At 71.8% G+C, this 446,083-nt stretch carries 451 protein-coding genes, 4 tRNA genes, 1 other RNA gene, 4 pseudogenes and 1 riboswitch (1 of these 461 only partly in view); of the genes and pseudogenes, 299 read left to right on the forward strand and 161 right to left on the reverse strand.

Features of this window, described 5'->3' with window-relative positions:
* From ACAX67_RS05835 to ACAX67_RS05890, 12 genes are all read left to right on the forward strand, one after another.
* Positions 1–1,284: the 3' portion of a sensor histidine kinase gene (locus ACAX67_RS05835; RefSeq protein ID WP_370702871.1), read on the forward strand. The gene continues 3 nt to the left of window position 1, outside the view; 1,284 of the gene's 1,287 nt are visible here — the last part of the coding sequence; its start codon lies off the left edge, out of view; its stop codon occupies positions 1,282–1,284.
* 10 nt (positions 1,285–1,294) lie between these two features.
* Positions 1,295–1,942, forward strand: coding sequence for a LuxR C-terminal-related transcriptional regulator (locus ACAX67_RS05840; RefSeq protein ID WP_370702872.1), 648 nt, complete (start codon positions 1,295–1,297; stop codon positions 1,940–1,942).
* Positions 1,943–2,075: 133 nt separating this feature from the next.
* Positions 2,076–2,384: a DUF3263 domain-containing protein gene (locus tag ACAX67_RS05845; RefSeq protein ID WP_370702873.1), complete on the forward strand. Its 309-nt coding sequence runs from the start codon at positions 2,076–2,078 to the stop codon at positions 2,382–2,384.
* A 14-nt stretch (positions 2,385–2,398) separates the two neighbouring features.
* The gene (locus ACAX67_RS05850) at positions 2,399–2,995 is read left to right on the forward strand and encodes a LytR C-terminal domain-containing protein (RefSeq protein WP_370702874.1); all 597 of its coding nucleotides are present in this window, start codon (positions 2,399–2,401) and stop codon (positions 2,993–2,995) included.
* Between the two features lie 128 nt (positions 2,996–3,123).
* On the forward strand, positions 3,124–3,927 hold the full coding sequence (otsB, locus tag ACAX67_RS05855; protein WP_370702875.1) for a trehalose-phosphatase: 804 nt from the start codon (positions 3,124–3,126) through the stop codon (positions 3,925–3,927).
* A gap of 85 nt (positions 3,928–4,012) precedes the next feature.
* A riboswitch (SAM riboswitch) is annotated at positions 4,013–4,168 on the forward strand.
* Between the two features lie 9 nt (positions 4,169–4,177).
* Positions 4,178–5,467 (forward strand): threonine synthase, encoded by a 1,290-nt coding sequence (gene thrC / locus ACAX67_RS05860; protein WP_527890986.1) that lies wholly within the window; start codon positions 4,178–4,180, stop codon positions 5,465–5,467.
* A gap of 22 nt (positions 5,468–5,489) precedes the next feature.
* Complete coding sequence (locus ACAX67_RS05865) at positions 5,490–5,768, forward strand: MoaD/ThiS family protein (protein WP_370702876.1); 279 nt, start codon at positions 5,490–5,492, stop codon at positions 5,766–5,768.
* 30 nt (positions 5,769–5,798) lie between these two features.
* Positions 5,799–6,419 carry an OsmC family protein gene (locus ACAX67_RS05870; protein ID WP_370702877.1) on the forward strand — a complete coding sequence of 207 codons (621 nt, stop codon included), beginning with the start codon at positions 5,799–5,801 and terminating at the stop codon, positions 6,417–6,419.
* 602 nt (positions 6,420–7,021) lie between these two features.
* A complete protein-coding gene (locus tag ACAX67_RS05875) occupies positions 7,022–7,204 on the forward strand; it encodes a hypothetical protein (protein ID WP_370702878.1) in 183 nt (60 codons plus the stop codon).
* Between the two features lie 20 nt (positions 7,205–7,224).
* Positions 7,225–8,163: an ATP-grasp domain-containing protein gene (locus tag ACAX67_RS05880; protein WP_370702879.1), complete on the forward strand. Its 939-nt coding sequence runs from the start codon at positions 7,225–7,227 to the stop codon at positions 8,161–8,163.
* On the forward strand, positions 8,160–8,663 hold the full coding sequence (locus ACAX67_RS05885; protein ID WP_370702880.1) for a SigE family RNA polymerase sigma factor: 504 nt from the start codon (positions 8,160–8,162) through the stop codon (positions 8,661–8,663). Before ACAX67_RS05880 ends, ACAX67_RS05885 begins: the two co-directional genes overlap by 4 nt.
* Positions 8,663–9,868 (forward strand): hypothetical protein, encoded by a 1,206-nt coding sequence (locus tag ACAX67_RS05890; RefSeq protein WP_370702881.1) that lies wholly within the window; start codon positions 8,663–8,665, stop codon positions 9,866–9,868. The genes ACAX67_RS05885 and ACAX67_RS05890 overlap by 1 nt, the downstream gene beginning before the upstream one ends.
* Before the next feature lie 7 nt (positions 9,869–9,875).
* On the opposite strand, the gene mctP is transcribed toward ACAX67_RS05890, so the two are convergent.
* Positions 9,876–11,567: a monocarboxylate uptake permease MctP gene (gene mctP, locus ACAX67_RS05895; RefSeq protein WP_370702882.1), complete on the reverse strand. Its 1,692-nt coding sequence runs from the start codon at positions 11,565–11,567 to the stop codon at positions 9,876–9,878.
* Positions 11,564–11,824 carry a DUF3311 domain-containing protein gene (locus ACAX67_RS05900; protein ID WP_370702883.1) on the reverse strand — a complete coding sequence of 87 codons (261 nt, stop codon included), beginning with the start codon at positions 11,822–11,824 and terminating at the stop codon, positions 11,564–11,566. Before ACAX67_RS05900 ends, mctP begins: the two co-directional genes overlap by 4 nt.
* Before the next feature lie 252 nt (positions 11,825–12,076).
* Here ACAX67_RS05900 and groL point away from each other — a divergent pair, with 252 nt between their 5' ends.
* The 9 genes from groL to ACAX67_RS05945 all read left to right on the forward strand — a co-directional run bounded on the left by groL (position 12,077) and on the right by ACAX67_RS05945 (position 22,864).
* On the forward strand, positions 12,077–13,705 hold the full coding sequence (groL, locus tag ACAX67_RS05905; protein ID WP_370702884.1) for a chaperonin GroEL: 1,629 nt from the start codon (positions 12,077–12,079) through the stop codon (positions 13,703–13,705).
* A gap of 117 nt (positions 13,706–13,822) precedes the next feature.
* Complete coding sequence (locus ACAX67_RS05910; RefSeq protein ID WP_370702885.1) at positions 13,823–14,707, forward strand: AAA family ATPase; 885 nt, start codon at positions 13,823–13,825, stop codon at positions 14,705–14,707.
* A complete protein-coding gene (locus tag ACAX67_RS05915; RefSeq protein WP_370702886.1) occupies positions 14,704–15,825 on the forward strand; it encodes a vWA domain-containing protein in 1,122 nt (373 codons plus the stop codon). The genes ACAX67_RS05910 and ACAX67_RS05915 overlap by 4 nt, the downstream gene beginning before the upstream one ends.
* Positions 15,818–16,942 (forward strand): XdhC family protein, encoded by a 1,125-nt coding sequence (locus tag ACAX67_RS05920; RefSeq protein ID WP_370702887.1) that lies wholly within the window; start codon positions 15,818–15,820, stop codon positions 16,940–16,942. The genes ACAX67_RS05915 and ACAX67_RS05920 overlap by 8 nt, the downstream gene beginning before the upstream one ends.
* A gap of 30 nt (positions 16,943–16,972) precedes the next feature.
* Positions 16,973–18,214 carry a transcriptional regulator gene (locus ACAX67_RS05925; protein WP_370702888.1) on the forward strand — a complete coding sequence of 414 codons (1,242 nt, stop codon included), beginning with the start codon at positions 16,973–16,975 and terminating at the stop codon, positions 18,212–18,214.
* Between the two features lie 90 nt (positions 18,215–18,304).
* On the forward strand, positions 18,305–18,790 hold the full coding sequence (locus ACAX67_RS05930; RefSeq protein WP_370702889.1) for a (2Fe-2S)-binding protein: 486 nt from the start codon (positions 18,305–18,307) through the stop codon (positions 18,788–18,790).
* Entirely contained in the window at positions 18,787–21,258 is a 2,472-nt protein-coding gene (locus ACAX67_RS05935) for a xanthine dehydrogenase family protein molybdopterin-binding subunit (RefSeq protein WP_370702890.1), read from the forward strand. The genes ACAX67_RS05930 and ACAX67_RS05935 overlap by 4 nt, the downstream gene beginning before the upstream one ends.
* A complete protein-coding gene (locus tag ACAX67_RS05940) occupies positions 21,255–22,109 on the forward strand; it encodes an FAD binding domain-containing protein (protein WP_370702891.1) in 855 nt (284 codons plus the stop codon). Before ACAX67_RS05935 ends, ACAX67_RS05940 begins: the two co-directional genes overlap by 4 nt.
* Entirely contained in the window at positions 22,109–22,864 is a 756-nt protein-coding gene (locus tag ACAX67_RS05945) for an SRPBCC family protein (protein ID WP_370702892.1), read from the forward strand. Before ACAX67_RS05940 ends, ACAX67_RS05945 begins: the two co-directional genes overlap by 1 nt.
* 17 nt (positions 22,865–22,881) lie before the next feature.
* Here the strand turns inward: ACAX67_RS05945 and ACAX67_RS05950 are convergent, their stop codons facing one another.
* The 9 genes from ACAX67_RS05950 to ACAX67_RS05990 form a co-directional block, all read right to left on the reverse strand.
* Positions 22,882–23,022, reverse strand: coding sequence for a hypothetical protein (locus ACAX67_RS05950; RefSeq protein WP_370702893.1), 141 nt, complete (start codon positions 23,020–23,022; stop codon positions 22,882–22,884).
* 182 nt (positions 23,023–23,204) lie between these two features.
* Entirely contained in the window at positions 23,205–25,064 is a 1,860-nt protein-coding gene (locus tag ACAX67_RS05955; protein ID WP_370702894.1) for a hypothetical protein, read from the reverse strand.
* 205 nt (positions 25,065–25,269) lie between these two features.
* Positions 25,270–26,019 (reverse strand): hypothetical protein, encoded by a 750-nt coding sequence (locus ACAX67_RS05960; RefSeq protein WP_370702895.1) that lies wholly within the window; start codon positions 26,017–26,019, stop codon positions 25,270–25,272.
* Entirely contained in the window at positions 26,016–26,948 is a 933-nt protein-coding gene (locus tag ACAX67_RS05965) for a vWA domain-containing protein (protein ID WP_370702896.1), read from the reverse strand. Before ACAX67_RS05965 ends, ACAX67_RS05960 begins: the two co-directional genes overlap by 4 nt.
* Positions 26,945–28,003, reverse strand: coding sequence for a vWA domain-containing protein (locus ACAX67_RS05970; RefSeq protein WP_370702897.1), 1,059 nt, complete (start codon positions 28,001–28,003; stop codon positions 26,945–26,947). Before ACAX67_RS05970 ends, ACAX67_RS05965 begins: the two co-directional genes overlap by 4 nt.
* Positions 27,994–28,479, reverse strand: a complete 486-nt coding sequence (locus tag ACAX67_RS05975; RefSeq protein ID WP_370702898.1) for a hypothetical protein — start codon at positions 28,477–28,479, stop codon at positions 27,994–27,996. The genes ACAX67_RS05970 and ACAX67_RS05975 overlap by 10 nt, the downstream gene beginning before the upstream one ends.
* Positions 28,463–29,353, reverse strand: coding sequence for a DUF58 domain-containing protein (locus tag ACAX67_RS05980; RefSeq protein ID WP_370702899.1), 891 nt, complete (start codon positions 29,351–29,353; stop codon positions 28,463–28,465). The genes ACAX67_RS05975 and ACAX67_RS05980 overlap by 17 nt, the downstream gene beginning before the upstream one ends.
* Before the next feature lie 14 nt (positions 29,354–29,367).
* Entirely contained in the window at positions 29,368–30,387 is a 1,020-nt protein-coding gene (locus ACAX67_RS05985; RefSeq protein ID WP_370702900.1) for an AAA family ATPase, read from the reverse strand.
* 31 nt (positions 30,388–30,418) lie between these two features.
* Positions 30,419–31,222 (reverse strand): RDD family protein, encoded by an 804-nt coding sequence (locus ACAX67_RS05990; protein WP_370702901.1) that lies wholly within the window; start codon positions 31,220–31,222, stop codon positions 30,419–30,421.
* A 32-nt stretch (positions 31,223–31,254) separates the two neighbouring features.
* On the opposite strand from ACAX67_RS05990, the gene ACAX67_RS05995 reads away from it, so the two are divergent.
* Both ACAX67_RS05995 and ACAX67_RS06000 read left to right on the forward strand, forming a co-directional pair.
* Positions 31,255–32,259, forward strand: a complete 1,005-nt coding sequence (locus tag ACAX67_RS05995; protein WP_370702902.1) for a stage II sporulation protein M — start codon at positions 31,255–31,257, stop codon at positions 32,257–32,259.
* 87 nt (positions 32,260–32,346) lie between these two features.
* A complete protein-coding gene (locus ACAX67_RS06000) occupies positions 32,347–32,619 on the forward strand; it encodes a hypothetical protein (RefSeq protein ID WP_370702903.1) in 273 nt (90 codons plus the stop codon).
* 66 nt (positions 32,620–32,685) lie between these two features.
* Here ACAX67_RS06000 and ACAX67_RS06005 read toward each other — a convergent pair whose 3' ends face one another.
* Genes ACAX67_RS06005 through ACAX67_RS06025 form a run of 5 tightly spaced genes read right to left on the reverse strand, consistent with a single transcriptional unit; the run spans position 32,686 to position 37,905 of the window.
* Entirely contained in the window at positions 32,686–33,987 is a 1,302-nt protein-coding gene (locus tag ACAX67_RS06005; protein ID WP_370702904.1) for a DUF58 domain-containing protein, read from the reverse strand.
* Positions 33,988–33,990: 3 nt separating this feature from the next.
* On the reverse strand, positions 33,991–34,977 hold the full coding sequence (locus ACAX67_RS06010; protein ID WP_370702905.1) for an AAA family ATPase: 987 nt from the start codon (positions 34,975–34,977) through the stop codon (positions 33,991–33,993).
* On the reverse strand, positions 34,974–36,167 hold the full coding sequence (locus ACAX67_RS06015) for a DUF4350 domain-containing protein (protein ID WP_370702906.1): 1,194 nt from the start codon (positions 36,165–36,167) through the stop codon (positions 34,974–34,976). Before ACAX67_RS06015 ends, ACAX67_RS06010 begins: the two co-directional genes overlap by 4 nt.
* Positions 36,164–36,808, reverse strand: a complete 645-nt coding sequence (locus ACAX67_RS06020; RefSeq protein WP_370702907.1) for a DUF4129 domain-containing protein — start codon at positions 36,806–36,808, stop codon at positions 36,164–36,166. The genes ACAX67_RS06015 and ACAX67_RS06020 overlap by 4 nt, the downstream gene beginning before the upstream one ends.
* Entirely contained in the window at positions 36,805–37,905 is a 1,101-nt protein-coding gene (locus tag ACAX67_RS06025) for a glycerophosphodiester phosphodiesterase family protein (protein WP_370702908.1), read from the reverse strand. Before ACAX67_RS06025 ends, ACAX67_RS06020 begins: the two co-directional genes overlap by 4 nt.
* Before the next feature lie 348 nt (positions 37,906–38,253).
* On the opposite strand from ACAX67_RS06025, the gene rpsJ reads away from it, so the two are divergent.
* The 37 genes from rpsJ to ACAX67_RS06210 all read left to right on the forward strand — a co-directional run bounded on the left by rpsJ (position 38,254) and on the right by ACAX67_RS06210 (position 62,493).
* The gene (rpsJ, locus tag ACAX67_RS06030) at positions 38,254–38,562 is read left to right on the forward strand and encodes a 30S ribosomal protein S10 (protein WP_007078637.1); all 309 of its coding nucleotides are present in this window, start codon (positions 38,254–38,256) and stop codon (positions 38,560–38,562) included.
* 10 nt (positions 38,563–38,572) lie between these two features.
* Entirely contained in the window at positions 38,573–39,223 is a 651-nt protein-coding gene (gene rplC / locus ACAX67_RS06035; protein WP_370702909.1) for a 50S ribosomal protein L3, read from the forward strand.
* A gap of 5 nt (positions 39,224–39,228) precedes the next feature.
* Positions 39,229–39,867, forward strand: a complete 639-nt coding sequence (gene rplD, locus ACAX67_RS06040; RefSeq protein WP_370702910.1) for a 50S ribosomal protein L4 — start codon at positions 39,229–39,231, stop codon at positions 39,865–39,867.
* Complete coding sequence (gene rplW, locus ACAX67_RS06045; RefSeq protein ID WP_370702911.1) at positions 39,864–40,166, forward strand: 50S ribosomal protein L23; 303 nt, start codon at positions 39,864–39,866, stop codon at positions 40,164–40,166. The genes rplD and rplW overlap by 4 nt, the downstream gene beginning before the upstream one ends.
* Positions 40,166–41,002: a 50S ribosomal protein L2 gene (rplB, locus tag ACAX67_RS06050; RefSeq protein WP_370702912.1), complete on the forward strand. Its 837-nt coding sequence runs from the start codon at positions 40,166–40,168 to the stop codon at positions 41,000–41,002. Before rplW ends, rplB begins: the two co-directional genes overlap by 1 nt.
* Before the next feature lie 5 nt (positions 41,003–41,007).
* Positions 41,008–41,289 carry a 30S ribosomal protein S19 gene (rpsS, locus tag ACAX67_RS06055; RefSeq protein WP_370702913.1) on the forward strand — a complete coding sequence of 94 codons (282 nt, stop codon included), beginning with the start codon at positions 41,008–41,010 and terminating at the stop codon, positions 41,287–41,289.
* Positions 41,286–41,708 (forward strand): 50S ribosomal protein L22, encoded by a 423-nt coding sequence (rplV, locus tag ACAX67_RS06060; RefSeq protein WP_370702914.1) that lies wholly within the window; start codon positions 41,286–41,288, stop codon positions 41,706–41,708. Before rpsS ends, rplV begins: the two co-directional genes overlap by 4 nt.
* Positions 41,708–42,544 carry a 30S ribosomal protein S3 gene (gene rpsC / locus ACAX67_RS06065; RefSeq protein ID WP_370702915.1) on the forward strand — a complete coding sequence of 279 codons (837 nt, stop codon included), beginning with the start codon at positions 41,708–41,710 and terminating at the stop codon, positions 42,542–42,544. The genes rplV and rpsC overlap by 1 nt, the downstream gene beginning before the upstream one ends.
* A 3-nt stretch (positions 42,545–42,547) precedes the next feature.
* Positions 42,548–42,967 (forward strand): 50S ribosomal protein L16, encoded by a 420-nt coding sequence (gene rplP / locus ACAX67_RS06070; protein ID WP_370702916.1) that lies wholly within the window; start codon positions 42,548–42,550, stop codon positions 42,965–42,967.
* Positions 42,967–43,206, forward strand: coding sequence for a 50S ribosomal protein L29 (gene rpmC / locus ACAX67_RS06075; RefSeq protein WP_149751590.1), 240 nt, complete (start codon positions 42,967–42,969; stop codon positions 43,204–43,206). The genes rplP and rpmC overlap by 1 nt, the downstream gene beginning before the upstream one ends.
* Positions 43,203–43,481 (forward strand): 30S ribosomal protein S17, encoded by a 279-nt coding sequence (gene rpsQ / locus ACAX67_RS06080; protein WP_370702917.1) that lies wholly within the window; start codon positions 43,203–43,205, stop codon positions 43,479–43,481. Before rpmC ends, rpsQ begins: the two co-directional genes overlap by 4 nt.
* Before the next feature lie 77 nt (positions 43,482–43,558).
* Entirely contained in the window at positions 43,559–43,927 is a 369-nt protein-coding gene (rplN, locus tag ACAX67_RS06085) for a 50S ribosomal protein L14 (protein ID WP_017932847.1), read from the forward strand.
* Positions 43,927–44,307: a 50S ribosomal protein L24 gene (gene rplX / locus ACAX67_RS06090; RefSeq protein ID WP_370702918.1), complete on the forward strand. Its 381-nt coding sequence runs from the start codon at positions 43,927–43,929 to the stop codon at positions 44,305–44,307. Before rplN ends, rplX begins: the two co-directional genes overlap by 1 nt.
* A complete protein-coding gene (gene rplE, locus ACAX67_RS06095; RefSeq protein ID WP_370702919.1) occupies positions 44,307–44,897 on the forward strand; it encodes a 50S ribosomal protein L5 in 591 nt (196 codons plus the stop codon). The genes rplX and rplE overlap by 1 nt, the downstream gene beginning before the upstream one ends.
* Position 44,898: 1 nt before the next feature.
* On the forward strand, positions 44,899–45,084 hold the full coding sequence (locus tag ACAX67_RS06100; RefSeq protein ID WP_010831721.1) for a type Z 30S ribosomal protein S14: 186 nt from the start codon (positions 44,899–44,901) through the stop codon (positions 45,082–45,084).
* 70 nt (positions 45,085–45,154) lie between these two features.
* The gene (gene rpsH, locus ACAX67_RS06105; RefSeq protein ID WP_344772097.1) at positions 45,155–45,559 is read left to right on the forward strand and encodes a 30S ribosomal protein S8; all 405 of its coding nucleotides are present in this window, start codon (positions 45,155–45,157) and stop codon (positions 45,557–45,559) included.
* A gap of 25 nt (positions 45,560–45,584) precedes the next feature.
* Entirely contained in the window at positions 45,585–46,124 is a 540-nt protein-coding gene (rplF, locus tag ACAX67_RS06110; RefSeq protein WP_370702920.1) for a 50S ribosomal protein L6, read from the forward strand.
* A gap of 2 nt (positions 46,125–46,126) precedes the next feature.
* Positions 46,127–46,510 (forward strand): 50S ribosomal protein L18, encoded by a 384-nt coding sequence (gene rplR / locus ACAX67_RS06115; RefSeq protein ID WP_370702921.1) that lies wholly within the window; start codon positions 46,127–46,129, stop codon positions 46,508–46,510.
* A gap of 28 nt (positions 46,511–46,538) precedes the next feature.
* Entirely contained in the window at positions 46,539–47,189 is a 651-nt protein-coding gene (gene rpsE, locus ACAX67_RS06120) for a 30S ribosomal protein S5 (RefSeq protein ID WP_370702922.1), read from the forward strand.
* The gene (gene rpmD, locus ACAX67_RS06125) at positions 47,189–47,371 is read left to right on the forward strand and encodes a 50S ribosomal protein L30 (RefSeq protein WP_370702923.1); all 183 of its coding nucleotides are present in this window, start codon (positions 47,189–47,191) and stop codon (positions 47,369–47,371) included. The genes rpsE and rpmD overlap by 1 nt, the downstream gene beginning before the upstream one ends.
* A 1-nt stretch (position 47,372) precedes the next feature.
* Positions 47,373–47,816 carry a 50S ribosomal protein L15 gene (gene rplO / locus ACAX67_RS06130; RefSeq protein WP_370702924.1) on the forward strand — a complete coding sequence of 148 codons (444 nt, stop codon included), beginning with the start codon at positions 47,373–47,375 and terminating at the stop codon, positions 47,814–47,816.
* A 174-nt stretch (positions 47,817–47,990) separates the two neighbouring features.
* On the forward strand, positions 47,991–49,298 hold the full coding sequence (secY, locus tag ACAX67_RS06135) for a preprotein translocase subunit SecY (protein ID WP_370702925.1): 1,308 nt from the start codon (positions 47,991–47,993) through the stop codon (positions 49,296–49,298).
* Between the two features lie 5 nt (positions 49,299–49,303).
* Complete coding sequence (locus tag ACAX67_RS06140) at positions 49,304–49,879, forward strand: adenylate kinase (RefSeq protein ID WP_370702926.1); 576 nt, start codon at positions 49,304–49,306, stop codon at positions 49,877–49,879.
* 75 nt (positions 49,880–49,954) lie between these two features.
* Entirely contained in the window at positions 49,955–50,788 is an 834-nt protein-coding gene (gene map / locus ACAX67_RS06145; protein WP_370703643.1) for a type I methionyl aminopeptidase, read from the forward strand.
* A gap of 31 nt (positions 50,789–50,819) precedes the next feature.
* Positions 50,820–51,920 (forward strand): isochorismate synthase, encoded by a 1,101-nt coding sequence (locus ACAX67_RS06150; RefSeq protein ID WP_370702927.1) that lies wholly within the window; start codon positions 50,820–50,822, stop codon positions 51,918–51,920.
* A gap of 153 nt (positions 51,921–52,073) precedes the next feature.
* Positions 52,074–53,105 (forward strand): TerC family protein, encoded by a 1,032-nt coding sequence (locus tag ACAX67_RS06155; protein ID WP_370702928.1) that lies wholly within the window; start codon positions 52,074–52,076, stop codon positions 53,103–53,105.
* Between the two features lie 63 nt (positions 53,106–53,168).
* Positions 53,169–55,703 (forward strand): FHA domain-containing protein, encoded by a 2,535-nt coding sequence (locus ACAX67_RS06160; protein ID WP_370702929.1) that lies wholly within the window; start codon positions 53,169–53,171, stop codon positions 55,701–55,703.
* 40 nt (positions 55,704–55,743) lie between these two features.
* The gene (locus ACAX67_RS06165) at positions 55,744–56,820 is read left to right on the forward strand and encodes an LLM class flavin-dependent oxidoreductase (protein ID WP_370702930.1); all 1,077 of its coding nucleotides are present in this window, start codon (positions 55,744–55,746) and stop codon (positions 56,818–56,820) included.
* 185 nt (positions 56,821–57,005) lie between these two features.
* Entirely contained in the window at positions 57,006–57,227 is a 222-nt protein-coding gene (gene infA / locus ACAX67_RS06170) for a translation initiation factor IF-1 (RefSeq protein ID WP_028656368.1), read from the forward strand.
* Between the two features lie 33 nt (positions 57,228–57,260).
* Complete coding sequence (gene rpmJ / locus ACAX67_RS06175) at positions 57,261–57,374, forward strand: 50S ribosomal protein L36 (protein WP_004008316.1); 114 nt, start codon at positions 57,261–57,263, stop codon at positions 57,372–57,374.
* A gap of 199 nt (positions 57,375–57,573) precedes the next feature.
* Positions 57,574–57,948, forward strand: coding sequence for a 30S ribosomal protein S13 (gene rpsM, locus ACAX67_RS06180; protein ID WP_183092215.1), 375 nt, complete (start codon positions 57,574–57,576; stop codon positions 57,946–57,948).
* Positions 57,949–57,955: 7 nt separating this feature from the next.
* On the forward strand, positions 57,956–58,360 hold the full coding sequence (gene rpsK, locus ACAX67_RS06185; RefSeq protein WP_370702931.1) for a 30S ribosomal protein S11: 405 nt from the start codon (positions 57,956–57,958) through the stop codon (positions 58,358–58,360).
* 30 nt (positions 58,361–58,390) lie between these two features.
* On the forward strand, positions 58,391–58,999 hold the full coding sequence (gene rpsD / locus ACAX67_RS06190) for a 30S ribosomal protein S4 (RefSeq protein WP_370702932.1): 609 nt from the start codon (positions 58,391–58,393) through the stop codon (positions 58,997–58,999).
* Positions 59,000–59,061: 62 nt separating this feature from the next.
* On the forward strand, positions 59,062–60,078 hold the full coding sequence (locus ACAX67_RS06195; protein ID WP_370702933.1) for a DNA-directed RNA polymerase subunit alpha: 1,017 nt from the start codon (positions 59,062–59,064) through the stop codon (positions 60,076–60,078).
* Positions 60,079–60,147: 69 nt separating this feature from the next.
* Positions 60,148–60,777: a 50S ribosomal protein L17 gene (gene rplQ / locus ACAX67_RS06200; protein WP_370702934.1), complete on the forward strand. Its 630-nt coding sequence runs from the start codon at positions 60,148–60,150 to the stop codon at positions 60,775–60,777.
* An 88-nt stretch (positions 60,778–60,865) separates the two neighbouring features.
* Positions 60,866–61,864 carry a 4-hydroxy-3-methylbut-2-enyl diphosphate reductase gene (locus tag ACAX67_RS06205; RefSeq protein WP_370702935.1) on the forward strand — a complete coding sequence of 333 codons (999 nt, stop codon included), beginning with the start codon at positions 60,866–60,868 and terminating at the stop codon, positions 61,862–61,864.
* Positions 61,865–61,875: 11 nt separating this feature from the next.
* Positions 61,876–62,493, forward strand: coding sequence for an L-threonylcarbamoyladenylate synthase (locus ACAX67_RS06210; protein WP_370702936.1), 618 nt, complete (start codon positions 61,876–61,878; stop codon positions 62,491–62,493).
* On the opposite strand, the gene ACAX67_RS06215 is transcribed toward ACAX67_RS06210, so the two are convergent.
* Both ACAX67_RS06215 and ACAX67_RS06220 read right to left on the reverse strand, forming a co-directional pair.
* Positions 62,445–62,891, reverse strand: coding sequence for a DUF6542 domain-containing protein (locus ACAX67_RS06215; RefSeq protein WP_370702937.1), 447 nt, complete (start codon positions 62,889–62,891; stop codon positions 62,445–62,447). The genes ACAX67_RS06210 and ACAX67_RS06215 overlap by 49 nt on opposite strands.
* 55 nt (positions 62,892–62,946) lie before the next feature.
* Entirely contained in the window at positions 62,947–63,948 is a 1,002-nt protein-coding gene (locus ACAX67_RS06220) for an ABC transporter ATP-binding protein (protein ID WP_370702938.1), read from the reverse strand.
* 124 nt (positions 63,949–64,072) lie between these two features.
* Here ACAX67_RS06220 and ACAX67_RS06225 point away from each other — a divergent pair, with 124 nt between their 5' ends.
* The 8 genes from ACAX67_RS06225 to nagB all read left to right on the forward strand — a co-directional run bounded on the left by ACAX67_RS06225 (position 64,073) and on the right by nagB (position 72,531).
* On the forward strand, positions 64,073–65,125 hold the full coding sequence (locus ACAX67_RS06225) for an ROK family transcriptional regulator (protein ID WP_370702939.1): 1,053 nt from the start codon (positions 64,073–64,075) through the stop codon (positions 65,123–65,125).
* Positions 65,126–65,189: 64 nt separating this feature from the next.
* Positions 65,190–66,464 carry an extracellular solute-binding protein gene (locus tag ACAX67_RS06230; RefSeq protein WP_370702940.1) on the forward strand — a complete coding sequence of 425 codons (1,275 nt, stop codon included), beginning with the start codon at positions 65,190–65,192 and terminating at the stop codon, positions 66,462–66,464.
* A gap of 99 nt (positions 66,465–66,563) precedes the next feature.
* Positions 66,564–67,469 carry a carbohydrate ABC transporter permease gene (locus tag ACAX67_RS06235; protein WP_370702941.1) on the forward strand — a complete coding sequence of 302 codons (906 nt, stop codon included), beginning with the start codon at positions 66,564–66,566 and terminating at the stop codon, positions 67,467–67,469.
* Positions 67,469–68,314, forward strand: coding sequence for a carbohydrate ABC transporter permease (locus tag ACAX67_RS06240; RefSeq protein WP_370702942.1), 846 nt, complete (start codon positions 67,469–67,471; stop codon positions 68,312–68,314). The genes ACAX67_RS06235 and ACAX67_RS06240 overlap by 1 nt, the downstream gene beginning before the upstream one ends.
* Positions 68,311–69,717 carry a glycoside hydrolase family 3 N-terminal domain-containing protein gene (locus tag ACAX67_RS06245; RefSeq protein ID WP_370702943.1) on the forward strand — a complete coding sequence of 469 codons (1,407 nt, stop codon included), beginning with the start codon at positions 68,311–68,313 and terminating at the stop codon, positions 69,715–69,717. The genes ACAX67_RS06240 and ACAX67_RS06245 overlap by 4 nt, the downstream gene beginning before the upstream one ends.
* Complete coding sequence (locus ACAX67_RS06250; RefSeq protein WP_370702944.1) at positions 69,714–70,631, forward strand: ROK family protein; 918 nt, start codon at positions 69,714–69,716, stop codon at positions 70,629–70,631. Before ACAX67_RS06245 ends, ACAX67_RS06250 begins: the two co-directional genes overlap by 4 nt.
* Entirely contained in the window at positions 70,628–71,746 is a 1,119-nt protein-coding gene (nagA, locus tag ACAX67_RS06255) for an N-acetylglucosamine-6-phosphate deacetylase (RefSeq protein WP_370702945.1), read from the forward strand. Before ACAX67_RS06250 ends, nagA begins: the two co-directional genes overlap by 4 nt.
* The gene (gene nagB, locus ACAX67_RS06260; RefSeq protein ID WP_370702946.1) at positions 71,746–72,531 is read left to right on the forward strand and encodes a glucosamine-6-phosphate deaminase; all 786 of its coding nucleotides are present in this window, start codon (positions 71,746–71,748) and stop codon (positions 72,529–72,531) included. Before nagA ends, nagB begins: the two co-directional genes overlap by 1 nt.
* Before the next feature lie 14 nt (positions 72,532–72,545).
* On the opposite strand, the gene ACAX67_RS06265 is transcribed toward nagB, so the two are convergent.
* The 3 genes from ACAX67_RS06265 to ACAX67_RS06275 all read right to left on the reverse strand — a co-directional run bounded on the left by ACAX67_RS06265 (position 72,546) and on the right by ACAX67_RS06275 (position 74,468).
* Positions 72,546–73,211, reverse strand: coding sequence for a hypothetical protein (locus ACAX67_RS06265; RefSeq protein WP_370702947.1), 666 nt, complete (start codon positions 73,209–73,211; stop codon positions 72,546–72,548).
* A 66-nt stretch (positions 73,212–73,277) separates the two neighbouring features.
* Positions 73,278–74,051 carry an exodeoxyribonuclease III gene (locus ACAX67_RS06270; RefSeq protein ID WP_370702948.1) on the reverse strand — a complete coding sequence of 258 codons (774 nt, stop codon included), beginning with the start codon at positions 74,049–74,051 and terminating at the stop codon, positions 73,278–73,280.
* A gap of 9 nt (positions 74,052–74,060) precedes the next feature.
* On the reverse strand, positions 74,061–74,468 hold the full coding sequence (locus ACAX67_RS06275; protein WP_370702949.1) for a VOC family protein: 408 nt from the start codon (positions 74,466–74,468) through the stop codon (positions 74,061–74,063).
* 79 nt (positions 74,469–74,547) lie between these two features.
* Between ACAX67_RS06275 and ychF the strand changes: the two genes are divergently transcribed.
* From ychF to ACAX67_RS06295, 4 genes are read left to right on the forward strand one after another with little or no spacing between them, the layout of a single operon-like run.
* Entirely contained in the window at positions 74,548–75,621 is a 1,074-nt protein-coding gene (gene ychF / locus ACAX67_RS06280) for a redox-regulated ATPase YchF (protein WP_370702950.1), read from the forward strand.
* A 15-nt stretch (positions 75,622–75,636) separates the two neighbouring features.
* Positions 75,637–76,233, forward strand: a complete 597-nt coding sequence (locus tag ACAX67_RS06285) for a DUF1877 family protein (protein WP_370702951.1) — start codon at positions 75,637–75,639, stop codon at positions 76,231–76,233.
* Positions 76,234–76,293: 60 nt separating this feature from the next.
* Complete coding sequence (locus ACAX67_RS06290; RefSeq protein ID WP_370702952.1) at positions 76,294–76,527, forward strand: FitA-like ribbon-helix-helix domain-containing protein; 234 nt, start codon at positions 76,294–76,296, stop codon at positions 76,525–76,527.
* A 2-nt stretch (positions 76,528–76,529) separates the two neighbouring features.
* Positions 76,530–76,943, forward strand: coding sequence for a type II toxin-antitoxin system VapC family toxin (locus ACAX67_RS06295; RefSeq protein ID WP_370702953.1), 414 nt, complete (start codon positions 76,530–76,532; stop codon positions 76,941–76,943).
* 65 nt (positions 76,944–77,008) lie between these two features.
* Here the strand turns inward: ACAX67_RS06295 and ACAX67_RS06300 are convergent, their stop codons facing one another.
* Both ACAX67_RS06300 and ACAX67_RS06305 read right to left on the reverse strand, forming a co-directional pair.
* Positions 77,009–79,603, reverse strand: a complete 2,595-nt coding sequence (locus ACAX67_RS06300) for a DUF7948 domain-containing protein (RefSeq protein WP_370702954.1) — start codon at positions 79,601–79,603, stop codon at positions 77,009–77,011.
* Positions 79,604–79,662: 59 nt separating this feature from the next.
* The gene (locus tag ACAX67_RS06305; protein WP_370702955.1) at positions 79,663–81,537 is read right to left on the reverse strand and encodes a DUF5050 domain-containing protein; all 1,875 of its coding nucleotides are present in this window, start codon (positions 81,535–81,537) and stop codon (positions 79,663–79,665) included.
* 253 nt (positions 81,538–81,790) lie between these two features.
* Between ACAX67_RS06305 and ACAX67_RS06310 the strand changes: the two genes are divergently transcribed.
* The 3 genes from ACAX67_RS06310 to ACAX67_RS06320 all read left to right on the forward strand — a co-directional run bounded on the left by ACAX67_RS06310 (position 81,791) and on the right by ACAX67_RS06320 (position 84,319).
* Positions 81,791–82,612, forward strand: coding sequence for an SDR family NAD(P)-dependent oxidoreductase (locus tag ACAX67_RS06310; RefSeq protein ID WP_370702956.1), 822 nt, complete (start codon positions 81,791–81,793; stop codon positions 82,610–82,612).
* A gap of 126 nt (positions 82,613–82,738) precedes the next feature.
* Positions 82,739–83,668: an EamA family transporter gene (locus ACAX67_RS06315; protein WP_370702957.1), complete on the forward strand. Its 930-nt coding sequence runs from the start codon at positions 82,739–82,741 to the stop codon at positions 83,666–83,668.
* Between the two features lie 9 nt (positions 83,669–83,677).
* Complete coding sequence (locus ACAX67_RS06320) at positions 83,678–84,319, forward strand: VOC family protein (RefSeq protein ID WP_370702958.1); 642 nt, start codon at positions 83,678–83,680, stop codon at positions 84,317–84,319.
* A 2-nt stretch (positions 84,320–84,321) separates the two neighbouring features.
* On the opposite strand, the gene ACAX67_RS06325 is transcribed toward ACAX67_RS06320, so the two are convergent.
* Complete coding sequence (locus ACAX67_RS06325; RefSeq protein WP_370702959.1) at positions 84,322–84,798, reverse strand: SRPBCC family protein; 477 nt, start codon at positions 84,796–84,798, stop codon at positions 84,322–84,324.
* An 84-nt stretch (positions 84,799–84,882) separates the two neighbouring features.
* Between ACAX67_RS06325 and ACAX67_RS06330 the strand changes: the two genes are divergently transcribed.
* The 9 genes from ACAX67_RS06330 to ACAX67_RS06370 all read left to right on the forward strand — a co-directional run bounded on the left by ACAX67_RS06330 (position 84,883) and on the right by ACAX67_RS06370 (position 97,954).
* A complete protein-coding gene (locus ACAX67_RS06330) occupies positions 84,883–87,057 on the forward strand; it encodes a malate synthase G (RefSeq protein ID WP_370702960.1) in 2,175 nt (724 codons plus the stop codon).
* Positions 87,054–88,319 carry a DUF6986 family protein gene (locus ACAX67_RS06335; RefSeq protein WP_370702961.1) on the forward strand — a complete coding sequence of 422 codons (1,266 nt, stop codon included), beginning with the start codon at positions 87,054–87,056 and terminating at the stop codon, positions 88,317–88,319. The genes ACAX67_RS06330 and ACAX67_RS06335 overlap by 4 nt, the downstream gene beginning before the upstream one ends.
* Complete coding sequence (allB, locus tag ACAX67_RS06340) at positions 88,319–89,662, forward strand: allantoinase AllB (RefSeq protein WP_370702962.1); 1,344 nt, start codon at positions 88,319–88,321, stop codon at positions 89,660–89,662. Before ACAX67_RS06335 ends, allB begins: the two co-directional genes overlap by 1 nt.
* The gene (locus ACAX67_RS06345) at positions 89,659–90,474 is read left to right on the forward strand and encodes a bifunctional allantoicase/(S)-ureidoglycine aminohydrolase (protein WP_370702963.1); all 816 of its coding nucleotides are present in this window, start codon (positions 89,659–89,661) and stop codon (positions 90,472–90,474) included. The genes allB and ACAX67_RS06345 overlap by 4 nt, the downstream gene beginning before the upstream one ends.
* A 61-nt stretch (positions 90,475–90,535) precedes the next feature.
* Positions 90,536–92,347 carry a CocE/NonD family hydrolase gene (locus ACAX67_RS06350; RefSeq protein WP_370702964.1) on the forward strand — a complete coding sequence of 604 codons (1,812 nt, stop codon included), beginning with the start codon at positions 90,536–90,538 and terminating at the stop codon, positions 92,345–92,347.
* A 264-nt stretch (positions 92,348–92,611) separates the two neighbouring features.
* The gene (locus ACAX67_RS06355; RefSeq protein WP_370702965.1) at positions 92,612–94,006 is read left to right on the forward strand and encodes a xanthine dehydrogenase small subunit; all 1,395 of its coding nucleotides are present in this window, start codon (positions 92,612–92,614) and stop codon (positions 94,004–94,006) included.
* Positions 94,003–96,267, forward strand: coding sequence for a xanthine dehydrogenase molybdopterin binding subunit (locus tag ACAX67_RS06360; RefSeq protein ID WP_370702966.1), 2,265 nt, complete (start codon positions 94,003–94,005; stop codon positions 96,265–96,267). Before ACAX67_RS06355 ends, ACAX67_RS06360 begins: the two co-directional genes overlap by 4 nt.
* Positions 96,264–97,109, forward strand: coding sequence for a xanthine dehydrogenase accessory protein XdhC (xdhC, locus tag ACAX67_RS06365; protein ID WP_370702967.1), 846 nt, complete (start codon positions 96,264–96,266; stop codon positions 97,107–97,109). The genes ACAX67_RS06360 and xdhC overlap by 4 nt, the downstream gene beginning before the upstream one ends.
* Positions 97,106–97,954 (forward strand): thioesterase family protein, encoded by an 849-nt coding sequence (locus tag ACAX67_RS06370; protein WP_370702968.1) that lies wholly within the window; start codon positions 97,106–97,108, stop codon positions 97,952–97,954. Before xdhC ends, ACAX67_RS06370 begins: the two co-directional genes overlap by 4 nt.
* Before the next feature lie 15 nt (positions 97,955–97,969).
* Here the strand turns inward: ACAX67_RS06370 and ACAX67_RS06375 are convergent, their stop codons facing one another.
* Genes ACAX67_RS06375 through ACAX67_RS06400 form a run of 6 tightly spaced genes read right to left on the reverse strand, consistent with a single transcriptional unit; the run spans position 97,970 to position 102,015 of the window.
* On the reverse strand, positions 97,970–98,452 hold the full coding sequence (locus tag ACAX67_RS06375; RefSeq protein WP_370702969.1) for a nucleoside deaminase: 483 nt from the start codon (positions 98,450–98,452) through the stop codon (positions 97,970–97,972).
* On the reverse strand, positions 98,449–99,255 hold the full coding sequence (locus ACAX67_RS06380) for a MurR/RpiR family transcriptional regulator (protein ID WP_370702970.1): 807 nt from the start codon (positions 99,253–99,255) through the stop codon (positions 98,449–98,451). The genes ACAX67_RS06375 and ACAX67_RS06380 overlap by 4 nt, the downstream gene beginning before the upstream one ends.
* Positions 99,252–100,133 (reverse strand): factor-independent urate hydroxylase, encoded by an 882-nt coding sequence (pucL, locus tag ACAX67_RS06385; RefSeq protein WP_370702971.1) that lies wholly within the window; start codon positions 100,131–100,133, stop codon positions 99,252–99,254. Before pucL ends, ACAX67_RS06380 begins: the two co-directional genes overlap by 4 nt.
* Positions 100,133–100,453, reverse strand: coding sequence for a hydroxyisourate hydrolase (gene uraH, locus ACAX67_RS06390; protein ID WP_370702972.1), 321 nt, complete (start codon positions 100,451–100,453; stop codon positions 100,133–100,135). Before uraH ends, pucL begins: the two co-directional genes overlap by 1 nt.
* Entirely contained in the window at positions 100,450–100,944 is a 495-nt protein-coding gene (uraD, locus tag ACAX67_RS06395; protein WP_370702973.1) for a 2-oxo-4-hydroxy-4-carboxy-5-ureidoimidazoline decarboxylase, read from the reverse strand. Before uraD ends, uraH begins: the two co-directional genes overlap by 4 nt.
* 3 nt (positions 100,945–100,947) lie before the next feature.
* Positions 100,948–102,015: a hypothetical protein gene (locus ACAX67_RS06400; protein WP_370702974.1), complete on the reverse strand. Its 1,068-nt coding sequence runs from the start codon at positions 102,013–102,015 to the stop codon at positions 100,948–100,950.
* 27 nt (positions 102,016–102,042) lie between these two features.
* Here ACAX67_RS06400 and ACAX67_RS06405 point away from each other — a divergent pair, with 27 nt between their 5' ends.
* Positions 102,043–102,315: a hypothetical protein gene (locus tag ACAX67_RS06405; RefSeq protein ID WP_370702975.1), complete on the forward strand. Its 273-nt coding sequence runs from the start codon at positions 102,043–102,045 to the stop codon at positions 102,313–102,315.
* Between the two features lies 1 nt (position 102,316).
* Here the strand turns inward: ACAX67_RS06405 and ACAX67_RS06410 are convergent, their stop codons facing one another.
* On the reverse strand, positions 102,317–103,420 hold the full coding sequence (locus ACAX67_RS06410) for a hypothetical protein (protein WP_370702976.1): 1,104 nt from the start codon (positions 103,418–103,420) through the stop codon (positions 102,317–102,319).
* 25 nt (positions 103,421–103,445) lie between these two features.
* Between ACAX67_RS06410 and mshB the strand changes: the two genes are divergently transcribed.
* The 5 genes from mshB (at position 103,446) to ACAX67_RS06435 (ending at position 108,242) form a co-directional block, all read left to right on the forward strand.
* On the forward strand, positions 103,446–104,369 hold the full coding sequence (gene mshB / locus ACAX67_RS06415; protein WP_370702977.1) for an N-acetyl-1-D-myo-inositol-2-amino-2-deoxy-alpha-D-glucopyranoside deacetylase: 924 nt from the start codon (positions 103,446–103,448) through the stop codon (positions 104,367–104,369).
* The gene (locus ACAX67_RS06420) at positions 104,366–104,740 is read left to right on the forward strand and encodes a hypothetical protein (protein ID WP_370702978.1); all 375 of its coding nucleotides are present in this window, start codon (positions 104,366–104,368) and stop codon (positions 104,738–104,740) included. Before mshB ends, ACAX67_RS06420 begins: the two co-directional genes overlap by 4 nt.
* Positions 104,741–104,750: 10 nt before the next feature.
* Positions 104,751–106,511: a VanW family protein gene (locus tag ACAX67_RS06425; RefSeq protein ID WP_370702979.1), complete on the forward strand. Its 1,761-nt coding sequence runs from the start codon at positions 104,751–104,753 to the stop codon at positions 106,509–106,511.
* 85 nt (positions 106,512–106,596) lie between these two features.
* Positions 106,597–107,058, forward strand: coding sequence for a Zn-ribbon domain-containing OB-fold protein (locus ACAX67_RS06430; protein WP_370702980.1), 462 nt, complete (start codon positions 106,597–106,599; stop codon positions 107,056–107,058).
* The gene (locus tag ACAX67_RS06435) at positions 107,055–108,242 is read left to right on the forward strand and encodes a lipid-transfer protein (protein ID WP_370702981.1); all 1,188 of its coding nucleotides are present in this window, start codon (positions 107,055–107,057) and stop codon (positions 108,240–108,242) included. The genes ACAX67_RS06430 and ACAX67_RS06435 overlap by 4 nt, the downstream gene beginning before the upstream one ends.
* Positions 108,243–108,308: 66 nt before the next feature.
* Here ACAX67_RS06435 and ACAX67_RS06440 read toward each other — a convergent pair whose 3' ends face one another.
* Entirely contained in the window at positions 108,309–109,136 is an 828-nt protein-coding gene (locus tag ACAX67_RS06440) for an adenylate/guanylate cyclase domain-containing protein (protein WP_370702982.1), read from the reverse strand.
* A gap of 51 nt (positions 109,137–109,187) precedes the next feature.
* On the opposite strand from ACAX67_RS06440, the gene ACAX67_RS06445 reads away from it, so the two are divergent.
* The 3 genes from ACAX67_RS06445 (at position 109,188) to ACAX67_RS06455 (ending at position 114,331) form a co-directional block, all read left to right on the forward strand.
* Positions 109,188–110,612 carry a MoxR family ATPase gene (locus ACAX67_RS06445; RefSeq protein ID WP_370702983.1) on the forward strand — a complete coding sequence of 475 codons (1,425 nt, stop codon included), beginning with the start codon at positions 109,188–109,190 and terminating at the stop codon, positions 110,610–110,612.
* A complete protein-coding gene (locus tag ACAX67_RS06450) occupies positions 110,609–112,612 on the forward strand; it encodes a VWA domain-containing protein (protein WP_370702984.1) in 2,004 nt (667 codons plus the stop codon). The genes ACAX67_RS06445 and ACAX67_RS06450 overlap by 4 nt, the downstream gene beginning before the upstream one ends.
* A 93-nt stretch (positions 112,613–112,705) precedes the next feature.
* Positions 112,706–114,331: an NHL repeat-containing protein gene (locus tag ACAX67_RS06455; protein ID WP_370702985.1), complete on the forward strand. Its 1,626-nt coding sequence runs from the start codon at positions 112,706–112,708 to the stop codon at positions 114,329–114,331.
* Between the two features lie 57 nt (positions 114,332–114,388).
* On the opposite strand, the gene ACAX67_RS06460 is transcribed toward ACAX67_RS06455, so the two are convergent.
* Positions 114,389–115,234 carry a cobalamin-binding protein gene (locus ACAX67_RS06460; RefSeq protein ID WP_370702986.1) on the reverse strand — a complete coding sequence of 282 codons (846 nt, stop codon included), beginning with the start codon at positions 115,232–115,234 and terminating at the stop codon, positions 114,389–114,391.
* A 19-nt stretch (positions 115,235–115,253) separates the two neighbouring features.
* Here ACAX67_RS06460 and ACAX67_RS06465 point away from each other — a divergent pair, with 19 nt between their 5' ends.
* Genes ACAX67_RS06465 through ACAX67_RS06480 form a run of 4 tightly spaced genes read left to right on the forward strand, consistent with a single transcriptional unit; the run spans position 115,254 to position 117,728 of the window.
* On the forward strand, positions 115,254–116,033 hold the full coding sequence (locus ACAX67_RS06465; protein ID WP_370702987.1) for a sulfite exporter TauE/SafE family protein: 780 nt from the start codon (positions 115,254–115,256) through the stop codon (positions 116,031–116,033).
* 25 nt (positions 116,034–116,058) lie between these two features.
* Positions 116,059–116,430, forward strand: coding sequence for a pyridoxamine 5'-phosphate oxidase family protein (locus tag ACAX67_RS06470; RefSeq protein ID WP_370702988.1), 372 nt, complete (start codon positions 116,059–116,061; stop codon positions 116,428–116,430).
* Positions 116,427–117,170, forward strand: coding sequence for a VOC family protein (locus ACAX67_RS06475; protein WP_370702989.1), 744 nt, complete (start codon positions 116,427–116,429; stop codon positions 117,168–117,170). The genes ACAX67_RS06470 and ACAX67_RS06475 overlap by 4 nt, the downstream gene beginning before the upstream one ends.
* A gap of 24 nt (positions 117,171–117,194) precedes the next feature.
* Complete coding sequence (locus ACAX67_RS06480; protein WP_370702990.1) at positions 117,195–117,728, forward strand: DinB family protein; 534 nt, start codon at positions 117,195–117,197, stop codon at positions 117,726–117,728.
* On the opposite strand, the gene ACAX67_RS06485 is transcribed toward ACAX67_RS06480, so the two are convergent.
* From ACAX67_RS06485 to ACAX67_RS06500, 4 genes are all read right to left on the reverse strand, one after another.
* The gene (locus ACAX67_RS06485) at positions 117,729–119,078 is read right to left on the reverse strand and encodes an ABC1 kinase family protein (RefSeq protein ID WP_370702991.1); all 1,350 of its coding nucleotides are present in this window, start codon (positions 119,076–119,078) and stop codon (positions 117,729–117,731) included.
* 18 nt (positions 119,079–119,096) lie between these two features.
* On the reverse strand, positions 119,097–119,465 hold the full coding sequence (locus tag ACAX67_RS06490) for a VOC family protein (RefSeq protein WP_370702992.1): 369 nt from the start codon (positions 119,463–119,465) through the stop codon (positions 119,097–119,099).
* 41 nt (positions 119,466–119,506) lie between these two features.
* The gene (locus ACAX67_RS06495; protein ID WP_370702993.1) at positions 119,507–121,561 is read right to left on the reverse strand and encodes a CARDB domain-containing protein; all 2,055 of its coding nucleotides are present in this window, start codon (positions 121,559–121,561) and stop codon (positions 119,507–119,509) included.
* 140 nt (positions 121,562–121,701) lie between these two features.
* On the reverse strand, positions 121,702–122,052 hold the full coding sequence (locus ACAX67_RS06500; protein ID WP_370702994.1) for a YciI family protein: 351 nt from the start codon (positions 122,050–122,052) through the stop codon (positions 121,702–121,704).
* Positions 122,053–122,328: 276 nt separating this feature from the next.
* Between ACAX67_RS06500 and ACAX67_RS06505 the strand changes: the two genes are divergently transcribed.
* A complete protein-coding gene (locus ACAX67_RS06505) occupies positions 122,329–123,039 on the forward strand; it encodes a hypothetical protein (RefSeq protein ID WP_370702995.1) in 711 nt (236 codons plus the stop codon).
* A gap of 13 nt (positions 123,040–123,052) precedes the next feature.
* Here the strand turns inward: ACAX67_RS06505 and ACAX67_RS06510 are convergent, their stop codons facing one another.
* Positions 123,053–123,598 (reverse strand): TetR/AcrR family transcriptional regulator, encoded by a 546-nt coding sequence (locus ACAX67_RS06510; RefSeq protein ID WP_370702996.1) that lies wholly within the window; start codon positions 123,596–123,598, stop codon positions 123,053–123,055.
* 53 nt (positions 123,599–123,651) lie between these two features.
* On the opposite strand from ACAX67_RS06510, the gene ACAX67_RS06515 reads away from it, so the two are divergent.
* Positions 123,652–124,623, forward strand: a complete 972-nt coding sequence (locus ACAX67_RS06515) for an alpha/beta hydrolase (RefSeq protein WP_370702997.1) — start codon at positions 123,652–123,654, stop codon at positions 124,621–124,623.
* Positions 124,624–124,698: 75 nt separating this feature from the next.
* On the opposite strand, the gene msrA is transcribed toward ACAX67_RS06515, so the two are convergent.
* Positions 124,699–125,343, reverse strand: a complete 645-nt coding sequence (gene msrA / locus ACAX67_RS06520; protein WP_370702998.1) for a peptide-methionine (S)-S-oxide reductase MsrA — start codon at positions 125,341–125,343, stop codon at positions 124,699–124,701.
* Positions 125,344–125,378: 35 nt separating this feature from the next.
* Positions 125,379–126,320, reverse strand: coding sequence for a DUF5995 family protein (locus tag ACAX67_RS06525; protein WP_370702999.1), 942 nt, complete (start codon positions 126,318–126,320; stop codon positions 125,379–125,381).
* Positions 126,321–126,379: 59 nt separating this feature from the next.
* Between ACAX67_RS06525 and ACAX67_RS06530 the strand changes: the two genes are divergently transcribed.
* The 4 genes from ACAX67_RS06530 to ilvA are packed head-to-tail and all read left to right on the forward strand — an operon-like array spanning position 126,380 to position 131,426.
* Complete coding sequence (locus tag ACAX67_RS06530) at positions 126,380–127,555, forward strand: cystathionine gamma-synthase (protein ID WP_370703000.1); 1,176 nt, start codon at positions 126,380–126,382, stop codon at positions 127,553–127,555.
* Entirely contained in the window at positions 127,548–128,876 is a 1,329-nt protein-coding gene (locus ACAX67_RS06535) for a glutamate mutase L (RefSeq protein WP_370703001.1), read from the forward strand. Before ACAX67_RS06530 ends, ACAX67_RS06535 begins: the two co-directional genes overlap by 8 nt.
* Positions 128,873–130,216, forward strand: a complete 1,344-nt coding sequence (locus tag ACAX67_RS06540) for an AI-2E family transporter (RefSeq protein WP_370703002.1) — start codon at positions 128,873–128,875, stop codon at positions 130,214–130,216. Before ACAX67_RS06535 ends, ACAX67_RS06540 begins: the two co-directional genes overlap by 4 nt.
* Entirely contained in the window at positions 130,209–131,426 is a 1,218-nt protein-coding gene (gene ilvA / locus ACAX67_RS06545) for a threonine ammonia-lyase (RefSeq protein WP_370703003.1), read from the forward strand. Before ACAX67_RS06540 ends, ilvA begins: the two co-directional genes overlap by 8 nt.
* Positions 131,427–131,442: 16 nt before the next feature.
* On the opposite strand, the gene greA is transcribed toward ilvA, so the two are convergent.
* Both greA and ACAX67_RS06555 read right to left on the reverse strand, forming a co-directional pair.
* A complete protein-coding gene (gene greA, locus ACAX67_RS06550) occupies positions 131,443–131,940 on the reverse strand; it encodes a transcription elongation factor GreA (protein WP_370703004.1) in 498 nt (165 codons plus the stop codon).
* A gap of 174 nt (positions 131,941–132,114) precedes the next feature.
* Positions 132,115–132,525, reverse strand: coding sequence for a DUF4307 domain-containing protein (locus ACAX67_RS06555; protein ID WP_370703005.1), 411 nt, complete (start codon positions 132,523–132,525; stop codon positions 132,115–132,117).
* A gap of 41 nt (positions 132,526–132,566) precedes the next feature.
* On the opposite strand from ACAX67_RS06555, the gene mca reads away from it, so the two are divergent.
* The 3 genes from mca to ACAX67_RS06570 are packed head-to-tail and all read left to right on the forward strand — an operon-like array spanning position 132,567 to position 134,330.
* Positions 132,567–133,445 carry a mycothiol conjugate amidase Mca gene (mca, locus tag ACAX67_RS06560; RefSeq protein WP_370703006.1) on the forward strand — a complete coding sequence of 293 codons (879 nt, stop codon included), beginning with the start codon at positions 132,567–132,569 and terminating at the stop codon, positions 133,443–133,445.
* Between the two features lie 4 nt (positions 133,446–133,449).
* Positions 133,450–133,692 (forward strand): hypothetical protein, encoded by a 243-nt coding sequence (locus ACAX67_RS06565; RefSeq protein WP_370703007.1) that lies wholly within the window; start codon positions 133,450–133,452, stop codon positions 133,690–133,692.
* The gene (locus tag ACAX67_RS06570; protein ID WP_370703008.1) at positions 133,689–134,330 is read left to right on the forward strand and encodes a LysE family translocator; all 642 of its coding nucleotides are present in this window, start codon (positions 133,689–133,691) and stop codon (positions 134,328–134,330) included. The genes ACAX67_RS06565 and ACAX67_RS06570 overlap by 4 nt, the downstream gene beginning before the upstream one ends.
* Here ACAX67_RS06570 and ACAX67_RS06575 read toward each other — a convergent pair.
* Positions 134,315–134,905 carry a TetR/AcrR family transcriptional regulator gene (locus ACAX67_RS06575; RefSeq protein ID WP_370703009.1) on the reverse strand — a complete coding sequence of 197 codons (591 nt, stop codon included), beginning with the start codon at positions 134,903–134,905 and terminating at the stop codon, positions 134,315–134,317. The genes ACAX67_RS06570 and ACAX67_RS06575 overlap by 16 nt on opposite strands.
* Before the next feature lie 43 nt (positions 134,906–134,948).
* Here ACAX67_RS06575 and ACAX67_RS06580 point away from each other — a divergent pair, with 43 nt between their 5' ends.
* Together ACAX67_RS06580 and ACAX67_RS06585 are read left to right on the forward strand one after the other, a co-directional pair.
* Positions 134,949–136,202, forward strand: a complete 1,254-nt coding sequence (locus tag ACAX67_RS06580) for an oxygenase MpaB family protein (RefSeq protein WP_370703010.1) — start codon at positions 134,949–134,951, stop codon at positions 136,200–136,202.
* Positions 136,203–136,253: 51 nt separating this feature from the next.
* Positions 136,254–136,631 (forward strand): MmcQ/YjbR family DNA-binding protein, encoded by a 378-nt coding sequence (locus tag ACAX67_RS06585; RefSeq protein WP_370703011.1) that lies wholly within the window; start codon positions 136,254–136,256, stop codon positions 136,629–136,631.
* Here ACAX67_RS06585 and ACAX67_RS06590 read toward each other — a convergent pair.
* Both ACAX67_RS06590 and ACAX67_RS06595 read right to left on the reverse strand, forming a co-directional pair.
* Complete coding sequence (locus ACAX67_RS06590; protein WP_370703012.1) at positions 136,628–137,470, reverse strand: 3-hydroxybutyryl-CoA dehydrogenase; 843 nt, start codon at positions 137,468–137,470, stop codon at positions 136,628–136,630. The genes ACAX67_RS06585 and ACAX67_RS06590 overlap by 4 nt on opposite strands.
* 68 nt (positions 137,471–137,538) lie before the next feature.
* Positions 137,539–138,153, reverse strand: a complete 615-nt coding sequence (locus ACAX67_RS06595) for a TetR/AcrR family transcriptional regulator (protein WP_370703013.1) — start codon at positions 138,151–138,153, stop codon at positions 137,539–137,541.
* A gap of 85 nt (positions 138,154–138,238) precedes the next feature.
* On the opposite strand from ACAX67_RS06595, the gene paaK reads away from it, so the two are divergent.
* Entirely contained in the window at positions 138,239–139,546 is a 1,308-nt protein-coding gene (paaK, locus tag ACAX67_RS06600; protein ID WP_370703014.1) for a phenylacetate--CoA ligase PaaK, read from the forward strand.
* A 7-nt stretch (positions 139,547–139,553) separates the two neighbouring features.
* Here the strand turns inward: paaK and ACAX67_RS06605 are convergent, their stop codons facing one another.
* Together ACAX67_RS06605 and paaZ are read right to left on the reverse strand one after the other, a co-directional pair.
* Entirely contained in the window at positions 139,554–140,183 is a 630-nt protein-coding gene (locus tag ACAX67_RS06605) for a TetR/AcrR family transcriptional regulator (protein ID WP_370703015.1), read from the reverse strand.
* Positions 140,184–140,193: 10 nt separating this feature from the next.
* Positions 140,194–142,230 (reverse strand): phenylacetic acid degradation bifunctional protein PaaZ, encoded by a 2,037-nt coding sequence (gene paaZ, locus ACAX67_RS06610; protein WP_370703016.1) that lies wholly within the window; start codon positions 142,228–142,230, stop codon positions 140,194–140,196.
* Between the two features lie 123 nt (positions 142,231–142,353).
* Here paaZ and paaA point away from each other — a divergent pair, with 123 nt between their 5' ends.
* From paaA to ACAX67_RS06675, 13 genes are all read left to right on the forward strand, one after another.
* The gene (gene paaA, locus ACAX67_RS06615) at positions 142,354–143,250 is read left to right on the forward strand and encodes a 1,2-phenylacetyl-CoA epoxidase subunit PaaA (protein WP_370703017.1); all 897 of its coding nucleotides are present in this window, start codon (positions 142,354–142,356) and stop codon (positions 143,248–143,250) included.
* Positions 143,247–143,540: a 1,2-phenylacetyl-CoA epoxidase subunit PaaB gene (paaB, locus tag ACAX67_RS06620; RefSeq protein WP_370703018.1), complete on the forward strand. Its 294-nt coding sequence runs from the start codon at positions 143,247–143,249 to the stop codon at positions 143,538–143,540. The genes paaA and paaB overlap by 4 nt, the downstream gene beginning before the upstream one ends.
* An 8-nt stretch (positions 143,541–143,548) precedes the next feature.
* Complete coding sequence (gene paaC, locus ACAX67_RS06625; RefSeq protein ID WP_370703019.1) at positions 143,549–144,397, forward strand: 1,2-phenylacetyl-CoA epoxidase subunit PaaC; 849 nt, start codon at positions 143,549–143,551, stop codon at positions 144,395–144,397.
* On the forward strand, positions 144,394–144,885 hold the full coding sequence (gene paaD, locus ACAX67_RS06630) for a 1,2-phenylacetyl-CoA epoxidase subunit PaaD (RefSeq protein ID WP_370703020.1): 492 nt from the start codon (positions 144,394–144,396) through the stop codon (positions 144,883–144,885). Before paaC ends, paaD begins: the two co-directional genes overlap by 4 nt.
* Before the next feature lies 1 nt (position 144,886).
* The gene (paaE, locus tag ACAX67_RS06635; protein ID WP_370703021.1) at positions 144,887–145,933 is read left to right on the forward strand and encodes a 1,2-phenylacetyl-CoA epoxidase subunit PaaE; all 1,047 of its coding nucleotides are present in this window, start codon (positions 144,887–144,889) and stop codon (positions 145,931–145,933) included.
* Positions 145,926–147,092, forward strand: coding sequence for a thiolase family protein (locus ACAX67_RS06640; protein ID WP_370703022.1), 1,167 nt, complete (start codon positions 145,926–145,928; stop codon positions 147,090–147,092). The genes paaE and ACAX67_RS06640 overlap by 8 nt, the downstream gene beginning before the upstream one ends.
* Complete coding sequence (locus tag ACAX67_RS06645; protein WP_370703023.1) at positions 147,089–147,829, forward strand: enoyl-CoA hydratase/isomerase family protein; 741 nt, start codon at positions 147,089–147,091, stop codon at positions 147,827–147,829. The genes ACAX67_RS06640 and ACAX67_RS06645 overlap by 4 nt, the downstream gene beginning before the upstream one ends.
* Complete coding sequence (locus tag ACAX67_RS06650) at positions 147,826–148,650, forward strand: 3-hydroxyacyl-CoA dehydrogenase family protein (protein WP_370703024.1); 825 nt, start codon at positions 147,826–147,828, stop codon at positions 148,648–148,650. The genes ACAX67_RS06645 and ACAX67_RS06650 overlap by 4 nt, the downstream gene beginning before the upstream one ends.
* Positions 148,644–149,087: a hydroxyphenylacetyl-CoA thioesterase PaaI gene (gene paaI, locus ACAX67_RS06655; protein WP_370703025.1), complete on the forward strand. Its 444-nt coding sequence runs from the start codon at positions 148,644–148,646 to the stop codon at positions 149,085–149,087. Before ACAX67_RS06650 ends, paaI begins: the two co-directional genes overlap by 7 nt.
* Positions 149,084–149,887 carry an enoyl-CoA hydratase/isomerase family protein gene (locus ACAX67_RS06660; RefSeq protein WP_370703026.1) on the forward strand — a complete coding sequence of 268 codons (804 nt, stop codon included), beginning with the start codon at positions 149,084–149,086 and terminating at the stop codon, positions 149,885–149,887. The genes paaI and ACAX67_RS06660 overlap by 4 nt, the downstream gene beginning before the upstream one ends.
* A 54-nt stretch (positions 149,888–149,941) precedes the next feature.
* On the forward strand, positions 149,942–150,355 hold the full coding sequence (locus tag ACAX67_RS06665; protein WP_370703027.1) for a hypothetical protein: 414 nt from the start codon (positions 149,942–149,944) through the stop codon (positions 150,353–150,355).
* 90 nt (positions 150,356–150,445) lie between these two features.
* The gene (trhA, locus tag ACAX67_RS06670) at positions 150,446–151,114 is read left to right on the forward strand and encodes a PAQR family membrane homeostasis protein TrhA (RefSeq protein ID WP_370703028.1); all 669 of its coding nucleotides are present in this window, start codon (positions 150,446–150,448) and stop codon (positions 151,112–151,114) included.
* 44 nt (positions 151,115–151,158) lie between these two features.
* On the forward strand, positions 151,159–152,118 hold the full coding sequence (locus ACAX67_RS06675; protein ID WP_370703029.1) for an alpha/beta fold hydrolase: 960 nt from the start codon (positions 151,159–151,161) through the stop codon (positions 152,116–152,118).
* Here the strand turns inward: ACAX67_RS06675 and ACAX67_RS06680 are convergent.
* The 3 genes from ACAX67_RS06680 to ACAX67_RS06690 are packed head-to-tail and all read right to left on the reverse strand — an operon-like array spanning position 152,070 to position 154,719.
* Positions 152,070–153,164, reverse strand: coding sequence for a hypothetical protein (locus ACAX67_RS06680; protein WP_370703030.1), 1,095 nt, complete (start codon positions 153,162–153,164; stop codon positions 152,070–152,072). The genes ACAX67_RS06675 and ACAX67_RS06680 overlap by 49 nt on opposite strands.
* Positions 153,161–153,967: an SDR family oxidoreductase gene (locus ACAX67_RS06685; protein ID WP_370703031.1), complete on the reverse strand. Its 807-nt coding sequence runs from the start codon at positions 153,965–153,967 to the stop codon at positions 153,161–153,163. The genes ACAX67_RS06680 and ACAX67_RS06685 overlap by 4 nt, the downstream gene beginning before the upstream one ends.
* A complete protein-coding gene (locus tag ACAX67_RS06690) occupies positions 153,964–154,719 on the reverse strand; it encodes an SDR family NAD(P)-dependent oxidoreductase (RefSeq protein ID WP_370703032.1) in 756 nt (251 codons plus the stop codon). The genes ACAX67_RS06685 and ACAX67_RS06690 overlap by 4 nt, the downstream gene beginning before the upstream one ends.
* 30 nt (positions 154,720–154,749) lie before the next feature.
* Here ACAX67_RS06690 and ACAX67_RS06695 point away from each other — a divergent pair, with 30 nt between their 5' ends.
* The 5 genes from ACAX67_RS06695 to ACAX67_RS06715 all read left to right on the forward strand — a co-directional run bounded on the left by ACAX67_RS06695 (position 154,750) and on the right by ACAX67_RS06715 (position 160,446).
* Positions 154,750–156,078 (forward strand): flavin-containing monooxygenase, encoded by a 1,329-nt coding sequence (locus ACAX67_RS06695; protein WP_370703033.1) that lies wholly within the window; start codon positions 154,750–154,752, stop codon positions 156,076–156,078.
* The gene (locus ACAX67_RS06700; protein WP_370703034.1) at positions 156,075–156,719 is read left to right on the forward strand and encodes a TetR/AcrR family transcriptional regulator; all 645 of its coding nucleotides are present in this window, start codon (positions 156,075–156,077) and stop codon (positions 156,717–156,719) included. Before ACAX67_RS06695 ends, ACAX67_RS06700 begins: the two co-directional genes overlap by 4 nt.
* Complete coding sequence (locus ACAX67_RS06705) at positions 156,716–157,669, forward strand: alpha/beta hydrolase (protein ID WP_370703035.1); 954 nt, start codon at positions 156,716–156,718, stop codon at positions 157,667–157,669. The genes ACAX67_RS06700 and ACAX67_RS06705 overlap by 4 nt, the downstream gene beginning before the upstream one ends.
* Positions 157,662–159,242, forward strand: a complete 1,581-nt coding sequence (gene fadD1, locus ACAX67_RS06710; protein WP_370703036.1) for a fatty-acid--CoA ligase FadD1 — start codon at positions 157,662–157,664, stop codon at positions 159,240–159,242. The genes ACAX67_RS06705 and fadD1 overlap by 8 nt, the downstream gene beginning before the upstream one ends.
* Positions 159,243–159,414: 172 nt before the next feature.
* Entirely contained in the window at positions 159,415–160,446 is a 1,032-nt protein-coding gene (locus tag ACAX67_RS06715) for a hypothetical protein (protein WP_370703037.1), read from the forward strand.
* A 129-nt stretch (positions 160,447–160,575) separates the two neighbouring features.
* Here ACAX67_RS06715 and ACAX67_RS06720 read toward each other — a convergent pair whose 3' ends face one another.
* Positions 160,576–161,811, reverse strand: coding sequence for an HNH endonuclease signature motif containing protein (locus tag ACAX67_RS06720; RefSeq protein WP_370703038.1), 1,236 nt, complete (start codon positions 161,809–161,811; stop codon positions 160,576–160,578).
* Positions 161,812–161,971: 160 nt separating this feature from the next.
* On the opposite strand from ACAX67_RS06720, the gene ACAX67_RS06725 reads away from it, so the two are divergent.
* Positions 161,972–162,934 carry an RNA polymerase subunit sigma-70 gene (locus ACAX67_RS06725; protein ID WP_370703039.1) on the forward strand — a complete coding sequence of 321 codons (963 nt, stop codon included), beginning with the start codon at positions 161,972–161,974 and terminating at the stop codon, positions 162,932–162,934.
* Between the two features lie 16 nt (positions 162,935–162,950).
* On the opposite strand, the gene ACAX67_RS06730 is transcribed toward ACAX67_RS06725, so the two are convergent.
* From ACAX67_RS06730 to ACAX67_RS06745, 4 genes are all read right to left on the reverse strand, one after another.
* Positions 162,951–163,475, reverse strand: a complete 525-nt coding sequence (locus ACAX67_RS06730; protein WP_370703040.1) for an SRPBCC domain-containing protein — start codon at positions 163,473–163,475, stop codon at positions 162,951–162,953.
* Positions 163,472–163,789, reverse strand: coding sequence for an ArsR/SmtB family transcription factor (locus ACAX67_RS06735; protein WP_370703041.1), 318 nt, complete (start codon positions 163,787–163,789; stop codon positions 163,472–163,474). Before ACAX67_RS06735 ends, ACAX67_RS06730 begins: the two co-directional genes overlap by 4 nt.
* Positions 163,790–163,857: 68 nt before the next feature.
* A complete protein-coding gene (locus ACAX67_RS06740) occupies positions 163,858–164,376 on the reverse strand; it encodes a hypothetical protein (protein ID WP_370703042.1) in 519 nt (172 codons plus the stop codon).
* 69 nt (positions 164,377–164,445) lie between these two features.
* Positions 164,446–165,189 carry an SDR family NAD(P)-dependent oxidoreductase gene (locus tag ACAX67_RS06745; protein ID WP_370703043.1) on the reverse strand — a complete coding sequence of 248 codons (744 nt, stop codon included), beginning with the start codon at positions 165,187–165,189 and terminating at the stop codon, positions 164,446–164,448.
* A gap of 55 nt (positions 165,190–165,244) precedes the next feature.
* Here ACAX67_RS06745 and ACAX67_RS06750 point away from each other — a divergent pair, with 55 nt between their 5' ends.
* Both ACAX67_RS06750 and ACAX67_RS06755 read left to right on the forward strand, forming a co-directional pair.
* On the forward strand, positions 165,245–167,227 hold the full coding sequence (locus tag ACAX67_RS06750) for a thioredoxin domain-containing protein (protein ID WP_370703044.1): 1,983 nt from the start codon (positions 165,245–165,247) through the stop codon (positions 167,225–167,227).
* Positions 167,224–167,982 (forward strand): matrixin family metalloprotease, encoded by a 759-nt coding sequence (locus ACAX67_RS06755; RefSeq protein WP_370703045.1) that lies wholly within the window; start codon positions 167,224–167,226, stop codon positions 167,980–167,982. The genes ACAX67_RS06750 and ACAX67_RS06755 overlap by 4 nt, the downstream gene beginning before the upstream one ends.
* A 5-nt stretch (positions 167,983–167,987) precedes the next feature.
* Here the strand turns inward: ACAX67_RS06755 and ACAX67_RS06760 are convergent, their stop codons facing one another.
* Complete coding sequence (locus ACAX67_RS06760) at positions 167,988–168,710, reverse strand: hypothetical protein (protein WP_370703046.1); 723 nt, start codon at positions 168,708–168,710, stop codon at positions 167,988–167,990.
* Positions 168,711–168,751: 41 nt separating this feature from the next.
* On the opposite strand from ACAX67_RS06760, the gene rlmC reads away from it, so the two are divergent.
* Complete coding sequence (gene rlmC, locus ACAX67_RS06765) at positions 168,752–169,915, forward strand: 23S rRNA (uracil(747)-C(5))-methyltransferase RlmC (RefSeq protein WP_370703047.1); 1,164 nt, start codon at positions 168,752–168,754, stop codon at positions 169,913–169,915.
* Here the strand turns inward: rlmC and trhA (ACAX67_RS06770) are convergent.
* Both trhA (ACAX67_RS06770) and ACAX67_RS06775 read right to left on the reverse strand, forming a co-directional pair.
* On the reverse strand, positions 169,912–170,640 hold the full coding sequence (gene trhA / locus ACAX67_RS06770; protein WP_370703048.1) for a PAQR family membrane homeostasis protein TrhA: 729 nt from the start codon (positions 170,638–170,640) through the stop codon (positions 169,912–169,914). The genes rlmC and trhA (ACAX67_RS06770) overlap by 4 nt on opposite strands.
* A 79-nt stretch (positions 170,641–170,719) precedes the next feature.
* Positions 170,720–172,009 (reverse strand): AIM24 family protein, encoded by a 1,290-nt coding sequence (locus ACAX67_RS06775; protein WP_370703049.1) that lies wholly within the window; start codon positions 172,007–172,009, stop codon positions 170,720–170,722.
* A 123-nt stretch (positions 172,010–172,132) separates the two neighbouring features.
* Between ACAX67_RS06775 and ACAX67_RS06780 the strand changes: the two genes are divergently transcribed.
* Both ACAX67_RS06780 and ACAX67_RS06785 read left to right on the forward strand, forming a co-directional pair.
* Complete coding sequence (locus ACAX67_RS06780) at positions 172,133–172,906, forward strand: isoprenyl transferase (RefSeq protein WP_370703050.1); 774 nt, start codon at positions 172,133–172,135, stop codon at positions 172,904–172,906.
* Positions 172,907–172,919: 13 nt separating this feature from the next.
* Positions 172,920–173,708: a siderophore-interacting protein gene (locus tag ACAX67_RS06785; protein ID WP_370703051.1), complete on the forward strand. Its 789-nt coding sequence runs from the start codon at positions 172,920–172,922 to the stop codon at positions 173,706–173,708.
* 29 nt (positions 173,709–173,737) lie between these two features.
* On the opposite strand, the gene ACAX67_RS06790 is transcribed toward ACAX67_RS06785, so the two are convergent.
* Positions 173,738–176,554: a M36 family metallopeptidase gene (locus ACAX67_RS06790; protein WP_370703052.1), complete on the reverse strand. Its 2,817-nt coding sequence runs from the start codon at positions 176,552–176,554 to the stop codon at positions 173,738–173,740.
* A gap of 173 nt (positions 176,555–176,727) precedes the next feature.
* Positions 176,728–180,885, reverse strand: a complete 4,158-nt coding sequence (locus ACAX67_RS06795) for a choice-of-anchor D domain-containing protein (RefSeq protein ID WP_370703053.1) — start codon at positions 180,883–180,885, stop codon at positions 176,728–176,730.
* Positions 180,886–180,969: 84 nt separating this feature from the next.
* Between ACAX67_RS06795 and mfd the strand changes: the two genes are divergently transcribed.
* The 17 genes from mfd to ACAX67_RS06880 all read left to right on the forward strand — a co-directional run bounded on the left by mfd (position 180,970) and on the right by ACAX67_RS06880 (position 199,249).
* The gene (mfd, locus tag ACAX67_RS06800) at positions 180,970–184,497 is read left to right on the forward strand and encodes a transcription-repair coupling factor (RefSeq protein WP_370703054.1); all 3,528 of its coding nucleotides are present in this window, start codon (positions 180,970–180,972) and stop codon (positions 184,495–184,497) included.
* Positions 184,498–184,557: 60 nt separating this feature from the next.
* Complete coding sequence (locus tag ACAX67_RS06805; RefSeq protein WP_370703055.1) at positions 184,558–185,187, forward strand: hypothetical protein; 630 nt, start codon at positions 184,558–184,560, stop codon at positions 185,185–185,187.
* A gap of 4 nt (positions 185,188–185,191) precedes the next feature.
* Entirely contained in the window at positions 185,192–185,806 is a 615-nt protein-coding gene (locus tag ACAX67_RS06810; RefSeq protein ID WP_370703056.1) for a MazG nucleotide pyrophosphohydrolase domain-containing protein, read from the forward strand.
* An 86-nt stretch (positions 185,807–185,892) separates the two neighbouring features.
* Positions 185,893–188,205, forward strand: coding sequence for a M4 family metallopeptidase (locus tag ACAX67_RS06815; protein WP_370703057.1), 2,313 nt, complete (start codon positions 185,893–185,895; stop codon positions 188,203–188,205).
* An 85-nt stretch (positions 188,206–188,290) separates the two neighbouring features.
* Positions 188,291–190,663: a M4 family metallopeptidase gene (locus tag ACAX67_RS06820; protein WP_370703058.1), complete on the forward strand. Its 2,373-nt coding sequence runs from the start codon at positions 188,291–188,293 to the stop codon at positions 190,661–190,663.
* Positions 190,664–190,757: 94 nt separating this feature from the next.
* On the forward strand, positions 190,758–191,180 hold the full coding sequence (locus tag ACAX67_RS06825; RefSeq protein WP_370703059.1) for a hypothetical protein: 423 nt from the start codon (positions 190,758–190,760) through the stop codon (positions 191,178–191,180).
* A 145-nt stretch (positions 191,181–191,325) separates the two neighbouring features.
* Positions 191,326–191,724, forward strand: coding sequence for a hypothetical protein (locus ACAX67_RS06830; RefSeq protein ID WP_370703060.1), 399 nt, complete (start codon positions 191,326–191,328; stop codon positions 191,722–191,724).
* 19 nt (positions 191,725–191,743) lie between these two features.
* Positions 191,744–193,036 (forward strand): sensor histidine kinase, encoded by a 1,293-nt coding sequence (locus ACAX67_RS06835; RefSeq protein ID WP_370703061.1) that lies wholly within the window; start codon positions 191,744–191,746, stop codon positions 193,034–193,036.
* Positions 193,033–193,659 (forward strand): response regulator, encoded by a 627-nt coding sequence (locus ACAX67_RS06840; protein ID WP_370703062.1) that lies wholly within the window; start codon positions 193,033–193,035, stop codon positions 193,657–193,659. The genes ACAX67_RS06835 and ACAX67_RS06840 overlap by 4 nt, the downstream gene beginning before the upstream one ends.
* Positions 193,660–193,754: 95 nt before the next feature.
* Positions 193,755–195,011, forward strand: coding sequence for a TadA family conjugal transfer-associated ATPase (locus ACAX67_RS06845; protein ID WP_370703063.1), 1,257 nt, complete (start codon positions 193,755–193,757; stop codon positions 195,009–195,011).
* 3 nt (positions 195,012–195,014) lie between these two features.
* Positions 195,015–195,869, forward strand: a complete 855-nt coding sequence (locus tag ACAX67_RS06850) for a type II secretion system F family protein (RefSeq protein ID WP_370703064.1) — start codon at positions 195,015–195,017, stop codon at positions 195,867–195,869.
* The gene (locus ACAX67_RS06855; protein WP_370703065.1) at positions 195,866–196,768 is read left to right on the forward strand and encodes a type II secretion system F family protein; all 903 of its coding nucleotides are present in this window, start codon (positions 195,866–195,868) and stop codon (positions 196,766–196,768) included. The genes ACAX67_RS06850 and ACAX67_RS06855 overlap by 4 nt, the downstream gene beginning before the upstream one ends.
* Before the next feature lie 39 nt (positions 196,769–196,807).
* Positions 196,808–197,002 (forward strand): hypothetical protein, encoded by a 195-nt coding sequence (locus ACAX67_RS06860; RefSeq protein WP_370703066.1) that lies wholly within the window; start codon positions 196,808–196,810, stop codon positions 197,000–197,002.
* Positions 196,999–197,379, forward strand: coding sequence for a TadE/TadG family type IV pilus assembly protein (locus ACAX67_RS06865; protein ID WP_370703067.1), 381 nt, complete (start codon positions 196,999–197,001; stop codon positions 197,377–197,379). The genes ACAX67_RS06860 and ACAX67_RS06865 overlap by 4 nt, the downstream gene beginning before the upstream one ends.
* Complete coding sequence (locus ACAX67_RS06870) at positions 197,376–197,822, forward strand: hypothetical protein (RefSeq protein ID WP_370703068.1); 447 nt, start codon at positions 197,376–197,378, stop codon at positions 197,820–197,822. Before ACAX67_RS06865 ends, ACAX67_RS06870 begins: the two co-directional genes overlap by 4 nt.
* Positions 197,809–198,306: a pilus assembly protein TadG-related protein gene (locus ACAX67_RS06875; protein WP_370703069.1), complete on the forward strand. Its 498-nt coding sequence runs from the start codon at positions 197,809–197,811 to the stop codon at positions 198,304–198,306. Before ACAX67_RS06870 ends, ACAX67_RS06875 begins: the two co-directional genes overlap by 14 nt.
* Positions 198,307–198,394: 88 nt before the next feature.
* Complete coding sequence (locus ACAX67_RS06880; RefSeq protein WP_370703070.1) at positions 198,395–199,249, forward strand: hypothetical protein; 855 nt, start codon at positions 198,395–198,397, stop codon at positions 199,247–199,249.
* A 190-nt stretch (positions 199,250–199,439) separates the two neighbouring features.
* Here the strand turns inward: ACAX67_RS06880 and ACAX67_RS06885 are convergent, their stop codons facing one another.
* Positions 199,440–199,670: a hypothetical protein gene (locus tag ACAX67_RS06885; protein WP_370703071.1), complete on the reverse strand. Its 231-nt coding sequence runs from the start codon at positions 199,668–199,670 to the stop codon at positions 199,440–199,442.
* An 81-nt stretch (positions 199,671–199,751) separates the two neighbouring features.
* Complete coding sequence (locus ACAX67_RS06890) at positions 199,752–200,918, reverse strand: lysozyme family protein (RefSeq protein WP_370703072.1); 1,167 nt, start codon at positions 200,916–200,918, stop codon at positions 199,752–199,754.
* Between the two features lie 106 nt (positions 200,919–201,024).
* Here ACAX67_RS06890 and prfB point away from each other — a divergent pair, with 106 nt between their 5' ends.
* The gene (gene prfB, locus ACAX67_RS06895; RefSeq protein WP_370703073.1) at positions 201,025–202,140 is read left to right on the forward strand and encodes a peptide chain release factor 2; all 1,116 of its coding nucleotides are present in this window, start codon (positions 201,025–201,027) and stop codon (positions 202,138–202,140) included.
* Between the two features lie 25 nt (positions 202,141–202,165).
* On the opposite strand, the gene ACAX67_RS06900 is transcribed toward prfB, so the two are convergent.
* From ACAX67_RS06900 to ACAX67_RS06920, 5 genes are read right to left on the reverse strand one after another with little or no spacing between them, the layout of a single operon-like run.
* Complete coding sequence (locus tag ACAX67_RS06900; protein ID WP_370703074.1) at positions 202,166–202,870, reverse strand: histidine phosphatase family protein; 705 nt, start codon at positions 202,868–202,870, stop codon at positions 202,166–202,168.
* The gene (locus ACAX67_RS06905) at positions 202,867–203,943 is read right to left on the reverse strand and encodes a phosphotransferase family protein (RefSeq protein WP_370703075.1); all 1,077 of its coding nucleotides are present in this window, start codon (positions 203,941–203,943) and stop codon (positions 202,867–202,869) included. The genes ACAX67_RS06900 and ACAX67_RS06905 overlap by 4 nt, the downstream gene beginning before the upstream one ends.
* Entirely contained in the window at positions 203,940–204,713 is a 774-nt protein-coding gene (locus ACAX67_RS06910) for an SDR family oxidoreductase (protein ID WP_370703076.1), read from the reverse strand. The genes ACAX67_RS06905 and ACAX67_RS06910 overlap by 4 nt, the downstream gene beginning before the upstream one ends.
* The gene (locus ACAX67_RS06915) at positions 204,710–205,510 is read right to left on the reverse strand and encodes an SDR family NAD(P)-dependent oxidoreductase (RefSeq protein ID WP_370703077.1); all 801 of its coding nucleotides are present in this window, start codon (positions 205,508–205,510) and stop codon (positions 204,710–204,712) included. The genes ACAX67_RS06910 and ACAX67_RS06915 overlap by 4 nt, the downstream gene beginning before the upstream one ends.
* A complete protein-coding gene (locus tag ACAX67_RS06920) occupies positions 205,507–206,769 on the reverse strand; it encodes an acyl-CoA dehydrogenase family protein (protein ID WP_370703078.1) in 1,263 nt (420 codons plus the stop codon). Before ACAX67_RS06920 ends, ACAX67_RS06915 begins: the two co-directional genes overlap by 4 nt.
* Before the next feature lie 54 nt (positions 206,770–206,823).
* Between ACAX67_RS06920 and ACAX67_RS06925 the strand changes: the two genes are divergently transcribed.
* Entirely contained in the window at positions 206,824–207,384 is a 561-nt protein-coding gene (locus tag ACAX67_RS06925; RefSeq protein WP_370703079.1) for a TetR/AcrR family transcriptional regulator, read from the forward strand.
* On the opposite strand, the gene ACAX67_RS06930 is transcribed toward ACAX67_RS06925, so the two are convergent.
* Positions 207,381–208,055 (reverse strand): hypothetical protein, encoded by a 675-nt coding sequence (locus ACAX67_RS06930; RefSeq protein ID WP_370703080.1) that lies wholly within the window; start codon positions 208,053–208,055, stop codon positions 207,381–207,383. The two genes, ACAX67_RS06925 and ACAX67_RS06930, sit on opposite strands and share 4 nt — an antisense overlap.
* 84 nt (positions 208,056–208,139) lie before the next feature.
* Between ACAX67_RS06930 and ftsE the strand changes: the two genes are divergently transcribed.
* From ftsE to ssrA, 5 genes are all read left to right on the forward strand, one after another.
* Entirely contained in the window at positions 208,140–208,868 is a 729-nt protein-coding gene (ftsE, locus tag ACAX67_RS06935) for a cell division ATP-binding protein FtsE (protein ID WP_370703081.1), read from the forward strand.
* 56 nt (positions 208,869–208,924) lie between these two features.
* Positions 208,925–209,863, forward strand: a complete 939-nt coding sequence (gene ftsX, locus ACAX67_RS06940) for a permease-like cell division protein FtsX (RefSeq protein ID WP_370703082.1) — start codon at positions 208,925–208,927, stop codon at positions 209,861–209,863.
* Positions 209,864–209,906: 43 nt separating this feature from the next.
* Positions 209,907–211,196: a peptidoglycan DD-metalloendopeptidase family protein gene (locus ACAX67_RS06945; protein WP_370703083.1), complete on the forward strand. Its 1,290-nt coding sequence runs from the start codon at positions 209,907–209,909 to the stop codon at positions 211,194–211,196.
* Between the two features lie 32 nt (positions 211,197–211,228).
* Complete coding sequence (smpB, locus tag ACAX67_RS06950; protein WP_370703084.1) at positions 211,229–211,729, forward strand: SsrA-binding protein SmpB; 501 nt, start codon at positions 211,229–211,231, stop codon at positions 211,727–211,729.
* A gap of 58 nt (positions 211,730–211,787) precedes the next feature.
* Positions 211,788–212,155: a transfer-messenger RNA gene (gene ssrA / locus ACAX67_RS06955) on the forward strand.
* Between the two features lie 59 nt (positions 212,156–212,214).
* Here the strand turns inward: ssrA and ACAX67_RS06960 are convergent.
* Entirely contained in the window at positions 212,215–215,073 is a 2,859-nt protein-coding gene (locus ACAX67_RS06960) for an Ig-like domain-containing protein (protein ID WP_370703085.1), read from the reverse strand.
* Positions 215,074–215,261: 188 nt separating this feature from the next.
* Between ACAX67_RS06960 and ACAX67_RS06965 the strand changes: the two genes are divergently transcribed.
* The gene (locus ACAX67_RS06965) at positions 215,262–215,816 is read left to right on the forward strand and encodes a dienelactone hydrolase family protein (RefSeq protein WP_370703086.1); all 555 of its coding nucleotides are present in this window, start codon (positions 215,262–215,264) and stop codon (positions 215,814–215,816) included.
* A 36-nt stretch (positions 215,817–215,852) separates the two neighbouring features.
* On the opposite strand, the gene ACAX67_RS06970 is transcribed toward ACAX67_RS06965, so the two are convergent.
* From ACAX67_RS06970 to ACAX67_RS06980, 3 genes are read right to left on the reverse strand one after another with little or no spacing between them, the layout of a single operon-like run.
* Positions 215,853–216,782, reverse strand: a complete 930-nt coding sequence (locus tag ACAX67_RS06970; protein WP_370703087.1) for an oxygenase MpaB family protein — start codon at positions 216,780–216,782, stop codon at positions 215,853–215,855.
* Positions 216,757–218,667: a linalool dehydratase/isomerase domain-containing protein gene (locus ACAX67_RS06975; protein WP_370703088.1), complete on the reverse strand. Its 1,911-nt coding sequence runs from the start codon at positions 218,665–218,667 to the stop codon at positions 216,757–216,759. The genes ACAX67_RS06970 and ACAX67_RS06975 overlap by 26 nt, the downstream gene beginning before the upstream one ends.
* Positions 218,664–219,017: a hypothetical protein gene (locus ACAX67_RS06980; protein ID WP_370703089.1), complete on the reverse strand. Its 354-nt coding sequence runs from the start codon at positions 219,015–219,017 to the stop codon at positions 218,664–218,666. The genes ACAX67_RS06975 and ACAX67_RS06980 overlap by 4 nt, the downstream gene beginning before the upstream one ends.
* 83 nt (positions 219,018–219,100) lie before the next feature.
* Between ACAX67_RS06980 and ACAX67_RS06985 the strand changes: the two genes are divergently transcribed.
* The gene (locus ACAX67_RS06985; RefSeq protein ID WP_370703090.1) at positions 219,101–219,709 is read left to right on the forward strand and encodes a TetR/AcrR family transcriptional regulator; all 609 of its coding nucleotides are present in this window, start codon (positions 219,101–219,103) and stop codon (positions 219,707–219,709) included.
* A gap of 3 nt (positions 219,710–219,712) precedes the next feature.
* On the opposite strand, the gene ACAX67_RS06990 is transcribed toward ACAX67_RS06985, so the two are convergent.
* Entirely contained in the window at positions 219,713–220,369 is a 657-nt protein-coding gene (locus ACAX67_RS06990) for an NAD(P)H-binding protein (protein ID WP_370703091.1), read from the reverse strand.
* A 24-nt stretch (positions 220,370–220,393) separates the two neighbouring features.
* Here ACAX67_RS06990 and ACAX67_RS06995 point away from each other — a divergent pair, with 24 nt between their 5' ends.
* The 3 genes from ACAX67_RS06995 to ACAX67_RS07005 all read left to right on the forward strand — a co-directional run bounded on the left by ACAX67_RS06995 (position 220,394) and on the right by ACAX67_RS07005 (position 222,806).
* Positions 220,394–220,804 carry an HIT family protein gene (locus ACAX67_RS06995; protein ID WP_370703092.1) on the forward strand — a complete coding sequence of 137 codons (411 nt, stop codon included), beginning with the start codon at positions 220,394–220,396 and terminating at the stop codon, positions 220,802–220,804.
* A 76-nt stretch (positions 220,805–220,880) separates the two neighbouring features.
* Entirely contained in the window at positions 220,881–221,651 is a 771-nt protein-coding gene (locus tag ACAX67_RS07000; protein ID WP_370703093.1) for an SDR family NAD(P)-dependent oxidoreductase, read from the forward strand.
* Positions 221,652–221,777: 126 nt separating this feature from the next.
* On the forward strand, positions 221,778–222,806 hold the full coding sequence (locus ACAX67_RS07005; RefSeq protein ID WP_370703094.1) for a DUF3048 domain-containing protein: 1,029 nt from the start codon (positions 221,778–221,780) through the stop codon (positions 222,804–222,806).
* Positions 222,807–222,846: 40 nt separating this feature from the next.
* Here ACAX67_RS07005 and ACAX67_RS07010 read toward each other — a convergent pair whose 3' ends face one another.
* Positions 222,847–223,572 carry a TetR/AcrR family transcriptional regulator gene (locus ACAX67_RS07010; protein ID WP_370703095.1) on the reverse strand — a complete coding sequence of 242 codons (726 nt, stop codon included), beginning with the start codon at positions 223,570–223,572 and terminating at the stop codon, positions 222,847–222,849.
* 224 nt (positions 223,573–223,796) lie between these two features.
* Here ACAX67_RS07010 and ACAX67_RS07015 point away from each other — a divergent pair, with 224 nt between their 5' ends.
* The 6 genes and pseudogenes from ACAX67_RS07015 to ACAX67_RS07040 all read left to right on the forward strand — a co-directional run.
* On the forward strand, positions 223,797–224,333 hold the full coding sequence (locus ACAX67_RS07015) for a hypothetical protein (protein ID WP_370703096.1): 537 nt from the start codon (positions 223,797–223,799) through the stop codon (positions 224,331–224,333).
* Positions 224,334–224,494: 161 nt separating this feature from the next.
* A complete protein-coding gene (locus tag ACAX67_RS07020) occupies positions 224,495–225,055 on the forward strand; it encodes a YqgE/AlgH family protein (protein ID WP_370703644.1) in 561 nt (186 codons plus the stop codon).
* Between the two features lie 22 nt (positions 225,056–225,077).
* Entirely contained in the window at positions 225,078–225,338 is a 261-nt protein-coding gene (locus ACAX67_RS07025; RefSeq protein ID WP_370703097.1) for a DUF3039 domain-containing protein, read from the forward strand.
* A complete protein-coding gene (locus tag ACAX67_RS07030) occupies positions 225,335–227,116 on the forward strand; it encodes a DEAD/DEAH box helicase (RefSeq protein ID WP_370703098.1) in 1,782 nt (593 codons plus the stop codon). Before ACAX67_RS07025 ends, ACAX67_RS07030 begins: the two co-directional genes overlap by 4 nt.
* A gap of 91 nt (positions 227,117–227,207) precedes the next feature.
* Positions 227,208–228,713 (forward strand): S28 family serine protease, encoded by a 1,506-nt coding sequence (locus ACAX67_RS07035; protein WP_370703099.1) that lies wholly within the window; start codon positions 227,208–227,210, stop codon positions 228,711–228,713.
* A 205-nt stretch (positions 228,714–228,918) separates the two neighbouring features.
* Positions 228,919–230,067 (forward strand): annotated as a pseudogene (locus ACAX67_RS07040) (S28 family serine protease); the annotation flags it as partial.
* A gap of 56 nt (positions 230,068–230,123) precedes the next feature.
* On the opposite strand, the gene ACAX67_RS07045 reads toward ACAX67_RS07040, so the two are convergent.
* Together ACAX67_RS07045 and ACAX67_RS07050 are read right to left on the reverse strand one after the other, a co-directional pair.
* Entirely contained in the window at positions 230,124–231,380 is a 1,257-nt protein-coding gene (locus ACAX67_RS07045; protein ID WP_370703100.1) for an MFS transporter, read from the reverse strand.
* The gene (locus ACAX67_RS07050; RefSeq protein ID WP_370703101.1) at positions 231,377–231,814 is read right to left on the reverse strand and encodes a MarR family winged helix-turn-helix transcriptional regulator; all 438 of its coding nucleotides are present in this window, start codon (positions 231,812–231,814) and stop codon (positions 231,377–231,379) included. The genes ACAX67_RS07045 and ACAX67_RS07050 overlap by 4 nt, the downstream gene beginning before the upstream one ends.
* Positions 231,815–231,905: 91 nt before the next feature.
* On the opposite strand from ACAX67_RS07050, the gene ACAX67_RS07055 reads away from it, so the two are divergent.
* Entirely contained in the window at positions 231,906–232,520 is a 615-nt protein-coding gene (locus ACAX67_RS07055; RefSeq protein ID WP_370703102.1) for a histidine phosphatase family protein, read from the forward strand.
* 23 nt (positions 232,521–232,543) lie between these two features.
* Positions 232,544–233,080, forward strand: a complete 537-nt coding sequence (locus ACAX67_RS07060) for a DUF1697 domain-containing protein (RefSeq protein WP_370703103.1) — start codon at positions 232,544–232,546, stop codon at positions 233,078–233,080.
* On the opposite strand, the gene ACAX67_RS07065 is transcribed toward ACAX67_RS07060, so the two are convergent.
* Positions 233,049–234,296: an MFS transporter gene (locus ACAX67_RS07065; protein WP_370703104.1), complete on the reverse strand. Its 1,248-nt coding sequence runs from the start codon at positions 234,294–234,296 to the stop codon at positions 233,049–233,051. The two genes, ACAX67_RS07060 and ACAX67_RS07065, sit on opposite strands and share 32 nt — an antisense overlap.
* Positions 234,293–234,829, reverse strand: coding sequence for an ArsR/SmtB family transcription factor (locus ACAX67_RS07070; RefSeq protein WP_370703105.1), 537 nt, complete (start codon positions 234,827–234,829; stop codon positions 234,293–234,295). Before ACAX67_RS07070 ends, ACAX67_RS07065 begins: the two co-directional genes overlap by 4 nt.
* A gap of 320 nt (positions 234,830–235,149) precedes the next feature.
* Between ACAX67_RS07070 and clpS the strand changes: the two genes are divergently transcribed.
* Together clpS and ACAX67_RS07080 are read left to right on the forward strand one after the other, a co-directional pair.
* The gene (gene clpS, locus ACAX67_RS07075; RefSeq protein WP_370703106.1) at positions 235,150–235,458 is read left to right on the forward strand and encodes an ATP-dependent Clp protease adapter ClpS; all 309 of its coding nucleotides are present in this window, start codon (positions 235,150–235,152) and stop codon (positions 235,456–235,458) included.
* Between the two features lie 13 nt (positions 235,459–235,471).
* Positions 235,472–236,059, forward strand: coding sequence for a DUF2017 domain-containing protein (locus ACAX67_RS07080; RefSeq protein WP_370703107.1), 588 nt, complete (start codon positions 235,472–235,474; stop codon positions 236,057–236,059).
* 10 nt (positions 236,060–236,069) lie between these two features.
* On the opposite strand, the gene ACAX67_RS07085 is transcribed toward ACAX67_RS07080, so the two are convergent.
* From ACAX67_RS07085 to ACAX67_RS07100, 4 genes are read right to left on the reverse strand one after another with little or no spacing between them, the layout of a single operon-like run.
* A complete protein-coding gene (locus ACAX67_RS07085; RefSeq protein ID WP_370703108.1) occupies positions 236,070–236,462 on the reverse strand; it encodes a universal stress protein in 393 nt (130 codons plus the stop codon).
* On the reverse strand, positions 236,459–237,979 hold the full coding sequence (locus tag ACAX67_RS07090; protein ID WP_370703109.1) for a tripartite tricarboxylate transporter permease: 1,521 nt from the start codon (positions 237,977–237,979) through the stop codon (positions 236,459–236,461). The genes ACAX67_RS07085 and ACAX67_RS07090 overlap by 4 nt, the downstream gene beginning before the upstream one ends.
* Before the next feature lies 1 nt (position 237,980).
* Positions 237,981–238,511: a tripartite tricarboxylate transporter TctB family protein gene (locus ACAX67_RS07095; protein ID WP_370703110.1), complete on the reverse strand. Its 531-nt coding sequence runs from the start codon at positions 238,509–238,511 to the stop codon at positions 237,981–237,983.
* Positions 238,508–239,491: a Bug family tripartite tricarboxylate transporter substrate binding protein gene (locus ACAX67_RS07100; protein ID WP_370703111.1), complete on the reverse strand. Its 984-nt coding sequence runs from the start codon at positions 239,489–239,491 to the stop codon at positions 238,508–238,510. The genes ACAX67_RS07095 and ACAX67_RS07100 overlap by 4 nt, the downstream gene beginning before the upstream one ends.
* Positions 239,492–239,604: 113 nt before the next feature.
* Here ACAX67_RS07100 and ACAX67_RS07105 point away from each other — a divergent pair, with 113 nt between their 5' ends.
* The 10 genes from ACAX67_RS07105 to ACAX67_RS07150 all read left to right on the forward strand — a co-directional run bounded on the left by ACAX67_RS07105 (position 239,605) and on the right by ACAX67_RS07150 (position 249,106).
* Complete coding sequence (locus tag ACAX67_RS07105; RefSeq protein ID WP_370703112.1) at positions 239,605–241,290, forward strand: sensor histidine kinase; 1,686 nt, start codon at positions 239,605–239,607, stop codon at positions 241,288–241,290.
* Positions 241,287–241,979: a response regulator gene (locus ACAX67_RS07110; RefSeq protein WP_370703113.1), complete on the forward strand. Its 693-nt coding sequence runs from the start codon at positions 241,287–241,289 to the stop codon at positions 241,977–241,979. Before ACAX67_RS07105 ends, ACAX67_RS07110 begins: the two co-directional genes overlap by 4 nt.
* A complete protein-coding gene (locus tag ACAX67_RS07115) occupies positions 241,976–242,539 on the forward strand; it encodes a sugar O-acetyltransferase (RefSeq protein ID WP_370703114.1) in 564 nt (187 codons plus the stop codon). The genes ACAX67_RS07110 and ACAX67_RS07115 overlap by 4 nt, the downstream gene beginning before the upstream one ends.
* 10 nt (positions 242,540–242,549) lie before the next feature.
* The gene (locus ACAX67_RS07120; protein WP_370703115.1) at positions 242,550–243,503 is read left to right on the forward strand and encodes an acyl-CoA desaturase; all 954 of its coding nucleotides are present in this window, start codon (positions 242,550–242,552) and stop codon (positions 243,501–243,503) included.
* 59 nt (positions 243,504–243,562) lie between these two features.
* Complete coding sequence (locus ACAX67_RS07125) at positions 243,563–244,003, forward strand: M67 family metallopeptidase (protein ID WP_370703116.1); 441 nt, start codon at positions 243,563–243,565, stop codon at positions 244,001–244,003.
* The gene (locus tag ACAX67_RS07130; protein ID WP_370703117.1) at positions 244,003–244,281 is read left to right on the forward strand and encodes a MoaD family protein; all 279 of its coding nucleotides are present in this window, start codon (positions 244,003–244,005) and stop codon (positions 244,279–244,281) included. Before ACAX67_RS07125 ends, ACAX67_RS07130 begins: the two co-directional genes overlap by 1 nt.
* Before the next feature lie 5 nt (positions 244,282–244,286).
* Entirely contained in the window at positions 244,287–245,234 is a 948-nt protein-coding gene (locus ACAX67_RS07135) for a PLP-dependent cysteine synthase family protein (protein WP_527891006.1), read from the forward strand.
* 158 nt (positions 245,235–245,392) lie between these two features.
* Positions 245,393–247,441 (forward strand): IPT/TIG domain-containing protein, encoded by a 2,049-nt coding sequence (locus ACAX67_RS07140; RefSeq protein WP_370703119.1) that lies wholly within the window; start codon positions 245,393–245,395, stop codon positions 247,439–247,441.
* Between the two features lie 31 nt (positions 247,442–247,472).
* Positions 247,473–248,300 carry a glutamate racemase gene (gene murI / locus ACAX67_RS07145; RefSeq protein ID WP_370703120.1) on the forward strand — a complete coding sequence of 276 codons (828 nt, stop codon included), beginning with the start codon at positions 247,473–247,475 and terminating at the stop codon, positions 248,298–248,300.
* An 8-nt stretch (positions 248,301–248,308) separates the two neighbouring features.
* Complete coding sequence (locus tag ACAX67_RS07150; protein ID WP_370703121.1) at positions 248,309–249,106, forward strand: MBL fold metallo-hydrolase; 798 nt, start codon at positions 248,309–248,311, stop codon at positions 249,104–249,106.
* 19 nt (positions 249,107–249,125) lie between these two features.
* On the opposite strand, the gene ACAX67_RS07155 is transcribed toward ACAX67_RS07150, so the two are convergent.
* Both ACAX67_RS07155 and ACAX67_RS07160 read right to left on the reverse strand, forming a co-directional pair.
* Positions 249,126–249,788 (reverse strand): response regulator transcription factor, encoded by a 663-nt coding sequence (locus tag ACAX67_RS07155; RefSeq protein ID WP_370703122.1) that lies wholly within the window; start codon positions 249,786–249,788, stop codon positions 249,126–249,128.
* Positions 249,785–250,936, reverse strand: a complete 1,152-nt coding sequence (locus tag ACAX67_RS07160) for a sensor histidine kinase (RefSeq protein ID WP_370703123.1) — start codon at positions 250,934–250,936, stop codon at positions 249,785–249,787. Before ACAX67_RS07160 ends, ACAX67_RS07155 begins: the two co-directional genes overlap by 4 nt.
* Positions 250,937–251,066: 130 nt before the next feature.
* Here ACAX67_RS07160 and ACAX67_RS07165 point away from each other — a divergent pair, with 130 nt between their 5' ends.
* From ACAX67_RS07165 to rdgB, 4 genes are all read left to right on the forward strand, one after another.
* Complete coding sequence (locus tag ACAX67_RS07165; protein WP_370703124.1) at positions 251,067–252,023, forward strand: ABC transporter ATP-binding protein; 957 nt, start codon at positions 251,067–251,069, stop codon at positions 252,021–252,023.
* On the forward strand, positions 252,020–252,850 hold the full coding sequence (locus ACAX67_RS07170) for an ABC transporter permease (RefSeq protein ID WP_370703125.1): 831 nt from the start codon (positions 252,020–252,022) through the stop codon (positions 252,848–252,850). Before ACAX67_RS07165 ends, ACAX67_RS07170 begins: the two co-directional genes overlap by 4 nt.
* A gap of 62 nt (positions 252,851–252,912) precedes the next feature.
* Positions 252,913–253,620, forward strand: a complete 708-nt coding sequence (rph, locus tag ACAX67_RS07175) for a ribonuclease PH (protein ID WP_370703126.1) — start codon at positions 252,913–252,915, stop codon at positions 253,618–253,620.
* On the forward strand, positions 253,617–254,219 hold the full coding sequence (gene rdgB / locus ACAX67_RS07180; RefSeq protein WP_370703127.1) for an RdgB/HAM1 family non-canonical purine NTP pyrophosphatase: 603 nt from the start codon (positions 253,617–253,619) through the stop codon (positions 254,217–254,219). Before rph ends, rdgB begins: the two co-directional genes overlap by 4 nt.
* Positions 254,220–254,226: 7 nt before the next feature.
* Here rdgB and ACAX67_RS07185 read toward each other — a convergent pair.
* The 3 genes from ACAX67_RS07185 to bcp all read right to left on the reverse strand — a co-directional run bounded on the left by ACAX67_RS07185 (position 254,227) and on the right by bcp (position 256,145).
* Positions 254,227–254,307, reverse strand: a tRNA-Leu gene (locus tag ACAX67_RS07185).
* 23 nt (positions 254,308–254,330) lie between these two features.
* Positions 254,331–255,623, reverse strand: a complete 1,293-nt coding sequence (locus ACAX67_RS07190) for a YrzE family protein (protein ID WP_370703128.1) — start codon at positions 255,621–255,623, stop codon at positions 254,331–254,333.
* A 39-nt stretch (positions 255,624–255,662) separates the two neighbouring features.
* Positions 255,663–256,145 (reverse strand): thioredoxin-dependent thiol peroxidase, encoded by a 483-nt coding sequence (bcp, locus tag ACAX67_RS07195; protein WP_370703129.1) that lies wholly within the window; start codon positions 256,143–256,145, stop codon positions 255,663–255,665.
* A gap of 75 nt (positions 256,146–256,220) precedes the next feature.
* Between bcp and ACAX67_RS07200 the strand changes: the two genes are divergently transcribed.
* The 7 genes from ACAX67_RS07200 to ACAX67_RS07230 all read left to right on the forward strand — a co-directional run bounded on the left by ACAX67_RS07200 (position 256,221) and on the right by ACAX67_RS07230 (position 262,866).
* Positions 256,221–257,324, forward strand: a complete 1,104-nt coding sequence (locus ACAX67_RS07200) for a HoxN/HupN/NixA family nickel/cobalt transporter (protein ID WP_370703130.1) — start codon at positions 256,221–256,223, stop codon at positions 257,322–257,324.
* Positions 257,321–257,566, forward strand: a complete 246-nt coding sequence (locus tag ACAX67_RS07205) for a DUF3618 domain-containing protein (RefSeq protein WP_370703131.1) — start codon at positions 257,321–257,323, stop codon at positions 257,564–257,566. Before ACAX67_RS07200 ends, ACAX67_RS07205 begins: the two co-directional genes overlap by 4 nt.
* A 40-nt stretch (positions 257,567–257,606) precedes the next feature.
* The gene (locus tag ACAX67_RS07210) at positions 257,607–257,906 is read left to right on the forward strand and encodes a GroES family chaperonin (protein WP_370703645.1); all 300 of its coding nucleotides are present in this window, start codon (positions 257,607–257,609) and stop codon (positions 257,904–257,906) included.
* A gap of 66 nt (positions 257,907–257,972) precedes the next feature.
* Positions 257,973–260,384, forward strand: coding sequence for a penicillin acylase family protein (locus ACAX67_RS07215; RefSeq protein WP_370703132.1), 2,412 nt, complete (start codon positions 257,973–257,975; stop codon positions 260,382–260,384).
* A 92-nt stretch (positions 260,385–260,476) separates the two neighbouring features.
* The gene (locus ACAX67_RS07220) at positions 260,477–261,421 is read left to right on the forward strand and encodes a helix-turn-helix transcriptional regulator (protein WP_370703133.1); all 945 of its coding nucleotides are present in this window, start codon (positions 260,477–260,479) and stop codon (positions 261,419–261,421) included.
* 2 nt (positions 261,422–261,423) lie between these two features.
* Entirely contained in the window at positions 261,424–262,410 is a 987-nt protein-coding gene (locus tag ACAX67_RS07225; RefSeq protein ID WP_370703134.1) for a WYL domain-containing protein, read from the forward strand.
* Positions 262,411–262,434: 24 nt separating this feature from the next.
* Positions 262,435–262,866 (forward strand): limonene-1,2-epoxide hydrolase family protein, encoded by a 432-nt coding sequence (locus ACAX67_RS07230; RefSeq protein WP_370703135.1) that lies wholly within the window; start codon positions 262,435–262,437, stop codon positions 262,864–262,866.
* Here ACAX67_RS07230 and ACAX67_RS07235 read toward each other — a convergent pair.
* Positions 262,832–264,136: a TIGR04338 family metallohydrolase gene (locus tag ACAX67_RS07235; RefSeq protein WP_370703136.1), complete on the reverse strand. Its 1,305-nt coding sequence runs from the start codon at positions 264,134–264,136 to the stop codon at positions 262,832–262,834. The genes ACAX67_RS07230 and ACAX67_RS07235 overlap by 35 nt on opposite strands.
* 222 nt (positions 264,137–264,358) lie before the next feature.
* On the opposite strand from ACAX67_RS07235, the gene ACAX67_RS07240 reads away from it, so the two are divergent.
* Positions 264,359–265,063, forward strand: a complete 705-nt coding sequence (locus tag ACAX67_RS07240) for a hypothetical protein (RefSeq protein ID WP_370703137.1) — start codon at positions 264,359–264,361, stop codon at positions 265,061–265,063.
* An 879-nt stretch (positions 265,064–265,942) separates the two neighbouring features.
* Here the strand turns inward: ACAX67_RS07240 and ACAX67_RS07245 are convergent.
* From ACAX67_RS07245 to ACAX67_RS07270, 6 genes are all read right to left on the reverse strand, one after another.
* The gene (locus ACAX67_RS07245) at positions 265,943–266,389 is read right to left on the reverse strand and encodes a hypothetical protein (protein ID WP_370703138.1); all 447 of its coding nucleotides are present in this window, start codon (positions 266,387–266,389) and stop codon (positions 265,943–265,945) included.
* Between the two features lie 57 nt (positions 266,390–266,446).
* Positions 266,447–267,088, reverse strand: coding sequence for a GNAT family N-acetyltransferase (locus tag ACAX67_RS07250; RefSeq protein ID WP_370703139.1), 642 nt, complete (start codon positions 267,086–267,088; stop codon positions 266,447–266,449).
* Positions 267,085–267,774, reverse strand: coding sequence for a DUF2306 domain-containing protein (locus tag ACAX67_RS07255; RefSeq protein WP_370703140.1), 690 nt, complete (start codon positions 267,772–267,774; stop codon positions 267,085–267,087). Before ACAX67_RS07255 ends, ACAX67_RS07250 begins: the two co-directional genes overlap by 4 nt.
* Before the next feature lie 17 nt (positions 267,775–267,791).
* Complete coding sequence (locus ACAX67_RS07260; protein ID WP_370703141.1) at positions 267,792–268,022, reverse strand: DUF8691 family protein; 231 nt, start codon at positions 268,020–268,022, stop codon at positions 267,792–267,794.
* 153 nt (positions 268,023–268,175) lie between these two features.
* Entirely contained in the window at positions 268,176–270,914 is a 2,739-nt protein-coding gene (locus tag ACAX67_RS07265) for a winged helix-turn-helix domain-containing protein (protein ID WP_370703142.1), read from the reverse strand.
* Between the two features lie 75 nt (positions 270,915–270,989).
* The gene (locus ACAX67_RS07270; RefSeq protein ID WP_370703143.1) at positions 270,990–271,607 is read right to left on the reverse strand and encodes a helix-turn-helix domain-containing protein; all 618 of its coding nucleotides are present in this window, start codon (positions 271,605–271,607) and stop codon (positions 270,990–270,992) included.
* Positions 271,608–271,706: 99 nt separating this feature from the next.
* Between ACAX67_RS07270 and ACAX67_RS07275 the strand changes: the two genes are divergently transcribed.
* From ACAX67_RS07275 to ACAX67_RS07285, 3 genes are all read left to right on the forward strand, one after another.
* The gene (locus ACAX67_RS07275) at positions 271,707–272,753 is read left to right on the forward strand and encodes an NAD(P)/FAD-dependent oxidoreductase (RefSeq protein ID WP_370703144.1); all 1,047 of its coding nucleotides are present in this window, start codon (positions 271,707–271,709) and stop codon (positions 272,751–272,753) included.
* Positions 272,754–272,844: 91 nt separating this feature from the next.
* Positions 272,845–273,135 carry a putative antibiotic biosynthesis monooxygenase gene (locus ACAX67_RS07280; protein WP_370703145.1) on the forward strand — a complete coding sequence of 97 codons (291 nt, stop codon included), beginning with the start codon at positions 272,845–272,847 and terminating at the stop codon, positions 273,133–273,135.
* 341 nt (positions 273,136–273,476) lie between these two features.
* Positions 273,477–275,684, forward strand: coding sequence for an MMPL family transporter (locus ACAX67_RS07285; protein WP_370703146.1), 2,208 nt, complete (start codon positions 273,477–273,479; stop codon positions 275,682–275,684).
* A 396-nt stretch (positions 275,685–276,080) separates the two neighbouring features.
* On the opposite strand, the gene ACAX67_RS07290 is transcribed toward ACAX67_RS07285, so the two are convergent.
* Positions 276,081–276,221: a hypothetical protein gene (locus tag ACAX67_RS07290; protein WP_370703147.1), complete on the reverse strand. Its 141-nt coding sequence runs from the start codon at positions 276,219–276,221 to the stop codon at positions 276,081–276,083.
* 52 nt (positions 276,222–276,273) lie between these two features.
* Positions 276,274–276,459 carry a hypothetical protein gene (locus tag ACAX67_RS07295; RefSeq protein WP_370703659.1) on the reverse strand — a complete coding sequence of 62 codons (186 nt, stop codon included), beginning with the start codon at positions 276,457–276,459 and terminating at the stop codon, positions 276,274–276,276.
* Between ACAX67_RS07295 and ACAX67_RS07300 the strand changes: the two genes are divergently transcribed.
* A complete protein-coding gene (locus tag ACAX67_RS07300) occupies positions 276,394–276,798 on the forward strand; it encodes a tyrosine-type recombinase/integrase (protein WP_370703646.1) in 405 nt (134 codons plus the stop codon). The two genes, ACAX67_RS07295 and ACAX67_RS07300, sit on opposite strands and share 66 nt — an antisense overlap.
* Here ACAX67_RS07300 and ACAX67_RS07305 read toward each other — a convergent pair.
* Together ACAX67_RS07305 and ACAX67_RS07310 are read right to left on the reverse strand one after the other, a co-directional pair.
* Positions 276,764–276,836 (reverse strand) — tRNA-Lys (locus tag ACAX67_RS07305). The genes ACAX67_RS07300 and ACAX67_RS07305 overlap by 35 nt on opposite strands.
* 57 nt (positions 276,837–276,893) lie before the next feature.
* The gene (locus ACAX67_RS07310) at positions 276,894–278,462 is read right to left on the reverse strand and encodes a phytoene desaturase family protein (RefSeq protein WP_370703148.1); all 1,569 of its coding nucleotides are present in this window, start codon (positions 278,460–278,462) and stop codon (positions 276,894–276,896) included.
* Positions 278,463–278,588: 126 nt separating this feature from the next.
* Between ACAX67_RS07310 and ACAX67_RS07315 the strand changes: the two genes are divergently transcribed.
* Positions 278,589–279,545 carry a pirin family protein gene (locus ACAX67_RS07315; RefSeq protein ID WP_370703149.1) on the forward strand — a complete coding sequence of 319 codons (957 nt, stop codon included), beginning with the start codon at positions 278,589–278,591 and terminating at the stop codon, positions 279,543–279,545.
* A gap of 16 nt (positions 279,546–279,561) precedes the next feature.
* Entirely contained in the window at positions 279,562–281,520 is a 1,959-nt protein-coding gene (locus ACAX67_RS07320; RefSeq protein WP_370703150.1) for a penicillin acylase family protein, read from the forward strand.
* On the opposite strand, the gene ACAX67_RS07325 is transcribed toward ACAX67_RS07320, so the two are convergent.
* Together ACAX67_RS07325 and orn are read right to left on the reverse strand one after the other, a co-directional pair.
* The gene (locus tag ACAX67_RS07325) at positions 281,507–282,379 is read right to left on the reverse strand and encodes a GNAT family N-acetyltransferase (protein WP_370703151.1); all 873 of its coding nucleotides are present in this window, start codon (positions 282,377–282,379) and stop codon (positions 281,507–281,509) included. The genes ACAX67_RS07320 and ACAX67_RS07325 overlap by 14 nt on opposite strands.
* 211 nt (positions 282,380–282,590) lie before the next feature.
* On the reverse strand, positions 282,591–283,250 hold the full coding sequence (gene orn / locus ACAX67_RS07330; RefSeq protein WP_370703152.1) for an oligoribonuclease: 660 nt from the start codon (positions 283,248–283,250) through the stop codon (positions 282,591–282,593).
* A 74-nt stretch (positions 283,251–283,324) separates the two neighbouring features.
* Here orn and ACAX67_RS07335 point away from each other — a divergent pair, with 74 nt between their 5' ends.
* From ACAX67_RS07335 to ACAX67_RS07345, 3 genes are read left to right on the forward strand one after another with little or no spacing between them, the layout of a single operon-like run.
* Positions 283,325–283,837 carry a MauE/DoxX family redox-associated membrane protein gene (locus ACAX67_RS07335; protein WP_370703153.1) on the forward strand — a complete coding sequence of 171 codons (513 nt, stop codon included), beginning with the start codon at positions 283,325–283,327 and terminating at the stop codon, positions 283,835–283,837.
* Complete coding sequence (locus ACAX67_RS07340; RefSeq protein WP_370703154.1) at positions 283,838–284,602, forward strand: DsbA family protein; 765 nt, start codon at positions 283,838–283,840, stop codon at positions 284,600–284,602.
* Positions 284,599–285,624, forward strand: coding sequence for an adenosine deaminase (locus ACAX67_RS07345; protein ID WP_370703155.1), 1,026 nt, complete (start codon positions 284,599–284,601; stop codon positions 285,622–285,624). The genes ACAX67_RS07340 and ACAX67_RS07345 overlap by 4 nt, the downstream gene beginning before the upstream one ends.
* Before the next feature lie 194 nt (positions 285,625–285,818).
* Here ACAX67_RS07345 and ACAX67_RS07350 read toward each other — a convergent pair.
* Together ACAX67_RS07350 and ACAX67_RS07355 are read right to left on the reverse strand one after the other, a co-directional pair.
* Positions 285,819–285,892 (reverse strand) — tRNA-Arg (locus ACAX67_RS07350).
* A gap of 33 nt (positions 285,893–285,925) precedes the next feature.
* Positions 285,926–287,338 (reverse strand): aminopeptidase P family protein, encoded by a 1,413-nt coding sequence (locus ACAX67_RS07355; RefSeq protein WP_370703156.1) that lies wholly within the window; start codon positions 287,336–287,338, stop codon positions 285,926–285,928.
* 72 nt (positions 287,339–287,410) lie between these two features.
* Here ACAX67_RS07355 and ACAX67_RS07360 point away from each other — a divergent pair, with 72 nt between their 5' ends.
* From ACAX67_RS07360 to ettA, 5 genes are all read left to right on the forward strand, one after another.
* A complete protein-coding gene (locus tag ACAX67_RS07360; RefSeq protein WP_370703157.1) occupies positions 287,411–288,541 on the forward strand; it encodes a PrsW family intramembrane metalloprotease in 1,131 nt (376 codons plus the stop codon).
* Positions 288,538–290,286 carry a dynamin family protein gene (locus ACAX67_RS07365; protein ID WP_370703158.1) on the forward strand — a complete coding sequence of 583 codons (1,749 nt, stop codon included), beginning with the start codon at positions 288,538–288,540 and terminating at the stop codon, positions 290,284–290,286. Before ACAX67_RS07360 ends, ACAX67_RS07365 begins: the two co-directional genes overlap by 4 nt.
* A complete protein-coding gene (locus ACAX67_RS07370; RefSeq protein ID WP_370703159.1) occupies positions 290,283–291,905 on the forward strand; it encodes a GTPase in 1,623 nt (540 codons plus the stop codon). The genes ACAX67_RS07365 and ACAX67_RS07370 overlap by 4 nt, the downstream gene beginning before the upstream one ends.
* A 150-nt stretch (positions 291,906–292,055) precedes the next feature.
* Positions 292,056–292,517 (forward strand): single-stranded DNA-binding protein, encoded by a 462-nt coding sequence (locus tag ACAX67_RS07375; RefSeq protein ID WP_370703160.1) that lies wholly within the window; start codon positions 292,056–292,058, stop codon positions 292,515–292,517.
* A 67-nt stretch (positions 292,518–292,584) separates the two neighbouring features.
* Complete coding sequence (gene ettA / locus ACAX67_RS07380) at positions 292,585–294,267, forward strand: energy-dependent translational throttle protein EttA (RefSeq protein WP_370703161.1); 1,683 nt, start codon at positions 292,585–292,587, stop codon at positions 294,265–294,267.
* A gap of 30 nt (positions 294,268–294,297) precedes the next feature.
* On the opposite strand, the gene ACAX67_RS07385 is transcribed toward ettA, so the two are convergent.
* Complete coding sequence (locus tag ACAX67_RS07385; protein ID WP_370703162.1) at positions 294,298–294,825, reverse strand: MarR family winged helix-turn-helix transcriptional regulator; 528 nt, start codon at positions 294,823–294,825, stop codon at positions 294,298–294,300.
* A gap of 30 nt (positions 294,826–294,855) precedes the next feature.
* Positions 294,856–296,070, reverse strand: coding sequence for an acetyl-CoA C-acetyltransferase (locus tag ACAX67_RS07390; RefSeq protein ID WP_370703163.1), 1,215 nt, complete (start codon positions 296,068–296,070; stop codon positions 294,856–294,858).
* Between the two features lie 149 nt (positions 296,071–296,219).
* Here ACAX67_RS07390 and ACAX67_RS07395 point away from each other — a divergent pair, with 149 nt between their 5' ends.
* Positions 296,220–297,095: an acyl-CoA thioesterase gene (locus ACAX67_RS07395; RefSeq protein ID WP_370703164.1), complete on the forward strand. Its 876-nt coding sequence runs from the start codon at positions 296,220–296,222 to the stop codon at positions 297,093–297,095.
* A 12-nt stretch (positions 297,096–297,107) separates the two neighbouring features.
* Here the strand turns inward: ACAX67_RS07395 and ACAX67_RS07400 are convergent, their stop codons facing one another.
* The 4 genes from ACAX67_RS07400 to ACAX67_RS07415 form a co-directional block, all read right to left on the reverse strand.
* A complete protein-coding gene (locus ACAX67_RS07400; protein ID WP_370703165.1) occupies positions 297,108–297,668 on the reverse strand; it encodes an RNA polymerase sigma factor in 561 nt (186 codons plus the stop codon).
* Between the two features lie 162 nt (positions 297,669–297,830).
* The gene (locus tag ACAX67_RS07405) at positions 297,831–298,505 is read right to left on the reverse strand and encodes a hypothetical protein (RefSeq protein ID WP_370703166.1); all 675 of its coding nucleotides are present in this window, start codon (positions 298,503–298,505) and stop codon (positions 297,831–297,833) included.
* A gap of 112 nt (positions 298,506–298,617) precedes the next feature.
* Positions 298,618–299,010: a globin gene (locus ACAX67_RS07410; RefSeq protein ID WP_370703167.1), complete on the reverse strand. Its 393-nt coding sequence runs from the start codon at positions 299,008–299,010 to the stop codon at positions 298,618–298,620.
* Between the two features lie 7 nt (positions 299,011–299,017).
* Positions 299,018–300,001, reverse strand: a complete 984-nt coding sequence (locus ACAX67_RS07415) for a mechanosensitive ion channel family protein (RefSeq protein WP_370703168.1) — start codon at positions 299,999–300,001, stop codon at positions 299,018–299,020.
* Positions 300,002–300,083: 82 nt separating this feature from the next.
* Here ACAX67_RS07415 and ACAX67_RS07420 point away from each other — a divergent pair, with 82 nt between their 5' ends.
* A complete protein-coding gene (locus ACAX67_RS07420) occupies positions 300,084–300,440 on the forward strand; it encodes a hypothetical protein (RefSeq protein WP_370703169.1) in 357 nt (118 codons plus the stop codon).
* Between the two features lie 8 nt (positions 300,441–300,448).
* Positions 300,449–300,811, forward strand: coding sequence for a DUF5130 family protein (locus ACAX67_RS07425; RefSeq protein ID WP_370703170.1), 363 nt, complete (start codon positions 300,449–300,451; stop codon positions 300,809–300,811).
* A gap of 18 nt (positions 300,812–300,829) precedes the next feature.
* Here ACAX67_RS07425 and pepN read toward each other — a convergent pair whose 3' ends face one another.
* Positions 300,830–303,403 carry an aminopeptidase N gene (gene pepN, locus ACAX67_RS07430; RefSeq protein WP_370703171.1) on the reverse strand — a complete coding sequence of 858 codons (2,574 nt, stop codon included), beginning with the start codon at positions 303,401–303,403 and terminating at the stop codon, positions 300,830–300,832.
* 203 nt (positions 303,404–303,606) lie between these two features.
* On the opposite strand from pepN, the gene ACAX67_RS07435 reads away from it, so the two are divergent.
* The 5 genes from ACAX67_RS07435 to metG are packed head-to-tail and all read left to right on the forward strand — an operon-like array spanning position 303,607 to position 309,547.
* Positions 303,607–305,250 carry a CHAP domain-containing protein gene (locus ACAX67_RS07435; RefSeq protein ID WP_370703172.1) on the forward strand — a complete coding sequence of 548 codons (1,644 nt, stop codon included), beginning with the start codon at positions 303,607–303,609 and terminating at the stop codon, positions 305,248–305,250.
* A 40-nt stretch (positions 305,251–305,290) separates the two neighbouring features.
* On the forward strand, positions 305,291–305,929 hold the full coding sequence (locus ACAX67_RS07440) for a mycothiol-dependent nitroreductase Rv2466c family protein (protein ID WP_370703173.1): 639 nt from the start codon (positions 305,291–305,293) through the stop codon (positions 305,927–305,929).
* A gap of 21 nt (positions 305,930–305,950) precedes the next feature.
* Positions 305,951–306,502 (forward strand): TIGR03086 family metal-binding protein, encoded by a 552-nt coding sequence (locus ACAX67_RS07445; RefSeq protein ID WP_370703174.1) that lies wholly within the window; start codon positions 305,951–305,953, stop codon positions 306,500–306,502.
* Positions 306,503–306,561: 59 nt separating this feature from the next.
* Entirely contained in the window at positions 306,562–307,743 is a 1,182-nt protein-coding gene (locus ACAX67_RS07450) for an N-acetylmuramoyl-L-alanine amidase (protein WP_370703175.1), read from the forward strand.
* Between the two features lie 10 nt (positions 307,744–307,753).
* Positions 307,754–309,547, forward strand: a complete 1,794-nt coding sequence (gene metG, locus ACAX67_RS07455; protein WP_370703176.1) for a methionine--tRNA ligase — start codon at positions 307,754–307,756, stop codon at positions 309,545–309,547.
* 8 nt (positions 309,548–309,555) lie between these two features.
* Here the strand turns inward: metG and ACAX67_RS07460 are convergent, their stop codons facing one another.
* From ACAX67_RS07460 to ACAX67_RS07470, 3 genes are read right to left on the reverse strand one after another with little or no spacing between them, the layout of a single operon-like run.
* Entirely contained in the window at positions 309,556–309,765 is a 210-nt protein-coding gene (locus tag ACAX67_RS07460; RefSeq protein WP_370703177.1) for a type II toxin-antitoxin system antitoxin, read from the reverse strand.
* An 8-nt stretch (positions 309,766–309,773) separates the two neighbouring features.
* On the reverse strand, positions 309,774–310,643 hold the full coding sequence (locus tag ACAX67_RS07465; protein WP_370703178.1) for an SPFH domain-containing protein: 870 nt from the start codon (positions 310,641–310,643) through the stop codon (positions 309,774–309,776).
* Between the two features lie 46 nt (positions 310,644–310,689).
* On the reverse strand, positions 310,690–312,807 hold the full coding sequence (locus tag ACAX67_RS07470; RefSeq protein WP_370703179.1) for an AfsR/SARP family transcriptional regulator: 2,118 nt from the start codon (positions 312,805–312,807) through the stop codon (positions 310,690–310,692).
* Between the two features lie 114 nt (positions 312,808–312,921).
* On the opposite strand from ACAX67_RS07470, the gene ACAX67_RS07475 reads away from it, so the two are divergent.
* Genes ACAX67_RS07475 through secA form a run of 4 tightly spaced genes read left to right on the forward strand, consistent with a single transcriptional unit; the run spans position 312,922 to position 318,527 of the window.
* Positions 312,922–313,809, forward strand: coding sequence for a GNAT family N-acetyltransferase (locus tag ACAX67_RS07475; protein WP_370703180.1), 888 nt, complete (start codon positions 312,922–312,924; stop codon positions 313,807–313,809).
* A gap of 51 nt (positions 313,810–313,860) precedes the next feature.
* The gene (locus ACAX67_RS07480) at positions 313,861–315,231 is read left to right on the forward strand and encodes a bifunctional folylpolyglutamate synthase/dihydrofolate synthase (RefSeq protein ID WP_370703181.1); all 1,371 of its coding nucleotides are present in this window, start codon (positions 313,861–313,863) and stop codon (positions 315,229–315,231) included.
* Positions 315,228–315,629: a DUF4233 domain-containing protein gene (locus ACAX67_RS07485; protein WP_370703182.1), complete on the forward strand. Its 402-nt coding sequence runs from the start codon at positions 315,228–315,230 to the stop codon at positions 315,627–315,629. The genes ACAX67_RS07480 and ACAX67_RS07485 overlap by 4 nt, the downstream gene beginning before the upstream one ends.
* Positions 315,630–315,653: 24 nt before the next feature.
* A complete protein-coding gene (secA, locus tag ACAX67_RS07490; RefSeq protein ID WP_370703183.1) occupies positions 315,654–318,527 on the forward strand; it encodes a preprotein translocase subunit SecA in 2,874 nt (957 codons plus the stop codon).
* Positions 318,528–318,596: 69 nt separating this feature from the next.
* On the opposite strand, the gene ACAX67_RS07495 is transcribed toward secA, so the two are convergent.
* The 3 genes from ACAX67_RS07495 to ACAX67_RS07505 form a co-directional block, all read right to left on the reverse strand.
* Positions 318,597–319,811, reverse strand: a complete 1,215-nt coding sequence (locus tag ACAX67_RS07495) for an SGNH/GDSL hydrolase family protein (protein WP_370703184.1) — start codon at positions 319,809–319,811, stop codon at positions 318,597–318,599.
* A 103-nt stretch (positions 319,812–319,914) separates the two neighbouring features.
* Entirely contained in the window at positions 319,915–320,421 is a 507-nt protein-coding gene (locus ACAX67_RS07500) for an Rv3235 family protein (protein WP_370703185.1), read from the reverse strand.
* Positions 320,422–320,460: 39 nt separating this feature from the next.
* Positions 320,461–321,090, reverse strand: coding sequence for a LysM peptidoglycan-binding domain-containing protein (locus tag ACAX67_RS07505; RefSeq protein WP_370703186.1), 630 nt, complete (start codon positions 321,088–321,090; stop codon positions 320,461–320,463).
* 102 nt (positions 321,091–321,192) lie between these two features.
* Between ACAX67_RS07505 and ACAX67_RS07510 the strand changes: the two genes are divergently transcribed.
* Positions 321,193–321,729 (forward strand): hypothetical protein, encoded by a 537-nt coding sequence (locus ACAX67_RS07510; protein ID WP_370703187.1) that lies wholly within the window; start codon positions 321,193–321,195, stop codon positions 321,727–321,729.
* Positions 321,730–321,747: 18 nt separating this feature from the next.
* On the opposite strand, the gene ACAX67_RS07515 is transcribed toward ACAX67_RS07510, so the two are convergent.
* The 6 genes from ACAX67_RS07515 to ACAX67_RS07540 form a co-directional block, all read right to left on the reverse strand.
* Positions 321,748–322,077, reverse strand: coding sequence for a sec-independent translocase (locus ACAX67_RS07515; protein WP_370703188.1), 330 nt, complete (start codon positions 322,075–322,077; stop codon positions 321,748–321,750).
* A gap of 22 nt (positions 322,078–322,099) precedes the next feature.
* Positions 322,100–323,275 carry an Mrp/NBP35 family ATP-binding protein gene (locus ACAX67_RS07520; RefSeq protein ID WP_370703189.1) on the reverse strand — a complete coding sequence of 392 codons (1,176 nt, stop codon included), beginning with the start codon at positions 323,273–323,275 and terminating at the stop codon, positions 322,100–322,102.
* Between the two features lie 34 nt (positions 323,276–323,309).
* Positions 323,310–323,852, reverse strand: a complete 543-nt coding sequence (locus ACAX67_RS07525; protein WP_370703190.1) for a DUF1003 domain-containing protein — start codon at positions 323,850–323,852, stop codon at positions 323,310–323,312.
* Positions 323,845–325,113 (reverse strand): magnesium transporter MgtE N-terminal domain-containing protein, encoded by a 1,269-nt coding sequence (locus ACAX67_RS07530; RefSeq protein WP_370703191.1) that lies wholly within the window; start codon positions 325,111–325,113, stop codon positions 323,845–323,847. Before ACAX67_RS07530 ends, ACAX67_RS07525 begins: the two co-directional genes overlap by 8 nt.
* Before the next feature lie 162 nt (positions 325,114–325,275).
* The gene (locus ACAX67_RS07535) at positions 325,276–326,475 is read right to left on the reverse strand and encodes an acyl-CoA dehydrogenase family protein (protein WP_370703192.1); all 1,200 of its coding nucleotides are present in this window, start codon (positions 326,473–326,475) and stop codon (positions 325,276–325,278) included.
* Between the two features lie 126 nt (positions 326,476–326,601).
* Positions 326,602–327,636 (reverse strand): hypothetical protein, encoded by a 1,035-nt coding sequence (locus tag ACAX67_RS07540; RefSeq protein WP_370703193.1) that lies wholly within the window; start codon positions 327,634–327,636, stop codon positions 326,602–326,604.
* Between the two features lie 55 nt (positions 327,637–327,691).
* On the opposite strand from ACAX67_RS07540, the gene ACAX67_RS07545 reads away from it, so the two are divergent.
* From ACAX67_RS07545 to ACAX67_RS07565, 5 genes are all read left to right on the forward strand, one after another.
* Positions 327,692–328,573, forward strand: coding sequence for a glycosyltransferase family protein (locus tag ACAX67_RS07545; protein ID WP_370703194.1), 882 nt, complete (start codon positions 327,692–327,694; stop codon positions 328,571–328,573).
* Positions 328,574–328,594: 21 nt separating this feature from the next.
* Positions 328,595–329,332: a sulfotransferase gene (locus tag ACAX67_RS07550; RefSeq protein ID WP_370703195.1), complete on the forward strand. Its 738-nt coding sequence runs from the start codon at positions 328,595–328,597 to the stop codon at positions 329,330–329,332.
* 60 nt (positions 329,333–329,392) lie between these two features.
* On the forward strand, positions 329,393–329,575 hold the full coding sequence (locus tag ACAX67_RS07555; protein WP_370703196.1) for a DUF5302 domain-containing protein: 183 nt from the start codon (positions 329,393–329,395) through the stop codon (positions 329,573–329,575).
* A 24-nt stretch (positions 329,576–329,599) separates the two neighbouring features.
* Positions 329,600–330,649: a MaoC family dehydratase gene (locus ACAX67_RS07560; protein WP_370703197.1), complete on the forward strand. Its 1,050-nt coding sequence runs from the start codon at positions 329,600–329,602 to the stop codon at positions 330,647–330,649.
* Positions 330,650–330,736: 87 nt separating this feature from the next.
* Positions 330,737–332,707 (forward strand): CASTOR/POLLUX-related putative ion channel, encoded by a 1,971-nt coding sequence (locus tag ACAX67_RS07565; RefSeq protein WP_370703198.1) that lies wholly within the window; start codon positions 330,737–330,739, stop codon positions 332,705–332,707.
* An 18-nt stretch (positions 332,708–332,725) separates the two neighbouring features.
* Here ACAX67_RS07565 and ACAX67_RS07570 read toward each other — a convergent pair whose 3' ends face one another.
* Positions 332,726–333,220: a DUF6174 domain-containing protein gene (locus tag ACAX67_RS07570; protein WP_370703199.1), complete on the reverse strand. Its 495-nt coding sequence runs from the start codon at positions 333,218–333,220 to the stop codon at positions 332,726–332,728.
* A 48-nt stretch (positions 333,221–333,268) separates the two neighbouring features.
* Here ACAX67_RS07570 and ACAX67_RS07575 point away from each other — a divergent pair, with 48 nt between their 5' ends.
* From ACAX67_RS07575 to ACAX67_RS07590, 4 genes are read left to right on the forward strand one after another with little or no spacing between them, the layout of a single operon-like run.
* Positions 333,269–333,829, forward strand: coding sequence for a histidine phosphatase family protein (locus ACAX67_RS07575; RefSeq protein ID WP_370703200.1), 561 nt, complete (start codon positions 333,269–333,271; stop codon positions 333,827–333,829).
* A 32-nt stretch (positions 333,830–333,861) separates the two neighbouring features.
* Positions 333,862–334,509, forward strand: a complete 648-nt coding sequence (locus ACAX67_RS07580) for a DUF6758 family protein (protein WP_370703201.1) — start codon at positions 333,862–333,864, stop codon at positions 334,507–334,509.
* A gap of 27 nt (positions 334,510–334,536) precedes the next feature.
* Entirely contained in the window at positions 334,537–335,406 is an 870-nt protein-coding gene (locus tag ACAX67_RS07585; RefSeq protein WP_370703202.1) for a PHP domain-containing protein, read from the forward strand.
* Complete coding sequence (locus ACAX67_RS07590; protein WP_370703203.1) at positions 335,403–336,017, forward strand: MarC family protein; 615 nt, start codon at positions 335,403–335,405, stop codon at positions 336,015–336,017. The genes ACAX67_RS07585 and ACAX67_RS07590 overlap by 4 nt, the downstream gene beginning before the upstream one ends.
* Here ACAX67_RS07590 and ACAX67_RS07595 read toward each other — a convergent pair whose 3' ends face one another.
* On the reverse strand, positions 336,018–336,779 hold the full coding sequence (locus tag ACAX67_RS07595) for an SDR family NAD(P)-dependent oxidoreductase (RefSeq protein ID WP_370703204.1): 762 nt from the start codon (positions 336,777–336,779) through the stop codon (positions 336,018–336,020). It lies immediately after the preceding gene.
* A 62-nt stretch (positions 336,780–336,841) separates the two neighbouring features.
* On the opposite strand from ACAX67_RS07595, the gene ACAX67_RS07600 reads away from it, so the two are divergent.
* From ACAX67_RS07600 to ACAX67_RS07610, 3 genes are all read left to right on the forward strand, one after another.
* Positions 336,842–337,642 (forward strand): ParA family protein, encoded by an 801-nt coding sequence (locus tag ACAX67_RS07600; protein WP_370703205.1) that lies wholly within the window; start codon positions 336,842–336,844, stop codon positions 337,640–337,642.
* 7 nt (positions 337,643–337,649) lie between these two features.
* Positions 337,650–338,375 (forward strand): L,D-transpeptidase, encoded by a 726-nt coding sequence (locus tag ACAX67_RS07605; RefSeq protein ID WP_370703206.1) that lies wholly within the window; start codon positions 337,650–337,652, stop codon positions 338,373–338,375.
* A gap of 66 nt (positions 338,376–338,441) precedes the next feature.
* A complete protein-coding gene (locus ACAX67_RS07610; RefSeq protein WP_370703207.1) occupies positions 338,442–339,740 on the forward strand; it encodes an MFS transporter in 1,299 nt (432 codons plus the stop codon).
* Here ACAX67_RS07610 and ACAX67_RS07615 read toward each other — a convergent pair.
* Both ACAX67_RS07615 and ACAX67_RS07620 read right to left on the reverse strand, forming a co-directional pair.
* Positions 339,703–340,323 carry a GrpB family protein gene (locus tag ACAX67_RS07615; RefSeq protein WP_370703208.1) on the reverse strand — a complete coding sequence of 207 codons (621 nt, stop codon included), beginning with the start codon at positions 340,321–340,323 and terminating at the stop codon, positions 339,703–339,705. The two genes, ACAX67_RS07610 and ACAX67_RS07615, sit on opposite strands and share 38 nt — an antisense overlap.
* Before the next feature lie 234 nt (positions 340,324–340,557).
* On the reverse strand, positions 340,558–342,012 hold the full coding sequence (locus ACAX67_RS07620) for a DEAD/DEAH box helicase (protein ID WP_370703209.1): 1,455 nt from the start codon (positions 342,010–342,012) through the stop codon (positions 340,558–340,560).
* 239 nt (positions 342,013–342,251) lie between these two features.
* Here ACAX67_RS07620 and ACAX67_RS07625 point away from each other — a divergent pair, with 239 nt between their 5' ends.
* Both ACAX67_RS07625 and ACAX67_RS07630 read left to right on the forward strand, forming a co-directional pair.
* The gene (locus ACAX67_RS07625; protein ID WP_370703210.1) at positions 342,252–342,983 is read left to right on the forward strand and encodes a ferritin-like fold-containing protein; all 732 of its coding nucleotides are present in this window, start codon (positions 342,252–342,254) and stop codon (positions 342,981–342,983) included.
* 7 nt (positions 342,984–342,990) lie between these two features.
* Positions 342,991–343,434, forward strand: a complete 444-nt coding sequence (locus tag ACAX67_RS07630; protein WP_370703211.1) for a nuclear transport factor 2 family protein — start codon at positions 342,991–342,993, stop codon at positions 343,432–343,434.
* On the opposite strand, the gene ACAX67_RS07635 is transcribed toward ACAX67_RS07630, so the two are convergent.
* Positions 343,412–344,332, reverse strand: a complete 921-nt coding sequence (locus ACAX67_RS07635) for a sterol desaturase family protein (protein WP_370703212.1) — start codon at positions 344,330–344,332, stop codon at positions 343,412–343,414. The genes ACAX67_RS07630 and ACAX67_RS07635 overlap by 23 nt on opposite strands.
* Before the next feature lie 117 nt (positions 344,333–344,449).
* Here ACAX67_RS07635 and eno point away from each other — a divergent pair, with 117 nt between their 5' ends.
* The 11 genes from eno (at position 344,450) to ACAX67_RS07690 (ending at position 353,641) form a co-directional block, all read left to right on the forward strand.
* On the forward strand, positions 344,450–345,727 hold the full coding sequence (eno, locus tag ACAX67_RS07640) for a phosphopyruvate hydratase (protein ID WP_370703213.1): 1,278 nt from the start codon (positions 344,450–344,452) through the stop codon (positions 345,725–345,727).
* Positions 345,728–345,770: 43 nt separating this feature from the next.
* On the forward strand, positions 345,771–346,358 hold the full coding sequence (locus ACAX67_RS07645; protein WP_370703214.1) for an FtsB family cell division protein: 588 nt from the start codon (positions 345,771–345,773) through the stop codon (positions 346,356–346,358).
* Between the two features lie 4 nt (positions 346,359–346,362).
* A complete protein-coding gene (locus ACAX67_RS07650; RefSeq protein WP_370703215.1) occupies positions 346,363–346,851 on the forward strand; it encodes a DUF501 domain-containing protein in 489 nt (162 codons plus the stop codon).
* Complete coding sequence (locus ACAX67_RS07655) at positions 346,848–347,759, forward strand: Ppx/GppA phosphatase family protein (protein WP_370703216.1); 912 nt, start codon at positions 346,848–346,850, stop codon at positions 347,757–347,759. The genes ACAX67_RS07650 and ACAX67_RS07655 overlap by 4 nt, the downstream gene beginning before the upstream one ends.
* 69 nt (positions 347,760–347,828) lie before the next feature.
* Positions 347,829–349,163 (forward strand): protein kinase family protein, encoded by a 1,335-nt coding sequence (locus ACAX67_RS07660; RefSeq protein WP_370703217.1) that lies wholly within the window; start codon positions 347,829–347,831, stop codon positions 349,161–349,163.
* Positions 349,164–349,210: 47 nt separating this feature from the next.
* Positions 349,211–349,753 carry a glycine cleavage system transcriptional repressor gene (locus tag ACAX67_RS07665; RefSeq protein ID WP_370703218.1) on the forward strand — a complete coding sequence of 181 codons (543 nt, stop codon included), beginning with the start codon at positions 349,211–349,213 and terminating at the stop codon, positions 349,751–349,753.
* The gene (def, locus tag ACAX67_RS07670; protein WP_370703219.1) at positions 349,750–350,316 is read left to right on the forward strand and encodes a peptide deformylase; all 567 of its coding nucleotides are present in this window, start codon (positions 349,750–349,752) and stop codon (positions 350,314–350,316) included. Before ACAX67_RS07665 ends, def begins: the two co-directional genes overlap by 4 nt.
* Positions 350,317–350,340: 24 nt before the next feature.
* Positions 350,341–350,414 (forward strand) — tRNA-Leu (locus tag ACAX67_RS07675).
* A gap of 1 nt (position 350,415) precedes the next feature.
* Complete coding sequence (locus ACAX67_RS07680) at positions 350,416–351,129, forward strand: SAM-dependent methyltransferase (RefSeq protein ID WP_370703220.1); 714 nt, start codon at positions 350,416–350,418, stop codon at positions 351,127–351,129.
* 32 nt (positions 351,130–351,161) lie between these two features.
* Complete coding sequence (locus ACAX67_RS07685; RefSeq protein WP_370703221.1) at positions 351,162–352,694, forward strand: glycoside hydrolase family 5 protein; 1,533 nt, start codon at positions 351,162–351,164, stop codon at positions 352,692–352,694.
* A gap of 101 nt (positions 352,695–352,795) precedes the next feature.
* Positions 352,796–353,641: a Bax inhibitor-1/YccA family protein gene (locus ACAX67_RS07690; RefSeq protein ID WP_370703222.1), complete on the forward strand. Its 846-nt coding sequence runs from the start codon at positions 352,796–352,798 to the stop codon at positions 353,639–353,641.
* Positions 353,642–353,727: 86 nt separating this feature from the next.
* On the opposite strand, the gene ACAX67_RS07695 is transcribed toward ACAX67_RS07690, so the two are convergent.
* From ACAX67_RS07695 to ACAX67_RS07715, 5 genes are all read right to left on the reverse strand, one after another.
* Complete coding sequence (locus tag ACAX67_RS07695; RefSeq protein WP_370703647.1) at positions 353,728–354,375, reverse strand: LuxR C-terminal-related transcriptional regulator; 648 nt, start codon at positions 354,373–354,375, stop codon at positions 353,728–353,730.
* Positions 354,376–354,377: 2 nt separating this feature from the next.
* Complete coding sequence (locus ACAX67_RS07700) at positions 354,378–355,619, reverse strand: sensor histidine kinase (protein ID WP_370703223.1); 1,242 nt, start codon at positions 355,617–355,619, stop codon at positions 354,378–354,380.
* The gene (locus ACAX67_RS07705) at positions 355,616–357,001 is read right to left on the reverse strand and encodes an FtsX-like permease family protein (protein ID WP_370703224.1); all 1,386 of its coding nucleotides are present in this window, start codon (positions 356,999–357,001) and stop codon (positions 355,616–355,618) included. The genes ACAX67_RS07700 and ACAX67_RS07705 overlap by 4 nt, the downstream gene beginning before the upstream one ends.
* Positions 356,998–357,777, reverse strand: coding sequence for an ABC transporter ATP-binding protein (locus ACAX67_RS07710; protein ID WP_370703225.1), 780 nt, complete (start codon positions 357,775–357,777; stop codon positions 356,998–357,000). The genes ACAX67_RS07705 and ACAX67_RS07710 overlap by 4 nt, the downstream gene beginning before the upstream one ends.
* A gap of 87 nt (positions 357,778–357,864) precedes the next feature.
* Positions 357,865–358,914 (reverse strand): SGNH/GDSL hydrolase family protein, encoded by a 1,050-nt coding sequence (locus ACAX67_RS07715; RefSeq protein WP_370703226.1) that lies wholly within the window; start codon positions 358,912–358,914, stop codon positions 357,865–357,867.
* 41 nt (positions 358,915–358,955) lie between these two features.
* Between ACAX67_RS07715 and ACAX67_RS07720 the strand changes: the two genes are divergently transcribed.
* From ACAX67_RS07720 to ACAX67_RS07735, 4 genes are all read left to right on the forward strand, one after another.
* The gene (locus tag ACAX67_RS07720) at positions 358,956–360,356 is read left to right on the forward strand and encodes a cystathionine beta-synthase (RefSeq protein WP_370703227.1); all 1,401 of its coding nucleotides are present in this window, start codon (positions 358,956–358,958) and stop codon (positions 360,354–360,356) included.
* The gene (locus tag ACAX67_RS07725) at positions 360,353–360,850 is read left to right on the forward strand and encodes a GNAT family N-acetyltransferase (protein ID WP_370703228.1); all 498 of its coding nucleotides are present in this window, start codon (positions 360,353–360,355) and stop codon (positions 360,848–360,850) included. The genes ACAX67_RS07720 and ACAX67_RS07725 overlap by 4 nt, the downstream gene beginning before the upstream one ends.
* A gap of 316 nt (positions 360,851–361,166) precedes the next feature.
* Complete coding sequence (locus ACAX67_RS07730; RefSeq protein WP_370703229.1) at positions 361,167–362,516, forward strand: HNH endonuclease signature motif containing protein; 1,350 nt, start codon at positions 361,167–361,169, stop codon at positions 362,514–362,516.
* Positions 362,517–362,696: 180 nt separating this feature from the next.
* Positions 362,697–363,734 (forward strand): beta-propeller domain-containing protein, encoded by a 1,038-nt coding sequence (locus tag ACAX67_RS07735; RefSeq protein WP_370703230.1) that lies wholly within the window; start codon positions 362,697–362,699, stop codon positions 363,732–363,734.
* On the opposite strand, the gene ACAX67_RS07740 is transcribed toward ACAX67_RS07735, so the two are convergent.
* A complete protein-coding gene (locus ACAX67_RS07740; RefSeq protein ID WP_370703231.1) occupies positions 363,704–364,672 on the reverse strand; it encodes a GNAT family N-acetyltransferase in 969 nt (322 codons plus the stop codon). The two genes, ACAX67_RS07735 and ACAX67_RS07740, sit on opposite strands and share 31 nt — an antisense overlap.
* Positions 364,673–364,749: 77 nt before the next feature.
* Between ACAX67_RS07740 and fdxA the strand changes: the two genes are divergently transcribed.
* From fdxA to ACAX67_RS07755, 3 genes are read left to right on the forward strand one after another with little or no spacing between them, the layout of a single operon-like run.
* The gene (gene fdxA, locus ACAX67_RS07745; protein ID WP_370703232.1) at positions 364,750–365,076 is read left to right on the forward strand and encodes a ferredoxin; all 327 of its coding nucleotides are present in this window, start codon (positions 364,750–364,752) and stop codon (positions 365,074–365,076) included.
* Between the two features lie 8 nt (positions 365,077–365,084).
* A complete protein-coding gene (gene dapC, locus ACAX67_RS07750) occupies positions 365,085–366,200 on the forward strand; it encodes a succinyldiaminopimelate transaminase (protein WP_370703233.1) in 1,116 nt (371 codons plus the stop codon).
* A 17-nt stretch (positions 366,201–366,217) separates the two neighbouring features.
* Positions 366,218–367,033 (forward strand): CE1 family esterase, encoded by an 816-nt coding sequence (locus tag ACAX67_RS07755; protein ID WP_370703234.1) that lies wholly within the window; start codon positions 366,218–366,220, stop codon positions 367,031–367,033.
* A 13-nt stretch (positions 367,034–367,046) separates the two neighbouring features.
* On the opposite strand, the gene ACAX67_RS07760 is transcribed toward ACAX67_RS07755, so the two are convergent.
* From ACAX67_RS07760 to dapD, 3 genes are all read right to left on the reverse strand, one after another.
* A complete protein-coding gene (locus ACAX67_RS07760) occupies positions 367,047–367,433 on the reverse strand; it encodes a hypothetical protein (RefSeq protein WP_370703235.1) in 387 nt (128 codons plus the stop codon).
* A gap of 107 nt (positions 367,434–367,540) precedes the next feature.
* A complete protein-coding gene (locus ACAX67_RS07765; RefSeq protein WP_370703236.1) occupies positions 367,541–368,500 on the reverse strand; it encodes a VldE C-terminal domain-containing protein in 960 nt (319 codons plus the stop codon).
* A gap of 48 nt (positions 368,501–368,548) precedes the next feature.
* Positions 368,549–369,487 carry a 2,3,4,5-tetrahydropyridine-2,6-dicarboxylate N-succinyltransferase gene (gene dapD, locus ACAX67_RS07770; RefSeq protein ID WP_370703237.1) on the reverse strand — a complete coding sequence of 313 codons (939 nt, stop codon included), beginning with the start codon at positions 369,485–369,487 and terminating at the stop codon, positions 368,549–368,551.
* Between the two features lie 103 nt (positions 369,488–369,590).
* Here dapD and ACAX67_RS07775 point away from each other — a divergent pair, with 103 nt between their 5' ends.
* The 10 genes from ACAX67_RS07775 to ACAX67_RS07820 all read left to right on the forward strand — a co-directional run bounded on the left by ACAX67_RS07775 (position 369,591) and on the right by ACAX67_RS07820 (position 379,795).
* Positions 369,591–370,955, forward strand: a complete 1,365-nt coding sequence (locus ACAX67_RS07775; protein ID WP_370703238.1) for a hypothetical protein — start codon at positions 369,591–369,593, stop codon at positions 370,953–370,955.
* Between the two features lie 279 nt (positions 370,956–371,234).
* Positions 371,235–374,462 carry an isoleucine--tRNA ligase gene (gene ileS, locus ACAX67_RS07780; RefSeq protein ID WP_370703239.1) on the forward strand — a complete coding sequence of 1,076 codons (3,228 nt, stop codon included), beginning with the start codon at positions 371,235–371,237 and terminating at the stop codon, positions 374,460–374,462.
* Positions 374,463–374,479: 17 nt separating this feature from the next.
* Positions 374,480–375,160 (forward strand): AzlC family ABC transporter permease, encoded by a 681-nt coding sequence (locus ACAX67_RS07785; protein ID WP_370703240.1) that lies wholly within the window; start codon positions 374,480–374,482, stop codon positions 375,158–375,160.
* A complete protein-coding gene (locus tag ACAX67_RS07790) occupies positions 375,157–375,465 on the forward strand; it encodes an AzlD domain-containing protein (protein ID WP_370703241.1) in 309 nt (102 codons plus the stop codon). The genes ACAX67_RS07785 and ACAX67_RS07790 overlap by 4 nt, the downstream gene beginning before the upstream one ends.
* Before the next feature lie 4 nt (positions 375,466–375,469).
* Complete coding sequence (gene dapE / locus ACAX67_RS07795) at positions 375,470–376,564, forward strand: succinyl-diaminopimelate desuccinylase (RefSeq protein WP_370703242.1); 1,095 nt, start codon at positions 375,470–375,472, stop codon at positions 376,562–376,564.
* Positions 376,561–377,289, forward strand: coding sequence for an LOG family protein (locus ACAX67_RS07800; protein WP_370703243.1), 729 nt, complete (start codon positions 376,561–376,563; stop codon positions 377,287–377,289). Before dapE ends, ACAX67_RS07800 begins: the two co-directional genes overlap by 4 nt.
* A gap of 9 nt (positions 377,290–377,298) precedes the next feature.
* A complete protein-coding gene (locus ACAX67_RS07805; protein ID WP_370703244.1) occupies positions 377,299–377,592 on the forward strand; it encodes a DivIVA domain-containing protein in 294 nt (97 codons plus the stop codon).
* A gap of 99 nt (positions 377,593–377,691) precedes the next feature.
* Positions 377,692–377,859 carry a DUF3117 domain-containing protein gene (locus ACAX67_RS07810; RefSeq protein WP_091024313.1) on the forward strand — a complete coding sequence of 56 codons (168 nt, stop codon included), beginning with the start codon at positions 377,692–377,694 and terminating at the stop codon, positions 377,857–377,859.
* Positions 377,856–379,448, forward strand: a complete 1,593-nt coding sequence (locus ACAX67_RS07815) for a leucyl aminopeptidase family protein (protein WP_370703245.1) — start codon at positions 377,856–377,858, stop codon at positions 379,446–379,448. Before ACAX67_RS07810 ends, ACAX67_RS07815 begins: the two co-directional genes overlap by 4 nt.
* 8 nt (positions 379,449–379,456) lie before the next feature.
* Entirely contained in the window at positions 379,457–379,795 is a 339-nt protein-coding gene (locus ACAX67_RS07820) for a hypothetical protein (protein WP_370703246.1), read from the forward strand.
* Between the two features lie 22 nt (positions 379,796–379,817).
* On the opposite strand, the gene ACAX67_RS07825 is transcribed toward ACAX67_RS07820, so the two are convergent.
* Positions 379,818–380,471, reverse strand: a complete 654-nt coding sequence (locus ACAX67_RS07825; protein WP_527890992.1) for an O-methyltransferase — start codon at positions 380,469–380,471, stop codon at positions 379,818–379,820.
* 258 nt (positions 380,472–380,729) lie between these two features.
* On the opposite strand from ACAX67_RS07825, the gene sigE reads away from it, so the two are divergent.
* Genes sigE through ACAX67_RS07840 form a run of 3 tightly spaced genes read left to right on the forward strand, consistent with a single transcriptional unit; the run spans position 380,730 to position 383,246 of the window.
* Positions 380,730–381,296 carry an RNA polymerase sigma factor SigE gene (gene sigE / locus ACAX67_RS07830; protein WP_370703649.1) on the forward strand — a complete coding sequence of 189 codons (567 nt, stop codon included), beginning with the start codon at positions 380,730–380,732 and terminating at the stop codon, positions 381,294–381,296.
* Between the two features lie 20 nt (positions 381,297–381,316).
* Positions 381,317–381,847: a hypothetical protein gene (locus tag ACAX67_RS07835; RefSeq protein WP_370703247.1), complete on the forward strand. Its 531-nt coding sequence runs from the start codon at positions 381,317–381,319 to the stop codon at positions 381,845–381,847.
* Positions 381,848–381,890: 43 nt separating this feature from the next.
* Positions 381,891–383,246, forward strand: coding sequence for a S1C family serine protease (locus ACAX67_RS07840; RefSeq protein ID WP_370703248.1), 1,356 nt, complete (start codon positions 381,891–381,893; stop codon positions 383,244–383,246).
* A gap of 19 nt (positions 383,247–383,265) precedes the next feature.
* On the opposite strand, the gene ACAX67_RS07845 is transcribed toward ACAX67_RS07840, so the two are convergent.
* Positions 383,266–383,502: a helix-turn-helix domain-containing protein gene (locus ACAX67_RS07845; RefSeq protein WP_370703249.1), complete on the reverse strand. Its 237-nt coding sequence runs from the start codon at positions 383,500–383,502 to the stop codon at positions 383,266–383,268.
* A gap of 103 nt (positions 383,503–383,605) precedes the next feature.
* Between ACAX67_RS07845 and ACAX67_RS07850 the strand changes: the two genes are divergently transcribed.
* Positions 383,606–384,262 carry a hypothetical protein gene (locus ACAX67_RS07850; protein WP_370703250.1) on the forward strand — a complete coding sequence of 219 codons (657 nt, stop codon included), beginning with the start codon at positions 383,606–383,608 and terminating at the stop codon, positions 384,260–384,262.
* 10 nt (positions 384,263–384,272) lie between these two features.
* Positions 384,273–385,469: a CpaE/TadZ family protein gene (locus ACAX67_RS07855; RefSeq protein ID WP_370703251.1), complete on the forward strand. Its 1,197-nt coding sequence runs from the start codon at positions 384,273–384,275 to the stop codon at positions 385,467–385,469.
* On the opposite strand, the gene ACAX67_RS07860 is transcribed toward ACAX67_RS07855, so the two are convergent.
* Both ACAX67_RS07860 and ACAX67_RS07865 read right to left on the reverse strand, forming a co-directional pair.
* Positions 385,459–386,853 carry a hypothetical protein gene (locus tag ACAX67_RS07860; RefSeq protein ID WP_370703252.1) on the reverse strand — a complete coding sequence of 465 codons (1,395 nt, stop codon included), beginning with the start codon at positions 386,851–386,853 and terminating at the stop codon, positions 385,459–385,461. The genes ACAX67_RS07855 and ACAX67_RS07860 overlap by 11 nt on opposite strands.
* Positions 386,850–387,227, reverse strand: a complete 378-nt coding sequence (locus ACAX67_RS07865; protein WP_370703253.1) for a hypothetical protein — start codon at positions 387,225–387,227, stop codon at positions 386,850–386,852. Before ACAX67_RS07865 ends, ACAX67_RS07860 begins: the two co-directional genes overlap by 4 nt.
* A 138-nt stretch (positions 387,228–387,365) precedes the next feature.
* Here ACAX67_RS07865 and ACAX67_RS07870 point away from each other — a divergent pair, with 138 nt between their 5' ends.
* The 3 genes from ACAX67_RS07870 (at position 387,366) to ACAX67_RS07880 (ending at position 390,767) form a co-directional block, all read left to right on the forward strand.
* On the forward strand, positions 387,366–388,820 hold the full coding sequence (locus tag ACAX67_RS07870; protein WP_370703254.1) for a WS/DGAT/MGAT family O-acyltransferase: 1,455 nt from the start codon (positions 387,366–387,368) through the stop codon (positions 388,818–388,820).
* A 69-nt stretch (positions 388,821–388,889) separates the two neighbouring features.
* Positions 388,890–390,518: an L-glutamate gamma-semialdehyde dehydrogenase gene (gene pruA / locus ACAX67_RS07875; protein ID WP_370703255.1), complete on the forward strand. Its 1,629-nt coding sequence runs from the start codon at positions 388,890–388,892 to the stop codon at positions 390,516–390,518.
* A 60-nt stretch (positions 390,519–390,578) separates the two neighbouring features.
* Positions 390,579–390,767: a hypothetical protein gene (locus tag ACAX67_RS07880; RefSeq protein WP_370703256.1), complete on the forward strand. Its 189-nt coding sequence runs from the start codon at positions 390,579–390,581 to the stop codon at positions 390,765–390,767.
* Here ACAX67_RS07880 and ACAX67_RS07885 read toward each other — a convergent pair.
* Positions 390,764–391,249: a DUF2505 domain-containing protein gene (locus ACAX67_RS07885; RefSeq protein WP_370703257.1), complete on the reverse strand. Its 486-nt coding sequence runs from the start codon at positions 391,247–391,249 to the stop codon at positions 390,764–390,766. The two genes, ACAX67_RS07880 and ACAX67_RS07885, sit on opposite strands and share 4 nt — an antisense overlap.
* A complete protein-coding gene (locus tag ACAX67_RS07890) occupies positions 391,246–391,731 on the reverse strand; it encodes a DUF2505 domain-containing protein (RefSeq protein WP_370703258.1) in 486 nt (161 codons plus the stop codon). The genes ACAX67_RS07885 and ACAX67_RS07890 overlap by 4 nt, the downstream gene beginning before the upstream one ends.
* A gap of 137 nt (positions 391,732–391,868) precedes the next feature.
* Between ACAX67_RS07890 and ACAX67_RS07895 the strand changes: the two genes are divergently transcribed.
* The 6 genes from ACAX67_RS07895 to ACAX67_RS07920 all read left to right on the forward strand — a co-directional run bounded on the left by ACAX67_RS07895 (position 391,869) and on the right by ACAX67_RS07920 (position 404,440).
* Positions 391,869–396,821 carry an NAD-glutamate dehydrogenase gene (locus ACAX67_RS07895; protein WP_370703259.1) on the forward strand — a complete coding sequence of 1,651 codons (4,953 nt, stop codon included), beginning with the start codon at positions 391,869–391,871 and terminating at the stop codon, positions 396,819–396,821.
* Between the two features lie 74 nt (positions 396,822–396,895).
* The gene (locus ACAX67_RS07900) at positions 396,896–398,713 is read left to right on the forward strand and encodes an ABC transporter ATP-binding protein (RefSeq protein ID WP_370703260.1); all 1,818 of its coding nucleotides are present in this window, start codon (positions 396,896–396,898) and stop codon (positions 398,711–398,713) included.
* Entirely contained in the window at positions 398,710–400,527 is a 1,818-nt protein-coding gene (locus tag ACAX67_RS07905) for an ABC transporter ATP-binding protein (RefSeq protein WP_370703261.1), read from the forward strand. Before ACAX67_RS07900 ends, ACAX67_RS07905 begins: the two co-directional genes overlap by 4 nt.
* A 17-nt stretch (positions 400,528–400,544) precedes the next feature.
* Positions 400,545–401,270, forward strand: coding sequence for an ABC transporter ATP-binding protein (locus ACAX67_RS07910; protein WP_370703262.1), 726 nt, complete (start codon positions 400,545–400,547; stop codon positions 401,268–401,270).
* Positions 401,267–402,343 carry an ABC transporter permease gene (locus ACAX67_RS07915; protein WP_370703263.1) on the forward strand — a complete coding sequence of 359 codons (1,077 nt, stop codon included), beginning with the start codon at positions 401,267–401,269 and terminating at the stop codon, positions 402,341–402,343. The genes ACAX67_RS07910 and ACAX67_RS07915 overlap by 4 nt, the downstream gene beginning before the upstream one ends.
* 90 nt (positions 402,344–402,433) lie before the next feature.
* Entirely contained in the window at positions 402,434–404,440 is a 2,007-nt protein-coding gene (locus ACAX67_RS07920; RefSeq protein WP_370703264.1) for a cation:proton antiporter, read from the forward strand.
* Between the two features lies 1 nt (position 404,441).
* Here the strand turns inward: ACAX67_RS07920 and ACAX67_RS07925 are convergent, their stop codons facing one another.
* Genes ACAX67_RS07925 through ACAX67_RS07935 form a run of 3 tightly spaced genes read right to left on the reverse strand, consistent with a single transcriptional unit; the run spans position 404,442 to position 407,962 of the window.
* Entirely contained in the window at positions 404,442–405,833 is a 1,392-nt protein-coding gene (locus ACAX67_RS07925) for an FHA domain-containing protein (protein WP_370703265.1), read from the reverse strand.
* A gap of 1 nt (position 405,834) precedes the next feature.
* Positions 405,835–406,311 (reverse strand): hypothetical protein, encoded by a 477-nt coding sequence (locus ACAX67_RS07930; protein WP_370703266.1) that lies wholly within the window; start codon positions 406,309–406,311, stop codon positions 405,835–405,837.
* A 31-nt stretch (positions 406,312–406,342) separates the two neighbouring features.
* On the reverse strand, positions 406,343–407,962 hold the full coding sequence (locus ACAX67_RS07935; RefSeq protein WP_370703267.1) for an FAD/NAD(P)-binding protein: 1,620 nt from the start codon (positions 407,960–407,962) through the stop codon (positions 406,343–406,345).
* Positions 407,963–408,152: 190 nt separating this feature from the next.
* Between ACAX67_RS07935 and ACAX67_RS07940 the strand changes: the two genes are divergently transcribed.
* Positions 408,153–408,965: a protein kinase domain-containing protein gene (locus ACAX67_RS07940; RefSeq protein WP_370703268.1), complete on the forward strand. Its 813-nt coding sequence runs from the start codon at positions 408,153–408,155 to the stop codon at positions 408,963–408,965.
* A 91-nt stretch (positions 408,966–409,056) separates the two neighbouring features.
* Positions 409,057–410,712, forward strand: a complete 1,656-nt coding sequence (locus tag ACAX67_RS07945; RefSeq protein ID WP_370703269.1) for a hypothetical protein — start codon at positions 409,057–409,059, stop codon at positions 410,710–410,712.
* A gap of 29 nt (positions 410,713–410,741) precedes the next feature.
* Here the strand turns inward: ACAX67_RS07945 and ACAX67_RS07950 are convergent, their stop codons facing one another.
* Both ACAX67_RS07950 and ACAX67_RS07955 read right to left on the reverse strand, forming a co-directional pair.
* A complete protein-coding gene (locus ACAX67_RS07950; protein WP_370703270.1) occupies positions 410,742–411,641 on the reverse strand; it encodes a protein phosphatase 2C domain-containing protein in 900 nt (299 codons plus the stop codon).
* Positions 411,638–412,336 (reverse strand): vWA domain-containing protein, encoded by a 699-nt coding sequence (locus ACAX67_RS07955; RefSeq protein ID WP_370703271.1) that lies wholly within the window; start codon positions 412,334–412,336, stop codon positions 411,638–411,640. The genes ACAX67_RS07950 and ACAX67_RS07955 overlap by 4 nt, the downstream gene beginning before the upstream one ends.
* Before the next feature lie 115 nt (positions 412,337–412,451).
* On the opposite strand from ACAX67_RS07955, the gene ACAX67_RS07960 reads away from it, so the two are divergent.
* The 5 genes from ACAX67_RS07960 (at position 412,452) to ACAX67_RS07980 (ending at position 418,561) form a co-directional block, all read left to right on the forward strand.
* Complete coding sequence (locus tag ACAX67_RS07960) at positions 412,452–413,780, forward strand: protein kinase domain-containing protein (protein ID WP_370703272.1); 1,329 nt, start codon at positions 412,452–412,454, stop codon at positions 413,778–413,780.
* 9 nt (positions 413,781–413,789) lie between these two features.
* Positions 413,790–415,580, forward strand: a complete 1,791-nt coding sequence (locus ACAX67_RS07965; RefSeq protein WP_370703273.1) for an FHA domain-containing protein — start codon at positions 413,790–413,792, stop codon at positions 415,578–415,580.
* 24 nt (positions 415,581–415,604) lie between these two features.
* On the forward strand, positions 415,605–416,156 hold the full coding sequence (locus ACAX67_RS07970) for a hypothetical protein (RefSeq protein ID WP_370703274.1): 552 nt from the start codon (positions 415,605–415,607) through the stop codon (positions 416,154–416,156).
* 75 nt (positions 416,157–416,231) lie between these two features.
* Positions 416,232–416,912 carry a YcnI family copper-binding membrane protein gene (locus tag ACAX67_RS07975; protein WP_370703275.1) on the forward strand — a complete coding sequence of 227 codons (681 nt, stop codon included), beginning with the start codon at positions 416,232–416,234 and terminating at the stop codon, positions 416,910–416,912.
* A gap of 8 nt (positions 416,913–416,920) precedes the next feature.
* Positions 416,921–418,561, forward strand: a complete 1,641-nt coding sequence (locus tag ACAX67_RS07980) for a copper resistance CopC/CopD family protein (protein WP_370703276.1) — start codon at positions 416,921–416,923, stop codon at positions 418,559–418,561.
* Here ACAX67_RS07980 and ACAX67_RS07985 read toward each other — a convergent pair.
* Positions 418,548–419,393 (reverse strand): DUF8832 domain-containing protein, encoded by an 846-nt coding sequence (locus tag ACAX67_RS07985; protein ID WP_370703277.1) that lies wholly within the window; start codon positions 419,391–419,393, stop codon positions 418,548–418,550. The two genes, ACAX67_RS07980 and ACAX67_RS07985, sit on opposite strands and share 14 nt — an antisense overlap.
* Positions 419,390–420,499 carry a calcium:cation antiporter gene (locus ACAX67_RS07990; RefSeq protein WP_370703278.1) on the reverse strand — a complete coding sequence of 370 codons (1,110 nt, stop codon included), beginning with the start codon at positions 420,497–420,499 and terminating at the stop codon, positions 419,390–419,392. The genes ACAX67_RS07985 and ACAX67_RS07990 overlap by 4 nt, the downstream gene beginning before the upstream one ends.
* A gap of 60 nt (positions 420,500–420,559) precedes the next feature.
* Between ACAX67_RS07990 and ACAX67_RS07995 the strand changes: the two genes are divergently transcribed.
* Positions 420,560–421,138: a TIGR03086 family metal-binding protein gene (locus tag ACAX67_RS07995; RefSeq protein WP_370703279.1), complete on the forward strand. Its 579-nt coding sequence runs from the start codon at positions 420,560–420,562 to the stop codon at positions 421,136–421,138.
* Positions 421,139–421,149: 11 nt separating this feature from the next.
* Positions 421,150–423,087: a TIGR03960 family B12-binding radical SAM protein gene (locus ACAX67_RS08000; RefSeq protein WP_370703280.1), complete on the forward strand. Its 1,938-nt coding sequence runs from the start codon at positions 421,150–421,152 to the stop codon at positions 423,085–423,087.
* Between the two features lie 28 nt (positions 423,088–423,115).
* Here ACAX67_RS08000 and ACAX67_RS08005 read toward each other — a convergent pair whose 3' ends face one another.
* From ACAX67_RS08005 to ACAX67_RS08035, 7 genes are all read right to left on the reverse strand, one after another.
* Positions 423,116–423,298 (reverse strand): hypothetical protein, encoded by a 183-nt coding sequence (locus tag ACAX67_RS08005; RefSeq protein ID WP_370703281.1) that lies wholly within the window; start codon positions 423,296–423,298, stop codon positions 423,116–423,118.
* A gap of 85 nt (positions 423,299–423,383) precedes the next feature.
* A complete protein-coding gene (locus ACAX67_RS08010) occupies positions 423,384–423,959 on the reverse strand; it encodes a septum formation family protein (RefSeq protein ID WP_370703282.1) in 576 nt (191 codons plus the stop codon).
* Positions 423,960–423,983: 24 nt separating this feature from the next.
* Entirely contained in the window at positions 423,984–424,196 is a 213-nt protein-coding gene (locus tag ACAX67_RS08015; RefSeq protein WP_370703283.1) for a hypothetical protein, read from the reverse strand.
* 41 nt (positions 424,197–424,237) lie between these two features.
* Entirely contained in the window at positions 424,238–424,909 is a 672-nt protein-coding gene (locus ACAX67_RS08020; RefSeq protein ID WP_370703284.1) for a hypothetical protein, read from the reverse strand.
* A gap of 48 nt (positions 424,910–424,957) precedes the next feature.
* Entirely contained in the window at positions 424,958–425,641 is a 684-nt protein-coding gene (locus tag ACAX67_RS08025; RefSeq protein WP_370703285.1) for a DUF4190 domain-containing protein, read from the reverse strand.
* Entirely contained in the window at positions 425,638–426,177 is a 540-nt protein-coding gene (locus ACAX67_RS08030) for a hypothetical protein (protein WP_370703286.1), read from the reverse strand. The genes ACAX67_RS08025 and ACAX67_RS08030 overlap by 4 nt, the downstream gene beginning before the upstream one ends.
* Positions 426,178–426,395: 218 nt before the next feature.
* Positions 426,396–427,118, reverse strand: a complete 723-nt coding sequence (locus ACAX67_RS08035) for a DUF4190 domain-containing protein (RefSeq protein ID WP_370703287.1) — start codon at positions 427,116–427,118, stop codon at positions 426,396–426,398.
* 45 nt (positions 427,119–427,163) lie between these two features.
* Here ACAX67_RS08035 and ACAX67_RS08040 point away from each other — a divergent pair, with 45 nt between their 5' ends.
* From ACAX67_RS08040 to proB, 7 genes and pseudogenes are all read left to right on the forward strand, one after another.
* Positions 427,164–428,345: a winged helix DNA-binding domain-containing protein gene (locus tag ACAX67_RS08040; RefSeq protein WP_370703288.1), complete on the forward strand. Its 1,182-nt coding sequence runs from the start codon at positions 427,164–427,166 to the stop codon at positions 428,343–428,345.
* 16 nt (positions 428,346–428,361) lie between these two features.
* Positions 428,362–429,075, forward strand: coding sequence for a TIGR03936 family radical SAM-associated protein (locus ACAX67_RS08045; RefSeq protein ID WP_370703289.1), 714 nt, complete (start codon positions 428,362–428,364; stop codon positions 429,073–429,075).
* 901 nt (positions 429,076–429,976) lie between these two features.
* Positions 429,977–431,914: pseudogene (locus ACAX67_RS21680) on the forward strand (Rne/Rng family ribonuclease); the annotation flags it as partial.
* A gap of 757 nt (positions 431,915–432,671) precedes the next feature.
* On the forward strand, positions 432,672–432,974 hold the full coding sequence (gene rplU, locus ACAX67_RS08055; protein WP_370703291.1) for a 50S ribosomal protein L21: 303 nt from the start codon (positions 432,672–432,674) through the stop codon (positions 432,972–432,974).
* Positions 432,975–433,011: 37 nt separating this feature from the next.
* A complete protein-coding gene (gene rpmA / locus ACAX67_RS08060; RefSeq protein ID WP_370703292.1) occupies positions 433,012–433,269 on the forward strand; it encodes a 50S ribosomal protein L27 in 258 nt (85 codons plus the stop codon).
* Positions 433,270–433,359: 90 nt separating this feature from the next.
* Positions 433,360–434,925 carry a GTPase ObgE gene (obgE, locus tag ACAX67_RS08065; protein ID WP_370703293.1) on the forward strand — a complete coding sequence of 522 codons (1,566 nt, stop codon included), beginning with the start codon at positions 433,360–433,362 and terminating at the stop codon, positions 434,923–434,925.
* Entirely contained in the window at positions 434,918–436,033 is a 1,116-nt protein-coding gene (gene proB, locus ACAX67_RS08070) for a glutamate 5-kinase (RefSeq protein ID WP_370703294.1), read from the forward strand. The genes obgE and proB overlap by 8 nt, the downstream gene beginning before the upstream one ends.
* A gap of 21 nt (positions 436,034–436,054) precedes the next feature.
* On the opposite strand, the gene ACAX67_RS08075 is transcribed toward proB, so the two are convergent.
* From ACAX67_RS08075 to ACAX67_RS08085, 3 genes are all read right to left on the reverse strand, one after another.
* Positions 436,055–436,339, reverse strand: a complete 285-nt coding sequence (locus tag ACAX67_RS08075) for a GlsB/YeaQ/YmgE family stress response membrane protein (RefSeq protein ID WP_370703295.1) — start codon at positions 436,337–436,339, stop codon at positions 436,055–436,057.
* 71 nt (positions 436,340–436,410) lie between these two features.
* Positions 436,411–437,529 (reverse strand): FAD-dependent monooxygenase, encoded by a 1,119-nt coding sequence (locus tag ACAX67_RS08080; RefSeq protein ID WP_370703296.1) that lies wholly within the window; start codon positions 437,527–437,529, stop codon positions 436,411–436,413.
* 5 nt (positions 437,530–437,534) lie between these two features.
* The gene (locus ACAX67_RS08085; RefSeq protein WP_370703297.1) at positions 437,535–438,311 is read right to left on the reverse strand and encodes a hypothetical protein; all 777 of its coding nucleotides are present in this window, start codon (positions 438,309–438,311) and stop codon (positions 437,535–437,537) included.
* Positions 438,312–438,359: 48 nt separating this feature from the next.
* Between ACAX67_RS08085 and ACAX67_RS08090 the strand changes: the two are divergent.
* The 6 genes and pseudogenes from ACAX67_RS08090 to ACAX67_RS08115 all read left to right on the forward strand — a co-directional run.
* Positions 438,360–438,653, forward strand: a pseudogene (locus ACAX67_RS08090) (DUF6801 domain-containing protein); the annotation flags it as partial.
* Positions 438,654–438,726: 73 nt separating this feature from the next.
* Positions 438,727–438,945 (forward strand): annotated as a pseudogene (locus ACAX67_RS08095) (DUF6801 domain-containing protein); the annotation flags it as partial.
* A 75-nt stretch (positions 438,946–439,020) separates the two neighbouring features.
* Positions 439,021–440,211 (forward strand): cysteine desulfurase family protein, encoded by a 1,191-nt coding sequence (locus ACAX67_RS08100; RefSeq protein ID WP_370703298.1) that lies wholly within the window; start codon positions 439,021–439,023, stop codon positions 440,209–440,211.
* A gap of 13 nt (positions 440,212–440,224) precedes the next feature.
* Positions 440,225–441,334 (forward strand): tRNA 2-thiouridine(34) synthase MnmA, encoded by a 1,110-nt coding sequence (gene mnmA / locus ACAX67_RS08105; RefSeq protein ID WP_370703299.1) that lies wholly within the window; start codon positions 440,225–440,227, stop codon positions 441,332–441,334.
* 7 nt (positions 441,335–441,341) lie between these two features.
* Positions 441,342–442,340, forward strand: coding sequence for a uroporphyrinogen decarboxylase/cobalamine-independent methonine synthase family protein (locus ACAX67_RS08110; RefSeq protein ID WP_370703300.1), 999 nt, complete (start codon positions 441,342–441,344; stop codon positions 442,338–442,340).
* Between the two features lie 67 nt (positions 442,341–442,407).
* Positions 442,408–442,950 carry a type 1 glutamine amidotransferase domain-containing protein gene (locus tag ACAX67_RS08115; RefSeq protein WP_370703301.1) on the forward strand — a complete coding sequence of 181 codons (543 nt, stop codon included), beginning with the start codon at positions 442,408–442,410 and terminating at the stop codon, positions 442,948–442,950.
* Positions 442,951–442,972: 22 nt separating this feature from the next.
* Here ACAX67_RS08115 and ACAX67_RS08120 read toward each other — a convergent pair whose 3' ends face one another.
* The 3 genes from ACAX67_RS08120 to ACAX67_RS08130 form a co-directional block, all read right to left on the reverse strand.
* A complete protein-coding gene (locus ACAX67_RS08120; protein WP_370703302.1) occupies positions 442,973–443,578 on the reverse strand; it encodes a hypothetical protein in 606 nt (201 codons plus the stop codon).
* A 153-nt stretch (positions 443,579–443,731) separates the two neighbouring features.
* Positions 443,732–445,330, reverse strand: coding sequence for an MFS transporter (locus ACAX67_RS08125; RefSeq protein WP_370703303.1), 1,599 nt, complete (start codon positions 445,328–445,330; stop codon positions 443,732–443,734).
* A 29-nt stretch (positions 445,331–445,359) separates the two neighbouring features.
* Positions 445,360–445,959, reverse strand: a complete 600-nt coding sequence (locus ACAX67_RS08130) for a TetR/AcrR family transcriptional regulator (RefSeq protein WP_370703304.1) — start codon at positions 445,957–445,959, stop codon at positions 445,360–445,362.
* Positions 445,960–446,083 lie beyond the last annotated feature (124 nt).

The raw sequence follows: 446,083 nt of genomic DNA on the forward strand, positions 1-446,083 counted from the left end.
ACAGAGACGATGCTGATGCCCGTGGTGCAGGTTCCCGCGCAGTCGCCGATGAGACGGGTGCTGCTCGACAGCGCCTACTCCGTCTCGGCCTTCCTGCTCGGACTGCTGTCGATGGTCGTGGTGGTGACCGGACTGTCGGCCGGCCTCGGCACGGTCGTCGTCGCCGGGGTCGGGCTGGTGGTGCTGGTCGCGACGGCGTACGCCGCCCGCGGCTTCGCGCACGTGGAGCGACTGCGGCTGCGGTCGATGGCGGGGGTCGAGGCGCCGTTCCCCGCGTACCTGCGGGCGGCGCCGGGGGCCGGCCGCGTGCGCACGCTCCTCACCCCGCTGCGCGACGTGCAGACCTGGCTGGACGTCCTGTGGTGCGTCGTGACCCTGGTGACCGGCGCCTTCGCGTTCGCCGTGGCGGTGACCTGGTGGGCCTCGACGCTCGGCGGTCTCACCTACTGGTTCTGGGAGCGGTTCATCCCGCGCGGCCCCGACAACACCTCCCTGGCCCAGCTCATCGGCCTCGGCGACTCGCGCAGTGCCGATGTGGCGCTGCAGACCTCGATCGGGCTCTTCGCCCTGGTCACCCTCCCGTTCGTCGTGCGCGGCGCGGCCGCCGCGCACGCCGCTGTCAGCCGGGTGCTCCTGTGCAGCCGGGCCGAGCTCGTCGGCCGGGTGGTCCGGGTCGAGGAGAGCCGGGACTCCGCCCACCGCGCGGAGGCGCGGTCGCTGCGCCGGCTCGAGCGCGACATCCACGACGGCCCGCAGCAGCGGCTGATCCGGCTCGGCATGGACCTCGGTCGTGCGCGGCTGCAGCTCGCCGACGACCCCGAGCGGGCGGCGGAGACGATCGACGCGGCGCTGGCGCAGACCCGCGAGACCGTCGAGGAGCTGCGCGCCCTCTCCCGCGGCATCGCGCCGCCGCTGCTCGTCGACCGCGGCCTCGCCGTCGCGGTCCGGGAGATGGCGTCGGGGCAGTCGATCCCCGTGCGGGTCGACGTCGACGTACCCCCGCTGCCGGAGGCGGTCGAGACCGCCGCCTACTTCGTGGTGGCGGAGGCCCTGACCAACATCGCGAAGCACGGCCAGGCGACCCGCGCCGACGTGACGCTCGCGGTCGACGAGGGCGCGCTGGTCGTGACGGTCGACGACGACGGTCGCGGAGGCGCCCGGATCACCGCGGGACGCGGGCTCGACGGCCTGCGCGAGCGCCTCGCGGGGGTGGAGGGCACCCTCGAGGTCGCCTCGCCCGACGGCGGACCCACCCGGGTCCGTGCGGCGGTGCCGCTCGGGTGAGGCTGTCCTCGTGAGGATCGTGCTGGCGGACGACTCGGTGCTCCTGCGCGAGGGGCTGCAGCTGCTCCTCGCGGAGTCCGGCCACGACGTGGTGGCCGCGGTCGGGGACGGTCCGGCCCTGGTGGGGGCGGCCCTGGCGGAGCGGCCCGACCTGCTGGTCGTCGACGTCCGGATGCCGCCGACGCACACCGACGAGGGCCTGCGCGCGGCGGTGGAGGTACGACGCCAGTGGCCGGCGGCCCGGCTCCTGGTCCTGTCGCAGTACGTCGAGGTGTCCTACGCCGACGACCTGCTCGCGACCGGCGAGGCCGGGATCGGCTACCTGCTGAAGGATCGCGTGACCCGGGTCGCGGAGTTCCTCGCCGCGATCGAGACCGTGGCCGCCGGGGGCACGGCACTCGACCCGACCGTCGTGCGGCAGCTGATGGCCCGCCGCAGTGATCCGCTCGAACGGCTCACGCCGCGGGAGCGCGACGTCATGGAGCTGATGGCCGAGGGCCGGTCCAACGCCTCGATCGCCGACGCGCTCACGGTGACGATGGGGGCGGTCGAGAAGCACACCCAGCGGATCTTCGCCAAGCTCGGCCTCTCGCCCGACGACGACGCCGCCCACCGGAGGGTGCTGGCGGTGGTCCGCTTCCTGCGCGTCGCGGGCTGAGGCGAGGCGCTCCAGCGTGCTCTCTGTCCCACTGATCACACGCGCAACACGACGGCGGTCCGAATGACATTGATGTGATTCGACGCGTATGGTGGTGCCTGGACCACCGTCGACAGCGTGGGGGAGTAGCGCAATGGAACCGCAGCCCGTGGATCGGCTGGACAGCCCGGCCCCGGAGGGGCACGGCACCGCCGACCTCAGCGACCGCGATCGCGAGATCCTCGAGTTCGAGCGCCAGTGGTGGAAGTATGCCGGCGCCAAGGAGACCGCGGTCCGGGAGAAGTTCGACATGAGCTCCACCCGCTACTACCAGGTGCTCAACGCGCTGATCGACCGTCCCGAGGCGCTCGCCTCCGACCCTCTTCTCGTCCGTCGCCTGCGCCGGCTGCGCTCCGAGCGCCAGCGCCAGCGCTCCGCCCGTCGCCTCGGCTTCGAGGTCTGAAAGGTCACTCCGTCATGATCGGTCGTCCTTCCCCCGACCAGCCCGACACCTCCTCCCGCCGCGACGACCGCGGTGCTGTGCTCCCCTCGCCCGTCGTGTGGTTGAGCATGGTCGCGATCGTGCTCGCCGCCGTCGCCTTCGTGACGACGCGGGGCGACAAGTCGGACGAACGTGAGGTCACCACCGCGTCCTCGTCGACCTCGTCCGGGTCCAGCGAGACGACCGACGGCTCCACGACGGCCACGCAGACGCCTGCGGACGACGACGAGGTGACCACGGACGAGCCGACCGGGTCCACCACGCCCGACGAGCCGGAGAAGACCAAGAAGCCGGTCGTCCGTGCCGAGCACGGCGTCGTCGTCTTCAACAACACCACCATCAGCGGCCTGGCCGGCGAGGTCCTCGGCAAGGTCGACGAGGTCGGCTGGAACGGCGTGGCGGCAGACAACTGGTACGGCACCATCCCCGCGACCACCGTCTACTTCCCGGCGGGCCAGCGTGACGCCGGCCAGGCCCTCGCGCTCGACCTCGGCATCCAGCGCCTGGTGCCGGCCGACCCCGCGATGAGCGACACCAACCTGACCGTGATCCTCACCGGTCCGCTCGACTGACGATCTCGGTCGTTCCGACGGCCCGGCAGGGCAGAGACTGATCCCGCGCCGTCCGGGTACCGCGCGATCCGTGATTGGGTGGCGACGTGCAGTTCTCGTCCCGCGAGGGTGAACGACGCTACGCGGAAGTGGTCCGCGTAGCCGGTCGCACCGTCGTCGGTCTCGACTTCGACGGCACCCTCGCGCCCATCGTGGACGACCCCAACCGTGCGCACATCCACGCCGACGCCTCCGAGGTGCTGGTGGACCTGGCGCCCCACGTTGCCGCGATCGCGGTGATCACCGGGCGACCGGCCCGCCAGGCGCTCGACCTCGGCGGGTTGGAGGAGGTCGGCGACGCGATCGCCTCGTCCGGCAAGGAGCTCTACCTCTTCGGTCAGTACGGCAACGAGCGGTGGACCTCGCGGGAGCGCCGGATCATCGCGCCCCGGCCGCCGCGAGGGCTGGCCACCTTCGAGCGCGACCTGCCGCGGACCCTGCGCCTGGCAGGGGCGGCCGACGCCTTCGTCGAGGACAAGGGACTTGCGGTCGCCGTACACACCCGGCGCCTGCCGGACCCCCAGGACGCCTTCGAGCGGCTGCTGCCGCCGCTGCGATCGCTCGCCGAGCGGCACGGCCTGGTGGTCGAGCCGGGCCGCAGCGTGATCGAGGTCCGCTCGCCCGGCGCCCACAAGGGCATGGTGGTGGAGAAGCTCGCGACGGAGCTCGACGTCCAGGGTTTCGTCTTCGCTGGTGACGACCTCGGCGACCTCGAGGCCTTCGAGGCGGTCGACGGTCTGGGGGAGCGCGGCATCGCCGCCCTCCGGGTGTGCTCGGCCTCCGACGAGCAGAGCGCGCTGCTCCCGCTCTCGGACGTCGTCGTCAAGGGGCCGGACGGCGTCCTGGACCTGCTGCGCCAGCTGCGCGCCGACATCGAGCACACCGGGCACTGACCCTCTGTCTCGAATGGCGGACGTCCGTCTCGAATGGCGGGATCTCGATTGGGAAGGACGGCGCCCGCCCGGATAGTTTGGGACCTGCTCATCCAGAGGGACTGAGGGAACGGCCCTGCGAAGTCCCGGCAACCGCCACGAGCCTCCGCCTCCCAGCCAGAGAAGCACGGCCAGGGGAACGGATCGTGGAAAACGGTGCCAAATCCGACCCGATGCGACGGACGCACGGGGCAGATGAGAAGGAGGAACTGTGAGCGCTGTCGTGACCGAGGCCGACTGTCCCGTCGACCCCAACCCGACCACCGGTCCCCGTGAGGGCGCCTTCGGCAACGCCGTCGCCCTGGCCTGCCGCGAGTGCGGCCACCAGGTGACGCTCGGGCCCTTCTACGCGTGCCCGGAGTGCTTCGGTCCGCTCGAGGTGGCCTACGAGTTCCCGGCCGTCACCCGCGAGGAGATCGAGGCCGGCCCGCGCAACATCTGGCGCTACAAGGCGCTGCTGCCGGTGCCGACCGACATCGAGACCAGCCCCAACACCGAGCCCGGCTTCACCCGGCTGCTCCCGGCCCACAACCTCGGCCGCGAGCTCGGCATCGAGAAGCTGTGGGTGAAGGACGACTCGACCAACCCGACCAACTCCTTCAAGGACCGGGTCGTCGCCTGCGCCCTGAGCGCGGCACGCGAGCTCGACGCGAAGGTCTTCGCCTGCCCCTCGACCGGCAACCTGGCCAACGCGGTGGCCGCTGCCGGCGCGCGCGCCGGGATCAAGACGGTCGTGTTCATCCCGAGCAACCTCGAGCAGCCGAAGCAGGTGAACTCGGCGATCTTCACCGAGAACCTCGTGGCGGTCGACGGCAACTACGACGACGTCAACAAGCTCGCCTCGGAGATCGCGGGCGAGGAGGAGGGCTGGGCGTTCGTCAACGTCAACGTGCGGCCCTACTACGCCGAGGGCTCCAAGACGCTCGGCTACGAGATCGCCGAGCAGCTCGGCTGGCGGCTGCCCGACCAGATCGTCATCCCCGTGGCGTCCGGCTCCCAGCTCACCAAGGTCGACAAGGCGTTCAAGGAGCTGATCCAGCTCGGCCTCGTCGAGGACAAGCCCTACCGCATCTTCGGTGCGCAGGCCGAGGGCTGCGGCCCGGTCGCCACGGCCTTCAAGGCCGGCACCGACGCGATCCGGCCGGTCAAGCCCGACACGATCGCCAAGAGCCTCGCGATCGGCAACCCCGCCGACGGCATCTACGTCCTCGACATCGCCCGCCGCACCGGCGGTGCCGTCGAGCAGGTGACCGACGAGGAGATCCGCGCGGGCATCGTGCTGCTGGCCCGCACCGAGGGGATCTTCACCGAGACGGCCGGCGGCACCACGCTCGCGGTCACGAAGAAGCTGGTGGAGACCGGCGTCCTCGACCCGGCCAAGGAGACCGTCGTGATCAACACCGGCCACGGTCTCAAGACCCTCGACGCGGTGTCCGGCCAGGTCAGCGCCGCAGCGACCATCCCCCCGACCTACGCCGCCTTCAAGGCGACCGGCATCTGATCGAGAAGAAGAGGTACACGAGATGAGCGTCAGCGTCCGGATCCCGACGATCCTGCGCACCTACACCGGCGGCGACTCCGAGGTCAGCGCCGAGGGCGCCAACCTCTCCGAGGTGCTCGACGACCTCGACGCCCGGTTCGCCGGCATCAAGGGGCGGATCCTCGACGAGGACGGCAAGCTGCGCCGTTTCGTGAACGTCTACGTCGGCAACGACGACGTCCGCTTCCAGGACGACCTGCTCACCCCGACGCCGGACGGCACCGAGATCTCGGTGATCCCCGCCGTCGCCGGCGGCTGCTGACCCCGGCCGCCTGGCTGTTTGAATGGTCGGGTGACCGACCACCACTACGCGCTCGCGGTGACCTGGGTGGGCAACCGCGGCACCGGCACGAGCGGCTATCGCGACTACGCCCGCAACTGCGTGCTCTCAGCGGAGGGCAAGCCCGACCTGCTCGGCTCGGCCGACCCGACCTTCCGCGGCGACCGGGGCCGGTGGAACCCCGAGGAGCTGCTGCTCGCCGCCCTCGCCCAGTGCCACCTGCTGTCCTACCTGCACTCCGCGGTGAACCACGGGATCGTCGTCACCGGCTACAGCGACGACCCGGTCGGCACGATGAGCCAGGTCGGGCAGGGCGGACGCTTCACCTCCGTCGTGCTGCGACCGCGGGTGACGATCACCGACCCGGCGCAGGCCGACCTGGCCCGGGAGATCCACCGCGAGGCCAGCGAGAACTGCTTCATCGCGGCCTCGGTGAGCTTCCGCACGAGCCGGAGATCGTGGTCGCCGGCTGATCAGCCGGCCTCGGAGAAGGTGGCCACCAGGTCCGACACCGTGAGGGCGAGGTCGTCGTACGACGCTGCCGTCACGAGCACGAACGCCGTGCCGCCGACGACGCGGACGAACACGCTCGCGGTGAAGGTGATCCGACCGTCGAGCCGGACCGGGCGGTAGGCGATCGTGCCCGCACCGAGCGCGGAGTAGATGGTGTCGATCTCGGCGTACGTCCCGTGGTAGTCGGTCGTCGACTTGAGCTCCTCCTCGGTGGGGAACGCGTCCGCGTCCTCACCCGTCACCCACGTGTAGCGCCGCTTCGGGCCGGCCACCAGCACGTCCCCGCGACGGAGCTCGGCTCGGACGACGCTCCCGTTGGTCGTCAGTCCCAGGAGCGCGAGGAGGTCGGCCAGTGCCGGGGCGTTGGCCGGGGCGTCGACCGCGTCCCCGGTGATGACGGTGGAGCGCGCGGGTGCCGCGAACCGCAGGCCCGACGCGGTGTCGACCCAGCGCATGCCGTCGGGGAGCTCGACCGTGTCGGAGGTCGGCGTGCCCTCCGCGTAGCTGTGGTCGGCCCGGTCGGCGTCATCGCCCGAGGAGCAACCCGCGAGGAGCAGCGCCCACGCGGCCAGGGCGGCGGCGTACCGCTGGGGGATCACCGGGGGAGCCTAGGGGAGGCGGGGCCGTCGTACCCGGACATCGCGCGCTGATCTCTGGACTGACAGCCGGTCGACGGTGTGTACTGGAGCCTCGAGACGCTCAGGGAACACAGGGGGTTGGTCATGTGGTGGTTCCTGATCATGGGCGGGGTGGTCGCATTTGTGGCGTTCTGTGCGCTCTACGCCGAGTTCGGGCCGGGCGCGCGGAAGAAGGTCTACGACCGCACCGCCGACACCAGCACCAACTACGCGATCCTGCACGCCCTCGCCAACGGGCGGCGCAACCAGACCTCCGGCAGGCTCTGATCCGCCGCTAGGGTGCCGCGGTGCCCTTGGTCCTGCTCGTCACGTTCGCCCTGATGCCGTCCGGTGAACCGGGCGGCGAGGTGCTCGTCCCGGCCCTGGCCGAGCGCGGCATCGACGCGCGGTGGGTGTGCTGGGACGACCGGACGGTCGACTGGGCCGCGGCCGATCTCGTCGCCGTGCGGTCGGCGTGGGACTACCACCGACGACTGCCCGCGTTCCTCGACTGGGCGCGCTCCGTCGAGGCGGGGACGAGGCTCCTCAACGGCGCCGACGTCTTCGCCTGGAACGCCGACAAGTCCTACCTGGTGGAGCTCGCCGCGCACGTGCCGGTCGTGCCGACCGCGGTGGTCGAGGACGCCGCCCTCGTGCCCGGGCTGAGCGCGGCCCTGCAGCGCTGGGGCACCGTGGTCATCAAGCCCTGCACCGGTGCGGGCGGCCGTGGCGTGGTGGTGGTCCGCGGCATCGGGGACGGGAGCCTCTTCGACCTCGCCCCCGGACCGTGGGTGGTCCAGCCGCTGGTGACATCGGTGCGCACCAGTGGCGAGACCTCCGTCTACGTGCTCGGCGGCCGGGCCGTCTCCCAGGTCGACAAGGCAGTGGCCGGCGAGGAGATCCGCGTCCACGAGCAGTACGGCGGCATCAGCCGCCCCGTCCCGCTCGACCCCTCCCTGGCGGAGGTGGCGGAGCGGGCCGTCGCCGCTGCCGCGGGGCTGTGCGCCGCCGACCTCCCCTACGCCCGCGTCGACCTGATGTCGTGGCAGGGGAAGTCGGTGGTCAGCGAGCTCGAGCTGATCGAGCCCGGTCTCTACCTCGACGTCGATCCGACGATCGCCGAGCCGTTCGCAGACGCGGTCGCCGCTGTCGTCGGCCGTCCGACGCACCCTCCTGGTGCGCTCGGCGCGACGAATTCCGGCGGCCCTCCAACTTCGGGCCCCCCGGCGTGCGTTGATGGGGTGTGAGCACCGACGAGGAGGCGTTCCGCCGCTGGGCGGGTGAGCGGCAGCTCGCGCTCCTCCGCACCGCTGTGCTGCTCACCGGCGACCACCACCGCGCCGAGGACCTGGTGCAGGAGGCGCTCACCAAGGTCGCCCTGCGCTGGCGACGGCTCGCGTCCGGCAACCCGGACGCCTATGCCCGGCAGATCATCGTGCGCGACAACATCTCCTCGTGGCGCAAGCGCCGCAGGGAGCACGTCGTCGCCGAGCCCGTCGACGTCGGCACCCGCGACATCGGCCCGGGCGTCGATCGGCGGCTCCTGCTCGACGATGCACTCGCCGGGCTCACCCCACGCCAGCGGGCCGTGATCGTCCTCCGCTACTACGACGACCTCACCGAGCGCGCCGCCGCCGAGGCGATGGGCGTGAGCGTCGGCACGATCAAGAGCCAGACCAGCCTCGCCCTCCGGCGGCTCCGTGAGGCGGCGCCGGAGCTGGCCGAGCTGTTGAGGGAGGAGTCCTGATGAGCGACCATCGACTGCGCGACCTGCTCGAGGATCGCGTCGCCGAGATCGCCACGGCCGACCTGGTCGACGGTGCGTGGGAGCGGGCCCACGCCGTACGCCGGCGGCGCGCCGCCGTCACCGCCTCGGTCGTCGTGGCCGCGGTCGTCGGCACGACCGGCGTGGTCGTCGGCACGAACGGCGGGCACGACCCGGCGCCGCCGGCCGGCTCGCCGACCAGCACCTCCACCTCCCCGTCGCCGGAGGTGCACAGCGGTCCGAAGGCGCACCGTGCCGGGTCGTACGGCGGTGCCGACGTCTGGTGGGCGCCGGCACCCGCGCAGGAGTGGGAGCTGCCTCCGTTGACCGGCACCCCGCTGCCCCCGGTGGTCGACCTGTCGCCGGGACGGCCCGCGTGGCCCGGAGGGATGGCGGCGGTCGGCATCGTCCAGCTCTGGGGCGACGACCCCGGGCGGGTCGTCGTGATCGGGTCCGACGGGGCGTCGTACACGCTCGACACCTCGCGGCTGGACCCGGTCGCCGACGGTGGGGGCAACCAGCGCCCGCCCGTCACCCAGGCGAGCCTGGCGCCCGACGGTCTCCACGCCTTCTTCGTCCAGGAGCGGTCGCTGGAGGTCTACGACGTCGTCGCAGGATCGTGGGCGAGCATCCCGACCGCCCGGTGGGCGGCCGAGGGCGCGTCGTGGGACTCCGACGGGCTGATCGAGGTGCCGGTCCTCACCTCGGACGCCGGGAGGAAGCGGCTGTTCTCCGCGAGCGGTGAGGACCGGGGGACGACGCTCGACCCGACCCGCACCATCGTGCTCGCGGACGGCGACGACCCCTACGGGCGGGCGTCCTGGGGGAGCGGCGGCTGGTGGGCCGGCTCGCTCTACCTCGCCGGGCCGCTCGAGACCGACGACGGCACCTATCGCAGCATCGACGCGGTCGCCGTGGTCGACGGCACCCTGAGCGGTCGCCCGTTCGCGGCCGACATGGTGCTCGCCATGCGGCCGTGGTCGGGGGACGACGCGCGATGGAAGCAGTGCTGCCCGGTCCTCGGCTGGGCCGACAACCGGACGGTGCTCTTCGAGTCCCGCTGGGCGGGCGCGGCGATCCTGGCGTGGCGGATCGGCACGCCCTACGTCTACCGGGTCTCCGACATCGGCGGGTGGACGCCGGGCGAGGAGTCCTTCGTCGCGAGCTTCGCCGTCGCCGGACGCTGACCTCCCGTCACGTCTGCGGCTCGGTGCGGGTCAGGTCGTCCTCGGAGGCCAGGTCGGCCTGCACCCGCGGGTCGTCCTTGTCGGCGAAGTAGTCCGCCGGCGCGGTGTGGTCGCGACCGTTGGGCACCTTCGCGGCGTTGAGCGCGAGCGTGACCAGTGCCGCCACGACCACGTTGAGGACGAACGCGGTCATCGCGATGTAGCCCATCTCGCCGATGCCGGGGATGTCGGCGACGCTGCCGCCGAAGTGCGAGCCGGTGGCCGGGTTGATCACGCGGTAGGCCGCGACCGTGCCGTAGACCATGCCGACCGCCCACCCCGCCAGCAGCCCCCACCGGTGGAACCAGCGGGTGAAGAGGCTGAACACGATCGCCGGGAAGGTCTGCAGGATCCAGACGCCCCCGAGCAGCTGGAAGTTGATGGCGTTCTGCTTGTCCAACGTCAGCACGAAGACGAGGGCGAACAGCTTCACCACGAGCGACATGAGCTTGGAGACCTTCGCCTCCTCGGCCGGCGTCGCGTCCTTGCGGATCCACTCCTTGTAGACGTTGCGGGTGAAGGTGTTGGCGGCGGCGATCGACATGATCGCCGCCGGCACGAGCGCTCCGATGGCGACCGCGGCGAAGGCGACGCCGGCGAACCACGCGGGGAACTGGTCCTCGAAGAGCTGGGGGATGACCAGCTGCGCGTTGGGCTTGCCGTCGGCGCCGACCGGGTTGGTGCCGGCCGCGATGGCGACCCAACCGAGCAGGGCGAGCAGCCCCAGCACGAAGGAGTACGCCGGCAGGATGGCCGCGTTGCGTCGCACGGTGTTGCGGCTGTCGGACGACAGGCTCGCGGTGACCGAGTGCGGGTACATGAAGAGCGCCATGGCGGATCCGAGCGCGAGGGTGGCGTAGGCCCAGTACTGCCCGGCGCCGGGCAGGAAGACGCCGGTGGGCTTGCCGGTCGCCTCGCTGGTCGTCGCCATCTTGTCGCTGGCCGCTCCGAAGACCGCGTCCCAGCCGCCGACCTGCGAGGGCAGGTAGATCACGGCGACGATGACCACCAGGTAGATGAGGAAGTCCTTCACGAACGCGATGACGGCCGGCGCGCGCAGGCCGGAGGAGTAGGTGTAGGCCGCGAGCACGGCGAACGCGACCAGCAGCGGCAGGTCGCGCACGACCACGTTGTCGTTGCCGCCGAGCCCGGCCACCTCGAGGACGGCCTGGATGCCGACCAGCTGCAGCGCGATGTAGGGCATGGTCGCCACGAAGCCGGTGACCGCGACGGCGAGCGAGAGGCCGCGGTCGTCGTACCTGCCCCTGACGAAGTCGGCCGGCGTGACGTAGCCGTGGCGGTGGCTGACCGACCACAGCCGCGCCATGAAGAGGAAGATGATCGGGTAGAGCACGATCGTGTAGGGCACGGCGAAGAAGCCGGCCACGGCGCCGGTGGCGAACATCGCGGCCGGCACGGCGACGAACGTGTAGGCCGTGTAGAGGTCGCCGCCGAGCAGGAACCAGGTGACCCAGGTGCCGAAACGGCGCCCGCCGAGGCCCCACTCGTCGAGGCTGTCCATGTCGGCCGCCCGGCGGAAGCGCGTCGCGAGGAAGCCGAGGACGGTGACCACCAGGAACAGCGCGACGAGCACCGACATCGCCACCCAGTTGACGCCGTCGCCCGCGGCGAGCGGGACGGGCACGCCGAGCGCGCTCATCGTCGCGCCGCCAGGGTGAGCCGGTAGGCGGTCCAGGTCAGCGCCGAGGTCAGGAAGACCCACACGAACTGGTACCAGAAGAAGAACGGGAAGCCCCAGAGCTCCGGCTCGTCCTTCGCGTAGCTGCCGACCCACATCAGGGCGACCACCGGGATCACCAGCAGCACGCCCGCGAGGGCCATCTTGCGCTTGTCGGTTCGGGGGACCGCGGCGTCGCCGGAGCGCGCCGGATCCCGGCCTTCCTTGCCCGAGATCATGCTCGGACGCTACTCACGGTCGGCGCGGCGTCAAGAGGTTGCGTCGCAGCAACGACGCCGCGCTTGCACTCGCCTGGGTCGAGTGCTAAACATGACGTTGGCACTCTCGACATGAGAGTGACAAGTTCCTGGCTCGGTGAGTCGAGGTCAGCAGCGTCGGCGGGAAGGGTCCGTCGGATCGGTCTGGCCGTCCGTCGCGGGCGACGACCCGGGTCCGCCAGACATCTCATTTGCGAAGGAATCGCAGGAGTTATGCCGAAGCTGATTGCTTTCAACGAGGAGGCCCGGCGCGGTCTCGAGCGAGGTATGAACACGCTCGCCGACGCCGTCAAGGTCACCCTCGGCCCCAAGGGCCGCAACGTCGTGCTGGAGAAGAAGTGGGGTGCCCCCACGATCACCAACGACGGTGTCTCCATCGCCAAGGAGATCGAGCTCGAGGACCCCTACGAGAAGATCGGCGCCGAGCTGGTCAAGGAGGTCGCCAAGAAGACCGACGACGTCGCCGGCGACGGCACGACGACGGCGACCGTCCTCGCCCAGGCGATGGTCCGCGAGGGTCTGCGCAACGTGGCCGCGGGTGCGAACCCCATGGGTCTCAAGCGTGGCATCGAGGCCGCCGTCGCCGCCGTGTCCGAGCAGCTGCTCGGCATGGCCAAGGAGATCGAGACCAAGGAGCAGATCTCCTCGACCGCCACCATCTCCGCCGGTGGCGACACCACCGTCGGCGAGGCCATCGCCGAGGCGATGGACAAGGTCGGCAAGGAGGGTGTGATCACGGTCGAGGAGTCGAACACCTTCGGCATCGACCTCGAGCTCACCGAGGGCATGCGGTTCGACAAGGGCTACATCTCGGCCTACTTCGTCACCGACCCAGAGCGCATGGAGACCGTGCTCGAGGACGCCTACGTCCTCATCGCCAACTCCAAGGTCAGCAACGTCAAGGACCTGTTGCCCCTGCTCGAGAAGGTCATGCAGTCGGGCAAGCCGCTCGTCATCATCGCCGAGGACGTCGACGGCGAGGCCCTCTCGACCCTGGTCGTCAACAAGATCCGCGGCACCTTCAAGTCCGTCGCCGTCAAGGCCCCGGGCTTCGGTGACCGCCGCAAGGCCATGCTGCAGGACATCGCGATCCTGACCGGCGGCCAGGTCATCTCCGAGGAGGTCGGCCTCAAGCTCGAGTCGGCCGGACTCGAGCTGCTCGGCCAGGCGCGCAAGGTCGTCATCACCAAGGACGAGACCACCATCGTCGAGGGTGCGGGCGACGCGGGCCAGATCGAGGGACGGGTCAACCAGATCCGCGCCGAGATCGAGAAGTCGGACTCCGACTACGACCGCGAGAAGCTGCAGGAGCGCCTCGCCAAGCTGGCCGGCGGCGTGGCCGTCATCAAGGTCGGCGCGGCCACCGAGGTGGAGCTCAAGGAGCGCAAGCACCGCATCGAGGACGCCGTCCGCAACGCCAAGGCTGCGGTCGAGGAGGGCATCGTCGCCGGCGGCGGCGTGGCGCTCGTCCAGGCCGGGCTCGGCGCGTTCGCCAAGCTCGAGCTCGAGGGTGACGAGGCCACCGGTGCCAACATCGTCAAGGTCGCCATCGAGGCGCCGCTCAAGCAGATCGCGATCAACGCCGGTCTCGAGGGTGGCGTCGTGGCCGAGAAGGTCCGCGGTCTCGAGGCGGGTCACGGCCTCAACGCTGCGACCGGCGAGTACGTCGACATGATCGGCAGCGGGATCATCGACCCCGCCAAGGTCACCCGGTCGGCGCTGCAGAACGCTGCGTCCATCGCGGCGCTCTTCCTCACCACCGAGGCCGTCGTCGCCGACAAGCCGGAGAAGGCCGCCCCCATGGGCGACCCGTCCGGTGGCATGGGCGGCATGGACTTCTGAGCCCACCGGCGGAGAAGTCACTCACGCACCACCACAGGGCCCCTCGCTCCGGCGAGGGGCCCTGTGCCCATTTCCCGGCCAACCTCGGACCAACGGTGCGGACCTAGCCTCACCCCCATGGAGGCACCTGTCACCGACCTGGCGCGCCGGTTGGGCGACACCGGCTACCTGTGCGACGCCGACCTGGCGACGGTCCTCCACCTGGCGCTCGCCATGCACCGGCCGCTGCTCCTGGAGGGTGAGCCGGGCACGGGCAAGACAGCGCTGGCGGAGGCGATCGCCGAGGCGCTCGACCAGCCCCTCATCCGGCTGCAGTGCTACGAGGGCATCGATGCCACCCAGGCGCTCTACGACTGGGACTTCCCGCGCCAGATCCTGCACCTTCGTGCGCTCGAGGCCCTCTCGGGCGGCGTCGACGGTCCGCGGGACGTGGTCGAGGCCGAGAAGGGTCTCTACGACGAGCGGTTCCTCCTGGCCCGCCCGTTGCTGGCCGCGCTCCAGCAGAGCCCTGCGGTGCTGCTGATCGACGAGGTCGACCGCGCCGACGACGAGTTCGAGGCGTTCCTGCTCGAGGTCCTCGGCACCTTCCAGGTGACGATCCCGGAGCTCGGCACCGTGCAGGCCGCGACGCCGCCGGTCGTCGTACTGACCTCGAACCGCACGCGCGAGCTGCACGATGCCCTCAAGCGGCGCTGCCTCTACCACTGGATCGACCACCCGGGCCTCGAGCGCGAGATCGCGATCGTGCGGTCGCGCGCGCCGGAGGTCAGCGCCGAGCTGGCCCGTCAGGTGGTGGGCGTGGTGCAGCAGTTGCGCGACGGCGCCGACCTCATCAAGCCGCCGGGCGTGGCGGAGACCCTGGACTGGGCGCGGGCGCTGCACCACCTCGGCACGACCGAGCTCGACCTCGGCACCGCGGCGCGGAGCCTGGGCGCGCTGGTGAAGTACCGCGACGACGCCGAGCGGGTGCGGGCGGCGCTCGACCGGATGCTGACGCCATGACCACGACCACCCACGAGGCCGACGAGGTGCTGCTCGGCTTCGCGGCGGCGCTGCGGGCGGCGGGCGTCGCGGTGACCCAGGACCGGGCGCTGGCCTACCTCGAGGCGGTCGCGCACGCGGGCCTGGGCGACCGCGCGACGACGAGGGTCGCCGGCCGGGCCACGCTGTGCGCCTCGCCGGAGGACCTGGCCCGCCACGACCGGATCTTCGAGGAGTGGTTCCGCGAGGACCGCGCGCTGACGGTGGCGCCCGACCAGGCGCCCGCGCGGCCGCCGGTGCGGGTGCTGCTGCCCGACGACCTTGCCGACGCCGGAGCCGGTGCGGAGGACGCGGACGGCCCGGTCCGGGCCGCGGTGAGCACCACCGAGGTGCTCCGCCACCGCGACGTCGCCACCCTCGACGCGGCCGATCGCGCCCGTCTGGCCCTGCTCTTCGACGCACTCCCGGTCGCGCCACCGGTGCGCCGGGCGGTCCGTCGCGCTCCTCATCGCCGCGGCGAGGTCGACGCCTCCCGCACCCTGCGCGCGAGCCTGCGCCAGATGGGCGAGCCGGCCCGCATCCACCGGCGGCAGCGCGCCGTGCGGCCGCGGCGGGTGGTGCTGCTGGTCGACGTGTCCGGCTCGATGAGCGGGTACGCCGACGCGCTGCTGCGCCTCGCGCACCGGATCGTCGGCGCTGCGCGCCCCGGTGGCGTCGAGGTCTTCAGCGTCGGCACCCGGCTGACCCGGCTGACCCGGCCGATGGGTCTGCGCGACCCCGATCGCGCCATCAGGGCGGCTGGTGACGCGGTGCCAGACTGGTCGGGTGGCACGCGACTCGGCGAGACCCTCAAGGCATTCCTCGACCGGTGGGGGCAGCGCGGCCTGGCGCGCGGCGCGGTCGTGGTGATCCTCAGCGACGGGTGGGAGCGCGGTGACGCCGCGCTGCTGGGCGAGCAGGTGGCCAGGCTGCGGCGGCTGGCGCACCGCGTGGTCTGGGTCAACCCGCACCGCGGCAAGCCCGGCTACGAGCCGGTGCAGCAGGGCATCGCGGCCGTGCTGCCGCACGTCGACGACCTCCTCGCCGGCCACTCGTTCGCGACCTTCTGCGCGCTGCTGGAGGTGATCGGCGATGCGTGAGGTGCTGCCCGAGCTGCTGAGGTGGTGGGAGGCCGGCGAGACCGTCGGCGTCGGCACCGTGATCGCGACCTTCCAGTCCGCGCCGCGCCCGCCGGGCGCCTCGATGCTGGTCGGGCCGGACGGCTCGGCGGTGGGATCGGTCTCCGGAGGCTGCGTCGAGGGAGCGGTCTACGAGCTGGGGCAGGAGGTGGTCGCCTCCGGCACCCCGGTGCTGCAGCGCTACGGCGTCAGCGACGACGACGCGTTCGCGGTCGGCCTGACCTGCGGCGGGATCCTCGACGTCTACGTCGAGCGCGTCGACCAGCAGACCTTCCCGGAGCTCGGCGAGATCGCCCGCGAGATCGAGGCGGGCAGCCCGATCGCCGTGGCGACCGTCGTCGAGCACCCCGACCCGGCCATGCTCGGTCGTCGCGCCCTGGTGCGGGCCGACGCGATGAGCGCGAGCCTGGGCTCGGAGCGGATCGACGACGCGGTGCACGACGACGCGCTCGGACTGCTGGCTTCGGGCCACAGCGGCACGCTCACCTACGGTCCCGACGGGGAGCGCCGCGGCGAGGGCATGCGGGTGTTCGTGTGGGCGTTCGCGCCCCGCCCGCGGATGCTCGTCTTCGGCGCGATCGACTTCGCGGCGGCGGTGGCCCGGGTCGGCAGCTTCCTCGGCTACCACGTCACCGTGTGCGATGCCCGGCCCGTCTTCGCCACAACCAGCCGCTTCCCCGATGCCGACGAGGTCGTCGTCGACTGGCCGCACCGCTACCTCGCCGCCGAGCACGAGGCCGGCCGGATCGACCCGCGGACGGTGGTCACCGTGCTGACGCACGACCCCAAGTTCGACGTACCCCTGCTCGAGGTCGCGCTACGCCTGCCCGAGCTCTCCTACGTCGGCGCGATGGGCTCGCGCCGCACGCACGACGACCGCCTCGCCCGGCTGCGCGAGGCCGGGCTGACGGACGCCGAGATCGATCGGCTGAGCAGCCCGATCGGGCTCGACCTCGGCGCGCGTACCCCCGAGGAGACCGCGATCAGCATCGCCGCGGAGATCGTCGCCGGCCGCTGGGGCGGGAGTGGCGAGCCGCTCGCGACCACGGCCGGACGGATCCACCGCGACCTCTCGTGAGGGTTGCGGACCGGGCCTAGAGTGGCGGACATGGCGCGTGCGGAGCTGCAGGCCCGACGGACCGAGGCGGTCACCGCCTGGGCGCGCTTCATGGAGCACGCCGGCGACGTCGACCGGCTGGTGCGACCCGAGATCCTGCACAGCTGGACCCGCTCCGAGGCCGCGTTGCCGCCGAGTGTCGAGGCGGCGCCGCTGGCCGACGAGTCCGAGACGGCCTCGCTCTGGAAGGGCTCGCCGCTGCAGGTCGCGGTGGAGCGGGTCGAGGAGGAGCTGCGCCGCACGGCCGAGGACGGCGACCTCGTGGTGGCCGTCACCGACCCGCAGACCCGGATCCTCTGGACCTACGGCGGCAGGGTGATGCGCCGCCGCGCGGAGAGCGTGAACTTCGTGGCCGGCGGGCGGTGGGACGACCGCTCCGTCGGCACCAACGCCCTCGACCTCGCCAACCGTGCCGACCAGCCCTCGATGGTCTTCAGCGCCGAGCACTACGCGCCCATCGTGCACAACTGGGTCTGCTGGGCGGCACCCGTGCACGACCCCGTCAGCGGCGTCCGGCTCGGCGTGCTCGACATCTCCACGACCTGGGACCGCACGCACCCGATCGGCCTGGCGACCGCCCGCGTCCTCGCGACCCTGATCGAGCAGGCGATGCCGAGCTCGCGGATGCTGCACGGCGACGAGGTGACGGCCGACCCCGGCCTGGTGATGACGCTGCTGGGCACCGCCGAGACTCGCATCGACGGGCAGCGGTTGCTGCTCAACCGCCGCCAGACCGAGGTGCTGGCGCTGCTCGCCCTGCACCCCGAGGGCCTCTCGCTCGACCAGCTCCACGCCATGCTCTACGGCGACGAGGCCGTGACGTTCTCCACGCTCAAGGCCGAGGTCTCCCACCTGCGCCACGCCCTCGGCGGCCAGCTCGCCTCGCGGCCCTACCGGCTGCTGATGCCGATCGCGACGGACGTCGAGCACGTGCTCGCCCTGCTGCGCCGTGGCCAGGTCGCGGCCGCGCTCGACGCGTACGGCGGCGACCTGCTTCCCGGCACCAACAGCCCCGCGCTCGCGGAGATGGCCGACTACCTCGCCGTCGCCGTCCGTGAGGCGCTGCTGGCCGACCCGTTGCCCGACGCGGTCCTGCGCTACAGCGAGCTTGCGCCGTACGACTCCGAGGTGCTCGAGGTCTGCCTCGCCTCGCTGCCGGCCGTCAACGGCCGCGCGCACCCCGCCGTGCCGCTCCTGCGCGCCCGGCTGGCGATCGCCACCTCCGCTGGTTGAGGCGCGGGCCCAGCGAGCCTCGCAACCGCGCAACCATCCGCCAACCTTCGATCCCTAGCGTGACCTGGGTCACCGACCCAAGGGAGCGTCATGACCCGGATCAACCTCACCGTCGACGGTCAGCAGGTGGCCGACGACGTCGAACCCCGCATGCTGCTCGTGCACTACCTGCGCGAGCGCCTCGGGAAGACCGGCACCGTCGTCGGTTGCGACACGAGCAACTGCGGCGCCTGCACCGTCCACCTCGACGGGACCAGCGTGAAGTCCTGCAACGTGCTCGCGGTCCAGGCCGACGGGGCCGCGGTCACCACGATCGAGGGCATCGCCACCGACGGCGCCCTGCATCCGGTGCAGGAGGCCTTCCGCGAGTGCCACGGGCTCCAGTGCGGCTACTGCACGCCCGGCATGATCATGCAGACCATCGACCTGCTCAACGACGATCCCGACCCGTCGGAGGAGGCGATCCGGCTCGGTCTGGAGGGCAACCTCTGCCGGTGCACCGGCTACCACAACATCGTCCGCGCGGTGCAGCACGCCGCCGCCGGCTCGGACCGGGCCGAGGGGGCGAGCGCATGAGCACCACGCAGGACGCGCCGGCCCGGGAGGTCGGGCGCGACCGCCGCCGCAAGGAGGACCAGCGACTCATCACCGGCCGCACCCGCTGGACCGACAACATCCAGCTGCCCGGGATGCTCCACCTGGCGATGGTGCGCAGTCCCTTCGCCCACGCGAGGATCACGAGCATCGACACCACGGCCGCCAAGGCGGCGCCCAACGTGGTCGACGTCTTCACGGGCCGCGAGGTCGCCGACGTGCAGGGCGTGATCGCCAACGCCTGGCCGCTCAGCGACGAGCAGAAGACGCCGGACCACGCGCCGATGCCGGCCGAGCGGGTGAGCTTCGCGGGCGAGATCGTCGCCGTCGTGGTCGCGCGCACCGCCGCCGAGGCGCGGGACGCGGCCGAGCTGGTCGAGGTCGACTACGAGGAGCTCCCGGTCGTCGTCGACCTCAAGGAGGCCGCCGAGGACAAGGTGCTCGCGCATCCCGACCTCGGCACCAACGTCTCCGCCGTGTGGACGCTGGACTCCGAGGAGGGCGGCACCGGCGGCAACGTCGACGAGGCGATCGAGGCGGCCCGTGCCGACGGCATCGTGATCGAGCGGGAGTACCGCCAGCAGCGCCTCATCCCGGCCTTCATGGAGCCGCGGTCCACCGTGGTCGACCCCACCGGCGAGCAGTACGTCGTCTGGTCGGCCACCCAGATCCCCCACATCGCGCGCTTCCTGCTGGCGGCCACGACCGGGACACCGGAGTCGAAGATCCGCTACGTCGCCCCCGACGTGGGCGGCGGCTTCGGAGGCAAGCTGCAGACGACGCCGGAGGAGTGGCTGACCTTCCTCGCGGCGAAGCGGACCGGCAAGCCGACCAAGTACACCGAGACCCGCTCGGAGTCGTTGATGGCGGCCCACCACGGCCGCGACCAGTGGCAGCGGCTGACCCTGGCGGCCGGCAAGGACGGCCGCGTCACCGGCCTGAAGGTCGACCTGCTCGCCGACCTCGGCTCCTACGTCGGCATCGTCGGCGGCGGCGTGCCGGTGCTCGGCGCCTGGATGTTCAACGCGATCTACAAGTGGGACGCCTACCGGTTCACGACCACCAACGTCCTCACCAACAAGGCCTGGGTCGACGCCTACCGTGGCGCGGGGCGGCCGGAGGCGACGTACGCCATCGAGCGGTTGATGGACGAGCTCGCCGCCGAGGTCGGCAAGGACCCGCTCGAGGTCCGGGAGATGAACTGGATCAAGCACGAGGAGTTCCCCTTCACCACGGTCGCGGGCATGACCTACGACTCGGGCAACTACGAGGCCGCGACCGCGCGGGCGAAGGAGCTCTTCGGCTACGACGAGCTGCGGGCCGAGCAGCAGCGGCGACGCGACAGCGGTGACCCCGTCCAGCTCGGCATCGGCGTCTCGACGTTCACCGAGATGTGCGGCCTGGCGCCGTCACGCGTGCTCGGCAGCCTCAACTACGGCGCCGGTGGCTGGGAGCACGCCGAGATCCGGATGCTCCCGACCGGCAAGGTCGAGGTCATCACGGGCACCTCGCCGCACGGGCAGGGGCACGAGACGGCCTGGTCGCAGATCGTGGCCGACCGGCTCGGCGTACCGTTCGAGGACGTCGAGGTGCTGCACGGCGACACCCAGGTCTCGGTGCGCGGGCTCGACACCTACGGCTCCCGGTCGCTGGTGGTCGGCGGTGAGGCGCTGGTGCTGGCCGCCGACAAGGTGGTCGAGCGCGCCAAGCCCATCGCCGCCCACCTGCTCGAGGCGTCGCCCGACGACCTGGAGTTCACCGGTGGCCGGCTGCAGGTGCGCGGCACCGACAAGGGCGTCACGATCCAGGAGGTCGCGACCGCCGCCTGGGCGGCCCACGACCTGCCGGACGGCGTGGAGCCCAACCTCGACGCGTCGGCGACCTACGACCCGGTCAACTTCTCCTTCCCGCACGGCACCCACCTGTGCGCGATCGAGGTCGACACCGAGACCGGCGGCGTGAAGATGCGCAAGTACGTCGCCGTCGACGACATCGGCAACATCATCAACCCGCTGATCGTGGCCGGCCAGGTGCACGGCGGTCTCGTCCAGGGCATCTCCCAGGCACTGTGGGAGGAGGCGACCTACGACGACAACGGGACCCTCGTCTCCGGCTCGTTCGTCGACTACCTGCTGCCCACGGCGGCCGACACGATCAGCTTCGACATCGACCACACCACCTCCCCGAGCACGACCAACACGCTCGGGACCAAGGGCGTGGGGGAGGCCGGCACCATCGCCTCGACGCCGGCCGTGGTCAACGCCGTCGTCGACGCCGTGCGCCACCTCGGCGTCCGCGACATCCAGATGCCGTGCACCCCCGAACGGGTGTGGCGGGCCGTCAACAGCGGGTCGTCCGGAGGGGCGACGACCGAGGCGGCGGCCCCGCACTTCGACGCATCGACCGGCATGTCCGGCACCGTGGACCGCGCAGAAGGAGACGTCCAGTGATCCCCGCAGCCTTCGAGTACGTCGCCCCCACCTCGGTCGAGGAGGCGCTCCAGGCGCTGGCCGAGCACGGCGACGAGGCCAAGATCCTGGCAGGCGGCCAGAGCCTCCTGCCGGTGCTCCGCATGCGGCTCAACGCCCCCGAGTGGGTGATCGACCTGGGCCGGATCGACGCGCTGCGGGGCATCCGGGACGAGGGCGACCACCTCGTCATCGGTGCGATGACCACCCACACCGAGGTCGGGACCGACCCGCTCGTGCACGAGCACGCCCTGCTCATCAGCAAGGCGGTCACCCACCTCGCCGACGCGCAGGTGCGACACCGCGGCACGTTCGGCGGGGCGCTCGCGCACGCCGACCCGGCCGGCGATCTGGGGGCGCCGGCACGGGCCCTCGGCGCGTCGTTCGTCCTCGCCGGCCCCGGCGGGTCGCGCACGGTCGCCGCCGACGACTTCTTCGTCGACCTCTTCGAGACCGCGATCGGCGAGGACGAGATCCTCACCGAGGTGCACGTCCCGAAGCGGACCGGCTGGGGCGCGCACTACGAGAAGTTCGTGCGCGTCGCCCACCAATGGCCGATCGTCGCGGTCGCGGCGACCGTCCGCCTCGACGGCGACACCATCGCCGAGGCGCGGATCGGGCTCACGAACATGGGTTCCACGCCGTTGCGGGCAGAGGGCGTGGAACAGGCCCTGGTCGGGAAGCCGGCGAGCGCGGACGCCGTACGCGAGGCTGCGGCGCAGGCCGCCGACGGCACCCAGCCGCCGTCGGACCTCAACGGCGACGCCGACTACCGGCGCCACCTGGCGACCGTGCTGACGGCGCGCGCGGTGCTGGCTGCGGCAGGGCGCTGATGGACCTGACGCACCGCTTCACCGTGCCGACCGGCGTCGAGGAGACCTGGGCACACTTCCAGGACATCGCCTCCGTCGCGCAGTGCTTCCCGGGCGCCCAGGTCACCTCGGTCGAGACGGTCGAGGGCGTCGAGAGCTTCACAGGCACCTGCAAGGTGAAGCTCGGCCCGATCGCCCTCGTCTACGCGGGCTCGGGGCACTTCGTCGAGCGTGACGAGGCCGACCACCGCTTCGTCGTCGAGGCCAAGGGCCGCGACAAGCGCGGCAACGGTACGGCGGGCGCGACCGTCACCCTGACCATGGCCGCCGCCGGGGAGGCCACCGACGTGCAGGTGGTGACCGACCTGGCCATCACGGGCAAGCCCGCCCAGTTCGGTCGGGGCGTGATGCAGGACGTCTCGGACAAGCTGCTCGGCCAGTTCGTCGCGTGCCTCGAGCAGCGGCTGACCGCCGATGGGTCGCCGGCCGACGCCGCGGACCAGGACGTCGACCAGGACGCCGGGCCGGCGTCCGTGCCGACAGGCGCGGCGGCGGTGGCGCAGGAGCCCGGGGCCGATCCCGACGCCGGTCCGGCGTCCGCGCCTGCTCCCGCGCCCGCGCCACCGCTCCGCCCGTCGCCACCCGCCGCCGATGACGCCCTCGACCTGGGCGCGACCGTGCTGCCGGTGCTGCTCAAGTCCTACCGCAAGCAGCTCGTCGCCGGCGTGCTCGGACTGCTCGCCCTGCGTTGGGTGCTCCGCCGGCTGCGTCGCTGACCTCGCCCCCGAGCGGGTCAGTCGCGCAGGGCGTCGTCGAGGGAGACGTTGCGGTCTGCGTGGGGGTCGGGCACCGGGTCGGTGTCCACCGTCGCGATCGTGTCGTCGAGCCGCGTGCTCGGCGGGAGCTCGGAGAAGTCCGCGCGTCGCTCGTCCATGCCGCGAGCGTACGCCGCGCAAGCGCGTCGCCGCAGCCCCGCAGCGCAAGCGCAGTCGTGTGCCTGAGCACCTGCTCTGGGCCGGTCTGAGGCACACGACCCCTCACGCCGACGACACAGGGCCCCCGCCGATGGCGGGGGCCCTGCGACTTGTGCACGGTGCTGTCAGTGCGTGCTGCCGGTCAGGGCAGCGTCGACAGCGGGAGGGCGCCGACGACCTGCGCGAGCAGGTCGGCGACGACCGGGTTGGTGGTGACGTCGTTGATCGCACCGTTGGTCGCCGAGTCGACCGCGGTGATCACCGAACGCACCGTGGGGTTGGGCTGGGTGGCTGCGTCGACCAGCTCGTCGAAGCCGACCCGGACCGGGTTGTCGAAGATCGCGACACCCGTGCCGAGCATGAAGTCGACCGTCGAGCAGCCCGTCGTGCCGATCGGGGACTCGCTCGCCGACCACGTCGCCGTGCCGAGGAAGTCCATCCGCTTCGGGTTGGCCACGTGGGTGGGCGAGCTGACGAACGGCTCGACCCACACCGGGTAGCCGTGCGGCTCGTTGTCGGCCGTGTCCACCCCGATCACCGCGCTGGCGGTGTTGAGGAGCGGCGCGTTGGCGCTGACGAAGTCACCCTCGATGCTGAACACCGGACCACCGACGATCGCTCCCAGCGGACCGGCGGCAGGCACCGACGGCAGCAGGTCCGAGGTCCGCACGTTGTAGCCGGAGTCCTCGGTCGGGGTGTAGCGCCGGTCACCGTTGGCCGACGAGGCCGAGCTGGCGACGCACGCGCCGCCGGTCAGCCGCAGGTTGGCGTAGATGTCGAGCAGCACACCGGCCTGGACGGTGCCGGTGGAGCGCAGGTGCACGCCGCCCTCGGTGCCGGTCGGGTCGATCTGCAGACCGTTGAGCAGGCTCAGGGTCGTGGTGTTCTTGTTGCCCGCGAGCACGACCTGGGTCGCCAGCAGCGCCGGCAGGTCGATGTTCTTCGCGGCCAGCTTCGTGCTCAACGTGGCGAGCGCGTCGTGGTAGTACGCGTCGTTCGGTCCGAGCGACATCAGCACCCGCTGGTGGCCGTCGATCGCGACGTTGGCGATGAATGCCTTGGTCTGCAGGTCGAAGATGCCCTGCAGGCGGTTGACCTTCCCGCCGGTGATCACCGTGGGGTACTGGGTGATCATCAGCCGCGGCGTGCACCCGAGGTCGGGGTTGCACGGCTTGGCGGCCGAGGGCAGGCAGGTGTCCGGGTCGGTCGCGCACGTCTCGGGGTCCGAGGGCAGTGCGAACGAGCCGTCGAGGGCGTAGAACTTCGCCTTGCCGCTCAGCACGCCGGTCGCGTCGTTGCCGATCCGTGCCGAGACCTCGGCGGGCGAGGCGTTGGCCTGGATCACGCCGTTGCCGAGCACGTCGGTGAACTTGTACTGCCACGGCCGGTAGACGAACGTGTCGGTCTCGACGACGTCGCCGGTCACGAGGGTGGTGTTGGTGGCGCCGGGGTGCCCCACCACGCACGGGCCGTTGTTGCCCGTCTTGACCATGTTGCGGTTCGTCGTGGTGACCGTGTAGACGCCGGCCGGGCGGCCGTCGAGGTCCAGCGACACCTTCATGCCGTGGTAGGTGCTGCCCGGGAAGTCGCCGAGGTAGTTGGCGTTGCCCGGCGCCGGCTGCGGGTTGAGCGGCTGGTTGGTCGGGCTGGTGAAGAAGCCGCCGAGCGCGATGTTGCGCGCCGGGCTGGTCTGCGTGAGCACCGTGTTGCCGTCCGGGTCGGTGACCGTGACGATCGTGCGGGCGGAGTTGTTGGTGCCCGCGGGGTTGTCGCCCTTGCAGGTGGTCGTGTTCGCGAGGTAGGACGCCGCGGAGACCGGGTTGATCGCCGAGGTGGCGGTGGAGCGGAAGTAGCCCATCGCGGCGACGTCGACCTTGATGTCGACGGTGCCGTCGCGTACGACGGGGGGCGAGCCGGGTTCGGTCGGCGAGACCGTGGTCTCACCGGATGCGGTACCCGAGGCCCCGAGGGCGCCGAGCGTGGAGATGACGAGAGTGCCCACCGCTGTGAAAGCGACCCGAGAAAGGGACGGGCGCGAGAAGCGCCGCACGGTGATGGACAATTGTTCTCCCCATGAGGTGGTCGGACGTGTGGTGCACATCACTGGAACGTGTTCCAGTGACCAGTCAAAGATTTGACTACCCCTGAGTTACGTGGGGGGCCCAACTATTTGTCGAGCGGCCTAGACCGGTCCGTGCCCGCCGACGTCACCAGTGGTACTCGGAGTAGTCCCGGTCGAGGTGGGAGTCGTCGTACTGCTGCTGCTCCTCGATCGCGCCGTCGTTGCGCTTCTCGAGGCGACGTTCCTTGCGCTGTTCCTCGCGCTGCTGCCGACGCTCCTCGGGGGACTGTCCGCCGTCCTTGTCGTCCTGCGGCTGCTGCTTGCCCTGGTCCTTCTTCTTGTCCTTGTCGGGCTTCTGGTCCTGCGACTGCTGCTGCTGCAGCTTGTCGCGCAGCCGCTTGTCGACCGCCGCGGCGTCGTCGGTCTGGTCCTGTCCGCGTCCCGAGTCGGTCGGGCAGCGGCCCTCGGCGAGCACGTCGATGCCGGCCTGCCACTGCGCCTGTGCCTCGTCGGCCCCGTCGGCCGCGCCGTCGTCGAGCGCGTTGTCGCCGAGCGTCTCGTGGGCGAGCGCGGCGTTGATCCGCACCGTGCACTCGTCCTCGTGCGGCACGTCCTCGAGCGCCTTGCCGTAGAGGTCGAGCGCGCCGTCGAGGTCGCCGCCGGCATGACGGGCGGCGCCCTCGTCGAACGAGCTCACCCAGGGCTCGAACCAGTTGAGCGAGCCGTTGGAGGAGAACTCGCCCGCGGCCGCGAGGTAGTTGCCGTCGGTGAAGCCGGACCGGCCGTCCCGGTCGTGGGACAGCATCACCAGCACCTTGAGGGCGAAGAGCAGCGCCAGCACCAGCGGCACGAGGCCGGCCAGCACCAGGACCAGGCGCGTCCGACTGCGGGTCACCGGGACACCAGCTCCTCCGCCGGCTCGGGCGCCGCCTGCAGCGCGTGGTGGGAGGTCCAGAGCGCCCGCCACCACGAGCGCAGCTCGACGAGCACGAGGGCCAGCAGCAGGAGGCCGAAGAGCCAGGTCAGGTCGTGCTTCGCGGGGGCGTCGCCACTGCCGTCCTGCGCGTACGACGCCTCGAACCCGTCGGCGATCGCGGTCATGCCGCCCGGCTCGGTGCGGTGCACGTAGTCGACACCGAGCTGGTCGGCGATGGTCTGGAGGTTGTCCTCGTCGATGCGGGAGATCGCGTCCTCCCCGGTGGCCTGGTCGTAGACGTAGCCCTCCTCGTCCGACAGGTCCTGGGCCGCGGGCATCTTGGCTCCGTCGGAGGTGCCGTACCCGAGGACCACGCCGCCACCGACGAGGTCGTCGAGCTCGGCGAAGGACTGCTGCTCGCCGTCGTCGGTGTTCTCGCCGTCGCTGACGAGGACGACGACCTGCCGTCGGTCGGGGTGCTGGGCCTCGGCCCGCTCGAGCACGGACTTCATCAGGCCGAGCGGCCGGTCGACGCGGGAGCCGGTGCCGTCGAAGGGTCCCTCGAGCCGCAGGGTGTCGACCGCCGTGGTGAAGGTCGCGGTGTCGCTGGTGTAGGGCAGCTCGAGCGTGGCGTCACCGCCGAAGGTCAGCAGCGCGAAGCGTGATCCCGGCAGCGCCGCGGCCAGGTCGGTCAGGTCGCGCTCGACACCGTCGATCCGTGGACGGCCCTGGTAGTCCAGGGCCGCCATCGAGCGGGTGCGGTCGACCACGACGAGCACGTCGACGTCGCTCGACCGGGTCGACGAGGCACGCGTGCCGAAGCCGGGCTGCCACAGCACGACCATGAGGACCACGACGATCGCGACGCGGCGGGCGACGACGAGAGCAGCCGGCGGGATCGCGCTCATCGGGCCCTCCGGTCGGCCAGTGCGACCAGACCCTGCCCGGCCCACACCAGCACCAGGAGGAGCACGCCGATGCTCGCGATCACCTGTCCGGTGTGCGGCTCGTCGACGGTCTGCACGAGGGGCGGCTTGTGCACCTCGGCCGCCTTGAGGGCGTCGATCCGGTCGACGACGTCGGCGGCGGAGCCGCCGTTGCCCAGCTCGCCGAAGGAGCCGCCCGTGCGCTCGGCGAGCGCCTGCAGGCCGTCGATGTCGCCCTCGCGATCGGGCTCGCCCGGGTTGGCGATCACGTGGACCGCGACATGGCGCTCGGCGGCGTAGTCGGCAGCCTCGGACAGGTCGAAGACGCCTTTCCCGCGCTGCTCGCCGTCGGTCGCGAAGATGACCGCGCGGCCGCGATCGGTCTTCAGCTTGTCGAAGCGCTGGACGCACGAGACCAGGCCGTCGGCCACCAGCGACGACTGGTACTGCCGGTTCTCCGTCCACGTGCCGGCCGTGTAGTCGTCGAACTCCTGGCTCGGCAGGAGGTCGCTCCAACCGTTGAACGCCTGCTCGGCCTCGTCGAGGCGGTCGAGCACGAAGCCGTAGTCGTCGGTCAGGGGGAACTTGGTGATCGCCGAGTTGTTCCAGACCGTGAGCCCGATCCGCTCGCCCTGAAGACCGCGGACGATGTCGCGCAGCTCCTCGATGACCTCGACGTTCCACGGCGCCGTCGAGCCGGACGCGTCGAGGCACAGCATGATGTCGCGCGACGAGGCGTCGCGCTGCACCACGTCGGTCTGCTGCACGCGTCCTCCGAGGAGGATCCCACCGGCGCACGCGACGAGGGCCGCGAAGGACCCCACCACCCCGAAGAGCTGGCGTCGTTGGACGAGCGTCCGGTAGCGCGGGAGGGCGCGCAGCCGCGCGGCATGGGCGACGTACGACGCCCCGGCCGGCGTACGTCGCGACCAGATCCGCAGCCAGGCGGCGAGCAGCGCCACGAGGAGCAGCACGAGCAGCGCCACGAGCCACGGCCAGCGCAGCCCGCTCTCGGTCACCGTCCAGGTCAGCCCCACGTCGACACCAGCCTCCGCGCGCGGTCGACGGCGTCGGCGAAGCGTTCTTGGGCCTCGCCGATGTCGTCCGGGGCGAACTCGGGCGGGTACATCAGCTCGATCGTCTCGGCGAGCACGCCCGGCGCCTGGCGCCGGAAGTCCGCGAGGGCCATGGTCGTCGCGGGCAGGTGGGTCACCAGGCCGGCGTACGACCGGACGGTCTCGCTCAGCTGCTGGTGGCCGGCGCGTGCGGTCGTGCGGCCGGCCCGCACGTCGCCCTCGATGCGGTCGATGCGGTCGAGGTGCTCCTGCTGGGCCGTGCGTTCGGGACGGGGCGCCCAGACGGTCGTGGCCGGTGCGCGCTCGCGCGTGAACCACACGACGGCGACGTAGTAGAGCGCCACCAGCACGAGGGCCAGGAGGGCGAGCCAGATCCACCGGTCGCCGTAGGCGACCGGGCCGTGGAACTCCGGCTGGAGGTCACCTGCGGCGCGCATGGCGGTGCCTCTCGAGCATTCGGAAGACCGCGGCGATCGCGGAGTCGGTGTCGCGGACCTGCTCGTGCACCACGCCCAGCTGGTCGAGCCGCCGGCGCACGTGGTGCTCCTCGCCGGCGACGAGGGCGGCGTACTCCTCACGCAGCTGCGGGTCGCCGCGCAGCCACTCCGGGACCTCGGTCCGGGCGTCGATGTCGACGAGCCGGCGGGGCGCGCCCGTCACCATGGTGGGGTCGAGGTCGCCGATGGTCAGGAACAGCACCTCGTGCTGCGCGGTCAGCCGGCGCAGCGACTCCGCGAGCTCCTCGGAGATCCGGGTCTCGTCGGAGACCACGACCAGGATGCCGCGCCGGCGGATCGCCTTGGCGGTGTAGTCGAGGACGGCGCGGAGGTCGCTCGGAGCGGCGTCGGGTGTGATCGCGTCGTGGACGTGACCGAGGAGCCGCTCGAGGTAGAGCTCGCCGTTGTCGGGCGGCCGTGCGTGCTGGCGCCGGGCGTCGCCGTGCACCAGGGCGACGAGATCGCCGTTGCGGACCGCGAGGTAGCCCATCACGCCCGCGACGAACACGGCGAGCTCCCGCTTGTCGTGCCGGGCGTCGTTGAGCGCCGCCATGCTGCGCCCGGTCGAGACGGCCAGGATGATTGTGTGCTTGCGCTCGGCGACGTAGCGCCGTACGAGCAGAGTGCGGCTGCGGGCCGACGCCTTCCAGTCGATGTCCTTGACGTCGTCGCCGCGGACGTACTCCCGCAGGTCGTTGAAGTCGATGCCGCGCCCGACCTGGATCGCGGCGTACTCGCCCTGCAGCATCCCGCGCACCTTGCGGTGGGCGTGGATCGAGAGGCGGGTCTTGACCCGGGTCAGGTGCGCGGCCATCGGACCACCCGCGCCTACGGCGTCGGCACGGCGCGGAAGACCGCGTCGATGATGCTCTCGGGCCGCACCCGGTCGGCGAGCGCCTCGAAGCTGAGGTGGATCCGGTGCCGCAGCACCGCGTGGCGCAGCTCGCGCACGTCCTCGGGGATCACGTAGTGGCGACCCTGCACGATCGCCATCGCCCGCGCGGCCTGGAAGAACGCGATCGACCCGCGCGGGCTGGCGCCGATCTCGACGTAGGCGCCGAGCTCGGGGCCGAGGTGCTGGCCCACGTGGCGGGTGGCGCGCACGACCGCGACGACGTAGCGGCGGATCGCCGGGTCGACGTAGACCCGCCGGACCATCTCCTGCAGCTCGACGACGTCGCCGATCGTCGCGACCGGGTCGATCCGGTCGCCGTGCTGACCGAGGGTGCCGTCGCCGATGCGGTCGAGCACCATCAGCTCGTCGGGCTCGCCGGGGTAGTCGACGACCTCCTTGAGGAGGAAGCGGTCCATCTGCGCGTGCGGGAGGACGTAGGTGCCCTCCTCCTCGATGGGGTTCTGGGTGGCGAGCACCATGAACGGCTGGGGCAGCGGGTGGATCGTGCCCGCGATCGAGGTCTGTCGCTCCTGCATCGCCTCGAGCAGGGCGGACTGGGTCTTGGCGCTGGCCCGGTTGATCTCGTCGAGCAGCACGAAGTGGGCGTGGACCGGGCCGAGCTGGGTCTCGAACTCGTGGTTGCGCGGGTCGTAGACCTGGGTGCCGATGATGTCGCTCGGCAGCAGGTCGGGGGTGCACTGGATCCGCGAGAACCCGGCGCTGACCGCCTGCGCGAGGGTCGAGGCTGCCAGCGTCTTCGCGAGGCCGGGCACGGACTCGAGCAGGATGTGGCCCTCCGAGAGCAGCGTCACGAGCAGCGCCGTGCGCACCCGCTCCTGGCCGACCACCCGGCTCGAGAAGGCGGCGGAGATCCGGTCGATCGCGTCGGTCGCGCGCGCCACGTCGTCGGCGGTCAGCGGCGCGCTCTGTCGTTCGGTCCCCGTGGTGCTCATCGTCGGACAACCTACCCGGCAGGCGGCTGCCTCACTCCCGAGCGGCGAGCCGGCTGCGGAAGTCGTCGTCGCGGCGCAGCCGCGCCAGGTCGCGCTCGCGGCGCTCCGCGATCACCGCACCCAGGACGAGCTCGGCGGGTGCGTCCGCGGGCGGCGGAGGGGCGACGTAGCGCCGTACCTCCTGGAGCAGGTCGGTGCCGAGCCGCTGCCGGTGGTGGGCGTCGAGGGTCGGCAGCCGCGCGATGTACTGGCGTACGGCGAGCGCGAGCCCGGTCGGAAGCGTGGCGATGTCGGCCGAGCGTGCCCACGAGGCGAGCTGCGGTGGCATCGGCGGGGGCTGGGGGAGCCGGAGGCCGACCCGGTCGCGAATCACGTAGGTGCCGGCGGCGAGGTCGCCGATCCGCTTGCCCTGGTGGTTCACCAGCATCGAGAAGAACGCCAGCATGCCGCTGGTCAGGTAGATCTCGACGAAGCCGATGAGCGCCCGCACGAGGGCGTGGTGGAACGTGATCGGCCCGGCGTCGTCACGGACGGTGCGCAGCCCCATCGCGAGCTTGCCGATCGAGCGGCCGCGGGTGAGGGTCTCGAGCACCGTGGGGTAGACGGCGAAGGTCAGCACGATGGTGGCGACCACCGCCGCCTCGACGAGGTCGGCGGAGCGGAAGAGCGTCGCGATCGAGAGCACGACGAGCGTGACGAACAGCAGCACCACGGTGACGACCATGTCGATGAGACCCGAGGCGAGTCGCAGGCCGAGGCTGGCCGCGGGCAGGTCGAGGGCCACGCCCTCGCCGGTGACGAGGTCGTCGGTGGTGATCGTCGCGAACTCCGCCATCGCGGCGATCGTACGCGCCGTACGCTGGGCCGGTGCCGCGCATCGACCTCGACGCCTACGTGGTCGCGCACGCGCGGGAGTGGGCCCGGCTCGAGGAGCTGGTGCGCACCCGACGCCGCACCGGACCGCAGAGCGACGAGCTGGTCGACCGCTACCAGCAGGTGGCCACGCACCTGTCGGTGATCCGCACGTCGGCGCCCGACGCCGAGGTCATCTCCTACCTGTCCTCGCTGCTGGCCAAGGCGCGCATCGCCATGCTCGGGGCGCGGATCCTCAGCTGGGGCGCGTTCGCGCGCTTCTTCACCCAGCAGTTCCCCGCCGCGCTCTACCGCACGCGCCGTTGGTGGCTGGCCTGCATGGCCGTCAACGTCGTGCTCCTCGGCGTGCTGATGCTGTGGTTCCTCGACCACCCGCAGGTCGAGCAGACGCTGCTCTCGGCCAAGCAGGTCGACGCGCTCGTCAACAGCGACTTCGCCGGCTACTACAGCGCCAGCCCGGCGCAGGACTTCGCCAGCCACGTGTGGATCAACAACGCCTGGGTGACGGCGCAGTGCATCGCGCTCGGCATCACCGGCGTCGGCGTCATCTGGGCGCTCTACCCGACGATGGTCAACCTGGCCGTGATCGGCTCGATCATGACGCGGCACGACCGGGCCGACCTGTTCTGGGGGTTGATCCTCCCGCACGGGATGCTCGAGCTCACCGCCGTCTTCGTCGGGGCGGGAGTGGGGTTGCGGCTGTTCTGGTCGTGGATCGCGCCCGGCAGCCTGGCGCGCGGCGCGTCGTTCGCCCAGGCCGGCCGCACCGCGATCACGTGCGCGCTCGGCCTGGTGGCCGTGCTCTTCGTGAGCGGCATGATCGAGGGGTTCGTGACCCCCTCGCCCCTGCCCACGTGGGCCCGCATCGCCATCGGCGCGATCGCGGAGACGGCCTTCCTCGCCTACGTCTTCGTCGTCGGCCGCCGCGCCGCGCTCGCCGGTCACACCGGCGACATCAACCCCGACCTGCTCGAGGACCGCGTCGCGACCCAGGCGTAGCTGCTGGTCGAGGAGGTCGCGCTAGCGACCGCCACGCCACCGTTGGTCGAGGAGGTCGCGCTAGCGACCGTCACGAGACCCGGTGACGTGCCCGCTCCGCTGGTCGAGGAGGTCGCGCTAGCGACCGTCACGAGACCCGGTGACGTGCCCGCTCCGCTGGTCGAGGAGGTCGCGCTGGCGACCGTCACGAGACCCGGTGACGTACCCGCTCCGCTGGTCGAGGAGGTCGCGCTAGCGACCGCCACGCCACCGCTGGTCGAGGAGGTCGCGCTAGCGACCGTCACGAGACCCGGTGACGTGCCCGCCACCGCCACCGCTGGTCGAGGAGGTCGCGCTGGCGGCCGTCACGAGACCCGGTGACGTGCCCGCTCCGCTGGTCGAGGAGGTCGCGCTAGCGACCGTCACGAGACCCGGTGACGTGCCCGCCTACAGCAGCCCCTGCGCCTTGAGCATGAGGTAGTGGTCGGCCAGCGCCGGCGGCAGCCGCTCGGCATCGGCGTCGACGACCTGCACACCGAGCCGCCCGAGCACGTCCGTCGTCCAGTCCCGGCGGTGGATCTCCTGCTCCGCCGCGGCGGCGTCGTAGACCGCGTCGACGGTCGCCCGCTCGTCGGCGAGCCGGCTCAGCTCGGGGTCGCGCACGGAGGCGATGACGACGCGGTGGTGCTGGGTGAGGGCCGGCAGCACCGGCAGCAGCCCGTGCTGGATCGCGGCCGGCTCCACCGGCGTCAGGAGCACCACGAGGGAGCGCTGCTTGCCGAAGCCCTGGACCGCGCTCGCGAGGGTGTCCCAGTCGGCCTCGGCGATGACGGGCTCGAGGTCGGCCATCGCCTCCTGCAGCCGGGCCGCGATGTCGCGGGCACCGGCGGCGCGCAGCCGGGCCCGCACCTTCCGGTCGCCGGCGACGAAGTCGACCCGGTCGCCCGCGCGGGAGGCGAGCGCCGCGAGCAGCAGCGCTGCGTCCATCGCGGCGTCGAGCCGTGGCACACCGTCGGGGCCGCCGACCCGACCCGCCGCCGTACGACCGGTGTCGAGGACCAGCACGACGCGGCGGTCGCGCTCGGGCTGCCACGTGCGGACGACGACGTGGGGCGTCCGCGCCGAGGCGCGCCAGTCGATGGAGCGCACGTCGTCGCCACGGACGTACTCCCGCAGCGAGTCGAACTCGGTGCCCTGCCCTCGCACCCGTACGGCGGCGCGGCCGTCGAGCTCGCGCAGCTGCGCGAGGCGCGAGGGCAGGTGCTTGCGCGACTCGAAGGGCGGCAGGGAGCGGACGCTGCCGGGGACGTCGTAGGTGCGCTGCTTGGCGGCGAGGTGCAGCGGGCCCCACGAGCGGACGGTCACGCCGAAGGCGCGCAGGTCGCCGCGGCGCCAGGGGCGCAGGGGGGTGCGGAGAAGCTGCCGTTGCCCGCCGGCCAGGGTCAGGCGGTGCCGGTCGTCGGTCGCGCCGGCCGTCGGCTGCCAGGCGTCGCGCACCTGCAGGCGCAACCTGCGGCTCCCGGCGTTGGCGACGGCCAGCCTCGACTCGGCCGGGTCACCGAGCCGCACCGTGCCGGGCGGCGTCCGCGTGATCCGTACGGCGGCCGTGGTCGGTGCCAGCAGGAGGTCGGCGACGCCGAGCAGGGTCACCGCCAGGATCCAGAGCAGCACCGTCCCGCCGGAGGGTCGCAGCACGACGGCGACGACGCCCAGCAGGAGGAGGAGCGGCACCCGCCCGGAGATGGCCATGGGCTAGCGCGGGACCGGCACCGAGCCGAGCGCGGCCGAGAGCACCTTCGCGACGTCGACGCCCTCGAGCTCGGCCTCGGGGCGCAGCCCGAGCCGGTGGACCAGGGCGGCGTGGGCGAGCGCCTTGACGTCGTCGGGGGTGACGAAGTCGCGGCCGGAGAGCCAGGCCCAGGCCCGGGCGGCGCGCAGCAACGCGGTCGCACCCCGGGGACTGACGCCGAGCGAGAGTGACGGCGACTCCCGCGTGGCACGGGCCACGTCGACGATGTAGGTCGCCACCTCGGGCGCGACCTGGACCCGCTTGACCGCGGCCTGCGCGGCCTCGATGTCCGCGCCCGAGGCCACCGCGGTCACGCCCGCGGCGGCGACGTCACGCGGGTCGAAGCCCTCGGCATGCCGGGTCAGGATCGCGATCTCGTCGGCTCGTGGCGGCACCGGCAGCACGACCTTGACCAGGAAGCGGTCGAGCTGGGCCTCGGGGAGCGGGTAGGTGCCCTCGTACTCGACCGGGTTCTGCGTCGCCGCGACCAGGAACGGCCGGGGGAGTGGCCGGGTGACACCGTCGGCGGAGACCTGGCCCTCCTCCATCGCCTCGAGCAGTGCCGACTGGGTCTTGGGTGGCGTGCGGTTGATCTCGTCGGCGAGCAGCAGGTTGGTGAAGACGGGGCCCTCGCGGAAGGTCAGCTGCCCGCCGCTGCCCGCTGCCTGGTCGATCACCAGCGAGCCGGTGATGTCGCCCGGCATCAGGTCGGGCGTGAACTGCACCCGCTTCGTGTCGACCGCCAGCGCGGCAGCGAGCGTGCGCACGAGCAGCGTCTTGGCCGTGCCGGGCACCCCCTCCATGAGCACGTGGCCGCCGCACAGCAGGGCGACCATCAGGCCGGAGACGGCCGAGTCCTGGCCGACGACGGCCTTCCCCACCTCGCGGCGCACGGCGAGCAGCCGCTCCCTCAGCGCGTCGTCCTCGGTCGTGGCGGTGGTGGCGGTCATCGGCGGCGTACCTCTCTGTCGAGCTCCGTCAGGGCCTGCGCGAGCGCGACCAGGTCCTGGTCGCTGGTCGGTGCAGGAGCATGGTGGGCGAGGAGGGGGGCGACCTCCTCCTCGCGGCGGCCGAGGTGGCGCGCGACGGCGCCGATCACCTCGGCCTCGGTGGCGCCGCGCCCCAGCCGCAGCTGCGCGGCGAGACGACGGCGGCCGGCAGCACGCAGCGAGGCGCTCGCGTAGGCGCGGTCGTCGGCCTGGCGGTACATGCGGCCCCGGCTGCGCGTGGTCTCGACCGCCCGCACGACCACCGGCAGCGGCTCGACGGAGAGGCGTCCCAGCCGTCGCCCCCGCCACCAGATCAGCGCGACGGTGGTGACGAGCACGAGCCAGAGCGAGGGGACCAGCCAGCGGGGCGCGAACGACCAGAGGCTGACGGTCTCGCCGTCGGTGGCGTCGTCGTAGCTCGGGATGTACCAGACAAGCCGGTCGTGGGCGCCGAGCAGGCGCAGCGCGATCGCTGCGTTGTCGTCGCGGAGCACCTGGTCGTTGCTGAGCGCCTCACCGGCGCCGAAGTACGACAACCCGTCGGTGCCGGTGGCCAGCACGAAGCCGCCGCCGCTCGGGAAGCAGCCGGTGTCGGTGTCGTAGCTCTCCGCGCGGTCCACGGCCAGCCGCAGGTCGTCGAACCGGGCGTCCGGGCACCCGCCGGTCGTGCTGTCGTCGGCGAAGGCCGACTGCACGCCGTCCTCGAGCGCGTCCAGCAACGGGGGCGAGGGGGCGACCAGCACGACGTCGGCGTCCTCGGTGTCGCTGAGCAGCCGTTCGAGCGTGCTGGGGGCCAGCTGGTCCGTGCGGGTCACCAGCACGGTGGTCGTCGCGTCCACCCGCGCGTCGTGCAGCGCGTCGGCGGAGCGGACGATGTCGACCTCGACCCCTTGGTCGCCGAGCACCTGGGCGATGGCCTGGGCGCCGTCGGGGTCCGGGTTCTGCGGGTCGAGCGGGGTCGAGTACTTCGGGTCGCCGCTGGTCGCCCACACCGAGAGCCCCAGCGCGACGAGGAGCGCGGCGGCGACCGCGAGCCACAGCCGGTTGCGGCGCAGCGCGCCCCTCAGCCGGCCGGGGGACGGACCCGCGGGCGGGGGAGCCGCCGGGGCTGCCGTGGCGGGTGGGGCGGGAGGCGCCGTGGGCACGCTCATCGGACCCGCTCCCTGCGGCCCGCCAGCTCGTCGTCGAGGGCCAGCACGTCGACCACCTGCTCGCGCGTGGCGGGACGGTCGCCGTAGAGCACCGCGTCGAAGAGGTCGGCACTGCGGTCGACCAGGTGGCGCTGCGCCGGGAACTCCCGGCCCAGCGCCCCCGCCAGCTCGTGAGCGGTCGCCTGGGGCAGGTCCTCGATCCGTCCCCGCTCCACCTGGCGTACGGCGACGGCCCGGTAGGCGTCGACCAGGGCCTCGTCGTAGCGGCCCGTGGCGAGGGCCGCCTCGGCACGCGCGCGGAGCTCGGAGGCGTTGATCAGCTCCTCCGTCAGCGCCGGGGCCTGCCCGGCGCGGGCCCGTGCCGTCCGTCGCGCGCGCGACGCGAGGAGACCGATGGCCGTCGCGAGCAGCAGCACGACCACGATCGCGGCGAACGTCGCGACCGGCGGGAAGTCGTGCGCCGCACCGGTGGTGTCGTCGAACAGGCGGCCGATCCAGTGCAGGACGCGCTCGACCGGGTTGGTCGCGTTGTACTCCGGCCGGGCCAGCTCGCCGCGCAGCAGCGCCCGGGCCTCGTCACCGCTCGGGTCGAGCGGAGGGTCGGCGAGGCGGGTGACGACCGCCGGGAGGACAGGGGTCACCGCGCGATCAGCCCGGCCTCGCGCATCAGCTCGACGTCGTACGCCTCCTTGCGCATGCGCTGGTCGATGTACTGCAGGGAGGTCACCGCCGCGGTGAACGGGGCGACGAAGGCGTTGGACAGCACGGCGCCGACCCCGGTCGCGATGGAGTAGATGAGGAAGTAGTACTGCGGCGCGAGCGCGCCGCCGACGCCGGCGACGATGCCGAACGGGAACCCGACGATCTGGCCCGCCGTGCCCGTGATGAGCACGGTGAGGAGGGCGATGCCGAGGACGCGCCAGAACTGCCCTCCCGTCAACCGCCAGCTCCGGCCGAACGCGGCGAACACGCCGATCGGCTCGAGCATCAGCGCCGGGGTCGCGAGCAGCACGAGCTTGATCCACAGCCACATGCAGACCGGGACCGTCGCGGCGACGACCAGCAGGCTGATGAGGACGGTGACGAGGACGTCGCCGGTGGCCACCGCGACGAGGACGACCAGGAGGACGGCGACCGCGATGACGAACAGGCTGGTCATGGCCACCACGAACGTCTGCCCGACCAGGCGCCAGCGCTTGCCGTGCGTGGCGGCCCACGCCTCGGCGAGCGTGAGTCGACGACCGACCGCGGCGGCGCGGGTGACGTGCACGACCATGCCCGTGACCAGGATGAGCCCGAGCTGGGCGACGTAGCTGCCGAGGAGCAGGGAGCCGAACCCGCCGATCAGGCCGAGCGCCTCGGTCGTGCTCGGCTCGTCGCTGATCTCCCCGTCGGTGTCGAAGCCGCTGCCGACGGTGAAGGCGAGGACGGCGTTGACCGCGATCGGCAGGATCATGGCCACCGCCGTGACCAGCGCCGCGGCGCCCACGGTCGCCTTGGGGTTGAAGCGGATGATGCGGAACGCGCCGTCGTACATGTCGCCGAGCCGCAGGGGGCGGAGGGCGAACGCCCCCGGCTTGTGCGCGGCCCCGAGCATGCCCGGCGGCGCCGGAGGGCCGCCGCGGAACGGCGGGGCAGGGGGAGGAGGGGCGTACGGCGCCCCGGGAGGCGGGCCGCCCGCCGGCTCCTCCGGCAGGGGCGCCCCGGGCGGGGGGAAGTGGTGCGGTGAACCCGTCATCGCGAGCCATCCTCGCATCCCGGGTCGCTGTGATTTTGTTGGGAGCCGGGATCTCTGCCAAGATATCCAGGTTGCTCCGGCGGTTGCGTCGGGGCGCGGCACATCTTGACTCCTGAATCGGTCCTCCTGCGCAGACGGTCTCCGCCTGCGGTGAGCCTGCTCGGCGTTGTCGTGTGTCACGCCTCGTGAGGACCGAACGGGACAACAGTGGCTCGACTTCCTCCGGGGAGACGTGCGTGCCGCGACCAGTGTTTGATCACGGGGCTGCGACACGCCCGACCTCGGGGGTCGGAGCCAGAGACCAAGACCTACCGGCGAGTTCAGACGAGTAAAGGACGAGAGAGACCTATGGCGGGACAAAAGATCCGCATCAGGCTCAAGGCCTATGACCACGAGGTGATCGACACCTCGGCGCGGAAGATCGTGGACACCGTCACCCGCACGGGTGCGAAGGTCGCCGGCCCGGTGCCGCTGCCGACCGAGAAGAACGTCTTCTGTGTCATCCGCTCGCCGCACAAGTACAAGGACTCCCGCGAGCACTTCGAGATGCGCACGCACAAGCGTCTCATCGACATCATCGACCCCACCCCGAAGACCGTCGACAGCCTGATGCGGCTCGACCTGCCGGCCGGCGTCGACATCGAGATCAAGCTCTGAGGTTGTTGAAATGACTGTTGAGCGCAACGTGAAGGGTCTGCTGGGCACCAAGCTCGGCATGACGCAGCTGTGGGACGAGAACAACCGCGTCGTCCCCGTGACCGTCATCGCGGCCACGACCAACGTGATCACCCAGGTCCGCCAGCCCGAGCCGGACGGCTACAACGCCATCCAGATCGGCTTCGGCGAGATCGAGGGTCGCAAGGTCAACCAGCCGCAGGCGGGTCACTTCGCCAAGGCCGGCACCACGCCGCGTCGCCACCTGGTCGAGATCCGCACCGCGGACGCCTCGACCTACACGGTGGGCCAGGAGCTGGACGTCGACACGTTCGAGGCCGGCCAGGCCATCGACGTGACCGGCACCAGCAAGGGCAAGGGCTTCGCCGGTGTCATGAAGCGTCACGGCTTCGCCGGCGTGAGCGCCTCGCACGGTGCCCACCGCAACCACCGCAAGCCGGGCTCGATCGGCGCCTGCGCCACCCCCGGCCGCGTGTTCAAGGGCATGCGGATGGCCGGCCGGATGGGTAGTGACACCGTCACCACCCAGAACGTCACCGTCCACGCCGTCGACGTCGAGAAGGGCCTGATCCTCCTCAAGGGCGCCGTTCCCGGCCCCAAGGGTGGCGTCGTCGTCCTCCGGACCTCTGCGAAGAAGGGCTGATCGACATGGCACTCAAGACCGTCAAGGTTGAGCTCCCCAACGAGATCTTCGACGTCGAGGTCAGCATCCCGCTGATCCACCAGGTCGTCGTCGCTCAGCAGGCTGCCGCTCGCCAGGGCACGCACTCCACCAAGACCCGCGGCGAGGTCCGCGGTGGTGGCAAGAAGCCCTACAAGCAGAAGGGCACCGGCCGCGCCCGTCAGGGCTCGACCCGTGCGCCGCAGTTCGCCGGCGGTGGCACCGTCCACGGCCCGCAGCCGCGCGACTACAGCCAGCGGACCCCCAAGAAGATGAAGGCCGCCGCTCTCAAGGGCGCCCTCACCGACCGGGCCCGCAACGACCGCATCCACGTGGTGGAGGGCCTGGTGTCCGGCGACAAGCCGTCGACCAAGGCCGCCCTCGCCGCGCTGAGCGGCCTGACCGACCGCAACAACTACCTCGTGGTGCTCGAGCGCACCGACACCGTCACCTGGCTGTCGCTGCGCAACGCCCCCGAGGTGCACCTGGTCGCCGTCGACCAGCTGAACACCTACGACGTGCTCGCGAGCGACGACGTGGTCTTCAGCAAGGGCGCGTACGACGCGTTCGTCTCCGGCACGGCCTACGGCAAGAAGACCGCTTCCACGGAAGGCGCCGAGAAGTGAGCACCCTGCACAAGGACCACCGCGACATCCTGCTCGCGCCCGTGGTGTCGGAGAAGAGCTACAGCCTCCTCGACGCCAACAAGTACACCTTCCTGGTGCACCCGGACGCGAACAAGACCGAGATCAAGATCGCGGTCGAGAAGATCTTCAACGTCAAGGTCACCTCGGTGAACACCCTCAACCGCTCGGGCAAGACCCGGCGGACCCGCACCGGCCTCGGCAAGCGCAAGGACACCAAGCGCGCGATCGTGAGCCTCGCGGAGGGTCACCGCATCGACATCTTCGGAGGAGTTAGCTGATGGCGATCCGCAAGTACAAGCCGACCACCCCGGGCCGTCGTGGCTCCTCGGTGGCCGACTTCGTCGAGATCACCCGGACCACGCCCGAGAAGTCGCTGACGCGTCCGCTGCCCAAGAAGGGCGGCCGCAACAACCAGGGCCGGATCACCACCCGGCACCAGGGTGGCGGTCACAAGCGCGCCTACCGGATCATCGACTTCCGTCGCTACGACAAGGACGGCGTGCCGGCCAAGGTCGCGCACATCGAGTACGACCCCAACCGCACCGCGCGCATCGCGCTGCTGCACTACGCCGACGGCGAGAAGCGCTACATCATCGCGCCCAAGGACGTCGTCCAGGGCCAGCGCATCGAGTCCGGTGTCGGGTCCGACATCAAGCCCGGCAACAACCTGCCGCTGCGCAACATCCCCGTCGGCACGACGATCCACTGCGTGGAGCTGCGTCCCGGCGGCGGTGCCAAGCTGGCCCGCTCGGCCGGCAACAGCGCCCAGCTCGTCGCCCGTGAGGGCTCGCGCGCCACGCTGCGGCTGCCCTCCGGCGAGATGCGCTACGTCGACGTGCGCTGCCGCGCGACGGTCGGCGAGGTCGGCAACGCCGAGCAGTCCAACATCAACTGGGGCAAGGCCGGCCGCATGCGGTGGAAGGGCAAGCGCCCGACCGTCCGCGGTGTCGTCATGAACCCGGTCGACCACCCGCACGGCGGTGGTGAGGGCAAGACGTCCGGTGGTCGCCACCCGGTCTCGCCCTGGGGCAAGCCCGAGGGTCGCACGCGCAAGCGCAAGGCCTCCGACGCCCAGATCATCCGTCGTCGCAAGTCCGGCAAGGGTAGGAAGTAACTGACATGCCTCGCAGCCTGAAGAAGGGCCCCTTCGTCGACGGCCACCTCCTCAAGAAGGTGGACGTGGAGAACGAGAAGGGCACCCACAACGTCATCAAGACCTGGTCGCGCCGGTCGATGATCATCCCCTCGATGATCGGTCACACCATCGCGGTCCACGACGGTCGCAAGCACGTGCCGGTGTTCGTGTCCGACTCGATGGTCGGCCACAAGCTGGGCGAGTTCGCCCCCACCCGCACCTACCGCGGTCACGTCAAGGAAGACCGGAAGGGACGTCGTCGATGAGCACCACCGACCGCCGGCGCACCAGCGCCCGCCGCGAGTCGCTCCTGGGTGACCAGCCCGGGGCCTACGCGAGCGCCCGCTACGTCCGGATCACCCCGATGAAGGCCCGCCGGGTCGTCGACCTCGTCCGCGGCCTGCCCGTGACCGAGGCGCAGTCGATCCTCGCGTTCACCCCGCAGGCGGCCGCCAAGACCGTCGCCAAGGTGCTCGACAGCGCCGTGGCCAACGCCGGGACCACCGAGGGCCTGCCCACCGGTGACCTGGTCGTCTCGGTCTGCCACGTCGACGAGGGCCCGACGATGAAGCGCTGGCGCCCGCGTGCGCAGGGCCGGGCCACCCGGATCAACAAGCGCACCAGCCACATCACCATCGCGGTCCAGCCGGCCGAGGTCGTCGCGAAGAAGGGGGCCAAGAAGTAATGGGCCAGAAGATCAACCCGAACGGCTTCCGCCTCGGCATCTCCACCGACCACAAGTCGCGTTGGTACGCCGACAAGCTCTACAAGTCCTACGTCGGCGAGGACGTCGCGATCCGCAAGCTGCTCTCCAAGGGCATGGAGCGGGCCGGCATCGCCAAGGTCGAGATCGAGCGCACCCGTGACCGGGTCCGCGTCGACATCCACACCGCCCGGCCGGGCATCGTCATCGGCCGCCGCGGCGCGGAGGCCGACCGCATCCGTGGCGAGCTCGAGAAGCTCACCGGCAAGCAGGTGCAGCTCAACATCCTCGAGGTGAAGAACCCCGAGATCGACGCCCAGCTCGTCGCGCAGGGCGTGGCCGAGCAGCTGTCGGGCCGCGTCCAGTTCCGCCGCGCGATGCGCAAGGCCATGCAGACCTCGATGCGCTCGGGTGCCAAGGGCATCCGGATCCAGTGCTCGGGTCGCCTCAACGGCGCCGAGATGTCGCGCACCGAGTTCTACCGCGAGGGTCGCGTCCCGCTGCACACGCTGCGCGCCGACATCGACTACGGCTTCTACGAGGCCCGCACCACCTTCGGCCGCATCGGCGTGAAGGTGTGGATCTACAAGGGCGAGGTCGCCGGCACCCGTGCCGAGCGTCAGGCCCAGGCCGCTGCCCGCGCCGGTGTCCCCGGCCGCGGCGGTCGTCCCAGCCGTGGCGGTGACCGTCCGACCCGTGGGTCGCGCGGGGACCGTCCGACCCGTTCGGACCGCGAGTCCGGCGCTCCCGCCTCGGCGGAGGCACCGGCTGCCGAGCCGAGCACCACCGCAACGCCGACCACCGAGACGGGGGCCTGAGCCATGTTGATGCCGCGTCGCGTCAAGCACCGCAAGCAGCACCACCCGAAGCGTCGGGGTGCGGCCAAGGGTGGCACCACGCTCGCGTTCGGTGACTTCGGTATCCAGGCGGTCGAGGGTCACTACGTGACCAACCGGCAGATCGAGTCCGCTCGTATCGCCATGACCCGCCACATCAAGCGTGGCGGCAAGGTCTGGATCAACATCTACCCGGACCGTCCGCTCACCAAGAAGCCGGCCGAGACCCGCATGGGTTCCGGCAAGGGCTCGCCGGAGTGGTGGATCGCGAACGTCAAGCCCGGCCGCGTCATGTTCGAGCTGTCCGGTGTCCCGGAGGACGTCGCCCGCGAGGCGATGCGCCGCGCCATCCACAAGCTGCCCATGAAGTGCCGCTTCGTCACCCGAGAGGCGGGGGAGTTCTGATGAGCCAGAGCCTGCAGGCCCACGAGCTCGACGAGCTCAACGACATCGACCTCGAGGCCAAGCTGCGCGAGGCCAAGGAGGAGCTGTTCAACCTCCGGTTCCAGGCGGCCACCGGCCAGCTGGAGTCGCACGGTCGGCTCCGCACGGTCAAGAAGGACATCGCCCGGATCTACACCGTGGTGCGTGAGCGCGAGCTCGGCATCCGGACCGCCCCGGGCTCGGAGGAGGAGAGCGCATGAGCGAGCAGTCCAACCAGAGCGTCGAGCGCAGCACGCGCAAGACCCGCGAGGGCTTGGTCGTGAGCGACAAGATGGACAAGACCGTGGTCGTGTCCGTCGAGGACCGCGTCAAGCACGCCCTCTACGGCAAGGTCCTTCGTCGCAACACCCGTCTCAAGGCGCACGACGAGCAGAACGACTGCGGCGTCGGCGACCGGGTCCTGATCATGGAGACCCGGCCGTTGTCCGCCACCAAGCGGTGGCGGGTCGTCAAGGTCCTCGAGCGCGCCAAGTAGTCCGAATTTTCGGCCGAGTTCGGCCAGGCTCCGTCCCCGCGTGGGGCTGAGAACCGGCACGACAACCAGGAGAAGAAATGATTCAGCAGGAGTCGCGACTCAAGGTCGCCGACAACACCGGTGCGAAGGAGATCCTCTGCATCCGCGTGCTCGGCGGCTCGGGTCGTCGCTACGCCGGGATCGGCGACGTCATCGTCGCCACCGTCAAGGACGCGATCCCCGGCGGCAACGTCAAGAAGGGTGACGTCGTCAAGGCGGTCATCGTGCGCACCGTCAAGGAGCGCCGCCGGCCCGACGGCTCGTACATCCGCTTCGACGAGAACGCCGCCGTGATCCTCAAGAACGACGGTGAGCCGCGCGGCACGCGCATCTTCGGCCCCGTCGGCCGCGAGCTGCGGGAGAAGAAGTTCATGAAGATCATCTCGCTCGCCCCGGAGGTGCTGTGATGGCTGCGTCGAACGGCAAGACGCCGAAGGTGTCCATCAAGAAGGGCGACACCGTCAAGGTGATCGCGGGCAAGGACAAGGGCGCTGAGGGCAAGGTCATCAAGGTGCTCCGCGAGGAGCAGCGGGTGATCGTCGAGGGCGTCAACCGGATCAAGAAGCACACCAAGGTCGTCAACCAGGGCGGTCGCGCCGGCACCACCGGCGGGATCATCACGACCGAGGCCCCCATCCACGTCTCCAACGTGATGCTGGTCGAGGGCAAGGGCGTCACGCGCATCGCCTTCAAGCGGGTCGAGGTCACCAAGCGCCGCCCCGACGGCTCGGAGTACTCCTCGACGCGCAGCGTCCGCATCTCCCGCAAGACCGGGAAGGAAATCTGATGACCGAGAACTCAGAGGGCACCGTGGCTGTGGCCGACCAGAAGGTCACCCCCCGGCTCAAGACCAAGTACCGCGAGGAGATCCTCCCGGCGCTGCGGTCGGAGTTCGAGATCGCCAACGTCATGCAGGTCCCCGGCCTGACCAAGATCGTGGTCAACATGGGTGTCGGCGAGGCCGCTCGCGACTCGAAGCTGATCGAGGGCGCGATCCGCGACCTGACCGCCATCACCGGCCAGAAGCCGGCGGTGACCAAGGCCCGGAAGTCCATCGCGCAGTTCAAGCTGCGCGAGGGCATGCCGATCGGCACCCACGTCACCCTCCGCGGCGACCGCATGTGGGAGTTCCTCGACCGCCTGCTGTCGCTCGCGCTCCCGCGCATCCGCGACTTCCGCGGCCTGAGCCCCAAGCAGTTCGACGGCAAGGGCAACTACACCTTCGGTCTGACCGAGCAGGTCATGTTCCACGAGATCGACCAGGACAAGGTCGACCGTCAGCGGGGCATGGACATCACGATCGTCACCTCGGCCACCAACGACGAGCAGGGTCGCGCGCTGCTGAAGCAGCTCGGCTTCCCCTTCAAGGAGAACTGACATGGCGAAGACTTCGCTCAAGGTCAAGGCCGCGCGCAAGCCCAAGTTCGCGGTTCGCGGCTACACCCGCTGCCAGCGCTGCGGTCGCCCGAAGGCGGTCTACCGCAAGTTCGGCCTCTGCCGGATCTGCCTGCGGGAGATGGCCCACCGCGGCGAGCTGCCCGGCGTCACCAAGTCGAGCTGGTAATCACCACTAACAGCTGAAGGTCCGACCCGCCGAGCGCGGGCGGAAACCGCAGCAGAAAGAAACACACATCATGACGATGACTGACCCGATCGCAGACATGCTGACTCGTCTGCGCAACGCCAACCAGGCGTACCACGACGCGGTCTCGATGCCCTACAGCAAGCTGAAGCAGGGCGTCGCCGAGATCCTCAAGCAGGAGGGCTACATCACCTCCTTCGACGTCGCCGACAACGAGAACGGCGTCGGCCAGATCCTCACGATCACGCTCAAGTACGGCCGCAACCGTGAGCGCTCGATCGCCGGTGTCCGCCGCATCAGCAAGCCCGGTCTGCGGGTCTACGCCAAGCACACGGGTCTCCCGAAGGTGCTCGGCGGCCTGGGCGTCGCGATCATCTCGACGAGCCAGGGCCTGCTGACCGACCGTCAGGCCAACCAGAAGGGCGTGGGTGGGGAAGTCCTCGCCTACGTCTGGTAACGAGACCAGGAAGAGAGGCACAGCAATGTCCCGCATTGGCAAGCTCCCCGTCCCGGTCCCGGCCGGCGTCAACGTGACGCTCGACGGTCCGCAGGTGACCGTGCAGGGCCCCAAGGGCACCCTGTCGCACGTCGTCGCCGCGCCGATCGTGGTCGAGCGCAACGACGACGTCCTCGACGTGACGCGTCCCGACGACGAGCGCATCAGCAAGTCGCTCCACGGCCTGACCCGCACCCTGATCAACAACATGGTCGTGGGTGTGACCGAGGGCTACGAGAAGAAGCTCGAGATCGTCGGCGTGGGTTACCGCGTCCTTTCCAAGGGCCCGACCCAGCTGGAGTTCCAGCTCGGCTACTCGCACCCGATCATCTTCGACGCGCCGGAGGGCATCACCTTCACCGTCGACGGTCCGACCAAGCTCGGTGTCGTCGGCATCGACAAGCAGCAGGTAGGCGAGGTCGCGGCCAACATCCGCAAGCTCCGCAAGCCCGAGCCCTACAAGGGCAAGGGTGTCCGTTACGCCGGCGAGCACGTCCGCCGCAAGGTCGGAAAGGCTGGTAAGTGACCATGGCGATCACCCTCAAGCACCAGCGGCACCTCTCGGCGCGCGCGAAGTCGCGTCTGCGCCGCCAGGTCCGTGGCCGCAAGAAGATCTCCGGAACCGCCGAGCGCCCGCGCATGGTGGTCACCCGGTCGACCAAGCACATCACCGTCCAGGTCGTCGACGACCTCGTCGGCAAGACCCTGGCCTACGCCTCCACCATGGAGGGCGACGTGCGGTCGTTCGACGGTGACAAGACCGCCAAGGCGAAGAAGGTCGGCGAGCTCGTCGCCGCCCGTGCCAAGGAGCTCGGTGTCGAGTCGGTCGTCTTCGACCGTGCCGGCAACAAGTACCACGGTCGCATCGCGGCCCTGGCCGACGGCGCTCGCGACGCCGGCCTGACCTTCTGATCGCGATAGCAAGGACTGAGGAGAAATCATGAGCGGACCCCAGCGCGGACAGCGTTCGGGTGGCGACCGCGGCGGACGCGGCGGTCGTGACGACCGTCGTGGTGGCGCCGACAAGAGCCAGTACGTCGAGCGTGTCGTCGCGATCAACCGTGTCGCCAAGGTCGTGAAGGGTGGTCGTCGCTTCAGCTTCACCGCCCTCGTGGTCGTCGGTGACGGTGACGGTCTGGTCGGCGTCGGCTACGGCAAGGCCAAGGAGGTGCCCGCGGCGATCGCCAAGGGTGTCGAGGAGGCGAAGAAGAACTTCTTCCGCGTCCCCCGCATCCAGGGCACCATCCCGCACCCGGTGCAGGGCGAGAAGGCGGCTGGCGTCGTCTTCCTGCGGCCGGCCGCGCCCGGTACCGGTGTGATCGCCGGTGGCCCGGTGCGCGCCGTCCTCGAGTGCGCCGGCATCCACGACGTGCTCAGCAAGTCGCTGGGCTCGTCCAACCAGATCAACATCGTGCACGCGACCGTCGCGGCGCTGCAGCTGCTCGAGCAGCCGGAGGCCGTGGCCGCGCGTCGTGGCCTTCCTGTCGAGCACGTGGCCCCGGCCGCGCTGCTCAAGGCCAAGGCCGAGGGCGAGGAGGCCGCGAGGGCGGCTGCCAAGCCGAGCGGCGACGCCGTGGGGGTGAGCTCCTGATGGCTCAGCTCAAGGTCCAGCAGATGAAGTCGGCGATCGGCCGCAAGCAGAACCAGCGGGAGACCCTGCGCTCGCTCGGCCTGAAGCGCATCGGCGACGTCGTGGTCAAGGAGGACCGTCCCGAGATCCGGGGCATGGTCCAGACCGTCCGTCACCTCGTGACGGTCGAGGAGGTCGACTGACATGGGTGCTCTCAAGCTGCACCACCTGCGCCCCGCGCCGGGCGCGAAGACCGCCAAGACCCGCGTGGGTCGCGGTGAGGGCTCGAAGGGCAAGACCTCGGGCCGTGGCACCAAGGGCACCAAGGCCCGCTACCAGGTGCCCGTGGCGTTCGAGGGTGGGCAGATGCCCATCCACATGCGCCTCCCGAAGCTCAAGGGCTTCAAGAACCCGTTCAAGGTGACCTTCCAGGTCGTCAACCTCGACCGGATCAGCGAGCTGTTCCCGGAGGGCGGCGACGTCACCCCGGAGTCGCTCGTGGCCCGCGGCGCCGTCCGCAAGGGCGAGCCCGTCAAGGTCCTCGGCCAGGGCGAGCTCTCGGTCAAGGTCGCGGTGAGCGCGAACGCCTTCTCGTCCTCCGCCAAGGAGAAGATCGAGAGTGCGGGCGGCAGCGTCACCGTCCTGTGAGCAACGGGGAAGGGCGCAGCGGCTCGATGTCGAGCGGCTGCGCCCTTCGCCGTACCATCTCCAGACGAGATCCTGTCGCGCCCTGTTAGGCTTCCGGCGGCCGAACGGCAGCCGGTTCAGGACGCCACCTCACGGCAGTCAGTGCGGCATCAGTAGGGAAACGAGGACCAGTCAGTGCTCAGCGCGTTCGTGAACGCATTCCGGACACCGGACCTGCGGCGCAAGCTGCTGTTCGTCTTCCTGATCATCGTCATCTTCCGGGCGGGATCGCAGATCCCGGCCCCCGGTGTGCACGTGGCCAACGTGCAGCACTGCCTGGGCGACCAGGCGAACAACACCGGCGTCTACAACCTGATCAACCTGTTCTCCGGCGGTGCGCTGCTCCAGCTGACGATCTTTGCGCTGGGGATCATGCCCTACATCACCGCGAGCATCATCCTGCAGCTGCTCGTCGTCGTGATCCCGCGTCTGGAGGCCCTCAAGAAGGAGGGCCAGGCCGGGCAGACCAAGATCACGCAGTACACGCGCTACCTGACCCTCGGCCTCGCGCTGCTCCAGGCCACCGGCATCGTCGCGCTCGCGCGCACCGGCAACCTGCTGCAGAACTGCGACACGGAGACCTACCCGCTGCTCCACAGCGACAGCACGACGACCTTCCTGGTCCTCGTCATCACGATGACCGCCGGCACCGCGGTCATCATGTGGCTGGGTGAGCTCATCACCGAGCGCGGCATCGGCAACGGCATGTCGATCCTCATCTTCACCCAGGTCGTGGCGACCTTCCCGACGACCCTGTGGTCGGTCCAGAAGAGCCACGGCTGGTGGACCTTCGCGCTGGTGATCGGCATCGGGCTCGCGCTCGTGGCGGCGGTCATCTTCATCGAGCAGGCCCAGCGCCGTATCCCGGTGCAGTACGCCCGCCGGATGGTCGGTCGCAAGATGTTCGGCGGCAGCTCCACCTACATCCCGCTGAAGGTCAACCAGGCCGGCATCATCCCCGTCATCTTCGCCTCGTCGCTCCTCTACCTGCCGGCGATGGCCGTGCAGTTCAACCAGTCGAGCAACTCGGCGTGGGTGAAGTTCGTCGCCGACCACTTCGTGCGCGGTGACCACCCGCTCTACATGGCGAGCTACTTCCTGCTCATCATCTTCTTCACCTACTTCTACGTGTCGATCACCTTCAACCCGCAAGAGGTGGCAGACAACATGAAGAAGTACGGCGGCTTCATCCCCGGGATCCGGGCGGGCAAGCCGACGCAGGACTACCTGTCCTATGTCCTCTCCCGCATCACGCTGCCGGGGGCTCTCTACCTTGGCTTGATCTCCCTGATCCCGCTGATCGCGCTGGTCCTGATCAACGTCAACCAGAACTTCCCCTTCGGAGGCACGTCCATCCTCATCATGGTGGGCGTCGCACTCGACACGGTGAAGCAGATCGAGAGCCAGCTCCAGCAGCGCAACTACGAAGGATTCTTGCGGTAACTGCTATGAGGCTGATTCTGATGGGGCCCCCGGGCGCCGGCAAGGGCACCCAGGCCAAGTTCGTCGCCGACCACTTCGGGGTCCCGGCGATCTCGACCGGCGACATCTTCCGGGCCAACGTCTCGCAGGGCACCCCGCTGGGTGTCGAGGCGAAGCGCTACATGGACGCCGGTGAGTACGTCCCCGACGAGGTCACCAACCTGATGGTGCGCAACCGCATCGACGAGCCCGACGCCGCTCCCGGCTTCCTGCTCGACGGCTACCCGCGCACCCTGGCCCAGGTCGAGGAGCTCGACGGCATGATCGGTCACACCGGTCACAGCCTCGACGCCGTCGTGGTGATCACCGCGGACAAGGACGAGCTGGTCCAGCGCCTGCTCGCCCGCGCCCAGACGGAGGGCCGCGCCGACGACACCGAAGAGGTGATCCGGCGCCGGCAGGAGATCTACCTGTCGGAGACCGAGCCCCTCATCGCGGTCTACAAGGAGCGTGGCCTGGTCCACGAGATCGACGGCATGGGTGAGGTCGAGGAGGTCACGAAGCGCATCTTCGAGGCCCTCGACGCCGTGTCCCAGTCCTGACTTGCGCGAGCGTGTCGCGGATCGTGCGGCACCGCACGGTCCGCGCAGGCTCGGCCCGCTGGAAGGTAGGTGACCTTGTTCGGGTCGGGTTCGGAGATCAAGTCTCCTGAGCAGGTCCAGCGCATGCGGGAGGCCGGGCTTGTCGTCGCCGATGCGCTGGCGGCGGTGCGCGCCGCCGTACGCCCGGGTGTCACCACCGGTGAGCTCGACCGGGTGGCCGAGGACCTGATCCGGTCGCGGGGAGCGACGCCGTCGTTCCTGGGCTACGGAGACCCGCCCTTCCCGGCGACGATCTGCGCGTCGGTCAACGACGCGGTCGTGCACGGGATCCCCGGCGGTCAGCTGCTCGCCGAGGGTGACGTGGTCTCGATCGACTGCGGCGCGATCGTCGCGGACGAGACGGGGCAGGGCTGGCACGGCGACGCCGCGATCACCGTCGCGGTCGGCGAGGTGCCGGCCGAGGTGACCGAGCTGATGCGGGTGACCGAGGAGGCGATGTGGCGCGGCATCGCCGCCGCGCGCGTCGGCGGCCGGGTCGGCGACATCTCGCACGCGGTCGAGCACCACGTGCGCTCGCAGGGCGGCTACGGCATCGTCGAGGACTACACCGGCCACGGCATCGGCACGGAGATGCACCTGCCGCCCGACGTTCCCAACTACGGCCGGCCGGGCCGCGGCCCGCGGCTCAGGCGCGGCCTCGCGCTCGCGGTCGAGCCGATGATCACGCTCGGCGACCCTCGGACGAGGGTCGCCGCCGACGAGTGGACCGTCGTGACCGTCGACGGGTCCGTCGCCGCCCACTTCGAGCACACCTTCGCCCTCACCGACTCCGGCGTGTGGGTGCTCACCGCCCACGACGGCGGTCGCGCTGCCCTGGAGCGCCTGGGCGTGCCCTACGGCGGCGACTGAGGCCCACGCCCGCCGACGTACGATGCACGACATGGCCCTGCCCTCGCGACCGCTCCTCTTCGCCTCCGGCGAGGAGGCGTACGTCGCCGACCAGGTGGTGCACACCTGGACCACGCCGGACGGGGCCGACCCGGCGTGGGCCGACGAGGTCGTGGCGGCCCTGCCGCCGGGGGAGCGGGCCATCGGTGCGCTCTCGTTCGCGGCCGGAGCGCCCGGCATCTTCCACCAGGTCACCGGGTCGGAGCGTCCCCTGCACGGCCCCGAGCGGAGCCTGCGGGAGCGGACCTACGACGTGCGGGAGTTCCCCACCGCCGAGGCCTACGCCGACATGGTGCGTGCGGTGCTCGCCAAGATCGAGGCGGGGGTCGTGCGCAAGGTCGTCATCGGGCGCTGCCTCGACGTGATCAGCGACCCGCCGCTCGAGCCCGCCGAGATCATCGACCGGCTGCTGGTGACCCGGCCCGGCCGCTACGTCTTCTCGGTGCCGCTGACCGAGTCCCTCGACGACGGACCACTGCTGGTCGGCGCGAGCCCCGAGCTCCTCGTGAGCCGCCACGGCGACCAGATCGCCTGCACGCCCCTGGCGGGCTCCGTCCCGCGGTCGTCCGACCCCGGGGAGGACGCCCGGCGCGCGGCGTCCCTCAAGGCCTCCGCCAAGGACCTCGCCGAGCACGCGTTCGTCGTCGACGCGATCGTGCACGCCCTGAAGGAGGTCTGCGTCGACGTCGAGCCGCCGACCGGGCCGTCGCTGCTCGCCACCGACACCGTGTGGCACCTGGCCTCGCCGATCACGGCACGGCTCGAGGACCCCGCCACGGGCCCCAGTGCCCTGCGCCTGGCGCAGATGCTGCACCCCACGCCGGCCGTGGGTGGCGTACCTGCTGCTGCCGCTGCCGAGGCCATCGCCGACCTGGAGGGCGACCTGCGCGACTACTTCGCCGGGTGCGTCGGCTGGGTCGACGGCACCGGCGACGGGATCTTCGCCATCACGATCCGTGCCGCGGTCATCGACGGCGACCGCATGCGCCTCTTCGCCGGCGCCGGCATCGTCGCCGGCTCCGACCCCGACTCCGAGGTCCGCGAGACCGGGGCCAAGCTCGCGACGATGACGCGGGTCTCCGGACTGTCGTAGTAGGGTCGGGGCACCAGAGGGGAGTATTCCTCCGCTGCGTTCTCGTCATCACGATCGGCTGCTCGAACGGGCCGGTCCGGGAGCGTGGGTCGCCGGTCGGTGACGGAAGAGACCTCGGGCGACCGGCCGACCCCGATCTCCGAGAGGCTCCCTGTGGACGTCACCACCCTGGAATGGACCATCACCTTCGCCGTCACCATCGGCGTGCTCCTGTTCGACGTCGTCGTCATCGCACGCGACCCGCGTGAGCCGTCGCTGAAGGAGTGCGCCCTCGCGCTCAGCGTGTACGTCGGCGGCGCCGTCGCGTTCGGCCTGTGGACCCTCGCGAAGCACGGCCACGACTACGGCGTGCAGTTCTTCGCCGGCTGGCTGACGGAGTACAGCCTGTCGATCGACAACCTGTTCGTCTTCCTGATCCTGATGGCGGCGCTGAAGGTGCCGAGGAAGTACCAGCAGGAGGCGCTGCTGATCGGCATCATCCTCGCGCTGGTCTTCCGCGGCGTGTTCATCGCGCTCGGCTACACCCTGATCGAGAACTTCAGCTGGGTCTTCTACCTCTTCGGCGCCTTCCTCGTCTACACCGCCGCGAAGCTCGTCGGCAGCTACACCGACGACGAGGAGGAGCACCCGGAGGACAACGCGGTGGTGAAATTCGCGCAGCGCCACATGAACGTCGGCACGGAGTACCACGGCCTGCGCCTGTGGTACGTCGAGAACGGCGTCCGCTTCGTGTCGCCGATCCTCATCGTGATCCTCGCGCTGGGCGTCACCGACATCTTGTTCGCGCTCGACTCGATCCCGGCCATCTTCGGGATCACGCAGGAGCCCTACCTCGTCTTCACGGCCAACGTCTTCGCCCTGATGGGTCTGCGCCAGCTCTACTTCCTCCTCGGAGGACTGTTGCAGCGGCTCGTCTACCTGTCCCTGGGGCTGGCGTTCGTGCTCGCGTTCATCGGCGTGAAGCTGGTGCTGCACGCCCTGCACGAGAACGAGCTGCCCTTCATCAACGGCGGGAACCACGTCACGGGTGCGCCGGAGATCTCCTCGCTGGTGAGCCTGGGCGTCATCCTCACGACCCTGGTCGTCACGGCGGTGGCGAGCCTCCTTAAGGCTCCTGCCGGCACCGACGAGGCCGTGGCACCGGCCGACCTGGACGAGACGCCGGGATCGGACTGGCGGGAGTGACCATGAGCGGGGCGTCGATCATCTAGGGTGCTGCCGTCCCCGCTCCCCAGCTCCCCGAGGCCCATGACCAACGCACCGAGCCGCTCCGGCGGCGCTCCCCGCCTCCAGGTGGAGTGGGCCGGGACGACGAGGACCTTCGACGGCGACCGCGTGGTCGTCGGTCGCGAGGCCGACTGCGACGTCCAGGTCACCGAGCCCAGCGCGTCGCGCCACCACGCGGTCGTGCAGCTCGAGGGCGACGCCTGGGTGGTCGTCGACACCAGCAGCAACGGCACCTTCGTCCGCGGGCAGCGGATCAGCCGCGTGGCGGTGCCCGTCGGCCCGATGAGCCTGCACCTGGGTGGTCCGACGGGGGAGGCCGTGGTGGTGAGCGCGGCGCCGGTCGTCGCCGCGCAGTCCGCCGCCCCTGCGCAGCCCGTCCCGCCGCCGTACCAGCCACCGTCCCCGACCCCGGCACCGCCGGCCGACGACTGGTGGCGCAACCTGCCGCCACCCCAGCTCCCGGCCCAGGCCGCTCCGGCCGACGCCTGGAAGCCGCAGCCCGTGCTGCCCCCCGGGCAGCTGGCCCACGGCCAGTCGGTGGTGCTGCCCCAGCAGGCCGCCGCCGGCCGCCCCCTCAGCATCGGGCGTACGACGGACAACGACGTCGTCCTCGACGACGCCCTGGTGAGCCGGCACCACGCGCTGCTGCACCTGGGCGGGCCGGGGCAGCCCGCGCTCCTGCAGGACCTCGGCAGCTTCAACGGCACGTACGTCAACGGCCACCGGGTCCAGGGCTCGGTGCAGCTCGCCGTCGGGGCCGAGGTGATCGTCGGCAACCAGACCTTCCGCTGGGACGGGCGCCAGCTGCTCGCGTCGGCGACGACGCACGAGTTCACCCTCTACGCCGACGGGCTGACCACCGGGCTGCCGGGCGGCCGGCAGCTGCTCCAGGGCGCGTCGTTCCAGCTCAAGCCGTCGAGCCTGACCGCGGTCATCGGTCCGTCGGGAGCGGGGAAGTCCACGCTCCTCGGCGCGCTCACCGGCCTGCGGCCCGCCACCCACGGCCGGGTCATCTGGCAGGGCCACGACCTCTACGCCAACTACGACCAGCTGCGCTTCCAGATCGGCCTGGTGCCGCAGCAGGACATCCAGCACCCCCAGCTCAAGGTCCGGCAGGCCCTGCGCTTCGCCGCAGAGCTGCGGCTGCCGCCCGACACGACGCCGCAGGAGCAGGAGGCCCGGGTCCACCAGGTCGCCGAGCAGCTCCAGCTGACCACGCGGCTCGACAACCGGATCGGCACCCAGCTGTCGGGCGGCCAGAAGAAGCGGGTCTCGATCGCGACCGAGCTGCTCACCGCACCGCCGCTCCTCTTCCTCGACGAGCCCACCTCGGGCCTCGACCCGGGCCTCGACCTCGAGGTGATGAAGCAGCTGCGCACGCTGGCCGACGGCGGCCGCGTGGTCATGGTCGTCACGCACTCGGTGCTCGCGCTCGACGTCTGCGACAACGTGATGGTGCTGGCACCTGGTGGTCGGATCGCCTACTTCGGTCCGCCCGCCGGGGTCCTCGCGCACTTCCGGCGGGGGAGCTATCCCGAGGTCTTCGACCTGTTGGACAGCCCGGACCTCTGGGCGCAGATCCCGGCGCCGCAGCAGCTGGCGCCGACGACCGGAGCCCTCCCGGCCGCGACCGCCGGAGTGCCGCCGCCGCCCAAGCAGTCGCCCGGTCGCCAGCTGTCGACGCTCGTGCGCCGCAACGCGGCCGTGGTGGTCGCCGACCGGCTCCTCCTCGGGATGCTCCTGCTGCTCCCGCTGATCCTGGGCGGGCTGAGCCGGATCGTGCCGGGCAAGAGCGGGCTGTCCCTCGACGACACCCGCCACTGCCCGGGATCGACCACGTCGATCGGCGGCGGGAGGTGCGACACCATGCGCGACGGCGTACCCATCGGCAACCCGGTCCGGATGGTGCTCGACCCGGGCGAGGCCACCCAACGTCTCATCGTCCTGATCGTGGCCGCGTGCCTGATGGGCACCGCGATAGCGATCCGCGAGCTGGTGGGGGAGCGGCCCATCTTCCGCCGGGAGTACGCCGTGGGGCTGTCGCCGCGGGTCTACTTCCTGAGCAAGGTGCTGGTGCTCGGCAGTGCGGCGTTCGTGCAGGGCCTGGTGGTGACCTTCATCGCCACCGTCGGCCTGCCGGGTGCGGACGGCCGGCTCGGCACGCCCAGGGTCGCCTTCACGATCGCGTTCCTGGCGCTGACGATGGCGATCGTCGGGCTCGCTCTGTCCGCGCTCTTCACCAGCACCGAGCAGACGATGCCGGCACTGGTGGGGGTGATCATGCTGCAGCTGGTGCTCTCGGGATCGCTGTTCGCCATCGCCGGCCGGCCCCTGCTGGAGCAGATCGCCTGGCTCTCACCCTCGCGATGGGGCTACGCGGCCGCCGCCTCGGCGATGGGACTCGTCCGCGGCCAGGTCGACCGGGCCGACGACGACTGGATCGCCTTGGCCGGCCCGGGCCACTACCTGCTGGACCTCTTCATGCTCGCCCTGCTCGCTGCCGGCACCTACGCGCTCGGCATGCTGCTGACGTCCAGGAGTGCCAAGGAGGACTGACGAGGGAATGCGCGGGCCTCCTGCCGCCTTGCAGTCAGAGATGTCTCTCGCTCTCTCCGTGCTCGACCTCGTGCCCGTCCGTTCCGACCAGACCTCGGCCGACGCGGTCGCGGCGACGCTCGACCTGGCACGCGCGGCCGACCGGTCGGGCTACACACGCTTCTGGGTCGCCGAGCACCACAACATGCCGGCCGTCGCCGCCACCAACCCGCCCGTGCTGATCGGCCTCGTCGGCGGGGCGACCGAACGGATCCGGGTCGGCTCGGGCGGGGTGATGCTGCCCAACCATGCGCCGCTGGTGGTCGCCGAGCAGTTCGCGCTGCTCGAGGCGGCCTTCCCGGGCCGCATCGACCTCGGCATCGGCCGGGCGCCCGGCACCGACCCGGTGACGAGCTGGGCGCTGCGCCACGGCGCGGGCGGGGTGAGCGACGAGGCGGTCAACCAGTTCCCGGAGTACGTCGACAACGTGCTCGCGATGATGGAGCCGAACGGCGTAGGGCTGGCCCTGCGCGGCCGTACCCACGTGCTGAAGGCGACCCCGTCGGCCCGGTCGGTCCCGATGATCTGGCTGCTCGGCTCCTCCGACTACTCCGCGCGCCTGGCGGCCGAGAAGGGCATGCCCTACGTGTTCGCGCACCACTTCTCGGGATCGGGGACCGCCGAGGCCCTCGAGCTCTACCGCTCCGGCTTCCGACCCTCGCCCGAGCTCGCCGAGCCGCGGACCTTCCTGACCGTCAACGCCGCCGTCGCCGACACCGCCGAGGAGGCGGAGCGCCTCGCGCTGCCCCAGCTGCTCCAGATGGTCGCCCTGCGCACCGGTCAGCCGCTGACGGCCCAACGCACGGTCGAGGAGGCCGAGGCGCAGGTCGCGGCCGGACTTCCCGAGGCCCACCAGGACCTGGTCGCCGCGATGCGACGCCGGTGGGTCGTCGGCGACGCCGACGGTGCCCGCGCGGAGATCGAGCGGCTCGCGGCGTCGTACGGCGTCGACGAGGTCATGGTCAACCCGGTCGCCGGCGCCCTGGGCGGCACGCCCGCCGGCAGCGCCCCGGCGCGGGTGCGCACCCTGGAGCTCCTGGCCCCGGTGATCGACGGCTCCTCGATTGGGAGATCGTGAAGTCGTCCGACTAGACTGGCATGTCGGCCCAACGTGGGTCTGTGTCGTCATGCTCGCGGCTGCCCCGGAAACACCCCGGGGTTGAGCGCGGCGACACGGCCGCACGAGGTCCACCGCCTCCCGATCCGTCGGGGAGCGGAGGTTCCCGGGCCGAACGGTAAGCGAATCCCAACCCGAAGGACGGCATGGCGAAGAAAGAAGGCGTCATCGAGATGGAGGGCTCCGTCGTGGAAGCCCTTCCCAACGCGATGTTCCGTGTGGAGCTGAGCAACGGCCACAAGGTCCTCGCTCACATCAGCGGGAAGATGCGCCAGCACTACATCCGGATCCTCCCCGAGGACCGGGTCGTGGTCGAGCTTTCGCCGTACGACCTCTCGCGGGGCCGGATCGTCTACCGGTACAAGTAACACTCGCCGCGAGACAACCGAGAAAGGGCTGACATGAAGGTCAACCCGAGCGTGAAGCCGATCTGTGACAAGTGCAAGGTGATCCGTCGCCACGGCCGCGTCATGGTGATCTGCGAGAACCCGCGCCACAAGCAGCGCCAGGGCTGAGGCTCGTCGCTGCTGGTCGAGGAGGTTGCGCCAGCAACCGTCACGAGACCGACAACTGAATACGACATCCACGTGATCGCTTAGGTCGCCACCAGCCGGTGCGACCGAAACACCTCCGGAACGGATGGCCGGAGCCGCACTCAGACAGAGCGGAACGCATCACGACCAGACCACCGTGAATCCGAAGGGACCGCCATTCATGGCACGCCTTGTTGGAGTCGACCTGCCGCGCGACAAGCGCATCGAGGTCGCTCTCACCTACATCTACGGCATCGGCCGTACCCGCGCCCAGCAGCTGCTGGCCGCGACCGGGGTCTCCCCGGACCTCCGCGTCCACGAGCTGGGCGACGAGGAGCTGGTCAAGCTCCGCGACGAGATCGAAGCCAACTTCAAGATCGAGGGTGACCTCCGTCGCGAGGTCCAGGCCGACATCCGCCGCAAGATCGAGATCGGCAGCTACCAGGGCCGCCGCCACCGCATGGGCCTCCCGGTCCGCGGTCAGCGCACCAAGACCAACGCACGGACCCGCAAGGGCCCCAAGCGCACCGTTGCCGGCAAGAAGAAGGCGAAGTGATCGAGTAATGCCTCCCAAGACCCGCGCCGGCGCCGCGAAGAAGGTGCGCCGCAAGGAGAAGAAGAACGTCGCTCAGGGCGAGGCCCACATCAAGAGCACGTTCAACAACACGATCGTCACGATCACCGACCCGACCGGTGCGGTGATCTCGTGGGCGTCCGCCGGCACCGTCGGCTTCAAGGGCTCCCGCAAGTCCACCCCCTACGCCGCTCAGATGGCCGCCGAGGCCGCGGGGCGCAGGGCGATGGAGCACGGCATGAAGAAGATCGACGTCTTCGTGAAGGGCCCGGGCTCGGGTCGCGAGACGGCGATCCGCTCGCTGGGTGCGATCGGCCTCGAGGTCGGCACCATCCAGGACGTGACCCCCGCCCCGCACAACGGTTGCCGCCCGCCCAAGCGCCGGCGCGTCTGACCCCGAGACTGAGAAAGAGAGCGTAAGGACATGGCCCGTTACACCGGTCCCATCACCAAGAAGTCGCGCCGTCTCGGTGTCGACCTCATCGGCGGCGACGCCGCCTTCGAGAAGCGCCCCTACCCGCCGGGCCAGCACGGCCGCGCGCGGATCAAGGAGAGCGAGTACCGCAACCAGCTGCAGGAGAAGCAGAAGGCGCGTTACACCTACGGCGTGCTCGAGCGTCAGTTCCACAAGTACTACGTCGAGGCAGCTCGTCGCCAGGGCAAGACCGGCGACAACCTGCTGCAGCTCCTCGAGTGCCGCCTGGACAACGTCGTCTACCGTGCCGGCTTCGCCCGCACCCGCCGCCACGCCCGCCAGCTGGTGACCCACGGTCACTTCCTGGTCAACGGCAAGAAGGTCGACATCCCGTCCTTCCAGGTGACGCAGTACGACATCATCGACGTCCGCGAGAAGTCGCTGGAGATGACGCCGTTCATCATCGCCCGCGAGACGCACGGCGAGCGCATCGTCCCGGCCTGGCTCGAGGCCCTGCCGAACCGGATGCGCATCCTGGTGCACCAGCTGCCGGTCCGGGAGCAGATCGACCTCCCGATCCAGGAGCAGCTCATCGTCGAGTACTACTCGAAGAAGTAACCACCTTCCAGCACCACGTCTGGACCCTCATATAGCGGTCGGTCCGGAAAGGAAAGAAACAAGTGCTCATCGCACAGCGCCCCACCCTGTCGGAGGAGACCGTCGACCAGTTCCGGTCGCGGTTCGTCATCGAGCCCCTCGAGCCCGGCTTCGGCTACACGCTCGGCAACTCGCTGCGTCGTACCCTCCTCTCCTCCATCCCCGGCGCGTCCGTGACCAGCATCAAGGTCGACGGCGTGCTCCACGAGTTCTCGACCATCGACGGTGTCAAGGAAGACGTCACCGAGATGATCCTGAACCTCAAGGGTCTCGTGGTCTCCTCGGAGCACGACGAGCCCGTGACGATGTACCTCCGCAAGTCCGGTGCCGGCGACGTCACCGCGGCTGACATCGCGCCCCCGGCCGGTGTCGAGGTGCACAACCCGGACCTGAAGATCGCCACCCTGGGCGACAACGGCAAGCTCGAGATGGAGCTCGTCGTCGAGCGTGGCCGCGGCTACGTCTCGGCCGTCCAGAACAAGGGTGCCGACAACGAGATCGGCCGGATGCCGGTCGACTCGATCTACAGCCCGGTCCTCAAGGTGACCTACAAGGTCGAGGCCACCCGTGTCGAGCAGCGCACCGACTTCGACAAGCTCGTCATCGACGTCGAGACCAAGCCGTCCATCCTGCCCCGCGACGCCATCGCGTCGGCCGGCAAGACGCTGGTCGAGCTCTTCGGCCTGGCCCGTGAGCTCAACGTCGAGGCCGAGGGCATCGACATCGGCCCGTCGCCCGTCGACGAGCAGCTCGCCGCCGACCTCGCCCTCCCGGTCGAGGACCTGCAGCTGACGGTCCGGTCCTACAACTGCCTCAAGCGCGAGGGCATCCACACCGTGGGTGAGCTCATCAGCCGCTCGGAGCAGGACCTGCTCGACATCCGCAACTTCGGTGCGAAGTCGATCGACGAGGTCAAGGCCAAGCTGCACGAGATGGGTCTGTCCCTCAAGGACAGCGCGCCCGGCTTCGACCCGCACGCCGCCCTGGCGTCGTACGGCGACGACGACGACGACACCTTCGTCGAGGACGAGCAGTACTGATCGATTTCCGGATCCCCGGAATTCACTACCCCGGTACCTGGTACGGCCGGGGAGAAATGAGAGACAGCAATGCCCAAGCCCAAGAAGGGCCCCCGCCTCGGCGGTAGCCCGGCCCACCAGCGGCTCATCCTCCGCAACCTGGCCACCCAGCTCTTCGAGCACGGCCGGATCACGACGACGGAGGCCAAGGCCCGCACGCTGCGGCCGTACGCCGAGAAGCTGATCACCAAGGCGAAGAACGCGCACCTGGGTGAGAACCCGCTGCACAACCGTCGCGAGGTGCTCAAGAGCATCACCGACAAGGGTGTCGTGCACCACCTCTTCACCGAGATCGCGCCGGCCTACGCCGAGCGTCCGGGCGGCTACACCCGGATCACCAAGATCGGTCCGCGCCACGGCGACAACGCCCCCATGGCCGTGATCGAGCTGGTGACCGAGGCCTACAGCCCGAAGCCCGCCGCTGCGACGAAGAAGTCGGAGCCGGCCGCCAAGGTGACCAAGGCCGATGACGTCGCCCCGGCCGAGGTCGAGGCCGTCAACGAGGCCGACGAGACCGAGGTGCTCAGCACCGAGGCGACCGAGGTCGAGACCGCCGAGGCCGAGTCCACCGCGGAGGTCACCGAGGCCACCGACGAGGCTCCGGCCGAGGAGGCCGCTGCTGACGAGGCTCCCGCCGAGGAGACCGACGAGCAGGCCTGATCCGGCTGCATCGCGCCGACCCGTTGCCCTGGTGGCAGCGGGTCGGCGTGCTTTTCGGCCAGGTGAGCGCCGGACCTAGACTGGGAGCATGACGATCGACCTGGGCAACCCCCCTGTCCTGTCGCCCGACGACGCGGAGCGGCAGGTCCTCCTGGCCGACCCGCGCGGCTACTGCGCGGGGGTGGACCGGGCCGTCGTGACGGTCGAGGAGGCACTCGACCTCTACGGTGCGCCGGTCTACGTGCGCAAGCAGATCGTGCACAACAAGCACGTCGTGTCCAACCTCGAGGAGCGCGGGGCGATCTTCGTCGAGGAGCTCGACGAGGTCCCGGTCGGCGCGACCGTCGTCTTCTCCGCCCATGGCGTCTCGCCGGCGGTCCACCGCCAGGCGACCGAGCGCGAGCTGAAGACCATCGACGCGACGTGTCCGCTGGTGACCAAGGTGCACCGCGAGGCGGTGCGCTTCGCCCGCGAGGGCTACACGATCCTGCTCATCGGCCACGCCGGCCACGAGGAGGTGGAGGGCACCGCGGGGGAGGCGCCGGACCAGACCGTGCTCGTCGAGCACCCCGACGACGTCGCCAAGCTCGACTTCCCCGCCGACGCCAAGCTGGCCTGGCTCTCCCAGACGACGCTGAGCGTCGACGAGACGATGGAGACCGTACGACGGCTGCGGGCGAAGTTCCCGCAGCTGGAGGACCCGCCCAGCGACGACATCTGCTACGCGACCCAGAACCGTCAGGTGGCGGTCAAGGAGATCGGCGCGACCGCCGACCTGGTGATCGTGGTCGGCTCGGCCAACTCCTCCAACTCGGTGCGCCTCGTCGAGGTCGCGCTCGAGGCGGGCGCCAAGGCGTCCTACCGCATCGACGACGTCTCCGAGCTCGACCCGACCTGGCTCGACGGCGTGGCCACCGTGAGCGTGACGTCGGGCGCCTCGGTGCCCGACCACCTGGTCCAGGAGGTGCTGGCCTACCTCGCCGAGCGGGGCTACCCGGACGCGCGTCCGGTGCAGACCGCCGAGGAGACGCTGGCGTTCTCGCTGCCCAAGGAGCTCCACAAGGACCTCAAGGCCGCGGGTCGCTGAGCCTGCCCACGATGGCCCGCTTCCTCGACGTCCACCCGGACAACCCCCAGCCGCGGTTCCTGCAGCAGATCGTCGACGCCCTGCACGACGACGCGCTGCTCGCCTACCCGACCGACTCCGGCTACGCCCTGGGCTGCCGCATCGGCAACCGCGACGGCCGCGACCGGATCCTCAAGATCCGCGGTCTCGACGACCGCCACCACTTCCCCCTGATCTGCCGTGACTTCTCCCAGCTCGGTCAGCTGGTGCACGTCGACAACGCCGCGTTCCGGGCGATCCGCGCGGCCACGCCGGGTCCCTACACGTTCATCCTGCCGGCGATGCCCGAGGTGCCGCGGCGGCTGATGCACCCCAAGAAGCGCACGGTCGGCGTCCGGATCCCCGACCACCGTTTCGTCCAGGAACTGCTCGACCTGCTGGGCGAGCCGATGTTGTCGAGCTCGCTGATCCTCCCCGGCGAGACCGAGCCGCGCACGATGGGCTGGGAGATCAAGGAGGAGCTCGACCACGACGTCGACATCGTCGTCGAGGCGGGAGAGACCCCGGCCGAGCCGACGACCGTCGTGGACTGGTCGGAGGGCTATCCCGAGGTGCTGCGACGTGGGGCGGGCGACCCCGACCGCTTCTGACGGGTCTGCACCTGGTTGCGCACGCCCAGCACGCCGAGGCAGAGAAGGTAGCCGACGACCAGCGCGATCGCGTGGGTCGACAGCCCGCTGACCGTGGCCTGCACGACGCCGTCCTGAGCGTGCGCGATCGACCCCGGCTCCGCGAAGGCGAGCAGCACGACGGTGAGCAGCATCGCCAGCGGCGGGAGCACCCCGATCGTGAAGAAGTCGGACGGCCGCACGCGCAGGGCCGCGCCGGCACAGACGGTGACGAAGGTGAGGTCGAACAGCAGGCCGAGGTCGTCGCCGAGCACGACGTCGATCGCCGCGGCGGTGATGAGGAGCGCGACCGAGAGCGCGGCCACCTCGGAGCCGGGCTTCTCGCCCTGCTCCCAGAGCGTGCGCGGTGCGCTCGTCACGCCCCCACGCTAGGTCGGGGCGGGTGCGCGGCGCGGGCGGCTCGCCGTACGGCGCTCAGTCGTCGACCCGGCGCCCGGTGGCGGTGTCGAAGCGATGGGCGTCCTGGGGTACGGCGACGTGGACCGTGCTGCCGACGGCGGCCGGGTCCCGGTGGGGGAGCCGCACGCAGACGGTGGCGGTGCGGTCGGCGAGCTGGGCGACGCCGTACGCGAAGCTGTCGGAGCCCAGCTCCTCGACCAGGTCGATCCGGACGGGCATCCCGGCGCCGCTCTCGACGAAGTCCCACGCCTCGGGCCGCACGCCGACGGTCACCTCCCCATCGGGCAGCAGGTTCATCTGGGGCGAGCCGATGAACCCGGCGACGAAGAGGTTGGCGGGGCGGTCGTAGAGGGCCAGCGGGGTGTCGACCTGCTGGATCTCGCCCTCGTGCATGACGGCGACGCGGTCGCCGAGGGTCATCGCCTCGACCTGGTCGTGGGTGACGTAGACCGTCGTCACGCCGAGCTCGCGCTGCAGCCGCGCGATGTCGCCGCGGGTCTGGACGCGCATCTTGGCGTCGAGGTTCGACAACGGCTCGTCCATGCAGAAGACCTGCGGCTGGCGGACGATCGCGCGGCCCATGGCGACGCGCTGCCGCTGCCCGCCGGAGAGGGCCTTGGGCTTGCGGTCGAGGTGGTCGGCGAGGCCCAGCAGGGCGGCGACGGACTCGACGCGCTGGTCGCGCTCGGCCTTCGGCACCTTGGCCATCTTGAGCGGGAAGGCGAGGTTGTCGCGCACCGACTTGTGCGGGTAGAGCGCGTAGCTCTGGAAGACCATCGCGATGTCGCGGTCCTTCGGTGCCAGCCCCGTGACGTCGCGCTCCCCGATGAGGATCCGGCCGCTGTCGACCGGCTCCAGGCCCGCCAGCATGCGCAGGGTCGTGGTCTTCCCGCAGCCCGAGGGGCCGACGAGGACCAGGAACTCGCCGTCGGCGACCTCGAGGTCGATCCCGGGCACGGCGGGACGGTCGGTCCCGGCGTACCAGCGCTGTGCGCGCTCGAACGTGATGCTCGTCATAGGTAGACACCGTATATGTAAGTATGCTGAACTAACAAACATGTCCTGGCGAAGCCCGACGGAACGACCGCTCCGAGGCCGCACCAAGCTCCACCGAGCCGACTCACGTCGTCACCACCGCTCCATGTTGCTCCAAGAGCTCTTCGGAGAGGGGCCCGCGAGCCGTGCGGACCTCGCCCGGACGAGCGGCCTGACCCGGGTGACCGTCTCCGAGCTGGTCGCCGAGCTGCTGGCCGAAGGGCTCGTCGAGGAGCTCGGACAGCCCGCGAAGGCCGAGACCGGCGGTCGGGTGGGCAAGCCGCCCACGCTCGTCGGGCTCGTGCCCGCCGCCAAGCACATCCTCGCCATCGACCTCTCCGTCGACGGCCAGGTCGTCGGCGCCGTGCTCAACCTCGCCGGCGAGGTCATCACCAAGGACGCCCAGCCGCTGGACGGCCGGCGCGGGGACGAGGCGGTCGAGATGGTCCGCGTCTTCGCGACCGAGCTCGCCGAGCGGGCCACGTCACCCGTCCTCGGCATCGGCGTGGCCAGTCCCGGCGTCGTCAGCCCCGAGGGCGTGGTGCTCGACGCCCCCAACCTCGGCTGGCACGACGTCAAGCTGGCCGAGACACTGAGCGGTGCCCTGGGCCTCCCGGTGCACGTCGCCAACGACGCCAACACGGCCGTGCTGGGGGAGTACACCTTCGGCGGAGGCACCGAGGGCGGCCTCATGCTGCTGCGGCTCAGCACCGGTGTCGGCGCCGGCCTCGTGCTCGGGGGCGAGCTGCTCCACGGGCGCGGCGGGGCGGCCGGTGAGATCGGGCACGTGCAGGTCGTCGCCGACGGCGAGGAGTGCGCGTGCGGGCGGCGCGGGTGCTTGGAGACCTTCGTCGCCGTACCCCGGCTGCGCCGGCGGATCGCCGCCGACGACCTCGACGCCGCGATCACCGCGGCGGCCGGGCACCTCGCGGGTGCGCTCGCGCCCGTCGTGGCGACGCTCAACCTCGACGAGCTGGTCCTCAGCGGGCCGCTCGACCTCGTCGAGCCGCTCGCTGCGGCCGTCGCCCCCCTCGTCCGCGACCGGGTCATGCCGGTGAGCGCGGAGCAGTTCGTCGTGCGCGCGACCGCGCTCGGCGACAACGGAGTCCTCGTCGGTGCGACCGGTCTGGTCCTCGCCGCCGAGCTGGGGGTCTCGTGACCCCCGTCAGCAGCGCGACCCAGGGCGGGTGCGCGTCCCAGGTAAGGAAGCAGAGGAACTAGTGGTGGGCAAGAAGAAAGTAGTGGCCCTCGCGGCCATCGCCGCCCTGCTCAGCGTGACCAGCGCGTGCGGCTCCGATGACGACGACCCCTCGACCAGCGGCGGTCCCGAGAAGGCCGACATGGTGATGTGGCTCAACGGCGCCGACACCCCGCAGGAGGCGCGCGACTGGCTGAAGAAGACGTTCGAGGACGAGCACCCCGGCTCCACCCTCACCATCGAGGAGCAGGAGTGGGACGGGCTCGTCGAACGCCTCACCACCGCCCTGTCCTCGGAGGACCAGACGCCTGACGTCGTCGAGGTGGGCAACACCCAGGCGCCGACCTTCACCACCGCGGGCGCGTTCAGCGACCTGACCGGCGACCTGGACGAGTGGGGCGGTGACGACCTGCTCCCCGGCTTCGTCGACGGCGCGACCGTCGACGACAAGACCTACGCGGTGCCCTACTACGCGGGCTCCACCTACGTCTTCTACCGCAAGGACCTCTTCGAGAAGTCCGGTCTCGAGGTCCCCACCACGATGGAGGACTTCATCGCGGCGGCGAAGACCCTCAAGGCCGACAACCCCGACCCGGACTTCTCGGGCTACTGGCTCCCCGGGCAGGACTGGCGCGACGGCGCGGCGTTCCTGTGGGACGCCGGCGGCGACTTCGCGGCGGCCGACGGCGACAGCTGGTCCGGCACGCTCTCCACGCCGGAGAGCATCGCGGGGCTGACCACCTTCCAGGACCTCTTCGAGCAGGCGTCCGGGGCGCCGGCCGACGCCAACGAGTCCGACCCGGTCACGCCGTTCTGCGCGGGCAACATCGGCATGATGTCGCGTCCCGGCTGGGTGATGGGCCTGCTGACCGACCCCGACGCGGGCTGCCCCGACCTGGCCAAGAAGGTGGGCGTCTTCGCGCTGCCCGGCTCCGACGGTGGTCCTGCTCCGGTGCTGCTCGGCGGCTCCGACATCGCGGTGTCGGCCAAGACCGAGAACCAGGACCTGGCCCGCGACGTCGTCGGGCTGATGCTCAGCGACGACTACCAGGGCATCCTCGCCGACGCCGGGCTCACCCCGGCCCGGGAGTCGCTGTCCTCGCTGCTGGGCGATGACGAGTTCGCGCAGGCGACCATCGAGGCCGCGTCCAACGCCAAGCTCACGCCGGCCGCCGCCAACTGGGCGACCGTCGAGGGCACGCGGATCCTCGAGGACCTCTTCGGGCAGATCGCGCAGGGTGGCGACGTCACCCAGCTCGCCGGCGACGCCGACGACCGCATCAGCGAGACGCTCCAGTAGCAGCGCACGACGGGGGCGGGCCGGCGTACCCCCCGGACGCCGTCCCGCCCCCGCCTGCGCGCTCGCGCACCCACGACCCTCGGAAGGAGACAATCGCCCATGGCCCGACGCCGACCGGCCGTCCGCGCGACGCCGCTGCCCCTCGGCCTCGTCCTGCCCTCGGCAGCGCTGCTCCTCCTCGCCCTGGGCTATCCCCTCGGGCGGCAGGTGGTGCTGTCGCTGCAGGAGTTCGGGCTCGCGCAGCAGTTCGGCCGACCGCCGGAGTGGGTCGGGCTCGACAACTACCGGGCGCTGATCGACGACCCGTACCTCTGGACGGTCGTCCTGCGCACCGTGGTCTTCTGCTTCGTCAACGCCGCGCTGACCATGGGCGCCGGCGTCGGCATCGCGTTGCTGATGACGCGGATGAGCCGAGGCGTGCGGATCGCCGTGCAGAGCGGGCTGCTGCTGACGTGGGCGACGCCGGTGGTGGCGTCGATGATCGTGTGGCAGTTCCTCTTCGACACGCAGTACGGCGTCGTGAACTCCGTCCTCACCTCGCTGGGCGGCGACTACGAGGGCCACAGCTGGCTGCTGGAGCCGATGTCGTTCTTCGCCGTCGCGACGATCATCGTGGTCTGGATGAGCGTGCCGTTCGTCGTCTTCACCGTCTACGCCGCCCTGACGCAGGTGCCCGACGACGTCGTCGAGGCCGCCGAGATCGACGGGGCGGGTGCGTGGCAGCGGTTCGTGCACGTGGTGGTGCCGACGATCCGGCCGGTCCTGCTCGTCGTGCTGCTCCTGCAGGTCATCTGGGACCTGCGCGTCTTCACCCAGATCTACACGCTCCAGAAGGCCGGCGGCATCACCCGGGACACCAACCTGCTCGGCACCTACATCTACACGCTCGGGATCAAGGGCGGCGACTTCGGCACCGCTGCGGCTGCCGCGATGTTCATGCTGGCCCTGACGGTGGTGCTGACGGCGCCGTACGTCCGGTTGATGTTCCGACAGGAGGAGGGCTGATGTCCGCGCGACCTCCGTCGCGATCGGTGCGGTGGGGCGCCAACGCCCTCGGCCTGGTCGTCCTGCTGGTGAGCGTCTTCCCGGTCTACTGGATGGTCAGTCGCTCGTTCCTGCCGCGCAACCGGATCCGCAGCGACGGGCAGACCTGGTTCCCGTGGCACGGCACGTTCGCCAACTACGACCGGATCCTGTCCGGCGACGGCTTCCGCACGGCGCTCGTCAGCAGCCTGTCGGTGACGGTGCTGACCGTCGTGATCGCGCTGTTCTTCGCGTTCCTGGCGGCGGTCGCGGTGAGTCGGTTCCGCTTCCGCGGGCGGACCACCTTCGTGCTCACCCTGCTGGTGGTGCAGATGATCCCGGCGGAGGGGCTCTTCATCAGCCAGTACAAGATGCTCGAGGGCGTCGACCTCCTCAACTCCGTCGTCGGCCTCACCTTCGTCTACGTCGCCAGCGTGCTGCCCTTCACCGTGTGGACCCTGCGCGGGTTCGTCGACGGCGTGCCGCGCGAGCTCGAGGAGGCCGCGATGATGGACGGCTGCTCGCGCGTGCAGGCGTTCTTCACCGTGACCCTGCCGCTGCTCGCGCCCGGGCTGGTCGCCACCGGTCTGTTCGGGTTCATCCAGGCCTGGAACGAGTTCACCCTCGCGCTGGTCGTGATGACCGACCCGGCGAAGGAGACCCTGCCCGTCTGGCTGATCGGCTTCTCGGAGTCGCGCAGTCGCGGGGTCGACTGGGGCGCCATCATGGCGGCGTCGACCCTCATCACGATCCCGGTCATCGCCTTCTTCCTGGTCGTCCAGCGGCGGATGGTCACCGGCCTCACCGCGGGCGCGGTGAAGGGATGAGCCCCGAGGAGCTCGCCCTGCAGGTCCTCCTGCCGTCCTTCCCCGGACCCGCGCTCCCCGACGACTGGGCCGGGTTGCTGGAGGAGGGCCTCGGCGGCATCTGCCTCTTCGGCTCCAACCTCACGGGCGACCTCGCCGCGGTGCGGGAGCTCACCGACGCCGTACGACGGGTGCGCCCCGAGGCACTCGTCGCGACCGACGAGGAGGGCGGCGACGTCACGCGGCTGCACGCGCGGACGGGGAGCCCGGTGCTCGGCGCCGCCCAGCTGGGGGCGGTCGACTCGCTCGAGCTGACCGAGACCGCGGGCGGGCTGGTGGCGGCGGACCTGGTTGCTGCCGGGATCGACCTCGACCTCGGGCCGGTCGCCGACGTCAACAGCAACCCCGACAACCCGGTGATCGGCACCCGGAGCTTCGGCGCCGACCCCGCCCTGGTGGGCCGCCATGTCGCGGCGTGGGTGCGCGGGCTGCAAGCGGGCGACGTGGCCGCCTGCGTGAAGCACTTCCCCGGCCACGGCTCGACCGCCGAGGACAGCCACCTCGCGCTGCCCGTGCTGGACGCTCCGGCGGAGCTCGTGCGCTCGCGGGACGTCGCGCCGTTCGCGGCCGCGGTCGCGGCCGGCGCCGCCTCGATCATGACCTCCCACATCGTCGTGCCGTCGCTCGACCCGGGCCTGCCCGCGACGTTCAGCAGGCCGGTGCTCTCGCTGCTCCGCAGCCTGGAGTACGACGGCGCGATCGTCAGCGACGCCCTCGACATGGCCGGCGCGTCCCGTGAGCGCGGCATCCCCGAGGCTGCGGTGCTCGCCCTGGCTGCCGGGGTCGACCTGCTGTGCATCGGCCCGGACAAGGACGTGGCGCTGGTGCGCGCGATCCAGGGCGCGATCGTCGCCGGGGTGTCGGACGGACGACTGGCCGAGGAACGGCTCGTCGAGGCGGCGGGGAGGGTGGACCTGCTCCGGCGCCGGGGGCCGTCACTGCCGGCGACGCCTCCGGTCCGCGCTGGCGACGGCGACCGGATGGCGGCGGGCGCCCGGCGGGCGGTGGCCGTCGAGGGCGTCCTTCCCGACCTGGCCGGCGCCCGGGTCGTGAGCATCAGCACGCCGGCGAACATCGCGGTGGGCGAGGTGCCGTGGGGCATCGCCCCGGACCTCGTCGTGCGGCCGGGAGAGGCGCTTCCCGACGGACCGCTCGTCGTGCAGGTGCGCGACGCGCACCGCCGCCCCGAGGTGCTGGCCGCCCTGCGCGGTCTGGGAGACCGGTCGGTCGTCGTGGAGTGGGGCTGGCCGGGGCCATGGCCCGACCCGGGGTCGGGCACCCCGCGGATCTGCACGCGCGGCATGTCGCGACCGGTGGTCGCGGCGGTGGAGGACATCATCGGAGAGGCGGGTTGGCGGCGGTGACAGGGGAGGTCCCGGCTCGGATCGGGCTCGACATCGGGGCGACGAAGATGCACGGCGTCGCCGCGACCGCGGACGGCGAGGTGCTGGCGGAGGTGCGCGCGACGACCCCGACCGGTGGCGACGACGTGGTCGCGACCGCGGCCGGCGTGGTCGACGAGCTCCGGTCGCGGCTGGGTGCCGGGCTCGACGGGGTCGTGGGGGTCGGCGTGCCCGGCCTCGTCGACGTCGCGCACGGTGCCGTCAAGCACGCGGTAAACCTCGGCGTCGACGACTGGTTCCCCATCGCCGACCGGCTCGCCGAGCGCATCGGCACGCGCGTGGTGGTCGACAACGACGTCAACGCGGCCGCGCTCGGTGCGGCCAAGGTGACCGGTCACGACGACCTCGTCTACCTCAGCCTCGGCACGGGTCTGGCCGCGGCGTCGATCCTCGACGGGCGGCTGCGGCGCGGCTTCCGCAGCGCGGCGGGCGAGATCGGCCACGTCCCGGTCGACCCGCAGGGCCGCCAGTGTCCGTGCGGCCAGGTCGGCTGCCTGGAGACCGCCGCGTCCGGGTCCGCCGTCGCAGAGGCCTGGCCGAGCCCCGACGTGCCTCCCGCGCAGGCGCTCTTCGACGCCGCGGGCGCCGGTGACCCACGCGCGGTCGAGGTGCGGGACCGGTTCGCTGCGCGGGTCGCGGACGCCGTACGCCTGGTGTGCCTGACGGTCGACCCGGAGTACGTCGTCCTCGGCGGTGGCGTGTCCCAGGTCGGCGAGCGGCTGCGTGCCGCGGTGGTCGCGGCGCTGGCCGAGCAGGCCTCGGCGTCGCCCTTCCTGCGCTCGCTCGACCTGGCCGGTCGGGTGTTGCTGCTGCCGCGTGACGTCCCGGTGGCAGCGCTCGGGGCGGCGCTCCTCGCCGCGGGGCCGGTCCGATGAGCGACCGGCTCGTCACCGGCGGCCGCGACAGCGACGGCGCTGCGGTCGACGTCGTCATCAGGGACGGGCGCGTGGTCGCGGACGGCGACGGACCGACGTACGACGCCCGCGGGCTCACCGTGCTCCCCGGTCTCGTCGACCTTCAGGTCAACGGCGCTGCCGGCATCGACCTCACCCGCGAGCCCGACCGGCTGTGGGAGGTGGCCGCCTCGCTCCCGGAGTACGGCGTGACGGCCTTCCAGCCGACGATCATCACTGCCGCGCCCGAGGTCCGGTCACGCGCGCTCGCCGCCCTGCGGGCGGGACCGCCCGCCGGCTGGTCGGGTGCCGAGCCGTTGGGTCTGCACCTCGAGGGACCGATGCTCGCTGTCGGTCGCAAGGGCGCGCACCCCCCGCAGTGGCTGCGCCCGCCGTCGGTCGCGCTGGTGGACGGGTGGTCGCGCGACGCGGGCGTCACGATGGTGACACTCGCGCCCGAGCTGCCCGGGGCGCTCGACGTCGTCGCGGTCCTCGTGGAGCGCGGCGTGGTGGTCGCCCTCGGACACACCGAGGCACCCGCGGAGGCCGTGGCCGCCGCTGTCGACCGTGGTGCCCGGGTCGTCACCCACCTCGGCAACGCGATGCCTGCCCTGGCCGGTCGCGACCCGGGTCCCGTGGGCGCCACGCTCGCGGACCCGCGGCTCGTCGCCGGGGTGATCGCGGACGGGCACCACCTCGCGCCGGCGACCCTCGCGTCCTACTGGCGCGCCCTCGGACCGGCGCGGTTCCTCGCCGTCACCGACTGCACGGCCGGCCTCGGCATCGCCGACGGTCCGACCCGCTTGGGCGACCACGACGTGGTGGTCCGCGACGGCACGGTCCGACTCGCCGACGGCACCCTCGCCGGTTCCGCGGCGTCGTTGCCGGCCTGCCTCGCGGTGCTGCGGTCCGCCACCGGCTGCACCCTGAGCGAGGCGGTCGCGGCGTGCACGACGACGGCGGCCGCCGTCGTCGGCGACGACAGCCGCGGCCACCTCCGACCGGGCGCCCGCGGTGACCTCACGCTGGTCGACGACGACCTGACCGTGGTCGCGACGATCGTCGGCGGGCGGCTCGTGCACGGGGAGGCCCGCTGATGGAGGTCGTGCCCCTCGACACCGCGGCCGAGGTCGCGACGCTCGCGGCCGACACGATCGAGGCTGTCGTCGCGGCCCGGCCGTCCGCTGTGCTCGGGCTCGCGACCGGCTCGACGCCACTGCTGACCTACGCCGAGCTGGTCCGCCGCCACGAGCACGGGTCGGCACCGTCGTACGCGCAGGTGCGGTGCTTCAACCTCGACGAGTACGTCGGCCTCCCACCCGGCCATCCGCAGAGCTACCGCGCGACCATCGCCCGCGAGCTCACCGACGCGCTCGGCATCGCGCCGGACCGGGTGCACGGCCCGGACCCGGAGGAGGCCGGCCTGCCGACGGCGGGAGAGCGCTACGAGGCCGCGATCGCGGCGGCCGGGGGGATCGACCTCCAGGTGCTCGGCATCGGCACCGACGGCCACCTCGCCTTCAACGAGCCCGGTTCGTCGCTCGCCTCCCTGACCCGGATCAAGACCCTCACCGAGCGGACGCGGCAGGACAACGCACGGTTCTTCGGCAGCCTCGACGACGTGCCGCGACACGTGCTGACCCAGGGCCTGGGCACGATCCTGCGCGCGCGGCACCTCCTGCTGCTCGCCACCGGTGCGGCCAAGGCCGCCGCGCTGGCCGCCGCCGTCGAGGGGCCGCTGGCCGCGTCCAGTCCGGCGTCGGTCCTCCAGCTGCACCCGCACGTCTCGGTCCTCCTCGACCGGGAAGCCGCGAGCGGCCTGACACGCACCGCCCACTATCGCGAGGTCTACGACGCCAAGCCGGCCTGGCAGGGCCTGTAGCCCGGATCGGCTCCTCAGTCGTTCGTGCGCAGCGCCAGGCGCGCGAGGCGGATCGTGGCCGACCGCGAGATCGGCGGCGGGTCGTGGGGGCCGACCGTCTGGACCCACAGCTCCACGCCGACGAGGGTGCGGCCCTCGCGCATCCAGATGTGGCGGCTGAAGAGCACGTTGCGCATGTGGGTGTCGATGTCACGCCAGTGGTCGTTGATCTTCCACGCCGCCGGGCGGCCGGCGCCCAGGCTCGGGACGTCGGCCCCGCGCACGATCAGGGTGCCGTTGATGACCGGGTCGTGGCGCACCCCGTAGCAGCTCGCGGCGTTGTGGCGGATCTTCCGGATCGCCCGCTTCGCGTCGCCCACCGACGCGAACTCGTGCACCCGGACGTAGGCCGTGGGGTCGGTGTCACCGGCGCCGTAGTAGTAGGCGAAGGTGCTCTCGATCCCCTGGGGCCCGTGCGTGGGGTCGTAGGCGGAGCAGTCCGGTCGGAAGATCCAGATCGGACCGTCGTCCTCGATCCCTCGGCTGCTCACCGGCGTGATGCGGTCGACCTGGTGGAGGCTCGGCACGTCGCTCGCGTCGACGGTGCGACGGTGCGACGCTGCCTGCGTCGCCGCGCCCGCGGGGGTGGCGCCCGCGGCGAGGGCGAGGGCGAGGGTCAGGATCAGGTTGCGTCCGCGCATGGGGGCTCCGCTCCGGGGTCGGGGACTACCAGCAGGGTAGGTCCGCGCGCGCCGATCCGGTATCCGCTAGTCGGAGGAAAGGTCGACGACGACCGGCGCGTGGTCCGACGCGCCCTTGCCGGCCCGCTCCTCGCGGTCGATGAACGCGCCGGTCACCCGGGCCGCGAGCGGCCGGGAGCCGAGGACGAAGTCGATCTTCAGGCCGCGGTCGCGCTCGAAGCGCTGGCGGTAGTAGTCCCAGTAGGTGTAGCCCGGCGCGTGCGCGCGGGTGACCTCCTCCCAGCCGTCGTCGAGGAACGCCTGGAACGCGGCGCGCTCGGCGGGCGTGACGTGGGTGGAGTTCTTGAACTGCGTGACGTCGAAGACGTCCGCGTCGGTCGGACAGATGTTCCAGTCGCCGACCATCGCGGTCGGGCTGTCCTGCCAGGCCGTCGCGGCCAGCCGCAGCTTGGCCAGCCAGTCGAGCTTGTAGACGTAGTGGGGGTCGTCGGGCTTGCGGCCGTTGGGGATGTAGAGGCTCCAGATGCGTACGCCGCCGCAGGTCGCGCCGATCGCCCGGGCCTCGGGCTCGGCGGGCTCTCCCCACCCCGGCATGTCCGGGAAGCCGACCTCGACGTCCTCGAGGCCGAGCCTGCTGATGAGCGCGACGCCGTTCCACTGGTTGATGCCGGCCGCCGCGACGTCGTACCCGCGCGCCTGGAGGCCCATCAGCGGCAGCTGCTCCTCGCGCGCCTTCGTCTCCTGCAGGGCGAGCACGTCGATCTCGTGCCGGTCGAGCAGCGCCTCGACGCGGTCGATCCGCGAGCGCAGCGAGTTGACGTTCCAGGTCGCGATCCGCACCCGGAGACGCTAGCCGATGCGGTGGCTGCGGACGCCGGCCGGCTGCGTGCGCTCGTCCGCCGAGCGCTCGATGCAGAACTCGTTGCCCTCGGGGTCCGCCAGGGTGACCCAGCCGGTGCCGTCGTCCTTGCGGAAGTCGCCGACCAGGGTCGCGCCGAGCTCGAGTGCCTGGGCGACCGCCTCGTCGCGGGTGCGGTCGCTCGGCTGGAGGTCGAGGTGGAGGCGGTTCTTGGCCGTCTTGCCCTCCGGCACCGGGATGAACAGCATCGAGGTGCCCGACGGCGGGAAGTGCGGGGCGAGGAGCACCTCCGGGTCGTCGTCGTAGAAGACGACCCAGCCGGTGAGGGCCGCCCAGAACTCCGCGAGCTTGCGGGCGTCGCCGGCGTCGAAGGTCATGTTGTTCACGGTCATCGCCATGGGCCCACTCTTGCCCGCGCAGGCAAGGGCGTCCAGCGGATTCTCCCGCGGGCGGTACGGACTCGTAGACTGCCCGCCCGTGGCTCTCACCATCGGCATCGTCGGTCTCCCCAACGCGGGCAAGTCGACCCTCTTCAACGCATTGACCAAGAACGACGTGCTTGCGGCGAACTACCCGTTCGCGACGATCGAGCCCAACGTCGGTGTGGTCGGCGTGCCCGACGACCGGCTGCCGCAGCTCGCGGAGATCTTCGGTTCCGAGCGGATCCTGCCCGCGACGGTCGAGTTCGTCGACATCGCCGGCATCGTCCGGGGCGCCTCGCAGGGGGAGGGGCTCGGCAACAAGTTCCTCTCCCACATCCGCGAGTCGGCGGCGATCTGCCAGGTCACCCGGGTCTTCCGCGACGAGGACGTCACCCACGTCGACGGCGAGGTCAACCCCGGCAACGACATCTCGACGATCCAGACCGAGCTGATCCTCGCCGACCTCGAGACGGTCGAGCGGGCGATCATGCGGCTGGAGAAGGAGGCGCGCAAGGTCAAGGAGCTGGCCGCGAACCTCGAGGCCGCGAAGCAGGCCAAGGAAGCGCTCGAGAGCGGTACGCCGATCATCGCGACCTCGATCGACCGGGCCCTGCTGCGCGAGCTCTCGCTGCTCACCGCCAAGCCGTTCATCTACGTCTTCAACTGCGATGCCGACGAGCTGCACGACGAGGACCTCAAGGCGCAGATGCGCGCCCTGGTCGCCCCGGCCGAGGCGATCTTCCTCGACGCGAAGTTCGAGTCCGAGCTGATCGAGCTCGAGGACGACGAGGCAGCGGAGTTCCTCGCCGAGGCCGGCATCACCGAGCCCGGGCTCGAGGTGCTCGCCCGGGTCGGCTTCGACACCCTCGGCCTGCAGACCTACCTCACCGCCGGCCCCAAGGAGTCGCGCGCCTGGACCATCCGGAAGGGCGACACCGCCCCGCAGGCGGCCGGCGTGATCCACACCGACTTCGAGAAGGGCTTCATCAAGGCCGAGATCGTGTCCTTCGCCGACCTCGTCGGTGCCGGCTCCATGGCCAAGGCCAAGGAGGCCGGCCGGGTGCGCATGGAGGGCAAGGACTACGTCATGCAGGACGGCGACGTGGTGGAGTTCCGCTTCAACGTGTGAGGTCCGGGCCACTTCGTGCGGCTGACCCTGTGGACTTCTGTCGGTCGTCCACAGGCGCTCATCGTCGCGCATGCGCTGTCGTCGGCGCGGGGTCAAGGTGCTCGCATGGGAATCAGGTACTACGCCTACGCCGTCGACGCAGACCAGGCAGATCGCGCGCTCGCAGATCCGCGGGCGTTCATCTCGAGCGACCCGCTCGCTGACGCCTGGGGAATGAAGCCACACGCAGCCGTGTCCGTGGCAAGTTTCGAGCAGACGGTGCCGGAGCGGGACATGCTCTACCTCGACAAAGCCTGGCGCGGCCTTCAGGTGTTGACCGGACCGCGATCGGGGGCGGGGGCGGCTCGTCCGGCGTATCGCATGTTCGAAGGGAAGGTGGAGATGTGTGGTGATGGCTGGATCCCCTGGTACCGCGCGCTCGCTCCCGCGCAGGTTCACGAGGTCGCACAAGATCTCGGCGACCTGCAGCGCGAGGTCGCTGCTGTCGGTCTCCGTCGGATCGGTGCGTCCGGGGTCAATCTCTCCTACGCCGTTGACTACCTGGACAGGGCAACGCGGTTCGTCAGGCGCCTCGCCGCGGACGGCCGAGGCATGGCCTACATGATCGGATGAGAAAGGCAGGCGGTCCGATGATGCTATCGTTAGTGATAGCACTTGTCGGAGGTGATGGGCATGGCATCGATCGTCGTCCGCGGACTCGACGAATCCGTGAAGAAGCAGCTCGCCCTCCAGGCCAAGGAGCGCGGTCACTCGATGGAAGCCGAAGCGCGCGACATCCTCACGAGGGCGACACTCCGACCGCATGTCGGACTGGCGCTCCTTCGGGCTGCGCAGGAGGCGGGCGGATTCGACGAGCTTCCGGTGCCGGAGCGCAGCGACATCGCTCGAGCGGCTGACTTCGATTGATCGTGCTCGACACGAACGTGATCTCGGAGCTCTTCCGGCCGCGGCCTGAGCCTCGCGTCGTCGCCTGGTTGGAAGCGCTGACCGGCGAGGTCGCGATCACGGCGGTCACGCTTGCCGAGCTGCTGGCCGGCGTGCGACGTCTCCCTGAGGGCAGGCGCAAGGTCCTGCTCTCTGCATCGATCGACGCTGCCCTGCAGCCGTACCGGGACACCAGGGCCGTGCTTCCGTTCGATGCTGACGCAGCGGACAGATATGCCGATGTGCTGCTGGCCCGGGAGCAGGCAGGGTTGGCGATCAGCACCGCCGACGCCGAGATCGCCGCCATCTGCCTCGCGCGCGGGGCCGCGTGCGCGACGCGGAACGCCAAGGACTTCGTGGCCACCGGCGTCCGGCTGATCGATCCGTGGGCTGCCTGACGGATCGGAGGCGCCGCCTCTTCGCCGTCCCGAGGCCCACAACTGCGCGTCGTTTGACTCCGCGCTCAGCCGCGCCGGGCCCTCGCTTCGGCGCGGACCCGGTCGGTGCTCGAGTCGTCGCCGGCCTGCGAGGACACGAAGAACTTCACGCGGCACAGCGAACCGATCCTCGCCCGCCTCAGCGGCATCAGCGTGGCCTTGATCACCACCTGCTCGCCCGGTGCCAGGACCGGGGTCTCGTAGCCGCCGTCGACCGCCTTGGTGATGTTGTGGCCGTGCACGTAGTAGCGGACCCGCCACTTGCGACCGACCGACTTGTCGGCGTCGATGCGGAGGCTGCCGGCCACGTTGTCGTCGTTCTGCGCGGTGATGAAGAAGACCCCTTCGCGTCCCCGGCGGACGCGGGTCTGCGCGGTCTGGCCGTCCCAGGTCCAGTAGACGTCGTCGCCGAGGTCGGCGCGGCCCCGTCGCCGGATCAGGCCGTCGGGCCACGTCTGGTTGTCGGGGGTGTCCACGCGCAGGAGGAAGGCGTCCGACGGTGCCCCGTTGGGCGTCGTGTCGTAGGCGCCGGGTGTCGGCGTGAGGGAGTACGGGCCGGTATCGCCGGTCACGTAGGCGACACCGTCCGCGACCGCGATGCCGTTGGCCGAGCTCGCGGACACGTAGGTCACGTGCTCCAGGTCGGACGCCCCCGCGCCGGCTGTCGAGAGCCGGGCCACGGTCCCGTAGGGATACTCGTCGTCGTACTTGTCGTAGACCACGCCGTCGCCCGCCACGTAGACGTCGCCGTCCTCGACGGCGATCGACCGGCCGTGGTCCATCACGTCCAAGAAGGTCGAGTAGACCAGGTCGGCCGTGCCGGCGCCGTCCGGGGACAAGCGGGCGACGAACCCGTACGGGCCGTAGCCCAGGTCTCGGTCGTGCGCTCCCGGTGTCGTCGGCCACGACGTCGAGTCGGTGTCACCGGTGAGGTAGACGTCGCCGCCGTCGAGCGCGATCCCGCGCGCGTAGTCAGGGTTCGTGCCGCCGATCCGGGCGGAGTACACGAGGTCGGAGGTGCCTCCCCCGTTCGGGGACAGGCGGGCCACGAAGACGTCGGCCGCCCCGCCGGACCACTCAGGGGCGCCGGCCGTGGTCGGGAAGTCGCCCGTGACGTCTCCGGTGACCCAGGCGTCGCCGCCGTCGAGCGCGATGCCGTGTCCGTTCGTGAACCCGCTCTCACCCAGGAACGAGCTGTAGACCAGGTCGTCGGCGCCGTTGCCGTCCGGGGAGATCCGCACCAGGAAGGCATCCGTGCCGTCGAGGGTCGTGTCGTAGGCGCCGGGGGTGGTGGCGAGGTCGGCGCTCTCGGTGGAGCCGGTCAGGTAGGCGTCGCCCTCCGCGACGGCGACCGACGTGCCGACGTCGTCCGCGCCTCCGCCCAGCAGGGTGGAGTAGACCAGGTCGGCGGCTCCGTCCGCGTCGGGCGAGATCTTGGCGAGGAAGCCGTCCGTCCCACCGCCGAAGGTGGTGTCGAACGCGCCTGCTGTGGTGGGGAAGTCGTTCGAGCCGGTCACACCGGTGAGGTAGACGTCGCCGTCCGCCACGGCGATGCCCAGCCCCTCCTCGTCCTCCGGGACGGCGCCGCTGCCGCCGAGGAACGTGGAGTAGACGAGGTCGGCGCCCCCGGCGCCGTCCGGCGACATCCGGGCCACGAAGACGCTGCTGTCACCGTCGGCCGTCGAGTCGTACGCACCGGTGGTCGTGGGGAAGTCCGCCGACCTCGCGTAGCCGGTCAGGTAGACGTCGCCGTCCTCGACCGCAACGGCGTCGGCTCCGTCGTCGCCGGTCCCGCCGAGGTAGGTGCTGTAGGTGATGTCCGTGTCGGGGTCGATGACCAGGGGACGGTCGCGGTCGTAGGCGCCGACGTCGAACGTCACCACCCCGCGACGCAGGCGGAACGAGGACTCCACGATGCGCCGGTGGCCGTCGACGCGCTGGAAGGCGACGGGGGCGCGGTGGACGAAGTCACCGGCCGCCGTGGTGGCGACGAGCGCCCCGTCCTCGATGCGGAGCGACTCGGCGCCACGCAGCCGGTAGCGGATCGTGGCGGGATCGCTGCCCGGGCTCACGAGGAAGTCGTACTCCGGCCCCGTGCGGTCCCCTCCGAACACCAGGTCGATACCGGGGTAGAGGTCCTGGTAGCGGGCCCGGTCGAAGGTCCGCACGTCGCGCCTCCACTCGCTGCGGTCGTTGCCGAGGAAGTAGCTGGTGGTCGTCGACCGGTGCCGGCGGCCCACGACTCGCGGCTCGCGGGCGGCGCCGACGGGGTCCAGGACGACGGCTGCCGACGACCGCTCGGTGTCGTCCCCCGGCGCGTCAGGGGACCGGAGGTCGAAGACGGCGCCCCGCTCGGTCAGGAAGAGGTCGAAGCCCCGGCCCCGGGCGAAGAGCTTCACCCGGCGGTCGACCTGACCGCGGTTCGTCTCGAAGGCCAGTGGTGACGTGGCGTAGGCGCGTCGCGCTGCCACCTCGCCGGGCTCGCTGGTCGTCGAGGACGGTGCCGCCACGGCGGCGACGCCCGAGGAGAGAGCCGGGGCGGGAACCACCGTGGTAACGACAGGTGCGAGGGCCAGGACAGTGACCGCTGCTGCCACGCGCCGTCGGTTCGGAGCCTTCATCCCGTAGATGATGGACCATCGAACGGGGTCGGCGCGTCGTCCTTTCGGATGGCTTCGGCTCAGCAGTTCACCGGCGCCGGATCGATGCCGACGTCGACGATCGGTGCGAAGTTGGGCGCGGGTGCACCGCAGTCGATCAGGACGTCGGCCACGCCGTCGTTCGCGATGAGTCGATCGGCGCCGGCCAGTCCCTTGAGGGTGTCGGCGCCCAACAGGCCCCGCAGCGTGTTGTCGAGGTCGTTGCCGACGAGGGTGTCCGCGAGGTTGGTGCCGTAGAGGCTCTCGACCGTGGCGCCGACCGTGTCGCGGAAGCCGACCGGGCCGTCGAGGCTGCCCCCGTCGTCGCCCGCACCCGCTCCGATGGTGATGCTGACCCCCGTGGCGCGGGTGTCGAGGTCGTAGCGGGCAGTGTCGATGCCGGGCCCGCCGACGAGCTGGTCGCCGTCCGCGCCGCCGATGAGGAGGTCGTCCCCCTCGTTGCCGCGGAGCACGTCGTCCCCGGTGTCGCCGTAGACCCGGTCGGTGCCGTCGGCGCCCGCGGCGACGTCGTCGCCGCTGTTGCCGTGGATGGTGTCGTCGCCGTCGTTGCCCTGCAGGAAGTCGTCGCCCGAGCCCCCGTTGAGCACGTCCGCCCCGGTCCCGCCCCAGACGGAGTCGTCGCCGCTGTTGGCCGTGAGCACGTTGACCGCGTTGTTGCCGACGAGCGTGTCCGGGCCGGAGCCGCCCGCGAGGTTCTCGACGTCGGAGCCGATCGTGTCGCGGCTCCCGGCCGGGCCGTCGGCTGCCCCGCCGTCGTCGCCGACCCCACCGGTCAGGTCGGCAGTCACGGAACCCGCGTGGTCCACGTAGGACGCCGTGTCGTTGCCCGTCCCGCCGCAGATGGTGTCGGCGCCCCCGCCCCCGATGATGACGTCGTTGCCACCGAGACCAGCGATGACGTCCGGTCCGGGGGTGCCGGTGATGACGTCGTTGCCGTCGGTCCCGGTGATCGTGGCCCCGCGTCCCTGGCACGGCGTGTACTTCGGCCCCCAGACCGGCAGGAAGTCGACCTCCGTGGACGGCTGGTCCGTCAGCTGGGTCGGTGACGATCCGTCAGCGTCCATCACGAAGATCCCGCCGGCGTCGGTCGCGTCCGTCCGGCGGAATGCGACCTTCGCGCCATCGGGGGAGAACACCGGTCCCGACTCGGAGTCCACGGAGCCCGTGAGGTTCTGCACGTTGCTGCCGTCGGGCTTCATCGTGACGATGTCGAGCTGGCCGTCGAAGAACCTGGCCACGACGATCAGCTTTCCGTCGGGGGAGTAGGACGGCCCGAGGTCGGTCTGGCCCGCGCTGATGTCGGTCTGCTCGGTGCCGTCTGCGTTCATGACGTGCACCCGGGCCGCGAGTCCGTCGTCGTGCTGATAGACGATGTGGCTGCCGTCGGGGGAGTAGCGCGGGAAGACGTCGTAGACGGGGTCGTCGGTCAGCCTGATCACGTCGGTGCCGTCGACCTTCATCGAGTAGATGTCGCCCGCCGGCTCGTCACGTCCGCTGGCGAACACGATGCGGGTGCCGTCGGGGGAGTACGACGGCGTGACGTCGCCGACCGGTCCGTTGTCGGTCAGGCGGACGACGTCGCTCCCGTCCGACCGCATCGTGTAGATGTCGTTGATGCCGTCCCTGTCGCTGGTGAACACGATGTGGGTGCCGTCCGGGGAGTAGCTGGGGTCGAGCGAGTCGCCCGCGGAGCTGGTGATCTGACGCACCCCGGTCCCGTCCGGGTTCATCGTGTAGATCTCGAACTGCACGCCGTCGCCGCGGTTGCTCGCGAACGCGATGCGTCCGTTGGCGCCGGGGGTGAGGGCTGCCGCGGGGTCCACCTGCCCGGTGACCGCCACGCAGGTGGTGGCGACGACGGTGGCGGAGGCGAGGAGGGCGATCGGACGGCGCATGGGAGGCCTCTCGGAGTGGACACCAGGCGAGGCCGAAGCAGGCCCCGACATCACCCTTCGTCCCAGGAGAGCGTCCGGTGACGATCCATCGTCGCACCGCCGGGCCACCCGGTCAGGCGATGGTCGAACATTCTGGTGCGCCGTAGGACGTACCCAAGTCCATCGGGACGCCGGGCCCACGCTGCGGCTGCGGCCGGCCGTCGCACTTTGGTACGTCGGTCGGCGAGGGACGCGCCCGCGAGACGATGGGCACGTGACCGTGGACTTCAGTGACAGGTACGGCCCGTGGGCGCTGGTCGTCGGCGCGAGCGAGGGCGTGGGTGCGGCGTATGCCGAGGCGCTCGCCGCACGCGGCCTGAACCTCGTGCTCCTCGCCCGCAGGCAGGGCGCGCTCGACGAGGTGGCCGCGCGGATCCGCGCCATCACGGACGTCGAGACGCGGACCCTGGTCGTCGACCTCACCGCGTCGGACGCCGCCGCGTCGGTCATGGCCGCGCTGGCCGACCTCGAGGTCGGGTCCCTCGTCTACTGCGCAGGCGCGGACGCCGACTACGCGGCGTTCCTCGACCACCCCGTGACGACGGCGGAGGCGATGATCCAGCGCAACTGCACCGTCCTGGTGCAGCTGTGCCACGCGTTCGCCGGTCCGATGGTCGCGCGCGGTCGCGGCAGCATCGTGATCTTCGGGTCGGGGAGCGGGTTCGCCGGGACGCCGAGGTTGACGACCTACGGCGCGACCAAGGCCTTCGACATGGTCTTCGCCGAGGGCCTGTGGGCCGAGCTGAAGCCGCTCGGCGTGGACGTGCTCGGCCTGATCCTGGGTGAGACCGACACCCCGACCCTGCGCCGGACGCGCCACCGGCTGGGCCTCGCCGCGTCGCTCGAGGAGCGTCCCCCGGGGTCGGCGCGTCCCGAGAGCGTCGTCGCCGATGCGCTGGCACACCTCGACCGCGGCCCGATCCGGATGCCGGACCGCAAGGTCCGCCTCGGCTCACGCGGCTTCTTCCCGATGGGCCGCAAGCGGATGGCCGCGATGATGGCGAAGGCGACCCGCAAGGCGATGGAGCCGCGCTGACGTCCGCCGACCTCACGGGAACCTGCCAGATTCCGTCGAGTCGCCGCCAACGCTCCGGCACGCCGCAATAACCGGTCGCGGTGGCCGGTTCCGCCTCCTAGGTTCGAGCAGCGAGGACGGAGCGACATGGAGACGAAGGCGAAGGTCGGGCTCGTCGTGGTCGCGCTCGCGATCGTCTACGTCGTCTGGGGGTCGACCTACCTCGGCATCCGCGTGGTGGTCGAGGAGATGCCGCCGCTGACGGGCATGGGCAGCCGCTTCCTCGCGGCCGGCATCCTGCTCGCGGTGGTCCTCAGGGTCCGCGGCGTGCCGATCCGGGTCAGCCGGTCCGAGCTCATGGGTGCCGCACTGGTCGGCCTGACCCTGCCGATGCTCGGCAACGGCCTGGTCGCCATCGGCGAGAGCATGGACACCCCGAGCGGAGTGGCGGCGCTGCTCGTCGCCGCCGTGCCCCTCTTCATCACCGCCTACCGCTTCCTCGCCGGCGACCGCCCGAAGGTGTGGTCGGTGCTCGGCGTGCTGCTCGGCTTCGCAGGCCTGGCCTGGCTGGTCCTGGGCGGCCGGCACCAGGGCCACGTGCCGCTCGGTGGCGCCGCGATCGTGCTGGTGGCCAGCGCGTTCTGGGCGTTCGGGTCGTGGGTGCAACCGCGGTTGACTCTGCCCGGCAACGCCTTCGTGCTCACCGTCCACGAGATGTGGACCGGTGGCGCGATGATGGTCGTCGTCGGGCTGGTCCGCGGCGAACGGCCCGACCCCCTCCAGTACGGCGGCCAGACCTGGCTGGCCTGGGGATACCTGGTCGTGATCGGCTCGATGGTCGGCTACAGCGCCTACGTCTGGTTGCTGGCCAACGCCCCCATCGGCCTCGTCGCGACGTATGCCTACGTCAACCCCGTGGTCGCGGTGTTCCTCGGCTGGTTGATCCTCGACGAGCCGGTCACCAGCGCTGTCGTCGTCGGCGGGCTCGTGATCGTCGCGGCGGTCGCCGTGGTCATCTCCGTCGAGCGGCGTCCGGTGCACGCGGACGAGCCCGCGCTCGAAGCCGCCACGCCCTAGGGTCGCTGCATGGCCGTGACCATCGCCGAGCTCGTCGTGGCCGATCCACCGCAGGCGTGGGTCTCGGCGGGATTCGGCGTCGACCCCGACGGCACCTGCCGGATCGGCTCGGTCGCGGTGCGCCTGGTGGGTCGGGGCGCAGGCAAGGGGATCGTCGGCTGGTCGCTGCGGGGCCTGCCGGCGCAGACGCTCCGGGAGGGTGTCGACGGGATCCCGACCTCCGCGTCGGACGCTCTCGCGACACCACCGGGCGACCACCTCAACGGGGTCACGAGCATCGACCACGTCGTGCTGGTCTCGCCCGACCTCTCCCGCACCGTGGCCGCGCTCGCCCTGCTCGGGCTCGACCCGCGTCGGGAGCGCGACGGCGAGCTCGGCGGCGCGCCCGTGCGCCAGGTCTTCTACCGGCTCGGTGAGGTCATCCTCGAGGTCGTCGGCTCACCCGGCGCGACCTCGGAGGCTCCGTCGACGCTGTGGGGACTGACGCACAACGTCGCGGACATCGACGCCGCCGTGGCGCTGCTCGGCGACAACGGCGGTCGCGTCAAGGACGCTGTGCAGCCCGGTCGCCGGATCGCCACGCTCCGGCACGAGGAGCTCGGCATGTCGGTCCGGACGGCGCTGATCACGCCGCACGTGCGCGCCACCTGACCTCACGCCTCGACGGTCGCCCGGATCGCGTCGAGCGTCTCGGCCATCCCGGCCCGCATGGTCTCGGTGAACGACTCGACCCCGCCCATGAAGCCCTCGGTGAGCTGCAGCGAGAGGTCGGAGAGGCCGTCGGGCGCCTCGCGGCGCTGGACGAGTCGGGTGCGGCCGCCGTCGAGGGGGGTGAGCTCGAAGCTCCAGACCTGCCAGTTCTCCTCGACGCGGAAGGCGAGCGCCTGCTGGGGCTCGAACCGCGTCACCGTGGCGTGCGTGGTCCACTCCAGCTCGCCGTAGTGGTTGCGGTTGGTGAACTCGGCGCCGAGCGCGACCTCGTCGAACCCGCTGCGCAGCCGGGTCGAGGTGACCTGCGGACTCCACTCGGGCATCCGTCGTACGTCACTGACGGCCGCCCACACCGCCGCGGGTGGGGCGTCGATCTCGACGGTGGCCTCGAGGGGCGGGGCGGCGGCTGAGGGCGGCATCGGCATCTCCTGACTATTTACGACCGATCGGACGTCTTGTCGGGACAGTACACCCTCCTCGACTCCCTCTCCTACGCTGTGCGGATGCCCCAGCGGATCCAGGTCGGAGGGCTCCGGGTCGCCGCGGAGCTCCACGCTTTCGTGCGCGAGGAGGCCCTGCCCGGGTCGGGCGTCGAGGAGGACGACTTCTGGGCGGGCCTCGCGTCCCTGCTCGCCGACCTGGCCCCCCGCAACCGTGCGCTGCTGGCACGTCGCGACGACCTCCAGCGCCAGCTCGACCAGTGGCACACCGACCACCCCGGCCCGGTCACCGACCGGGCGGCGTACGTCGCGATGCTGCGCGAGATCGGCTACCTCGTCGACCCACCGGCCCCGTTCGAGATCACGACCAGCGACGTCGACGCGGAGGTCGCCTCCCAGGCCGGTCCGCAGCTCGTCGTGCCGGTGCTCAACGCGCGGTTCGCCGCCAACGCCGCCAACGCGCGGTGGGGGTCGCTCTACGACGCGCTCTACGGCACCGACGTCATCCCCGAGGACGACGGCCACGAACGGGGGACGTCGTACAACCCCCGTCGCGGCGCCGTCGTGATCGCCCGCGCGAAGCAGCTGCTCGACGAGCACTTCCCGCTGGTGGCGGGCAGCCACGCCGACGTGCAGGAGTACGCCGTCGAGGACGGCCGTCTCGTCGCGACGACGCCGAGCGGGCCGACCACGCTGGTGCGGCCCGAGCTCCACGTCGGGCACCGCGGCGATCCCGCAGCGCCGGAGGCCGTGCTCCTCGTGCACCACGGGCTGCACGTGGAGATCCAGGTCGACCGCGAGCACCCGATCGGCAACGGCGACCCCGCCGGCGTGAAGGACCTGCTCGTCGAGGCGGCGGTGTCCACGATCATGGACCTCGAGGACTCGGTCGCCGCGGTCGACACCGCCGACAAGGTGGCGGCCTACCGCAACTGGCTGCTGCTCAACCGCGGCACCCTGACGGCGGAGGTGGCCAAGGGGGAGGGCTCCTTCACCCGCAGCCTCGAGCCCGACCGCGTCTACGCCACCGCCGACGGTGAGCTGGTGCTGCCCGGACGCTCGCTCCTCTTCGTGCGCCAGGTCGGCCACCTGATGACCACCGACGCGGTGCTCGACGAGGCGGGCGAGGAGGTCCCCGAGGGGATCCTGGACGCGGTCCTCACGGCCCTGTGCAGCCTGGTCGACCTCCAGGGCCGCGGCGAGCTGCGCAACTCCCGCACCGGCTCGATGTACGCGGTCAAGCCGAAGATGCACGGGCCGGAGGAGGTGGCGTTCACCGACGACCTCTTCGCCCGCACCGAGGACCTCCTGGGCCTGGCGCGCGGCACGATCAAGCTCGGCATCATGGACGAGGAGCGCCGCACCTCCGCCAACCTGGCGGCCTGCATCCACGCCGCGCGTGGCCGGGTCGCCTTCATCAACACCGGCTTCCTCGACCGCACCGGCGACGAGCTGCACACCTCGATGCTGGGCGGCGCGATGATCCGCAAGGGGGCCATGAAGGAGCAGCCCTGGATCGCGGCCTACGAGGACCAGAACGTCGACATCGGCCTGGCCTGCGGCTTCCAGGGGCGCGCCCAGATCGGCAAGGGCATGTGGGCCATGCCCGACGAGATGGCGGCGATGCTCGAGCAGAAGATCGGCCACCCGCGGTCCGGGGCCAGCTGCGCCTGGGTGCCGTCGCCGACCGCGGCCACGCTGCACGCGCTGCACTACCACCAGGTCGACGTCGCGGCCCGGCAGGCGGAGCTGGCGGGCGGCCGGCGCACCACCCTCGAGCAGCTGCTGACCGTGCCGTTCGCCGACCCGCCCACGTGGTCGGAGGAGGAGCGCCGCGCCGAGCTCGACAACAACGTGCAGGGCATCCTCGGCTACGTGAAGCGCTGGATCGACGAGGGCATCGGCTGCTCCAAGGTGCCCGACATCAACGGCACCGCCCTCATGGAGGACCGCGCGACCTGCCGCATCTCCAGCCAGCACGTCGCCAACTGGCTCCACCACGGCATCGTCACCGCCGAGGAGGTCGAGGAGACGCTGCGCAGGATGGCCGACGTGGTCGACGCGCAGCAGGCCGGCGGCGGCTACGAGCCGATGGGGCCGTCGTACGACGGGCAGGCCTTCCTCGCGGCGCGCGACCTGGTCTTCGAGGGCCTCGCACAGCCGTCGGGCTACACCGAGCCGATCCTGCACCGGCGTCGGCGCGAGAAGAAGCTCGAGCAGTCTGCGGCCGAGCGGTGACGGGGCCCGACGACATCGCGGCCCGGCTGCTCGCCGACCTCGACGAGCGCCTCGCGCCGGTCGACGCCGAGCTCGCCGCCGACTACCCGGGGGAGCGCCCCGGCCGCCAGCCGGTGCACACCGTCTACGTGCCGGCGGACCGCTATGAAGCCGGACTGGTGCCGTCGTACGGCGCCGCGGCGCTCGCCCTCCTCGACGAGCACGCCGACCGGTTCGACCGTCTCGTGGGCGCGACGGCGACCCGGCAGTGGCGCGACGACCTGGTCGCGCGGGTGCGGGCGAAGCTGCAGACCGAGCCGGTCGAGGACCTGCGGATCGACTTCGAGGACGGCTATGTCGGCCGCAGCGACGCCGACGAGGACGACGACGCGGTGCGGGCGGCCAGCGACCTGGCGCAGAGCCAGGAGGCGCGCTCCGCGGCGCCGTACGGCGGCATCCGGGTCAAGTGCTTCGAGGCGGCGACCCGCGGCCGCGCGATCCGCACGCTCACGACGTTCGTCACCACGCTGCTCGACAGCGGCGGCACGCTCGACGGCTGGGTGGTGACCCTGCCGAAGGTCACCCGGGTCGAGCAGGTCGAGGCGATGGTGCACGTCTGCGAGGTGCTCGAGGGCGAGGCCGGCCTGGCGCCGGGCACGCTGGCGTTCGAGGTCCAGGTCGAGACGCCGCAGTCGATCCTCGGCGCCGACGGCGCTGCCACCGTGGCGCGGATGGTGCACGCCGGAGCCGCCCGGCTGACGGGCCTGCACTACGGCACCTACGACTACTCGGCGGCGGCCGGCATCGCGGCCGAGCAGCAGTCGCTCGAGCACCCGGTCGCCGACCACGCGAAGCTCGTCATGCAGGCGGCGGCCGCCGGCACGGGTGTGCGGCTCAGCGACGGCTCGACCAACGTGCTGCCGGTCGGTGACGGCGACGAGGTCGAGGCGGCGTGGACCCTGCACCACCGGCTGGTCCGGCGGTCCCTCGACCGCGGCTTCTACCAGGGCTGGGACCTGCACCCGGGCCACCTGCCGACCCGCTACGCCGCGACCTACGCCTTCTACCGGCAGGGGCTGCCGAGCGCCCTGGAGCGGCTCGCCGCCTACACCGGCGACACCATGCGCGGGATCGCCGACGAGCCGGCCACCGCCCGCGCGCTCGCGGGCTTCCTGCTGCGCGGCGTGCAGAGCGGGGCCGTCGACGAGGCCGAGGTGCTCCAGGGCTGCGGCCTCGACACCGAGCAGCTGGTGGCGATGTCGACGCGACGGGTCGGGGCCTGATGCCCGAGCTCGACCTCGTCCTCCGGTCCCGCCGCGCGATCGTGCGCGGCGCGGAGGTCGCGGCGTGCGTGGGGATCGCCGGCGAGCGCATCGCCGCGATCACGGCCTGGGACGCCCCGCCGGCGGCCGCGCGGACGGTCGACCTCGCCGACGACGAGGTGCTGCTGCCCGGTCTGGTGGACACGCACGTGCACGTCAACGAGCCGGGTCGCACGGAGTGGGAGGGCTTCGCCAGCGCGACGCGGGCCGCCGCGGCGGGTGGGGTCACCACCCTCCTCGACATGCCGCTCAACTCCATCCCGCCGACCACGACCGTCGCGCACCTGGAGGAGAAGCGGCGCGCGGCCGAGGGTCAGGTGCGGATCGACGTCGGCTTCTGGGGCGGCGCCGTGCCCGGCAACCTGGCCGACCTCGCTCCCCTGCACGAGGCCGGCGTCTTCGGCTTCAAGTGCTTCCTGCTCGACTCGGGCGTGCCCGAGTTCGGAGCCCTCGAGGGGGAGGCGTTCACCGCTGCGATGCGCGCGACCGCCGGCATCGGGGCCTTGATGATCGTCCACGCCGAGGCGGCCGAGCTGCTCGACGAGTCGGCCCTCGACGGCCGCCACTACGCGGGCTTCCTCGCCTCGCGCCCCCGCGCCGCGGAGGACGTCGCGATCGCGGCGGTGATCGAGGCCGCGCGGGGGGCCGGAGCGCGGGCGCACATCGTGCACCTCAGCAGCTCGGACGCCGTACCCCTCCTGCGCGCTGCGCGGGCGTCCGGCGTCGACATCTCGGTCGAGACCTGCCCGCACTACCTCACCTTCGCCAGCGAGCAGGTGCCCGACGGCGCGACCACGCTCAAGTGCTGCCCGCCGATCAGGGAGGCCGCCAACCGGGAGGCGCTCTGGGCGGCGCTGGTCGGGGGCGACATCGACTTCGTGGTCTCCGACCACTCGCCCTGCACGCCCGAGCTCAAGGAGCGCGGCGGTGGTGACTTCGGCGCCGCCTGGGGCGGCATCGCCTCGGTGCAGCTCGGGCTCCGAGCCGTGTGGACGGGCGCGCGCGAGCGCGGCCTCGGCCTCGCCGACGTGGTGCGCTGGATGGCGACCGGGCCGGCCGACCGGGTCGGGCTGACGTGGAAGGGCCGGATCGAGGTCGGTGCCGACGCCGACCTGGTGCGCTTCGCACCCGACGACGAGGTGACCGTCGACGTCGCGGCCCTCCACCACCGCAACCCCGTGTCGGCGTACGCCGGGCGAAGACTCGCCGGATCGGTGAGGGAAACCTGGCTTCGCGGCACGTCGCTCGCCTCCGCGGGAGAGGATGCTCCGCGGGGGCGACTAATGAGGAGAGGCGTCAGATGAGCTACCACGTACCGCGGGGAGGGTTGCCGCCGCAGTCGGCACTCACCACCGACCGCGCGCGCTTCACCGAGGCGTACGCCGTCGTCCCCGCCCGGACGCTCAGCGACATCACCGCCTCCGCGCTGCCGCACTGGGAGCGCACCCGGCTGTGGGTGCTCGCGCGCCCGTTGTCCGGCTTCGCCGAGACCTTCAGCCAGTACGTCGTCGAGGTCGCCCCCGGCGGCGGCTCGGACCGTCCCGACGACGCCACCGAGGCCGAGGCCGTGCTGTTCGTCGTCGACGGTGCGCTGGCGCTGACGCTGGACGGCACCGATCACGCGCTCGAGGTCGGCTCCTACGCCTTCCTGCCGCCCGGCACCTCCTGGACCCTCCGCAACGCGAGCGACGCGACCGCGACCTTCCACTGGATCCGCAAGGCCTACGCGCGCGTCGACGGGATCGACGTGCCCGAGGCGTTCGTGACCCGCGACCAGGACGTCGCGCCGCTGCCGATGCCCGACACCGACGGCGCGTGGTGCACGACGCGCTTCGTCGATCCCACCGACGTGCGGCACGACATGCACGTCAACATCGTCACCTTCGAGCCCGGCGGCTCGATCCCGTTCCCGGAGACCCACGTCATGGAGCACGGTCTCTACGTGCTCGAGGGCAAGGCCGTCTACCTGCTCAACGAGGACTGGGTCGAGGTCGAGGCCGGCGACTTCATGTGGCTGCGGGCCTTCTGCCCGCAGGCCTGCTACGCCGGGGGCCCCGGGCGGTTCCGCTACCTGCTCTACAAGGACGTGCACCGCCACGCGGGTCTGGTCCTCTAGCTCGCTCGACGGGGTTGTTACCGAGACGTAACCCCCGTCACACCCAGGTCGTTTCCCCTACGTGCGTCACCTCCGGCTCCCCGCCCTCCTCGCGTTCCTGCTCACCCTCGTCGCGCTCGTCCCGACCGGCGCGAGCACGGCGGCCGACGATCCGGCGTACACGGTGACGACCCTGCACTTCAAGACCCTCGTCGGCCCGGCCGACGACAAGGTGTGCGACGTCGTCGGCGACCTCTACGTGCCGGCGGGCGCGACGAGCGCCGCCCGCGTGCCGGCGGTCCTCACGACCAACGGCTTCGGCGGGTCGAAGGACGACCAGGCCGGCATCGGCAGGTCGTTCGCCGAGCGGGGCTACGTGGTGCTGTCCTACTCCGGTCTCGGCTTCGGCGGATCGAGCTGCAAGATCACCCTCGACGACCCCGACTGGGACGGGAAGGCGGCCAGCCAGCTCGTCAGCTACCTCGGCGGCCAGGACGGCATCGCCTTCCTCGACGCTGCGCACACCCAGCCGGCGCCCGTCCTCGACGTGGTCCAGCACGACGCCCGCGACCACGGCGGCGTCGCCCGGACCTACGACCCCCGGGTGGGCACGCTCGGCGGCTCGTACGGCGGCGGCTTCCAGTTCGCGGTCGCCTCGCTCGACAAGCGCGTCGACACGCTCGTCCCGCTGATCACCTGGAACGACCTCAGCTACAGCCTGGTGCCCAACAACACCGACCAGACCACCGGTGTGTCCACCAGGACCCCCGGCTCCGCCAAGCAGAACTGGGCGCTGGGCTTCTCGCTGCTCGGTCTGACGGGTGACGCGCAGAACGGCCAGGTGCCGCCCGACCTGCTGCCCTGCCCCAACTTCGCCGACTTCGTCTGCCCTGCCCTCGCGTTCGCGGGCACCACGGGCTACCTCACGCCCCAGCACGTCGCCAAGCTGCGGCACGCGTCGGTGGCGTCGTACATCGACAAGGTGAAGGTGCCGGTGCTGCTCATCCAGGGGGAGAACGACACCCTCTTCAACCTCAACGAGGCGGTCGCCACCTACCGCGGCCTCCAGGCGCGGGGCGTCCCGACGAAGATGATCTGGCAGTCGTGGGGTCACTCCGGCCCGGCCGCGCCCGGCGAGATCGACCTCGGCAACCCCGACCCGAGCAGCCAGTACGAGACGGCGCGCGTCCTCGACTGGTTCGACCACTACCTCAAGGGCTCGGCCGTCAGCACCGGCCCGGAGTTCTCCTACTTCCGCGACTGGATCGCCTACACGGGCATCGCCACTCCTGCCTACGGCACCGCGACCCACTTCCCGGTCGGAGGCGCGAAGACCTACCGGCTCTCGGGTGCTGCCGACCTCGTGACGGGACTCAGCACGGTCAAGGGCCAGCAGGCATTCGTCACGCCGCCTGCGGGCGCACCGACCGAGCTGGACACCCTCGACGTCCTCGGCGGGTACGTCGGCCAGCCGGTGGACGAGGTCACCGACGTGCCCGGCACGTTCGGGTCGTGGCAGACGTCGCCGCTGACGGCGCCTGTCGACGTGGTGGGGTCGCCGGTGGTCAAGCTGAAGGTGGACGCGCCCGCCGCAGCCGTCACCCAGGGAGCCGGCCCGGCCGGCATGCTGGTGCTCTACGTGAAGGTCGCCGACGTCGGTCCGGACGGCAAGGCGCACCTCATCCACGGACTGGAGGCGCCGGTGCGGGTGCGTGACGTGACGAAGCAGTTCACCGTGACGCTGCCGGCGATCGTGCACCGCTTCGACGCCGGGCACCGGCTGCGCCTGATCGTCTCCGGGGGGTCCGTCAACTACCGGGGCGGCCTCACGCCGACGCCCGTCACGATCGCCTCGGGGACCGCCCAGACGCTCACCCTCCCGGTCACCCCGTAGCGGGTTCGTCCGGGGGCGGTGCAACCTCCTGGGTTGCTCGCGCGTCTTACGGGTATCTGCGGGGGAGCCATCTCACGCACCAGGAGGTACCGGTGAGGAAGTCGGGGCCGCGGCACGTCGCGGAGCAGGTGCTGCACATGAAGCTCCTCATCGCGTGGATGACCCGCAGGCTGGCCGGGGTCTGAGCCGCTCCTGACGCGGCCGGGGGCCGGTCCGAGGCCCGTTTCGGGCACCTCGGGGGGCGCCGCGACGTACGGTTCCTGCATGGAGCACTCGCACGCCGTCGTCAATGGTGAGACGCGCAGCCTCTCGGGCGCCGAGCCACCGCTGACGGCCCTCGACTGGCTGCGCGGCATCGGTCTCACCGGCGCCAAGGAAGGCTGCGCGGAGGGGGAGTGTGGCGCCTGCTCGGTGCTCGTGGCCCGCGCAGGTGTCGACGCCCCGACGGAGTGGACCGCGATCAACGCGTGCCTGCTCCCGGCCGCCTCGCTGGCGGGCCAGGAGGTCGTGACCGCGGAGGGCCTCGGCGACCCCGACTCCCTGCACCCGGTGCAGCGCGAGATGGCCGTGCGCGGCGGCTCGCAGTGCGGCTACTGCACGCCCGGGTTCGTCTGCAGCATGGCCGCGGAGTACTACCGCGCCGGCCGCTGCGAGGGCTCCGAGGAGAGCGGGTTCGACCTGCACGCGCTGTCGGGCAACCTGTGCCGCTGCACCGGCTACCGGCCGATCGTGGAGGCCGCCCAGGCCCTCGGCGCGCCGGAGGCCGGCGACCACCTGTCCTTCCGTACGACGGCGCCCCCGCCGGTCTCCGCGCCGGTCCGGCTGCCGGGCTATGTCCGGCCCGCCGACCTTGAGGAGGCGCTGGCGCTGCTCGCCGAGCCGGGCGCGGTGGCGCTGGCCGGGTCCACCGACCTCGGGGTCGAGTCGAACCTCAAGGGCGCCCGCCCCGGGCTCCTCGTGGGCGTCGACCACCTGCCGCAGCTGCGCGGCCTGACCGTCGGCGACGACGTCGTGGAGATCGGGGCCGGCCTGTCGCTGAGCGAGGTGGAGCGGCGCCTCGACGGGGCCGTGCCGCTGCTCGCGGAGGTCTTCCCGCTGTTCGCCTCGCGGCTGATCCGCAACGGCGCGACGATCGGCGGCAACCTCGGCACCGCATCGCCGATCGGCGACCTCGCTCCCGCGCTGCTCGCGCTGGACGCGTCGCTGGTCCTGGTCTCGGCGGCGGGGGAGCGCGAGGTCCCGCTCGCCGGCTACTTCACCGGCTACCGCGAGACCGTCCGCGAGCCGGGCGAGCTGATCGGTCGGGTGCGGGTCCCGCGCCCGCTGGCGCCGGTCGCGGCCTTCCACAAGGTCGCCAAGCGCCGCTTCGACGACATCTCGTCGGTGGCGGTCGCGTTCGCGATCGACCTGGTCGACGGCGAGGTCGCGCGGGCGGCCATCGGGCTCGGGGGAGTGGCCGCCACCCCGATCCGGGCGACCGAGGCCGAGGACGCCCTCGTCGGGCGACCGTGGACGGCCGAGGTGGTGACCGAGGCAGCGCAGCTGCTCGGCCGGTGCGGCACCCCCATCGACGACCACCGTGCGAGCGGCGCCTACCGGCGCGCGATGCTCGCCACGTCGCTCGAGAAGCTCTTCGCCGAGATCGGAGGTGCCGCGTGAGCAGGCTGTCCGAGCGCCCCGCGACCGCGGAGGTCGGCGTCGCCCGGCCCCACGAGTCGGCCGCCCTCCACGTGACCGGCCGCGCGCTCTACACCGACGACGTCGCGCTCCGCACGCCGCGGCTGCTCCACGCCCATCCCGTCTGCGCTCCCCACGCGCACGCGTTCGTGACGCGCCTCGATCCCAAGCCGGCGTACGACATCGACGGGGTGGTGCGCGTCCTGACGGCCGACGACGTGCCCGGCGTCAACGACGCGGGCACGAAGCACGACGAGCCGCTCTTCCCCACCGAGGTGATGTTCCACGGCCACGCGGTCGCGTGGGTGCTGGGCGAGTCGCTCGAGGCAGCGCGCGTCGGAGCGGCAGCGGTGGAGGTCGACTACGAGCCGCTGCCCGCGATCCTGACCGTGGTCGAGGCGATCGAGGAGGCCAGCTTCCAGGGCATGCAGCCGCGACTGGAGCGCGGTGACGTGGCCGCTGGGCTCGAGCGTGCCGCCCATGTCTTCACCGGCGAGATCGACTTCGCCGGCCAGGAGCACTTCTACCTCGAGACCCACGCCTCGCTGGCGCTCGTCGACGACGACGGTCAGGTCTTCGTCCAGTCCAGCACCCAGCACCCGACCGAGACCCAGGAGATCGTGGCGCACGTGCTCGGTCTCGCCAGCCACCAGGTGACGGTGCAGTGCCTGCGGATGGGCGGCGGCTTCGGCGGCAAGGAGATGCAGCCGCACGGGTTCGCGGCGGTGGCCGCCCTCGGTGCGCGGCTCACCGGCCGGCCGGTCAGGTTGCGGCTGACCCGCCAGCAGGACATGACGATGAGCGGGAAGCGGCACGGGTTCCACGCGACGTGGCGGGTCGGCTTCGACGACGACGGCCGGCTGCAGGCGCTGGAGGCCACGCTGACCTCCGACGGAGGCTGGAGCCTCGACCTGTCCGAGCCGGTGCTGTCGCGGGCGCTGTGCCACGTCGACAACGCCTACTGGATCCCCGACATCCGGGTCGACGGCCGGGTCGCCCGCACCCACAAGACCTCCCAGACCGCCTTCCGCGGCTTCGGCGGACCGCAGGGCATGCTCGTGATCGAGGACGTCCTCGGGCGCTGCGCGCCGCTTCTGGGCCTCGACCCCGCGGAGCTGCGGCGACGCAACTTCTACGCGGAGGGGCACACGACGCCCTACGGCCAGGAGGTGCGGCACGCCGAGCGGCTGACCCGCGCCTGGGACGAGGTGCTGACGACGTCGGACTTCGAGGCACGTCGCGCCGAGATCGCCCGCGCCAACGCCGGGAGCCCGCACCGCAAGCGCGGCCTGGCGATCACGCCGGTGAAGTTCGGGATCTCCTTCAACTTCACCTCGTTCAACCAGGCCGGTGCGCTGGTGCACGTCTACAAGGACGGCTCGGTGCTCATCAACCACGGCGGCACCGAGATGGGGCAGGGGCTGCACACCAAGATGCTGCAGGTGGCGGCCACCGCGCTCGGGTTGCCGATCGAGCGGGTGCGCCTCGCGCCGACCCGCACCGACAAGGTGCCCAACACCTCGGCCACCGCGGCCAGCTCGGGGGCCGACCTCAACGGCGCGGCCGTCAAGGACGCCTGCGACCAGATCCTGGCGCGCCTCCGACCGGTGCGGGAGGTGCTGGGCCCGACAGCCCTGTGGGACGACGTCGTCCGCACGGCGTACTTCGACCGCATCCAGCTGTGGGCGGCGGGCTTCTACAAGACCGACGGCCTGAGCTGGGACGCGAACGCCGTGCAGGGCTCGCCCTTCAAGTACTTCGCGTACGGCGTCGCGGCCGCCGAGGTCTCCGTCGACGGCTTCACCGGCGCCTACCAGGTCGACCGGGTCGACATCGTGCACGACGTGGGCGACAGCCTCTCGCCGCTCGTCGACATCGGGCAGATCGAGGGCGGCTTCCTGCAGGGCGTCGGCTGGCTGACGTTGGAGGACCTGCGCTGGGACACCTCCGACGGACCAGGACGGGGCCGGCTGGCGACCCCGTCGGCGTCGACCTACAAGCTGCCGAGCCTCTCGGAGCTGCCGGCCGACTTCCGGGTCGCGCTGCTCGAGCGGGCCGCCGAGGACGGCGCCGTCTACGGCTCGAAGGCCGTCGGCGAGCCGCCGCTCATGCTCGCCTTCGCGGTACGCGAGGCGCTGCGCGACGCCGTCGCCGCGTTCCGGCCGGCCGGTGACAGCGTCGAGCTCGACTCGCCCGCCACGCCGGAGGCCGTCTTCTGGGCGATCCGGGGTGGGCGACCGTGAGCGACTGGCTGCGGGCGCTCCAGGAGTGCCAGGAGGCGCGGGAGGCCTGCGTGCTGGTCACCGTCACGGAGGTCCGCGGGCACGCGCCGCGCGAGGCGGGCGCCAAGCTCGTCGTCACCGCCGACCGCACCTGGGGGAGTGTCGGGGGCGGCAACCTCGAGGAGGCGGCGATCCGCCGTGCGCGCGGGCTGCTGCGCGGGCTCGCGCTGGGTGGTCCGGCGACGCCGGTCACCGAGCGGCACACGCTCTCCGACAAGGTCCCGGTCGAGCACGGCGTGCAGTGCTGCGGCGGAGAGGTGACCCTGCTGCTCGAGCCGCTCGCGGCCGCCCCGGCCGTCGCGGTCTTCGGGATGGGTCACGTGGGTCTCGAGCTGGCGCTGCTGCTCAGCCGCCACGACCTCGAGCTGCACCTCGTCGACTCGCGCGCCGACCAGCTCGACGACGCCCGGCTCGCACCCGTGCTCGCCGGTCCGGCCGCGGTGCGGGTGCACCAGGTGCCGGTGCTGCCCGAGCTCGTCGTCGCCGAGCTGCCGCGCGGCACCCACGTGCTGGTGCTCACCCACGACCACGCCGAGGACCTCGCGATCCTCGACGCGCTCCTGCGCTCCGAGGTGCCCGCGACGATCGGCCTGATCGGCTCGGCCGCGAAGTGGACCCGCTTCCGCGGCAAGCTCGCCGACCTCGGGCACCCGCCCGAGGTGATCGACCGGGTCCGCACCCCCATCGGCGACCCCGCCCTGACCGGGGTCAGCGGCAAGGAGCCGGCCGCGATTGCGGTGTCCGTCACAGTCGAGGTGCTCGGCCTGATCCGGGCATCCGCGGTCAGTACCCTCGGTCGGTGACCTCAGCACCGACCGACACGTCCGTGACCCGCCCTCGGAGCGAGTTCGACCGCGACATCGCGGTCGCCCGCGCGGAGGAGAGGTCCGACGAGCTCGTCGGCACGCTCTCCGACGGCTGGCGCGTCGGCGGCGGCATCAACGGCGGCTTCCAGATGTCGCTGCTCGGCAACGCGATCCGCGCCACCCTGCCCGCCCACCCCGACCCGATCGCGATGAGCGCCTACTTCGTGTCCCCGGCGGTCGCGGGACCGGTCACCGCCGCCGTACGCCCGCAGCGGCTCGGTGGCCGCACCGCCACCGTCGCGGCCGACCTCAAGCAGGGCGACGACGTGCGCCTCACCGTGCTGGCGACGTACGGCGACCTCGACTCGTTCCCCGCCGACGACGTGCGCACGACGGCCACGCCCTTCGACCTGCCGCCGCGCGAGCGGTGCGTGCCCAACACGATGGCGCCCGACGACGTGCAGAAGATGGCGCCGTTCCTGCAGCGCTTCGAGATGCTCTTCCACCCCGACGAGATCGGCTGGGCCGTCGGCGAGCCGAGCGGGCGCGGCCAGGTGACGGCGTGGTTCCGCCTCGCCGACGGTCGCGAGCCCGACCCGCTCGCGCTGCTGTTGGCCGTCGACGCGCTCCCGCCCGTGACGTTCGACCTCGGCCTGCCGGGCTGGGCGCCGACCATCGAGCTCTCCGCCCACGTCCGCGCGAAGCCCGCCCCCGGCTGGCTGCGCCTGCGCCACCGCACCCGCAACGTCGCCGGCGGGATGTTCGAGGAGGACTGCGAGGTCTGGGACTCCGCCGACCGCCTGGTCGCCCAGTCCCGCCAGCTCGCCCTGCTCCCGCGCTGACGGTCCCGACCGGCGTCAGTAGGCCGTGCGGTCGTCCTTGGCGAGCCAGGCGTCGAACGGGGCGGACCGGTCGTGGAGACGGTGCGCCGTGACGGGCATCGTCCACTCCGAGCGCGGGGTCTCGAAGAGCTCGTAGAACGCACGGTCGTCGAAGCCGCCACGGGCGGCGTCGTCGCGGTCGGCGGCGTAGACGACGCGGTCGAGGCGCGCCCACAGGGCAGCGGACACGCAGAGCGGGCACGGCTCGCAGGAGGTGTAGAGCGTGCAGCCGGCGAGCGAGAAGTCGCCCACGAGGCTGCAGGCGGAGCGGATCGCGACCACCTCGGCGTGGGCGGTCGGGTCGTTGTCGCGGGTCACCCGGTTCTGCCCGCTCGAGACCAGCTCGTCGCCGCGCACGATGACGGCGCCGAACGGACCGCCGCCGTGCGTGACGTTGGAGGTGGCCAGCTCGATCGCGCGGGCCAGCCACGCCGCCTCGGTGTGGTCGTCCGTCGTCACTCGACCTCCTCCATCCGCTCGTAGGTCTCGGTGATCGCCCGCACCCGGCGGCTGCCGGGGCGGCCGCACGCGCCGAGCACGGCGTCGGCCAGCACGCTCGCCAGGGCCATCGGAGCCGCGTAGCTGTCGAAGGCCAGCGAGTGCTGCAGGGGGCACTCCAGCCACATCGAGGCCGCGGAGGCGTGCGCCACCGCGGTCGGGTCGCCGATCAGGATCACCGAGGCCCCCGTCGTGCCGGCTTCGGCCAGGAAGTCGCCGAAGCCCTTGGGACGCCGGCGGAAGCCGACGGCGACGACCACGTCCTCCGCGCCCAGGCCGACGAGCTCCTCGCCCGTCGTCTGGCCCGGCACCGGGCCGGCCGTCACGTGGTCGCGGGCCTGCACGAGCTGCTCGCGCAGGTGCAGCGCCACCGGATAGCTGTTGCGCCAGCCGACCACGAGGACCCGGCCCGCCATGGCGAGCAGCCCGGCCGCCTCGGGGATCCGGGGGTGCTCGATCGCCCGCAGGATCGCGGACTGCTCCGCGGCAGCGAGCGCCTCGGCGTTGGGCGCGCCGTCGATCCGGCGTGGCTCACCCGCGCCGCGCAGCGACCGCAGGTGCTCGCGCACCTCGTCGAAGTCCTCGAAGCCCAGGCTCCGGAAGAGCCGGCTCATCGTCGCGCGGCTCACCCCGGCGAGGTCGGCGAGCTCGGCCGCGCGGTAGGTCGCCAGGTCGTCGAGGTTCTCGAGCAGGGTCGCGGCCGCGCGCCGCTCCTGCGGGGTCAGCGAGTCGTGGCGATCGGCGATCCGCTCGTCGATCCTCATGCGTGCGCCCCGACGCCGGCCCAGGCCCGCGGCTCGGCCGCCACCCCGTCGCGGGTGAGCGTGGCGGAGATCAGGCCGTAGGGGCGGTCGGCCGCGAAGAACACCTCGCCGGGGTTGTCGAGCCCGAAGGGGGCGAGGTCGACGAGGAAGTGGTGCTTGTTGGGACAGGCGATGCGGATCTCGACGACCTCCGGGCAGGCGTCCAGCGCAGCACTGGCCATGGCGTGGATGGTCTGCTGCAGCGCCAGGCTGTGGGTCGCGGCGAACGCGCCCGTCATGGCGGCGCGCACGGTCGCGTAGGCGGTGTCCCAGTCGACCTCGGTCGAGGCGTAGCGCCAGGTGGCGGTCACGCTGGTCGCGAGGATCCGGTCGTCGGTCCCCGCGAGGGTGGTGAAGCGGTCGCGCGGGAACCCGTGGAACTCGCTGCCGGTGCTCTTGAGCACCACGAGGTCGGTCAGGCCGCCGAGCACGAACCGCTCGTCGCCGTACGACTGGAGCCAGGCGGTGCGTGTCTCCTGGGCCGCACGCACGAACGAGTGGCCGTTGGCGGGCAGCCGCTCCCACGCGTAGCTCTCGGCGGCGAACCACGTGCCCGTCACCCACGGCTGCGCCGACCAGTGGTCGGCGAGCACCAGCAAGAAGGCCTCGGGCGAGGTGACGCCGTGCTCGCGGGCCAGGGCGTAGACCGAGTTCTTCTGGGTGTCGGTCGCGTGGACGTGGCTGTTGTCGCCCTCGGTGTAGGCGGTGGTGAAGTCGCCGCGCAGCTGCGTGGTGACGTTGAGGTCGTGCAGGACGTGGACGTCGTCCGAGCGGTCGACCTTGACCAGGCGGACCTCGGCCTTGCCGTGCTGGAGGTCCGACAGCGTGTAGTCGCTCATCAGGACCCCCGGTAGGTGGTGTAGGCGAACGGGCTCAGCAGCAGCGCCACGTGGTAGTGCGGCTGGCCGTCGGTCACGGTGAACGACAGCGTCACCGCCGGGAAGAACGTCTCCCGGTCCTGCTCGGCGAACCACTGTCCGGTGCCGAAGAGGAGCTCGTGGTCGCCGGTGGGTACGGCGACGTCGAACCGCGCGCGCCCCCCGACGTCGGTCGTGGCAGCGTCGAGCTGGGTGCCGTCGGCGCTGCGGAGGATCACGACCACGCCGGCGGCCGGTCGGCCCAGTGCGGCGTCGAGGACGTGAGTGGAGACGGTGCTCATAGGAGGAGATCCTTCACCCGCAGGAGCGCGATGTCCCGGAGTTGGGCGACCATCACCGGATATTCCTCCTCGGGGGTGTTCCCGAGCCGCTCCTCGAGGAGCGCGAGGAGCTCCGGGCCGGAGCGGCCCTTCGCCCGCACGAGGTAGATCCGGCCGAACCTCTCCTCGTAGGCGCGGTTGCCCGCGCGCAGCCGCTCGGCCAGCTCCGCGTCGGCCGGGTCGACCCCGGCCTGCTCCTTGCTGGACGCCGCGGCGGAAGCGCCGTCGCCTGCGGGGCGCTCGCCGATCCGCGGGTGGTGGGCGAGGGCCTGGTCGACGTCGGCCTCGGTCCACTCGTCCGCGAGGCGGGCAGCCGTCGCGACCAGCTCGTCGGCGTCGTCGTACGGGCGGGCCGCGACGATGCCGCGCACCCACCCCTCGGCGTCCGCGCAGGCGCGCACCAGGGCCTCGGCCTCGTCGGCGGGCAGGTCGTTGAACTCGTCGATGCGCACGCGTCAGATATACCTGGTCCGCCCCTGCAGGCGGGTGCGATCCATCGCGAAGACCCACCTGCGGCGGGGATGCTCGCTCACCGACCACAGCAGGTCGGTCGCCGGCCAGTGGACCAGGTCCTCCGGGCCGGGCGGTGTCGCCCACTTCACCGTGTCGAACGCGCCGGGCCGTCCGACGTGCATCCAGCCGTAGCCGTGCGGTCCGTGGGAGGACGTCACGAAGCAGACGCCATCGGCGATCGCGATGCCCTGCATCCGCGCGAGACCCTCCTCGCCCTCGACGACCGGCCGGGAGAGTCCGTCCTCGTCGGTGGCGAGCAGCCCCGAGCCGGCGTCCATCGGGAAGCGCGCGATCCGGCGGGTCTGCTTGCTGTTGCCGTACTCGCCGACGACCAGCGACGGCGGCTCGGTGCTGCGGTCGAGCGTCATGAACGAGTAGCGCAGCCGGGCGACGCCCTCGTCGGTCGCGGCACGGTAGGCGAACCGGACGGGAAGGACGTGGTCGTGCCCGTAGGTCGGCAGGCCGGCGGCGACCGGGACCCGCATCACGTCGTCGGTGCGGCAGGTCAGGAAGCCGCGGCCGGTCGCGGCGACGTGGACGTAGGGGCCGTGCCACACGATGCCGCCCGCGTGGGCGCGCAGGGGGGTGAACCCCGGCACGCCGTCCTTCATGGTCGGCTCGACGAGCAGCACGTGGCGGTAGCGCTTGGACGCCAGGTCGATGAAGCTGAGGCGCGACCCCTGCGCCTCGTCCTTGGCGTACCACGAGGTCACGAGCACGTCGCGCTCCACGTCGGTGCGGACCGACGTGCTGATGCCCTGCGGCCACCACGTCGGGTCGCGTCGGTCGCGGGCCTCCCAGGTCAGCGCCCGGTCGACGGCGCGGCCGAGGAACCGCGGGTGGGGCAGGTAGGTGCGGCGCATCCGGCGGTCGAGGTCGTCGAGGAGCCCGGCCGTCCCGACCCTGCCGCCACCGTGCGCGGCCAGGGCGGCCGCGAGCGCGTCGATCTCCGCGACGTTCTCGTCCGAGCGCGACAGGTGCACGCCGTACGGCGGCGGTGTCTGGTCCACGGCGGTCAAACGTAGATCATGGTGCTCGTGAGGGGCATCTTCTTCGACGAGGACCACGCGCGGTCGGCCGCACGGGCGCTGGTCAAGGGCGGCTACGAGGCGACGGTCGGCCGGGAGCGGCTTGCGGGCGAGGACGACGACGAGGACCACCCCTGGGCGGTCGTCACCGACGCGCCGATGATCCAGCTGGAGATGCTCGTCGAGACGTACGACGGCTGGCTGGACCTCGACGACGAGGAGCCCGCGTCCGCGCCCCTGCCCCTCCCCACCGAGCCGCGCCGGATCAAGCGCGAGGGCTGACTCAGCCCGGGACGCAGAGTCCCGGCCCGCCGCCCGACGTCTCCGCCTGGAGCGCCTGCCGCGGGCCGCCGGCCCAGTCGCCCTCGATCAGCAGCAGGTCGCCGTCGCGGTCGACCTCGAAGTCGCCGAGGTCCTTGATCGGGCGCTGGCTGAGCGGGTCGGTGCCGTCCTCGATGAACGCCTTGCGGGCGTCCTCGTCGGCCTTGGCGGCATCGTCGTCGTCGTACTGCAGCGCGACGACGACCTTGTCGGCGTTCTTGCCGGAGACGAGCAGCGCGCGCGCCTCGGGCCGGCCGAGGTCGGTGTAGCTGTCGACGAGGTCCGGCGGCAGCGAGCTGGCGGGACCGACGCAGGCGTCGTCGCCGCCGGCGGTGACCAGGGCGGTCTCGGGATCGCCGTCGGCGGCGTCGACCAGGTCGTCGAGCGAGCCGTCGTCGGCGAGGGAGTCGGCGTCGTCGGAGATCACCCTCGAGATGGCGGCGAGCGCGTCCGCGGACAGCGACCCCACGACGAGGTGCTCGTCCTCGTCGAGCATCACGTTGACCATGGCGAGGGGGAAGTGCCCGCCGACGAGACCGGTGTCGGGGTCCACCGCCGACGTCTCGTTGGAGTAGATCGGCTGGTCGTCGGTGCCGCCCTCCTTATAGGCGGCGTCCACCAGGTCGTCGGTGAGCGCGGCGAAGTCGAGGTCGTCGCCCACCTTCCACACGAAGGCGGTGCCGTCGGGGGAGTCGGGGTCCTCGCCCCAGGTCGCTCGCGCCTGCCACTGCACGTCGAAGTCGTTGAACGGCCCGTCCCGCATCACCGCGACGTAGCTCGTGAGCTCGGTCGTGGCGAGCGGGTCGGAGTCCTTGTCGGCGAGCGCGTGCGTGTAGTCGTCGAGGTCTGCGTCGTCGACGCTCCGGGGGTCGATGCCGTCGACGTGCAGCCGCTCGGCCATCGCCTCGCGGTCGGAGAACTGCAGCTGCGACGTGCTGGCCGGCAGGTACTCGAACGCGTCGTCCAGGGTCGACCCGCCGTCGAAGAGGCCGCACGACGTCAGCAGCGGGAGGACCCCGGTGACGAGGGCGAGCACGACGTGGGGTGGGCGAGGACCGAGGGGCATGGGCACCATCATTACGCTGTCTCGCATGGCTGATTCCGCGGCTCACCGGCTGCTCCTCGTGCACGCCCACCCCGACGACGAGTCGATCGGTCAGGGCGCGACCATGGCCAAGTACGTCGCCGAGGGACGGAGCGTCACGCTGGTGACCTGCACGGCCGGTGAGATGGGCGAGATCCTGGTGCCGGAGCTCGAGCACCTGGCCGCCGACAAGGAGGACGGGCTCGGCGCGCACCGCCGCGGCGAGCTCGACGCCGCGATGCGCGAGCTCGGTGTCACCGACCACCGGTTCCTGGGGGGCTTCGGCACCTACCGCGACTCCGGCATGAAGTGGCACGAGGACGGTCACGCGATCGCGGCCGACGAGGTGCACGAGAACGCCTTCTGGAACGCCGACCTCACCGAGGCCGCCAGCCACCTCGTCGCGGTGATCCGCGAGGTCCGGCCGCAGGTCCTGGTGACCTACGACGAGTTCGGCGGCTACGGGCACCCCGACCACATCCAGGCCCACCGGGTGGCGATGTACGCCGCTGCGCTGGCCGCCGCGCCGGCGTACCGCCGTGACCTGGGGGAGCCCTGGGACATCGCGAAGATCTACTGGGGCGCCATGTCGGAGAGCCGGCTCCGCGAGGGACTGCGCCGGCTGCGCGACGCGGGCGACACCACCACGTTCGAGGGGATGGACCCCGACGGCCCGCTGCCGGCGTTCTTCCGGGCCGACGAGGACATCTCGGCCGAGGTCGACGGCACCGAGCACATCGATCAGAAGATGGCGGCGCTGCGCGCGCACGCCACACAGATCACCGTCGACAGCCCGTTCTTCGCGCTCGCCGACAACGCGGGCCAGGAGGTCTGGGGCCGCGAGCTCTACTGCCTGGTCAAGGGCCAGCAGGGCCCGGTGGGCGACAACGGCTGGGAGACCGACCTCTTCGCGGGTCTCGCGGTGGAGTGAACGGGTCGCTCGCCCTGCGGCTGCCGGTCGCGGTGCTCTGCCTCGCCGGCGGCGCCGTGATCGGTACGGCGTCCGCGCTGCTCCACGGCTACGTCTGGGGGCTGGCCCTCGGGGTGGTCACGACGGCGGCGCTGCTCGTGGCGCTCCCGGGCGGGTGGTGGCTCCGGCTGTCCTTCGCGCTGGGCTGGTGCCTGACCGTGATGGGCCTGTCGTTCAAGCGCCCGGAGGGAGACCTCCTCGTCGCGGCCGACGTGCGGGGCTACCTCCTGCTCGGCGCGGGCGTCGCCGTGCTGATGGGAGGGGTCGTGGGACTGGTCGACCACCGCGCGCCGGAGGGCGACGTTGCGGAAAGCGACGCGCCCCTTTCCTAGGATGGCGCGTGTGACGTTGTTCGACGAGGCACCCGGAGACCGGCCGGTCAAGCGCGAGCGGGCGGGCGGCTGGATCGTCCTGCTGGTGCTCGTGCTCCTCGCCCTCCTCGCCGGCGGCGGCTACGCGCTGGCCCACCAGGTCGCGGCCGACAAGGTGCCGCTCGGCACGACCGTCTCCGGTATCGACATCGGCGGCATGACGCGGTCCGCCGCGATCGCGGAGCTCCAGGAGAAGCTCGGCGCCCGGGCCGCGCAGCCGTTGCACGTCGAGGTCGCCGGTGGGCGCAGCGCCGACGTGCGACCCGACGAGATCGGGTTGCAGATCGACTACGAGGCCACGATCGACGCGGTGAGCCAGGGCGAGAGCTGGCGGCCCGACCGCCAGTGGGACTACTTCACCGGCGGCGACGACGCCGACGCCGTGGTCGACGTGGACGAGTCCCAGCTCGCCGACCGGCTCGGCGAGCTCACCACCGGGCTCGGCGTGCCGCCGAAGGACGGTGCCGTCACCTTCGGCGAGGACGGTGTGTCCGTCGTCAACCCGGTCCCCGGCGAGGCGGTCGACCTCGATGCCGCACGCGACGCCATCACCGCGGCGTTCCTGGGCGAGCAGGACTCCGCGGAGCTGACCGTCACCACGGCCGAGCCCGACATCGACGACGCCGATGTCCAGGCCGCTCTCGACGGCTTCGCCAACCCGGCGATGTCGTCCTCGGTCACGCTGGTCTTCGGCAGGTCCCAGGTGCGCCTGCAGCCGCGGCAGTACGCAACGGCCCTGTCGATGGTGCCTGACGATGGCGTGCTCGTGCCGAGGATCGACGAGCGGCGGATCACCCGGCTGGTCAAGAGCGCCACCACGACCGGGGAGCCGGTCGACGCCAGCGTAGAGCTGGTCGACGGCAAGCCGAGGATCGTCAAGGCCAAGCCGGGGGTGTCCTTCGACCCGGCCGACGTCGTGAGGGTCTTCACCGACCTGCTCACCGCCGCCGAGGGCGACCGGTCGGGCGAGGTCGAGGCCACCGTCGAGGAGGCGTCCTTCACGACGGCGGACGCGCGGGCGCTCGGCATCAAGCAGAAGATCTCCGAGTTCACGACCTACTACCCCTACGCCGAATACCGCAACATCAACATCCCGCGCGCGGCCGAGCTCATCGACGGCACCCTGTTGAAGCCCGGCGAGACGTTCTCGCTCAACGACACCGTCGGCGAGCGCACGAAGGAGAACGGCTTCACCATCGGCTACACGATCCAGGGCGGCATCCTCAAGCTCGACTACGGCGGCGGCGTCTCCCAGATGGCGACCACGACCTTCAACGCGGCCTTCTTCGCGGGCCTGGAGGACGTCGAGCACAAGCCGCACTCGTTCTACATCGACCGCTACCCGGAGGGCCGGGAGGCCACCGTGGCGTGGCCGACGGTCGACCTTCGCTTCAAGAACGACACGCCCTACGGCGTACTCATCCATGCGTCGGTGACGCCCGCGACCGTCTCCGCCCAGGGCATCGTCACCGTGCAGATCTTCTCGACGAAGCTGTGGGACATCGAGTCCAAGACGGGACCGCGCTACAACTACCGCGCGCCGGTCACCCGTCACCTGACGACCCCGGACTGCGAGGCGTTCACCGGCTACTCCGGCTTCGACGTCGACGTGACGCGGATCTTCCGCAAGCACGGCGAGGACGCGATCGACCACACGGAGAAGCTCCACACCTCCTACACGGCCGCCGACAGCGTCGTGTGTGGTCCGCCGCCGAAGACCGACAGCCCCTGACCCCGGGCGACGTGAGCGCCTCGCGCGGGGGGACGCCACGTCCGGTAGAGTGAGAACACGTTCTAGTTTTCGCGAGGGGCGCTCGATGACGACTTCCACTCCGGCGATCGCCGGCTGGTTCACGACCGGCGACGACCCGCGGCTCGTCGCGTCGCGCTGCACGACGTGCGGCACGCTGGTCTTCCCGCCGCCACCCGCCGACGCCGCGAGCTTCTGCCGCAACCCGGCCTGCGACGGCGAGACCCACGAGCCGGCCGAGCTGTCCCGCACGGGGCGGGTCTGGTCCTACACCGACGCGCAGTACCAGCCGCCGGCGCCGTACGTCGCGACGACGGATCCCTTCGAGCCGTTCGCGCTCGCTGCGGTCGAGCTGCCCGAGGGCCTCGTCGTGCTCGGCCAGGTCGCGACGGGCTACGGCGTGGCCGACCTGCGGGTCGGGGCCGAGGTCGAGCTGGTCGTGGAGCCGCTGGAGTCCGACGAGACGGGCGAGCGGACCATCTGGCGCTGGAAGCCCGTGACCGAGCTGGGCGAGGAGGCCGACCAGTGAGCAACGCCATCGCCGTCGCCGGGGTCGGCATGCACCCGTGGGGCAAGTGGGGCCGGCCCTTCGTCGAGTACGGCGTCCACGCCGCCCGCGCGGCACTCGCCGACGCCGGCATCGCCTGGTCCGACGTCGACTTCGTCGTGGGCGGGGAGACCGTGCGCAACGGCTATGCCGGCTACGTCGCGGGCTCGACCTTCGCCTCGGCGCTGGGGTGGAACGGCGCGCGGATCGCGACGTCGTACGCCGCCTGCGCCACCGGCGCCCAGGCGCTCGACACCGCGCGGGCGCGCATCCTCGCCGGCCTGTGCGACGTCGCGCTGGTCGTCGGCGCCGACACCACACCGAAGGGCTTCCTCGCTCCGAACGCGGGGGAGCGGTGGACCGACCCGGACTGGCTGCGGTTCAAGCTGCTCGGGATGACCAACCCGGCGTACTTCGCGCTCTACGCGCGCCGGCGGATGGACCTCTACGGCGCTACGAGCGAGGACTTCGCGCAGGTCAAGGTGAAGAACGCCCGGCACGGGCTGGAGAACCCCAACGCGCGCTACCGCAAGGAGGTGGCCGTCGCCGACGTCCTCGGCTCGGCGATCGTGTCCGACCCGCTGCACCTGCTCGACATCTGCGCGACCTCCGACGGTGCTGCCGCTGTCGTGCTGACCTCGCTCGACTACGCCCGCGCGCACGGTCTCGCCGACCCGGTCCGCGTGGAGGCGGTCTCGACCGTGACGCCGACCTTCCCCAACGCGGTCATCGACATGCCGCTGCTCGCGACCGACCACTTCGCGGCGGGCACGCCCGAGCGCACCTTCAAGGAGTCGATCGCCGACGCCGCCTACGAGGAGGCCGGCATCGGCCCCGAGGACGTCGACGTGGCCGAGGTCTACGACCTCTCCACGGCGCTCGAGCTGGACTGGATCGAGGACCTCGGGCTCTGCAAGCGCGGCGAGGCCGAGGTGCTGCTCCGCGCGGGCGACACCACGATCGGCGGCCGGATCCCGGTGAACCCCTCCGGCGGCCTCGCCTGCTTCGGGGAGGCCGTCCCCGCCCAGGCGCTGGCCCAGGTCTGCGAGCTCACCTGGCAGCTGCGCGGCCAGGCCGTCGGACGCCAGGTGGAGGGCGCCACGGTCGGCATCACCGCCAACCAGGGCCTCTTCGGCCACGGTTCCTCGGTGCTCCTCGCGCGCTGATCGCCGTTTCCCCTGACCACCGGGTCGGAAATCGGCGAAAACACGACCCGCACGTCAGGGGAAACGTCAGGTGGGCGGGACGACCCGCCAGACGACGTACTCACCGGGCAGGCCCTTGAGCTCGAGTGGGTCGGTCGGGTCGACGAGTGCGACCGACGCGTCGTCGTCGAGGGCGTCGCGCACGGCGTCGCTGCAGAGCACCTCGCCACCCGAGGCGAGGTCGGCGACGCGCGCGGCGAGGGCGACGTTCTCACCGAAGTAGTCACCGTCCTTGGCGACGACCTGCCCGGTGTGGATGCCGATCCGCACGCGCACCTTGCCGTGTCGCCGCAGCTGCTCGGACGGGCGCCGCAGGTCGCTCTGGATCGCGACCGCGGCCCGGCAAGCCGCCTCGGCGTCGCGGAAGGCCACCATGAAGCCGTCGCCGGCGGTCTTGACGACCTGGCCGCGGTACTGCGCGATCCGGGCGCGCAGCAGCTGGTCGTGCGCCTCGAGCACGCGGACCCAGCTGCGGTCTCCCATCCGGGCGTTGAGCTGGGTGGAGTTCTCGATGTCGGAGAAGAAGATCGTCACGGTTCCGTCGGGCGCCGCCATGTGGACGATCTCGGCCTGCTCCTCGTTGGCCCAGGCCGACAGGTCCTCGATCGTGCTCTGGATCAGCCCGGTGATGCCCTGCTCGCGCACCTTGCTCGCGGTGCGGATCATCCTGCTGAGCGCACGCTCGGTGGTGCCCTGGGCGGGCGGGGGGCGCAACGCCGTCGCCAGGTCGGACTCGAGCTGCTCGACGTGGACGCGGTGCTCGGCGATCTCGTCGCGCTGACGACGTACGCCGACCGCCAGCGCCACCACGGCGCACGCCAGCACCGCGCAGAGCACCGCCAGCACCACCGTCACGGCGTCAGAATAGGGGTGCTGGATGGTTGGGAGGCTGAGTAGCGTGATCGTGTGACCTCTCTCTCCTCCGAGAACACCACCCCGGCCCCCACCGCCGGCACCGTCGGCGAGCTGCGCGCGACCGGACACGTGCACAAGCCGCTCCGCGTCGAGATCCGCGACAACCTGCTCGCCCGCCTCGCGGCGGGGGAGGACCCGTGGCCCGGGCTGCACGGGTTCGAGAAGACCGTGATCCCGCAGCTCGAGCGCGCGCTGCTGGCCGGCCACGACATCGTGCTGCTCGGTGAGCGCGGCCAGGGCAAGACCCGGTTGCTGCGCACCATGGTCGGCCTGCTCGACGAGTGGACGCCCGTCATCAGCGGGTCCGAGCTCGGCGAGCACCCCTTCGAGCCGATCACCCACGCCTCGCGCGCGGCGGCGGCGTCCTACGGCGACGACCTGCGCATCTCCTGGCAGCACCGGTCGGAGCGCTACGCGGAGAAGCTCGCCACCCCCGACACCAGCGTCGCCGACCTGATCGGCGACGTCGACCCGATGAAGGTCGCCGAGGGCCGCTCGCTGGGCGACCCGGAGACGATCCACTTCGGCCTGATACCGCGCAGCCACCGGGGCATCGTCGCGATCAACGAGCTGCCCGACCTCGCCGAGCGGATCCAGGTCGCGATGCTCAACGTGATGGAGGAGCGCGACATCCAGATCCGCGGCTACGTCCTGCGGTTGCCGCTCGACGTGCTCGTGGTCGCCTCGGCCAACCCCGAGGACTACACCAACCGCGGACGCATCATCACGCCCTTGAAGGACCGGTTCGGTGCGGAGATCCGCACCCACTACCCGTCCGCCCTCGAGGCGGAGATGTCGGTGATCCGCCAGGAGGCCCAGCTCGTCGCCGACGTACCCGAGCCGCTCCTGGAGGTCCTGGCCCGGTTCACCCGCAACCTGCGCGAGTCGACGGCGGTCGACCAGCGCTCGGGGGTCTCGGCGCGGTTCGCGATCGCCGGTGCCGAGACGATCGCGGCCTCGGCGCTGCGGCGCGCGACGATCCTCGGCGAGGACGCCGCGGTCGCGCGGGTCGTCGACCTGGAGACGGCCGTCGACGTGCTCGGCGGGAAGATCGAGTTCGAGTCGGGCGAGGAGGGCCGGGAGGCCGAGATCCTCACCCACCTCCTGCGCACGGCGACGGCGGAGGTCGTCCGCGAGCACTTCCGCGGCCTCGACTTCGCCCTGCTGGTCGACGCGATCGAGGAGGGCGCGACGGTGACCACCGGCGCCGCCGTGTCGGCGCGCGACGTGCTGATCGGGCTGCCGGTGCTCGGCGAGTCCGAGCTCTACGACCAGGTCTGCGAGCGACTCTACGGCGACGGCGGCGGTGACACCGACGGCGAGCGCGCGGCCGCGATCGAGCTGGCTCTCGAGGGACTCTTCCTGGCGCGCAAGATCGGCAAGGACTCGGACGGGAGCGAGACGATCTACGGATGAGCCGCTATCGCAGGTACGACGGCGGCGACCCGCTCGCCCCGCCGGTCGACATCGCCGAGGCGCTCGACGCCATCGGCGACGACGTGATGGCCGGCTACAGCCCGGAGCGGGCCATGCAGGAGTTCCTGCGCCGCGGTGGGCGCGACCAGGAGGGTCTCGACGACCTGGCCCGCCGCGTGGCCGAGCGGCGCCGGGAGATCCTGCAGCGCCACAACCTCGACGGCACGTTGCAGGAGGTCCGCGAGCTGCTCGACCAGGCGGTGCTCGAGGAGCGCAAGCAGCTGGCCCGCGACGCCATGATGGACGACGGGGACCGCGCGTTCCGCGAGCTGCGGCTCGACAACCTGCCGGACTCGACGGCCGCGGCGGTGACCGAGCTGTCCGACTACGACTGGCAGTCGCCCGAGGCGGCGGCGGCCTACGAGCAGATCAAGGACCTGCTCGGTCGCGAGCTGCTCGACCAGCGCTTCGCCGGCATGAAGCAGGCGCTCGAGGGCGCGACCGACGAGGACCGGGCGGCCATCCAGGAGATGCTCGCCGACCTCAACGACCTGTTGGAGAAGCACGCCCGGGGTGAGGACACCCCTGAGGACTTCCAGCAGTTCATGGACAAGCACGGCGACTTCTTCCCGGAGGACCCGAAGAGTGTCGAGGAGCTCATCGACGCGATGGCCCAGCGGGCCGCCGCCGCCCAGCGGATGCTCAACTCGATGACGCCGGAGCAGCGCGCCGAGCTGATGGAGCTCTCGGCGCAGGCGTTCGGGTCGCCCCAGCTGATGGAGCAGCTCGCCCGGATGGACGCCAACCTCCAGGGGCTGCGCCCCGGCGAGGACTGGGGCGGGTCCGAGCGGTTCCAGGGCGACCAGGGGGTCGGCCTGGGCGACGGCACGGGCATGCTCCAGGACCTGGCCGACCTCGACGCGCTCGCCGACCAGCTCTCCCAGTCCTACGGCGGGGCGCGCCTCGACGACGTTGACCTCGACAAGCTGGCGCGCCAGCTCGGGGACCAGGCAGCCGTCGACGCCCGCCGCCTGCAGGAGCTCGAGAAGGCGCTCCGGCAGACCGGCGCGATGGAGCGCGGCTTCGACGGCGAGCTGCGGCTGACCCCCAAGGCGATGCGCCAGCTCGGCAAGGCGCTGCTGCGCGACGTGGCCCAGCGGCTGTCGGGGCGGCAGGGGCAGCGCGAGCTCCGGCAGGCGGGGGCCGCGGGCGACCTGTCGGGCGCGACCCGCCAGTGGGCGTTCGGCGACACCGAGCCGTGGGACATCCCGCGCACGATCCTCAACGGCGTGCAGCGGCGTGCGGGCGACCCGAGCGGCCCGCGGCTCTCGATCGAGGACGTGGAGGTCGCCGAGACCGAGGCGCGCACCCAGGCGTGCGTGGCGCTCTGCGTCGACACCAGCTTCTCGATGGCGATGGACGGTCGCTGGGTGCCGATGAAGCGCACCGCGCTCGCGCTCCACACCCTGATCGGCACCCGCTTCCGGGGCGACTCGCTCGAGCTCATCGGCTTCGGCCGCCACGCGGAGACGATGGAGATCGAGCACCTCACCGCCCTCGACGCGCGCTGGGCGAAGGGCACCAACCTCCACCACGCCCTGCTGCTGGCCAATCGCCACTTCCGCAAGCACCCCAACGCCCAGCCGGTCCTGCTGATCGTCACCGACGGCGAGCCGACCTCCCACCTCGAGCCGGACGGCGAGGTGTTCTTCAGCTACCCGCCGCACCCGATGACGATCGCGCTTGCCGTGCGCGAGCTCGACAACGCGCGCCGACTCGGCGCCCAGACGACGTTCTTCCGGCTCGGCGACGACCCCGGCCTGGCGCGCTTCATCGAGTCGATGGCGAAGCGCGCCGAGGGCACCGTCATCGCCCCGGAGACCGACGACCTCGGTGCGGCGGTCGTGTCGTCGTACCTCGGCTCCCGCGGGCCGCGGGAGCGCTTCGGCCCCGGCTCCTACGGCGACTTCTTCGGCGGCCGGGGCTTCTGGGTCGGCTGACCGGCCTGGCGGTTCGGCAGCGGCCGGCGCCGGCGGCGAATAGGCTCTGCGGGTTCTGTCGCACAGCTCGGGGGGATCTCGTTGCGCACCCGCATGTTCTCGACGACCGTCGTCGCACTGTGCGCCGTGCTCGGCGCCGGTATGGGCTGGACGGCGCAGCCGTCGACGGCTGCTCCTTCGTCCCTCGCGCCCCCACCCCCGACCGGCACCACCATCTCGCTCACCGGGTTCTCCGACGTCGTCGTCGACGACGCCTTCGGCCGGGTCTTCGTCACGCAGCGGGACGACACCCTGATGGTTGCCTCGGCCGACCTCTCCACGCACGAGTCGGTCATGCTCGACGGCCCGGGGCGTGCGATGGCGCTGAACGACGACGGTTCCGTGCTCTACGTCGTGGTGGACGCGGTCGACCAGATCGCTGCCGTCGACACCAAGACCCTCGAGGTGACCACCGTGCCCGCCACGGTCTCGCCCTGCCCGCAGCAGATCACCTACGCGGACGACCTGCTCTGGGTGGCCTCGAGCTGCGCCCAAGGCGCGGGTGTCGTCGCAGTGGACCCTGCGACGGGAGCGGTGACGGAGGTGGACGACCGTCCGTCCGCATACGTGCTCGACGCCGGAGACGGGCTCCTGGTCACTGCGACACGCACCGGTGAGGTCCGGTCGTTCGAGATCGGTGGCGCCGACGGCTCGCCCGCACTCACCCTGCTGGGGGAAGCGACCCTCTCAGGGACGATCGACGACCTCGCGGTGAGCGCCGACGGCGCCCGGCTGTTCAGCGCGACGGGCTACCCGAGCTACCGGCTGAGCATCTCCGGTCTGCCGGGGCTCGCCTATGAGGGGCCGGCAGACATCGGGACCCTCGGCAACGCGGCGGTCGCGGTGCGCCAGGACGGTCTGATCGGAGCGTCCGGCGACGGGGGCGTCCAGTTCGCGACACCAGCCGGCAGGTCGACGTACGGACCGCAGAACAGCGGCGAGTGGGGACCGCAGACAGGCGGTCTCGCGTTCGGGACACACCTTCTCTACACGGTCCTCGGGAATCCCTACAGCAAGGCCCGGTACCTCACGTCGTACCGCCCGGGCTGGCGGTCGACGCTGCACGTCAAGAACTTCAACGTCGAGCGGACGATCGACCTCGGCGACTCCGTCACGGTCACCGGCGATCTCGCGACCCGGTCGGACAACCGCACCGTCGCGGTCTACGGCACGCGGCACACGCTCACCGCCCCGGTCGCCCTGGGGACGACCGTTGCCGGGAGCGACGGCCGGTTCTCCATCTCCGTGCGACCTGGCCGGACGATGACCCTGATGGTCGTGTTCGAGGGGGACGACGAGAACGTCGGCGCCGTCGAGATCCAGGACGGGAGTGTCTACGTGCGGGCCCGGGTCACCAGCGAGCTGCGTGGTGCACGAAGGGTTCGCGACCACGTGGCGGAGTACGGCGTGCACGATCGCGCGCTCATCGTGGCGAAGGTCGCTCCCGCCCAGCCCGGACGATGTGCCACGGTCGACCTGGACGTCCGCGTCGCTGGTCGCTGGCGTGCGGTCGACACGGTCCGCTGCCTGCGCCTCGACGACCGCAGCCGTCTGCGTGCCTACGTCCAGGGCGATCGGGAGCTCGCAGGCGTGCTGTGGCGCATCAGGGCGGTCGCGCCGAGCACGGACATCGCGGAGCCGAACACGGGCCCCACCCATCGGTTCCGCTTCGTGCGTTGACGCTTCGCGTCGTTGTGAGAGTGACCTGGGGGTCACTCTGACAACTACGGGAGCCGCTCAGGGGTGGAGGACGGCGGCGAGCTCCTCGATGCCGTCGACGAGCCGGGTGCCGGGGCGGGCCCAGGAGGCGTTGGCGTCCACGGCATGCACCGGTACGCCGGCCGGCAGCACGCCGCTCGCGACGAGGTCGTCCGCCAACGACTGTGCGGCGGCACGGTCGTAGCCACACGGAGCGACGACCACCAGGTCGGGGCGCGCGGCGGCGACGTCGTCATAGGTGACCCGGTAGGACTTCTCGCCCGCGGTGCCGAGGACGCACTCGCCGCCGGCCAGCTCGATCATCTCGGGGATCCAGTGGCCGGGCGCGAACGGTGGGTCGGTCCACTCCAGCAGCACCACCCGCGGCCGCGGACGGCCGTCGACGCGCGCCGCCACTGCGGCGAGGCGCTCGCGCTGCGCCGCGACGAGGGTGGCGGCCTCCGCCGCGTGGCCGGTGGCCCTCCCGAGGGTCTCGATGGAGGCGAGCACCTCCTCGAGCGTGTGCGGGTCGCAGGTCAGCACCTCGGCCCTGCAGCCCAGGTGCGTGAGCGCGTCGTCCACCACGGACACGTCGACGGCGCACACGGCGCACAGGTCCTGGGTGACGACGAGGTCGGCGTCGATGCCGCTCAGCGCGCCCGAGTCGAGGTGGTAGAGGTCCACGCCGCGGCGCATCGCCTCGGCGACGAAGGCATCGATCTCCGCCGGCGCCAGCCCCTCGGGCATCGCCGAGGTGGACACGATCCGGCGGTCGCGCGCCTCGGGCGGGTGGTCGCACTCGAAGGTCACACCGACGACGGAGTCGCCGGCGCCGATGGCGAAGAGGATCTCCGTGGTGGAGGGCAGCAGGGACACGATGCGCACGTGCCCGAGAATAGGGGCGATGTCCGATCCGTCCCTGACCGTGCTGGTGCTGCTGGGTCTCGCGGCGCTCGCCGCCGGCTTCGGCGACGCCGTGGTCGGGGGCGGCGGGCTGATCCAGCTGCCCGCCCTGCTCATCGGGCTCCCCGGCGCGACGCCGGTCCAGGTGCTCGCGACCAACAAGGTGGCGTCGATCTGCGGCACGTCGGCGGCCGCGACGACGTACTACCGCAGGGTCCGGCCCGACCCGCGCACGTTCGGCCCGCTGATGGCCTGCGCCCTGGTGGGCTCGTTCGCCGGCGCGCTGGTCGCCTCGCAGATCCCGCGCGAGGCCTTCGAGCCGATCGTGCTGGTGGTGCTCGTCGTGCTGGGGACCTACGTCGTCCTGCAGCCGGAGCTCGGCGAGGAGACGCTGCTCCGGTTCCGCGGCCGCCGGCACCTGGTGGCGGCGATGGCGGTCGGCGGGGTCATCGGCTTCTACGACGGCGCGCTCGGTCCGGGCACCGGCAGCTTCCTGGTGTTCGCGCTGGTCGGGCTGCTGGGCTACGACTTCCTCGAGGCGTCCGCGAAGGCGCGGCTGGCCAACTGGGCGACCAACCTCGGTGCGCTGCTGCTGTTCGTGCCGACCGGGGCGGTGCTGTGGAAGATCGGCCTCCTCATGGGCGTGTGCAACCTCGCCGGCGGCTACCTCGGCGCGCGGACCGCGGTGGAGCGGGGATCGCGCTTCGTGCGGGTGTTCTTCCTCCTCGTGGTGTCCGCCTTCATCGTGCGCATCGGCGGCGACGTCATCGGGGTCTGGTAGCCGCGCGGCGTCGTAGGGTGGTCCGGTGAGCATCCCCGTCGACCTCGGTGACATCACGGACGCGCTGCAGCGCTTCGGCAGCGGCTACCTGCTGACCACGAAGGACGGTCGGGTCAAGGTGGTCACGGTCGATCCGACGCCCGACGGCGGCGGGCTGCGGGTCACGGCCCCCGGCAAGGGCACGCTGGCCAACCTCGCCGGCAACCCGGCCGTCACGCTCGTCTTCCCGCCCCTCGATCGCCACGGACACTCGATGCTCGTCGACGGGACGGCGACGGTCGAAGGTGCCGACGTGCTCGTCGTGCCGCGCAGCGCGGTGCTGCACCGTCCGGCCGCCCACGCCGACGGCCCCCTGCCCGACGACGGTTGCGGGCACGACTGCGAGCCGGTCGCGTGACCCCTGCGTGGGTCACCGCGTTCCTCGACCTCGCCCCCGGGAACTTCGAGGACGGCGTGCGGTTCTGGGCGGCCCTCACCGGGTACGACGTCAGCCCGCCCCGCGGCGAGAGCGACCAGTTCGCCACGCTCGTGCCGCGCGACGGCGACGCCTACCTGCGGGTGCAGCGCATCGAGGAGGGCGACGACCGGGTCCACCTCGACCTCCACGTGCCCGACCCGGGAGCAGCCGCCGCCCGGGCCGTCGGCCACGGCGCCACCGTCGTCGCCGACAGGGGCGACTACGTCGTGCTCCGCTCACCCGGCGGGCTGGCCTTCTGCTTCGTGACCCACCGCGCCGAGGTCCGGCCGCGTCCGACCACCTGGTCGGGCGGCCACTCCTCGCTCCTCGACCAGGTGTGCATCGACATCCCTGCGTCGTCGTACGACCGGGAGTGCGACTTCTGGCGCGACCTCTCCGGCTGGGAGATGCGGTCCTCGCCGGTGTCGGAGTTCCGGTCCCTGGTGCGCCCGCAGGGGCAGCCGATCCGGCTCCTGCTGCAGCGGCTGGAGGACGAGACGGGCGAGGTGCGGGCGCACCTCGACTGGGCGACCACCGACCGGGCGGCCGAGACCGAGCGCCACCTGGCCCTCGGTGCGCGGGTGCTCGACCCGAGGCCCGGGTGGACCGTGCTCGCCGACCCCACCGGCCGCCGCTACTGCATCACCGACCGCGACCCCGAAACCGGCGTGCTCGGCTGAGCCGGCAGCGCTAGCCTCGCGGCCATGGATCCCGACGACCGCCGCCACCCGCCCCTCGCCGGTGACGAGGTCACCACCCTCCGCGCCTACCTCGACTACCACCGCGACACCCTGCGGTGGAAGGTCGACGGCCTCACGGGGGAGCAGTTGTCGCAACGTCTCGAGCCGAGCACGATGACGCTCGGCGGCATGATGAAGCACCTGGCCCTGGTCGAGTCGAACTGGTTCGACGTCGTCCTCGCCGGCGCCGACTACATGCCGCCCTTCGACGGGGTCGACTGGGAGGAGGACCAGGACTGGGACTGGGACAGCGCCGTCGACGACACCCCCGAGCAGATCCGCGCACTCTTCGACGAGGCGGTCGCGCGGGCCGACCGGATCATCGACGAGGCACTCGCGTCCCGCGGGCTCGACACACTCTCGGCGCGCCCGAGTCGTCGCAGCGGCGACCCCTACAGCCTGCGCTGGATCCTGGTGCACATGATCGAGGAGTACGCGCGGCACAACGGCCACGCCGACCTCATCCGTGAGTCGATCGACGGCAGCACGGGCGACTGATCACGCCCGGGCGAAGCCCGGCAGGTAGTCCTCCATGATCGCCCGGAACGGGGCCTCGGCCTCGAGCTGGCTCATCACCCCGACGCCGCCGAGCCACGTGCGGTGGATCAGCAGGTAGGACGGCGGCAGGTTGAGCTTGATCGTCACCGTGTAGGTCGGGTCCTTCGGGTTGTTGAGGCGTTGGAACTGCCCGCGCATCCACGCCCGGGAGAACCGGAAGCGCTCGGTGCGGCTGGGCTCCACGAAGGGGCCGAGGTAGTCCATCAGCAGCTGCGGGTCGAGGCGGATCTTGTCCTTGAGGAAGCCCTCCTCGCGCAGCCCGGCGATCATCGCGTCGCCGTCACCGTCGGCGCACAGCCGCACCAAACGGCCGAGCGGTGCCGGCAGGCCACCCTCGGGCAGCCGCGCCACGGCGCCGTAGTCGAGGACGCCGAGGCGCCCGGGGGAGCCGTCGGCGTTGGGGATGACCCGGTAGTTGCCCGGGTGCGGGTCGGCGTGCAGCAGGCCGGTGCGCGCCGGGCCGGAGAAGAGGAAGCGCACGTAGAGCTCGCCGTAGTGGTCGCGCTCCTCCGGCGTGCCGTCCGTGATGATCGTCGCGAGCGACGACGCCGACTCCAGCCACTCGGTGATGAGCACGCGCGGCCCGACGGCGACGACCTCGGGCACCACGATCTCGGGATCGTCGTGGAAGGCGGCGGCGAAGGCACGCTGGGCCTCGGCCTCGAGCGGGTAGTCGAGCTCCTCACGCGCCCGCGCCTGGATCTCCTCGATCAGCGGCTTGATGTCGACGCCGGGGATCAGCGGCGCGATCGTGCGCGCCGCCCGGGCAAGGGTCTTCAGGTCGGAGTCGAGCGCCGCGCCGGCGTCGGGGTACTGCACCTTGACCGCCACCTCGCGCGACTGGCCCGTCGCGGCGTCGTGCCAGCGGCCCTTGTGCACCTGACCGATCGACGCAGCGGCGGTCGGGCCGCCGTCGAGCCAGACCAGCCTGGTCCTCCAGTCGGCTCCCAGGTCGGCGGCGAGGATGTCGCGCACCGTCTGGGTAGGCATCGGCGGCGCCGAGTCCTGGAGCTTGGTGAGGTTCTCCCGGTAGGGCGCCGCCATCTCCTCGGGCAGCGCCGCCTCGAGGATCGACAGGGCCTGGCCGAACTTCATCGCGCCGCCCTTGAGCTCGCCCAGCGTGCGGAACAGCTGCTCCGCCGTGCGCTGCTGGATCTCGCTCATCACCGTCTCGGCGGGCTTGCCTCCGAGTCGCTTGCCGAAGCCGAGGGCGGTGCGGCCGGCGTACCCCAGAGGGAGCGCAGCGAGGCGTGCCGTGCGGGCGGCGGCGGTCCGTGGGAGATCGGCCATGGCCTCATTGTCCCCCGATCAGCCCAGGCAGAGGCAGAAGGGATGCCCGGCGGGATCGAGGAAGACCCGGAACGAGGTGCCCGGCTGGTGGTCGGACTTCCGCGCGCCCGCCTCGAGGACGGCCTGCTCGCCCGCGTCGAGGTCGTCCACGACCACGTCGAGGTGGAGCTGCTGGGGGACCTCCTGGGTCGGCCAGGTCGGTGCCCGGTAGTCGTCGACGGCCTGGAAGGACAGGCAGCTCGACCCGTCGGCCGGTTTGACGTCTATCCAGTCCTGGTCGGGCTCGTCGGCCTGCACCTCCCACCCGAGCAGCGTGGCGTAGAAGTCGGCGAGGACCGTGGGGTCCGGGCAGTCGTAGACGAAGGTCGGGAAGCGTGCGATGGCCATGCCCCGCACGTTAGGCGCGCCCTCCGACAGGACTGGTCGGGCTAGCCCTGCGGGGTGTGTCGCAAGGTCAGCGTGGTCAGCTCGTGCGGCGCGCCGTTGCCGACCACGTCTCGGTCGTAGACCTTGGTCGCCAGCTCCTCCGAGCCCGGGCTCCCGGGCGACCAGTTCTCGATGGAGTACGACGTCCCGTCCTCGTCGGCGGACTCGTCGAGGTGCGCGAAGAGGAACGCCAGGGCCGCGAACCAGTTGTGCACGGTGCCCTGCGGCACGATGCAGTTCGGGTCGTCCGCCGTGTAGTCGGTGATGTCCTGGGGGGCGTCGGGTGCGCCGACCGCACCGGGGTCGATCTGCAGGTCGAGCCGGAACGGCTTCCGGTACTCCGGGTCGTCGCTGTAGTAGTTCAGGTCGAGCTTCATGCCCCGCACGTGGAACGTCCCGTCCTCCGTGCCCGCAGCCGTGCCGGTGCCCGTGCAGTCGACCTCGTGCCCGTCGTGGAAGTACGACGACCGGGTGGTCGAGACGCCGGAGTACTGGAGGTACTCCTCCGGCCCGGAGCCGGTGCCGCTGGTCTCGGGGTCCTGGATGTCGATGCTCACCGGGACGTGCAGGGCGCGCAGGTGGTAGCCGTAGGCGGTGTTGGAGCTGTCGTCGTCGGACCAGGCCGACCCGTCCAGCTCGAACTCGTAGTCGACCTCGAAGTGCAGGCACTTGTTCATCGTGGCGAAGGTGAGGGCCTGGTCGCCGATGCCCAGCAGCTGACGCTGCCGCTCGACGGAGAGCATGAGGAGGGCCATGCCGGGGTCGTGCTCGGTGACGCACCGGTGGTAGGCGTCCGGGATCATCTTGTCGATGATCTGGGTGACCAGCTGCCAGCCGTCGGCGACGGTCGGCGACTGCTCGTCGCCCACGCCGAGAAGCTCCAGCTGGCGGGCCGCGCCGAGGAAGGCGCGGATCGCCGCGGGCCCGGTGCGGGTGGTGTCACCCGCGAGGGCGGTGCGCAGGCCCGGCACCGCGACGTCGCGGACGTACGCCGCCGCGCGGGCTCCCGCCTGCGCCAGGATCGCGTGCTCGTCACCCTGCTGGGTCTCCGCGGCGGTCCGGGCACGGGAGGTCGCGCCGACCTGACGGAGGTCGTCCTTGAAGGCCGCGAGCTGTTGCTCCCACTGCGCCTCGGGGTCGGCGGGCACCCTGGCCTGCTGTGCCGCGCGCTGCGCGGGCGTCGCATCGCCGACGCCCACGCCGCCGAGGTGCGTCAGCTCCATCTCCAGCGTGCCGTCGGGCTCGAGGCCGTAGGCGTGCAGGTCGGTGCCGTCGTCGCCGTAGACGAAGCCGGCCTGGCGGGAGAGCGGCACGGAGGTGGTCGGCACCAGGGTGAGCTGGGCGGGCCGGAGGAGGGCCAGGCCGTGCGGTGCGATGTCGACGCCGGCCAGGAGGTCGGACATGCCGAGGCCGTCGACCTGGGTGATCGGCCGCATCGTGATCGCCACCGTCGAGACGAGCGCCTTCGCCGGCACGACGAGGTGGTAGTTCTTCGAGCCGGCCCGCAGGGTGACGCGACCGCCGGCCGGTCCGATCGCCTTGGTCACCGCGGGCGTGCCGAGCTGCGGCGTCACGTCGCGGGGGTCGGGGGTGCCGGCGACGTACGCCTGGGGCTTCGGCCACACCCAGACCGTCGCCTTGGTGAGGGTGCAGTTGTCGGTCTCCGAGGACTCGGTGACCTGGTGCGTGGCGTCGGCGCACGCGATGACGTGGTGCGGCCCGAGCTCGGCGGGCATCTTGAAGGTGGCCTTGACGGTCACCGTCGCACCCGCGCCCATGCCCTTCGCCCCGACCGTCCCGAGGGCGACGTCGCCACGGTCGTGCCGGCCGTCGTTGGACAGGTACAGCCGCACCTTCGACGCTCCCGCCCGGCCCGCGGCGTTGTGGACGCTGACGCGGAACGTCGCCCGGTGGCCGACGGTGACCTGGGCGGGCGCGTGGATGCGCGACACCTTCAGGTTCGGCCTGGTCGCGGCTCCCGCCGCGTCGTCGGGCGTGGCCGCCAGGGCGGTGAGAGCAGTGAGTGCAGCGACGACGAACGACGCAGTACGGCGCATGGTGCCTCCAGGAACCGGTCAACCGATCGAGTGAAGCACCGGCCACGGGGCGGCGTCCGGGGAATCGGGAAATAGGTAAAGGCCGCGCGAGAAGCGCCTCGACCGAGTCGGACGAGGCGCTTCTGATGCCTCGGCGCTCGTTACTTCGGCACACCGCCGAAACGTCGTACCTCCTGCGGCCAGCCGCAGCCCTCGGCGACCTTGCCGGCCCACACCTTGGCCTCCTCGTCGTCGGCCACCGACACCACGCAGAAGCCGCCGAGCCACTCCTTGGTCTCGACATAGGGGCCGTCGGTGACGGTGATCCGGCCGCTGGTGGCGTCGGCGGCGTAGACGGGGGCGTCCTCCTCCAGCCCACCGCCGAACACCCAGACGCCGGCCTGCCTCATCTCGTCGACGACGGCCATCGACGGCTCGACGCGGCCCTGGAACCACTCCTCGGGGTGGTCGCCGACCCACTGCTGGTTGAAGTAGATGAGGTACTCGGGCATGGGTGCTCCTCGACTCCGGGGCAGGCCTGGTGCCCGCCCTCCATCATCGCTACGAACGGGCTCTGCGCGATACGACACCCGCTGACGAGGAAATTCAGCGCTGTCGTGTGGGCGGACCGGGCAGCGAGGTGGCCGAGGTGCTCCTTGTAGGTCAACCGGTCCTATACGGGGCGCAGAGATCGGCCTAGCGTGTGCGCGGGCGAGGGATCACTCACGGAGACGATCCTCATGGGAACCAAAGCGAAGACACGTCCAGGAGCAGGCACCCTCTGCGCGGTGCTCGTGACCACCATCGGGATGGGCGCAGCCCAGCTCGCGGCCACCGGCCCCGCGGGCGCGGATGACGCCGACCGCAACGGGTGGTTCGTGTGTCGGGCGCTGCCGCGCACCGACCCCACGATGCCCAGGTCCTACGTAGAGCGGCCGATCGACTGCGTCAACCAGCCGCAGTACTCGAAGGTCTCGCTGCCGGTCGGCGGCATCGGCACCATCTCCGCGTCGACGGCCCATGAGAGCACCGACCCGTCGAGCCCGAACGCCGCCCCTCTCGCGATCGGCGACGGCGGTCGCGCGGAGGTGTCGCTCGCAAAGGTGACCCTGCTCCCCAGCACCAGCACGCCGATCACGATCACCGCCGCCGAGTCCTCGGCGGACGCCCGCTGCCTCACCCTCGGTCCTCCGCCCAGCCTGGTCGGCGGCTCCCGGGTGGTCGGGGTCGAGATCGGAGGTCTCGACCTGCCGCAGGTGATCGACGGGCCCAGCAAGTACGACCTGCCGAACGGGCTCGGCACGGTGGAGTTCAATCGGACGACCGTCTCCTCGTGGACCGAGGGACGCACCTACACGGTCGTGCGCCAGGACGCGGTCGTCCTCACGCTCACCCATGTGGTGACGGTCGGCAACCCGCCGCTCGGCGCCAGCGTGGGCGGCACCTTCACGTTGGGCACCACCACCGCCGGCTACTACGGGAATCCCTGCGTCACCTGAGGGGCAGTACTTGCTAGAGACGGGTCCATTGGTGCGCCAGGCGGTGGCAGATGGCCTGCCGGTCGGCCTCATCCAGATCGTGGCTGAGCATGCCTTCGACAGTGAAGACGCCGATCTTCACCACGGAGTCGACGTCCGGGCCGGTCAGGCCGGCCTGCTCCAGCGCGGACCGGAAGAGCGACTCCGCCATGAGGTGGAACCCGGTGTGCCACTCGTCCACAGCCGGTGACCGCGCGGCGCGGGAGTGGACCGTGGCGACCAGGCGTCGCATCTGCTGGAGGGTGTCGACGACCCACAGCAACTGCTCCTCCAGGGGCTGCGCCGCAACCCGTTGATAGTCGGCCATCGCGTCGCCGAGGACCGCGTCCAAGACCGCGACCAGCACGTCGTCCTTGTCGCCGAAATACCAGTAGATCGTGTTCCCCGCCACGCCCGCTGCCTTAGCCAGCGCGCTCATCGGCGTCGCTTCGTAGCCGTCCTCGATGAACAGCCGGCGAGCCGCGGTGATCAGCTCCAGCCGCTTCTCCTCCCGGTCCTGGCCGGGGCGGTTGGCTGGCATGTGATCCAGCCTACGTTGCTCTTGAATAACAATCAACAACAGCCTACGGTGAGGTGCATTCCCTCTTGATCATCGCTCAAGAGATCGTCGAGCCAAGGAATCCGATGAGCACTTATACCCGCGAGGACATCACGTTCGACTCCCACGGCACTGGCTGTGCCGCCTGGCTGTATCGCCCCGCTGACGTCGCGGCGACCCCCCCGATCGTCGTGATGGCGCACGGGTTCGCCGCCATCCGAGCACTGCGCTTGGATGCCTACGCCGCGCGGTTCGCAGAGGCGGGGTACGCCGTGCTGGTCTTCGACTACCGCGGCTGGGGGGACAGTGCCGGTGAGCCGCGGCGGGTGCTGGACATCGGCGCCCAGCAGCTCGACTGGCGTGCCGCCACCGCCTACGCCCGCAACATCGAGGGGGTCGACACCAGCCGAGTCGTGCTGTGGGGCACGTCCTTCGGTGGCGGCCACGCGCTGCACCTCGCCTCGAAGGATCACGACATCGCCGCGGTCATCGCGCAGGTCCCGCACATCAGCGGCCCAGCCTCAGCGTTCTCGCAACCCACGCGCCTCGTCGCGCGGCTGATCGCCGCAGGGATCTGGGACCAGCTTCGTGCGCTTGCCGGCCGTCAGCCCTACCGGGTCCCCGCAGCCGGCTACCCCGGCGACCTCGCCATGATGACCTCGCCAGATGCGGCGCCGATGGCCATCCGTCTGGCCGGCGACCGCTACGAGGAGCTGCTCCCCGAGAACAACGTGGCAGCACGCATCGCGCTGCGCGTGCCGTTCTACTCTCCCGGCCGTCTCGCCCCCAGGATCACCGCGCCCACTCTGGTCCAGATCGCCGAGCGCGACACCGTCACCCCCTTCGAGGTTGCGCTCAAGGCCGCCAAGAAGCTCGCCAAAGGCGAGATCCAGACCTACGACTGCCAACACTTCGAGCCCTACCTCGACCCGTACTTCGACACCGTCGTCGCCGACCAGATCGCCTTTCTGTCCACCCACGTTCCGCCCACCCCCTCCCCGGCATGAGCACGCGCTCACACCGCCTGCCCTTGGTGGCCGCTTTCCGTCGGAAACAGGGATGGTCCACGGACGACGTCGAGGTCAGCCGTGTGCGGGGAACGGGATGCCGGTGTTCGCGTGGCAGCGGTAGCCGTAGGGGTTCTTGTGGAGGTACTGCTGGTGGTGCGGCTCGGCGTACCAGTAGTCACCCGCGGGGGCGATCTCGGTGGTGATCTCGCCGTAGCCGCGGCGCGCGATCTCGTCGCCGTACACCTTGGTCAGGTCGCGCGCGGTCTGCTCCTGCTCGGGGGTGGTGAAGTAGATCGCGGAGCGGTACTGGGTGCCCACGTCGTTGCCCTGGCGCATGCCCTGGGTCGGGTCGTGGACCTCGAAGAACTGCTTGACCAGGTCGGCGAAGGAGACCCGGTCGGGGTCGAAGACGATGCGGACGGCCTCAGTGTGCCCGGTGCGGCCGCTGCAGACCTCCTCGTACGTCGGGTGGGGGGTCACGCCGCCGGCGTAGCCCACCGACGTGGACCACACGCCCGGGATCTGCCAGTAGATCTCCTCGGCGCCCCAGAAGCACCCCAGTCCGAAGACCGCGACCTCGAGGCCGTCGGGCACGTCGTCGGTCACCAGCGGTGCGTCGAGCACCTCGTGCTTCTCGGGAAGCGGGAACGCGGGGGTGGAGCGGCCGGGGAGCGCCTCGGCGGGGTCGACCATCTCGGTCTTGCGGCGGGAGAACATGCCTCCATTCTCCCCGCGAACGCAAGGTCTACGCCTCAGCCGGTGGCTCCGTGCACGGCGCACCACGCGTCGCGCTTCTCCGGGTGGGGCGTGGTGAAGAACTGCCGGATCCCGATGGCCTGGAGCGCGGCGTAGGTCTCGATCTGCTTCTCGACGGCGCGGCGCGCGGCGGGCGTGCGGGCGAGCGAGAGCAGCTCGGCGTGCCGCCACACCATCTCCCGCCAGCCGCGCATGATCACGCCCGCGATCGTCTCCTCGACCGACCCGGCGTTGATGTCGTCGAAGGTCGGGTCGAAGCGGGCCGCCTCCTCCTTGAAGACCGGCACGTAGAGCTGGTCGAGCCGCTGGTTGTAGCGGTTGTGGTCGGCCTTGTGGCTGGTGCCGTCGGGGGCGGTGAGACCGACCTTCGCCAGGACGTAGGGGAAGTCGCGGTTGATGTGGGCGTTCATCGAGAGCAGGAAGTTGCCGAGCCCGCTCATCGCGTGGTCGTCCTCGGCCTGGAGCGCGATCTTCCACGCGGCCGGGATGTTTGCCCGACGGCCGGCCTCCCAGTCGCTGGTCGTCCTGAAGTAGAGGTCGGCGAAGACGGTGTCGACGCGGTTGAGCCACTTCGCGTCGTCGAAGTAGCCGGACCGCACGGCGTTGCTGACGTTCTCGGTGACGCGCAGGTAGGCCAGGGAGAAGATCGCGCTGTGCGAGCAGGTCGCCACCAGGCCGTCGAGGCGGGTGCGCATCCGCGCCATGACCTCGTCGATGCACAAGCTGCTGCCCGAGCGGCACAGGTCGCCGGCGTACTCGCTCCCCGGCACGGGCAGCGGCGGCAGCAGGCTGATGAGGCTGTCGAGCGGCGGGAGCACGATGCCGCGGACCGGGTCGGGGTCGCCCGGATAGGTGTCGGCGGCCGCAGGCCGCAGCGGGGCGGCGGCGAGGGAGAGGGCGAGCACGGTTCCGAGAGCGGCGCGGGCCAGAGTGATCACGTTTGTGTTCAACGTGCCGGGGTGCGTCCGCGCTACGGCACTCTTAGTAGGGTCGTCGGGTGAGCCAAGAGCATCGCCAAGAGCACCCCCTGAAGGGGGTGGGCTTCGAGACCCGCGCCATCCATGCGGGCTACGAGCCGGACCCGACCACAGGGGCGGTCATCCCGCCCATCTACGCGACCTCCACCTACAAGCAGGACGGGGTCGGCGGCCTGCGCGGCGGCTACGAGTACAGCCGCAGCGCCAACCCCACCCGCACCGCTCTCGAGGGGGCGCTCGCCGCGCTGGAGGAGGGGGAGCGCGGCTTCGCGTTCTCCTCCGGCCTCGCCGCCGAGGACACCCTGCTGCGGGCGCTGTGCCGGCCGGGTGACCACGCGGTCATCCCCGATGATGCGTACGGCGGCACCTTCCGCCTCTTCGACAAGGTCGCCGTCCCGTGGGGCCTGAAGCACAGCCCGGCGGCGGTCGACGACGTCGACGCCGTACGCGCGTCGATCCGGCCCGGCGAGACCAAGCTGGTGTGGATCGAGACCCCGACCAACCCGATGCTCTCCATCGGCGACATCGAGGCACTGGCCGCCGTCGCGCACGAGGGTGGCGCCCTGCTCGTCGTCGACAACACCTTCGCGTCGCCGTACCTCCAGCAGCCGCTGACGCTGGGCGCCGACGTCGTCGTGCACAGCACCACGAAGTACGTCGGCGGGCACTCCGACGTCGTCGGCGGGGCGCTCGTCGTGCGCGACCAGGAGATCGCCGAGAAGGTCACCTTCCACCAGAACGCGATGGGCGCGGTGCCCGGGCCGTTCGACGCGTTCCTGACCCACCGCGGCATCAAGACGCTCGCGGTCCGGATGGACCGCCACTGCGACAACGCCGAGCGCGTCGCGGACTTCCTGACCAGCCACCCCAAGGTCGACACGGTCATCTACCCCGGCCTGGAGACCCACCCGGGCCACGAGGTCGCGCAGCGCCAGATGCGGCGCTTCGGCGGCATGGTGTCCTTCCGCTGCACCGACGGCGAGGCGGCCGCCCTGCGGGTGTGCGAGCGCGCCGAGGTGTTCACCCTCGGGGAGTCCCTCGGCGGCGTCGAGTCGTTGATCGAGCACCCCGGTCGGATGACGCACGCGAGCGTCGCCGGCACCGACCTCGAGGTGCCGGCCGACCTGGTCCGGCTCAGCGTCGGCATCGAGAACGCCGACGACCTGATCGCCGACCTGGAGCAGGCTCTTGACTGACGCCGTCGTCTGCGTCGACGTCGGCTCCACCTTCACCAAGGCTCTTCTCGTCGACCTGACGTCGGCCGACGTGCTGGCGACCGCGCAGCGGCCGACCTTCGCCACGAGCGACGTGATGGACGCCGTCGAGGGGTGCCGCGCGGACCTGGCCGAGGCGGACCCGCGCGCGCTCGACGCCGAGGTGCTCGCCTGCTCGAGCGCCGGCGGTGGACTGCGGGTCGCCGTGGTCGGTCACGAGGCGCTCGTGACGGCCGAGGCGGGCCGCCGGGTCGCGCTGTCGAGCGGCGGGAAGGTGGTCGGCGTCGTCGCGACCGCGGGTCGTGTGCCTGAGGACGCCCTGGAGGAGGTGCTGGGGCACACGACTCCGGACGGGGTGGACCTGGTGCTGCTCACGGGTGGCACCGACGGCGGCAACCGCGAGGCGGTCGTGGCCGCGGCGCGGGCCCTCGCCGCCTCCGCCTTCGACGGGCCGGTGGTGGTGGCCGGCAACGTCGAGGCGCACGACGACATCGCGACGATCCTCGCGGGGCAGCCGCACGTGCTGGCCGACAACGCGGTGCCCCGGATCGGGGTGCTCGCGCCCGAGAGCGCGCGGGCGGCGGTGCGGGCGCAGTTCCTGCAGCACGTCATCGCCGGCAAGGGCCTGAGCGAGCGGGGCGCCGAGCTCGCGCGCCTGGTCCAGGGGCCCACGCCCGACATCGTCCTGGCCGGCGTCGAGCTGCTCGCCCACGGCATCGACGAGGAGCGCCCCGGCATCGGCGACGTCGTCGTGGTCGACGTCGGCGGCGCGACCACCGACGTCTACTCCGTGGTCACGCTCGACGCCGAGCGCTCCGACGACGGGCTGGCCCACGAGGTGGTCGCCCCCACCTCCGCCACCCGCACCGTCGAGGCCGACCTCGGCATGCGCGAGTCGGCGGGCCTGCCGCCGTCGTACGTCCCCAGCACGGAGGCGGAGTACGACGCCGACGAGGACATCGCGCGCACGGCCGCCGAGACCGCCGTACGCCGGCATGCGGGTCGTTCGCGCGTGGTCGTCTCTCCGGACGGGCGGGTCGTGGAGCGCACCGGCGTGGACCTGCGCGAGGTGGCGCTGGTGATCGGGAGCGGCGGCGTGCTGCGGCACGGCCGTCCCGGCGTGGCCGAGCGGGTGCTCGGGTCGCTGGTGACCACCGACGACCCCGAGGGCTGGCAGCTGCCGGAGCGCGCGCGGATCGTCGTGGACGGGCAGTACCTGCTGGCCGCGGTCGGGCTGCTCTCCCAGCGGCACCCCGACATCGCCTACCGGCTGGCGAGGTCGCTCGCTACGGTGTCGACGTGACGGAGGAGGAGGGCCCCGAGGAGCCGCTGGAGCCTGCCGAGCGGGCGGAGGAGCAGCGGCACCGCCGCTTCGCGCTCCGGCGGCGCGCCGAGGAGCGCGACGAGGCCGGCGATCACGACGACGAGAGCGTCGAGAGCGTGCTGCAGCGGTTCGCGCACCAGTGGGCGCTCGCACGCGAGGAGCGCCGCGGCGGGCCCGCGCCGATCCTGACCGGGCCGTCGCGCACCGGCCGCGCCGAGGTCCCCTGGGGCCTCGACCTCGCGGCCGCGTGGTCGTGGCGGCTGCTGCTGATCGGGGCGGCCGGCTACGTGCTGCTCCGGCTCGTGGGCTACTTCGCCGTGGTGACCATCCCGATCGCGATCGCCCTGCTCGTCAGCGCGCTCGCCTGGCCGCTCGTGCACCTGCTCACCCGCATCGGCATCCGCAAGAGCCTGTCCGCACTGCTGGTCGTCATCGGCGGCATCCTGGCGATCGCCGCCCTGCTGACCTTCGCGGGCCAGCAGGTCGCGAGCGGCGCGCAGGACCTCGCCGACTCCTCCGTGCAGGGGCTCGAGGAGATCCGGCGGTGGCTGCGGGAGGGACCGGTCAACGCCAGCGACTCCCAGATCAACGACTGGATCGGGAACGCCCAGGACATGATCACCGAGCGCTCGCAGGACGGCGAGATCCTCGGCCGGGTCACCGAGGTGGGCTCCGCGCTGGGACACGTCGTCGCCGGGTTCTTCATCACCCTGTTCGCGACGTACTTCTTCCTCGCCGACGGCGACCGCATCTGGGGCTGGATCGTCCGGATCGCTCCCCGCGCGGCGCGCGAGCGGGTCGACAGCTCGGGCCGCGTCGCGTGGCTCTCGCTGGTCCAGTTCGTCCGCGCCACGGTGATCGTCGCGGCGGTCGACGCCATCGGCGTGATGATCGGCGCCGCGATCCTCAACGTGCCGTTCGTGCTCGCGATCGGCGTGCTGGTCTTCCTCGGCGCGTTCGTGCCGCTCATCGGGGCGACGATCGCCGGCACCGTCGCCGTGCTGGTCGCGCTCGTCGACCAGGGCCCGCTGACCGCCCTGATCATGCTCGGGGTGCTGGTCGGCGTGCAGCAGCTGGAGGCGCACGGGCTGCAGCCCTTCCTGCTCGGCCGCTGGGTGCAGCTGCACCCGCTCGGCGTGATCCTCGCGATCGCCGGGGGAGTGCTCGTCGCCGGCGTCGTGGGCGCGCTCGTCGCCGTGCCGCTGGCCGCCGCCGGCAACGCCGTGGTCCTCCACCTCGCCGAGCTCGCCCAGATGCCCGTCGAGGAGGGCGCCGAGGAGCTCGAGGACGTCATCGACACAGGACACGACCATGACTGAGCCGACCGTCGTCACCCTGGCCGACATCGAGGCGGTGCGGCCGCTCGTCGACGCCGTCGCCGTCCGCACGCCGATGCTCGAGTCGCGGTGGCTGGCCGGTGTCACCGGCGTGCCGGTGCACCTCAAGTGCGAGAACCTCCAGCGCACCGGGTCGTTCAAGGTGCGCGGTGCCGCCGTGCGGATCGCCCGCCTGTCCGAGGAGGAGCGGGCGCGCGGCGTCGTCGCCGCGTCGGCCGGCAACCACGCGCAGGGCGTGGCGCTCGCGGCGCAGCAGCACGGGATCACCGCCACGGTCTTCATGCCCGAAGGTGCGCCGATCCCCAAGGAGCGCGCCACCCGGGGGTACGGCGCCGAGGTGCGCTTCGTCCCGGGTGTGCTCGAGGACGCGCTGGGCGCGGCCCGGGCGTTCGAGGCCGAGACCGGGGCGGTGCTGATCCACCCCTTCGACCACGTCGACGTCGTCGCCGGGCAGGGCACGCTGGGGCTCGAGATCATCGAGCAGCTGCCCGAGGCGGCCACGGTCATCGTGCCGACCGGCGGCGGCGGGCTGCTGTGCGGGGTCGCCATCGCGGTGAAGTCGGCCCGGCCCGACGTACGCGTCGTGGGGGTGCAGGCCGCGGGCGCGGCCGCCTTCCCGCCCTCACTGCTGGAGGGCCGTCCGCTCCGCCTGCCGCAGATGGCCACGATGGCCGACGGCATCGCCGTGGGCCAGCCGGGTGAGCTGACGTTCCGCCTCGTCCAGGAGTACGTCGACGACCTGCTCACGGTCTCCGAGGAGGCTCTCTCGCGCTCGCTCCTCGCGCTCGTCGAGCGCGAGAAGCTCGTCGTCGAGCCTGCCGGTGCCGCCGCCGCGGCCGCCCTGTGCGAGGAGCCGGACCGGTTCGAGGGGCCGGTCGTCGTCGTCCTGTCGGGGGGCAACATCGACCCGCTGCTGCTCGGCAAGGTGATCCGGCACGGCATGGCCGCGGGCCGGCGCTACCTCAACCTGCAGGTCACCCTGGCCGACGTGCCGGGCGGCCTCGCCCAGCTGCTCACCCAGATCGGCGAGGCCGGTGGCAACGTCATCGAGGTCGTGCACGAGCGGATCTCACCGAGCCTGCTGCTCGACGAGGTCGACGTGCAGCTCCAGCTGGAGACCCGCGGGGAGCCGCACGCCGAGGCGCTGATCGCGCGCCTCCGCGAGCACGGCTACACCGTCGTCGAGCGCTGACCCCCGAGCGTCGGGATCAGCCGGCGAAGGGCTTGGCGTCGAGGATGACGACCTGGAGCACCTTGCCGTTGGGCGCCTCGTAGGACACCGTCTCGCCGACCTTGTGGCTGATGATCGCGGCGCCGAGCGGCGATTGCGGGGAGTAGACCGTGAGGCCCTCGGGCTCGATCTCGCGAGCGCCGAGGAGGAAGGTCTCCGCGTCGTCGTCGTCATCGCCCTCGAACTTGTAGGTGACGACCATGCCGGGCTCGACCACGCCGTCGTCGGCAGGGGTCTCGCCGACCTCGGCCTTGCGGAGCATGTCCTCGAGCTGGCGGATGCGCCCCTCGATGCGGCCCTGCTCGTCCTTGGCGGCGTGGTAGCCGCCGTTCTCCTTCAGGTCACCCTCGTCGCGCGCAGCACTGATCCGAGCCACGATCTCCTGGCGCTGGGGGCCCTTGAGGTCCTCGAGCTCCGCCTGGAGCTTGTCGTAGGCGTCCTGGGTCAGCCAGATCGTCTGGTCGGTCTGCGTCATCGGGTACTCCTGGGTATACGGATATGCGGTCTTCTCGTGCGGGTCCGGATCGTCTCGCCCGCTCTGGCGCCCCTGGTCGATCGCGACGACGTGTCGGTCGGGCGCCGGCGCGAGGCCGGACAGAAGTTCGAGTTTACCAACTCGGAGGTGTTCGCGCTGATTTCCCGCGTCAGGTCAGCGCGGCCGGACCTGTCCCTCGGCCGTGCAGCCGATGCTGTCGACCGCCGTCGCGCGACGCTCGGTCCTGATCGTCACCGTGTTGTCCTGCTCGCCGTCCTGCCGGGGCTCGAACGTCTCCTCGCCGACCACCGTCTTGTCGTGGGCGATCGCGCGCACGGTGCAGTGGGCGTCGACCGGCCCCTCGCCGTACTGCACCCGGATCACGGCCGTCGCCTCGTGGTCGCTGACGATGTCGGAGCTGATGAGCTCCGAGGAGACCTTCGGGTCGGACTGGACGATCGTGATCCACAGCCACAGCACGCCGAAGCCTCCGACCAGCACGGCCACCAGTGCGATGAGGAAGTAGCGCCGCCAGCGAGGGGGTGCGCCGTACCGCTCGGCGAGGGAATGGGTCGACGCGCTCACCAGTTCATGCTCGCATGGCCCCCAGTCCTACGATCTCGGGCATGCCCAACGGCCGCCGCCTCCTGCACGTGCACGCCCATCCCGACGACGAGTCGAGCAAGGGGGCGGCCTCGACGGCCCGCTACGTCGCCGAGGGCGTCGACGTGCACGTCGTGACGTGCACCGGGGGCGAGCGCGGCTCGATCCTCAACCCGAAGATGGACCGCCCCGGGATCCTGGAGAACATCCACGAGATCCGCCGCCAGGAGATGGAGCGGGCCCGCGACATCCTCGGGGTGACCCAGGACTGGCTCGGCTTCGTCGACTCCGGCTGGCCCGACGGTGACCCCAAGCCGCCGCTGCCGGACGGCTGCTTCGGCCTGGTGCCGCTGGAGGACGCGGCCGCCCCGCTGATCCGGCTGGTGCGCAGCTTCCGGCCGCAGGTGATGACGACGTACGACGAGAACGGCGGCTACCCGCACCCCGACCACATCAAGTGCCACGAGATCTCGGTCTACGCCTTCGAGAAGGCTGCCGATCCGTCGTACGCCCCCGAGCTGGGCGAGGCCTGGCAGGTCAGCAAGCTCTACTACCACCACACGTTCAGCTACCCGCGGATCAAGGCGCTGCACGACGCGATGCTCGAGCACGGGCTGGAGTCGCCGTGGACCGAGCGCCTCGAGAACTGGACCCGCGACCCGGAGTGGGACGAGCGCGTCACCACGCGGGTGCCGTGCGGCGACTACTTCGGCGTGCGCGACCAGGCGCTGCTCGCGCACGCGACGCAGATCGACCCCGACGGGTTCTGGTTCGCGATCCCGCGGGAGATCCAGGTGAGCGTCTGGCCGACCGAGGACTACGAGCTGGTCAAGAGCCACGTGCCGACCGAGCTGCCGGAGGACGACCTCTTCGCCGGCGTCGACGCGGGAGTGGGACAATAGGCGCATGACCCACCTGATCCTGGCCACCGTCACCGCGACGGACGGCACCCCCTCCGACAACAGCGTCGTGGCCGGGCCGATCGGGTTCGTGGTCTTCATCGCGCTGCTCGTGGCCGTCGCGCTGCTCGGGTGGAGCCTCTCCAAGCACCTGAAGAAGGTGCACGCCGCCGCCGACCAGGGCGTCTACGGCGCCGTCGAGTCCGACGACCGCGAGGCCGGCGGCAAGGAAGCGGGCGGCCGGGCGTGATCGGCGTCGACCAGCTGCTCGGCTTCGGGCTCGCTGCGCTGGTCGTCATCGTCATCCCCGGTCCGAGCGTGGTCTTCGTGGTCGGCCGGGCCGTCTCGTACGGCCAGCGGATCGCTCTCGCCAGCGTCCTCGGCAACTCGCTCGGTTTCTTCGCCGTGATGACCCTGGTGGCGATCGGGCTGGGCTCGATCGTGGCGGAGTCGGTCGTCGTCTTCACCGTGATCAAGCTGCTGGGCGCGGGCTACCTGGTCTACCTCGGTGTCCAGGCGCTGCGGCACCGGCACGAGATGCAGGTCGTGAGCACCGCGCCTCGACTGCCGCTCACGCGGACGGCGGCCGTCCGCCAGGGTTTCGTCGTCGGGGTCAGCAACCCGAAGGGCTACCTGCTCTTCGGCGCGCTCCTGCCGCCCTTCGTCGACCCGGACGGCAGCGCCGTGCCGCTGCAGATGTTCCTGCTCGGCGCGGTGGCCGTGACGCTCGGCGTCGTGTGCGACACGACCTGGGCAGCGGCGGCGGGGCGCGCGCGGGACTGGTTCGCCGGCTCACCGCGCCGCGGCAGCACCCTCGGGGCGCTGGGCGGGGTCTCGATGATCGGACTCGGCGTCGGCATGGCCCTGACCGGTCACGAGAGCAGGTAGCCCGCCACCATCGCCACCATCTCGTCGAGCAGCCGCTCGCGCGGGACCGGCGGCTGGTCGAGGACCCAGCGCACCGCGAGGTTCTCCATCGCGAGCACGAGCATCCACGCGGCTGCGCCCGCGTCGGGTCGGTGGTTGAGCTCGGGTCGCGCGGCGAGGTAGGCCGTGATCAGGTCGCGGACCTGGCGCTCGAGGTCGGTGAGCCGCCGGCGCGAGCGCGCGAGCGGGAGCTCCTCGGAGACGACCCGGAGCAGCGCGCGGTCGGACTCGAGCGCGGCCACCAGTGCGTCCGCCGTGTCGCGCACCATGGCCGGACCGAACTCGGTGATCCGGTCGGACAGCGCCGCGCCGACCTGCTCGGCGGTGTCGGCGAGGTAGCGGTCGACGACGAGGTCGAGGATCGTCGCCTTGTCGGGGAAGTACTGGTAGAGCGACCCGGGGCTGACGCCCGCGGCGGCGGCGACGCGGTTGGTGGAGAAGGCGTCGTAGCCGTCGTCGACCAGGACCTGACGCCCGGCCGCGACGATGCGCTCGACCATCTGGCGCGAGCGCTCCTGCCGGGGTTGCTTCCGCATGATGCGAATTGTATGCGAGTCATCACTCGCGTAACAATGGACCATGACCGCACAGCAGACCGAGGCCGGCCACGGCAGCCCGATCGGCGCGTATCCCCAGCGCTACCGCGCGGCGGAGGCGCGCGGCGTGCGGCTGGGCCGCCCGCTCCGGCTGCTGGGTCGCGTGCGGCACGTCGACGAGGAGCTCATGGCGCGGATCGGCCGCGGCTTCGGCGAGCGCGACGAGCCCGGTGCGCGGCTCGCCGACGCGATCCGGATGCGAGCCGGTGAGCCCGGCCGGGTCACCATGGGCCAGTTCCGCACCGCGCTCGAGCAGGGGATCGACGCCGTACCCGACGCGCCGGAGGCGCTGCGCGCCTTCTTCGCGGAGGTCGGGGCCACGCCCGCGTGGGTCGACTGGGACCTCCTCGACCGCGGCGCGCGGGTGTCGCGGCGGCTGGGCCAGAACGCCGCGGACGTGCTCACCCAGCTCTCGCTCATCGGCGGCTACCGGTTCGGCGGCCCTCCGGACCTCCTCGTCGCGACGGGCGGGCTGGTCGGCGACAGCACCCGGCGCCGGCTCGGCGAGACCCAGAAGTGGGTCGTCGCCATCAGCCAGCCCGGCTCGCTGCGCCCGGGCAGCGAGGCCTGGCGGCTGACCGTCCACGTGCGGGCCATGCACGCCCTGGTCAACAGCACCTTCGAGCCGCAGTGGGACAGCGCGCGCTGGGGACTGCCGATCAACCAGTCCGACCAGGCCTCGACGCTGATGCTCTTCGACGGCGTGCTCATCGTCGGGGCGCGCGGTCTCGGGGTCCGCATCAGCCGTGCGGAGTCGCGCGCCCTGATGCACCTGTGGAAGTACGTCGGCTGGCTGATGGGCGTCGACGCCGACTTCCTCGTGGACAGCGAGTGGGAGCGGCACCGGCAGGCCTACCACGTGCTGCTGGCACAGGCCGACATCTCCGAGGCCGGCCCGCAGCTGGCGCAGGCGATCGTGCAGGCCCAGCGGGAACGGCGCTATCCCGGCTGGCCGCGCCTCCTGCAGGGGCTCCGGGCGACGTGGGAGAAGGAGCGGCTGCTCAGCATGCTCACGACGTTCCTCGGGCCGACCAGCATGCGCGAGCTCGGCCTCCCGCTGCGCCCGCCGTGGGCCCACCTCTACATCGCCGCGCTCAACACGGTGCGCTACCGGGTCGTCGGTCGCACCCGCTGGGGCCGGCGCCGGCTCCTCGCCTGGGGCGACAGCGTCAGCCAGCGCATCCTCGACAGCCACTTCCTCGACGAGACCCCCGAGGTCAGTCCCCTCAAGCCCTGACGACAGCACACCGTCTCGCGGGTGTCGGTGAGGTGTGGGAGATTCAGCGCCATGCCCGCAGCACCCACCCGTCCCGAGGTGCCGATCGCGTGGGTCGACCGGCTGCGCGACGTGATGGAGGGCTTGCCGGAGTGCTACGAGGAGACCGCGTGGGTCGGCGTGCGCTGGCGGGTGGGGCAGGCGACGGTCTGCCACCTGTTCGGCGGTGAGGACCAGCTCTTCCGGATCACGTTCCGCGCGGAGCCCGACGAGGTGCTCGCGTTCGAGCACCTGGGGGCGCCGTACTTCCGGAGCGAGTGGGGCGGCAACGTCGTCGGCGTGCTCGTCGACGACGACACCGACTGGGAGGAGCTGGCCGAGCTGCTGACCGACTCCTACTGCCTGCAGGCACCGCAGCGGCTCGCCGCCACGGTCGAGCGCCCCGCCTAGGAGTAGGTGTAGAAGCCGCGCCCGGTCTTGCGGCCGAGCAGGCCGGCGGAGACCATCCGCTGCAGCAGCGGCGGGGGAGCGTAGAGCGGCTCCTTGAACTCCTCGTAGAGCGACTCCGCGACCGCCTTGGTGGTGTCGAGCCCGATCAGGTCGGCCAGCGCGAGCGGGCCCTGCGGGTGGGCCGCGCCGAGCACCAGGCCGTGGTCGATGTCCTCGGCGGTCGCGAAGCCCGACTCCATCATCCGGATGGCGGAGAGGATGAAGGGGATCAGCAGGGCGTTGACGACGAACCCGGCGCGGTCCTGGCAGAGGATCGCCTGCTTGCCGAGGCCCTCCTCGACGAACGCGCGCGAACGGGCGGTGGTCTCCTCCGACGTCATCAGGCTGGGCACCAGCTCGACGAGACGCAGCACGGGGACCGGGTTGAAGAAGTGGATGCCGAGCACCTGCTGCGGCCGCTGGGTCGCGACGGCGAGCTTCATGATCGGGATCGAGGAGGTGTTGGACGCCAGCACGGCGTCGGGGCCGACGATCTTGTCGAGCTGGGCGAAGAGCTCGACCTTGGCCTCCTCCGCCTCGACGATCGCCTCGACGACCAGGTCGCGGTCGGCGAGCTCCTCGAGGTCGGTGACGAAGCGGATCCGGGCGAGCACGGCGTCGGGGTCGTCGAGCTTGCCCCGCTCGGCGGCGCGCCGCAGCGACTTCTCGATGCGACTGCGCGCGGCCTCGGCCGCGGGATCGTTGGCCTCGACGATGATGACGTCGCGCCCGGCGCGGGCGCACACCTCGGCGATGCCGGACCCCATGAGGCCCCCGCCGACGACTCCGATCAGCTCCATGTCCGCTCCCTCTCGATGCTCGGAGCAGCCACGCTATTTGTTACCCATCGGTCCGCAAACTCGCGGACTCAGGAGGAGCGCAGACCCTCGAAGACGACGTCGGCGACGCGCTCGCTGAGCGCGGCCGGGTCGACGCTGCCGTCGGGGTGGTACCACTCCACCAGCGAGTTGACCATGCCGAACACCAGCCGGCTGATCAGCTCCGGGTCGACGTCGGTGCGCAGCGCGCCCTCGTCGGCGGCCTGGCGCACCAGGCTGGCGAGCTGCTCGTCGATGTGGCGGCGCCGGACGAGTGCGCGCTGCTCGATCTCGCTGTTGCCGCGCACCCGCAGCAGCAGGGTGACGGCCGGCAGGTGCGACGCCAGGATGCGTACGGCGCCCTCGACCGTCGCGCGCAGGCGGTCGTAGGCCGTGGCGGCCTGGGTGGCCGCCGTGGCGTCGACGAGCCGGTTGAGCTCCTCCAGCGCTTCGTCCAGCGCGGCCGACAGCATCGACTCCTTGCTGGCGAAGTGGTGGTAGATCGCGGACTTGGTGATGCCGAGGTCGGCCGCGATGTCGCCGACCGAGGTCGCGTCGTAGCCGTGTCGGTTGAACAGCTCGATCGCCCGGCGCAGCACCGTCTCGCGGTCGTAGCCGGGCCGCCCGCGGGTGCGGGGGGCGGCGGTGTCGCTCGTCGCGGACATGCGGGTCATCGTCTCAGACCGAGGCGTGGGACGCGGTGGAATCGAAACTACCGAATGTTCGGTCGGTAATGTAGCGTTCCCCACCATGCACGACCTGAGCCCCCGACCCGGTGATCTCGACCCGATCGAGACGGCCTCCGTCGACCAGCTCCGCGCGCTGCAGCTCGAGCGCCTGCGGTGGTCGGTGCGGCACGCCTACGACCACGTGCCGCACTACCGGTCGTCGTTCGACGCCGCCGGCGTGCACCCCGACGACGTCCGGTCGCTCGACGACCTGGCGAGGCTGCCCTTCACCACGAAGGCCGACCTGCGGGAGAACTACCCGTTCGGGATGTTCGCCGTGCCGCGCGAGGAGGTCGTGCGCGTGCACGCCTCCTCCGGCACGACGGGCCGCCCCACCGTCGTCGGCTACACGCGGGACGACCTCGACACCTGGGCCACGGTCGTCGCGCGCAGCATCCGGGCCGCGGGAGGCCGGGCCGGGCACGTGCTGCACAACGCCTACGGCTACGGCCTCTTCACGGGCGGGCTCGGCGCGCATGCCGGCGCGGAGAAGCTCGGCTGCACCGTCGTCCCGGTGTCGGGCGGCATGACCGAGCGCCAGGTGCAGCTGATCCAGGACTTCCGTCCCGACATCATCATGGTGACGCCGTCCTACATGCTCTCGATCATCGACGAGATGGAGCGTCAGGGCATCGACCCGCGCAGCACTTCTCTCAAGGTCGGCATCTTCGGGGCCGAGCCCTGGACCAACGACATGCGCCACGAGATGGAGCAGCGCCTCGACATGCACGCCGTCGACATCTACGGCCTGTCCGAGGTGATCGGTCCCGGCGTCGCGAGCGAGTGCGTCGAGACCAAGGACGGCCTCCACGTCTGGGAGGACCACTTCTACCCCGAGGTGGTCGATCCCTTCACGATGGAGCCGGTGCCCGACGGCGAGGAGGGCGAGCTGGTCTTCACCTCGCTGACCAAGCAGGCGATGCCGATCATCCGCTACCGCACCCGCGACCTGACCCGGCTGCTGCCCGGCACGGCCCGCACGATGCGCCGCATCGAGAAGATCACCGGCCGCACCGACGACATGATCATCCTGCGCGGCGTGAACCTCTTCCCGACCCAGATCGAGGAGCTGATCCTCCACACGCCTGCGCTGTCGCCGCACTTCCAGTGCGTGCTCTCGCGCACCGGCAACCTCGACGACCTCACGGTCCTGGTCGAGCACCGCGAGGGCGTGGGCAGCGAGGCGGCGGCCGACGCCGGCGCCGAGCTCAAGCGGCTCGTCAAGAACAAGATCGGTGTGAGCGTCGCCGTCGACGTCGTGCCTCCGGACACCGTCGAGCGCTCGCTCGGCAAGATGCGACGGATCGTCGACAACCGCCCGAAGCGCTAGACCTGCGTCAGCGGGCCCGGATCCCGTCGAGCAGCATCGAGGTCACCAGCTCGGCGAGCTCGTCGGGCGTCACGCCGCGCTCCGGGCGGTACCACTCGCGCACGGAGTTGATCATGCCGAAGACGAGCCGGGCCGTCGTACGCGCGTCGACGTCGGCGCGCACGTCGCCCTCGTCGATCGCCTCCTGCACCACGCCGGCGACGATCTTGTCGTAGTCGCGGCGCTGGCCCAGCGCCCAGCGCTCGGTCTCGGTGTTGCCGTGCACGTTGAGCAGGAGCGTGACGTAGGGGAGTCGCTCGGAGAGGATCTCGACGTTGCGCCGCACCAGGTAGGAGAGGCGCTGCATCGCGGACCCGGTCGTCGCGCCGTCCTCGGTCGTGCTGGCCATGAGCGGCTCCAGCGCGCGCTCGAGGCCCAGCCGAAGCAGCTGCTCCTTGCTCTCGATGTGGTGGTAGATCGAGGACTTCGAGAGCCCCGAGGCGTGCGAGAGGTGCTGGAAGCTGGTGCCGTCGTAGCCGCGTTCGGTGAAGACCCGGACCGCGACGTCGAGCAGGGTCTCGAGGTTGTACGTCGGCCGCACGTCGCCCGACGGCAGCCGCCGCCGCTCGGCGGGACCGGTCGGGCTCATGGCGGTCATCGTCCCACGGTCAGGACCAGGTCTTCGCGACGAGGGTGAGCACGTCGTAGGTGGCGACCGGGGCGCCGTCCTGGTTGGTGACGACTGCGTCCCAGCGCACCTCGCCGTAGTCGGTGCTGGTGCGCGGGGTGATCTGCTTGACGGTCAGCGTCACCTGGATCACGTCGTCGGCCTTGACCGGCGTCAGGAACCGCAGGTCGTCGACGCCGAAGTTGGCGAGCACCGGACCCGGGTCGGGGTCGACGAACAGCCCGGCGGCGAGCGAGACGACCAGGTAGCCGTGAGCCACGATGCCGCCGAACAGGGGGTTGGCCGCCGCGGCCTCGGGGTCGGTGTGGGCGTAGAACGTGTCGCCGGTGAAGTCGGCGAAGTGGTCGATGTCGGCCAGCGTCACCCGGCGCTCGGCGGTGACGATGCTGTCGCCGATGCGCAGCTCCGCGAGCGACTTGCGGAACGGGTGGGTCTCCTCGACGGTGCGCTGCGACCCGGTCGTCCAGCGGCCGGTGATCGCGGTCAGCATGTCGGGGGAGGCCTGGACGGCGGTGCGCTGCATGTGGTGCAGCACGCCGCGGATGCCACCGAGCTCCTCGCCGCCGCCCGCGCGGCCGGGGCCGCCGTGGACGAGCACGGGGAGCGGGCTGCCGTGGCCCGTCGACTCGGCCGCGTCGTCGCGGTCGAGCACGAGCAGTCGCCCGTGCCACGGCGCGAGCCCGAGGGTGACCTCGCGCGCCACGGCCGGGTCGTGCGTCACGAGCGAGGCGACCAGGCTGCCCCTGCCTCGCGCGGCGAGCTCGATCGCCTCGGCCACGGACCCGTAGGTCAGCACGGTGCTCACCGGTCCGAAGGGCTCCACGTCGTGCGGCTCGACCGCGCCCGGCCGGGCGCGCAGCAGCACCGGCGAGAGGAACGCACCGGCCTCGGGGTCGGCGTCCACGACGTCGACGCGGTCGGGGTCGCCGTACACGACGTCGGCGCTGTTGCGCAGGGCCTCGATCGCCTTGCGCACCTCCTCGCGCTGGGCGAGGCTCGCGAGCGCGCCCATCCGCACGCCCTCGCTGGCAGGGTTGCCGACGGTGATCTTGGCGAGCCGGGCGCTGATCGCCTCGACGACCGCGTCGGCGATCGCCTCGGGCACGATCGCGCGCCGGATCGCGGTGCACTTCTGGCCGGCCTTGACGGTCATCTCCGTGACCACGCCCTTGACGAAGAGCTCGAACTCCGGGTCGTCGGTGCTCACGTCGGGGCCGAGGATCGAGCAGTTGAGGGAGTCGGCCTCGACGCCGAGGCGCACGCCCCGGTGCAGCACCGACGGGTGGTTGCGCAGGATGCCGGCGGTGTGCGCGGAGCCGGTGAAGGCGACCGCGTCCTGCTCGCCGAGCTCGTCGAGCAGGGTGCCGGCGCTGCCGCTGACCAGCTGCAGCGAGCCCTCGGGCAGGATGCCCGAGTCGACGACGAGCCGGACCACGGCCTCGGTGAGGTACGCCGTCTGGCTGGCCGGCTTCACGATGCTCGGCAGGCCGGCGAGGAACGCCGGCGCGAGCTTCTCGAGCATGCCCCAGACGGGGAAGTTGAAGGCGTTGATCTGCACGGCGACGCCGGGGCGCGACGTGTAGAGGTGCTGTCCGAGGAAGCTGCCCTCGCGGCCGAGGCGCTCGGTGGCGCCGTCGAGCACGACGACGTCGTTCGGCAGCTCGCGCGCGCCCTTGCTCGCGTAGGAGAACAGCGTGCCGATGCCGCCGTCGATGTCGACCATCGAGTCGCGCTGGGTGGCGCCGGTGCGGAAGGAGAGGGCGTAGAGCGCGTCCTTGTGCTCGCCGAGGTTCTTCGCGACCGCCTTGAGCAGGCCGGCGCGCTCGTGGAACGTGAGCGCCCGGATCGCAGGGCCGCCGACCTCGCGGGCGTGGCGCACCATCGCGGCGTAGTCGAGCCCGCGGGTGGAGACCCGAGCGACCTCCTCGCCGGTGGCGGCGTCGAGGATCGGCTCCCCGGTCTCGTCCTCGGCGCGGTACCAGCCGCCAGCGGCGTAGCTCTCGAGCAGTGCGCTCACGGTGCGCATCCTTCCGGTCGGTCTCAATGAGGGGTTGGGGGCCGTTGCGCGACCCGACCTGGCTGTGTCACAGTAATACAGAACGTTCGGTCAGTAAATAGACGCAGACCCGCTGGAGGATCCATGACGTCCGTGGTCGACGAGGCCTCGCTGCAGGCCCACTTCGACGCCACCGTCGCGCGCAAGGACCGCATCGAACCGCGCGACTGGATGCCCGATGCCTACCGCAGGACGGTCGTGCGCCAGGTCGCCCAGCACGCCCACTCCGAGATCATCGGGATGCAGCCGGAGGGGGACTGGATCGGCCGCGCGCCCTCGCTGCGCCGCAAGGCGATCCTGCTCGCGAAGGTGCAGGACGAGGCCGGCCACGGCCTCTACCTCTACTCCGCGACCGAGACCCTCGGCGTCTCCCGGCAGCAGCTGACCGAGATGCTCATCTCCGGCGCGCAGAAGTACTCCTCGATCTTCAACTACCCGACGCTCTCCTACGCCGACGTCGGCACCATCGGCTGGCTGGTCGACGGAGCGGCGATCTGCAACCAGGTGCCGCTGTGCCGGACGTCGTACGGCCCCTACGGGCGGGCGATGATCCGCATCTGCAAGGAGGAGTCCTTCCACCAGCGGCAGGGCTTCGAGCTGCTGATGACGATGATGCGCGGCACCGACGAGCAGCGCGCGATGGTGCAGGAGTCGGTCAACCGGTTCTGGAAGCCGGCCCTGATGATGTTCGGCCCGCCCGACGCCGACTCGACCAACACCGAGCAGTCGATGGCCTGGGGCATCAAGACCCACACCAACGACGAGCTGCGCGCGCGCTTCATCGAGATGTCGGCCCCGCAGGCCGAGGCGCTCGGGGTGACGCTGCCCGACAACGAGCTGGACTGGGACGAGTTCTGGGCCGTGGTGAAGGGCGCCGGCCCCTGCAACCAGCAGCGCATCGCGCACCGCAAGCAGGCCTGGGACGACGGTGCCTGGGTGCGCGAGGCGGCGACGGCATTCAGCGAGAAGGAGCAGGCATGACCGGGACCAGGGCCGAGTGGCCGCTCTACGAGGTGTTCGTGCGCGGCAAGCGCGGGCTCAACCACGTGCACGTCGGTTCGCTGCACGCGGCCGACGACCAGATGGCGCTGCGCCACGCCCGTGACGTCTACACGCGGCGCAACGAGGGCGTGTCGATCTGGGTGGTCCGGTCCGAGGCGATCACGGCATCGAGCCCGGACGAGAAGGACCCGCTCTTCGCCCCGTCCGGCGACAAGGTCTACCGCCACCCGACCTTCTACGTCATCCCCGACGACGTCCCCCACATGTGAGCGGCCTGATGACGATCCACACGCACCAGCCCGACGACCACGAGAGCGCGTACGACGGCCTGCTGGTCAACGACCAGCACTGGGCCTTCGGGACCGACTTCGAGGACCCGCTGGCCGGCGTCGACACGACGGTCCCGGTGGGGGTCGACGCCACCGAGCTGGCGTCGTACTGCCTCGCCCTCGGTGACGACGCGCTCGTCCTCTCCCACCGGCTCGCCGAGTGGTGCAGCCGCGCGCCGGACCTCGAGGAGGACATCGCGCTGGCCAACATCGCGCTCGACCTGCTCGGCCAGGCGCGCCTGCTGCTGGCCCGCGCCGCCGCGGCCGACCCCTCGGTCGTGCCCGCGCTGCCCGAGGGCTCGCCGGTCCCCGACGAGGACCGGCTGGCCTTCTTCCGCGACGCCGCCGACTTCCGCAACGTGCCGCTGGCCGAGCTGCCCAACGGCGACTTCGCGGAGACGATCTGCCGCGTGCTGGTCTTCGCGACCTACCGGCTCGCGCTGTTCGAGCGCCTCTCCACCCACGCCGACGCGGTGCTGCGCGCGGTCGCGGCGAAGGGCGTCAAGGAGCTCGCCTACCACCGCGACTTCGCGGGCCGGTGGTTCCTGACCCTCGCCGGCGGCACCGAGGAGTCCCGGCGGCGCCTCGAGGCCGGGCTGGCGCACGTGTGGGCCCACCGGCACGAGCTGGGGGCGGACGCCGACGCCGAGGCGGTGCTCGCCCACGTGTTCGCGACCGCAGGCGTGGCCGCGCCCGACGTGCAGCCGGCGGCGGTCGAGGGCCACACCGAGCACCTCGCCCCGTTGCTCGCCGAGATGCAGAGCGTCGCCCGAGCCCACCCGATGGGCCTGTGGTGAGCACGCACGCCTGGGAGGTCGCCGCGACCGTCGTCGACCCCGAGCTCCCGATGCTGACCCTCGCCGACCTCGGGGTGCTGCGCGAAGTCACGACCGACGGTGACGCCGTGGTCGTGGCCATCACGCCGACGTACTCCGGCTGCCCGGCCATGGCCACCATGCGCGACGACCTGGTGCACCGCCTGCGGCAGGAGGGGTACGACGACGTGCGGGTCACGGTCGCGCTCGACCCGCCGTGGACGACCGACTGGATCACCGAGGACGGCAGGTCGGCGCTGGCCGACGCCGGCATCTCGCCGCCCGGCCCGGCTCCCCGGCGCGACGGGCCGGTCGCTCTGCAGCTGACCCCGACCCGCCGCGCCGTGCGCTGCCCGCGCTGCGCGTCCGACGACGTCGCGCTGACCTCGGAGTTCGGCTCGACGGCGTGCAAGGCGATGTACCGCTGCCGGGCGTGCCTGGAGCCCTTCGACCACGTGAAGGAGATCTGAGGTGTTCCACGACCTCGCTGTCGCCGACGTGCAGCGGCTGACCGACGACGCGGTCGCCGTGACGTTCGACGTGCCCGACGACCTGCGCGAGCTGTTCGACTTCCACGCGGGCCAGTCGCTGACCCTGCGGCGGGTGATCGACGGCGTCGAGCACCGCCGCACCTACTCCATCTGCGCGCCCGTGGGCGACCGCCCGCGCATCGGCGTGCGGGAGATTCCCGGGGGCCTCTTCTCCAGCTGGCTGGTCCACCAGGTCCGGCCGGGGGAGCGGGTCGAGGTGCAGCCGCCCTCGGGCAGCTTCCGCGCCGACCCCGCCGAGGGCGGCCGGCACCTGTGCATCGCGGCCGGGTCGGGCATCACGCCGATGCTGTCGATCGCCGCGTCGGTGCTGGCCAACCCCGACACCGAGCTGACCCTCCTCTACGGCAACCGCACCACGACGTCGGTGATGTTCGCCGAGGAGCTCGCGGACCTGAAGGACGCCCACCACCGGCAGTTCGACCTGATGCACGTGCTCTCCCGCGAGCCGCGCGACGTCGACCTCTTCTCCGGACGGCTCGACGCCGACCGGCTGCGCCGGCTGCTGACCGTGCTGGTGCCGGTCGCCGAGATGGACCACGTCTGGCTGTGCGGTCCGTTCGGCATGCTGTCCGACGCGCGCGAGGTGCTCGCCGAGCTCGGCGTCCCGGCCGAGCGGATCCACTTCGAGCTCTTCTACGTCGACGAGCCACCGCCGCAGCTGCGCCATGCCGACCGCGTCGTCGACGGCGTGACGAGCGAGGTGACCATTACCCTCGACGGGCGCACGACGACGACCCCGATGCAGCGCGACCAGACGATCCTCGACTCCGCGCAGCAGGTGCGCAGCGACCTGCCGTTCGCCTGCAAGGGCGGCGTGTGCGGCACCTGCCGCGCCCAGGTGTGCGACGGCGAGGTCGACATGGTCCGCAACTACGCCCTCGAGCCCGACGAGGTCGACCGCGGCTTCGTGCTCACCTGCCAGACCTTCCCGGTCAGCCCCGACGTGACGGTGGACTTCGATGCCTGAGACCTTCCTGCTCGACGGGGTGCGCACCCCGATCGGCCGCTACGGCGGCGCTCTCGCCGCCCACCGCCCCGACGACCTCGCGGCGCTCGTCGTGCGCACGGTGGTCGAGCGCACCGGCATCGACCCGGCCGACGTCGACGAGGTCGTCCTCGGGGCCGCCAACCAGGCCGGTGAGGACAACCGCAACGTCGCGCGGATGGCGACCCTGCTCGCCGGGCTGCCCGACACCGTCCCGGGCTTCACGGTCAACCGGCTCTGCGCCTCGGGCCTGACCGCCATCACCACAGCGCGCCAGATGATCGCGGCCGGCGACGCCGACGTCGTCGTCGCCGGTGGCGTCGAGTCGATGACCCGGGCGCCCTGGGTGACCGAGAAGCCCGCGCGGGCGTGGGCGAAGCCCGGCCGCTCCTGGGACACCTCGATCGGTTGGCGCTTCACCAACCCCGCCTTCGACGAGGACACCACGCTCACCATGCCGCAGACCGCGGAGCGCGTCGCCGAGCGCTGGGGGCTGACCCGCGAGGAGCTCGACGCGTTCGCGCTGCGCTCGCACCAGCGCGCGGTGGACGCGCGCAAGAACGGGCGCTTCGACGCCGAGCTCGTCGCCGTCGGCGACGTGACCCAGGACGAGGGGCCACGTGACGACACGACGCTGGAGCGGCTCGCCGCGCTCAGGCCGGTCCACGGTCCTGGCGGCGTGATCACCGCCGGCAACGCGAGCTCGCTCAACGACGGGGCGGCCGCCGTCGTACTCGTGAGCGAGGCGTACGCCGACCGGCACGGTCTCGCCCCCAAGGCGCGCGTCGTCGCCGGGGCGAGCGCCGGGGTCGCCCCGGAGATCATGGGGATCGGGCCGGTGCCGGCCACCCGCAAGGTGCTCGAGCGCACGGGATGGTCGGTCGGCGACCTCGGCGCGGTCGAGCTCAACGAGGCCTTCGCCTCCCAGTCGCTGGCGTGCATCCGCGACCTCGGGCTCGACGAAGCCGTCGTCAACGCCGACGGCGGTGCGATCGCCCTCGGCCACCCGCTCGGCTGCTCGGGCGCGCGGATCACCATCACGCTGCTCAACCGGATGCTGCGCGAGGGCGTCGACCGGGGGCTCGCGACCCTCTGCGTCGGGGTCGGGCAGGGCTCGGCGCTCCTCCTGGAGACGGTGTGAGCGCCCCGCTGCTCGTCGAGGAGCACGACGACCGCGTCGTGCTCCGTCTCAACCGGCCCGAGGTCCGCAACGCGATCGACCAGGCCCTGGTCGACGCCCTCCACGCGGCGTGCGCCGACCTCGAGCAGACGCCGAGGGTCGCGATCATCGTCGGCTCGGGCCGCACCTTCGCCGCGGGCGCCGACATCGCCCAGCTGCGTGAGCGGCGTCGCGACGACGCCCTGCGCGGCATCAACTCAGGCATCTTCGACCGCATCCACAAGCTGCCGATGCCGACGATCGCCCTCGTCGACGGCTACGCCCTCGGCGGAGGGGCCGAGCTCGCCTACGCCTGCGACTTCCGGATCGGCACGCCGACCGCGAAGATCGGCAATCCCGAGCCGGGACTGGGGATCCTCGCCGCGGCGGGCGCCGCCTGGCGGCTGCGCGAGCTGGTGGGGGAGCCGCTGGCCAAGGAGGTCCTGCTGGCGGGCCGGGTGCTCGACGCCGACGAGGCGGTCGCCGTGCGCCTCCTCAACGACGTGGTCGAGGCCGACGACCTCGAGCCCGCGGGCCACCGCCTCGCGGACCGCATCGCGGCGCAGGCCCCTCTCGCCGTACGGCTCACCAAGTCGGTCTTCCACGCCCCGCGCGAGGCGCACCCGCTCATCGACGACGTGGCCCAGGCCGTGCTCTTCGAGACCGAGGAGAAGCAGGCCCGGATGACCGCCTTCCTCGACCGCAAGGAGAAGCGATGACCCTGCCCACCACGATCGGCGTGTACGGCGGCGGCCGGATGGGCGCCGGGATCGCGCATGCCTTCGCGGTGGCCGGCAGCACCGTGACCGTCGTCGAGAGCGACGAGACGGCGGCGGCCGGCGCGCGGGAGCGGGTCGAGAGGAGCCTGGCCAAGGCGGCCGAGAAGGGCGTCGCGGCCAGCGGCACCGTCACCGTGGTGACCGACGCGGCGGGGCTGGCCGGCTGCGGCCTCGTCGTCGAGGCAGTGCCGGAGCTCGTCGACCTCAAGCGCGGCGTCCTCGCCCGGATCGCCGAGGCGGCGCCCGACGCGGCGATCGGCAGCAACACCAGCTCGCTGTCGATCGACGACCTGGCGGACGCGCTCCCCGACCCGTCCCGGCTGGTCGGGCTGCACTTCTTCAATCCCGTGCCGGTCAGCGACCTGGTGGAGGTCGTCGTGGGCGCGCGCACCGCGCCCGGTCTGGTGACCAGCGCCCAGGAGTGGGTGGCCGGTCTCGGGAAGACCGCCATCACCGTGACCGACTCGCCCGGCTTCGCGAGCAGCCGGCTCGGTGTCGCGATCGCGCTGGAGGCGATGCGGATGCTGGAGGAGGGCGTGGCCAGCGCGGCCGACATCGACACCGCGATGACGCTCGGCTACCGGCACCCCGTGGGTCCGTTGCGGACGACCGACATCGTGGGGCTCGACGTACGCCTCGCGATCGCCGAGCACCTCGAGCGCGAGCTCGGGCCGAGGTTCGCCCCGCCCCGGCTGCTGCGCGAGAAGGTGGCCGCCGGCGAGCTCGGCCGCAAGACCGGGCAGGGGTTCTACGCGTGGTGAGCGGCGACCTCGGGCCGGCGGAGACCGCGCGTCGGTGCGCTGAGGCGATGTGGGCCAACGACCACGCCAGCAAGGCGCTCGGCATGACGATCGAGCACGTCGGGCCGGGCGAGGCCACGTTGGCCATGGTGGTGCGGCCCGACATGGTCAACGGTCACGACATCGCGCACGGCGGTCTGGTCTCGACGCTCGCCGACTCGGCCTTCGCGTTCGCCTGCAACAGCCACGGCGTGGTCACGGTGGCGGCGGGGTTCGAGGTCGACTTCCTCGAGGCCGCCCACGCCGGCGACCACCTGGTGGCCCACGCCCGGGAGGTCGCGCTGCGCGGCCGGTCCGGTATCTATGACGTCACCGTCCGGCGCGGTGACACTGTGGTCGCGGAGTTCCGCGGTCGCAGCCGCTCCCTCGGCCGGCCCGTCCTGGAGGAGGAACGATGACCGACCAGCCCGCGACCCAGCCCGTCACGGTCGACCGCGCCGACGGCGTGGCCACGGTGACCCTCAACCGGCCCGACCGGCACAACGCGTTGACCCGAGAGCTCAAGGACGCGCTCGTCGCGGCGCTCGCCGAGGTCGGCGCCGACCCGGAGGTGCGGGCCGTGGTGCTGACCGGCGCCGGCCGGTCCTTCTGCGTCGGCCAGGACCTGGGTGAGCATGCCGCTGCGCTCGAGGCGGACGCCGCGACGGCGTTCGACACCGTGGCCGAGCACTACACGCCGGTGGTCGTCTCGCTGACCACGATGCCGAAGCCCGTCGTCGCGGCCGTCAACGGCACCTGTGTGGGCGCCGGCCTCGGCTTCGCCCTCGCCTGCGACCTGCGGGTCTTCGCCGACGGCGCCACGCTCGGCACCGCGTTCTCCGCCATCGGCCTGACGTGCGACTCCGGCCTCGCCGGCACGCTGCCGCGTGCGGTGGGGGAGGCCAAGGCCCGCGAGCTCGTCCTGCTCGGCCGTAACTTCACCCCTGAGGAGGCGGTGGCGTGGGGCATCAGCGGCGAGGTGGTCGCCGCCGACGACGTGCTCGCGGCCGCCACGAGGACCGCGACCCGGCTGGCCGCCGGCCCGACGCTCGCGTACGCCGAGTCGAAGCGGCTCCTCGCCGAGGGGATCTCGCGACCGCTCGCCGAGACCCTCACCGCCGAGGGCGACGCCCAGGCGCGGCTCGGGCTGACGGCCGACCACGCGGGCGCCGTACGCGCGTTCCTCGACCGCGAGCGGCCGACGTTCAGCGGCCGCTGAGCAAGATCGGCGAACCGCCGGCGCGACCGCCCGCCCTCGGCGAGGATGGTCGCCATGAACCTTCGTCTCGGGGCGGTGGCCGTCCTCGCTGCAGCGCTCGCCGCCAGTCCGCTCGCTCCTTCTGCTGAGGCAGCGAACGGCGCGCGAACCGGACACCGGCAGCACTACGGCGAGTCCTTCCGCCACGTCGCGCGCGAGATCGGCTGCGGGAACATCTTCGTGTACGGCGCCCTCACGGGCTATCACGACGCGGGAAGGTGCGACATCGCGCACGAGCGCGTCACCATCATCACCTTCACGAGCGCGGCCCAGGAGCGTCGATTCACGCGTCACCCGGACTTCGGTGGGCCGCGCTACTGGTGGGTGAAGGGCGCCGGTGCGATCGTCCTGCCGGTCGGACGGAGCGAGCACGACGCCGCTCAGGAGGCGGCACGACGCCTGCCGGGAGACCTCAGGCACGGAGGCTAGTCCTTCCGGACCAGACCGTTCCGGACGGCGGGAGGTCGTCCCGGCTTCGGGTCCCCGGCTAACGTCGTGGACAACGGGGGGAGGTCGATCATGACCGTTGTCGTCGAGACGGCGCCGCAGGTCGTCGCGAGGTCGCGGCCGCGCACGCGCGGCTGGGTCCATGCCGCGCTGATCCCGGCCGCCCTGGTGACCGGGCTGGTGCTGGTGCACCTCGCCGACTCCGAGGCGGAGCGCATCGCGACCGCGGTCTTCGCGGGCTCGTCGCTGCTGCTCTTCGCGGTGTCGGCGCTCTACAACATCCGCAAGTGGCCCTCGCCCATCGGGCGCTGGCTGCAGCGCATCGACCACGCCACGATCTACGTCCTCATCGCCGGGTCCTACACGCCGTTCGCGGTGCTGCTGCTCTCCGGCGTCTCGGCCGTCGTCATGCTCGCGCTGGCCTGGACGGGGGCGGCCGTCGGCGCGGTCTTCCGGCTCGGCTTCCCGCGCGCGCCGCGGTGGGCGACGACGGGCTCCTACCTCGCGCTCGGCTGGGTGGCGATCGGGTTCACCCCACAGCTGCTGGGTGCCGGACGCCCCGCGGCGCTGGCGCTGCTGCTCGTGGGTGGGCTCCTCTACTCGGTCGGGGCGGTCGTCTACGCCCGCAAGCGGCCCGATCCCTGGCCGGCCTGGTTCGGCTTCCACGAGGTCTTCCACGCCTTCACCGCGGCCGGTTTCGTGGCCCACTGCGCAGGGGTCTACCTGCTGTTCGGGGCGTGAGACGCGGCGCGTCAGGAGGATGACGAGGCCCGGGAGGGGGAACCATGCCTGATGTGAGCACCCTGCTGGCCGCCTGGCCGTCCGTGACCGACACCTACCTGGAGGTGGGTGGCCGCCAGGTGCGAGTGCTGCGCACGCCCGACCGGCGGTCGCGATCGGGGCGGCCGGCTGGTGAGCCCCAGCTCCTCGTGCACGGGCTCGGCGGCTCGTCGGTCACCTGGATCGAGGTGATGGAGGGGCTCGCCGCGCGCGGACCGGTGGTCGCGGTCGACCTCCCCGGCTTCGGTCGCACGCCGGTGGGCGACGACGACCCGCTGACGATCGACGGCTACGTCGCCTTCGTGCTCGAGGTCGCCGACGCGCTCGGCTGGGACTCCTTCACGCTGCACGGCAACTCGATGGGCGGTCTCATCGGGGTGCTGCTCGCCGCCGAGCACCCCGAGCGGGTCGACCAGCTGGTGCTGGTCTCGCCCGCGCTGCCGCCGCGCACGCCGCTCGGCTTCCTCTGCCCGAGCCGCGCCACCATCGACGGGATGGTGCCGATCGCGGTCTCCTCGCTGACTGCGCTCGCCCTCGGCACGGTCGGGCTCGCCGGCCCGGCGCTCGACGCGCGGCGCAACCGCGCGATGCTCAAGCTGATCTACGCCGACCCCGACGGCGTCGACCGGGCGGTGCTCGACCTGATGGCCGCCGACTTCGCCGAGGACGTCGAGGGCGTCGACCGGCGCCGCGCGCTGCTCGCCGCGACCAGGTCGATCTCCGCGCTGTGGGCCGACCCGCGCCGGGTGTGGCGGGCCGTACGACGACTGACCGCCCCGACCCTCGTGCTCGGCGGCACCCGCGACGCGCTGGTGCCGGCCAAGGTGCTGCGGTCGGTGCTCGCTGCGCGGCCCGACTGGGAGGGTCACGTGCTCGACGACCGGCGCCACGCGCTGATGATGGAGGACGCCGCGAGCTACCTGAGGCTCTTCGACGGCTGGTCGGCGCGCGCCGCGGCCGCGTAGGTCCGGGTGGCGAGAGCCGCGAGCACGAGGAGCGCGCCGGCGAAGCACAGCGCCGTGTACCACCCGCTCCCGACCGGTGTGCCGTCGTCGGTGATGCCGTGCTCGGCGCCGAGGACGTCCGGCAGGGCGACCAGCCAGAGCGCCGCCATCCCCGCCAGGTAGGCCGCGGGGTAGATGCGGGCGAACGGCGTCATCGGGTCGGGCGGCCGGGCGGCGCGCCGCCGTACGACGTCGGCGAGCAGCCACAGGCCTGCGGCCCACACCAGCGCGAGCTCCACGCCGAGCACCCAGGCCTGCGCCTCGACGTGCCCGGTGAACAGCCCGGACGGGATGCCGAAGAGCGCCATCGAGGGCGGCGTGAGCAGGCCCGCGACGAGGACCCGCCGGAGCAGCGAGCCGCCGACCTTCACGCAGAGGTAGGTCAGCACGCCGAAGGACACCGAGGCGAAGAGGAGCATGCTCGTCATCGGCACCGACGCCAGTGCCGGGTGGTTGACGTCGGTGTTGGCGTCGTTCCAGGCCCACCAGCGCAGCTGCGGGCCGAGCTGGTCGAACACCTCGTAGAAGACCTGGCACACGAAGCCCACGAGGACGGCGCCGACCAGGGGGCCGCGGTGGCGGAAGACCCCGAGGACGCGCACCACCTCGTAGACGAGCTGGCTCAACGCAGGGTAGATCGCGACGATGTAGAGCGGCAGCCGGTCCCACATGAACTGCACGGTGAACAGGTTGTGGGCGAAGATGAAGCCGTACTGGTGGTCGAGGCCGAACCACTCCGGGAAGTAGAGCGGCGGCTCGGTGACGAAGAGGTAGACCAGCGAGGCGCACCAGATCGCGAGGTTGACCGGGTCGCCCTGCCGGTGGCGCCGGACCGCGTGGACCAGCGCCCAGACCGCACCGGCGACGACCAGCAGCTCCAGCACGGGCATCGTGCCGCTGGCCAGCTCGAACGGGTTGCGCACCGAGATCACCGGGCTGACGTCGTGGCAGTCGAAGCCGAGGCCGCGCGTGACCTGCTCCGCCGCCGCCTCGCAGTCGACGCTCATCGGGCCTGCTCGGCCAGCCGCCGCTGCCGGTCGACGAACCTGATCGAGGCCCGCTGGGTGAGGCCCGGCGCCAGCCGTTGGAGCCGGTGGGCGAGACGCGCCTGCACGGGCTCGATCACGAGCGCCTCGCCGGCGGCGACCGCCGCGAGCACCCGGGTCGCGAGGCGGTCGGGATCGACCGGACGCCGTACGCCCTGGCCCTTGAGGAAGTAGTCGCGGCCGCGCACCTTGCCGAACTGGCCCTTGTCGAGGATCGGGGTGTCGACCGCCGCCGGGCAGACGGCGGTGACGCCGACGTGGTGGGCGGCGGCCTCCGAGCGGAGGGCGAGGGAGAGGCCGACGACGGCGTGCTTGGTCATGACGTACGATGTCAGCAACCCGGCTGCCATCAGACCGCCCATCGACGCGGTGTTGACGATGTGGCCGCCGCCCTGCCGGATGAGCTGCGGGTAGGCGGCCGCCACGCCGTGCACGACGCCGCGGATGTTGACGTCGATGATCGCGTCCCACTGGGCGAGGGTGAGGTCCTGGGTCTCGCCGATGAGGCTGATGCCGGCGTTGTTGAACATCAGGTCGAGGCGACCGTGCTCGGCGACCACGTCGTCGACGAGTGCCTGCACGGCGGCGGCGTCGGTGACGTCGAGCTCGACCCCGTCGGCGGGTGGTCGGAGGTCTGCGGCGACCGCGGTCGCGCCCGCGGCGCGCAGCGCCTTCACCAGGGCCGCGCCGATGCCGGAGCCGCCCCCGGTGACGACGGCGACCTTGCCGTCGTACGAGCCCGTCGGGATGGTCCTGGACCTCACGAGAAGGCCTTCATCACGAGCCCGTGGAGGTTGGGGTAGCGCTGCAGGTGGGCGCCGCCGTTGACGTCGATGTTCTCGCCGGTGATCCAGCGGGCGTCGTCGGAGAGGAGGAAGCGCAGCAGCGCGGCGATCTCCTCGGGCTCGCCGCTGCGGCCGAGCGGGGTGTTGGCGAGGTAGTCGTCGCGGATGCCGGGGATGTCCATGGCGGGCGCGGTGAGCGGGGTGACCACCAGGCCGGGGGAGACCGCGTTGACCCGCACCTGCCGGGCCGCGAGCTCGAGCGCGGCGACCTGGGTGAGCATGACGAGGCCGGCCTTCGCAGAGCAGTACGCCGCCATGCCGGTGCCGGGCTGGCGGGCGTTGAGCGAGGAGAGGGAGACGATGGCCCCGCCGTCCGCGATCCGTGCGCCGGCGTGCTTGAGCACGAGGAACGCCCCGGTGAGGCAGACGTCGATGACGCGGCGGAACTCCGCGGCATCGTGCTCGACGACCAGGCCGAGGGTGCTGACGCCCGCGCAGTTGACGACGCCGGTGAACCCGCCGTGCTCGGCGACCACGCCGTCGACGAGTGCGGCGACGGAGGCCTCGTCGGTGACGTCGACCGCGACCTCCCCCTCGCCGGCGTGGAGGTCGGCGACGACCACCGTGTGACCGTGCGTGCGGAGGTCCGCGACGGTGGCGGCGCCGATGCCGGAGGCGCCTCCGACCACGATCGTGATCGGGTTCTGACGCTCGTCGGTATTGATTGACACGCGTCAAAAGTAGCCCATACCGTGGGGCGTGTGAACCCCACGACTGCGATCATCGGCGCCGGCATCAGTGGCCTCACGACCGGCAAGATGCTGAGCGACTACGGCGTGCCCTACACCTGCTTCGAGACCTCCGACCGGGTCGGCGGCAACTGGGCGTTCGGCAACCCCAACGGGCACAGCAGCGCCTACCGGTCCCTGCACATCGACACGTCGAAGGACCGCCTGTCCTTCCGCGATTTCCCGATGCCGGAGGACTACCCGGACTTCCCGCACCACACCCAGATCAAGGACTACCTCGACGCCTACACCGACGCGTTCGACCTGCGGCGCCACATCGAGTTCGGCAACGGCGTCGCGCGCGCAGTCCGTCTCGACGGAGGCGGGTGGGAGATCACCGACCAGGCCGGCGCCACCCGACGCTTCGACCACCTCGTCGTCGCCAACGGCCACCACTGGGACCCGCGCTACCCCGACTTCCCGGGTGAGTTCACCGGGCAGACGCTGCACTCCCACCACTACATCGACCCGCGCACGCCGATCGACTTCAGCGGCTTGCGGATCCTCGTCGTCGGCCTCGGCAACAGCGCGGCCGACATCGCGGTGGAGCTCTCGTCGAAGTCGCTGCGGACACAGCTGACGCTGTCGACCCGCTCCGGTGCCTGGATCGTGCCGAAGTACGTCTACGGCAAGCCCGCCGACACGATGTACCGCACGACGCCGTACCTCCCGCTCTCGTGGCAGCGCAAGATCATGCAGCTGGCCCAGCCGATGAACGGCTCCAACGGCGCGCTCTACGGGCTGCCCGCGCCCAACCACAAGTTCTTCGAGGCCCACCCGACGCAGTCGGTCGAGCTGCCGCTGCGCCTCGGCTCGGGCGACGTCACGCCGAAGCCCGACATCAGCCGGCTCGACGGGTCGACGGTGCACTTCGTCGACGGCACCAGCGACGACTTCGACGTGATCGTGTGGGCGACCGGCTACAACATCACCTTCCCGTTCTTCGATCCCGGCTTCCTGAGCGCGCCCGACAACCACTTCCCGCTCTACAAGCGGATGTACAAGCCGGGCATCGACGACCTGACCTTCGTCGGCTTCGCCCAGGCCACGCCGACGCTCTTCCCGTTCGTGGAGTCGCAGGCGCGGCTCGCCGCCGCCCACCTCGTCGGCGCCTACGCGCTGCCGCCGGTGGCGGAGATGGAGCGGGTGATCGTCGAGGACGAGGCGAAGTACATCGGCCACGTGCTGAAGACGCCGCGGCACACCCAGCAGGTCGACTACTTCATCTACGAGCACGACATCCGTGCTCGGGAGATCCCGGCCGGGCGCCGGCGCGCGCTGGCTCGGCAGGGCGGGCGATGAGCACGCCGGCGGGGGACAGCTGGGACCGGCTCGTCGACCGGCGCGGCCCCAACCGCGGTGACGCGCGAAGGGTCGCCCTGCTCGAGGCGTTCGACGGGCTGCTCCGCGAGCAGACCCTGGAGGAGATCAACGTCGCGGAGATCTCGCGGCGGGCAGGCGTCACGCGATCGGCCTTCTACTTCTACTTCGAGTCCAAGGCGATGGCGGTGATGGCACTGCTGCAGGACCTGTACGACGCCGCCCTCGACGTCAACGAGCTGCTGGTCAAGGCGGAGGGCGACCCCGAGGAGCGGGTCCGGGCCGCGATCACCCTGCTCTTCGACTCCGTCGACACGAGTGCGCACACCTACCGGGCCCTGCTCGAGGCGCGGGCGTCGAGCCCCACCGTGCGCGAGATGTGGGACGCGGGCCGGGCGGACTTCGCTGGCGTCATCGCCGGCATGATCGAGACGGAGCGGGCGGCCGGCCGGGCCGCGGAGGGGCCCCCCGCGGCAGCCCTCGCCGCCGTGCTCCTCGATCTCAACGACCACGCGCTCGAGCGGCACTCGCTCGGCTCCGGACCGCCGCGCGAGCAGCACATCGACTCGCTCGTCTTCATCTGGCTCAGCAGTCTCTACGGCACCCCTGGGAGCACCTCGTGACCCGCATCGCACCGCAGACCCTGACCTTCACCTCCGACGGCACGACCTGCGAGGCGTGGCACTTCGCCGCCGAGCACGACGGCCTCGCGACGGACGCCGGACGCCCGGTCGTCGTCATGGCCCACGGGCTGGGCGGCACCCGCGACTCCGGGCTCGAGCCGTTCGCGCGCGGGTTCGCCGCGGCCGGGCTCGACGTGCTGCTCTTCGACTACCGCGGGTTCGGCGGCAGCGGCGGCTCCCCCCGGCAGACCGTCTCGCTGGAGGGCCAGCTGACCGACTACCGTGCGGCGATGACCGCCGCGGCGGCCCTGCCCGACGTCGACCCGGACCGGATCGTGCTGTGGGGCGTCTCGCTCGCCGGCGGCCACGTGCTGCGTGCCGCGGCCGACCGGGCCGACGTCGCCGCCGTGGTCGCGCTGGTGCCGATGGTCGACGGCGTCGCGGCCGCGGTGCACGCGAAGGCGACCCACTCGACGAGCGAGCTGCTGCGGGCGACCGGGCGAGGCATCCGGGGCCGGGTGGCCGCGCGTGCGGGTCGCGGGCCGGTCATGATCCCGGTCGTCGCACGGCCCGGCGAGGTCGGTGCACTGACGCTGCCCGGAGCGCTCGAGGACTACCTCTCCATCGCCGGCCCGACCTGGCGCAACGAGATCGCGGCCGACGTCGCTCTCGAGCTCGGCTCGCGCAAGCCGCTGGCGGCCGCCGCGCGCGTGGCGTGTCCGCTGCTCGTCCAGATCGCCGACTTCGACCAGAGCGCGCCGCCCCATGCCGCGGCGAAGGCGGCGTTCAAGGGCAGGGCCGAGGTGCGGCACTACCCCTGCGACCACTTCGACGTGTTCGAGGGCAAGCCGTGGCACGGACCGGCGTTGACGCACGCGGTCTCCTTCCTGACCCGCCACCTCACGCCGGCCGCGGCACCCGACGCCGCGCGGGAGGCCGTCGATGCCTGAGACCGTCCAGCAGCTGGTGCGCGCACTGGCCGACAGCGCAGCGGCGGGTCTCGCGTTCGGCGACGAACGGTGGACCTGGGCCGAGACGGTCGGCGACGCCGCGGCGCGGGCGCGAGTCCTCCGGTCGTGGGCCGACCCGGAACGGCCGCTGCACGTCGGCGTACTCATGGAGAACACGCCGGAGATGCTCCGCGCGCTCCTCGCCGGCGCCGTCGGCGGGCACGTGACGGCCGGCATCAACGCGACCCGTCGGGGTGCGGCGCTCGCCGCCGACGTACGACGGGCCGACTGCCAGGTGCTGCTGACCGACGCCGAGCACCTCCCGCTCCTCGACCGCCTCGACCTGGGCGGAGCGCGAGTCGTCGACACCGACGGCGCGGAGTGGGCCTCGCTCGTCGGTGCGGCATCGCGGGGGGTGGACGGCTTCCCCGAGGCCGGCGCGATGGACACCTTCATGCTCATCTTCACCTCGGGCACGAGCGGCGATCCCAAGGCCGTGCAGGTCAGCAACTTCATGGTGGTGATGGCCGGCAGCGTGCTCGCGGAGAAGTACGCGCTCACGCCCGCCGACGTCTGCTACTGCGCGATGCCGCTCTTCCACTCCAACGCCGTGATGTCGTCCTTCGCCCCGGCGTTGTGCGGGGGAGCGACGATCGCGCTCGCGCGGAAGTTCAGCGCGACGCGCTTCCTGCCGGACATCCGCGCGTATGGCGCCACCTACATGAACTACGTCGGCAAGCCCCTGGCCTACGTGCTCGCCACCCCCGAGCAGCCCGACGACGCCGACAACCCGCTGCGCGTGGCCTTCGGCAACGAGGCCTCCGACCGCGACATCGCGGAGTTCGGCCGGCGCTTCGGCTGCACGGTGTGGGACGGCTTCGGGTCGACCGAGACGGCCGTCATCATCACCCGCACCGACGACACGCCCCCAGGCTCGATCGGACAGCCGTTCGACGGTGTGGCCGTCTACGACCGCGCGACCCGCACGGAGTGCCCGCGCGCGGCCTTCGACGCCAGTGGTGCCGTGACCAACCTCGAGGAGTGCGTCGGCGAGCTGGTGAACACCACCGGCGCGGGCTTCTTCTCGGGCTACTACAACGACGAGGCCGCGACCGCCGCCCGGCTCGACGGCGGCATGTACTGGTCCGGCGACCTCGGCTACCGCGACGAGGCGGGCTTCGTCTACCTCGCCGGCCGCACCGACGACTGGCTGCGGGTCGACGGCGAGAACCTCGCCGCGGCCCCCGTCGAGGCGTTGCTGCTGCGCCACCCCGCGATCAGCCAGGCCTGCGTGTACGCCGTCCCCGACCCCCGCGTCGGCGACCAGCTGATGGCGACGCTCGTGCTGCGTGACGACGCGAAGCTCGAGCCTGCCGACCTCGAGGCCTTCCTCGCCGAGCAGCCCGACCTCTCGCCGAAGGCCTGGCCGCGCTACGTCCGCCTCGCCACGGAGGTGCCGACCACCGCGACCAACAAGGTGATCAAGCGCGCCCTGCGCGCTGAGGGCCTCGACACCGCCGATCCCGTCTGGGAGCGCGAGGAGAGGGGCAGGGCGTACGACGTCCTGGTGTGATGGGTTATCACTCGGATGCGGCGCGGCGTTGTCGGGGCAATCCGCCGCATGTCATGGCACTCCGAAAGCGTGAACAGGAGCGGGCTGGGCAACCTAGCCTCCCCCTATGGGTTTCGGGATAGGAATCGGCCCCAGTTGGGCGAGGGTGCGGGTCAGCACTCGAGGCGTGGGTATGAGCGCTGGTCCGCGCATCGCGCGAATGAGCGTCAGCAATCGCGGCGTGGGCCTTAGTTCAGGGATCGGTCCGTTCTCGGCGTGGACCGGCGTGCGATACCCACGACTCAACCAGATCACGGTCGGCGGTGCCGGGGGACCCCGCTACCTCACTGAACCGATGTACGACCCCCACGCGGTCGAAATGAAGAGCGTTGCGGGACTTGATGCGCTCGCTCTCACTCCCACGGCACCTGATGACTTGGTGAGTCAGCTCAATGCAGCCGACAAGCCCCTGGTGTGGTCATTAGTGGTGGCTGCAGGCGCCGCAGGACTCCTGCTTGCAGGAATCGCAAGTGTCAGTGGCGGTGCCTTGGTGATCGGCATCGTCCTGTTCTTGCTATCCGCGATCGCGATCGCGATCGCGGTGCTGGCTTACCGCAAGGAGAGCATTGAGCATCTCGTGCCCGTCGAGTACACCCTGGAGGGAGACGTTCCGGCGTGGGCAACGAGGGTCGAACATACGTGGGCCTCGTTAGACAGGCTCGGGGGTGCCTGGCGCATTATTCAATCGGGCAAGGTCGAGACGCTCTACCAGCACAAGACCAACGCGGGCGCGTCCTATCTGATCGGCCGTGCGCCCGTCTCTTTTGGCTTAGCTCCTCCCAAGGTGTTGGCCGCAAACATCACAGTGCCCTCGCTGAGCAGCGGAAGTACGACGCTCTACTTCCTGCCCGACCGCGTCCTGATGCGTACGGGTCGGAAGTGGACGGACGTCGCCTACGAGCACCTGCGGGTCGACGTCCATCGGCAACGATTCATCGAGGACCACACGCCGCCGCGTGACGCCAGCCAGGTAGGTACCACGTGGCAGTACGTAAACAAGGGCGGTGGCCCCGACCGGCGCTTCAAGAACAATCGCCAATTGCCAATCATGCTTTACGGTCGAGTCACGCTCTCCAGCGCGCAGGGTCTCTCGTGGATCCTCGATCTCTCCGTCACTAGCGTTGCAGAATCATTGGGGTCGTGCCTGAGCGCTCACCCCGCCTAGCCACCTACATCGAAAGGTCTCGACGAGATAGGCGCAACGCGGCGAGCGCAGCCCGCGCCCAGCGTCCGCCCTCCGCGCGCGTCCTTTCGCCGTGAGTGACGCATCGGCACCCAGCCCTGCAGACGCGACTCAGCGCACCGCGAACATCCGAAGGTCTCCATTGGGGAGCACGTCGTAGCCGAACCGTCTGTCGTGGATGCGATGGTGGTGGAAGCTGCACAGCAGCACGCCGTCGTCGAGGTCGGTGCTTCCGCCCTCGGACCAAGGTCTGAGGTGATGTGCTTCCGCCCAGGCGGCGGGGATCGAGCAACCTTCGGCCCGACATCGTTTGTCGCGGAGCCGCATCGCTCGACGTTGCGCCCGGCTGAAGAGCCGTCGCTGGCGGCCGAGGTCGAGGACCTCGCCCTTGCCGCCGAGGACGGCGGGCAGGATGTTCGCGGTGCAGGCGAGGCGTCGTACGGCGCTGGCGGAGAGTTTCTGCTCCGGCCCTGCCTCGGCGACGCCGAGTGAGGCGCGCAGCGAGTCGATCGGGACCGTGACGACCATCGTGGTGGCGTCACCGCCGTGCTCGGGGAGCTTGGCGGGGTCGAGGTGCTCGAGGAGGGCGCAGAACGCTTGGCCGAGCTGGCGCGCGTAGGGGATGCGGTCCTCCTCTCCGCCGATCGCGCCTTGCTGCTTGCGGGGGGAGGTGAAGGCGTGCAGGTAGGTGCGGAGCCGTTCGGCAACATCCTCGGGAAGCAGCCCCGAGATCCGGGTGCTGCCGTCGCCGAGGGGCTTGAACAGCAGGCGGCACTTCTCGAGGGCCTTCTGCTCCTCTTCCTCCAACCGGCGAGCCTCCTCGGCCTCGGCGATCTCCGGGGCGACGACGTCGAGGATGCGCCGGGCCAGGATCCGGAGCTCGGTCGGGTTGTACGTCGTGGCGTGATCGACCAGCTCGGCCTCCGCGCGGCGCAGGACCTCGATCCCGATCCGGTCGGGGAGAGCGTCGAGGCCTCGCACGATCACCTCGGCCTGCTCGACCGAGACGCCGCCCGCTGCCATGCCGGCCGCGACCTGCGCGTAGCGCTGGTCCAACGCCTGGGCGAGCCTCTGCTCAGCCCGGAGCGGACGCGCCTCGGCTTGGGTGCGCGGGGCGATCCAGGCGGCGATGTCGCGGGCACCGTCGTGCTCGGCGACATCCGCGGACGCGGCCATCGCCTTCAGCTTCAGGGCGGCCAGGCGTCGTTCGTCGTCGGCGATCGCCAGGAGGAGCGCCCGCTTGTCGTCGGTGCTCATGAACGTGGGCTCGAAGTCGAGCGCCTCGTTGAGCGTCTCCGCGACCCGGCGGGCGCACACGACCGCGGCGTGCGGCTGGTCGATCGTCATTGCGACCAAGGTGTTCACCCCCCGGGAATTGACACAATCGTACACGTGTTCGGCTCGAAATACAACTAAAGATTCCTTGATCCGCCGCGAGTGATGAGTCCGGGCCCGTCCCGCCGTCATACCCCCGACAGCGAGAGCACGAGAAGGGATGATGGCGATGATGACTGCGGAGACGAGGCTCGAGGAGCTCGACGAAACGGGGTTCTCGGCACTGGCGGAGCGGCACCGGCGTGAGCTCCACGTGCACTGCTACCGGATGCTCGGATCGTTCCAGGACGCCGAGGACGCGGTGCAGGAGTCGCTCCTGCGCGCATGGCGGAGCCGGGAGACCTTCGAGGGCCGCTCGACGGTGCGCGCCTGGCTCTACCGGATCGCGACGAACGCCTCGCTCGACCTGCTGGCCAAGCGCCGACCGCAGCCTGCGTACGGCGGCGAGGTGCTGTGGCTGCAGCCCTACCCGGACGCGTTGCTCGACCAGCTGCGCGCCGACGACAGCGAGGAGCCCGAGGCCGTCGCGCTCGCGCGCGAGACGGTCGAGCTGGCGTACCTCGTCGCCGTCCAGCACCTGGCGCCGCGGCCGCGGGCCGTGCTCATCCTGCGCGACGTGCTCGGCTGGCCGGCCAAGGACGTCGCCGAGCTGCTCGGTGACTCCGTCAACTCGGTCAACAGTGCTCTCCAGCGTGCTCGGGCCGGCATGCGGGAGCACCTGCCTGCCGAGCGGCAGGACTGGACGGGCGACGAGGGCGACGCCGCGACCCAGGACCTGGTGCGCCGCTACACCGAGGCCAGCCTCGCCACGGACGTCGACACGCTCGCGACGATGCTCCGCGACGACGTACGGTCCGCGATGCCGCCGACGCCAGGGGTGCAGGTCGGCCGTGACGCCGTGGTGGGCGAGTGGATCCGAGGCGGCTTCCCGCAGATGACCGGCCTGCGCGCCGTACGGGCCGACGCCAACCGCCAGCCCGCTGTCGCCTTCTACATGTGGGACGAGGCGGCCGGAGCCCACCTGCCCATCGCGATCGACGTGCTGCGGATCGTCGGCGGGGAGATCGTCGACATCACCAGCTTCCACGACGACCAGTTCGCCCGCTTCGGGCTGCCCGACCGACTGCCGAGGTAGCGCGCAGCCTCCGAGGTCAGCCGATCTGCAGCTGCTGATAGCTCGGCGTGAGCTCGTCCCAGCGACGCTTCCATCCCGGCGCCCCGCTCTCCGGGCTCCAGCCCTCGGGGTGGACGGTGCCCCCGACCTCCAGGGACCGACCGAGGTCCTCGAGGTGGACCTGCCAGCCCGAGGCGTGGAACGGGAGGTGGGTCGTCGGCAGGCCGCGCTCCTCGACCACCAGTCGTGTCCCGTCGCCCTCCTCGGTCAGCCACGCCTCGATCTGTGTCTCGTCGTCGGAGCCCGGCTCCATCGTCAGCAGCAGGTGGCGTGGGGCGTCGCAGACGTCGATGCGTGCCCGGCCGGTCCACGTGCTCGTGAAGACGGCCCGGACCGTGCTGCCGACCCGCAGGTCGCCGTCGACCTGGGCGATCCAGCGCGCGAGCCGTTCGGGCGTCGTGCAGGCCTCCCAGAGGTCGTCGATGCCGGCGTCGTAGACATCGTCGACCCGGATCGCTCCGCGGGTCTCGTCCAGTGCTCGCATCGTCGCTGTCGTGGTCATCGTCCTGCCTTCTTCCCTCGTGCGATCTCGGTGTGGAGTGCGTCGAGCCGGTGCTTCCAGAGCCGGCGGTAGCTGCCCAGCCACTCGTCCACCTCGACGAGCGCCTCCGGGCGGAGCGTGTAGATGCGGCGCTGCGCTTCTTGGCGTACGTCGACCAGCCCGGCCTCGCGCAGCACGCGGAGGTGCCGCGACACGCCCGGTCGGGCGATCGGCAGGGCCTCGGCGAGCTCGCCGGCGCTCGCCGGGTGGTCGCGGAGGATCTCGAGGACCGTGCGCCGGCTCTCGTCCGCCAGCGCGTTCAGGACAGCGTTCATGGCGATAACGTAACCAAGTGGTTACGTAACCGCAAGGGTACATTTGCGGCGATGCTGCGACGAACGGCTCAGTCGGTGCTGAGCTCGACCGTGACCACCATCCGGCGCGTCGAGATGTGGTTGCCGGCGCCCGCGCTCGTGAAGGACGAGTTGACGCCGACGAAGACCCGGTAGGTGTGGCCGCCCTCGATGTCGGGCGTGAGGAAGCGGACCGTGGTGGAGGTCGGCTCGGGCGCCGGCGCGAGGGCGAGCTCGTCGGGCCGCGACACGAGGTCGCCGCCCCCGACCTGCTCGAGTCCTGCGTGGACCACGAACGGCCCCTTGCCCTTCGTCCGGTACTGGAACGACACCTCGACCACCCCGGTGCTCGTCGCACCTTCAGGGACCGCGAACCGGAGCGGCCGGACCTGGCCGATGCCGCCGGAGTCGCCCGAGTAGTCGGCCGACGGACCGGTCCCGTAGTAGCGCTGGACGCGCTGGACCGGCACAGGATCCTTCGTCGACGGTCCGGTCGCGGCCGAGGCGGCGAAGCCGCCGAGTCCGGTGAGGGTGAGGGCGAGCACTCCGGCGAGGCGGCGGGTCAGCATGACTCAGCGTAGGTCGCGGCAGGCGAATCGGCGACCACCGACTGCGCGTCGCGGATCGCGACCGACAGCTCAACGCCCGCCCGCGACGCGCAGCGTCGTGCCGGTGACGTACGACGACCGGTCGCCCATCAACCACGCGATCGCGTCGGCGATCTCCTCGGGCTCCCCGACCCGGCCGAGCGGCACGAGTGGCGCGACCTTCGCCAACCGGTCCGGTGCTCCGGCGTCCGCGTGGATGGAGGTGTTCACGATGCCGGGCGCGACGCCCACCACCCGGACGCCGTCGGCGGCGACCTCCTGGGCGAGCCCGTAGGTCATCGCGTCGACGCCGGCCTTCGCGGCGGCGTACTGAACGTACTCGCCCGGCGATCCTGTCGTCGCCGCGCCGGAGCTGACGTTGACGAGCACGCCGCCCTCGCCGCCGTACGACCTGCCGAGGGCGCGTACGGCGGCCCGGGCGACCCACAGGGCCGAGGTCAGGTTGAGGTCGACGGTCGTGCGGATGACGTCGACGGGCGTCTCGGCGAGCGGCCCGATGTGGAGGGTCGCGCCGGCGTTGTTCACGACGCCGGTGAGACGGGTCCGCCCGGTAGCGGCGGCGAAGAGCCGGTCGACGCCGGCCGGGGCGGTCAGGTCGGCCTGCACGACCTCGCATCGCACGCCGCGCGCCTCGACCGCGGCCCGGGTCTCCTCGGCCGCACCGGCGTCGCGGCTGTAGCCCAGCACGAGGTCGTGACCCTCGGCCGCGAGCCGCAGCGCGGTCGCCCGACCGATGCCGCGGGTGCCGCCGGTGACCAGGGTCAGGAGCTCCATGGCCCGAATCTACGGCCCCGCCGCACGACGTGGTGCCGCGTGAGACGGTAGACGGGTGAACCGTCTCGGCTCCGCGACCAGCCCCTACCTCCTCCAGCACGCGGACAACCCGGTGGACTGGTGGGAGTGGTCGCCCGAGGCGTTCGAGGAGGCCAGGAGCCGCAACGTGCCCGTGCTCCTGAGCGTCGGCTACGCCGCGTGCCACTGGTGCCACGTGATGGCGCACGAGTCCTTCGAGGACGAGGCGACGGCGGCGTACATGAACGAGCACTTCGTCAACATCAAGGTCGACCGTGAGGAGCGGCCCGACGTCGACGCGGTCTACATGCAGGCGACCACCGCGATGACCGGTCACGGCGGGTGGCCGATGACGGTCGTGCTCGACCACGAGGGGGCGCCGTTCTTCGCCGGCACCTACTTCCCGCCGCAGCCGCGGCACGGCCAGCCGGCCTTCACCCAGGTGCTGCAGGCGTTGAGCGAGGCCTGGCACGAGCGCGGTGAGGAGGTACGACGCGTGGCCGGCCAGCTGCGCGAGCACCTCGCCGCGACGGGCGACCTCCCGTCGGGCGCTCTGTCGGCCGAGGTGCTCGAGGCGGCGGTGCAGAAGCTCGCCGACGAGTTCGACCCGATGGCCGGCGGGTTCGGGGGCGCGCCGAAGTTCCCGCCGACGATGGTGCTGGAGTTCCTGCGGCGGCAGGGGTCGAAGGACGCGCGGCACATGGTCGCCCGCACGGCGGCGGCGATGGCGGGCGGCGGCATGTACGACCAGGTCGGCGGGGGGTTCGCGCGCTACTCGGTCGACCGAGGATGGGTCGTGCCGCACTTCGAGAAGATGCTCTACGACAACGCCCAGCTGGTCGGGTTCTACGCACGGCTCGGCACGGAGGCCGGCGACCGCGTCGCGCGGGAGACCGCCGACTTCATGATCCGTGAGCTGCGCACGGCGGAGGGCGGGTTCGCGTCCGCGCTCGATGCGGACAGCCCCGATCCCACCACGGGCCACAGCGAGGAGGGCGCGTTCTACGTGTGGACGCCCGCGCAGGTGGTCGAGGTGCTCGGCGAGGAGCACGGCCGCTGGGCGGCGGACCTCTTCGCCGTGACCGACGAGGGCACCTTCGAGCACGGGACCTCCACCCTGCAGCTGCGGCACTTCCCGAGCACCGAGATCGACCGGACCCGGCTCGCCCACGTCCGCGCCCGGCTCCTGGCGGCGCGCGACCTCCGGCCGCGTCCCGGCATCGACGACAAGGTCGTCGCGGCGTGGAACGGCCTCGCGATCAGCGGTCTCTGCGACGCGGGCCTGCTCCTCGGCGAGCAGGAGTACGTCGACGCGGCGGTCGCCGCCGGCGAGCTGCTGGAGCGCCTCCACCTGACCGAGGCCGGCCTGCTGCGCGTCTCGCGGGACGGCGTGGCCGGCCCGCACGCCGGCGTACTCGAGGACCACGGCTGCGTGGCTTCGGGCTTCCTCTCCCTGGTGCAGGCGACCGGCGACCCCCGTTGGCTGACCCTCGCGACGCGGCTCCTCGACGAGGCCCTCTCCGGGTTCCGCGCGCCCGACGGCGGGTTCTTCGACACCCACGCCGAGGCCGAGGCCCTGGTCGCGCGGCCCCGCGACCCCGGCGACAACGCGTCGCCGAGCGGCTTCAGCAGCATGGTCCACGCCCTCGTGACCGCGCACGCGCTGACCGGCGAGGGTCGCTACCGCGACGCCGCCGAGGAGGCGCTGGCCACCGTCGCTCAGCTCGCGGAGCGCGCCCCGAGGTTCGCCGGCTGGTCACTCGCCGCGGCCCACACCATGCTCGACGGTCCGCTCGAGGTCGCGGTCGTCGGTCCTGCCGGGCCCGAGCGCGACGCCCTCGCGCACCGCGCCCGGCGGCTGCCCGGTGCGGTGGTCGTCGTCGCGGACGGCCCGCGTGACGACGTACCCCTGCTGGTCGGGCGCGACGCCGTCGACGGGAAGCCGGCCGCCTACGTCTGTCGCGGCTTCGTCTGCGAGCGTCCGGTGACCTCGCCCGACCAGCTCCCGGCCACCGGATGACCGAGCGGTGGCGCTCCGGCCTGTCGCTGCTCATCAGCGTGGTCGTCTTCGCGGCGGTCGTCCTGTGGTTCCCGGCGGGCGGCCCCGCGAACCTGCGCCGGGTGCTCGGTCTCGGTGGCGAGCATCCGCTGGGCGACCCCGCCGACGTGCCGCCGGGCGGCACCTACGCGTTCGTCGCCCACCAGCCCGGCCACCCCGACGACCCCGTCGCCTGGGACCCCTGCCGGGAGATCCACTACGAGATCAACCCCGACGGCGCGCCCGACGACGCGGACGAGACCGAGGACTTCGTCGCCGAGGCGGTCCACGTGGTCTCCCACTACACCGGCCTGCGCTTCGTGTACGACGGCCGGACCGATCGCCGCCCCGCGTGGGACCGCGAGGTCGTGCCCGCTCTCGCGGCCCGGGAGCCGGTGCTGATCGCCTGGGCCACGGAGGACGAGGTGCCGCAGCTCGAGGACGACGTGGCCGGTGTGGATGGTTCGCTGCCCGTGCCCGTGCAGCCCGAGGGCTGGCTCCGCTTCGTCACGGGTGAGGTGACCCTCGACTCCGACGCGTTCGCCGAGATGGACACGGTGCTGGGGGACGACGGCGAGGAGCGCGCGGTGTTGCTGCACGAGCTCGGCCACCTGGTCGGGCTCGACCACGTCGACTCCACCAGGGAGCTGATGTACGCCGACAACATCGGCCGCCGCGACTTCGGCACGGGCGACCTCAACGGGCTCGTGCGGCTCGGCACCGGCCGCTGCTCCTGAAACGACTAGGAGGCCGACCTCCGCACCTCGTTGAGCACGGTGATCTTCTGCCAGATCTTCCGGCTCAGGGAGGTCGTCAGCGTCTCGATCGTCGACACGGTGTCCAGCACGACGGCGTCGCGCGACTCCTCCGCGGTCAGGGCGGCGGTCTTGCCGATCATGCTGAGGAGCTCCGAGCAGTAGTCGAGGTAGTGCTCGAGCTCCTCGAACGACAGCTCCATCGCGGGGCTCACCGACGTCGGGGTGAAGGTGGTGCGGAGCCGCTCCGGGTCCTTGTTGAGCTGGTGCATGTCGACGATGTGGGCGAGCGAGCGCAGCTCGTGGAGCAGGGTCAGCGACTCGGCCCGCCGCAGCCGCTCCGGCACCGTGTAGAGGAACCAGATCGCGATCGCCGAGAACACCACGTCGTTGACGGCGCTCTCGAGGAGCGGGAGCCAGTCGACGCCGCGCTCGGGCCCGTCCTCCAGTGCGGAGTGCAGGGCGAGGGCCAGCAGCGCCACCGTGGCGACCACGATCACCGCCACGACGAGGCGCGACAGCACCCGCACGATGCGCATCCGGTTGCGGTTGAGCTCGGAGCTGGCGGCCACCTCGCCGGCGAGCGTGAGCAGGTCGCCCGAGACGCCGTAGAGCCCGCGGGTGGGGAAGCGCGCGCCGATGCGGGCGCGCAGCTCCTCCAGTGTCGACAGGACCGGTGCCGCCTCCAGCCGCTCCAACGCGATGGCCACGGCCGCAGCCTAGGGCGTCCCCGGCTCGTAGCATGGGCAACGTGACCGGCCTGCTCCTCGAGTGTGAGCACTTCGACCGGGAGGAGTGCCGGTCCTGCACCTGGATCCGCCGGCCGTACGACGACCAGTTGGCCGCCAAGGACCAGCTCACCCGGGCGCAGCTCGCGGCGGTCCTGGGGGACCGACCCGCGCCCGCCTGGCTGCCGCCGGTGGCGAGCTCACCGAGCGGCTTCCGGACCAAGGCGAAGATGGTCGTCGGCGGCAGCGTCGAGACCCCGACGCTCGGCCTGTGGAGCTCCGACCGCGGGTTCGTGGACATCCGCGACTGCGCCCTCCACACGCCGGGGATCCGGGAGTCGCTGCCCGTCCTGGCCGACTTCGTCACGCGAGCGGCGCTGCCGCCGTACGACATCTCGACGCGGAGCGGCGAGGTCAAGCACGCCCTGGTGACCGAGTCACCCGCCGGCGAGCTGATGGTGCGCTGGGTGCTGCGCTCGACCGCCGCCGAGAGCCGGATCCGCAAGCACCTGCCCTGGCTGCTCGACGCACTGCCGACCCTGCGCGTGGTCACGCTCAACCTCCAGCCGGTGCACGCGGCGGTGCTCGAGGGTGAGCGCGAGGTGGTGCTCACCGACCAGGGCACGCTGCCGATGGAGGTGAACGGGCTGACGCTGCACCTCGGCCCGCGCAGCTTCTTCCAGACCAACACCGAGGTCGCGGCCGCGCTCTACCGCACCGCCCGTGCATGGGTCGACGAGGTGGCCCCGGCCACGGTGCACGACCTCTACTGCGGGGTCGGCGGCTTCGCGCTCCACCTCGCCGCGCCGGGCCGGCGGGTGACCGGCGTCGAGATCAGCGCCGACGCGATCGCCGCTGCCGACCGCGGCCGAGCCGACGCGGGGCTGTCCAGCGAGCAGGTGGCGTTCGTCGCGGCCGACGCGACGTCGTACGTCCCGGCCGAGCGCCCCGAGCTCGTGGTCGTCAACCCGCCCCGGCGCGGCCTGGGCAGCGAGCTCGCCCGTCGGTTCGAGGAGTCCGGCCCGCCGGCGATCCTCTACTCCAGCTGCAACCCCGAGACGCTCGCCCGCGACCTGGCGACGATGCGCTCCTACCGCCCGGAGCGGGCCCAGGTGCTCGACATGTTCCCGCAGACCGCCCACCTCGAGGCGCTGGCCCTGCTGGTCAGAGCCCGTCAGGAGACCTAGCGCAGCGAGTAGGTGGCGAGCGAGACGCCGACGTAGTGCGTCGTGAACGCGATGATCGTGAAGGTGTGGAACACCTCGTGGAAGCCGAACCACCGCGGGGACGGGTCGGGCCACTGGAAGCCGTAGACCAGCCCGCCCACGGTGTAGAGGGCCCCGCCGACGGCGATGAGCACGAAGACCGCGACGCCGACACCGACGCCGAGTGCGAGTGCGCCGTCGAAGAACGCCGGGATGAAGAAGAGCGCCGCCCACCCCATCGCGATGTAGATCGGCGCGGACAGCCACCGGGGCGCGCTCGGCCAGAAGACCTTGAAGAAGATGCCGAGGACCGCGGCGGTCCACACGACCGAGAGCAGGAGCACCCGGTTGGTGCCGTCGAGCAGGATCAGGCTGAACGGCGTGTAGGAGCCTGCGATCAGCAGGAAGATGTTGGAGTGGTCGAACCGGTTGAGGATCCGCCACGTCCTCGGTGACCAGGTGCCGCGGTGGTAGATCGCGGAGACGCCGAAGAGCAGGAGCGCAGTGGCCGCGAAGAGCGCCGAGCCGATGCGCGTCGTGGGGGTCGGCGAGAGACAGACCAGCACGATGCCGGCGGCGAGGATCAGGGGCGTCGACCCCGCGTGCAGCCAGCCCCGCAGCTTCGGCTTGACCTCGCGGGCCTTGTCGCCGATCTGCTCCAGGCCCGCACGGACGCGGTCGTTCGCGCTGCTCAGTGCCTGGTTCATGACGCCAGGCTATCCGCCTGCCCCTGGGCTCGGGATGTCCGTGTCGACGTGACCATGGACACCCCGAGCGCCACGAGGGTCAGTGCGTGTGCGGCGGGACGATCGCGCCCTCGGAGGGCTGCACGATCACGAAGCCCTGGCCGGCGAACGCGACCTGGAAGGCCTCGCCCGAGCCGCGCCCGATGAGGGCGCCCGCGGTGAACGACTTGTTGATCGAGGTCTGCAGCTCGATCGACCACGCGACGATGGCGTCGGTGTCGGCGAAGGTCGGCGCCTCCGCCGCGTTGAGGACCACCGGGTCGCCGTCGGTCGTGATCGCGACCCAGCCGGTGCCGCGCAGCGTGGTGTTGAAGAGGCCACCGGCCGCGATGCTGCCGCCCTTGACGCGCTCGACGTTCCAGTCCAGGCCGGCCGAGAACGCGAGCACGTGCGAGCCGTTGATCGACACGCCGCTGTTGCTGAGGTTGAGGATGTGGACGTTCTCCGCGCCGTTGGCCAGGAAGACGTCACCCGCGCCCTCGACACGCATGAGCGAGAGACCCTCGCCGGTCAGCGCCTTCTTCAGGAAGCGCCCGGCGCCGCCGCCCTGGTAGTTGAACGACACCTGGCCCTGGTAGGCCACCATCGCGCCCTGGCGAGCCATGAACGGCTCCACGATGCGCACGCGCAGCAGCTTGCTGTTCTGCAGCGACGGTCCGACGTTGTCCTCCTTCTCGGAGAACCGCCCGTCGACCAGGTCGCCGGAGATGCCCGGCATGGCCGAGCCACCGGAGTACGACGGCGGCTGCGCCGCGGGTGCCTCGGCCTGCCACGGCTGCGCCGCGGGTGCCTCGGTCTGCCACGGCTGTGCCGCGGGCGCCTCGGCCTGCCACGGCTGTGCCGCGGGAGCCTCGGCCTGCCACGCCGGGGGCGCCTCGGCGGCCGGTGCCTCGTGCCACGGCTGCTCCGCCGCGGGTGCCTCGGCCGGTGCCTCGGCTGCCGGTGCCTCGGCGGGTGCCTCCGCCGGCTGCTCCATCGGCGGCGGCGAGCCCACCACGCGCGTCTCCATCATGAAGGCGTCGTCGGCGGGGGAGGACTCCATCGAGCCGTCCGGCCGGTCGGCCGGCTGCTCCGCCTCCTGCTGGGCCTCCTGCTGGGCCTCCTGCTGGGCCTCCTGCTGGGCCTCCTGCTGGGCCGGCTGCTCGGCCTGCTGTGCGGTGTGCTGCTCCGCGGTCTGCTCCGCGCCCTGCGCAGAGGGTTCCTCGGGTGCGTTGAGGGGCGCCACCGACTGCACGCCGCTGTCGGAGACGTGCTCGGTCCACTGGGTGCCGTCCCAGTAGCGGAGCTCGTGTCGGCCGGTCGGGTCCGGGTGCCAGGCTGCGGCAGTCATGCGCGTTCCTCTCGAAGGGTCAGTCAACTCGCTGCGGCCATCGTGGCAGCCCGCGCAACCGTCGAGGAAGGACCCGCCGGGGATCGGCCCCCTCGCGACCAGCGCAATGGCTACCATCGGGGCGTGGTCGACTGGAAGCGGGGCGCGCGCCGGGTGCTCTACCCCGCCTACGAACGCCGCGTCCTGCGCCGGATGCCCGACAACCTCCCGAAGCACGTCGGGGTCATGCTCGACGGCAACCGCAGGTGGGCGAAGGCGGTCGGCCGCGACACCGCGCACGGCCACCGCGCCGGCGCCGCGAACATCGAGCCGCTCCTCACCTGGTGCGAGGAGATCGGCATCGAGGTCGTGACGCTGTGGCTGCTGTCGACCGACAACCTCCACCGGCCGGCGAAGGAGCTCGAGCAGCTCCTCGAGATCATCGAGGACGCGGTCGACAGCCTGGCCGACCAGCGCCGCTGGCGGCTCAACCCGGTCGGCGCCCTCGACCTGCTGCCCGACGGCACCGCCTCGCGGCTGAAGACAGCGGCGGAGGCGACGTCCGAGGTCGAGGGGATGATCGTCAACGTCGCGGTCGGCTACGGCGGGCGCCGGGAGATCGCCGACGCCGTACGCTCCCTGCTCCACGAGCACGCGGCCAAGGGCACCTCGCTCGAGGAGCTCGCCCAGATCATCGACGTCGAGCACATCGCCGACCACCTCTACACCAAGGGCCAGCCCGACCCCGACCTGGTGATCCGCACCTCGGGGGAGCAGCGGCTCGGCGGCTTCCTGCTCTGGCAGAGCGCGAAGTCGGAGTTCTACTTCTGCGAGGCCTACTGGCCCGACTTCCGGCGCGTCGACTTCCTGCGCGCCATCCGTGCCTACGCCCTGCGCGAGCGCCGCTTCGGCTCCTGAGTAGCCTCGCCGGGTGACCACCCCCGAGCGGCCGGCCAAGCCGGCCAAGCCGACCACCGAGCTGACCGTCACCTCGACGGAGCGGCTCGGACCCGCGATGCTCCGACTCCGGTTCGCCGGTGACCTGGCGGCCTTCGAGGGGGTCGACGACACCGACCGCTACGTGAAGCTCCTGTTCACCCCCGACGGCTCCCCGGACCTGTCGACGATGGCCGACGGCGAGCGCAGCTCGGTGCGCAGCTACACCGTGCTCGAGCTCGACGTCGCCGCCGGCACCCTCGCGATCGACTTCGCGCTCCACGGCAGCGGTTTCGCGATGCGCTGGGCACGCGACGTGCAGCCCGGCGCGACGATCACCGTGCAGGGCCCGGGCTCGGGCTACTCGCCCGACCCCACGGCCGACTGGCACCTCCTCGTCGGCGACGACGCGGCGCTGCCGGCCGTCCGGCAGGCGCTCGCTGTCCTGCCCCCCGACGCCCAGGGGTACGCCGTCCTGCTCGTCGGCAGCCGGGCCGAGGAGCTGCCGCTGCCCGCCCCCGCCGGGGTCGAGGTCCGCTGGTCGCACCGCGACGGGGGAGCCGGGCTCGCGGACGCCGTACGGGAGCTGCCGTGGCGGGAGGGCCGCGTCGACGTGTTCGTGCACGGCGAGGCGCAGGCCGTCATGCAGGAGATCCGGCCCTACCTGCGCGAGCGGGGCGTCGACCCGCGCGGGGCATCGATCTCCGGCTACTGGAAGCGCGGGCTGGTCGACGAGGAGTTCCGGAAATGGAAGCGGGAGCTCGCCGCCGCCGAAGCGAGCTGACGAGCCCCCGCGATCCCGCTGGGTGGAGATCAGTCGTCGTAGGCGGCGACCTCCGTGGTGTCCATGTACTGGCAGCCCGCGTAGTCGCTCGGGCAACCGCTCCAGTCAGGGACCTGCGGCGACTTCATGACGTACTTGATCGCGCCCACGTTCGCCTTCGGTGAGGAGAGCGGGAGGTCGACCATGCTGCCGCGGTCGTCGGGCGTGAACGTGCCCGACTCGACCGGCGAGCCCCACGGGCCGTCGGGCGTGGCCGCGACGTAGATCGCGTAGTCGGCCGTCGAGGAGCTGCCCGGGTCGCCACAGGTGGCGGTCGGGTTGACCCCGAAGCCGGTGACCGTGATGGTCTCCGGCAGCTCGATCACGATCTGCTTCGGCTTGACCTTCGTCGGGTCGGTGCCCGGCGCTCCGTCGTCACCGAAGGTGGTGCTGCCCCAGCCCGACCCCTGCGAGAGGTCGATCGCGCCCTCAGGACCGCACGCGGGGGCGTAGTTCGGACCGGTGAAGCTCGCGATGCTGGCACCGCCGCTGGTCGAGGCCCAGTCGCGTCGGAGCACGGCGTCGAACGTCGCCGTACCGCCGGCCGTGACCGTCACGGAGTCCGCGTCGGGCTCGTAGCCGTCGACCGACGCCACGATCTTCGGCCAGGTGCCGGAGACCACGTCGTCGATCTGGTAGGTGCCGTCGGCGTCGGTCACGGCGGAGTACTCGCTGTGGCCGCTGATCTTGACCACGGCACCCGCGAGCGGGTTGCCGTTGCCGTCCTCCACGGTGCCGGCGATCGAGCCGGTCGGGGTGCCCGCCGGCGGCGGGGTGTGGAAGTCGGCGACCGGCGCTGCGTCGGAGCCGTCCTCGGAGCCCGCGTAGAAGCCCATGCCGCGGTCGGCGAAGTGCTGCCAGAGGGCGTCGTAGTGGTCGCCGCCGTACATGGCCTGGTCGGCCGCGATGATGGCGTCACGCATGTCGAGCAGCGACGGGTCGTCGGCCGAGAGGCGCATGCCCTCGGTCACGATGCCCATCGTCACCTTGTGACCGAGGTCGGTGCGGATGTCGAACAGGGTCTGGGCCCAGACCTCGCCGACGTCGTGCACCTCGGTGCCAATCTGGCCGTCGCCCACGTCGTCGTAGGTGTAGCCACCGTCGTCGCCGGTGAGCTGCACGCACTTCGGTGCGCTCTCGCCGACACCGCAGTCGATCGCCTCGGTGCGGGTCACGGACTTGTTGCGCGCCAGGTAGAGGTCGAGCGTCAGCTCGCCCGGGTCCGACGTGTTGGTGGTGTAGCCGTGGGTGAGCAGGTAGTCGAAGGCGTAGAAGTCGCCCCAGCCCTCACCCATGCCACCGGCCTGGTAGCTGTTGAGCGTCGAGTGGTTGTTGGCGTTGACCACCAGTCGGTTCGACAGACCGTGGGTGAACTCGTGGCCGACGGTCAGGAAGTCGTCGCTCGAGCTCGCCGCGATGTACGGGTTGTCGTTGAGGTACATCTGCATCGTCGGCTTGTGGCCGTCGGGCGGGGTGTTGAAGTTGGCGTTGTTGACGTGGTCGCCGTCCGGGAAGCCGTTGGCGGTGTTGGCACCGTCGATGGCGTTGAGGTTGACCGAGTCGTGGTCGGAGCTGGTGAAGTTGCCGCTGCCCCGGTCGAAGCCGAAGGGCGCCTTGGACAGCCAGTCGGCGTAGCGGCTCATGACGTAGAGACCCTGGATGGCGTCCTGCGCCATGTTGGTCTGCCACGACTTGGCCTTGTTGGGGTTCCACGTGCACTTGTAGTGCTTGCTGCAGCCGTACTCGCCCTTGGCCGTCTTGAACGGCTTGAGCCGCAGCCGCTTGGCGTCACGCAGCGACCGGGGCACCCGGGTGTGCTCGTTCTTGTCGCGCTTGTTGTTGTCGTTGAGGTCGGGCCACACGGTGGCGTACTTGCCCTTGGGGAAGCTCGCGTGCTTGTTGAGGAAGCCCAGCTTGATCAGGTTGACGTGGTGGATCCGCCCGCCCGAGTCGGTGCCGGTGGCGCCCGGGTAGTTGTCGTGGACGTAGGCGTCGCCGGAGCCCTCGAAGTCGATCGTCGAGCGACGGTAGAGGGTGGCGCCCGAACGCGCGTCGATGACGTGCTCGTAGGCCGCCGTCGACCCGGGCTGGGTGAACGTCAGCCACGCCGGGCGCAGGCCCTCGGGGGTGATGAACCAGACCCGCTCGGCGGAGGAGCCCGGGCGGAGGTCGGGGTGGGCGAGCCGGGCGTCGGTCACTGCCTTGTCGATGGCGGTGCTGCTGCTGATCCGCGCGGCCGGAGCCTTGCGGGCCAGCACGCCGAGGCGGCTGACCGGGGCGCCCTGCACCGCGATCAGGCGACCCGACTTGTCGACGTGGGCACGCAGGCCGTTGCCGAACACGCGCGCGCCGGCGATCTGCTGGGCCCAGTAGACGTGCGTGATGCCGTTGATGTCGGTGTACTGACGGGTCCTGACCAGCGTCGAGAGGTCACCCTTCTCGAGGCCGAAGGCCGCGAGGTGGTCACTGACGTAGCGCAGGGCGACGGCGCTGGCCGAGCGGCTGCTCGGACCGGTGAGCGGCTTGCGTGCCGCGACCTGGTCCGGGGTGCCGGTGACCGGGTCGATCGCGACGATCGCACCGGGGCCGAGGGAGCGGCTGAAGCGGCTGACCGCCTTGCCGTTGGCCTTGACCTGCTTGCGGTCGAGCACCGCACGCTGGTCGCCGCCGACGTGTCGCACGTCGTAGCTCCCGAGTCGCTCGGCGTCGCTCGACCGGGTCACCTGGTGCCCGGGCGTCCGTGCGGCGGGGGCCGCGCCGTCCGAGGGGCCCGTGACGCCCACGCCGGCGACCGCGATCGCGGTCACCGCCCAGACGCTGAGCCACCTCTTGCGGCTTGATGATCGTGCTGACGACAACTTCATTCCGTCCCTCCCGACAATGGGGTCCGTTGAGTTTTCACGAAGCCGGCCGATGACCGACCTTCGCACCCTAAGCGGACGTCCTGTCGGGCGCGCAGTACTTCGCCGGAAATTCTTCGTCAGTCCAACGCCGCGTTGTAGGAGGCGTTGGTCTGGAGGTACGACGTCCGCACGACCGCGCCGCCGTCGAGGGACTGCACCCGGATCCGCTTCGCCGGGCACGCGACCGCGATGCGCTTCACCACCACGGTGATGTCCTTGTACTTGCCCGCGCCGAGCGAGGGCGTCACGTAGCTGCCCGCGACGGCCGCGGCCGTGATGACCGTGGTGCCCGCCTTGACGGTGACCGTGAAGGAGCCCGAGCAGCCGTCGGTCTCGCCGACCCGCAGCCCGATCGGGTGCGCCGTGGTGCCGTTGTTCTTGAGCCGCACCCGGAACGACGCCGACTGCCCCACGTTGAGGGCGGGCGAGCTCGCCGTCTGTCCGTCGACCGGGCCACCGATCATCGGCTGCGAACCCTGGGTGGCGAACAGCTCGAACCCACTGGTGCCGTTGAGCGGGGCCGCGGTGTTGGTCTGCGTCGACACCTTCTCGATGAGGCCGTCGACAGACGAGAGCAGGCTGACGTCGACCGCCGAGGTCACCTGCCCGGCGACGGTCGGGGTCACGCGCAGCTCGTAGGTCACGGTCTTCGCCGGCAGGATCGTGCCGGTCACGAAGTTGCCCGCGCCGTCGGTCGGAAGCACGTGGGCGCCCACGCCGGTCGACCACACCTGGGCGGTCGCGGCCGCGCCCGACGGGTCGAGCCTGAACTTGTACGACGTCGCCTGGCCGTCCTCGTTGACCACGCCGAGCTTGTACTTCATCACCGTGCCGCTGGTCTTCACCGTGCGGGTCACGAGGTGGCCCTTGCCGGTGTAGAGGCTGCCGATGCCGAGGATCTTCAGGTCGGACTTCGGCACGCCGACCCCGGTCAGGTCGACCGTCGTGGACGTGAGGGCGTCGGTCGGGATGCCGAGGAAGGCGTCCTTCTCACCGACCGTCGTCGGGGCGAACCGCACGTCGATCGTGCACGAGTCGTCGGGGGCGACCGTCGTGCCGCCGCAGTGGTCGGCGCCGATGACGAACTGGTCGTGGTCGACGCCGCCGATGAAGGCGCTGCCGACACTGAGCCCGGTGTTGCCCACGTTGGACACCGTCAGCGTCGTGGTGCTGCTGGTGGTGCCGCGGTCGACGCTGCCGAAGTCGACCTCGTCGTCGGAGACCTGCGGCACCGGCGTGATCCCCACGGCCGTCAGCGAGACCGTGGTCGGAGACCCGGTGGCGTTGTGCGGGATCGACAGCGAGCCGGTCTTCGTGCCGCGCGAAAGCGGCTGGAAGCCGAGGGTCACGCCGCAGTGGTCGCCGGGGCTGACGGTGTGCCCGGAGCACCCGTCGCCGACGACGAAGAAGTCGGAGGGGCCGGTGAGCGCCGCAGTGCCGACCACCAGGTCCGCGGTGCCGCTGTTCGTGAGCGTGACCAGCCGCTCCGCGCCCTGGCCGAGGCGCACCTCGCCGAAGTCGACCGCGGTGGTCGAGGGGTCGGCGACCGGGGCGAGCCCGACACCGGACAGCGTGATCACGCTGGGGCTGTTGGCGCCGTTGTGCGGGAGCGTGAGGGTGGCGGACTTGCTGCCGGCCGAGCCGGGGTTGAACCGCACCGAGATCGAGCAGCTGGCGCTCGGCGCGACGGTCGCGCCGACGCAGGAGCTGTTCATCAGGTCGAAGGCACCCGGGTCGGCGCCGCCGAAGGAGAGGTCGCCCGGTCGCATCGGGTCGTTGCCGATGTTGGTGACGGTGACGGTGACGGGCGCGGACGGGTGGGCGACCGCGACCGCACCGAAGTCGCGCGACGGCGGGTTGAGCGAGGCGACCGCGCGCGTGCCGAACCCGCTCAGGCCGATCGTCGTCGCGGGACCGGCGTCGTTGGCGAAGCTGAGCGTCGCGAGCTTCGACCCACGGCTCGTCGGGTCGAACTGCACCGTGGCGAGGCAGGAGTCACCGGGGGCGACGGTCGCGCCGCTGCAGCCGTTGGACGGGGCGACGACGAACTGGTCGGCGTTGGTGCCGGTCAGCGAGGCGGCGCCGAGGTTGAGGCTCGCGTCGCCGTTGTTGGTGAGGGTGACCGTGAGCGGAGCCGATGCGGGGCCGACGGGCTGGTCGCCGTACGCCAGGGTGGAGGTGTCGGCGCTGATGGTCGGACGGAGCCCGCTGCCGGTGAGGGCGACGGCGCGCTCGACGCCGGAGGTGCTGGCGACGTGCAGCGTGGCCGAGCGGGGACCGCGGGCGCCGGGGGTGAACCGCACCGAGACGGTGCAGGTGTCGCCCTTCGCCATGACCAGGCTGCCGCAGTCGCTGCTCGCGATGGTGAAGTCGCCGGACTGCGGGCCGTCGATCGTCGGTGCGCTGCCGGTCATCGGGCCGTTGCCGGTGTTGGTCACGGTGACGACCTGGGTGGCGGTCGCGACGCCGAACCGGGTGGCGGGGAAGTCGAGCGCGGAGGTCGACAGGTTGGGGTAGCCCCGCGTCCCGAAACCGTTGAGCGAGAACGACATCGGCGGTCCGCCGATGGTCGTGGGGATGGTCAGGACGCCGGCCTTGAGCCCCATGGACGTCGGGGCGAAACGCATGGTGACGGTGCAGCTGCCGCCCGGGTTGACGGGGAAGCCGGGGTTGCAGGTGCCGCCCTGGATCTGGAATTGGGCCGCCGACGGGCCGGTCACGCTCGGCGAGCCGTTGACCGCGAACGACGTCGGACCGGCGTTGCTGATCGTCTGGGTGAACGTGCCGGAGGTCGAGCCGACCGCCACGCCCCCGAACTGGCGGGCGGTGGTCGGGTTGAAGGTGATGCCGGGCGTGCCGGTGACGCCGGTGCCGCTGAGGCCCACGGTGGCCGTGGTGCCGGTGCCGACCACCGTCAGCGTGGCGTTGAGGGCGCCACTGGTGCTGGGCCGGAACCACACCAGTCCGGTGCACTGCTCGCCGGGGGCGAGGGGCTGCGGGCAGTTGAGGTCGTAGACGTAGTTCGTCGCCGGGACGCCGAAGGTGTCCTGCCCGATGACCTGCGAGACGTTGCCGGTGTTGGTGATCGTGAACGAGGACGGGCCGGCCGTCGAGCCCACGGGGAAGGAGCCGAAGCCGAGGCTCGAGGGCGAGGTCGAGATCGTCTTGACCTGGGCGCTGCCGGTGCCGGACAGCGGCACGACCACGTCGGGCTGGCCGGCCGCGGAGAGGGTGAGCGTCGCGTTCTTGCCGCCGGTGGCGGTCGGGCGGAAGTAGACCTGGAGCGAGCACGGCACGGTGCCGATGCGCTCCGCGAACTGGCAGCTGTCGTCGACGGCGAACTGGTTGGCGTTGGTGCCGCTGATGGTCGCGCTCGTCCAGGCGACGTCGCCGACACCGGTGTTGGACACCACCAGGGGGCTGCGGGTGCTGGCGCCGACCACGGTGGCGGGGAAGGTGATCGACGGGGTGGAGGCGACCATCGTCGCCGTACCGGTCGAGCCGGTCAGCGGCACGGTCACCGCGGAGCCGGCGTCGCTCGGGATGCTCAGCGTGGCCGACTTCGCGCCGGCGACGGTCGGGCGGAAGCGCACCGTGACCGTGCACGAGTCTCCGGGGACGACCTCGTCCGCGAGGGCGCAGGTGTCGCCGATGACGGAGAACTGGCTGGCGTCGGAGCCCGTCACCGTCGCGTCGCCGATGTCGGCGGCGATGACGCCGTTGCTCGTCACGGTGATGTCGCGCGTGCGGGAGTCGCCCACGGCCGTCGTGGCGAACGACCCCGAGCCGCCGGTCGTGATGTGGGGCAGGCGCGTGATCGCCGACAGGGTGACGGAGAGGGCCGGTCCGACGCTCGACGGGACCGACATCGTGGCGGACCGTGCCCCCGGCGTCGCGGCGGCGAAGTCGACGGTGATGGTGCAGTGGTCCCCGGGACCGAGAGTGGTCGACCCGCCGGAGCCGCCACCGCAGGTCTCGCTGGCCCAGAAGCTGGCCTTGTCGGGGCCGCTGATCGACGGCGAGCCGACCACGGCGTCGGCGTCGCCGTTGTTGATCACGTCCACCGCCCGCGTGGTGGTGCCCGGACCGGGCGTCACCGGGCCGTAGGTCAGCGCCGCGGTGGACAGCTCGAGGTCGCCGGCCGCATCGGCCCGGGCGGCGAGCAGCGCCGGCGTACCGCTGAGGAGGAGGAGCAGGGCAAGCGACAGCACCGGTCGCGACGCGGGAGCACGCATGGCGGGACGGTAGGGCAGGCCGGCGGTGCCGCGGAGCCGTATCGACAAAGGTTTGCCCAGCACCGCCCGATATCGTCGGGACACGTGACTCTCGCCGGCCTCGCAGACCTCGTCCTCGCCGACCCCGCCCTGGCGACGGCGCTGGCGGACGCGGCCGACGGCCGGCTCCCCGCGCACGAGCTCACCGGCCCCGTGCCGCTGCGGCCGTTCGTGGTGGCGGGACTGGCCCGGGTGGGCCGGCCGGTCCTCGCCGTCACGGCCACGACGCGCGAGGCCGAGCAGCTGGTGGAGGAGCTCGGCGACCTGCTCGACCCCGAGACCGTCGCCTACTACCCGAGCTGGGAGACCCTGCCGCACGAGCGGCTCAGCCCGCGCAGCGACACCGTCGGCCGGCGCCTCGCCGTGCTGCGCCGGCTCTGCCACCCCGGCAGCGACCCGGGCACCGGCCCGATCTCGGTGGTCGTCGCGCCGGTCCGCTCGGTGCTGCAGCCACAGGTGAAGGGCCTGGGCGACCTCGCCCCCGTCGAGCTCGCGGCCGGTGCGTCCGCCGACCTCGACGACGTGGTGGCGGGGCTCGTCGGGGCGGCGTACTCCCGGGTCGACCTCGTCGAGAGGCGCGGTGAGTTCGCCGTGCGCGGCGGCATCGTCGACGTCTTCCCGCCGACCGAGGAGCACCCGCTGCGGGTGGAGTTCTGGGGCGACGAGGTGGAGGAGATCCGTTCCTTCGCCGTGGCCGACCAGCGCACGATCTCCACGCAGGAGCGGCTCTGGGCGCCGCCGTGCCGTGAGCTGTTGCTGACCGACGAGGTGCGCGCCCGCGCTGCCGAGCTCGGCCGTGCCCACCCCGAGCTCCGCGAGATCACCGACAAGCTGGCCGAGGGCATCGCCGTCGAGGGGATGGAGGCGCTCGTCCCCGTCCTCGTCGACGAGCTGGAGCTGCTCGTCGACCTGATGGCCGACGGCACCCAGGTGCTCGTGCTCGACCCCGAGCGCGCCCGCGCCCGCGCCCACGACCTCGTCGCCACGAGCGAGGAGTTCCTCGGTGCCTCCTGGGCGGCGGCCGCCGCTGGCGGACAGGCCCCCGTCGACCTGCAGGCGGCGTCCTACCGCGAGCTCGCCGACGTACGACAGCACGCGCTGGACCACGCCCAGTCCTGGTGGACCTTCTCGCCCTTCGGCATCGACGAGGAGGGGGGCGAGGGGCCAGGGGTGATCGCCGCCCGACCGGCCGAGCCCTACCGCGGCGAGGTGGAGCGTGCGTTCGCCGACATCGCGCGCTGGCGGGCCGACGGCTACCGCGTGGTCGTCGTCCACGCCGGGCACGGCCCGGCACAGCGGATGGTCGAGGCGCTGGGGGAGCGCGACGTCCCGGCCCGGCTGGTCGACGCCCTGCCGGCGGGGACCGCCCCGGACGCCGACGTCGTGACCGTGACGTGCGGCAACCTGGCGCACGGCCTGGTCGACGACGGCCGACGGCTCGTGGTGCTGACGGGTGAGGACATCGTCGGCCAGAAGGCCTCGACCCGCGACATGCGCGCGATGCCGACGAGGCGGAAGCGGCAGATCGACCCGCTCGAGCTCAAGCCCGGCGACTTCGTGGTCCACGAGCAGCACGGCGTCGGCCGGTTCCGCGAGATGCGGCAGCGCGAGATCAAGGGCGTCACCCGCGAGTACCTCATCCTCGAGTACGGCGCCTCCAAGCGCGGCGGTCCTCCCGACCAGCTGATGGTGCCGGCGGACGCCCTGGACCAGGTGACGAGGTACGTCGGCGGCGAGCACCCCAGCCTCGACCGGCTCGGCGGTGGCGACTGGACCAAGCGCAAGAACCGCGCCCGCAAGGCCGTCCGTGAGATCGCGGCCGAGCTGATCAAGCTCTACGCGGCCCGCCAGGCGACGCAGGGCCACGCGTTCGGGCCCGACAGCCCGTGGCAGCGCGAGCTCGAGGACGCCTTCCCCTTCCACGAGACCCCCGACCAGCTGACCACCGTCGACGAGGTCAAGGCCGACATGGAGCGGACGGTCCCGATGGACCGGCTGATCTGCGGCGACGTCGGCTACGGCAAGACCGAGATCGCGGTGCGGGCGGCCTTCAAGGCGGTGCAGGACGGCAAGCAGGTCGCGGTCCTGGTGCCGACGACGCTGCTGGTCACCCAGCACCTGTCGACCTTCACCGAGCGGATGAGCGGTTTCCCGGTGGTCCTCAAGGGACTCAGCCGGTTCCAGACCGACAAGGAGGCCGCCGAGGTGCTCGCGGGTCTGGCCGACGGCACCGTCGACCTCGTCGTCGGCACGCACCGGCTGCTCAGCCCCGACACCCGCTTCAAGGACCTCGGTCTCATCATCGTCGACGAGGAGCAGCGCTTCGGGGTGGAGCACAAGGAGCAGATGAAGCGCCTCCGCACCAGCGTCGACGTGCTGAGCATGAGCGCGACCCCGATCCCGCGCACCCTGGAGATGGCCATCACCGGCATCCGCGAGATGTCGACGATCACGACCCCTCCGGAGGAGCGGCACCCGGTGCTCACCTACGTGGGTGGCTACGAGGACCGGCAGGTCGTGGCCGCCGTACGCCGGGAGCTGCTGCGCGACGGCCAGGTCTTCTACATCCACAACCGGGTGCAGTCGATCGAGAAGGCCGCCGCGCGGATCCGCGAGCTGGTGCCGGAGGCGCGGGTCGCGACCGCGCACGGACAGATGGGGGAGCACCAGCTCGAGCAGGTGATGCTCGACTTCTGGGAGAAGCGCTTCGACGTGCTCGTCTGCACCACGATCGTCGAGTCCGGGCTCGACGTCTCCAACGCCAACACGATGATCATCGAGCGGGCCGACACCCTCGGGCTCAGCCAGCTCCACCAGCTGCGCGGACGCGTCGGCCGGAGCCGCGAGCGCGCCTACGCGTACTTCCTCTACCCGACGGAGAAGCCGCTGACCGAGACCGCTCACGAGCGGCTCGCCACCCTCGCCCAGCACAGCGACCTCGGCGGCGGCATGGCGATCGCGATGAAGGACCTGGAGATCCGTGGTGCCGGCAACCTGCTCGGTGGCGAGCAGTCCGGCCACATCGCCGACGTCGGCTTCGACCTCTACGTCCGGCTCGTCGGCGAGGCGGTCCGCGACTTCCGCGACGATGCACCCGAGGTGCTCGACGAGGTCCGCATCGAGCTGCCCGTCGACGCGCACCTGCCGCACGACTACATCCCGAGCGAGCGGCTGCGCCTGGAGATCTACAAGCGGCTCGCGGAGGTGCGCACCGACGCCGACGTCGACGAGATCAACGAGGAGCTCCTCGACCGGTACGGCGAGCCGCCCATGCCGGTGGTGGCGCTGATGCTCGTCGCCCGGTTCCGCGCGCGGGTCCGCCAGGCGGGGCTCAAGGAGATCACCGTGATGGGCAAGAACGTCCGGTTCGCGCCGGTGACCCTGCCGGACTCCAAGGTGGTCCGGCTGCAGCGGATGTATCCGAAGTCGATCGTGAAGACGCAACTGGAGTCGGTGCTCGTGGCGCGGCCCGGCACGCCTGGGCAGACCGGGCGCCCGATCGAGGGGGTCGCCCTGCTTGAATGGGCGCGCGGCGTGATCGACGCCGTGATCGACCCGGCTGATGGAGCGTAAGGGGACTCGAGCGTGATGAAGGTCGGACGGACCCTCGGGGTTCTCGCCGTGGCGGTCGGGATGAGCGCCACCGTGTCGGCGTGCGGCGACAACGTCATCGGCAGCGACGGGCCGCGCCCCGGCATCGCCGCCGACGTCGACGGCTCGGAGATCAGCCTCGACGACCTCGCCTCGGTGGTCGACGGCGTCTGCACGCTGCAGGCGGCCTCGGACACCGCCGCCACGAGCCGGTCGTTCGCGCAGACCTTCCTGCTCGAGGACTGGGTCCAGGCGCTCGTGATGAAGGAGTACGCCGACGACCACGACCTCGATGTCACGCCGCCGCCGTCCGGGCTCGAGCAGGCGCCGGGGTGGGACGACATCGACGAGAGCGACCGCGACGCCCTCGAGAGCTACGTCCAGGCGGCCGTCTACGCCAGCGCTGCCACCAAGCAGCTCGGCGACGGCGACGAGGTCGACCCGTCCGACTACGACATCTCCATCAACCCGAAGTTCGACCTGGCGCTCGACGGCACCAGCTGGGTGCCCGCCGGCAGCCAGCTCTCCGTGCCGGTGAGCAAGGCCGGCGCGGACGCCACCGCGCAGCCCTCCGACGAGGAGGTCCGGGCCCTGCCCGACGACCAGCTCTGCGGCAAGCGGCCCGCCGCGCCCGCCCCGACCGACGCGCTGCCCGTCCCGCAGCAGCAGTGAGCTGATGACGGCGTCGCCGGCGGACCCGCTCGCCGAGCTCGTCGCCGTCATGCGCCAGCTGCGGGCGGAGTGCCCGTGGAAGCGCGACCAGACCCACCGCTCGCTGTCGCGCTACCTGCTCGAGGAGACCTACGAGACCCTCGAGGCGATCGACTCCGGCGAGGCCACCGGTGACTGGGCGCACCTCCAGGAGGAGCTCGGTGACCTGCTGCTCCAGGTCGTCTTCCACGCGGTGATCGCGGAGCAGCGCGGCGAGTTCGACCTCGACGACGTCGCGCGCGACATCACCGCCAAGATGCGGCGCCGCAACCCCCACGTCTTCGGGCCCGGGGCCGGGGCACCGGACGCGCCGACCGACGCCGCCTCCGTCAACGAGCTGTGGGAGTCGGTGAAGGCCGAGGAGAAGCAGCGCGCGCACGTCACCGACGGGCTGCCGCCGGCGCTGCCGGCCCTGCTGTACGCCGACAAGGTCCTCGACCGTCTCGAGCGGGCCGGGCGCACCCCGACCAGGGGGACGGAGGAGATCGGCGACCGGCTGCTCGCCCTCGTCGCCGAGGCCCGCGCCGACGGGGTCGATCCCGAGCAGGCGCTGCGCGACGCCGTACGCCGACTGCTCTAGACCGGTCAGGGCCCGGAGACGGGAAATCCTGCTTTCTTCACCCATTCTCCAGCGGAGCCCGCCAAGGGTTGCGCATGATGCCGCCCATGCGTCTGAACCGCTCCCTGGTCGCCACCACCGTCGTCGCCGTCGCGGCCTCGCTCGCCGCCTTCCCGTCCGGCTCGGCCACGGCCAACGACCAGAAGCCGGTCCCTACCCACCGCATCGCGCACAAGAAGGCCGATCCTGACGCCGTGGCCGAAGGTGCGGCCGCCCAGGTGGTCTCGGCGCGCGCCCCCCAGCTCTACCTGAGCCGCTACGACAAGGTGCAGGCGCAGCCGACCCTCCGGTCCGGCCCCCTGCGCTTCGTGCCCTACCTGCGGACCTACAAGGGACTTCCCGTCGACGGAGGAGACTTCGTCGTCGTGGTGGACGGGGACGGCGACGTCGTCTCCACGAGCGTGGCGCAGACGGGGAAGGTCAGGCTGACGGACGTCAGCCCGTCGATCACCTCGTCCGCTGCGCGTTCGACCACGGCTGCCAAGGTGCGCGGCGCGCAGCTGAGCAGGAGCCGCCTGGTCGTGCTGCAGCGCGGCGCGCGATCCTCGCTCGCCTGGAAGACGACCGCCACCGGTCGTCGTGCCGGCCAGCCCTCCCGGCTGGACGTCTACGTCGACGCCGACAGCGGACGGGTCCTCGAGACCAAGGAGAACGTCGCCGCCGGCGACGGCCACGCGGCGTACTCCGGGCCGGACCCGCTCGCGCTCGGCACGACGCACACCGGCTCGACCTACTCGATGACCACCCCCGGCGCCAACACCCTGGTGTGCCAGGACGCGGACAACAACACGACCTTCTCCGGCCCGGACGACGACTGGGGCAACGGCGACGCCAGCGACCGTGAGACCGGTTGCGTGGACGCCCTCTACGCGGCGCAGCAGGAGCGGCTGATGCTGCGCGTCTGGCTGGGGCGCAACGGGATGAACGGCGCCGGCGGCTGGGTGCCGATCCGCGTCGGGCTGGACGACCTCAACGCCTTCTACGACGGCTACGAGGTCCAGGTCGGCCACAACTCCGTGGGCGACTGGATCGGGTCCCTCGACGTGATCGCCCACGAGTTCGGGCACGGCATCGACGACTCGACTCCTGGAGGCATCTCCGGCAACGGCACCCAGGAGTTCGTCGCCGACACCTTCGGGGCCTCGACCGAGGCCTACGACAACCAGCCGGCGCCCTACGACCAGCCCGACTACCTCGTGGGCGAGGAGATCGACCTCACCGGCGACGGGCCGATCCGGAACATGTACAACCCGTCGCTCGTGGGCGACCCGAACTGCTACTCCGCCGCCGTCGACTCCGGTGAGGTGCACGCCGCGGCCGGACCCGGCAACCACTGGTTCTACCTGCTCGCGGTCGGCAGCAACGCCGCCGGTCAGCCGGTCAGCCCGCGCTGCGGTGGCGCGCCGGCGGTCGAGGGCATCGGCATCAAGAAGGCGATGAAGATCATGTACACCGCGATGCTGATGAAGACCTCGGCGTCGTCGTACAAGAACTACCGGTCCTGGACCCTGACGGCCGCCCGCTACCTCTACGGCCAGACCTCGTGCACCGAGTTCAACCGGGTGAAGGCGGCGTGGACCGCTGTGTCGGTGCCCGCCCTCCCCGGTGAGACCACGTGCACGGTGGGCCAGCCCGCCGTGTCGATCACCAATGCGACGTCGCGGACCGTCAACGCGGACCGCGCGATCCCGGCGTTCACGCTGACCGCCACGGGCGGCACGTCGCCGTACACCTGGTCCGCGACCGGCCTGCCGACGGGGGCGACGATCAACTCCGCGACCGGCCAGGTGTCCGGGACGCTCGGCCCCGCCACCGCGGGCAGCTACGTCGTCGAGGTCACTGCCACCGACAGCGCAGCGAGGGTCGGCAAGGCGTGGTTCACGATGCAGGTCAACGGGTCACCGACCCTCACCTGCACCGGACAGAGGATCGGCAACCCGGGCTTCGAGAACCAGATCCCCGCTCCGTGGGCGATGAACGCAGGCGCGATCTACGGCGACGCCCCGCACTCCGGCGCGCGGTACGCCTGGCTGGGCGGCTACGGCGAGGTGGCGAGCGATGTCGCCTCGCAGACCGTGAAGATCCCGACCGGGTGCAAGGCGGTGCTCACCTTCTGGCTGAACTCCGACACCGAGGAGCTCGGATCGGGCGAGTACGACACGCTCACCGTGAAGGCGAACAGCTTCACGATGAAGACCTACAGCAACCGCAACGTCACCAACGGCTGGGTGAAGCAGACCCTCAACGTGCCGCAGGGCTTCGCGGGGGCGAACGTCACCTTCTCGTTCACCAGTGACGAGGACTCCTCCTTGGCGACGAGCTTCCGGCTCGACGACTTCGCGTTGACGCTCTCGAAGTGAGGTGGGCTGGACCGGTCGGAAAAATTGTCCGACCGGATTGGTGGTTCGGCAGCGGGGCCGCTGTCCGGCTGTGACCATTCGAAATATGATCGCCACTCGCTCCATGGTGGCCACGACGATCATCGCCGTCGCCGCATCCCTGACCCTCACACCTGCGGACCCGGCTCGGGCCAGTGATCCCAGCGTCCCGCACGCCCCGACGACGTACGCCCGGGCCAGCGCGCCGCGCGGCGCCGCGGGTGCCCTCGAGGCGGCGCAGGCCGTCGTCGCCGGGCGTGCGCACCAGCTCTACCTCTCGCGCTTCGACAAGGTCCGCGCGGGCAAGGTGCTCCGGTCCGGCAAGCTCCGGTTCGTGCCCTACGAGCGCACCTACCGCGGGCTGCCGGTGGTCGGCGGCGACTTCGTCGTCGTCGTGCGGAAGGGGCACGTCGTCTACACGAGCGTGGCGCAGACGGGGAAGGTCAGGCTGCCCAGCGTCAGCCCGTCGATCACCTCGTCCGCCGCCCGTTCGACCACGGCCGGGAAGGTGCGCGGCGCGCAGCTGAGCAGGAGCCAGCTGGTCGTGCTCCAGCGCGGCAGCCGTTCCTCTCTCGCGTGGCGGACGACGGCCTCGGGTCGCCGGGCCGGGGCACCCTCGCGACTCGATGTCTACGTGGACGCGCGCACGGGTGCGGTCCTCAAGACCACCGAGCACGTGCTGTACGGCGACGGCAACACGAAGTGGAACGGACCGCAGCCGGTCCACCTCAACACCGTGCACGTCGGGGCGACCTTCTCGATGAAGACGCCCGGGGCGCCCACCCTGGAGTGCCAGGACGCCGCGACCAACGCGACCTTCACCGGGGCGGACGACGTGTGGGGCAACGGCGTCGGCACCAACCGGGAGACCGGCTGCGCCGACGCGCTCTACTCCGTCCAGCAGGAGAAGCTCATGCTGAAGGCCTGGCTGGGCCGCGACGGCATGAACGGCGAGGGTGGCTGGTTGCCGATCCGGGTGGGGCTGAACGACCTGAACGCCTTCTACGACGGCACGCAGGTGCAGGTGGGCCACAACTCCGCCGGTGAGTGGATCGGGTCGATGGACATCATCGGTCACGAGTTCGGGCACGGCATCGACGACCACACGCCCGGCGGCCTCTCGGGCAGCAACACCTCGGAGTTCGTCGCCGACACGTTCGGCGCCGCGACCGAGTACTACGACAACCAGCCCGCTCCCTTCGACCAGCGCGACTTCCTGGTCGGCGAGGAGGTCAACCTCACCGGCTCGGGCGAGATCCGCAACATGATCGACCCGGCCCTGGAGGGCGACCCGGCCTGCTGGTCGGCCTCGGTCGACGACACCAGCACGACCGAGGTGCACGCCGGCGCCGGACCGGGTGACCACTGGTACTACCTGGCCGCCATCGGGAGCAACGCCGCCGGCATGCCGGTCAGCCCGACCTGCAACAGCTCGACGGTCGTCGGCATCGGCGTGCAGAAGCTGCAGAAGGTCTTCTACACCGCGATGCTGATGAAGACCACCGCGGCGAGCTACAAGCAGTACCGCGCCTGGACGCTCGTCGCCGCCCGCAACCTCTACGGCCAGTCCACCTGCACCGAGTTCAACCGCATCAAGGCTGCGTGGGACGCGGTGTCGGTGCCGGCTCTCGGTGGCGAGGCGACCTGCACGGTCGGCCAGCCCTCGGTCCGGGTGACCAACGCGAGCGCGACCCGGGTTACCACCGCGGGCACCGCGATCACGCCGTTCACGATGACGGCTGCCGGCGGCAGCGGGCACTACACGTGGTCCGCCGCGAACCTCCCGGCCGGGCTGACGATCAACGCCTCCACGGGCCAGGTCTCGGGCACCCCGGCGTCGAACTCGCCGGGCAGCTACACGGTGTCGGTCACCGCGACGGACACGATCGGCCGGGTCGGGACGGGGTGGTTCAACCTCACCGTCAACCCGTCGACCTCCGACGTCTGCAGCGGCGACCGGCTCGGCAACGGCGGCTTCGAGAACCAGACGCACGCACCCTGGACGATGCTGCTCTGGCTCTACCAGCGCAACCGTCCGACGGTGGCCCGGACCGGGCCGGGCAGCATCTGGATGAACGGCTACGGGAAGACCGTCACGGAGACCATGTCCCAGCAGGTCAGGCTGCCCTCGGGTCCGTGCCGGGCGACGCTGACCTTCTACGTGTGGTCGCTGACCGCGGAGACGTCGACGACGACAGCGTTCGACAAGCTGACGGTGAAGGCCAACAACTACACGCTGGTCACCCGCAGCAACCTCGACGCCATCAACGTCTCGACGTGCGGCGCCTGCCCGGCGACGTACGTCAAGGTCACCAAGGTGATCCCGACCGCGTTCCTCGGCAAGACGATCACCCTGTCGTTCACCGGAGCAGAGGACAGCTCCCTCTTCACCAACTGGCACATCGACGACGCGGCGGTGACGATCACGCCCGCGCCGTAGCCGGCGCCGTCTCGGGCCCCTTGACCCGGGAGGGGCTGCGCGTCCCCCACAGGTGCGCGGCCCCTTCCGGCCTACGAGCAGGCAGGATGCAGCCATGAGCGCGGGTGAGGTGGCTGCCGCCGCCGGCATCGGTCTGGCGGTCCTGGCCCTGGCCGGACTGGTGGGGATCCTGGTGTGGCTGGTCCGCAGGAGCCGTCGGGTCGGCGAGGAGGTGCGGGCGTCGTACGTCCACGCGGTGCTGGGTCCTGAGCGCGGCACGTACCGCGGCGGCACCGGGTCCTACTCGCGCGTCGCCAACAGCGGGTGGCTGGTGCTGACCGACCGCGAGCTCGTCGTGCGGACGCTGCTCGGGAAGGGCTTCACCGTCCAGCGGGCGTCGATCAGGGGCACCCGGGTCGAGAAGTCCTACAACGGCCGGCGGAGCCAGTGGCCGGTGCTCGTGCTGGAGACGTCGCAGGGCGAGGTCGGGCTCAGCGTCGCCGACCTGCCGCGGTGGCAGGCCGCGATCGAGGCGTGACGATGGCTCCTGCGGACGGGCGAAGGCCTGCGCCGGCTCGACCACCTCGTGGCCCGAGGACGGGGTGCTAGCACCATCGGACAACTGTTCGGGGGAGGTGTCGTGGAGGAAGGCTCGGGGCCAACCCCCGAGAGAGGAAATGACCATGTCCCCCTTGAAGAACCTCGCAGCACTCGTCGCCACCACCGTCTGCCTCGCGCCCCTGGCGCTCGCCCTCGACGCATCGCCGGCCCACGCCCGCGGCGACGACGACGTGATCCGTCGTGGTGACTGCACCGGGAGCGCGACCTGGAAGCTGAAGGTGAAGACCGACGACGGCCGCCTCGAGGTCGAGGGCGAGATCGACAGCAACCGGACCGGCCAGCGCTGGGCGTGGACCCTGCGCCACAACGGCTCGGTGTCGGCCCGCGGCACCGGCACCACCGCCGGGCCCAGCGGCTCGTTCGACGTCGAGCGCCGGGTCGTCGACCTCGCCGGCACCGACCACCTCCGGTTCCGCGCGACGCACAACGGCCAGGTGTGCGTCGGTGTGGTGAACTACTGACCTTTCAGGAGGTAGGTCGATGCGCTGGTTCACGAACCCCGTGGTGCAGTTCCTGGCCGCGGGGTTCGTGACGTTGCTCGTGGTCGTCGCCGCGACGCAGTGGCTGAGCCGCGACGCCGCCGACGACGAGGCGATCGCGGAGGCGCGAGCGCTCACCGGCGTGCTGGGTCGCTCGGTCGCCGAGCCGGCCGTGCCGCGCGGCCTCGTCACGGGCGATGCCGCGGCGATCGACAAGCTGGACCGCACGGTGCTCGACCGGCTGCTGGTCGGCGACGTCGAGCGCATCAAGATCTGGGCGGCCGACGGCACCGTGCTCTACAGCGACCGCACCGAGCTCATCGGCAGCGTCTACCCGCTCGACGACGACGAGCGGGAGATCCTCGAGCGCGGCGGCACCGACGCCGAGCTGTCGGACCTGAGCCGCCCGGAGAACCGGTTCGAGCGCGGGCTCGGTGGCGGCGGGATGCTCGAGGTCTACACCCGCATCCGCTCGCCCGAGGGGCAGCCGCTGCTCTTCGAGGCCTACTTCCGCAGCGACCAGATCGCCGACCGCCGCGGGGAGGTGCTCGACCGGTTCCTCCCGATCAGCATCGGCGCGCTGCTGGTGCTGGTGCTGGTCACGACGCCGCTGATCCTCCTGCTGACCCGCCGGGTGGCGCGGGGCGGTCGGGACCGGGAGCGGCTGCTCCGCGCCGCCGTCCAGGCCTCCGACGCCGAGCGGGTGCGCATCGCCCGCGACCTGCACGACGGGGTGGTGCAGGACCTCGCCGGGTCGTCGTACTCGCTCTCGACGCTGGCCACCCGCCTCGGCGACGAGGACGAGGTCGCCGGCGAGCTCGAGGAGGTCAGCCGGTCGCTGCGCACGAGCATGCGGTCGCTGCGCTCGCTGCTGGTCGAGATCTACCCGCCGGACCTGCACGTCGAGGGCCTCGCCGCGGCGCTGCACGACGTCACCGCGCCGCTCACGGCAGCGGGCGTCGGTGTCGACGTGGACGTGACCGGCGACGCCGGATGCCCCGACGACGCCGTCGCGCTGGTGTGGCGGGTGGCGCAGGAGGCGGTGCGCAACGTCGCCCGGCACGCGGACGCCCGGAGGATGTCCGTCACCGTCCACCGGGAGGAGCGGGTGCTGGTGCTCGAGGTGGTCGACGACGGCCGTGGCTTCGACCCCGGGACCGCCCGTGGCGACGGGGGCTTCGGGCTGCGCGGCCTGCGCAGCCTCGCCGCCGACGCGGGCGCCCGGCTCGAGGTCGACTCCAGCACCGCCGCCGGCCAGAGCGGTACGACGGTCCGCCTCGAGGTGCCGCTGTGATCCGCGTCGTGGTCGCCGACGACCACGCGGTCGTGCGCCAAGGTCTGACGGGTCTGCTCGACAGCGCCGAGGGCCTGACGGTCGTCGGCGTCGCCGCCGACGGCCGGGAGGCCGTGGACCTCGTGCGCGAGCACCGGCCCGACGTGGTGCTGATGGACCTGCAGATGCCGGGCCTCGACGGCGTCGAGGCGACCCGCGCCATCCTCGCCGAGGACCTCGGTGCGGAGGTGCTGGTGCTGACCTCGTTCTCCGACAAGGCCCGGATCCACGCGGCGATCGACGCCGGCGCGGTGGGCTACCTCCTCAAGGACGCCGAGCCCGCCGACCTCATCGCCGGCGTGCGTGCGGTGGCGCGGGGGGAGTCCCCGCTCGACCCGCGCGCGGCTCGAGCCCTGATCTCCGCACGCTCCGCGGGCGACGGGACCGACCGGGAGGTCGAGCTCTCGCCGCGCGAGACCGAGGTGCTGCGCCTCGTCGTGGAGGGGCTGCTCAACAAGCAGATCGCCCAGCGGCTCGGCATCACAGAGCGCACGGTGAAGGCGCACCTCACCTCGATCTTCCAGCGCACGGGCGTCGCCGACCGCACCCAGGCCGCGCTCTGGGCCCAACGGCACGGGCTCTGAACCGCGTTTCCACATCTGACAACGCGGCTCTCGTCATCCTCGGCGCGGTCACCTAGTGTTCGGGATCGGAACGGATCTCATCTCGGGGGGTCGTGGTGACCGTGATCCAGCCTGCGCTGGCTGTGGCCGACGTCGTCGGTGTGCTCGACGAGGCACTGCGTGCCGCCGTACGGCGTGAGGGGCTCGACCCGCAGCGGGAGGTGGCTGCGGTGCGCCGGCTGGCAGAGGCGCTCGTGCGCGACCACGACGAGCGCAGCCTGACCGGGGTGGTCGCCCCCGTGGCCGATGCCGGGGGAGTGGTGGCCGAGCTGGTCGCGCGGGTGTCGGGCTTCGGGCCGCTGCAGCCGTTGCTCGACGACCCCACGGTCGAGGAGGTCTGGATCAACAGCCCCGACCGGGTCTTCGTGGCTCGTCGGGGCCGGCACGAGCTCACCAACCTGGTGCTCACCGACGCCGAGGTCGCCGAGCTCGTCGAGCGGATGCTGAAGACGACCGGGCGCCGCATCGACCTGTCGCGGCCGTTCGTCGATGCGATGCTGCCGCAGGGGCACCGGCTGCACGTGGTGCTGCAGGGCATCAGCCGCGGGTTCTCCGCGGTCAACATCCGCAAGTTCGTGGTGCGGGCGGCGCGGCTCCCCGAGCTCGTCGACCTGGGCAGCCTCACGCCCACGGCCGCGCTCTTCCTCGAGGCGTCGGTGCGGGCCGGCCTCAACATCCTGGTCAGCGGCGCGACGCAGGCCGGCAAGACCACGATGCTCAACTGCCTGGCGGCCGCGATCCCCGGTGGGGAGCGGGTGATCTCGGTCGAGGAGGTCTTCGAGATCCGGTTCCCGCACCCCGACTGGGTGGCGCTGCAGACCCGGCAGGAGGGACTCGAGGGCACCGGGGAGGTCCGGCTGCGCGACCTCATCAAGGAGTCGCTGCGCATGCGGCCGAGCCGGATCATCGTCGGCGAGGTCCGCGCCGCGGAGGCGCTCGACCTGCTGCTCGCCCTCAACAGCGGGCTCCCGGGCCTCTGCACGATCCACGCCAACAGCGCGCGCGAGGCGCTCACGAAGACCTGCACGCTCCCGCTCCTCGCGGGCGAGAACATCTCCGCGCGCTTCGTCGTGCCGACGGTCGCGTCGTCGGTCGACCTCGTCGTGCATCTCGAGCTCGACGCCCGCGGACAGCGCCGTGTCGCCGAGATCGTGGCCGTGCCGGGACGGACCGAGCAGGACGTGATCGAGACCGAGCCGGTCTTCGAGCTGCGTGAGGGCCGGCTGCGGCGCAGCATCGGGATGCCGCCGCGGATCGAGCGCTACGAACGGGTCGGCATCGACGTACGCCGGCTCCTGCACGAGGCCGAGTGAGCCATGGGTGCGCTGGTCGGTCTCGGTGTCGGGCTGGGCCTGCTCCTGGTCTGGTCGGCGTTCGCCACGCCGCGAGCGGCGTCCGACCGTCCGCGCCGCACCGGCCGGGTCGAACGGCTCCTCGCCGAGGCCGGCATGGGCGCGGTCCCGGTGCGATCGGTGGCCATGACGTGCGCGGCGTCCGGTCTCCTCGTCTGCCTGGTCGTGCTGGCGCTCTCCCGCACCGCACCGCTGGCGCTGGTCATGGGTGCGCTCGCCGGCTACCTGCCGATCGGCCTGCTGGCGGGCCGCGCGCGGCGGCGTCAGCGCGAGCTCGCGGAGGTCTGGCCCGAGGCGGTGGACGACCTCGCCTCGGCCGTCCGAGCAGGGATGTCGCTGCCCGACGCGGTGGCGGCGCTGTCGGTGCGCGGTCCCGATGCCCTGCGCCCGGCGTTCGAGGCCTTCGCGTTGGACTACCAGGTGTCGGGCCGCTTCGGCGACTGTCTCGACCGGCTGAAGGCTCGTCTCGCGGATCCGGTCGGCGACCGCGTGGTGGAGGGCCTCCGCGTCGCCCGCGAGGTGGGCGGAGGCGAGCTCGGCCGGTTGCTGAGGAACCTGTCGTCGTACCTCCGCGACGACCTGCGCACCCGGTCGGAGCTGGAGGCGCGGCAGTCGTGGGCGGTCAACGGTGCGCGGCTCGCCGTCGCGGCCCCCTGGTTCGTGCTGGTGCTGATGTCGCTCCAGACCGACGTGATCACGCGCTACCGCACGGCGACGGGCGCCGTGGTGCTCGTCGCCGGGGCGGTCGTCTGCGTCGTCGCCTACCGGGTGATGATGCGGATCGGCCGACTCCCGACCGAGCGGCGGATCCTCGCATGACGCCCACGGTGTGGGGCGGTGTGCTCGGAGGCGCTGCCGCCCTCGGAGCGGTGCTCGCCGGGGTCGTGGTCGTCGCCGGCCGGCGGCCGAGCCTCGAGCTGCGGGTGCTGCCCTATGTCCGCGACCTCACGCCCGAGGCGCAGCGGGTCACCGGCACTGCGGCGCCGGTGCTGCGGGCGGCAGCTGACCTCGTCGAGCGGGTGCTCGGCGGCGCCGCGTCCGTACGACGACGGCTGGCCCGCGCCGGCTTCGACAGCAGCGTCCACGAATTCCGCGTGGAGCAGGTGGTCTGGGGCCTCGCGGGGTTCGGCGTCGCTGCGGCGTACTCCCTCTTCAGCGCCCTCTCCGGTCCGCGCGACCCGCTGCCGCTGGCGGTGCTGTGCGTCGTCGGTTTCGTGAGCGGGGTGCTCTGGCGCGACCAGCACCTGAGCACCCAGGTGCGGAAGCGGGAGCGGGCGATCGTGGCCGAGTTCCCGACGTTGGCCGAGCTGCTGGCGCTCGCGGTCGCTGCGGGGGAGGGGCCGGTGCCTGCCCTCGATCGCGTGGTCCGGCGCTCGCAGGGCGCGCTGTCGGCCGACCTGGCGGCGGTGCTCGCCGCCGTCCGCACGGGCGAGCCGGTCGCCGACGCCTTCGACCGGCTGGCGGCGACGACCGGCGTGCCGATCGTGGCGCGGTTCGCGCACGGCGTGGCGGTCGCGGTCGAGCGCGGCACGCCGCTCACCGAGGTGCTGCACGCACAGGCCGGCGACGTCCGCGAGGCCGGACGCCGCGAGCTCATCGAGCAGGCCTCACGCCGCGAGATCTTGATGATGGTGCCCGTCGTCTTCCTCGTGCTGCCGGTGACCGTCGTCTTCGCCTTCTGGCCCGGCCTGGTCGGCCTCTCGCTGACCGCCCCCTGACCCCCCGAACAACAGAACCGTCTCGGGAAGGACAACTCCATGGATCCGCTGCTCCACCTCTTCTGCTGGTGCACCGCGCTGCCTCGGCGCCGCGACGACAGGGACGACCGCGGCGACGTGCCGGGATGGGTGCTCATCACCGTCATGTCCGTCGGCCTGGTCACGGCACTCCTCGCGGCCGCACGGCCGGCCCTGGTCGGCATGCTGCGCTCCGCGCTCGGCTCGGTGCAGTGACCGGTCGGCCGCAGCGCGGTTCGGCGGTCGTCGACTTCGTGCTCGTGGTCGTCGTGCTCGCACCGCTGGTCGCCGGGCTGATGCAGGTCGCTCTCGTGCTGCACGTCCGCGCGACACTCGCGGCGGCGGCGTCCGATGGCGCGCGCTACGCGGCGACGGCCGACCGCAGCCCGGCCGACGGCGTCGCGCGGACCCGCGAGCAGATCGACGACGCCATTGCCGGCCGGTTCGCGCAGGACGTCACCGTCGCGGAGGCTCCCGTCGACGGACTGCCGGGCGTGGTCGTCACGGTCACCGCCGAGGTGCCCGCGCTGGGGATCGGCGGACCGGCCGTGCGCTTCTCGGTGTCCGGCCGCGCCGTGGAGGAGTCGCCGTGAGGCGCGGCGAGGAGGGGAGCGCGATCGTCGAGCTGGTCTGGCTCGGGATCCTGCTGCTCGTCCCGCTCCTGTGGATCGTGCTGTCGGTCTCGCACGTGCAGCAGGGCGCGTTCGGCGTCGCGGCCGCCGCGCGGGCGGCGGGCCGGGCCTACGCGCTGGCGCCCGACGACGCCTCCGGTCGGGCCGCCGCGACGGCGGTCGCCCGCCGCGCGCTGGCCGACCAGGGGCTCGGCGACGCGCCCCTCGACGTCAGCGTCACGTGCACGCCCTTCCCGCACGACTGCCACAGCGGCACGTCGGTGATCACGGTCCGGATCCGGTCGGCCGTCGAGCTGCCGCCGCTGCCGGACTTCCTCGGTGGAGGACAGCCGCGCTTCGCGCTCAGCGCCAGCCAGACGGTGCCGATCGGGCGCTATCAGGAGGTGCGTCGTGGACCGCGCTGAGCGCGGCTCGTCGAGCGTCATGATCATCGGGTTCGCCCTCGTCGTGGTCCTGCTCGTCGCCGTGGTGATCGACGCCGGAGCCGCCTACCTCGAGCGGCAGGACCTCGACTCCCTCGCCGACGGAGCGGCCCTGTACGGCGCCGACGCCGCCGCCGAGGGCCGCGACGTCTACGCCGGTGGGCTGGGTCGGCAGGACCTCCACCTCAGTGCCGACGTCGCGCGCGCCGCGGTGGGCGACTACCTCCGGTCGACGGGCGCGTACGCCGACCACCCCGGCCTCCACGCGTCCGTCACCGTCCGCGACGACCGGGTCGTGGTCGAGGTCGTGGCCCCGCTCGCGCTGCCGCTCGATCTGCCAGGGGCTGCCGTGCGGCCGACTGTGCGGGCGAGGGGTTCGGCCGTCGTACGACCTGAGGAGGGTGACGCCGCTCGGTCGAATTCGTCGTTCCTCCACCCCGCCTGGCAATTCCTGTCACGCTGCTGACGGGAGGGGTGTCAACTTCAGGAAACTCTGGCATCGAGTCAGTCCCACAAGAGGAGGCGCTCCCGTGGCGTCATCATTGGAAAGCGAGATGCGATCGACCTACCGCTACCTGCGGCTGTCGATGCCCCTTCTCGGCCTCGTCCTCGCGACGGCGGTGATCATCCAGATCTTCAGCACCCAGCCGCGTTGTTGGCTGGGGTCGATCAGCGCCTACTACTACACGCCGGCCCGAGCGGTCTTCGTCGCTGCCCTGTGTGCGATCGGGACGGCGCTGGTCGTCTTCAAGGCCTCGACGACCCGCGCAGACACCGCGCTCAACCTGGCGGGCGTCGGCGCGTTCGCGCTCGCCCTCGTGCCGACCCCGCTCAAGACCATCGCTGACGATTCGGACTTCGAGAAGTGCAGCAGGAGCAACGAGCCGACGTCCGAGCAGCTCAGTGCGGCGCTCAACAACAACGTGCTCACCCTCGTCATCGGGATCACGGTGCTGGCCGCGGCGTTCTGGGTCTGCCGCGTCGTCATCGAGGAAGGGCACGGACAGCCGAACCTCCGGTCGGTCGTCGCCGCTACCGTCCTGTCGGCCGTCGTGTGGGTCGGCTACGTCTGGTGGCACACGGCCGACGTGAGCGTGCGGACGGTCGAGAAGATCGGGCACTCCACGGGCACGGTGTGTCTCTTCGTCGGCATCTCGTTCATCATCGTCGCGCAGCTGTGGCCCCGTCTCGCTGTGCCTCGGGGCACGCCGAGGCCACCGAGGTCGGAGGGTGTCTACCTGGCCGGCTACTGGGCCAGCTTCGCGGTCCTCATCCTCGGCGCGGTGATCTTCGTGCCGCTCTGGTTGGCGGACAAGGCCAACGGTCTGTTCTGGTTCGAGACCACGATGATCAGCGCGTTCGTCCTCTTCTGGACGCTCCAGACGATCGAGGACTGGGGGCTCGACTAGCTCGAACCCGGGGGTCGGGTGCCTTCGGGGGTCACCAGGCGGCCGAGGAACACGTCGCCGCCGGTGCGCCGCAGGTGGTTGCCGACCTCCTCGACCAGTCGAGCGGTCCTCGAGCAGGAGCGAGCGCAGCGAGCGACGCATCGAGACGCGGTGCGGTGCCCACCGACGGTGGGGACGGTGGGTGGGTACGTCACCGGGTCTCGTGACGGTCGCTGCGCGACCTCCTCGACCAACGGGGCCGCGCGACCTCCTCGACCAACGGGGGCTGCGCGACCTCCTCGACCAACGGGGGCTGCGCGACCTCCTCGACCAACGGGGGCCGCGCGACCTCCTCGACCAACGGGGGCTGCGCGACCTCCTCGACCAACGGGGGCCGCGCGACCTCCTCGACCAACGGGGGCCGCGCGACCTCCTCGACCAACGGGGGCCGCGCGACCTCCTCGACCAGCGGAGGCCCGCGGCTTTGGGCACGGGTCCCGCAGCGGTCAACCTGTGGGGGACGTCAGCCCGTGGGGGAGGAGGAGTCCGAGTCCGACGCGCTCGGCGAGTCCGTCACGCACGGATCGGCGAGGCTCGGCGCGTCGCTCGGCGTCGCGCTGGGTGACATCGAGTCCGACATGCTGGGGCAGTCGGTCGGGGTGTCCGAGGGCGTCCCGGTCGACGTGGGCGAACCGGTGTCCGTGGGCGACGGGCTCCAGGTCGGTCCGAAGGTGCCTTCGGAGCCGGGAAGGTCGGAGGGCGTGGCCGACGGCGTCGCCGAGGAGCTCGTCGGATCGGTCGACTCGGTCGGCAGGTCGGTCGGGAAGTCCGTCGGGAGGTCCGTCGGGAAGTCGGCGATGATCGTCGGGTCGGCGGCGAGCGAGTCGGCCGTCTGGTCCTGGTAGGCCCGGTCGACAGCGAGCACCGTCTCGACGAAGGACTTGTCGTCGTTGATGCGCCCGACGGCGGCCATCCGGTCGGCCCGCTTCTGCAGGTCCTCCTCGCCGGAGCAGAGCAGCACGGCGACCGCGAGCGACGCGTCGTCGATGTCGCCGGGGTTGCGACGCCCGTCGCCGTCGGCGTCCACGCCGATGACCGCCCAGGTCGGGGGAGCGAGCTGCATCGGGCCCACGGGACGGTCCCAGCGCTTGTCGCCGTCGACCTTGCCGGCATCGCTGTCGGGGAGCTTCTTCCCCGCGTCGTCGGTGATCGGGTCTCCCCGAAGATGGGGCCGCAGGGTGCCGTCGTCGCGGAACGTGCCGCCGTCCTTGGCGCCGTGCTTCGAGACCACCTGCCCGACGGCCGCGACGAGCGTCCAGTCGAGGTGGCAGCTCTTGTCGGCGCCGTTGAGGACCGACTCTGCGCGCTGGTAGGCCGCGAGGGCCACGGTCGGGATGTCGGCCAGGACGGGGCCGTTGTCGGAGATGACCGCCACCTCGGGGATGCCGATCGGAGCGTCCGGGATGTCGACCGGCGGGGCGAGCGAGTAGTCGTCCTCGCTGGTCGTCGCCGTGGTCGGCGGCGGCGCGGCGGCCGGCTCCTGCGGCTTCGGCTCGGCGTCGGCGAGCGTCACCGCGGCGGCCGTGATCGTGACCGAGGTGAGGGCGAGCGCGGACAGCACCGAGGTCACCACGGCGCGTCGTACGGCGCCACCGGTCTTCACCGGTTGCCTGCGGTGTCGGGGAGTCATCGGCCGTCCTCGGGTGTGAGTTCTCATGATGCGTCGTACTTCGCCTCCAGCAAACAGAAATCACCGGATTTCATCCGCCTGGTTGAAGGCCCGTAACCTGATCAACGTGGCAGGCCCCGAGTACGACACTGAGATCAAGCAATTGACTGCGACGATGCACACCATCGAGCAGGTTCTCGACCTGCCTGGCATGAAGAAGGAGATCGAGGACCTCGGCGTCCAGGTCGCCGCGCCGGACCTCTGGGACGACCAGGCCAACGCGACCCGCGTGACCGGCCGGCTGTCCGCGCTCCAGGGCCAGGTCGAGCGCTTCGAGGCGCTCCGTGGCCGCATCGACGACCTCGCGTTGATGGTCGAGCTCGCCGAGGAGGAGGGCGACGCCGACAGCCTGGCCGAGTCCGAGACCGAGCTCGGCAAGATCAAGAAGGCCGTCGAGGCCCTCGAGGTGCGCACCCTGCTGAGCGGTGAGTACGACGAGCGCGAGGCGATCGTCACGATCCGCTCCGGCGCGGGCGGGGTCGACGCCGCCGACTTCGCCGAGATGCTGATGCGGATGTACACCCGCTGGGCCGAGCGCAACAAGTACCCCGTCGAGGTCTACGACGTCTCCTACGCCGAGGAGGCCGGCATCAAGTCGGCCGAGTTCGCGATCCACGCGCCCTACGCCTACGGCACCCTCTCGGTCGACGCCGGCACCCACCGCCTGGTCCGGATCAGCCCGTTCGACAACCAGGGCCGGCGCCAGACGTCGTTCGCCGCGGTCGAGGTCGTGCCGGTGCTCGAGCAGACCGACGAGATCGAGGTCGACGAGAACGACATCCGCGTCGACGTCTTCCGCTCCGGCGGCCCCGGCGGGCAGTCGGTCAACACCACCGACTCCGCGGTGCGGCTGACCCACATCCCGACCGGCATCGTCGTGTCCTGCCAGAACGAGAAGTCGCAGCTGCAGAACAAGGCGTCCGCGATGGTCGTCCTCAAGGCCAAGCTGCTCGCGGTGAAGAAGGCCGAGGAGGCTGCGCTCAAGAAGGACCTGAAGGGCGACGTGGCCGCGAGCTGGGGCGACCAGATGCGCAACTACGTGCTCAACCCCTACCAGATCGTCAAGGACCTGCGCACCGGCTACGAGACCGGCAACCCGCAGGCCGTGTTCGACGGCGACCTCGACGGCTTCCTCGAGGCCGGCATCCGCTGGCGCAGGGGAGCGGAGAAGGCCGAGGCCTGAGCCACCTCGGCCGGACCTTCGTCCGTCAGCGGTAGGTCAGCATCCGTCGGTCGTGCTCGACGTGGCTGTGGTCGTTGTACGACGCCAGGCTGAGCCCGCTGCTGCCGTTGATCACCTTCGTGACGGCGGTGTTCACGGCGACCCGGTTGAGGCGGCTCCAGAGCGAGGCGTCGCCGGCGAGGAGGTGCGAGACGGCGAGGCCGATGGGCCCGCCGGAGGTCACCACGACCGCCGTGCCGCGCGCCGGCATCCGGCCGGCCGCGGCGGTGAGCGAGGCCTGGATCCGCGCGGTGAAGGCGGGGAAGGACTCGTGGTAGTCGCCGTCCGCCGTACCCCCGGTCCAGCGGGCCGTCGCCTCCTCGAAGATCTCCTGGAACTTCTGCTTCGGCGCCCGGCTGCGGGCCAGGTCGGCGACCATCATCGTGCGCGAGCGGTAGAGCGGCTTGTGCACCTCGACGACGTGCTGGAAGTCGAACTCGTCCCAGCCGGGGTCGACGATCACCGGGATCTCGCCCTGCACGCCCACGTCGGCCAGGCCCGCGAGGATGCCCTCAGCGGTCTCGCGGTGACGGCGCAGCTCGCCGCGGATGACGACGTCGGGCACGACCTCGCGCACCGCGAACGCCCGGCCCAGCAGCCGCGACTGCTCGTGGCCGAGGTCGGAGAGGGCGTCGTAGTCCCGCTTCCCGAAGGAGGCCTGCCCGTGCCGCACCAGGTGGAGCACCTTCACGCCGGGTCACCGATCAGGGCACGGCAGCGCTGGTCGAGCATGTCGACCAGGAAGCCGAACGGCGCGAACTTCGGGTTCGTCGTCTGCCCGTGGAAGAAGCGGTAGTAGATCTGCTGGGCGATGACGGCCAGCCGGAACAGGCCGAACACCTCGTAGAACAGCCACTCCTCGTCGGTGACGGAGAGCCCCGCCCGCTCGCAGTAGTAGTCGACGACCTCGCGGCGGGTGAGCATGCCGGGCGCGTTGCTCGGCTGCATCCGCGTGAGCTGCAGCAGCTCGTCGTCGTCGGCCTGGATCCAGTACGCCATCGTGCAGCCCAGGTCCATCAGCGGGTCGCCGACCGTGGCCATCTCCCAGTCGAGGAGGCCGATCGGCGTCGTCGGGTCGTCGGCGTCGTAGACGATGTTGTCGAGCCGGAAGTCGTTGTGGATCAGGCACCGGCGTACGTCGTCGGGCTGGTGCGCGTCGAGCCAGCCCATCACCTGCTCGAGGTCGGGCACGTCGGGGGTCCGCGCCTTGCGGAACCGCGAGGACCAGCCGCCGACCTGGCGCGCGACGTAGCCGGGCCCCCTGTCGAGCACGTCGAGGCCGGCCTCGGCCGGGTCGACGGCGTGCAGTGCGACGAGGAGGTCGAAGGTGTTGAGGCAGAGCGCACGACCCTGCTCGGCGTCGAGCGCCACGTGGAAGTCCTTGCCGGGGATCTCCCCGACCAGCCGCTCCATCACGTAGAACTCCGAGCCGATGACGGACTCGTCGGCACAGTGGCCGACCATCGGGGCGACGTGGGGGAAGACGGGGGCGAGCGCCGCCTGGATGCGGTACTCCCGCCCCATGTCGTGGGCGCCCTTGGCCTTGCTCCCGGAGGGCGGCCGGCGCAGGATCAGGTCGCGCTCGGGGTAGCGCAGCAGGTAGGTCAGGTTGGACGCACCCGCGGAGAACTGCCGCACCTCGGGCAGCCCGTCGCCCCACGACGCTGCGTCCGCGTGCGCGCGCAACCAGGCATCGACCGCGGCGACGTCGAACGCGTCCTCCTCGCGGACCTCCTTTGCGCCGGCGACGGGGGAGCCGCTCACATGAGCCTCCGGACCGCCGGCATCGGCAGGTGCTTGAGCGCGAAGCCGAGCGGGACCCACGGCCAGGCCGGCACCAGGGCCTTCTCCTTGCGCTTCTCGATCGCGTCGACCATCGACCGCACACCGGTCTCGGTGTCGACCATGAACTTGGCCTTCTGCTCGACCTTCGCGTTCATCTCCGAGCGGATGTAGCCGGGGTAGATGATCGAGACGTCGATGCCCTTGGCCTTGACGTTCTCGTTGAGGAGGCCCTCGGCGAGAGCGGCGACGCCGGCCTTGGTGGCCGCGTAGGTGGTGATCGTCTTGCGCATGCCGCGCATGGCGGAGACCGACGAGATCATCACCAGGTGCCCCCGCCGGCCCTCGGCCGCCTGCGACCGGAAGATCTCCATGGCGGCCTCGGTCTGGGCGAGCGCCGCGACGAAGTTCGTCATCGCGGTCGCCTTGTTGGCGTCGTACCGCCCGGTGCCGAGCGGTGCGCCCTTGCCCAGGCCCGCGTTGATGATCACCCGGTCGAGCCCGTCGAAGTCCGCGGCGAACTCCTTGAACACCGCGAACACCGCGTCGTCGTCGTTGACGTCGAGCGCCTTCACGCCGATCGTCACGCCGGGGTGCTCGGCGGTGATCTCGGCGCGCAGCGCCTCGAGGCGCTCGGTGCGACGGGCACACAGCGCGAGGTCGTAGCCCAGCGCCGCGAACTGCCGCGACATCTCCTCGCCGAGTCCCGAGCTCGCGCCCGTGATGAGGATGGTCCCCTTGCTGCCCGTCATGCCCTGCCTTCCGATCCTTCGCTCATGGCCCTGATCCGAGCAGCGAAGCTGCGCTGCTCCTGGTCGTAGAGGGCGCGTTCGTGGGTCTTCGCCCACACGGCCATCCTGGCGGCTTCGTCGGGCACGACGACCATCGCCTTCTCGTCGATGCCCTTCATCACCTCGGCGGCGATCTGCTCGGCGGTGTAGGGCGACTTCTCGATGAGCCGCGCCGCGATCTGCCCGACGGCGGCGTCGCGGCTGTCGATCGAGCTCGCCAGGTTGGTGTGGAAGAAGCCCGGGCAGACCGCCGTCACGAGCACGCCGTCGGCGTCGAGCTCGTAGGAGAGCGTCTCGCTGAGCGCGACGACGCCCGCCTTGACCGCGGTGTACGACGACATGCCCGGCGGGTGCACGAGGCCGGCCAGCGACGCGGTGTTCACGATGTGGCCCGAGCCCTGCGCCTTGAAGCCGGGCACGAAGGTGCGGCAGCCGCGGACGACGCCGAGCAGGTTGATGTCGATGACGCGCTGCCACTCCTCCATCGAGGAGACGTCGATGCGACCGCCGCTGGCGATGCCGGCGTTGTTGACGAGGACATCGAGACCGCCCCAGTGCTCCGTGGTCCACGCGAGAGCCGCGGCCCAGTCGTCCTCGGAGGTCACGTCGAGCCGGAGGTAGTCGGCGGCACTCGCCTGGAGCGGCTCCTGGCGGTCGGCGATCAGCACGCGGTCGCCGCGCTCGAGGAACGCGGCGACGAGCGCTGCGCCCAGCCCCGACGAGCCGCCCGTGACGAGGACGCGACGGTCAGCGGTCATCGCGAGACGCCGTACTTCATCAGCTCGATGCGGGCGATGAGGCCCAGGTGCACCTCGTCGGGACCGTCGGCGAAGCGCAGCGAGCGCGCGCCGGTCCAGGCCGCGGCCAGGGGGAAGTCGTCGGTGAGCCCGCCGCCGCCGTGCAGCTGCATGGCGAAGTCGATGACGTCGAGCGCCATCCGCGGTGCCGCCACCTTGATCTGCGACACCTCGCTGATCGCGTTCATGGGGCCGCCGACGTCGAGCTTCCATGCGGCGTTGAGCACGAGGAGGCGGGTGGACTCGATGGCGATGCGGGCCTGGGCGATCCGCTCGCGGTTGCCGCCGAGGTTGACCAGCGGCTTGCCGAAGGCGACCCGGTCGGTGCCGCGCTGGCAGGCCAGCTCGAGCGCCTTCTCCGCCAGGCCGATCAGCCGCATGCAGTGGTGCACCCGGCCGGGGCCGAGCCGGCCCTGGGCGATGGCGAACGCCTCGCCCGGACCGGACACGAAGTTCTCGATCGGCACGCGGACGTCGGTCAGCGACACCTCGCCGTGGCCGTGCGGCTCGTCGAAGTAGCCCATCGTGTTGAGCATCCGCTCGACCTTGACGCCGGGGGAGTCGCGCGGCACCAGCACCATCGAGTGGCGGTGGTGGCGGTCGGCCTCGGGGTCGGTCAGTCCCATCACGATGAAGATCTCGCAGTCGGGGTGGCCGACGCCGGTGGAGAACCACTTGCGGCCGTTGAGCACGATCTCGTCGTTGTCGACGACGGCGCTGAGCTCCATGTTGGTCGCGTCGGAGGAGGCGACCCCGGGCTCGGTCATGAGGAAGGCGCTGCGGATCCGGCCCTCGAGCAGCGGCTCGAGCCAGCGGTCCTTCTGCTCCTGGCTGCCGTACTTCAGCAGCACCTCCATGTTGCCGGTGTCGGGCGCGTTGCAGTTGAGCACGTAGGGCGCGATGAAGGACCGTCCGGTCAGCTCGGCGATCGGGGCGTAGTCGACGTTGCTGAGCCCGGCGCCGCCGTGGGTGCCGTACCTCTCGGCGTAGGGCCCTTCGTGGCCGGCGGGGAGGAAGAGGTTCCACAGGCCGCGCTCGCGCGCCTTGGCCTGCAGCTCCTTCATCACGGGGAGCTCCTGCCACTGCTCGCCCTGCCCCGCGTCGCGGCGGCGCTTGATCTCGTGGTGGTACGCCGCCTCGACCGGCTCGACCTCGGTCTCGATGAAGTCCTTGACGAGCGTGGTCAGCTCGGCCGCGCGCGGAGAGGGGGAGAAGTCCATGGGTTGACCATCGCACACTATTGAGCGATGCTCAATAGTGTGACCAGGACGCGGATGAGCCAGGACGACCGGCGGCGCCAGCTGCTGGGGATCGGCCTCCGGATGCTCGTCGAGAAGCCCATCCAGGAGCTCTCCATCGACGACGTCGCCGCCGAGGCCGGCATCTCGCGCGGCCTGCTCTTTCACTACTACCCGACGAAGACCGACTACTACGACGCGGTCGTGGGAGCCGCCTGCCGCCGCGTGCTCCGCAACATCGCCCCCGATGCCGACCTCGACCCGGTCGCCGACGCCGGGACCGCGCTGCGCCAGTTCGTCGAGCGGTTCTACGCCCAGATCGACCGGCGCCGCGGGTTCTACCTCGCGCTCGTCTTCGGCAGCGGGCCGATCTCGCTGGGGGGCGAGGGTGTGGAGTCGCACCGCATGTCGGTCGCGCGTCGCGTCGCCGACGCGATGGGCCTCGCGGACGACCAGGTGCCGGCCGTGCACGCCTGGACGGCGTACGTGGAGGACCGGGCGCTGCTCTGGTCCGGCACGCCTCACGGCGACCGCGTCGACCTGGAGGAGGAGGTCGCGCACTGCTGCCGCGCCCTCGGCGCGCTGCTCGCGGTCTAGCTCGACGCGCTGTCCGGCAGGGTCGGCGCCACGGCGGCCGCCTCGGCCACGGCGACGCACCACCGGCCCGCCCGGTCGAGCAGGTCCGCGTTGCCGAGCGAGGCCGGCGCCGACAGGCTGCAGGAGAGCCAGGCGTCGCCGAACAGCCCGCGGAACGACGCCCATCGCCGGTTGCCGGAGGGGCAGACGAGGGCGACGCTCGAGACGCCGTACGCCGGCGCCTGCGCCGGTCGCGTGCACGACTTGCTCTCGCCGGACTCCCGGGCCTGCGCCGCCAGGTCGCGCGCGCCCGCAGGGGTGACGGGGGGCGCGAACACCCAGGCGCGGACGTCGCCGCGCGTGCCGATGATCCGGCAGCCGTACTCGTGGGCGACGTCGTCGACGCCGGCAGCGATCTCGACGCGCTGGCCGTTGCGGTAGCTGGTCGTGTCGCGCACCTTGCCGATCGCCTCGGTGACGGCGTCGTCGGGCAGCCGGTCGCAGAAGGGGGCGCGGGTGAGCGCCACCGTCGTGGTGTCGTAGTCGGCCAGCGGGGTCGACGCGTAGCGCGGAGCCGGCGGCGTCGGGGGAGCCGAGGACGGCTCGTCGTCGTCGAGCACGAGGACGCCCGCTGCGACCGGCAGCACCGTCACCAGGACGGCCAGCAGCAACCATCGCAGGGGACCCGGCACCCGATCACCCTAGACACCGGGTGGAGCAGACACACCCGGGAGGCGTCCGGCGGCCCGTTGCCGCTCTCGCGTACCGTCTGGTCAGTGATTCGCTTCGAGAAGGTCACCAAGAACTACCCCGGGCCCGGCACGCCGGCACTCGACCGGGTGACGGTCGACATCGACAAGGGCGAGTTCGTCTACTTCGTCGGCCAGTCCGGGTCGGGCAAGTCGACCGCCCTCCGCCTCGTGCTGCGCGAGCTGCGTCCGACCAGCGGGCGCGTCTACGTCGCCGGCAAGGAGATCAACCGGATGGCCGGCTGGAAGGTGCCGCGGCTGCGCCGCCAGGTCGGCACCGTCTTCCAGGACTTCCGCCTGCTGCCCAACAAGACCGTGAGCGAGAACGTCGCGTTCGCGCTCCAGGTGATCGGCAAGTCCCGCAAGGAGATCAACCGCGTGGTGCCGGAGACCCTCGAGGTCGTCGGCCTGAAGGACAAGGCCTCCCGCCTGCCCGACGAGCTCTCCGGCGGTGAGCAGCAACGTGTCGCCATCGCGCGCGCGTTCGTCAACCGGCCGATGATCATCATCGCCGACGAGCCCACGGGCAACCTCGACCCGCAGACGTCGGTCGGGATCATGAACCTCCTCGAGGACATCAACCAGCGCGGCACCACCGTGGTGATGGCGACCCACGACCACGGCATCGTCGACCAGTTCCGCAAGCGGGTGGTCGAGCTCGAGAACGGCAAGGTCGTGCGTGACGAGGCGGCCGGCAGCTACGGCTTCCAGCACGAGGTCTTCGAGCCCGGCGAACCGCGCGAAGGCTCCGCCTAGGCACGCGAGCGCCTGCCGCCGTACCTCATCCGGACCACAGGAGAGCAACACCCACCATGCAGCTGCGCTACGTCTTCACCGAGCTCCGCTCGGGCCTGCGACGCAACCTCTCGATGCACGTCGCGGTCATCATCACCCTCTTCGTCTCCCTCACGCTCGCGGGCTGCGGGATGCTGCTCCAGCGGCAGGCCGACAAGACCGCCGACGCGCTCGGCAACGAGCTCCAGATCCTCGTCAACCTGTGCGTGGTCGACGATCCCTCCGACAGCCCCAACTGCGGCGGCGGTGCGGTCACCAACCAGCAGCGCAAGGAGGTCGAGCGCGCGCTGAACGCCAGCCCCGAGGTGGAGTCCTTCGACTTCCAGACCCAGGAGGAGGGCTACCAGGAGGCGCAGGAGATCCCGGAGTACCAGCCCTACTTCGAGGGCTCCGACCCGATCCTCACCGTGGAGGACTGGCCGCCGCAGTACTGGATCACCCTCAAGGACCCGAAGAAGGCCGAGGGCGTCATCAGCGCCGTCACCGGCCTCGACGGCGTGGCGGGCGTGAAGGACCAGCGCAAGCAGCTCAAGCCGGTCTTCGGGATCATCGACGCGCTCAAGATCGGCTCCTGGGTCGGCGCGGCGCTGCTCCTGCTCGCCTCGGTGCTGCAGGTGGCGACCACGATCCGGCTCGCGGCCATGGCCCGACGCCGCGAGATCGGCATCATGCGGTTGGTCGGTGCCTCGACGCTCTACATCGCCCTGCCCTTCCTCCTCGAGTCCCTGGTCACGGCGGTGATCGGCGTCGGCCTCGCCGCAGGCGCGCTCGCGGCATTCGTGAGGTTCGCGGTCGAGGACGGGCTCGAGGGAGCCATCCAGTTCGTGCCGTGGATCGGCTGGGACGACTATGTCGCGACCCTGACCGGGACCCTGCCGCCGGGGATCATCTACCTGGGGCCGGCGCTCACCCTGATCCCGACACTCCTGCTGACCCGCAAATACATCAAAGTCTGATCGGCGCCGGTTACCGTCGAGGCGTTCACTTCCCCGAACGAGATTGGCAGCACCTGTGCGCTCCTTCCCCGGCGCTCCGTCCCACCGTCCCCGACGCCTGGCCGTGATGGTCGCCGGCGCCGTCGTGGTCGGAGGACTGGCGGCCCCCAACGCTGTGGCCAAGAACGACGAGGACGGGCTGCGCGACAAGCAGCACCAGGTCGAGCACCAGATCGACCGCGCGAAGGGCGACCTCGACGAGGCCAGCCACCGCGTGGCGGCCACGACGCGTCGCCTCGACCGCGCGCGCGCCGAGCTCAACGGCGCCCGCCGCCACCTGCAGAACGTCCGGGCCCACCTGCAGGACGCCCGCGCGCTGCAGCGCCGGTTGGCCCGCCGCCTCGAGCGCGCACAAGGCCGGCTCGACAAGGTCGCCGCCGAGCTGCGTGACGCCCGCATCGAGCTCGCCGACCAGCGCGAGCTGGTGCGTCGCACCGTCCTCGGGATGGAGACCAGGGGCAACGCCGACCTGGCCATGCTCGACGCCATCACCTCGTCGGGGTCGGTGAAGGAGCTGCTCGTCGCCGGCACCGCGGGATCGATGATCCTCGGCCGCGAGGACCAGGCGCTCACCAGCTTCGAGGCCGCCGAGGCGGCGCTCGCCGACTGGAAGGAGCAGGTGCGCGAGGCCCGCGACGAGGTCGCGCGGCAGAAGCAGGCCGCCCGCGACAACCTGCACCGCATCCACGGCCTGTACGGCGACGCGCAGTCCACGCGCGCCCACGTGCGCCGCCTCGTCGACCGCGCCCACCACGCCCGCAAGGCGGCGGTCAAGGCCCGCAAGCACGACCGCGGCTCGCTGGAGCGGCTCAAGGACCGCGAGGCGCGCATCAAGCAGCAGATCCTCCGGCTCGCGCAGCAGCACCAGAGCTCCGCGCCGACGTACTCCGGCTCGACGGGTGGCCTGCTCCACGTGCCGGTGGCCGGGCCGATCACCTCGCCGTTCGGCTACCGCGAGCACCCGATCTACCACTACTGGGGCCTGCACAACGGCACCGACTTCGGCGCCCCCTGCGGCGCCGACCTGTGGGCGGCCGAGTCCGGCACCGTGATCAACGAGTACTACGACGAGGTCTACGGCAACCGCCTCTACCTCTCGATCGGCACGGTCAACGGCGCCAACATCACCGTGGTCTACAACCACATGAGCGCCTACAGCGTCTCCGAGGGCGCGCACGTGTCCCGCGGGCAGGTCGTCGGCAAGGTCGGTGAGACCGGGTGGGCCACCGGGTGCCACCTGCACTTCATCGTGATGAAGAACGGCGTGCCGGTCGACCCGATGGGCTACCTGTAAACCTGATTGCGCCCGCCTGGGAGAATGGCCGGATGGCCAAGCAGGGAAAGTCTCCGGCAAAGGGGGACGCCGACGCGCGCAAGGTCGTGGCGTCCAACAAGAAGGCGCGCCACGACTACCACGTCGAGGACACCTTCGAGGCCGGCCTGGTCCTGCAGGGCACCGAGGTGAAGTCGCTGCGGCTCGGCCGGGCGACGCTCGCCGACGGCTTCGTCGACATCGACGGCGGCGAGGCGTGGCTGCACGGGGTGAACATCCCGGAGTACTCCCAGGGCTCCTGGACCAACCACGCCGCGAAGCGCAAGCGCAAGCTGCTGCTGCACAAGGCGGAGATCGAGAAGATCGAGCGCAAGGTCAGCGAGAAGGGCCACACGGTCATTCCGCTCTCGCTCTACTTCGTGAAGGGCCGTGCGAAGGTCGAGATCGGGCTCGCCAGGGGCAAGAAGTCCTGGGACAAGCGGCAGTCGATCGCCGAGCGGGAGTTCGACCGCGAGAAGCAGCGCGAGCTGGGCCGGCACCTCAAGGGCCGGTAGACTTGTCGCTGGTCGAGGAAAGTCGCGCAGCGACGGTCACGAGACCTACAACTCAAGAGGGGCTGATCGGTTTCGACTTGGGACGTTAGTTCCAGGGGAAGCGGGTCGAGGAGCCAGCGTCATCTCGTAAACGATCGCTGGAAACCTATAACTGCCAACAACAAGCAGTCCTTCGCTCTCGCCGCCTGATCGGTGATCGAAGCGTCAGTCAGGGCGTCCGTCTCCGGCCCTGAACCTGGCGTCGTCTAGGAGACTTGCTGGCCACACCCCCGTCGGGAGGGTGGGCCGGGACTCTTTCCCGACTAGGCCTGTCGGCGACGTGTCAGTGCGAGCGCCGGGGCCGATAAGACGACAGCACTGACTGCACCCGGAGAAGACCTGGTTCGACGCTCGAGGACGCGGGTTCGATTCCCGCCAGCTCCACCCACGCAAACGCCCCGGCCGGGTATCCGGCCGGGGCGTCTGCCTTCTCTGCTAGCGGTGCGTCACGATCGGGGCTGGACGTCCACGTCCACCGAGGCCGTGCTGCCCAGGGCGAAGGTGCCCGTCCGCACCAGTGCGGTGATCGTGTGCGAACCAGCCGGCAGCTGGCCGATCTTGAACCACACGTTGGCGTCACCGTCGAGCTCGCCGGTGCCCACCTGCTTGCCGTCGACCTTCACGACGAACGACGTGCCGTTGGTGTAGCCGGTCGAGGCCACCTTGACCCTGATCCCGATGCTCGTCACGGTCGTGATCGTCCGACCCTGCGGGTAGACGTCGATGGTCGTCGTCGACGGAGCACGGCGGACGGTGACCGTCACGGTGCCGGAGTCGCTCGCGCCGTGGCTGTCGGTGGCGGTGTAGCCGAACGTCTTCGTGCCGACGAAGCGCCGGGCGAAGGTGTGGTCGAGCACGCCGTCGGCGTCCGCCTGGCCGTCGATGGTGTAGGTCAGCGGGTCGCCGTCACCGTCGGTGGCCGGCAGCGGGAAGCTGATGCTGCCGCCGGCGACCGTCGAGACCGCGGCGTCCGGAGCGACCGGTGCCTGGTTGGCGCCGGAGAAGGTGTACTTCCTCAGGCCGACGGTGATGGAGTTGATGATGCCGTCGCCCTTGACGCCGGAGCCGAGTGACCAGCCTGCGCCGACGACCTTGGCCTGGGCGGGGAGGGCGTCGCGCCACTCGGCGAGGGAGCCGTTGTACGGCGAGCCGTAGCCGCATCCGCTGGGGCTGCAGTCGGTGGGTGCCAGGGCCTTGAGCGCCGGGCTGGACCCGTTGGTGAGCCACCAGTTGGTCAGGCCGAAGGGCTCCTTGTAGAGGGTGGTGCCGTTGGCGTAGGTGGGCTCGCTGACCAGGGTGCCGTCGGGGGCGCCGTCGCCGTCGATGTCGACGAGGAGCTGCAGTCCGGGCTTGACGGTGTTGGTGGTGCCGCGGGCGCGCCAGTCCATCTTGGGCTCGCCGACGGAGTCGAAGGACACGTCGGTGCTGAAGTAGCCGTCGGCCTTGTCGGTGGAGGTGCTGCCCTCGGTCCACACGCGCACGCCGGAGGTGAGCCGGAAGTCGTTGTGGCCGGTGGCGCGGGTGTCGGGGTGCACCACGTCGTTGGGGTGGAGGACCTTGGTGGTGTCCGCCTGGTCGTTGGTGAAGACGTAGTCGGTGTCGCCCACGGTGATGCCGTAGAGGGTGCCGTCGCCGTGGACGCCGGAGCCGAGGGACCAGCCGCTCTGGATGACCTGGGCGTCGGGGTAGGCCGCGCGCCACTCGTCGAGGGTGCCGTTGTAGGTGCCGCCTCCGCCGCCGGTGGTCGGGGGAGTGTTGGGGGCGTCGAAGACGGACTGGTCCTGGATGCTGCCGACCCACCAGTTGCCGCCGTAGGCGGGCTCGCCGACCAGGATGCCGTCGACGTCGCCGTCGCCGTCGAAGTCGGTGGTCAGCTGGGTGCCCGGGGTGGCGGGCAGGGTGCCGACCCAGTCCAGGGACGGCTCGCCGACGTCGGCCAGCGGCTGGTGGACGTCGATGTAGCCGGCTGCCTTGTCGGTGGAGGTCGCGCCCTCGGTCCACACGTGCACGCCGTCGGCGAGGAAGTCGTTGTGCCCGGTCGCCCGGGTCGCGTCGGTGTTCACGTCGACCGGCGTGAGCTCGGCCTCGTCGGTCGGCGCCTCCTCCTTGAACGTGTAGGTGGTGAGGCCGACGGTGATGGAGTTGATGATGCCGTCGCCCTTGACGCCGGAGCCGAGTGACCAGCCTGCGCCGACGACCTTGGCCTGGGCGGGGAGGGCGTCGCGCCACTCGGCGAGGGAGCCGTTGTACGGCGAGCCGTAGCCGCATCCGCTGGGGCTGCAGTCGGTGGGTGCCAGGGCCTTGAGCGCCGGGCTGGACCCGTTGGTGAGCCACCAGTTGGTCAGGCCGAAGGGCTCCTTGTAGAGGGTGGTGCCGTTGGCGTAGGTGGGCTCGCTGACCAGGGTGCCGTCGGGGGCGCCGTCGCCGTCGATGTCGACGAGGAGCTGCAGTCCGGGCTTGACGGTGTTGGTGGTGCCGCGGGCGCGCCAGTCCATCTTGGGCTCGCCGACGGAGTCGAAGGACACGTCGGTGCTGAAGTAGCCGTCGGCCTTGTCGGTGGAGGTGCTGCCCTCGGTCCACACGCGCACGCCGGAGGTGAGCCGGAAGTCGTTGTGGCCGGTGGCGCGGGTGTCGGGGTGCACCACGTCGTTGGGGTGGAGGACCTTGGTGGTGTCCGCCTGGTCGTTGGTGAAGACGTAGTCGGTGTCGCCCACGGTGATGCCGTAGAGGGTGCCGTCGCCGTGGACGCCGGAGCCGAGGGACCAGCCGCTCTGGATGACCTGGGCGTCGGGGTAGGCCGCGCGCCACTCGTCGAGGGTGCCGTTGTAGGTGCCGCCTCCGCCGCCGGTGGTCGGGGGAGTGTTGGGGGCGTCGAAGACGGACTGGTCCTGGATGCTGCCGACCCACCAGTTGCCGCCGTAGGCGGGCTCGCCGACCAGGATGCCGTCGACGTCGCCGTCGCCGTCGAAGTCGGTGGTCAGCTGGGTGCCCGGGGTGGCGGGCAGGGTGCCGACCCAGTCCAGGGACGGCTCGCCGACGTCGGCCAGCGGCTGGTGGACGTCGATGTAGCCGGCTGCCTTGTCGGTGGAGGTCGCGCCCTCGGTCCACACGTGCACGCCGTCGGCGAGGAAGTCGTTGTGCCCGGTCGCCCGGGTCGCGTCGGTGTTCACGTCGACCGGCGTCACGAGGGCCTCGGCAGCGTGGGCGGGAGTGGCCGCGCACACGAGCCCGACGGTGGTGACGGCGCCGGCGGTGAGGCCGATGCCGAAGCGCGCCCAGCGGCGCGCGGCGTTGGATGAGGACATGGAGGATCCTTACGAGATGCCCGAGGTGGCGGGCAACGGAGCGATGTGGGAGTGGCGCGGATTGCGACCACCAAGAGGAGAACACGAACTCCGGAACCTGTCCTGGATTCGCAGATAAATTGCTTGCACGCACGCAAGGTCAGCGGTGCAGGTCGCTCGGTGTCGGCGGCGCGGCCTAGGTTGGAGCGATGGCTGAGATCTTGTTGTTCCACCACGCCGGCGGACTGACGGACGGCGTGCTCTCGTTCGCAGAGACCCTCAGGGACGCGGGGCACACCGTCCACGCCCCCGACCTCTTCGACGGCCGGACGTTCGACGACGTCAAGGACGGCGTCGCGCATGCGCAGTCGGTCGGGGAGGAGGTCTTCGCCGCCCGCGCTGCCGAGGTCATGGCGCCGCTCGGGACGGACCTGGTCTACGGCGGCATGTCGATGGGCGGGGCCCGGGCTGCCGAGCAGGTCCTCCAGCGTCCCGGGGCCAGGGCGGCCTTCCTGCTCTACGGCGCTGTCGCCCCGTCGTGGTGGGACACCACCTGGCCTGCCGGCGTCCCGACGCAGGCCCACGTGACCGAGGACGACCCGTGGCGCGAGATCGACGCCGAGGAGGAGTACGTCACGATCCCCGGGGCGGAGCTCTTCGTCTACCCCGGCGCGGGTCATCTCTTCGCCGAGCCCGGCCATCCCGACTACGACGAGGAGGTCGCCCGCCTGGCCACGGAGCGGGTGCTGGCCTTCCTCGGGTAGGAGGGTCGCGGTCGGGCGGCTCGAGGTCGGCGCTCGTCAAGGTGTCGCGGGTGGGCGCGCTGGCGCCCCTTGCCGAGGAGCAGCTCCTCGGTGCCCGTACGACGCCAGCCCGGCCGGGATCGCCGCCCCGCCCGAGAAGTGGTCGGCCCACGAGCGCGACGGGCGGTGGGGGCGAGCGCCCTGGAGAGCGAGGTAGCCGCGGACGACGGCCGGCACCGCCGCCCGGACGCGTGGTGCCGGGTCGGGCAGGCGGTGGGTGGCGCGCAGCCGGTCGTCGAGCAGCGTCAGCAGCACCGGGTCGGCGAGGGGACGCAACGGGCCCGGGAACCAGCGGGCACGCCAGTCGGCGAAGAGCTGGTCGACGAGCGCCCGGCCACCCTCGGTGTAGCCGTAGCGGTCGGCCTCGTAGTCGCGCACCCACTGGAGGAGATCGGCGCGGGTGTCCGGCACCGTCAGCCCCATCCGCAGCCCGACCCCGCGCCAGAAGTGGAAGAGGCCGAGCAGCTCGTGCTCGGAGAACCGTGAGACCCCCACCAGGTCGAGGATCCGCTGCCCCTCGAACGCCAGCGAGCCGAGCGTGTAGAGCTTGTCGTCGTCGGTGATCCCGAACCGTGAGTGGATCTGCTCCATCCGGTCGATCGCCGCGCCGCCGCGTGCGCTGGAGTGGCCGTGGCGCAGCATCTCCCCGAAGAAGACGAGCGTGTGGTCGTTGCGCCGGCGCACGTCCTTCATGAGGTCGCCGGTGCCGGTGCGGTGGACGATCCGCGCGATCGACGGCACCGCGACCTGGCGCGTGAACGCGACGAGGTAGGCGGCGTGCACGAAGAACGCGTCGCCGTACCGCACCTCGACGCTGAGGTGGGCGATCTCCTCGTTGTCGCGCACCGGGTCGAGCGCGGCGATCCTGCGGGCGATCCGGCTGCCGGCGACGAGGCGCCGGTCAGCGAGGGGCGATGCGGAGCTCATGGCGACCTCCCAGGTCGATCTCGATGTCGGCGGTGCCTTCGGCATCGGCGGTCAGCGTGGGCAGCGCGGCGCCGCTGACGTCGTACGCGCGGCCGGGCTCGAGCCTGCCGACCCGGACGACCGTGCGCAGCGGCCGGGCGCCGGGGCGCAGCACCAGGTCGAGGGCCCGGCCGTCGGTGACGGCCCGAGCGACGAGCACGTCGGGATAGGCGGCCTCGGCCAGGACCGGCCCGCGCGACCAGGCCTCCGGTGCGCCGAAGACGACGAGGTCGCGCAGCGCACTGTGGCGGCCGAAGCGTCCGAGCGACGCGTAGAGGTTGGTGAAGGCCGACCCGTCGGCGTACCTCCTCGCGCCGGCGACCTCGTCGACCTCGCCCGCGTCGAGGTCGCGCTGCACCGCGCTCGCCAGCTCCTCGTCCCCGTGCTCGCGCGCAGCCATCAGCGTCACGACCTTGCTGTAGGTGTCGGTGCCGAGCTGGTAGCTGCCGGGATCCAGGCGGGCGGAGATCCCCGGCCGTGTCGTGGTGCGGCCGTCCTCGTGCAGCAGCTCGCGCTCGCGCAGGAGCCACCAGGTGCGGCGGGCGACGTCGGGCAGCGCCGCATGCATCCAGTACGACGTCGTGAGCTGCACGGCCGGGCCCGACCAGAAGTTCCAGGACAGTCCGAGGTGGCTGCTGCGCACCCCGACGATGCGCCCGTCGGGGCGCAGGAACTCGGTCTCGTAGGCGTGCCGCAGCTGCTCCTCGACGTCCGCGAAGTACGCCGTGCCGTGCTGGCGGTCGTGGCTGAGCATCGTGTTCATGCCGAAGGTGTTGCAGACGGTGTAGATCCAGTTGGGCTCGCAGGGGAAGAGCGCGAAGGGCGAGCGCTGCACGTTGCGGTGGACGGTCGCGGCGAGCGAGCCGAAGTCGTGGGCGTAGGCGGCGCGCTCGGACCAGCGGTAGGCCAGCGCGCCGGTCCGGGAGTAGCGCTCGTCGTTGAGGGCGGCGTACATCCCGACCATGACGCCGTGGAAGCCGGTCAGCATGATGTTCTCGCCGTTGTCCACCGGGTCGCGGTCGAACCGGACGTTTCCCCAGGCGTTCTCGAGCGCCCAGTAGCCCCAGACCCGTCGGTCGAGCATCTTCTCGATCGCGTTGCGCTGCGCCTCGGCGAGGTAGCCACCGAACGCCGGCGTGCGGGTGAACTGCGACATCGACAACGCGTAGCCGAGCGCGTTGAGCTGGTAGCGGGTCGCGGCCTCCCGGAACTGGTCGATGCGCGTGAACCCCTCGAAGGAGTCGAGCGGCTGGAGGGCGAGGTCGAGCGCGAACCGCAGGTGCGCGAGGTCGTCCTCGGTGTGCTCGGCGACGGGCACGCGGATGCCGAGGCCGGGCGCGCCGGTGATCACGAACTCGACCTGCGCCAGCCGCTCGTTGACCGCCGCGCCGACGCGGACCTGCCGCGCGTGGCGGACCAGGTAGGTCGCCCGGGCGAGGACGATCAGCGCCGGACCGGTGAGGAGGACGGCGACCGGGGCGCCGGTCGAGCCGTCGTGCGCCAGGGCGGCGCCGAGCGCGGCCGTGCCCAGCCAGACCAGCGGCGGCAGCACGGTGGGGCCGGTCGCCCACCACACGAAGATCGCGAGGAGGAAGCCGCCGAGCGCCAGTGCCCCGAGCACGGGGTGCCCGCCCGCGGCGAGTCCGCCGCCCGGCAGCGCGAGGCCCAGCCCCGCCGCGCGCCAGCCGGCGCTCGCGTCGAGGAGCACGGTCAGCAGGCCGAGCGACCACAGGGCGCCGTACACCACGATCGCGCGGCGCTGCCGCCGCGCGGTCGTCGCCGGCACCGCGCGCTGCGGCGTCGGGAGGAGCAGGCGGACCCGCTCGTCGCTCGCCACGGCGGTCATGCGCGCACCACCGCCACCAGGGCCCCGGCTGCGGCGAGCCAGAGGCCGGAGGCGTGGAACGCTGTGTCGCTCACCACCGAGCCCTCGGCCCAGGTGAACCACCCGAGCGCGTGCATGCCGACCACGCCGACGACGAACCAGGCGAGCCCGCACGTGACGAGCGCGGTGGCGAGAGCGGGTGCGGGAGCGGGTACGGCGATCGCGACCCCCGCTGCGGGTGCCAGGGAGCCCGGCGCCGGTCGCCGTGCGGGTGGCGCGAAGACGGCAGGTGCGGGGGCGTGCCCCGTGACACGCCACCAGCCGCGGCGCACCAGCGCGATCGCGGCGGCGAGAGCGATGCAGCAGCCCATCGGGACACCTCCAAGAAAATGAGAACGGTGGCGTTTCAGTTTCGAGGATGAAGTAGGAACGCCGACGTGTCAAGATGTTCGGTATGACCGAGGTCGTCCGTCCCTACCGTGGCGTCGCTGCCGACGAGCGGCGCTCGCTCCGCCGCGTCCAGCTGCTCGAGGCCTGCCTCGACGTTGTCGGGGAGCTCGGCGTCGCGGCGACGACCGCGGAGGCGATCTGCGCGCGGGCCGGCTTGTCGAAGCGCTACTTCTACGAGAGCTTCACCGATCGCGAGGCGATCCTGGTCGCCACGCTCGACGTGTTCTTCGAGGACGCCCGGAAGGCGATCCTGCCGGCGCTCACGGCGCCCGGCGCGACGCGGGAGGAGCGGTTGTCGGGCACGGTCGCCGCGCTCGTCGCCTCCGTGTCGGCGGACTCCCGGGCCGCCCGGCTCTACGTCGAGTCCTCGCGCAACCTCGCGCTGGAGCAGCGCCGGATCGCGGCCTACGACGACTTCGCCGACCTGCTGCTGGAGCACGCCTTCGCTGCCGGCTCGGAGGGGACGCGGGCGCGCGCCGTCGCGCTGCTCGTCGTCTCCGGCACCACCGAGGTCGTCGCGCGCTGGCTCGCCGGGGACCTGGACCTCGACGAGGCTGCTCTGGTCGAGACGATCGGCGGGGTCGGCGTCGCCGCCGCCTCGATGCTGGCGTAGCCGTCAGACGACGGCGAGGTCGATCGCCTCGGAGACGGTCAGGTCGCCGCCGACGAGGTTCCACTGCTTGCCGGACGTGCGGGGGTCGCCGAGGACCGCCGCCAGCACGGCAGCGACGTCGGCGCGGGTCACGTCGCCCCGCGGGACGTCCGGCCCGAGGGCGACCCGGCCAGTGGGCGCCTCGTCGGTGAGCCGGCCGGGACGCAGGATCGTCCAGTCCAGGTCCGCCGCGCGGAGGGCGGCGTCGGCGTCGCGCTTGGCCTCGACATAGGCACGCCACACCTCGCCGGTGTCCGGTGGCAGCGGGTTGTCGACGTCGATCGCCGAGACCTGCACGAACCGGCGGATCCCTGCCGAGCTGGCGCCGGCGATCGACTTCAGCGAGCCCTCCAGGTCGACGGTCTGCTTGCGGCGCGCGTTGCCGTCGGGACCGCCGCCCGCGGCGAACACGACCGCCTCGCACCCCGCGAACGCCTCAGCGAACGCGGCCGCGTCCTGCTGCTCGATGTCGAGCCGCCGTACGTCTGCGTCCAGGTCCTCCAGGTCGGGAGCGTGTGCCGGGTTGCGGACCAGCGCCACCGGGGTGTGCCCCGCCGCGACGAGGAGGGGGTGCAGCAGGCGGGCTATCTGGCCGTGACCACCGACGATCGCGATGCGCATGTCCTCCACCGTAGGCTGCGGCCCATGGCCGACTGCGTGTTCTGCGCGATCGTCGCGGGCGACCTCCCGGCCGACGTGGTGCTCGACGAGCCCGAGTTCCTGGGCTTCCTCGACCGGCGGCCCGTCTTCAAGGGCCACGTGCTGCTGGTGCCGCGGGCCCACCACGTCACGCTTCCCGACCTCCCGGCGGAGCTGCGCGACGGCTTCCTCGCTCACGCGCAGCGGCTGGCGACGGCCGTGGTCGACGGGTTGGGCGCGCAGGGGAGCTTCGTGGCGATGAACAACGTCGTCAGCCAGTCCGTGCCGCACCTGCACTGCCACGTGGTGCCGCGCACCAAGGGCGACGGACTGCGCGGGTTCTTCTGGCCGCGGACGAAGTACGCCGACGGCGAGGCCGAGCGGTACGCCGAGCGGCTGCGCGACGCTCTCGCTTGAGACCGGCCGCGAGCACCTCGCCGCGCCTCGATACGCTCGCTAGCGCTCGCTACTCGACGAACGCAGGAGAACAGCCATGGGTCGTTTCGACGGACGGGTCGCCGTCATCACCGGAGCAGCACGAGGCATCGGCTTCGGCACCGCCACGCGGTTCGCCGAGGAGGGTGCGTCGGTCGCGATCGTCGACCTCGACGAGTCCGCGGCCGCCGACGCCGCTGCGAGGCTGCCGTTGACCGACGGCGCCAAGGCGGTCGGCATCGGCGCCAACGTCTCCGACTCGGCCTCGGTCGACGCCGCCATCGAGCGCGTCGTCTCCGAGCTGGGCGGCATCCACGTGCTCGTCAACAACGCCGGCATCACCCGCGACAACCTCCTCTTCAAGATGACCGAGGAGGACTGGGACCTCGTCATGGGCGTGCACCTCAAGGGCGCCTTCCTCATGACGAAGGCCGCCCAGAAGCACTTCGTGGAGCAGAAGTACGGCAAGATCGTGAACATCTCGAGCATCTCCGCGCTCGGCAACCGCGGCCAGGCCAACTACTCGGCCGCCAAGATGGGCGTGCAGGGCCTGACCCGCACCCTCGGCATCGAGCTGGGTCCCTTCGGCATCAACACCAACGCGGTCGCCCCGGGCTTCATCGCGACCGAGATGACCGACGCCACCGCCGCCCGGCTGAAGCTCGACGTCGACGAGTTCCGCCGCCTCAACGCTGAGGCCAACCCGGTCAAGCGCGTCGGCTTCCCCGAGGACATCGCCGCCGCGGTCTGCTTCCTCGCCAGCGACGAGGCGTCGTACATCACCGGCCAGACCTTGTACGTCGACGGCGGCATCACCCTCGGCACCTGATCCCCGGGACACGCCGGGCGGCTCCCCGTCCGCTGCGCCCGTCGAGGCGCACACTGGAGCCATCGCAAAGTCGACTGAAACAGTAGACGACGACTGACCACCCCCCACCGACGACGGGAGTCCGACGTGCGTAACGCGCGCCAGCTCATCAGCATCACCGCCACCCTGACCGCCCTCAGCCTGGGGCTCGCCGCCTGCGGGGGTGACGACAAGAAGAGCGACGGGGGAGGCTCCGACGAGCCGTCCTCGAGCAAGTCGGCGAAGGCCGAGCCCGACACCTGGCCCCTCACGGGCCTCCCGGTCGACGGCGGGTCCTCGGAGCAGGACCACCCGGTGCTCGTGCTCAAGATGGACAACACCGAGTCCAGCGCCCCGCAGCAGGGCCTGTCGCAGGCCGACATGGTCGTGGAGGAGCTGGTGGAGGGCGGCATCACCCGGCTCGCGGCGTTCTTCTACTCCGAGATCCCCGGTGACGTCGGCCCGGTGCGCTCGATGCGGGCCAGCGACATCGGCATCGTCTCGCCGGTCGACGCCTCGATCGTCACCAGCGGTGGCGCGGGCGTCACGGTGAAGCGGATCACCGGTGCCGGCATCAAGATCTACAACGAGGGCAGCCCGGGGTTCTACCGGGAGAGCACCCGGAGCGCGCCGTACAACCTCTTCACCGACATGAAGAAGGTCGCCAAGGCCTCGGAGGACGGCACGGACGCGCGTCCGGCCGACTACCTCCCGTGGGGCACCGAGAAGGACCTGCCGGCGGGCAAGCCGGCAGGCACCATCACCGCCGACTTCGGCGGCTCGCACTCGACCAACTGGACCTTCGAGAACGGCACCTACGTCAACCAGAACACCTTCGCCGCGGACGGTGACGAGTTCCCGGCCGACAGCGTGCTGGTGCTCCGCGTCGACGTCGGCGATGCCGGCTACCTCGACCCCGCCGGCAACCCCGTGCCGGAGACGATCTTCAAGGGCGGCGGCAAGGCGCAGCTCTTCCACGCCGGCAAGGTCGTCGAGGGCACCTGGAAGAAGAAGGAGCTCGGCTCCGCGCTCGAGCTCTCGACCGCCGACGGCGACCTGAAGGTCCCCGCGGGCCGGGTGTGGATCGAGCTCGTCCCGGTGGACGCCAAGGGCGGATCGGTCACCTTCGGCAAGTAGCTCTCGTGGCGGTCGCCGGCGCGACCTCCTCGTCCATCAACTAATCGGCGTCGCGGTCGTTCCCGTCGGGAACGGCCGCGATCGCTGTCGGGAGCGGGAGACCGCTCTCGACCATGAGGCGCACGCTGGAGAGGAGGAAGGCGATGGCGCCCTCGACCCGCTCGGCGGCCTCCTCGGGATCGACCGCGCTCGCCACCGACTCCCCGGCCGAGGACATCGCGCCGAAGAAGATGCGCGCGTAGGTCTGGAGCATCGGCTCGTCGAGGTCCCACCTGCCCGCCTCGAGCACCGACCGGACGATGTCGAGCACGTTGGCGAAGGTCGAGCGCTCCTCCTGCTCACGGAAGCGCTCGTAGCCGAGGACCGCGGGGCCCTCCTGGATCACGATGCGGCGGTACGCCGGCTCCTGCACCACCACGAGGAACGCCCTTAGCCCGTCGAGGGCCTTGGTCCAGGGGTCCTTCTTGCCCCTGAGGGCCTTCTGGATGCGCTTCGACGCGTCCTGCTCGACCCGCTCGAAGACCGCCTCGAAGAGGGCCTGCTTGCCGGAGAAGTGGTGGTAGAGCGCGCCCTTGGTCACGCGGGCGCCCGCGACGATGGCGTCGAGCGACGCGGCGGCGTAGCCGGCCTGGGTGAAGCGCTCCTCCGCGACGTCGATCAGGGCGCGCTTGGTCGAGGCGGAGTACGCCGCCCGGCGTGATGCCGCCCCGACGGTCGGCACCTTCGGTACCTTGGGGACGAGTTTCGACACGGAAGCCTTCGCCACGCGCGCCAGCATATGTCGTACGTCACGTCCTGAGCCCCTGGGTGTGACCACCGTCCATGGCGGCCGTCACAGTCCGGGCCCGGGCGGTTCTGAGCGACTTCATCCGGGTGTTGGGGATCACGCGCGCTGGTGTTTGGCGTACCCGGATTCAGACGCATACTGGAAGTACGTACCAACGGTATGTCGGCTCCGGCCGGCTCCGTTCAACTGACAAGGAGCTGACCATGACCTGGAAGGCCTTTCACAACCGGGGCGAGACTCTCCGCTCCGTGATCGCCGCCTCTGCGCGTCGTCGGGACGGGATCCTCCCGATGGACGTCGACGGCGTCTCCGAGTTCTTCCGAGACGAGCTCGACCTGCTCGCCGCGCTGCAGCTGAAGTGGCACACCCGTCTTGCGGGCCACATCGAGGCCGAGCTCGCGCCGCAGCCGATGGACCTCGAGGCCGGCGTCGCCGCCGGTTGGGCCCGCGCCGCCGAGGAGCTGTCCGGCGTCCGGATGATCCTCGACCACTACCGCGACCACCCGGTGGACGACGCGATGGCCCAGGCCGTCGCGCGCTTCACCGCCAAGGAGCACCACTACCTCGCGGCGATGGCCGGCCTGGCCTCGATCGGCCGCGAGGAGGGGCAGTGGATCGGTGCCCGCATCGAGGAGCGCGCCCGCACCACCGAGGTCGGGCCGCCCGCCCTGGACCAGCCCGAGGACACCGGTCCTCGCGGCAGCCTGATCGACCGGCTGCGCGCCGTCGTCGCCGCCTGAGCCGACCCCGGCACCTCCCGGCCGGGCCTCCCTGACAGCCCCGGGCCGCACGCACATCCTCCCTCCCGTGCGTCGGCTCGGGGCTGTCGCCTTCCCTGACGCCTCCGCTGCGGCTCTCCCCGGCGCCTTCGGCGATCGGCGATGATGGGGGAGTGAACCCGATGGTCGCCGACCTCCGTGCCGGGATGCTGCTCGTGGCCACGTCCCAGCTTCTCGACCCCAACTTCGTCGACACCGTGATCCTGCTGCTCGACGTCAACGACGAGGGCGCCCTCGGGGTCGTCCTCAACAGACCGAGCGCCCTGCCGGTCTCCGAGGTGCTCGGAGAGTGGGGTGACGTGGTGGAGGAGCCCGAGGTGCTCTTCCAGGGCGGCCCGGTCTCGACCGACGGCGCGCTGGCGGTCGCCCTCGCGGCGCCCGGGGGCGAGGCGGCGGCCGGCTTCCGTGCCGTCGTCGAGAGGCTCGGCCTGCTCGACCTGGACACGCCGTCCGAGCTGGTCGCGGGCACGGTCGAGCGGCTCCGGATCTTCGCCGGCTACGCCGGCTGGGGCACCGGCCAGCTCCAGGCGGAGGTCGACGAGGGGAGCTGGTACGTCGTACCCGCACTCGTGGAGGACGTCTTCCGTCTCGACACCCGCGAGCTCTGGCGCGACGTGCTGCGGCGCCAGCCGGGCGACCTCGCGCTCCATGCCACCCGGCCCGCCGACCCCGAGCTGAACTGACTCCTGAACTAGAGTGGGGCCCGTGACCACGATCGGATTCTCGACAGACACGGACGTCCGTGAGGACCGCCGCACCGTCCCGACCGACGAGGGTGACCACGAGCGCTTCTCGCACTACGTCGACAAGGACAAGCTCACCGAGGCGATGGTGATGGGCACCCCGGTGGTGGCCCTGTGCGGGAAGGTCTGGGTGCCCAGCCGGGCCCCGGAGAAGTTCCCCGTCTGCCCGGACTGCAAGGAGATCTGGGACGGCCTGAGCGACGGTCCGGGCTCCGACGAGTGAGCGGCGGCGACGCAGCCGCCCCTCTCACCTCGCTCGGTCCGGCGTGGCCGGAGCGTGCGGCATGGGGTACGGCGCCCTCCCTGCGCGCGTGGCAGGCCGCCGCGCTGCGCGACTACCTCGAGCGCTCCCCGCGCGACTTCCTCGCGGTGGCGACGCCGGGTGCCGGCAAGACCACCTTCGCCCTGTCCGTGGCCGCCGAGCTGCTCGGCCGGCGCCAGGTCGACCGCATCATCATCGTCGCGCCGACCGAGCACCTGAAGCTGCAGTGGGCCGAGGCGGCCGCCAAGGCAGGCCTGCCGATCGACCCCACCTACTCCGCCGGCAGCGGGAAGATCAGCAGCGACTACGTCGGCGTGGCCGTGACCTACGCCGGCGTCGGCGTCAACCCGCTCGCACTGCGGATCCGCACGGAGCGGTTCAAGACGCTGGTGATCCTCGACGAGATCCACCATGCCGGTGACGCGCTGACGTGGGGCGAGGGCGTGCGCGAGGCGTTCGAGCCGGCAGCGCGCCGGCTGGCGCTGACCGGCACGCCCTTCCGCTCCGACATCAACCCGATCCCGTTCGTGACCTACGCCCCCGGTGACGACGGCGTGCCGCGCTCGGTCGCCGACTACACCTACGGCTACGCCGAGGCCCTCGCCGACCACGTGGTGCGGCCGGTCCTGTTCCTCGCCTACTCCGGCGAGATGCAGTGGCGCACCCGCGCGGGCGACGAGGTCGCGGCGAGCCTCGGCGAGCCGCTCACCAAGGACCTGACGGCCCAGGCGCTGCGCACCGCGCTCGACCCCGCGGGGTCGTGGATGCCCTCGGTCCTGCAGGCGGCCGACAAACGGCTCTCGGAGGTACGACGGCACGTGCCCGATGCCGGAGGCCTGGTCATCGCGACCGACCAGGACTCGGCTCGGGCCTATGCGAAGCTCTTGAAGGCGATCGCGGGCGAGTCCGCCACGGTCGTGCTCTCGGACGAGAAGGCCGCGTCGAAGAAGATCTCCGAGTTCAGCGCGAGCGACAGTCGCTGGCTGGTCGCCGTACGCATGGTGTCGGAGGGGGTCGACGTGCCGCGGCTCGCCGTAGGCGTCTACGCCACCACCACCTCCACCCCGCTCTTCTTCGCCCAGGCCGTCGGCCGGTTCGTGCGAGCGCGCACCCGTGGTGAGATCGCGTCGGTCTTCCTGCCGTCGGTGCCGCGGCTGCTCGGCTTCGCCTCCGAGCTCGAGCTCCAGCGCGACCACGTGCTGGGCCGCAAGGTCAGCGACGACGCCGACATCTTCGCCGCCGAGGACGACCTGCTCGCCCGTGCCCAGGCAGGGGAGTCCGCCTCCGCCGACGAGAAGGCGGTGCCGTTCGAGGCGCTCGGTTCCGAGGCGCGCTTCGACCACGCGCTCTACGACGGGGCCGCCTTCGGCCACGAGGGCGAGGTGCACGTCGGCTCCGACGAGGAGATGGACTTCCTCGGCATCCCGGGCCTCCTCGAGCCGGCGCAGATGAAGGAGCTCCTCCAGCAGCGGCAGGCCTCGCGCTCCAAGCCCCGGAAGCAGGCCGCCGCGCCCGACACGGTCGAGCAGGTCGCGACCCACGAGCAGCTGGCCGTGATGCGCCGCGAGCTCAACGGACTGGTCGCCGCCTGGAACCACCGCACGGGCCAACCGCACGGCATCACCCACGCCGCCCTCCGCAAGGAGTGCGGCGGCCCGGCCGCGGCCATCGCCAACGCCGAGCAGCTCAAGGCGCGGATCGACCGGATCCGCGAGTGGGCGGTCCGCAAGACGTCGTAGCGCCCGCCCGCCGAGCGCGCGCACGCGTGACGCAACCGGCCCTCGCCCGTTGACCCCAGGTATCTCGGGACAGCTACTCATGGGGGGCGAGATGTCCGGCTCGACGCGCGCGCTCGCGGTCGCCCTGGCCGCCGTGCTCGGGCTGACCCTCCTCGCGGCGCCGTCCTCGGCCGGGGCGCCGTCGTACCTCTCCCCGCAGGCCGCGGTCGCGGCCCCGCGCAAGGACGCGGGCGACGCCCTGCTCGAGCGGATCCGCCGGATCCCGATCGTCACCCGCGCCAGCGAGGCGGCGCACTCGCCGCGCGGCACGCGCTTCTTCCGGATCACCGTCGCGGTGCCGGTCGACTACAGCGACCCGACGGGCCCGACGTTCGGCCTGCGGGTGAACCTGCTCCACCGCGGCTTCGACCGGCCCACGGTCGTGGAGACCTCCGGCTACCGCCTGTGGGACGACCCCTACCGCGCCGAGGTCACCCGGCTCGTCGACGGCAACCAGCTCGACATCGAGCACCGGTTCTTCTCGCCCTCGCTGCCGGCGCACGCCGACTGGGCGACCCAGCTGACGATCCGGCAGGTCGCCGACGACCACCACCGGGTGGTCACCGCCTTCCGCCACCTCTACGACGGCCGGTGGCTGAGCACCGGTGACTCCAAGGGCGGCATGGCAGCGACGTACTACCGCCGGTTCTACCCCACCGACGTCAACGCGACCATCGCCTACGTCGCGCCCGACGACGTGGTCGACGACGTGGACGCCTACCCGGGGTTCCTCGCGAAGGTCGGCGGCCCGCGTCTGGCCGGCTGCCGCAACCGGCTGGTGGCGCTGCAGCGCCGGATGCTGGCCGAGCGCGGGTGGTTCCGTGGTCGGCTCGCGCGCTTCTCCTCGGCCAAGCACCTCAGCTGGGACTACGTCGGCAGCCTCGACCGCGGCTTCGAGGCGTCGGTGGTCGACATGTACTTCGCGTTCTGGCAGTACTGGGGCGTCCGCGCCTGCAAGGACGTCCCGGTCGCGCGGCGGATGAGCCGCGGGCAGGTGTGGCGCTACGCCGGCAGCGTGGAGCCGTGGGGCAACCTGTCCGACCAGCGTCGCTACTTCTCGCTGCCCTACCACTACCAGGCGGCGTCGCAGATCGGCGGACCGCAGCCCTTCGAGGGGCGGCTGCACGACCTTCTCGACTACCCGGGCGCCGACACCCCGGCCAACATCCTCCCGCCCGGCATGCGCCCGGCGACCTACGACGCCGACGCGATGGTCGACATCGACAGCTGGGTGCGCACCCGGGCCCGCCGGATGATCTTCGTCGACGGGCAGTACGACCCGTGGTCGGCCGAGCCGTTCCGCTGCGGCACCGACGGCGCCGAGCGGGCGTGCCGGCGGATGGTCGTGCCGCACGGCACGCACGGTGCGGTCGTCGCCGAGCTGCCGCGCCGCCAGCGGCTCGAGGCCGTGCGGCTGATCCGCCGGTGGGCGGGCGTCGGCGGGGTGCGGGGCCGGACCACGCCGTCGTACGACGGGAGCGCGCCGTGGGACGGGGCGCTCGACGACCGCTACCGCGACTGGGCGGCGAACGGCCGCCGTCGCGGCGGCATCCTGTAACACTGGCCCGGTGTCGCGCCGTCTCGGATCCCGCTCCCTCCTTCTGACGCTCGTGGTCGGGCTGGTCGCCGCTGTGCTCGCGCCGCTCGGCCCGTCGCCGTCGTACGCGCGCGGCGTCGAGCCGGCCGCGCACGTCGCGACCGGTCACCGGCTCGGGCTCCTCGCCCGGATCGAGCGGCTCGGCATCGTCGACTCGGTGCGGGAGGTGCCGTCGCTCGCGTTGCGGGGCACCCGGTTCTTCCGGATCTGGTACCGGCTGCCGGTCGACCACGACGACCCCGACGGGGCGACGTTCCGGCTGCGCGGCACCCTGATCCACCGCGGCACCGCCCGTCCCACCGTGTTCTCGACCTCGGGCTACGGCATCCGCACGTGGGACTTCCCCTACCTGACCGAGCCGACGCGGATCGTCGAGGGCAATCAGCTCGACCTCGAGCACAGGTTCTTCCGGCCGTCCCGTCCCGCCGACCCCGACTGGGCCGCCGAGCTCACGATCCGGCAGGCGGCCGCGGACCAGCACCGGGTCATCCGCGCGATGCAGCGCATCTACCGCGAGCCGTGGCTGTCGACGGGCATCTCGAAGGGCGGCATGACCGTCACCTACGAACGGCGCTTCCACCCGGGCGACGTGGCCGGCACCATCGCCTACGTCGCGCCCGACGACGCCGTCGACGCCGACGACGTCTACGGCGACTTCCAGGCGACGGTGGGCGGGCCGGCGTACGCCGACTGCCGCGCCGCGCTCGCCGCGGTGCAGCGCCGGATCCTCGAACGACGCGACTGGTTCGTCGCGCGCTACCGCACGCTGGTGCAGCGCCGCCACGACCACCTCGCCCTCGTCGGGGGAGCGGACCGTGCGGTCGAGATCGCGGCGGTGGAGGTCTACTTCGCGTTCTGGCAGTACCAGCCGGCCGCGGAGATGTGCAGCGAGGTGCCCGGCCCGGACGCGTCGAACCGCTCGGTGTGGTCGTTCGTCGACTACGTGCTCGAATGGGGGTTCCTCACCGACGAGGGCCTGCGCTACTACGTGCCCTACTACTTCCAGGCCGCGACCCAGCTGGGGGCGCCGGACCCCTACGAGGACAACGTCGCCGACCTGCTGCGCCACCCGGGCCACGACGTCCCCGCGACCTTCGTGCCCGACCGGCTCGAGCCGCTCACCTTCGACGCCTCGGCGATGCCCGACGTCGACAGCTGGGTGCGCACGTCGTCGTCACGGATGCTCTACGTGTACGGCGAGCTGGACCCCTGGAGCGCCGAGCCGTTCGACTGCGGCGACGACGGTGCGGCGCGGCAGTGCTCGGTCCACGTGGTGCCGGGTGGCAACCACGGGTCCGACCTGGCTCAGCTGCCCCGGGCCGAGCGGCGCGCGGCCGTCGCCCAGGTGCGGGCGTGGGCGGGACTCTCCGGTCAGCCGGCGTCGCCGATCAGCTCGGCCTCGGCCTCGTCGGCCGAGTGCGGCGTCGGCGCACCGTGCAGGGCCCGCTGGACCGTGCCCGCGCCGGAGACGGCGATCGCGACACCGACGGCGACCGCGGCAGCGCCGAACCAGAACGGTGCGTGGACCCCCTGGTGCTCGGCGAGCTTCAGCGCGACGTACGGCCCGACGGCGCCGCCGGTGAAGCGCACGAACGAGTAGGCGGCGCTGGCCACGGGTCGCTCGACCGGGGCGCTGCCCATCACGGCCTCGGTGACCAGGGTGTTGTTCACGCCGAGCACCGCACCGGCGGCGACGATGCCCGCGGCGACCACCGCCTCGTGGTCGGCGAGGACCGCCATCGCGCCGAGGTCGAGGGCGAAGAGGGTCAGGGCGCCGAGCATCGCGGGGACGGTGCCGAAGCGCCGCTGGAGAGCCGGCGCCACGACGACCGAGCTGAACGCGAGCAGCACGCCCCAGCCGAAGAACACCCAGCCGACCTGCATGATCCCGAAGCCCGGCAGGGCGAACGGGCCCGCCGCGAGCAGCGTGAAGAAGCCCAGGTTGTAGAAGACCGCGACGAGCGCGAGCACCAGCAGGGCCGGGTGGCGCAGGGCGCGGAACGGGTCGGCGAGGGAGGTACGGCGCCCGGTCGGCGGCGTCGCCGGGAGGAACCACGCCGTGGCGGCGACCGCGACGGTCATGAGGACCGAGACACCGAAGAAGGGCGCCCGCCACGACTGCTGACCGAGGAGGCCGCCGAGGAGCGGGCCCGAGGCGATGCCCAGGCCGAGCGCGGCCTCGAACAAGATGATCGCCTGCGCGAGCGAGCCGACCGAGGCGCTGACGATCGTGGAGAGCGCCGTCGCGATGAAGAGCGCGTTGCCCAGGCCCCAGCCGGCGCGGAAGCCGATGACCGCTCCGACGCTGCCCGAGGCCCCGGCCAGCCCGGCGAAGACGATGATCAGGGCGAGGCCGGTGAGCAGGGTCTTCTTCGGGCCGATGCGCGACGAGACGACGCCGGTGACGAGCATCGCGACGCCCATGACCGCCATGTAGCTGGTGAAGAGCAGGGAGACCTGACTCGGGGTCGCCTCGAGCTGGGCGGCGATCTCCTTCAGGATCGGGTCGACCAGTCCGATGCCCATGAAGGCGATCACGCATGCGAAGGAGACGGCCCAGACGGCGCGGGGCTGGCGCAGGAGGGACGACTTCTCCTCGGCGGGGCGGGCGGGGGCAGCGGTGGTCACTGGGAGGCTCCTTCGGAGGGGTCGGTGGTGACGGCGCGGAGCACCGCGACGGCCGCGGCGAGCTCCTCGACGGTGCGATCGGGGTGGGCGGCGAGGCGCTCGGCGACCAGCCGGGCGTTGATCTCGCGGATGCGGGCCAGCTCGCGGCGGCCGGCCTCGGTCAGGTCGACCAGGCTCCCGCGCGCGTCGGCGGGATTGGGCCGCGTGTCGACCCAGCCGAGGTCGCGGAGCCGGGCGACCGCGCCGGTCATCGTCGGCTGCGAGCACTGGTCGGCGGCCGCCAGTGCGGTCACGCCGAGGGCGCCGTGCTCGTCGAGCAAGGAGAGCACGCGAATGCCGGCCGGCTGCTCGAGGTTGCGGCGGATCAGCCGCACCAGGCGGGCGGCGTGGATCGCGAGGTCGCTGCTGAGCTGGTCGACGTGCGGGGTGGTCACGTTCCCCAGAATACATAGGAAACCTATGTAATTCGAATTCCTGTCGACGGCCGAGCCGCGCGTCGGCGGGTCGCGTGGTGGAATCGAGCGCATGGCTGTGCGTCACCTCTACCTCGCCCGGCACGCCGAGCCCGATGGTGACGGCGTCCTGACCGATCGTGGTGCCCGTCAGGCGGCCCTGCTCGGGCAGCGTCTCTCGGTGGTCCCGCTGACCTCGGTGCTGCACGGACCGCTGCCCCGGGCGACGGCGACGGCGCGTCTCGTCGCCGAGCAGCTGGCGGAGCCGGTGCAGGTCGCCGAGGTCGAGGCGGTCGGTGACTACGTCCCTTACGTGCCGACCGCCGACGAGGTCGCGCCGGAGCACCGCGCCGAGGTGTTCGGCTTCCTCGCCGAGGTGTCGGCGGAGGAGGCGGTGCACGGAGCGGAGCTTGCCGCCGAGGCCGTTCGGCTGCTGGCGGGACCCGAGTCGGGCGAGGAGGACAGCCACTGCCTCGTGGTGACGCACGCGTTCACCGTCGGGTGGCTGGTACGCCACGCGCTCGGCGCGCCGCCGTGGCGGTGGTGGGGGCTCGGCTTCGGCCATGCCGCGCTGACGGTGCTGCGCTACCACCCGGACCGGCCGCCCACGGTCGTGGTGGTCAACGACATGTCGCACCTTCCCGAGGACCTGCGGTGGACCGGCTTCCCGGCCCACCTGCGACTCTGATCCGGTAGGCGATACTGGCCGCCATGCCGACCTACGTGGCCTTCCTCCGGGCGATCAACCTGGGCGCGAAGCGCAAGTTCCCCAAGGGCGACATCGTGACCGCGACCGAGGCGGCCGGGGCCACCGACGTCCAGACCTACATCAACACCGGCAACGTGCTCCTCACCTCGAGGCTGAGGTCACGGGCAAAGGTCGAGGCGGCACTCGAGAAGGCCTACGAGGAGCACACCGGCTTCGCCGTACCGACGATCGCGTTCACGCCGGCCGAGCTGGCCCAGGTCGCCGCCGACGCGCAGGAGCTGACCTCGCCCGACCTCGAGCGGCACTACCTGTACCTGCTGAAGGAGCCACCCGCCGCCGCGGCGGTGGAGAAGCTGCTGGCCAAGGAGGGCGCGGCCGACCGGGTCGTGGTCCGCGGTCGCGCGGCCCACCTCCTCCTCGGCAAGGAGTACGTCGCCGGCAACGTCGACCCCTGGGGCGTGGAGAAGTCCCTGGGCGTGGTCGCCACCAACCGCAACCTCAACGTCGTCACGACGCTGTCACAGAAGTGGTGCTCGTGACCGTCGCGCGGGTCATCGAGCGGACGGACCGCGACGTGAGGGTGAGCAGCGAGATCGCGCAGTAGGCGACGCCGGCGGCGAGGATCATGTGCTGGAGCCCGAAGTGGGCGCCGAGCGGACCGAACGCGAGCTGCCCGACCGGGATCGCGACGAACGAGCCCAGCATGTCGTAGGAGTAGACCCGCGACAGCATGTCCGGCGGGACGTGCTCCTGCATCGCGAGCTCCCATCCAAGGCCGAAGATCTCGATCCCCGCACCGCCCACGAACGCCGCCACCATCAGCACCCAGAGCTCGGTCGTCGAGCCGAGCGCGATCATCTGGCCGGCGTACACGGCGCAGCCGAGCATGCCGTAGAGCAGCGGGCGTCGCAGGGGCACGCGGAGCAGCACGACCGAGGTGGTCACCAGGCCGGCAGCTCCGGCGCTGAGGATCAGGGCCCAGCCGTGGACCCCGATCTCGCTCGCCTTGGCGTGCGCCGGGCCGAGGGTGCTGAAGCCGCCGCTCGACAACGCGTTGAGCGCGCCGAAGCCGAGCACGATGACCCACAGCCAGGTGGTGCGGCGGAAGAACCCCCAGCCGGTCCGCAGGTCCTTGACGATGCTGTCGCCGCCGCCCTTGCGCGCCGCCGGTGCCGGCAGCTTGATGGGCAGGAGGAGGGCGGCGGAGACGAAGTACGTCGCCCCGTTGATCGCGATCGCCCAGCCCGGTCCGAGGCCGACCACCAGGGCGCCCGCGGCGGCCGGCGCGATCACCAGCGAGATGTTGCGCAGCAGCCCGTTGAGGGCGTTGGCCTGCTGCAACGCGCCCTCGGGCGCGAGCTGGGGGAGCAGCCCGGCGAGCGCGGGCTGGTTCGCGGCGGCCGCGACGCCGTTGACCGCGGTGAGTGCCGCGAGCTGCCACACCTGCGCGTGGCCGCTGAGGATGAGGGCCGCGATCGCGATCGCCGTCGTGCCCGCGGTCAGGTTGCTGAGCTGGATGATCGCCGTGCGGCCGAAGCGGTCGGCGAGCACGCCGCCGAGGAGCACGAACATGACCATCGGGATGCTGTGCGCGGCGAGCACGATGCCGAGGGCGCTCGGTGAGCTGCTCACCTCGAGCACGGCGAACGCCAGTGCGACGCTGCCCATGATGTCGCCGAGGAGGTCGACGGCCCGGGACGCGAAGTACCACCGGAAACGGCGGTCGCGCAGGGGTGCGAGTGCGGGGCCCTTCATGACTGCTCCTTCTCGTCGGGCTTGTCGCCCTGCTGCTCCGTCATGCGGAAGGCCGCGACGGTGAGGTTGACGGGGATCGTGCCCTCCGTGCGGGGGCGCTGGGCCTGCTCGTGGAGCAGGTGTGACGCATGGGCGAGCGTCGCGACGACCTCGTCCCAGGTCTCGGGCGCGACCCAGAGCTCGGCGTCGGTGAACGTGCCCTTCCCTGGGCGGTGCTGCTCGAAGCGACGGAGCAGCTCGCTGCTCATCGCCCGCACCTCGCCGGCCAGGCCGTCGGGGGAGGCCGTCGCGTCGCGGGTCATGTCGTAGCGGTAGCGCTTGGCCACACCGCCGCGGATCCGCTCCTCGCTCTCGACCACCAGCAGTCCGACGTCGTGGAGCTGGCGCAGGTGGTACGACGCGTTCGCGTGGGTGATGTCGAGCTCGCGGGCGACCTCGGCCGCGCTCATCGCGCTGCCGGTCAGCAACGACAGCATCCGCAACCGCAGCGGATGGGCCGCCGCCCGCAGCGAGCTGATCTCGTCCTCGCTCATCGCCTGTCTCCTGCCTCGGGGCGGTGGCCCCACTGTCAAAGAACTCTTGGGGAGTAGTGGACCACGGCGTCGCCGTACTGTCAAACACTTATTGGGGAGTGGGTTGGGCACGCGCTCGCCGGGACTCGCGGTAACTCAGTGTTCGGTCCGCTCGGAGGGCGCGCCGATCGCTTGGTGGGTGCTGTGACCGGTCCTAGGACCGAGGTAGCGCACCGATCGCCGTGGGAGCGGACCTAACACTGAGTTACAGCACCCGCCCGCGGACAGCCCGCGACCCGCCCGCGGGACCCCCGCACCAGCCCTGTGCCACGATGGTGACCGTGACGACCGCGAGCCCCGTGACAGCGGATCCGGACGTCGAGGAGGACCTCACGCCCGACGAGGTGACGCTGACCGACACGCCTTGGGTGACCGTGGTGTGGAACGACCCGGTCAACCTGATGTCCTACGTGACCTACGTCTTCCAGAAGTACTTCGGCTACTCGAAGAAGAAGGCGGAGAAGCTGATGCTCGAGGTCCACGAGGACGGCAGGTCGGTGGTGAGCAACGGCTCGCGCGAGGAGATGGAGCGCGACGTGCAGGCGATGCACGAGTACGGCCTCTGGGCGACGCTCTCGAAGAGCGAGTGACGGGACCGACGACATGGCGGGATTCGTCCGGCACCGCCGGAGCAAGCGCATCATCGCGACCTTCTCCGGCTTCGAGGCCGACCTGCTGCGCTCCCTCGCCGCCCAGCTCGTCGAGCTGCTCCGCAACGAGGCCGCGATCCCCACCGAGAGCACCGACCCGCTGGCCGAGCTGTTCGCGGACTTCTCCGGACCTACCACCCTGCCCGAGGACCCGGTCCTCGCGCGGCTCTTCCCCAACGCCTACCGCGAGGACGGCGAGGCGGCAGCGGAGTTCCGCCGGTTCACCGAGAGCAGCCTCCGCGACGGGAAGGCCCGCGCTGCCGGCGCCATCATCGACGGCCTCGAGGAGGCCGGCCTGCCGTCGGAGCCGACGGACGAGGAGCTGACGATCGACGTCGAGCTTGACCTCGAGGCCGCCGAGGTGTGGATGCGGGCGCTCACCGACCTGCGGCTCGCGCTCGGCACCCGGCTCGAGGTCGAGGAGGGGGACGAGGACTACTGGTACTCCCTCCCCGACGACGACCCCCGCGGCCAGGCCCACCACATCTACGAGTGGCTGGGCTACCTCCAGGAGACGCTGATCCAGGCGCTCGGCGGCTGATCGGTCGGCGTCAGCCGGCCGGCTTCACCGCCAGCACCGGGCACGGCGCGTCGAGGATCACCCGTTGCGCCACGCTGCCGAGCAGCAGCTTGCCGACGGGGGACCGGTGCCGCACGCCCACGACGACGAGCTCGGCGTCCTCCTCGGCGACGGCGGCGAGCACGGCGTCGGCCACGTCCGGTACGACGTCGTGGCGGACCGCGACCTCGAGGCCCTCGGCCTCCAGGTCCGCCTGCACGGCCGCGATGTCCGCGTCCTGCGCGAACCTCGAGTCCACGAGGCTGTCGCCGCGGGTGGCGTTGACGACGACCAACCGGGCGCCGTCCTTGCGGGCCAGCCCTGCCGCGTGGTCGAGGGCGGCCTTGCCGTAGCTGTCCGCGCTGTAGGCGACCACGATGCTCATCGCTCGACCAGCTCCTTGTCGTCGACGGGACCGCCGGACGCGGTCGGGGCGGGGGTGGGGCGGCGCAGCCCGTTGATCGCGACGGCGGCCAGCAGCACGCCGATCACCACGTAGACCGCGACCGCGACCGGCTCGCTCCACAGCGTGCTGACGTCACCGCTGGAGATCGCGAGGGCCTCCGTCAGCTGCATCTCCATCTTCGGTCCGAGGATGACGGCGACGATGAGGGGCAGCACCGGGATCCCGAATCGACGCATCGCGAGCCCGAGCACGCCGAAGGCGAGCAGCAGGGCCAGGTCGAAGGCCTGGAAGTTGACGCTGTAGGCGCCCAGGCAGGCGAAGAAGAGGATGCCGGCGTAGAGCTGCGGACGGGGGATCCGGAGCAGCTTCGCCCAGAGCGGCGCGAGCGGCAGGTTGATGACCAGCAGCAGGGTGTTCGCGATGACCAGGCTCGCGAGCAGCGCCCAGACCAGGCCGGGCTCGTTGTCGAGCAGCAGCGGGCCGGGCTGGATGCCGTAGCTCGTGAGTGCCGACAGCATGATCGCGGCGGTCGCGGTGGTCGGCAGGCCGAGCGTGAGGAGCGGCAGGAGGGTGCCGGCGGCCGAGGCGTTGTTGGCGGCCTCCGGCCCGGCGACGCCCTCGATGGCGCCCTTGCCGAACTCCTCGGGGTGCTTCGAGAGCTTCTTCTCGGTGAGGTACGACATGAACGTCGGCACCTCGGCGCCGCCGGCCGGGAGGGCGCCGAACGGGAAGCCCCACGCGGTCCCGCGGAGCCACGGCTTCCACGACCGGCGCCAGTCCTCGCGCCCCATCCAGGGCTGTCCGACGGGGATGATCTCCAGCGGCTTGCGGCGGAGGTGCGCGGCGACCCACAGGGCCTCGCCGACGGCGAAGATCGCGACCGCGACGACCACGATGTCGATGCCGTCCGCGAGCTTGGCCTCGCCGAGGGTGAGGCGGGGCTGGCCGGTCTGGGTGCCGACGAGACCGATCGTCAGGCCGAGGAAGAGGGCGATGAAGCCGCGGAGCCTCGACCGGCCGAGCGCGGTGGTGACCGCGATGAAGGCCAGCAGCATGAGCGCGAAGTACGACGGCGCGCCGAGCTTGACGACGAGGTCGGACACCCGCGGCGTGAGGATCCACAGCAGCACGGTGCCGATGGTCCCGGCGACGAACGACCCGATCGCGGCGGTGGCGAGCGCCTGGGCCGCGCGGCCCTTCTTCGCCATCTTGTTGCCCTCGATCGCCGTCACGACCGAGGAGGACTCGCCGGGTGTGTTGAGCAGGATCGAGGTCGTCGAGCCGCCGTACATGCCGCCGTAGTAGACACCGGCGAACATGATGATCGCGCTGTCCGGACCGACCGAGTAGGTGACCGGGAGCAGCAGGGCGAGCGTCATCGCGGGCCCGATGCCCGGCAGCACGCCGACGGCGGTGCCGAGGATCACGCCGACGCAGGCGAAGAGCAGGTTGGTGGGGGTCAGGGCCTGTTGGAAGCCCTCGAGAAGCAGGTCCATGTCAGAGGACTCCGTCCAGGATGCCGGCCGGGATCGGGACCCCGAGCAGGACGTAGAAGGCGTACCAGGAGCCGACCGAGAGGGCGACGCCCACGCAGACGTCGCGCACGTGGGTGCGGCTGCCGAGGGCCCAGGTGGCACCGACGAAGAGCATCGCGCCGGTGATGGCCCAGCCGAGCCAGTTGATGAGGGCGAGGTTGGCGACCAGGACCGCCGCGAGCAGCGCGACCGTCCGGATGTCGGTGCCCTGGGTGAGGTCGACGTCCTCGCCCTCCTCGGACTCCGGCAGGTCGCCGCGCGCCGTCGCGATGGCGAGCAGCACGCCGAGCAGGACCAGGACCGCGCCGACGATGTAGGAGACGGCGTACGGCTGCACCGGCTGGTCGGCGAAGCCGTCCTCCAGCGTGCTGGCGTCGTAGAGCACGTAGCCGCCGACGAGCACGAGGAAGGCCGCGAGGCCGTACTGCGCCCGGTCGACGAGCGGGCGCTCGGTCTCCGGTCGGGTGGTGGGTGTGGTGGACGGGGTGGTCATGACAGTCCCAGCTCCTCGAGGGTGTCGGCGACGCGGGCGTCCTGCTCCTTCAGGAAGTCCGCGAACTCGTCTCCGGTGGCGAAGCTGTCGATCCAGCCGTTGTCGGCCAGCGCCTCCCGCCACTCGTCGGTGTCGTGCATGTCGGTGAACAGCTGGATCAGGTAGTCCCGCTGCTCCTCGCTGATGTCGGGCGGGGCGAGCACGCCGCGCCAGTTGGTGAAGACCAGGTCGATGCCGGCGTCGGTGAGCGTCGGGGCGTCGATGCCCTCGAGCGGCTCGTCGCCGGAGACCGCGAGCACGCGGAGGTCGCCGTTCTCGATCTGCCCGGCGAACTCGCCGAGGCCCGACATGCCGACGTCGATCTTCTCGCCGAGCAGCGCTGCGGTGAGCGGACCGCCGCCGTCGTAGGTGATGTACTTGACGTCGTTGGGGTCGATGCCGACCTCCGCCGCGAGCTGCATCGGGAAGAGGTGGTCCGGTCCGCCCTGGCTCGAGCCGCCGCCGACCGCGACCGAGTCCGGGTCCTTCGTCCACGCCTCGACGAGGTCGTCGACGGTCTTGAAGGGCGAGTCGGCCGGGACCAGGATGCCCTCCTGCTCCTCGACGAGCCGGGCGATCGGGGTCATCCGGGTCGGTGTCGCCTCGGACTTGTTGGTGTACACCGCGCCGACCACACCGAGGCCCATCGTCATGACGAGGTCGTCGGCGCCCTCCTCGTTGAGGAGGCGCTGCATGGCGACGGTCCCGCTGGCGCCGATCACGTTGTTGACCTCGAACCGACCGGTGAGGTCGTTCTCCTCCAGAGCGCGTACGGCGGCGCGGCCGGTGAGGTCGTAGCCGCCCCCGGCGCTGTTGGGGATCATCATCCGCAGCCGGCGGTTGTGCGGGTCGTCGGAGCCGCGGGTGACCCCGCAGCCGCTCGCGACGAGCACGAGGACCAGCGCGGCGGTGAGTGCGGCCAGGAGCCGACTCCGATGCATGGGAACCTCCGATGAGAGCTGGGCGCGAGGGGATGTCGCGCTCGATCCGTGCCAGCATGTCGGCGGGTGTGGCGGTCGTCACTCTTGCGGACGTAGAGGAGGAAGTGGTCGTTGTGGTCACGCTCTCTCGCCGGTCGCTCGGCCTGCCGAAGCGCACGTGGCGCCGCGGCGAGCTGACCCTCGCGGGGAAGGTGCTGGTGCTCCAGCTCGCGGTGATCGCCGTGCTGCTCGTGTCGGTCGGCGTGCTCAGCGTGCGCCAGTCCAACAGCGACTTCTCCGACGAGCACGGCGCCCGGATGCGCTCGGTCGCGGAGTACCTCGCGACGATCCCCGAGGTCCGCGCGGCTCTGCAGCGGGCCGAGAACGGCGGCGAGGACGAGAGCGGGCTCGCCGCCCGGCTGGCGCCCTACGCCGACCGGGGGCGGGCGCTGTCGAGCGCGACCGACGTGTCGGTGGTGGCCGCCGACGGCACGGTCGTCGCCTCGACCGACCCCAGCCGGGTCGGCGAACCGGCTGTCCTCGGGGGCGACACCGACCCGATGGACGGTCGCGGCTGGACCGGCGACGTCGATCCCGACGGCGAGCGGGCGGTCGTCCACCACGCACCGATCATCTCCAGGGACGGGTCGACGCTCGGCATCGTCGCCGCGGAGGAGACCTACCCGTCGGTCGCCGACCAGGTCGTGACGGCCGCGCCCGACCTGGCGCTCTACCTCGGTCTCGGCGCGGTGCTCGGGCTGCTGGGCACGTGGGGCGTCTCCCGGATGGTGCGCCGCAGCACCCGCGGTCTCGGCACCACCGACCTCGCCCACCTCGCCGACCACCGGGAGGCGCTCCTGCACGCCATCCGGGAGGGCATGGTGGGCGTCGGGACGGACGGCCGGGTGACCGCGATGAACGACGCCGCGCGCGCGACGCTCGGGCTGGAGACCGGCCCCGACCCGGTCGGCCGCCCGGTCGCCGACCTGGGCCTCGACCCGCACGTGGTCGCGCTGCTGACCGGGGAGGGCGCCGACGTACGCGACGCCGTCGCCCTGGTCGGCACCCGGGTGGTCGTCTTCAACCGGGGCGACGCGTCCTCCGACGGCCGGGGCATCGGCACGGTCACCACGTTGCGCGATCGCACCGAGCTGGTCTCCTTGCAGAGCCAGCTGAGCTCCAACCTCTCGATCACCGACACGCTGCGCGCCCAGACGCACGAGTTCGACAACCGGCTGCACACGATCTCGGGCCTGGTCCAGCTGGGGGAGTACGACGAGGTGGCCGCTCTCGTCGGCACGCTGACCCGGCACCGGGCTGAGGTCAGCCAGCACGTGTCGAAACGGCTGCACGACCCGGCGGTGGCTGCGTTGGTGATCGCGAAGCACTCGGTCGCCGAGGAGCGCGGGGTGACGCTCGAGCTCGACCCGGGCTCCCGGCTCCCCGCCCTCGCGCCGGGCGAGGTCGCCGACCTCACCACGGTGCTCGGCAACCTGGTCGACAACGCGGTCGACGCCAGCGCCGGGGTCGCCGACCCGTTGGTGGAGCTGTGGGTGCTCGAAGATGCCGGTGTGGTGCGGATCCGGGTGCGCGACAACGGCCCGGGCATCGCTGAGGAGCTGCGCGAGGCGGTCTTCGTGCGCGGCTACTCCTCCAAGCCCGACGTCCTGGGCGGGCGCGGCCTCGGGCTCCCGCTCGTGCGCCTGATCTGCACCCAGCGCGGGGGCGAGGTGACGCTCGACGCCGCCGACACCGGAGGTGCGGAGTTCCTCGCGACCTTCCCCCTCGACGCGACCATCGACCAGGATGGGTCCTCGTGATCCGGGTGCTGGTCGTCGACGACGACTTCATGGTGGCGCGCATCCACGCCGCGTTCGTCGAGCGCACCGACGGCTTCGAGGTCGCCGGCACCGCGCGCACCGGGGCCGAGGCGCTCGAGCTCGTCGCCGCCCTCGACCCGGACATCGTGCTGCTCGACGTGCACCTCCCCGATCTCTCGGGGCTGGCCGTCCTCGAGCGGCTCCGCGCGGAGGGTCGCGGCGTCGCGGTGGTGATGGTGACCGCCGAGCGTGGGGCGGCAGCGGTGCGGGCCGCCCTCCACGGCGGTGCCATGCAGTACCTCGTCAAGCCCTTCGAGTACGACGACCTGGCGGACCGTCTGCGGCAGGTCGCCACCGCCGTGGCCAGCCTCCCGGCCGACGGCGGCGAGCAGCCCGTCGACCAGGCCGTGATCGACCAGGCCTTCGGCACGGGGCGGGCCGCTGCCGACGTACCGCTGGTGCTCCCGAAGGGACTGAGCCCGGAGACGGCGGAGCTGGTGCTCGCGGCGGCCAGGGGGGCGGAGGAGATCTCGGCGTCCGAGGCGGCGGAGGCGGTGGGGCTCTCGCGGGTCACCGCCCGGCGCTACCTCGAGCACTTCGTCGACGCGGGGGCCGCGGAGGTGCGGCTGCGCTACGGCGGCACGGGTCGGCCGGAGCGTCGCTACCGCGTGGCATCCTCGACGGGATGAACGACGCGCGCACCATGAAGGAGCGGATGCTCGCCGGTGACCTCTACATCACCGACGAGGAGATCCTCGCCGACCAGGTCGAGGCGCAGCGGCTCATGGCCGCCTACAACGCCTCGCCGTCGAACGACCCGGCACAGCGACGGCAGATCCTGGAGGAGCTGTTGGGGTCCGTGGGGGAGGACACCGAGATCCGGCCGCCGTTCTACGTCGACTACGGCAGCCGGATCCGCGTCGGCGCGCGGGTCTTCGCCAACTTCGGGCTCACTGCGCTCGACGTCGCCCCCATCACGATCGGCGACGACGTGCAGATCGGCCCACACGTCCAGCTGCTCACGCCGACCCACCCGATCGAGCCCGGACCACGGCGCGACAAGTGGGAGGCGGCGCTGCCGATCACGATCGGCGACAACGTCTGGCTCGGCGGCGGCGCGATCGTGCTCCCGGGCGTCACCATCGGTGCCCACACGGTCGTCGGCGCCGGAGCGGTCGTGACGAAGGACCTGCCCGGCGGCGTTCTCGCGGTCGGCAACCCGGCGAGGGTGCTGCGAGCCGTCGACTAGGCTCGAACCGATGAGTGCGACAGACCAGGCAGACCACCCGGCGGCGCCCGCGGACCGGGTCACCCTCGGCGAGGACGTCCAGTCGCTCCGCGAACGGATCGCCCTCGGTTCCTTCATCGCGGTGCCCTTCGTCGCGTTCCTCGCGGCGATCCCGGTCGCCTGGGGAGGCTGGCTCGGCTGGAGCGACGTGGTCATCACGTTCGTGATGTACGGCCTGACGCTCCACGGGGTGACGGTCGGCTACCACCGTCTCTTCACCCACAAGTCCTTCAAGCCGCACCGGGCCGTGAAGGTGGTCCTCGCGGTCCTGGGCTCGATGGCGATCGAGGGCCCGGTGATCCGCTGGGTCGCCGACCACCGCAAGCACCACAAGTACTCCGACCGTGACGGCGACCCGCACTCGCCGTGGCGCTACGGCACCTCGTTCGCCGGGCTGACCAAGGGGTTCTTCTGGGCCCACGTGGGTTGGCTCTTCGACGCCGAGCAGACGCCGATCGACAAGTACGCCCCCGATCTCGCCAAGGATCGCGACCTCGTGCGGATCTCGCGGATGTTCTGGATGTGGGTCGTCCTCTCGATCTTCCTGCCACCGATCGCGGGATTCCTGATCACGTGGTCGTGGCAGGGCGCGCTCACCGCGTTCTTCTGGGGCACGGTGGTGCGCATCGGGCTGCTCCACCACGTCACCTGGTCGATCAACTCGATCTGCCACGTGGTCGGCGAGCGCCCGTTCCGCTCGCGCGACAAGTCCGGCAACGTGTGGTGGCTCGCCATCCCGTCGGGTGGCGAGTCGTGGCACAACCTGCACCACGCCGACCCCACCAGCGCCCGCCACGGCGTGCGCCGCTGGCAGGTCGACACCTCCGCCCGGATCATCTGGATCCTCGAGAAGCTCGGCCTGGCGCGTGACGTGAGATGGCCCACAGGGGAGCGCCTGCGGTCCAAGACGATCGCGTCCTCCTGACCCGGTCCGGCGCCTGAGCCGATTCCGGCGGGCAGTGCCGCACGCCCTACGCTGGAACGGTGCTGACCATCGACCAGGAGACGTACGACGCCATCGTCGCCCACGCCAAGCGGGACCACCCCGTCGAGGCGTGCGGGATCGTCGCCGGCCCCGAGGGCACCGACCGTGCCGAGCGGTTCATCGAGATGGTCAACGCCGCGGGCAGCCCGACGTTCTACGAGTACGACTCGACCGACCTGCTCGAGCTCTACAAGGACCTCGACCAGCGCGACGAGGAGCCGGTGGTCATCTACCACTCCCACACGGCCACCGAGGCCTACCCGAGCGTGACCGACATCAAGCTCGCGAGCGAGCCGGGCGCGCACTACGTGCTCGTCAGCACCCGCGCGCACGGGAATAACGAGGGGCCTGTGGAGTTCAGGTCCTATCGAATCGTCGACGGCGTCGTGACCGAGGAAGAGGTCGCAGTCGTCCCCACCCTCACGAGGAGTGAGTCCTGATGGCCATCGAGGTCCGGATCCCGACCATCCTGCGCAGCTACACCGGTGGTGAGAAGGCCGTCACCGCCGACGGCGCCAGCCTCAGCGCGCTGATCGACTCCCTCGAGGCCGACCACCCGGGCATCAAGGAGCGCCTCCTCGACGGCGACGACCTGCGCCGCTTCGTGAACATCTACGTCAACGACGAGGACGTGCGGTTCCTCGGCGGCCTCGATGCCGAGCTGAGCGACGGCGACCAGGTCGTCGTACTCCCTGCGGTCGCGGGCGGCGCCGCGTAGTCATGGTGCGCTACGACAACCTGCTGGCCTCCGTCGGCGGTACGCCGCTGGTGGGGCTGCCTCGGCTGTCGCCTGCGCCCGACGTGCGGATCTGGGCGAAGCTCGAGGACCGCAACCCGACCGGCTCGATCAAGGACCGGCCCGCCCTCCGCATGGTCGAGGAGGCGGAGAAGGACGGCCGGCTGCGGCCCGGCTGCACGATCCTCGAGCCGACCTCCGGCAACACCGGCATCTCGATCGCGATGGCGGCCAAGCTCAAGGGCTACCGGTGCGTCTTCGTGATGCCCGAGAACACCAGCGACGAGCGCCGTCAGCTGTTGCGCATGTGGGGCGCGGAGATCGTGTCGTCGCCGGCCGCCGGCGGCTCCAACGAGGCGGTCCGTGTGGCCAAGCAGATCTCGGCCGAGCACCCCGACTGGGTGATGCTCTACCAGTACGGCAACGACGCCAACGCTCTCGCGCACGAGGAGGGCACCGGCCCGGAGCTGCTCGCCGACCTGCCCTCCATCACGCACTTCGTCGCGGGTCTCGGCACCACCGGCACGTTGATGGGCGTCTCGCGCTACTTCCGCAAGGCCAAGCCCGAGGTGAGGATCGTCGCGGCCGAGCCGCGCTACGGCGAGCTGGTCTACGGCCTGCGCAACCTCGACGAGGGCTTCGTCCCCGAGCTCTACGACGCCTCCCTGATCGACTCGCGGTTCTCCGTGGGTCCGCGCGACGCCGTACGACGGGTGCGCGAGCTGCTCGAGCTCGAGGGCATCTTCGCCGGCATCTCCACCGGCGCGATCCTGCACGCCGCGCTCGGGCAGGCCGCCAAGGCGGTCAAGGCCGGCGAGCCCGCCGACATCGCCTTCGTCGTCGCCGACGGTGGCTGGAAGTACCTTTCCACCGGCGCCTACGAGGGCACGATCGACGAGGCCGAGGACCGGCTCGAGGGCCAGCTCTGGGCCTGACGCAACAGGCACCGCCCGAGTTTCGGTGAAATGCCTCGCGTCGCGTGAGATCGCGTTACGTTCCGAGTCCTGCATGGAACGCGAGGACAGCCTCGGCCTTCGTCCGTCCCGGACCAGGATGCTCCGCGGTTACTCTCCCTCGACCGAACGGTGTGCCGATGCTCCCCTCTCGTACGCGGCGTGCTCGCCGTGTTCTCGCGGCGACCCTGGCGATCACCGCCGCGTCCGTGTCGACCGGGGTGGGCGTCACCCGTGCCGCTGCTGCCGGCGACGACGCTACGGTCAATTCGATCGGCGGCCTGCAGAGCGTGGCGGGCGGCTGCGCGGGCACGGGCGCCGATCCCACGGTGATCACGATGAGCGGCGACATCAGTGCAGCGAGCGACACGGTCGCCGTGGCCTGCCACGCCGTCATCGACCTCGCGGGGCACACGCTGACGGTGCTCAACGTCGTCATCAACAGCGCCCAGGCGCTCACCGTGGACGACACGGGCGTGGGCGGCACCCTCACGGCGGACACGGGAGCGATCCCGAACACGATGCCCGGCATCAGGACCACCGGCGCGACGTTGATCATCAACGGCGGCACCGTCAAGGCCACCGGGTCGTCGACCGCTGCGGGCATCGGCGGTGCCGGAGGGGGCTTCCGGGACGGGGGGACGACCACGATCAACGGCGGCACCGTCACTGCCATCGGGGGGCAGAACGGGGCGGGCATCGGCGGCGGAAACTTCTCTGCCGGCGGCACCACCACGATCAACGGCGGCACCGTCAACGCGCTGGGTGGAAAGCAGGCTGCGGGCATCGGCGGCGGTGGCCCGATCGGACCCGGCGGGACCACCACCATCACGGCTGGCACGGTGACGGCCACCGGCGGAGCCGGGGCGGCGGGCATCGGCGGCAGTGACCAAGGTGAAGGTGGAACGACCACCATCAGCGGGGGCACCGTCACGGCGACCAGCGGCGGGCTCGGAGCGGCTATCGGCGGTGGCTGGACGAAGGGCGGTGGCACCACGACCATCTCCGGCGGCACGGTCGACGCGATCGGGGGAGGTTTCGGCACGGGTATCGGCGGTGGCTGGGGCGGCAATGGAGGCGTCATCACCATCGACGGTGGCAGCGTGACGGCGACCGGCGCCAACGCCGTCGGTGGGGGGTCGGGGGCTCCTTCCTTCGGGACGTTGGCCGTCAACGGCGGCGTGCTGCACCTGCCCTCGGGTGCCGTGCAGGTCCCCGACTCCAACGTCGGAGCCGAGATCACGGTCGGTCCGGGTGGGGTGATCGACGGGTCGACGGGCCCAGGGACGACGTACGGAACGATGGCCGGGGGCGGGCAGATCATTAACGGTGGGCGGATCCTGCTGCCCTCCGCCAACGTCCTCGGAGGCGGTGTCACGGTCTCCGACCGGCACTACGTCGTCACGTTCGACACCCAGGGCGGTTCGGCCGCTCCGGGCTCGCGGACGGTCTTCGCCGACACCATCGATCACGGTGGCCGGACGTTCCCCGCAGATCCGACCAAGGCCGGACTGAACTTCGCCGGGTGGAACACCGCCGCCGACGGCAGCGGAGCGCCGCTGACCGCCAGCAGCGTCCTCCCGGGTACGAGCGTCGGTGGTACGCCGGTGCAGATCACCGCCTACGCCCAGTGGGGGACGGCCCCGCACATCTCGATGATCACCCCCTCCACCGGGCCGACGACGGGTGGCACGTCGGTGACCATCACGGGCACGGGCTTCACGGGCGCCACCGCCGTCGACTTCGGCCTGACCGGTCCGGCGACGAGCTACCACGTCGACTCCGACACCCAGATCACCGCGACGTCCCCCGCCTCGCCCGACCCGAGGATCCGCCACATCGTGGTCACCACTGCCGGCGGCAGCAGTGCCCCGGTGCCCGCCGACAGGTTCACCTACACCGCGCCCGCGCCGACGATCACCGCGATCACGCCGTCCTCCGGGCCGCTGGCCGGCGGCACGCAGGTGGTCATCACCGGCACGGGCTTCAGGGGGGCCGTCAAGGTGAAGTTCGGCGTCGCGGGCTTCGCGGTCTTCACGGTGGACTCGGCCACGCAGATCACGGCCACCTCGCCGACCTCTGCCTCCGCGGCCGTCCGCAACATCAGGGTGCGCACCCCCGCAGGCACCAGCCCGGCAGTCCGGGCCGACCGGTTCACCTACACCGACGGGCAACGGCGGCACCGGTAGACCGTCGACTCCGGTGGGGGTCGAATACCCTGTGACCGTGCCGCCGCTGAGCCCTCGCGAGATCGACGCCCCCATCGGCATCTTCGACTCGGGCTTCGGGGGCCTCACCGTGGCCCGGTCCGTGATCGACCAGCTGCCGCACGAGTCCCTCCTGTACGTCGGCGACACGGCCCGCCAGCCCTACGGTCCGAAGCCGATCGGCGAGGTCCGCGAGTACGCCCTCGAGTGCCTGGACCACCTCGTCGCCGAGGGTGTCAAGGCGCTGGTCATCGCCTGCAACTCGGCGAGTGCGGCGATGCTGCGCGACGCCCGCGAGCGCTACGACGTACCGGTGGTCGAGGTGATCCTGCCCGCCGCCCGGCGCGCGGTGGCAGCGACGAAGAACGGGCGGATCGGGGTGATCTGCACACGGGCGACGGCGGAGTCGCGCGCGTACGACGACGCCCTCCACGTGGCGCCACAGATCCAGCTCACCACCCGGGCCTGTCCCGAGTTCGTCGACTTCGTCGAGGCCGGCGTGACCGGTGGTGAGGAGCTGCTCGCCGTGGCCCACCAGTACCTCGACCCGCTGACGGAGGCCGGGGTCGACACACTGATCCTCGGCTGCACGCACTACCCGCTGCTCACCGGTGTCATCTCCTACGTGGTCGGCGAGGACGTGACCCTCGTCAGCAGTGCCGAGGAGTGCGCCAAGGACGTCTACCGGATGCTCGCGGACGGCGGCCTGATGCGGGAGGGCGGCGAGCCGTCGTACTCCTTCGTGACCACCGGGTCGCCCGCGGAGTTCGAGACGATCGGCCGCCGCTTCCTCGGTCCGGAGCTCGCAGGTGCTGACCAGTTCGTGGGTGGACTGGCATGATCGGGGAGATGGGGTCCCAAGCGACAGCGACGTCGTTCCGACTGACGGTGGTCGGCTGCTCCGGTTCCTACCCCGGACCCGAGTCGCCGGCCAGCTGCTACCTGGTCCAGGCCGAGCGTGACGGACGGACCTGGAGCCTGGTCGTCGACCTCGGCAACGGGGCGCTCGGTGCACTGCAGCGCTACGTCGACCCGCTCGAGGTCGACGCCGTCCTGCTGAGCCACCTGCATGCCGACCACTGCGTCGACATGACGAGCTACTACGTGCTGCGCAAGTACCACCCGCGGGGCACGCAGCCGCAGATCCCGGTCTGGGGTCCGAGCGGCACCGACGTCCGCCTCGCCAACGCCTACGACCTCCCGATGGAGACCGGCATGCGGGAGGAGTTCGAGTTCCACACCTTCGACGGCGCTTTCACCGTCGGGCCCTTCGAGATCGAGCCGTTCGCCGTCGACCACCCCGTCGAGGCCTACGGGATGCGGATCTCCGCGGAGACCGAGGAGTCCGGCCGGCGCACGCTGGCCTACAGCGGCGACACCGGCCTGACCCCGTCGCTGCTCGAGATCGCGGCCGATGCCGACCTCTTCCTGTGCGAGGCGTCCTTCCGGCACGGTGACGACAACCCGCCGAGCCTGCACCTCAGCGGCACCGAGTGCGGCGAGGTCGCCGCCAAGGGCAAGGTGAAGCGGCTCGTCATCACCCACGTGCCGCCGTGGCACGACGCGCAGGGCATGCTCTCGGAGTCGCTGGCCGTCTTCGACGGTCCGACCGAGCTGGCCGCCCAGGGCGCCGTCTACGGCATCTGACCGGGGACCGCGGGCCTGCTCACGACAGCCCGGCGTCGTGCACGCACAGCGCGATCTGGACGCGGTTGGTCACCTCGAGCTTCTCGAAGAGCCGTGACACGTGCGCCTTCACGGTCGGCACGGAGAGGTAGAGCTCCGCGCCGATGTCGGCGTTGCTGAGGCCGCGACCGATGCAGAGCGCGACGTCGCGCTCCCGGTCGGTGAGCCGACCGAGCAGCGCGAGGGCCGCGGCAGCGCGATCGCCGAGGCCACCGGCGCGCACCCGCCCGATCACCGCGCGGGTCGCCGACGGGGACAGCATCGGGTCGCCGGCAGCCACGGCACGCAGGGCGCTGACGATGTCGGCCGGCGGCGTGTCCTTCAGCAGGAAGCCGTCGGCACCCGCGGCGAGGGCGTCGAGCACGTGGTCGTCGGCGTCGAACGTCGTCAGCACGATCACGCGCGCGGGCGACGGGTCGCGCTGCAGCTCCCGGGTCGCGGCCACGCCGTCGAGGCGCGGCATCCGGATGTCCATGAGCACGACGTCCGGTCGGACCCGCCGCACCAGCTCGACGCCGCTCAGGCCGTCGCCGGCCTCGCCCACGACACGCAGGTCCGGCTGGCCGCCGAGCATCAGCGTGAGCGCCGACCGGACGAGAGGGTCGTCGTCGACGATGACGACGTCGATGGGCGCCTCGCTCATGCCGCCCACGGTAGCCAGGCGCGGAGCACGAACGTGCTGCCCTCGATGCGGTGGGTGAGCCGTCCGCCCGCCAGCGCGGCGCGCTCGGCGAGCCCGACAAGACCGAGCCCCGCGCCCGGGGTGTGGGACGGGCCGAACGCGAGCCCGTTGCGGATCTCGACCAGAAGCCCGGCGGCGGGCTCGCCGGCCAGGCGCACGGTCACCACGGCGGCGGGAGCGTGCTTCCGGGCGTTGGTGGTGCCCTCCTGCACGATGCGGTAGACCGTGCGACCGACGGCGTCCGGCACCGGGGCCGGGAGGTCCTCCTCCAGCTCGACGCGGGTCCCGTGGGCCCGCAGGTCGGCCACGAGGGAGCCCACGTCGTCGTACGTCGGCTGGGGGCCGGTCAGCGGAGCGCCGGTGCTGTCGCGCAGCACCCCGAGCACGCCGCGCAGGTCGGTGAGTGCCTCGTGGGCCTTCTCCTGGATGACGCCGACACTGGCGCGCATCTCGTCGGCGGTGAGGTCGTCGCGGAAGGTCAGCGCCCCCGCGTGCATCGAGATCTGGGAGATCCGGTGCGCGAGCACGTCGTGCATCTCGCGGGCGATCCGCTCGCGCTCGGTCGAGCGCGCCTGGGCGGAGCGCAGGTCGCGCTCGGCCTCTGCGGTCTCCGCGCGTTGCCGCAGGGTCCAGATCAGCTCGCGGCGCGACCCGATGAACATGCCCCAGGCCGAGGCGGTGGCGATGAACGCGAGGCCGATCCCGATCGCGAGCCACCAGGGGTCGGAGTCCGGGGCCGGCTGGATCCGGTAGTAGAGCGCGGTCATCACCAGGTTGAGCACGCCCACCATGACGATCTGCCACCAGCGCCGCCGGGTGGCCAGCGAGACGGTGGCCAGGAGCGTCGCGCCGGCACCGACGGACGTCAAGGGCGTGAGCAGGGTGGTGACCACTGCGATCGTCAGCGGCCAGCGCCGCCGGTAGGCGGCCAGGACGAAGCAGACGATGCCGACGAGCGCGTCGGCCCAGAAGAGGTAGGGGTGGTGGTCGGCCTGGGCGTCGGCGACCGGCGACCACGCGAGGGCGCCGATGAGCACGCACGCGACGAACCGCCAGGCGTGGCCGTGCCAGCGCAAGGCCGGTTGACAGGCCACCTGCGAGTCGTCCACCCCGCGAGCGTAGGGGTGCGGCATCCCGCTCGGCAGCACCCCGGGTCGCCCGGCACCCCCTACTTTGGTCGCGTGCGGTCGCTACGCGCGTCCGATGCGTCGTCTTGGCCGGATCGGGCAGGCTGTCGCCATGATCAGGGTCGATCACCTCACGAAGACCTACGGGCAGTTCAGGGCCGTGGACGACGTCAGCTTCACCTGCCAGCAGGGCCGGGTGACGGGCTTCCTCGGCCCCAACGGCGCCGGCAAGACCACCACCATGCGGGTGATGGTCGGGCTGACGCCCGCCTCGAGCGGTCGCGTCACCATCGGCGGCCTGGACTACGCGTCCATCCCCAACCCGGGACGGCACGTCGGGGTGCTGCTCGACGCGTCCGCCCAGCACGGCGGCCGCACCGGACGGGAGATCCTCTCGCTCGGTGCGCTCGCGATGGGCCTGCCCTCGCGCCGCGTCGACGAGATGCTCGCCCTCGTCGGGCTGACCGACGGCGAGGCGAAGCGGCGGCTGCGCAACTACTCCCTCGGCATGAAGCAGCGGCTCGGCATCGCCCACGCGCTCCTCGGCGAGCCCGAGGTGCTGATCCTCGACGAGCCCGCCAACGGGCTCGACCCGGCCGGCATCCGGTGGATGCGCGGCCTGCTGAAGGGGTACGCCGACCGCGGCGGCACCGTGCTGCTGTCGAGCCACCTGCTCAACGAGGTGGAGCTGATCGCCGACGAGATGATCCTCATCGGTCACGGCCGCGTGGTCGCCCACGGCGACAAGAAGAGCCTGCTGGCCGGTGCGCAGGGGGCCGCGACGTCGCTGGTCACCTCGCTCGACAACCACGCGCTGGCGAGTGCGCTCACCGGTCGCGGCCACGTCGTCGAGGCGATGGGGGAGGGGCTGCGGGTCAACGTCGCGACCGAGGAGGTCGGCCGCGCCGCGCTCGCCGCCGGCGTGGTGCTCACCGACCTGCGCTCCGGCGGCGTCGGGCTCGAGGACCTGTTCCTCGAGCTGACCTCCGCCACCGCCCGCGAACCCGTCACCGTCCCACCACCCCCGCCACCACCCCCGCCGCCGCCGACCATGGGAGGCCACCAGTGAGCGCCGCGATGCCCGCACCGATGCCGGCTGCGATGCCGGGCCCGTCCCTCGACACGTCCGCGACCGCGGCGATCCCGTTCTGGCGGCTGGCCCTGGTCGAGCTCCGCAAGGCCTACAACACCCGCGCCGGGTTCTGGCTGCTCTTCACGATCGGCCTGCTGATCACGCTGCTGCAGGTCGTGCAGCTGATCACGTTCCTCGCGCAGGACTACACGACGACGTTCACCGACTTCACGGGCAACGTCTGGATCGTCTCCCTCGTGCTGGTGCCGATGCTGCCGATCCTGCTCGTGACCACGGAGTGGAGCCAGCGCACCGCCGTCGTGACGTTCGCGATCGAGCCGCGGCGACTCCGGGTGATCTTCGCGAAGCTGGCCGTGGCGGTCGCGCTGGCCCTTGCCGTGGTGGTGCTGATGCTCGTGGTCGCCGTGGCCTGCACGGCCGTCGCCGACCTCCTGCGGCCCGACTACGTCGAGTGGTCGGTCGACAAGACCTTCGTCTTCGTCGGCGCCCCGCTGACGGTCCTGACGACCACGGTGTTCGGCTTCGCCGTCGCCTGCATGCTGCTCAACACCCCGGCGGCGATCGTGCTGTTCCTCCTGTCCTGGTACGCCTCGGTCGGTGTGCTCGCGGCGATCGCGGCGTTGATCCCGCCGTTCGAGGACGTGCTGCCGTGGATCACGCTGCAGATCAATGTCCTGGTCCTCGCCGACGGACTGCCGAGCGAGGCGTCCGACTGGGGCCACTTGCTGGTGAGCCTGGGCGTGTGGATCGTGCTGCCGCTCTTCGTCGGCATGGGACGCATCGTCAACGCCGAGGTGAAGTAGGGCTCCGCAGGGCGTGGGCCGAGGTGCGGTGCGTCCCGGCCGGGTGACTAGGCTCCTCGGCCATGAGCACCCGTGAGGACGGCCGCGCCGACGACGAGCTGCGCCCGGTCAGGATCACCCGCAACTGGCTCGACCACCCGGCGGGGTCGGTGCTGATCGAGTTCGGCAAGACCCGGGTGCTGTGCGCCGCCTCCGCGTCCGAGGGCGTGCCGCGGTGGCGCAAGGGCAGCGGGCTCGGCTGGGTCACGGCCGAGTACGCCATGCTCCCCGCCTCCACCAACACCCGCTCCGACCGCGAGTCGGTCAAGGGACGCATCGGCGGGCGCACCCACGAGATCAGCCGGCTCATCGGCCGTTCGCTGCGCGCGGTCATCGACTACAAGGCGCTCGGCGAGAACACCATCCAGCTCGACTGCGACGTCCTCCAGGCCGACGGCGGCACCCGCACCGCCGCCATCACGGGGGCGTACGTCGCCCTCGCCGACGCCTGCGCCCACCTCGGTGTCACGCAGGCGCTGACCGGGTCGGTCGCCGCGATCAGCGTCGGCATCATCGACGGTCTCCCGCGCCTCGACCTGCCCTACGTCGAGGACGTGCGCGCGGAGACCGACATGAACGTGGTGATGACGGGCGCCGGCTCGTTCGTCGAGGTGCAGGGCACCGCTGAGGGCGCCGCCTTCTCCCGCGCCGAGCTCGACTCGTTGCTCGCGCTGGCCGAGAAGGGCTGCGCCGACCTGACCCGGATGCAGCAGGAGGCACTGGGCTCGTGAAGGTGCTGGTCGCCTCCCGCAACGCGAAGAAGCTCGCGGAGATGCGGCGCATCCTCGCCGAGCACATGACCACGGTCGAGGTCGTGGGTCTCGACGACGTCGAGGCGTACGACGAGCCCGTCGAGGACCAGCCGACCTTCGAGGGCAACGCGTTGCTCAAGGCCCGGGCCGGGGTGGAGGTCACCGGCCTGCCGACGCTCGCCGACGACTCCGGCCTCTGCGTCGACGCGCTCAACGGGATGCCGGGCGTGCTGTCCGCGCGTTGGAGCGGTCCGCCCAAGTCCGACGAGCGGAACAACGAGCTGCTGCTGGCGCAGCTGGCCGACGTGCCCGACGAGCGGCGTACGGCGTACTTCACCTGTGCCGTCGCCCTCGTCCTCCCCGACGGGACCACCCGGGTCGTCAACGGCCGGATGGACGGCCGGATCATCCGCGAGGTGCGGGGGAGCGGCGGCTTCGGCTACGACGTGCTCTTCGAGGCCGACGACCGCCCCGGCGTGACCACGGCCGAGCTCACCCCGGACGTGAAGGACGAGATCTCCCACCGTGGCAAGGCGCTGCGCGAGATCGCCCCGGTCGTCGCCGACCTGCTGCGCTGACGGGCAGTGCCGGAGGCGGGAGTCGAACCCGCACGCCCTGGGGCACAGGTTCCTAAGACCTGCGTGTCTGCCATTCCACCACTCCGGCTCCGGCGCGAGTCTAGGGCCGCGTCACTCGTCCCAGTGCCAGGTGTCGAGCACGCTCTCGAAGGTGGCCCTGAAGCCGTCGTCGCCCTGGCGGAAGCTCGCGGTGATGGAGTACTGGTTGTCGCCGGAGACGACGAGGTAGGCGACCTGGTGGACGTCGAAGTTGTTGCCGTTGGTCCACTTGAGCTCGACGCCGACGGCCGTCTTGCCGCCGATGTCGCGGGTGCCGATGTCGGTCGGCGTGGCGCCGGTCGACTGCGAGAGCACGTCCTTCCAGTCCGAGGTCAGCTGGTTGACGTCGGTCTCGCCGTAGGCCGAGGACTCCTCGACGAGGATGTTGCCGCGCGCGTTGCTGATCGAGCTGCCGGGCGCGGAGATCGTGTCGATCGTGCCGGTGTCGTCGGCGGTGCCGGACGTGATGTCCTTCCAGTCGCTGTTGGGGAACTGGTAGCTGTAGCCGCTGCCCTTCAGGGTGAGCGCGGGGTCGGTCGTCACCGGCGTGCTGCTGTTGCTGTCGCTCGTCGTGACGCTCGGGCTGGTCGTGTCGTCGGCCGACGGCGTGTCGTCGCCACCGCTGCTGAGGGCGATGATCGCGACGACGGCGATCACCCCGAACAGGACCACGCCGACGATGGCCCCGATCAGGATCCCGCGGCCGGACCTCTTCGACGGCGGAGCGCCGTAGCCCACGCCCTGGGTGGAGGCGTAGGGCGCGACACCGCCCGGCGGCGTGCCGTAGGAGGTGGGCTGCTGCGACGGCTGGCTGGGCGCCGGCCACTGCTGGACCGGCGAGGACACCGGAGCGGACACGGGCGGGGGCGGCGGTGAGCCCGCCGGTGAGGACGCCGGCGGGCTGACGGGCGGGCTGACGGGCGGCAGCGGCTGACCCGGCGGCGCGATGCTGGTGGCGTCGTCGTCGTAGTCGGTCGGTCGCGGTGCTGTGTGGCGCGGGGGCTCGCGGGTGAGGGCGTCGGGCCGCAACCGCGTGGCCAGGTCGACCGGCACCCGGCCGAGCGCGTAGCCGAGCACGGCGCACGCCCACTGCGAGCCGGCCACGTCGGCGCTCCCGCGGTCGCGGGAGAGCCGCTGTCCGGCCGACTCCACGGCGTCGTCGACGCTGGCACCGCTGTCGAGCATGGTGAGCATGCCTTGCAGCGCGCCGAGCCGGACGGCGTCGGTCAGTAGGTTGATCGTGCCGGTGGACGCACTGCCCTCGTCGAGGTAGTCGTCGAGCGCTCCGCGGAACGCGTCGGCGTCGTTGAACAACGACGCGCCGTGGTCGCGTGCCAGCTCGGCGAGACTCTCGTGGAGCTCCATCGGTGTCCCTTCGTCCCCGCTGTCGTCAGGAGAGCGCCGTCAGGCGATCCCGAGGTCCTTGCGCAGCTTCGCGACGTGTCCGGTCGCCTTCACGTTGTACTGCGCGACCTCGATCTTGCCGTCCGTCCCCACGACGAACGTCGAACGGATCACGCCCTCCACGAGTTTGCCGTACAACTTCTTCTCGCCAAAGGCACCGTACGCCTCGTGCGCGACCAGGTCGGGGTCGGAGAGCAGCGTGATCGTGAGCCCGTCGCGCTCGCGGAACTTGGCCAGCTTGCTCGGGGCGTCCTTCGAGACGCCGAGCACCGTGAAGCCCTGCGCCTGCAGGGCGTCGAGGGAGTCGGTGAAGTCGCAGGCCTGCTTGGTGCAGCCGGGAGTCATCGCGGCGGGGTAGAAGTAGACGATGACCTTCGTGCCCTCCTCGAGGAGCGCGTAGAGGTTGACCTCGCCCTCGGAGTCGGTCGCCAGGGTGAAGTCGGGGGCGGCGTCGCCCACGGCCAGACGGGCAGGTGCGGACATCGGGTCTCCTGTCAGGCGGGGGCGGTTCCTGCCCCACGTTTGTTCTTGCAAACCGATTGCAATAACGTACGACGAGTGTCCGCCCATCACATCACCCCGCACCCGCCGCCGGTGGCACCGCCCGGGGGCAAGGCGGGCGACCGGCGGGCGCTCGCAGGTCTGGTAGCCGCCGTCCTCGGCCTCAACGTCGTGGGCTGGGGCGTGCTGTTCCTCGTCGTGGCCCCCCAGGACCTGAGCCTCGGCGACTCCCGCGTGTTCGGCGTCGGGGTCGGCGTCACCGCGTTCCTCCTCGGCGCCCGGCACGCCTTCGACGCCGACCACATCGCGATCATCGACAACACGACCCGCAAGCTGGTCGGCGAGGGCACCCGCTCGCACGGCACCGGGTTCTGGTTCGCGCTCGGCCACTCCAGCGTCGTCTTCGGCCTGTCGGTGCTGCTCGCGCTCGGCGTCCGCGCGGTCGCCGACCCCGTGCAGGACGAGAGCTCCACGCTCCAGCACTCGCTCGGGATGATCGGCACCCTCGCTGCCGGCAGCTTCCTCATCATCGTCGGGCTGATGAACCTCAGCGCCCTGCTCGGCATCGTGCACGTCTACCGCCACCTCCAGGCCGGCACGTTCGACGAGGACCGGCTCCACCACCACCTGCACAACCGCGGCTTCCTCGCGCGCCTCTTCAAGGGCGCGATCTCCCGCGCCACCAGGCCCATCCACCTCTACCCGGTGGGCCTGCTCATGGGGCTGGGGTTCGACACCGCCACGCAGATCGCGCTCCTCGTGCTCGCGGGCGGGGCGGCGGCGTACGCCCTGCCCTGGTACGCCGTCCTCGTGCTCCCCGTGCTCTTCACCGCGGGGATGACCCTCTTCGACACGATCGACGGGCTGTTCATGACACGCGCCTACCGCTGGGCGGTGCTCGATCCCGCCCGCAAGCTCTTCTACAACCTGACGGTGACGGCGCTGTCCGTCGCGATCGCGCTGTCGATCGGCGTCATCGTGCTGCTGCAGCTGATCGCCGACGAACTCGACCCGGCGCCGCTGCGCTGGGCGACCTCGCTCGACCTCAACTACGTCGGCTTCGCGCTGGTCGCGCTCTTCGCCGTCGTCTGGGCGGCGAGCGTGGGCGCGTTCCGACTGGTGGGCAGGCGCCGGGCGAGCATTGATAGCCTGCGCGGGTGAGCAACCCCTCTGACATCGAGCGCGAGATCGAAGAGGCCCGTGAGCGCCTCGCCGGCACGATCGACCAGCTGCTCTACCGCTCCAGCCCGAAGACGATCATCAGTCGCGAGGTCGCCCAGGTGAAGGCGCACTACGTCGACGCCGGGACGGGCCAGCCGCGCACCGACAACATCGTGAAGACGGCCGGCGCCGTCGTCGGCGTCATCGCGCTCTTCGTGGTCATCCGCAAGATCGTCCGATGAGCCCCCAGTGACTCCTGGGGCCGACAAGACCCCGATCAAGATGCTCCACGACCGCATCCTGTGCGAGTCGGAGACCGAGGCGGGGGAGCGTCGATCCTCGGGAGGCATCGTGATCCCGGCGACCGCGGCGATGGGCGCGCGGCGGCTCTCGTGGTCGCGGGTCGTCGCCGTGGGCCCGCACGCGCGCTCCGTCGAGGTGGGCGACAAGGTGCTCTACGACCCGGAGGAGAAGGCCGAGGTCGAGGTCTCGGGCGAGGTGTACGTCGTCATGCGCGAGCGCGACGTCCACGCTGTCGCCGCGGGCAGGCTCGGTGACGAGGCCGCCGGGCTCTACCTCTAGCGCCCTGTTTCAGGTCGGTTGACCTCTTCGGCGTAACGCAGGTCACACCCGCCGAGTTAGAGGGCCATGAGACGTGCTCCCGTCCTGGCTGTCGCCGCGCTCCTGCTCGCCCCCCTCGTGGCGGCGACGTCCCCTGCCGATGCCGGCCCGGTGCGCGCCGCGGCCGACCCGTCGCCGTACCACGCGACGATCCAGATCACCGACCACGGCATCCCGCACATCACGGCCGACGACTGGGGGTCGCTCGGCTACGGCAGCGGGTACGCCGTGGCCGACTCCTCGATCTGCAACCTGGCCGACACGCTGCTGACGGCCCGCGGCGAGCGCTCGAAGTACCTCGGCCCCAACGGCCGGTACGCCGACATGGTGACCCCGGCTGCCACCAACCTCGAGGTCGACGCCTTCGTCACCGACCTGCACAACCGGCACGTGGTCGAGGACCTGCTCGCCTCCCCGGCCGGGCCGTCGGAGCGCGCCAAGCAGATGGTCGACGGCTACGTCGCCGGCATCAACCGGTGGATCGAGGACAACGCCGTCACCGACCCGGCGTGCGCCGGCGCGCCGTGGATCACGCCGACCGCGACGTCGCTCGACCTCTGGTACGGCGTCTACATGGCCAACCTCATCGCCTCCTCCGGCCAGTTCATCAGCGCCATCGTCGGGGCCGACCCGGCCACCCTCGACGACCCCGGGCTCCCGGTCGACCTTCCGAACCTGCCGACCAACAACACCCAGGCCCGCTCCTTCGCGACGAAGGTGAACCGCGACAAGCTCCTTCGCGCGCTCGGCCACGACAGCGCTTTCGGCTCCAACGCCACCGCCATCGGCGGCGACGACAGCTCGACCGGCCGCGGACTCCTCCTCGGCAACCCGCACTTCCCGTGGGCGGGCCGCTACCGGTTCACCCAGCAGCAGCTGACCATCCCCGGGCAGTACGACGTCGCCGGCGCCTCGCTCATCGGCTCGCCGGTCGTCAACATCGGCTGGAACAAGGACGTCGCCTGGAGCCACACGGTGTCGACGGCGTACCGCTTCACGCCGTACGAGTACTTCACGCCCGGCCCCGGCACGACCTACCTGTCGGCCAACGGGGTGCGCAAGCAGGCCGAGCACCGGTTCGTCGACGTCCAGGCTCGGCAGCCGGACGGCTCGATCGCGACGGTCCACGAGGACCTCTACCGCACCCCGCAGGGCTACGTGATCGACGCGCCGTCGATGTTCATGGGCTGGACCGCGGCCAGCTTCTGGGCGATCCGCGACGCCAACGCCGAGCACCTCCGCACGATCGACACCTTCCTCAATATGGGCGAGGCCACCGACGTGCGCGACCTCCTGCGTCGCCAGGACGCCGGCGGCGGGATGCCGTGGGTGAACACGACCGCGGCCGACAGCAGCGGCAACGCCCTCTACGCCGACCACAGCGTGGTGCCCAACGTCACCAACGCCCTGGCGACCAGGTGCATGACGCCGGTGGGTCTGGTGCTCAAGCTGGTCGCGGGGCTGCCCGGCCTCAACGGCGCGCTCGCGGACGGTGCGTGCAAGTGGGGCACCGACCCCGACGCGCAGCGCCCCGGGATCTTCGGTGACCAGCACCTGCCCGACGTGGTCACCCGCACCTGGGTGATGAACGCCAACGACTCCTTCTGGACGCCCAACAACAAGATCCGGCTCGAGGGTTACCCCGACATCATCGGTTGCGAGAAGTGCGTGCGCACGATGCGCACCCGCATGGTCCAGCAGTACGTCGTCGACCGGCTCAAGCAGGGCAAGGAGACCCCCGCGACGCTGCGCGGTCACGAGTACGAGAACCGGGTCCGGGCCGGCGAGATCATGCGCGCCGGAGGGAAGCTCGACCAGGTCTGCGCCCAGACGGGGGAGACGCAGGCGTGTGCCGTGCTGAAGGCCTGGGACGGCCACTCCGACGCCTCCTCGGTCGGCTACCAGATCTTCGAGGCGTTCGTGACCCGCGCGCCGACCGGCACCGGTCTGTGGTCGGTGCCCTTCCAGCCGCGCGACCCGCTCAACACGCCGCGGACCATGAAGACCGGGCCCAAGGTGGTGGCCGCGATGAAGGCCGCGATCAACGCCGTGCGCAACGCGGGCGTGGCGTTCGACGCGACCTGGGGCTCCCTCCAGGTCGCGGGCGACCGGGGCGCGCCGGCCTACCCGCTGGGCGGCGGCGACGGCGACCTGGCGGGCAACGCCAACGCGCTCGCGTCGCGCCTCGCCTCGACCAACACCGACCGCTACAAGCCGGTCACCTACGGCTCCTCGCACATCCAGGCGATCTCCTTCCTCGCCGACGGCAGCGTGCTGCCGCGCACGATCCTGACCTACAGCCAGTACGAGGACCCGACCTCGCCGTGGTCGTCGGACCAGACGCAGCTGTACTCCCAGGAGCAGTGGGTGGACTTCCCGTGGACGCCGACCCAGGTCCAGCAGCAGCTGGTGCGCACGATCGACCTCCAGGGGAGCTGATCCCGACGCCCCGGTGGAAACGCGCCGCATCCTGACCGCCGACCCGCAACAATGGGACGGCAAGCAGGCGTCGACCACCGGGGGAGGGCATCGTGGCCGCGGGACCGGGGCGCGACCAGCGCGGGCCGATGGAGCGACTCGTCCGGATCGCGGCGACCCTGCGCGAGCGCGGGGCCGTCGGCGAGACCGGTGAGCGGCTGGCCGAGATCGCGGGCTTCGTCGGCGCGAGCCCGATGGACCAGCTCAAGCGCGACATCCGCTCCCTGACCGACCAGGGCTGGCAGATCGACAACATCGCCGGCCCGGGCGAACCGGCCCGCTACCGCATGCGCACGGTCGACAACCGGCTCCGCGTCCGGCTCACGCCGCCCCAGCAGCGCGCCCTGCAGCGCGCGGTCCTGCTGGCCGACCGCGACGACCTGGTCGAGCGGCTCGGCCTCGGTGAGCGGGGTCCCGGCGAGCGCGATGCGCGCACCAGTACCGGCGTCGTGGCCGGCGTTCCCACCGCCGGTCACGACGCCCTCCTCGCCACCGTGCTCCGCGCCGTGCGGCTGGGGAGCGTGCTGCGGTTCTCCTACAAGGGCAGGCCGCGGGTGGTGCACCCGGAGTCCGTCCGCTCGCAGAACGGCACCTGGTACCTCCGTGGCCAGGAGGATCCCGCCGGCGACGACGCCCCCGTGAAGTCGTTCGTGGTCGCGCGGATGAGCGAGGTCGCCGCCGACGCGCCGCGGTCCGCCCGCCCGGTCCGCGCCGCCCGGCACCGCGAGCTGCACCCGATGAGCTGGGAGATCGACCCGCCCGTCGAGGTCACCCTCCACACCGCGCCCGAGCACCACCCCGACGTGGTCCGCTGGCTCGGCGAGCCCGCTGCCGTGGAGACCGACGGCGACGACGTGGTGCTGCGCTACGTGGTGACCCACCGCGCCGCGCTCCGCGCGCGGCTCTACGAGCTCGGCCGGCGGGTGGTGCTCGACGGGCCCGACGACGTACGCCGTGAGCTCGTCGACGAGCTGCGCGCACTGTCGGGAGGCGCCTGACCATGCCGACCCCCCGCTACGCCACCCGGTTCGCCCGGCTGCCCGCTGTCTTCGAGGTGCTGCTCGCCCATCCCGACGGGGTGCCGCTGGCGACGCTGGCCGAGGAGGTCGGCGTGCCGGCCGAGGAGCTCCGCGACGACCTGCTCGCCTTCTACACCGCCGACCCGCTCGAGGCCGACCGGATGCTGGGCCTGTGGCGGCCGCCGGTGCTGGAGTTCCTCGGGCCCGAGGGCGACAGCGACGTCGACCCGCTCGAGGCCGAGGTCGTGCGGGCGGTCAACGACCGGCCCACCGAGGAGCTGGGGGTGGAGTACGTCGACGCCTCCGAGCTCGCCCTCGTGCACACCGCCGCGGTCGCCCTCCACGACGTCGAGCCCGACCCGGACCTCGCGGCCGCCATCGAGGTGCTCACCGAGACGATGGTCGGCGCCGCCAGCGGCCGCCCCGAACGCCCTGCCTGGCACGAGCCGCTCCGCGCGCTCCAGGAGGCCACCCGGCAGCGCCGCGCCGTCCGGATCGTCTACTCGCGGACCTGGCAGCACGGCGTCTCGACCCGCGTCGTCCACCCCTACCGGCTGGTCCAGACCCGGCGCGGCTGGGAGGTCGACGCCGGCCCGCCCGACTCGTCAGGTCGGCTCCGTACCTTCCTGCTCCCCGGCATCCGTGAGGCGGAGGTCCTCGAGCAGGACTTCGGGCTCCCCGACGACCTGCCGGCCATGCTCGACGCCCAGCGCGCCACGACCCGGGTCCGCGCGGTGCTGCCGCACGCCTCGCGCTGGGCCGCGGACACCTACGCCGAGACGGTCACGGTCCTCAGCGCCGACGAGGACGACGTCGAGGTCGAGCTCGAGCTGCTGCCGCCGCTCGCCGACCGGGTCGGGATGCTCCTCCTCGCCGCCGGCACAGGCGCGTTCGTGACCGACCCTCCCGACCTCGCGAGCGCGGGCGCCGTACTGGCCGAGGAGCTGTTGGTGCACCACACCCGCTGACACCGGCGGGCTATCGTGGCCGGCATGGCAGCCCCTCCGTCGAGCCGCATCACCACCGACTCCGCGACCGTCGTGCGGGCGTTCTTCGCGGCGATGGAGGACCGGGCGTTCCGGCAGGCGATGGAGCTGACCGACCCGCGGATCGTGTGGCGCAACACCTCGCTCCCCACGGTGCGCGGCAAGCTCGTCGGGCGGCTCGTCAAGGGGATGGACCGCTCGTGGATGGGTTTCCGGGCCGACATCCACCACGTGGCCGCGGACGGCGACGTCGTGCTCACCGAGCGCACCGACTACCTGAGGATCGGTCCGATCGAGATCGACTTCTGGGTGTGCGGGACGTTCGAGCTGGTCGACGGCAGGATCGTGCTCTGGCACGACCACTTCAGCTGGGGCAACGTGCTGATGGGCACGCTGCGGGGACTCACCCGGCCTCGCCGAGGGCCTTCTCCTCGCTGAGCCTGGCCCGGTCGGCTGCCCGGAGCCCCTCCTGGGCGGCCGTCGGGGCGTCGTTGACGGACGTGCGGCGGTCGGCGCTCCACGTGCCGCGCACGTTGTTGCGGCGCAGCGACTCCGCGAAGAAGTCGTGGACGTCGAGCTCCTTCTGCCGCAGGGCGAGGGCGGTCTCGCCGGACGCCTCGGGACCGTCGTCAGGACCGACGGCGGCCGCCAGCGTCGCGGCGCGCGCCTCGTCGAGACGCTCGCCGATGCGCCAGGCGTAGGCCTCGTAGAACGCCAGCCGGGCGGTGATCGTCGCGACCGGTCGCACCGTCCAGCGGCGCCGCGAGGGATCCCACTTCTCCTGCTCGTCGCGCACGCCGGAGCGCAGGTGGCGCTCGCAGTCGGCGACCATCTGGACCAGCAGCGACTCGTAGATGGCCTTGGTGACGGCGATGTCGGAGGGGAACCCGTGCAGGGTCAGGGCCGTCGAGTCGTGGCTGATCGTGCAGCGCACGTCGTTGGCGTGGGCGATGTTGAGCAGCAGCCGCACGTAGCGCGCCAGGCCCCGCTTGCCGCGCTCGCCGATCCGGTAGTTCTCCGCGACCGGCTGCTCGCGCCCCTCCTCCTTCGCGGTGTGGGCCCGGGCGATGGCCAGCGCGACCGAGTGGCGGGTCGCCAGCGCCTGCGCCTTCGAGAGGAACGCCGCCCGCTCGTGCTCGTTGCTCGCGCGCTCGGCCTGGCGCAACAGCTTGGCGAGCTTGGCCAGGGTGCCGTCATCGACGCTGTGGGAAACTTGCTCGAGCCCCTCGGCCGCGTAGGCCAGCTGCAGCAGCTGGGCTGTCACCGGGAGCCCGACGTCCTCGAGCAGCCGCAGGAAGGTCGCCCGCCACTCCGGGTTGTGCAGCCTCTCGCCGGACAGGTGGTGGGTCAGCTCGTGGAGCACCACGCTCGCCCGCAGGGCCCAGCGGCCCCCGACCTCGAAGGGCGGCAGGGCGATCGTGCGCGTCTCCGGCTCGTAGACGGCCATCCGCGCGCCGGCCCGGGGACGCACCGCGACCTCCTCGAGCTCACGCCCGGCGTAGTCCTTGCCGGCGGCGCGGAGCCGGTCGAGCGCGGCGTCGACGTAGGCCCTGGCCTCCTCCGGTGTCGTGAAGCGTGCGTCCGGGGCCGGCTCGTAGGTCTGGCCGTCGACGGTCACGACGGGCCGCTCCGGCGTGACGGCGTCGAGCCACGTCGCGAGCCGGTCCTCCGCGGCGTAGACCGCACGCTGGTCGCTGTCCCTGGTCATGACGGAGAGTCTGCCTGCCGGCCCCGACAAAACCGGTGCGGGCCGCGCGCGCCCTGTGGAGAACGGCCGTGGTGTCCCGGGACGGTCCTGGTCGCGATGGCGGCGCGGGGTGGTCCCTTCGGGCTACGGCCCCGGCTCGTCCGATCCGTCTGTCCCCGGGAGGGCGTGCGCCGCGGCGGATCGCCGCTATCTTCGACGCACACGGCTTGGGAGGGCTCGACGGTGGTGACTTGGGGAGAGGTCTACCTCACGCGGTTGCGCGGGTGCGCGGCGCTGGTGGACCAGGAGCTCGGCGAGATCGGCGACCGCGACCGGTCGGTGCGGCTCGTCGACAGCGACGCCCGGACCGTCGAGGAGGGCTTCGACCGGGGTGTGCTGGAGCTCGACGACGACGGCCGCGTCCGCACGCTCGACCGCCGGCAGCGGCCCGTGTCGCTCCTGACCGACGACCCTCTGCAGCCCTGCTGGCAGACGCTGGCGCAGCTGGCGGCGTACGTCGAGCTCCTGCGGCTCGGCTACCCCGGCCCGGCCGTCCGCTTCGCGACGGGCGAGGACGAGCTCGCGCTCGACCTGGCCGCCGTGAACGAGAACGGCCAGGTGCTCGTGCTCGGCATCGCCCGTGCCGAGGCGCTCCTGCTGTCGCGGGTGGAGGCGCTGGTGCCGACCTTCGAGGGCGACGGGCCCCGTCCGGTCCGCAGCGCGCTCGGCTGCGACGCCCACCGCGTCGCGACGCAGCTGTGGGCCACCGGGGCGCCGTACCTCTGGCTGACCGCACCCGGCGCGCGTCGCGCCTACCGGGTGATCTACGGCGCCACGATCTGCCTCGCGCCGGTCAAGGAGCTCCCGACGGCCCTCGAGCTGTGGCCCTACGGGTTCGTGGGTGCCTCGCCGCGGATCCTCGACGCGGCCACCGCCTCCTGCGGCTGAGCCGGGACCGCCGACAACGTCCGCCGGAAAAAAATTAAGACGCCCGCAGGCGTCTCGGGTCACCTGCGGGCGTTGGCAGAAGTATGCACGCCCGCTGCTCGCTTGTCGCGAAGAAGTGACCTGTTCGGTCGAGATTTTGCCTGATCCGAGCGCGAAATGCGCTTGAGCCCCTCCGGGGAGGGGCTCAAGCGGTGGTACACCCCCTCGGACTCGAACCGAGAACCCGCTGATCAAGAGTTCCGTCAGGGGTGTGTCAGCCCGTCCGGATGGGTGCTGGGCAGTTCCGATTCACGCTCAATCGAGACCGTTCCGTCCAGTCCCATCCGTGCAGTCCTCGCGGGTCCGTACACATTCCGTGCACAGTTCGGACCCGTGATCGATCACCGATGGTCGCAGTGCGGAGTCAGAAACCAGCGCCGCCTGCTCAGTGACCTGCCCTCCCCATCCTCCTCAGTGTGTCGATAGGGATCCTGCTTGAGCTTCTCGGCAAGAGCCGTTGCGAATCTGAGCCGGTTTGCGCGTAGTCCTCGAAGTCGTCTTCGTAACTACGTCGAGCTCGAAGACGCCCGTCACAGTCTCGGACTTCAGCTCTCGCACGGCAGTCATCCACGCGACCCGCTCGACCTCTGGCCTGGATTCTCGGCCGGACACTCACCTGGGCGTCCCGTTTCGGTCGAGACGCTCCGGGAGCGTCCGTAGCTGGCTCAGCGGGTGACGATTCCGAGCCTCAGTACGCTGCGGCGTCGCGCTGGACGGGCTGGACGAGGCGACTTCCGGCAACCAGAGAGGGCAGCGTAGCCGCCTTGCCGACGGCCTTATCGAGCTTTGCGCCGCCGGCGAGAGACGGGTTTCCGGCGCGAGGTCGGCTGACAGCGGCGGTCAGCGCCACCGGTCTCCGGGTGCGCGGACGTACTCGCCCCACACGTACCGCCATGGGACCACCGCAACGATGACAACCACGAACGCGCAGTTGACGGCCACGGTGGAGGTTGGCTGGTCGAGCTCACCTTTGACCGCGATGGGGAGAGCGACCAGCGTGAGCCACAAGACCTTCCAGGTCACCTCGAACACCAGCACCGGCAAGAACTTGGTGGGGTACCGCAGGCCGAGGAACGCGAGTAGAGACATAGCGACCAGCAGGCACACGGTCACGCTTTCGTACAGCGGGAGTGTGTGTGCGTCGGGTAGCAGCGGCCACTTCACCGCTACCAGCCCGGCGCCCATGAACAGGTAGCCGGCCCGCATCACGTTGAGGCGTCCGATTGAGAGGCTGGCACTCGTGAGCTTGGCGGGTTCGGTGAGGGTGGTGGGTTCCATGGTGGACATCGGTTCTCCTTGTCCGAGTCGGTTTCAGGTGGGGGACGTCGGGGACACGCCGCGGGCTCAGGGGTGCGTGAGCGCGGTCCATTCGTCGGCGAGGAGGGCGTAGGCGACCGTGTCGAGCCATCGCCCGGACCGGTGGAGAGACTCGGCGATCGCGTGAGTCTCCCGGCGCATCCCGATGCGCTCCATCAGCCGCCAGGAAGAGTCGTTGTCGAGGAAACAGTTCGCGACGACCCGCCGTAGGCCAAGGTCCTCGAAGCAGAACCTCAGGAGCTCCCGGACGGCTTCGGTGGCGTACCCGTGGCCGGTGTACGTCGGGTCGAGGACCCAGCCGAGCTCGGCCTGGGTGCCGCGGGCCTGGTCAGCGACGTCGAGCTGTGCCCACGCGTCTTCGCGACGAAGCATGAAGTCGCCGATGACCGATGCGTCGCGTCCGTGACCGAGCTGGATGACCACCGTGCTCGCGAGCCGGGCCGGGTCGGCGAACAGCGCCCGGTATCCGTTCGTGCCTTCGAGGTCGCCGGGGGTGCCGGCCAGCCAGTTGTTGACCTCATCTAGTTGCCGGAACTTCCAGGTCGCGTCGGCGTCCTCGGCGGTCGCCGCTCGCAGGATAAGTCGGTCGGTGCGCAGCGCCTGTCGGAGGACCCGATCCGCGGCCGGTCTGCCCGTCGAGCTGGCGGTTGGACTGGCGGTGGTGCTCATGAGGTCACTCCTGCGTTTCGGGTCGGATGGGACTGGGCGGTGTCGGCGCGGCCACAGGTGGGGCGACGGATGACCCATTCGGCGACGGCGAGGTTGATGGCCCAGGCGGCTCCCTTGGCGATGTCGCCCGCGACGACCCCGGCACCGAAGATTGCGCTCCCGGCGGCTTCGGTGAACACCTGGGTGCCGGCGCCCAGGCTCAGCGCGTACGCCCGGATCATCCAGGCCCGGTGCGCGGCGATGTCGCGACGCCGGACCGCGGCGACGCCGAGGACCAGGCTCGTCGCGGTCGCGGCGACGACGACGAGACGGAACGCGAAGAGCAGGGCGCCGGTGCCGGGCTGGGGTGGGTAGAACAGGGTCAGCCAGAGCGCTGATCCGACCACAAGCATCCCGACGACTGCGAGCGCGCGCCCTATCCGTCGATGCCAGGTCAGGTGCTGGCGACGGAAGACGGGAGCGAACTGGAACGCGCCGACCAGCGCGTAGACCGCGGCACCGACGATGTGGACGACAAGGGCGATGGGCACGCCGTTGAACCGGTCGTCGGCGGGGATGGTGTCAGGGCCACCAGCCAGTTGGACCAGTCGGAGCGCACCGGCGGTTAGCGGAATGGCGCTCAGCAGGAGCAGCGGGAGTGGGATGAGCGCCGCCCCCGGGCCGGTGGCTGCGGTGGGTGCGGTCATTGCGGGGGCGCTGGGGTTCACTGGTCGCCCTCCTCGGCGGGCTGGACCGAGATGATTGGCGCGTTCAGGTCTCGCAGCCGGGCCAGGATCCCGTGGAGTGCCGCTTGGTCGACGATGTGGCCGCGCAGTACGGTGACGCCGTCGGGTGCCGGCTCGATAGTCATGCCGTCAAACCACGCCGCCCAGCGTTCGTCGAGACGCCCCTGGAGACGGATCTCGTACCAGCCCGGTTCGTGTGCGGTGTTCACGGCTCCTGCTCCTAGCGCTCGTGCCCGGTCGCCGCGGTGCTGCGCGGCGTTGTGCGAATGTCGGCACGCTAGGAGCGAGAGTGGTGACGCGGCGTCACATCACCTGGTGACCAGGGTGGTGATCTTCGACGCGGCCATCGACTCGACGCTGGTTCACCGCGCGGAGCGGCTGAGGAGCCCGAGTTGGTGCGCGCGACTGACGGCTGCACGACGGCTGTTGACCTCGAGCTTTGTATAGATGTGCTTGGTGTGCGTCCGAACGGTGTTCAGCGACACGACGAGCTCGCGCGCGATGGCGGGGCCGTCGAGATCGGAGGCGAGGAGGCGCAGCACGTCGAGTTCGCGGTCGCTGAGGGGATCGAGCAGCTTTTCCCGCGCCGTCGGGGCCGATGCCCGTGCCGCGAGAGCAGCAGTTGCGGGTTCGTTCGCGCATCGCGCGATGATGTCGCGCACGAACGGCGATGGTGGCCGACGGTCCGCGAACTGCTGGAGGAGCTGCGCCACCCCCGGGCCCGAGTCGAGAAGGTACCGGCGCCAGTGCTGCGGCTCCGCGAGCTCGACGGCTCCGTCCAGCGCCTTCATGGCGTCCTCGACGTGACCTGACGCTTGGAGGGCGACCGCTCGGAGAACCTCGATCTCGAGGACGGTCCCCGCACGCGAGGCCGCCTCCGCGGCATCGAGGAGTCGGTTCAGCAGTGCGCTGGCGTCCCGGAGCGCCGCCTCGTCCCCGGTGGCACGGTGCTGGGCGAGGAGGATGCGCGCGAGAGTGAGGTGCTCGTACTCACGCAGGTAGCCCAACTCGTCACTGGCGGAGAGCCCGCGTTCGCGCGCCCAGGTGACGGCCGCGTCTAAGTGGCCGGAGGCTGCGAGCAGCCGGGCACGGGTCGCATGGAGCGGGTGGACCGGCGGGGAGAAGTCGCCGACGTAGACCCGAACCGCGTCATCGACGAGCCCGAGCGCTCCATCCCAGTCCCGCTCGGCGGCGCGAACCCTGGCCATCGCGACCCGCCATCGGTACGGGTTCTGCGGAAGCCCGGCACCCTCGCCCAGGTCATCGGCGCGGCGGAGCAGGTCGGTGGCGGTGACGATGTCGTCGCGGTGCCAGGCGATGCGACTGAGAGCGACCAGCATGTCGGCGGTGCCGCGCAAGACCCCACCGCCGTCAGGTGGGTTGTGTTCGGCCAGGGCGAGCGCGCTGCGCAACGTCGCCTCCGCGTCCCCGAGGCTACCGAGGGTGAGCTCCATATCGGCGATGGTGAGCGAGCAGCCTAGAACGTCGGCGACGTGCCCGACGCGGGCAAGGCCGGCTGCGGCAGTCACGTAGGAGGCGTGCGCCGAGACGACGTCGCCCGTCGTCCAGGACGCGAGACCCGAGATTGCCGCAGCGGAAGGCGGGGTCAGGTCGTCGTCGGCGGGTGCGGCGTCGATGGCGCGTGCGGCTTGCGCGATCGCGGTCCCGGTGTCACCGTCGACCAGAGCCAGGGCGGCGCGGTACATCTCGATGGCGGCGGGTGCCCGAGCGAACTCGGCCCCGTCGATGACCACGAGCTCAGACTCGGACCGGGTGAGTGTCGCCTCTACGTCACGGAGGCGGTCCTCCACTCCTTCGAAGTCGTTGCTGGCCATCAGGCCGCCGATGAGTCCCATCGCGAGCGCAGGGCGGTTCGCGACCACGGCATCGGGGAGATCGTCGACCCATTGGCGGATGACAGCTTCTCGGCGCATGCGGCGCAGGTCCGGAATCGCCTGCTCGACCAGGTCCGCGGCCGCGGCCGCGTCGCCCGCGAGCAGGGCGTGCCGCACAGCCTCCTCGATGTCACCGTTCGCAGCGTGCCATCGGCTCGCGCGGCCGTGCAGCTCGGCGATGTCACCTGGGCGTTCTTGGAGCAGGTGGGCGCGGAGCACGTCGCCGAACAGGTGGTGGTAGCGGTACCAGTGACGGCGGTCGTCCAATGCCACCAGAAACAGGTTCTGCCGTTCGAGCACGTCGAGCATCGACCGGCCATCGCCCGGAGCGCCGCAGGCCAGGGCCTCGCACAATGAGGCGGTGAGACGCTCGAGGATGGAGGTGTCGAGCATGAACCGGCGCACTTCAGCGGGCTGCCGGTCGAGGACCTCATCGACGAGGTAGTCCACGACGAACCGGTCGTCGCCCGCGAACCGGTCGACGAACCCCTCAGGATCGGCGCGGTCACGCAGGGAGAGCGCGGCAAGCTGAAGCGCAGCGACCCACCCCTCGGTGCGGGTCTCCAGAGCCGCGACCGCTTCGGTAGGGAGGTCGAGCGCGTTGACCTCGTTGAGGTAGGCGGTGACCTCGGCGGCGTCGAACCGCAGGTCGGCGGCGCGGATCTCGACCAGCTCGCCACGAACGCGGAGCCGTGACAACGGCAGACCCGGGTCGGCCCGAGTGCTGATGACCAGGTGCAGTTGTGGGGGCAGATGGTCGACCAGGAACGTCATCCCTTCGGCGACCTCAGGGCCGTCGGCGAGGTGGTAGTCGTCCAGCACCAAGACCAGCTCCCCGTCGTGGACGCTGAGCTCATTCACGACTCCCGCGAGGACCTCCTCGACGGGGACCTGGCGAGAACCGAACAAGGTCAGTGCCGCCGCGGCCGAGCCCGGCACCGCACGGTCGAGTGCGGCAAGGACATAGGACCAGAACGAGGCCGAGCGATGATCGCGCGTATCCAGCGACACCCACGCGACTGGAAGGTCGATGGACGTCAGTGAGGCGGCGAGCAGGGTCGTCTTTCCGAACCCTGCCGGCGCGGAAACCACAGTGACCGGCACGACGAGCGCTCGGGACATCAACGTGTCCAGTCGCGGTCGACTCACTGCGTTTGGACGCGGCCGCGGCCACAGCAGTTTTGTCTCGACGAGCGCGTCGACCATCGCGCCACCTCTCCCCGTCGATGTCGGGGCCGGGCTGTCTTGTCGGCCCGCCCTCTCGTCGTCGCGACCGCCCGGTCAGTGCGCGGAATCCGTCCTGGGGTCCATCATGTCGCGTTCCTCGATGACGTGCATGCGTTCTCCGGGACGGCCGAAGATGCTCAGCACCTCGGCAGGCTCCTTTCCGGTGCTGCCGAACCAGTGCGGAACCTGGGTGTCGAACTCGGCCGCTTCGCCAACGCCGAGGACGAGATCTTGGGTGCCGAGAACAAGCCGCATCCGTCCCGACAGGACGTACAGCCACTCGAACCCGTCGTGGGTCCGGGGTTGCGGGTCGGACTGATTGCGGGGGATGACGATCTTCCACGCCTGGATGCCGCCGGGGCGCGTCAGCGGCAACACGGTGCGGCCGTTCACGCGCCGCGGCTTCAGGCGGATGCGGGGGTCACCGACTTCGGGGGCGCCCACGAGGTCGTCGAGGGGTACTCGGTAGGTCTGCGCGAGCGGGAGGAGCAGCTCGAGGCTCGGTTTGCGCTGACCGGTCTCGAGCCGCGAGAGCGTGCTCTTCGAAATGCCTGTCTCCAGTGCGGCCTCGGTCAGGGTCAAACCGCGCTGCTCACGTACGCGGCGCAGCCGCGGCCCGACCATCTCCAGCGCTGACACCAAGTCGGTGGCATCGGTCGGCTTGTCTGTCATGGACCCATTGCACCGCATCGGCGGCGTTTCTAGCACCGTCGATTCCCAGAAACAGCAACAACGGTTGTCGCGTCGGCCGACCGCGGCCACTCTCGACCCATGAACGACAACGAGAACTCCGGCCCGAGCGTCGGCAGTACCGAGGACACCGGCCGCGTGCAAACCGCCGCGGCGGTCGGAGACCGCGCTGGCTACGACGTGGTCGTGGTCGGGGGCGGCGCGGCCGGCCTGTCCGCCGCGCTGGTGCTCGGACGCGCCCGTCGCCGGGTAGCGGTCGTCGATGCCGGCGCGCCGCGCAACGCGCCCGCCGCGCACATGCAAGGCTTCCTCGGTTCCGACGGCCTCCCGCCGTCCGAGCTCCTCGCCCGCGGTCGCGACGAGGTTGCCGGCTATGGCGTCGACCTCGTCGACGACACCGTCACCGGCATCACCCGATGCGAGACCCGGCCGCTGAGCCTTCGCCGCTTCCACGTCAGCCTGGCGAGCGGTCGCATCCTGGCCGCTCGCCGTGTGCTGGTCACTACCGGCCTTCGTGACGTCGCACCCGATGTCCCCGGTGTCGCCGACCGGTGGGGCCGCGACCTGCTGCACTGTCCGTACTGCCACGGGTACGAGGTCCGCGACCAGCTCCTCGGAGTCCTGGCCGGGGGCCCGACCCCCCTCGAGGAGTCCCTCGCCCACGCGTTCGTGGTCCGACAGTGGTCCGACGACGTCGTGTTCTTCTCCAACGGCCTCACCTTGACTGCGGCGCAGCGAGAGCGCCTCGTAGCCCGGGCCATCGGCATCGTCGATGCCCCGGTGGCTCGGCTCGTCGTCGAGGACGACGAGCTGACCGGGGTCGAGACCGCCGACGGGCACATCGTGCCCCGGTCCGCGGTGTTCGTCCGGCCGCAGTTCGTGGCCAACGACTCCCTCTTGACGGACCTCGGCTGCGCCAGCGGGCCGCACGGGTGGGTCACGGTCGACCCGACTGGCGCGACCAGCGTCGTCGGCGTGTGGGCGGCTGGTAATGCGGTCAACCCGCGAGCCCAGGTCATCACCGCCGCCGGCGAAGGGTCGGCCGCCGCCATCGCCATCAACAACGACCTCGTCGAGGAAGATCTCCCGATCGCCGTCACCAACTTCCGGCTCGGCCTTCCCGTCTAACCGGGCGCGACCCCGCACCCGTCCACCGGCGGCTCGCTCTCGCCCGTCGCCGGCTACCTCCGCACGCCTGAACCCACGAAGGAGCTACCCCATGTCCACCCAGCAGAATCCCTCGGCCCACACGACCGGCAACCCGGACCGTCCGGCCGCAAGAGGTCCGGTCGGGCCGCCGACCAAGCATCAACTCGCTCTCATGATCTGGATCGCGGTCTTCCCGACGCTCACCGTGATCAACCTGACCATCGGGCCCTACCTGAAGGACACGAACCCAGTACTGCGCACGTTCGTCCTCGCGACCCTCGCCGTCCCGATCGTCATCTACGGGCTGATGCCGCGGCTGCACCGCATCCGCGGACGCATCCTGTCCCGCCGCGCCGCCTGACGCCGCCCAAGTTCGTCGCGGACCGGCAGGACACCCGTCAGCCGGACCCGCGTCGACGGCACGACCACCGGCTCGAGGCCCGGCGCCCCCGGTTCCGCGCCTGGGAATTGAGGTCGGCTCATCCGCCTCACCAGCTGACCGCCTCAATCGAAGACGACGAATCACCATCCCGCTCACCACCTGTGGTGACGACCGCTCACCACACCGCTGCCTACGTTCCGGGCCATGAACTACCCCGACGACCACCACCAGAACCAGCGCGGCCACCTCGGGAGCCGCGTCGGTCGCGCTGGCGTCGCCGGGACCAACCAACCGGCACGACCCACCTGAGGAGCAGCATCATGGACCGCTTCACCCGAGCCATCGCCATGGCCAGCGCCCGGCACCCGTGGCGCACCATCGCCACCTGGATCGCCGTACTCGCCGGCATGTTCGTCCTTGCCGGCGCGATCGGCGGCACGTTCGCCGACGACTTCGCCGCGAAGGGCAGCCAGAGCGACCGCGCGATGAACCTCATCAACGAGCACTTCCCCGAGGCCGCCAAGGGCAAAGCCATCGTCGTGTTCGAGGCCCAGGACGGCACCACCATCGACCAAGACCGTAGAGACATCGCCCAGGTTCTCGCCCAGGTCGAAGGCCTCCACCACGTCTCCACCGTCGCCGACCCCTACAAGGCCGACACCATCTCCGAGGACGGGCACATCGCCTACGCCGAGCTCACCCTCGACGTCCCCGAACGCGACATGGGCAAGCCCGCGTTCGCTGTCCTGTCCGACGGCGTCTCCAGCATGGGGACCAAGGATGTGCGTGTCGAGCTCGGCGGCGACGCCGTCTTCCTCAACTCCGAGGACGAGACCTCCAGCCACGTCGCCATCGGCCTGCTGGTGGCCCTCATCGTCCTGCTGGTCGTCTTCGGCACTGCGGTCGCTGCGGTTCTGCCCATCGGGCTTTCCCTGGTCGCCGTCGGTGCCGGCATCGGCGCCATCACCCTGTTGGCGAACCCGATGACCGTGTCCGTCTCGGCCATCCCGGTCGCGGGCCTCGTCGGGCTCGGTGTCGGAGTCGACTACGCCCTGGTCGTCGTTGCCCGCTACCGCGAGAACCGGAACGCCAGTCGCGACAACCAGGCCGCGCTCGCCCGGGCGATGAGCACGTCTGGTGCCGCAGTCGTCTTCGCCGGCGGCACCGTCGTGGCCGCCACCGCGGCACTCGCCATCACCGGCATCGGCGTCCTGACCTCCATCGGGTGCGCGACCTCCCTCATGGTCGCCGCCGCCGTCGCGGCTGCCATCACCCTGCTCCCGGCCTTGCTCAGCCTGCTCGGCAACAAGATCGACAAGGGCCGCATCGGCCGCCGGCACCGCACCGTGAAGGCGCCCGAGCAGACGGTGTGGTGGCGGTTCGGGCACCGCGTCGCGGCGCGTCCGTGGCCGTACCTGGCCGGCTCGATCGTTGCGCTCCTCGCGGTCGCTGCGCCGGCTGTCGCGATGCAGACCGCGTTCCCGGCCGCTGGGGACGCGCCCCAGGACACGACCTACCGGCAGGCCTATGACCTGCTCACCGACGGGTGGGGCGAAGGCATCAACGCGCCGCTGACGATCGTGGTCGACCTCAATGCACCCAGCGCCGATCCGACGAACGCCGTCGACGCGAACGGCCTGGAGGCGGTCGCCGCCGACGTCGCCGCCGTGCCGGGTATCGCCGCCGTCGGGGAGCCGGTGACCTCCGAGGACGGGGGCACGGCGGTGTTCACCGCGACCCCGACCACCGGGCCGGCCGACCCGGAGACCTCGACCACCATCGACGCGGTCCGCGACGTCATCCCGGGCAACGTCTACGTCACCGGCATCACCGCCATCACCGACGACCTCAACGCCCAGCTCAGCCGCACCTTGCCCCTGTTCATCGGCGCGGTCATCGCGGTGTCGTTCCTGCTGCTGATGATGGTGTTCCGTTCCGTGGCCGTCCCGCTCAAGGCCGCCGCGATGAACCTGCTGTCCATCGGTGCCGCCTACGGCGTCCTGGTCGCGGTGTTCCAGTGGGGCTGGGGTGCTGAGCTTCTCGGGCTCGAGGGTCCGACCCCCATCACCTCGATCATCATCGTGATCATGTTCCCGATCCTGTTCGGGCTCTCCATGGACTACGAGGTCTTCCTGCTCTCCCGCATCAAGGAGGAGCACGACACCTCGGGCGACAACACAGAGTCTGTTGCCCGCGGGCTGGCTGGGACGGGCCGGGTCGTGACCTCCGCGGCGCTCATCATGGTCGCCGTCTTCCTCAGCTTCGTGGCCAGCCCGGTCCCGTCGCTGAAGATGCTCGGCCTCGGCCTGGCCGTTGCCGTCGCGGTGGACGCGACCGTCGTCCGGATGGTGCTGGTGCCCGCCACGATGGCGCTGCTCGGCGAGGCGAACTGGTGGCTGCCGACCTGGCTCGACCGGGTCCTGCCGCACCTGTCAATCGAGAAGCATGCGTCTGATGCGAGCGAGCACGGTGAGCCGGCCGGTCTCAGGAGCGGTCCGTCCTCGGCCGAGGACCTCGTCAGTCGCTGAGTCCCGCATGCTGAAGGTTGCCCGCCGTCACCCGCGATTGGGTGGCGGCGGGCCCAGTCGTGCAGTGGCGCGGAGATCCGGCGCCTGATGGCTCTCCGATGCGGTGTACCTAGGCCCCTCGTGCGTGCCTCGGACTAGAGGACGCGGTGTGCGCGTCCCTCGCCCGGTCTACTGATCCCCACCGGGCCCCGATCTTCGGCGTGTCGGAGAAGGCGAGCCCGTCGACGCGGCCGCTGTCGTCTTGGTCGCGCAGCGCGTGGTAGCCCCACTCCTCGGCCAGCGCTGGGTCGGGGTCCAGCTGGTAGGTGGTCAGATTCAGCCGCCCTCGGTAGTCGTCAGCAGCCAGTAACTGGTGCCCTACCTAGAGCTCCTCCGCTGCGTCGGGCAGCGTCGTGCTCACCAGTTCAGCGGCGAGACGTTCGCGGAGCTGACCGGCTGGCCAGTTGCCGCGACGATGCGCACCGTGTGGGTCCGCAGCAGCGGCAGGGTGAGTTGGACGACGTCGGATGTGTCGACGCCGACTGCGATGCCGTGCATGCCAGTGCCGTCGAGTGCCGGATCCGGTCACAGCCCGTGTGCGGCTCTCTCGTCAGTGGCAGGACGCGGTCGGGTGGACCTCGGCGCGCACGCTGTCGGTGTCCTGCTCAGCCATCGTCTCCAGCAAGACGCCGCCCGCGCAGCCGTAGGCGATGCCTACGCCGACCACGACTTGGTCTTCGCACGAGAAGACGGGAACCCGATCCATCCCGAGCGCGTGTCGAAGCGGTTCGGTCATCCGGTGACTGACTCGGGCTCGCCCCCGACAAGGTTGCACGACCTCAGACACGCGCGAGCGTCGCTCTCGCTCGCCTCCGGCACCGACATCGCGCTCGTCTCCAAGATCCTCGGCCACTCCAGCATCTCCGTCTCCGATGACAGCTACGCCCCCCTTAGAGGGCGTAGGCAGAAGAGATGCCGACGCCGCCGGCGCCTTGGCACCACGCTCCGCTCGTACGTGATCCGTGCACAGTCCGGCCGAGAACCAGTCGGGGCCCCTTTCGACCTGAATCGAAAAAGGGCCCCTGAGCTGGAGAAATCTGTACACCCCCTCGGACTCGAACCGAGAACCCGCTGATTAAGAGTCAGCTGCTCTGCCAATTGAGCTAGGGGTGCATGCGGTGAAGCGACGGAAAGATTACCGTGCCCGGCCCGCGGGATGAAATCGAGGGCTCAGCGGGACTCGAGGACGGCCTGCGCGGCGTTGTGGCCGCCGATGCCCGACACGGCGCCGCCGCGACGTGCGCCGGAGCCGCACAGCAGGACCGCGGGGTGGTCGGTCTGCACGCCCCACCGCGCCGCCGGCGTCTCGAGCAGGGCGCGGTCGGAGGCCCACGGCCACTCGAGGTCGCCGTGGAAGATGTGGCCGCCGGGCATCGCGAGGTCGCGCTCGACGTCCTGCGGGATCTTCGCCTCGATGCACGGGTTGCCGTCCGCGTCGCGCGCCACGCAGGTCTCGATCGGCTCGACCAGGTGGGCGTCGAGGGAGGCGATGGCCCGTCGTACGGCCTCGGCCTTGGTGGCCTCCGGGTCGGCCTCGAAGAGCGCGGCCGGGGTGTGGAGGCCGAAGTAGGTCAGCGTGTGGGTGCCCTCGGGTGCGCCGCCGAGGATGCTCGGGTCGGTCAGGGAGTGGCAGTAGACCTCGCCCGGCATCGGGTCGGGCAGGGCGCCCGAGGCCGCGGCGCCGTAGGCCGACAGCAGCTCGCCGTAGCTCTCCGCGAGGTGCAGCGTGCCGGCGAACGCGACCGACGGGTCGACGCCCGAGCGGAGCCGCGGGAGCCGGTCGAGGAGGAAGTTGATCTTGAGCTGCGCGCCCTGCGGCTTGGTCTGGTCGTCGTGCGGCTGGCCGAGCAGCAGGCCGAGGACCCACGGGGCGACGTTGGCGAGCACGACGCCGGCGGTCAGCCCCCGCTCGTCGGACCCGTCGTGCCACACGATCTCGGCGCCGTCGGCACCGGGCCGGATCCAGCGCACCCCGGCGCCCGTCACGATCTCCGCACCCGCGTCGAGCGCCGCCTTGGTCAGCGCTTCGGTGACCGCGCCCATGCCGCCGACGGGCACCCGCCACTCGCCGGTGCCGTTGCCGATCAGGTGGTAGAGGAAGCAGCGGTTCTGGATGAGCGAGGGGTCGTGCAGGGAGGCGAAGGTGCCGATGAGCGCGTCGGTCGCGACGACGCCGCGCACCACGTCGTCCTTGAAGCGCCGTTCGATCGTCTCGCCGAGGGGTGCCGTCACGATCTCGGACCAGGTCGTGGGGCCGACCTGGGCCCGGATGGCGCGCGCTCGCGGCAGCGGCTGCAACAGCGTGGGCGCGACGGCCCACCCGAGGTGCGCGACGTCGGTGTAGAAGGTGCGCCAGGCGTCGTACTCCTCGTCGGAGCCGGTGAGGTCGCGGAACGACCGCCGCGTGGCCTCGTCCTCCAGCCGTTCGACGAGCAGGCCGGTGGGGCGACCGTCGCGGACGACGGGCGTGTACGACGCCGTGGACCGCGACACGAGCTCGATGTCGAGCCCCAGCTCGGTCACCACCTGGTCGGGGAGGAGCGAGACCAGGTAGGAGTAGCGGGAGAGCCGGACGGGGTGCCCGGAGAAGGCGGTGGCGCTGACCGCGGCGCCGCCGACGTGGCCGAGGCGCTCGAGGACGACGACCGACAGCCCGGCGCGCGCCAGGTAGGCGGCGGCGGTCAGCCCGTTGTGCCCGCCGCCGACGATCGCGACGTCATAGCTCGTCCGGGAGGTCACGCGCTGACATTAGCCGGGATCGGACCATCCACTCCGTGCGCCCGACCAGCAGCGCGTGGAATAGTGGTGGTGCGGAAGAAGTTGACTTGGCAACTACCCGCACCGAACCTCTGGGAGGTGGGCGAGATGCCCGCGATCACCGTCGACGACCTCACCGTGCTCGACCGGCTGAAGGAGCCCGGCCTGGGCGACCAGCCGCGCCCCGTCTGGCAGGTCAGCACCGCCCCGCAGGGCTACGAGGGGGAGGGCTTCCCGGTGCGGCGCGCGTTCGCCGGCATCGACATGCGCCACCTCGACCCGTTCATCATGATGGACCAGATGGGCGAGGTGGAGTACGCGCCCGGTGAGCCGAAGGGCACGCCGTGGCACCCGCACCGCGGGTTCGAGACGGTCACCTACATCATCGACGGCGTCATGGACCACCAGGACTCCCACGGTGGCGGCGGCACCATCACCAACGGCGACACGCAGTGGATGACCGCGGGCAGCGGGCTGCTCCACATCGAGGCCCCGCCGGAGTGGCTGGTGGAGAAGGGCGGGCTCTTCCACGGGATCCAGCTCTGGGTGAACCTCCCGCGCGACGCCAAGATGAACGCCCCGCGCTACCAGGACATCGGCTCGAAGCAGGTCGCACTGCTGACCACCGCCGACGCCGGCGCGCTCGTGCGCGTGATCGCGGGCTCGGTGGACGGCCACGCGGGTCCCGGGTCGACCTACACGCCGATGGCGCTGGTCCACGCCACCATCGAGCCCGGCGCACGCCTCGACCTGCCGTGGCAGGTCGACCACAACGCGCTCGTCTACGTGCTCAACGGCGACAGCACGGTGGGGGGTGGCGTCGACGGCGGCCGCCCGATCCACACGGGTCAGTCCGCGGTGATGGGCGCCGGCGACTACCTGACGATCACCGCCGACAAGGCCCAGGAGAGCCGCTCGCCGAAGCTCGACGTCATCGTCGTCGGCGGCCAGCCGATCAACGAGCCGATCGCGTGGGCCGGGCCGTTCGTGATGAACACCAAGGCCGAGGTGATGGAGGCCTACACCGACTACCAGAAGGGTCGGTTCGGGCACATCCCCGCCTGAGTCCTAGAGTCCGGGCATGGCTCGGCTCTACCGCGACTCCTACGGCATCCCGCACCTGCGCGCCGACTCGGTCCTCGACCTGGCGCGCGCGCAGGGACGGGTGACCGTCGCCGACCGCGCCTGGCAGCTGGAGTGGCTGCGGCGGCGCGCCACCGGCACCACGGCGGAGATCGTCGGTGGGGCCGGCCTGTCCTGGGACCGCTTCTCGCGCCGCATGCGCACCGTCACCACCGCACAGCGCGCCTTCGCGGCGTGCGGCCCGGAGACGCAAGCGTTCGTGACGTCGTACGTCGACGGGGTCAACGAGGCGCTCGCGGACCTGGACCCGGCCACCGTGCCGGAGCTGGCCGCGGCGGGCCTCGCGCCGGGGGAGTGGGAGCCCTGGATGCCGCTGGCGACGTTCCTGGCGCAGCACCTGCTCTTCGCCAACATCGGGGGGCTGCTCTGGAAGCGGCTCGCGGGGGAGGTGCTCGGCGACGACGTGCGGTACCTGTCCTCGCAGGACCCGACGGCGTCGGGGAGCAACGCGTGGGCGGCCGGCGGCGGCCGCACCGCGAGCGGGCTGCCGCTCATCGGCGGCGACCCGCACCGGATCATCGAGCAGCCGGGCGTCTACCAGCAGGTGCGCCTGGCCTGTGACGACCCGGACGACCCCTTCGACGTGCTCGGCTACTCCTTCGTGGGGGTGCCCGGCGTGCAGCACTTCGCGCACGCCGGCGATGTGGCCTGGGCGATCACGAACGCCTGTGCCGACTACCAGGACGTGGTCGACGACGACGGCTCCGACGTCGTGGAGCAGCACCGCGAGACGATCGAGGTGCTCGACGGGGAGCCGGTGGAGATCGACGTCGTCGAGACCGCCCGCGGGCTGGTCTTCGAGGACGGCCTGGCCGTGCGCACCTCCTCCTGGGTGCTGGGCGACCTCGGCTTCGACGCGCTGCTCGGGCTGCTGCGCGCGCGCAGCGTCGACGACGTCGACCGCGCGCTCGACGCGTGGGTGGAGCCGGTCAACAACGCCCTGATCGCCGACCGGTCCTCCGTGCGCTACCGGATCGCCGGCCGGGTGCCGGTGCGCGACGCCACGGGGTCGTGGACGGGCTGGCTGACGGAGCCCAACCGTGCCGACGTCCCGGCCGACGGCCACGTGGTGACCGCCAACGAGTGGCGCGGGCCGGAGTCCGACGCGGTGGGCAGCGTCTTCGCCGCGCCGTACCGCGCCGCGCGCCTGCACGCCCTGCTCGAGGGGCGCGCCGACCTCACCCGCGACGACTACGTTGCCTTCCACAACGACGCGCTGCTGCAGACCGTGCCGATGCTCGCCGCCCTGGTGCCCGGGGCCTTCGACGACTTCGACGGTGTCATGGCGGCGGACTCCGCCCAGGCCGCCCGCTACGCCGCGTTCCGGTCGGCGCTGGTCCGCCGGCTGTGCGAGCAGCCGGTCTTCGCCGACCTCTTCGACCCGCCGGCCGCGCACCGGCACGAGGAGGTCTTCTCGCCCTGGCTCAACGCCACCTACCGGCTCGGGCTCGCGTTGCCGCGACTGGCCAACGAGGCTGTCGCCGGCACCCGGCCGTTCGGGGTGGACCTCCGCGCTCTTGCGCAGGACGCCCTCGCCGAGGTCGACGGCGGGGAGGTGCCCGCCACCTGGGGCGAGACCCACGTGACCGACCCGCTGCACTGGTTCGGACTGCTCGTCGACCGCGACTTCGACGCGCTGCCGCGGTTGCCGCTCTCCGGCGATGCCGACTGCGTCCGCTGCTGCGTGTCCTACCCGGCCATCAGCGACGCGTGCAGCCGCGGCTCCGTCGCCCGCTACGTCTGGGACCTCGCCGACCGCACCGCCGGCGGCTGGGTCGTCCCGGTCGGCGCGCACGGGCTTCCGGATGACCCGCACCACCACGACCAGCTGCCGCTGTGGGCCGCGGGCGAGCTCGCCCCGATCGTGACCGACTGGGACCTCCTCACCGAGCAGTGAGGTCCTTCTCGAAGAAGTGGGTGGCGTGTGGGTCGCTGCCCTCGTAGCGCGGCACGCTGCGATAGCCCGACCTCTCGTACATCGCGATCGCCTCCGCCAGCACCTCGTTCGTGTCGAGCACGACCCGCGTCGCGCCGCGCTCGGCGGCGAGTGCCTCCAGGTGGCGCAGCATCCGTGAGCCGAGCCCCGCGCCGCGCCAGTCTTGGTGCACCCACATCCGCTTGATCTCGGTGGCACCGCCCGGCGCGGGCCGGATGCCGCCGTAGGCCACCGGCTCGCCGTCGCTGGTCGCGAGGACGTACGTCGACCCGGGCTCGCTCGCGACCGGGCCCGACGCCGCGTAGCCGTGTGCGAACCGCGCGTCGATCTCGTCGAGGTAGCGGCGCAGCGCGTCGCGTCCGGCGGGGTCCTCCGGGGCGACCTCGCGGATCCGGATCGTCGCGGCCCGGACGAGGAGGTCGGCCGTGGCGAGCGCCTCGGTGAGGCGGGCACGCTGCCGGTCCGTCAACGGGGCGACGATCCGCGCAGCCAGGTCCTCGGAGCGGTCGTCGAGCTCCTGGCGCGCCGCGCGGCCGGCCTCGGTCAGCCGGGCGACCCGCCGCCGCTGGTCGGCCGGGTCGGGCAGCGTCTCCACCAGCCCGTCGCGCTCGAGGCGCCGCAACATCCGCGAGAGGTGCCCGCTGTCGAGGTCGAGGCGCTCCCGCAGGTCGCGGACGGTCGCCCCGTCGCTGGCGCCGATCTCGAACAGCAGCCGGCTGACGGCGAGGGGGCGGCCGGTGCCGAGGAAGGACTCCTCGAGCGCGCCGATCCGCTGGGTGTAGGTCCGGTTGAACCGGCGCAGGACGGCCGTCGTACTCATGTTGTCTGACTTTAGTCAGAGAAAAGCGCACGCGCCAGGAAAAGCAGGAGAGCCGGGTCCGACCGGACCCGGCTCTACTCCACTGGGGTGAGTTAAGGGACTTGAACCCGCGACATCCGCGACCACAACGCGGCGCTCTACCAGCTGAGCTATACCCACCATGACACCGGTTCGCGCGAGGGCGCCCGGGCCGTCCCAGAGTGTAGTGGGATCAGGCCCCGGCAGCAGAATCGGTATCCGCCTGCGGTCCACCGCGGCCCGGACCGAGCCCGGTGATCGCGCCACCGTGCCGCTCGGCGGCCGCCTTCGCCGCCTCGGCGTCGGGGCCCGGCAGCGGCACGAAGACGGTGTCGCGGTAGTAGCGCAGCTCCTCGATGCTCTCCTGGATGTCGGCGAGCGCGCGGTGGTTGCCGCGCTTGGTGGGAGCACCGAAGTACGCGCGGGGGTACCAGCGCCGGGCCAGCTCCTTGATCGAGCTGACGTCGACGATGCGGTAGTGGAGGAAGGCGTCGAGCTGCGACATGTCCCGGGCGAGGAAGCCGCGGTCGGTGGCGACCGAGTTGCCGGCGAGCGGCGGCCGGCTGTCCGACGGGCACTGCTCCTTGAGGTAGGCCATCACCCGCTCCTCGGCCTCGGCGAGGGTGACGCCGCCCTCGAGCTCGTCGAGCAGGCCCGACGTCTCGTGCATGGTGCGGACGAAGTCGATCATCTGGTCCAGCGCCTCGGGCGGTGGCTTGATGATGATGTCGACCCCGTCGCCCAGCACGTTGAGGTCGAAGTCGGTGACCAGGGCCGCGACCTCGATCAGGGCGTCGGCACCGAGGTCGAGCCCGGTCATCTCGCAGTCGATCCAGACCAGTCGCTCGTTCACGAGACCGCACCCTACGCCGTCGGACCGGTGTCTCCTCAGGGTCGGCTCAGGCCCGTGGCCTAGTCTCACGAACCATGGGCAGCACGGCGAGCGCGTGGATCGGGCTCCTCGCGCGCCTGGTCACCGGCGGGGTGTGGATCTTCGCCGGGGCCCTCAAGGTCACCGATCCCGCGGCCAGCATCGCCGCCGTGCGCGCCTACGAGCTGCTGCCGGCCTCCCTGGTGGAGCCGGTCGGCTACAGCCTGCCCGCGGTCGAGCTGGTCGTCGGCCTCGCCCTGGTGCTCGGCGCGTTCACCCGCGGTGCTGCGGTGATCTCCGCGCTGCTCCTCGTGGCGTTCATCATCGGCATCTCGTCGGTGTGGGCCCGCGGCATCGAGATCGACTGCGGCTGCTTCGGCACCGGCGGAGCGAAGGCGGGCGCCTCGTCGTCGTACCCCTGGGAGATCGCGCGCGACGTCGGCCTCCTGGCGGCGTCGGTCCTCCTCGTGCTCCTCCAGCGGTCGCGGCTCGCGGCTGACAACCTGCTCTTCCCTTCCCGCGCTGCCGCGCCCGAACCGGTCGAAACGCCCGTCTCCCAAGGAAGCTGAATGTCCTCGAAGTCCTCACCCACGTCGAAGGCCGCGGGTCGCGCGGCGAAGGCCGCCGAGCTGCGGCGCGAGCAGGAGGCCGCTGAGCGGCGTCGCCGGTTCCTGATGATCGGTGGGGTGCTCGCGGTGCTGGTCGTCCTCCTCGGCGGCGCGATCACGGCGTCGGTGCTGATCGACAAGAAGAAGGAGAACGACCTCGAGAAGGCGGTCGCCGGGGTCGGCGACAGCAAGTACGGGCTGGTGATCGGTCCCGACGACGCTCCCCACCACGTGGTCATCTACGAGGACTTCCTCTGCCCGGTGTGCGGCTACCTCGAGGAACACTCGCACGAGGAGCTCGCGAAGGCGGCTGCCGACGGGAAGGTGCAGGTGGAGTACCGCCCGTTCGACCTGCTGAGCCACAACGTCGACGCCGACTACCCGATCCGAGCGGCCGGGGCCTTCTCGGTCGTCCTCGACAAGTCCGGGCCCGAGGTCGCGAAGAAGTACCACGACCTCCTCTACGCCAACCAGCCCGAGGAGAGCGGGCCCTACCTCGACGACGAGAAGCTCGTCGACCTCGCGGTCGAGGCGGGAGCCGTCGAGGCCGACGTCCGTCCCGGCATCGAGGGCGGGTCGGGCGAGGACTGGGTGACGGCGGCGACCAAGGAGGCGCTCGACGCCGGCGTCCGGGGCACGCCGACGGTCCTCGTCGACGGCCAGCTCTTCCACAACGGCGACCCTGTCGACAAGCTGACCGAGGCACTGCTGAAGGAGGTTGCGTGAGCACGCACGAGGGATTCATCGCCGGGTTGCCGAAGGCCGAGCTGCACGTCCACCACGTCGGCTCCGCCTCGCCCCGCATCGTCAGCGAGCTGGCGGCACGCCACCCCGGCACGGTGCCCAGCGACCTGGCCGAGCTGCGGAAGTTCTTCGAGTTCCGCGACTTCGCCCACTTCATCGAGGTCTACCTCGCGGTCGTCGACCTGGTCCGGACGCCCGAGGACATCCGCTACCTGACGTACGAGATCGGGCGCGAGATGGCCGGGGCGCAGGCCGTGAGGTACGCCGAGCTGACCTGCACGCCGTACACCTCGGTGCTGCCGCACGACCCCGACCGGGGCATGGCCATCGAGGCCTACACCGAGGCGATCGAGGATGCCCGGGTCGCCGTCGAGCGCGACTTCGGCCTCGTCCTGCGGTGGATCTACGACATCCCGGGGGAGTCGGGCCTGCCCGCCGCCGAGGAGACGCTGGGCTTCGCGCTCGACCACGCACCCGAAGGGCTGATCGCCTTCGGCCTGGGCGGTCCCGAGGTCGGCGTCGACCGGGGGCAGTTCAAGGCCGTCTTCGACCAGGCACGGGCCGCCGGGCTGCACTCCGTGCCGCACGCCGGCGAGACCACGGGCCCCGAGACCATCTGGACGTCGCTGCGCGACCTGGGCGCGGAACGGATCGGTCACGGGACCTCAGCGGCGCAGGACCCGGCGCTGCTGGAGCACCTGGCCGCCGAGGGCATCCCGCTCGAGGTCTGCCCGTCGTCCAACGTCGCCACGCGCGCGGTCGCCTCGCTGGCCGAGCACCCGCTGCCGCGGTTCGTCGAGGCGGGCGTGACCGTGACGATCAACTCCGACGACCCGCCGATGTTCGGCACGACGCTCAACCGCGAGTACGCCATCGCCGCCGACCTGCTCGACCTCGACGAGTCCGGCCTGGCCGACCTCGCCCGGGCCGCCGTCCGGGCCTCCTGGGCGCCCGACGACGTCAGGGCGCGGGTGCTCGGCGAGATCGACGCGTACGCCGGCTAGGGATGCCGGGCGGAAAAGGTTTGGGCCCCGGGGACTCATACTCCCCGGGGCCAGGTTCATCCTGACCCGGGAGTGGGTCCGATCTGCGCAGGCGCGCCGGGTCGGTGCCGCGAGGGAGTGCGGGACCGAGCACTGAGCTCCAGCGGGCACACCGCCCTCGCGCCGCTGGCGGATCGCGGCGGAGGGCAGGTGGGTGCCCCCGGCAGGACTCGAACCCGCAACCCGCCGGGTAGAAACCGGCCGCGCTATCCAGTTGCGCCACGGGGGCATGCAGACAGGAGTATCCCATCCGCCTGACTGATCACCCGCGCAGGCGGGCCATCCACTCCTCGACCGCCTCCGGCTCGCGGGGAAGCGCGGCGGACAGGTTGCGGACCCCGTCGGCGGTGACCACGACGTCGTCCTCGATCCGGATGCCGATGCCGCGCAGCTCCGCGGGGACGAGCAGGTCGTCCTCCTGGAAGTAGAGGCCGGGCTCGACGGTGAGCACCATGCCCTCGGCGAGGGTGCCGTCGCGGTAGGACTCCGGCGCGGCCCGGCCGCAGTCGTGCACGTCCATGCCGAGCATGTGGCTGGTGCCGTGCAGCGTCCAGCGGGAGTAGACCTTCGACTCCGGGTCGAGCGCCTCCTCGACGGGGACGGGCAGCAGCTCGAGGTCGGCGAGACCGTGGGCGAGCACCTCCATCGCGGCGTCGTGACCGGCGAGGAAGGGCTGGCCGGGGCGCAGCGCGCCGATGCCGGCCTCCTGCGCCCGAAGCACGAGGGAGTAGAGGTCGCGTTGGAGCGGGGTGTAGGTGCCGTCGACGGGGATCGTCCGCGTCACGTCGGCGGTGTAGAGGTTGTGGCCCTCGACGCCCATGTCGAGGAGGACGAGCTCGCCGGGCGTGATGGGCCCGGAGTTCTCGATCCAGTGCAGGGTCGTGGCGTGCGCCCCGCCGGCGACGATCGAGTCGTAGCCCAGGTCGTTGCCCATCGCCCGCGCACGACGGAAGAAGGTGCCCTCGAGCCAGCGCTCGCCGTACTTCAGGACCTGCTCCCACTCGCGCACGGAGTCCTCGAAGCCGAGCGTGGTGATGTCGCAGGCGGTCTGCAGCTCGGCGAGCTCCCACTCGTCCTTGATCAGCCGCATCTCCGAGACGACCCGGGCGAGGTCCTCGTCGAGGGTCTCGTCGGGCGCGATCAGGGCGTCGACCCCGGCCGAGAGGCCGCGGTGCACGCGGGTCTTCGTCGAGACCGACAGGGCGTCGTCCAGCTCGTCGATGTGGCGCACGGGGAGCCCGAGGGAGGCCCCGATCTCGTCGAGCGACGGACGCCGGCCCACCCAGAGGGCGCCGTATTGACGGTCCCGGAAGAACTCGTCGCTGTCGCGCCCCGACCCCGGTCGCGCGTAGAGCACGGACGAGCCGTCCGGCTCGACGACGAGCACGGCGTCGGAAGTCTGGTTGCCGCAGAAGTAGGTGTGGGCCGTGTCCGGACGGAACCGGTAGTCGGTGTCGTTGGAGCGCACCTTGAAGGTGCCCGCGGGCAGCACCAGGCGCTCACCCGGGAAGGTTGCCGCGAGGCGGGCGCGCCGAGCTGCCGCATACGACGCCATCGGATGGGGCGCGACCTCGCGCTCCCGGTCGTCCCACCCGGTGCGCATGAAGGCGGCGTAGGCCTCGGGGACGCTGGGGTCGTGGCTCTCGGTCTTGGGCTCCAACTGCCTGTCGTTCACGGGATCCACTGTAACTTCTCCTGCCCTGCGCCGGATCGGCCGCGAAGGTGCCGTCCCGATAGGCTTCGGCGCATGCCAGCAGTACGCCGCGACAGCCCTGACGGGGTCGCCTTCACGGTCGTGGTGACCGTGGCGGTGGTCGTCGGCGCGCTCCTCATGCTGGTGATCCTGGCGCTGTCGGGGGCTCCCGCGATCATGCTCCTGGCGACCGCGCTCGCGGCGCTGCCGGTCGGGCCGGTGGTGGCGGTCTACCTCTGGCTCGACCGCTACGAGCCCGAGCCCAAGCTCCTCCTGGCCTACGCCCTGCTGTGGGGCGCCTTCGTCGCGACGATCGCGGCGCTGGTCGTCCAGGGCATCGGCGGCTTCGTGGTCGGTCTCACCGACACCACGTCGCTCGCCGTGGTCGCGCCGCTCAGCGAGGAGGCGAGCAAGGGCCTCTTCCTGTTCCTGCTGCTCTGGTGGCGCCGGGCCGAGCTCGACGGCGTCCTCGACGGCCTGGTCTACGCGGGCATGGTCGGGGTCGGCTTCGCCTTCACCGAGAACATCCTCTACCTCGCGGCGGCCTACGGCGGCACGGACGGCGCCGGGCCCGGTGGCGTCGCCGGGGTGTCGACCCTCTTCGTGGTCAGGTGCGTCTTCAGCCCCTTCGCCCACCCGTTGTTCACGGCCTTCACGGGAGTGGGGCTCGGCATCGCGGTCGGGTCGCGCAATCGCGCCGTGCAGATCCTTGCGCCCGTCGGTGGGTACCTGTGTGCCGTGACCGCCCACGCCCTCTGGAACACCTCGACCGTCTTCGGTTTCGGCAGCTTCGTGCTCGCCTACTTCGTGCTGATGGTCCCGGCGTTCGTCGGGATGGTCTGCCTGGCCGTCTGGGCGCGCAGCCGGGAGCGTCAGATGCTCGCCCGGGCGCTCGACGACGCCGCCTCGCGCGGGCTCATCCCCGCGACCGACATCGGCTGGCTCGTCGACCTGCGCGCCCGGCGCGTGGCCCGCCGGCACGCCCGCACCCAGGGCGGTGAGCAGGCGGCGAGGGCGATGCGGGACTATCAACAGGCGGCGATCGAACTCGGGTTCCTGCATCACCGACTGCTGCGCGGCACCGCGCCGAAGGACTGGCAGGCACGTGGCCAGGGCTTCCTGGCGCGGATCCAGGCGAACCGTCCCGGGTTCGCCTTCCCCGGACAGGTGGTACCCCAACGATGAGCACGTCCCCCAGGGACAGCGAGCAGGACGCGCTGACCGGCAGCCGCATGCTGACCGGGCTCGTCCGGCTCCGCGGCGCCCTGCAGGCCGCCGCTCTGCCGCTCGACCTTCCGGGCGTGGCCGGGCTGCGCGAGCACCGCCAGCAGGTCATCGACCAGCTCGAGGACTACGTGATCCCGCGGTTGATGTCGTTGGACGCCCCGCTCCTCACGGTCGTCGGTGGCTCGACGGGCGCCGGGAAGTCCACGCTGGTCAACACGCTGGTCGGTCACCGGGTGACCGCCCCGGGCGTGCTGCGCCCGACCACCCGCTCGCCGGTCCTGGTCCACCACCCCGAGGACGCCCAGTGGTTCGGGCAGGACCGGCTGCTGCCGGACCTGCGGCGCGTGCAGCACCCGACCAACGACCACGACTGCATCCAGCTGGTCGCCACCGACGCGGTGCCGAAGGGCATCGCGATCCTCGACGCGCCCGACGTCGACTCGGTCGAGGAGCGCAACCGGATCCTCGCCGGTCAGCTGCTCGCGGCGGCCGACCTGTGGCTGTTCGTCACCTCCGCCGCGCGCTACAGCGACCAGGTGCCGTGGGAGTACCTCAAGCTGGCCGCCGAGCGCTCGACCTCCGTCGCGCTGGTCCTCGACCGCACCCCGGCCGACGCCGTCGAGACCGTGTCGGGCCACCTGGCCCGGATGATGGCCTCGCGTGGCCTCAAGGACTCCCCGCTCTTCGGGGTCGCGGAGGGCGAGGTCTCCGAGGACGGCCTGCTGCCCATCGGGCACGTCGCCGAGATCCGCAGCTGGCTCGAGGCCCTCGCCGCCGACCAGATCGCCCGCAACGCGATCGTGCAGCAGACGGTCGGGGGCTCGATCAAGATCCTCACCCGGCGCATCTACCAGCTGGCCGACGCCGCGGACGACCAGCTCGTCGCGATCGGCGACCTCTCCACCCTGGTCCACCGCCAGTACGACATCGTCGGCAAGCACCTCACGACCGCCGCCACCGACGGCACCCTCCTCCGCGGCGACCTGCTCACGCGCTGGCAGGAGTTCGTCGGGAGCGGCGAGCTGATCCGTTCGCTCGAGGCCAAGGTCGGCTTCGTGCGCGAGCGCCTCGTCAACGCCATCAAGGGCAAGCCCCAGCAGGCGGAGCGCGTCGCCGTGGCCATCGAGACCGCGCTCGAGACGCTCGTCGTCGAGCACGGCGAGACCGCCGCCGCCCGCGCCGCCGTGGCCTGGCGGGCGACGACGTACGGCGGCCAGCTGATCGACGCCGCCAGCGAGGACCTGTCGCGGGCGTCCCGCGACCTGCGGCGCCGTACGGTGGCCGAGATCCAGGTGTGGCAGGGCGAGCTGCAGGAGCTCGTGCGCAGCGAGAGCGGCGACGTCCGGGCCTCGGCGCGGTTCCTCGCCGTGGGCGTGCGAGGCCTCGCGGTGACGCTGGCCGTGGTCGTGCTGGGCGGCGACGAGCCACCCGCCGCGGCGGCGGAGTCGTTGCGGCTCGGCACCCGACTGCTCGAGACCGTCGTCGGCCCGGGGAAGGCGGGGCTGCTCAAGCACAAGGCCCGGGCGTCTCTCGAACAGCGGATCGGCGCTTTGCTCGCGAGCGAGCGCACCCGTTACGTTGCACCGGCTGACCAGTGGCAGCTGTCGCCCGACGCGGGCGAGCAGCTGCGAGCGGCCGCCCGGCGGGTCGACGACCTGCGATACGCCGCCACGATGCACAAGTCGCCTGGAGGACATCTGTGACGCAGACGGATGGGGAGTCGCGGGAGCTGCGCGACCTCGCCACCCGGGGCACCGCGATCGGCGCGCGCCTGCAGGGTCTGGAGAAGGCGGTGGCCGCCGCGCGCGGCCGCCTCGACGACGCTCTGCTCGACGAGACCGTCACCACGGTCGAGCGCGCCACCGGCCGGCTGCGGCTCTCGGCCCACCACACCGTGGTGGCGATCGCCGGGGCGACCGGGTCGGGCAAGTCGTCCACCTTCAACGCGCTCACCGGGCTCGAGCTCTCCTCGACCGGTGTCCGCCGCCCCACCACCTCCTGGGCCACCGCGTGCGTGTGGGGCAGCGAGGGTGCGGCCGAGGTGCTGGAGTGGCTCGGGATCCCGCCGCGCCACCAGACGATGCGCGACTCGATGCTCGACACCCGCCGCGACGACAAGGCGCTCGAGGGTGTGGTCCTGATGGACCTGCCCGACCACGACTCCACCGAGGTGGCCCACCACCTCGAGGTCGACCGGCTCGTCGAGCTGGCCGACCTCCTCGTCTGGGTCGTCGACCCGCAGAAGTACGCCGACGCGGCGCTGCACGACCGCTACCTCGCGCCCTACCGGACCCATGCGGGCGTCATGCTCGTGGTCCTCAACCACATCGACACGATCGCGCCCGAGAAGCGGCCGGCGATGGTCGACGACGTCAAGCGCCTGCTCGCTGCCGACGGCCTCGGATCGGTGAAGGTGATCGCGATGAGCGCACGCGAGGGTCTCGGCGTCGACGAGCTGCGGCAGGAGGTCGCCTCGCGCGTCGAGCAGAAGCGGTCGACGACCGCCCGGGTCGAGGCCGACATCGCCGCGGCGATCGCCCGGCTCGACGCGGCGGGCGGCGACGCCCCCGCCCGGCAGGTCGACGCCCAGCAGACGCGCGCCCTCGAGGACCGGGTCGCCGAGTCCGCGGGCGTGCCGGCCATCGCGGGTGTCGTCGCGCGCACGGTGCGCGCCCGTGCGGCCCGGGCGGTCGCGTGGCCCCCCGTGGCACTCGTCGCGAGCCTGGGCCGGCGGGAGTCCGACGACGTCGCCGCCGCCTCGCGCGCCGGCGCCCGGCCGCAGGCGGTCGCCGTGCAACGCGCCGCCGTCGACAACAGCATCCGGGCGGTCGCGGACGACCTGGCCCATGGCCTCGGCGCGCCGTGGGCCGCCGCCGTCCGCGACGCCGCGACCGGCCGCCTCGAGGAGACCGACGACGCGCTCGACCGCGGTCTCACCGCTGTCGACCTGCGCGCCGACCGGCTCCCCGGCTGGGTCGGTGCCGTGCGGGTGCTGCAGTGGCTGCTCTTCCTCGCCGCGCTCGCGGGTGGTGCGTGGTGGGCCGTGCTGGCCACGCAGGGCAAGCTCGGCGACGCCCCCGACGTGGCCGGCACCGCACTGCCTCCGGTGTTGCTCGGAGCCGGTCTCGCGCTGGGCCTGCTGATCTGGCTGGTGCTCCGACCGCTGGTCGGTGGTGCCGCCCGCCGTCGCGGTGAGGACGCCGAGGCCGCGCTGCGCGAGGTGGTCGCGCAGGTGCTGGCAGCCCAGGTCGTCACGCCGACCGACGAGGTGCTGGCGTCGTACGGCGCCTTCCGCTCGGGTCTGGCGCAAGCGCAGCGCTGAGCCCTGCGGACCGCTGATCGTCCACAGGCGCCCGGTCCACCGGCTGTCCTCCACAGCCCGTCGTCGCGACGGGTCCCCGGTGTCGCTCCCTCCGCATGGACTGGGTCGTGTCCGGCCGCGAGCGCGGCCGGGGATACCGGAGGAGACGACATGATCAACGACACCATCGTGACGATCCAGGGTTGGGTCGGCAGCGAGCCGCAGCTGAGGGAGGTCGCCGGCACCTCGGTGACCAACTTCCGCGTGGGTTGCACGCCGCGACGGTTCAACCGCACGCGGCAGGAGTGGGTCGACGGCGCGACGCAGTGGTACGGCGTGTCCGCCTGGCGCGTCCTCGGCGAGCACTGCAAGCGGTCGCTCAACGTCGGCGACGCCGTCATCGTGCACGGCCGGCTCAACGCGCGGACCTACGACCGCAACGGGGTGGAGGCGACGGCGCTCGAGATCGACGCGGTCGTCGTGGGCCACGACCTGACTCGCGGTGTGACCGCCTTCAGCAAGACGGTCGGACAGGTGCGCCGTGACGAGCGCCCCCAGGAGCAGGCGGCGACCCCTGCCGACCCGTGGGGCGCCGACGAAGTCCAGGAGCCCGCGGTGGCCGGGGCGGCCTGACCGGCCCGGGCCGGTGCGGCGACCCCGCACCGGCACCGGTCACGGTCCACCCGTAGGCTGGTCGATCGTGGCTGAGTACGTCTTCACCCTGCGCAACGTCCGGAAGGCTCACGGCGACAAGGTCGTCCTCGACAACGTGACCCTGTCGTTCCTCCACGGCGCCAAGATCGGCGTCGTGGGGCCCAACGGCGCCGGCAAGTCATCGCTCCTCAAGATCATGGCGGGCCTCGACCGGCCCAACAACGGCGACGCGATCCTCGATCCCGACGCGACGGTCGGGATGCTGCAGCAGGAGCCGCCGCTCACCGAGGGCAAGACGGTGCTGGAGAACGTCGAGGAGGCCGTCGGGGAGATCAAGGGGAAGCTCGACCGCTTCAACCAGATCTCCGAGGCGCTCGCCGATCCCGACGCCGACTACGACGCCCTGCTCGCCGAGATGGGGGACCTGCAGACCGACCTCGACCACGCGAACGCGTGGGACCTCGACAGCCGGCTCGACCAGGCGATGGACGCGCTGCGGTGCCCGCCGCCGGACGGCCTCGTGGACAACCTGTCGGGTGGTGAGCGCCGCCGCGTCGCGCTGTGCAAGCTGCTGCTGCAGCAGCCCGACCTGCTGCTCCTCGACGAGCCCACCAACCACCTCGACGCCGAGTCGGTGCAGTGGCTCGAGGGCCACCTGAAGACCTACCCGGGCGCGGTGCTCGCGATCACCCACGACCGCTACTTCCTCGACAACGTGGCCGAGTGGATCGCCGAGGTCGACCGCGGCAGCATCCACGGCTACGAGGGCAACTACTCCACCTACCTGGAGACCAAGAAGGAGCGCCTCAAGATCGAGGGCGCCAAGGACGCGAAGCGCGCCCGGATGCTCGAGAAGGAGCTGGAGTGGGTCCGCTCCAACGCCAAGGCCCGCCAGACCAAGAGCAAGTCGCGTCTGGCGCGCTACGAGGAGCTGGCGGCGGAGGCCGAGAAGGCCCGCAAGATCGACACCTCCGAGATCAACATCCCGCCCGGGCCGCGGCTGGGTGACGTGGTGCTCGAGGTCAAGGGGCTCACCAAGGGCTTCGAGGGTCGCACGCTCTGGAACGACATCTCCTTCACGCTTCCGCGCGCCGGCATCGTCGGCATCATCGGCCCCAACGGTGTCGGCAAGACCACCCTGTTCCGCATGATCACCGGGCAGGAGCAGCCCGACGGCGGTGAGGTCAACGTCGGCCAGACCGTGAAGATCTCCTACGTCGACCAGAGTCGCGGCGGCATCGACCCCGCCAAGAACGTGTGGGAGGTCGTCTCCGACGGTCTCGACTTCATCAAGGTCGCGAACTTCGAGATGAACTCGCGCGCCTACGTCGCCTCCTTCGGCTTCAAGGGGCCCGACCAGCAGAAGAAGGCCGGCGTCCTCTCCGGTGGTGAGCGCAACCGCCTCAACCTCGCGTTGACGCTCAAGATGGGCGGCAACCTGCTGATCCTCGACGAGCCGACCAACGACCTCGACGTCGAGACGCTCTCCTCGCTCGAGGACGCCCTCCTCGACTTCCCCGGCTGCGCCGTGGTCACCTCCCACGACCGGTGGTTCCTCGACCGCGTCGCGACCCACATCCTGGCGTGGGAGGGCGACGACGAGGACTCGGCGAAGTGGTTCTGGTTCGAGGGCAACTTCGCGTCCTACGAGGAGAACAAGGTCGAGCGCCTCGGCGCGGAGGCGGCGCGCCCGCACCGGGTCACCCACCGCCGCCTGACGCGCGACTGATCCTGGAGCGCGTCCGACGCGCGACAGGCGTCAGCGCCCGTCGCGCATCTCGCGTCCGGGGTGGTCGACGATCAGCCGGTCGGCGACGGCGTCCATCACCCTGCCGAGGGCGACGAGGTCCTCGTCGTCGGCAAGGTCGACCAGGTAGTCGCGCACGCCCATGACGTGGGTGGGTGCGACGTTGCGCAGGACGAGGTCGCCCCGCTCCGACATCCGGCACACCACGCCGCGGCCGTCGTCGGTCGCTCCGCACCGCGAGACCAGGCCGTCGTTCTCCATCCGCTTCACGGTATGGGTGACCCGGCTCCGGCTGTGGGCGAGCGAGTCGGCGAGCTGCGCCATCCGCAGCTCGCCCCCCGACTCGGAGAGCCGGACCAGGATCTCGTACTCCACCAGCGACAGGCCGTGCTGCTGGCGCAGGTCGTCGTCGAGCCGGTCGAAGAGCAGCGTCGTGCCGAGGATCAGCGCCCGCCATGCCTGCTGCTGGCGCTCATCGAGCCACCGCGGCTCGCGCCGCTTCCACGCCTCGCGCGTCGCCTCGTGGTCGCCCTCGGTCACCGGGCCAGTCTAGGACGGCCCGATGTCGGCTCAGGCCATCCGCTCCAGGATCATCGCCATGCCCTGACCGCCGCCGACGCACATCGTGATGAGGCCGGTGGACTTGTCGTGCCAGTCCAGCGAGTTCAGCATCGTGTTCTGCAGGCGGGCACCCGTCATGCCGAACGGGTGGCCGACCGCGATCGCACCGCCGTTGACGTTGAGGCGGTCGAGGTCGATGCCGAGGTCCTGGTACGACGGCACGACCTGTGCCGCGAACGCCTCGTTGATCTCGACCAGGTCGATGTCGCCGATCGACATGCCGGCGTAGCGCAGCGCGTTCTTGGTCGCCTCGACGGGACCCAGGCCCATGATCTCGGGGGAGAGGCCGCTGACGCCGGTGGAGACGATCCGCGCGAGCGGGGTCAGGCCGAGCTCGGCGGCCTTGGTGTCGGACATGATCACGACGGCGGCCGCGCCGTCGTTGAGCGGGCAGCAGTTCGCCGCGGTGACGACCCCGTCGGGGCGGAAGACCGGGTCGAGCTGGGAGGCGGCCTCGTAGGTGACGCCGGCGCGGGGGCCGTCGTCCTTGGAGACCACGGTGCCGTCGGCGAGGGTCACCGGCGTGATCTCGCGCTCCCAGAAGCCGTCGGCGATCGCCTTCTCCGCCAGGTTCTGCGACCGCACACCGAACTCGTCGAGCTCCTTGCGGGTCAGGCCGCGCATCCGGGCGACGTTCTCCGCGGTCTGCCCCATGGCGATGTAGACGTCGGGGAGCTGGCCGTCCTCACGGGGGTCGTGCCAGTCCTTGCCGCCCTTCGCGTACTCCTCGGTGCGCGTCTGGGCGTCCTCGAAGAGAGGGTTCTTGGTGTTGGGGATGTGGTCCGACGTACCGAACTGGTAGCGCGACACGGTCTCGACTCCGGCCGAGATGAAGACGTCGCCCTCGCCCGCCCTGATCGCGTGGAAGGCCATCCGCGAGGTCTGCACCGACGAGGAGCAGTAGCGGGTGATCGTGGCGCCCGGGATCTCGTAGCCCATCAGCGTCGTGACGATGCGCGCCATGTTGTTGCCCGCCTCGCCACCAGGGAGTCCGCAGCCGAGGTAGAAGTCGTCGATCTCGTTGGGGTCGAGGGCCGGGATCTTGTCGAGCGCCGCCTGGGCGATGAAAGCGGTGAGGTCGTCGGGACGGAAGTCCTTCAGCGAGCCCTTGTTCGCGCGGCCGATCGGCGTGCGGGCTGCGGAAACGATGACGGCCTCGGGCATGGGGACTCCTCGATGAGCGGTGACGTGAACCTGGCCAGGGTAGTGCGCGCACGGTGCAACGTGTTGCAGTGGTGGCCGACGCCACACCTGCCTGCCGCCGGCACGGACCCGGCCGTGGGGCGACGCTCCGGCGTGCGAGCATGCTGGACGTGCGCCATCGCTACGTGTGCCCGATCCGCTGGGCGGACCTGGACCTCCTCGGGCACGTCAACAACGTGCGTTACGTCGACTACCTCCAGGAGGCGCGGGTCGACCTCCTGCGGGCCCACCGGTGGCCCGAGACGGCCGGTTCGGAGGACGCCACGGCGGCGCTGGCCGACGCGCTGATCGTCGGGCGCCACGAGGTGACCTATCGGGCGCCCCTGTTGTTCAGCGAGCGCCCCGTGCTGATCGAGTGCTGGGTCACCGAGCTGCGCGCCGGCTCCTTCACGATGGCCTACGAGGTCTACCACGAGGACGAGGCGGGCGGACGCACCGTCTACGCCGAGGCCAGCACGGTGCTGGCGCCGTACCGCTTCGACATCGAGAGTCCCCGCAGGCTGCGACCCGAGGAGCGCGCGGTCCTGGAGGCCTATCTCGAACCCGTCCCGCGGCAGCGACCTGGACGGGTGGTCATCGACCGCGGCCGGGCCACCCACTACCCGGTGCACGTCCGCTTCAGCGACGTCGACGTCTACCGCCACGTCAACAACGTCGTCTACTTCGAGTACTTCCAGGAGGCCCGGATCCGGCTGTTCAGCGAGCTCGGCCGCACCCTCCCCGGCGGCGACGAGGCCCGGGTGGTCGTGGCCCAGACCGATGTCGACTACCTGGCGCCGATCCTGCTGCGCGGCGAGCCCTACGACGCCTGGTCGCAGGTGGCGCAGGTGGGCCGGACGTCGATGGTCGTCGAGTCGGAGATCGCGCTCGGCGATCAGCCGCTCGCCCGCGCCCGGGTCGTGCTCGTCTTCTTCGACCCCGCGTCGGGCCGACCGACGGAGCCGCCGGCGACCTACCGCGAGTCGCTGGTCCGCGCCCTCGGCTGAGGCCGGCGTCCGCTACTCGGCCGGCTGCGCCCCGCCGACGAACGGCGAGGGCAGCAGGGCACCGCGGAGCTTCTTCAGGCCGCGGTGCCGCGCCACGCGTACGGCGACCGGGCTGATCCCGAGCGCCTCGGCGGTCGCCGCGACGTCGAGCTCGAGCACCTCGAGGCAGGTGACCACGTCGCGCTCGCGCGCCGGAAGCGCGGCGAGTGCCTCGCGGACCCACTCGGCTGCGGCGAAGACCGACTCAGGTCCGGTGGCCAGGTGCTCGCCCGCCGGCATCGCGGCGCTGGCTGCCTGGCGCCGGCCGCTGCGCCTCCGCGCGTTGGCGGTGTGGTTGCGGGCGATGCCGAAGAGCCAACCGGCGAAGTCGGAGGCGGTGCCGTGGAAGTCGGCGATCTTCTGGGCGGCGACCAGCCACGACTCCGCCGCGAGGTCGTCCGGGCTCTCGTCGAGCCCGCTCGCCCGGGTCTCCAGCCACAGCAGCAAACGCCCGGCGTGGGCCTTGTACAGCTCACGCCAGGCATCAGGGTCGCCGCCCTTCGCCGCGGCGACCAGCTCGTCGTCGGACCTCACCGACCGAGTTCAGCTCCCATCCCCGAGCGCGCGTCGTCCCTGGTCGCGGTCGCGATCAGGGTGTGGGTTGCGCTGCTCCCATTGTGCAATCCCGGTGCCCGGTGCGCGTCCCGATCTCGCGCACTTCTCGCACCTGGAACCTGGCGGTGGGGACCGGAGCTCCTAGTCGTGCCCCTTTCCGTGTCCGTGACCGTTGCTCTGACCGTGGCCCTTGCCATGGCCGTGACCCTGCTGCTGGCCGTTGCCCTGGCCGTTGCCCTGGCCGCGGTGGCGGCCGTTGTCGTGGCGGCCCTGGTGGCTACCGCCTGAGTGGTCGCTGTGCGCCGGAGGCGTCTGGGCGTGGCCGTAGGCGTGCCCGTGGTGCCGGCCGTTGTCGTGGCGCCCCTCCTGGTGCGGGTTGCCGGGGTGGCCGTGATCGGCCGACCGGCCCGGTGTGCCGTCGTGGCGACCCTGGGAGTGGTGGGCGCGGTGGGAGGCGGAAGGTCCTGTGCCTGGCAGCCCGGGGGACCACGGGCTGCCAGGCGCGGAGGTCGCGTCGTCGGGCTGTGGGGTTCCGACGACGGCTTCTCCGGGGCTCGCGACGCTGGAGGTGTGGGTGGGCTGCTGCGCGTGCCTGGTCCCGAGACCGGGTCCGACAGCCGCGCCGGCCACCCACGTGGTGCCTCCGATGACGGCGACGGCGGCCGCTCCAGCCAGCGCGCGTCGTCCTGCGTGGCGAGCTGTCCGAGCGCTCGGGGTCGAGCTCATGCTCAGCTCCGACAGCTGGTGGAGCAGCACGGGGTCCGGCTCGAGGGTCGGTGGGGCGACCCGGAGCCTCGGGGTGGACCGACGTGTCATCTCTTCAGCTTCCGCTCGGACGGTTCTCTCACCCGTACCTGTCGCGAGCGGGGTCCGGTGTTACACGGTCCCCGAAACTTCTCGAAGTGGTCTGGACCACCTCGGCCCGTCCTCAGCCGGGCGTGTTGATCATGAAGGTCGCCGCGTGGGTCACGTAGGCCCAGAACTGCTGGTCCTGCTCCGGCGTGAGCCCGACGGAGTCGAGCCCGGCACGGAAGTGCTGGAGCCAGTGGTCGCGGGCGCGCTCGTCGACGGGGAACGGCGCGTGCCGCATCCGCAGGCGCGGGTGGCCGCGCTGCTCCGAGTACGTCGACGGGCCGCCCCAGTACTGGACGAGGAAGTGCAGGAACCGCTCCTCGGCGGGGCCGAGGTCCTCCTCCGGGTAGAGGGGGCGCAGGACCTCGTCCTCGGCGACGCCCTCGTAGAACTTCGCGACGATGCGTCGGAACGTCTCGAAGCCGCCGATCTCCTCGTAGAACGTCTGGGCCTCCGGCGACTCGCTCACAGCCCCATCATTCCCCGTCGGCCTCGTCGGCGGGATGGGCGCCCCTCTTGTCCTCGCGGTGCCACACCACCCGCTGGGCGAACGGGATCTCGATCCCCTCGTGGTCGAACCGCGCCTTGATCCGCTGCCGCAGCGCCCGGGCGACCGCCCACTGCTGCAGGGGTGCGGTCTTCACCATCACGCGCACCGTGACCGAGTCGGCGTTGAGGTTCTCGACGCCGGTCACCTCGGGCTCCTCGATGATCACGTCCTTGAAGTCCTCGTCGTCCCAGAGGTCGTGCGCGACCTCGCGCAGCACCCGCTGCACCTGGACGAGGTCCTCGCCGTACGCCACGTTGATGTCGAGCACTGCCCGCGACCAGTTCTGGCTCTGGTTGCCGACGCGCATGATCTCGCCGTTGGGGACGTACCAGACCGTGCCGTTGACGTCGCGCAGCCGCGTCATCCGCAGGGTGACGGCCTCCACCGAGCCGACGGCCTCACCGAGGTCGACGACGTCGCCGACGCCGTACTGGTCCTCCATGAAGATGAAGATGCCGGCGAGGAAGTCCTTCACCAGCGACTGCGCGCCGAAGCCGAGGGCCAGCCCGATGATGCCGGCGCTGGCGATGATCGGAGCGATGTTCACGCCGATCTCGCTGAGGATCATCGTGCCGACGACGGCGATGAGGACGATCGTGATGATGCTGTTGAAGATGCCGGCCATCGTGGCCGCCCGCTGGGCCCGGCGCGCGGTGGCGAGCGCGTCGAGCCGCTCGGGCATCACGCCCCGCTCGGCGCGGCTCGCGATCCGGATGACCACGCGCTGCAGGATCCAGCGCAGGGCGAGCCCGAGGAGGAGCAGGCCGAGGATGGCCAGGGGAGTGCCGATGAGCACGCCTGCCCAGTCGGCGAAGCTGCCGTTGCCGGTCCAGTCGTAGACCAGGTCGCAGACCTGCTCGCCGTCGGCGCAGGGCGCCGCTGCCAGGGGGAGAGCCAGAAGGGGTGGCATCCCCCGAGTGTGGCAAAGTCCGGCATCCGGTTCGAACCGGCGTGCCTGTCGGTGCGGGGACGCGAGCCGATATCCTTCGCAGGTGACCAGCTCTGCCGTACGACGCCTGATCGCCGCCGCCGCTCCTGCGGGGCTCGCCGTGGCCGCCATCCTCGCCACCGCCGGGCCCGCCTCGGCCGACACCCCCGAGGGTTGGCCCAAGGAGGAGTCGATCGACTTCGTCCACATGATCCTGCTGTTCGGCGGGCTCCCCCTGCTCCTCTTCGTCGTCATCGTCGCGCTGGTCTACGGCCCGCCGCTCGCGCGGGGGGAGTCGGTCCGGCCCGGTCAGCAGCAGCTCGAGAGCCAGTGGCTCGGCGGCCCGCGCAAGGCGGCCGGTGAGCTCGCCGCGCCCGACGGCGAGGACTCCAAGGCCGGCGGCGCCGGCGGCACCTGGTAGGCACGGTCATGCCCGCGGGATCACTCACCAGCGCCGAGCAGGCGGCCCTCGACGTCACCATCCGTGCCGCCGAGCAGGAGTGCCGTGCCGAGATCTCGGTCTTCGTCGGCCCGATCGAGGGTCACGACCCGCGCGCGTTCGCAACGAGCCTCCACAACACGCTGGTGCTTCCGAAGCGCAGCATCCTCGTCATGGTCGACCCCACGCTGCGTGCCGTCGAGGTCGTGACCGGGGGCGACATCCGCCGTCACCTCACCGACACCGAGGCTGCCCTGGCGATCGCCGAGATGACGAGCTCCTTCGGTGAGGGCGACCTCGCCGGAGGCCTGACGCGCGGCATCCGGCTCCTCGCCGAGCACGCGCGCGCCTGACCTCCGGCGCGCGATCTCCTAGCGCTCGGCGTCCTTGGCCTGGGCGGCCAGGGCACGGGCCATGTCGGCGCGGCCTTCCTTCACGAAGCGCAGCGCTCCCGGGTTGACGCCGTCGGACTGGCTCGCCAGCCAGGCGTCGACCTTCGCCAACGCCTCGTCGGAGGCGAGGATCCGAGGGAAGATGTACTCCAGGGAGACCGCGGCGCGGTGCGCACCGAGCCGCTCCCAGGCCAGCGGGGCATCGGCGAGGAAGCGGTCGACGTACGGCGCCAACAGCTCCTGCTGACCGTCGCGGAGGAAGGACAGCACGACCTGCTTGGCGGTCTCGTTGGGCACCGAGCCGTCGACCATCGCCTGCTCCCAGGCGCGCTCCTTGGCCTCGACCGTCGGCATCGCCGCGCGAGCTGCGGCGGCGTGCTCCTTGCCGGAGATGGTGTTGTCCTCGGCGAGCTCGGCGTCGATGCGGGCGTCGTCGGCCCTGCCGAGCCGGGCCAGGTTGTTGAGCAGGACCCACCGGAGGTCCTGGTCGACCGCGAGCCCGTCGAAGGTGAGGGAGCCGTCGAGCAGTCCCTCCAGCTCGGCGATCGAATGCTCGCTGTGCGCGGCGCCGGCGTAGGAGCGTGCGAAGGTCAGCTGGTGGTCGGTGCCGGGCGCGGCCGCGGCGAGCAGGTCGCGCAGGCCCTGCTCCCAGCGCGACCGGAGCTGTGCCTTGTGGGCGGGCGCGGCGTACTGGGTGACCGCCTGTGCTGCGAAGGCAGGGAAGGCCGTCAGGCCCCACGAGTCGGTCTCCTCGCCGATGTTGTGGAGCACCAGCTCGACCCAGTCGGTCGCGGCGAGCTCGGCGTCGCGGGTCATGTCCCAGGCGGCGCTCCAGATGAGCGCGCGGGTCAGGGAGTCGTCGCACCGGCCGACGCTCGCGACGGCGGTCGCGAGCGAGCGCTCGTCGAGGCGCACCTTGGCGAAGGTGAGGTCGCCGTCGTTGAGCAGCAGCAGGTCGGGCTGCGGCTTGCCGACCAGCTCCGCGACCTCCGTGAGACCGCCCTCGATGTCGACCTCGACGGAGTCGGTGCGCACCAGGGCGCCGTCGTCCTGCACGTTGTAGAAGCCGATGCCGATCCGGTGTCGCCGCAGCGTCGGCTGCTCCTCGATCGCGGTCTGGCGCACGGCGAAGGAGGCGTAGGTGCCGTCGTCGGCCAGGTCGAAGGTGGGGCTGATGGTGTTGACGCCCGCGGTCTGCAGCCACTCGTTGGCCCAGCCGCTGAGCTCGCGACCCGAGGCCTTCTCGAGCGCGTCGAGCAGGTCGACGAACTCGGTGTTGGCGTAGGCGTGGTCGCGGAAGTACTCCCGCAGGCCCGACAGGAACGGGTCGAGGCCCACCCAGGCCACCAGCTGCTTGATGACCGCCGCGCCCTTGGCGTAGGTGATCATGTCGAAGTTCACCTCGACCGCGTGCAGGTCGACCATGTCGGTCGCGATCGGGTGGGTGCTCGGCAGCTGGTCGGCGCGGTAGCCGCGCTGCTTGCGCATGTTGGCGAAGCCGGTCCACGCGTCGGTGTACGACGTCGCCAGCGCCTCCGCGTGGTAGCAGGCCCACTCGGCGAACGACTCGTTGAGCCACAGGTCGTCCCACCAGCGCATGGTCACGAGGTTGCCGAACCACATGTGCGCCATCTCGTGGAGGATCACCGAGGCGCGGAACTCGTAGAAGGACCGCGGCTGGCGCGAGCGCGGGATGTACTCGTCGCGCAGGGTCACGCAACCGGCGTTCTCCATCGCCCCCATGTTGTACTCCGGCACGTAGAGCTGGTCGTACTTCTCGAACGGGTAGGCGCCGCCGAAGGCCTCCTCGAAGAACGTGAACCCCTGCTTGGTCAGCAGCACGATCTCCTCGCGGTCGCGGTCGAGCTCGGCCTTCAGCGACTGACGCGAGTAGTGACCGAGCGGGATGACGCCGTAGGCGCCCTCGTAGGAGTCGTGCACCTCGTAGTAGTCGCCGGCGACCACGGCGGTGATGTAGGTCGACATCCTCTTGGTGGTGGGGAAGGTCCAGACGGCGAAGCCGTCCGCGTCGGCCGGGACGGGCTCCGGGGTCGGCGCGTTGGACACGACCTTCCAGTGCGCGGGGGCGGTCACGATGAAGTCGAAGACCGACTTGAGGTCGGGCTGCTCGAAGCAGGCGAAGACGCGACGGGCGTCGGGCACCTCGAACTGGGAGTAGAGGTAGACCCTGCCGTCGGCCGGGTCGACGAAGTGGTGGAGGCCCTCCCCGGTGTGGGAGTAGGTGCAGTCGGCCCGCACGACGACCGTGTTCTCGGCCTGGAGACCGGGGAGCGGGATCCGGCTGTCGACGTACGCCGACGGGTCGATCGGCGTGCCGTTGAGGGTGATCTCGTGGACGGTCGCGTCGACGAGGTCGACCCAGGTCTCCGCGCCGGGCTCGCGGCAGGTGAACGCGATCGTGGAGGTGGTGCCGAAGGTCTGGACGCCGTCGGTCTCGGCCTGGGTGAGGTCGAGCTCGACGGTGTAGGAGGTGACGTCGATCAGCGCGGCTCGGGCGGTGGCCTCTTCGCGCGTCAGGTTGGTACCGGGCATGCCCCTCATCCTTGCACCGGCCCCCGGATTGTCCGACATCGCCGTGTGGGCCCGGTCACGTCCGAGAAGGGTCGCTGTCGAGCCGATGGGCCAGGAACCACAACGGTGTAACTTCGAAATGTCAAGCGCGACACGCCTGTGACTCATGTGTTTTTGCGGGTTTTTGTTGCGTTGTGGGGCGGTTGTGACTCAGAGTTGGCACCATGCGCCGAGGACGACAGCTCTGGCGCGGGGGAACCGCGCTGCTCACGAGCACGCTCGTGGCGACCCTTCTCGCGGTCGTCGGGACGATGGGGCCGTCCACGACGCCCGACACGAGGACGGCGTCCAGCTCGACGTACCTCTGCACGGGCTACACGGGCTGTCGCAACGCCGGCTACTCCGACGCGGGCTACGGCGCGGTCAACAGCCACATGTACTGGCGGATGTACAGCGGCCACAACTGCACCAACTACGCGGCGTACCGGATGATCCAGGCGGGGATGTCCACCGAGCGTCCGTGGAGCAGCAGCGGGATGGCCTACAACTGGGGCTACGCGATGTCGGACATCACCGACGACACCCCGACGGTCGGAGCGATCGCGTGGTGGGACCGCTACTACCACGGCATCGGCTCGGCCGGTCACGTCGCCTACGTCGAGAAGGTCGTCTCCGCCGACGAGATCGTGATCAGCGAGGACTCCTGGAGCGGCGACTTCCACTGGCGCACCGTGACCCGCGACAGCGGACGGTGGCCGAAGGGCTTCATCCACTTCGTCGACAAGGCGGTGCAGAACACCGCCGCGCCGGTCGTCAGCGGCACGCCCCAGGTCGGCGTCCCGCTCACGGTCTCCCGCGGCACCTGGGACCCGGCCCGCCACGTGACCATCGCCCGCCAGTGGTACGCCGACGGCGCTCCGATCTCCGGCGCGACGACCAGCTCCTTCACGCCCACCGTGGACCAGAAGGGCGCGGCCCTCACGGTCACGCTGACCGCGACCCGACCCGGCTACTCGCCCGCCTCGATGACGACCGCGCCGACGGCGCCGGTCGCCCGCGGCCGGTTCACGATGCTGACCGCGCCGATCATCAGCGGGGACGCGATGGTGGACGAGGTGCTCACCGCGACGCCCGCCACGTGGTCACCCGCCTCGACCGACACGCTGTACCGCTGGCTCGCCGACGGCAAGCTGATCGACGGCGCCGACGGGCCCACCCTCACGGTCACCCGCGACCTGGTCGGCAAGTCGATCATCGCAGCGACCCACGCCCGGGCCCCCGGTTACAAGAACGACCCGGAGCGCTCCGCGCCGACGGCCCCGGTCGTCATCGGCGAGATCGCCCAGAGCACGCCGTCGACCGTGGCGGGCAGGACCCGCGTCGGCCGGACGCTGACCGTGACGCCCGGTGAGGTGACGCCCACCGACGCCACCCTCGCCTACCAGTGGCTGCGCGACGGCGTGCCCGTCGGCGGGGCCACCGGGCCGACGTACACGCTGACGGGCGACGACCTCGGCGCGACGCTGGCGGTCCAGGTCGTCCGCACGCGGCGCAACTACGCCGACCTCGTCGAGACCGTGGCGCTGCCGAGCGCCGTGACGACGAAGCCGACGGTCACCGTGACCACCGCGGGCCGTTCGCACAAGGCGGTCGTCTGGGTGCGGGCCACGGCTCCCGGGGCCGCCGTGGCGGGGCCGGTCACCGTCAAGGTCGGCACCCACGTCGTCACCGCGACGATGACGGACGGTCGCGCCAAGGTCGTCGTGAAGGACCTCGCTCCGGGGATGCGTCGGGTGAAGGTCCGCTACGCCGGCAACGGCGCGGTCCTTCCGGCCCGGGGGAGGGCCACGGTGCAGGTTCTCCGCTGACCGAGGAATACGGACCGCGGTCCGGGTTATTGAACATTGCATGACCAACTCGGCAGCAGCCCGTGACCGCGCGGACTTCTGGTTCGACCCGCTCTGCCCCTTCGCCTGGATCACCTCGCGGTGGATGCTCGAGGTGGAGAAGGTCCGCGACATCGACGTCGACTGGCACGTCATGTCGCTGGCCTACCTCAACCAGGACCGCGACATCCCCGACAGCTATCGCACGATGCTGGCTCCTGCGTGGGGTCCCGTGCGCGTGCTCGTCGCCGCCGAGGAGCGGCACGGCAACGAGGTCCTGCTCCCGCTCTACACGGCGATGGGCAACCGGATCCACCTCGGCGGCCGCAAGCTGCACGAGGAGCCGGATGCCGGGCGCACGCTCGTGGTGGAGGCGCTCGCGGAGGCCGGCCTCGACGCCGACCTGATCGACGCCTTCGGCGACGAGAGCTACGACCACGCCGTCGCGAAGTCGCACCACGAGGGCATGGACCAGGTGGGCGACGACGTCGGCACGCCGACCATCTCGATCAACGGCTCGGCGTTCTTCGGTCCGGTCCTCTCGAAGATCCCGCGCGGCGACGACGCCGGCCGGCTCTGGGACGGGGCGGTGGCGGTTGCGGCGTTCCCGTACTTCTACGAGCTCAAGCGCTCGCGCACCGGGGACCTGGACTTCAGCTGAGGCCCGACCTACGGTCGAAGCATGACGAGCCCTGCGGGAGCCGACGGCACGACCGACGGCGTCAGCGTGCTCTCGCGAGCACTCGACCAGGCAGGTGACGTGCTGGGTCACGTCCGGCCGGACAACACGAGCGGGCCGACGCCCTGCTCCGACTGGGACGTCGGCACGCTCGCCGACCACCTCGTCGAGGCGCCGGCGAAGTTCGCGGTGATGATGCGTGGCGAGCAGCCCGACTGGGCCTCGCCCGCGCCCCACGTCGAGGAGGGCTGGAGCGGAGCGTTCCGCGCGCACGGCGACGACCTGATGCACGCCTGGCACTCCCTCGACGGAGACCCGCCCGTGCCCTCTCCCTGGCAGGTCGCCGAGCTCGCCGTCCACACGTGGGACCTGGCCAGGGCCGTCGGCTACCCGATCGACCGGCTCGACCCGGAGGTCGCCGAGGTCGCGCACGGCTTCATGAGCGCGAACCTCACGCCCGAGCAGCGCGGGGACGTCTTCGCGCCCGCGGCCGAGGCCCCCGCCGGCGCGGGTCCGTACGACGTCCTGGCCGCCTTCGCCGGCCGGAGCGTCTGACACGCGAGGATGCCCGAGGTCCGCCGGATCGGACGGCTGATGTCGCATGCTCGATGCCCATGGACTTCTCGGAACTGTCCCTCGGCCGACGTGACCTGACCCGGCTCTCGGCGGCTGCCGTCGCCGCGTTCGGCGCCGTCGCCGTCGCAGGCCGGGTCGATGCCTCGCCCGGCGCCGGCCGGAGGCACCGGCTGCACCGTCACCTCGACGGCGTCGACACGCTCGACCTGCCGCTCGCCGGCCTGGCCTCGATCCAGCGCCCCTCCGACGGCCGCCGCACACCTGTCGTGGAGACCGGCCGGTTCACCGTCCTCGGCCTGACCTGGCGCAGCGGCTCCGGCACGGTGCGCGCCCGGTGGCGCTCGGAGACGGGCAGGTGGACCGACTGGCGCCGGTTGCCGCAGCTGCACCACGGCCCCGACCCGAGCACCGACGAGGGCAGGGGCGCTCTCCAGGCGACCGACCTGGTGTGGACGGGGCGGTGCGACGCCGTACAGCTGGAGCTGACCGGTGACCAGCAGGATCCCGTGCTCGCGCTGCTCCACCCGCGGCGGCGGCCCGGCGACGACCGGGTGGACGCGCACGCCGCGCAGCCCGACGACGAGGCCACCGCCCGCAAGCTCGGGGTGGTGCCGATGCCCGGGCTGCTCTACCGCAAGGCCTGGGCTCCCGACCCCCGGTTGCGCAACGGCGGGCCGTCGTACAACCGGCGCATCCGGCAGGTGCACGTCCACCACACGGTCAGCAGCAACGACTACGACCGCGCCGACGTGCCGGGGATGATCCGCGCGATGTACCGCTACCACACCGCGAGCCTGGGGTGGTCCGACATCGGCTACAACTTCCTCGTCGACCGGTTCGGCCGGCTGTGGGAGGGCCGAGCAGGAGGACCGCGCCGAGCGGTCCGCGGCGCGCACACGCTCGGGTTCAACCACGCCTCGGTCGGTGTCGCAGCGATCGGCAACTTCGAGGAGGGCCGGGTCGGCAAGCCGATGATCCGCGCACTGGTGCGGGTTGCCGCGTGGAAGCTCGACGCCGACGACGGTCACCCGCGCCAGGACGTGTGGATCCGGTCCGACGGCAGCGACCGGTTCCACGACGGACGCCTCGTCCGGCTGCCCACGATCGACGGGCACCGCGACACCAACGAGACCGCCTGCCCCGGACAGCACCTCTACGACGTGCTGCCGGCGGTCCGCCGCCGCACGGCCCGGCGGATGCGGGAGTTCCGCCGCCCCTAGGATTCACGGCATGAGCCGAGTCCTGTCCGCCGTCGCCTGGCCCTACGCCAACGGCCCGCGCCACATCGGCCACGTGGCCGGTTTCGGCGTGCCCTCCGACGTGTTCTCCCGCTACCTGCGGATGGCCGGTCACGACGTGCTCATGGTGTCGGGCTCCGACGAGCACGGCACGCCGATGCTGATCGCCGCCGACGAGGAGGGGATCAGCCCCCAGGAGCTCGTCGACCGCAACCACCGGCTGATCGTCGAGGACTTCGTCGCTCTCGGGCTGACCTACGACCTCTTCACCCGCACCACCACGCGCAACCACGAGGCGGTGGTGCAGGAGCTCTTCCTCGGGGTCTACGACAACGGCTACTTCCTCGAGCAGACGACCTACGGCGCGATCTCGCCGTCGACCGGCCGCACCCTGCCCGACCGCTACATCGAGGGCACCTGCCCGATCTGCGGCTACGACGGGGCGCGCGGCGACCAGTGCGACAACTGCGGCAACCAGCTCGACCCGCAGGACCTGAAGAACCCGCGCAGCCGCATCAACGGCGAGGTCCCGGAGTTCGTCGAGACCCAGCACTTCTTCCTCGACCTGCCCGCGCTGGCCGACGCCCTCGGGGAGTGGCTGGACGGTCGCGAGGCGACCGGGCTGTGGCGGCCCAACGTCATCCGCTTCTCCAAGAACATCCTCGAGGAGATCCGGCCGCGCGCGATGACCCGCGACATCGACTGGGGCATCACGATCCCGGTCGACGGCTGGCGCGAGAACCCCACCAAGAAGCTCTACGTCTGGTTCGACGCCGTGATCGGCTACCTCTCCGCGTCGATCGAGTGGGCGCGCCGTCAAGGTGCCCCGGAGCGCTGGCGCGAGTGGTGGAACGACCCCTCGGCCCTCTCCTACTACTTCATGGGGAAGGACAACATCACCTTCCACAGCCAGATCTGGCCCGCCGAGCTGCTCGCCTACAACGGCAAGGGCGCGCGCGGCGGCAAGCCTCGGGAGTACGGCGAGCTCAACCTCCCGACCGAGGTCGTCAGCTCGGAGTTCCTCACGATGGAGGGGAAGAAGTTCTCCTCCTCGAAGAAGGTCGTCATCTACGTGCGCGACCTGCTGAGCCGCTACCAGCCCGACGCGTTCCGCTACTTCGTCGCCGCTGCCGGTCCGGAGAACCAGGACAGCGACTTCACCTGGGCCGAGTTCGTCCGCCGTACCAACGACGAGCTGGTCGCGGGCTGGGGCAACCTGGTCAACCGCACGGCCAACCTGATCCACAAGAACTTCGGCGAGCTGCCCGCTGCGGGCGCGCTGACGGCGGAGGACCAGCAGGTGCTCGATGCCACCGAGGCCGCCTTCGCGGCGGTGGGCGACCTCATCGGCCGCAACCGGATGCGGCAGGCGATCGGCGAGGCGATGCGCGCGGTCGGCGAGGTCAACAAGTACGTCTCCGACCACGAGCCGTGGAAGCTGAAGGGGGAGGACGAGCGCGAGCGGCTCGCGACGATCCTGCACGTCGCGGCGCAGTGCGTCGCCGACCTCAACCTGGTGCTGTCGCCCTTCCTGCCGTTCTCGGCCAACGAGGTCGACAAGGCCCTCGGTGGCGCCGGCGCGATCGCGCCGATGCCGCGCATCGAGGAGGTCGAGGACCTCGACGGCGGGGCGCCGTACCCGATCATCACGGGGGAGTACTCCGACTTCCCCGAGTGGCGCCGCCACCCGATCGTGCCGGGCACCCCCGTCGGCAAGCCCACCCCGATCTTCACCAAGCTCGACGTCGCGATCATCGACGAGGAGCTCGGGCGCCTCGGCGCCTGAGGCCGGGCTCACCGCTCCTTCGGGGGGCGGCCGGCCTTGCGGATCCGGCCCACCCCGTCGGGGAGCCGGCCGGCGTCCGCCAGCGCCCGGCGGAGCAGGAACTCCAGCTGGGCGTTGGTGCTGCGCAGCTCGTCGGCGGCCCACCGCGCGAGCGCGTCGTGCACTGCCGGGTCGAGCCGGAGCAGCACCTGCTTGCGGTCCGGGCGCGACGTGGGCATCGGGGCACTCAGGCGTAGAGCGATCCCGTGTTGACGACCGGTTGGGTGTCGCGGTCCCCGCAGAGCACCACCAGCAGGTTGCTGACCATCGCGGCCTTGCGCTCCTCGTCGAGCTGCACCACGTCGTTCTCCGCGAGCTTGTTGAGAGCGAGCTCCACCATCCCGACGGCGCCCTCGACGATGCGCTGGCGGGCGGCGACGACCGCGTTGGCCTGCTGGCGACGCAGCATGGCCTGCGCGATCTCCGGCGCATAGGCGAGGTGGGTCAGCCGCGCCTCGATCACCCGCACGCCTGCGGACGTGACCCGCTCGCCGATCTCGATCGCGAGCCGCTCGGTGATCTCGTCGGCGTTGTCGCGCAGCGAGAGCTCGCCCTCGCCGTGGGAGTCGTAGGGGTACTGGCCGGCGATGTGCCGGACGGCGGTGTCGGTCTGGATCGCGACGAACGCCTCGAAGTTGTCGACCTCGAAGACGGCCGCAGCGGTGTCGGCGACCTGCCACACCACGACCGCGGCCATCTCGATCGGGTTGCCGTCCTTGTCGTTGACCTTCGTCGTGCGGGTCTCGTGGTTGCGGATCCGCGTCGAGATCTTGTGCCGGGTGGTGAACGGGTTCACCCACTGCAGCCCGGACTCCCGCACGGTGCCCGTGTAGCGGCCGAGGAACTGCAGGACCCGCGCCTGCCCGGGCGCGACGACCGTGAGCCCGATCAGGGTGAGCAGGGCGGCGAGGCCGAGCACCACGAAGAGGACGGCGGCCAGGGCGGGGCTGGCCTCGGACAGCGCCAGGGAGAGGAACGCCCCGAGGCCGAGGACGACGGCCAGCCCGAGCATCGGAAGACCGGGGACGGTGCGCGTGGGGCGTTCGGTGAGGGCCATGGCGAGCTCCTTCGTGAGGCGGGGCTCGCACTATATCAACCTGATATCACTTTATCGAGGAGGCCCTGGGGTACGGCGTCGGGTCGATCTCCAGCTCGGCCATCCGCGCCACGTAGGCCCGGTGGGCGCGCCGGGCCTCGCCATGACGGCGGGCGCCGGCGAGGACCCGCACCAGGTCGAGGTGGGTCGGCTCGTCGTACGGGTCGTCGGCCAGGACGGCCATCAGCCAGCCGACGGCGCGCTCGGTCTCGCCGGCGGTCACCAGCTGTCCGGCGAGCGCCCGCTTCACGTCGACCGCGAGGCGTCCCATCTCGGCCGCCGTGGCTCCGGCCCAGTCGTCGACCTGCGTCTCGTCGGCGAGGAACGGGGCCGGGTGAAGGGAGGCCGCGGCCTGCAGGAGCGGTACGGCGTCGGCCGACCCGGTGCGCGCCGCCTCGATGCCGGCGCGTGCGATGCGCTCGAACTCCACGATGTCGATGCTCACGGTCGTCGGGTCGAGCCGGGCGTGGCTGCGATCCGCCGCCAGGTAGCGGTCCGCGTCGTGCTCGCGCCCGGGATCGAGCACGGCGCGCGCCGTCGAGAGCGCGACGGAGAGCCGCCCGGAGGTGTCCTCGACACCGGGCCAGAGCAGGTCGGCGAGTGCGTCCCGGTTCATCGGGCGTCCGCGGCGGGCGGCCAGCACCTGCACCAGCTGGCGGCTCTTGCGCGACGGCCACGACGACGTGGGGACGGTCGTGCCGCCAACGGAGACGGCGAAGGTGCCGAACGTGCGGATCGCCACGGCCGGCGCGGCCGCGGGCCCGAGCACGTGGAGCGGTCCTGCGATGCGGTCGGCGTCGGCGCGCACACCGAGCGCGTCGAGCGCCTGGCGGCCGGCCGCCTCGGCGCCGCGGTCCCCCGAGAGCCGCGCCGTGACCATCCGGTTGATCGCACAGCGGATCGCACTGCCGACCTCGCGCCACGCGTCGGCGGCCTCCGCGAGCTGGCCGAGGGCGGCATGGACGTCCCCGTTGGTGGTCCAGCGGATGAGGGCGCGCAGCTCCAGGGCATCGGCGAGCTCGGCGAGCTGGTCGCGCCTGCCCGCCTCGGCCAGGGCCCGGGTCGCCAGCACCTCGGCGCCCTCGAGATCGCCCTGGGCGAGCGCGATCCAACCGGCGGCGCGCAGGCTCACCACGTCGCCCACCGTGTGGGGCTGGTCGAGGGCGCGCTTGGCATGCGCGCGGGCGGCGGCGGGGTCGTCGGCGACGACGGTCTCCGCAAGCCCGGCGAGGGCGGGTCCGAGGACCTGGGCGTTGTCAGCAGCCTCGGCGCGCTCGACCGCCTCGCGGTACTTCGCGTGCGCCCGCGTGGCGTTGCCCCGCACCCGGTGCGCGTCGCCCTCGAGCAGCAGCGCGAACGCGAGCAGGTGGGCCGCCTGCGCCCGGCGGAACTGCTCGGTCGCGATGGCGATCTCGCCGACGGCCTCGTCGAGGCGCCCCAGACCGAGGAGTGCCTCGGCGCGGTTGACGCTCACCATCGCGCTGGCCAGCCCGACCGGGTGGTCCTCGGCGACGGCGACGGCGAGGTCGAGCTCGTCGAGCGCCTGCCGGAAGCGGCCGGCCTCGACGTGCCGGGACCCCAGGTTGTTGCGGACCCGCACCACGGTGAGCGCGTCACCGGCGCGCTCGGCGTGCGCGAGTGCCTTCTCGTAGGCCAGCAGGTTCGCCGACCGGTCGCCCGCGTGGGCGTGGACGAGGCCGTTCGCGACCCATGCGGCGCCGAGGGCTCCTTCGTCGCCGGACTCCTCCGCGACCGCCATGGCCAGGTCGGCCAGCTCCCGTCCGCCATCGGCGTGCCCCTGGGCCCAGAGCACCGACGCGTGGCCGGCGAGGAAGCGCGCCCGGTCGACGGGAGTGGCCGCCGCGTCGCCGGCGGCGGCCTCGAACCACGCGAGCGCGAGGGGGTACTCCCCGCGGTAGTGGTGGGCGGTGCCGACCCGCCAGGCGAGCGCCATCGGGAGCACCTCCCCGTGGGCGAGGATCTCGTGGCGGGACGCGGCGGCGAGCTCGAGGAGGTCGCGGCGCGTGCCGCCGACGAGGGCGTCGCTGTGGTCGACGGCGAGCGCGACCGCGGCCTGCGCCGGCGTTGCTGCGGGCGAGGAGAGCCTGGAGCCGTCTTTCGGCACGACACCCGTCCGTCCTGTGGGGCTTCGAACGCCTAGGAGACTAGACCGGTCGGGAGCCGCTCGCGGGTGGAATCCGGTTGCCTTTACCCAACGCGCGATGTGACCCTCTGGCGCATGGGAGGCCCCTTCGCCGTCGCGTTCGAGGACGACCCGGCCCGGTTCCTGGAGCGGGCGGGCGCGCACCTGGCCACCGATCCGGTGACCTCGACGGTCGTGGCGACCTCCGCGGAGCGGCTGGTGCGCGCCGGGACGGCGACGACGCCGTACTCCTGGTTCGCGGTGGTCACCGACGACGCGGGTGCGGTCGCGGGAGTCGCGATGCGGACCGCGCCCTTCCCGCCGTACCCGCTCTACGTGCTCGGGATGCCGGAGGGAGCGGCCGTCGCGCTGGCCGACGCGCTGGTCGACCGGGGCGAGGAGGTCGGCGGCGCCAACGGGGCGCTTCCTGCGGCCAGGATGGTCGCCGACCGGGTCGCGGAGCGCACCGGTGCCGCGGTCGAGGTGAGCATGCACATGCGCCTCTTCGAGCTCGGCACCCTCGTGCCGGCGCGGCCGGTGCCCGGCCGGCTCCGCCCGGCGTACGACGTCGAGGCCGACCTGGTGCTCGACTGGTTCCGGCGCTTCCACGTCGACGCGGACGAGCAGGCCGGGCACACGGGGCACGGGCACCGTGACGAGGGCATCTCGATCGAGGACATCAGGCTCCGGATCGACGGCGGCACGGTCTGGATGTGGGCCGACGACGCCGACCGGCCGGTCCACCTCACCGCCGCGAACCCGCCCGCCTTCGGCGTGGCTCGCGTCGGCCCGGTCTACACGCCGAAGGAGCACCGGGGCCGCGGCTACGCCAGTGCAGCGGTCGCCGAGGTGTCGCGGCTGTTCCGCGACAGCGGGAGTCGGGTCATCCTCTTCACCGACCAGGCCAACCCGACCTCGAACCGGATCTACCTCGCCCTGGGCTTCGAGCCGGTGGTCGACATGGCCGACCACACCATCGGCTGATCGGGGAGCGATCGGGGGTGCGGGCGCGGAGGCTCCTAGACTTCGAGCGCGATGACCGACACCCCAGATGCTCCTGAGCAAGCCCCGCGCCCCGCTGCCACCTTCGCCGAGGCCGAGGACGCCCTGCTGAGCCGTTGGCCCGAGACCCGGCTCGAGCCGTCGCTCGACCGGATCCGCGCCTTCACCGAGCTGCTCGGCGACCCGCAGCGCACCTACCGGTCGATCCACCTGACCGGCACCAACGGCAAGACGTCGACGGCGCGGATGATCGACGCGCTGCTGCGTGCGCACGACCTGCGCACGGGCCGGTTCACCAGCCCGCACGTCGAGCGGATGTCCGAGCGCATCAGCGTCGACGGCGAGCCGCTCGACGACGAGGCGTTCGTGCGGGCCTTCAACGACATCGCGCCCTACACGCACCTGGTCGACGCCTCGGAGTCCCACCCGCTCTCCTTCTTCGAGACCATCGTCGGCATGGCCTGCGCCGCCTTCGCGGACGCCCCGGTCGACGTCGCGGTCGTCGAGGTCGGGATGGGCGGCTCGTGGGACGCCACCAACGTCATCGACGGCGACGTCGCCGTCGTCACGCCGATCGCGCTGGACCACGCCAACTACCTCGGCACCACGCCCGCGGAGATCGCGGAGGAGAAGGCCGGCATCATCAAGGAGGGCGCCGTCGCCGTCCTCGCCCAGCAGTCCGTGGAGGTGGCCGCGGTGCTGCTGCGCCGGGCGGCCGAGGTGGGTGCGACCGTCGTGCGCGAGGGCCTGGAGTACGGCGTCGTCACCCGCGTGCCCGCTGTGGGCGGCCAGTCGGTGAGCATCCGCGGCCTGCGCGGGCAGTACGACGAGCTGTTCCTGCCGCTCTACGGCGCCCACCAGGCGCAGAACGCCGCCACCGCGCTCGCCGCGGTGGAGGCGCTGCTCGGCGGCAGCGAGCCGCTGTCCGACGAGGTGGTCCGCGAGGCCTTCGCCGGCGCGACCTCGCCGGGCCGGCTGGAGATCGTGCGCCGCAGCCCGACGATCGTGCTCGACGCCGCCCACAACCCCGCAGGGGCGGAGGCGACGGCCGCTGCGCTCGAGGACTCCTTCCGGTTCGACCCGCTGGTCGGCGTCTTCGGCGTGATGGGCGACAAGGACGCCGAGGGCCTGCTCGCCGCGTTCGAGCCGCACCTGACCCACGCGGTCGTCACCCAGAACTCCACCGCGCGCGCGATGCCCGCCGAGGAGCTCGGCGCGACCGCGATCGAGGTCTTCGGCGAGGACCGCGTCACCGTCGTGCCGCGGCTGGCGGACGCGATCGAGCACGCGGCCGCGCTCGCCGAGGCCGGCGCGGGCGACGCGCTGTCGACGGGCGCGGTGCTGGTCACCGGCTCGGTCGTCACCGTCGGCGAGGCGCGGGCCCTGCTGGGGGGTCGCCGATGACGTCGGCGAAGCGGTCGCTGTGCGCGGCCGTGCTGTCGATGCAGGCGATCATCCTGGGCCTCACCACCCCGGTGATGATCGTGATCGCCGACGTCGCACCCGGCACGGCGCTCCCGATCGGGTTGGGCCTCGCGGCGGTCTGCCTCGTCGCGGCCGGGTCCCTGCGCACGGCGTGGGGCTACTGGCTCGGTCACCTGGTCCAGGTCGCCTCCGTCGCGCTGGGCCTGCTCGTGCCCTTCATGTTCGTGCTCGGCCCGATCTTCGCGCTGCTCTGGGGATCCGCCTACGGTGTCGGCCGCAAGATCGAGCGGGAGCGGGCGGAGGCGTTCGCCGCTGCCGAGGAGAGTCCCGGTCCGGTCGACCACACGAGCGAGATCGAGCGCGAATCGGACGTGTAGAGACCGCTAGGTAGAGTTGCGGCCGTGCCAGTGATCATCGACAAGCTCCTCCGTATCGGAGAGGGCAAGATCCTCCGCCAGCTCGAGGCGGTCGCGAAGGCCGTCAACGCCATCGAGGACGACTTCGTCGCGATGAGCGACGCCGAGCTGCAGGGGATGACCGACGAGTTCCGCAAGCGGCTCGCCGACGGGGAGACCCTGGACGACCTCATGCCGGAGGCGTTCGCGACCGTCCGCGAGGCGGCGAAGCGGGTGATCGGCCAGCGGCACTACGACGTGCAGATCATGGGCGGCGCGGCGCTCCACATGGGCAACATCGCGGAGATGAAGACCGGCGAGGGCAAGACCCTCGTGGCCACGCTGCCGTCGTACCTCAACGCCCTGGAGGGCAACGGCGTCCACGTCGTCACCGTCAACGACTACCTGGCGAAGTACCACGCGGAGTGGATGGGTCGCATCCACCACTTCCTCGGCCTCACGACCGGCGTGATCCTGCCGCACATGCGGCCCGCCGACCGGCGCGTGGCCTACGCCTGCGACATCACCTACGGCACCAACAACGAGCTCGGCTTCGACTACCTGCGCGACAACATGGCCGGGTCGATCGAGGAGTGCGTCCAGCGCGGCCACAACTACGCGATCGTCGACGAGGTCGACTCGATCCTCATCGACGAGGCGCGGACCCCGCTCATCATCAGCGGTCCGACGCAGGACGAGGTGAAGTGGTACGGCGAGTTCGCGAAGATCGCCCAGAAGCTCACCAAGGACGAGGACTACGAGGTCGACGAGAAGAAGCGCACGATCTCGGTCCTCGAGCCCGGCATCACGCGCGTCGAGGACCACCTCGGCATCGAGAACCTCTACGAGGCGGCCAACACCCCGCTCATCTCGTTCCTCCACAACTCCATCAAGGCCAAGGAGCTGTTCCGCAACGACAAGGAGTACGTCGTCATGAACGGCGAGGTGCTCATCGTCGACGAGCACACCGGCCGCATGCTGGCGGGGCGTCGCTACAACGACGGTCTCCACCAGGCGATCGAGGCCAAGGAGGGCGTGACCGTCCGCGAGGAGTACCAGACCCTCGCCACCGTCACCCTGCAGAACTACTTCCGCCTCTACGACAAGCTCTCCGGCATGACGGGCACGGCGCTGACCGAGGCCTCGGAGTTCGACAAGATCTACAGCCTCGGCGTGGTGCCGATCCCGACCAACAAGCCGATGCAGCGCAAGGACATGCCCGACCTCGTCTACCGCACCGAGGAGGCGAAGTACGAAGCCGTCGTCGAGGACATCGTCGAGCGGCACGCCAAGGGCCAGCCGGTCCTCGTCGGCACGGTCTCGGTCGAGAAGTCCGAGTACCTCCACCAGCAGCTGACCAAGCGCGGTGTCGCCCACTCCGTCCTCAACGCGAAGGTGCACGCGGAGGAGGCGAAGATCGTCGCGCTGGCAGGGCACAAGGGCGCCGTGACGGTCGCCACCAACATGGCCGGTCGAGGCACCGACATCATGCTCGGCGGCTCGGTGGAGTTCCTCGCCGACCAGGAGCTGCGCAAGCAGGGCCTGGAGCCGACGGGCGAGACCGCCGAGCAGTACGACGCCGCGTGGCCCGCGATGCTCGAGAAGATCAAGGAGCAGGTCGCGACCGAGCACGACGAGGTCCGCGAGGTCGGGGGCCTCTACGTCATCGGCACCGAGCGCCACGAGTCGCGCCGCATCGACAACCAGCTCCGCGGTCGTTCCGGCCGCCAGGGCGACCCGGGCGAGTCCCGCTTCTACCTGTCGCTGCAGGACGAGCTCATGCGGCTCTTCAAGTCCGACTGGGTCGACCGCGTGCTCGTCATGCTCAAGATCCCGGACGACGTCCCGATCGAGAACAAGCGCGTCACCAACGCGATCGCCAACGCCCAGGGCCAGGTCGAGTCGCAGAACTTCGAGTCGCGCAAGAACGTCCTGAAGTACGACGACGTGATGGACCGGCAGCGCAAGGTCATCTACGGCGAGCGTCGCGAGGTCCTCGAGGGCGTCGACCTCGAGGAGCAGATCCGCACCTTCATCGACGACGTCGTCACCGGCTTCGTCGAGGGCTCCCTCGACCAGTACTCCGAGGAGTGGGACCTCGAGCAGCTCTGGACCGACCTCAAGCAGTTCTGGCCGGTCTCGCTCTCGCTGGAGGAGACCCAGAAGGAGATCGGCGACCACGCCGCACTCCACAAGGACGACCTCATCGAGCGGCTCAAGGCGGACGCGCACGCGGCCTACGACAACCGCGAGGAGGAGGTCGGCGAGGAGGTCATGCGCGAGCTCGAGCGGCGCGTGCTCCTCTCGGTGCTCGACCGCAAGTGGCGCGAGCACCTCTACGAGATGGACTACCTCCGCGAGGGCATCTACCTCCGTGCGTACTCCCAGCGCGACCCGCTGGTCGAGTACCAGCGCGAGGGCTACGACATGTTCGCCGCGATGATGGACGGCATCAAGGAGGAGACCGTCGGCTTCCTCTTCAACCTGGAGGTCCAGGTCGAAGAGGACGAGCCGCAGTTCCACTACCACCCCGACGGCAGCCGTCACGAGGGTCCGATGCACGAGGGTGCGCTCGCCGAGCCGCCCGTCGGCCTCGGCACCGACGGCCCCGACCTCGCCGCGATCTCGGCCCAGCTCAAGGCTGCTGCGCCCAACATCAAGGCCAAGGGGCTCGACGTGCCCAAGCAGCCGGAGATCCTGTCCTACTCGGCGCCCAGCGACGTCACGGGTGAGCCCGAGGTCACCGGCACCACGGTCACCAGCGACGACTCCGAGGTCGGCCGCAACCAGCTGTGCCCGTGCGGCTCCGGCAAGAAGTACAAGCGCTGCCACGGTGCCCCGGGTGGTCCGAGCGGCCTCACCGCACGCATCAACGGCTGAGCTCACGACGCACGAAGGCCGCGGCCGGGCTGGAGCCCGACCGCGGCCTTCGCGGTCCCCGGGGGTCGACTACTGCCGGGTCATGCGCGGCTCGCCGTTGAGCAGGCCGGTGCCGGTGCGGGTGCAGGCGCCGCCCTTCGGTACGCCGGCGTTGTAGGCCTGGCGCACGCACGACCGGACCGCGAGCTGGCCCCAGTAGTTGGGGTGCAGCGACTCCTGGATGTAGTAGGGGCTGCTGGAGCAGCAGGTCGAGACCGTGCGGATCTGGTTGACCCACTCGGTCCGGTCGACGGCGCCGCTCGAGGTCCAGCCGGCGATGCCGACCTCCTCGTAGAGGCCGACCCCGGACTCGCAGAGGCGGCGGCCGTTGAACGTGCTGGCCAGGTTGAGCACCTTCGCATTGCTGATGCCGGCCTGCGTGACGGCCCCGGTGACCGTGTTGTTGATGGTCGGCAGGGCGGTGCTGTTGGCCCAGTCGGCGTCGGTGTTCCAGAAGCCGCAGCCGCCCGTGCTCTGGCGTGTGTAGCCGCTCTGGCTGTAGCGGAAACCCGAGCCGTTGGGGATCGGGCTCGGGTAGGTCTGGACCAGCATCGTCCACTGCGTGTCGGCGTAGCCGGCGTTGCGCATGGCCGTCCTCACGTTGGTGAGGGCCCCGGCGATGCGGGTCTTCACGGCGCTGACGTTGCTGCTGGTGAAGTTGGCCGTGACGCTGCTGTCGTCCTTGCAGTAGTCGGGCCACCACGACGGCGAGGTCAGGAAGTCGGTCACGCACGACTGCACGACGTCGGCGAAGTTGAAGTCGTTGCCGCCGATGCTGACCACGACCATCCTCACGTTGTGGGTCGTGGCGAAGGTCTGCAGGGCCCGAGCCTGGCCCACACCGGCGGTGCCGGAGTAGAAGTCGAGGCCGGGCTTGAAGTACGTGCCGGTCGCGGTGGCGGTCTTCGCTCCGGAGCAGGCCAGGTTGAGGCTGTTGACGCCGCCGCCGATGTGGATCTCCGCGCTCTTGCTGCGGTGGCAGCGCTCGATCTGCTCGCCGGTGCCCGACGCGTTGTCGTAGTACGTCGTCGAGCCGGTGGCGTCGGCCCGGTTGCTGTCGGAGTTCGACGACCCGGCCCAGCGTCCGGCCTCGCCGGAGATGTAGGAGTCGCCGACCGACACCACCCACGGGGTGCCGGAGCCGGGTCCGTCGGCGTGGGCGGCCGGAGCGGGGAGCGGCGCCAGCAACGAGGCGGCGGCGAGGGTGGCGGCGGCAAGGACGGTCGATCTGAGCGTGCGGATCATGCAGTGGTCTCCTCGGGTCTTCCCTCCCCGGGGTCCGCACGGACCCGCGCCGACGATAGTGACGGCGGTCACAGAAGGGAAGATCTTCGGCTCGCGTCACCGATCACGAGAAGTCGAGCGCGGTGCAGACCCATCGCTGCTCGATCCGCTCGAAGCGCGCCGCCACCGCGCGCGAGCGCTGGCCGTAGCGCAGGTGGATCGCCGCCTCGACGGCATCGGGTCGCACGAAGCAGGTGCGCACGCTCGCGACGCGCGGCCGGACCGGTTGCACCCGGGCCAGGCCGGGCTGGTGACCACCGGCACGAGCCACGAGGCGCGCGCGTCGGCGCAGGTCGTCGTACACCGTCGGTGTGGTCCAGCGGAGCAGCTGGGAGGCGGGCCGGTCGCCGCCGACGATCTCGACGGCGGCCTGGCTGAAGCGCCGGGCCCACTCCTCGACGACCGCGCGTTGCCGGCGGTCGATCGCGACGACCGTCGCGCCGGCGCGACCGTCGCCGCACGGCTCGGGCGGCGAGCTGCGGGGGAGCAGGGCGAGCGCGAGCGTGCCCTGCGTGGCGGCGACGGGCACAGGGAGCCTGACACCCATGAGCGGGTGGAGCGTGGTGGTCATGCGGTCCTCCTCGAGCGGACTCTGTGACGGGACGGGTGGTCAGCGCAGGGGCGGGAGCTCCAGCAGCTGGCCGGGCAGGATCAGGTCGGGGTCCGGTCCGATCACCGCTGCGTTGCGGGAGTAGATGCGATGCCAGTAGGCGACGACGTCGCCGGTGTCGGCCGTCGGGCCGAGCCGCTGCTCGGCGATCGCCCACAACGAGTCGCCGGGACGCACCCGGTGCGAGCGCGACGACGGCACGGGCGCCCGGGACACCTCGCTGGTGGCGCGGTCGGGCAGCGGCAGGCCGGCCAGCGCGGGCGCGCCGATCGCGGGACGGTCGTCGTGGTGCCCGGGGCCGGTGGCCGACGCGGGGCCGGCCAGGGCCACCACGCCGCAGGTGGCCAGCAGGAGCAGGCGCACCCCATCCGCCCGGCGTACGACGACGCTGCCGCCACCCCCTGCGACCAGCACCTTCGCGACCACCTCGGTGGTGAGCACCCACAGCCACGTCGCGGTCGCCAGGGCGGCTGCGGAGCAGCACCTGACGAGCAGGCCGACGAACCCGCCGTCCGCCGGCGCGAGCGTCGCGGGGAGGGCGACCACGGCAACGCCGAGTGCGACCGCGGTGGTGGCGAGCCACAGGCCCGCGCTCCGCAGACGGATCAGGCGACGCGTCGCAACCATCATCCCCCCAGGATCTATGTGTTTGCTAACGTTTGCGTCAGTCTGCGTGCGTTCAGCGAGAGAGTCAACATGCGTTCCACAGGCTCGATGTGATGGGGTGGGGCCATGAGCTGGGAGGACGAGCTGTTCGCGCTCTTCGACGACCTCGAGGGGCAGGCCGGCACCCTCGCGGCGGTCGAGCGCGGCGCCGAGCACGCGGACCGGAGTCGTGCCGAGTACCAGACCGTCACCCTGGCCAGCCGCCTGATGGCCTCCGTCGGCACCGAGGTCGTCATCGGCGTCACCGGCGTCGGCCCGGTGACCGGCACCGTCGACCGGGTCGCCGGCGAGTGGCTGCTGCTCGCCGCCGGCCAGCACGACTGGGTGGTCAGTGCCGACGCGGTGACGACCGTGGAGCGCGCCTCGGTGCGGTCGATCCCGGAGGTCGCCTGGTCACCGCTGACCCGGCTCGGGCTCGGCTCGGCGCTGCGACGCATCGCCGAGGCCGGGGAGCGCTGCCTGCTCCACCTGCGCGACGGGTCCCGTCACGAGGGCACGCTGCGCCGGGTCGGCGCGGACTTCTGCGAGCTCGTCGAGGGTGACGACCGCCGCACGATCCTCGTGCCCTTCACCGCGCTCGCCGCGGCCCAGTCGCGCGCCTGAGCGCAGGCTGCGGTCGGCTCAGGTCGCGTCGCGGTCGTACGGCGGCAGCTCGCCCGTCGCCAGCGGCCGGCCCTTCGAGCGCGCCTCCACCACCGGATCGTCCTCGGCCAGCACCTCGGCGATGTGCTTGCGCACGATCGTGCGGGGGTCGAGGTCGCGCAGCTCGAGGTCGGCGTACTCCGGGCCGAGCTCGGCGCGCAGCTCGTCGCGGGCGTTGTTGGCGAAGCCGCGCAGCTTCCGCACGAACTGCCCGGCCTGCTTGGCCAGCTCGGGGAGCCGGTCGGGTCCGAAGACGAGGACGGCCAGGAAGACGATGACGACGAGCTCACCGAACCCGATGCCGAACATCGTCCGCCGCCCCGCTAGCCGATCAGAACTTGTTGCTCGGAGTGAGGCCGAGCTGCATGCCCGCGAGCCCGCGGCCCCGGCCGTCGAGCCGGTCGGCGATCGCGGCGAGTGCTGCCGCTGCCGGCGCGGTGGGGTCGGCCTCGACGATCGGCTTGCCGGCGTCGCCGCCCTCCCGCAACGAGATGTCGAGGGGCACGCTGCCGAGGACCGGCACGTCGTACCCGAACCGCTGCGACAGGGTCGCCGCGACCCGCTCGCCGCCGCCGGAGCCGAACACGTCCAGGCGGTGGTCCTTGCCCTCGGCGGTGCAGTGCGGGCAGGGCAGGTAGCTCATGTTCTCCACGACGCCGACGACGCGCTGGTGCATCATCGAGGCCATCGTGCCGGCGCGCTCGGCGACCTCCGCGGCGGCCTCCTGCGGCGTGGTCACCACGACGACCTCAGCGCCGGGCAGGTGCTGGCCGAGGGAGATCGCGATGTCGCCGGTGCCCGGCGGCAGGTCGAGGAGCAGGACGTCGAGGTCGCCCCAGTAGACGTCGGACAGCATCTGCACGAGCGCCCGGTCGAGCATCGGGCCGCGCCACGCGATGACCTGGTCGCGCTTCGGCTTGAGCATGCCGACGGAGATCACCGAGACGCCGCTGGGGGTCGGGACCGGCATGATCAGGTCCTCGACCTGGGTGGGACGCGAGTCGGCGACGCCGAGCATCGCGGGGACCGAGTGGCCGTAGATGTCGGCATCGACGACGCCCACCTTGCGGCCGGCCTTCGCCAGCGCGATGGCCAGGTTGACCGTGACCGACGACTTGCCGACGCCGCCCTTGCCGCTGGCGATCGCGAACACCTTGGTGAGCGAGCCGGCCTGCGCGAAGGGGATCTCGCGCTGTGCCTGGCCGCCGCGCAGCTGCTCGTGCAGGCTGCCGCGCTGGTCGGCGTTCATCACGCCCAGGTCGAGGTCCACGCGGGTGACCCCCTCGACCGCGGTGACCGCGGCGGTCACGTCGCGGTTGATGGTGTCCTTGAGCGGACATCCGGCGACGGTCAGCAGGACCCGTACCTTGACGACGCCCCCGTCCTCGATCTCGACGGAGTCGACCATGCCGAGGTCGGTGATCGGGCGCTTGATCTCGGGGTCGTCGACGGTCGCCAGCGCGGCGTTGACCTGGTCGATCGTGGGGAGGGCGTGCGTCGTACTCATCGTGGAGAGTCTACGGAGCGCCGGTGGTCTCCCGTTACTCGCGGCCCTCGTGAGACGTCCCACTGCCCGCCTCGGCCTGCTCGCGCCCCTGGTCGCGCTCCTCGAGCTCGGAGAGCAGGGTGCGCAGCTCCGAGCGCAGGTAGTCGCGGGTGGCGACCTCGCCCATCGCCATCCGCAGCGAGGCGACCTCGCGGGCGAGGAACTCCATGTCGGCGTGCGCCCGGGTCGCCGCCTCGCGGTCCTGGGTGGCCACGACGCGGTCGCGGTCCTCCTGGCGGTTCTGCGCGAGCAGGATGAGCGGAGCGGCGTACGACGCCTGCAGGCTCAGGATCAGGGTGAGGAAGATCAGCGGGTACTCGTCGAAGCGCCAGTCCTTGGGCGCGAACGAGTTCCAGACGACCCAGATGATGACGAAGACCGTCATCCACATGAGGAACTTGGCGGTGCCCATGAAGCGCGCGAAGCGCTCGGCGAAGACCCCGAACGAGTCGGTGTCGTAGGACGGCCGCCAGCTGATCTGGCGCTTGACCTGGCGCGGGGTGTCGAGCCGGTCCCCGGTCCGGCGCGGCTCAGCCACGGCCGATCTCCTTGGACACCGTGGAGCTCGCCTGCCGCTCGCGCCAGTTGGCCGGCAGCATGTGGTCGAGGAGGTCGTCGACGGTCACCGCGCCGATGAGCCGGCGGTCCTCGTCGACGACCGGCGCCGCCACCAGGTTGTACGTCGCCAGGTGGGCCGCCACCTGGTCGATCGTCGCCTCGGGGCGCAGCACCTCGAGCTCGTCGTCCAGGGCTCCCGCGACCAGGGTCGAGGGCGGCTCGCGCAGCAGCCGCTGGATGTGGGCGACGCCGAGGAGCTTGCCGGTGGGGCACTCGAGCGGCTGCCGGCAGACGTAGACGAGCGAGGCGAGAGCAGGGGTGAGCTCGGGGTTGCGCACGTGGGCGAGGGCGTCGGCGACCGTCGCGTCGGGCCCGAGGATCACCGGCTCCGGCGTCATCATGCCGCCGGCGGTGTTCTCGACGTACTTCATCAGGCGCCGGACGTCCTCGGCCTCGTCCGGCTCCATCAGCTGGAGCAGCACCTCGGCGGTCTCGGGCGGGAGGTCGGCGATGAGGTCGGCCGCGTCGTCGGCCGACATCTCCTCGAGGACGTCGGCGGCGCGCTCGGTGCCCAGCCGCTCGAGGATCCCGACCTGGTCCTCCTCCGGCAGCTCCTCGAGCACGTCGGCGAGCCGCTCGTCGTCGAGGGCCAGGGCCACGGCGTTGCGGCGCTCGACCGGGAGGTCGTGCAGCACGCTGGCGGCGTCGGCCGGGCGCATGTCGTTGATGGCCGCGACCAGGTGGGTGGCGCCCTGCCGGTCGTCGGCGCGGGAGAGGCCGGAGACGTCGTCCCACTCCGCGACGTGGGTCTGGCCGCGGCGGCGCAGGCCCTTCGCGGGCTCCTGGACCGCGACCCGGCTCAGCACCCAGTCGCGCGTGCGCGCCTTCTCCATCGCGACGTCGAACACGGTGCCGGTGATCCCGCTGCTCTTCACGGTCACCGTGCGGTCGAGCATCTCGCCCATCACCAGCGTCTCCGTGGAGCGCTGCTCGAAGCGCCGCATGTTGAGCAGGCCGGTCGTGTAGACCTGGCCGCTGTCGATCGTGGTCACCCGGGTCATCGGCAGGAACACCCGCCGGCGACCGAAGACCTCCGCCACCATCCCGAGCACCCGCGGCTGCGCACCCTCGGTGCGCATCGTCACCACGAGGTCACGGACCTTGCCGACCTGGTCGCCCTGCGGGTCGAAGATCGGGAGCCCCACCAGCCGGGCGGCGTAGACGCGGGAGGGGGTGCTCACGGTCCGAGGTTATCGGCTGGGAGGGGTGTGGCCGGGGAGGTGGCGGCGGCGGATGCAGGAATCCCCGGTCGACCGGGGATTCCGACACTTATCGGGGTTTGCAAACCCCGACAAGTGCGGGAACCCCCGGTCAACCGGGGATTCATGAGGCTGGTGTGACGATCAGCCCTTGAGCTTGTAGTCCTTCAGCATGGCGCGGCCGATGATCTGCTTCTGGATGTCGGTCGTGCCCTCGCCGATGAGCATGAAGGCGACCTCGCGGTAGAGGCGCTCGATCTCGTACTCCTTGGAGTAGCCGTAGCCGCCGTGGATGCGGAAGGAGTCCTCGACGACCTCGTGGGCGTACTCCGACGCGACCATCTTGGCCATGCCGGCCTCGACGTCCATGCGCTGGCCGGTATCCTTCATGCGGGCCGCCTTCACCATCATGGTGTGGGCGACCTCGACCTTGGTGGCCATCTCCGCGATGCGGAAGAGGATCGCCTGGTGCTCGGCGATCGGCTTGCCGAAGGTCTGGCGCTGCTGGGCGTAGGCAACGCCGAGCTCGAAGCCCCGCCAGGCCAGGCCGCAGGCACGCGCGGCGACGTTGACGCGGCCGACCTCGACGCCGTCCATCATCTGGTAGAAGCCCTTGCCGGGCTCGCCGCCGAGGACCTGGTCGGCGCGGACCTCGTGGTTCTCGAGCACCATCTCGGTGGTCTCGACGCCCTTGTAGCCCATCTTGTCGATCTTGCCCGGGATGGTGAGGCCGGGAGCGGTCTCGCCGAAGCCGGAGTCCTTCTCGATGAGGAAGGTCGTCATGTTCTTGTAGACCGAGTCGGCGCCCTCGTCGGTCTTGCAGAGGGTCGCGACCAGGCGCGACTCGGCGCCGTTGGTCAGCCACATCTTCGAGCCGGTGATCTTGTAGGAGCCGTCGTCCTGCTTGACCGCCTTGGTGGAGACGGCGGAGACGTCGGAGCCGAGGCCCGGCTCGGACATCGAGAAGGCGCCGCGCATCTCGCCGGTGGCCATCTGGGGCAGGTACTTCTGCTTCTGCTCCTCGGTGCCGTGCTGCATCACCATGTAGGCCACGATGAAGTGGGTGTTGATGACGCCGGAGACGCTCATCCAGCCACGGGCGATCTCCTCGACGCAGAGCGCGTAGGTGAGGAGCGACTCGCCGAGGCCGCCGTACTCCTCGGGGATCATCAGGCCGAAGACGCCGAGCTCCTTGAGGCCCTCGACGATGTCGGTGGGGTAGGTGTCGGAGTGCTCGAGCTCCTGGGCGACCGGGATGATCTGCTCGTCGACGAACACCCGGACGGCCTTGAGGATCTCGGTCTGGTCCTCGGTCAGGCCGTCGGTCTCACACAGGCGTGGCATCGGTACCTCTTTCCGCTCCGGCAGGGGTGGGACCCCGTTGATGGGCCACTCGACTCTACCCGCGAGTAAGGTCGCCAGCCGCCTCGGCGCCGCCCGCGAGACGTCCGCGAGGCGTCCGCGAGCCCCTCAGGAGCGCTTGCGAGCGGCGTAGTTGGCCAGGGCTGTGATCGACGCCTCAGCGACGTCGGCCTCGTCGTAGGGAGGCAGCGGCTTCGCGGCGTCCTCGCCCGGGACGAGCGCGTCGAGGTCGCCGTGCACGTGGTAGCCGCGCTCCCGGACCGTCGCGACGGTGCGCTCGGCGTGCTCCTGCACCCACTTCAGGTGCTCGGGGGGCAGGGTCAGCTTGGGGCTGGCGCTGCGCGCGAGCACGCCGTGCGCGAAGGGCCACCGCACGGCCTCGCTGTAGTCCTTCTTGTAGTCGGGGAGCCGGTCCCCGAGCGCCAGGTTGACGCGGCGGAACACCTCCGACTCCACGACGCCGAACGACGCGTTGACCGACCCCTTGGGCCGCGTCACGACATCGCTCGGGAAGCCGACCACCTCGCCCATCAGGTCGAAGACCCCTTCGGGGTCCGAGGAGTACGACGGCACGACGATCACGTGCGTCCGCGACGGGTCCACGGCCCGGCCCCAGCGGTCGAGGATGTCGACGGCGTCCTGGCGGCGCCAGAACTGGTCGGCCCAGACGCCGTGCCGCTCGCGGACGTCGTCGAGGAAGTCGGGGTAGGAGTCGGCCAGGCGGTGCTTGAGGAACTGCTGGTAGTCCGAGGGCACCTGCTGGGCCCAGTCGCGCACAGTGAGCACGACGTGGAGGTCGACCCCGGCCCGGTCGGCGAGCGCGGCGATCGCGTCGACGTCCTCGGGCCGCACCTCGGCGAGGTCCTCGTTGCTCGCCAGCAGCCGCTCGCCGGCGGTCTCCCGGAGCCGGTCGGGCACCTCCTCGAGCTTGCGCGGCCGGTGCTCTCCCACGAACCCCTCGACCGGGCGCCAGCCCAGCGGGCGGAGCAGGCCGGTGAAGTGGGCGGGGCGGCCGACGTACGGCAGGCCGACGCCGACCTCGGCGAGCGCCTCGACCGACTGCCACAGACCCGCCTGGAGGGAGGACGTGCCGGTCTTGCTGCACCCCACGTGGAGCCAGAGGGGCCGCCGTTGCTCAGACATGGTGGCTAGCGTGCCAGACTGCCGACCGCAGTCGAGCGGACGGAGGGGAGTCGGGATGACCCAGCGGCCGGAGGTCGCCGTGATCACCATGGCGCGCGACGAGGGTGCACTCCTGCCCCTGTGGGTGGCGCACTACGCGCGGCAGGTGGGCATCGACAACCTCGTCGTGCTCGACGACAACTCCGTCGACGGCTCGACCGACGGGCTCGGCTGCACCGTGCACCGGGTGCCCGAGCTGAAGGGCGGCCTGGACTTCGAGCCCGTGCGGATGCGGCTGGTCAACGGCATCGGCCAGGGCCTGCTCGCGGTCTACGACTACGTCGTGTTCGTCGACGTCGACGAGTTCCTGGTCACCGATCCCTCGCGCTACCCGACCCTGCCCGACCTCATCGAGGCGCGCGGCCGTCCGGAGGCGATGGGTGCGATCGGCCTCAACGTCGTGCACGTGCCCTCGGCCGAGCCACAGCCCCTTGACCTCGACCGCCCGCTCCTCGAGCAGCGCGGCTACGCGAAGTTCACGCCGCTGATGTGCAAGCCGTCGGTGAAGCGGATCAACGCGGGCTGGGCCATCTCCTCCCACGGGTTGAAGGCGCCGTACGCCATCGACCCGGAGCTGTTCATGCTCCACCTCAAGTTCGCCGACCGGGCCCGCCTCGCGGAGGTGGCGCGGCTGCGCAACGAGGTGAGCAAGGCCGACGGCCGCGCGGAGGACGCCAGCTGGGGCAAGGCGGCGGACGAGATGCTGCGGATCTTCGACGAGGTCGTCCACGACGTCGACCCGCTGGCCGTGCCGGAGTTCGACCCGGCCGCGGCCGACCTCGACAAGATGGTGATCCACCTCAACGGCCGCTACCGCACGCCCAAGCAGGGACAGATCGCCGCGCTCCGCAAGCAGCCGCTCACCCGCATCCCGCAGCGGCTGCTCGGCACGCTCTAGCCGCGTGGCAGGATCGACGCCGTGGACTACGTCTTCGTCGTGACCTACGGGCGCTCGGGCTCGACCCTGGTGCAGGGCATGCTCAACGCGATGCCGCGCACGTTGGTCCGCGGCGAGAACGGGCTCTACATCCAGCACCTCTTCCGCGCGTGGCGGGCCGCCGACGAGATCCGGCAGAAGCGCAAGGGACCGTCGTCCAAGCAGCCGACCAACGCCTTCTACGGCATCAACGCCCTGACCCGCGGCCGGTTCGTGCGGAACGCACAGCGCCTGGTCACCGGGGGCATCCTCGGGGCCGAGGACGCGGGGGACTACGACCGGCTCGGCTTCAAGGAGGTCGAGTGGCACCACCTCACCGCCGAGGAGACCGAGCCGTTCTTCGGATGGCTCGACGAGGTGTGCCCCGGCGCGAAGTACGTCCTCAACACCCGTGACGTCGAGACCGTGCTGGGCTCGGGCTTCTGGCAGCGCCGCGACACCGACGAGTCGGTGGCCGCGATCGAGCGCGTCGTGGAGATCCAGGACCTCCTGCGCAGCAGCCGCCCGGAGCGGGTGTTCGAGACCCGCTACGAGGTGGTCACCGGCACCGACCGGGCGGCCTCCGACGCCGTCCTGCGGGGGCTGGCCGACTTCGTGCTCGGCGACTGCGACGACGCGCTGCTCGACCGGCTCCGCGCCACCCTCGAGGTCGGCCACGGGCCCAACCCGTTCGGCAAGAGCCGGCGCGATCGGTCGGCCGAGGCTGGTTCCGCGACCTGACGGCTGGTCCTGGTTGGAGGGTCGTGCCAGGGTGGAGGACCGAAGCGACGGAGGACAGGCATGACTGACGAAGGCGCGAACCAGGACCTCAAGGCGAAGATGCGGGAGGCTCTCGACCGCAAGAACCACAAGGAGAAGGGCGTCCACGCCGACGGGCCGGCGAAGGAGAAGGCGCACGGCTCCGAGGTGGTCGGCGGCGCTCCGAAGATGCACCGTCGCAAGGCCGGTGGCGGAGGGTCCTGACCGCACCCGGCAGAATGGCCGCCCGTGAGCGAGACGACCGGTTCCAAGACCAACGCGGGCAACTTCTTCGAGGACTTCACCGTCGGCCAGGTGATCGAGCACTCCACGCCGCGCACCGTCACCGAGGGTGACCGCGCCCTCTACGGCGCGCTCTACCCGACGCGGTTCGCCCTCCCGTCGTCGGCGGCGTTCGCGAGCTCCGTGGGCCTGGGCGCGCACCCGGTCGAGGAGCTGATCGGCTTCCACATCGCCTTCGGGAAGACCGTCCCGGACATCTCGCTCAACGCGGTCGCCAACCTCGGCTATGCCGAGTGCCGCTTCCACCGTCCGATCGTGCCGGGCGACACGCTGCGCACCTCCTCGGAGGTCATCGGGCTCAAGCAGAACTCCAACGGGCGGTCCGGCGTGGTCTACGTCCGGTCGACCGCCACCGACCAGCGCGGTGAGGTGGTCATCGACTGGTGCCGCTGGGTGATGGTGCACAAGCGCGACGCCGACGCCCCGGCTCCCGAGACGGTGCTGCCCGACCTGGCCGACGCGGTGGCAGCGGCCGACCTGGTGCTGCCCGCCGGTCTCGACTTCTCCTCCTATGACTTCGCCGCCGCGGGCGAGCCGCACCGCTTCGACGGCTACCCGGTCGGGGAGCGCATCGACCACGTCGACGGGGTGACGCTCACCGACGCCGAGCACATGATGGCGACCCGGCTGTGGCAGAACACCGCCAAGGTGCACTTCAACACCGAGGCGCGTCCCGACGGCAACCGGCTGGTCTACGGCGGCCACGTCATCTCGATGGCGCGTGCGCTCTCGTTCAACGGTCTGGCCAACGCCCAGCTGGTCGCCGCGATCAACGCCGGCTCGCACGTGGCGCCGGCCTTCGCGGGCGACACCGTCTACGCCTGGAGCGAGGTGCTCGACAAGGCCGAGACCTCGGCGCCCGGCGTCGGTGCGCTCCGCCTGCGACTCGTCGCCACCAAGGGCCGCGACGAGTCGATGACGCTGCGGGGCGAGGACGGCAAGTACGCCGCCGGCGTGCTCCTCGACCTCGACTACTGGGCCCTGGTGCCGCGCTGATCGGGTGAAAACTGGGCCGTTCCTCGTGTGAGCGGCCGCGGGTTGCGTCAGAGTGCCCCAGGACCGAGGGGCGCAGGAGACGCAGACATGGCACGCACAGGACACACCATCCGTCGGCGAACGGCGCAGGCGATCGCGCAACGCACCGACCACCGGACCGTGCGACCCGGCACGGAGGGCTTCGGCGCACGACTGCGCTACGCGTTCGACAACAGCATGGCGCGCGGCACGCCGGCGCTGATCGCCTGGCTCTTCCTGCTCACCCTCCTCGTGGTGCTCGTCTTCGCGCTCGTCGACCTGGTCTTCAGCCTGCGTGACAGCCGGCTCGGCTTCTGGCGCGAGACGTTCCAGACGCTGCTGCACGCGCTCGACCCCGGCACCGTCGCCGGTGACACCGGGAGCTGGCGCTTCCTGGTCACCATGCTGGTGCTCACGATCGCGGGCCTCTTCGTCGTCAGCGCCCTCATCGGCGTGATCTCGGCGGGCATCGACAACCGCATCGCCGACCTGCGGCGTGGCCGCTCCCTCGTGCTGGAGACCGACCACACCGTGATCCTCGGCTGGTCGAGCTCGATCTTCACCGTGATCAGCGAGCTCTCCATCGCCAACGAGAGCAGGAAGCGACCGGTGGTCGTGGTGCTCGCCGACCGCGACAAGGTCGAGATGGAGGACGAGCTCCGCGCCAAGCTCACCGACCTGCGCGGCACCCGCGTGGTGTGCCGGTCCGGGTCGCCCGCGAGCATCGACGACCTCGCCATCGCCCGTCCCGGCACGGCTCGTGCAGTCATCGTGCTCTCGCCGGAGGGGCAGAACCCCGACCACAGCGGGCTGGACGCCGACAGCGAGGTCATCAAGACCCTGCTGGCCCTGCGGGCCGCTGACCAGGACGGGTCGGGGCCGCGGGTCGTCGCCCAGCTGCGCGACCCCGCGAACCTCGAGGTCGCCCGGCTGATCGGGCGTGACCGTCCCGGTCAGCTCGCCCTCCTGGACGTGCGCGAGACCGTCGCCCGCCTCATCGTGCAGACCTCACGGCAGTCGGGAGCGGCCGCCGTCTACCGCGAGCTGTTCGACTTCGACGGCGACGAGATCTACTTCATGACCGCGCACCCGCTGGCGACCTCGACGTACGCCGACGCGCAGCTGCACTTCGAGTCGCTGACCGTCATCGGGCTGACGGGCCCCGAGGGGGTGCTGCTCAATCCTCCGGCCGCCACGGTGGTCGGCGAGCGGTCGCTGGTCGTCGTCGCCGAGGACGACTCGGTGCTCGAGGGTGCGGTGGTCTCCTCCGCGCTGGTGCGGGCCGACGCCTACGGCACGCAGCAGCCCGAGCCGCCGCGGCCCGACCACACGGTGCTGATCGGCTGGAACGAGAGGGGCCCGGTCGTCGTACGCGAGCTGGACGCGTTCGCCGCTCCCGGCGCGACGCTGACGGTCGTCACGACGTACGGCCAGCCGGAGCTTCCGGCCACCGACAGCCTCGCGGTGACGGTCGTGCAGGCCGACACCACCCGGCGGGCGGTGCTGGAGGAGCACCTCGGCGGCACGCCGGAGCGGGTCATCGTGCTCTGCTACTCCGACGACCTGGACGCCGAGACCGCCGACGCCAAGACGCTGATCACCCTCCTGCACGTGCGGGACATCCTCGGTCGGGCGGGCAACGACGCCCCCGTGGTGAGCGAGATGATCGACGACCGCGACCGCGAGCTCGCCCAGGTGGCCGACATCGACGACGTCGTCGTGAGTGGCGAGATCGTCAGCCTCGTGATGACCCAGCTCGCCGAGGACGCCCGGATCGAGCCGGTGCTGAACGAGCTGCTGCGGGCCGACGGGAGCGAGGTCTACCTGCGGCCCGCGGAGTGGTACCTCACCCTCGGGGCCGAGGTCAGCTGGGCGACCGTCGTCGCGTCGGCCAGCCGCCGTGACGAGACGGCGATCGGCTACTCGTCGGCCGCTCTCGCCGAGGGCGGGTCCGCCTTCGGCGTCGTCGTCAACCCGCCCAAGAGCCAGTCGATCGTCGTCACCGCGGGGGACCGGATCGTCGTGCTCGCCGAGGACTGATCCACTGCGAGCACGGGATCAGGACTGGATCTCGACGTCCTTGACGATGTAGCTGACCTCGTCGTCCACGGCGTTCACGTCGTGGTCGACCGCGACCGAGCTGGGCCAGTCCTGGCCCTCCGGCCAGTCGACGTCGACCTTCGCGGCCTTGGTGTCGTTGGCGTGCGCGATCACGTCGTTGATCGTGACCCAGAGGTACTCCGGAGCCTCGCTGCCCTTCTTGACGCCGTAGCCGCCCTTCACCACCACCGACGAGGTGACCTTGCCGTCCTCGACCGTGATCCTCACCGGGCCGGCCAGCGGGCAGAAGCACTGCTGCTCCAGCACGTAGGTGTAGTCCTGCGCCTCGAGCTCGGGATAGGTGCCGACCGTCGGCGAGGCCGTGGGCTCGGTCGTCTGCGTCGAGCCGGCGCCCGCTGCGGGATCCTTCGCGGTGCCGCCGTCGTCGCCGCTGCAACCGACGAGCGTGGTGAGGACGAGAGCCGAGGCGGCGACGCTGAGAAGGGTCTTCATGGTGGTACGACGGTAGCCGTGTGCCCACGGTTCCAGCAGGCTGGGCACATGACGGAAGCCGACGAGCTCTGGCTGGTGCGCCACGGGGCGACGGAGTGGAGCGAGGCCGGGCGCCACACCTCGGTCACCGACCTGCCGCTCCTCCCCGACGGGGAGGAGACCGCCCGCGGCCTCGCCGCGCGCCTGGCAGGGGTCGACTTCGGGCTGGTCCTGTCGAGCCCGCGCCGGCGTGCTCGCCGTACGGCCGAGCTGGCCGGGTTCGACCCCGAGGTGACCGAGGACCTGGCGGAGTGGGCGTACGGCGACTACGAGGGACTCACGACGGAGATCCGCAGGTCCGTGCCCGACTGGACCGTGTGGACGCGCCCGTGTCCCGGCGGCGAGACGGCGGCGGAGGTCGCCGCGCGGTGCGACCGGGTGGTCGAGCGGGCGCGCTCGACCGGCGGCCGAACGCTGGTGTTCGCGCACGGCCACCTGCTGCGGGTGCTGGCGGTGCGCTGGCTCGGGCTGCCGCCCGAGGACGGCCGCCTGCTCCGTCTCGACACCGCGCGGATCTCGGTCCTCGGCTACGAGCGCGACACGGCCGTGGTGCTGCGGTGGAACGCTTGACGCCGGCTCCCGCGCCGACCACGGTGTGACGCATGTCCTTGCAGGTCGGCTGTCCGCGATGCTCGGCGCCGGTGGCGCCGACCGGTGACGGCGAGCACTCCTGCCCCGAGCACGGCGTGATCGTGCCGCTGTGGCGCCCCACCACGGCTTCCTACGACGAGTTCGCGGCGCACCTCGGGCACGGCCGCGGCTTCCCGACCTACCTGCCGTGGCCCCTCGGCCCGGGGTGGCGCGTGACCGACTTCGCGACCATGGCCGCGCCCGGCCACCCGGCCCGGGCCACGATGACCTGCGTCTCGGGCACCAGCGCGCTCGACGGGCCGGTCGACGTGCTCGTGGTCAGTGAGGAGGCCGGGTCCGGCCTCGGCGCGCGGATCGCCGGGCTCGGCCCCCACGGGCGCACCGACCCTGGGGGCGAGGTCGGCGACGGACCGCCCACGGTGAAGGTGCGGATCGGCAGCTACCCGGTCGGGCTGTGGCCGGTGTCGGTCAGTGGCACCGACGGCGAGTGGGACCGCTCGGTCGTGGTCGGCGAGGCGGAGGGTCGGTGGCTGTGGATCGTGCTGCGGCCGGCCTCGGCGATCCTGCTCCTCCGCGACGACTGGATCCTGCGCGACGTCTCCGAGACCGGCCCCCAGCTCGTGGCGCTGCCCTTCGGCGGGCCGGCGCCGCCGTGGTGAGCCCCGACGGGCGATAGGGTCGGCCCAGTGCGGATCGACCTCCACACCCACTCCCGGGTCAGCGACGGCACCGAGGCCCCGTCGGAGCTGGTCCGGTCGGCCGTCGCCGCCGGCCTCGACGTCGTCGCGCTGACCGACCACGACAACACCGCCGGCTGGACCGAGGCCGCCGCCGCGGCACAGGACCTCGGCGTCGCCCTGGTGCGGGGCATCGAGATCAGCACCCGCTACCGCGGGTCGGGCGTGCACCTGCTGGCCTACCTCCCCGATCCCTCCGACGCCGGCCTGGCCGCCGAGCTCGCGCGGATCGTCGACGGACGCGAGGACCGGGTGCCCGCGATGCTGGATCGGCTGCGCCGGCTCGGCATCGCCGGAGCGACCGAGGAGGCGCTCGCGGAGATCACGGTCGACGCCGCCGCGACCGGCCGGCCGCACGTCGCCGACCTGCTCGTGCGCCTCGGCGCCGTCCGCGACCGCGACGAGGCCTTCGCGAAGTACCTCGCCGACGGCCGCCCCGCGTACGTCGACCGCTACGCCGCCGAGCTGACCCGGATGATCGGCGTGGTGACCGCCGCCGGCGGGGTGAGCGTCGTGGCCCACCCGTGGGGCCGGGGGAGCGCCCGCGTGCTGGACGAGGCCGCGTTCGCCGCGCTGGTGGAGGCGGGGCTCTTCGGCATCGAGGTCGACCACCTCGACCACGACGTCGCCCAGCGGCGCCGGCTGCGTGCCATCGCCGGCCGCCTGGGCCTTGCCGTCACGGGCTCGAGCGACTACCACGGCACCGGCAAGGTCGACCACCACCTGGGGGTCGAGACGACCGCCCCGGACCAGCTGGAGCGGATCCTCGCGCGCGCCGCGGAGCTGGGATCACCGACCGAGCTCGTGGGAGCGGCATGAACATCGTGGACTGGACCCTGCTCGTCGAGGTCTTCGTGACCCTCTTCGTGATCATGGACCCCGTCGGCACCGTGCCGATCTTCCTCACCCTGACCAGCGGCCGCAGCCCGGCGACGTCGCGGCGCTACGCCTGGCAGGCGGTCGCCGTGTCGTTCCTGGTGATCACCGCCTTCGCCTTCTTCGGCCAGCAGATCCTCACCTACCTGCACATCTCGCTGCCGGCCCTCCAGTGCGCCGGCGGCCTGCTCCTGCTGCTCGTCGCGCTCGAGCTGCTGACCGGCAACGAGGCCGAGCCCAAGGCCAACGGCGACACCAACGTCGCCCTCGTGCCGCTCGGCACGCCGCTGCTCGCTGGGCCCGGCGCGATCGTCGCCACCATGCTGTTCGTCAAGGAGATCGACTCCGCGCCCGAGCTGGCCGCGGTCTCGCTCGGGATCATCGGCGTGCACCTCTCCCTGTGGGCGGCGATGCGCTACTCCCTGCCGATCCTCAAGGTCATCCGCGACGGTGGCGTCCTGCTCGTGACCCGCATCGCCGGTCTGCTGCTCTCGGCGATCGCGGTCCAGCTGGTCGCCGACGCCGTACGCGCCTTCATCGCCGGCGAGGGATAGCTACTTGCGGCCGAGGGACTGGAAGCGCTGGAGGACCGGACGCGGCACCATCCGGGTCGCGGTGACGATCGTCTTGTAGCGCTTGCTGGGGATCGACATCGGCTTGCCCTTGTCGAAGTCGGCGAGCGCATCGCGGACCAGGCGGTCCGGCTCGAGCCAGAGGATCTTCGGCGCGCTGGCGTCGCGGTCGACGCCCAGGCGCTGGTGGAACTCGGTCTTCACGAAGCCGGGGCACAGGGCCATGACGGTGACGCCGCGGTCGGCGTACTCGTTGTGGGCCCAGGCGCTGAAGCTGTTGACCCACGCCTTCGCCGCGCTGTAGGTGCCGCGGGGGAGGAAGGCCGCCACGCTCGAGACGTTGATGACGCCGCCGTGCCCGCGCTCCACCATGCCGGCGAGCGCGGCGTGGGTCAGCCGGAGGACGGCGCGCACCAGCACGTCCTGCTGGGCCTGCTCGGTCTCGACGTCGTTGTCGAGGAAGCCGTTCTTCAGTCCGAACCCCGCGTTGTTGACCAGTACGTCGACGGGCCGGCCGGCGTCCTTGAGGCGGGCCTCGACCACCGCCAGCTGCGCGTCGTCGGTGAGGTCGGCGGAGATCACCTCCGTCGCGACGCCGTACGACGCCTCCAGGTCGGCCGCGACCTCCTCCAGGCGCGCGGTGTCGCGCGCCACGAGGACGAGGTCGTCCCCCCGGGCGGCCAGCTGACGGGCGAACTCCAGACCGATGCCGGCGGTGGCGCCGGTGACCAGGGACGTCGACATACCGGAAAGTGAAACAGGTCGGTCCTCCACCAGCATGCACGTGTCCGGCATGATGGTCCCCGATGAGCACCACGGCCCCCAGCTCCCGCACGGTCCTCGCCGTCGCCAACCAGAAGGGTGGCGTCGCGAAGACGACGAGCGTCGCCTCGATCGGAGCCGCCCTCGCCGAGCGCGGCGAGTCCGTGCTCCTCGTCGACCTCGACCCGCAGGCCTGCCTGACGTTCTCGCTCGGCATCGACCCCGAGGACCTCGAGATCTCGGTGCACCACGTGCTCACCAAGGGCGTCGACCCGGACGAGGTCATCCTCCGCACCGACGACGGCGTCGACCTCCTGCCCGCGACGATCGAGCTCGCGCGCGCCGAGGCGGACCTGCTGACCCGCACCGGGCGCGAGCACGTCATCCGCACCGTGATCGAGGACCTGGCGGCCGCGGACACCCACTACGACTGGATCCTGCTCGACTGCCCGCCGTCGCTCGGCGTGCTGACGGTCGCGGCGCTCACCGCCGCCGACGGCGTGCTGGTGCCGCTTCAGTGCGAGACCCTCTCGCACCGCGGCGTCGGGCAGCTGCTCGACACGGTCCACGACGTGCGCCGCTTCACCAACCGCGACCTCGAGGTGTGGGGCGTGCTGCCGACGCTCTACGACGGTCGCACCAACCACGCGCGCACCGTGCTCGACACGATCTCGGAGACCTACGACCTCGAGGTCATCGAGCCGCCGATCCCGAAGACGATCAAGTTCGCCGAGGCGCCTGCCGCCGGTCGGTCGATCCTGGCGACGAGCAAGAGCAACAAGGGTGCCGTGGCCTATCGCGAGGTGGCCGGCAACCTGATGAAGCGGGCAGCGCGGAAGGGGTGACGGCGAGGTGACCCAGCGACGAGCCGGCCAGCACCGTGCCGACGTGCGTCCGCGCTACGGGCGGATCGCCGTCCTCGTGGCCGCCGTGACCGTCACCGGCGTCGCCGTGCTCGGTGGGTTCGGGCTGATCCCGTCGGGCCCGCCGGACGCCAGCGCTGCCTCGCACGCGATGGCGCCGAGCGCGAAGACCCTCGACGGCGGCGCCGACGGCTCGAGCACGAAGTCCGGGGACCGGGCGAAGGGCGGCACGGAGGAGGAGTCGGGGGAGCAGGACTCGCTGCAGTCCTCGACCTCCGAGCGGCGCTCGACGTCGAGCACGAGCGACCGGGCGCTGCCGCCCGGCTCCGGCACCGGCCGGCGGATCGTCTTCAGCGAGGACGCGCAGCGGGTCTGGCTGGTCGACGCGTCCGGCGTGGTGCAGCGCACCTACCTCGTCTCCGGCAGCCTCACCGACAACCTCCACCCCGGCACCTACTCGGTCTACTCCCGCTCGCGCTGGGCGGTCGGGATCGACGACTCCGGCGTGATGCAGTACTTCGTGCGGTTCACCCAGGGCGACGAGGGCGCGGCGATCGGCTTCCACACCATTCCGACCAAGGACGGCGTGCCGCTCCAGGGGGCCGCACAGCTCGGCACGCCGCAGTCGCACGGCTGCATCCGCCAGCGCACGAGCGACGCGATCGCGCTGTGGGACTTCGCTCCGATGGGCACCAAGGTCGTCGTCACCGCCTGACGATCCGTTGAAAATCGGTCGTGTGCCGGGTCGGTCGATGTCATTGTTTCCCGTTGTGATCGCACCATGAGCTGGAGAGAACGCCTGCGCGCCCTGCGCATGGACGTGACCCCCTGGCGCGCCTCGAGGGACTTCCGGCTGCTGCTGACCGCCGGCACCGTCTTCTACTTCGGCGCGATGGTCAGCTACGTCGCGATCCCGTACCAGATCTACACGCTGACCGGCTCCAACTTCGCGGTCGGCGCCATCGGCCTGGTGGAGCTGGTGCCCCTCGTCGTCTTCGGCCTGTACGGCGGCGCGCTGGCCGACCACGTCGACCGGCGCCGGCTCCTGGTCGGCCTCGGGGTGGCGCAGGCGGTGCTGACCGCCGTGCTCGCCGTGAACGCGTTCCGCGACGACCCGAGCGTGTGGCTGATCTTCGTGATCTCGGCCTTCCTCGTGAGCACCTCCGCGATGCAGCGGCCCTCGCGGGAGGCGCTGATGCCCCGCACCGTCGCGCACGACCAGCTCACGGCCGCCAACGCGCTCTTCAGCTTCGGCATGCAGATCGGCGTCCTCGCCGGCCCGATGCTCGGCGGTCTCCTCGTCGCCTACGTCGGCATCGGCTGGTGCTTCGTCGTCGACGTGACAGGACTGCTCGTGGCGACCGTCCTCTATCGGCTGATGCGGCACTACCCGCACCGCGCCGAGACGACGCCGCCCAGCCTGGCGGCCATCGGGGAGGGCATGCGCTACGCCTTCGGCCGCCGTGACCTGCTCGGCACCTACCTGGTCGACATCGCGGCGATGCTGCTCGCACTGCCTGTCGTGCTGTTCCCCGCGCTTGCCGAGGCGGTGTTCGACAAGCCCGAGCTGCTCGGCCTCCTCTACTCCGCGGAGACGATCGGCGCGGTCGTCGCGACGGTCCTGTCGGGGTGGACGACCCGCGTTCACCACCACGGCCGCGCGATCGTGGTCGCGGCGGTCGCGTACGGCGGCTTCGTGGCCCTCGCAGGCGTGATGCCGTCGTTCTGGCTGGTCGTGGTGATGCTCGCCCTGTCCGGCGGCGCCGACATGATCTCCGGGATCTTCCGCGGCACGGTCTGGAGCCAGACGATCCCCGAGGCCATGCGCGGTCGGCTCGCGGGCATCGAGATGCTGTCCTACTCGCTCGGTCCGCTGGGCGGGCAGGTCCGGGCCGGCGTCACGGCCGACCTGTGGTCGGTGCGCGGGGCGATCACCAGCGGCGGCCTGGCCTGCGTGGGCGGGGTCGTCGGCACGGCCCTGTGGCTGCGGGACTTCTGGTCCTACGACGACCGGACCGACGACCACGCCGTGGCCGAGCGGGCTACGCGTGCGGCAGCGGGAGAAGCCCCATCGCAGTGAACGCCCGCTCGTAGATCTCGTGCACGACCTGCTCCTTGCGGGCGTTGTACTGCATCATGTCCTCGCCCGAGGCGTTGGCGGCCGCGGCCGCCTCCCGCTTGGTCCGCCCGTAGAGCCGACGGTCCTCGGCGTTGCCACGCAGCCAGTCGCGGAACAGGCGGTGCTTGACGACCTCCGGGCTGTCGAAGCCGAAGATGTGCAGGTTGCAGTGCGGCTCCTCCGCGCGCATCGCCCGGTGGCCGAACCACCACGGCTCCCGCACCCGCAGCACGAACCCGGCCGCCTCCAGCGCCGGCACGTAGGCGGCCTCGTCGTCGGGATCGGCCACCACGAGGTCGATGTCGATCACCGGCTTCGCCGGCAGGTCGGGCACCGACGTCGAGCCGACGTGCTGGACGACGAGTGCCCGCCACCCGATCGCGTCACGGATCCGGCCGGCCAGGACGTCGTACCACTCCGGCCACGAGGGGTCCGGCTCGACGATCCGGATGTCCTTCGCCGGCCCCGCTCCCGCCACCCAGGGCGAGGCCCCCTCCGGCGGGGGCGGGTCGTGGAACGTGACGATGTCCTCGCGGCTGGGCACCCTCCCGACCCTAGCCGGGACCGGCCGACCCTGTGGACAGCCGTTCGACAACACCACCGCGGCCCGCGACGGTGACGGCATGGCCTTCACCTCCATCGTCAGGTGCGCCGACGGCACCTATTTACGTCGGCACAGCGAGCGACGTATCGAGACGCGGTGACGGGCCCACGGCCTTGGGGCGGGCGTGCGGGTGGCGCGGGCTACTCGACGAGCGGGGGGCTCGGGCTGGTGCGGTCAGCTCTCGGTGGAGGCGGCGGCCTGGGGCTTGGTGCCCGAGCCCGACCGGCGGCGCCGGCGGCGGTTGCGGTTGGCGCTGCCCGAGCCCTCGGCCTTCTCGCCGGCGTCGCCGGAGGAGGTCGCCGTCGTGGCAGGGGTGTCGGCGTCAGCGGGCTGGCCGCTGCGGGTGCGCGTGCGGGTCCGGTTGCGGTTGTTGGAGCCCGAACGCTCGCGGCGCTCACCACGGTCGCCCCGGTCCTCGCGCGGCTTGCGCTCGACGGGGGCCGGGTCGACGATGCGGCCCTTGGTGCCGGGGGCGATGCCCTGGTCGTGGAAGAGGTGCTCGGAGGTCGAGTAGGTCTCGAGCGGCTCGTCGAACGGCAGGTCGAGGGCCTTGTTGATCATCTTCCAGCGGTGCACGTCGGTGGCGTCGACCAGCGTGATCGCGATGCCGGAGGCGCCGGCGCGGCCGGTGCGGCCGATGCGGTGGACGTAGGTCTTGTCGTCCTCTGGGCAGGTGTAGTTGACGACGTGGCTCACGCCCGACACGTCGATGCCGCGCGCGGCGACGTCGGTCGCGACGAGGACCTTGATCTTGTCCTCACGGAACTTTGTCAGCGCCTTCTCGCGCGCCACCTGCGCCATGTCGCCGTGGAGGGGGCTGGCCTTGAAGCCACGCTCGGACAGGTCGTCGGCGATCCGCTGCGCCTGGCGCTTGGTGCGGGTGAAGACGATCATCTTGTCGGCGTCCTCGGCCTGGAGCAGGCGACCGATGATCTCGGGCTTGTCGAGATCGTGGGCCAGGTAGATGAACTGGGCCGTGGCGGGCACGGTCGCGTTCTCGTACGACGACTCGGCGCGGATGTTCATCGGGTGGCGCATGTAGGTGCGGGCCAGCGCGACGATCGGGGCCGGCATGGTCGCCGAGAACAGCATCGTCTGCCGGGTCTCCGGCGTCATCCGGATCAGCTTCTGGATGTCGTCGAGGAAGCCGAGGTCGAGCATCTCGTCGGCCTCGTCGAGCACGAGCGCGTGCACGTGCGAGAGGTCGAGCGCCTTCCGGTTGGCGAGGTCGAGCAGCCGGCCGGGCGTGCCGACGACGATGTCGACGCCCTCCTCGAGCGCCTCGAGCTGGGTGTCGTAGCCGACGCCGCCGTAGATCGTGAGGACGCGCATGCCGCGGCCGCGGGAGGCGAGGTGGAGGTCGTTGGAGACCTGGATCGCGAGCTCGCGGGTCGGCGCGACGATGAGCGCCTGCGGCTTGCCCTGCGGCAGCTCGGCGTAGTCGGGGTCGCTCGGCGCGATGCTGCGCTGGATCACGGGGATGCCGAACGCGAGGGTCTTGCCGGTGCCGGTGCGCGCCTGGCCGATCAGGTCGGTGCCGAGGAGCGCGACGGAGAGGGTCATCTCCTGGATCGCGAAGGGGTGGACGATGCCGGCCTCTTCGAGCGAGTCGCAGATCTGGGGGAGCACGCCGAGGTCGCGGAAGGAGGGCGTGGTCGGAGCAGTGGTGGTGCTGTCGGTAGTCAGGGGTCTGTCGCTTTCGTGAGTGAGTTCAGCCGGGGCCGATTTCAGGTCGGTTGCGGCTGATTCACACTCAGCCGCGCACATACGTGGCGCTCAAACCGGGTTGTGCGCCGGGAGCTCTCGCGGTCGGTCCGTAGGGACAGGCGACGGCTCGCTGGGTCCCATGGTATCGGTACCCTCCCCCCATGGCTGAATCCGACGTCGACACGCCCGCAGAAGACACCGCCGGCGGCGGCGATCTGCCGGTCGCCCTCGCCGATCCGGCCTACCGCGAGGCGGTGATCGACCTGCTCGCCGTGATCGCCTACGGCGAGCTCTCCGCCTTCGAGCGGCTGGTCGAGGACGCCAAGCTGGCCCCGTCGCTGGAGGACAAGCTGGCGCTCGCGCAGATGGCCGGCGCCGAGCTCGCCAAGGTGCAGCCGCTCGTCGACCGGATCGCCCTCCTCGGCGGCGACCCGTTCGCGGCGATGGCGCCGTTCCGGGAGGCGCTCGACGAGTTCCACGCCCACACGGCGCCCGCGGACTGGTACGAGGGCCTCGTCAAGGCGTACGTCGGCGACAGCCTCGCCCGCGACTTCTACCGCGAGATCGCGGCCTACCTCGACCCCGAGACGCGCGAGCTGGTCGTCTCGTCCGTGGAGGACGGCCGCCACTCCGAGCTCGCCGTCGATCGGGTGCGGCGGGCGATCGCGGCCGACGCGCCCCTGGGTGGCCGGCTCGCTCTGTGGGGTCGCCGCATCATGGGTGAGGCGCTCATCCAGGCGCAGCGGGTCGCGGCCGACCGCGACGCGCTGACCGCGTTCCTCGTCGGGGGCGTCGACCGCCCGGGCATGGACCTGGCCGCACTCGGCCGGATGTTCACGCGCCTCACCGAGCTGCACTCCGACCGCATGGGCGAGCTGGGCCTCGAGCCCTGATCGTGCCGTGACAGACGCATCCCGCGAGGTCGAGCGGCTCCTCCACCGCTACGCCGACGCCATCGACGCGGGCGACTTCGACGCGGTCGGCGCGCTGTTCAAGCACGGGCGCATCTGCACCGAGGGTCCCGCCGGTCCGGTCACGCTCGCCGAGGGCGCCGCGGCCGTCGGCGCGTTCTACCGCGGCCTCGTGATCACCTACGACGACGGCACGCCCCGCACGCGCCACGTCGTCACCGGCGTGGACGTCACGGTCGACGAGGCGAGCGCGAGCGCGACCGGCCGGTCGTCGTACACGGTCTTCCAGCAGGTGGGCGACGGACCGGTCGAGACGCTCGCGGTGGGCCGCTACGCCGACACCTTCCACCGGATCGAGGGCGCGTGGTGGTTCGACGCCCGGGTGATGCGGATCGACCTCGGCGGCGACCTCAGTCGACACCTGCGGGGCTGACCTCGCGGGGTCCGGCCACGGGCTCCCAGCCCGGCGGGCCGAACAGGTAGCCCATCCGCTCCCGCCAGCTCCGCGCGGCGCGCACGTTGCGCACGATCTTGCCGTAGTCGCCGTACTGCAGCTTGATGAGGTTGTAGGTGCCGACCGGCTTGGTGAGTCCGTACTTCGGGCGTTGCTTCTCCGTGACGAACGAGCCGAACATCCGGTCCCAGACGATGAGGATCCCGGCGTAGTTCTTGTCGAGGTACTCCGGGTCGGAGCCGTGGTGGACGCGGTGGTGCGACGGGGTGTTGAACACCCACTCGACCGGACGCCACAGCTTGTCGACCAGCTCGGTGTGCACGAAGAACTGGTAGATCAGGTTGAACCCGAACGCGACGTAGAGCGTCCACGGTGCGAAGCCCATCAGGGGGAGCGGGATCCAGAAGACCAGCTCGAACCAGGGGTTCCACTTCTGCCGCAGTGCGGTGCCGAAGTTCATGTACTCGCTGGAGTGGTGCGCCTGGTGCGCGGCCCACCCGATGTTGACGCGGTGCACGAACCGGTGGTTCCAGTAGTAGAAGAAGTCGAGGGCGACCAGGACGGCCGGCCAGTACCACCAGGCGCTCGTGTCGAGGTGGTACGGCGCGACGTACTCGTAGAGCGCGACGTAGCCGAAGAAGCCGGCGACCTTCAGCAACGTGAGGAAGAGGATCGAGCCCAGTCCCATCAGCAGGCTGGAGCGGGCGTCGGGGCCGTGGTAGCCGGTCGGCGGCCTGTGGCCCACGGGGCCGCCGATCGCGGGAGCGTCGTCGTGGTCGAGCCACTTCAGGGCGGCCAGCTCGATCGCGATGCTGAGCAGGAAGAACGGGATCGCGTAGGTGACCGGGTTCTTCCACGGGTCGAGCAGGTCGTGCATCCCCCGATGGTAGGGCGGCGGCGGCTCGCCCGGTGGGTGCTGCCCGAACAGCGGCTCGCGCGCGGCTAGGCTCACGGCGTAAGACGTAGGACCGGTCTACCCAGGAGCAGCACAGAAGTGGCAGCGATCGAAGCCGTCGGCGCCCGCGAGATCCTCGACTCGCGCGGCAACCCCACCGTCGAGGTCGAGGTCCTCCTCGATGACGGGTCCTTCGCACGGGCGGCGGTGCCCAGCGGTGCCTCCACGGGGGCGTTCGAGGCGGTCGAGCTGCGCGACGGCGACGCCCGCTACGCCGGCAAGGGCGTCCAGAAGGCGGTGGACGCCGTGATCAACAGCCTCGGCCCCGCGATCGAGGGCCTCGACGCCTCCGACCAGCGGCTGGTCGACCAGACGATGCTCGACGTCGACTCCACGCCCAACAAGGCGAAGATCGGCGCCAACGCGATCCTCGGCGTCTCGCTCGCCGTCGCCCGCGCCGCAGCCGACTCCGCCGACCTGCCGCTCTACCGCTACGTCGGCGGTCCCAACGCGCACCTGCTGCCGGTGCCGATGATGAACATCCTCAACGGTGGTGCGCACGCCGACACCAACGTCGACATCCAGGAGTTCATGATCGCGCCGATCGGCGCCCCGACCTTCCGCGAGGCCCTCCGTATGGGCGCCGAGGTCTACCACGCGCTGAAGTCGGTGCTGAAGAGCCGCGGCCTCGCCACCGGTGTGGGCGACGAGGGTGGCTTCGCCCCGGACCTCGAGTCGAACCGCGCCGCCCTCGACCTGATCGCCGAGGCGATCGACAAGGCCGGCTACGAGCTGGGCAAGGACTTCGGGCTCGCGCTCGACGTCGCCGCCTCCGAGTTCTTCGCCGACGGCAGCTACACCTTCGAGGGCCAGCAGAAGACGGCCGAGGAGATGGTGGCCTACTACGCCGAGCTCGTCGCCGCCTACCCGATCGTGAGCATCGAGGACCCCCTCAACGAGGACGACTGGGACGGTTGGAAGGCCATCACCGACCAGCTCGGCGCGAAGACCCAGCTCGTGGGCGACGACCTGTTCGTCACCAACGTCGAGCGGCTGCAGAAGGGCATCGCGGGCGGCCAGGCCAACGCGATGCTGGTGAAGGTCAACCAGATCGGTTCGCTGACCGAGACCCTCGACGCGGTCGAGATGGCCCACCGCAGCGGCTACCGCAACATGATGAGCCACCGCTCGGGCGAGACCGAGGACACCACGATCGCCGACCTCGCGGTCGCGACCAACTGCGGCCAGATCAAGACCGGTGCCCCGGCGCGGTCCGAGCGGGTCGCGAAGTACAACCAGCTGCTGCGGATCGAGGACGAGCTGGGCGACGCCGCGCGCTACGCCGGAGCCGCTGCCTTCCCGCGCTACCAGGGCTGAGCGACCGCACGCACCGCACCGACGAGGACGGAGGGGGTCACGGATGGCTGCCACACCGGGCGACCGCCGTACTTCCCGGCGAGGGCCGTCCCAGCCGGGCCGCTCTCGACCCAACGCCACCGGCCGGCCCGAGCGGAAGCGGGCCGAGCGGGAGCGGGCGGCCACCGTCGCGCGGGTGCGGGCCGAGGAGCGGCACCGCTCGCGGCTGACGGGTCGGGCGGCGATCCTCGTGCTGGTGCTCGCGGTGCTGGCGGTCTCCTACGCCTCCTCCATGCGGGCCTACCTGCAGCAGCGCCACCAGATCGACAGCCTCGAGAACCAGATCTCGGAGCGGCAGAAGTCCATCGACGACCTGGAGCGCGAGAAGGAGCGCTGGGACGACCCGGCCTTCGTGGTGGAGGAGGCGCGCAAGGCGGGCTACGTCAAGCCGGGGGAGACCCCCTACGTCGTGATCGACGCCGATGGCCGGCCGCTCACCGACTCCGAGCTCGACGACCCGGCCTCCGTGGGTGACGACGACTCGCCCGCCTGGTACGACGGCGTGTGGGAGTCGGTCAAGGTCGCCGGCCACCCGCCGACGAAGATCCCGGCCCCGCCGAAGAAGCGCATCGTCGGGAAAGAGAACGAGTGAGCACGTGAGCGACGAGGCGATCATCGCCGCGCAGCTCGGCCGGGTGCCTCGCGGGATCCACGCGATCGGCCACCGCTGCCCGTGCGGCAACCCCGACGTGGTGACGACCGAGCCGCGGCTGCCCAACGGCACCCCGTTCCCGACGACCTACTACCTGACCTGCCCGCGGGTGAACTCCCGCATCGGCACCCTCGAGGCCTCCGGGCTGATGCGGGAGATGGAGGCCCGGCTCGCCGCCGATCCGGAGCTGGCCGCCGCCTACCGCGCCGCTCACGAGGCCTATCTCGCCGACCGGGCGGAGGTCGGGGCCGCCCACGCCCACGCCGTGCCCGAGATCGACGGCATCTCCGCGGGCGGCATGCCCGAGCGGGTGAAGTGCCTCCACGTGCTCGCCGCGCACGCGCTCGCGGCCGGGCCGGGCGTGAACCCGTTCGGCGACGAGGTGCTCGAGCTGCTCGGTGAGTGGTGGGCGTCGGGGCCCTGCGTGTCATGACCGTCGCTGCGATCGACTGCGGCACCAACACCATCAAGCTGCTGATCGGCGACCTTCCCGACGTCGCGGTCCGCGAGAGCCGGATGGTCCGGTTGGGCCAAGGGGTCGACGCGACCGGGCGGCTCGCCCCGGAGGCGCTGGAACGGGCGTTCGCCGCGATCGACGAGTACGCCGGCCTCGTCGCCGAGCACGGCGCCGACCGGATCCGCTTCTGCGCCACGTCGGCGACGCGCGACGCGGCGAACGCCGCAGACTTCACGGCAGGCGTGCGGGCCAGGCTCGGCATCGACCCTGAGGTGCTGTCGGGCGAGGAGGAGGCCCGGCTGGCCTTCGACGGAGCCGTGCGCGGCACCGGACCCGGCCCGGGCCCGGAAGCGGAGCCGGTGCTCGTGCTCGACGTCGGCGGCGGCTCGACGGAACTGATCCTCGGCGACCGGGAGACCGGTCCGCAGGCGGCCTTCTCGATGGACATCGGCTCGGTCCGGCTCCACGAGCGCTGCCTCGGCGGTGACCCCGCGACGCCCGGGCAGGTCGCGGCCTGCGTGGCAGCGATCGACGCCGCGCTCGACGACTGCCCGGTCGACCCGGCGTCGGCCGCCTCCGTGATCGGCGTGGCCGGCACCGTGACGACGGTCGCCGCGGGCGTGCTGGGCCTGTCGGCGTACGACCGCGACGTGATCCACGGCAGCGTCCTCGAGGTCGCCGCGGTGCATCGCACCGTCGACGAGCTGGTGCGGATGACGCGCGCGGAGCGGCTGTCGCTCGGCTACGTCCACCCCGGCCGGCTCGACGTGATCGACGCCGGCGCGCTCATCGTGAGCCGGGTGCTGCGGCGGGCGACCGTGCCCACGATCACCGTCTCGGAGACGGACATCCTCGACGGGATCGCCTGGTCCCTCGTCGGCTGACGGCGGCGCGACGGACAAGGTTCGCCAAACGTCTGCGGCGGCCGCGGGGGCACGCGTAGTTTCCGCAGCATGACCGCTCCCAGGTTGTCGGAGCCGCAGGTGCTGAGCATCGGTCGAGGCCTGCTCGAAGAGCTGGCCCGGCTGCACGCGGCGGGCGACGTCAGCGGCGTGATCGGCACCGCGACGGTGCTCGTGGACGATGCCGGCGCGGTGCACCTCGCGCGGGGCGTCGCGGTCGACCACGCGTACGCCAGTCCCGAGGTGCTCAGCGGGCAGCCCGCAACCACGCGCAGCGACCTCTACTCCGCCGCCGCGGTGCTCGCGCACCTGTTCCGTGGTGAGCCGACCCTGCCGCCCCGCGTGGACGACCTCGACCCCGGCGTCGCCTGGCTGCTCGGACCGGTGCTCGCTGCGGACCCGGCTGCCCGGCCAGGCTCGGCCGCCGACATGGTCCGCGCGCTCGACCAGCTCGCCGAGCAGCGGCACGGGCCCGAGTGGCGCGCGGCCGCGATCACCCTCGGGGCGGTCGGCACCGCCGGCGCGGTGCCACTGGTCGTGCTCGCGACCGGAGGTACGGCGACCGCGGCCGGTGCCGCCGGCTCGGCCGGTGCGGCCGGCTCGGCCGGTGCCGCCGCCGTCACCGGGGCAGGTACCGCTGCCGGGGGCGGGTCGGGCGCCTCGGTGGGTGCCGGCAGTGCCGTCGGGATGGGCGGCCACACGGGCGGGCACGCCGCCGCGGGCGGGATCTCGAAGGGGGTGGCCGTCAAGGTCGGCGCGATCGCCGCGGCCGGCGCCCTCGGCGTCGGCGCGGTCGCTGCCGCCGTGGTGGTGCTGACGGGTCCCGACAAGCACGACGTCACGGTGCCGGCGACCTCCGACATCTACCTCGTCGGCGCGGGAGCCGAGGAGAAGGCGATGCTGAGCGACCCCGGCACGGCGCCGGTCGAGGTCGACGTCGACGGCGCGGGCAAGGTGACCTTCGACAAGGTCACCGGCAAGGTCGGCGCCTGCGACGGCTGCGTGCCGGAGTCGCCGGACGGCGGCGACCAGTCGTTCGGCTCCACCGGAGTGACCGCGTTCGACGGCATCGCCGGCGTGACCCACGCGAGTCGCACGCTCTTCCTCGTCGGTGTCTTCGTGGGCGACGACCAGCCCACCCAGCCCGACGACGCCGTCGTCGACCTCACCGACGCCAACGACCAGCAGCGGCAGACGCCGGACCTGGGAGAGCCGTTCTTCATCGGCAACGGCGAGACCAGCGCCGGCAGCACGCAACAGGTCAAGGTGCCGAGCGGGGCGAAGAAGCTCTACCTGGGGTTCGCCGACGGCTACGGGTTCGCCGGGGCGCCCGGTGCGTACGGCGACAACCAGGGCACCATCTCGCTCGAGGTGAAGGTCGACTGACGCCTTCCCGCGGGTCCCCCGCCCGCGCCCGATGGGAGGATGGGGCCATGTCTTCCGCGCGCCTCTACGCCGTCACCGTCCTGGGGCACGACCGCCCGGGCATCATCGCCGAGGTCACCGCGGGGCTGGCCGGGCTGGGCATCAACATCGAGGACTCGACGATGACGCTCCTGCGCGGCCACTTCGCCATGATGCTGGTCTGCTCGACGGAGGGCGCCGACGGGCGGGTCGCGCCGAGCGAGATCGAGCACGCACTGTCGCCGCTGACGGTCGACGGCGACCTCGACGTGTCGGTGCGTCCGGTCACCGACGAGCCGACGCCGACCGAGGGCACGAGCGCGTGGGTGCTGACCGTGCACGGCGGCGACCGGCCCGGCATCGTCTCCGCGATCGTGGGCGAGGTCGCCGAGGCGGGTGGCAACATCACCGACCTGACGACCCGCCTCTCCGGCGACCTCTACCTGCTCGTCGCCGAGCTCGCGCTCCCGGCCGGTGCGGATCCGGGAGCGGTCGAGTCGTCGATCAAGGACGCCGCCGCCGGGCTCGGCGTCACCGCGACGCTCCGGCCGGCGGAGACCGACGAGCTGTGAGCGAGGCCGCCGGCAGCGACCGCCTCGCTGCCTGGACCGAGACCGAGCTCGGCGTCGAGGGCCGCGTGCTCGACGTCGTACGCGCTCCTGACGCGGTGCTCGCCACGGCCGGTGAGCCGGTCGACCCCACCGCGGCCGAGTGGGTCCAGCTGGCCGCCGACCTCGTGGCGACCATGCGGGTCAGTCCCGGGTGCGTCGGGCTCGCGGCGCAGCAGGTCGGCGTCGCCGCACGGATCTTCTGCGTCGACGTCTCCGAGCACCCGAAGGCGAGGACCCACCACGGCACGTTCGTGCTCTGCAACGCCGAGCTGGTCGAGGCGAGCCGCAACGAGCGCGCCCGCGAGGGCTGCATGAGCGTGCCGGACCTCACCGGCGACGTGAAGCGGGCGAGCCGCGTCGTGGTGACGGGCCAGCTGCCGGGCACGGGGGAGCAGGTGACCGTCGCCACCGATGCATTCGAGGCGCGTGCCCTCCAGCACGAGATGGACCACTGCCAGGGACTACTCTTCCTCGACCGCGTGGCCGGCGCCCACGCGGTGCACCCCCGTCAGACCTACCTATGAACCAGACTGGCTGACGTCGTACTCGCCCCCGTATCCCAACCGGTAGAGGAAGTCGCCTTAAAAGCGACCCAGTCTGGGTTCGAACCCCAGCGGGGGCACGTGAAGCACCACAGGCACGACCGCAACCACGACCACCACGACGACGCGAGCCTCGAGGAGCTGCGGGAGGCACTGACCCGGGAGTTCTGGGACGAGAGGTACGGCGGGAGCGACCGCGTCTGGAGCGGCAACCCCAACCGGCGCCTGGTCGAGCAGACCGCCGACCTGACGCCCGGCCACGCGCTCGACGTGGGGTGCGGCGAGGGAGCCGACGCGATCTGGCTCGCCGAGCAGGGCTGGCAGGTCACCGCGGTCGACGTCTCGCGGGTGGCGCTGCAGCGCACCGTCCAGCACGCGATCGAGCGGAAGGTCGACAACCGCGTCAAGGTGGGGGAGTACGACGTCCTGGGCACCCACCCGCCGCACCACCGCCGTCGTCGGGAGGGCTACGACCTGGTCTCGGCGCACTTCATGCACGTGCCGCGCGAGGACTTCGACGACGTCTACCGCAAGCTCGCCGCGGCCGTGGCGACGGACGGCCGGCTGCTGGTCGTCGCCCACCACCCGCACGACGTCGACAGCGGCGTGCGGCGTCCGCACGGGCCGGGCCTGCTCTTCCCGCCCGAGCAGCTGCTCGCGACGCTCGGGCTTGAGGGCGGATCGTCGGACGACTGGGCGATCGAGGTCGCCGAGGTGCAGGACCGCGAGCAGCAGACCGACGACGGGCCGATGGCGGTGCGCGACACGGTCGTGCGGCTGCGGCGGCGCCAGTAGTCACCTTCGGGCCGCCGCCTCGTTGTGCCACCGTGAGCCGCCGTAGAACGTGTTCTATCGCGCTGGTCGCGGCCGCCGTCGCCCTCGGGATCGGGCAGGCGCCCACGGCCCGCGCCGACCAGCGCGACCACCCGGCTGTCGCCGTGTCGACCGCGACCACCGCGACCACCGCGGCGACCGAGCCCGACCCAGCGCCCCAGCTGCGCCGGAAGGGCCGGTGGCTGGTCGACCAGTACGGCCGGGTCGTGATCGTGCACGGGTTCAACCTCGTGTGGAAGCGGGCGCCGTACGCCCCGCCGGCGACGGCGGCCGGGTTCACCAACGCCGACGCCCGGTGGCTGAAGCGCTACGGGTTCAACGGCGTGCGCCTCGGCACCCTCTGGGCCGGCATCACGCCCGAGCGGGACGGGGTCGGCGACGAGACCTACCGCGCGCGCTGGCAGCGGGTGATGGACCTGCTCGCGGCCCAGGGCATCTACATGCAGCTCGACGCGCACCAGGACATGTGGCACGAGACGTACGGCGGCGAGGGAGTGCCGGACTGGGCGATGATCCGCCCGGCCCCCTTCAACCTGCTCCCGCCGGTCAACCTGCCCTTCCCGATGGGCTACTGGACGCCCGAGGTCTCGACGGTCTTCGACCAGTTCTGGGCCAACGAGCACGGGCTCCTCGACGGCTGGGTCGACGCGTGGAAGGTCGCAGTGCGCTGGTGGCAGGGCCAGCCCTACCTGATGGGCTACGACCTCATCAACGAGCCGTGGATGGGCCTGGAGTGGCCCTTCTGCCTGAAGGCGGGCTGCAAGGCGTCGTACACCAAGGAGCTCCAGCCGGCGCTGGAGAAGGCGACCACCGCCATCCGCGGGATCGACCGCCAGAACATCGTGTGGTGGGAGCCGCAGCAGCTCGCCGGCGGCCAGAAGGTGCCGACCTACCTCGAGCCGATGGCGGGGGAGCGGCGCCTGGGCCTGTCCTGGCACAACTACTGCCAGGACGTCTTCCTCGAGTCGCAGGGCATCCCCGGCGGCAACGTCGAGAACTGCTGGGCCTTCAGCCGTGACCGCGAGGACCACGCCCTCGAGCAGGCCGCGCACATCAACGCGGTGCCGATGATGAGCGAGTGGGGCGCCACCGACAACCTCCGCGCGGTCGAGATCGACGCCGACGTCGCCGACGAGCACCTGATGAGCTGGCTGCACTGGGCTTACAAGCGCTGGGACGACCCGACGACGGCCGACGACGCGCAGGGCATGTTCACCGACGACGCGGACCTGGGCAGCGTCAAGGCGGAGAAGCTGCGGCGCCTGGTGCGCACCTACGCCCAGGCGGTCGCGGGGACGCCCACCAAGATGTCCTTCGACATCGACACCGGCGACTTCCTGCTGCGCTACAAGCCGGACCTGCGGATCACCCAGCCGACGGAGGTCTTCGTCAGCCCCCTGCACTACCCCGACGGCTACCGGGTGGTGGTCGACGGAGGCACCGCCGTACGACGCCCCGGCCGCATGGTCGACGTGACCCCCTCGGGCGCCGGCACGGTCACGGTCCGGATCGCTGCGCTCGGCTGAAACCGGCCCCCTCGTGGGGAACGCCCACGCTCACCGATACGTTGCACAGGTATCTGGCTCCTAGACTGGGGCCACCTACCCGGCATCCCTCGGAGGAGAGCATGCAGAGCAACAACCCCGTCTTCCGTCGCTCGGAGGAGTTCAACCGGGCGTCCTACGGCTCGTCCCAGGGCTACGCGCCTCCGGGCTACGGCACCCAGGGCGGTGGCTACGCGCCGCCCGCTCCCGCCACCACCGACCGGATGACGATCGACACGGTCGTGCAGTCGACCGCGATCACGCTGGGTGTGGTGGTCCTCACCGCTGCGGCAACGTGGATGCTCACGGGCGACGTCAGCGACCCGGACACCGCCGACAACGCGATCGCCGGCCTCGGCGCCGCGCTGATGATCGGCAGCCTCGGCGCGTTCGCACTGTCGATGGTGAACTCGTTCAAGCGGGTCGTCAGCCCGGCTCTCGTGATCGCGTTCGCGGCCCTCGAGGGTGTCGCGCTCGGCGCGCTGAGCAAGATCTACGACGCCTTCTACGGCGTGGACTCCGGCTACGGCGGCATCGTCGTGCAGGCCGTCGTCGGCACGTTCGCAGCGTTCGCGGGCACCCTGGCGGCGTACAAGTTCTTCGACATCAAGGTCGGCCAGAAGTTCCGCACGTTCGTCGTGGCGGCGATGTTCGGCATGGTCGCCCTGGGCCTGCTCGAGGTCGTGCTCAGCCTGTTCAGCTCGGGCCTCGGCCTCTTCGGCTTCGGCCCGCTCGGGCTGCTCTTCGCCGTCGCCGGCCTCGTGCTCGGTGTCTTCATGCTGATCCTCGACTTCGACTTCATCGAGCAGGGCGTCCGCAACGGGCTCCCGGCACGCGAGTCGTGGCGGGCGTCGTTCGCCCTCACCGTGAGCCTGGTCTGGATCTACACCAACCTGCTCCGCATCCTGGCGATCCTGCAGGACAACTGAGGTCTCGAGGCGGTCGCCGCGCGACCGCCTCGACCAGCGGAGGGCCCCGGAGCGATCCGGGGCCCTCCGGCATTTCAGCGGGACCGTCAGGCGCCGTCGAGCCAGGCCAGGACCGCGAGCACGCGACGGTTGTCGTCCGCCGCGGGCGGCAGCTCGAGCTTGGCGAAGATGTTGTTGGTGTGCTTGCCGACGGCCTTCTCGGTGACGAACATCCGGGCCGCGATCGCGGCGTTGGAGCGGCCCTCGGCCATCAGGCCGAGCACCTCCTGCTCGCGCGGGGTGAGCCGTGCCAGCGGGCGTGGCCGGGCGGCGCCGCTGACCAGCGCGGCGACCACCTCGGGGTCGAGCACGGTGCCGCCGGAGGCCACCCGGTCGACGCTCTCGAGGAATGCGTCGACGTCGGCGACCCGGTCCTTGAGCAGGTAGCCGACGGCTCCCTCGCCCCCGGCCAGCAGGTCGCGGGCGTAGAGGGCCTCGACGAACTGGCTGAGCACGAGGACCGGCAGTCCCGGGCGTCGTGCGCGGGCGGCGACGGCGGCCTCGATGCCCTCGGTGGTGTGCGTGGGCGGGAGACGCACGTCGAGGATCGCGACGTCGAAGTCGTCGCGCTCGAGCGCCCGCGCAAGAGCCGGAGCGTTGTCGACGGCCTCGGCCACCTCGATGCCGCCGGCCTCGAGGATGCGGGTCAGACCCACGCGGAGCAGGGCCTGGTCCTCGGCGAGCACGGCCCTCAACGTCACGCTGCCGGGCACGGCACCTCCATCCGGACCACGGTCGGTCCACCGCCGGGGCTGTCGACGCTCATCGTGCCGTCGAACGCCGCGAGCCGCCGCGCGACCCCCGCGAGCCCGCTGCCCTCGGGGTCCGCCCCGCCGTTGCCGTCGTCGCCGACGACGACCACGAGCCGCGCGCCGTCGTGCTGCGCGGTCACCCAGGCGCGGGTGGCGGAGGCGTGCTTGACCACGTTGGCCAGGCACTCCGCGACGGCGAAGTAGGTGGCCGACTCCACCGGCGGGGGCAGTGCAGGCAGCGTCACCGAGACGGTCACGGGGAGCGGGATCGGCACGGCCAGGGCTTCCACGGCGCCGGCGAGCCCGCGGTCGGCGAGGGCCGGCGGATGGATCCCGCGTACGACGGACCGCAGCTCCTCGAGCGCCGACAGGGTCGTCTCCCGCGCCTCCCGCAGTAGGGCGGCCGCGGTCTCCGGCTCGGAGCCGATGAGCTTCTCGGCCAGCCCGACGTTCATGCCGACCGCCGCGATGCGGGCCTGGGCACCGTCGTGGAGGTCGCGCTCGATGCGGCGGATCTCGGCGGCCTGGTGGTCGAGGGACTCGGTGCGGGTCTCCTCGACGGCTGCGACGCGCTCCTCGAGCTCCGCGACCCGGGAGTGCCCGAGGATGGTGCGGTCGGCGAGTGCCCGCCCCCGCAGCAGGTGCGGGGTGGTCAGCCACCAGACGAGGAGCAGGGGACCGTCGAGCAGGGTGACCACGAGCCACAGCCCGCTCGGGTCCACGGCGAGCAGGACGACGTGAGCGACCGGCGCGAGGAGCAGGAGCGGCGGCAGCGCCGAGAGCACGAACCCGCCGGTCGCGGAGAACCACAGGTGGGCGAAGTCGCGCCACCGGGCCGGGTCGCGGACCCAGCCGAGCAACCGGCCGCCGAGGCTCGGGGCAAGGGTCAGGTAGTCGGCCTCGACCTGCTCGCCGAGGAGCTGGCCGGCGATGCGCCGGTGCACGTCGGCCAGCGCGCGGCCCGCGGGGACCGCGGCCGCCAGCAGGACGAGTCCCGCGACCGCGGGGATCGTCGCGACACCGACCACCCAGAGGATCCCCACGACCAGCCCTGCCGGGATGCCGACGAGGGCCTGGCCCGCTCCGGCGAGCGTGAGCCGGAGCCGGTCGACCACGGTGTCGCGGTCGACCGGCCACGCACGCGGCACCGGAGCGAGCAGGCTGCCCATGGCGAGGAAGTCTGTCACCGGGACCCGGCTCCGCTGCGGACCACCTGCCGCAGAGCGGGGCGGACGGTGCCCCGCGCGGCCAGGAGGGTGAGGACGACGACGCCGGCGACGAGGAGCGGGGGGAGCCACAGGCCGCCGTCGGGCACGACACCCTCGTGGCGGGCGACGGCGAACGGCACGATGGTCGCGAGCGCGGCGATCGAGCCCAGCACGACCCCGACGGCGGCGACGATCCCCGCCTCGACCACGACGGACCGCTCGACGTCGGACGGCGTGGCGCCGACCAGCCAGAGACGCCGCAGCTCGGCGCGGCGCTGGCTGACGACGGCCGCGAACGCGTTGACGACCATGATCGCGGCGAACAGCGAGATCATGCCGACCACGACGTCGTTGAGGAGCGTGATGGTGTCGGCGTCGTCCGCGCCCGGGAGGCTGCGGTCGAGGGTGCGACCGTCGATGCCGACCAGCATCAGCGTCCCGACCGAGGCCGACGTCAGCACGATCACGGGGGCGAGCACCGCAGCCAGGAGGTGGGACCGCCGGCTCACGTTCGCCGTGGCCAGGTGCCCGCTGGCGCTGCCGCTGCCCGTGCGGTCCAGGACGGCACGGACCGGCGTGGACGCCAGCCGCAGGAGCACGGGCGCCAGCACGGCGAGGCCGAGGCCGACCAGGATCGAGCTCGACCCGGACGTCTGCATCGCTTCGTAGGGATCGTCGGCGTGCGCGGTCACGGTGATCGTCACGACCGCCATGCCCGCGCCGTAGGCGATGAGCACGAGGCCCCCCGCGACCCGCCACCAGCGCATCCGCCCGGTCTCCGGGCCCGAGCCGCGCAGCACGACGGTCGCCGGTCCGCGGGTCGCCCGGCGGGCGGTGACCGCGGCGGCGAGCGCCGCCGTCAGCACCACGAGGACGGCCGCGCTACCGAGGGAGGCGGGCCCGCCGCCGTACTCCACGTCGGAGGCGACCAAGCCACCACCGCGCAGCATCACCAGCAGCGCGCGGCCCGTGACCGACGCGACGAGGGCGCCGCAGACGGCCGCCGCGCCGGAGACCAACAGCGCCTCGGTGCGGATCATCCGCGCCGCCTGCCGCGGGGTGGCGCCGATGGCACGCACCAGGCCGATCTCGGTCTCGCGCTGGCGCACCGTGATCGCGAGGGTGGAGGCGACCGAGAAGAGGACGATCGCGGAGCCCCACCCACCGACGACGGCGCCCATGATGGTCAACGTCTCCGCATCGGCACTGGAGACGCCGGCACCGCCGGCGGTCTGGACGAGCGTGGCGAAGGAGCCGATCATCGCGGTCCCCAGGACCACCGCGGCGAAGGTGGCGACGAACGCCGTCGGCCGGTGGCGCAGTGACGCCCAGGCCAGGCCAGGCCGGGTGAGCGCGCTCATGCCGGAACCACCAGCTGGTCGAGGTGGGCGAGCTGGCCGGAGACCGCCTCGGCGGTCGGTGCCTCCATCGACCCGGCGACGCGGCCGTCGACGAGGAAGACGACGCGGTCGGCGTATGACGCCGCCACCGGGTCGTGGGTGACCATCACCACCGTCTGCGCGAGCTCGTCGACGCAGCTGCGGAGCAGGGCCAGCACCTCGCCGGCGGTGTGGGAGTCGAGTGCGCCCGTCGGCTCGTCGGCGAGTACGACGGCCGGACCCGTCGCGAGCGCCCGCGCGATCGCGACGCGCTGCTGCTGCCCGCCGGACAGCTCGCCGGGCAATCGGGCGTGCCGCCCCTCGAGGCCGACGCGGTCGAGCAGGGCCGCGATGCGGGCCCGGTCGGCGGCGGTGACCCGGCGTCCGGCGAGGCGCAGGGGGAGGGCGACGTTCTGCTGGGCGGTCAGGTAGGGCAGCAGGTGGAAGGACTGGAAGACGAACCCGATCCGCTCGCGGCGGGCGCGGGTGCGGTCGTCCTCGCCGAGCGCGGTGAGGTCCTGGCCGGCGACGACGACGGTGCCGTTCGTCGGCCGCTCGAGGCCGCCGGCGCAGGTGAGGAAGGTCGACTTGCCCGAGCCCGACGGCCCCATCACCGCGGTGAAGGTGCTCGGGGCGAAGGCGAGGTCGACGTGGTCGAGCGCGCGGACCGCGGTGGGTCCGGCGCCGTAGGAGTGGCCGAGTCCGAGGACGGCCAGGGCGGGTGCCTCCGGGGCACTGGGTGTGGTGTGGATGTCCATGCCGACGACGCTAGGAACCGGCGACGTCGCGGGCGATGGTGCTGGACCGCCAGCAGGGGTAGGCCTAGGCCCCCTTCCTCGGGGCGGCTACTGCTGGGGGACGTCCGACTCCTCGGCGACCGCGGCCTGGTCGGCCTCGTGCTCCGAGGGGGCTTCGGCAGGGGCCTGCGGGCGACGGCGCCGGTGGCGCAGCTCGACCCAGAGCCCGCGGACCCCGGCGCGGCGGCCGGCGACCTCGGTGCCGCCCAGCTCGGTGCCGGGCGCGTTGACGGCGCGGATGGCCGCCCGGGAGACGGGCAGCACGCCCTCGCCGCGGTAGGCCTCGAGGTCGAGCTCGTCGGCGAGGCCCTCGTCGAGGGCCGCGAGCACCGAGGGGATGAGCACGTTGGCCAGCGCGCGGTATCCCTCCACCGAGGGGTGGAACTGGTCGGGCCCGAAGAGCAGCGCCGGCGCGGCCGCGAACTCGGGACCGAGCACGTCGCCCAGCGACACCGTGCGGCCGTGCTCCGCGATCGTGGCGATGGTCTGCGCGGCAGCCAGGCGGCGCGACCACGTCCGGGCGACCTGCTTCAGCGGCGGCGCGATCGGCTGCACCGTGCCGAGGTCGGGGCAGGTGCCGACGACCACCTTCGCGCCGGCAGCGGTGAGCCGTCGTACGCCCTCGGAGAGGTGACGCACCGACGCAGACGGCATGACCGTGTGGGTGACGTCGTTGGCGCCGATGAGGATGACGGCGACCTCGGGCTCGATGAGCAGGGCGCGGTCGACCTGGGCCGCGAGGTCGGAGGATCGTGCCCCGACGACGCAGAACTCCTTGAGGTAGACCCGGCGGTCGGCGTGCTCGGCGATGCCGCTCGCGACCAGCGCGCCGGGGGTCTCCTCGACGCGGTCGACGCCGTAGCCCGCGGCACTCGAGTCGCCCAGGAGGGCGACGCGGATAGCCGGGCCGGGGCGACCCCGCCCGTACCACCCGGTCGCGTCCGGCGGCGGCTCCTCGCGGACCTCGCCGATGATGCGCCGGGCGAGCTTGGCTTCGGCCACCATCACGCCGTAGAGGCCGGCGCCGACAGCAGACACACCACCGCCGCCGTACAGGGCGGCGGCGGCCAGCTTGCGTGCTGCCGAGGCTTTGCTCACGGCCCCACTTTACGGATGGGCCCGTCGTCTAGGTTGAGGGCATGGAGTACGTCGAGTCCCTGCTCGAGCTCATCGGCAACACCCCGCTGGTGAAGCTCTCGGACCAGGTCGTCGGCATCACCGACGACGCCACCTCGTCACCGCTGCTGCTGGCGAAGATCGAGTACCTCAACCCGGGTGGCTCGGTGAAGGACCGGATCGCGACCCGGATGATCGAGGCCGCCGAGGCGTCGGGCGAGCTGCAGCCCGGCGGCACCATCGTCGAGCCGACGTCGGGCAACACCGGCGTGGGGCTGGCCATGGTGGCGCAGGCGAAGGGCTACAAGTGCACCTTCGTGTGCCCCGACAAGGTCAGCGAGGACAAGCGCAACGTCCTCAAGGCGTACGGCGCCGAGGTGGTCGTCTGCCCGACGGCCGTCGCGCCGGAGCACCCCGACAGCTACTACAACGTCTCCGACCGGCTCGCCTCGCAGCCGGGCGCGTGGAAGCCCGACCAGTACTCCAACCCGCACAACCCCCGCTCGCACTACGAGGAGACCGGGCCCGAGATCTGGCGCCAGACCGAGGGCCGGATCACCCACTTCGTGACCGGCATGGGCACCGGCGGCACGATCAGCGGCGTCGGCCGCTACCTCAAGGAGCAGAACCCCGAGATCAAGGTGGTCGGCGCCGACCCCGCCGGCTCCGTCTACTCCGGCGGCACCGGCCGCCCCTACCTCGTCGAGGGCGTGGGCGAGGACTTCTGGCCCGACACCTACGACCGGTCGATCGCCGACCGCGTCATCGAGGTCAGCGACGCCGACTCCTTCGCCTACACGCGACGCCTGGCCCGCGAGCAGGCGCTGCTCGTCGGCGGCTCCTCCGGCATGGCCGCGTTCGCCGCTGCCCAGCTGGCGCGCGAGCTCGCCGCGACCCCGGAAGGTGCGGACGCCGTGATCGTGGTGCTGCTGCCCGACTCCGGCCGCGGCTACCTGACCAAGGTCTTCAACGACGAGTGGCTCGCGACCTACGGCTTCGCGACCGGCGCGCCGTCGGCCGCGCAGACCGTCGGCGAGGTGCTGCGTGGCAAGTCCGGCCGCCTGCCCGACCTCGTGCACACGCACCCCAGCGAGACCGTCGCCGAGGCCGTCGCGATCCTGCAGGAGTACGCCGTCTCGCAGATGCCCGTGGTCCGGGCCGAGCCGCCCATCGTCGCCGCGGAGGTCGCGGGCTCCGTGTCGGACCGGGCCCTGCTCGACGCCCTCTACGCCGGCCGCGCGCGGCTCACCGACCCGGTCGAGCAGCACATGTCGCCGCCGCTGCCCACGGTCGGCTCCACCGAGGACGCGCGCGACGCCGTCGCCATGCTCGAGTCGGCGGACGCGGTGCTCGTGCAGGAGGACGGCAAGCCTGTCGGCGTACTCACCCGTCAGGACCTGCTCACCTTCCTCGCCCGCGGATGAGCTCCCTCCCCGACGGCATCCGAGAAGCGACCGCCGCCGACGCTGCCGACATCGTGCGGTTGATCCAGGCGCTCGCGGACTACGAGCGCGAGCCCGACGCCGTCGTCAACACCCCGGAGCTCGTGGAGCGGTGGCTCTTCGGCCCCGACGCCGTCGCGTCCGCGCTCGTCGCCGAGGTCGACGGCCGGGTGGTCGGCGTGGCGGTCTGGTACCGCAGCTACTCGACCTGGACCGGTCAGCCCGGCATCTACCTCGAGGACCTCTTCGTCGAGCCCGAGCACCGGGGCTCGGGCTTCGGCCGCGCCTGCCTGGTCGCACTCGCCCGGATCGCGATCGACCGCGGCTACGCCCGCTTCGAGTGGGTCGTGCTCGACTGGAACGAGCCGGCCATCAGCTTCTACGACGCGCTCGGCGGCCGGCCCATGAAGGGCTGGACGACCTACCGCGTCGACGGCGACCGGCTGCAGGCGCTCGGCGCCTCCCTCGTCGAGTAGCCGTCGCGAGGAACGAGCGACGGCGTATCGAGACGCCGCGACGTACCCACCGGCCTAGTCTCCGGTGGCCGGTCCCAATTTTTGGATAACGGGGTTGCGCGCCGCTGGGGTCGAGGTGCGGTCCCCCGGGCCCTACCTTGGTTGGGAGGAGGCGTGAGGTGCTCCTGGTGGTGACGGACGCAGGAGTGCGACGAGTAGCTGCCGCGAGGAACGAGTGACGGCGTATCGAGACGCGGCGACGTACCCACCACCCGTTGTCCACAGCCCGTCCTCGCTCCACCCCGAAGTGTCGGAGGTCCCGTGTTGAATACAGAACATGGAACTCGGGACCGCCTCGCTCTTCGACCTCCCCGCCACCCCGCGGGTCGAGGCCCGCGAGCCGGCCGCGCCCTCACCCAACGATGAGCTGCTGGTCGGGATCCGTGACGCGCAATCGGTGATCACTGAGCAGGAGATCGTGAAGGTCAAGAAGATCGCGGACTGGGCCCTCCTCCACATCGTGTCCGATGAGTCCGCTGCCGCCACGATCACCGAACGGGGCCTGGACACCGGCCTTCCCGTCGCGGGACCGGGCGCACCCCTGATCAGCGACTTCGCGGTCATGGAGCTCTCCGCACTCCTGGGACGCAGCCTGGATTCCGGGCGCAGCTACATCGGCCAGGTCCTCGAGCTCTCCCACCGCCTGCCCCACACCTGGGACCGCCTCCTGTCCGGGGACGTCCCGGTCTGGAAAGCCCTCCGCATCGCCGACCACACCAGATGCCTGCCCATGGATGCTGCCGCCTACGTCGACCGGCACCTCGCACCCTTCGCCCCCACCATCACCTGGATCCAGATCCAACGCCTCGTCGAAGAAGCCCTGATCCGGTTCGACCCCCAAGCAGCGGAGGAGAAGCGGAAGAACGCCGCCGAGCACCGCGGTGTCGACCTGGGTCTGGACAACGTCGATGCCACCGGCATCGCCTACGGAACCACCGCCCTGGACGTCGAGGATGCTCTCGACCTCGAACAAGCCATCCAACGCCGCGCCACGCTCCTGGGCCAGTGCGGCGACCACGACACCCTCGACGTGCGTCGTGCCAAAGCCCTCGGCGAGCTCGCCCGCGATGACCTGATGCTCGACCTACCCCTCGCCGACCCCGTCACCGGGGAGATCACCCGGGTCATCCCCGGGCGGACCACCGAGATCGTCTACCACCTCTCCGCCGACGCCACCCTCACCCGCCACGGCAACCACCCCCTGCTCCCCGGCCACCTCACCGACATCCTCAGTGACGTCTCAAGCGACGCGAAGGTGACGATCAGGCCCGTCCTCGACCTGGCCGGGCACCAGCCCGTGGACGCCTACGAGATCCCCGACCGGCTCCGCACCCAGGTCCAGCTCCGCGACCCCCACTGCGTCTTCCCCCACTGCACCAAACCCGCCCAACGCTGCGACCTCGACCACATCCACCCCCACCACACCGGCGGCCCCACCTGCCCGTGCAACCTCGCCCCCCTCTGCCGAGGCCACCACCGCATGAAGACCGCCCACCACGCCACCTACCAGGTCCTCCACCCCGGCACCTACCACTGGACCCTCCCCACCAGCAGCTACCTCGTCGACCCCACCGGCACCCACCCCCTCACCACCCACCCCCACACCACCGACCCACCCCACCACTGACCACCCCACCACTGACCACCCCACCACTGACCACCCCACCCCACACCCCGCCACCCAGCAGCAATGGCGGGGCTACAGGCACGCCCGGGTCCGCCGAGCCACGGAGTTCGTCCTTTTGGCCGATCGACAGCGCAGATGTGGTTACGTACCGTCAACAGCCCCATCCACGAGGAGCCCCCGATGTCTCGACGAGGTGCCGCTGCCTTTCTCGGCCTGGCGGTGGCCGCTGGGTCACTCTCCGCGGTCCTGGTGCCCGAGGCCGATGCCACGCCCGCCCCATCCTCCGCGCACGCCGCGGGGCCGACGCAGCAGCGGGCCACGTTCGCCGGCGTCAACGACCGGATCGCCTACGTGAAGCACTACCGGGTGCTGCACACGCCCGGCCCTGACGAGCGCTCGGACATATTCACGGTGCGCCCCAACGGGACCGACGGCAAGCGCCTCACGCGCTCGCACGACGTCGGACTGCCGATCTGGGCACCCTCCGGTCGTCGCATCGCCTACCAGCGGCCGGACGCGGTCTGGGTGATGAAGGCAGACGGGTCGGGCAAGAAGAAGGTGGCTGACGGCGACCTCGTCGGCTGGATGCCGTCGGGCAAGCAGATCCTGGTGGTGCGCAACATCTCCGGTGTGCCCGAGGGCACCGACCCGACCTGGGTGCTCCACACCCTCGCCACCGGCGAGGAGGAGTCGCTGCCGATCGACCTGCCGCTGGTCGCCGACCTCGAGGAGCCCTACGACAACTACGACGAGTGGAGCATCGCGGCGGCACCGACCTTGTCGCCGGACGGCGAGACGCTCGCCTTCGAGATGCTTCGCGACGACTACGCCGACGACGGCTACGACTACTACTTCGGCTCGTTCTTCACGATCCGACTCGACGGCACCGACCTGACCCGGGTCGGTCACTACACCTACAGCTTCGGCGGAGCGAGCTGGTCACCCGACTCCGACGAGATCGCCTACTGGGAGTCGGAGCCCCGCGCGTTCTGTGACGGGAGCATCAGGTCCTACCGCCTCAACGGCAACGTCGGCTCGGTGTCCTACTCCAAGGGCTGCCCCGAGGACCCCGACTGGTCACCCGACGGTCGCAAGATCGTGTTCACCAACGGGTCGCGCCTGCAGATCGTGAATCCGAACGGGACGCACCTGAAGACCGTGCTGCCGGCCAAGGAAGGCGTCTACCTCTACGCACCCGACTGGCGCAGGAAGCCGTAGCCGCCCTGGTCCGGCGGGGTGAGGTAGCGGCAGGTGTGGTGGGGCGCCAGCCCCAGGACGTCGTACCAGGAGAGCGCGGGGACGTTGTCGACCTCGACGTGCAGCCAGGCCGTGGTCGCGCCCTGCTCGGCGCCCCACCCGAGCAGCTCGGAGAGCACCGCGGTCGCCAGGCCCTGGCGACGGTGGGTGGATTCGACCTCGACGCCGTGGACCCCGATCCAGTCACCGTCGACGGCCGCCTCGCCGCGCGCGAGCACACCGCTGCCGTCGGAGACGGTCGCGACCGCGCGCGGCCCGGTGGCCGTCAGGTGGGCCAGGTCGGGCACCCGGCCGATCCGGCGTCGTACGGCCGAGACGCCGGCGAGACGCAGCTCGGCGTCGCCGGTCGGGTCGTGCTGCCATCCTGCGGCGGCGAACGCCTCGTCCTGGGCGGAGCCCGCCTCGACCTGGACGTACGTCGGCCGTCCGATCGTGTCGTAGAAGGACCTGACCTGGACCTCGGCCTCGGGGAAGGGGACGCCCGGGTCGCCGAAGGCGAGGCAGGAGTTGGCCCGCCGCCGGAGCCGGCCGACCGGTGCGGTGTCGGTGCGCAGCACCCAGTCGCCGAGCGGTCGTGTCGTGACGGTCGACCAGAGCGAGGCGGCGTGCAGCTCCGCGTCGCGCGACGAGACGCGCATCCGGACCGACGGCCGGGGCGGGACCGGCTTGCCGGACACGATGTCGGCGAGCGCGATCTCGACCGGATCGCCCGTCTCGGGTTGGACGACGCACCGGCCGTCGCCCCACGCCAGGCACACGCCGAGCAGGTCGGTGAGGGCCGGACCGCCGCTCGGACCGGTCTCGCCGCGGACCAGACGACGGACCACCACGCGCTGCCCGACGACGTGCGGCCCGAGGAGGTGCCGTCCCGTTTCCCGAGGGTCGTGCTCCGTCGTCACTCCCGGGATACTAGGCTGCGTGCCGACATGAAAACGTTTCGTGTCCGCATCCGCTCTGCAGTCATCAGGAGGATCCGGTGACCTACGTCATCTCCCAGCCCTGCGTCGACCTCAAGGACCGTGCTTGCGTCGACGAGTGTCCCGTCGACTGCATCTACGAGGGCAAGCGGATGCTCTACATCCACCCCGACGAGTGCGTCGACTGCGGCGCGTGCGAGCCGGTCTGCCCCGTCGAGGCGATCTTCTACGAGGACGACGTGCCGGAGGAGTGGAAGGACTACTACGACGCCAACGTCAAGTTCTTCGACGACCTCGGCTCGCCCGGCGGCGCGGCCAAGATGGGTGAGATCGACAAGGACCACGAGTTCATCGCGGCGCTCCCGCCGCAGAACCAGGACCACTGATCGACCCGGTGGCCCACCGGGTCTCCGCTCGGCTCCCCGACTTCCCGTGGGACCGGCTGACGTCGTACGCCGAGCAGGCGCGCGCGCACGCTGACGGCATCGTCGACCTCTCCGTCGGCACCCCTGTCGACCCGACCCCCGAGGTTGCCCAGGCGGCGCTCCGCGCGGCCGCCGACTCGCCGGGCTACCCGCTCACGATCGGCCTGGCCGAGACGCGGCAGGCCGCCGTCGACTGGTTCGCGCGCCGCCACGGCGTGACGGGCCTGGACATCGACCAGGTGCTGCCGGTCGTCGGCTCCAAGGAGCTGATCGCCTCCCTGCCGCTGCACCTCGGCGTGGGTCCGGGTGACCTCGTGGTCTTCCCCACGCTGGCCTACCCGACCTACGAGGTCGGCGCCGCGCTGGTCGGAGCGCGCACCCTGGCCACCGACGCGCTGACGGCGCTCGGGCCGGAGACGCCACGGCTGCTCTGGATCAACTCCCCGTCCAACCCGACCGGCCGGGTGCTCCCGAAGGAGCACCTGAAGAAGGTCGTCGACTGGTGCCGCGAGCGTGGCGTGCTCCTGGTGTCCGACGAGTGCTACATCGAGTGCTGCTGGGAGGCCGACGCCCTCTCGGTGCTGCACCCCGACGTCTGCGGGGGCAGCCACGAAGGCATCCTCGCCGTGCACTCGATGTCCAAGCGCAGCAACCTCGCGGGCTACCGCTGCGCCTTCGTCGCCGGCGACCGCGCGGTGGTGGCCGAGCTGCTGGCGGTGCGCAAGAACCTCGGGCTCCAGATGCCCGGTCCGCAGCAGCGGGTGCTGGCGGCGGTGCTCGCGGACGACGAGCACAGCCTGGAGCAGCACGCGCGCTACGCCGCCCGCCGCGCCACGCTCCGCGCCGCGCTCGAAGGCGCCGGTTTCACCATCGACCACTCCGAGGCTTCGCTCTACCTGTGGGCGACGCGCGGCCTGGACGGCCCCGACTGCTGGGCGACCGTCGCCGAGCTCGCCGAGCTCGGCATCCTGGTGGCTCCCGGTGCGTTCTACGGCGCCGCGGGATCGCGCCACGTGCGCGTGGCCTTCACGGCCACCGACGAGCGGGTCGCCGCGGCCGCAGCTCGGCTCGCGACCATGTCCTGAGGAGCTACCGTCGGCGCATGCGCCGGTTGCTCCTCGGGATCGTGCTGATCGTGCTGTGTGCCTGCGCCGCCTGTGACGACGGCGGCGACGGCGGCGACGGCAGGGGCGGCAGCGGCCCCGCTGCGGACCCGAGCGCCCCGGGTGACCTGCCGACCAGCGCCACGGAGCCGGCGGTCCCGCTGCCGGACGGCACCGAGCTGCGCTACGTGCTGCACGCCCCGCCACGGGCCGGCCGGCTCGGTCCGCTGCCGGTGGTGCTCGTCCTCCACGGCAATCCCGGGACACCCGAGACGATGGCCGAGGCGACCCGCTTCGACGCCCTGGCCGACCGGGAGGGCTTCCTCGTCGTCTACCCGGACAACTACGGCGGACCGGACGAGGTCCCCGCGCTGCTCGACCGGCTGGCCGAGGAGTGGAGGATCGACCAGCGGCGCATCTACGCCGCCGGTTTCTCCCGCGGCGCGACCGCCGTCTACGACCTCGCCCGCAGCCAGGCGGACCGGATTGCGGCGTTCGCACCGGTGAGCGGGGTGAGCGACAGCGGCTTCGACCTGCTGCGGGTGCCCTCGCTGATCACCTTCCAGGGCACTGCCGACGACCTCGCGCCGGGCTTCGCACCCGTCAACCGGCAGTGGGCGCGGGCGGCGGGCTGCCGCGCGGCGCCGGCTTCCGCCGTACGCCTTGGGGCGCGCAGGGCCCGCCTGACCGTCGAGCAGTGCGCCCGAGGGGCGGAGCACGTCGTGTACGCCGTCGAGCGGATGGGCCACGAGTGGCCCCGCCCGGCGACACGCCTGGTCTGGGACTTCTTCGTGGCCCACCCGCTCGACAGGTGAGGGACGGACGCGCTCAGCGGTGAGCCGTGATGGTGGGGCTGAAGTCCTTCTTGCACAGCGAGGTCCGCTTCACCTTGGCGTAGAACTTGCCCTCGGTGCCGGTGTTGCCGGTGTTCCAGCTGCCGTCCTCGTCGGCGGTGTCCATCGCGAAGCGGATGTCGTCGCCGCCGCCGCGGGTGCCGACCTGCTTGTAGACGATGACCGTGCGCCCGTCGACGCAGGATCCGAGGGTGCTGCTGACGTGGCCGGAGAGGTCGGTGCCCTCGGCCTGGATCGTCACGGTGGAGTGGGCCAGCGTGGTCGCGTGAGCGGCGCCGGGGGTGGCAGCGACCGCAGCGGCGGCAGCGAGGCCGAGGAGGGAGCCGGTGGCGGTGCGGAGGGCGATGGTCTTGGCGTTCATGGTCGTGCCTTTCGGGAGGGGGTCGGTGGTGTTGTGCCGTGTGGATGCAGCCCGACCGGCCCCGAGTTCCCGGATCCCCGAAAGTTTTCTCTACCCGTGCCGGCGGCTCACCCGAACACGTCGACGTGGACGTGGTCGCGGTGCTCGAGGATCTCGATCGACCCCGACCGCTCCGGAGGGTCGTAGTCGCGCCAGCCGTCGCGTCCGGCCGTCCAGATCCGGTCGTCGAAGATGACGGTGCGGATGTCGAGCCGGGCCGCGTTGCCGACGAGGTAGTGGGCCATCGCCCAGCCGCGGACGTTGTTGGACTCGTTGACCGGGCGGTAGAAGATGTCGATGGCGCGGCCCTCGTAGTGGGCCGATCCCTCCATGTGCCCGTCGGTCACCCCGCCCGGCGCGAAGCCGCCGAGGTCGAGGTCTCCGAAGCGCTCCAGGACGTCCTCGCGTACGGCGTCGGCACGCGCCGTGAGCCCCGAGTCGAGCAGGTCCTGATCGGCCGACGGCGCGCCGCCGTCGAGGTCGCAGGTGAAGCTGGCGGGGGAGTAGCCCGTCAGGGCGGACGCCAGGGCGCGGGCGTCCTCCTCGTGGTCGGCGTAGGCGCTCGGGTAGGCCGATCGCTGCACGTGCTGGGCCGCCTCGGTGATCTCCATGTCCTCGTAGCCGTCGACCTTGACGAGCGCGTCGTAGAAGGCGTTGGTGGCGTACTCGGGGTCCTGCAGCTGCTGCACGGTGCCCCAGCCCTGGGAGGGCCGCTGCTGGAACAGGCCGACGGAGTCCCGGTCGCCGTAGTCGATGTTGGTGAGCTTCGACTCCTGGAAGGCCGCCGCCAGGGCGATCGACACGGCGCGCGCGGGCAGCCCGCGCCGCACGCCGATCGCGGCGATCAGGGTCGCGTTCTCGGCCTGGTCCCCGGAGATCTCCACGTGGTGGCCGGCGACAGTGGCGCTGCAGTCACCGCTCGGGCCGGACACGATGTCGTCGACGGCGTGGAAGACCGCGAAGCCGACCGCCGCGACGATCGCGAGGGCGCCCAGCCCGACCACGATCGCGAATGCACGCCCCCTCATGCTCCGAGTGTCCGAGACGGGTGGTGAGGACCGAGGCGCGACGCGCGGTCAGTTGGCATGCAGGGCGGCGTTGAGGGTGATGCCCTCGCTGTGCCACGGCACCGCCTCGACCGCCCCGGACTGGCTGTTGCGGCGGAAGAGCACGTTGCTCGCGCCGGAGAGGTCGCGCGCCTTCATCACCCGCGGGTCGGCGCCCGGCACGTGCACGAGCACCTTGGTGCCGGCGGTGACGTAGCAACCGGCCTCGACGACGCAGTCGTCGCCGAGCGAGATGCCGACGCCGGCGTTGGCACCGAGCAGGCAACGCCGGCCGATCGAGACGACCTCCTTGCCACCGCCCGAGAGGGTGCCCATGATCGAGGCGCCGCCGCCCACGTCGGACCCGTCGCCCACGACGACTCCCGCGGAGATGCGGCCCTCGACCATCGACGCACCCAGGGTGCCGGCGTTGTAGTTCACGAAGCCCTCGTGCATCACGGTCGTGCCCTCGGCCAGGTGGGCGCCCAGGCGCACGCGGTCGGCATCGGCGATGCGGACGCCGGTCGGGAGCACGTAGTCGACCATGCGGGGGAACTTGTCGACGCCGTACACCGTGGCGTTGAGGCCGGCGCCCCGCAGCCGCGCGCGGGTCGTCTCGAAGCCGGCGACGGCGCAGGGTCCGGCGCTGGTCCACACCACGTTGCCGAGCAGCCCGAAGATGCCGTCGAGGTTGACCTCGTGAGGCTTCACGAGGCGGTGGGAGAGCAGGTGCAGCCGCAGCCACACGTCGGTCGCGGAGGCCGGCGACGCCGAGAGGTCGGCGATCTCGACGAGGGAGACCCGCTTCTCCACCGCGCGGACCTTGTCGCTGCCTTGGAGCGTCACGAGCTCGTCGGGCGCCTCGGCGCCGTCGGGCGCCTCGCCGAGCGCGGGCGCGGGGAACCAGGTGTCGAGCACCGAGTCGTCGGACGCGTAGGTCGTCAGGCCGTAGCCCCAAGCAGCAGTCACGTGTGCTGATTCTATGGGTACGCCGCCCGCCCCTGCCGTCGCCGTCGGTTAAGAACGTTGGGAAACCCCACGAACGGGGACAGGGGACCCTTACCGTCGGGCGGTGCCCCGACGCCTGCTCGCCCTCCTGGCCGCCCTCGCCTCGCCGCTCGTTCTCCCGGCAGCAGCGCAGGGCTGGCCCACGACGCCCCCGACGCTCTCGGCTCCGGGCGCCAACGCCGCTTCCCCGGTGACCGACGTTGGCCCCGGCGGCGACGCGGCGTTCGCGTGGCTGCGTCAGGACGCGGACGGGGACTGGCGGGTCCAGCTGCGGGTGCGCCGTGGCAGCACCGGTGACCTCGGCGCCACCCAGACGCTGTCCATGGCCGGCCGGGACGCCACGGCTCCTGCCGTGGCGGTCGACGGTGCCGGCCGCGCGATCGTCGTGTGGGGGCAGCACGACGGGGCGACGGGGGACTACATCGTGCTGGCGCGCGTCCGGGACGTCGACGGCACCTTGTCGACGTTCCGCTTCCTGAGTGCGGGGGTCGGCGCCGGAGCGGCCACGCGCGCCCCGGCCCCGGAGGTCGCCGTGGGACCGTCGGGCGACGCAGTGGTCGTGTGGCAGGCGTCGTTCGCCGGCACCTACCGCGTGGTCGCGCGCACGATCACGGCCGCCGGATCGGCGTCGGCGGAGTGGCAGTCGATGTCCCGCGACGGAGTCGCCGACGGGCCGCTCGCCCTCGCGGTGGACGGCGACGGCACCGCGGTGGTCGCGTGGACCCGTGCCGACGGCACGGACACCCGCGTGGAGGCCCGCACGCGCAGTGTCGACGGCGCGCTGGGCGCGCTCCGGGTCCTCACGCCGCAGGGGCAGGAGGCGAGCACGCCGGCCGTCGCGATCAGTCCCGACGGGCACGCCGTGGTCGCCTGGGCCCGCGAGAACGCCGACTACACCTCGCTCCACGCCCGCTTCCTGACGCTCGTCGGTGGCGGCAGCACCCTCGGGCCCGCCCGCCGCATCTCGCTCAACACCCATGACGTCGACGACGACGCGACCACCGGGTGGGGCGAGGTGGGGATCAGTGACAGCGGAAGGGCCGTGTTCGCGTGGCAGGAGGACAAGTTCTGCTGCGGCACGGAGGTCGTGCTGCGCGACATGGAGGCAGCCGGCGACCTCGGTCCGACCGACTACGCCCGCACCACGACGACCGCCCGTCAGCCGCACGTGGCCGTCGCTCCTACCGGTGCCGCCGTGGTGTCGTTCACCCAGCTCGACGAGACCTTCTGGGAGCGCATCGTGGTGCGGACGCGCTCGGTGTCCGGCCTGCTCGGACCGGCCCAGGTGGTGTCGGCCTTCGGACGGGACGCCTTCGACAACGACCTCGCGATGAACGACGCCGGCCTCGCCGCGGTCACCTGGCTCCGGGAGGACGGCACCTCGGAGCCCACCTGCTGCGACCGGGTCCAGTACGCCGTCGGGCCGTAGTCGCGCGTCGGACCTCCTGCTCGGCTGCCGCGAACGATCTGGTTGGCGATCGGTGGGGCCGACGCCGTACGCTGGGGACACAGGCGCTCGAGCCGTCATCAGCGGCGAGCCCCGGGAAGAACGGTTCCGCCGGCGCGGGGGGCCCAGTAGAACCCGGCGGGTAGGCCCGTCACAGCCGACAACGAGTGGTCCCGCAGGGGCAATCGAGGTGGTACCGCGGCGAGAGTCGTCCTCGGAGCAAGCAGCCGACGACAGACCCACCGCAGGAGACCTGAGCCGATGACCTATCCCAAGGTCGCCAACGACGCCACCGGCGTCCCGTCCGCGCCGCGCTTCCCCGACATCGAGGAGCGGGTGCTGGCCCACTGGGCCGAGGACGACACGTTCCGCGCGAGCGTCGAGCAGCGCGACGCCGGTCCCGGAGGCGCCAACGAGTTCGTGTTCTACGACGGCCCGCCCTTCGCCAACGGCCTGCCGCACTACGGCCACCTGCTCACCGGCTACGTCAAGGACATCGTGCCGCGCTACCAGACGATGCGCGGCAAGCGCGTCGAGCGCCGCTTCGGGTGGGACACCCACGGTCTGCCCGCCGAGCTCGAGGCGATGCGGCTCAACGGCATCAAGACCACCGACGAGATCGTCGAGATGGGCATCGACAAGTTCAACGACGCGTGCCGCGCGTCGGTGCTGAAGTACACCGGCGAGTGGCGCGAGTACGTCACCCGCCAGGCGCGCTGGGTCGACTTCGACAACGACTACAAGACCATGAACCCCGAGTTCATGGAGTCGGTGCTGTGGGCCTTCAAGAGCCTCTACGACAAGGGCCTGGTCTACGAGGGCTTCCGCGTGCTGCCCTACTGCTGGAACGACGAGACGCCGCTGTCCAACCACGAGCTGCGGATGGACGACGACGTCTACCAGGACCGGCAGGACCCCTCGGTCACGGTCGGCTTCCAGGTCACCTCCGAGGGCCCGTTCCTCGGTGCCAAGGTGCTCATCTGGACCACCACGCCGTGGACGCTGCCGAGCAACCTGGCGGTGATGGTCGGGTCCGACATCGACTACGTCGCGGTCGCCCACGAGGGCGAGCGGCTCGTGCTCGCCGAGGCCCGCCTGTCGGCGTACTCTCGCGAGCTCGGCGACGGGCCCGAGGTCGTCTGGCGCGGCAAGGGGGCCGAGCTGGTCGGGCTCACCTACGAGCCGCCCTTCTCCTACTTCGCCGGCCATGCCCACGCCTTCCGCGTCGTGGCGGCCGACGAGGCCGTCACGACCACCGACGGCACCGGCCTGGTCCACAGCGCCGGCGCGTTCGGCGAGGTCGACAAGGAGGTGACCGACCGGGAGGGGATCGAGCCGGTCATGCCGGTGGGCAAGGACGGACGGTTCACCCACCCCGTCGACGAGTACGCCGGCATGCTGGTCTTCGACGCGAACCTGCACATCATCGACCACCTCAAGGCGGCCACCCGGGGCGAGGCCGAGCACGGCGCGGTCACGCCCGGCACCGTGCTGGTGCGGCGCGAGACCTACACGCACTCCTACCCGCACTGCTGGCGGTGCCGCGAGCCCCTGATCTACAAGGGCGTCGAGTCCTGGTTCGTCGAGGTCACCGCCATCAAGCAGCGGATGCTGGAGCTCAACGAGCAGATCCGGTGGGTGCCCGAGCACATCAAGCACGGCCAGTTCGGCAAGTGGCTCGAGAACGCGCGTGACTGGTCGATCACCCGCAACCGGTTCTGGGGGAGCCCGGTGCCGGTGTGGAAGAGCGACGACCCGACCTACCCGCGGATCGACGTCTACGGCTCGTTCGAGGAGATCGAGCGTGACTTCGGCCGGCTGCCGCTCAACCAGGACGGTGAGCCCGACCTGCATCGCCCGTGGGTCGACGACCTCACGCGCCCCAACCCCGACGATCCGACCGGCCGGTCGACGATGCGCCGCGTCGCCGACGTGCTCGACGTGTGGTTCGACTCGGGCTCGATGAGCTTCGGCCAGGTGCACTACCCCTTCGACAACGCGGAGTGGTTCGAGCAGCACTTCCCGGCCGACTTCATCGTCGAGTACATCGGCCAGACCCGCGGCTGGTTCTACACGCTGCACATCCTGGCGACGGCGCTCTTCGACAAGCCGGCCTTCTCCTCCTGCATCAGCCACGGCATCGTGCTCGGCTCCGACGGCAACAAGATGTCGAAGTCGCTGCGCAACTACCCCGACGTCGCCGAGGTCTTCGACCGCGACGGCGCCGACGCGATGCGCTGGTTCCTGATGGCGTCGCCGATCCTGCGCGGCGGCAACCTGGTCGTGACCGAGCAGGGCATCCGCGACGCGGTCCGCCAGGTGATGATCCCGCTCTGGAACACCTGGTACTTCTTCTCGCTCTACGCCAACGCGGAGGGCTACGAGGCCGAGATCGGCAGCGCGGCGTCCGTGGGCTCCCGCGACCCCCTCGACCGCTACCTGCTCGCCAAGACCCGGCAGTACGTCGAGCGGCTCACCGCCGAGCTCGACGACTACGCGATCGCGGATGCCTGCGAGACGACGCGCGGCTTCCTCGACGTGCTGACCAACTGGTACGTCCGCCGCTCCCGCGAACGGTTCTGGGACGGCAAGGCGGAGGCGTTCGAGACCCTCGCCGCCGTGCTCGACGTGGTCTGCCGCGCGGTCGCGCCGCTGCTGCCGCTGACGACGGAGGAGGTCTGGCGCGGTCTGACCGGTGGCCGGTCCGTGCACCTGACCGACTGGCCCGACGCTTCGACGCTGCCCGGCGACGATGCGCTGGTCGCGGCGATGGACCAGGTGCGGGAGGTCTGCTCGGCCACCTCGGCACTGCGCAAGTCCGGCGGTCTGCGCAACCGGCTGCCGCTCGGCTCCCTCACGGTCGTCGTCGACGACCCGGCATCGCTCGCGGACTTCGCATCGATCGTGGCCGACGAGGTCAACGTCAAGGACGTGCGCCTGCTCGCGGCCGACTCGGCCGAGGCGGGCGCCTACGGCGTCTCCCAGCGGTTGACGGTGAACGCCCGCGTGGCGGGACCGCGCCTCGGGAAGGACGTGCAGACGGCCATCAAGGGCTCGAAGTCCGGCGACTGGGCCGTGGCCGAGGACGGCACGGTCACCTCGGGGGGGCTGGCGCTGGTCGAGGGGGAGTACACCCTCGAGACCGTCGTCGGGTCCGACACCGAGGGCACCGCCACGGGCATGCTGCCCGGCGGCGGGTTCGTGGTGCTCGACACCGTCGTGACGCCGGAGCTCGCCGAGGAGGGGGTCGCCCGCGACCTGGTGCGGGCGGTCCAGCAGGCCCGGCGCGACGCCGGTCTCGACGTGACCGACCGGATCGTCCTCATCCTGGGCGGCGCGCCCGCTGTGCTGGCGGCCGCCCGCGCGCACGAGGACCTCATCTCGAAGGAGACGCTCGCGACGACGTACCTCGTCGAGGCCTCGGCCACGGGCACCGGCGTGACGGTCGGCGACGGTGACCAGGCGATCGTGTCCGTCGTCCGCGCCTGACCCGTGACGGCGTCCTGATGAGCCCGGACGACCGCACGGTCGTCGTCGACTCGCTCGGCGTCGGCGTCGCGACCGGGGCGTACGGCGTCTCGTTCGGTGCCGTGGCGACGGCCTCCGGTCTCGACGTCTGGCAGGCGTGCGCGCTGTCGCTGCTCGTCTTCACGGGTGCGTCGCAGTTCGCCTTCGTCGGCGTCGTCGCGGCCGGCGGTGCCCCGCTCACCGGCTCGTTGACCGCGGTGCTGCTCGGCAGCCGCAACGCCTTCTACGGGGTGGCGCTCGCGCCGTCGCTGCGCCTGCGCGGATGGCGCCGGCTGCTGACCGCCCAGCTGGTCATCGACGAGTCGACGGCGATGGGGCTCGGCCAGGAGGACGCGCGCCGCACGCGGCTCGCCTTCCGGCTGACCGGGTGGTCGGTGTTCGTCCTCTGGAACCTGATGACGCTCGTGGGCGCCGTCGCGGGGGAGGCGCTCGGCGACCCCCGCACGTTCGGGCTCGACGCCGCCGTGGGCGGTGCGTTCCTCGCCCTGCTGTGGCCGCGGCTGACCGGCTGGCCGCAGCGCGCCGTCGCGATCACGGGCGCGGCGGGGGCGACCGGTCTCGTGCCGTGGACGCCTGCCGGTGTGCCGGTGATCGTCGGTGGCGCGGCGGCCGTCGTGGTCGGGCTCCTCCTCGCCCGGCGCAGGGGGACGGCCTCGTGAGCGCCCTGTGGGTGGCCGTCCTGGTCGCGGCCGCGGGCTGCTACCTGCTCAAGGTCGCCGGGCTGTCCGTCCCCCAACGGGTGCTGTCCCATCCCGTCGCCGAGCGGGTGGCCGACCTGATCCCGATCGGGCTGCTCGCCGCCCTCATCGCCGTCCAGGTGCTCGCCGACGGCGATGCGCTGGCGATCGACGCCCGGCTGCTCGGGCTCGCCGCCGCCGTGATGCTCCTGCTGCTGCGGGCTCCGTTCCTCGTCGTGGTCTTCGGGGCTGCGGCGGTCGCGGCTCTGGCCCGCCTGATTGGATGAGGGCATGCCGACGATCGACCTCACCGCTGACGCCGTCACCCTCACCCGGCAGCTCTGCGACATCGAGTCGGTGTCGCACGACGAGCGGGAGATCGCCGACGCCGTCGAGGCCGCCCTCCGGGGTCTGTCGCACCTCACCGTGGAGCGGCGGGGCAACACCGTCGTCGCGCGCACCGAGCTGAGCCGACCGAGCCGGGTGGTCATCGCCGGCCATCTCGACACGGTGCCGGTCAACGCGAACTTCCCGAGCCGGCTCGACGAGGGCACGGGCATCCTGCACGGGCTCGGCACCTGCGACATGAAGGGCGGCGACGCGGTCATCCTGCGTCTCGCGGCCACCGTCACCGAGCCGGTGCACGACCTCACCTTCGTGCTCTACGAGTGCGAGGAGATCGACTCGAGGTACAACGGGCTCCGGCTCCTCAGCGAGTCGGACCCGCACCTGCTCGAGGCGGACTTCGCGGTGCTCATGGAGCCCTCCAACGCGGTCGTCGAGGCCGGGTGCCAGGGCACCCTCCGCGTCGACGTCCGCACCACCGGGGAGCGCGCGCACTCCGCGCGCAGCTGGAGGGGGAGCAACGCGATCCACGCCGCGGCCGACGTGCTCGACCGGCTGCGGGCCTTCGAGGCGCGCAAGCCGGTGATCGACGGGCTGGAGTACCACGAGGGACTCAACGCGGTCGGCATCAGTGGTGGCGTCGCCGGCAACGTCATCCCCGACGAGTGCGTGGTGACCGTCAACTACCGGTTCGCGCCCGACCGGTCGGAGGAGGACGCGCTCGCCTTCGTGACCGACTTCTTCTCGCCGTACGACGTCACGCTGACCGACACGGCCCCGGGTGCGCTGCCGGGCCTCGACCGGCCCGCGGCGAAGGCGTTCATCGACGCCGTCGGAGGTGAGGTGAACCCGAAATTCGGGTGGACGGACGTTGCACGGTTCACGACGCTCGGCGTGCCTGCGGTCAACTTCGGACCGGGCGACCCGATGCTGGCGCACAAGCAGGACGAGCACGTGCCGGTCGCGCAGGTCCAGCGCTGCGAGGACCAGCTGCGGGCTTGGCTCACGTCCGGCTCCGTCGAGAAGGGGAGTGGCGAGTGAAGGCGAAGTTCAAGGGCCCGGTCATCCAGCGCCGGTCGCAGATCGACGGGTCGACCACCGACCAGCGACTGCTCGACTCGCGCGGGCCGACCGACTGGGTGCACACCGACCCGTGGCGGGTGCTGCGCATCCAGTCCGAGTTCGTCGAGGGCTTCGGCACGCTCGCCGAGCTGGGTGCGGCGATCGCCGTCTTCGGCTCGGCCCGCACGCCGGAGGACGACCCGGCCTATGCCCAGGGCATCGAGGTGGGCCGCAAGCTCGTCGAGGCCGGCTTCGCGGTGATCACCGGTGGTGGTCCGGGCGCCATGGAGGCGGCCAACCGCGGCGCGAGCGAGGCGGGCGGCGCCAGTGTCGGGCTCGGCGTCGAGCTGCCCTTCGAGGCGGGCCTCAACGAGTGGGTCGACGTCGGGATGGTGTTCCGCTACTTCTTCGTGCGCAAGACGATGTTCGTGAAGTACTCCCAGGGCTTCATCGTGCTGCCCGGCGGCATCGGCACACTGGACGAGATGTTCGAGGCGGTCACCCTGGCGCAGACCCAGAAGGTCACCGAGTTCCCCGTGGTGCTGCTCGGGGTCGACTACTGGTCGGGCCTGATGGACTGGCTGAAGGGCACGATCATGGAGACCGGGAAGATCGCCCAGTCCGACATCGACCGGATGGTGGTCACCGACGACGTCGACGAGGCCATCGCGCTGATGACGGCCGCGCGCGGCCGGCACAGCTGAGGAGAGCAGGTGCCCGAGACGATGATGTGGGTCTTCGCGGTGCTCATCGTGCTCGCGATGGGCGGGATCGCCCTGCTGGCCGCCGGCCGCGGTGAGCCGATGAAGCCGGCGTACGACGACCGTCCCGACGCGCGCGTCCCCGCTGACCGTCCGCTCGAGCCGGAGGACCTGCGCCGCGTGCGCTTCTCCCTGGCCCTGCGGGGCTACCGGATGTCGGAGGTCGACGCCCTCCTCGCGCGCCTCGCCGCGGAGCAGGAGCGCCGCTCCGCACCCGAGCAGCCGGGCGGTCGGGACGTCGAGTGAAGACCTTGGCTGCGCAGTGCCGGAGGCATGCGCGATAATGAGTGCAGCGATGCCCGCGCGGAGCGGGTGCTCACGATCAGATGGGAAGAGGGGTGCCGCATGGCGGCGATGAAGCCTCGGACCGGCGACGGTCCACTGGAGGTCACCAAGGAGGGCCGGGGCATCGTCATGCGTGTCCCGCTCGAGGGCGGCGGCCGCCTGGTCGTCGAGCTCAACGCCGAAGAGGCGGGCGCCCTCGGTGACGCGCTCAAGAACGTCGTCGGGTGACCGACACGGTTCTCCCCAGCCAGGTTTCACCCCCTGAGTTCGCGCTGAGCGAGCTCCCCCCTGCGGCCATCGTCGGGGCCGACGTGGTCGCGGTCCCGGTCCTTCCCGCTCCCCCCGCCGACGAGCCGGGCGTGCTGCTCGGTCCCGGCGCGGCCGAGCTCGAGGACGCGCTCGGGATCGAGCTCCTCGACGTCGCCGAGCTGAGCCGGATGACAGGCGCGGTCGGCGAGGTCGTCGAGCTGCCGGTGCCGACCGGCATCGCGAGCAACCCCGCACTGCGGCTGGTGCTCCTCGTCGGTGTCGGGGCGGCCCGCCCGATCGACGTCCGTCGCGCCGGCGCGGCGCTGGCCCGTGCCGCGCGCGATCGCGACGCTGTCGCCACCTCCCTCCCCGCGGTCGCACCCGACGGCGCCGACGTGCCCGGGTCCGAGGCGCTGGAGGCCTTCGTCGCCGGCACCATGCTGGGCTCCTTCCTGTTCCACTGGCGATCGGACGGTCCCGGGCACCGGCCGGTCCGGCAGGTCGTCGTCGCCACGGCGCCGGGGGCGCTGACCAGCGACCAGCCGGCGCTCGCCCGCGCGGTCGCTGTCGGCGGTGCCGGCTGGCGCTCGCGGATGCTCGCGACGGTGCCGAGCAACCTCAAGAACCCCGCCTGGCTCGCCGCCCAGGCCGTCTCGATCGCCGCCGCGGCCGGTCTCGAGGTCAGGGTCTGGGACGAGGTCGAGCTCGAGGACGAGGGCTTCGGCGGCATCGTCGGCGTCGGACGCGGTTCGGCCACGCCGCCCCGGCTGATCCGCCTCGACTACCGCCCCGACGGCGTGTCCGCGCGTGCGGCCAAGAAGCTGCCGCACCTGGTGCTCGTGGGCAAGGGCATCACGTTCGACACCGGCGGGCTGTCGATCAAGCCGGGCGCGAGCATGGCCTCGATGAAGCGCGACATGACCGGCGGCGCGGTCGTCCTGGCGACCATGGCTGCGCTCGCCGACGTCGGGTGCCCGATCCGGGTCACCGGCCTGGTCCCGGCCGCCGAGAACGCGATCTCCGGCTCGGCCATCCGGCCCGGCGACGTCCTGCGGCACTGGGGCGGGCGCACCACCGAGGTCACCAACACCGACGCCGAGGGCCGCCTGGTCCTCGCCGACGCGTTGGCGTACGCCGCCGCCGAGCTCGAGCCGACCGTCCTGGTCGACGTCGCCACGCTGACCGGCGCGATGAAGGTCGCGCTGGGCCAGCAGGTCGGCGGCTTCTTCGCCACCGACGACGCCCTGGCCGCCTCGCTGAGCGCTGCGGGGGAGCGGGCCGGTGAGCCGTTGTGGCGCTTCCCGCTCTTCGCGGGCTACGAGGACCGGATCGCGTCCAAGGTGGCCGACGCCGACAACGCCGGCGGCAGCCCCGGCGCGATCACGGCCGCGCTCTTCCTGCAGCACTTCACCGGCGGCCTGCCGTGGGCCCACCTCGACATCGCCTCGGTCGGCGACGTCGAGAAGGACCTCCACGAGTGGACCGTCGGTCCGTCCGGATTCGGCGCACGCCTGCTGCTCACCTGGCTCGGCCAGGACGAGCCGCTCGCCGGCATCACCCACGACTGAGGAGAACCATGAAGGGTCTGACCGTCCGCTGGTCGCTCGCCGACGCACCCGAGGGGGTGGAGGAGCAGCTGGCGTCGTACGTCGCCGACACCTCCCACGCCCGCTTCACCGGCATGGAGGGCCTGGCCTACAAGACCTGGCGGATGGTGCCCGGCCAGTGGTTCGAGGGCTGCTACGTCTTCGCCGACGACGCCGCGCGCGCTGCCTTCCAGGAGACCTTCACCGCCGGCGCGGCCGAGTCGCCCGGCTCCCAGATCATCGGCAGCTCGCCGGTCCTCATCGAGCCGTGCGAGATCGTGGCGATCGCGGAAGGTGCTGCCGGCTTCACCGCCGCGCCCCACGCCTGACGCGGGGAGCGCACGGGGCTGCTCAGGCGTCGGCCTCGGGGACCCATTCCTTCTTGGCGAGCAGCAGCCCGTCGCCGACCGGCAGCAGCAGCGGCACCAGGCCGTCGGTCGCGGCCACCTCCTGGACGAGCGAGCGGATCGCGACGGTCTCGTCGTCGCGCTGGGAGGGGTCGGCGACCCGGTCGTGCCAGAGCGCGTTGTCGAACGCGACGACCCCGCCCGGGCGGAGCAGGCGCAGCGCCTCGGACAGGTAGGCGCCGTACTCCCGCTTGTCGCCGTCGGCGAAGACGATGTCGTAGTGGCCGTCGGTCAGGCGGGGGAGCACGTCGAGGGCACGACCGGCGATCGTGCGCACCCGCTGCGGGGCGACGCCCTCGTCCTTGAACGACTCGCGGGCCAGGCGCTGGTGCTCGGCCTCGACGTCGACGGTCGTCAGGACGCCGTCGGAGCGCATGCCGCGCAGGAGGTAGAGGCCGGAGACGCCGGCGCCGGTGCCGATCTCGACGACGGCGCGGGCGTCGAGCACGGAGGCCACGAAGCGGAGCGCGGCCCCGGCTCCGGAGCCCACCGCGACTGCGCCGACCTCCTGCGCGCGGGCGCGCGCGCCGGTGAGGACGTCGTCCTCGGGCACGTAGGTCTCGGCGTAGCTCCAGCTGCTCGGGCTGATCGGGTCCACGGGGTCACCGTAACGGTGATCCGGCCCGGTTCCCGGGAGCCGGGCCGGGTAGTGCCGAGGTGGAACATCGGGCTCCGGTCGTTCGTTGAACCGGACGTCGCGGTCCTCAGGGACTCGTGGAGCCTTTCACAGGGATTCCTCAGGCCGCGGGCGTAGCGTCGGCGATCCGAGGGAGGCAGCACCCAGGTGCGAAGGGCGGCAGGCATGAGCGTGGAGCGAGCGGTGGAGGAGCCGGCGAGCGACCCGGTCGCCGGTGTCATGGACACCAGCGACTGGGAGTCGATCGTCGAGCAGCACTCCGACCGCGTCTTCCGCCTCGCCCTGCGGCTGACGGGCAACCGTCACGACGCCGAGGACCTGACCCAGGAGGTCTTCGTCCGGGTGTTCCGCTCGCTGCACACCTACCAGCCCGGCACGTTCGAGGGCTGGCTGCACAGGATCACGACCAACCTCTTCCTCGACCAGGCCAGGCGCCGGCAGCGGATCCGCTTCGACGCGCTTTCCGAGGAGCGCGCCGCGCGGCTCGCGAGCGCCGCTGCCGGCCCCGACCTGGCCTACGCCGACCGCACCTTCGACGACGACGTGGAGGCTGCCCTGGCAGCCCTCCCGCCGGACTTCCGCGCCGCGGTCGTGCTCTGCGACATCGAGGGCCTCGCCTACGAGGAGATCGCCGAGATCCTCGGCGCCAAGCTCGGCACGGTGCGATCACGCATCCACCGTGGTCGCGCCATGCTCCGGGCCGCCCTGGCCCACCGCGCCCCGAAGGGCGACCGCACCCGCTACGCAGGTCCCGCGCCGGCCGTGACCCCGCTGGCCTCGACGTGATCGGGCACCTCGGTGCGCGGGTGAGCGCACTCCTCGACGGACAGCTGTCGGCCGCGGAGGCGGAGGAGGCGTGGGAGCACGTCTACTCCTGCCACGCCTGCCGCGACCTCGTCGAGCGCGAGGGCTGGATCAAGACCCGCCTCGCCGGGCTGTCGTGCGGTGAGCGGTCGGCCTCGGCCGACCTCAAGGGATCCCTGCTCAACCTGACTCCGGGTGAGCGCATCCTCGCCGAGGCGAACCACGGCGGCAGCACCGTGCGCCGCGGCGTCGGTGTCGCCGTGCTCGGTGGCGGGGCGCTGGGCGCGGCGATGGTCGGCGTGCTCGCCTTCGGGCTCACCGGCGCACCGCCGGTCAACCGGCCGCCGTCGTCCCGCATCGAGACACCGGCGGTGAGTGACGGCGCCGACGACGCGGGCGACCTGCGCGACCCGAGACAGGGCATCGTGCCGCTGCGCGCGAGCAACCCCGCCGCGGTGCTCGACGACCTGAGCGGTCACAGCCAGCCGGTCGCCGCGGCCGTGCCCGCGTGGGTCCAGCACTGGATGCCGTAGACACCTCGTCCGAGGCTCAGGGTGCATCGGCGATGATGGTCCCGTGAACGACCGACCCGACCAGGACCCCGACGACGGACGCTGGGCGCCGCCGAGCGGCGACGCGTCGGCGTCGGTCCCCGCCTCGGCCCCCGACGCCACACCCGACCCTGTCCCGGCGGCCTACCCGCCGCCCCCGCCTCCGCCGCCGTCGTCCGCACCGTTCGAGACGCAGTCGTTCGAGCCGGTCGCGGTCCCGCCGCCGGGCCCCGCTGCGCCCTCGCCGCAAGCGCGTCCCGAGCGGGCCCGCACGTCCGGCTGGGTCTGGCCGCTCGTCGCCGTCGTCGCGCTCGTCGTCGGTGTCATGGGCGGGGTCGCCGGCGGCGTCGGCTACGCGCACTGGCACGACGACGACACCTCCTCGTCGGGCGGCACCACCACGGTCGGCTTCGACGACGCCGACCTCACCACCGCCCCGCCGCTCCAGAAGCCGGGCTCGGTCGCCCGTGTGGCGCAGGAGGTGCTGCCGAGCACGGTGCAGATCCTGGCGGAGTACGAGGGCGTCGAGGCCGGCGCCACCGGCTCCGGGTTCGTGCTCGACGACAAGGGAAACGTGGTCACCAACAACCACGTGGTGGCCGACGCGGCCGAGAACGACGGTCCGATCCAGGTGGTCGACCAGGACGGCAACGAGCACGACGCGACGGTCGTCGGCCGGAGCCCGGTCTACGACATCGCCGTGCTCCACGTGGCCGACTCCTCGGCGCTGAAGCCGGCGTCCCTCGGACGTTCGCAGAACCTCCGCGTGGGTGAGCCGGTCGTCGCGATCGGTGCCCCGCTCGGCCTCAGCTCGACGGTCACCTCCGGCATCGTGAGCGCGCTGAACCGCCCGGTCACGACCGGGAGCACGGCCGACGACTCGTCGTACATCAACGCGGTGCAGACCGACGCGGCCATCAACCCCGGCAACTCGGGCGGACCGCTCGTCAACCTGCAGGGTCAGGTGGTCGGGGTGAACTCCGCGATCGCGACCAACGGCGGCGGCAGCTTCGACGAGGAGGCCGGCAACATCGGCGTCGGGTTCGCCATCCCGGTGGAGCAGGTCGTGGTGACGGCCGAGCAGATCCTCAAGACCGGCGAGGCGAAGTACCCCGTCATCGGCGCGCGGGTGCAGACCGGCGGCCCGGCGCAGTACGACGGCGCCACCGTCGACGAGGTGCTGAAGGACTCGCCCGCCCAGGACGCCGGGCTCAAGAACGGCGACCTCATCACGGCCGTCAACGGCGCCCGGGTCACCGACGGCATCGCGCTCATCGTCGCGATCCGCACCCACCAGCCCGGCGACACGATCGAGTTCACGGTCGAGCGGGACGGCTCGGAGAGGAAGCTCGACGTCACCCTCGACGGCGAGGTCGGCTGACGCCTGCCCTCCCGGCGGGTCAGTCGGACAGGTCGGAGTCGACGAAGGGGTGCGTCTCGACGTATTCCTGCGTCTGCTTGTAGGCGCCCGCGATGTAGTCCTCGAGCCGGTCGGCCTCGACCCGCCACTGGCCGCGGCCGCCGATCTTGATCGCGGGGAGCTCGCCGCGCCGCACCATCGCGTAGACCTGGGCGCTCGAGGTGTTGAGCACCTCGGCCACGTCGGCGAGGGTGAGGAAGCGCGGGGTCGCGGCCATGCCCACCATCGTCGCACCCGCCCCCGACGCTACGCAGCACCGCCCCGCAGGAGCTGTGGACGGCAGGGTGGCGATCCTTGGTGTCCCCCTGCATCATGTGCTCGTGTCCAGTCTCGGGAAACCGGGCACGTCCGCTCCTGCCGTCGCCGTCCGCGCGACGCGAGCAGGGTGGCGTGACCCGCGGTTGTGGATCGGCCTGCTCATCGTGGCCGGCTCGGTGGTCCTCGGCGCACGCGTGATGGCGGCCGCCGACGACACGGTGTCGGTGTGGGAGGTGGTCGACGACCACGGCGCCGGGTCGACGCTCGGCGGCGACGACGTGGTGGCCGTGCGGGTGCGCTTCAGCGGCGGGGGTGACCTCGACCGCTACGTGACCGCCGACGATCCGCTGCCCGACGGCATCGTGCTGACCCGCGGCGTCGGCGGTGGCGAGCTGCTGCCCGCGGCCGCCGTCGGCTCCAGCGACGACGTCACGACCGTGCGGGTGCCGCTCGACCTCGAGCCGACCCGGGTGCCTCCGTCGGTGGCGCCGGGGTCGGTCGTCGACGTGTACGTCGGCGGCACGTCGAGGCGCGGCACCGGCCCCGGGCCCGTGCTGTCCGCCGTCACGGTGGTCGCCGCGCCGCCGGCGGAGGAGAGCTTCGCGGTCACCGGCACCCGCCAGCTGGTGCTCGCCGTCGACGACGACGCCGTGGCACCCTTCCTGTCCGTCCTCGACCACCTCGACCAGCCCGTGGTCCGGGTCGTCCAGCGTTCGTGAGGTCGCGGTCGTGATCGTGACCCTGCTGGTGTCGACGGGGGCCGAGTGGGAGGCCGCCGCGCTCGGCGCGCTCAGTGCCCACCCGGGCATCGTGGTGCTCAAGCGCTGCGTCGACGTCGACGACCTCCTGGCCGCCGCCAGCGCCGGCCAGGCGCAGGTCGCGGTCCTCGGCGCCGAGCTCGCCGGGCTGGACGCCCCGGTCGTCGACCAGCTGCGGACCTACGGTGTCCGGGTCGTCGCCGTGACGGCCGATGCCGATGTGGCCCCCGCCCACGCGCACCGCATCGGGATCGACGGCGTCGTGGCCGCCGACCGGGTGGACGAGCTGCCCGACGCGGTGCTCACCGAGCCGCGACCGGCCCTGCTCGCCGAGCCGACGGGCCCGCCACCGCCGCCGTCGCCGGGTGGAGGCGCCGGCTGCGGCCGGGTGATCGCGGTCTGGGGTCCCGGCGGCGCCCCCGGACGCACGACGCTCGCCAGCGCGCTGGCTGCCGAGCTGGCCCGCCGGCACCTCGCCACCGTGCTCGTCGACGCCGACCCCTACGGCGGCGCGGTCGCGCAGCAGCTCGGTGTGCTCGACGAGGTGTCGGGGCTGCTGGCCGCTGCCCGGCTGGTGACCGCAGGCACGCTGCCCGAACGGATCGCGACCGTGCAGCGCCGGCTCTCCGCCGACCTCACCGTGATCACCGGTCTGCCCCGTCCCGACCGCTGGCCCGAGGTCCGGCCGGGCGCGTTGACCGCCGTCGTGGAGCGGGCACGCGACGGCGCACAGGTCGTCATCGACACCGGGTTCAGCCTCGAGCGCGACCCGACCGCCGACCTGGCCGCACGTCCGGAGCGCAACGGCCTGACCGTCGAGGCGCTTGAGGCCGCCGACGACGTCCTGCTCGTGGGTGCGGCCGATCCCGTCGGCCTCGCACGGCTGGCACGGGGGATGACCGAGCTCCGCGAGGTGCTCCCGGCCCTCGTCCCCCGGGTCGTGGTCAACCGGATGCGACCCTCCCTCGGCTGGCGCGAGGCCGACGTCACCGCCATGCTGGCCGGCTTCGGCGCGACGGCCGGCGTGCACTTCCTGCCCGACGACCAGCCGGCCGTCGACCGGGCCCTGGTCGCCGGCCGCACGCTGGTCGAGTCGGGGGAGTCGCCCCTCACCCGGGCCGTCGGCGCCCTGCTCGACGCGATGGCCGGGAGCCCGGTCAGGCGCTGAACAGCAGGTAGAGCCCGCCGGCCGTGAAGGCGACCATCGCCGCCAGGAGCGGCAGCTGGCCGGTGATCTGGTGCCTCCTCGGCAACAGTGCGATCGCCCGGTCGTGCGCGACCACCGCGGCCGCCACGTGGCCGACCACCACCGCGCCCACCTTGATGGTCGCGAGCAGGCTCGGGTGGTAGGAGAACCAGTACGTCGGCTGCAGGCTGGCCGTGCCGAGGATGTCCCACCCCTTGCCGAGCGGGTCGCTGGCCCGGGCGAGCGTCTGGGTGCCGACGTCGATGAAGAGCGTCAGGTAGTGGGCGATCACGTAGGCCGCCACGATCGGGACGATCGAGTGCGCGAGGCGGCGGGGGAGCTCGGAGCGTGGGTGGGCCAAGGGCTCGAGCCGGACCCAACGCCACGGCCGCCGGTCGGCGTGGAGCGCGATGCCTGCGCACATGCTGCCGAGCGCGAAGATCAGTCCCGCGGTGAGGACGAAGGCGAGCAGGCCGAAGTTGTTGATGGTGAAGCCGGTGATCGACGCCGCCTGGATCCGGCCGATCCAGAAGGTCGACTCGCGGAACGAGTCGAACGCCGTGCTGCCGAACAGCACGGCGACCACCCCGACCAGGCCGGGCTTGGAGGGGATCTGCGCCACGCCGGCCAGCGGGCTCCGGAAGATGAAGCGCCCCTCGGGGTCACGGCCGAGCACCGACAGCGACCCGACGAGCGATGAGAACACCTCGAAGGGGTCGGCGTGCTCGTAGAACCGGGAGCCGAAGACGGCGCCGCCGATGAGCATGACCGCGACGTAGATCGCGCACCACAGCCGCACCGTGCCGAGGTCGGTGGGGGTCTTGTCGACCAGCTCCATCCACACGAACGCGTAGAGGCCGACCGCCGCCGGCCAGTAGCCGAGGCGGACCGGGTAGTCACGGACGCCGAGCTCGGGGTCGCCGCCGGAGATCCTCGCGAGAGCGGCGTTGATGGTGCGGACCGGGCTGATCGCGCGGTAGACCGGGCCGAAGAGGAGGGAGGCGAACATGACGCCGACCCACAGCCACACGTAGACGACGCCGAAGAACGGGTTCGTGAGCTGGTTCTGGCCGAAGACGGCGGTGAACGCGGCGTAGAGGAACCCGATCATCCCGACCAGGCGCAGGGCGACCAGGCCGAAGGTGACCGGCGTGGGCCGCCGGTGGGGGGACTCGACGACCTCGCCCGAGCCGGGGTCGGTGGCCGCCTCGAGGCCGGTGGCGTAGCGGGGCGTGCGCCACGCCACCACCAGGACGGTGAACGAGACGACGAGCGCAGCGACGGCACCCGAGATCGCCAGCCCGAGCGAGATCGGCAGGTCGGCCTGACCGCCGATGCCGTGGGCCTCGATCACCCCGGGGGTCACTTCACCTCGAGCTGGACGATCACCTTGTCCAGGGTGTGCGACTCGACGACGACGATGCCCGGCCGGTCGATCTGGAACTCCGGGAGGTCGGTCGTGCCGGCGTCGTACTCGAACTCGTGCTCGGGGTCGGAGTGCACGTGGATCTCGCCGGGCTCGTCGGCGGTCACCTTCAGGTCGATCGGCTGGCCGGGCGAGACGTCGACGCGGTCGCCGCTCGGCGTCACGTCGCCGTCCTTGAAGGTGATGTCGACGACGACGGGCTTCTCGTCGGAGCCGCCGGTGTCCTTCTTCCCACCGTCATCGGTGCTGCACGCCGTCAGGCCTGCTCCCGTGATGACCGCGAGTGCGATCCACCGCGCCGTCGTAGCCCTCATCGTGCTCCTCCTGATGTCAGGTCAGCGTGCGCCGCACGCGGACGGATGCCGTCCTGGCTCCTGTCCTCTGACAGAATCTCTCACGCAAACAAGTCGGGGGACTTGAGGGGGTCACCAGCGGAAAGTGGGGTTACGGCCGTGGTCGATCGGGTGACGACGCGCGACCTCGCCTTCCTGACGGCCGAGACGCCGCAGACGCCGCTCCACAACGCCACGATCGAGATCTTCGACCCGGGTGACTCGGGGTTCGACTACAGCCGCCTCGTCGAGCTGATCCGTGACCGGATCGCCTTCGTCCCGCGCTACCGCCAGCGCGTCCAGGTAGTGCCCGGCCACATCGCCGCGCCGCTCTGGGTGGACGACGAGAACTTCGACCTCGGCTTCCACGTGCGGCGCTCGGCGCTGCCACGGCCCGGTACGTCGGCCCAGCTGCTGGAGCTCGCGTCGCGGATCGTGTCGCGCCCGCTCGACCGCAACCGGCCGCTGTGGGAGATCTACTTCGTCGAGGGTCTCGAGGAGGGCCGCGTCGCGGTGCTCTCCAAGACCCACCAGGCGCTCGTCGACGGCGTCCACACCGTCGACCTGGGTCAGCTGCTGCTCGACACCCAGCCGACGCCGCGGGAGTTCGAGCCCGATGACTGGCAGCCCCGGCACGCCCCGGCGCCCGGCGCACTCGTGGCGGGTGCGGTGCGCGACGCGCTCACCGACGGGCAGACGGTCGTCAACACGGTGCGCGGCACCTCGCGTGCGGTGAGCCGCGCCGTCGAGACCCGCACGAAGCGGGCGCGCAACGTCGCGGGGGCGCTGATGGGACGGCGGCCCAAGTCGCGCGGCGTGATCAGCGGCGAGCTGTCCCAGCAGCGCCGGGTGGTCACGGTCCAGACCCGCCTCAGCGACTACCGGAAGGTGCGGCAGGCCCACGGCGGCACGGTCAACGACGTGATCCTCGCGACCGTGACCGGCGGTCTGCGGGCCTGGCTGATGACCCGCGCCGAGTCCATGGGCGGCATCCGACAGGTGCGGGCCGTCGTGCCGGTCTCCGTCATCGACGAGGAGCTCGAGGCGACCTCGCTGGGGAGCCAGATCGCGGCCCACTTCGTCGACCTCCCGGTCGGCGAGGCCAGTCCCGTGGTGCGGCTGCACCAGGTCTCCTACTCCTTCCAGGCCCACAAGGAGACCGGGCGCAGCGTGGCAGCCAACCGGCTCGCCGGCGTCGCGGGGTTCGCGCCCACCACCTTCCACGCGATCGGCTCGCGGGTCGCCGCCGACGAGCTGCGCCGCGGCTACCAGCTCTCGGTGACCAACGTCCCCGGCCCGCAGACCCCGCTCTACGCCGCCGGTGCGGAGATGCTCGCGAGCTACCCGGTCGCCCCGCTCGTACAGGGGCACCCGCTCGTGCTGAGCGTGACGTCGTACAACGGCGGGGTGTTCTACGGCATCACCGCCGACCGCGACCTGGTGCCCGACGCGGACCTGCTCGGCCTGTGCCTGCGCGAGGCCCTCGACGAGCTGCTCGACGTGTCGTCGACGGGCCGGCAGCGCGCTCCGCGCGGACGTCGTACGACGTCGGGCCAGCCCAAGCCGAAGCGCTGATCCTCGAGGTGACCGGGCGGTAGCCGCGCGGGTTGGGTCCTCCCCCTTTTGTCTGACAACATCGGGAGCATGGACGCGATCACGTTCCCGCCGACCCCTGTCAACGAGCCGAACCTGACCTACGCCCCCGGCAGTGCCGAGCGCGACGCGCTCGCCGCGGAGATCGAGCGTCAGGAGGCGACCGAGCACCGGATGGACGCCTACATCGGCGGGGAGTGGGTCGCCGGCGGCGGGGCCGAGATCCAGGTCGTGCAGCCGCACGACCACGCCCACGTACTCGGCGTGCTGAAGAACTCGACGGCCGCCGACGCCCAGCGTGCGGTCGACGCGGCGACCGAGGCCGCGCCCGCGTGGCGGGGGATGCCCTTCGACGAGCGCTGCGCGATCCTGCTCAAGGCCGCGGAGCTGCTGGCCGGGCCGTGGCGCCAGCGGCTCAACGCCGCGACCGTGCTGGGCCAGTCGAAGACGGCCTTCCAGGCCGAGATCGACGCTGCGTGCGAGCTCATCGACTTCTGGCGCTTCAACGTGCACTACGCGAAGCAGATCCTCACCGACCAGCCGATCGCCAACAGCCCGGGCATCTGGAACCGCACCGACCACCGCCCGCTCGAGGGTTTCGTCTACGCGATCACGCCGTTCAACTTCACCGCGATCGCCGGCAACCTGCCGACCGCACCTGCGCTGATGGGCAACACCGTCATCTGGAAGCCCAGCCCCACCCAGCAGCACGCCGCGTCGCTGACGATGGAGCTGCTGATCGAGGCCGGCATGCCGCCGGGCGTGATCAACATGCTCCCCGGCGACGGCCTGGAGGTCTCCGAGGTCGCGCTGGCCCACCCCGACCTGGCCGGCATCCACTTCACCGGCTCGACGCCGACCTTCCAGCGGCTGTGGCAGTCCGTGGGCGCCAACCTGCCGCGCTACCGGACCTATCCCCGCCTGGTGGGGGAGACCGGTGGCAAGGACTTCGTCATCGCCCACCCGAGCGCCGACCCGGCCGTGCTGACCACGGCGCTGATCCGGGGCTCCTTCGAGTTCTCGGGCCAGAAGTGCTCGGCGGCCTCGCGCGCCTACGTCCCGCGCTCGGTGTGGGAGCGGATGGGCGACGACCTCGTCGCCAAGACCGAGGCGCTCTCGATGGGCGACCCGACGGACTTCTCCCACTTCCTCGGCGCGGTCATCGACGACCGCGCCTTCGCCAAGCACACCCAGGCGATCGAGCGGGCCAAGGCGACCCCGGGCCTGCAGGTCGTGGCGGGCGGCACCACCGACGACAGCGTGGGCTACTTCGTGCGGCCCACGATCGTGGTCGCCGACGACCCGACCGACGAGATGTTCTCCACCGAGTACTTCGGGCCCATCCTCGTCGTCCACGTCTACGACGACGCCGACTTCGAGAAGGTCGTGCTGCAGGCGGAGTCGGCGGCGCCGTACGCCCTGACGGGTGCGATCATCGCCCAGGACCGGGCCGCGATCCGGTGGGCGCGGATGACGCTGCGCTTCGCCGCGGGCAACTTCTACATCAACGACAAGCCGACCGGTGCCGTGGTCGGGCAGCAGCCCTTCGGCGGCGGGCGCGCTTCCGGCACCAACGACAAGGCCGGTGCGGCCGTCAACCTCCTGCGCTGGACCTCGCCGCGCTCCATCAAGGAGACCCTCAACCCCCCGACGGACCACGCGTACCCCTACATGGGCTGAGCATCTCGGCGGTGAGGTGCGCGATCAGTGAGGGTCGGCACCCCTGAGAGACTGGGTCACGTGATCCCCTGGCACCTCGGCACCCTGCACCCGTTCGAGCAGGTCCTGACGATCGTGCTCGCGTTCGGCCCGTTCATCCTGCTCGGCATCGTGATCGTGATCCAGCGCCGCAAGGACGCGCGCGAGGAGGCCGAGGAGGCCGCGGCCGCGCGCGAGACGGACCGCGTGACGCCGCCCGAGGGTGACTAGCGCGCCAGCCAGGTGATGCCGGTGCGGTTCTCGGCGCGCAGCGCGGAGCCGAGGATCTTGCCGATCAGGCCCTCGATCTTGCCGGCGACGAGCGGGATCCTGACCGTGATGTCGAGCGTCACGGTCTCGGTCGTGACGCCGTCCTTCTCGGACAGCACCGCGGTGCCCTTCATCTCGCCCGGCTTGCCAGGGATCGTCACGTGGATGTCGCCGTGCTCGAGGCTGGTCCAGCTCTCGGACTGACGGATGTCGACCTCGGACCCGACGAACTTCTTGGCGAAGCCCGGCACCCGGTCGGTGGGCTGGGCGTACTCGATCACGACGTCCATCGGGTCGCCCTGGACCCCCTTGACCGACACCTCGTAGCGAGTCGCACTGGTCGCGACGCAGACGGCCTCGCGGAAGGCGGGGTCGGCGAGCATCGCCGCCACGTCGGCGAGCGGGGCGTCGTACTGCAGCTCCTGGACGATCCGGGTGCTCATGAGCGCTCTCCTTCCAGCCAGGCGACGCCGACGGCCTGCTCGACCTCGAGTCCCCGGCCGATGTTGTCGGCCATCACGTTCTCCAGCCTGCCGCCGACCAGGGGCACCTTCACGGTGACCTCCAGGTCGGTGACGTGCCGCGTGCGGTCACCGTCGGCGACCAGCGACACCGTGCCGACCGCCCTGGTGGGCTTGCCCGGCGCGAGGATCTCGAGAGTGCCCGAAGTCGGGGAGGTCCATACCTCGGTGACCACCGCACGGGTGGTGTCACCGGCGATCTTCTTGGCGATCGCGGGCAGTCCGGCCGTGTTCTGGACCTGGTCGATCACGATCCGGCAGCCCTCTCCTTGCGGGGTGACCGTCACGTCGGACGACACCACCCCCTGCGCCTCGCCGACGCGCCGGCGCCAGTCCGGGTTGGTGAGCATCGCGTGGACCTGCTCCACGGTGGCGTCGTAGGAGGACGTGTGCTGGAACCTCATGCGGGACATCTTCGCGCATCGCGCAACGCCGGAGGAGAGGCCTCGCGGAGCGGTGTTCGTACGACGCGACGAAATCCCCTGCCGCGTCCGTAGATCCTCCCGCTGCATCCGCTGAGCACCGGCGATACTGTGGCGTTGTGTCAACGACGACGCACAGCGACCGCGACCAGATCTTCGACCAGGCCGCCGAGGTGGCCCGCCACGGCAAGGGAGCCGTCGCGCCCCCTGACGGGGCGATCGTGCCCCTGCTGGTGGCCTATTACCGGCACGTGAGCACCGACGAGCTCGCCGACCGCAGCGACGTCGACGTCTACGGCGCGTTCGCGTCCCACCACCACCTCGCGGCCGAGCGGACGGCCGGCACGACGAAGGTCCGGGTCTACACCCCGACCGTCGCCGAGCACGGCTGGTCGGCGGGCGGTCACTCGGTGGTGGAGGTCGTGAGCGACGACATGTCGTTCCTCGTCGACTCGCTGACCATGGAGCTCGCGCGGCAGCACCGCGACGCACGGCTGGTCCTGCACCCGACCATCGACGTCGAGCGCGACGCCGACGGCCGGCTGCTGTCGCTGCGCCCGGTCTCGGCCGGCTCGGCGGCCCCGTCGTCCGGCGCGGTGCGCGAGTCGTGGATGCACGTGGAGATCGACCGCCTCGCCGAGGACTCCGGCGAGGCCGACCGCCTTGCCGAGGACGTACGGCGGGTGCTCGGCGACGTCCGGGCCGCGGTCGAGGACTGGTCGGCCATGCAGGAGCAGGTGCACACGATCGTCGACGACCTCGACGAGCGCCCGCCCGCGCTGCCCGAGGCGGAGATCGAGGAGGGGCGCCAGCTCCTCGAGTGGCTCGCTGACGAGCACTTCACGTTCCTCGGCTACCGGGAGTACCGGCTCGAGCAGGTGGCCGGCGGCGACGGCGGAGACAGCGAGCAGTCAGGCACCGACGACGTCCTCCGGCCGGTGCCGGGCAGCGGCCTGGGCATCCTCCGCGACGGCTCGGCGCAGGACCGCAGGTCGGCGGCGTTCGGCCGGCTCTCGGGCCAGGTGAAGGCCAAGGCCCGCGAGAAGAACCTCCTGGTGCTCGCGAAGGCGAACTCCCGGGCCACGGTGCACCGGCCGGCCTACCTCGACTACGTCGGGGTGAAGACGTTCAACGCCGAGGGCGAGGTCGTCGGTGAGCGGCGCTTCCTCGGCCTGCTGTCGAGCGCGGCCTACACCGAGTCGGTGCTCCGCGTGCCGCTGCTGCGGCGCAAGGTCGCCGAGGTGCTGGAGCGCACGGGCCTCGACCCGCGAAGCCACGACGGCAACGCGCTGCTCGACACCCTGGAGACCTACCCGCGCGACGAGCTGTTCCACACGCCGGTCGAGGAGCTCGCCCCGATCGCCGAGGCCGCGATGCAGGCGCGCGAGCGGCGCGCCGTACGCCTTCTCATCCGGCGCGACACCTACGACCGCTACCTCTCGGTGCTGATCTACCTGCCGCGCGACCGCTACAACACCAGCGTCCGGCAGAAGTTCGTGCGGATCCTGGCGCAGGTGATCGGCGAGGGCCGGATCGACCCGGACTCGATCGAGTTCAACGTGAGCATCAGCGAGTCGACCACGGCGCGCGTGCACTTCGTGGTGCGGATGCCGGCGGGGGAGACGATCCCCGACATCGACACCGCCGACCTCGAGCGGCGGCTCATCGACGCGTCGCGCTCGTGGCACGAGGACTTCCTGCACGCGGTCTCGGCGGAGTACGGCGAGGAGGTCGGCGCGATCCTGGGCCGGCGCTACGCGGACGCCTTCCCCGAGGCCTACAAGGAGGACTTCCCGGCGCGCACGGCGGCCGTCGACCTCGGTCGCCTCGAGGCGATCCAGGGCGAGGCCGGCATCGACCAGGCCCTCTACTCCGAGCTCGACGCCGCCGACGGCGAGGCTCGGCTGAAGGTCTTCCGCGTCGGTCCGCCGCTGTCGCTGTCCGAGGTGCTCCCGATGCTGTCCTCGATGGGCGTGGAGGTCGTCGACGAGCGGCCCTACGGCCTGGTGGGGCTGGAGCGGGTCTCGCACGTCTACGACTTCGGCCTGCGCTACAGCAGGGCGCTGCCCGAGCAGGCGCGTGAGCTGTTCGCCGACGCCCTCCGCGCGATCTGGGACGGCTTCACGGAGATCGACGGGTTCAACGCCCTCGTTCTCCGGGCGTCCCTGACCTGGCGGCAGGCGATGCTGCTGCGCGCCTACGCGAAGTACATGCGGCAGGGCAACTCGCCCTTCGCGATCGACTCGATCGAGGGCGCGCTGGCCGACAACGTCGACCTCGCGCGGATGCTGGTGACGCTCTTCGAGACCAACTTCGACCCCGACCTCGACGACCCCACCCGCGAGCAGCGTGCGGCCGGTCTGGAGGAGAGCATCAAGGCGGCGCTCGACGACGTGGTCAGCCTCGACCACGACCGGATCCTGCGCTCCTACCTGACCCACATCAGGGCGACCCTGCGCACCAACTACTTCCAGCACGACGGCGACTCCAAGCGGCCGAAGACCTATCTCTCGCTCAAGCTCGAGCCGTCGGCCATCCCCGACCTGCCCGAGCCGCGGCCGAAGTACGAGATCTTCGTCTACTCGCCGCGTGTCGAGGGCGTGCACCTGCGCTTCGGCGCGGTCGCCCGCGGGGGCCTGCGCTGGTCCGACCGCCGCGACGACTTCCGCACCGAGATCCTCGGCCTGGTCAAGGCGCAGATGGTCAAGAACACGGTCATCGTGCCGGTGGGCGCGAAGGGCGGCTTCTACGCAAAGCACCTGCCGGACCCTGCCGGTGAGGGCGGCCGCGACGCCTGGTTCGCCGAGGGCATCGAGTGCTACAAGACCTTCATCCGCGGCCTGCTCGACGTGACCGACAACCTGGTCGGGGGCGAGACGGTGGTGCCGCCGCGCGTCGTCCGGCGCGACGGCAACGACTCCTACCTCGTCGTCGCCGCCGACAAGGGCACGGCGACCTTCTCCGACATCGCCAACGGCGTCTCGAAGGACTACGGCTTCTGGCTCGGCGACGCCTTCGCCAGCGGCGGGTCCGTGGGCTACGACCACAAGGCGATGGGCATCACGGCCAAGGGCGCCTGGGTGTCCGTACGACGGCACTTCCGCGAGCTGGGCACCGACTGCCAGACCGAGGACATCACCGTGGTCGGGGTGGGCGACATGTCCGGCGACGTGTTCGGCAACGGGATGCTGTGCTCGGAGCACATCCGGCTGGTCGCCGCGTTCGACCACCGCGACATCTTCATCGATCCCGAGCCCGACGCCGCGACGTCGTTCGCCGAGCGCCAGCGGCTCTTCGACCTGCCGCGCTCGAGCTGGCAGGACTACGACCGGTCGCTGATCTCCCAGGGCGGCGGGGTCTTCCCGCGCTCGGCCAAGAAGATCCCGGTCACCCCGGAGATCCGGGCCGCGCTGGGCATCGTGCGCCATGTCGACACGATGACGCCGGCCGAGCTGATGAAGGCGATCCTGCTGGCGCCGGTCGACCTGCTGTGGAACGGCGGCATCGGCACCTACGTGAAGGCCTCGACCGAGACCAACGCCGACGCGGGTGACAAGGCCAACGACGCGATCCGCGTCGACGGCACGGAGCTGCGCGTGCGCGTGGTGGGGGAGGGCGGCAACCTCGGCTGCACCCAGCGCGGCCGCATCGAGTACGCCCGCGACGGCGGTCGGATCAACACCGACTTCATCGACAACTCCGCCGGCGTCGACACCTCCGACCGCGAGGTCAACCTCAAGATCCTGCTCGACCGGGTGGTGGCCGACGGCGACCTGACCGAGAAGCAGCGCAACGCGTTGCTGGCGTCGATGACCGACGACGTCGCCGAGCTGGTGCTGCGTGACAACTACGAGCAGAACCTGGCGCTCGCCAACGCCGCGAAGAACGCGCCGTCGCTGCTGCACGTCCACGAGCAGTGGATGCACCAGCTCGAGACCGAGGGCCGCCTCGACCGCGACCTGGAGGCGCTCCCGCCGACCGCGGAGGTCAAGCGGCGTCTCGAGGCCGGCGGCGCGCTGACCCAGCCCGAGCTCTCGGTGCTGATGGCCTACACGAAGATCGTGCTGGCCGAGGAGCTGCTCGAGTCCGACCTGCCCGAGGACCCCTACTGCGTGCTGGACCTCGTGTCGTACTTCCCGCCCGCTGTCCGGGACGGCTTCTCGGCCGCGGTGGAGGAGCACCCGCTGCGCCGCGAGATCATCGTCACCCAGGTGGTCAACGACCTGGTCAACGGCGCCGGCATGACCTACTGGCTCCGTCTCGCGGGCGAGACGGGTGCCTCGGCCGCCGAGCTCACCCGCGCCAACTTCGTGGCGCGGGAGATCTTCGGGTCGCTGCCGCTGCGCGAGGAGCTGGCGACGTACGACAACAAGATCGACGCCGCGCTGCAGACCCGGATGCGCGTCGACATGCGCACGCTGGTGGAGCGGGCGTCGCGCTGGCTGATCACCAACCGGCGGCCCCCGCTCGACAGCCAGGGGACGGTGGACCTGTTCGCCGCGCCGGTGCAGGCGACGATGCTGGAGCTGCCGGAGCTGCTGACCGGGCGGGAGCTGGCGGCCTACGACGCCCGTCGCTCCGCGCTCGTCCAGCAGGGGGTGCCCGAGGAGCTCGCGGCACGGGTGGCGTCGTTCGACGTGGCCTACGCCCTGCTCAACGTGGTCGACATCGCGGAGCGCGACGACCTGCCGCCGCGCGACGTGGCACGCGTGCACTTCGCCCTCGGCGAGCGGCTGGGCCTCTCCGTGCTGCAGCAGCGGATCGTCGCCCTGCCCCGCGCCGACCAGTGGCAGACGATGGCGCGCGCCGCCCTCCGCGACGACCTGCACTCCGTCCACGCCCAGCTCACCGCCGAGGTGCTCGCCACCACCGGGGCCGGCGACGGCACGTCCGGAGCCGACGCCGAGGAGCTGCGCGCCGACGCCGCTCGTCGGGTGGAGGCCTGGGAGTCGTCCACGGGTGGGGTGGTCGCCCGGGCGGAGGAGACGCTGGGCGCGATCTGCGCCGACGAGGACACCGACCTCGCGCGCGTCTCCGTCGCCCTCCGGGTGGTGCGTGGGCTCCTCGCCTGACGAGGCTGGTCGGCACCGCCGGCCCATATTGATTCGCGGTCTGTCGGTGTCACGACCTAATGTCGGGGATACCGATGACGACCTCCACGCACCAGCGTCCTGGTCGGTCGGAGCGCGACCCGCTCGGGCCTGATCCGGACCGCCCGCCTCCCGCAGGCGTCCACTCCTTGTGGCGCCTGCGCTCCTACCTCCGCCCGCACCGGCGCGCCCTCGCGGTGATGCTGTCCACGGCGCTGCTCGGCATCGTCGTGGCGATCGCGATCCCGCTGGTGATCAAGGCCCTCATCGACGGGCCGATCACCGACGGCGAGCTCGACCCGGTCCTGCCGCTCGGCCTGGCGGTGCTCGCGCTGGGCGTGCTCGAGGCCTTTCTCACCTGGTGGCGGCGCTGGGTGCAGTCCAACGCGGTGCTCAACGTCGAGACGGCCATGCGCGGCGACCTCTACGCCCACCTGCAGGCGCTGCCGATGAGCTTCCACAGCAGGTGGCAGTCGGGCCAGCTGCTCTCGCGCGCGACCACCGACCTGTCGGCGATCCGCCGGTTCTTCGGCTTCGGCATGCTCTTCCTGCTGATCAACATCCTCCAGGTCATGGCCGTGACCGGGGTGCTCCTGGCGATGTACTGGCCGCTCGGTCTGGTGGTCGCCTGCACGGCCGCGCCGATCGTGTGGCTCTCGATGCGCTTCGAGAAGGAGTACGTCCTCGTCTCCCGGCGCGTGCAGGACGAGCAGGGCGACCTGGCGACGCGGGCCGAGGAGGCCGCGGTCGCGATCCGCGTGATCAAGTCCTTCGGCCGCAGCAGCTACATCAGCGAGCAGTACGAGACGGCAGCCCGCCAGCTGCACGCCACCTCCATGGAGAAGGTGCGGCTCTCGGCGCGGTTCTGGACCTTCCTGGAGGTCATCCCCAACTGCGCGGTGGTGCTGGTGCTGCTGCTCGGCGCGATCGGGGTGGGCAAGGGCGCGCTCACGCCGGGTGAGCTGGTCGCCTTCATCACGCTGATGCTGTCCCTGGTGTGGCCGGTGGCGTCGCTCGGCGTGATCCTCGCAATGGCCCAGGAGGCGATGACCTCGGCGGCCCGCATCCTGGAGATCTTCGACACCGAGTCCGACGTCGTGGGTGGTGACCGGATCGTCGTGCAGCCGCGGGGCCACCTGCGCTTCGAGCACGTCGACTTCGCCTTCCCCGACGCGCCCGACGAGCCGGTGCTGCGCGACGTCAACCTCGACGTCCGCCCGGGGGAGACCGTCGCCGTCGTGGGCGCCACCGGGTCCGGCAAGACCGCGCTCACGGCCCTGGTGCCCCGTCTCTACGACGTGACGGCCGGTGCCGTGACGATCGACGGCATCGACGTGCGCGACCTCGACCTGGTGCACCTGCGTCAGCTGGTCGCGACCGCGTTCGAGGACCCGACCCTGTTCTCGATGAGCGCGCGGGAGAACCTGACGCTGGGCCGCGCCGACGCCTCCGACGAGGACGTCGAGGAGGCCCTCGACGTCGCCCAGGCCGGCTTCGCCCGCGACCTGCCGTGGGGCCTCGACACCCGCATCGGCGAGCAGGGCATGGCGCTCTCCGGCGGCCAGCGCCAGCGGCTGGCCCTGGCCCGCGCGGTGCTCGCCCGGCCCGCCGTGCTCGTGCTCGACGACACCCTGTCCGCCCTCGACGTGCACACCGAGGCGCTCGTCGAGGAGGCCCTGCGCCGGGTGCTGGCCGACACCACGGGCGTGATCGTGGCCCACCGCGCGTCGACGGTGCTGCTGGCCGACAAGGTCGCCCTGCTGCAGGACGGCACGATCACCCACGTCGGCGACCACCGCGACCTGCTGGCGACGGTGCCGGCCTACCGTGAGCTGCTCGCGGCCGATCCGTCCCTCGAGGAGGCCGTGCGATGAGCACCACGTGGCGCGGCATCGCCAAGGTCGACGAGGACGAGGCCAACGAGCGGATCGAGCGGCGGTTCGAGGGCGGCTCGGCCACCCTCCTCAAGGAGCTGCTCCAGCCCTACAAGTGGGCGATCTGGGCGCTGGTGGCGATCGTGCTCGTCGAGAACGCCGCGCGTCTCTCGATCCCCTACCTCGTCAAGGAGGGCATCGACAAGGGCATCCCGCCGATCGCGGCCCACAACGACCTGCAGCCCCTGCTCGTCATCGTCGGCATCGTGCTCGGCGCGACCATCACCCAGGCGGTCGCGCGCAACCTGTTCCTGGTGCGCTCCGGCAAGGTCGGCCAGGACGTGCTCTTCGAGGTACGACGCCGGGTGTTCCGCCACTTCCAGGCCCTGAGCCCGGCCTTCCACGACGAGTACACCTCCGGCCGTGTCATCTCCCGCCAGACCTCCGACGTGGACGCCATCTACGAGATGCTCGAGACCGGGTTCGACGGCCTGGTGACGGCGGCGCTCACCCTGGTCGGCACGGCAGGCCTGCTGCTCTTCCTCGACGTGAAGCTCGGCCTGGTGGCGCTGTGCTGCGGGCCGTTCCTGTGGTGGCTCACCAATTGGTTCCGGAAGTCGTCGGCCAAGAGCTACCAGGTGACCCGCGAGAAGGTCGCGCTCGTCATCGTCCACTTCGTGGAGTCGATGGGCGGCATCCGGGCGGTCCAGGCCTTCCGTCGGGAGCCGCGCAACCAGGAGATCTTCGACGACGTCAACGACCAGTACCGCCGCGCCAACCTGGTCGCGTTCCGGCTGGTCGCGTGGTTCATGCCCGGGATCCGGCTGATCGGCAACGTCACGATCGCCGTGGTCCTGCTCTACGGCGGCTACCTCGCCTTCCACGGCGAGGTCACGGTCGGTGTGCTGGCCGCGTTCCTGCTCTACCTGCGTCAGTTCTTCGAGCCGATGATGGAGATCTCGCAGTTCTACAACACCTTCCAGTCGGCGTCGGCGGCGCTCGACAAGCTCGCGGGCGTGCTGCGCGAGCAGCCGAGCGTCCCGGAGCCGGCCGACCCGACGCCGCTGGTCGCGGCGCGCGGCGAGGTGCACTTCGACGGCGTCGACTTCGCCTACGTCGACGACCGGCTCGTCCTCGACGACCTCGACCTGCTCGTGCCCGCGGGGCAGACGCTCGCGGTGGTCGGCACGACCGGCGCCGGCAAGACGACGGTCGCCAAGCTCGCGACCCGCTTCTACGACCCGACCAAGGGCGAGGTGCGGCTCGACGGGGTCGACCTGCGCGACCTGACCTCCGACGCCCTGCGCCGCGCGGTCGTGATGGTGACGCAGGAGAACTACCTCTTCTCCGGCAGCATCGCCGACAACATCCGGTTCGGTCGGCCGGGCGCGTCGATGGCCGACGTCGAGGCGGCGACGCGGGCGCTCGGCGCCCACGACTTCATCGCTGCGCTGCCCGAGGGCTACGAGACCCAGGTCGCCAACCAGGGCGGACGGTTGAGCGCGGGCCAGCGCCAGCTCGTCGCGTTCGCGCGGGCCTTCCTGGCCGACCCCGCGGTGCTCATCCTCGACGAGGCGACGTCGTCGCTCGACGTACCGTCCGAGCGGCTCGTCCAGCAGGCACTGCGCACCGTGCTCGCCGGCCGCACGGCCGTGATCATCGCCCACCGGCTCTCGACGGTCGAGATCGCCGACCGGGTGATCGTCATGGAGCACGGCCGGATCGTCGAGGACGGCGCTCCGCAGGACCTGGTCGACGGGGGAGAGGGACACTTCTCCGACCTGCACCAGGCCTGGCTCGAGTCGCTCGCCTGAGGCCATAGAGTCGCTGCGTGACAGCGATCTCGGTGGTCGGACTCACCAAGCGCTACGGCGACCTGACAGCCGTCGACGCCGTCGACCTGTCGGTCGAGGAGGGCGAGTTTGTCGGGGTGCTCGGTCCCAACGGTGCGGGCAAGACCACGCTGCTGGAGATGGTCGAGGGCCTCCGCAAGCCGGATGCCGGCGAGGTGACGGTGCTGGGTGAGCGGGCCTGGCCACGCAACCCCCGGCTGCAGCCGCGGATCGGCGTCCAGCTGCAGGCGTCGGCCTTCTTCGAGCGGCTCACGGTCCGCGAGCAGATCGAGACCTTCGCCGCCCTCTACCGGGTGCCCGGCAGCGCCTCCGCCGCGTGGCTCGAGCAGGTGGGACTCGCCGACAAGGCGCGGACCCGGGTCGAGGACCTGTCGGGCGGCCAGGCGCAGCGCCTGTCGATCGCCTGCGCGCTCGTGCACGACCCGGAGGTGGTGTTCCTCGACGAGCCGACGGCCGCCCTCGACCCGCAGGCGCGTCGCAACCTCTGGGACCTGCTGCGCGGCATCAACGGCGACGGCCGCACGGTGGTGCTGACGACGCACCACATGGACGAGGCCGAGACGCTCTGCGACCGGGTGGCGATCATCGACCGCGGTCGGCTCCTGCAGTACGACGCCCCGGGAGCCCTCGTCGCGGAGCACGCCGCCACCGGCAACCTCGAGGACGTCTTCCTCGCGCTGACCGGACGGGAGTACCGCGCATGAGACGGCTCCTCCGCACTCCCTTCGGCGCCCTCTCGGTCGCCATCCTGCGTGGTTTCGTCCGCGACCGGTCCGCCCTCTTCTTCTCGATCGTCTTCCCGCTGATGTTCCTCGTGCTCTTCGGTGTGCTGCTCGCCAACCAGGACGAGTCCGAGATCCACCTGATCACGGTCGGCGACGTACCGCTGCTCGACGACCTGCCCGACGACGCGGCGCAGTCCTTCGCCGCGACGTTCGACGTCGAGGCGTACGACGACCGCGACGCCGCCCTCGAGGAGGTCGAGAAGGGCGACGCCGACGTGGTCCTCGAGCAGCGCGGCGACACCCTCGTGGCGCACTACACCCAGACCGACCAGGTGAAGGCGGCGATCACGCGGGGCACCCTGACCGCGCTGGTCGACGGCGCCAACGTGGCCGCCAGCGGCGAGCCCCCGCGGTTCGCCCTCGACGCCCAGCGGGTGGAGGACGACTCGCTGACCACCATCCAGTTCGTCACGCCGGGTCTCCTCGGCTGGGCGATCGCCATGAGCGCCTCCTTCGGCGCCGCTGCGACCCTCCAGGGCTGGCGGCAGACGAAGCTGCTGCGCCGCCTCCAGCTCGCGCCGGTCTCGACCGGCACGATCGTCGGTGCCCGCGTCGCCGTCACGCTCGCGATCGCCCTCGGCCAGACCGCGATCTTCCTCGGGCTCGGCGCTGCCGCGTTCGGGCTCACCCTGACCGGCTGGTGGTGGATGAGCATCCCACTCGTCCTGGTCGGCACGTTGTGCTTCATGGCCGTCGGCCTGCTCGCCGGAGCGGTCACGAAGACCGCGGAAGGTGCGGTCAACATGGCCAACTTCTTCGTGCTCCCCATGGCCTTCCTCAGCGGCTCGTTCTTCTCGCTCGACGGCTCGCCGGCCTGGCTACGGCGCATCGGCGACGTGCTGCCCCTGCGCCACCTCAACCAGGGCATGCTCGACGTCCTCGTGCGGGGGCAGGGGCCGGGTGCCGCGCTCGCTCCGCTCCTCGTGCTGGCCGGGTTCGCGGTCGTGGTGACGGCGATCGCGGCGAAGCTGTTCCGCTGGGACACCGCCTGAGCATCGGCCGGCACGGCCGTCGCGATAACGCGCCACGGGCTCGGGTCCAGCCCCTAGGCTGACGCGGGCACCGGAAGCGAGGAGACCGCGTTGTACGACATCACCGTCATCTTGTCCCAGCTGGCGTTGATCATCGTCGTCGCACGGCTGGCCGGGATGGTCGCCGGGCGGATCGGCATCCCGCCGGTCGTCGGCGAGATCTTCGCGGGCGTGCTGCTCGGTCCCAGCCTGCTCGGGCCGGCCATCAGCGACCACCTCTTCCCGCTCGACAGCCGACCGTTCCTGCAGCTCCTCGCCAGCATCGGCCTGGTGCTGTTCATGTTCGTCGTCGGTCTCGAGCTGGACGTGTCGCTGGTCAAGGGCCGGGGGAGGGTCGCGGGGTCGGTCTCGGTGGTCTCCATCCTGCTGCCCTTCAGCATGGGCATCCTGCTCGCGCACTTCCTCGACGACCTGCGTCCCGAGGGCAAGGACTTCCTGCCGTTCGCCCTGTTCATGGGCGCGGCCATGTCGATCACGGCCTTCCCGGTCCTCGCCCGCATCCTGACCGACCGCCGGATGCACCGCACCGAGACGGGGGGCATCGCGCTCGCGTGCGCCGCCGTCGACGACGTGCTGGCCTGGACGATCCTCGCGGTGGTCATCGGCATCGCCGGCGGGGAGGGCCACGGTCACGGCCCCGGCTGGGTGATCTACCTGGCCGTGCCCTTCGCGCTGTTCGCGATCTTCGTCGTGCGGCCCGCGCTGACGGTGCTCACGCGGATGTACCAGAGCAAGGGCGAGCTGACCCCGACGATCATGTCGATCGTGCTGGTGGGCCTGCTGCTCTTCTCGGCCGCGACCGAGTACCTCGGCGTCCACTACATCTTCGGCGCGTTCCTCTTCGGCGCGATCATCCCGCACGAGAACGCCGCCGCCCTGCGCCACGAGATCCTGATCCGCCTCGAGCAGCTCTCGGTCCTGCTGCTGCTCCCGGTCTTCTTCCTCGTCGCGGGCCTCGGCGTCAACATCCGCGGGCTGAGTGGGGAGAACCTCCTCCAGCTGCTGGCGATCCTCGCCGTGGCGATCATCGGCAAGTACGTCGGCGCCTACCTCGGCGCGCGCTCCGCCGGTGTGCCGCACTGGCAGGCCAACGCACTGGGCGTCCTGATGAACACCCGCGGCCTCACCGAGCTGGTGATCCTGAAGGTCGGCAAGGACCTCGGCCTGCTCGGGGAGGACCTCTTCACGATGATGGTCGTGATGGCTCTCGTCACCACGATCATGACGGGCCCGCTGCTGAACTTCGCCTACCCCAAGCGCCGGGTGGCGCGCGACATCGCCGAGGCCGAGCGCGCTGCGCTCGGGGCGGAAGCCGTCGACCGCATCCTGGTGGTGAGCCGGCCCGGGGCGGCCAACACGGTGCCGCTCGACCTCGCCGTGGCGATGCTCGCCGGCGCACGACCGGCCGAGATCGTCATCGCCGACATCCAGCCGCAGGGCCGGCCGCTCGAGGTCGGCAGCGGGCTGTCGGGCGAGCTGGCCGAGATGGCGGCCGCGATGGAGCGCCAGCAGGAGCTGGTGCGCTGGGGTGACCGGGCCGGGGTGCCGGTGCGGGTCATCGCGCACCCGAGCGCCGACGTCCAGGGAGACCTGGTCGAGCTGGTCCAGGTGCTGCTCCCGCAGGGCGTCGTCGTGTGGTCCGACGACCCGTCCTGCGACGCCGTCCTCGGCGTCGTCGACTGTCCGGCCGCGGTGCTCGCCGAGGGCACCGAGCCCTTCCCCGAGGGCGCTGCCGTCGCGGTGAGCTTCTCCGGTGACTCCGACGGTGAGTCGGCGGTCGTGCTCGCCGCGCGTCTGGCCGTCGCGCGTGGCGTCGCGCTGCAGCTGGCCGCCGACGCCAAGCGCGCAGGTGCGATCCGGGCGGCGCTCGAGGCTCGCGGCGTCCGCGTGACCGACCCGGCCACGCCCGACCCCGACACCGGTCTCACCCCGGCCGTCGTCGCCGTCGGAGCGCTCGCAGGACTCGGCAGCGGGGGGACCGTCGGCGTGAAGGCCGAGCCTGCCGCCGTACCCGTGGACTTCGCGTCCGTCGAGCTGGGTGCGACGGCCGACGCCTAGCTCAGGCCCCGCCGGCGTGGGTGTTGAACGCGAGCGTGCGGTGACCGATCCGGATCCGTGAGCCCTGCACCAGGATGTGCTCGGCGCCCGACGGGAGTCGTTGCCAGTCCGGCGTCTTGGGCACGTGGATGAAGGTGCCGTTGGTCGAGTTGTTGTCGATCAGCACGACGTCCCAGCCGCGCAGCTCCAGCCGTGCGTGGACGCGGGAGACCTGGTTGGACTGGTCGATGATCGGCAGCCCGCGGAACTCGCCGGACTGGACGCGCTCGTCGGCGCTCGGGTCGCGACCGAGTAGGTACGGCGTGTCGAGCTGGAAGACCGAGCCGTCGTCGAGCACCACCACGCCCAGCGGCGGACGGATGCCGTTCACCAGCACCGGCGTCTGCTGGACCATGTTGATGCCGCAGATCGCGCAGAAGAGCTGGCGCGGGTCGTTGAAGTGGCGGTTCTTGCAGTAGACGCCGCGCACCTCCTCGCGCGGCGCGCCGGGCGCGGCCTCGATCACGCTGGGGTCGTCGACGATCGGCAACGGCTCGAAGTCGTCGTCGTCGAGGTCGCCGATGAGCACCGACTGGAACTCGACGCGCTCGTCGGCCTGCGGCGGCGGCAACGGTCGCCCTGCCGGCGCGGCAGGAGCCGCGTGCGGGTGGGCGTGCGCGGCGTGGTCGTGGGGTGCCACGGGCTCCGGGGCGGCCGGGGGAGCGGGCGGCGCGGGCGGAGTCGCCGCCACGGGCGGAGCCGCGGGCGTCTCGGGCCAGACCGGGTCGACCGGCATCACCGGCGTGACGGGGGCGACCGCGGCGTCCTCGGCCGGCACGGGCACGAGGTCGTCGGCGGTGTCGTCCTTGAGCACCTCCTCCGACGGCACGCCCATGGTGCCGCCGAGCGGCGGTGCGACCATCATGCTGTCGCCGGCCGGGGCGCCGGCCGGGACGACGAGCGCACCGGCCTGGATGACCCCGCCGTCGAGGCGGTACGACGACGACGCATCGGCCGCGCTCGCGCCCGGCAGCGTGACGCTCACCTCGTCGACGGGCCACGGCACGAGCTTCTCGACCCACGCGAGGGAGTCGGCGCCGGAGATCCGCTGGTCGCCGACGGTCACCACGACGTCGCCGTCGACGAAGACCGCCAGTCCGGTGGAGTGGGGCGCGAGGGCGGCGAAGCCGGGCGACTGCTCGCCCGTCGACAGCATCAGGGCGTAGCCGCGGACGAGCTGGCGACCCTGGCCGCCGTTGGCCGCCACCATCTGCGCGTGGTCGACGTAGGGACGGACCACCTCGGGGTCCGTCGAGCCGACGAGGAGGACGACCGGTCCCACCCGGGCCAGCGTGCCCTCCCCGGATCCGGGGACGACCGTCGCTCGGGCCCAGTCCTCAGCTGACTGCTTCACGTCACACGATCCTTCCGCCGAAGAAGCGCCACTTCACGAGCGGCACCCGCATCGGCCCGTTGGTCCAGAGCCAGATCACGATCCAGATCACCGTGAAGTCGACGAAGAACGCCCAGAAGAAGCTGGACGGCAGGTCGTAGTCGTAAAACCCGTCCGGCATCCCCGGGACCAGGCCCAGCTCGAGGAGCAGCCAGACGAGCGCGCCCTCGTTGAGGATCGTGATGAGGCCGAACATCGTCGGCCAGTCCTTCTCCCAGCGGAACTGCTGGATCAGGTGGTAGAGCAGCTCCCAGAGGATGCCGAGCACCAGCACGGTCGCCAGGATGACGTAGGTGATCCGGTAGAACGTCCCGTCGAAGCCGGGCACTCCCGGCGCGCCGTCGGGCAGCACCGGCGTGATCAGGAAGGTGATGATCCCGCCGAACACGACGAGCATGAAGATCCGGGTCTGGAGGCGCCCGTTGAGGGTGGGCAGCATCAGATGACTCCTCGAGAGGTCGACGGGACGGTCACGGCTTGCTCCCGAAGAGCCACTTCCACCACTGGATCGTCGAGCGCACCGGCCCGATCCGCTTGCAGAACTTCCGCTTGTTGAGGTCGAGGTAGATCTCCTGGGCGGCGACCTGCAGTCCCAGGAAGGTGTCCACCCCGGGGAAGTAGCCGCCGAGGGTGGTCGCCCCGGACGCGTACATCGCGCCGTTGCCCGAGCGGGTGCCGATCAGCTCGAAGTTGCGGTCGACGTTGAGCCGGCCGCTGGGGTTGCGGCTCGCGCCTCCGTGCTCGAGGAGGTCCTTGAGCAGCCGGTGCTCGGCGATGTCGGCCTCGAGGCCGGTGCAGTCGATCACGAAGTCGACCTCGATCGGCACCACGCCCTGCGCGGTCCTGACGTGGTTGACGATCCGCTCACCGTTGGGCTGCATGTCATCGACGGTGCCGACGACACAGCGGTACCAGCCCTCGCGGCGGCCCTGGTTCATCTGCTTCTGCCACAGCTTGCGCCAGGGGGTGTTGGTGCCGCCCATGCGCTTGTAGAGCTCGGCGCGCTGCTCGCCCTCGAGCCCGCGCACCTGCTTCTTCAGCTGACCGCCCCACACCGACTTCGGATAGTTGAAGCCTTGGTATGCCCAGCCGTTCTCGCCGCGACGACGCATGAAGATGCGGGTCTTCCCGCCGCCGGGGCGCGGGTCCTCGTCGTTGCCGTAGCCGTCGTTGGGGCCGTGGTAGTAGGTGCGGAACAGGTGCACGATGTTGGTCTGCGCCCCGCGCAGCAGGCGGTCGTCCATCAGCCGCTGCAGCACGCGGGCGGCGACGATGCCACCACCGCGCACCATGACGGTGCTGGGCTGCTGCATGAGCCGCTCGTAGACGTGCTCGTGGGACTCGTAGGCGTTGACGATGTGGCGGTAGTCGTTGTGCTCGGTGCGGTAGCGCTGCAGCTCGGGCAGGAACTTCAGGCCCGGGTAGCCGACGGCGAGGTGCACGTACTGCGAGCGGAACGCCACCCGCTTGGTGGCCGACGCGCCCTCCGGCGGCGTCAGGATCGTGAAGTAGCCGCCGCCGTACCGGCGTCGCACGATGCGGACCAGGCCCTTGACCAGCATCTCGTCGTAGCCGATGCGGTTCTTCTCGCGCTCCATGCCCTCGAAGGCCGCGCCGGCCTTGGGGGTGTAGTAGTCGGAGAAGATCGGCTCGGTGAACAGGCCCCACAGCACCTTGAGGTCGAAGTGGCGGATGCCTTCGGCCAGGCCGTACGACGGGAATCCCCAGATGTTGTCCGGGCGCGACGCCGAGTCGGAGCGGAGCCGCTCGGTGCGGGGGATCTGGGAGACGCGGGTGAGGTACTCGTAGGTCTGCCACGGGTGGTCGAGGGTGCCGAGGACGCGCATCTGCGAGGTCGGCACGCCCGCGATCCGCAGGTAGTCCACGGTGACGAAGCTGCCGATGCCCGAGCCCACGGTCACGAAGGGCACGTCCACGATCGGGATGCCCGCGGCCGCCACCAGCTCGTCGGTCCAGAAGTCGGTGGCGAGCATCTGCTCGGTGAGGTCGCCCACCGGCATGGGCTGGGCGGGCAGGTACGTGCTGGGGTCGGTGGTCGGCACCACCGACGCTGCAGTGGGCTCGATCAACGCGCCTCCTTGTTCGGGGGGAGTTCCGCCTCGGTGCGTCCGGAACGCTACACCGGCTACCCGCTGACGCGCGGTCGAATCCTGAAGCGTCCTGGCGGTTTTGGTGAGCCGGATCCGTGGCACATGACATGCTGAGGACCGGCAGGGCGCCAGAGTGGTGAGGGCACCCGCGACAGCAACGGAGGCGCGCGTGCAGGGCATCGCGGACTATGAGTTCATCAGGCCGCTGGGGGAGTCGAACTACGGCACCAACTACTTGGCCAACGCGCCTGCCCGCCTCGGGATCGCGGCGAGCGAGGTGGTCGTCAAGGTCATCGCGGGACCCACGTCCGACGACGCCTTCCGCCGCGCCACGCGGGAGCTGAAGCACTTCAGCGTCGCCGACTCCGACCGCCTCGTCGCGGTCTACGACGCCGGCCGCCACGGCGGCGCGTTCTACTACGCGATGGAGTACCTGCCCCTCGGCTCGCTGGAGCAGCCGAACACGACCCTCGACAAGGGGCGGGCCGTCGCCGCCGTACGCGACGCGGCGCTCGCCGCCCACGCGCTGCACGAGCGGGGCATCGCCCATCGCGACATCAAGCCGGCCAACATCCTCATCGCCGAGGACGGCGGGCGGCTCTCCGACCTCGGTCTCTCGCAGCTGCTCTCGCCGGGCATGGTGATGACCGGCCTGGGCCAGATCGGCCTCGAGTTCACCGACCCGGCGATCATGCTCGGCGCCGCCGCGTCGCGGGCCAGCGACATCTGGTCCTTGGGGGCGTGCCTCCACTTCGCGCTGACCGGACGAGGGGTGTACGGCGACCTGCGCAGCACCGAGCCGCTCCTGCTCGTGCGCTCGATCCTGGCCTCGCAGCCGAGCCTGGCGCCCGACCTGCCGCCGGCCGCCGCCGAGCTCATCGGCGCCTGCCTGGCCACCGACGTGACCGCCCGTCCCCGGACGGCTGCGGAGGTCGCGGAGAAGGCCTCCGGGATCGCCGCCGCCCTCGGGGCAGGCGTCTGACGACAGTAGGGGTGCGGTGACGCACCACGGGCTGCCGCGACCGTAGGATTCGCGGGCCGGTCCGCGACGAGAACCACCGACGGGGAGATCCATGGAACTGCACGAGAGCCTGTACGCCCTGGGCCGGAGCCAGGGCCGGGAGCTGTTCAACGACGCCGACAGCTTCCGCGGTGCGCTCGACGACTACCTCGACGAGGACAGCGCCTCCACCGGCGACATCAACCTGCTCGTCGACGCGGTCCGGCTCGGCGCCTTCCAGGCGATGACGACGATGCTCGACAGCGGGGCCGACTCCGACCGCGCCGTCAGCGAGGCCGGCGCGCGGCTCGCGCGTGACCGCGGCAGCGCCGACGTCGGCGGTGCGATGTGGGCGCTCGCCGTGCTCGGCTACGCGATCGGGAAGGTCTCCGACCAGCAGGTACGGCGCTACCGCACCCAGCACGCGTCGGCCCCGACGCCCCCGCCCGCCGGACCCGCCACGATGCTGCCGCCCACGGGGCAGCCGCCTGCGGCCCAGCCCCCGATGAGCCCGCCGCCCGCGCCGCCAGGCTCGCCGGCCGCGCCGGTGCCGCCCGGCCCGGGTGGCTCGGCGCCCGCTCCGACCGCGGCTGTGTGGCCCAGCTCGGGCGGCGGCCCGGCAGGTCCGTCCTCGGCCGGGACGCCCGGCCCCGTCGGCGTGGGGTCCTACGGCGCCCCGCCGCCCTCGACCCAGTCGTTCAGCACCTACGGGCACGCCGCGCCGAAGAAGAAGCGCACCGGCGTGCTGATCGGCGCCATCGTCGGGGTGCTCGTGCTCGTGGCGGCCGTCGTCGTCGGTGGCATCTTCGCGCTCAACAGCGGCGGCGACGACGACAAGAAGACCGATGCGAAGAAGAGCGAGACGACCGACACCGGGACGCCCGGCCCCGACGTGAGCTTCGACGCCCTCAACGAGCGCTACCAGAGCCTCGCGACGATGGTCACCTCCGGCATGGACACCTGTGTCGCAGGCGCCGCGCAGTCCGGTCAGTCCGAGCGGATCGAGTGCACGTTCGGTCAGGGCACGATGGTGCTCACGACGTACACCACCGACGCCGAGCTCACCGCGGCCCGCCGCCGCCACCTCAACAACGCAGAGGGCACGATCGTCTCCGACCTCCAGTCCGGCGCCTACTACCGCTTCGACCCGAAGACCGCCGACTCGACGAGCACTGCCGCGCCGGTCATCTACTGGGACAGCGCCGCCGGCAAGCAGTCGGCCGAGATCACCGGCAACGCCTCGGTCTCCGCCGACCAGCTCGACGGCACCTTCAAGGCCGTCACCGCGACCGTGACCCCGCCCGACGGCATCAGCGCGCAGGACGTCAAGGACTTCAACGACACGTTCGGCATCATCAACTGCCAGCGCATCCCCACCGAGACCAGCGGGGAGTCCGAGGAGAGCGAGTGCCGCCGGTCGGGCCGCCGTACCTGGGTCGGCAAGTTCGACAAGGCCAACGACCTGCGTCGCTACCGCACCAACGCCAAGACGCTGACCAACCAGGACGGCCAGCTCGTCGTGGACTACTGGTACAACGACGACAACAGCAACGGCCAGCAGGACGACGACGAGCCCGAGCAGGGCAAGATCTACGGCTACGTCGAGGAACAGGACGGCGGCTCCAGCTACGGCGTCCTCTACATCGACGACCTCGACTGCCGCTGCTACCTGCAGATGTACGACAAGGGCCAGGGCGACCCGGAGAAGCTCTACAAGCTCATCTTCTAGCGAGCGCAGCGCGCCTCGCGGGCGAGGCGCTAAGGGCGGTCGAGGGTGTTGACCAGCTCGGGGAGGGGCGTCGGCTCCGTGGGGACCGGGCGGGTGACGGCTGCGGCGCCGAGGTCGGCGCGGACGACGATGGCCATGGTGGTGTCGTCGCCGCCGATCCGGGCCGGCTCCTCCAGCCACCCGGGCAGCTGGTCGCGCATCCAGTCGAGGCCGCGGGTGCGACCGAAGTCGACGAGCTGCTCGCCGGTCTGGCGCCACCAGCCCTCGGCGTCGACGCGGTTGGTGCCGAAGCCGTCGGTGCAGAGGAAGAGCAGGGCGATGTCGTCGACCCGCGCGTCGAGGACGGAGGTGCGCAGGGCGCTGAGCGGGTCGGGCTCGCAGAGTGAGCTGGTGTGGAGGCCGTCGAGCTGCGGGTCGTCGGCCACGGCGCGGAGGGCCTCGCCCTGGTCGGTGACGATCACCGAGTCGCCGTCGCCGATCTGCAACACGACGAGGAGGTCGCCGGAGACGGCGGCCGCCAGGATCGTGGTGCCGTAGGGCCGCAACGGGTCGCTGATCGCCGCGGCCTGGCGTTCGTCGGTCGCGTCGTAGGGGTTGGCCTCGATGTGGTGCTGCACCTTCGCCACCCAGCTGTCGACCAGCGCCGCGGCCGCGGAGGTGACCACGTCGCCGGCGGTCTCGGGGTCGTCGAGGTCGCCTAGCACGCGACGCAGCTCCTCGACGGCGCACACCGTGGCGAGCGCCGCGCCGGTGTCGCTGCGGAAGTGCGCCCTGTGGCCGTGCCCGTCGGCGACGGCGGCGATCGCCTGGGTGCCGTTGGTCCAGGTGTGGACGGAGTCCTGCAGCGGCAGGTGGTCGCGGAGGTGCACGGAGCCGATCTGGGAGGCGGAAAGGACCCGCCAGCCGGGCTGGTGCTGCTCGGTCGTCACCCGAGGGTGCTCCAGATCGGGTCGCCGATCGGGCTCGGCGGCACGGCGGACAGGCCTCCACCACCGACGACCGGACGCGACGCGACCTTGCTGGCGGCCTTGGAGGCCCAGACGATGTACTCGACCAGCTGCTCGGGGTTGTCCGCGCGCAGCAACGGCACGTCCTCGTCGCCGATGAAGCGGCGCAGGGAGTGCATGTCGGCGTCGCGACCGACGCCGAGCGCCAGCCGGACGGCGGTCGCGCCCCAGCGGTTGTTGAGCAGGGCCTGGAGCCCCTCGGCGAAGGTCGTCCCGCTGCTCTGCGTGGGACGACCGTCGGAGACCAGGATGATCGCCGGGGGATAGGCGCTGGAGCTCTCGTCGAGGTGGGAGAGGGCGTCGGTGAGGGTCAGCAGGGCGCTGCCGAGCTCGGTGAAGCCGCGCGGCACGGCCTCGAGCCGCTCCCAGTGGATGTCCTCCACGGACGTCGGCTCCTCGATCACCCAGCGCGGCTCGTTGGCGAAGGCGAGCACGCGGATCAACAGCTCGGCGTGCGGGTTGGCACGCGCCTCGTCGCGCAGGTGCGGGAGCACCTCGGAGATGGCGTTGTTGAGCGCCTGGATGCGTCCACCTCGCATCATCGAGCCGGACACGTCCAGCACGAAAATGAAGTGGAGGGGCTTGCGCGCGAGGGCGCCGCCCAAGCGGTCACTCATGGCCATCTCCTGTTACCGGGGTTTGGACGCCGCCGTCTCTGACCAGGCTATAGATTGTCACACACTGGCAACGGTTCCGGAGGCGGAACATCACGCACGGAGGTCGGCTACACCCATGGTGCTGGCAGAGGGCGTCGAGGTCGACCTCGGGCCACTGGGCCGGGCCCGGGTCACCTCCCTCCTGGGGCAGGGTGGCCAGGGCTACGTGTTCGAGGTGCGCCGTGACACCGGCGAGCCGCTCGCCCTGAAGTGGTACAAGCCGGAGAGCGCGACGACCGAGCAGTACCAGGAGATGCAGCAGCTGGTCGAGATCGGCTCGCCGCACACCCGCTTCCTGTGGCCGCTCAGCATGGCCCGCGTCCAGAGCCAGCCCAGCTTCGGCTACGTCATGCACCTGCGCGACGCGCGCTTCCTCGAGCTGAGCTTCCTGCTGCTCAACGCCGACCGCGACGGCAAGCCGCTCGACGTCTCGTTCTCCTCGATCATCGAGCTGTGCCGCCAGCTGAGCTACAGCTTCCTGCGCCTCCACGCCCGGGGGCTGTGCTACCGCGACATCTCCTTCGGCAACGTCTTCTTCGACCCGAGCAACGGAGACGTGCTGATCTGCGACAACGACAACGTCGGCATCGACAACGGCACGGGACGGGTCCTCGGGACGCCGTACTTCATGGCACCGGAGGTGGTGCGCGACACGACGTACCGGACGCTGCCCAACACCGACACCGACCGGCACTCGCTCGCGGTCCTGCTGTTCTACGCGCTCTTCCTGGGCCATCCCCTCGAGGGGAGGCGGACCGACGCCGGCGTCCGCGACGCGCACTGGCTGATGACGCACTTCGGCACCGACCCGCTCTTCTGCATGCACCCCACCGACGACTCCAACCGGCCGGCGGAGATCGTGCAGCAGTACTGGAACATCTACCCGCAGTTCCTCCGCGACCTGTTCGTCCAGGCGTTCGTCGACGGGATGGGCCGGCCAGGAGCGCGGGTCACCGAGGGCCAGTGGATCAAGGCGATGGACCGCCTGCGTGACGGCCTGCTCGCGTGCCCCAGCTGCGGGACCACGAACTTCTGGAGCAGCACCGACCCCGACCCGGTGTGCTGGCAGGACGGCACGCTGGTGCGGCCGCCGTACCTCCTCCAGGTCGGGCGCCGCACCGTCGCCGTCGGGCCGCAGGCGGCGATCCGCTCCGACCACCTCGCCTCGGGGGTCGACCACCCCGTCGTGCTCGGCGACCTGCGCCAGCACCCTCAGGAGCCCGCGCGGTGGGGGCTGCACAACGCCTCCGACTTCCCCTGGCCGGTCGCCTATCCCGGCGGCCAGTCCTTCACGCTCGACCCCGACCGCACCATCGAGCTCGTCGACGGCGCCCGGATCCAGATCCGCAACGCCACGGTGCAGGTACGTCAGCCCTCCACCCCGCCGCCGGGCGCACCGGCGTAGGCGACCTCGATGTCTCCACTGGTCGTCGAGGTGGACGGGCGTGTCCTCCGCCTCGAGGGGAAGTCCGTCATCCGGATCGGCCGCGCGATCGACGCGGAGATCGTGCTGACCGCGGGATCCGTCTCCCGGCAGCACGCCGAGCTGCGGCCGGTCGACGGCCGATGGGTGCTGGTCGACACCGGCAGCCAGTTCGGGACGTACGTCGACGGCGACCGCGTCTCCGAGCGCACGATCACCGGACGGACCCAGGTCCGCTGCGGGCCGCCGGCCGCGGGTGCCGACTTCGTCATCACGCCCGTCAACTCCGGCGCGACCGACACCGGGCCGGTCGCGCCGCCCCCGCCGGCCCCGTCGGAGTCGTTCGACACCCCGACGAAGCCGCCCGCGCCGGGCGAGCGACCGGTGGCGTCGCGGTTCGCGCCGCCCCCGCCGGCAGGCCCGTCCGGCACCGTCGTGGCGCGGCCCTCGGGCGCCGCGGTGCCGCCTCCGTCCGACCCCTCCGCATCGCCCGCACCGCCCGCACCGCCAGCCCCGTCGGGCTTCGACCAGACCCAGGTCCTCGCGGCCCAGCCCGGGCCGCCGGCCACGCCGGGCGCCCCGCCACCGGTCCGCACCGGTCCTGACCTGCTGATCGTCGCGGAGGGCCGCGAGCACCGCTTCCGCCACCCCGCGCAGATCACGATCGGGCGGCTGCCCGAGTGCACGGTCGTGCTTCGCGACCCTGCCGCCTCTCGCTCGCACGGCATCGTGTCCGCCCAGCCCGGCGGGTGGACCTACACCAACCAGTCCAACGAGGGCACCTACCTCAACGGCCGCCGGGTCGGGTCGAAGCAGTTCGCCGAACGTCTGGAGGTCAGGCTCGGGCACCCTGTCGCGGGACCCGAGGTGGTGCTCGTCCCGATCCTGTCGGCCGCGGAGGAGGAGAAGCGGATCGCCCGCCGTCGCCTTGCTCGCGGCCTGCTCGTCGCCGGCACCGCGCTCGGTGCGCTGCTGCTCATCGTCGGCATCGTCGCCGTCGCTGTGCTCCTGGGGCGGGACGAGGCCGACCACTCGGCATCGAACGACCCGGGCAGCTCGACGATCAGCGAGGAGGCGCTGGACGCCGCCAAGGCCGCCACGGTGAAGATCGTCGGCGAGTCCCACGAGATCTCCAGCGGCCAGGAGGTCACCTACGCCGGGTCGGGCTCGATCATCCGCTCCGACGGGCTGATCCTCACCAACGCGCACGTGGCGGCACCCGAGGCACCGGGGGTGGTCGAGCAGTACGGCTCCGACGCCGCGATCGCCAACCCCGAGTACCTGCTGATCTCCGTCACCGACGGCCTGACCGACACCACGTCACCGGCGGAGTACCGCGCGCGGCTGGTCGCCGCCGACGGGCACCTGGACGTGGCGGTGATCCAGATCTACGCCAAGGCGGACGGCTCGGACCTCGACGGCCCGGTGTCGCTCCCGACGGTGCCGATCGGCTCTTCGGAGGACGTCCGCGCGGGGGACGACGTCACCGTCCTCGGCTTCCCCGCGGTGGCCGGTTCGGGCGACTCGATCACCGTGACCACCGGCGCGATCTCGACCGTGCTGAGCGACCCCGAGCTCGGCCCCCACTCGGAGTTCGACACCGACGCGCGCATCGCGCCCGGCAACTCCGGCGGCATGGCCGTCGACAACGAAGGCCGGCTCATCGGGTTGCCCACCGCCCTGGAGTTCGACCCGAGCGGGACGCCGGTGACCAGTGGACGGATCCGGGCCATCGACCCCGTCAAGCCGATCATCGACCAGGCCGAGCAAGAGGTCGGCTGAGCCGGTCGAGCAGGTTAGGGCAGGATGTCCTTCGTGCTGGTCCTGCGCGAGGTGCCCCGCAAGGGGGTGCGCCTGTCCGCCGGACTGGCCGCCGCGGAGACCACCGCCGCGCTGGCGATCGCGCACGGCGCTGCCGGTGGGGAGCTGCCGTCGGCAGCCGCGCTGGGCGTGATCGTCGCGACGTCGTACGGCGCCGGCCTGCTCGTGCTGCGCCGGCACACCCCGATGCGGGTCGCCCTGCCCGCGCTCGTCGGGCTCCAGCTGGTGCTGCACGCCTGGCTGGTGGCGTTGTCCGGCGGCACGGGGCACGTCCACGACGGTGGATCGGAGGCGTTGCTCGGCCTCAGCTGGCCGATGCTCGCCGCGCACGCGGCCGCGGGCGTCGCCGCCGCGCTCGCGTGGGCGCTGCGCCGCCGGGTCGTCGAGGTCGTCCTCGGCTGGGCCGGCGCGGTCGCGCCGGCGGTCCCGCTCCGGGCGCGGACCACCCCCTCCTCGGTCGTACGACGGCCTGCGAGCCGTCCGGCCACGGCGCACCCCACACGTGGCCCGCCGCAGGGGCTGGGCGCGGCCGCCTGACCGTTCCTCGAGGGGACCGGCGGGTCGGCTGCGCCGTCCTGCCCTTCGACCCTCCTCACGACAGGAACACCGAACATGCACATCCGACGATCCGTCGTGCCCGCGGCCGCGGCCGCCGGCGCGCTCGCTCTGGTCGCCGCTCCCGCGTCGGCCCACGTCACGATCTCGCCCGACACGACGGCGGCCGGTGCCTACGCCGTGCTCACCGTCAGCGTGCCGCACGGCTGCGACGGCTCCGCGACGACCCGCATCGCGGTCAAGATGCCCGAGGAGATCAACTCCGTCACGCCCACCCGCAACCCGTACTGGGACGTGGCGAAGAAGATGGTGACCCTCGACCAGCCGGTCACCGACGCCCACGGCAACGAGCTCACCGAGCGCGTCGACCAGGTCGTCTACACGGCCCGGAAGCCCCTGCCCGACGGGCAGCGCGACATCTTCGAGCTCTCGCTGCAGCTGCCGGAGGAGGAGGGCACGACGCTGGCCTTCCCCGTCGTCCAGACCTGCCAGGAGGGTGAGACGGGCTGGACCGAGCAGGCCGCCGACGGCCAGGACCCCGAGGAGCTCGAGCACCCCGCGCCGCTGGTGACGATCACGGCGGCCGATGCCGCCGAGGTCAACGCTGACCCCGGGAGTGACGACGACGACGGCGACGACGGCGGGGACGGCAACGGTCTCGCCCTCGCCGGCCTCGGCACGGGCATCCTGGGCATCGTGGTCGGCGGTCTCGCGCTGGCCCGGACCCGGAAGGGCTGAGCCCTGCGATGAGCAACGTGAGGCGTGCGCTCGCGGCGGTGATCCTCGCCGGGACCCTGCTGGTCCTGGCGACGGCGCCGGCGTCGGCGCACGCCTCGCTGGTCTCCACCGACCCGGCCGACGGCCAGGTCCTGCAACAGGCGCCCGAGGAGGTGACCCTGACCTTCGACGAGCCGGTCAGGGTCGTCGACGACGGGGTGGAGGTCTACGACGCGACGGGGGAGCCGCTCGGCGTCGACGCCGCCGCCCGCGACGAGGCCGTCACCGCGGACCTGCCCTCCGACCTCGCCGACGGGAGCTACGTCGTGGTGTGGCGGGTGATCTCCGACGACGGCCACCCGGTCGCGGGCTCGCTCACCTTCCACATCGGGGCGCCGAGCCCGTCGGTCCGACCACCGCACGAGCCGTCCGTCACCGACGACGCCACGATGCGCTCCGTCGTCGGCTCCGTGCAGGCGCTGTCCTACGTGAGCCTGCTGGTCGCCGGCGGCCTCACGATCTTCCTGTCCTGGACGGCGCGTGGCGTCCGCCTCCGCGAGGAGGTACGGCGGCGGCTGCTCCGCACGCTGCGCGCGGCGGCGCTCGTGGCGGTCGCGGTGGCCGCGGTCGGCGTACCGCTGTCGGGTGCGTACCAGCGCGGGGCCGGTCTCGGCGGCCTCCTCGATGCGGCCTCGGTCGACCCGGACCTCGTGCGCCACGACCTCACCGTGCTGCTCCTGCAGGCCGTGGGTCTCGGCCTGGCCGCGGCCCTGTCCGGCCGCGCCACCCCATCGCTGGCCGGCGACATCGGAGCCGGCCTGGCGGTGTGGTCGCCGGCCCTCGTCGGGCACACCCGGGCCTACCGGCCGGAGTCGTTGCTGGTCCTCACCGACGCCCTGCACCTCTCGGCCGGCGCGGTCTGGCTCGGTGGCCTCGTCGGCCTGGCCCTCGCGCTGCCGTCGCTCGCGAGTCGCGAGCGTGAGGGCGCGCTGCTGCTGAGCAGGTTCTCGACCGTCGCCGCGGGTCTGCTCGCCGTGCTGGTCGGGGCGGGCACCCTGATGGCCTGGCGGATCCTCGGCTCGTGGGGCGCGCTCGTCGACACCACCTACGGCCGGCTGCTCCTGGTGAAGATCGGCCTGGCGCTCGTGGTCGTGGCGATCGCGGGGTGGAACCGGTTCGTGCTGCTGCCCCGCGTCGACGACGGCACGCACCAGGCGAGGCGGCGGACGACCCAGCGGGTGCGGACGACGGTGCTGGCCGAGGCGGTCCTCCTGGTGGGGGTGCTCGCGGTGACCGGATTCCTCGTGGAGCAGCCACCCCGGGCCGAGGGCTCCACCGCAGCTCCCGCCTCGTCGGGGCGCGTCGCTCGGGCCGCGGTCGACGACCTGCAGGTGCTGGCCGTGCTCGACGACACCGACGCGCGCCGGCGCGGGCTGACCGTCCAGGTGCAGGACGCGTTCGGCGAGCCCGTCGACCTGCGCGGGCGGCCGGTGGTCTCGGTGAGCAACGGCGACGTCGATCTCGGCGCGGTGCCGGTGGAGCCGACCGCCGCCGGCACGTACCGCGCCGTGATCACCTTCCCGGCGCCGGGGGACTGGACGGTGCAGGTGAGCCTGAAGGTCGACGAGTTCGACAACCCGGTGACGTCGCTCCAGGTCAGCGTGGACTGACGGTCGCACGCGCCGGCACGGTGTGGACCACGCCGTCGACCCGCACCTGCACGAAGAACCGGTAGTCACCGGGCTTCTCGAAGGTGGTGTGGAAGGTCAGCACCGTGCCGTCGTCGCTCGGCTCCGGCTCCCCATAGGGGTGCACGTGCACGAAGTCCTGCTCGGCAGGCTCCGCCGCGATGCGGAAGCCGGAGACGTGGGCGGTGGCGCCCAGGTAGCTGCCGAGCTGCACCGGCTCGCCGTCGAGGGTGCTGACGACGAAGCGCAACCGGCCCTGGTCGCCGACGGACCCGGTGCCGTCGGGCCGCACCCGCACGACACCGTCGTCGCCCTCCTCGGCGGGTGGCACCGGGGCCGGACGCCACCGGCCGGGCACGACTCCGTCCGCACGGAGCACGATCGAGCCCGGCTCGCCCGTGGGCACGAAGTCGGCGACCACCCGGTAGTCGCCGGGCTCGCCGATGTCCACCGGTGCTGACCACGTGCCGCGGTGGAGCGTCGGGTGGAGGTGCCGGTAGACCGCCAGGTCCGTGCGTACGACGTAGAGGTGCATCCGCTTCGTCTGCTGGACCTCGTAGCCGGTGAGCGACTTCCCGTAGATGTCGGCGACGCGGAAGGAGAGCCGGCCGGGGCCGTCGGTCGCGGTCGGGAGGCGGAGGTCGACGATGCGGTAGGTCCCGGTGCCGTGCGTGTGCGGGGTCCCGGCCGTCGGCGGGTTGAGGACGAGTCGCTCCGGCTCGTCGCCCGGCGCCTCGCCGCCGCCGCAGGCAGCGAGGAGCGCGAGGAGCGCGAGCGACGCCAACGCTGCCGGCCCGGAGGCGCGGGCTCTCACGGCGCCGCCGACAGGAACAGGAAGGCCGCGAAGAGGATCAGGTGCACCCCGCCGGCCAGCGGCTTCGCCCGACCCGGCACGACCGTGAGCACGGCGACCAGCACCGAGAGGACGAGGAGCACGAGCTGGAGCGGGTCGATGCCGAGGGCGAGCGGACCGTCGAGCCAGATCGAGGCCACCGCGATCGACGGGATCGTGAGGCCGATCGAGGCCATCGCCGATCCGTAGGCGAGGTTGAAGCTGGTCTGCGCGTCGTCGCGCAGGGCGGCGCGGACCGCCGCGATCGACTCCGGGAGCAGCACGAGGAGCGCGATGACGACGCCGACGACGGCCGCCGGCAGCCCGAGGGAGTGCACGGCCGACTCGATGGCGTGCGACTCGACCTTGGCGAGTCCGACCACCCCGACCAGGGCGACCGCGAGCAGCCCGAGGCTGATCAGCGCCTCGCGTCCGGTCGGCGGGTCGGCGTGGCCGTCGCCGTCGGCGTCGACGGGCCCGCGTTGCCCGTCGCGTGCGACCGGCAGGAAGAAGTCGCGGTGGCGGACGGTCTGGGTGACGACGAACATCGCGTAGAGGGAGAGGGAGGCGATCGCCGCGAAGGCGAGCTGCGAGCCGGTGAAGACCGGCCCGTCGGCGCTGGTGGTGAAGCCGGGCACGACGAGCGTCAGTCCCGCGAGCGCCACGACCGTCGCCAGCGCGGATCCGGTGCCCTCGGGGTTGAAGACCGCGAGGTGGTGGCGCAGCGCGCCGACGACGATCGCCAGGCCGGCGATCCCGTTCACGGTGATCATCACCGCTGCGAAGACCGTGTCGCGCGCAAGGGTCGACGTGTCGCCCTTGCCGCCGACCATCAGGGTCACGATCAGGCCGACCTCGATGATCGTCACCGCGACGGCGAGGAGCAGGGAGCCGAACGGCTCGCCGACCCGGTGGGCGACGACCTCGGCGTGGTGGACGGCGGCGAGCACCGCGGCGACGATCGCGACGCCGACGACGACGTTGCCGAGGGTACCGGGGTGGGTGCCCCACGTGACCGCCAGCACCGCCGCCGCGATGGGCGGGCTCACGAGCGCCCAGGAGAAGCGGCCCGCGGTCGTCGTACTCATGTCGCGGCCGAGTGTAGGAGGTACCTCGACAAGCCCTCCGGACGAGACCACCATGGAGCGATGGACGCAGCACAGATGCACCGCCGCACCGTGGACTGGTGGACGTCGCGGCTCGCCGCGGTCGGCGACGAGCAGTGGGGCCTGCCGACGCCGTGCACCGACTGGGACGTCCGCGCGCTGGTGAACCACGTCGCGGGCGAGGACCTCTGGACCGTGCCCCTCCTCGAGGGCAGCACGATCGAGGAGGTCGGCGACCGCTTCGACGGCGACCTCCTCGGCGACTCGCCGGTGGCCGCGGCGCAGGCGGCGGCGAGCGCCGCGGTGACCGCGGTCGGCGACCTGATGGAGCAGTGTCCCGCCGTGCACCTGTCCTACGGCGACGAGCGGCCCGAGGAGTACGTGTGGCAGCTGGCGGCCGACCACCTGGTCCACGGCTGGGACCTGGCAGCGGCCGTCGGCGCCGGCACCGAGCTCCCCGCCGACCTCGTCGTCGCGCTCGACGAGTGGTTCACGCCCCACGAGGAGCTCTACCGCGGCGCGGGGATCATCGGCGATCGCGGCGCGCTCACCGGTGACGCGCAGCACGACCTGCTCGCGCGGTTCGGCCGCGAATCGGGCTGGACGCCCCCCGGCTCGTAGGATCGGCCCCTATGGCTGAGTCGCTCTTCCCCCTCCTCGAGCCGCACCTGCTGTCGGTCTCCAAGCCGATCCAGTACGTCGGCGGCGAGCTCAACTCCGTGAACAAGGAGTGGGGCTCCGTGGACGTCCGCTGGGCGTTGATGTACCCGGACGCGTACGAGGTGGGCCTCCCCAACCAGGGCGTGCAGATCCTCTACGAGGTGCTCAACGAGCGGCCCTGGATCCTGGCCGAGCGCACCTACGCGGTGTGGCCGGACATGGAGGCCGTGATGCGCGAGCACGGGATCCCCCAGTTCACCGTCGACGCCCATCGTCCCGTCGGCGCGTTCGACGTCTTCGGCGTCAGCTTCTCCACCGAGCTCGGCTACACGAACCTGCTCAACGCCCTCGACCTGGCCGGCATCCCGCTGCACGCGGTCGACCGCGGTGACGACGACCCGGTCGTGCTCGCCGGCGGCCACGCCGCGTTCAACCCCGAGCCGATCGCCGACTTCGTCGACGCCGCGGTGCTCGGGGACGGCGAGGAGGTCGTGCTCGCGATCTCCGAGGTCGTGCGTGAGTGGAAGCAGGAGGGCCGGACGGGCGGCCGGGACGAGCTGCTCCGCAGGCTCGCCGTCAGCGGCAACGTCTACGTGCCGAAGTTCTACGACGTCAGCTACGACGCGGACGGCCACATCTCCGCCGTGCTCCCCAACCGGCCGTGGGCGCCGGACCGGGTGCGCAAGCACACCCTGATGGACCTCGACGCCTGGCCCTACCCGGCCAACCCGCTGGTGCCCCTGGCCGAGACGGTGCACGAGCGGTTCTCCGTGGAGATCTTCCGCGGCTGCACGCGCGGCTGCCGGTTCTGCCAGGCCGGCATGATCACCCGTCCCGTGCGCGAGCGCTCGATCGAGACGATCGGCGCGATGGTCGACAACGGCGTGCGCAAGACCGGTTTCGAGGAGGTCGGCCTGCTCTCGCTGAGCTCGGCCGACCACACCGAGATCGGCGAGGTGGCCAAGGGGCTGGCCGACCGCTACGACGGCTCCAACGTGTCGCTGTCGCTGCCCTCGACCCGCGTCGACGCGTTCAACATCACGCTGGCCAACGAGTTCTCCCGCAACGGCCGCCGCTCCGGCCTGACCTTCGCCCCCGAGGGCGGCAGCGAGCGGATGCGCAAGGTCATCAACAAGATGGTCACCGAGGACGACCTGATCCGGACCGTCGCGACGGCCTACTCCCACGGCTGGCGCCAGGTGAAGCTCTACTTCATGTGCGGCCTGCCGACGGAGACCGACGAGGACGTGCTGCAGATCGCGGAGCTCGCGAAGAAGGTGATCGCCAAGGGTCGTGAGGTCTCAGGGCGCAACGACATCCGCTGCACCGTGTCGATCGGCGGCTTCGTGCCGAAGCCGCACACGCCGTTCCAGTGGGCCGCCCAGCTCGACCACGAGACCACGGACGAGCGGCTCCGCCAGCTGCGCGAGGTGGTGCGCACCGACAAGCGCTACGGGCGCGCGATCGGCTTCCGCTACCACGACGGCAAGCCCGGCATCGTCGAAGGGCTGCTGTCCCGCGGAGACCGCCGGGTCGGCCGGATCATCGAGACCGTATGGCGCGAGGGCGGTCGTTTCGACGGCTGGAGCGAGCACTTCTCCTACGACCGCTGGATCGGCGCTGCGGAGACCGCACTGGAGGGCACGGGGGTCGACCTCGACTGGTACACCACCCGCGACCGTGAGTACGACGAGATCCTGCCCTGGGACCACCTCGACTCCGGACTCGACAAGGACTGGCTGTGGTCGGACTGGGAGGACGCTCTCGCCGTCGCCTCCGGCGAGGCGGACGTCGAGGTCGAGGACTGCCGCTGGACGCCCTGCTACGACTGCGGCGTGTGCCCCGAGATGGGCACCGAGATCCAGATCGGCCCGACCGGTCGGCAGCTGCTCCCGCTCTCGGTGGTCTGACCTCCGCAGAGACCGCCCGCGCGCGGACCTACGCGTTCGGTCCCTTGCCGGCGGGGGCCTTGCTGGCCGTCGTCCACTGCCCCGGGGCGTAGACGGCGACGTCCTGCCCACCGCCATCGGTCACGAAGAGGTGGCCGTCGGTCACCGAGAGCGTCTCGGCGTCCTTGTGGGTCGAGGTCTTGCCGTCGGTCTGGACAACCCTGATCGCCACGAGATCTCCTTCGGGGGTGCGGTGCTCTGACAGGTCGACACTAAGGGACCGTGGGTGGCGGGAGCCAGCGCCGGACGGATGATCGTCAGGCCCCGGCGGCGTTCAGCGAGCCCCGGCGCCGACGGGCGCTCACCGCGACGCAGAGCCCGTGGCCCTGCCCGCGCTCCCACGCGGCGAGCGTCGGCGGGAGCAGCCAGATGGTGAGGTCGTCCCCGCTGGCCCCCGCGTACTCGGCAAGTGCGTCGTCGCAGCCGGCCCCGGCCTGGCCGATGACCGTGCTGCCGGGGTAGTCCCCGCTCTCGGGGATGTCGAACCGGGCGTAGACCTCGGCGGTGTGCGGCCGGTCGCACCGGACGACCTGGACCGCCGGAACCGTGCCCACGGCGTCGTCGGAGCCGACGCGTGAGGCCCGTTCGAGGTCGGCGTCGCTGAAGCAGTCGCCCGGGCGGAGCAGGTCCTGGCGGAAGTAGCCCACCTCGGCGCGCGGGGGGTCGACCGGCGGTTCGGGCGTGTCGATCCAGTAGTCGAGCAGTCGCACGCCGCCGTACACGAGGGCGCCGACGGCGAGCACGCCGACGGCGAGCGTGACCCACCGTCGGGACGGGCGACCGGGGTCGACGTCCTTCCAGTGGGCGAAACGGCTCTCAGGCTGGTCCGGCACGGACCGCAGCGTAGAGGCTGGCGGCTACGCGCTCAGCACCTCGGCGGCGTCGACCGCCGCGTGCCGGTCCTCGATGACGTCGGCCAGCTTCGCCACCTCGTCGTCGCTCAGGTCGACCCCGACCTCGTCGGCACCGCGCCGGAGCTCGTCGGCGACCGTGCCCTCGGGGGCGCCGTCCTGCCAGGACGTCACCCGGTCGACCACGGCCTGGATCGCTTGCATCCTGTCGTCACTCATGGACCTCTGTTACCCGATGCGGCGTCAGCGATCCGGTGCCGTCACACCGTCGGCGACGGCATCACCGATTCCGGGACGAGGTCGATCACGGGGCCGTCGAGCGGGCTCCCGTCCTCGTGCACGAGCAGGCAGGCGACCTGGTCGTCGACCGACGGCGTGGCGCTCTGGGTCAGCGCGATCAGATAGAGGTCCTCGCGCTCGAGCAGCCTCTTGGCCCGGTCGCTGAAGTAGGGCTCGCAGCTCTCGAACGCGCCGTCGGCGTCCTCGAAGTCGTAGGCGGCCGCCTCGTCGGCGTCGAGCGGGTTGACGGCCACCACCTCCGCGTCGTGCGGGGAGGTGCAGCTGACGTCCTTGAGCGCGCCCACGGACTCCTCACCCGGCTCGAGGCCGGTGCCGACGAGGCACTGCCCCGGCGAGAGGTCGTTGGCCCCGAGGCCGCCGGAGGACGAGGACGAGCCGGGGGAGTCGTCGCTGCCGAGGACGCTCACGATGCCCGCGAAGCAGCTCCCGACGACGCCGAGCACCACCGCCGTGACGACGATCCACGGCCAGACCTGCTTCGTGGCGGGGGCGGCCGGGGTGGGGGCGGGGTCGGTCGCGCCGCCGTACGGCACCTCGCGCGGCGTGCCCTCACCCTGTTCCGGCTCGCCCGGCGCATCGCCCGGTCGGTACGGCGTGAAGTCGCCGCCGCCGCCGTACGGGTCCTGTCCCACGACCCGCAGCGTAGGGCTTGGCCGGCGTCCGGGACAGGAAAATCGTGGTCAGCGCTCGGAGCGCCAGACCGAGCCGCGGAGGCGTCCCGTGGGATCGACCGCGACGCAGGTGATCATGTGCGTCGACGGCTCCGACCAGGAGCTCGGCGTCGGGTAGAAGTACGACGTCGCCAGCTCCGACTCGGCCAGGGGCACGCCGACGTAGCCCTCGAAGGACTCGTCGCACTTGCGCGCCTGGTGGCGGAACGCGGGTCGGCCGGGGTAGTCCAGCGACGCGACCGGCAGGAGGTCGATGACCTCGGCGTCGTGCGGGCGGTCGCAGTCGACCTCGCGCGTGAGGTCCCGGCGTCCGCCGTGCAGCCGCGGGTCGGTGAAGCAGTCCCGCGGCACGAGGTCGGAGATCTCGACCCGGCTGGCGTCGGCGAGCATCGGGCGCCCGGCGCGGTGCCCGCTGGCCAGGTCGAACGCGTCGGCGCCGAGGAACGCGCTCAACGTGGCGAGGGCCAGGCCGACGTACGTGCTGGCGACGAGGACCGCGGCGATCGCGAGGCCGCGGCCGTGGTCGACGCGGTCCTCGTCACTGCGCTTCAGGACGCGGAACCCCATCACGATCGCTGCGATGGTCGGGATGTAGAGGCAGCAGCCGCCGAAGATCGACAGCACCAGCGCCCAGATCGCCTGGGACTGGTCCGGGTGGACGTCGCGGGGTCGGTGCTCCCGCCAGTCGCTCATGCGTTGTCCCCGGTGCGGTCGGGCGGGGCCAGGATGGGCTCGGTGAGGTCGGCACCGTCGGCGCGGGTGAAGTAGCAGGCGTAGGAGTCGCCCGGCTCGGGGTCGGTGGGCAGGGGGCTGCCGACGACGAGCGTCACCAGGTAGTCGCCGCTGCTCGCCGCCTGGCGGTAGTGCTCGGCGGCGAGCCTCGCGCAGAACTTCGCGGGCGGGCTGTTGAGCTGCAGCGCCTCCTCGCGGTCGCCGAAGTCGCCTGCCGCGACGACCTCGAGCGTGTGGGGCTCCGAGCAGGACCGGGCGATGAAGCCGATGCCGTCCTCCGACTCGTCGAGGTCGGCGCACATCCCGGCCTCGGCCCGGTCGAGGGCCCTGAGGTGGTCGCGGAGGTAGTGGACGCCGAACACGCCGCCGACGAGCGCCAAGGTGGCCAGGACGCCACCGACGACCGCCAGTACCGCGGCCCAGCGGCCCTTCTTGACGCCGTCGGCCGTGCGGCGCAGGCCGATGATCCCGAGGACCACGCCCACCGGCGCCGCCACGACGGTCAGGGCGCAGACCGTCCCGAGCAGGCCGGTGCGGTCGAACGGGCGCCACGGCGGTGCGACGGACGGTGCGACGGGCGGTGCGGAGTACGGCGACCCTGCCGGTCGCGCGGGTGTCCGGGCCTGCGCAGCGATCCACTCGTCGACCGGGAGGCCGCCCTGGGGGCGCTGCTCCGGCTGCTCGGGCTGCGCGGGCTGCTGGTCGGGGTCCTCGGTCAGAGCAGGTCCTCGGTGAGGTCGTCGCCGTTGGCGAGGGAGACGATGCAGACGACCTGGTCACCCTCGTCGGGCGACTTGGACTGGGTCAAGGCGAGCAGGAAGTACTTGGGGTCGAGCAGCGTCGCCGCCAGCGAGGGGTCGATCATCGAGCCGCACTGCTCGCCGACCTGGCTCTCGTCCTCGAAGTCGTAGTTGTCCGCCTCGTCGGCGCTCAGCGTCTTCGTGGCGATGACCTGGCCGTCGTGCTTGTCCGTGCAGTCGACCTCCTTGATGATGCCGACCTCGTGCTTCTCGTCGGACTTCAGGCCCGAGGCGTTGATGCACTGACCCTTCTCGAGGTCGTCGATCGAGCGGATGTCCTGGACGTCGGTGGCCACCGCGATGACGATCACCGCGGCCGTGCCGATCAGGCCGACGATGCCGAGGATGATGCCGGCGATCGCGAAGCCGCGCCCCTTGCGCTGGCCGCCCTTGGTGCGACTGAGCCCGATGAAGCCGAGGATGATCGGGATCAGGCCGACGGTGCAGCACAGGATGCCGGTGACCAGCGCGGCGACGGAGACGCCGTCCGTCTTCGGCTGCTCGAAGCCGCCACCGCCGGGAGGCGGGGGGTACGACGAGCCGCCCCCGGCACCGCCGCCGTACGGGTTCTGGGGCTGCTGGCCGTACGGGTTCGGCTGCTGCTGGCCGTAGGGATCGTTGCCGTAGGGGTTGCTCACGGGAGGAGAGTACGGCGTGTCGGAGGTGTCGGCGACCATATCCGCATGCGGCACATCGACGACCGGGAGCGACGCGCGCGACTCGCCACGAGGCATGGTCTGGTGGGGGGCCTGCCCGACGTGGAGAGCGCTACCCGGGCGATGACCGTGCTGCACGCCACCGAGGCGGCGACCGTTCACCTCGCGCTGTGGGCGCGCGTCCCGGGCGTGAGCGTGGGCGACGTCGAGCAGGCGCTCTACGACGACCGCTCCGTCGTGAAGCAGCTGGCGATGCGCCGCACGCTCTTCGTCCTCCCGCGCGACCTGCTGCCGGCGACGTGGGGGAGCGCGGCCGCCCGGGTGGCGGTGCAGCAGCGCAAGCAGGTGGCCAGGTGGGTGACCGAGGCCGGCATCGCCGACGACCCCGGGCCCTGGATCGACGCGGTCGCCGGTGACGTGCTGGACGTCCTGGCCGACGGCGTCGCGCGCACGACCAAGGAGCTGCGGGCGCTGGTGCCGGCGCTGGAGGGCCGGGTCACGATCGGCACCCGCGCGACCAGGTGGAGCGCCGAGGTCCCGGTGGGTGCGTGGGTGATGACGATGCTGGGCGCGGAGGGGCGGGTGGTCCGCGGCGCCAACGCGGGTCACTGGCGCCTCAACAAGCCGTCCTGGGTCCGCACCGACCGGTGGCTCGGCGGCCCGCCGGAGCCGTGGCCCGAGGACGCGGGCTACGCCGAGCTGGTGCGGCGCTGGCTGGCGACGTTCGGGCCCGGCACCGAGACCGACATCGTGTGGTGGCTCGGTGCGACCAAGGGGGCCGTGCGGCGCGCGCTCGCCGACGTGGGCGCGGTCGAGGTGGGGCTCGACGGGGGCGGCTCGGGCTGGGTGCTCCCCGACGACGTCGACGAGGCCCCCGAGGCCGAGCCGTGGGCCGCGCTCCTGCCCACCCTCGACCCGACCGTGATGGGCTGGAAGGAACGGTCGTTCTACCTCGACGCCGACGACACGCCGTACCTCTTCGACCGCAACGGCAACGCCGGCAACACCGCCTGGTGGGACGGCCGGGTCGTCGGCTGCTGGGTGCAGGACGACGATGCGGTCGTCCGCCTCGTGCTGCGTCACGAGGTCGGGTCGGAGGCGCAGGCCGCGCTCGAGGGCGAGGCCGACCGGCTGACGAGGTGGCTCGACGGCGTGCGCATCACCAACGTCTACGCCTCCCCGCAGATGAAGGGAGCCCGCCTGACCTGACCTAGGATCGCCCTCCGTGAGTCGTCAGCAGCCGGAGCAGCAGGCCCCGCCCGTCCAGCGGCTGCGGATCCGCTACGCCAAGCGTGGCCGGCTGCGGTTCACCAGCCACCGCGACGTCAGCCGCGCGGTCGAGCGTGCGGTGTTCCGGGCGCAGATCCCGATGGCCTACAGCTCCGGCTTCCACCCCCACCCGCGGATCTCCTACGCCGGGGCGTCGCCCACCGGGGCGGCGAGCGAGGCGGAGTACCTCGAGCTCGCCCTCGCCGAGCGGTGCGATCCCGCCGAGGTGGCCCGAGCGCTCGACGAGGCGCTCCCCGACGGCGTCGACGTCGTGGCGGTGATGGAGTCGCCGGGGGGAGCCCTTGCCGACCTGCTGACCGCGAGCTCGTGGCTGGTGGAGCTGCGGGGGAGCGACCGCGCGAAGGTCGAGGAGGCCGTCGCGACGTTCCTCAGCACGGAGTCGGTGCTCGTCGAGCGGATGACCAAGAAGGGTCTGCGCAGCTTCGACTGCCGGACGGCCGTGGTCTCCCTCGAGGCCGTCGAGGCGGCGGGCGAGCCCGCGTTGCGTCTCGTGCTGCGACACACCGTGCCGGCCGTCAGGCCCGACGACGTGCTCTCCGGGCTGGCCGAGGTCGCCGGCTTCGCCGCGGCTCCCACTGCCCTGCTCACCCGCCTCGGTCAGGGGCCGCTGGACGAGGCGACCGGGCTCGTCGGCGACCCGCTGGCCTGACCGGGACCGGACCTGGCCGGCGGGTCGGGATACCGGCTGTTCACCCGCTGTGTGCGATACTCGCCACAGATCGGCCCCGACGGCCCCCTCACCACGAGAGAGCCGCATGACCGTTCGACGACGTTCTCGCCGGTTGCCGTAGCAGTCAGACGGCGCCGGCACGGTGGAGGTCATGACCTCGCCAGACCGCGACGCGGGTGTGTCGGATCGGTGACAGCGATCCGGCTCCGGATCCCCATCCGGGCCTACGACCGCGGCAGGCAGGCCACGACCACCAGTGACGCTCCGCGGAGGGTGTCGTCCTACCGAAGGCGGCGCCGCCGGTCCGGTGATCCGGGTCCACGCGGCGATGACATGTCCGGTCCGCCCGCGCGGCGGGCCGGCAGAGGAGCAGCGCATGGCTGACACCCCTGTCGACAACGTCGACGACAACGCGACCACCGCCGACGGCACTCCGGAGGAGAAGCCGACGAAGAAGGCGGCGGCCAAGAAGGCCCCCGCCAAGAAGGCGGCCGCGAAGAAGACCGCGGCCAAGAAGGCCCCGGCGAAGAAGGCTGCCGCGGCGCCTCCCGACGAGTCCGGTGAGACCCCGGCCGCGGAGCCCGCCAAGAAGGCGCCGGCCAAGAAGGCGGCGGCGAAGAAGGCGGCGGCCAAGAAGGCCCCGGCGAAGAAGGCTGCCGCGCCCAAGGCCGACGTCGAGCCCGCCGCGGCCGACGCCGACGGGACGGCGGACCCGGCTGCGGAGGAGGGTGGCGCGGGCGCCGCCGTGCTCTTCCAGGCGCCGAAGGTCACCAAGACGACCCGCAAGCGCTCCCAGCCCAAGCCGGCCCCGAAGGTCGACGAGGACGAGGCCGACGAGGAGACCGAGGCCGCAGCACCGCTCGCCGCGGAGCCGGCCGCGTCGGGTTCGACCGAGCCCGACGCGAGCGACGACACCGAGGGCGACACCGAGGGCGAGACCGACGGCGAGACCGAGGGCGAGGGCGGCACCGGTACGGCGGCCCGCCGTCGCCGTCGCCGCGGCGGCCGTCGCCGGCGCAAGCCCTCAGGGACCGGCGGCGACGAGGCCTCCGGCGAGGGTGACGACGACTCCGACGAGGACTCCGCCCAGGACGACGGCGAGGCCAAGGGCGCCGCCGAGGCGAAGAAGTCCGATGACAAGCCCGGCGACAAGCCCGGCGCGAAGTCCGGCGGCAAGTCCGGCGGCAGGCCCGAGGGCAAGGGCGACGGAGACGACTCCGGCGAGCAGGGCGGGGGCGGTTCCTCGTCCTCGCGCCGCCGTCGGCAGCGCCGCCGCGAGGGCGAGGCCGGTTCGGACGCCCACGACGACCCGAACACCGTCACGCGCGTCCGCAAGCCCCGCTCGGCCGAGGACGAGATCACGGCGGTCTCCGGATCGACGCGGCTCGAGGCGAAGAAGCAGCGCCGCCGCGAGGGCCGCGAGGCGGGTCGCCGCCGAGCACCGATCGTGAGCGAGGCCGAGTTCCTCGCTCGTCGCGAGTCGGTCGAGCGCGTGATGGTCGTGCGCCAGCGCAAGGACGTCACGCAGATCGGCGTGATCGAGGACAAGGTCCTCGTCGAGCACTACGTCGCCCGCGAGTCGCAGACCTCCCTGATCGGCAACGTCTACCTCGGGCGCGTGCAGAACGTCCTGCCCTCCATGGAGGCCGCCTTCATCGACATCGGCAAGGGCCGCAACGCGGTGCTCTACGCCGGCGAGGTGAACTGGTCGGCGCTCGGCCACAAGGAGGGCAGCCCGCGCAAGATCGAGTCGGTGCTGCAGTCCGGGCAGCCCGTGCTCGTCCAGGTGACGAAGGACCCGATCGGCCACAAGGGGGCCCGGCTCACCAGCCAGGTCAGCCTCGCCGGCCGCTTCCTCGTCTACGTGCCCGACGGCACCACCTCCGGCATCTCCCGCAAGCTGCCGGACACCGAGCGTGGTCGGCTCAAGACGCTCCTGAAGGAGATCGTCCCCGAGTCGGCCGGCGTCATCGTGCGCACGGCGGCCGAGGGCGCCTCCGAGGACGAGCTGACCCGCGACGTCGAGCGGCTCAAGGCACGCTGGGAGGACGTCGAGGCGAAGGTCGCCAAGGGCAACGCGCCGCAGCTGCTCTACGGCGAGCCCGACCTCACCCTCAAGGTCGTCCGCGACCTGTTCACCGAGGACTTCTCGAAGCTCGTCGTCCAGGGCGACGAGGCCTGGGAGACCGTGCGCGACTACGTCGACCACGTCGCTCCCGACCTCGCCGACCGGCTCGAGCACTACGAGAACGTCGTCGACGGCGAGCACCGCCCCGACGTCTTCGCGACCTACCGCATCGACGAGCAGATCGCCAAGGGCCTGGACCGCAAGGTCTGGCTGCCCTCCGGCGGCTCGCTCGTCATCGACCGGACCGAGGCGATGACCGTCGTCGACGTCAACACCGGGAAGTTCACCGGGTCGGGCGGCAACCTCGAGGAGACGGTCACGAAGAACAACCTCGAGGCCGCCGAGGAGATCGTCCGGCAGCTCCGGCTCCGCGACATCGGCGGCATCATCGTCGTCGACTTCATCGACATGGTCCTGGAGTCCAACCGCGACCTCGTGCTGCGCCGCCTGGTCGAGTGCCTGGGCCGTGACCGCACCCGCCACCAGGTGGCGGAGGTGACCTCGCTCGGCCTGGTCCAGATGACCCGCAAGCGGATCGGCACCGGCCTGCTCGAGGCCTTCAGCGAGACCTGCGACCACTGCCAGGGCCGCGGCCTGATCGTCCACGACCTTCCCGTCGAGTCCCGCCGCGGCGGCAACGGCGGCAACGGTGGCGGCGGCAACGCCGGCAGCGGCGACGAGGGCGGCTCGCGGGGGAGCCGGCGACGCCGTGGCAAGGGCGGCGGCAACCAGGCCGACGAGCCCGCCAAGACCGTCGTGCCGTCCCCGAAGGACGTCGCCGCGATGGCCAAGCCGCCCTCGGACGAGGATGCGGTCCCGCTCGACGAGGACGCGGTCTCTGCCGACGAGAGCGCGGTGTCGCTCGACGAGGTCGCCGTGTCGCTCGACGAGAGCGCGCCCCTGGCTGACGAGGTCGCACCGGAACCCGACGCTGCGCCTTCGACCGAGGACAGCGCGCCTTCGACCGAGGAGAGCGCGCCTTCGACCGAGGACAGCGTGCCTCCGACCGAGGAGAGCGTGCCCTCGACCGAGGACAGCGCACCCTCGGCGGACGCGATGCCGGAGCCGGCAGCGCCGCCCAAGGTCGTGACCCGGACGCGCCGGCGGGCGGCGACCCGTCCGGCCGGCCCCCCGGTGACCGCACCGACCCAGGACGGGCCCGTCGACGAGCGCCCGAGCGAGGACGGCTCGGCCGACGCCGTACCGGAGGAGCCCACCGGGGACGCGTCCACCGACGAGCCGCACGTGGAGCACGTGCCGATCAAGCGGAAGGGCACGCGGAAGCGGTGAGCTGACGGCGGCCCCGGCGTTTTGCCGAGACCTCCGCAGATCCGTAGTATTGAACGTCGGCGCGCCTCGCGTGCCTCTCTGCTTGGCATCTACCCCCAGTCCGACCGGGGCCGTGGCGTGCCGCAGACCCAGACGAGAGAAGACGAAGGAGACCGCGGTGTACGCGATCGTGCGCGCAGGCGCGAAGCAGCAGAAGGTCGCTGTCGGCGACGTCATCGAGATCGACAAGGTCTCCACGGCCGTCGGCGACACCCTGACGCTGCCCGTCGTCATGGCGGTCGACGGTGAGTCCGTCACCGTCACCGGTCTCGACAAGGCTGCGGTGACCGTCGAGGTCCTCGGCGCCGCCAAGGGCCCGAAGATCGTCATCCAGAAGTACAAGAACAAGACCGGTTACAAGAAGCGGCAGGGTCACCGCCAGAAGTACACCCAGGTCAAGGTCACCGACATCAAGCTCTGAGTCTGCACTCGACTCTCGTCTCTGAAGGACTGAACAGATGGCACACAAGAAGGGCGCCGCGTCCACCAAGAACGGCCGCGACTCCAACGCCCAGCGCCTCGGCGTGAAGCGCTACGGCGGCCAGCTCGTCAACGCGGGCGAGATCATCGTGCGCCAGCGCGGCACGCACTTCCACCCGGGCTCCAACGTGGGTCGCGGTGGCGACGACACCCTGTTCGCGCTGGAGGCCGGAGCCGTCGAGTTCGGCACCCGCCGCGGCCGGAAGGTCGTCAACATCGTCCCGTCGGCTGAGTGACGCTCAGTCTGACGAAGACTTCTGACCCAGGGCGTCCCGTACGGGGCGCCCTTCGTCATTTTCCCGACCGCACTACGAAAGACTGATCCCATGGCCGTGCCCACGTTCGTCGACCGGGTGATGCTCCACGTCGCCGCCGGGCGTGGTGGCAACGGCGTCGCGTCGGTGCACCGCGAGAAGTTCAAGCCCCTCGGTGGCCCCGACGGCGGCAACGGCGGACCGGGCGGCTCGATCATCCTGCGCGTCGATCCCGACGTCACGACCCTCCTCGACTACCACCACAGCCCCAAGCGCAAGGCGGAGAACGGCGGCCACGGCGCCGGGGACCACAAGAACGGCGCCCACGGTGCCGACCTCGTCCTGCCCGTCCCCGCGGGCACGGTCGTCGGCCTGCCCAACGGGGAGGTCATCGCCGACCTGGTCGGCCCCGGCACCGAGCTCGTGATCGCCCAGGGCGGCAAGGGCGGCCTCGGCAACGCCTCGCTCGCGTCGAAGGCCCGCAAGGCTCCGGGGTTCGCGCTGCTCGGCGAGCCTGGCGACGAGCTCGAGATCGTCCTCGAGCTCAAGGTGGTGGCCGACGTGGGACTCGTCGGATACCCGAGCGCCGGCAAGTCCAGCCTGATCGCCGCGATCTCGCGGGCGCGGCCCAAGATCGCCGACTACCCGTTCACCACGCTGGTGCCCAACCTGGGCGTGGTCACGGCGGGCGAGACGACCTTCACCGTCGCCGACGTGCCGGGGCTGATCGAGGGCGCCGCCGAGGGCCGCGGCCTCGGCCACGACTTCCTGCGCCACATCGAGCGCTGCGCTGCTCTGGTGCACGTCCTCGACACCGCCACCCTCGAGCCGGGCCGCAACCCCGTCGACGACCTCGACGTCATCGAGGACGAGCTGCGCCGCTACGGCGGCCTGGAGGACCGTCCGCGCCTCGTCGCCCTCAACAAGGTCGACGTGCCCGACGGACGCGACATCTCCTCGATGGTGCTCGACGAGCTGCGCGCCCGCGGCCTGCGCGTCTTCGAGATCTCCGCGATGTCCGGCGAGGGCACCCGCGAGCTGGTCTTCGCGATGGCCGAGATCGTGCTGGCGGCCCGTGCCGAGAAGGCCACCGAGATCGTCGAGCGCATCGTGCTGCGCCCCAAGGGCATCGACGAGGACGAGTTCACCGTGCGCAAGACCGGGGCGGGGTGGCGGGTGCGCGGCGTCAAGCCCGAGCGTTGGGTGCGCCAGACCGACTTCAGCAACGACGAGGCCGTCGGCTTCCTCGCCGACCGCCTCAACCGCCTCGGTGTGGAGACGAAGCTGCTCCAGCTCGGTGCCGAGGAGGGCGACGCCGTCCTCATCGGGCACCCGGACGACTCCGTCGTCTTCGACTTCAAGCCCGGGATCGACGCCGGCGCCGAGAACCTGTCCCGCCGCGGCCAGGACGAGCGCTTCCAGGAGGACCGGCCGGCCGCGCAGCGGCGCCGCGACATCCAGGAGAGCATGGCCGACCGTGCCGAGACCGAGACCCGCGCCGACGTGGCGCGCCGCCTGGACCGGCCCGACGAGTACGGACCGCTGTCCTACGAGATCGGCTCCGACGACGACCCCGACGCCGCCACTGCGGCCACGAGCGACGAGGAAGCATGGCTGGAGGAGGACCCGGGTGAGTGACCGAGCGGCCGTGACCGGCGCTCGTCGCGTCGTCGTCAAGGTCGGCTCCTCCTCGCTGACGACCGCCGCGGGCGGCATCGACCCGGCGCGGGTGAGCGCGCTGGTCGACGTGCTCGCCTCCGTCCGCGCCGGCGGCGCCGAGGTCGTCCTGGTCTCCTCCGGAGCGATCGCCGCCGGCCTGGCCCCGCTGGGCCTGAAGAAGCGGCCCCGCGGCCTGGCCGCCCAGCAGGCCGCCGCCTCGGTCGGCCAGGGGCTGCTGGTGCACCGCTACACCGAGGAGCTGGCCCGGCACGGCTTGACCGCCGGGCAGGTGCTGCTCACCCTCGACGACGTCACCCGCCGCTCGCACTACCGCAACGCCCACCAGACCTTCACCAAGCTGCTCGAGCTCGGTGTGATCCCGATCGTCAACGAGAACGACACCGTCGCGACGACCGAGATCCGCTTCGGCGACAACGACCGTCTGGCCGCGCTGGTCGCGCACCTGGTGCACGCCGACCTCCTGGTGCTGCTCAGCGACGTCGACGGGCTGTACGACGGTCCGCCGCACCGACCCGGCGCGGCACTGATCCCCGAGGTGCGATCGGCGGCCGACCTCGAGGGCGTGGCTGTGGGCGCGGCCGGCGTCGCGGGCGTCGGTACGGGTGGGATGGCGACGAAGATCGACGCGGCGAGCATCGCCACCGGGTCCGGCATCCCGGTCGTGCTCACCTCCTCCGACCGCGCCGCAGCAGCGCTCGCGGGGGAGCCGGTCGGCACCCTCTTCCACGCGAGCGGCCGGCGCCGCCCGACCCGCCAGCTGTGGCTGCGCCACGCCACGGAGGCCAAGGGCAGCGTCTGCCTCGACGCGGGCGCGGTGCGGGCCGTGGTCGAGCGCGACGCCTCGCTGCTGGCCGCCGGCATCACCGGCGTCCACGGGGACTTCGTCGCAGGCGACCCGATCGACCTGCTCGCCCCCGACGGCAGCGTGGTCGCGCGCGGGTTGGTCAACTTCGACGCCCGGGAGCTCCCCTCCCTGCTCGGCCGCTCCACGAAGGAGCTCAAGCGGGAGCTCGGCGCGGCCTACGAGCGCGAGGTCGTCCACCGCGACGACCTGGTCCTGCTCTGACGGCGCCGAGCGCCCGAGCGGCTACCGCTGGAGGGCGTGCCTGCGGCCGTGGTCGTTCTTGCCCATGACGGCCTCGACGACGCCGATCAGGAGCACGGCGGCGATCACGGCGACGACGGCGCCGAGGAAGTTGAGCTCCCAGATGTCACCGGTGCCGAGCGCGGAGGCGATGACCCCTCCGATCACGGACCCGATGACGCCGAGCAGCAGGGTGCCCGCGATGCCGAGGTGCTGACGACCGGGCTTGAGGAGCCGCGCGAGCACTCCGACGACGAGACCGAAGACGAGGAAACCGATGAGAGCCATGGCGGGGTGGTACCCCCGATGTCGTCGGCGATCCGGGCGGTGTCGGGAGCGCGCCGAGGCTCCGCCGCGGCTCAGCCGGCGCCGGCCCCCGCGATCCGGGCGAGCGTGCGGAGGAGGACCGCGTCGGGCACCAGCCTGGTCAGGTGGTGGAGCGGAGCGGGGGCGTTGACGGCGCGGCCGGCGTTGCGGGACAGGCGTACGACGCGGCGCGCCTGCCGCCGTCGGAGCTGCTCGAACGCGGCGAACGCCTCAGCCAGCGAGGTCGAGCCGCCCACCAGCCGGGCGAGCACGACGGCGTCGACGAGCGCCTGGCAGCCGCCCTGGCCGAGGTGGGGGCGCATCGCGTGCGCCGCGTCGCCGATCACGACCACGCGGCCGTCGACCCACCGTCGCGGCATCGCTCGGTCCATCACGTCGTTGCGGGTCACGTCGCCGGGAGCGGTCGCGGCGAGGACCTGGTGGACGGCGTCGGGCCAGCCCGCGAACGCCGCGGACAGGTGGCCCAGCTCGTCACCCGCGCCACCGCCCGCGGGCTCGCGCACGGTCGCGAACCAGTAGCTCGCGTCGTCGTCGAGAGGCACGATCCCGAACTCGCTGTGCCCGCCCCACACCTGCATCGGCTCGAGGCCGCCGACCCCGGCGATGCCGCGCCACGCCGGGTAGCCGGCGTAGGTCTCGGTCATCCCCGGGTCGAGTGCGCGCGCCACCTCGGAGCGGTAGCCGTCGGCGCCGACGAGCGCACGCGCGGCCACCGGCTCGCCGTCGGTCCGCACCCGGACGCCGGAGTCGTCGCCGTCGTACCCCCGCACGGCCACGCCGAGACGCACCGAGTCGTCGCGGACGAGGGCGTGCAGGATCTCGACGAGCGCGCCCCGCCGTACGGCCACCAGCGGTCCGCCGAGGGCAGCCGACGAGCGCTCGAGGTCGAGGGAGCGCACCACGCGACCGCGCGCCGTCAGCACCCGCCCGGTGCCGACCGCGCGGCCCGCGCGACGGACGGCGTCACCCGCGCCGATCTCGTCGAGCGCCGCCAGGGCGTTGGGCCACAGGGTGATCGCCCCTCCGGTGCTGCCGAGCGCGGGCCGTTCGTCGAGGAGGACGTACGGCGGCGGGTCGGCCGACCGCTCCAGCCCTGCTGCGAACGCGAGACCGGCGATGCCCGCGCCGGCGATGACGAGAGGAGGCTCCACCCGGGTCAGGCGACGGTGTGCTCGCAGTGGCGGACCAGGTCGAGCTCGCCGTCGTCGTCGGTGGTGTCGTCGCCGTCGCCGCAGAGCAGGGAGTCCTCACCGGGCCCGCCGAGCAGCAGGTCGTTGCCGTCGCCGCCCTCGAGCACGTCGTCGCCGACGCTGCCGGCGAGCTGGTCGTCGCCCGCCGTGCCGATCACGTGGTCGTCGCCCACGCCGCCGTCGGCGACGTCGTCGCCGTCACCGGTGCGGATCGTGTCGTTGCCGGGTCCGCCGTGGACCTGATCGACGCCGGCCGCGCCGTTGACGAAGTCGGCCGCGGCGCCGCCGAGCAGCTCGTCGTCGCCCTGCGCGCCGAGCAGCGTCAGCTGCATCTCGGCGGTGAGGGCCGACCCGTCGACCCGGTCGTCGCCGCGCTGCGGCTCGATGCGGAGCTGGAGCGGCTGTGCGACGGAGGTCGTCGCAGGGATCCGGCAGCTCACGGCGCGGCCCGTCTCGACGGCCACCCGCCGACAGCCGTGCGGCAGCGTGCGCACGACGCGGGCCGCGCGGTCGGCGAAGAGCACCCGGCCCCCGGTGCGGGTGATCGTCAGGTCGTTGTCGTGGAGCGAGGCCTGGTAGCGGAACCCGCCATCGATCCGGGAGATCTGGATCCAGCGCTTCGTCACCGTGCGGTCGGCGCCGCCGTCGGCGCCGTGCGTGGACGCGAGCGAGGCGGCCGGCACGACGAGCGCGAGGGCGCCCAGGGCGAGGGACAGGAGGGCGAGACGCGTCCGGGGGAGCATGGGAGCGACGTTACGCCGCCGCTGGACCGGCGTCGTACCCTTCCCAGCATGTCTCGTCAGCGCACGACCGGTCTCGTCGTCCTCTCCGTCCTGCTGTCCGTCGTCGCGGCGCTGTTCGCGGGCACGGCGCCGGCCCACGCCACCGAGGTGGACCGCTCGATCGGCTACCACTGCACCTCCGACGTGGGCGGTGGCGGCAACACCTCCGTGCGGGTCCGGGTGTCGATCCCCGACCGGATCGCCCAGGGACACACGGTCGACCCGGCGAAGGTGCGGTTCAGCATCAAGGTGCCCTCGGCGCTGGTCGACGCCCTGCGGCAGTACCACGTCGACTCGATCTCCGCCCACGGCAGGGCCCACTTCACCGTCGGCTCGCTGAAGCGACCGATCCGGCACCTCCGGCTCCCCCGACACCAAGGTGCCCGCGAGCGGTGGCATGACCCTGCGGGGCTCCGGACGCACGGCGGAGTTCGCGATCAACCAGCCCGGCACCTATGCCGTGAAGGTCACCAGGAGCCTGACCGCGACGGCCACCATCCACGGTGGTGTCTTCGACGGCGGCTCGGCTGCTCTGACCTGCAACGTCCGCCACGGCCAGTCCCGCAGGCTCGCCTCGGTCGAGGTCATCCGCTGACCTGACCCGGGCGCCGACCACGACGACGGCTCTGGTGCGGCACCCGGTCCGCGGGCGCCGTACGCTTGAGGCGCCATGAACGACGCCCCCACGGTCTACCTCGACCACGCCGCGACCACGCCGATGGTCCCCGCGGCGGTCGAGGCGATGACGGCGCAGCTGGTCGGCGTCGGCAACGCGAGCTCGCTGCACGCGTCGGGCCGCCGCGCCCGACGGGTCGTGGAGGAGTCGCGGGAGACGATCGCCCAGGCGCTGGGGTGCCGTCCGGGCGAGGTCGTCTTCACCTCCGGCGGCACCGAGGCCGACAACCTCGCCGTCAAGGGCCTCTACTGGTCGCGGCACGCGGCCGACCCGGCGCGCCGGCGTGCGCTCACCAGCGCCATCGAGCACCACGCGGTGCTCGACCCGATGCACTGGCTGGCCGAGCACGAGGACGCCGACCTCGAGCTGCTCGCCGTCGATGCGCTGGGCCGGGTCGACCTTCCCGCCCTGACGGCGACGATCGAGCGCGACCCGGCGTCCGTCGCGTTGGTCAGCGTGATGTGGGCCAACAACGAGGTCGGCACCATCCAGCCGATCGCCGAGCTCGTCGCCCTCGCCGGCGCGCACGGCATCCCGGTGCACACCGACGCCGTCCAGGCGCTGGGCGCGGTGCCCGTCGACTTCGCGGCCGCCGGCGTCGACGCCATGTCGGTCTCCGGCCACAAGGTCGGCGGGCCGCTCGGCGTGGGTGCGCTCGTCCTGCGGCGGGAGGTCGAGCTCACCGCCCTGGTGCACGGCGGCGGTCAGGAGCGCGACGTGCGCAGCGGGACCCTCGACGTGCCGGCGGTAGCCGGTTTCGCCGCGGCCGTCGAGATCGCGGTCAAGGAGCAGGCCGAGCACGCGGCGCGGCTCTCCGCCCTGCAGCGGCGGCTGGTCGCCGGCGTACGACGGGCCGTGCCCGACGCCGTCCTCAACGGTCCCGAGCCGGACACCGGCGACGGCGAGCGACTGCCGGGCATCGTGCACTTCAGCTTCCCCGGCTGCGAGGGCGACTCGCTCCTGATGCTCCTCGACGCCCGCGGCATCGAGTGCTCGACCGGCTCGGCCTGCTCGGCCGGCGTGCCCCAGCCCTCCCACGTGCTCCTGGCGATGGGACGCGACGACGAGACGGCGCGGAGCTCGCTGCGCTTCTCGCTCGGCCACACCAGCACCGAGGCCGACGTCGACGCCGTCGCCGAGGCACTCGCCCCCTGCGTCGAGCGTGCCCGCGCGGCGCGCGCGTGAGGTCGGGTCACCGGTGAAGGTCGTCGCCGCCATGTCGGGCGGGGTGGACTCCGCCGTCGCGGCCGCCCGCGCCGTCGAGGCCGGCCACGACGTCACCGGCATCCACCTGGCGCTCTCCCGCAACCCGCAGTCCTACCGGTCCGGCGCCCGCGGCTGCTGCACGATCGAGGACAGCAACGACGCTCGGCGCGCGGCCGACGTCATCGGCATCCCGTTCTACGTGTGGGACCTCTCCGAGCGCTTCCACGAGGACGTGGTCGTCGACTTCATGGACACCTACGCGGCCGGGCAGACCCCGAACCCCTGCCTGCGCTGCAACGAGAAGATCAAGTTCGCCGCCGTCCTCGACCGCGCCCTCGCTCTCGGCTTCGACGCCGTCGCGACCGGTCACTACGCGCGCCTGGAGCCGGCCGCCGACGGGGGAGTCGAGCTGCACCGGGCCGTCGACCACGGCAAGGACCAGTCCTACGTCCTGGGCGTGCTCGACGAGCGCCAGCTGCGCCACTCGCTGTTCCCGCTGGGGGACACCCCGAAGGCCGACGTACGGCGCGAGGCGGCCGCGCGGGGGCTGCTGGTCGCCGACAAGCCCGACAGCCACGACATCTGCTTCGTCGCCGACGGCGACAGCGCGGGCTGGCTGCGCGAGAAGCTGGGCGACCGGGCCCCCAACCACGGCGGCTCGATCGTCGACGAGACCGGCGAGGTGCTCGGCGAGCACGAGGGCACCTACGGCTTCACGATCGGCCAGCGCAAGGGGCTGCGGCTCGGCAAGCCGGCTGCCGACGGCAAGCCGCGCTTCGTGCTCGACATCGAGCCGGTCTCCGGCACCGTCACGGTCGGACCCCGCGAGCGGCTCGCCGTCGAGCGGATCCGGGCGGACCGCCCCCGCTGGTGCGGCACGCCCCTCGCGCCCGGGTCGAGCGCCGAGGTGACCGTGCAGCTGCGGGCCCACGGCGACGAGCACCGCGGCGAGGTGAGGGTGGACGTCGCTGGCGACGTGGTCGAGATCCGGTTGACCGACCCGGCCTTCGGCATCGCGCCCGGGCAGGCGGCCGTGCTCTACCAGGGCAGCCGGGTCGTCGGCTCGGCCACGATCACCGCCACCGAGCGGGTCCCCGCGTGACCGCGCGATGACCCTGGCCACCGGCGTCGGCTCCTACCCGGGGTCCGACCAGCGGGACCTCGACGAGGCCCTGCGCGTCGTGCGCGGAGAGCTCACCCTGCCGCACCTGCCCGAGGTGCCCGGACGCGGCGTGACCGCCGGGATGGTGGGGCGCACGCTCGGCATCGTCGGGGAGCTCGACGTCGACCTCCAGCCGGCGGGCTGGCGGCTGACCGGCACCTCGGGGTCGCCGGCCGTCGACCAGCGGAGAGCGCGGTCGCTGCTCGCCCAGGACCTCGACACGCTGGAGGACCAGGCCGCCGGCGACAGCGGCCCGTTCAAGGTGCAGCTGACCGGGCCGTGGACGCTCGCGGCCACCGTGGAGCGGCCCCGCGGCGACAAGGTGCTCGCCGACCACGGCGCTCGCCGCGAGCTCGCCCAGGCGCTGGCCGTGGCGGTGGGCGAGCACGTCGCCGACGTACGCCGCCGGATGCCGGGTGCCGACCGCCTCGTCGTGCAGGTCGACGAGCCGGCGCTGCCGGCCGTGCTGGCGGGCTCGGTGTCCACGGCTTCGGGCTTCGGGAGGCACCGGGTCGTGCACCCGCCGGAGGCCAGCGAGACGCTCGCCTGGGTCCTCGAGGCCGTGCGCGACGCCGGAGCCGAGCCGTGGGTGCACTGCTGCGCCGCCGACGCCCCGCTCGCGCTGCTGCGCGGAGCCGGCGCGGCCGGGCTCGCCGTCGACCTCGCGCTCGTCGGCGCCGACGGCCACGACGAGCTGGCCGCAGCGCTCGAGGCGGGGGAGACCGTCGCGCTGGGCGTCGTACCGTCCCTGGCTCCTGCCGACCCGCCCACGGCCAAGACGCTCGTCGAGCAGGTGCTGCGCTGGCTCGACCTGGTGGGTCTCGACCCGCAGGAGTACGCCGGCCGGCTGGTCGTGTCGCCCGCGTGCGGCCTCGCGGGTGCCGACCCGCAGTGGGCGCGGCGCGCGCTCGAGCTCGCGCGGTCGGTGGCCGACAGCCTGACCTGAGCGGGTTGCCGCAGGGCGGGCCGGGTACCTGGGGGAGGTACCGTCCACCGTCCCCCGAGGAGCACCCGTGACCCGTCTCGCCGGCAAGACCGTCGCCATCATCGCCACCGACTACGTCGAGGAGCCCGAGCTCGTCGAGCCCCGGGACAGCCTGCGCGAGGCGGGAGCCACCGTGCGGGTCTACTCGCGCGGGGGCGAGCCGATCCAGGCGGCGGAGGGCGACGTGAACCCCACGGAGAAGGTGGAGGTCGACGGCAGCCTCGAGGACCTCGACGTCGCCGAGATCGACCTCCTCATCGTGCCGGGAGGCACCGTCAACGCCGACCACATCCGGACGGACGAGCGTGCCCAGACCCTGGTGCGTCAGGTGGCCGGGGCCGGCAAGCCGCTGGCTGCGATCTGCCACGGGCCTTGGCTGCTCGTCTCGGCCGGTCTCGTCGAGGGTCGCCGGCTGACGAGCTGGCCCAGCCTCGCCGACGACATCCGCAACGCCGGCGGCAACTGGGTCGACGAGGAGGTCGTCGTGGATCGCGGGCTGATCACCAGCCGCAACCCCGACGACATCCCTGCCTTCGTGGCCGAGATCGAGAAGGCGCTCGGTGAGCGGTAGGCCGGGTCAGCGGTAGGCCGGGTCAGCGGTAGGCCAGCCGGTCCACGCGGTCGTGGTAGCGGTGGCCGATCTTGCCGCCGACCACGGCGGCGAGGAAGGTCAGGACCAGGAGCGCGAGGCCGGTGATGATGCCGCCCCAGGTGGCGGTGTCGTTGGGGATCGGGATGCGCGGCAGGTCGACCCGGTCGAGCACGTTGTACTGGTCGCCGAAGACCAGCCCGAGGACCACCGCGATGACGGTGACGACGAGGCCGATCAGCCAGACGGCGACGCCCTGGCGGGCACCGTCGAAACGGGACATCCGGCCGGCGACGTAGCCGCCGAAGTAGTAGGCCAGCATCATGATCACGACGATCGCGATCGCGGCTCCGAGCCCGATCGCCCCGGCGTGCCGCTGCGCCTCGCTCTGCGTCACGTCGTTGGCGTTGCCGACTCCTGATGCGATGGCGCCCGCGATGCTGCTGAGCAGCACGGTCAGTGCGACGGCGACCAGCCAGCCGAAGAACGCGGCGCCGAGGTTCGCGCCTCCGAACTTCTCGTGGGCGCGGTCGTGGTCCGTGGCGACCACTTCCTCGTCGACGTGGTCTCCCACGTGCTCGGTCTCGTGGCGGTGGATGAGGTTCACCATCGTGACGCGCCTCCTCAGGCAGGCTCCTTGGACCTGGGCGGTACCCGGGCTGTCGGGAAGCAACCTGCCGAGCAGGCCCCGGAGACGGTGACGGCCCGCGCCCCTGGTCGGGGTGCGGGCCGTCACGGTGGGCCGTCGCGAGCCGGCGGGCGGTCAGCCCACGTGCACGCCCTCGGGCGCCTCGGTCCCGAGCTCGGCGTGCTTCACGTTGAGCAGAAGCCAGACGATGAGCGACGCGGTCCAGATCATGAACGCGCCCACCAGGAAGGCGTGCGTCGCACCGTCGGCGAACGCGTGGAGCCCCAGCAGCCGGTCACCCACACCGCCGCCGGAGGCGACCAGGTCGGCGGCCTTCGACGTCGTGTAGTGCGACGCCACCGCGGAGAGGGTGGCGAGCCCGAGGGCACCGCCGACCTGCTGCATCGTGTTGAGCACGCCCGAGCCGATGCCGGCGTCCTGGGTGCGGACACCGTGCACGGCGACCAGCGTCATCGGCACGAAGGTCAGGCCCATGCCGACGGACATCAGCACGATGAACGGCATGATGTCGGTCCAGTAGTTCTCGGCGCCGAACTCCAGCCGGCTGAAGGCGAACAGCGCGATGCCGGCGAGGATCGTGCCGGTGCCCGAGAGGAACCGCGGGTCCATCCTGGCGATGAGCTTCGAGGAGACCGTCGCGCCGAAGACCATGCCGAACGTGAAGGGCAGGAACGCGAAGCCGGCCTTCAGCGGGCTGTAGCCCATGATGTTCTGGATGTAGAGCGACAGGAAGAAGAACATCGCGAACATCGCGGCCGGGGTGATCATCATCGCCACGAATGCGACGGCGCGGGTGCGGCTGGCGAAGATCGACAGGGGCATCAGCGGCTGCTTCGCGCGGCTCTCGAACAGGACGAAGGCCACCAGGGCGACGACGCCGATGATGATCGCCGTGAGGGCGACCGGGTCGCCCCAGCCGTAGCTGACGCCGCGCGGCTGGAGCTTCGAGATGGTGTCGGGGTCGACGTTGCTGGTGCGCGTGATGCCGTAGACGAGGGCGAGCAGGCCGCCGGTGCCGAGGACGGCGCCGGGGAGGTCCAGACGGCCGGCGTGGTGGTTGGTGTCGGGAAGCAGCTTCGGGGCGAAGTACGCCGCCGCGAGACCGATCGGGACGTTGATCAAGAAGGTGAGCCGCCAGCCCCACGAGGGGTCGAGGTCGGTGAGCCAGCCGCCGAGGATCAGGCCCACGGCCGCACCGATGCCCGACATGGCCGCGAACACCGAGAACGCGCGGTTGCGCAGGGGGCCGGCCGGGAAGGTCGTCGTGATCAGGGCGAGCGCCGTCGGCGAGGCGAGCGCCGCACCGAGGCCCTGCAGGCCACGGGATCCGAGGAGCATCCACTCCGTCTGGGCGATGCCGCCGAGCGCGGAGGCCACCGCGAAGAGCGCGACGCCGATCATGAAGACGCGGCGGCGGCCGAAGAGGTCACCGAGGCGGCCGCCGAGGAGCAGCAGCCCGCCGAACGCCAGGGCGTAGCCGGTGACGATCCACGACAGGTTGGCCTGGTCGATCTTGAGGTCGGCCCCGATGTAGGGCAGTGCGATGTTGGCGATGGTGCTGTCGAGCACGACCATCAGCTGCGCCATGCAGATGAGGACGAGTGCCCATCCCGCGTGGCCCGGGGCGGAAGGTGCCTCCGCCACGTCGAGCGCCGCCGAGGGCGCATCGGCCCCGAGCTCGCCCGGCAGGTCGGATGCCTGGGTGTCGGTCATGTGGATTTCCTTGGATGTGGGAAGGGTGATCAGCCGCGGGTCACGGCAGGGAGGATGAGCTGGTCGACCACCGTGGCGATCAGCTCGTCGGTGGGCGGGTCGCCCATCAGGAAGGCGCGGTGGAGGACGATCCCGGGAAGTGCTCCCGCGATCAGGTCGAGGTCGAGGTCGTCGCGGATCTCGCCCCGCTCCTGGGCACGGCGGAACATCTCCGCGGACATCGCCTTCTTCGGGCCGATGAAGTCGCGGCGGAACGCCTCGGCGAACTCGGCGTCCCGTGCGATCGCGGTGATGACGCTGCCGAGGATCGCGAGCTGGTGGCTGTCGGTGAGGCCGCCCATCCCGCAGAAGGCCCCGATCATGTCCTCGCGGAGCGAGCCCGTGTCGGGGAGCGCGTGCGGCTCCTTCTGGGAGATGAGCGCGTCGATGACGAGCTGGGCCTTGCCGTTCCACCGGCGGTAGAGCGTCGCCTTGGACGCCTTCGCCCGGGTGGCGACGGCATCCATGGTGAGCCGGTCGTAGCCGACCTCGGAGAGGATGTCGATGGTCGAGTCGAGGATCTCCTGCTCGCGCTCGCCCTCGACGCGAGGACGCGTCTGCGCCTCGTGTGCGGCTGCGGTGGGGGACATCGGGCACCTCGGGAAACGGTTTGGATGGAACGGAACGGTTTCGTTTCGTCAGACAGTACGGAACAGTTTCGTTTCATGCAAGCCCGTCCGTCGGTGTCGCCCATGAGACACCGCCCACAGTCCC

Source organism: Nocardioides candidus, assembly GCF_041321175.1.
Lineage (GTDB): Bacteria > Actinomycetota > Actinomycetes > Propionibacteriales > Nocardioidaceae > Nocardioides.

Bases quoted from the DNA above. Each gene is read 5' to 3' on its own strand.
- ACAX67_RS05845 (WP_370702873.1), top strand. From the start codon at position 2,076: ATGGAACCGCAGCCCGTGGATCGGCTGGACAGCCCGGCCCCGGAGGGG.
- ACAX67_RS05850 (WP_370702874.1), top strand. From the start codon at position 2,399: ATGATCGGTCGTCCTTCCCCCGACCAGCCCGACACCTCCTCCCGCCGC.
- ACAX67_RS05865 (WP_370702876.1), top strand. From the start codon at position 5,490: ATGAGCGTCAGCGTCCGGATCCCGACGATCCTGCGCACCTACACCGGC.
- ACAX67_RS05875 (WP_370702878.1), top strand. From the start codon at position 7,022: ATGTGGTGGTTCCTGATCATGGGCGGGGTGGTCGCATTTGTGGCGTTC.
- ACAX67_RS05890 (WP_370702881.1), top strand. From the start codon at position 8,663: ATGAGCGACCATCGACTGCGCGACCTGCTCGAGGATCGCGTCGCCGAG.
- mctP (WP_370702882.1), bottom strand. From the start codon at position 11,567: ATGAGCGCGCTCGGCGTGCCCGTCCCGCTCGCCGCGGGCGACGGCGTC.
- ACAX67_RS05900 (WP_370702883.1), bottom strand. From the start codon at position 11,824: ATGATCTCGGGCAAGGAAGGCCGGGATCCGGCGCGCTCCGGCGACGCC.
- groL (WP_370702884.1), top strand. From the start codon at position 12,077: ATGCCGAAGCTGATTGCTTTCAACGAGGAGGCCCGGCGCGGTCTCGAG.
- ACAX67_RS05910 (WP_370702885.1), top strand. From the start codon at position 13,823: ATGGAGGCACCTGTCACCGACCTGGCGCGCCGGTTGGGCGACACCGGC.
- ACAX67_RS05915 (WP_370702886.1), top strand. From the start codon at position 14,704: ATGACCACGACCACCCACGAGGCCGACGAGGTGCTGCTCGGCTTCGCG.
- ACAX67_RS05920 (WP_370702887.1), top strand. From the start codon at position 15,818: ATGCGTGAGGTGCTGCCCGAGCTGCTGAGGTGGTGGGAGGCCGGCGAG.
- ACAX67_RS05925 (WP_370702888.1), top strand. From the start codon at position 16,973: ATGGCGCGTGCGGAGCTGCAGGCCCGACGGACCGAGGCGGTCACCGCC.
- ACAX67_RS05930 (WP_370702889.1), top strand. From the start codon at position 18,305: ATGACCCGGATCAACCTCACCGTCGACGGTCAGCAGGTGGCCGACGAC.
- ACAX67_RS05935 (WP_370702890.1), top strand. From the start codon at position 18,787: ATGAGCACCACGCAGGACGCGCCGGCCCGGGAGGTCGGGCGCGACCGC.
- ACAX67_RS05945 (WP_370702892.1), top strand. From the start codon at position 22,109: ATGGACCTGACGCACCGCTTCACCGTGCCGACCGGCGTCGAGGAGACC.
- ACAX67_RS05950 (WP_370702893.1), bottom strand. From the start codon at position 23,022: ATGGACGAGCGACGCGCGGACTTCTCCGAGCTCCCGCCGAGCACGCGG.
- ACAX67_RS05965 (WP_370702896.1), bottom strand. From the start codon at position 26,948: ATGAGCGCGATCCCGCCGGCTGCTCTCGTCGTCGCCCGCCGCGTCGCG.
- ACAX67_RS05975 (WP_370702898.1), bottom strand. From the start codon at position 28,479: ATGCGCGCCGCAGGTGACCTCCAGCCGGAGTTCCACGGCCCGGTCGCC.
- ACAX67_RS05980 (WP_370702899.1), bottom strand. From the start codon at position 29,353: ATGGCCGCGCACCTGACCCGGGTCAAGACCCGCCTCTCGATCCACGCC.
- ACAX67_RS05985 (WP_370702900.1), bottom strand. From the start codon at position 30,387: ATGAGCACCACGGGGACCGAACGACAGAGCGCGCCGCTGACCGCCGAC.
- ACAX67_RS05990 (WP_370702901.1), bottom strand. From the start codon at position 31,222: ATGGCGGAGTTCGCGACGATCACCACCGACGACCTCGTCACCGGCGAG.
- ACAX67_RS06005 (WP_370702904.1), bottom strand. From the start codon at position 33,987: ATGGCCATCTCCGGGCGGGTGCCGCTCCTCCTCCTGCTGGGCGTCGTC.
- ACAX67_RS06010 (WP_370702905.1), bottom strand. From the start codon at position 34,977: ATGACCGCCACCACCGCCACGACCGAGGACGACGCGCTGAGGGAGCGG.
- ACAX67_RS06015 (WP_370702906.1), bottom strand. From the start codon at position 36,167: ATGAGCGTGCCCACGGCGCCTCCCGCCCCACCCGCCACGGCAGCCCCG.
- ACAX67_RS06025 (WP_370702908.1), bottom strand. From the start codon at position 37,905: ATGACGGGTTCACCGCACCACTTCCCCCCGCCCGGGGCGCCCCTGCCG.
- rpsJ (WP_007078637.1), top strand. From the start codon at position 38,254: ATGGCGGGACAAAAGATCCGCATCAGGCTCAAGGCCTATGACCACGAG.
- rplC (WP_370702909.1), top strand. From the start codon at position 38,573: ATGACTGTTGAGCGCAACGTGAAGGGTCTGCTGGGCACCAAGCTCGGC.
- rplD (WP_370702910.1), top strand. From the start codon at position 39,229: ATGGCACTCAAGACCGTCAAGGTTGAGCTCCCCAACGAGATCTTCGAC.
- rplB (WP_370702912.1), top strand. From the start codon at position 40,166: ATGGCGATCCGCAAGTACAAGCCGACCACCCCGGGCCGTCGTGGCTCC.
- rpsS (WP_370702913.1), top strand. From the start codon at position 41,008: ATGCCTCGCAGCCTGAAGAAGGGCCCCTTCGTCGACGGCCACCTCCTC.
- rplV (WP_370702914.1), top strand. From the start codon at position 41,286: ATGAGCACCACCGACCGCCGGCGCACCAGCGCCCGCCGCGAGTCGCTC.
- rpsC (WP_370702915.1), top strand. From the start codon at position 41,708: ATGGGCCAGAAGATCAACCCGAACGGCTTCCGCCTCGGCATCTCCACC.
- rplP (WP_370702916.1), top strand. From the start codon at position 42,548: ATGTTGATGCCGCGTCGCGTCAAGCACCGCAAGCAGCACCACCCGAAG.
- rpmC (WP_149751590.1), top strand. From the start codon at position 42,967: ATGAGCCAGAGCCTGCAGGCCCACGAGCTCGACGAGCTCAACGACATC.
- rpsQ (WP_370702917.1), top strand. From the start codon at position 43,203: ATGAGCGAGCAGTCCAACCAGAGCGTCGAGCGCAGCACGCGCAAGACC.
- rplN (WP_017932847.1), top strand. From the start codon at position 43,559: ATGATTCAGCAGGAGTCGCGACTCAAGGTCGCCGACAACACCGGTGCG.
- rplX (WP_370702918.1), top strand. From the start codon at position 43,927: ATGGCTGCGTCGAACGGCAAGACGCCGAAGGTGTCCATCAAGAAGGGC.
- rplE (WP_370702919.1), top strand. From the start codon at position 44,307: ATGACCGAGAACTCAGAGGGCACCGTGGCTGTGGCCGACCAGAAGGTC.
- ACAX67_RS06100 (WP_010831721.1), top strand. From the start codon at position 44,899: ATGGCGAAGACTTCGCTCAAGGTCAAGGCCGCGCGCAAGCCCAAGTTC.
- rpsH (WP_344772097.1), top strand. From the start codon at position 45,155: ATGACGATGACTGACCCGATCGCAGACATGCTGACTCGTCTGCGCAAC.
- rplF (WP_370702920.1), top strand. From the start codon at position 45,585: ATGTCCCGCATTGGCAAGCTCCCCGTCCCGGTCCCGGCCGGCGTCAAC.
- rplR (WP_370702921.1), top strand. From the start codon at position 46,127: ATGGCGATCACCCTCAAGCACCAGCGGCACCTCTCGGCGCGCGCGAAG.
- rpsE (WP_370702922.1), top strand. From the start codon at position 46,539: ATGAGCGGACCCCAGCGCGGACAGCGTTCGGGTGGCGACCGCGGCGGA.
- rpmD (WP_370702923.1), top strand. From the start codon at position 47,189: ATGGCTCAGCTCAAGGTCCAGCAGATGAAGTCGGCGATCGGCCGCAAG.
- rplO (WP_370702924.1), top strand. From the start codon at position 47,373: ATGGGTGCTCTCAAGCTGCACCACCTGCGCCCCGCGCCGGGCGCGAAG.
- ACAX67_RS06140 (WP_370702926.1), top strand. From the start codon at position 49,304: ATGAGGCTGATTCTGATGGGGCCCCCGGGCGCCGGCAAGGGCACCCAG.
- ACAX67_RS06150 (WP_370702927.1), top strand. From the start codon at position 50,820: ATGGCCCTGCCCTCGCGACCGCTCCTCTTCGCCTCCGGCGAGGAGGCG.
- ACAX67_RS06160 (WP_370702929.1), top strand. From the start codon at position 53,169: ATGACCAACGCACCGAGCCGCTCCGGCGGCGCTCCCCGCCTCCAGGTG.
- ACAX67_RS06165 (WP_370702930.1), top strand. From the start codon at position 55,744: ATGTCTCTCGCTCTCTCCGTGCTCGACCTCGTGCCCGTCCGTTCCGAC.
- infA (WP_028656368.1), top strand. From the start codon at position 57,006: ATGGCGAAGAAAGAAGGCGTCATCGAGATGGAGGGCTCCGTCGTGGAA.
- rpmJ (WP_004008316.1), top strand. From the start codon at position 57,261: ATGAAGGTCAACCCGAGCGTGAAGCCGATCTGTGACAAGTGCAAGGTG.
- rpsM (WP_183092215.1), top strand. From the start codon at position 57,574: ATGGCACGCCTTGTTGGAGTCGACCTGCCGCGCGACAAGCGCATCGAG.
- rpsK (WP_370702931.1), top strand. From the start codon at position 57,956: ATGCCTCCCAAGACCCGCGCCGGCGCCGCGAAGAAGGTGCGCCGCAAG.
- rpsD (WP_370702932.1), top strand. From the start codon at position 58,391: ATGGCCCGTTACACCGGTCCCATCACCAAGAAGTCGCGCCGTCTCGGT.
- rplQ (WP_370702934.1), top strand. From the start codon at position 60,148: ATGCCCAAGCCCAAGAAGGGCCCCCGCCTCGGCGGTAGCCCGGCCCAC.
- ACAX67_RS06205 (WP_370702935.1), top strand. From the start codon at position 60,866: ATGACGATCGACCTGGGCAACCCCCCTGTCCTGTCGCCCGACGACGCG.
- ACAX67_RS06210 (WP_370702936.1), top strand. From the start codon at position 61,876: ATGGCCCGCTTCCTCGACGTCCACCCGGACAACCCCCAGCCGCGGTTC.
- ACAX67_RS06220 (WP_370702938.1), bottom strand. From the start codon at position 63,948: ATGACGAGCATCACGTTCGAGCGCGCACAGCGCTGGTACGCCGGGACC.
- ACAX67_RS06225 (WP_370702939.1), top strand. From the start codon at position 64,073: ATGTTGCTCCAAGAGCTCTTCGGAGAGGGGCCCGCGAGCCGTGCGGAC.
- ACAX67_RS06235 (WP_370702941.1), top strand. From the start codon at position 66,564: ATGGCCCGACGCCGACCGGCCGTCCGCGCGACGCCGCTGCCCCTCGGC.
- ACAX67_RS06240 (WP_370702942.1), top strand. From the start codon at position 67,469: ATGTCCGCGCGACCTCCGTCGCGATCGGTGCGGTGGGGCGCCAACGCC.
- ACAX67_RS06245 (WP_370702943.1), top strand. From the start codon at position 68,311: ATGAGCCCCGAGGAGCTCGCCCTGCAGGTCCTCCTGCCGTCCTTCCCC.
- nagA (WP_370702945.1), top strand. From the start codon at position 70,628: ATGAGCGACCGGCTCGTCACCGGCGGCCGCGACAGCGACGGCGCTGCG.
- nagB (WP_370702946.1), top strand. From the start codon at position 71,746: ATGGAGGTCGTGCCCCTCGACACCGCGGCCGAGGTCGCGACGCTCGCG.
- ACAX67_RS06265 (WP_370702947.1), bottom strand. From the start codon at position 73,211: ATGCGCGGACGCAACCTGATCCTGACCCTCGCCCTCGCCCTCGCCGCG.
- ACAX67_RS06275 (WP_370702949.1), bottom strand. From the start codon at position 74,468: ATGGCGATGACCGTGAACAACATGACCTTCGACGCCGGCGACGCCCGC.
- ACAX67_RS06290 (WP_370702952.1), top strand. From the start codon at position 76,294: ATGGCATCGATCGTCGTCCGCGGACTCGACGAATCCGTGAAGAAGCAG.
- ACAX67_RS06300 (WP_370702954.1), bottom strand. From the start codon at position 79,603: ATGAAGGCTCCGAACCGACGGCGCGTGGCAGCAGCGGTCACTGTCCTG.
- ACAX67_RS06305 (WP_370702955.1), bottom strand. From the start codon at position 81,537: ATGCGCCGTCCGATCGCCCTCCTCGCCTCCGCCACCGTCGTCGCCACC.
- ACAX67_RS06315 (WP_370702957.1), top strand. From the start codon at position 82,739: ATGGAGACGAAGGCGAAGGTCGGGCTCGTCGTGGTCGCGCTCGCGATC.
- ACAX67_RS06320 (WP_370702958.1), top strand. From the start codon at position 83,678: ATGGCCGTGACCATCGCCGAGCTCGTCGTGGCCGATCCACCGCAGGCG.
- ACAX67_RS06325 (WP_370702959.1), bottom strand. From the start codon at position 84,798: ATGCCGCCCTCAGCCGCCGCCCCGCCCCTCGAGGCCACCGTCGAGATC.
- ACAX67_RS06330 (WP_370702960.1), top strand. From the start codon at position 84,883: ATGCCCCAGCGGATCCAGGTCGGAGGGCTCCGGGTCGCCGCGGAGCTC.
- allB (WP_370702962.1), top strand. From the start codon at position 88,319: ATGCCCGAGCTCGACCTCGTCCTCCGGTCCCGCCGCGCGATCGTGCGC.
- ACAX67_RS06345 (WP_370702963.1), top strand. From the start codon at position 89,659: ATGAGCTACCACGTACCGCGGGGAGGGTTGCCGCCGCAGTCGGCACTC.
- ACAX67_RS06355 (WP_370702965.1), top strand. From the start codon at position 92,612: ATGGAGCACTCGCACGCCGTCGTCAATGGTGAGACGCGCAGCCTCTCG.
- ACAX67_RS06380 (WP_370702970.1), bottom strand. From the start codon at position 99,255: ATGAGGATCGACGAGCGGATCGCCGATCGCCACGACTCGCTGACCCCG.
- pucL (WP_370702971.1), bottom strand. From the start codon at position 100,133: ATGAGCGACTACACGCTGTCGGACCTCCAGCACGGCAAGGCCGAGGTC.
- uraH (WP_370702972.1), bottom strand. From the start codon at position 100,453: ATGAGCACCGTCTCCACTCACGTCCTCGACGCCGCACTGGGCCGACCG.
- ACAX67_RS06410 (WP_370702976.1), bottom strand. From the start codon at position 103,420: ATGCCCCTCGGTCCTCGCCCACCCCACGTCGTGCTCGCCCTCGTCACC.
- mshB (WP_370702977.1), top strand. From the start codon at position 103,446: ATGGCTGATTCCGCGGCTCACCGGCTGCTCCTCGTGCACGCCCACCCC.
- ACAX67_RS06430 (WP_370702980.1), top strand. From the start codon at position 106,597: ATGACGACTTCCACTCCGGCGATCGCCGGCTGGTTCACGACCGGCGAC.
- ACAX67_RS06450 (WP_370702984.1), top strand. From the start codon at position 110,609: ATGAGCCGCTATCGCAGGTACGACGGCGGCGACCCGCTCGCCCCGCCG.
- ACAX67_RS06455 (WP_370702985.1), top strand. From the start codon at position 112,706: ATGTTCTCGACGACCGTCGTCGCACTGTGCGCCGTGCTCGGCGCCGGT.
- ACAX67_RS06465 (WP_370702987.1), top strand. From the start codon at position 115,254: ATGTCCGATCCGTCCCTGACCGTGCTGGTGCTGCTGGGTCTCGCGGCG.
- ACAX67_RS06480 (WP_370702990.1), top strand. From the start codon at position 117,195: ATGGATCCCGACGACCGCCGCCACCCGCCCCTCGCCGGTGACGAGGTC.
- ACAX67_RS06485 (WP_370702991.1), bottom strand. From the start codon at position 119,078: ATGGCCGATCTCCCACGGACCGCCGCCGCCCGCACGGCACGCCTCGCT.
- ACAX67_RS06490 (WP_370702992.1), bottom strand. From the start codon at position 119,465: ATGGCCATCGCACGCTTCCCGACCTTCGTCTACGACTGCCCGGACCCC.
- ACAX67_RS06495 (WP_370702993.1), bottom strand. From the start codon at position 121,561: ATGCGCCGTACTGCGTCGTTCGTCGTCGCTGCACTCACTGCTCTCACC.
- ACAX67_RS06500 (WP_370702994.1), bottom strand. From the start codon at position 122,052: ATGCCCGAGTACCTCATCTACTTCAACCAGCAGTGGGTCGGCGACCAC.
- ACAX67_RS06510 (WP_370702996.1), bottom strand. From the start codon at position 123,598: ATGCCAGCCAACCGCCCCGGCCAGGACCGGGAGGAGAAGCGGCTGGAG.
- msrA (WP_370702998.1), bottom strand. From the start codon at position 125,343: ATGTTCTCCCGCCGCAAGACCGAGATGGTCGACCCCGCCGAGGCGCTC.
- ilvA (WP_370703003.1), top strand. From the start codon at position 130,209: ATGACTGAGCCGACCGTCGTCACCCTGGCCGACATCGAGGCGGTGCGG.
- greA (WP_370703004.1), bottom strand. From the start codon at position 131,940: ATGACGCAGACCGACCAGACGATCTGGCTGACCCAGGACGCCTACGAC.
- mca (WP_370703006.1), top strand. From the start codon at position 132,567: ATGCCCAACGGCCGCCGCCTCCTGCACGTGCACGCCCATCCCGACGAC.
- ACAX67_RS06565 (WP_370703007.1), top strand. From the start codon at position 133,450: ATGACCCACCTGATCCTGGCCACCGTCACCGCGACGGACGGCACCCCC.
- ACAX67_RS06575 (WP_370703009.1), bottom strand. From the start codon at position 134,905: ATGCGGAAGCAACCCCGGCAGGAGCGCTCGCGCCAGATGGTCGAGCGC.
- ACAX67_RS06580 (WP_370703010.1), top strand. From the start codon at position 134,949: ATGACCGCACAGCAGACCGAGGCCGGCCACGGCAGCCCGATCGGCGCG.
- ACAX67_RS06585 (WP_370703011.1), top strand. From the start codon at position 136,254: ATGCCCGCAGCACCCACCCGTCCCGAGGTGCCGATCGCGTGGGTCGAC.
- ACAX67_RS06590 (WP_370703012.1), bottom strand. From the start codon at position 137,470: ATGGAGCTGATCGGAGTCGTCGGCGGGGGCCTCATGGGGTCCGGCATC.
- ACAX67_RS06595 (WP_370703013.1), bottom strand. From the start codon at position 138,153: ATGTCCGCGACGAGCGACACCGCCGCCCCCCGCACCCGCGGGCGGCCC.
- paaK (WP_370703014.1), top strand. From the start codon at position 138,239: ATGCACGACCTGAGCCCCCGACCCGGTGATCTCGACCCGATCGAGACG.
- ACAX67_RS06605 (WP_370703015.1), bottom strand. From the start codon at position 140,183: ATGACCGCCATGAGCCCGACCGGTCCCGCCGAGCGGCGGCGGCTGCCG.
- paaA (WP_370703017.1), top strand. From the start codon at position 142,354: ATGACGTCCGTGGTCGACGAGGCCTCGCTGCAGGCCCACTTCGACGCC.
- paaB (WP_370703018.1), top strand. From the start codon at position 143,247: ATGACCGGGACCAGGGCCGAGTGGCCGCTCTACGAGGTGTTCGTGCGC.
- paaC (WP_370703019.1), top strand. From the start codon at position 143,549: ATGACGATCCACACGCACCAGCCCGACGACCACGAGAGCGCGTACGAC.
- ACAX67_RS06640 (WP_370703022.1), top strand. From the start codon at position 145,926: ATGCCTGAGACCTTCCTGCTCGACGGGGTGCGCACCCCGATCGGCCGC.
- ACAX67_RS06650 (WP_370703024.1), top strand. From the start codon at position 147,826: ATGACCCTGCCCACCACGATCGGCGTGTACGGCGGCGGCCGGATGGGC.
- ACAX67_RS06660 (WP_370703026.1), top strand. From the start codon at position 149,084: ATGACCGACCAGCCCGCGACCCAGCCCGTCACGGTCGACCGCGCCGAC.
- ACAX67_RS06665 (WP_370703027.1), top strand. From the start codon at position 149,942: ATGAACCTTCGTCTCGGGGCGGTGGCCGTCCTCGCTGCAGCGCTCGCC.
- trhA (WP_370703028.1), top strand. From the start codon at position 150,446: ATGACCGTTGTCGTCGAGACGGCGCCGCAGGTCGTCGCGAGGTCGCGG.
- ACAX67_RS06675 (WP_370703029.1), top strand. From the start codon at position 151,159: ATGCCTGATGTGAGCACCCTGCTGGCCGCCTGGCCGTCCGTGACCGAC.
- ACAX67_RS06680 (WP_370703030.1), bottom strand. From the start codon at position 153,164: ATGAGCGTCGACTGCGAGGCGGCGGCGGAGCAGGTCACGCGCGGCCTC.
- ACAX67_RS06700 (WP_370703034.1), top strand. From the start codon at position 156,075: ATGAGCACGCCGGCGGGGGACAGCTGGGACCGGCTCGTCGACCGGCGC.
- fadD1 (WP_370703036.1), top strand. From the start codon at position 157,662: ATGCCTGAGACCGTCCAGCAGCTGGTGCGCGCACTGGCCGACAGCGCA.
- ACAX67_RS06715 (WP_370703037.1), top strand. From the start codon at position 159,415: ATGAGCGCTGGTCCGCGCATCGCGCGAATGAGCGTCAGCAATCGCGGC.
- ACAX67_RS06720 (WP_370703038.1), bottom strand. From the start codon at position 161,811: ATGACGATCGACCAGCCGCACGCCGCGGTCGTGTGCGCCCGCCGGGTC.
- ACAX67_RS06725 (WP_370703039.1), top strand. From the start codon at position 161,972: ATGACTGCGGAGACGAGGCTCGAGGAGCTCGACGAAACGGGGTTCTCG.
- ACAX67_RS06730 (WP_370703040.1), bottom strand. From the start codon at position 163,475: ATGACCACGACAGCGACGATGCGAGCACTGGACGAGACCCGCGGAGCG.
- ACAX67_RS06735 (WP_370703041.1), bottom strand. From the start codon at position 163,789: ATGAACGCTGTCCTGAACGCGCTGGCGGACGAGAGCCGGCGCACGGTC.
- ACAX67_RS06740 (WP_370703042.1), bottom strand. From the start codon at position 164,376: ATGCTGACCCGCCGCCTCGCCGGAGTGCTCGCCCTCACCCTCACCGGA.
- ACAX67_RS06745 (WP_370703043.1), bottom strand. From the start codon at position 165,189: ATGGAGCTCCTGACCCTGGTCACCGGCGGCACCCGCGGCATCGGTCGG.
- ACAX67_RS06755 (WP_370703045.1), top strand. From the start codon at position 167,224: ATGACCGAGCGGTGGCGCTCCGGCCTGTCGCTGCTCATCAGCGTGGTC.
- trhA (WP_370703048.1), bottom strand. From the start codon at position 170,640: ATGAACCAGGCACTGAGCAGCGCGAACGACCGCGTCCGTGCGGGCCTG.
- ACAX67_RS06775 (WP_370703049.1), bottom strand. From the start codon at position 172,009: ATGACTGCCGCAGCCTGGCACCCGGACCCGACCGGCCGACACGAGCTC.
- ACAX67_RS06795 (WP_370703053.1), bottom strand. From the start codon at position 180,885: ATGCGTGCTCCCGCGTCGCGACCGGTGCTGTCGCTTGCCCTGCTCCTC.
- ACAX67_RS06805 (WP_370703055.1), top strand. From the start codon at position 184,558: ATGAGCGCCACCGTGTCGGCGTGCGGCGACAACGTCATCGGCAGCGAC.
- ACAX67_RS06810 (WP_370703056.1), top strand. From the start codon at position 185,192: ATGACGGCGTCGCCGGCGGACCCGCTCGCCGAGCTCGTCGCCGTCATG.
- ACAX67_RS06815 (WP_370703057.1), top strand. From the start codon at position 185,893: ATGCGTCTGAACCGCTCCCTGGTCGCCACCACCGTCGTCGCCGTCGCG.
- ACAX67_RS06820 (WP_370703058.1), top strand. From the start codon at position 188,291: ATGATCGCCACTCGCTCCATGGTGGCCACGACGATCATCGCCGTCGCC.
- ACAX67_RS06825 (WP_370703059.1), top strand. From the start codon at position 190,758: ATGAGCGCGGGTGAGGTGGCTGCCGCCGCCGGCATCGGTCTGGCGGTC.
- ACAX67_RS06830 (WP_370703060.1), top strand. From the start codon at position 191,326: ATGTCCCCCTTGAAGAACCTCGCAGCACTCGTCGCCACCACCGTCTGC.
- ACAX67_RS06835 (WP_370703061.1), top strand. From the start codon at position 191,744: ATGCGCTGGTTCACGAACCCCGTGGTGCAGTTCCTGGCCGCGGGGTTC.
- ACAX67_RS06850 (WP_370703064.1), top strand. From the start codon at position 195,015: ATGGGTGCGCTGGTCGGTCTCGGTGTCGGGCTGGGCCTGCTCCTGGTC.
- ACAX67_RS06855 (WP_370703065.1), top strand. From the start codon at position 195,866: ATGACGCCCACGGTGTGGGGCGGTGTGCTCGGAGGCGCTGCCGCCCTC.
- ACAX67_RS06860 (WP_370703066.1), top strand. From the start codon at position 196,808: ATGGATCCGCTGCTCCACCTCTTCTGCTGGTGCACCGCGCTGCCTCGG.
- ACAX67_RS06880 (WP_370703070.1), top strand. From the start codon at position 198,395: ATGCGATCGACCTACCGCTACCTGCGGCTGTCGATGCCCCTTCTCGGC.
- ACAX67_RS06890 (WP_370703072.1), bottom strand. From the start codon at position 200,918: ATGACTCCCCGACACCGCAGGCAACCGGTGAAGACCGGTGGCGCCGTA.
- ACAX67_RS06910 (WP_370703076.1), bottom strand. From the start codon at position 204,713: ATGACGGGCAGCAAGGGGACCATCCTCATCACGGGCGCGAGCTCGGGA.
- ACAX67_RS06915 (WP_370703077.1), bottom strand. From the start codon at position 205,510: ATGACCGCTGACCGTCGCGTCCTCGTCACGGGCGGCTCGTCGGGGCTG.
- ACAX67_RS06920 (WP_370703078.1), bottom strand. From the start codon at position 206,769: ATGGACTTCTCCCCCTCTCCGCGCGCGGCCGAGCTGACCACGCTCGTC.
- ACAX67_RS06925 (WP_370703079.1), top strand. From the start codon at position 206,824: ATGAGCCAGGACGACCGGCGGCGCCAGCTGCTGGGGATCGGCCTCCGG.
- ftsX (WP_370703082.1), top strand. From the start codon at position 208,925: ATGCAGCTGCGCTACGTCTTCACCGAGCTCCGCTCGGGCCTGCGACGC.
- smpB (WP_370703084.1), top strand. From the start codon at position 211,229: ATGGCCAAGCAGGGAAAGTCTCCGGCAAAGGGGGACGCCGACGCGCGC.
- ACAX67_RS06960 (WP_370703085.1), bottom strand. From the start codon at position 215,073: ATGTCCTCATCCAACGCCGCGCGCCGCTGGGCGCGCTTCGGCATCGGC.
- ACAX67_RS06965 (WP_370703086.1), top strand. From the start codon at position 215,262: ATGGCTGAGATCTTGTTGTTCCACCACGCCGGCGGACTGACGGACGGC.
- ACAX67_RS06970 (WP_370703087.1), bottom strand. From the start codon at position 216,782: ATGAGCTCCGCATCGCCCCTCGCTGACCGGCGCCTCGTCGCCGGCAGC.
- ACAX67_RS06975 (WP_370703088.1), bottom strand. From the start codon at position 218,667: ATGACCGCCGTGGCGAGCGACGAGCGGGTCCGCCTGCTCCTCCCGACG.
- ACAX67_RS06980 (WP_370703089.1), bottom strand. From the start codon at position 219,017: ATGGGCTGCTGCATCGCTCTCGCCGCCGCGATCGCGCTGGTGCGCCGC.
- ACAX67_RS06985 (WP_370703090.1), top strand. From the start codon at position 219,101: ATGACCGAGGTCGTCCGTCCCTACCGTGGCGTCGCTGCCGACGAGCGG.
- ACAX67_RS06990 (WP_370703091.1), bottom strand. From the start codon at position 220,369: ATGCGCATCGCGATCGTCGGTGGTCACGGCCAGATAGCCCGCCTGCTG.
- ACAX67_RS06995 (WP_370703092.1), top strand. From the start codon at position 220,394: ATGGCCGACTGCGTGTTCTGCGCGATCGTCGCGGGCGACCTCCCGGCC.
- ACAX67_RS07000 (WP_370703093.1), top strand. From the start codon at position 220,881: ATGGGTCGTTTCGACGGACGGGTCGCCGTCATCACCGGAGCAGCACGA.
- ACAX67_RS07015 (WP_370703096.1), top strand. From the start codon at position 223,797: ATGACCTGGAAGGCCTTTCACAACCGGGGCGAGACTCTCCGCTCCGTG.
- ACAX67_RS07020 (WP_370703644.1), top strand. From the start codon at position 224,495: ATGGTCGCCGACCTCCGTGCCGGGATGCTGCTCGTGGCCACGTCCCAG.
- ACAX67_RS07035 (WP_370703099.1), top strand. From the start codon at position 227,208: ATGTCCGGCTCGACGCGCGCGCTCGCGGTCGCCCTGGCCGCCGTGCTC.
- ACAX67_RS07055 (WP_370703102.1), top strand. From the start codon at position 231,906: ATGGCTGTGCGTCACCTCTACCTCGCCCGGCACGCCGAGCCCGATGGT.
- ACAX67_RS07060 (WP_370703103.1), top strand. From the start codon at position 232,544: ATGCCGACCTACGTGGCCTTCCTCCGGGCGATCAACCTGGGCGCGAAG.
- ACAX67_RS07065 (WP_370703104.1), bottom strand. From the start codon at position 234,296: ATGAAGGGCCCCGCACTCGCACCCCTGCGCGACCGCCGTTTCCGGTGG.
- ACAX67_RS07070 (WP_370703105.1), bottom strand. From the start codon at position 234,829: ATGAGCGAGGACGAGATCAGCTCGCTGCGGGCGGCGGCCCATCCGCTG.
- ACAX67_RS07080 (WP_370703107.1), top strand. From the start codon at position 235,472: ATGGCGGGATTCGTCCGGCACCGCCGGAGCAAGCGCATCATCGCGACC.
- ACAX67_RS07085 (WP_370703108.1), bottom strand. From the start codon at position 236,462: ATGAGCATCGTGGTCGCCTACAGCGCGGACAGCTACGGCAAGGCCGCC.
- ACAX67_RS07090 (WP_370703109.1), bottom strand. From the start codon at position 237,979: ATGGACCTGCTTCTCGAGGGCTTCCAACAGGCCCTGACCCCCACCAAC.
- ACAX67_RS07095 (WP_370703110.1), bottom strand. From the start codon at position 238,511: ATGACCACCCCGTCCACCACACCCACCACCCGACCGGAGACCGAGCGC.
- ACAX67_RS07100 (WP_370703111.1), bottom strand. From the start codon at position 239,491: ATGCATCGGAGTCGGCTCCTGGCCGCACTCACCGCCGCGCTGGTCCTC.
- ACAX67_RS07115 (WP_370703114.1), top strand. From the start codon at position 241,976: ATGAACGACGCGCGCACCATGAAGGAGCGGATGCTCGCCGGTGACCTC.
- ACAX67_RS07120 (WP_370703115.1), top strand. From the start codon at position 242,550: ATGAGTGCGACAGACCAGGCAGACCACCCGGCGGCGCCCGCGGACCGG.
- ACAX67_RS07130 (WP_370703117.1), top strand. From the start codon at position 244,003: ATGGCCATCGAGGTCCGGATCCCGACCATCCTGCGCAGCTACACCGGT.
- ACAX67_RS07140 (WP_370703119.1), top strand. From the start codon at position 245,393: ATGCTCCCCTCTCGTACGCGGCGTGCTCGCCGTGTTCTCGCGGCGACC.
- ACAX67_RS07150 (WP_370703121.1), top strand. From the start codon at position 248,309: ATGGGGTCCCAAGCGACAGCGACGTCGTTCCGACTGACGGTGGTCGGC.
- ACAX67_RS07155 (WP_370703122.1), bottom strand. From the start codon at position 249,788: ATGAGCGAGGCGCCCATCGACGTCGTCATCGTCGACGACGACCCTCTC.
- ACAX67_RS07165 (WP_370703124.1), top strand. From the start codon at position 251,067: ATGATCAGGGTCGATCACCTCACGAAGACCTACGGGCAGTTCAGGGCC.
- rph (WP_370703126.1), top strand. From the start codon at position 252,913: ATGAGCACCCGTGAGGACGGCCGCGCCGACGACGAGCTGCGCCCGGTC.
- ACAX67_RS07190 (WP_370703128.1), bottom strand. From the start codon at position 255,623: ATGGAGCTCCACGAGAGTCTCGCCGAGCTGGCACGCGACCACGGCGCG.
- bcp (WP_370703129.1), bottom strand. From the start codon at position 256,145: ATGTCCGCACCTGCCCGTCTGGCCGTGGGCGACGCCGCCCCCGACTTC.
- ACAX67_RS07210 (WP_370703645.1), top strand. From the start codon at position 257,607: ATGCTCCACGACCGCATCCTGTGCGAGTCGGAGACCGAGGCGGGGGAG.
- ACAX67_RS07215 (WP_370703132.1), top strand. From the start codon at position 257,973: ATGAGACGTGCTCCCGTCCTGGCTGTCGCCGCGCTCCTGCTCGCCCCC.
- ACAX67_RS07225 (WP_370703134.1), top strand. From the start codon at position 261,424: ATGCCGACCCCCCGCTACGCCACCCGGTTCGCCCGGCTGCCCGCTGTC.
- ACAX67_RS07230 (WP_370703135.1), top strand. From the start codon at position 262,435: ATGGCAGCCCCTCCGTCGAGCCGCATCACCACCGACTCCGCGACCGTC.
- ACAX67_RS07235 (WP_370703136.1), bottom strand. From the start codon at position 264,136: ATGACCAGGGACAGCGACCAGCGTGCGGTCTACGCCGCGGAGGACCGG.
- ACAX67_RS07245 (WP_370703138.1), bottom strand. From the start codon at position 266,389: ATGTCCACCATGGAACCCACCACCCTCACCGAACCCGCCAAGCTCACG.
- ACAX67_RS07250 (WP_370703139.1), bottom strand. From the start codon at position 267,088: ATGAGCACCACCGCCAGTCCAACCGCCAGCTCGACGGGCAGACCGGCC.
- ACAX67_RS07255 (WP_370703140.1), bottom strand. From the start codon at position 267,774: ATGACCGCACCCACCGCAGCCACCGGCCCGGGGGCGGCGCTCATCCCA.
- ACAX67_RS07265 (WP_370703142.1), bottom strand. From the start codon at position 270,914: ATGGTCGACGCGCTCGTCGAGACAAAACTGCTGTGGCCGCGGCCGCGT.
- ACAX67_RS07270 (WP_370703143.1), bottom strand. From the start codon at position 271,607: ATGACAGACAAGCCGACCGATGCCACCGACTTGGTGTCAGCGCTGGAG.
- ACAX67_RS07275 (WP_370703144.1), top strand. From the start codon at position 271,707: ATGAACGACAACGAGAACTCCGGCCCGAGCGTCGGCAGTACCGAGGAC.
- ACAX67_RS07280 (WP_370703145.1), top strand. From the start codon at position 272,845: ATGTCCACCCAGCAGAATCCCTCGGCCCACACGACCGGCAACCCGGAC.
- ACAX67_RS07285 (WP_370703146.1), top strand. From the start codon at position 273,477: ATGGACCGCTTCACCCGAGCCATCGCCATGGCCAGCGCCCGGCACCCG.
- ACAX67_RS07290 (WP_370703147.1), bottom strand. From the start codon at position 276,221: ATGCACGGCATCGCAGTCGGCGTCGACACATCCGACGTCGTCCAACTC.
- ACAX67_RS07295 (WP_370703659.1), bottom strand. From the start codon at position 276,459: ATGACCGAACCGCTTCGACACGCGCTCGGGATGGATCGGGTTCCCGTC.
- ACAX67_RS07315 (WP_370703149.1), top strand. From the start codon at position 278,589: ATGCCCGCGATCACCGTCGACGACCTCACCGTGCTCGACCGGCTGAAG.
- ACAX67_RS07320 (WP_370703150.1), top strand. From the start codon at position 279,562: ATGGCTCGGCTCTACCGCGACTCCTACGGCATCCCGCACCTGCGCGCC.
- ACAX67_RS07325 (WP_370703151.1), bottom strand. From the start codon at position 282,379: ATGAGTACGACGGCCGTCCTGCGCCGGTTCAACCGGACCTACACCCAG.
- ACAX67_RS07335 (WP_370703153.1), top strand. From the start codon at position 283,325: ATGGGCAGCACGGCGAGCGCGTGGATCGGGCTCCTCGCGCGCCTGGTC.
- ACAX67_RS07340 (WP_370703154.1), top strand. From the start codon at position 283,838: ATGTCCTCGAAGTCCTCACCCACGTCGAAGGCCGCGGGTCGCGCGGCG.
- ACAX67_RS07360 (WP_370703157.1), top strand. From the start codon at position 287,411: ATGCCAGCAGTACGCCGCGACAGCCCTGACGGGGTCGCCTTCACGGTC.
- ACAX67_RS07365 (WP_370703158.1), top strand. From the start codon at position 288,538: ATGAGCACGTCCCCCAGGGACAGCGAGCAGGACGCGCTGACCGGCAGC.
- ACAX67_RS07375 (WP_370703160.1), top strand. From the start codon at position 292,056: ATGATCAACGACACCATCGTGACGATCCAGGGTTGGGTCGGCAGCGAG.
- ACAX67_RS07390 (WP_370703163.1), bottom strand. From the start codon at position 296,070: ATGCCCGAGGCCGTCATCGTTTCCGCAGCCCGCACGCCGATCGGCCGC.
- ACAX67_RS07405 (WP_370703166.1), bottom strand. From the start codon at position 298,505: ATGACACGTCGGTCCACCCCGAGGCTCCGGGTCGCCCCACCGACCCTC.
- ACAX67_RS07415 (WP_370703168.1), bottom strand. From the start codon at position 300,001: ATGCCACCCCTTCTGGCTCTCCCCCTGGCAGCGGCGCCCTGCGCCGAC.
- ACAX67_RS07425 (WP_370703170.1), top strand. From the start codon at position 300,449: ATGCCCGCGGGATCACTCACCAGCGCCGAGCAGGCGGCCCTCGACGTC.
- pepN (WP_370703171.1), bottom strand. From the start codon at position 303,403: ATGCCCGGTACCAACCTGACGCGCGAAGAGGCCACCGCCCGAGCCGCG.
- ACAX67_RS07435 (WP_370703172.1), top strand. From the start codon at position 303,607: ATGCGCCGAGGACGACAGCTCTGGCGCGGGGGAACCGCGCTGCTCACG.
- ACAX67_RS07440 (WP_370703173.1), top strand. From the start codon at position 305,291: ATGACCAACTCGGCAGCAGCCCGTGACCGCGCGGACTTCTGGTTCGAC.
- ACAX67_RS07445 (WP_370703174.1), top strand. From the start codon at position 305,951: ATGACGAGCCCTGCGGGAGCCGACGGCACGACCGACGGCGTCAGCGTG.
- ACAX67_RS07450 (WP_370703175.1), top strand. From the start codon at position 306,562: ATGGACTTCTCGGAACTGTCCCTCGGCCGACGTGACCTGACCCGGCTC.
- metG (WP_370703176.1), top strand. From the start codon at position 307,754: ATGAGCCGAGTCCTGTCCGCCGTCGCCTGGCCCTACGCCAACGGCCCG.
- ACAX67_RS07460 (WP_370703177.1), bottom strand. From the start codon at position 309,765: ATGCCCACGTCGCGCCCGGACCGCAAGCAGGTGCTGCTCCGGCTCGAC.
- ACAX67_RS07465 (WP_370703178.1), bottom strand. From the start codon at position 310,643: ATGGCCCTCACCGAACGCCCCACGCGCACCGTCCCCGGTCTTCCGATG.
- ACAX67_RS07475 (WP_370703180.1), top strand. From the start codon at position 312,922: ATGGGAGGCCCCTTCGCCGTCGCGTTCGAGGACGACCCGGCCCGGTTC.
- ACAX67_RS07480 (WP_370703181.1), top strand. From the start codon at position 313,861: ATGACCGACACCCCAGATGCTCCTGAGCAAGCCCCGCGCCCCGCTGCC.
- ACAX67_RS07485 (WP_370703182.1), top strand. From the start codon at position 315,228: ATGACGTCGGCGAAGCGGTCGCTGTGCGCGGCCGTGCTGTCGATGCAG.
- ACAX67_RS07495 (WP_370703184.1), bottom strand. From the start codon at position 319,811: ATGATCCGCACGCTCAGATCGACCGTCCTTGCCGCCGCCACCCTCGCC.
- ACAX67_RS07500 (WP_370703185.1), bottom strand. From the start codon at position 320,421: ATGACCACCACGCTCCACCCGCTCATGGGTGTCAGGCTCCCTGTGCCC.
- ACAX67_RS07505 (WP_370703186.1), bottom strand. From the start codon at position 321,090: ATGATGGTTGCGACGCGTCGCCTGATCCGTCTGCGGAGCGCGGGCCTG.
- ACAX67_RS07510 (WP_370703187.1), top strand. From the start codon at position 321,193: ATGAGCTGGGAGGACGAGCTGTTCGCGCTCTTCGACGACCTCGAGGGG.
- ACAX67_RS07515 (WP_370703188.1), bottom strand. From the start codon at position 322,077: ATGTTCGGCATCGGGTTCGGTGAGCTCGTCGTCATCGTCTTCCTGGCC.
- ACAX67_RS07520 (WP_370703189.1), bottom strand. From the start codon at position 323,275: ATGAGTACGACGCACGCCCTCCCCACGATCGACCAGGTCAACGCCGCG.
- ACAX67_RS07535 (WP_370703192.1), bottom strand. From the start codon at position 326,475: ATGCCACGCCTGTGTGAGACCGACGGCCTGACCGAGGACCAGACCGAG.
- ACAX67_RS07540 (WP_370703193.1), bottom strand. From the start codon at position 327,636: ATGTCTGAGCAACGGCGGCCCCTCTGGCTCCACGTGGGGTGCAGCAAG.
- ACAX67_RS07545 (WP_370703194.1), top strand. From the start codon at position 327,692: ATGACCCAGCGGCCGGAGGTCGCCGTGATCACCATGGCGCGCGACGAG.
- ACAX67_RS07555 (WP_370703196.1), top strand. From the start codon at position 329,393: ATGACTGACGAAGGCGCGAACCAGGACCTCAAGGCGAAGATGCGGGAG.
- ACAX67_RS07565 (WP_370703198.1), top strand. From the start codon at position 330,737: ATGGCACGCACAGGACACACCATCCGTCGGCGAACGGCGCAGGCGATC.
- ACAX67_RS07570 (WP_370703199.1), bottom strand. From the start codon at position 333,220: ATGAAGACCCTTCTCAGCGTCGCCGCCTCGGCTCTCGTCCTCACCACG.
- ACAX67_RS07575 (WP_370703200.1), top strand. From the start codon at position 333,269: ATGACGGAAGCCGACGAGCTCTGGCTGGTGCGCCACGGGGCGACGGAG.
- ACAX67_RS07580 (WP_370703201.1), top strand. From the start codon at position 333,862: ATGTCCTTGCAGGTCGGCTGTCCGCGATGCTCGGCGCCGGTGGCGCCG.
- ACAX67_RS07590 (WP_370703203.1), top strand. From the start codon at position 335,403: ATGAACATCGTGGACTGGACCCTGCTCGTCGAGGTCTTCGTGACCCTC.
- ACAX67_RS07595 (WP_370703204.1), bottom strand. From the start codon at position 336,779: ATGTCGACGTCCCTGGTCACCGGCGCCACCGCCGGCATCGGTCTGGAG.
- ACAX67_RS07600 (WP_370703205.1), top strand. From the start codon at position 336,842: ATGAGCACCACGGCCCCCAGCTCCCGCACGGTCCTCGCCGTCGCCAAC.
- ACAX67_RS07610 (WP_370703207.1), top strand. From the start codon at position 338,442: ATGAGCTGGAGAGAACGCCTGCGCGCCCTGCGCATGGACGTGACCCCC.
- ACAX67_RS07625 (WP_370703210.1), top strand. From the start codon at position 342,252: ATGGCTGAATCCGACGTCGACACGCCCGCAGAAGACACCGCCGGCGGC.
- ACAX67_RS07635 (WP_370703212.1), bottom strand. From the start codon at position 344,332: ATGCACGACCTGCTCGACCCGTGGAAGAACCCGGTCACCTACGCGATC.
- ACAX67_RS07645 (WP_370703214.1), top strand. From the start codon at position 345,771: ATGGCTGCCACACCGGGCGACCGCCGTACTTCCCGGCGAGGGCCGTCC.
- ACAX67_RS07655 (WP_370703216.1), top strand. From the start codon at position 346,848: ATGACCGTCGCTGCGATCGACTGCGGCACCAACACCATCAAGCTGCTG.
- ACAX67_RS07660 (WP_370703217.1), top strand. From the start codon at position 347,829: ATGACCGCTCCCAGGTTGTCGGAGCCGCAGGTGCTGAGCATCGGTCGA.
- ACAX67_RS07665 (WP_370703218.1), top strand. From the start codon at position 349,211: ATGTCTTCCGCGCGCCTCTACGCCGTCACCGTCCTGGGGCACGACCGC.
- ACAX67_RS07690 (WP_370703222.1), top strand. From the start codon at position 352,796: ATGCAGAGCAACAACCCCGTCTTCCGTCGCTCGGAGGAGTTCAACCGG.
- ACAX67_RS07705 (WP_370703224.1), bottom strand. From the start codon at position 357,001: ATGAGCGCGCTCACCCGGCCTGGCCTGGCCTGGGCGTCACTGCGCCAC.
- ACAX67_RS07710 (WP_370703225.1), bottom strand. From the start codon at position 357,777: ATGGACATCCACACCACACCCAGTGCCCCGGAGGCACCCGCCCTGGCC.
- ACAX67_RS07720 (WP_370703227.1), top strand. From the start codon at position 358,956: ATGGAGTACGTCGAGTCCCTGCTCGAGCTCATCGGCAACACCCCGCTG.
- ACAX67_RS07725 (WP_370703228.1), top strand. From the start codon at position 360,353: ATGAGCTCCCTCCCCGACGGCATCCGAGAAGCGACCGCCGCCGACGCT.
- ACAX67_RS07730 (WP_370703229.1), top strand. From the start codon at position 361,167: ATGGAACTCGGGACCGCCTCGCTCTTCGACCTCCCCGCCACCCCGCGG.
- ACAX67_RS07735 (WP_370703230.1), top strand. From the start codon at position 362,697: ATGTCTCGACGAGGTGCCGCTGCCTTTCTCGGCCTGGCGGTGGCCGCT.
- ACAX67_RS07755 (WP_370703234.1), top strand. From the start codon at position 366,218: ATGCGCCGGTTGCTCCTCGGGATCGTGCTGATCGTGCTGTGTGCCTGC.
- ACAX67_RS07760 (WP_370703235.1), bottom strand. From the start codon at position 367,433: ATGAACGCCAAGACCATCGCCCTCCGCACCGCCACCGGCTCCCTCCTC.
- ACAX67_RS07765 (WP_370703236.1), bottom strand. From the start codon at position 368,500: ATGAGGGGGCGTGCATTCGCGATCGTGGTCGGGCTGGGCGCCCTCGCG.
- ileS (WP_370703239.1), top strand. From the start codon at position 371,235: ATGACCTATCCCAAGGTCGCCAACGACGCCACCGGCGTCCCGTCCGCG.
- ACAX67_RS07785 (WP_370703240.1), top strand. From the start codon at position 374,480: ATGAGCCCGGACGACCGCACGGTCGTCGTCGACTCGCTCGGCGTCGGC.
- dapE (WP_370703242.1), top strand. From the start codon at position 375,470: ATGCCGACGATCGACCTCACCGCTGACGCCGTCACCCTCACCCGGCAG.
- ACAX67_RS07810 (WP_091024313.1), top strand. From the start codon at position 377,692: ATGGCGGCGATGAAGCCTCGGACCGGCGACGGTCCACTGGAGGTCACC.
- ACAX67_RS07820 (WP_370703246.1), top strand. From the start codon at position 379,457: ATGAAGGGTCTGACCGTCCGCTGGTCGCTCGCCGACGCACCCGAGGGG.
- sigE (WP_370703649.1), top strand. From the start codon at position 380,730: ATGGACACCAGCGACTGGGAGTCGATCGTCGAGCAGCACTCCGACCGC.
- ACAX67_RS07845 (WP_370703249.1), bottom strand. From the start codon at position 383,502: ATGGCCGCGACCCCGCGCTTCCTCACCCTCGCCGACGTGGCCGAGGTG.
- ACAX67_RS07865 (WP_370703253.1), bottom strand. From the start codon at position 387,227: ATGAGGGCTACGACGGCGCGGTGGATCGCACTCGCGGTCATCACGGGA.
- pruA (WP_370703255.1), top strand. From the start codon at position 388,890: ATGGACGCGATCACGTTCCCGCCGACCCCTGTCAACGAGCCGAACCTG.
- ACAX67_RS07885 (WP_370703257.1), bottom strand. From the start codon at position 391,249: ATGAGCACCCGGATCGTCCAGGAGCTGCAGTACGACGCCCCGCTCGCC.
- ACAX67_RS07890 (WP_370703258.1), bottom strand. From the start codon at position 391,731: ATGAGGTTCCAGCACACGTCCTCCTACGACGCCACCGTGGAGCAGGTC.
- ACAX67_RS07900 (WP_370703260.1), top strand. From the start codon at position 396,896: ATGACGACCTCCACGCACCAGCGTCCTGGTCGGTCGGAGCGCGACCCG.
- ACAX67_RS07905 (WP_370703261.1), top strand. From the start codon at position 398,710: ATGAGCACCACGTGGCGCGGCATCGCCAAGGTCGACGAGGACGAGGCC.
- ACAX67_RS07915 (WP_370703263.1), top strand. From the start codon at position 401,267: ATGAGACGGCTCCTCCGCACTCCCTTCGGCGCCCTCTCGGTCGCCATC.
- ACAX67_RS07930 (WP_370703266.1), bottom strand. From the start codon at position 406,311: ATGCTGCCCACCCTCAACGGGCGCCTCCAGACCCGGATCTTCATGCTC.
- ACAX67_RS07945 (WP_370703269.1), top strand. From the start codon at position 409,057: ATGGAACTGCACGAGAGCCTGTACGCCCTGGGCCGGAGCCAGGGCCGG.
- ACAX67_RS07955 (WP_370703271.1), bottom strand. From the start codon at position 412,336: ATGAGTGACCGCTTGGGCGGCGCCCTCGCGCGCAAGCCCCTCCACTTC.
- ACAX67_RS07960 (WP_370703272.1), top strand. From the start codon at position 412,452: ATGGTGCTGGCAGAGGGCGTCGAGGTCGACCTCGGGCCACTGGGCCGG.
- ACAX67_RS07965 (WP_370703273.1), top strand. From the start codon at position 413,790: ATGTCTCCACTGGTCGTCGAGGTGGACGGGCGTGTCCTCCGCCTCGAG.
- ACAX67_RS07970 (WP_370703274.1), top strand. From the start codon at position 415,605: ATGTCCTTCGTGCTGGTCCTGCGCGAGGTGCCCCGCAAGGGGGTGCGC.
- ACAX67_RS07975 (WP_370703275.1), top strand. From the start codon at position 416,232: ATGCACATCCGACGATCCGTCGTGCCCGCGGCCGCGGCCGCCGGCGCG.
- ACAX67_RS07980 (WP_370703276.1), top strand. From the start codon at position 416,921: ATGAGCAACGTGAGGCGTGCGCTCGCGGCGGTGATCCTCGCCGGGACC.
- ACAX67_RS07990 (WP_370703278.1), bottom strand. From the start codon at position 420,499: ATGAGTACGACGACCGCGGGCCGCTTCTCCTGGGCGCTCGTGAGCCCG.
- ACAX67_RS07995 (WP_370703279.1), top strand. From the start codon at position 420,560: ATGGACGCAGCACAGATGCACCGCCGCACCGTGGACTGGTGGACGTCG.
- ACAX67_RS08000 (WP_370703280.1), top strand. From the start codon at position 421,150: ATGGCTGAGTCGCTCTTCCCCCTCCTCGAGCCGCACCTGCTGTCGGTC.
- ACAX67_RS08015 (WP_370703283.1), bottom strand. From the start codon at position 424,196: ATGAGTGACGACAGGATGCAAGCGATCCAGGCCGTGGTCGACCGGGTG.
- ACAX67_RS08025 (WP_370703285.1), bottom strand. From the start codon at position 425,641: ATGAGCGACTGGCGGGAGCACCGACCCCGCGACGTCCACCCGGACCAG.
- ACAX67_RS08040 (WP_370703288.1), top strand. From the start codon at position 427,164: ATGCGGCACATCGACGACCGGGAGCGACGCGCGCGACTCGCCACGAGG.
- rpmA (WP_370703292.1), top strand. From the start codon at position 433,012: ATGGCACACAAGAAGGGCGCCGCGTCCACCAAGAACGGCCGCGACTCC.
- obgE (WP_370703293.1), top strand. From the start codon at position 433,360: ATGGCCGTGCCCACGTTCGTCGACCGGGTGATGCTCCACGTCGCCGCC.
- ACAX67_RS08075 (WP_370703295.1), bottom strand. From the start codon at position 436,339: ATGGCTCTCATCGGTTTCCTCGTCTTCGGTCTCGTCGTCGGAGTGCTC.
- ACAX67_RS08085 (WP_370703297.1), bottom strand. From the start codon at position 438,311: ATGCTCCCCCGGACGCGTCTCGCCCTCCTGTCCCTCGCCCTGGGCGCC.
- ACAX67_RS08100 (WP_370703298.1), top strand. From the start codon at position 439,021: ATGAACGACGCCCCCACGGTCTACCTCGACCACGCCGCGACCACGCCG.
- ACAX67_RS08110 (WP_370703300.1), top strand. From the start codon at position 441,342: ATGACCCTGGCCACCGGCGTCGGCTCCTACCCGGGGTCCGACCAGCGG.
- ACAX67_RS08120 (WP_370703302.1), bottom strand. From the start codon at position 443,578: ATGGTGAACCTCATCCACCGCCACGAGACCGAGCACGTGGGAGACCAC.
- ACAX67_RS08125 (WP_370703303.1), bottom strand. From the start codon at position 445,330: ATGACCGACACCCAGGCATCCGACCTGCCGGGCGAGCTCGGGGCCGAT.
- ACAX67_RS08130 (WP_370703304.1), bottom strand. From the start codon at position 445,959: ATGTCCCCCACCGCAGCCGCACACGAGGCGCAGACGCGTCCTCGCGTC.